Genomic DNA, 451,640 nt, shown 5'->3' on the forward strand with positions numbered 1-451,640 from the left:
TAGCCCATCCCGGCGCCGCCGAATTCTTCCTTCACGGTGATGCCGTGCAGGCCGAGCGCGCCCATTTCCGGCCAGAGATGGCGGGGGAAGCGATCCTCGCGGTCGATCTCCATGGCGAGCGGCGCGATGCGGTCCTCCGCGAAACGGCGCACGGTCTCGCGCAACGCTGCGATATCGTCGCCGATGCTTGCATCGAACAGTGCGGCAAGATCCATCTTCATTCCTCCCACGGACCTAATTCTGGCTCGCCGGGTCGATCCTACTCCCACCCGGCGGTTCCGGCAAAGCGCCGGGTCGTTGATCGCCCTTGTCAGGCCTTTCCGCCCTCGCCCACCGAAACCGAGCGGCGGATGAAGGTCTTGATGGCGAAATTGGACTGGATGCGGGCGACACCCGGCACCGTCGTCAGGAAATCGAGCAGTTCCTGATAATGCGGCAGGTCGCGCACCATGGCATGCAGCAAATAGTCCGAACTGCCCGACGTCTGGTAACCGCCGACCACCGCCGGCACCGAGGAGACGTGATCCTCGAAGGTGGCCAGCACGTCCTTGGTCTGGCGCTCGAGCGTCACCGAGATGAAGACGCCGATCGTGCCGAGCAGCTTGCTCTCGTCCAGTACCGCCGCATAGCCGCGGATCGTGCCGCTCTCTTCGAGCAGCCGGACGCGACGAAGCGTGGGCGAAAAGGAAAGGCCGATTTTTGTCGCGAGATCGCGCCAGGAGATGCGCCCATCCTCGGCGAGAACAGACAATATTTTGCGGTCAAAGGAATCCAGTTCACGCATCTGGATCAATTGATCGACTTATTGCGCCAATATTGGATCATTTGATTTAGCATAACGCCTCCTCCGCGTTCGAATTCGCACTGAAATAAACATCGAAGAGTGCTATTGTCAAATCAGAGGGAATGAGGAGGCAGAATGCAGATCGCAGGCAAGGCATTCATCGTGACGGGCGGCGGCTCAGGCCTTGGCGCCGCGGTCGCGGAACGGCTGGCTGGTGCCGGCGCCTCCATTCTCATCGCCGATATAAATACCCAGGGAGGGGAAGCGGTTGCCGCGCGCCTCGGTTCGAATGCGGGCTTCATCCGCACGGATGTGACCGACGAGGCCGACGGTCGCGCGGCAATCGACAACGCGGTGGCCCGCTTTGGCGCACTCCACGGACTCGTCAATTGCGCCGGCATCGCGCCAGGCGAAAAGGTGCTGGGCCGCGACGGGCCGCATCGGCTCGAAAGCTTTACCCGCGCCATCGCGATCAATCTCACCGGCACGTTCAACATGACCCGCCTCGCTGCGGAAGCGATGTCGCGCGGCGAACCCGATGCCGAGGGCAATCGCGGCGTGATCGTCAACACCGCCTCGATTGCGGCCTTCGACGGCCAGATCGGCCAGATCGGCCAGGCCGCCTATGCTGCCTCCAAGGGCGGCGTCGCGGCAATGACGCTGCCGATCGCCCGCGAACTGGCGCGGCACGGCATCCGCGTCGCGGCGATTGCGCCCGGCATTTTCGGCACACCGATGATGGCGGGCATGCCGCCGGAGGTGCAGGACTCGCTCGGCAAGAGCGTGCCCTATCCCAGCCGGCTCGGCCGGCCGGAGGAATTTGCCGCCCTTGTCCAGCACATCATCGAGAACGATTATCTCAATGGCGAAGTTATCCGTCTGGACGGCGCGCTTCGCATGGCGCCGCGGTGAGGAGATACCATGACCCTTCATGACCCGATCGTGATCGCCGGTTTTGCCCGCACGCCGATGGGCGGTTTCCAGGGCGATTTGAAATCGGCCACAGCGCCGGAGCTCGGCTCGACGGCTATTTCCGCAGCACTCACCCGGGCCTGCGTGGCCCCTGAGGATATCGACGAAGTGCTGATGGGCTGTGTCCTTCCGGCCGGCCAGGGCCAGGCGCCGGCGCGGCAGGCCTCGATCGGGGCTGGGCTGCCGCATGCCACGGGCGCGACGACCATCAACAAGATGTGCGGCTCGGGCATGAAGGCGGCCATGCTGGCGCATGACCTCATTGCGGCCGGCAGCGCCTCGATCGCTGTGGCAGGCGGCATGGAAAGCATGACCAATGCACCCTATCTGCTCGACCGGGCGCGCGGCGGCTACCGGCTCGGCCATGGCAAGATCATCGACCACATGTTCCTCGATGGGCTGGAGGACGCCTATGACAAGGGCCGGCTGATGGGCAGCTTTGCGGAGGATTGCGCCGAGGCCTACCAGTTCACGCGGGCCGCGCAGGACGATTATGCCATTGCCTCGCTGACGCGGGCGCAGAGGGCGATTGCCGACGGATCGTTTGCCGAGGAAGTCACGCCCGTCACGGTGAAGAACGGTCGCGATACGCTGAGCATCGAGCGCGACGAGCAGCCCGGGAAAGCCAAACTCGACAAGATCCCGACTCTGAAGCCTGCTTTCCGCGACGGCGGCACCGTGACGGCAGCCAATGCCAGTTCGATCTCCGATGGCGCGGCGGCGCTTGTGCTGATGCGGCGCTCGGAAGCGAAGAAGCGTGGGCTGACGCCACTGGCCGCGATATCAGGCCATGCCACGCATGCGCAGGCGCCCAACCTCTTCGCGACTGCGCCGATCGGCGCGCTCAACAAACTCAGTGAAAAGACCGGCTGGGCGCTCGGCGATGTTGATCTCTTCGAGATCAACGAGGCCTTTGCCGTCGTGCCGATGGCCGCGATGCGCGATCTCGGCCTGCCGCATGACAAGGTCAATATCCATGGCGGCGCCTGCGCGCTCGGTCACCCGATCGGCGCTTCCGGTGCTCGCATTATCGTGACCCTGCTCGCGGCACTCAGGCACTATGATCTCAAGCGCGGCATGGCCGCGGTCTGCATCGGCGGCGGCGAGGCCACGGCCATCGCCATCGAGCGATTTTGACGTTTTCGGGAGGAATGAGATGACAGATCAACCCCGGCTTAGCCTGCATGTGCCGGAACCCGCGGTGCGGCCGGGCGGCCAGCCGGATTTCTCCAATGTGAAAATCCCCAAGGCCGGCTCGGTGCCGCGACCAGAGGTCGATGTCCCGGCCGAGGACATGCGCGACCTCGCCTACTCGATCATCCGCGTGCTCAACCAGCAGGGCGAGGCTGTCGGCCCTTGGGCGGGCTCGCTGACGGACGAGGAGTTGCTCGCCGGTCTGCGTGACATGATGCGGCTCCGCGCCTTCGACGCCCGCATGGTGATGGCCCAGCGTCAGGGCAAGACCTCGTTCTACATGCAGCATCTCGGCGAGGAGGCGGTGAGTTGCGCCTTCCGCAGGGCGCTGGTCAAGGGCGACATGAACTTCCCGACCTATCGCCAGGCCGGTCTGCTGATCGCGGGTGGCTTCCCGATGGTCGAGATGATGAACCAGATCTATTCCAACGAGCTCGACCCGCTGAAGGGCCGGCAGCTGCCGGTGCTCTATTCGTCGAAAGAATACGGCTTCTTCACCATCTCGGGCAACCTCGCCACGCAATATGTTCAGGCGGTCGGCTGGGCCATGGCCTCGGCCATCAAGAACGATACCAAGATCGCTGCCGCCTGGATCGGCGACGGTTCGACGGCGGAATCGGATTTCCATTCCGCGCTGGTCTTCGCCTCGACCTACAAGGCGCCGGTCATTCTCAACATCGTCAACAACCAGTGGGCCATCTCGACCTTCCAGGGCATCGCCCGCGGCGGCTCCGGCACGTTCGCGGCACGCGGACTGGGCTTCGGCATCCCGGCGCTGCGCGTCGACGGAAATGATTATCCCGCCGTGCACGCGGTCGCGAAATGGGCGGCCGAGCGGGCGCGACGGAACCTCGGGCCGAGCCTGATCGAGTACGTGACCTATCGTGCCGGCGCGCATTCGACGTCCGACGATCCGAGCGCCTACCGACCGAAGACCGAGTCCGAGGCCTGGCCGCTCGGCGATCCCATCCTCCGGCTCAAGAACCATCTCATTGTCCGCGGCGTCTGGTCCGACGAGCGCCACAAGCAGGCCGAGGCCGAGATCATCGACGAAGTGATCCAGGCGCAGAAGGAGGCCGAGAGCCACGGCACGCTGCATGCTGGCGGCGGCCCCTCGGTGCGCGACATCTTCGAGGGCGTCTATGCCGAAATGCCGCCGCATATCCGCCGCCAGCGTCAGAAAGCGGGGTACTGACATGCCGAGAATGACGATGATCGAGGCTGTCCGCAGCGCCATGGACGTCTCCATGGGGCGCGACGATGACGTGGTCGTGTTCGGCGAGGATGTCGGCTATTTCGGCGGCGTGTTCCGGGCGACGCAGGGCCTGCAGGCGAAATATGGCAAGACGCGCTGCTTCGATGCGCCGATCAGCGAATCCGGCATTGTCGGCACGGCGATCGGCATGGCGGCCTATGGGCTGAAGCCTTGTGTCGAGATCCAGTTCGCCGACTACATGTATCCGGCCTATGACCAGATCACCCAAGAGGCGGCACGTATCCGCTACCGCTCCAACGGTGATTTCACCTGCCCGATTGTGCTGCGCATGCCCACGGGCGGCGGCATTTTCGGCGGCCAGACGCATAGCCAGAGCCCGGAGGCGCTGTTCACCCATGTCTGCGGGCTGAAGGTCATCGTGCCCTCCAATCCCTATGACGCCAAGGGCCTCTTGATTTCGTCGATCGAGGACCCCGATCCGGTGATGTTCCTCGAGCCGAAGCGACTCTATAACGGCCCCTTCGACGGCCATCACGACCGGCCTGTCACGCCCTGGTCGACGCACGAGCTTGGCGAGGTGCCCGAGGGCCATTACACGATCCCGATCGGCAAGGCGGAGATCCGCCGGCCGGGCGAAGCGGTGACGGTCATAGCCTATGGCACGATGGTGCATGTGGCGCTCGCCGCGGCCGAGGAGACAGGCGTCGATGCCGAGGTGATCGATCTCCGCAGCCTGCTGCCGCTCGATTTTGACACGATCGTGCAGTCGGTCAGCAAGACCGGCCGCTGCGTCGTCGTGCATGAGGCAACCCTGACCTCGGGCTTTGGCGGCGAGATCGCCTCGCTGGTGCAGGAGCACTGCTTCTACCATCTCGAAGCGCCTGTTATCCGCGTCGCGGGCTGGGACACGCCTTACCCGCATGCGCAGGAATGGGATTACTTCCCGGGCCCGGCGCGGGTCGGCCGCGCGCTTCTAGAAGTGATGGAGGGCTGATCATGGGCGAATATGTGATCCGGATGCCCGATGTCGGTGAAGGCGTAGCCGAGGCCGAGCTCGTCGAATGGCATGTGAAGCCGGGTGACGCCGTGCGCGAGGACATGGTTCTCGCCGCCGTGATGACAGACAAGGCGACGGTCGAGATCCCCTCCCCGGTTTCCGGGACGGTGACGTGGATAGCGGGCGAGATCGGCGACATCATCGCGGTCAAGGCGCCGCTGGTGAAGCTCGATGTCGATGGCGCAGTAGCCGGGCCGTCGGCCGAGCCGGAGACGGCTCCGGCCAAGGCTGATCCTGTGGCATCGCACGAGGCAGTGGCCGAAGAGCGCATGCTGGTCGCCAAACCGGCAGAGATGGCGACACCGACGATTGTGCAGCCCGCTACGGGCATCGCCGTCCGCAGCGCGAGCGGCGAAGCGAAGCCGCTGGCCTCACCCGCCGTGCGTCGCCGGGCGCAGGATGCAGGCATCGACCTCAGGCAGGTCCACGGCACGGGCCCCGTCGGGCGGATCTCGCATGAGGATCTCGACGCCTATGCCACGGGCGGTGTGCAGGCGCCGGCGCCGGCAGCACTTGCCCGCAAGACCGCGACCGAGGAAATCAAGGTCACCGGCCTGCGCCGCCGCATTGCCGAGAAGATGACGCTCGCGGCCTCGCGCATTCCCCACATCACCTATGTGGAGGAGATCGACGTCACCGATCTCGAGGACCTGCGCGAGACGATGAACAAGGGCCGCAAGCCGGACCAGCCGAAGCTGACCATCCTGCCCTTCCTTGTCCGGGCGATGGTGAAGGCGATCGGCGAGCAGCCCGGCGTCAACGCCACCTTCGACGACGAGGCCGGCATCATCACCCGGTCGAGCGCGGTGCATATCGGCATCGCGACGCAGACACCGTCGGGGCTGATGGTGCCGGTCATCCGCCACGCCGAGGCGCGGACGGTGTGGGACTGCGCGAACGAGGTGGGGCGACTCGCAGAGGCTGCCCGAACCGGCACGGCCCAACGTGAGGAACTCTCTGGCTCGACCATCACCATCACCTCGCTCGGCGCAATGGGCGGGATTGTGACGACGCCGATCATCAATCACCCCGAAGTCGCGATCGTTGGCGTCAACAAGATCATGGTTCGTCCGGTTTGGGACGGCAGCCAGTTCGTGCCCCGCAAGATCATGAACCTCTCCTCAAGCTTCGACCACCGCGTGATCGACGGCTGGGATGCCGCGACTTTCGTCCAGCGCATCCGGGCGCTGCTCGAGACGCCGGCCCTGATTTTCATCGAAAGCTGATGCCATGAAAGAGATCACAGCCAAGCTTCTTGTCATCGGCGCTGGTCCGGGCGGCTATGTCTGCGCCATCCGCGCTGGCCAGCTCGGCATCGACACCGTCATTGTCGATGCCGGCAAGCCGGGCGGCACCTGCCTCACCGTCGGCTGCATCCCTTCCAAGGCGCTGATCCATGCGGCCGAGGAATTCCACATGGCGCGGCGCATGGCCGAGGGCGGCCACAAGCTCGGCATCTCCGTCGCCTCGCCTGCCATCGATCTCGGCAAGACGATCGACTGGAAGGACGGCATTGTCGGCCGATTGACCAGTGGCGTGACCGGCCTCTTGCAGAAGGCCCGCGTCAAGATCGTCCACGGCCGCGCCCGCTTCCGCGACGGCAAAACGGTGGAAGTGACGACCGAGACCGGCGACCAGTTGATCCGAGCCGAGAACATCGTCATCGCCACAGGCTCCGAGCCGGTGGTCTTGCCGCACCTGCCTTTCGGCGGCAATGTGATCTCCTCGACCGAGGCGCTCACATTGCGCCGCGTGCCGGAACGGCTCGCCGTCGTCGGCGGCGGCTATATCGGACTGGAACTCGGCATCGCCTTCGCCAAGCTCGGATCGCAGGTCACGGTGGTCGAGGCGACGCCGCGGCTGCTGCCACAATATGATCTCGAGCTCGTCCGCCCCGTCATGCGGCGTTTGAAAGACCTCGGCATCCACGTATTGACCGAGACCAGCGCCAAGATGCTTGCCGAAGGCGGCCAGGGCCTCGTCGTCGAAACATCAGGCCAGGCCGAGACCATCCCCGCCGACAAGATCCTCGTCACCGTCGGCCGCAAGCCACGCATGCAAGGCTGGGGCTACGAGGAGCTCGAACTCGACCTTTCAGGCAAATTCCTGCGCATCGACGACCGTTGCCGCACATCGATGCGCGGCATCTATGCGATCGGCGACGTGACTGGCGAGCCGATGCTGGCGCATCGCGCCATGGCGCAGGGGGAGATGGTGGCTGAGATCATCGCCGGCCATAAACGGACCTGGGACAAGCGTGCCATACCCGCCGTCTGCTTCACCGATCCGGAGATCGTCAGCGTCGGCCTCTCACCGGACGAAGCGCGGAGACAGGGCGTCGAGATCAAGACAGGGCTCTTCCCATTCAGCGCCAATGGACGGGCGATGACGACCGGTTCCGAGGACGGCTTCGTCCGCGCCGTGGCGCGGGCCGACAATCATGTCGTGCTGGGACTACAGGCGGTGGGCCAGGGCGTGTCGGAACTGTCGAGCGCCTTCTCGCTCGCCATCGAAATGGGAGCGCGGCTGGAGGACATTGCCGGCACGATCCATGCTCACCCGACTCGCAGCGAAGGTCTGCAGGAAGCGGCGCTCAAGGCGCTCGGTCATGCGCTCCACATCTGAATGTTTCACAGGGGCGTGAAACCGCGGAACTTCTCGATCCGTCAAGTGTTGAATAGTCAATCCATCACGGAAAGGAAGACGCATGAAAATCATGTCTCTCGCAATGGCCGCAGGTCTAAGCGCGATCTTCGCCGTCTCGTCGGTCATCCCGGCTCAAGCGCTGCAGATCGCGCCGCCGCAGATCGAAAAGCAGGCGTCCACGAACATCGTGCAGGCCAGGGTCAAATGGCGCAAGGGTCATCGCTGGCACCGTGCGCGTCACTGGCATGGCGGCCGCTACCATCACCGCCGTCACTGGCATCGTGGCTACTGGCGCGCGGGTATCTGGATCGGCCCGGCCGTCGTCCTCAAGGTCGGACCGGGCTACCGTAGCCGCCATGTCCGCTGGTGCCGCAATCACTATGCGAGCTATCGCAAGTGGGACAACAGCTGGAAGACAAATGGCGGTCAGCGCCGGGTGTGCGTATCGCCTTTTAGAAGGTGAGATGAGAGCAGCCTGAAGAACGAATCGAGCCGTCCGCAGTGATTGTGGGCGGCTTATTTGCGTTTAGGACGGTTTGGAGAAAACTGGTGCTGCGAGAGAGGATTGAACTCTCGACCTCACCCTTACCAAGGGTGTGCTCTACCACTGAGCTACCGCAGCATCTGGACGGCGAAGCGTTTGGGCTCAAGCCGTCGAAGCGGGCTGGCTATTGCCATAGGTTTGGGGTGAGCGCAACCCCAATCGGGACAATGAGGAAAGTTTTTAGGGGACACCTTCCGAAGGTGTTGCTTTTGCCGTATCAAGCCCGAATGGACGACGAGAGACAGGAAATCGACCGCGACACGGCCTCTCCGGAGGCGGATGTCGACGCGCAGAAGCGATTGCGCAAGGAACAGGCTGCGCGCAAGGCGGCCGAACGCGACCTTCGGCTCAAGGCGCAGCTGAGGGCCAATCTGCAGCGGCGCAAGGTGCAGAGCCGAGCTCGCCGCGAGGGTGCCGAGGACGATCGTCCGGGCGATCTCGCGGCTACACCCTCCGACCGTTGAAACTGCCGTAATTTTCCCCCAATTGGCGGCTTAACCGCATTCGTCGGCTTTCCTTGAACCGCGTGACTTAATCGTTTAAGTGAGCAGAACTTTTTTCGGCGCCGCTCCCGGGGCGCCCTTGGGGACAAATTTATGGATCGAATCAGGATTGTGGGCGGCCAGCCGCTCGTCGGCACTATTCCCATTTCCGGCGCCAAGAATGCGGCCCTGCCGCTGATGATCGCCTCCCTTCTGACCTCCGACACGCTGACGCTGGAAAATGTGCCGCATCTTGCCGATGTCGAGCAGTTGGTCCGCATCCTCGGCAATCACGGTGTCGATGTGGCGGTCAATGGCCGTCGCGAGAATCAGGATGGCTCCTATGCCCGCACGATCCACTTCACCTGCCGCACGATCGCCGATCTGACCGCGCCCTATGAGCTGGTCTCCAAGATGCGCGCAAGCTTCTGGGTGATCGGCCCGCTTCTCGCCCGCGAAGGCCAGGCGCGGGTATCGCTGCCGGGCGGCTGTGCGATCGGGACACGCCCGGTCGATCTCTTCCTGGAAAGCCTGAAGGCGCTCGGCGCCGAGATGGAAATCGACGCCGGCTATGTGAACGCCCGGGCACCCAAGGGCGGACTGGTTGGCGCGCGCTACACCTTCCCCAAGGTTTCCGTCGGTGCGACTCATGTGATGATGATGGCCGCGAGCCTCGCCAACGGCACGACCGTGATCGGCAATGCCGCGCGCGAGCCCGAGATCGTCGATCTCGCCAAGTGCCTCAACGCCATGGGCGCCAAGATCACCGGCGCCGGCAGTTCCACGATCACCGTGGAGGGCGTGACGTCGCTTGCCGGCGCACGGCACCGCGTCATGCCCGACCGCATCGAGACCGGCACTTATGCCATGGCGGTCGCCATGGCCGGCGGCGACGTGGAGATCACCGAGACCGATCCGGCGTTTTTGGAAACCGCGCTCGAGGCAATCCGTCGCGCTGGCGCCGAGGTCACAGCGACGGAGCGCGGTATCCGCGTACGCCGCAATGGCGGCGGCATCAGCCCGGTGGACGTGGTCACCGATCCCTATCCGGGCTTTCCGACCGACATGCAGGCGCAGTTTATGGGCCTGATGACGCGCTCGACCGGTGTCTCCCATATCACCGAAACCATCTTCGAGAACCGCTTCATGCATGTGCAGGAGCTCGCCCGACTCGGCGCCAAGATCTCGCTGCACGGCCAGACGGCAACGATCGAAGGCGTGTCGCGCCTCAAGGGCGCGCCGGTCATGGCGACGGACCTTCGTGCTTCGGTTTCGCTCGTCATCGCCGGGCTCGCCGCCGAGGGCGAAACCGTGGTGTCGCGCGTCTATCACCTCGACCGTGGCTTCGAGCGGCTCGAGGAAAAGCTCACCCGCTGCGGCGCGATCGTCGAACGCGTCAGCGAGTGATGTTGCGAAAAGCGGTGTCAGGTCCTATCTGACAGGCAAGACCGGCTCAAATGCCGGGCCTCCAACTTGTGCTGGACGAATAGAAATGACGCTCAAGCTTCTTGCGCTCGACGACGAAGATCTTCAGGTGGTTTCCGCCCATATGCAGGATGCCGTCTTCAGGTGCGGCGATCTGCAATATTGGCCATCCAGGAAGCAGTTTGCCGTCGCCGCCAATCGCTTCGCCTGGGAAGAGACCGAGAAGGGCGCCCAGCCCTTCGAGCGTCGCCGCGCGGCGCTCGTCTTCAAGCAGGTGAAGAGCGTGAAATCGGCCGGCTTCGACCGCAACAAGGCCGATTCAGTGCAGTCGCTGCTCGCCGTGACCTATGAGAAGGATGGCGAAGGTCCTGACGGTTCGGTCGAACTGGTGCTTGCCGGCGGCGGCTCGATCCTGCTCGATGTGGAATGCATCGAAGTTCAGCTTGCAGATACCGGCGGAGCATGGGAAACGAAGCTCAAGCCGCGCCATCCGGGAGCGGCATGACTGGACCTGGCTGACTGGGACCTGACCGACGGGGGCACATTGGCAATCTGGCTCAATTCCGAGGCGCCCGGCTTCGAACGCGATTTCGCGGCCTTCCTCACAACCAAGCGCGAGGCATCGGAAGATGTGAATGCCTCCGTGAAGGCGATCATATCGGATGTCGTGGCGCGGGGTGATGCGGCGCTCAAGGACTATTCGCTGAAATTCGATGCACTCGATTTCGATCGTGTACCGATGCGGGTACCTGCCGCTGACCTCGATGCGGCGCTTGCCGACATTGACCCGGAAATCCGCAAGGCGCTCGAAGTCGCCGCTATCAGGATCGAGAAGCATCACAGCCGCCAGTTCCCCAAGGACGATATCTATCAGGATGCGCTGGGCGTGACGCTCGGCTCGCGCTGGACCGCGATCGAGGCGGTCGGCCTTTATGTGCCCGGCGGTAGCGCCAGCTATCCGAGTTCGGTGCTGATGAATGCGATCCCGGCCAGGGTCGCCGGCGTGCCGCGCATCGTCATGGTCGTGCCGGCGCGCGAAGGCGCGATCAATCCGGCAGTCCTCGCGGCGGCGAAGATCGCCGGCGTCAGCGAGATCTATCGCATCGGCGGTGCGCAGGCCGTTGCTGCCTTGGCCTTTGGCACCGAGACGATCAAGCCGGTCGCCAAGATCACCGGTCCGGGAAATGCCTATGTCGCGGCCGCGAAGCGCCAGGTTTTCGGCACCGTTGGTATCGACATGATCGCCGGCCCCTCCGAAGTGCTCGTCATTGCCGACAGGGACAACGATCCGGACTGGCTCGCCGCCGACTTGCTCGCCCAGGCCGAACACGATACCGGCGCCCAGTCGATCCTGATCACCGACGACGAAGCTTTCGGCAAATCGGTGGAGGCCGCCGTCGAGCGCCAGCTCAAGCGCCTGTCACGGGCTGAAACGGCCGCAGCGAGCTGGCGGGATTTCGGTGCGATCATTCTGGTGCCGAACCTTGAAGCTTCCCTTCCACTCGCCGACCGCATCGCTGCCGAGCATGTCGAGATCGCCACGGCCGAGCCGGAAAAACTGATGGACGGCATCCGCAATGCCGGTGCCTTCTTCCTCGGTCGTCATACGCCGGAAGTGATCGGCGACTATGTCGGCGGCTCGAACCATGTACTGCCTACCGCCCGTTCGGCACGGTTTTCATCCGGTCTTTCGGTGCTCGACTATATGAAGCGGTCCTCGATCCTCCGGCTCGACGCCAGCCAGCTCAAGGCGCTGGCGCCCGCCGCAATCACGCTCGCTGAATGCGAAGGGCTTGACGCCCATGCGCGTTCGGTTGCGATCCGGCTGAACCCGGAGGCGTGAGACGATGGCCAAGGGCACGCACCGGCTGATCGACGTGGTGCTGGACGAATCGATCGGGCGTTCCACGCCCGATGTCGAGCACGAGCGTGCCGTGGCGATCTTCGACCTGCTGGAAGACAATTCCTTTGAACCCTTGGGACATCCGGGCGGTCCCTATGAACTCAAGCTTTCGCTGATGGACCAGAAACTGGTCCTCTCCGTCACGACCGAGGCAGGCGAAGCGGTCGCGACACATATCCTCTCGCTCACGCCTTTCCGTCGGATCATCAAGGACTATTTCATGATCTGCGAGAGTTATTACCAGGCGATCCGCTCCTCGACGCCTTCGCAGATTGAGGCGATCGACATGGGCCGACGCGGCATCCACAACGAGGGCTCCCAGACGCTGCAGGATCGCTTGTCCGGTAAGATCACGCTGGATTTCGACACGGCGCGACGGCTGTTCACCCTCGTCTGCGTCCTCTACTGGCGGGGCTGAGCCGGATGGAGGCGGGAAGCGAGGCACGCACCGGGGACAAGCTGCCAGGCGCGGTGCTCTTCATGTGCGGTATGAATTCGATCCGCTCGCCGATCGCGGAAGCCATCGCCCGGCACTATCTGCCGAAAAGCGTCTACATTGCCTCCGCCGGCGTGCGCCGCGGTGAGCGCGACCCGTTCGTCGATGCCGTGCTCGACGAGATCGGCCTCAGCCTCGGCCGCCACCAGCCGCATCTGCTCGACGATCTCGAGGACGACTATTTCGACCTGATCGTGACGCTGGCACCGGAAGCACATCACAAGGCGCTCGACCTCACGCGTTCCTGGTCGGCCGATGTGGAGTACTGGCCTATGCCCGATCCGACGGTCGTGACCGGAACCCGTGAGCAGATCCTCGACGCCTATCGCGGGGTGCGCGACCATATTTCCAAGCTCATTCATAGCCGACTTGTTGCCAAGTCCCGCGGCACGGGCAATTAGCTCGTGCAAATTCCTGCTCAAACAGTGGAATTACCCGGAAAAAGCGCACCGAGCCGGGTTGAGTAGCCGGACGCTTTTGTGTAGTTTCCGCGCCAATTCCCGGCCGGCCTGTTCTCGGCCCCCTGGGACAAACATCTAGGAAGACATCCCAAATATGGCGAAAGAAGAAGTTCTGGAATTTCCGGGCGTCGTAACCGAATTGCTGCCGAATGCCACGTTCCGCGTGAAGCTCGAAAACGAACACGAGATCATCGCGCACACCGCGGGTCGCATGCGCAAGAACCGCATCCGCGTTCTGGCCGGCGACAAGGTGCTCGTGGAAATGACGCCCTACGACCTGACCAAGGGCCGCATCACCTATCGCTTCAAGTAATTCCTTTTCGCTGGGGCCGGCTCAGGCATGCTGAAACAGAGGCTGATACTGGCATCCGGTTCGCCGCGCAGGCTCGATCTGCTCGCCCAGGCCGGCATCACGCCTGACCGGCTGCTGCCGATGGACCTCGACGAGACACCGCGTCGGGCCGAGCATCCGCGCTCGCTCGCGCGGCGCTTAGCGCAGGACAAGGCCGAAGCCGCCTTTCAGGTCGTGCGCACCGATCCTGCTTGGGCCGGCAGCTACATTCTTGCCGCCGACACTGTCGTCGCCGTCGGACGCCGCATTCTCGGCAAGCCGGAATATCTCGAGGAGGCCTCGTCCTCGCTACATCTGCTCTCGGGCCGCAGCCACTGGGTCTATACAGGCATCTGCGTAATCACGCCGCAGAGCACGACGCGCATCAAGGTCATCGAGACCAAGGTGCGCTTCAAGCGCCTCTCCAATATCGAGCTCAAGAGCTACCTGGCCTCGGGCGAATGGCGCGGCAAGGCGGGCGGCTACGGCATCCAGGGCTTTGCCGGCACCTTCATCCAGAAGCTGAGCGGATCCTACACCGCCGTCGTCGGCCTGCCCCTCGCCGAGACCGTGCAACTGCTCGTCGGCGAAGGCTACGCGTTCCATGAGAAGTGGCAGGAGGGTTGACCTTGGCCTCGAATATCGAGCCGTTGCGGAAAGCCCGCCCCTGCCCCGAATGCCGCAGGCCGTCGACGCGTGAGAGCTATCCCTTCTGCTCGGAGCGCTGCCGCAATCTCGATCTCTCGCGCTGGCTGACCGGTGCCTATGCCATCCCCGTTGTCGATGATGAATCCAAGGCGGACGAAGAAGAAGAGGCCGTGCGCCGCGAGCAGAACGACGATTGATAGACCAATGATTTCAACAGCTTGCTAGCTGTCAAAAAAATGTCGGAATGGGGCTTGCGCCAAAAGGTCAGGATGCTATAACCCCGCTCGCTCCCGGGGCACACCATCCCCCGGCACCTGCCAAGCAGGCGAAACAGCACGGTTGCCCGGGTAGCTCAGTTGGTAGAGCAGCGGATTGAAAATCCGCGTGTCACTGGTTCGATTCCGGTCCCGGGCACCATCGTAATTCTAAGCAAAGTCAGAATACCAGAAGCCGCCTCTGCTCGCAGTCTCGCCAATAGCATGCTGCGTCATGCCGTAACGGCGGCTCCGCGGACTCCAACGATTTCCAGGGACGCGCCGACGAATCCGCGTTACATGGATGCGGCGTGAAAAGTGACTTTTCCCGATCGGGTCGCCGCCGGTTTCGCTATATGTTCCGGCGACGTAGGTAACCTTGTTTTGACGTTAGAATTTTCGCGGCCTCTGGAACGTGCAACATATGTAGCTGCCCTTTCGGGGCATCAAACATCAGGGGAGAATCATGAAGACGATCATCAAGGGAACGCTCGCACTTTCAATCGCATCCGGAATGCTGGCGCTCAGCGCGCCGCAGGTACTGGCATGGTCGTGCCAGGCGACGGCAAGCGACGGCACCTATGGCTACAGCTATGGCTATGGCAACCGCCGCGAAGCGCGACGTCGTGCACTGGCGGAATGCAATGCCCGCACCTACGACGAATGCTACATTGAGGACTGCCAGCGTAACGGCTGATATTGTCCGGTTCTACGCCGCCCGGCGTTCCCGCGCCGGGCAGCAATCAGGCGCCAAGGCTTGCCTAGGGCCTTTTTGGGCCATTCTGCCACGTCTCAGCGGCTTCCCGCGGATCAATACCCAGGTCTGGATTGCCGACCAGCTTCTCTGCCGTGGGGTTCGGTCCAAACCCCGGCTTCGGACCTGGTTGGTTTGCCAGATGCGGGCGATCGGGCCAGTTGTCCTGGCTGTCGCCGCCAATCGTCGCAAGTTCTTCGATCGGGTCGGGATTTGGCCTGCCACTCGGAACCTGCTGGCCGCCATGTGAATCATTGGCGCTGTCGATGCCCCGCATCTCCGCACTGGGATTCAAAGCCGCGCTCTGGATTGGGTCGGGTCGATTAGGCGTCATCGGAGCCTCCATTGTGAATGTCCGGAACGTGCAGGATTGCTGCCGGTTCCAAATGCGTCCAGACGGCGAACGGGATCGCTTGTCTTCTCCAGGCGCACATGCGACGACGCTCCAAAGGGGATCGATATGAAGCCCATGCTGATATCCACCTGGATCGCCATTGCGGCGGCCCTGATCTGTGGCGTTTCGCCGTCGCGCGCTGACGGCGCGTTCGATGACTGTGTTGCGAAGCTCTGCGTTTCCAGCGACCAGATGAATTGCTGGGTTAAGGCAGGCGCCGAACTCTGTGACGACAACGGCGGATGTACGGACGTGCCGGATCATGCGGGCGCCCTTGCGCTCGAGCGCGGCCAGGGGCAATGGAAAGTGCAGACACAGTACGGAACCGGCTGGGTCAGCGACCGATACATGATGGTCGACAGTAGCTTCTGCCCGGGCTTATGAAGTTTGAAACGGGCGCGTAAGCCCCCTTTAGAAATGGACCACCCTCATGCGCATATTTTCGTGCCTTGCTGCGGCGTTTTTCGCAGCCCTCCTGATGTCATCGGCGATGGCGGCAACCTTCGAAACGCCCAAAAGCCTGATAGAGGCGGTCTACGCCGATACCGATAACATCGGAAACTACGACTACCCCTACCAACCTTTCCTCTCTGACCATTTGCTCGGCCTGTTCAAGGCGGAACGCGAGGCGTCGCCCGATGACCCTAGCAACCTCGATTGGGATCCCGTCATAGCTGGGCAGGACGGCGAGGCGTCGGGTCTGAAGATAGACGAACCAGCGATCGACGGTGATCGTGCGACGGTGAAGGTTGTGTTTACGAACTTCAAGCCGGTGACATTGTACTACAGCCTGGTGCGAGAGCATGGCAGCTGGAAAATCGACGACATCGAACAAAAGGATGGGGAGTTCCCCTGGACGGTTAGCAAGCAGCTGACCGGGCAGTAGGCGAACACACCGGCCAGAGTGCGCTGAAGGTGTGAACTCGACGGAACAAGGCAAGTGCGTCGCAGCGATCGCAGCCCGGGAAGTGGGGACGGGCTGCATGGAAGCTGGGGATTGTCACTCGCTTGCGGACAGCGCGGCCGTTTTAAACGAACTTTATGGTCTTGCAGCGCCGGCGAAGATCGTCGAACTCGACATGGCGGAGGCCGAGAACGACATCGAAATGACGGTTGGCTTCGGCACAGTCCGACAGCGAGACGCCTCGGGAGTTACCGGCGAAACAGGGCCTTTGAATATCCATGGAGATATCTGCGTTGAGCAGGAGAACACAGGCGCAAGTCTGGGTTCCTCGAGGCGGCTGCATTCCGGCCGCAACGGCACCTGCCGTTGGGCAGTTGCTATGCCGGCGGCGTGATCGTCCCTAGCGCCGCCGGTAGCCTCTCGCGACACAGTCAGGAACGGGCTTCTTGGCTGGGCCTCGAAGTTATGTCGTGATGGAGTCTGCGTTGGTCGAAGGAACCTCAGGCCGTTGGGCACGTTCATGGCTCACAAACAGGGAGCCAACATTATGGACAGAAACGAGATCGAAGTTACGCGCCTGAATGAGCAGATTGCCGATTTGAAGGCCGAACTCGTCGAGTTGTCCGGGAAGGTCCGCGACGGCATCGATGAGGTGGAACGCGCCGCCCGGCCGGCGATCGGCGTCATCCGCGATAATCCCGGCACGATCTCCTCCGTTGCAGTCACTGCTGGCCTTGTGGGCCTTGCCGTCGGCTATCTGCTGGGATCTTCCACTGGAACGCCGACTTCGCGCTGGAATTGAAGGGCAGCCTCCGACAACCGACCGTCGCCAATGCGAGCCGAACTCGCGACACGGCGCCGCCCCAACGATTGAGCCGGCTGGAGGCATCGAGAGCCCCGCCGGAGGGAACAGGTTTCTCGGGATTCGCCCTTACGTGTCTAACAAAAGTGTCTTGACTACGCGGCAGCAAACCCGGTCTCATGTCCGAGCGGAGGTGGCGCTGTGAACAAGTATGAACGCGATGCGATCAGGGACGTGGTGCTGGCCATTCTCCGTAACCACATCAACAAGGCCGGCAGTTCCATCGATACGCACCAGATGCGCCTTGTGATCGAGAAGGGTTACGCCCAGAAGACCTATCCCTTTCCCGTGGCAGACCCTGCGCGATCCGATGAATTCATCGAAGAGATCGATCGGCTGATGCGCGACATCAGCCGCAATGATACCGGCAACAGCCGTGGCTACCGCCTGACTGAAAGCGCCAAAGGCCGGGCGCAGCTCACCTATTTCGACGAGCGGCCCGCGTCAAAATCTTAGAATCGACGCGGGCATCTGAGGCCGGGGGCGTCGAAGGCCGTCGGTTTCGCCTTACTCCGCTCAACTTCATGCACGGATAGCGATAAGTTTATTGACATTCTCCTAAATCGAGAATGATATTGGCCGCGCGCGTCAGATCGCCTTCGATGGCCTTTCCGGGCGCGGGACACCATTTTTGAGTTCGCGGCGCATCGGTGGCGCCAGAAGTGGCGTGCTGTGATGTCGGGTGACCAGGCAATTGCCGGCGTTAAGTCTCCAATCTCGCCTGCGGCGCGAACGCCATCAAAAGCCGACGACAAATTCATAACCAAGCGTTCGAAGATGCGCCTCCTGGCAAGCCGGGACGAAATGGCGCGGATTATGGGCATTGATCCAGACGCCGCCCCCGACGCGGAGAGAGGGTACATAGATTATTGGGGCTTCTCGCCCGGATTGGAGGGCTGGATCGTCGGAGGCTGGGCCCGGACGGGTGCTTTCACCTCTGCCGGCGATTGCAACATCGAAGCGATATTCGGCGACGAGTTTCTGGCCCTCGGCGCTCTTTTCGTCACATTTCTTCGGTCAGACGTTGCCGAACATGGCCTGGGCTTCGTCATGTTCATCGCCGGGCCACGGCGAAATGCTGCACTTTCGTCGATTTCCGTCCGGGAGATGGGATCCCGGTTTAGTTTGCGGCTGTCGAATGAAGCACGTGCCATAGAGGAGCCTGTCTTGCTCCGCGAGGCCCGAGTCTGTGCACGCAAATCGATCAATCAGGGGCGGGCCAGATTTCTTGAGTTGATCGAACGCCCTGTCTTCGATGGGTCCGACACGATTGCGGCTCTCGCCCCCGCCGTGCAGCTTGGGATCGACGAGCTCTTTTTCGCGCCTGGCTGCGGCGTCGTGACCGTGGGCTGGCTGCTGGATCCCTTGTCCCAAGTGAAGGCCGTTCGGATCAGGCATGAGGACGAAATCGCGACGCTGACCGACAGGTGGATCAGTTCCGAGCGCGCGGATGTCACGCATGCATTCGGCACCTCGCTTGGCCTCACCCATTCAAGATGGGGATTCACGGCGTTCGGACGCCTTGCTGCGGAAGCGTATTCCGGCGCCTATCTGGAGGTCATCCTCCAGGACGGCAGGATTGGTCATAGAGCGCTGCCCGCTCCCGCTCGCAACGGCCTCCCTGCAATCAAGACGATTTTGAATGATGTTGTCCTGAGCCCGGATTCCATTCTGGATGTCTGCAAAAATGTGATCGCAGAGCCGGTCCGCGCGATAAACCGAGCACGGCTGTCGCGTGACGTTGCGTTCCTGGAGGGCTCGGCAGGCATCTGCCCCACCTCGCCGCGAACCTCCATCGTCATCCCGCTCTATGGCCGACTCGATTTTCTGACGTACCAAGCAGCCCTGTTCGACGCGGCGGAACATGTGAATGACGAATTCATCTATGTGCTCGATCAGCCGGAGCGAAAGGACGAATTCTTCGAGCTGGCCCGCATCGCGCATATCAAGACACGCATCCCCTTCAGGCTGGTAGTGCCGTCGCAGAATCTCGGATTTGCCGGCGCCAGTAACCTTGGCCTCAAGATGGCGCGCGGAAAATATGTGTGCTTCTTGAATTCGGATGTCGTTCCCAGGCGCTCTGACTGGATGTCCGGCCTGGTCGCCTCTGTCGAAAGCGGGCCCGAGATCGGCGTCATAAGCGCATTGATGCTGTTTGAAGATGAAACCATCCAGCATGCAGGCATGGACTTCGAACGCCTGCCGCAATTTGGAAACATGCTCTTTCCCTTCCATCCCCGGAAAGGCCTTTCGTGTGACGGGGAACGAGGTCTCGACGTCGTCCCGGCGGTAACGGGCGCCTGCATGCTCATGGATCGCAGCCTCTGCCAGCGGCTTGGCGGCTTTGACGAAGATTATGTCATCGGTGACTTCGAGGATGCGGATCTCTGCATGAAAGTGCGGGAGCACGGCCTCACCTGTGCCGTAGACCATCGTGTGGTTCTCTATCACCTCGAACGGCAATCCCAGGCAAAGGCGGCCAACGGGTGGCGGATGAACCTCACGCTGCTGAACGCATGGACCTTTGCCGAACGCTGGGATCCCGATCTCCTGGCAAATCGTGGCAGTGCCGTGCTGAAAATCGCCTGAGCGTATCCATTTGAAAGGGGATCCAGTGCCGACCGCAAGAGCAAAATCCCAGCCTGCCGCGCGCGCCCGTCCGGCGCGCAAGTTAAGGCTTGTGATGGTCTCGCATATGGATCCGAGACTCTCGAATGGCGGGGCCGAGATCGCTGCCTTTCAGCTCTATGACCAGCTCTTGTCTACGGGCGACATCGAAGGGTGGTTCCTGTCGGCCGCACCGAACAAGCTGGAGCGGCGCGATGGCGTCGTCTTCGCCCAGCCCTTCAACGCGCGAAGCTATATCTATGCCGGCGGTCGATTTGACCACTTCCTGCATGCCAATATGGATGCGCCATTCTTCGAACATGCGCGGAAGCTGCTTGGGGAGATAATGCCCGACATCGTCCATTTCCACCACTACACCAATTTCGGTGTCGAACTGCTCGGCATCGTCCAGGAGGTGGCGCCGAAAGCGAAAATCGTGCTCACGCTGCACGAATTCCTGGCGATCTGCCACCACTATGGCCAGATGGTAAAGCGCGACAGCCTTGCACTCTGCGAGCGAAGCGGCCCGCGCGAATGCGCAACCTGCTTCCCGGATCAATCGCCGCAGAATTTCTTTCTGCGCAAGGCTTACATCATGCGCCATTTCAGGCACGTCGATCGCTTCATTGCACCCAGTGAATTCCTTGCCGAGCGCTACATTGAATGGGGGCTCGACCGCAGCAGACTGTCGGTGATCGAGAATGGCAGTCCGCATATCGCCCCAAGGATGGCAGTCAGTTCGGGCCCGTGCAATCGGCCGCTGCGTGTTGGCTTCTTTGGCCAAATCTCCAAACTCAAGGGAATGAATGTCATGCTGGACGCGGCCACGATCCTGGCAGAGTCCGGGGCGCCGGTGCAGTTCGACATTCATGGCGACCATGGTTCGCAGCCTCAGGAATTTCAGATCGAGTTTCTCGAGCGCATGAAGGCCAAGCCGGAGAATGTCCAATTTTTCGGCCCCTATGGGAATAAGTGTGTCGGCAAACTCATGGGCACCGTGGACGCGGTTGTCGTCCCTTCGATCTGGTGGGAGAATTCCCCGCTCGTCATCCAGGAAGCGCTCGCCCACGGATGTCCGGTCATCTGCTCTGATATCGGCGGCATGAAGGAGAAGGTGAGACCGGGTTTGGATGGGTTTCACTTTCAAGCCGGCAGCGCATTTGCCCTGGCCGAACTGCTGACCCGGCTCGCCGAAGATCGAACGCAATTGGATTTGGTCAGAACAGTCATACGAAAGCCGCCGACGATCGCAGAGACGGCGTCAATCACGGAGAGACTATACAGAGCGCTGCGCCAACACGTAGCCCTTCAGCGATCCGCATTGCAGGAAGCGTAACCAACAATGCGCGTGATCGTTCTGACGCTGAGCCCCTACATCACCGATCCCTGGACAGTATCCGCCGATCGTCTGTTCGATCTGACGGGTGGCAACACCGGCAACATGGCCTTCCAGTTTGCGGTCTTGCAGCACATCGCGTCTGATTCCCGCGTGATGCATCTGGGCGCGTCTCCTACGCAGTTACGGGAGGCCGGCGACATCATTGTCATGCCTCTCGCGAACCAGCTGGGCGATCACACCGATCTCGGCCAGATGGCTGACAAATTGGAAGCCGCCCAGTTGCCGGTGATCGGAATTGGCTTGGGCGCACAGGCACCGGACCAGAATCAGGACATCGCCCTGAGCAAAGGCACCGAGCGCTGGGTGCGGACGATCGCCGCCCTCAGTCCGACCAAAGGTCCCAATCTGGGCGTGCGCGGAGAATATACGCGGCAGCAAATGGAAAAGATCGGGCTCGGCGACAGCGCTGTTGTGACGGGCTGCCCGTCGAATTTCATTGCGCCGAACCTCGACTTCCTCGGGTCAATCGAAGAGAAATTCGCCCGGCCGATACAGAGGATCGCGGTCGCCGCCGGCATACCGCATGTAACTGGACTGGCGAATATTGAGGCCGACCTGGCCGCCATGGTCACGGCCAGCGGTGGGATTTATGTCGTTCAGCACGGAATAGACATGATCCGGCTGGGGCGCGGCGAGTTCAACGCGATCAGCCCCGAGGCCATGGAATTGCATCGCAACTACATCGCGCCCCACCTCCCCACGGATGCGTTCAAGCTATGGTGCAGACGGTTCGCCCGGGCCTTCACGGATGTCAGGCAGTGGATGGACGAACTCCGGCAGCACGATTTTGCGGTGGGCACCCGCTTTCATGGCGCAATGCTTGCGGTTCAGGCCGGCACCCCGGCGGGCTGCATAGCCCACGACAGCCGCGTCTACGAAATGTGCCATACAATGGGAATTCCGGTCGTTCTCGACAGCCGGATCGATGCGCTCTCCGTAAGCGCGCTCAAGCGGCACTTCAAATGGGATTCCGGGAACTACAAGAAGCGCCGCGGGGAACTGCGGTCAGCCTACAGTCATCTCCTGACCTCCGCCGGCATAAAGATATCGCGGCGGATCGCCGCCGAGACGGCGGGTTAATGCCGTCTTCAAACCGGCGAAGCCACGACCGGTGCACTGGGGCGGGTCATCACACGCAGCAACATCTGGCCCAGGAAGAGACCCAGGGCCGCTAGAACCGCGGCGACCTGGGCGAAGAACACTGTCTGATAGGCCGTCGCCTCGTCCAAGCCAGCGAGCTTGGTGGTCTGGAAGATGATTTCCATGATTTCGATGCCGACTTCCGTACCGAACATGATGACGAAGGCCGGCGCCAGCATTACGAGCTTGTTGCCGCTGCCGGACGCGACAGCGATGGTGACGATGACCGTCGTCACCATGCCCATGCCGGCGGCGGAGATCATCTTAGAGACATAGAACAGCGGGACATCGATGCCCATCAAAGGATAGAATACCGTCGCGACCGCCCCGATGAGGAGCAGCAGAATCGAGAGACCGAGCAATGGATTGCGCAGTACCGGCCAGCGGGCGAGCAATGCACCGGTCAGGAACACCGCCCCGACCTGGCTTGCGGCGCCGAATGTGGCGCGATTGGTGATTACGTCGGCCGAGCAGAGATGCCTTACGAGATAAGCGCTCTCATAAAGACCGGTCGTGGGAATTTCGAGAATGAACAGGACGAGCAGAAGGAAGATGGCGGTCGATGGCAGCGTCGCGCCCTGCGGCATCCACTGCCGGCGCCGTGACAGCATATAGCCGCCGACCCCCAGAAACCCGCCCATCAGCACCAGGCTGAATACGCTGCTGATGCCGGCCAGACTGTTCGACGTGGTCCATGCCTCGAAGAGCAGCACGGCCAGGATGAAGATGGACAACGGCTTCCAGGGCACAGCCTTGCGAACCGCTTCACCTTCGGGCTCCACGCCGTCGAAGATGAAGGGTACGATGATGAGAAACAGAAGCGGCAGGGCGGCGAGGATCAGGAAGTAGTTGCCGGTGCCAATATCGAAGGCGACGTAGCGCACCAACTGCGGCGCAATCAGGAAGGCGATCGGCTGAGCGGCGGTCCAGACCGTCGTGAGGATCGCGCGCTCCTTGTCGCTGTGGAGCATGGTGATGGAAAGTTGCGCCAGCGGGGCGAAAAAGGCGACGGCGAAGCCACCCATTGCGAAACCCGCAATGACAATAATCTCTCGCAGGTCGAGCGCCGGATCGACATGCATGGTGATGCCGATGGCAGCGTAGGAGCAGGCAGCCAGGATTGCCGCAAAAACGGCTATGCGCCTTGCCGTCCTGAAGGAAACCATGAAGGGCGCAAGCGCAAGGGCGATAACGGCGCCGCCCAGCAGGACCTCGACGAGAACATCGGTCTTCTCGACAGAAATGTCGAGGAAGCTCGCAAACTCGCCTTGCGAGACGGCAAGGGACATGGTGCTGATCGAGCGGATGCCGTTGCCCAACAGGACGAACAGGCCGAGGATGAGCATCTGAATGGCGATAAACTGCTTCATGGCATCATCCCTTGAGTGCAGCGGCGATGTGATCGGCGGCGCGGATGGCGAGTGCGGCGATGGTGAGCGAAGGCGCATTCACGGGCGTCGTGACATGGCTGCTCGACCCGAGAATGTAGAGGTTGCGATGATCGTGCGAGATGAGGTCGCGATCGACCACCGAGGTCTTGCGATCGGTGCCCATGCGGGTCGTGCCGCCGATGATGGCGTTCGAGAGATAGGGATCGTTGGACTTGACGTCGGTCGCGCCCATGGTGGCGAAGATCTGATTGTTGACGTCAAGCCCGGCCTTGAGGCCGGCCTTGGTATAATCGTCCATCCGGAACGTTATCTTGGGCTTCGGCACGCCGGCTGTGTCGTTGACGTCGGCAAGCTCGACGCGGTTTTCCCGATCCGGCAGCACCTCGGCGGAGGAGTTCAGCCTGAGATGCCGTGAGACGGTGTCGTTGATCTGGCGGGCGAGGTCCTGGCCGACGACGCCTCGGTCGATCAGCTTCTTGGCAAGCTCCGTCGCATCCGAATTGCCCGACCAGCCGCTGTTCATGAAAGACGTGCCGATCGCTGCCATCTCGCTGCGGAACGGTCCGTCGCGCATTTCGATGAGGCCGCCTGTCTGTTGCGGCCCGCGATAGGGGAAGACTGGTTCCGGGGTCAGGCCCCAGCAGTCCTGATTAGCCTGTGTCAGGAGATAGCGCCCGACACTGCCGCTGGAATTGGCGACACCGTTCGGCGCGCCCTCCTGCTTCGAGTTCAGAAGCAGCCGCGGATTTTCGATGGCGTGGCAGCCGAGTGCGAAGACCTTGCCCTCGACCCAGAAGGTCTCACCATCGGGGCGCCGGACCTTGAGGCGGTTGACCTTGTTGTCCTTTAGCTCGACAAAGGTGACGAGCGCATCGGTGATGACCTTGACGCCGGCTTTTTCGGCTTTCTCGGCATGGACGGAGGCATCGTATTTGGCGCCAATCGGGCAGATGGGCACGCAGGTATTGTTGCCGCAGCAGACCGGTCTGTTGTCGAAGATTTCCGAGTTGCGGGCATGGGAGAATGGACCGGCCCTCAAGCCGAGCTTGGTCAGCGCCTTCTCGACCTGCCGATCCATAAAACTCATCGGGATCGGCTTCATCTGATAGCCGGTCCGGCGCGGCGCGCCCCAGACGAAATTGGGGTCGCCGGCGACACCCCAGCGCTTCTCGACTTCCTCGTAATAGGGCGTGAGGAGGTCGTAATCGATCGGCCAGTCCTCGGCGATCCCATAGGTCGACCTCATCCGGAAATCGAGGGGACGCAGCCGATCGGCGAAACCGGTCCAGTGCCAGGTCGTGCCGCCGAAGAGCCTCAGATAGGCGCCGATGAAACGGTCCGGGCCGGCCTGGACGTAGAAGTCGTCATAGGTCTTGTCCTCCGGATGCGGCGCATGCGCCACGCTCGGATAGGGCGATTGCGGTCCCTTGACCGGATTGTCGTAGAAGGTCAGCAGGTTCTCGGCGCGGCTACGGCGCGGTCCGGCCTCGAGCATCAGGACGTCGATGCCCTTGAGCGCGAGGCTATAGGCGAGATGCGATCCCGCCATGCCTGATCCGACGACGACCACGGTGGCACGCATCACATCGCCCCCGGTTTCGGCGGGTTTTCCCAATGGCCGAAGGCGGGGCCGCCGCAAAGGCCCGGCGCCTTGGCGAAGGCGAGCGAGCGCCAGGCGAGGCACCAGGGGTAATAGACAGCAACCTGCTTGCCATGCCGCGTGACCTCGCCGGTGTAGAGAAGCTTGGCGACGAAGGCGACCTGCGCCTTGATGTCGGCGGGCGCCTTGGAAACGCGCTCCTGCAGGGCGCCGCTCGACAGGGAGCGGGTGAAGGTGCCGCGCGCCTCTGCGCCATAGACCTGGAGGAATTCGGCCGACACGCCATCGAGAAGATAGGGCGAGATATCGCCAATGCCGCCGATCTGGCGGACGACATTCTCGAAAGCCGCGTCCTTGCTGCTCAGGCCGAAGGCATGTGCCGCGGACGGCACTCCCGGCAAGGCGACAAGGAAAGCGCGGCGCGAGAGCTTCATTTGCTCACCACGACGATGCCGCGCGTCTTGTTCGAACCGGAGTCGATCGTGTTGATCGCCTTGTAAAGGTCGGCGACCGTCATCCAGACCGGTGGATATTTGTACTTGGCGACGTCGAGCACCAGGACGCGATCGGTATCGGCATCATAGGCGCCGATGGGCGAAATATGCCCGTCGCCATTCTGGCCGATGGCTTTGCGCGTGTAGTTGATCACCAGCCGCTTGTTCGGGTCGGCCAGCGTGTCCTTGATCGTCTGGCGCAGCCTGGCCTCGTCGATCGCATCAGCGTGATGAAGCTCGGCCTTGACGCCGAGATTGTTGAAGAAGGCGGTGAGCTGTTCGAGCACCAGGCCTTCATGCTCCACCATCGGATAGGGTTTGACCGCCTGGTTCTCGGGCGTGAAGATGGTGTCCTGGGTGAAGAGGCCCCAGGGATAGAGCCGCTGCGGCACCGGGCGCTTGACGTCGAGGCTGTTGAGCACGGCGGCGATCGTCGCCGGGCCGCAGAATGTCAGGATCTGCTCGCTCTCGAGATAGGTCGCGAGCCTGAAGTAGGGCGCCTTGATCTCGGCCTCGTCGAACAGCTTCTGGCCGTCGGCATCGGTGATGTAGAACAACGCATCGGCATGCGCCGCCGGAGCGGCGAGGAGAGCGGCGGCAAGCGCCAGCGTGAGGATCTTCATTGTTGTGCTCCAAACCATTGCGCCAGCGCCTCGATATCCGCATCCGTCGCATCCTTGACGATTTCGTGCATGACCAGGGCCTGGCCCGAGGCGCGCTGGCCGTCGCGATAGGCACGGATCGCATTGGCGAGATAGAGCGGCTGCTGGCCTGCGATGATCGGAACGTCGGAAAGCGCCGGCCGCCCGTCGGCGCCATGGCAGGGCAGACAGCGGGCGCCGACCGCTGGCATTTCGCCCGCGAGGATGGGCGGCGCCGAAATCCCGATGATCAGAAGTGCCAACAGGCCGCGCATATCAAGCCTCGATATTGACGTTGATCATCATGCCGGTGTCCTCGTGCGGCAGGATGTGGCAGTGCATGACATAGCGGCCGGTGAAATCGGTGAAGCGCGTGCGGAAGGTGACGGAACCGGCGGCAGGAACGGGCACAGTGTCGAGCCAGGGCTTCCGCGGATCGGGCACACCGTTGACGTCGATCACCTGGAACGGATTGACATGGATATGCAGCGGATGCGGGAAGGGCGTGGTGTTGACCAGCGTCCATTCCTCTGCCGCGCCGAGCTTCGCCGTCACATCGTCCCGGCCGGGATCGAAGGGCTGGCCGTTGATGGTGAACTCGGTGTCCTTGAAGAAGCCCTTCACGTCGGAAACACCGAGCACGAACTTGCGGCGCATGGTGATTTCGCTGTCGGCGATATCGGTAAGGATCTTGTTCTTCGGCAGCGATCCGGACGGGATAGCGCGGCCGAAGCGCGTTCCGTCCACCACCCGTTGATCCTTTTCCGGGATGACGATGATCTCGGCAAGCAACAGTTCCGGCAGCGCCATCTTGCCCTGCTTGAAGGCCGGGCGCTTGAGTTCGTAGACGCCGGTCTTGCCGGCCTTCACGAGAAGGTTGACGCGATTACCTGGGGCCAGATCGACGGTCGCGCTTTCCTCGGCCTTGGGCAACGGATTGCCGTCGCGGCCGATCTCGTACAGCGTGAGACCCTCGGCGGTGAGCGGCAGGAACTGGGCATCGCCGGCATGCAAGATCCGCCAATGCTGCACCTCGCCCTCGCGCAGATAGATGCGGGGCCGGTAGACGCCGTTGATCAGGAAATTGCGCTCCGCGTCGAGCGGCCAGATCGGGTCTTCGGTGGCGAGCAGGCCGTCGATACCAGGGATCGGCGCCTGGATGACCAAAACGCGCTCGACCGCTTCGGCGATCTCCGGCACATGATCGAGGGCACCCTCGATGATGGCCATGCCTGCAGCGCCGGAGGACACCTGCGCCGCAACCGCGCCATGCCGATGCGGATGGTACCAGTAGTTTCCGGCTGGATGGTCTTCCGGAATCCGGACGACATAGTTGAAGCGCTGGCCAGGCTCAATCTGCAGATAGACATTGTCACTGTTTCCGCGCGGGCTGACGTGGAAACCGTGATAGTGCATGTTCGTGGTGTTGAAGCGGTTTGGAATATTCGCCGCCATCGTCTCCGTGTCGGGATTGGCGGGCATGCGGTTCTCGAAGCCGATCTCGAGTGCATCACCGGGTTTGAGACGCAAGGTCGGCGCGGGCAGGCTTTCGTTGAAGATACGAAGCTGGGCCGGGCCGCCGGGCAGCAGCACCTCGGCAACCGACATGAAGAGCTTGGTGCGCAGCCGCCCGTCGCGCGAATGATGCTCTTCCGGGTTCATCAGGTCGTCGATGATCCCGAGCGGCAGCGCCGCCTTCTTGACCTCGGCGGTCGCGGCATCGGCATTGCCAAATGGAATGGTCGCAAGCGGCCCCGCCGCTGTGGTCAGACAGGCGGCATTGCGGATGAAGTGCCGGCGTGAGATCGGGGTTTTGAACAACGCATGTTCCTCGGCGGAAATGCCGAAAAGAATGTGCTGATGTCCCTAATTTCCCGTAAATTTTGCCTTGGCGAGACGTGCAATTCCCGATTGCCCCAAGAATAGTCAGTCCGCGACCGGGTTGGATCGCGGACGCTGACTTCGTCCTAGGTCAGTGGCGGCCGCCATGGGGATCATTGATCGATCCGCCCGTGCGGCGCGGTTCGGAATCCGGGTCGGATCCGCCATTCTCGATTGGCTCAGCGTCTTCGGGGTTGCGTTTTCCGAGTTCGAGGTCATCGGTCTCGGCCGGAATGTCGTTCTTCATGAAATCCGAGGGCTGGATCGGGTTGAGGGGCGAAAAGGGCGTGTTCTGCATCGCAATTCTCCTGTTCGTGACCCAAACGGAACGCGGCACCTGAGTGCAGGTTCCGAACGGCCCGCATTGCCGGGGGCGCTGTCACCAGAATGTGTAAGATCCAAACGGTCGATCGGGCGTATAATCTTCAGATAAAACGCGGAGGTGCCCTCATGCGCATACGCCCTGCCCTCTTCTCCCTAGCCCTCTTCCTGCCGCTCCCTGCCTTTGCCGAGGATGCGCTCGACACGACACGCCATGTGATCGAGCAGCAGATCGATGCCTTCCTCAAGGATGACGCTGCGGCGGCCTATGCCTTTGCGGCACCGGGCATCCAGGCGCGCTATCCGGACAAGGACAGCTTCTTCGCCATGGTCAAGAAGAGCTACCAGCCAGTCTACAAGCCCGGCAACTACGCCTTCGGCCGGTCAAAGGCGGTCGGCGATGGTGCGATGGTCCTGCATGAAGTCCTGATCGAAGGGCGTGACGGCAAGGACTGGAAAGCGGTCTACCAGCTGCTGCGCCAGCCCGACGGCTCCTACAAGATCGGCGGCGTGCTGATCGCTCCCGAGACCGACTCCAAAGGCATCTGACGCACCGGCTCGATCAGGCAAGACAGCCCATGGATTCGAGTGTCCGCTTGACGGCAGTGTCGAGCGGCGTGCGCGGTTCGGCGCCGAGCGTCGCGACCAGTTTCGCATTGTCCATACGGAGCGACTGGGACCAGAGATAGCGCATCTCCTTGAGTTCACGAAACAGCGTGACGAAAGGCGCGAGCAGTGGCATGGCCCACCACGGGAACGACCACACCCTCGGCTTGCGGCCGGCGGCGCGGCCGATGGCGTCGATGATCGTCTGGCCGTCGGCATCCCAGACGCCTTCCATGTGATAGACCGCGAAGGTGGGGAGTTCCTCCCGCCGTTCGACGAGTCGGGCCATGGTTTCGGCAACATCCGGCAGATAGGCCCATTGATGACCCGTGCCGGCCCTGCCGGGATAGATGACCGACTTGACCGGCTTGCCACCCTGCACCATGCCTTGCGAGAACCAGTTGTTGGCTGCACCCGGGCCGAAGAAATCACCGGCGCGGACGATGATGACGCGGACGCCGTCATCGGACGCCTGTTTGAGCCGACGCTCCATCTCGGCGCGAATGCGGCCCTTCGAGGTCAGTGGATTCTGCGGGCTGTCCTCTCGCAGGATGGGGAAGGCATCCGGACCGAAATTGTAGACCGTGCCGGGCAGCAGGACAGTCGCGCCAACGGCGCGGGCAGCAGCGATCGTGCTGTCGAGCATCGGCAGGACCAGTTCGCCCCAGTTGCGATAGCCCGGCGGATTGACAGCATGCACGATCAGGTCTGCACCTTCTGCGGCGGCGAGGACATCGGCTTTCGACATGGCATCGCCCTGCCGCCAGTCATAGGTCGGCTCGGTCTGGCGGGCCTTCTCGATATTGCGGTTCATGGCGCGGATCGCCCAGCCTGCCGCCGCGAGGCGCTTGGCCACTGCCCCGCCGACGCCGCCGGTGGCGCCAAGCACCAACGCGATCCTTCTCTCGGTCTCAGTTAGCATCTTCAATCTCCTTGCTCGATGGGGAAGATGCCGCGAAATCACAATAAACGAAATTGTCGAATGTCGTATCTATGCTATACATTAATGCATGAATGAGCCGAACTGGGATCTCTATCGAAGCCTGCTGGCCGTGCTTGAGCACGGCTCGCTCTCCGCCGCTGCGCGCGAGCTCGGGCTCACCCAGCCCACTCTCGGGCGGCATGTCGAAGCGCTTGAGGAGGCGCTGGGGCAGCAGCTCTTTACTCGCTCGCAGCAGGGTCTGGCGCCGAGCGAGGCCGCCTTGGCCCTGAAACCCTTTGCTCAGATACTGGCAGCGACCAGCGCGGCGCTGGTGCGGGCGGCCGCCGACATCAAGGGGCGGGTGAGCGGAACCGTACGGATCAGCGCCAGCGAGATGATCGGCGTTGAAGTCCTGCCGCTGATCATTGCGCGGCTACAGGATGACCATCCCGACCTCGAGGTCGAGCTCTCGACCACCGACAGCGTCGAGGACGTTCTGAACCGCGAGGCCGACGTCGCGGTACGGATGACGGAGCCGACGCAGAAGGCACTGATCGCCCGCCATGTCGGCGCGATCCCACTCGGCATGTTTGCCCACAGGCGCTACCTCGAACGATATGGCCTGCCGACGTCCTGGGACGATCTCGCCAACCATCGCTTCATTGGCTACGACCGGCAGGGTGCCTTCGCTCGCGGGTTCATGAGGCTGATCCCGGCCGTGGAGCATGCACGGTTCTCCTTCCGGGCAGACAGCAATCTCGCCCAGTTCGCTGCGGTCAAAGCCGGCTCTGCCATCGGCATCTGCCAGGTCAATCTGGCGCGGGAGATCGAGGACCTGGTGCAGCTCTTCGCCGATGAATTCCAGTTGCCGCTCCAGACCTGGATCGTGATGCACGAAGACCTGAGAGGCTCGCCGCGCTGTCGGGCGACCTTCGATGCGCTGGTGCGCGGACTGACAGCTTACATCGCCGGCGGAAGCCGGGCGGCAATCGGTTGGCCATGACCGCCCCCCTCCGTCAAACTGGCCAGACCACGAGCAGCATCGGAACGGCAACCAGGATCACGATGACCGAGAGCGGCAGGCCGAGCTTCCAGTAATCGCCGAAGCGATAGCCACCGGGGCCCATGACCAGCGTGTTGCACTGGTGCCCGATGGGGGTAAGGAAATCGCAACCCGCCCCGATGGCGACGGCCATCAGGAAGGCTTCGGGGGCGTAACCCAGTTTGCCGGCAAAGGTTGCAGCGATCGGCGCCATGACGAGCACCGTCGCGGCATTATTGAGAAAGGGAGTCACGGCCATGGCGGCGACAAGGATCAAGGCAAGCGCGCCATATGTTGGCAGCATGGTGGCTAGGTCGGAGAGCCGGCCGGCAATGATGTCGGTGGTGCCTGTCGTTCGGAGCGCATCGCTGACGGGGATCAGCGCCGCCAGCATGACCAGGATCGGTGCGTCGAGATTGTTATAGGCCTCGCGCATCGGCAGTCCGCCAAACAGCACGACGAGCAGCGCTGCGCCGAAGAAGGCAGCGGCAATCGGTATCGCACCGAAGGCGGTCAGGACCATTGCGCCGAGGAGAATTCCAACTGGGACCAGGCCGTTTCGCACGGATCCGAGGCGGACGTCGCGCTGCACCAGAGGCAGACAGCCCCATTCCCTCAAATGATCCGGCAGGTTCTTGACATTGCCTTGAAGCACCAACACATCGCCGTTCTGAATCTTGATCTCGCCCAGGCGCTCGACAAAGCGCTCGTCGCTGCGGCTTACCGCGAGCAGCGTCAGCCCGGCATCAAAGAGGTAGAGGTCCTTGGCGCTCTTGCCGATGAGACGCGAGGCTGCGCCGACAATGGCTTCAACAGCGCCGATCTCGGCGCCGGGCTCGGACTTTGCGCGCTGCCCCGAAAGCTTCAGCTTGCCCTGGCTGACGATCCTGTCGAGCGCGTCCTGCTCGCCCTCGACGATCAGAAGGTCGCCGGTCTTGAGCACCGTGTCGGGCAGCGGCTTGCGGAATTTTCCCTTGTCGCTGAGGATTGCGATGATCATGGCCCCGCCGCTGCCGAGTTTCTGCAAATCGCGCACCGATTTGCCCACTGCAAGTGTCTGCGGCGTGACCTTGGCCTCGGTCGTGTAGTTCTTGATCGCCACCGCCTCATTCAGTTCACGCTCGCTGCGATGGCGCTCCGGTAGGAGCTTGTAGCAGATGACCAGGAAGACAATTCCAACCAACGAGAGCGACAGTCCGAGCGGCGTGTAATCGAACATTTGGAACGTCTCGCCCGTGATCTCCTGGCGGATTCGGGAAACGATGACGTTGGGCGACGTGCCGACCTGCGTCATCAACCCTCCCAGCAGGGCGGCAAAGGACATGGGCATCAGGAACATCGATGGCGAGACACTCGAGCTGCGCGCCATCTGCATCGCGATCGGGATCATGATCGCAAGCGCCCCGATATTCTTCACGAAGGAGGACATGAAGGCGACGATCGCCACCAGGATCAGCAACTGCACACGGGGCTTCTGGTGGCCGGGAGCGATCCGCCTCAGGACCACGTCCATCACACCCGAGCGGGCAATCGCCCCACTCAGCAGCAGCGCACTGCCGACGATAATGACGATGTCATCGCTGAAGCCGGAAAAGGCCTTGTTCGGAGGAACAAGGCCCAGCACCATGCTAACCAACAGGGCGACGGCTGCGATGATGTCGTATCGGTATCGCCCCCAGATGAACGCCACCATCATCAGGGCAATAACAGTTACGATGAGCCACTGGTCTGTCCGCATGCACCTGTCCCTGACGGCAATGTAGCAAGACGGCAGCGGCATGACCCATGCCGCACGGCAAATCTTATCGGGTAAATGTAGGTCGGGAAAGAGAAGAAGGCCCGGTCGATCGACCGGGCCTTCTTCAGCAGTTACTGCAGCCGGATTGTAATATGGGCCTCACGCGCGGCGTCAAGGAACGCTTCCCGCGCTTCGTCATCCGGCTTGCGGCCCTCAAGCGCGTCAAGGCACATGCCCTTCGCGCGATGATAGGCCTTGCTGGTCTGATCGGGCCACTTGTAAAGAAGGCAACGGGCAGCATCGTCCGTGCTGGTCACGGTGCGGATGCCGCCGGCGCCAATGTCGGCGAACTCAAGAAGCACAGACTTCTTCCAGTACTGGCCTTGCATATGATTCCTCCCAAATGCGACGCAGTATATTATACAACCTTCACATAACGTTTGGGAGGGGGTTTTTGTTCCCGGCCGCTGGTCATCGTCAACCCTGTTTTATTGGTCGACCGCCGGCTTCGAGAGGGCATCCGGTGAGCACGCGGTGAACCGCACGGTGCAATTCCCACCAAGTTCCTTGCACTGCCGGGTCGCGCTGCTTTCGGCCGACTGCCAGTCCTTGCCGACAGCGAAGCCGAAATTGTCGTTGCGCGGTCCCTCGCCTTCGATGCGCGCCAGGCTGAAGCAGCTCTTCGAATAGGTCCGGAGCGGCTCGCAGCGGCCGTTCGACTTGCCGCGGCAGAGGGCGACGACATTCTCGGTCGCCGTCTTCTCGGCAATCTGGTTCTGCAGCGAATAGATCGCACCCGTCTGGTCGATCGCGGTCGCGCCCCAGATCGCACGGCTCTCGGTGACCGCCCCTTCGGTGTCGAGGCTTGCAGTCTGCTCCTCGGTCTTTCCGGTCGCATCGGCCAGGCGATCGCGTTCGGCCTTGAGCGCCTTGAAGCTCTCGGTCATGGCCGAGAGTTCCTTGGCAAAGAGATCCCGTTCCTGCTTGAGGCGGGTCGTGTCCGGATCGGATTGCGGCGCGACTTCCGTCGTCCCGGTGGTGTTTGCCGCGGATTCCTTCAGCTTCTCGATCTCTGCCGTGTTGGAGGCGAGCAGAGCGTTTGCGGCGTCGAGGCTCGTCTTTACCTTCTTGAGCTCGTCCTCCTTGGCCGCCAGATCCTTGTCGGCCTTGTCAATCTGCGCGGTGAGCTCGGTGATCTGGTCGGCGAGCGTCGTCCGCTCGAGATCAGCCTCTGTCGCCTTGCCGGCCACTTGCTTGAGCGCCTCGATCTGCACATTGGCGACCGAGAGCTTCGACTGGACATCGCGGAGGCTTGCGTCGCGGGTGGCGAGATCCTGCACTGCCTTGTCGAGCTGGGCGGAGAGCGACGTGATGCGGGTTTCGACTTCCTCGTTCTGCGTGGCCTGCTGGTCTTCAGCAGCTTTCTTAAGCGTAGCGATCTCGGTGTTGGCCTTGTCCAGGTCCTCGCCCGTCTGGGCGATCGTCTGGTCGCGGGTCGCGAGGTCGGCACGGCTTTTCTCTAGCTCGGTCCGCGCTGTGTCCAGTTCCTTGCTGAGCGGGACGATGCGTTCGTTGAAGACCGCGCTCTGCTCGCTGGCGTCAGCGTCAGCGGCAGCCTTGAGGCTCTCGATCTCGCCTTGGGCGGTGGAGAGACGCTCCTCGAGCGTCTTCACCTTGGCCTGCTGCTCGGAAACCTCGGCGAGTGCCTCGTCGCGGTCCTTGGTCAGATCGCTGGTCTGGCTGGTCAGGCTTGCGACTTTGGCGTCGACCGCCGTCACCGTCTGACTGGTCGCATTGCCAGCATTGGCTTCGGCGGCCGCGAGGCGCTTTTCGAAATCGGCCTTGGCCTCGTCACGCTGCGCCTCGACGGCGCGCATCGCGGTGCGCAATTCGTTGTCGTAGGCCGAGCTCTGCCAGAAATAGGTGAGCACGGAACCAAGCACCATAAAGAACAAGGCGGCGGCCGCGAGCTTGCCCCAGGGCGTGCTGCGATCATTCTCGTCATCTTCATCGTCATCGTCATCCACTGGAGCAATGCTCAGCGGTCTCGCCCTGGCGGTGGCGGGTGTTGGGTCCGCCCGAAAGGGTGTTGGCGCCTCGTCCCGGATGCTGGGTTCGAGCGAGATCGGCTCTTCGTCTGCTTCGACCGGCTCCTCGGCGGCGTCCTTCAGGTCCGCAGCGTCCGCCGCCGCGGCATCGGCCATGTCCTGGTCGGCTTCCGGCTCCTGCTCCTCGGCCTCGGTTTTTTCCTCTTCGGCCTTTTCTTCCTCCGTAGTGGCGTCCGTCGGCTGGGGCCAGTCCAGTGTCGCGAAGATATTGGAAGCCGGCTGTTCGAGCGAGAGTTTCATTCCCCGCGTCACGCGGCGCGCCAAATCGGCATCGAGCGCGAGCACCGTAAAGTCCGCCGCCGTCACCGCTTCGCCCGGCAGGAAGGAAGGGGTCTTCGACCAGCCCCGACGGGTGAGGAATTTTTCAGTCGCAATGTCTCGCAGCCGGAACCGGGGCTCGGCCACCGCGGCGCCGCGCAACTCGATGGTTGCTGCGCCAGTTTCGGGGTCCAGCTTTACTGCAATTTCTGTCACTTGGATCAACTCCGTAGAGGGATTTTATCCCGTGTTACGTCAGCAGGACGGCGAGATTTCGACATACTTGCGAGCGGATTAAGGCACGAAGCGCCCAAAATTAGCACAGCCGGAACTCTCTGCCCGCTCTTGCGTTCCCTGGTCGCCGGCAAAAGATGCCGGCCGCGACCTGGAGACATGCCCATGCTGACAGGTATAGCCGTTGGAGCTGGAATCATGCTGACCTACCTGGCGCTGTTCGGATTCGCCGGACGGAGGCTTCGCAGCGTCGATCATTCGGCAGACCAAGAGCCTGAAAATATGATGGCCCGGCCGCCGCAGAGCCGACGTTGATCGACAACGCAAGCCAGAACGGACGACGATCCAGCACACAGGAGCCAATGAATGCCGCGGGATGAGACGATCGCCTCAACGAGGATGGATGAGGCCCCTCTCGATGCGGCCTTCTTCCTACGAACACCCGAGGCCGTGGCGCGCGATCTGATCGGCGCGAAATTGCTCTATGACGGCGTCGGCGGCGTGATCGTCGAGACCGAGGCCTATCATCCTGATGATCCGGCATCCCACAGTTTCCGGGGCCCGACGGTGCGCAATGCCGCAATGTTCAGCGCACCCGGCACAGCCTATGTCTACCGCATCTACGGCATGCACTGGTGCCTCAACTTCGTCTGCACGCCGGGCTCGGCCGTTCTTATCCGGGCCTTCGAGCCGACGGCCGGGCTGTTCCGCATGACCGAGCGCAGGGGTGGATTGGCGCCAAGGCTGCTGGCGTCTGGCCCGGGTCGTCTCTGTTCAGCACTCGGCGTGACGCGGGAGGATGATGGAAGATCGGTTTTCGAGGCGCCCTTTCGCCTGATCGGCAATTCCGAGATACGCGACGTCCTGGTCGGCCCTCGTATCGGCATCACCAAGGCTGTGGAAGAACCGCTGCGCTTCGGACTCAAGGGTTCGCGGTATCTCAGCCGCAAATTCTGACATCGCGCGCGGGCGATGGTTTCCGCATTGTGGTATTATTATGCAAAACTCAGGAGACAGCCATGAGAACCCTGGCCGGCCTTTTCGACACCCGCAGCGATGCCACCCTTGCGGTCGAGGATCTGATCGAACGTGGCATTTCGCGAAGCGATATCAGCGTCGTCTCAAAAGATTCCGGCGGGTGGTATGACGAGGATTCCAAAGAGGAAGCTGGCGCGGAAACCGGCGCGGGCATTGGCGCGATTGCGGGCGGTGCAGGCGGGCTTCTGGCGGGCCTCGGCGTTCTGGCGATTCCCGGTATCGGCGAACTGGTCGCTGCGGGCTGGCTTCTCTCGGCGGCCGCCGGGGCGGCCGCGGGTGCGATCGTCGGCGGCGCTGCAGGCGGGCTCGTCGCCTGGCTGATGGATCACGGTATCGACGAACACGACGCGCATGTGTTCGCCGAGGGCCTCAAGCGCGGCGGCACGCTGGTGACGGCGCGGGTGGCTGATCAATTCGTTGTCGCTGCCGAAGCGATTTTTCTCAAGCATAGCGTCGACATAGCCGCCCGCCGGGACGATCTCGCGGCAGAGGGCTGGACGCGGTTCGACGACCACGTCCCCTCGCATCTCAATATCGAGAACAAGGCCTCGGGCGGCGGCAATCACTAATCAGGAAGCCAGCAGCGTCACCGTACGCTCGTCCCTGTCGCCACTGCCGAATTTGTCGAGGGCTGCCGCGAACAGGATGTCTCCGTCGCCCGCCGCCAGCGAAAATAGCGTCATCGAAGAGATGAACTTCATGTCGTCGGGAGTGCCGAAGATGACCCCGAGATCGGTCTCGCCATTGTCGAGCATAGCGGTCACGCATTCTCTCAGCCGCGGCCCAAGCACCGGATGGGCCAAATAGTCACGCGCTTCGTCCATCGAGCCGATGCCGTAGCGCTGTGCGGTGCTCGATCTTCCTAGCCCGCGCAGTTGGGGAAAAATGAACCACATCCAGTGGGTCAGCTTGCGGCCGCCGATCAGTTCGGTGAGCGCAATGTCGTAAAGCGGCGCTTGCGCCATCACGAAACGGTCGAGATCAAAAGGATCGTCACGCATGATGTCCGACGGCTCTCAATCGGTTGCGTCAAGAGGAATATGGCTGTCGATGCCGATCGGCACAAGCCGATTGCGAACGAAGCGCACGCCGGGCACGGCCCCCGCAATCTGCTCGGCGACGAAGGTCGCTTCGGCACGGTCGACACTTCCCGTGAGCTCCGCGATGCCGTCACGCACGCTGACCGTGATCTGGTTTCCGTCGATATCTTCTCGACCGGTCAGTTGATCAAAGATCTGCTCTTCCAAAGCATCGTCGTCGATTGCCTCGCGGGCGATGCCCAGTGCCAATGCCGGCCCGCCCTCGCTATGGATTTCCGGATTGCCTGATATTTCTGAGCCGGGATTTGTATCGCCCTCAAGTCCGGCCGGCGCTGCGCCATACGCTTCGTTTCCTTTCTTCTTGGACATATCATCATCGGGATAGGGCCAACCGCCATCAAGGTCCCGCTGCTCATAATCGCGATAGTCTTCTTCGCGAGAGGTCTCCCGCGCTCTGTCCGACATGCCGCTCATCTCCGATCTCCTCGCTGTTGGTGTCCGCACTACAATCTGGGGGATGGGTTTTGGTTCCTGAACACCGTGCCGTTAAAGCTTCTTCAATGCATTTCGGAAAGAGTGTCAGCATCGCAAGGGCCGGGGTAACATGCGTTCGGGAGTAGGCCGGTTCAGCCGGCGCACCGCCATATTGTCCGTTCTGCTTTCGGTGTTCATCGTCGTGATGGTCGCCGGCGGAATGGTGCTGTCCGCGCTTGGCGAGGTGTCACACCACGCCAATCAGCTGGATGACGAACGCTCGCGTCAGACGACGGCCGGTGCGCTCAAGACATTCCTGTCGCAGCTTGGCGCCACGCTCAACGACTATGCCGCTTGGGACGATGCCGCGAGCAATGCCTACAGCAAGGACGGCATGGCGTGGATGAATTCCAATTTTGGTGAGATGTCCGAGAACAGCGCGCTCTTTGATGTCGTGCTCGTGGTCGATCCCCAGCGAAATGCCATCCTCGCCTATCAGGATGGCAAACCCATGACGACACCGGCGAGCGATTTCTTCGACGCCTCGTTGTGGCATTTACTCGACGTGGCCGCAGGGTCTCAGGAGACGCCCGAGGCCCGTGGCTTCGTGCGTACGAAAAAGGGGATTGCCGCCACCGGCATAGCTCTTATCCGGCCCAAGACAGGTGCTCTCGATCAGCCGACTGAGAGCAGACGCTATCTTGTCTTCGCCCGCCATCTCGATGGCCAGGTCCCGGCGCTCAGCCAAACATACGTGGTCAAGGGACTGCATCTGGCGGTCCCCGAGGCCACTGTCGAAAATTACATCGCGGTCTGGGACCCTGCAGGCAAGGTGCTCGGCAAGCTCGCTTGGCCGTCACGCGCGCCGGGTGACATTTCCTATACGGAAATTCATGGCAAGGTCGTCGGAGCCATCAGCCTCTTCGCGTTCCTGCTCGCCACGATCTCGGCAATCGGCCTCATCGAGATACGGCGCTCGCGCTCGGATGAGGAGGCCGCGCGCCAGCTCGCGCTCACCGATCGTTTGAGCGGGCTCTTGAACCGAACAGGCCTTTTCAAGTTGCTCGAGGGGATGATCGAGGATGCCAAGATCACCAAATCCGATGTCGCGCTGCTCTATCTCGATCTCGACGGCTTCAAGGAAGTCAACGACGCCTATGGTCATGGCTGCGGCGATGATCTGATCCGCAGCGTCTCGGCCGGCTTCCGTTGCCTTATCCCCGAGGATGCCGTTCTCGCCCGCGTCGGCGGCGATGAATTTGCCATCGCGTTCGTCAAGAAGAATTGTGATGCAGCGGCGCGAGGTCTCGCGGACACAATCCTGAATTTTTTCGGCGAGCCGTTCGAGATCGGCGAGCGCCTTGTTACCGTCGGCACGTCGATCGGTATCGCCTCTTCACAGATCGGTACGATCAATGGTGAGGAAGTGGTCCGCCGCGCCGATGTCGCCATGTACAAATCGAAGGAGAGCGGCCGAGGCCGCTTCTTCTTATACGACAGCTCGATGGACAATGATCGGGAGATGATCCTCGCGATCGAGGTGCAACTGCGCAAGGCGATCGAAGAGCAGCAGCTCAATGTCGTGTTCCAGCCTGTTGTGACGGGATCGAGCCTGGAAATCACCTCCGCCGAAGCGCTGGTGCGCTGGAACCGACCAGGCCGCGGTCCGATATCGCCCGACATCTTCATTCCCGCTGCCGAGAAGACCGGCCTGATCGAACCGCTCGGCGTCTTCGTCCTCAAGACCGCCTGCGAGCGCGCTCGCCAGTGGCCGGGGCTCAGCATTGCCGTGAACATTTCCCCTGTTCAGCTCCGCAACCCATCGTTCGCCGCCCAGGTCGCCGGCATTCTCGAAGCGGCCGGTATCGAACCGGCGCGGCTGACGCTCGAACTGACCGAGGGTTATCTGATCCAGAACCCGCAGCGTGCGCGCCAGTCGATCGAGCGTCTCAAGGCGCTTGGCGTCAAAATCGCTCTCGACGACTTCGGCTCGGGCTTTTCGAGCATCGGTTATCTCCGGCAGTTCGGCTTCGACCGGCTGAAGATCGACCGTTCGATGGTATCGGATATTGACGAAAGCGAGAAGGCGCGGAACCTGCTCGAGGCGACTGCTGCCCTCGCTCGTTCCCTCGGCATCCCCATTACTGCTGAGGGCGTGGAACGCGAGAGCCAGGCCCATATCCTGCTCGATTGCGGTTGCGACGAACTCCAGGGCTATCTCTTCGGCAAGCCCATGCCGCCGGAAGAACTGACGGAGCTGCTGCGGCAACAGCGCGAGACTTCACTCAGCTTCGAGCCGGTGCGGATGACGGCCTGAGCCCCACCCTCCCAAGAAACTGCCCCTTGCGTAAATCGGCGCTTGCTCGATAATTCAGTTCAGGGGCATGCTTTATCGGGGCACGGGTTTGAAGGGATTCATTCTTTTTCTGACATTCATTCTGCTGGGGACTGCAACAGCAAGAGCTGAGCAATGCAATCGTTTTGCCGTCGAAATCACGACGACTCCGGTGCTCTATCAATGGACGAGCGCGCTCGAAAAGGCGACGCAGTTGCTGAATGCTCCGCCTCAGAGGACCGACACGGTGCTGCTCGGCGACTCTCTTCTCGCCTTCTGGCCGAAAGATCTGGCCAATCAGCAGTTCGGTGAAGGCAGGGTGTGGAACTTCGCTGTCGGCGGCAGCCGCACCCAACATATCCTCTGGCAGCTCGACAAGCTTCCCCGCACCGCTTCGCTTGTTCCGCGCGAGGTCGTCGTGCTGATCGGCACCAACAATCTCTCGGATGAAAAACTACCGGCTTGCGCCATCGTTGAAGGGATCAGGACCGTCGTCGTCAGGGCGCGCGACAGGTGGCAAAGCGCTATGATCCACGTCATGGGCATACCGCCGCGCGGATCGGATTTCCATTTCAGGGACAAGGATCGAAAGACGATCAACGCCGCCGTCCGCGACTGGATCGCGACGCGACCGGGGACGCACTACTTCGAAGTCGACGAGATGATGATGACATGCGGCCAATATGCCGGGGTTGCAGTGGCAAGCGCGGAAGCATCGACACTTCCGCGCAGCCGATGCGAAAACTATGCCGACGATTTCGGCCACTTCCGTCGTCCCGGCTATGACGTCATCTATTCGGCCCTTCGAAGTCAGCTGAATTAGGCGCCGAAGCGGTTCCAAATCCGAACTGCATAATCTAAGTTGCCGCCCGACTTCCGAGGGACGGACAGCATGCGGGCATACTTCCTTGACAGGATCAGGGTCATCTTGACCATCCTCGTCATCGCGCATCACAGCGCAATAACCTATGGCGCGAGCGGCGGCTGGTTCATCAAGCTCGCGTCGGAGGATGGCCCCTCCGCTCTCGTGTTGACGCTGTTCGTTGCCATCAACCAAGCCTTTTTCATGGGCTTCTTCTTCCTGATTTCAGGCTATCTGACGCCGAGTTCCTATGATCGAAAAGGCTCGGCCGCCTATATACGCGACCGCTTGCTGCGCCTTGGCTTGCCCGTTCTGTTCTTCGGTTTCGTGATCGGTCCCCTGACGGTGGCGATTGCGGACAGCCGCAGCTGGGATTTTGCCTGGCGCTGGCTCGCGCTGATGGCCGAGTTGCGCTTCGTCATGGGGCCGATGTGGTTCGCCTACGCGCTTCTGCTCTTCACGCTGGCTTATGTGCTTTGGCGCCATTTCGTCCCCGTCAAGCCGAAGCCGAAGCAACCGATTCCGGATCATGTGACCTGGCTGCTCGCGGCCGCCGGAGTGGGGCTCGCTGCCCTAATCATCCGCCAGTTCGTGCCGGTCGGTGAGGAAGTGCTGAACCTTCAGCTCGGCTATTTCGCTTCCTATGTCTTCCTGTTTACGGTCGGCTGCGTTGCCGAGCGTTACGGCTGGCTCGAAAACGTCAAACGCCGCCATGCCATGCCTTGGCTGATCGCGCTCCCAATCGCCATTCCTCTGCTTCCGATCGCCCTTGTCGTCGGCGAGTCGCTCGGCCAGACCAACTTCGCCACCGGCTTTTCCTTCCCCGCGATCTTCTATGCCTTCTGGGAGCCCGTGGTTGCCTGGGGCGTGATCGCCGGCGCGCTCTGGTATTTCCCGCTCAAATGGGGCGAACGCGACCGGCGCTGGGGTTTCCTGGCCCGGCAGAGCTATGGCGCCTTCATCCTGCACCCGCCGGCCATCGTCAGCCTGGCGCTGCTGATGGAGCCTCTACCCGTGCCGGCCGTCGCGAGATTCCTGCTGCTGGTCACGTCGGGTACGCTCATTTCCTTCGGACTGGCCTGGATGTTGCGCAAGATTCCTTTCGTCCGCAGCGTGGTCTGACGCCCATCTGGAACATCGCTGGCGCGCCGGCATTTGATGTGGTTGTATTGGGAGTCAGAGGGAGGCGCGCCCATGACCGACTACCGGACGCTCATCGATTCCGATATTTGGGCTTTCATTGACAGGACCGGCACATTCTATCCGCCCGATATCGCCGACTATTCGATCGAGCGCCGCCGTGAAGTCTACAATCACATGTGTCGCGCATTCTCAAGCGGCTATCCCGAAGGCGTATCAGCCGAAAACAAGACCATTGCGCTTCGCGACCGCAAGATCGCGGTGCGCCGTTACCGGGCCATGCGTTACGATCGGCATGCCCTGGTGATCTATTACCACGGCGGCGGTTTCGTCACCGGAGGGCTGGAGAGCCACGACGACATCTGTGCCGAGATTTGCTACCGCACCGGTTTCGAAGTTTTCGCGGTCGACTATCGACTTGCCCCGGAACATCCGCACCCGGCACCCTTCGAGGATGCCCTTGCCGCCTATAGGTGGGTTGCGGAAGGCTACGATATCCCGATCATATTGGCCGGCGACAGCGCTGGCGGCAATCTCGCCGCGGCGGTGGCCCACGCGACGCGAAAATCCGCCGACAAGCCGATCGGGCAGATGCTGATCTATCCGCTTCTCGGCGGCGAGATGGCGGGCGGGAGTTTTGTCAAGCATGCACATGCGCCGATGCTGACGCTGCGCGATCTTCATTTCTACCGGGATATCCGGACCGGTGGCCGCGACGCTTCAAAGGATGCTTCTTTTGCGCCTCTTTCCGATAGCGATTTCTCAGGGCTTCCGCCCACGGTCATCATCACGGCGGAATACGACCCTCTCTCGAGTGATGGCGAAACCTATCGCGACCGGATCCTCGACGCTGGCGGCAAGGCCTGGTGGCACGAGGAGGCGGGCCTCGTCCATGGCTATCTCCGCGCCCGCCATATCGCCTCCAGGGCGCGCGAAAGCTTTACGAGGATCGTCGATGCCGTCCGCATGCTGGGCCGCAAGGAATGGAGCTATCCGATTCACCGGCCTGTCCTCGCCCAGAATCGGCCAGATTTGGCCCGTTTGGCGGTTCACCCAATCGATTGATGCTGCTGGTCGGCAGGTCCGCTTCCACGGGGCATCGTGAGCACGAACAGTGCTCCGCCGCCAGGCGCCTCGTCGCAGCGTATGGTCGCGCGATGAAGTTCCGCGATACGGCGGCAGATGGCGAGACCAAGGCCGGTCCCTTCAACCTCACGGCCGACGAGCCGCTTGAACGGCTTGAAGATTTCGTCGCGATAGGGCTCGGGGATCCCCGGTCCGTTGTCGGCGACGCGAAGCTCTGTTCCGTCATCTGCCTCCGCCATCGACACCTCGATCACGGGAGCGGATTCCTTGCAATATCGGATGGCGTTGGACACAAGGTTCTGAAGCAGCTGGACGAGAAGTTGGCCGTCACCGAATAGCGCCGACAGGTTCTGCTCCCTGAGCGTCGCGCGGCTTGACTCGATCTGCGTCAGAAGGTTCGCCTTCACTTGACGCACGACCTCGGTCATCGCCACAGACTCCGAAGCGATATGTCCCTGGGTCTCGAGCCTGGTATAACGGGTGATGCCCGCAATGAGCTCCTCCATGCTGCCGGCAGCACGCAGGACATGGCCCATGAGCGTGCGGTCCTCCTCCGAGAGAGTGGGTGAATCGAGAATGATACGGCCAAAGGACCTGATGGTGCGGATCGGCTCCTTCAGATCGTGCGCCATGGCACGGCTGAAGATTTCGAGCGATTGCCGTTGCTGTTCGAGCTTGCTGGCGAGTTCCTGCCGCCCCACCGCATTGGCGATCGCCCGCTCGAGAGCATCATAGGATACATTATCCTTGGTAAAATAGTCCTGGGCGCCGGCTTTCATGATGCCGACCGCCACCGTCTCGCTGCCCTGTCCCGTCAGCATCACCGCTGCGGCAAAGGGGTGGGCTTTCCGAATTTCCTGGAGCACCGCCACGCCGTTGCGCCCGGGCAGGGAATAGTCGAGCAAAATGCAGTCCGGCCGGAATTCCTGATAGAGTCGGACCCCTTCCTCACCGGACGCCGCCTCCGCCACTTCATAATCCGTCGAGCTTCGCGAGAGTATCCGGCTGAACGTCTCCCGGTCATCCTCACTGTCGTCGATGATGAGGACGCGGAGCGGCGCCATTTAGAACTCCCTGGGGAGAAGTGCGATCTCGAACCAATAGTCCTTGAGGCGCTGGATGGCCGCGAACAGACCGTCGAGATCAACGGGTTTCTGGATATAGGTGTTGGCGCCGAGCTGATAGCATTCCTCGATGTCACGATCGTCATTCGACGTGGTCAGCACGACGACAGGGATCTTGCGCAATTCGTTGTCGCCCTTGAGGATCGCCAGCACGCGTCGACCATCCAGGCCCGGCATATTGAGATCGAGAAGGATAAGACCGGGATGAACGCGCCGGTCGCGCAACATGGCGATCGCTTCGGCACCGGCCGTTGCCCTCACGACCGAATTCTTGAGGTTCGTCCGCTTGAATGCCCTGAGCGTAGCCTCGACGTCGTCGTCATTGTCATCGATCAGAAGGATCGGCTGACTGTCGTTGATCGCATGCATGCCATTACTCCGGGGCGAGTGTGAAGAAGAAGGTCGTCCCTTTTCCGGGTTCCGACTCGAGCCAGATGTGACCGCCGTGGCGGTGCACGATCTTGCGCACGAAGGTCAGCCCCGCCCCCGTGCCGCTATCATCATCAGCTCGCTCCAAACGTTTGAACATCTTGAAGATATCTTCGTGAAATTCGGATGCAATGCCCTTGCCATTGTCGCGGACAAAATAGACGTTTTTACGCTCGCGGCCGACCTCATCGCTATGGGACGCTCTATGACCGACACTTATGATCCGCTCGACACTGTCGTTGTATCGCACCGCATTGACGATGAGGTTGCGGAAGACTTCCGCCACGCGAATTGAATCGCAGATAACCTCCGGCAGATCGCCGACAACGACGACTTTTGCATGGCGCTCCTCGAGAAACTGCTCCAGCGTCGTCAGGACGTCGCGCAGAACCGCTGCGATATCGGTCGGCCGGACGGCGAGTTCCGCGCGCCCGATGCGGGAGAAATAGAGGAGGTCGTTGACCAGCTTTTCCATCCGCTGCGACAAATGGACCAGTCGGTCAAGGCGGCGCTTGCCGTCCTGATCGAGGCGGTCCTCATAATCCTCGAGCAAAAAGCGCGAATGATTGTGAATGCCGCGTAGCGGCTCCTTGAGGTCGTGCGAGGCGATATAGGCGAAATCATCGAGTTCCTGGTTGGAGCGCTCTAGATCGGCGGCATAGGCTGCCAGCCGACCAAGCGTGGCGCGCAGATTCCCCTCCTGCCGCTTTCGCACGGTGAGATCACGCAGGACGCCGATGAACTCCTTCTCGTCGTCCGAGGGGAGCTCCGAGATTGAGAGGTCGAGGGGAAAGATCGAACCGTCGCTGCGTTTGCCGTTCACTTCGCGGATCGTGCCGATTATGCGCCGCTCCCCGCTGTCAGCAAGGTGCTGAAGATAGCTGTCATGTTCGGAGTGATAAGGCTCCGGCATCAGCAGCTTGACGTTCTGCCCCACGACGTCGGCTTCGGAATGGCCGAAGAGGCGCTCAGCAGCCGGATTGAACTGCGTGATCAAGCCGCGCTCGCTGATCGTGACGACCGCGTCGGGGGAGTTGTCCATCAGTGCCTCGAAGCGCAGTCGTACCCGATCGTTCTGTTCCGTCGCCAGCTTGAAGGAATAGACCAGGGCAGCGACGATGAAGTCGGTGCCGGCGCCGAACAGCCTTCCGATGAGGCGCTCTTGCTCGGTGTCGAGTGCCTGAAGCTTGACAGAATAAGCCATGATGGCGAAGAGCGCGCAAGCGATCGCCAACGAAAACGCCGCCCGTCGATCCGTGAACCAGACGGCGCTCAGGATCACGGGGATGTAGATGAAACTGGCACCGAGATAGGGCGGCGCAGCCAGGTCGAAGAAAAACCCCGCGGGAATTGCCAGTACGGCAATTGTGAACGGCAGGGGCGACGACAGTTGAAGCAGCGGATGGCGCGAAATCGCCAGATGAATCGCCCCCAGCAGCCACATCGCGAACGCCGTGACCGGTGGCATCGCAATCGCGTCTGGCCATTGGAAAGCCACATCGACTCCCGCCATGTGACCGATGCCAGCGGCGATCCCGACGCCGGACGTCAAGAGCCCGCCCGTGAGCAGGACAAGTGTAGCCAGATTTCCCGAAAAGAATGAGATCCACGCCTGGGCCAATCCGAAGGCCAGAAATCCGACCGCCGCATTGGGTGCCATGATGCGAGGTGTGTCGCCGATAGGCAACGATGTCCCGAAGGGGAACTCCACAGCAAAGCCGAATTCGTAGCCGGCAAGCTGGTAGGCGGCGATCGCTGCCACGATCAAGGCAAGAAAACCAGGCACCATGCTTAGGCGCGCCCAGTTCGAAAGGCCGATCACGACGCTCAGGCCGGAAAGGAACAGACAAAGAGAGGCACTGACGGATATGGCGCCGACGGATACCACCGCGAGGAGCGTGGCAACGACGGCCGCTGCCCGGATGGCCCGCAATCGCCCTCCCATGGGCAGGTCAGACAATCCGGCCATCCGCACCAGATAATCCGAAGTCGCCTTGGCGCCGCTTTCCGTCACCTCATCGGCTCCCCCGGGGACCAGCCCCGCATCTCGGCTTCCATGCCATAGCCGGCCACCTGAAAGTTGACGACCTGCGCTCATTCGCGATCCCGATATCTATCAAACGATCGGACCGTAAGCACGCGACTCCTAATTGCAGAGTATCCGCATTTCAAGTACTTGTCTTGAAAGACCGATTTTCTGCGGCAGCGACTCGACTGGGCATGACCGAACTCGTCGATGAAATCCTCTACGTTGACGACAGCCCGGACGACCGGCTGTTTGCTGAGCATTGCTTTCGAAGAGGCAACTATCCGTTCGATCTGAAGATGTTCAGCACCGGCTTCGCTGCAATATTGGATATGGAGCGGCGGGTTGCGCGAGGCGAAAGACTGCCGCGGCTTCTCATCGTCGATCATTACATGCCCGTGATGGATGGCCCGGAATTGCTGCGGCTGGTTCGTGCGAATGCCAGTCTTGCGGACGTCTTGCTGGCCGTCTGCAGCGGCGGAGACGATCCCACTGATTTGCAGATGGCCTTAGACGCGGGCGCCCAGACGGTGCTGACCAAGCCGCTCAACCTCGACCTCTGCCGCGAGATCATTGCGGGTCGATTGCCCGAGCGCGTGTGAACAGGCAACGCAATATTCGCGGGTATATTACCGAGATCTAATTTCCATTTGACTTTCGGATGTTGTTCGACAGACTTGGAACTCGAACGCGCCGAATCGCATTGTATCGGTGGAAGCCTGCACGCAAGAGGTGTCGGAGGAGAACTTCGCCAAAGCGAAAAAGGGGAGAGCTGGAATGTCCTGGGCTTGGTTGCCGAGGAAATACAAAGGGAGACGCGCAGTCCAGCCCTCCCAACGTCCGGATCGGTTGGCAATCCAGACCACCGGATCGCCTGGGAGGAGATGGGACGATCCGGAATTCAGAAATCGCGATGCAAGATGAAAAGAAGCTAATGTTGAGAGAGCCGGCTCGAAGAATCCGCCAATCCTATCCTACACCCGTTTACCCCGGTGGGAGTAGCGAGCCAGCTCTCTCAACAAGATTCGCTGTATGACCTTACGCTCTCAAGAGTCCCCCGTGAGAACCGCAGTCATAAGGCGAAACTTTACTGGTACACGACTAAGGAGTCCGTCAACAGAATGTCATTCTTGCCGCATCACAAACTGGAGTACTTTTCTCGCGCATTCCAGTTTCAAATCAATTCTGTTGTTTGCAAATTAGCGATTCCTTTTTCGCAGGGAAATCCCAAGATGTTGGGAGAGCGATAGAAATCTACAACTCTGAGGCTATGAAATGCTGTTATTTATCAATTTCTTGCCTATAGTAGTCGTGCACGGGCTGGTGCAGGTGGGATCGAGCGCTTGCCGGACTGACAGCGATCACCACGAGATTCGAGAATGAACCAACTCATGGAAATTCCGCTGCATACCGGACCGGAGATGGATCGGGCCATCAATCGGACCGACTTCTTCAGGCTTTTCAAGTCTGTATGCCGTGCTTCCGGATTTGATAATTTCGTTCTGATTCAACAGGTCGATCGCGGAGCCCGATTCGATCCGACATCGAGCTTTCATCTCACCAGCATAGCCGATCACGAAAAGCCGGCCATTGCGCGCGCGCTCTCGGAGGACAAGGGTGCGGTGCTGACACGCATGTTCGCAACGGCGACGCCGTTCACGTCTGGGCTATCACTGTTGACAAAGATCGGTGAGGCGGCGCCGACTGCGGACCATTGCCTTCTCGTACTTCCGCTGCACAGCACGGACTTGAAGCGATTCTGGCTGCTGCTGGATGGCCGCCGAGCCGCGCCCGGCCGGCGCGAACTCGCGGAATTGATGCTCGATTGCATGCGAATCTTTTCCCGCTTCCACGAGAAAATCCTGGCAGGCGATCAATCGTCCCAATTGACCGCGCGCGAGATCGAAGTCGTGCGTTGGACGAGCGAAGGGAAAACCTCAGCCGAGATCGCCATCATTCTCGGATTGTCCGAGCACACAGTTATTTCCCATATTACCTCCTCAGCCAGGAAACTAAATGCGGTCAACCGCGTTCATATGATTGCCATAGCTGTAAGGCGCGGCATCGTCACATAGGCGATCTTGGAACAATAAGAATTTCAAAGGTTGGGGAATGGGACAGGTAACCGTACTATCAGACACGACCAGCGAGCGCTTCCGAATCTTGATGGTCGACGACGAGATCCTCGAATTCAAAGTACTTCAGCAAAAGATGAAGTCGTCGCCGGACTACGTCATCGACGCGGACTTCGCCCAGTCGATCGACGAGGCGGTCGAGCGGGCGAAGGAAACAGCCTACGAAATGATCCTGGTCGACAACCGCCTGCTGCCGAACAATGACTTCCGAGAGACCGTGCCGCGGCTTCGCGAAATAGGCTATACCGGCCCTATCGGCGTGATCTCGTCGGATATTTCCGATGCCTATTTCCAGCAGTTCGAGGAGTTCGGCGTCGACTTCCGGATTGGCAAGGACGAGATCGACTATCACGCTCTTCGTCACATCATCAGTGAGTATGTCGCCTATCACATTCCGGAAGCCTGGCGCGAAGACCTGAGGTGATCAGAAGCCGGCCGGCAGAATTATCTCGAAGGTGCTGCCTTCGGGCGAACTGCTGACGAGCGTTATTTCACCACCCAATGCATTGGTGATGGTCTTGCAGACCGCAAGACCAAGGCCGGCCCCCTTTGCGCCGCCCGGCCGCGGCAGGCTCCAGAAAGCGTCGAAGATGCGTGACGCGTAGCGCGGGTCGATACCCGCGCCATTGTCTGAGACGGTGATGGCCACCGAGCGGCCTTTCGCAACGCCTTCGATGGTAATCGTCGGCGGGCGGGCGCTGCGCCAGTCCAGCGCGTTGCGGATGAGATTCTCGAACACTTTCTCGATCAGCACCGGGTCTCCGATCACATCAGGCAACGCCTTCGCGACGACGGTGGCATTGGCTGCGCCGAGTTCATCCCCCATCCGCTTCTCGACATTTGCCAAAGCACGATTAACAACCACCGTCAGGAATTCCGGCGCTGCGATATCGGTGGAAAAAGCGATCAGCCGCTTGGTCAGCACCTGCAGCATGCGCGCCTTATCCGCCATCGCCTGCAGCATCTGGAGCTTGTCTTCGGTGGCGCCCGTGTCGAAATCGCTGATCAGCATATCGCCATACATGGCGATGTGCCGAAGCGGCCCGATGAGGTCATGTGAGGCTGCAGCAGCAAACTGATGGACGCGCGCGACGGCCTCATCCTTGCGCGACTCGGTCGCCCTTCGTTCGGCGATGTCAGCCCACACGCCTGTAAGCAGCCGGCCATCGGCGCTCATCCGGCCCGTCACTTCGACCCAGGTCCATTCATCGCCGCTGCCAATGCGGAAAGTGTGCCTCAAGGCGGGCGCCGTGCCGCCGATCAAGGCCAAGATGGCGGCTGCCAGCGCCTCGCGGTCCTCGCCGTGAAGATGCCCCTCGAGCTCGGCAAGCGGCAGCGCCCGTTCGGGCAGCCGCAGCGAACCGATCGCGCCGCGCTTCGGCCCAACCGCTACCAGCTGCGTCTCCAGATCTACGTCCCAAGTTCCGACAGTGTATTCCATCTCAATCGAAACCACATGAAATCAGCAATTGAGACCATAGTCAAAGGCGCCGCGTCGCGCCACTCTTGACAAAAATCAATTCAGGAAAACGCGAACAGTCGCGGCGCGACCGTCGGCATCGATGACGGTCAAAGTCGAGAAACCTGCGCCGTCGGGCCGCCAATCATATGTACGCTTGCGCGTCGAATCAGGCAGAGCGATGCCATTTGCCAACCAGCGGAACGGCGGTCGGCCACCTTGAAGTTTGAGCGACAGGGGCATCGGATCGCCGGAGGTAAGTCCGACCTCGACCTCGGCCCCCTGAGGTGGATAGACGATCTGGGGCGCCGCCTCACGCGCATTGATCGAAATCAGACCGGACCGCGTATGCGCGAAGCGCTTGAGGCTGACCGGCAGCTCTGCCTCCGTGAGGCGCAGCGCGCCGGCCGGCGCGCGCGGCAATGCCACAATGGCCACGCCTGCCTTCTTGAAGGCGTCGAACAGCACAGGCGCCGCGGATTTGTAACCGCTGAGTCCCGGAATCGCTCCGTTGTCGGCACGGCCAATCCAGACTCCGATCACATGGCGGCCATCGTAGCCTACAGACCAGGCGTCGCGATAGCCGTAGCTCGTGCCGGTCTTGTAGGCGATGCCCATATCGACGGCGCCGAGTGGTGGCTTGACGCCCGAGAGAATGTCGGAGATCTGCCAGGCCGCAGCGGCATCGAGCAGCGCGGAGCCCTCGATCACCGCAGCCTCCTCATGCACGCCATCGCCGAGCTTTACCGGCTTGCCACGATTGGCGAGACCTGCATAGAGCTGCACGAGGTCCTTGAGAGTTACGCCCGCGCCACCAAGCGCGATCGCCAGTCCCGGCACCTCGTTGGGCGGCAGCACCAGCTTGACGTCGGCGCGGCGGAGGCGGACCAGCAGCTTTGCCGGCCCGACATTGTCGAGCACCTTGACCGCAGGCACGTTGAGGCTCAGCTGTAGCGCCTGGCGAATGGTGACATCGCCCTGGTAGGACATGTCGAAATTGCGCGGTCGATAGCCGAAGAAATCGGCGGGGCGATCTTCGATGATCGTCTCCTGCGCGATCAAGCCTTCCTCAAAGCCCAGCCCGTAGATGAAGGGTTTCAAGGTCGAGCCCGGCGAACGATACTGCCGCGTCATGTCGATCCAGCCGGAGCGGGTCGCATCGAAATAGTCGGCCGAGCCAACCTCGCCGAGGATCTCGCCGGTCTTCGCATCGGCCATGACGATAGCAATGGAGAGCTTTTCGCCGAGCTTCTTGGACGCGTCGCGCGCCGCCTGTTCCAGCGCCTGCTGAACATTGCGGCGCAGGGTCGTCTTGTGAGACGTCCGATCGGGCCATTTGCGAAGTGCGACTTCGGAGAGATGCGCCGCCAGCGCCGGCAATGCCTTGCGCTCGCCCGGTATCGGGAAGATCAGCGCGCGGTCCGCCTCGCCGTCGCCGATGATGCTGGCCACCGCAAGGCGCTTCAGTACGCGTTCGCGCGCAACCGCTGCATTCTCCTTGTACCGATCCGGCCGACGCCGTTCCGGAAGCTGCGGCAGGGCGACAAGCATTGCCGACTCGGCAACCGAGAGCCGCTTCGGCTCTTTGCCGAAATAGGCGAGGCTTGCTGAGCGCACGCCTTCGAGATTGCCGCCATAGGGCGCAAGGTTGAGATAGAGATCGAGGATCTCGGCCTTCGAGAGCCGGCGCTCGATCTGTACGGCGCGGGCCATCTGCAGGAATTTCGAGGCGAAGGAGCGGCCCTCGCGTGGCTCGATCAGGCGGGCAACCTGCATCGACAACGTCGAGCCACCCGACACAATGCGGCCATGCGTCACGATCTGCCAACCGGCACGGCCGATGGCCCAGAGATCAATGCCGCGATGTTCGTTGAAGCGCTGGTCTTCATAGGCGACCAGCATCTTGATGAATTGGGCATCGACATTTTCCGCCTTCACCGCCAGACGCCACTTGCTGTCGGGCGTGGTGAAGGCACGGAGAAGCGCACCATCCGAATCCAGCACTTCGCGGGAAGCCACCGCCGCTTTGTCGAGCGGCGGCGGGTAGGCCTGGTCGGCCCAGGCGATGGTCCAGGTGATCCCGGCGGCAAACGCCGCCTGGACCACGGTGAGGATCGAGAAGGTTCTCAACATTCCCATCGCCTTGACCTCCGGAGCAGCGCCTTACGGCGCCACCACCTTCATCTTGCCTGCGGCACTCCGGGCGTAGAGGTCGGGACGATACATGTCCTCGACGCTTGCGGCCGGATGATCGTAGGTGCCGGGGGTTACCGCGCGGACGACGTAAGCGAGTGTCACGTCGCTCATATCACCTGGATAGCGGTCGATCGCAGCCAGGAAGCGGTCATAGCGGAACTCGAGATGCGCCGCTTCCGTCTCCGGCAGCCAGCTGAAGTTGCCGAGGCTCGCACTGTTGACCAATCCGGGATTGTCGATCTCGAAGCCGGCAGGCAGGAGATCGGCAACCATCATCCGGGTCTGGATGTCGTTTTTCGGCTTGACCGTCAGAACGACCACATAGCGCTCGTTCTGCGTGGCCTCACTGACATTGGCTTCTTCACCATCCAGCGTGTAGTAGGCGCGGCTGATCTCGAAGCCGTTCCCATCGGCGGCCGGCGCGTTCTTGGGCGAGGCGACCGAGGTCAGCACCGCCGTCACCGGATCCGCCGAGGTGTTGACCACCTTGAGCGGATTGGCCAGCAGTTCCTCACCCGTCACACGGGTCTGGAAGCCGCCCTGCTTGGCGACATCATTGACAGTGACCTTGATATCTTGGTCGCCATCCTTGACTGCACGGGCGGCCAGCACCATCCAGGCCTGTTCCTGCGTCGAGAGCCAGGTCTTGTTTTCCCATTCACGCGCCACGAGCTTGGCGAGGTCAGGAACCGCATGGCTCTGCGGGCGGCTTTCGGCAGCAAGCGCCAGGATGGCGGCATCGTCACGCAGTGCCGAGCCATAGTCGGAGCGCGCAAGGCTGACATTGACCAGCAGGTTGGACATGTTGGCCACGCTGGCGAAGATCTGCTCCGACCGCTCGCGATCGCCGTAGAGGGCGAGCGCCGCAGCGATGTGAGCCCGTGCCAGTTCGGTGGGGAACTGGTTGAGCATCGTATCGGCGTAGTAGCGCAGGTCGCTGATCGCGGCCCGGCGGTTACGCGCCAGAACATAGAGCGCATAGGCCATCTCGTTGCCACGCACGCCGACATTGGTGTCGTAGCCGAGCTGGTTTTCGAGATTGTCGAGCGCGACCACCAGCGCCTGTTCCGGCACTTCGAACTTCTGTTCGCGAGCACGGGTCAGGAAGTCCGTGACATAGGCATCGAGCCACATGTCGCCTGAACCCGGCGACCAGAGGCCGAAGCTTCCCGAGGAGGACTGATAGGAGAGCACGCGATAGATCGCCTCCTGGACCCGCTTGCGGGCCGCACCGTCATCCTGGATGCCCGACAGAGCCGACAGTTCCGAGAGATAGAGCAGCGGCAGCGCGCGGCTCGTGGTCTGCTCGGCGCAGCCATAGGGGTAGCGGTCGAGCGTCATCAGCAGCGCGGGCACGTCGAAGGCGGGCGAGCGCGTCATGTTGAGGCTGACCGAGGCACCTTCCATGATGCTGTCGGCGAAGAGCTGGCTGTCGATGACCAGGTTGCGGCCCGGCTCGAGCCGTACCAGCCGCCGTTCAGTGAGCGGCAGGGTCGACGGACGAACCGTGACGTTGAGCGCCTGCGTGAGTGACAGGCCATCGGCACCTTCGAGCTTGACGTTGATGATGCCATCACCCGGGACACCGCCCATGATCGGCACCGTCAGGTCGGTCTTGCCGCCCTTGGCGAGGTGGACCGTGCGGCCGCTCACGTCAGGAACGATGGAGACCGACGGATTGGCGGCAAGGCTGACCTTGTAATCGCCTTCCGGCAAGTCGGTGTTGGCGATGTCAAGGCGAAGCTGGGCTTCATCTCCCGGTGCCAGGAACTTCGGCAGGCTGGCGATCACGACGACCGGATCGCGGATGATCACATCCTTGACCGAACTGCCGATACCCTTCTTGGTCCAGGTCACGGCCATGATGCGGGCCGTGCCGTTGAACTGCGGGATATCGAAGCTGACAACGGCCTTGCCGCTGGCATCGAGCTTCACCGGACCCGAGAAGAAGGCAACGAGCTTCTCGGTCGGCGGGTTGCCGGCGAGTTCAGTCTCGGCGCCGTCACCACCGGTACGGAGACGTCCGGTCACGCCCAGCGAACCATCGATCAGGCGGCCATAGAGGTCGCGGATTTCAAGACCCAGCATGCGCTGGCCGAAATACCAGTTTTCCGGCTTCGGCGGCTCATATTTGGTGAGGTTGAGGATGCCGACATCGACCGCGGCGAGCGTGATGTAGGCCTCTTCGTTCGCTCCGGCACCGGCAACAGTCACGCCGATCTCCAGCGGCTGACGCGGCAGGGTCTGTTCCGGCGTGTCGAGGGTCATCGCGAGCTTGCGGTCACCTGGATCGACATTGAGCCACTTCACGCCGATGGCGCGCATTGGCATGCGGCTTTCCTGGCTATCGCCCGGACGAAACAGCGTCGCGGTGATGTAGGCGCCAGCGCCGAGATTCTCGGTAACCGGAATTTCCACCACGCCGCCTTCCTTGGCGATCGTCGAGTTCTTGCTGATCAGCACGCTTTCGGTGCCGACATTGATGAGGGCCTCGCCTTCGAAACGCGGCGAGATCTTGAGCTTGGCGATCTCGCCCAGCTTGTAGCTTTCCTTGTCGAGAGCGATTTCGAGGCCGTCAGGCGTTTCGGTCGAGGTCGCCTCGACATACCAGCCGGCGTCGAATTCCACACTCGATGTCGCGCCATCGGCCTTGGCCGACTCGATTTCGAGGCGATAGCGACCCCAGGTCACCGGCACCGAGATCTTGCCGCCATCCTTGGTCAGATCAAGCTTGCCATCGGCAACCTGCTTGGTCGAATTGATCGGCTCATAGCGCCAGGCGCCACCATCACGATACCACTGATACTGGCGTTCGATGCTCAGCAGCCTCCAGGAGAGGCCGGTCATCGGGACCTTCTCTCCCTTGAAGTTCAGGCCGATGACATGGAAGTTGCCGATCGAGTTCTCAGCGAGGTCACCCTGGAATTCGGGCTTGATGCCGATCATCTCGTTGCCGGAATTGACCGGCAGCGTCAGCTGGCGTTCGACAGCCTTGCCGCCGGCCTCGCTCATGCGGACCGTCAGCTTGGCGTCGAGGAACTGCGTCGTCGATGGCAGGTCGGGCAGCGTGACATCGAAGCTCGTCTTGCCCTGATCGTCGAGGACATCGAGGTTTTCGAGCGCAACCGTCGTGCCATCAGAGGCCTCCTCGTCGGCGAGGCCGAAGAGATAGCCCGGATAGGTTTCGCGAGAGCGAGTCGGCTTGACGACGACATCGCCTTCGAGTTCCAGGCCCGCCGCCGGCGCGCCATAGAGATAGCGGCCGTCGACGGCGATCGATTCCGGCTGGCCGAAATTGATCAGGCCATTGGCTGATGTCATCGTAAATTCGGTGCGATCGGGCACGAAATCATCGACCAGGAAGCTCACGGTGCTGATAGCGGGCTGCTTGGGATCGGTATAGATGGCGAGGTTCCAGGAACCGCGCATCGCATTGTCCTGCAGCGGCAGGTCGACGGCATGGCCACCGAGCATGCCACCGTCGGTGACGATGCGGCGGTCTTCGACACCGTCAGGGCGGCTGAAGACGAAGGTCAGCGGCAGCTTTTCGATCGCCTGGCCGGCAATATCACGAGCCAGCGCTGCGACATGCACGGTTTCGCCGACACGGTAGATGCCACGCTCGGTCCAGGCCAGCACGTCGATCGCGCCGGGCGCCGGACGTCCGGTCACGCCTCGATCGGAGAGATCGAAGCCTGCGCGGGTCATGTCGAGGAAGACATAGTCCTTGGTGCCGTCGGAGGCCGTCAGGAAGGCGGGCGTCATCGCAGCGGTACCGCGCATCAGGCCGGCCGAGATAAGGACACGACCCTCAGCGTCACTGGTCGCGGTGCCGAGTATTTCGTTGTTCTTGGCGAGCAGCGTCACCTTGACATTGGCTATCGGCTTGGCCGTCGCCAACGAGCGAACGAAGACGTTGAGGCCGTCGGAGCCGGCATAGGTCGTGAGACCGAGATCGGAAACCACGAACCACTGCGTAGCCTTCGATTCCCACTCGCTGACATTGGCCTGCTTGGACATGGCGGTCAGCACATAGACGCCCGGCTTGCGCTGGGGCAGAGCCTCGTCGACCGGGAAGGAGGTGACGACGTCCTTGTTGAGCTCGGTCTTGATGTCGATCGAACCCTGCCAGACGAGCTCGCCCTGGGTCGATTCGATCTGTGAGGAATTATAGCCGTCGAGCTGGGTCAGGAACTGCGAGTTCTGCAGCAGCGAGGTGATGTTGCGATCACCGATCCTATAGAGCTTGAGATCGGCGCTGTCGGTGTTGATCGAAACGATCGGGATGCCGTGACGCGCGGTCGACGGCAGCACGAAGCTGTCACCGGTGAAGCGCACGCTGGGGCCACGATCCTTCACATAGATGTCGAGGTCGACCTGGCCCTGCAGCGGCTCGTCGACGGAGGACGGCAGGCCCTCGCGAAGCGCGATCTTGTAGCGCTGGCCGTGGGTCAGGCCCTCGACGCAGATCTGTGCATCCTTGGCTTCGAGCGCCTTGGGTGCCACACCGTCGAGCGTGACATAGGACGAGTAGTCGATGTCCGACTTGACGAGATTCTCAGAGAACTGAACGCAGGCGCGCGGATTGGCGCTGTCATTGTCGATCGTGTTGCCGATGACGCGGAAGCCCTGGGCGTTGCGCAGGGCCTCATAGGCGACGCGGACCGTGCCGTTATCTTCCAGCTTCAGGCTCGCCTTGTAGGCGTTGATGCCGGCGCGATAGTAGGAGTTGTTTTCGAGCGACTTGGCCATGATGGCCAGCGACGCGGCGCGTGCGCTCTTGGTGCGGGTCAGAGTGTAGCCGTTGATGGCAGCGCTGAGACCCTGGTAGTTGATGTCGTAGTTGTTGTTGATGCGGGTCGCTGCCGTCGCCATCTCCATCCAGAGATCGGCATTGTCGGAGTCAAGCTTGAGCGCCGCCTTGAAACCGAGCAGCGCCTGGTCGATGACGCCGGAATTGACCGACTGACGGGCCATGGTGATGGCGCCATCGAGGCCGATGCCGACATAACCGGGCGGTGTCTCGAGCTTGTCGCGATAGCGTTCGGCCTCGCTGACCTGCCATTCGTTGAGGAAATCGAGTGCCGGTGCGGCGCCGATATCAGGCTCGTTGACTTCCGTGACGACCTTGCCCGCGACCGCATCCGGGAACGGGTTCATCTTGTTGAAGTCGGATTTCAGGAAGCACCATTGCGCCTTCACATTGTAGGTAAAGGCCTTGCAGCCCTGATCTGCGATGCAGATTTCCTGGCACTTGTCGAGCGAGACATCCTGCTCGGTGCGAAGATCGAAGCCGAAATAATCGGCATCCTTCACCGTCACCACCTTGCGCACCTCTTCGGCGGCCTGGGCGGTAGCGATGGATAAGAGTAGGGCGGAGAAAAGCAGGAAGAAACGAAAAAAGACGCGCATGGCGGTCAGCTCCCAATGACGGCAAGATCGGCAAACAAATTCGAACGATCATGTAAGCGAGTCAACCATCTCCCCCGGGAGATCATTGAATCGCCAGCCCCTGTAAAAAGTCACGAGGAACGCCGGCTTCTGTCGGACCGTACGATACACTCCCCGTGAATGAGTGAACGTGCATTGCGGCGATTTTATTCGCCGCATGCGACAGTTTTGCTTCAGTTTTGAATAGGATACGCGACGTAGGCGAAGCGACACGAGTCCGGCGCCCAGCTGTTGACGTTGATCGTACCCTGGCCACCGTTGAAAGACACGAGATCACGCGGCCGTCCTCCATCCGGATGCATCAATCGCAGGATCACATTCTTGTCGGCAGGGTGGCCCAAGGTGCCCTCCGGATAGCTGATATACACCATCTGCCGGCCGTCCGTGGAAATATGCGGGAACCAGTTAACGCGCTCATCGAACGTGAGCTGCTCGATACCTGACCCATCCGGGCGCATGCGAAAAATCTGGGCATGGCCGGGATGTTCGCTGGCGCGTTCCGAATTGAAATAGATCCAGGCGCCATCAGGCGAATATTCCGGCCCGTCGTTGGGTTGGGAAATGTCGGACAGCCGCGTATCGGATCCGCCGGCGCTCGGGATGGTGAAGATGTCGATGCGACGGCCCTCGCCCTTGCCCTCGACGGCGACATAAGCGAGCGTCGCGCCGTCAGGCGAGATCCCGTGAAGATAATAATGAAACGGCGTGTCATGAGTGTTCGACACCCGCACCGGCGCGCCGCCTGTCACCGGCAGCGAATAGAGATGGCCGTCATTGGAACTGACATAGATCGTCTTGCCATCGGGCGAGAGCACATGGTCGTTGTTGAGGTCGCGGAGATGGCCAGTGTTGATCTTTTCCGGCGCGGCGCTGCCCTGATGATCGATCCGCCAAAGCTCGCCGCCGGCATTGAAGATCAGCGTCTCACCATCAGGCGTCCAGTTCGGCGCCTCTATGATCTCATCCGCTTCGAAAACGATGGTCTGCGAGGCGGTCTCGATGTCGATGATGAAAAGCTGCGAGATCTGGCCAGCAATGAGCGAGCGACCTTGGCGAGCAAAAGTGACCCTGGGCTTCATGAAGTCCTCCTGACAAAGAGGACTACTCCAGTTCTGCCCCGTCGATAAAGACCGAACGGATCGAAAGTGACGGTTCGAGCAAAATGAAGTCGGCAGCGTAGCCTGGCAGCAGCCGGCCATGCCTGTCACCCACACCCATTGCCTCGGCGGGATAGAGCGAGGCCATGCGCATTGCTTCCTCGAGAGGGAAGCCGAGCTTGTGGTGCACGAACAGGACCGAGGACAGCATATCGATATCTGCGCCGGCAAGCGTTCCATCGGCCAGCGTCAACCGCCCGCCCTCGCGGTAGATCTGCCGGCCGTTGAGCAGCAGGCCGGTATCATCCGTGCCAATCGTCGACATCGCATCCGTCACGATGAAGATCTTGCCCGGCCCCTGCTTGGCTCGCATCGCAACGCCCATGGCAACCGGATCGACATGGAAGCCATCGGCTATGATGCCGGCATAGGCGGTGCCGCTGTGGATGGTTGCGCCGACCAGACCCGGCTCGCGATGGCCGAGCGGGCTCATGGCATTGAAGAGATGTGTCGACATCCGCGCGCCGGCCTCGAAATAGGTGAGCGCGTTGGCGCAAGTCGTATCCGTATGGCCGAGGCTCACGGTGACACCGGCCTGGTTGAGTGCGCGCACCTGGTCGTGGGACGTGCTTTCCGGTGCCAGCGTCGTGAGCAGCAGGCCGGCTTCCGCGCGATACTGGCGGAGTGCATCGAGATCATCAGGCTCCATCGGACGGATGAGCTTGGGGTCATGGGCACCCTTGCGCGAGACCGAGAGATGCGGGCCTTCGAGATGGATACCGAGGAAGCCAGGGATATTGCGCTCAGCCGCCTCGCGGCCGGCCTTGCGGGCTTCGGCGGTGATCTCCCGGTTATCGGTGATCAGCGTCGGCAGCAGCTTGGTTGTGCCGAAACGGGCATGCGCCTTTGCGATCGTCGCGATGCCTTCCGGCGTCGGCTCGCTGTTGAACATCGCACCGCCGCCGCCATTGACCTGCAGGTCGATGAACCCTGGCACGACCAGCGCGCCGTCGGCATCGATCCGCCGGGCACCTGGAGGCACCTCGTTCGAGAGTGCGGCAACATGCCCGTCCTCGACAACCAAGGTCTTGCCGTCGTGCCAATCCCGGCCGTCGAAGATGCGGCCGCCCGTAATCGCGGTGAGGGTCATTTCGTCTTGGTCACCTTGCTGAGCGCGGCCGGCTTGTCGGGGTCGTAGCCGCGGCGACGCGAGAGCGCCTCGACGAAACCATAGAACGGCACGATGAGGCAGAGCGCGTCTGTTATCGGATGGCCGGTTGCCACGAAGGGCAGGCGTGAGGACTTGTCGGCGCGATCGGAGGTCAGGAAGGTCGGCGCACCGCGGCCGGCAATGTTCTCGGCAATGCCGGCGACGCTCTCTTCGGCGGCATCGCGAGCCGCAAGGGCCAGCACCGGGAAGGAGCGGTCGACCAGCGCCACCGGGCCATGCAGGACCTCAGCAGAGGAATAGGCCTCGGCGTGAAAGTCGGCCGTCTCCTTGAACTTCAGCGCCGCCTCGGAGGCGATAGCCAGCGCCGGGCCGCGACCCAGCACGTAGAGCGACTCGGACTTTTCCAGTGCTGCAAAGAGCGGCGACCAGTCGAGCGCGAGCGCCTTGCGGAAATGCTCCGGCAGGTCATGCACGGCACGGCGAAGTTCAGCATTGCCGGTCCACTCGGCGAGGATCGCCAGGCCGGCAACGGCGGAATTGACATAGGACTTGGTAGCCGCGACGGCCAATTCCGGTCCCGCAGCGATGTCGATCTTCACATGGGATTTCTCCCAAAGCGGCGAGGCCGGCGTGTTGGTGAGCGCGACTGTCAGCGCGCCCGCCTGCCCCGCCGACTCCACCAGCGCAATGATATCCGGGCTCTGACCGGACTGCGAAACCGACAGGACTGCAGCTTGGCCAAGCGAGAGCTTGACGCCATAGATCGAGGCCAGCGAGGGGCCGAGCGAAGCGACCGCCCTGCCCGTGGTCAGCTCGATGGCATATTTGATGAAGAGCGAGGCATGGTCGGACGAGCCGCGCGCGATGGTGCAGAGGAAAGCAGGATCTTTCTCGGCCAGCGCTGCACCGGCCTCTTTGAGCGAGGCGGCCCCGGCATCGAGCAGGCGGGCGCAGGCATCGGGGATTTCGTCGATCTCGCGACGCATATGGGTTTCGGTCATCGTCATTCTCTCTGCGGGAGCAAACTGGCCAAGGCCCGCCACTCAGGTCTGTCGAAATTGTCCTAGCCGAGCGTCAGCTCGGCCACGAAGTCATAGGCGTCGCCCCGATAGAGCGAGCGGGTAAGTTCGACCACCTTGCCCGAGGGCAGGTAGGAAATGCGTTCAATGGTGAGGCCGGCGGATCCAGGCGCCACGTCCAGCAGGTCGGCCTCCTGATCCTTGATCGTGCGGGCCGAGATGCGCTGGATGGCGCGGACCGGCCGCACGCCGCGCGCATCGAGAGCAGCATAGAGCGACAGGCCGACATTTTCGGGATCGGGCAGGAATTCGGCCGAGATGCTCGCGCGTTCGATCGCCAATGGGTTTTCGTCAGCGATACGCAGGCGACCGAGCCGGGCGACGAGCCCGCCGGCAGCCAGGCCGAGCATCATCATTTCGTCCGGCGATGGCGTGAAGAGGCCGCGCTCGAGCCATTCCGCCCGCGAGGTCCGTCCGCGGCGCGCCATATCTTCGGTGAAGGATGTGAGGCGAGAGAGCGGCTGCTCGACCTTTTCGACTGGCTTGGCGACGAAGGTGCCGGAGCCATGGCGGCGGACAAGGATGCCCTGGCGGACCAACTCATCGACCGCCTTGCGGACCGTGACGCGGCTGATGCTGGCATATTCGGCCAAGTCGCGTTCGGGCGGCAAGGCGTCGCCGCTCTTGAGCCGGCCGGAGCGGATCGCGCCCGCGAGCGCCTGCTGCAGCTTTACATAGAGTGGGCCCTGGCCGGCCGCCTGGATGTCGTCAGCAGAGAGGAAGGATGCGACCTCCGTCATCGCGCCACCTCATGCGCAAAGCGCGAGACAGCAAGCGCCACGGCGCCTGACAGCGCATCCGCCCGCGGCGCAACGAGCCGCGACCGGTTGGCGTCGGACAGCCATTTGGGATAGTGCGGCGAAAGCCCACCGAGGAGGCAGATGGTCTCACCACCGGCACGGACGACGACGTCCAGCGTCTCGTCGATCGCGGCAGCGCCGGCCGTCAGCAGCTTGACGCCGATCGGGTCGTTGGAATTGGCAGCGGCGAAGATTTTCGGAGAGTAGCGGCCAAAATCCGAAGGCGCGGCATAGCGCGCGAAGGCAACGATCCGCGACGGCTCATCGCCAAATTCCCTGAGCACCTCTGCGGTCAGGTCCGAGCCGGGACGCACGCCGTCGCTGACCAGCAGGCACTCCTGCAACAGGGCCTGGCCGAGACGCGCGCCACTGCCCTGATCGGCCAGGACAAAGCCCCAGCCACCGAAGGCGCGAAGCCTGTCTGCCCGCCGGCAGAGATAGGCAGTGCCGGTTCCGATGATGGCGATCGCACCATCATCATTGCCGAAAGCACCCTGCAGCGCGATCAAGCCATCGGAAACGACCTCCGAGCGCTTGAAGGGCAACCGCGCCATCAGACGCTCCGTCACGCCTTCGACATTGGAGCCGGCAAGACCCAACACGGCACATGCAGACGCATAACTCTCGGGATCAAGACCGGCGTCAGCAAAGGCAGCTTTGGCAGCGCCCACGATATTGTCGAGCGCTCCATCCAGATTCGTGAGAATATTGGCGGGACCGCTCGTTGCCATGCCGATAACGGCACCGTCGGCCGTTGCCACGGCCGCCCGGCAGCTCGTGCCGCCCCCGTCTATTCCGATGAAGTGTTCAGGCATTTTGCGCTCCTCGCCAACATAATACCAAAAAAATACCATTAACCAAGGGTGATTTTCCGCTCGTTGGAAAAATTTTCTTATCTCATTGTTTTCGTGATATTTATCCGATTGCATCGCAAAAACTCAATCACGAAAATGACAAAATTGTAAATTCCTCTGGACAAGTGGTATTTTTTTGGCATTATCACCGCAACAGATGGGGAGAACAATGGCAGCCAACACGGAAGCCCGCCACGAGAGAGCAGAGGGACTGGACGGCCTGCCGCCGGCAGAGATCCTGTCTGTCCTCATCGACGGCCAGCTCGCCGCTGTGGAAAGCGTGCGCAAGGCACTCCCTGAGATCGAAAAGGCGGCGCGGCTGGCGGCCGACAAGCTTATCGCCGGTGGCCGTATCATCTATTGCGGTGCCGGCAGTTCCGGCCTCATGGCAATGTCCGACGGCCTCGAACTTCCTGGCACCTATGGCATCAGCTCGGAGCAGGCGCCGATCCTGCTGGCGGGCGGCGCGGAGAGCCTCGCGCTTCTCGCCGGCGGCTATGAAGACGATGTCCAGCTCGCGACCGGGGATGTCGAAGCCTTGTCGGTCAATTCGAGCGACTGCATGATCTGCGTCTCCGCGTCCGGGTCGACGCCTTATACATTGCGCGCCGCCGAAAACGGCCGGGCACGCGGCGCCGCGGTGATCGGCATCGCCAACAACGCCGATACGCCGCTCTTGAAGGCCGCCGACGTGGCAGTGCTGCTGCCGACACCACCTGAGGCCATTGCCGGCTCGACGCGCATGGGCGCCGGTACGGCGCAGAAGATCGCGCTCAACATGTTTTCCACGCTCACGGCCGTGCATCTCGGCCATGTGCACGATGGCTTCATGGTCAATCTCCGGGCCGACAATGCGAAGCTGCGCGACCGCGCGCGCCGCATCGTCTCGGTCATCGCAGGCACCGACATCGACCGGGCGGGCCGGCTGCTGGACGAAGCGGACGGCTCGGTGAAGATTGCGGTTCTGCTGGCTGCGGGCGCCGAAGGCGCGCAGTCGGCCGGCAGGCTGCTCGAAAGCTGTAACCAGAATCTGCGCAGCGCCCTCAAGAAGGCAAAAGCAGGATCGTGACAGGAACCAGCATCGGCCACAGTGGGCGATTGCTAAAATTGGGAGAATGAAAAGATGACCCGTGCATTCAAACAGGCGCTTCTTGTGGCGACCGCCATCGCCGGCCTTGCTGGCGTGGCGCATGCGGAAGACGTGACGCTGACCATCGAAAGCTGGCGCAACGACGACCTTTCGATCTGGAAGGACAAGTTGATCCCGGCCTTTGAAGCCAAGAACCCCGGCATCAAGGTCGTGTTCTCGCCGTCAGCTCCGACCGAATACAATGCTGCGCTCAATGCCAAGCTCGAAAGCGGTTCCGCCGGCGACCTGATCACCTGCCGTCCGTTCGACGCCTCGCTCGATCTCTACAAGAAGGGCTACCTCGCCGACATCTCCTCGAACCCTGGAATGGAGAACTTCGAGCCGGTCGCCAAGTCGGCCTGGTCGACGGACGACGGTTCGGCCACCTTCTGCGTGCCGATGGCTTCGGTCATCCACGGCTTCATCTACAACAAGGATGCCTTCGCAGCGCTCGGCCTGGAGCCGCCGAAGACCGAGGAAGAATTCTTCAAGGTCCTCGACGCGATCAAGGCCGACGGCAACTACATCCCGATGGCGATGGGTACCAAGGATCTCTGGGAAGCCGCGACCATGGCCTACCAGAATATCGGTCCGAACTACTGGAAGGGCGAAGAAGGCCGCCTGGCGCTGATCAAGGGCGAACAGAAGCTCACCGATCCGGCTTGGGTCAAGCCTTACGAAGTGCTTGCCAAGTGGAAGCCTTATCTCGGCGACGGATTCGAAGCCCAGACCTATCCTGACAGCCAGAACCTCTTCACGCTCGGCCGTGCTGCGATCTATCCGGCCGGCTCATGGGAAATCGGCGGCTTCAACACCCAGGCCCAGTTCAAGATGGGCGCATTCCTGCCGCCGGTGCCGAAGGATGGGGATCCCTGCTACATCTCCGACCACACCGATATCGCCGTCGGCATGAACGCCAAGACCGCGCATCCGGAAGAGACCAAGAAGCTGCTCACGTGGATTTCGTCGCCGGAATTCGCCGATCTCTATGCGAATTCGCTGCCGGGCTTCTTCAGCCTGAACAAGACCCCGGTGAAGATGCAGGATCCGCTGGCACAGGAATTCGTTTCCTGGCGCGAAAAGTGCAAGTCGACGATCCGCTCGACCTACCAGATCTTGTCGCGCGGCACGCCAAACCTTGAGAACGAAACCTGGGTCGAATCGGCCAACGTGATCAACGGCACCGACACGCCGGCCGTCGCTGGCGAGAAGCTCCAGAAGGGCCTCGACAGCTGGTACAAGCCGGCGAAGTAATCGCCTCACGCATAGTCGTGGCGGCGCGGACCTTCGCGCCGCCACGTTTGCAAGCGCCGCTGCGCTCACGATCTTGGCGCGCAATGACAAGCGTCATCGCATGCGCCATACTTGGTCCGCCCTCGAGGGCGCGGGACCGAAGCTTTCAACGAACGATGGAAAACGCGGGATGACCGAGGGGATCAGCATGCCCAGTTCTGTGACGCCGGTACGACGGCCGTTTCGCTGGCACATCATTGTCTTCATGCTGCCGGCCTTCCTGGTCTATTCGGCAATCATGATCATCCCGCTCGCGGGCACGCTTTGGCTCTCGTTCTTCAATGAAGTCGATGGCCAGAAGGTCTTCGTCGGCCTCAGCAATTTCCAGGTCCTGTTCGGCGACGATCGCTGGTCGGCCGATTTCTGGAACGCGCTCAAGAACAACGTGGTCTTCTTCATCATCCACATGCTGGTGCAGAACCCGATCGGCATCGCACTTGCCGCGCTGCTCTCGGTGCCGAAGCTCCGTTTCGTCGCGTTCTACCGCACCGCCATCTTCCTGCCGACGCTGCTCTCCTTTGTCATCGTCGGCTTCATCTGGAAGCTGATCCTGTCGCCGATCTGGGGCGTCTCGCCCTACCTGCTCGATCTCGTGCATCTCAAATGGCTGTTCGCGCCCTGGCTCGGCAAGCCGAGTTCGGCGCTGATCACGGTGTCGCTGATCTCGGTCTGGCAATATGTCGGCATTCCCATGATGCTGATTTATGCCGCGCTCCTGAACATTCCCGACGAAGTGCTCGAGGCGGCCGAAATGGACGGCATCACCGGCTGGAGCCAGTTCTGGAAGATCAAGCTGCCGCTGGTACTGCCGGCGATAGGTATCATCTCGATCCTGACCTTCGTCGGCAATTTCAATGCTTTCGACCTGATCTATACGGTGCAAGGCGCGCTCGCCGGGCCGGACGGATCGACCGATATTCTCGGCACTTTGCTCTACCGCGTCTTCTTCGGCTTCCAGCTGCAGCTCGGCGACCGGTCGATGGGTGCGACGATCGCCACCGTGATGTTCCTGATCATCCTGGCCGGCGTCAGCTTCTATCTCTTCACCATCCAGCGGCGCTTGCGCCACTACCAGTTCTGAGAGGGTCAGCGAGATGTCGAAAGCCCGTTCCTCACTCGGCCGCAGCGCCGCAGCTCACGCGATCCTCATCGCCTATACCGCGATCGCGCTCTTCCCGGTCGTCCTCACGATCATCAATTCCTTCAAATCGCGCAATGCGATCTTCCGCAATCCGATGCAGCCGCCCCTGCCCGCCATCGGCGACAAACCGGCGACCTTCGACCTGATCGGCTACACGACCGTGCTCGGCCAGGGCGATTTCGTGCATTACATGCAGAACTCGATGATCGTGACTGTCGTGTCGATCGCGCTGGTGCTGCTGTTCGGCGCCATGGCCGCCTTCGCGCTTTCGGAATATCGCTTCAAAGGCAACACGTTGCTGGGTCTCTACATGGCGCTCGGCATCATGATCCCGATCCGCCTGGGCACGATCGGCATCCTCCAGGGCATGGTGGCAACCGGGCTGGTCAATACGCTCACTGCCCTGATCCTGGTCTATACGGCGCAGGGCCTGCCGCTCGCGATCTTCATCCTCTCGGAATTCATGAAGACGGTGTCCGACGATCTCAAGAATGCCGGACGCATCGATGGTCTCAGCGAATACAAGATTTTCCTGCGGCTGGTGCTGCCGCTGATCCGCCCGGCCATGGCGACGGTCGCCGTCTTCTCGATGATCCCGATCTGGAACGACCTCTGGTTCCCGCTGATCCTCGCGCCCTCGGAAGCGACCAAGACGATCACGCTCGGCTCGCAGATCTTCATCGGCCAGTTCGTCACCAATTGGAACGCGGTGCTGTCGGCGCTCTCGCTCGCCATCGCGCCCGTCCTCGTCCTCTATCTCATCTTCTCGCGGCAGCTTATCCGCGGCATTACGGCAGGAGCAGTGAAATGACCCCGATCAGAACCCTGGTCGCCGGCCTTGGCAATATGGGCATGAGCCATGCTCTCGCCTATCACAAGAATCCCGGCTTCGAGATCGTTGGACTGGCCAACCGGTCGAAGGTCGAGCTGCCCGATGGCATGGACAAATATGCGATCCACCCGTCCTTCCCGGACGCGTTGAAGGCGCTCGAGCCCGAGCTCTGCTCGATCAATACCTATTCCGACAGCCATGCCGACTTTGCCTGCATGGCGATGGAAGCGGGCGCGCATGTCTTCGTCGAAAAGCCGCTCGCGACGACGGTGGCCGATGCCGAGCGCGTCGTCGCCTGCGCCAGGGCCAATGGCCGCAAGCTGGTGGTCGGCTATATCCTGCGCCATCATCCGTCCTGGGTGAAGCTGATCTCGCTTGCTCGTGATCTTGGCGGGCCCTACGTTTTTCGTATGAACCTCAACCAGCAGTCCGTCGGCAAGACCTGGATGACGCACAAAGCGCTGATGAACACGACCCCGCCGATCGTCGATTGCGGTGTGCATTATGTCGATGTGATGTGCCAGATCACCGATGCCAAGCCTGTTTCGGTGCGCGGCATGGGCCTGCGCCTTTCCGACGAGATCGCCCCCGATATGTACAATTACGGCCATCTGCAGGTGATGTTCGATGATGGCTCGATCGGCTGGTACGAAGCCGGTTGGGGGCCGATGATCTCAGAAACCGCCTTCTTCGTGAAGGATGTGATGAGCCCGAACGGCTGTGTATCGATCGTCATGGATCCGAACGCCAAGTCCGACGATATCGACACGCACACCAAGACCTCGACCATCCGCCTGCACCGCGCCAAGACCAATGCCGACGGCAGCGGCTTCGCCGAGCCTGACCAGATGCTGCAGATGGCGGGTGAGCCTGGTCACCAGGATCTCTGCGATCTCGAACAGGCTTATGTGTTGAAGGCGATCCGCGAGGATATCGACCTCGACCGACACATGAACGACGCGGTGCAATCGCTCCGCATCTGCCTGGCCGCCGACGAAAGCGTCCGCAGCGGCCAGATGGTCAATCTCTAGAACGACGAACCCGGAGAACCAACCCGTGGGTAACCTTACACTCAAATCCGTCAGCAAATCCTTCGGCCCGGTCGATGTGCTGAAAAGCATCGACCTCGAGGTCACGGATGGCGAGTTCGTCATCTTCGTCGGACCATCGGGCTGCGGTAAATCCACACTGCTGCGTTCGATCGCAGGGCTGGAGGACATCTCCTCGGGTTCGATCATCATCGACGGCAAGGAAGTCTCGTCGGTGCCGCCGGCCAAGCGCGGCATCGCCATGGTGTTCCAGTCCTACGCTCTCTATCCGCATCTCAGCGTGCGCGACAATATGGGCCTCGGGCTCAAGCAGGCGGGCGAGGCGAAGGACGAGATCGAGCGGCGGATCAAGGTCTCGTCGGCGATGCTGTCGCTCGACCCCTATCTCGAGCGCCGCCCGGCCGAACTCTCCGGCGGCCAGCGCCAGCGCGTCGCGATCGGCCGCGCCATCGTCCGCGAACCCACCCTATTCCTGTTCGACGAGCCGCTTTCCAACCTCGACGCGGCGCTGCGCGTCCAGACCCGGCTTGAAATCGCTCGCCTGCACAAGCGGCTCAAGGCGACGATGATATATGTCACCCACGACCAGGTCGAGGCGATGACGCTGGCCGACAAGATCGTCGTGCTCAATGCCGGCCGGGTCGAGCAGGTCGGCTCGCCGATGGAACTTTACAACAGGCCGGCGAACCTCTTCGTCGGCGGCTTCATCGGCTCCCCGCAGATGAACTTCGTCGAGGCCGGCCGCCTCGGCCGCACTGATGCCGCGACCATCGGCATCCGCCCCGAGCACATGACGCTGTCGCGCGAAAGCGGCGAATGGCAGGGCAAGATCATCCATGTCGAGCATCTCGGCGCCGACACCATCGTCTATATCGAGTCTGAAAAGGTCGGCCTCGTCACCGCGCGCCTGTTTGGTGAGCATGCCTATGCGGCGGACGAATTGATCTATGCGAGCTTCGATCCGGCTAAGATCCATCGCTTTGACAAGGATGGCCGCGCGATCACCGCCTGAACAGCGCTTCAACCGCCAAAGACGCAGGAACCCGAGGGCGCCGAAAGCGTTCATTTGCCAGGCGGAAAACGAGTTCCGCATGCAAGCGGGTTCTGTTCATGAGATATGCGTCGATGCAACTGCGTCCAGTGCGGCTGCGGCATCAGTCAAACTTCGAGTCCGTCATTGCCATCGGGTCGCGGATTTCCCAAATCGTCCTGGCGATAATCGCCGTCGTGATCGCACTCGATTACGGCGAAGTCATTCTGGCGCCGATCTTTCTGGGCATCTGCATCGGCCTCATGTTTTCACCCCTGGCAGGTCGCATCGAGAAATACGGCGTACCGACATGGTTGTCGGCGCTTGTCATCGTGCTGGCTTTCCTGCTTCTCATTGTCCTGATTTCCATGGGTCTTTCGGTACCGCTGGCCGCATGGATCGATCGGGCGCCGGCGATCTGGGAGAGCCTGCGGCTTCAGGTGGCCGACTGGAAGAGCCTGATTGAATCCTTCCAGGGCGTCCAGAAACAGCTCTCCGACGTGATGGGCCAGGCTGCCGCGTTGACGGTAAAGGTCGACGACAGCAGTGCGGTGCAGAGTATGGTCTCACTCGGCCCGACCATTGTTGCCGAACTGCTAATCTTCCTCGCCAGCGTCTACTTCTTCGTCGCCACCCGGGACAGGTTCCGGATAGCGGTGCTCTCGATGTGCTTCACGCGGCGCATGCGCTGGCGGTTCGCGCATTTCTTCCGTGATGTCGAAGTCCTGATCTCGCGCTATCTCGCTACGATAACGGTAATCAATGTTGGCCTCGGCGCGGTCGTCACAATCGCACTCTGGCTCACCGGCATGCCCTCGCCGCTGCTCTGGGGGGTGCTCGCCATTCTCTTGAATTTCGTGATCTATATCGGGCCTGCGCTGATGACGCTGATCCTGCTGAGTGTCAGTCTCTCGCTCTACCAGAACGCGTTCGACATTCTTCTGGCGCCTGGTATCTATCTGGCGCTGCATGCCATAGAGTCCAACTTCATCACGCACCAGGTCCTCGGCGCCACGATGACGATGAACCCTTTCGCCGTCTTCCTTGCACTGGCCTTCTGGATCTGGCTCTGGGGGCCGATCGGCGGCTTCATCGCCGTGCCGTCGCTCCTCATATTTTATGCGTTGGTGCGCAATATCATTCCCAGCAGGATTTGACGGTCGCCAAATGAAGCTCTTCAAGTGCCAGAACTGTGGCAACACCATTCATTTCAACAACGATGTCTGCCTCGCCTGCAACAGCCGCATCGGCTATGTCCGCACGCTCTTCGACATGTCGGCGCTGGCACCGAATGAAGACGGCAGCTGGAATTCGCTCGCCGACCCCGGCCAGAGCTATTTCTTCTGCGAGAATGCGACAGAAGGTGCCTGCAACTGGCTGGTGCCCGCCGATGGCGGCGAGACCTATTGCCTGGCCTGCCGGTTCAATCTCACGATCCCCGACCTCTCCATTCCCGAGAACCATGATCGCTGGCGACGGATCGAACAGGCGAAGAAGCATCTCTTCTATTCGTTGACCCGATGGGAGCTGCCGACGCCGCGACGTGCAGATGATCCCGAACGCGGCCTGGCCTTCGAGTTTCTGGCCGATGTCGACGACGGCAATGGTACAACGGAGACCGTACTGACTGGACATTCCAATGGTCTGATCCAGATCAATATCGCCGAAGCCGACGATGCCGAGCGCGAGCGCCGCCGAGCGCTGATGGGCGAGCCGTACCGCACGCTGATCGGCCATTTCCGCCATGAGGTCGGTCATTTCTATTGGGACTTGCTGATCAAGGATCGGGACCGCGTTCCTGATTTCGCCAAGGTGTTCGGCGACCCCGACGTCGACTATGCCCAGGCACTGCATAACCACTATGCCAATGGCGCGCCCACCGGCTGGCAGCAGGACTATATCAGCGCCTATGCCTCCTCCCATCCCTGGGAGGATTTCGCCGAGACCTGGGCGCATTGCTTCCACATGGTGGACGGACTCGAGACGGCCAGGGCCTTCGGCATCTATCCTGGTGAAGCGCCGGCTGGCGGCATCCATCCGACCGAAGTCGATCCCTATGACGCTGTGAGCATCGACCAGATCATCGCGGCCTGGGTTCCGCTTACCGTCGCGATCAATTCGATCAACCGGAGCCTGGGCCAGCCGGACCTCTATCCGTTCGTCCTGACAGAAGCGATTGTCGACAAGATCGACTTCGTCTTCCGGCTTATCGCGGAAGCACGACAGGCAGAGGTCGCGAAGGCGGCAGCCTGAGGTCGTCAGTCGTGACCGATGGGGAACCGGATCCGGTAGTGGATGCCGGCGTTGCCCATGCTGTATTCCGCAACACCGCCAACCGATGTCGGCACAACCCGCTCCAGGATCGCCCGGCCGAAGCGCGACGTCGGCGCGATCGTGCGTCCCGCACGCCGGCTTTCCGCCGTCGCCGGTTCGTCCCAGGTAATGGTGAGATTTCTCCCCATATCATCGAGACTCTGTGCGCTGGCCACGGAGATTTTGGTGTCGCCGCGAAGGATCGCTCCATGGCTGATGGCGTTGATCATCAGTTCGTGGAACGCTAGACCCAGATGCATGGCCGCATTGGGGGAGAGGAGCGCGTTTTCGCCGACGAACCGGACCAGGTCGGTCCTGCCGTTGGCATAGGAGCCGACCTGCTGCTCGAGCAATTCACGTACATGCGCGCCGCGCCATCCGGAATCCGTGATGAGATCCTGCGAACGCGACAGCGAGAATACGCGGCCGCGGAACTTCTGGACATAGGATTCGATCGAGTCGGAATGTTGCGACGTCTGAGAGGCAATGCTCTGAATGATCGCAAGCAGGTTCTTGGAGCGGTGGCTCACCTCGCGCAGCAACTGCTGCAGCACCTTCTCGCGCCGCCTGTCCTCGGTGCGGTCGATGATCGTGGTTATGACCTGCTTTTCACCTGATCGCGCCGGCATGGCCAGGATTCTGAACTCGAAGACCCTGTCTTCCCCGAGCCTGACCTCGATCTGCTCCGTCTTGCCGGTCTTGAGGGCGCGCTGCTTGGACTCTGAAAGTTGCTCGGCTATCGCAGGTCCGAAAATGGCCTCATCGACCGGAACGGAATTTTCCTTTACCGTCCAGCAATCCGGCAGTCCTGTGACACAGCGATATTGCATTGCTTCGTTCTGAAGGATCAGGCTGGCTCTCATGTCGACCAGCGCGGAAATGAAGAACGAATTCAAGTTCTCCTCTCCAAGATCCTGCGCGTGCCACAGAAACCGCTTTACCACCGAACACCTCGCAGGGCCGCCTCATCCGGCCGTAAAAACACCAAAGCGAGCGGCACAGCGCCGGCCGCAGCATCCGGTCGGGACAGGATCGTATCGCTCACGTCTCAAGAATTCATGCAGAGAGCGCCTCTCCTGCCGAGGAGCTTTCGTTGAAGAAGAGCGCCTGGCTGATAAGGGCCTTCAGCATGTCCGGATTGTAGGGTTTCGTCACGAGGAACGTGGGCTCTGCCCGCTCACCGGTCAAAAGACGCTCTGGAAAGGCAGTGATGAAGATTACCGGGATGCTGGCGATCTTCAGGATGTCGTTGATGGCATCAATGCCGGAACTGCCATCCGCGAGCTGGATATCGGCGAGAATCATGCCAGGCGAAGTCTTCTTGTAGAGATCGACCGCCTCCTTGTGCGTGCGGGCAATGCCGCTGACATGGTGGCCGAGATCGGTGACGATCTGCTCGATGTCGAGCGCGATAAGCGGCTCGTCCTCGATGATCAGGATATCCGTCGCAATCTGTCGTGAAATCTCGTGGGCGGCCTCATCGAGCAGACGGGCCGTTTCCTCGGGCGCGCAGGACAGGATCTCCGCAGTCTCTGCGACCGTGAAACCCTCGACCGACACGAGGAGAAAGGCATGGCGGGCCGCAGTCGGCACTGCACTCAGATTCGCCATAGCCTTCTTCTCCCATGCATAGGGAGAAATGGCTGACGGAACTTCGACGTTCGACGACTTCAGCATGGTGACCAGCAGCTTGTAGAGTGCGACGCGGTCCGAAGATGCCGTGGGGAAGATCGAAAGATCGGCGATCAACGCCTCAAGCGTCGCCGCGACATAGGCATCGCCTGATGTCTGCGAGCCGGTCACGGCACGAGAATAGCGCCGCAAGAACGGAAGATGTGCTGCGACCCGGGCAGTCAATGACATGGAAAACTTCTCCCCTGAAAACTCAAGCTAGTACAAACGCTTTGGACAACGGTCCGATGCCGATAAAGTTCCGGGCACCGCGCAATTTTTGTTATCACGCAATGCCCGGCGACTAAAGGCTGAGTGGCGCTAAAGCGTGGCGGGACCCTTGCCCTCTTCCTGCGACATTTCCTTGCCGAGGCGGTCAAGCATCATCTCCACGTCGCGCAGCTTGGAGTTCATGCCGTCGTCGTCGATCGACGGCGATTCCGATGCCATACGTTGTTCGGCGCGCGCATCATCCCTGAGCCTGGTCAACTTCTTGAGCCGATCCTTGTGGCTGAGCGTCCCGTCCATCATGATATCGCGGACTTCTGTATTCTTGATCTCTTCGTACATTACGACCTCCTTGAGGCTTACAGTGACGAAATAATGGGAATTTTCGAGCCTACCGAGCGTGGCGTGTGTCCTGACCCGCACGTGAGATCACGTAAGCGAGAACCCCGACAGCCAGCAGCGACCCGACGGGACTGGCACGCACGAGCATCGGGACCATGGTCGCCAAGGCCGCGCTGGTGCCCGCGGCAGCCGCGCTACGGGCGCGGAGAGCCCGCAGACGACGCTGCCGTCGCACCCGGAGTTGCAAGAGCAGCAGGGCAATCAAGGCCGCCAATATTGTAATCCCTGCGATCGAGAGCGCAGCGACGGTGGCTCCATATTCGGCTGCAATCGCCAGACCCACCGCATAGAGCAGAGCGACATAGGCCGTCAGCGCAAGGAGTCCGACGATCCCGTAGATTGCCAATGACACGGCGAACTCATGCGTCGAAGACTTGATGCGCCCTGTCAGCGAGGACACGATTTCGGACATATGTCACCGCCGGCTCATAAGGGCGAACAGAAAGCCGATGCCGGCTGCAATACCGATCGCGCGGAGCGGATGTTCGCGCACCTGGCGTTCGAAACCTTCCTCCAGAGAGAGGGCTTCACTGCGGGCCGTATCGAAAGCCTTGAGAGAGGCAGCGACTGCATCAGAGCTCAGTTTTTCCAAGGTGTCGCGATAATCGTCGACCTTCTGGCCGCCGAGCGCGGAGAGCGTTCTGCTGATCGAGGCGATCTCTTCCTTGAGGTCATCGATCCGCTGCCGCATTTCAAGCTCGGACAATACGTCTTCAGCCTTGGTTCTTGTCTTCTCTGCGGTTCTGGACATGGCCATCGTGGACCTCCTGCTACTAAACGACTTGTTCGGCAGTCAAACGCTGGCTACGTCGATTTGGTTCCGGCGGCCGGTGCTTGAGTGCTCGGAGATTGTGGGTGCTAAGAAAAGTGTGAAGGAGAGAAACGTTTCGGGGGGACGGAGTAACGTTTCTCTCCTTCCAAGCGGCGCCTCCAGCGGGCGGGGAGCGGCGGCGCCTTGGGCAAACCCGTCAGGGGAGGCAGGTTTGCGACGGTAAAACGGCGCATGGAAAATAAGGTTCCACACCAATCAGATTTTTTTTGAGACCGCAAAGGGAACGATCCCGGCGTCGCTTAGGTTCTTTGCCCGAGCGATCCGCTCTCATTCAGGAAAGGAAAGAGACATGAATTGGAACCAGGTCGAAGGCAATTGGGAACAGTTCAAGGGCTCCGTGCAGAAGCAATGGGGCGAACTGACTGGTGACGATGTGGACATCATCGCCGGCAATCGCAAGCAGCTCGTCGGCAAGCTTCAGGAGCGGTATGGCAAGGCTCAGGACGAAGCCGATCGCGAGATCGACACTTGGCTCGGCCGTCACTGATTGGTTCGAGACAAATGTCGGGCGGGACCGCTGGTCCCGCCTTTTTTTCCGCTTTTCCGACAGCAAAAACCCGCCGGGTGCACCAGCGGGTTTTGAGCTTCACATCGCAAGGTCTATCGGGGCAAGGTCTATCAGGCTAGGTCCGACGAACCACGCTCATGATGAGCGAGACGACGAGCAGCGCCAGGAAGACGAAGAACAGAACCTGCGCAATGCTGGCAGACGCGCCCGCGATTCCGCCAAAGCCGAGAGCACCGGCGATGATCGCGACAACGAGAAACAAGAGGGCATAATAAAGCATCGATTTTCTCCTTCATATTTCCGACAAGTCAACACACGTCACCAGATATTGTTCCATCTGCCCACGAAGACTGGACGCGCTCTAAACGTTAGGTATTAGGATAAGAAAATTTCTCTGGTCGCGACGGAACCACGGAGCACTTCAGTAGTTTAAGTCGTCGGCAGAGCGGGGCAAAAAATCGAGCGAGAGTAGATACTATTTATGAAAGATAACCAGACGAGGGGCCGGGGGAAGCAGGAACTCTCCAGCGCTTACGCGGAGATTCCCAAGAAACTCAAGGCCTATTACGATTCGCTTCAGGACGAAGCGATCCCTGACCGCTTTCTCGATCTCCTCGAGAAGCTCGATCACGCCGAAAAGGCTGCGAGCAAGGTGGACGCCCTCAAGGAGCTTGAATGATGACAGCCACGCCCGAAACGATCGAGCGTGATTTCAAACGCTCGATGCTCGCCTGCTTGCCCAGCTTGCGAGCCTTTGCGGTGTCGCTTTGCAAGCGGCACGACTATGCCGACGACCTCGTGCAGGACACGATCATGAAGGCATGGGCGAAGAAGGAGTCCTTCGAGCACGGCACGAATATGAAGGCCTGGCTGTTCACCATTCTCCGCAACGAGTTTTACAGCCAGGCGCGCAAGAGCGGCCGCGAGATCCAGGACAGCGACGGTTATTTCACCGAGCAGCTTGCCAACAATCCCAGTCAGCATGGCGTCCTTGATCTCAGTGACTTCAAGGCGGCGCTCGAAAAGCTGCCCGACGATCAGCGTGAAGCAATCATTCTCGTCGGTGCTTCAGGCTTTGCCTATGAAGAGGCGGCCGTGATTTGCGGATGCGCCGTCGGTACGATCAAGAGCCGCGTCAACCGCGCCCGCACACGACTAGCGGAAATGCTGAAGATCAGCGGCGACGCGGATTTCGGCCCGGATTCCCATTCGCTCGCCGTCACCAGCCGCACCTTCGCGCGCAGCTGACGGAAAGTGTCAAACAGGAAAGCCGCAGTCTCGCGACCGCGGCTTTTTCATTTTCGGTTCGAGGTTTGCCTTGGGCGCTTACTGCAAGGCGATCGGCACTTCGGCCCTGGTGCCGTGCGGACGAGGGACGTAGCTAATTCCCTCGCCAATCGTCTTTGCCATCGAAGCCACGATACGCGTGCCGAGTCCTGTCCCGATTGGAGCGGCCGCCGTATCGTAGCCGATACCATCGTCCTCCACGATCAGCATCGCCGCTTCACCATTCTTCTGTTCGAGGAAGACACGAATCTGGCCGCCCTCGCCTGTCGGATAGGCATATTTGATCGCATTGGTCAGCAGTTCCGTCACGATCATTCCCACCGACACCGCACGGTCGGACGCCAGGCTGACATTTTCGAACTGCGTCAAGATACTGGTCTTGCGGCCGGATTTCTCCAGTGAGCCGGCAAGCTCGGAAACAAGCGTCGAGAGATAGCGACTCATCTCGACGATGCGCACATCGTCCGATGTATAGAGGCTGCGATGCATGCCAGCGATGGCGGAGATGCGGGCCTGCGTCTCCGAAAGCGCGGCCTTTACGGCGGGCTCGTGGCTCGAAGATGCCTGCATGCGGATCAGCGCCGCCACCAGGGCAAGGCTGTTTGCGACGCGGTGGTTAACCTCGGCGAGCAGGATTTCCGCGCGCTCCTTGGCAGCGACGATTTCCCGCTCGGCCTTTTGCTTTGCGGCCCGCAGTTCGGCGTTCTTGAGCGCTTGCTCGACGGCGCTCTTCAACAGCGCCCAGAAATCCTCGCCGACCGTTTTGATGACGTAATCTTCGGCGCCCGCTTTCAGCGCTTCGACCGCCACGGTCGCCTCGCTCGATCCGGTGACGTAGATCACTGGTATTTCGATGGCGCGTTCGCGCAGCGCTTCCAGAAACGCGAGCCCGGTCGTGCCCTTGAGATAGTGATCCAGAATGATGACGGCGATCTCGCCCTCGGCCAGCCTGGCAAGTCCACTTTCGTGGTCGGGCGCGTGGACAACATCGAGTCCCACGCGAGAAAGCGCCTTGCCCGCGAGGCGCGCAAGGCCTTCGTCGTCGTCAACATAGAGTATTCTGGTCTTCGTCTCGCTCAAGGTATCTGCATCACCGAAAAGAAGAGCCCCAATTGGCGAATCGCATTGGCAAAGCCCTCATAGTCCACGGGTTTCGTTATATAGACATTTGCGCCGAGGTCGTAACAGCGCTGAATTTCACGTTCGTCATCCGTGGTCGTCAGAATGATGACGGGCAGCCGCTTGGTATGGATGTTTGACTTGACCTTCTCGAGAATATCGATTCCCGACATATCGGGCAGGTTGAGATCGAGAAGGATCAGAAGATAACGATTCTGACTAACCTCTCCCGATAGGTCGTCACCAAGAATGTATTTCAACGCGCTCGTACCATCGGTGAACGGAATGATCTCGTTGCTTACACCTGCACGGCGGACATTCTTTTCGATGAGGCGCGCATGGCCCTCATCATCTTCCACCATGACGATAGTGACTTCTCTGCCTGCTGCTTTCATTCGCCAACACTCCTAACAAACTGGCTGAGATCTGTGGGTAGCCGTATCATGAAGGTCGTCCCCTTACCAAGCTCCGACTTGACCCTTATCTCGCCGCCCATATTGCGCACGAGGGAGCGGACCTGGGCGAGACCGATGCCCTCCCCGGTCTTGTCCTGCAGGCCTGAGCGACGGAACAGGTCGAAGACGCGCTCGTGGTCCGCCGGAGCAATCCCCCGGCCGTTGTCGATGACATCAATCCCGATTTTCAGCCGATTCAACGGGAAAGCTTTGACTGCGAGCTTCAGTGGCCGTTTCGGATCACGATACTTGACCGCATTGTCGAACAGGTTGCCGATGATCTGCTCGATCGAAAACCGGTCTGAGACGAAATTGGGCACATTGACCGAAACGTCGAGTTCGCCGTCGGCTTCGGCGATCTGATGCTGGATTGCGTCACCGCTGGCCCGCACAACCGCTTCGAGATCGATTGGCTCCGGCTGCAGCGGGCGCCGGCCATCTCGCGAAATTTTCAGGATCGCATTGATCAGTCCGTCCATCTTGCGGGTGGATGAGCGGATGAAGTTGATCGCCTCGGGAAGATCTTCCTTGGCCGCGCGTTGCGCCTCATTCAGGACATCTTCACTCGGTCCGGTCTCGGGCGCATCGGTGAGACGCTGGATTGCCTTGAGCGCACCCTCGAGCTCGGCTGTAAAGCCCATGATATTGACCAGTGGCGCTCTCAGATCGTGGGTGACGATATAGGCGTATCGCTGAATCTCCTGGTTCGCCTGCATCAGGTCTTCGGTGCGCTCCTGGACCCGGTCCTCGAGGCCGGCGTTGAGGACAGTCAATTCTTCCTGCGCGCCCTGGATCTCTCGCACGTATCGCGAAATGATATAGACGGTGCCGGCCAGCAGCAGGCCGATCGCAAAGGCGCCGACGATGGTTGTGTTGCGAAGAATGCTGGCCATCTGGATCTGCGAGGCGATCTGCGAGGCGACGCGTTCGTCCGCTGTTCGGATGATGCCCTGGAGCACCTCGTTCACCTTTACCATCTGTTCGAGGCCGAGCCGGCTGCGTACGATCTCCAGCGCTTCGGCCTGCTTGCCCTCAGCCGCCAGTTCGATCGTCTGGTCGAGTTCCACCGCCTTCGCTGCGATCGACTTCTGCAATTCCGTGAGGTCGACCTTCACGAAAGGATTTTCGTGGATCGTCGCCTCGAAGCGGTTTTGCCGATCGCGCAGATTGGCGACAGCCTCCCGGTAGGTCTTCAGAAAATCGGGATCGAGGGTCAAGATATAGCCCCGCTGACCACTCTCGGCCTGCTGGATCATCAGCAGGAGGTCGGCTGTGGAACTGCGCACGCGCCGAGAGACGATCACCTGCTCCGAGTAGTTCTGCGTTTGATAGACAAGATAGAGCGTCGAGCCGATAATGCCGATCAGCACAATCGCGCCGACGGCGAGCGCCAGGATCGTGTTACGAATGAATGCTGACCGTTTCGATAGCACGATCGAATGCTCCGCTTCTAAGCCGCATGTCGCGCAGCGCCGTGGCTGCGCACTGCGAACAGACCCTCGTCCGGATCGACATGGCCGGCGATCCTCGCCGCAATGATCTCAGACGCAATCTGGCTGAAGGTTATGCCATTGCCACCAAAGCCCATGACGGTAAAGACACCGGCAAGCCCGGGCACGTCGCCGATGATCGGCAGGCCGTCCGGCGTGATCCCGAAAGGACCAGCCCAGCAATAATCGATCGGCACGGGTCCCTGACCGAGCAAGCTGCCAACTTTTTTCGCAATCAGAACCGCCTTGCGTTGCAGTTTTTTCTTGTCGAGATGGGCCTTCTCGTCTGCTTCGTCCTCACCGCCGGCGACGATCCGGCCGTCGGTCGTGGTGCGGAGATAGAGGTAGGGATCCGACGCCTCCCACACCAGGAACCGGTCAAGCCATTCCGGCCGTTTGACATCCGGCTTGGTCGCGATCGCCCAAGTCGAGATGACCTCGTGGTCGAGGTGAGCCAACCGCTTGAGAAACTCATAGCCAGTACAGAAGACGACATTGCTCGCGGTGACCTGAGTCCCGCTCGAAAGGGTGAGAGTGACCTCGCCCCCATTGCACGCAACATCCGTGACCTCAATGCCGCAAACCAGTTCGGCCCCTTTGCGGATCGACTCCCTGAGGAAGCCGGCAGTCATCTGTGCAGGATTGGCTGAGGCCGAACAGTTGGTGAGGACGGCACCCGTACGATCAAGGCCGTAATTGTCCCGCAATGCCGTTCCGTCGAGAAAGGTGGCCTCGAATCCACTGGCGGCACGAAGCTCGGCTTCGGCCTTCAAGGCGCGCCAACCCATCTCGTCGCCGTTCAGAAACAGCGTCTGCTTGCGCTCGAAGCCGCAGCGAATGCCGGCGTCGCGGACACGCTCGGCGAGCTTGGCGACGGATTCCATCGACCGCGACCAGATACGCTTGGCTTTACGTTCACCGACCTTCTCGACCAGCGTGGACAGCGGAACATCGATCTCGTGCTGGATCATGGCGGTGCTGGCAAGACTGGAGCCGCCAACCGGTTTCCGCCGATCGATGACAAGCACCTTGCGCGCGCCATCCGATAGCGCGGAGGCCATCAACGCGCCGCTGATCCCAGCTCCGACGATCACGACATCATATGCGAACTTGAGCGGACGATTGTGGGAGCGCGGGGATGTGCGCGGCGTAGCCGACCACAGGGGCGTATCCGTGTGGAGATCGCTCTTCTTCGTAACAGCCATGAATTGCCAGACGGACCCCGATAACCAACCCGCCATACCGGCAGTTTGCAATGAACGTGCCACGAGATCGATTGGTTCCACGACGCGTGAAAGATTCTTGCCGCACCTTCGGAGAAGGCGAAGCACGAGCGCTCTCATCCGTCCGGCAATCCCGGAGTACGGTTTTCCACTTGCCCCTAAAAAAACGAAAATCTAAATCTCTACCTACTTGATAGAGTAAGTAAGATCAGCTACCACAATGACACTGGCGAACCGGCCACGGCCTTTCGCATCAAAGGGAAGCCATCATGAAATTCCAGTCCGCAACTCACGGAACGGATCGTGTCAGAAGCGCTCACGCTGCGCCTTACCTTTCGAAGGAAAACACCCTTCTTGCTTCCGGCGTTGCGCTTGCCTTCGCCTTTGTCATCGCCTGCGTCTTTATGCTCGGCTGACGCGCTGGGGTGCGTCAGCACCCGCTATCAGCTTAAACAAGGCTGCGCATGACGATCCTCCTGATAAATCGGCTTCCTCAAGCTGGGACCACTCAGCATAATTAACTGTTCCTTGATTCTAATCGAAGGAAGTTTGGTTCGCAGGGGGCTCGCAGTGAGATTAATCAAGCCGCTCAGCCGTCTCGCACAGCCGCCAAGTTGTTAAATTAATGGGTATTTAAGCCATTTCTTGCACGATCGGCCAGAATCGCGAGAGATCAGGTTGACGTCCCAAAGCAAGAAAAATCCGACCGGACTGGCGGCTGTATCGGGGTACCGAAACCTGATTTCGGGCCTGATCGATGACGCGCCCGGTGGATTGGCCGTTCTCGCTCCCGATGGGCAGATCCTTTACGCCAACCGCTCCAGTGCCGAACACATCCGCAATGCCGCCAACCTTTCTGCTGCTCTCCATACAGATGACCGGCCGGACGTCGAATTCACGCTGACCCGCCTCCGGCTGGATCCCTCGCGCCACCAGCGTGCCGAGATGCGTTTCATCAGGGCGGATGGCAGCGATTACTGGATGATCGCTGATTTCTCGTCGGCGCGCCTCAATTCCCACGGCGCGCTCGAAGAAATCCTTGTCCAGTTTACCGATATCGATCGCCAAAAGCGCACCGAAGCCGAACTGAAATCCTGGGCACAGCGGTGGAACAACGCGCTGGTTGGTTCCACCCTCGGCGTCTGGGACCACAATTATGCGACCGGCCAGTTCTATTATTCTGCAACCTGGAAGACGATGCGCGGCTATGCGCCGGATGCCGAGATCGACACCTCCATGGAGGGCTGGATCGAAAGCGTCCATCCCGACGATCGGGAAATGGTGCTCGAAGAAGTTGAAAGGCAAGGTCGCGGCGACGGCTTCAGCCCCATCTTCTGCTATCGCGAAAGGCACCAGGCGGGCCATTACATCTGGATCGAGTGTCGCGGCGCCGTCATCGACACGTTCGAGGACGGCACACCGTCCCGCGTTGTCGGCACCGACACCGATATTACCGATCGCAAGGCCGCCGAGCAGCGGCTGGTCCATCTTTCCTGCAAGCTCGAACTCGCGCTTGAGGTCTCGCGAATCGGCGTTTTTGAGGTCGATGTCGAGAACAGCACCACGCTTTGGGACGACCGGCTGCTGGAGATCTACGGCCTCACCGGCCAGCCGAACCTGCAGAAACCGGATCAGTGGTATGATCTGCTGCACCCCGACGACCGCGATCGTGCGATTGCATGCATCGATGAGAATTCCGGAAAGGACTCCACTTTCAGCAATGCGTTCCGCATCGTGCGGCCGGATGGCGGCATCAGGCATATCCGTGCGCGCGCGACGCCATTCAGGCTGGAAAGCGGCGAAACCCGCATCCTCGGCGCGAACTGGGATGCAACCAACGACATCACGATTCAGGAAGAGCTTGCCGAGGTCAATCGCCTGGCCGAGGCCCGCAACCGCGAACTCGAAGCCGCCAAGGCGCATATTGAACACAGCGCGCTGCACGACTTCCTGACCGGACTGCCCAATCGGCGCTATCTCGACGCCGAACTCACCGAACGTGCCGCCCGCTCCGGTTTCGGTGCCGTGGGCACCGCGATCCTCCATCTTGACCTCGACCGCTTCAAGCAGATCAACGATACGCTCGGCCATGTCGCTGGCGACCACATGCTGCAGCACACGGCGAAGATCCTGCGCGAGTCGATGGTGGACGGCGATTTCGTCGCCCGTATCGGCGGCGACGAATTCGTCATCCTGTCGTGCTACGACGGCTCGACCGATCGACTGACCGAACTCGCCGAACGTGTTATCCGCCGCATGCGCGATCCGGTGCCGTTCGAAAATCATCAGTGCCGTATCGGCGCTTCGATCGGCATCGCCTTTGCGACCGGCACCTCGGTCGATCCGAAACAGCTTCTGCTCAATGCCGATATCGCGCTCTATCGCGCCAAGACCCAGGGGCGGAATCGCTTCGAATATTTCTCGCTCGAGCTCCAGACGGATGTCATTCAGACCAAGCGGCTGTCGGACGAAATCCTGGCCGGTCTGGAGCGCGGCGAATTCATTCCGCATTACCAGCTTCAGTTCCGCGCCGCTGACCTGTCGGTCGCGGGTGTCGAGACGCTGGCGCGCTGGCAGCATCCGGAGCGCGGCCTGCTGACACCCGACAAGTTCCTGCAGGTCGCCGAGGATCTCGACGTCGTCGCAGCCATCGACAAGATGATCCTCGACAAGGCGCTCGTCGATCAGGCCCGCTGGAGGGATGACGATGTCGACATCGCCAAGGTGTCCGTCAACGTCTCCGCGCGCCGTCTCGCCGATCCCGGCTTGGCAAATTCGCTGCGCGATCTGAAACTTTCCGAGGGCGGGCTTTCCTTCGAACTGCTGGAAACCATCTTCCTCGACGACTGCGACGAGGCAGTCTCCGAAAATCTGCGCCAGATCCGTAAGCTCGGCATCGGCATCGAGATCGATGATTTCGGCACCGGCCACGCCTCCATCGTCAGCCTGCTCAAGACCGCGCCCAACACTTTGAAGATCGACCGCGCACTCATCGCGCCGCTGACCAAGACGGTCGAGCAGCGGCGGCTGGTCGGTTCGATCATCGAGATGGGCAAGTCGCTCGGCATCAAGGTCGTCGGCGAGGGCGTCGAGACCATGGCCCATGTCCGCATTCTGAAGCGGCTGGGTTGCGACATTCTGCAGGGCTTCGCGCTGGCACGCCCGATGGCGGCGGACAAGATCGGCCCGTTCGTCCGCGAGGGCGCCTGGAAGCACCCCCGCGGCTGAACGTCGAGCTTACTCGCCGTAGCCGACGATGCTCTTGATCTCGAGGAAGTCGTGGATGCCGAAATCGGCATATTCGCGGCCATTGCCCGACTGCTTGTAGCCACCGAAGGACGAGAACGTATCCCAATCCGGGTAGTTCAGGTTGACCGTGCCGGCACGCATCCGGGCCGCGACCTTGCGGGCGTGGTTGATGTCGGTCGACTGAATATAGGCAGCAAGGCCGTAGACAGTGTCATTGGCGATCTCGACGGCTTCGTCTTCGTCCTCATAGGAAATGACCGACAGAACCGGTCCGAAGATTTCCTCGCGGGCAACAGTCATGTTGGGCGTGACATGACCGAACACGGTCGGACGGATGAAATAGCCCCTGTTGAGATTTTCCGGACGTCCGGTGCCACCGGTCACCAGCGTCGCGCCTTCATCGATGCCGGCCTGGATCAGGCGCTGGATCTTGTCATATTGCAGCTGGCTGACTACAGGGCCAAGATCGGTGCCTTCGGCCTTGGGGTCGCCGGTCGTGAAAGCTTCGGCCGCCTTCTTTGCATAGCCGAGCGCCTCGTCATGGCGATCCTTCGGCACCAGCATGCGGGTCGGCGCGTCGCAGGACTGGCCAGTGTTGCCGAAGCAGCCCTGCACGCCTTGCGTCACCGCACTCTCGAAATCCGCATCCGGCAGGATGATGTTGGCCGACTTTCCGCCAAGCTCCTGCGCGACGCGCTTGACCGTATCGGCCGCGGTCTTGGCGACGATGATACCGGCGCGGGTCGAACCGGTGAAGGAGACCATATCGACATCGGGATGGCCGGCCATGACCTGGCCGACATCCGGGCCGGTGCCGTTGACCAGGTTGAACACGCCCTTGGGCACGCCGGCTTCGTGCATGACTTCGGCCCAGACGATGCCGGAGATCGGCGCGATTTCGGAGGGCTTGAGGACGACGGTGCAGCCCGCGGCGAGCGCTGGCGCAACCTTGCAGACGATCTGGTTGAGTGGCCAATTCCAGGGCGTGATCAGCGCGCAGACACCGATCGGCTCCTTGACGACCATGGTGGTGCCGCGGTGCTCGGTAAAGACATAATCCTCGAGCGCCTTGATGGTCGATTCCATGTGTGCGCGGCCGGCCCAGGCCTGCGCGTCGCGGGCGAACTGAATCGGCGCACCCATCTCGTCGGACACGGCCTGCGCGATGTCCTCGAAGCGGGCGTTGTAGACGTCGAGGATGCGCTTGAGCAGCGCCACGCGATCGGCATGCGAGACCAGCGAGAAGGTCTTGAACGCCTCCTTGGCGGCCGCGACGGCCTTGTCGACGTCAGCCTTCGTGCCGACAGAGATCTTGGTATAGGCCTCTTCGGTCGCAGGGTTGATCACATCGAGCGTCGCCGGCGTCACCGGATCGACCCAGGCGCCATCGATGTAGAATTTCAGGTGGTTGCTCATCACGGTCTCCTCAGCATGACATGTCGTTCTTATCTCTGGCGCCTCGGCCAGGCTTATCTTTCGGCGGCATCGAGCATCCGGTACCAGGCGATCGTTGCGGCAACGCCGATCTGCCGGAAGGCATGGAAGGGGATGGGCCGGATTGGGGTTACCGGAAAAGGTAGCCGTTTCCTATCACCCGTTTCAAGAAAATCCACCAGGGGCTCAGCGATGGCTGTCATCATGGCAACCCCGCGGCCCTGGCAGCCGACGACGGTAACCAGTCCCTCCTCGGGCACATGGATATGCGGCAGTCCATCTGATGTCATAGCGACCCGGCCGAACCAGCGCGTCTCGATCGGCAGGCCGTCGAGCGCGGGGAAAATGCGGCTGAGACCGTTCTCGAGATGCGCCCAGTCCTCGGCGCTGCGCGGCAGGCCCATGCGTCCGCGACCGCCGAGCACCAGGCGACCATCCGGGCTCTTGCGGTAGTAGATGATGATACGGCGCGAATCCGACACGGCCTGCCCGCCGGGCAGGATCTCGTGCTGCGCGTTCTCCGGCATGACAGCCGTGGCGACCTGGAAGGAATGAAGCGGCACCAGCGTTCGGGCAAGGCCGGGCACCAGGTCGTCGGTATAGGCATTGGTGGCGAGGATCACCTTGCCCGCATCGATTTCCGAACCCTTTTCCGTCGTGGCCCGCCAGCGACCGTCCGCTTTCCCAAGCTTCACACAGCGGACATTCTCGGAAATCAGCGCGCCGGCCTCCTCGGCAATACGCGCCAGTTCCATGACGAAAGCGTAGGGCTGGACGAGCCCAGCCCGCTTGTCATGAAAGCCTCCGAGATAGTTGGACGTCCCTATCATCCTGCCGATGACGACCGAATCGAGCAGCTCGACATTGGCGCCCCGCGCCGCCCATTGCCGGTGGCGTTCGGCAGCCGCATTCAAAGCCGTCTCGGTATGGCAGGCCTGGATCCAGCCGCTCTTCTCGTGCGGCACGTCGAGCCGTTCGTCGGCGATCGTCCGGAAGAGAACGTCAGCTGTTGCCTCCGCGAAGGTATTGAGCCGCGCTCCCTGATCCTCGCCGAAATGCGAGAGGATCTTTTCCGGATCATATTTCAGGCCGGGGATCACCTGCCCGCCGTTGAGGCCCGACGCGCCTTCGCCCAGCCGGCGCGCGTCGATGACCCGAACCGAAAGCCCCCTGCGGGCAGCGATCCGAGCCGCATTGAGGCCAAGGAAACCACCGCCAATGATCAACAGGTCGCATCGCGCGCGCGGAGGGATCGGTGCATCCGCCGCCACACGGCGGACTCCTTGCGCCCAGAGCGGCGCTTCGAAGCCAGTGAGGGTCATCCGGACACCAGTTGGCCTTCCAGCGCGCGTGGCAGCTGATCAGCGGGGATATGACAGCGCACGACGTGGCCTGCGCCAACGTCATTGAGAGGGGGCTGGGTTTCCTCGCAGATCTTGCCGATCTTGCGGACGCAGCGGGTGTGGAAGACGCAACCCGAGGGCGGATTCATCGCGCTCGGGATCTCCCCGTTCAGCTTCACCCGCTCCTGATGCGTGCCATCCACCGACGGAACCGACGATAGAAGTGCCTCAGTATAGGGATGATGCGGCCCGGAGAACACATCCTCGGCACGCCCGACTTCCATCAACCGACCAAGATAGAGCACGGCGATGCGGTCGGAGAGATAACGCACCACGCCGAGGTCGTGGGAGATGAAGACGTAGGAGACCTTCTGGGTGTTTTGCAGTTCGACCAGCAGATTGAGGATCGCGGCCTGCACCGAGACGTCGAGCGCAGAGGTCGGCTCGTCGAGCACGACCACCCGCGGATCGCCCGAGAAAGCGCGCGCGATCGCGACACGCTGCTTCAGACCGCCAGAAAGGTTGCGCGGCCTGAGGTCGAGATAGCGGTCGGAGAGACGCACCGCCCTTGTGAGTTCGACAATGCGGGACGATCGCGCAGCTCCTGCCAGTCCCGTCAGCAGGCCGATGGTCCGGCCGATCATCCGCCGCACCGTATGCGAGCGGTTGAGCGCCGAATCCGGGTTCTGGAAAACGATCTGCAGGGCTTTCACTTCGGCTTGAGAGCGGCTCTTGAGCAGTGGCTCGACATCCTTGCCGTCGAGCCGGATCGTGCCGCCCTCGTCGGCCGGCACGATGCCAAGCACGGCCCGCGCCAGCGTCGTCTTGCCGGAACCGGACTCGCCGACGATACCGAGCGTCTCACCCTCCATGACATCGATCGTCACGTCGTTCAGCGCTCTGAAGGTGGCCGTGCCGCGGCCGAAGGTCTTGGAGACATCGGTCAGTTCGAGGATGCGTCGACTGGATACAGCACTTGCTTCGATCTCGGCATTCTCGCTGCCATAAGTCAGCGTCGAGGCCCGATCGTGATAGTGACAGCGGCTGAAATGACCCTCACCGACATTATAGGCCAGAGGATCCTCGCGCCGACAGCGTTCATCGGCGAGCGGACAGCGCTCGGCGAAGACACAACCGGCAACATCGGCACCCGCCGTCGGCAGGAAACCGGGGATCGTGACGAGCGGCGCCACGGCCTTGGAGCGACCGCGTTGCGGAAGACAGCGCAACAGGCCGACCGTGTAGGGATGGCGGGGGTTGCGGAAAATCTCAGACGTCTTGCCCTGCTCCACCAGCCGGCCGGCATAGAGCACGCCGACCCGGTCGCACATCTTGGCGATGACGCCGAGATTGTGGCTGATGAAGAGGATCGAGGTGTCGAACTCCTTGCGGAGCTGGACGATAAGGTCGAGCACATCGGCCTCGACCGTTGCGTCGAGACCCGTGGTCGGCTCGTCGAGGACCAAGAGCGACGGCTCGCTCGCCAGCGCCATGGCGATGGCCACGCGCTGCTGCATGCCGCCCGAGAGCTGGTGCGGATAGCGCTCCGTGACGCTCGCCGGATCGGCGATACGCACCTTCTTGAGGATGTCAACCGCGCGTTGGCGCCATTCGACCTTTGGCAAGCCGAGCAGTTCGAACACTTCTTCGACCTGCCGTCCGACGCGGATCGACGGATTCAGCGCCTTGCCGGGATCCTGATAGACCATGGCGACGGACTTGCGGCGAAGTTCGCGCAGCCGCTGATTGTCGAAGCCAAGCATGTCTTCGCCGTTGATCAGCACGCGCCCACGCGGCACGGAGCCGTTGCGCGGCAGATAACGCAACACGGCATAGGCGGCCGTCGACTTGCCACAGCCGGACTCGCCGACAAGGCCGTAGCATTCACCGCGGCCGATCTCGAGATTGATGCCGCGCAACACTTTCCGGCCGCGACCGCGAACGCGATACTCGACGTCGAGATCTTCGAGCTTGAGGGTGGGGATCGTGTCAGTCATCGAGCGCCCCCTGGATGCCGTCGGCCATCAGGTTTACCCCGATGACGAGCGAGGCGATGGCGAAGCTGTCGAACAGCACCGTCCACCAGTAGCCGCCGCCGATCAGGCCGTAATTCTGCGAGATCGACAGTCCCCAGTCCGGCGAGGGCGGCTGGATGCCGAAGCCGATGAAGGAGAGCGTCGCCACGGCGAAGATCGAATAGCCGAGTCGCACAGTGCTTTCGACGAGGATCGGCCCGACGACATTGGGCAGGATCTCGACGAACATGATGTAGAGCCGATTCTCGCGGCGGAGCTCGGCGGCGGCGACGTAATCAAGATCACGCTCTGCGAGCACGCTCGCCCGCACCGTCCTGGCAATGATCGGCGCGAAGCTGAAGCCGATCACGAAGAGCACCGTGATGGTCGACGTCCCGAGTGCGGTCAGAGCCAGCAGGGCGACGATGACGGTTGGCAGCGCCAGGACGGCATCGACGAGCCGGCTCAGAACCTCGTCGATCACGCCGCCGAAATAACCCATGGTGAGGCCGAGCGCCGTTCCCAAGATGGTACTGAGGATCGTCGCGAGCGGCGCGATCGTCAGGATGTCGCGCGCGCCGGCGATGACGCGCGAGAAAACGTCGCGGCCGAGCTGATCTGTGCCGAACCAGTGGGCGGCCGAAGGCGGCTGGAGCGCATTCATCATCTCATCCGCAAACGGATCATAGGGTATGAGTCCGCGCCCGAAGATTGCGCAAAAGACCCAGAAGACCACGATGAAGAGGCCGATGAGGAAGGTCCAGGAGCGGAAGATCAGGCCGAGATTGTGCTTGAGATCGTCCCAGACCGGATGCGCCCGTTTTTCCTCGGTCGATGCGGTGGCGGTACTGGAATTCATGCCTTGCCTCCGAAGCGGATCCGGGGGTTCAGCATGGCCTGCAGAACGTCGGCGGCCAGGGTCGATACCATGAAAAGCGCGCCGACAACCATCACGCCCGCCTGAAGCATGGGGAAATCCTTCTTGTTGGCGGCGGTGTAGATCAGACTGCCGATGCCTTGGTAGCGAAACAGGATTTCGATTACGACGAGGCCACCGATCAGGTAGACCGTCTGGGTGGCGATGACGGATATGGTCGGCAGCAGCGCGTTGCGCAGCACGTGGCGCCAGATGACCTGCGGATAGGTCAGCCCCTTCAGGATCGCGGTGCGCGTATATTCGCTGTCGAGCGCCTCGATCGTGCCTGATCGGGCCATGCGGGCGATATAGCCAAACAGGACAAAGACAAGCGGCATGGCGGGCAGAATCAGATGATAGACCTGGGTGAAGAAGCCGGCATTGCGTGGCCAGGTCGCCGAGATCGGAAACCACCGGAGCCAGACGCCGAAGATCAGGATCAGCACGATGCCGGACACGAATTCCGGCACGACGGTGGCTGAGAGCCCCGAGACCGAAATGGTCCGATCCACTGCCGTCCCTCGATAGAGCGCCGCGATCACGCCGCCGAGAATGCCGAGCGGGACGACGATAAGGAACACGACGGCAGCGAGCTTGGCGGAATTGACGGCCGCTGTGCCGAGGAACTTCGAAACCGGCGCGCGATAGGCGTAGGACTTGCCAAGATCGCCCTGGGCGAGATTGCCAATCCACGTGCCGTATTGCACGAGCAGCGGCCGATCGGTGCCCATTTCATGATTGAGGAGATCGACAGCCTTCTGGTCGGCAAAGGGGCCGAGCATGGCGCGTCCGACATTGCCCGGCAGCATGCGCCCGCCGGCGAAGACCAGAATGCTCAGCAGCCAGAGCGTGAGCAGCGACAGAAGCAAGCGCTTCAGCACATAGTAGAAAATCGTCCCGTCCCCCGGCTTCCCGACTGGTGGAAACCGCCCCGGCGGATAAGGCCGGGGCGAAGGCGATCATTGCGTCCAGGCAGGCTTACGCGAGCTTGGCGTCTTTGAGGAACAGATGGCTCATCGCCGTCACCTCGGCACCCGTTACACCCTTCTTCGCGGCCGACATGAAGTCGTAGAAGTAGGTGAAGAGCAGCGGGGTCTCGTCGAGCAGCAGCGTCTGGATTTTGCCCGCGGCAGCTTTCTGCGCGTCGAGATCGAGCGCGCCGATGAAGTTCGCCACCAGCCCGTCATAGTCCTTGTTCTTGAAGCGGGCCGAATTCCAGGTGCCGTCGCTCTTGAGAGGAGCGGTGAGGTAGACGTTGGGCACGCCGCGATGACCGTAGTCGGTGATCCCGAGGTCGGAGTCGAGCCAGGGCGAATTGCCCGGCACGGCGTCGGCGTAATAGGCGCCCTGGTCCATGACGTTGAGGTTGATCGTGACACCGATCTCCTTGACGGCGTTCTGGATGATCACGGCATAGTCAGGGATTTCCAGGTATTTTTCCGTCGTCAGCGTCACCTCGAAACCATTGGCCATGCCGGCGGCGGCCATCAGTTCCTTGGCCTTGGCGATGTCCTTGACGCGCTGCGGCACCGATGTGTCCGTATAGGGATAGGCCGAGCCGAACGGGCTGTCATTGCCGATCTGCGCCTTGCCTTTCATCAGGCCCTGCACGATGGCGGGACGGTCGAGGCAGAGCGCGATGGCCTGGCGAACGCGCTTGTCCTTGAAGACGTCGGCCGTCGTGTTCATGTGCACCTGCTGGTGCGCCAGCGACGGCGTCGACATCATATCCACGTTCGGGTCGTTGAGGATGCCGGCCGCCTGCAGGATCGGAACCTGCTGGATGAAGTCGATCTGACCGCCCTGAAGCGCGAGGATCTGCGGCTGATAGTCGTCGTAATAGGAAATCTCGACGCGATCCGGCAACACCTTGCCGCCCCAATATTCCTCGTTGCGCACGAAGCTCGCGCCGACCTTCGGCTGGTAGCTTTCCAGCTTGAACGGACCGGTACCGATCATCTTGCTTTCGAAATCGCCATCGTAATTGGCGGGAATGATAATGGCATTGTAGTTGTCGGTCGACAGCGTGTAGGGGAAGCCGCCGTTCGGTGCATCGAGCGTGAATTCGACGGTGTAGTCGTCGATCAGCTTGGTGCCGCCCTTGGAGAGCACGCCCTTCAGTGCCGACAGTGCGTTGGAGCCATTGGCCGGATCGGCGATGCGCTCGATCGAAGCGACGACGTCCTTGGCGGTCATTTCGCCGCCGTCATGGAACTTCACGCCCTTGCGGATCTTGAAGGTCCAAACCGAACCATCGGCATTCGGCGCCCAGCTCTCGGCGAGCAGCGGCCGTGCGACGAGGTCCTTGCCCGAGAGCACCAGCGTTTCACCGACCTGGCTGATGGTGGTGATACCGCCGCCGTCGGCGAGCTTGACGGGCTCGATCGCCGCGGCCGGCACGATCTGGCCGACGCGAATGGTGCCACCCGGCGTTTGGGCTAGCGCCCGGCCGGAAATTGCTGTGTTCAGACCCACGGCGCCGGTCAGAGCGCCCATATAGGGCAGCGACAGGCCGAGGACCGAGCCGAAACGCAGGAATTCGCGGCGGCTGACACGGCCCGCGACGAGGCCGTCAATGAGATGATTTTCGTGTTCGCTACGGCCTTTGCGCAGCATGTCGAGCAGCTTGAAGTTGATGGTCATGGTTCCCTCTGTTTTTTGGTGCAGGCTTGCCGGCAGTCTTCTTATGTATAGATTTATTATGACACATATTGAGCCGCCATTCCGGCGCTCCTGTCAAGCGGAAAGGGCTCGGCCCGTGGCACACCAATCCTGTTGAGCGATCGTATAGCTGACTTTTGCGCGCGTCAAATGCTCAGCGCGAACTGCGTCGGCCGGAGTTCCAGCCAACGCGATCAGCCGCAGCATCTCTTGGCCGCATTCAGTCCGGAAGCACGCCCCGCATCCGGCGGCTGAAATAGCGGTAGAAATCCAGCACATTGCCCTCGAAGTCCTCGGGCGCCAAAGGGCCGCGCGCATAGGATTTCGCAGCGAAACCGCGCATCAGGCCGACAAGGACAGTCTTGTCCTCGGCCATCGTGTCGTTGAACAGCACGACCGCCTTGTCGACTTCGGCCTCGGCCCAGCCGTCTCCATAGAAGATCAGACCGAGCTTGGCCCGGACGCGATCGGTGGTCTCGGGCTGGATGCAGATGAAGGAAGAATAGTCGCCGCCGCAGCCGGAAACGAGGCCGGGCGGGATGGCGAACATCACGCAATTGTCAGCCTCGGTGTTCGTCAGATCGGGGTGGCCCTTCTGCGATCGCGGCAGATCGGGCGAGTAGCCGGCATTGTAGCCGAAATAGGCATCACCCGCCGGGAAGTGTGAACAGAGACGCGTCGGATTGACCGGATGCAGCGTCGTCTTGTGGAGCGGCGAGAGGTGATAGGCCTCCATGAAATTCTCGATCAGGCATTTCCAATTGGTGTGCCAGATCTCGTCTGCGAGATAGCGGAGCTTCATCTGCTCCATGTGATAGTTGCCGACACGCGCCTTGAGCGGTTCGAGCCTTGGCGCGAGCGGTTCCGGATTCGCCGCGAGCGTGGTGAAGATGAAGCCGCACCACTCCTCGACCGGGAATTCCGGCAACCGGCAGTTCGCCGTGTCGAAGCTGCCATGCGCTTCCATGCGCGGTGCGCCCGCCAGCCTTCCGTCGAGTTCGTAGGACCAGTGATGATAGGGACAGACGAGGCGCTTGCCGCGGCCCTTGCCTTCGACAAGGATCGCGCCGCGATGGCGACAGACATTGGAGAAGACGCGGATCTTGTGATCCTCGCCCCTGACAGCCACGAGCGGTTCGTCGCAAAGTGTAAAGGCCATGCTATCGCCGGGCGCAGCGACCTCCTCTGCCCGGCCAATGCAGATCCACTCCTTGCCGAAGAGATGTTCCTTCTCCAGTGCGAGAATCGCCGGGTCGGCATAATAGGATGCCGGCATGGACCAGGCATTTTGGTAATCGGCGTTCTCCGCACCTTTCAGTGCGGCATCCAGTCCCTCCGTCCTAATCATGCACGTCCCCTTTGTTGTTTTGATCAGGCTGCGCGGCCGTAGAATCCCATCTGCTCTTCCTTCGTGAAGGTCACGCCCGGCCGTTCGTAATAGGAATAGACGGCGATAAGTCGCTCGCGCTGGCCCTTGACCGGGGTTACGCGGTGCATCGTGTTCTTGCCTTTGAAGACATTGAGCGAGCCGGGCTTGAGCGCCAGCGTCCGGACCTCAGGGTCCTCGCCGCGCAGCACTTTGACCACGCCGTCATAATTCGGGTCGGTATCGCTCCTGAGATTGGAGCGATACTGGAACTCGCCTCCCTGGTCCGGCTTTTGGAACAGGATGGTGGTGGTGAATTCCGACCGGTCGAAATGCCAGTTCAGCGCCTCGCCCTCGCGATAGCCCATGACATTCACCCGGGCGAGCGAGTCGCGCATGGTGAAGAGCGCTTCCTTCTCCATGCAGGCCGCAAGGAAGACGGCGAAATGTGGCCATTCGTAGATCCATACCGGCACACTGTTGGCGATCTGGTCCGCGCATACCGTGTGACTGATCGTCTCGACCGTGGCGAGCGCGGGATGGTTCGCAGGAAGCTCGGGCACCTCTTTTCGGAAATAGACATTGTGGGCGCGGCGGTGGACGAAGGACAGCGTATCGAGCACCGGCTTGACCTCTGCTATCGTGCGCTCGACGGCGACCGGGCGGACGAAACCCTCGAGGTCGAACATGCCTTCCGTGGCGAGATCGGCGCGGCACTTTTCCACGAGCGCCGTCCAGGCGTCGGAGCCCGGCTCATGCAGGGGATAACGGTCGAGGTCGAGTAGGTCGCGCATGGCAGTCTCCATTGATCATTGCCAATATCCTGCCCTCGTTTCAGCTTTACTCAATGCGCAAAATTCTTATTCTGACCTAGAAAATCTGAGGCAGAAATGAAGCATCCGCTCCCGCCGCTAAACGCCCTCCGGGCCTTCGAGTCGGCCGCCCGCCAGGGCAGCTATGTCGGGGCGGCCGAGGAACTCGGCGTCTCCCCCGCCGCGGTCAGCCAGCAGGTCAGGAATCTCGAGGATTTTCTCGGAAAGCGGCTGTTCCGCCGCTACAACAATCGCATCGCGCTGACCGATGCCGGCCAGACGATCTTTTCCGGCGCATCCGATGCACTGCAATCGATTTCCGCACTCACCGAACAGGTGGTCTCTGGCCGCGCGCGGTCCCGGCTGGTGATCAGTTCGGTGCCCTCAATGGCGGAGCGCTGGATCGCGCCGCAGCTCGGCGCTTACAGAAAGCGGGCGCCGAACATGCGGTTCGAACTCCGGTCGGAGGAAGACCTCGTCGACTTTACGCGCCACGAAATCGATCTCCGGCTCTCCTATGGGCTCAACCATTATCCCGATCTCGTGTCGGTGCCGCTGATGCAGGACGAGGTGGTGCCGGTGTGCAGTCCCGATTATGCCGAGCGCCATCCCGAGGCGCTGCAGATCGGCATGTCCGCGGTACCCGACGATGACCTTATCCACACCAACTGGGGTCCGTCCTTCGTATCGCATCCGACCTGGCAGCGCTGGTACGCAGCCGTGGGAGACCGCCAACCCGACGAAGCCCGCGGCTATCGCGTCGGTTCGTCGAGCCTGGCGCTCGATCTTGCCGTGAGAGGCGTTGGCATCGCGCTCGGCCAGCGACATATGGGTGCGGACGATCTTGCGGCGGACCGGCTGATCGTTCTCGACGAGCGTCCGCTCGCACTTGGCCATCCTTATTGCCTCGTCTACCCGCCGGCAAAGGCGCGCAAGGCCGGCCTGATCGACCTTGTCAATTGGCTCAGGTCCGTTCCCACGGAAACCGGTCCAGCCGTTCCGGGCCGGTCTCGGTAATCAGCACCTGTGTCTCAAGCTTGATGCTTTCGCATCCGGCTTCCGAGACCAGGCTCTCGACACAGACCACCATGCCTGTCTCGAATCGGCCGCCATGATTGTGCTCGAAATCTGGATGCAACAGCACGATCGGCCATTCGTCGGCCATGCCGACGCCGTGTACCGCAAGCGAATAGCGGTGAAGCTGATAGCGTTCGGGAATGCGCCATGACTTTTCGTTGAACTCGCGGAAATCGAGGCCGTCGCGCAACAAGGCGAGGTTATGCTCCACCTGATCGACGGCGGCGGCATAGTGCTCCGCCTGCTTCGGCGTCATCCTGGTGTAGCCGCAGGTCCACGAGCGCGAGAGATCCGCACAATAGCCATAGGGGCCGATCATGTCGGTGTCGAAGGCGATCATCTCGCCCTCGCGACAGGGCCGGTCCGAACATTCGGCATACCAGGGATTGGTGTTCGGCCCGCAGGTGAGGATCTTGGTCTCCAGCCAGTCGCCGCCCGAGCGGGCATTCTCGAAATGGAGATGCGCCCAGAGCTCCTGCTCGGTGACACGAGGCACGGAATGCTCGTAGATCCGCGCCATGCCGGCCTCGCAGACGCGGATCGTCCAGCGCATCAGTTCGATCTCGTCGGCCGATTTGATCGATCGCGCCATCTCCGTCATCGGCGTGCCATCGACGACCTCGACGCCCAGCCGTTCCAGCGCCCGCACGCCTTCGACATCGAGCCTGTCGACTGCGATACGACGATTGCCATGTCCGTGCTGGCGCATCAGGTCGTCGATCTCGGCCGCCCAGCGCGCTGCCTGCTCCAGCCCCTTGTCGCCTGCCATCACGAAGATCCAGGAGGTCGCCGGTTTCGCGGAGTCGATCGCCTTGAGATGTTTCGAATGATGCTCGGCGCCCTTGTAGTCGAAGAGCAGCGCCGGCCCCTCGGCGAAGATCAGCGCATAGCGGACCGGATTGTGCAGCGACCAGACCTGCATGTTAGGGGCGTCGAGCGCATAGCGAATATTGACGGGATCATAGAGGAGCGCCACCGCGCAATCGGTCTCGATCAACCCCTTTCGGATGCGCGAGAGGCGGTAGGCGCGGGCGCGCTCCAGCACGTCCGGCGCCAGCGGGCTTTTCAACGGCCGGTCCGCACCTTCCGAATTGAGGAAGGTGCGCTTGCGCTCATCCTTGAAGATGGAAGGAGACTGCTGATCCATGCCTGCCGCCTCCCCCGCTTCGCCCAATCAGACATGCCGTTCGGTGTAGGACTTGATCTTGTCGTAGAGATCCTTGTCGATCGTCAGGCCGCCCTTGAGGTTCTTCTTGATATTCTCCTGCCGGCGTGAATTCGGCAAGCGCGCCCCGGGCTGCGATGTGATCGAAGCCATCAGCCGTTCGATCTGCTTTTCGAACAGGCCGCCGGAGAAGATCTTCGGGTCGAGCGCAATAAAGAACTGGCCGTTGCCGACTGGTAGGCCGTCGCTCTCCATCATCGAGCCCATCTCCTGCCCGCGATTGGCGCCGGCCACCGCCGCGCACATCGTCTCGACGATCAGGCCCATCCCGAAACCCTTGTAGCCGCCCGCCGGGGCCATCGAGCCCCTGAGGCCCTCTTCCGCATCCGTGGTCGGCTGGCCCTGCCGGTCGATCGCCCAGCCAAGAGGGATCGCCTGATGCTCCTCCGCCGCCCGCTTCACCGCCGTCCAGGCGACTTGGCTCGAGGATTGGTCGATGACAAAGGCGATGCGGCCTTTGCGGCCCGGCACTGCAAAGGACATCGGATTGGTGCCGATGACAGGCTTGGACCCGCCGACCGGCGCGATCGCCGGCGTCGAATTGGTGAAGCCGAAGGCCACCAGCCCCTGCTGGGCAACGAACCCCGTGTGATAGCCTAGCGTCGCGGCATTGTAGGAGTTGTGCACGGCCATGGCCGCGATGCCATATTCCTGCGCCGCCGGAATGAGATGCGAAAATCCCTTCTCGATTGCTGGATGAGCGAAGCCATTCTTGGCGTCGACGCGGAAGGAAACATTGGTCATCCGCTTGACGACAGGCGTCGCCTTGCCGTCGACCTTTCCGGTCTGGACATGTTCGCAATAATACTGAAGCCAGTGGAAGCCATGGCCTTCGAGCCCGGACAGTTCGGTGTCGAGGATCGCATCGGCGAAGTAGCGGGCATTGCGCGCCACCGTGCCCGCGCCCACCAGTGCATCGAAGATCAGGTCGGAGGCCTGGTCAGCGGTGAGTTTGACGGTCTTGGTCATAGGCGGTCCTTTTTATGTCTATACGTTTTGAGAAGGATTACTCCTGCCCCAGCCGTCTTAACAAGTGGGCGGGACTCTTTAACCCCTCACCAAGTTCGTCCAACCAATCGCCTTCGGCTCTTGGGGACTTCCTATCCTCTCCCGCAAGGGGAGAGGTAGGGTGCCACGATCTCGGCCTCACTTGCGGCACGGCCGGCGGCTGCGAGTCTACCTCTCCCCTTGCGGGAGAGGATACGAAGGCCGGGTGAGCAATGCGAACCCTTGGCCGAAGTTGGTGAGGGGTTCAAAGCCATTTCAAGACAATTCACCGCTTCCGAAACCCATCCCCATAGGACGCATTCTTCGCGCCCGGAAACGACCCCTCCGTGAGAAACCGTTCATGGCATCGTTTCAGCGCGACCGGATCGAGCGTCACACCCAGCCCCGGCCCATCCGGCACCTTCACAACGCCATTCTTCATAACAAACGGCCCGCCCTCGATCACGTCATCCGCATACCAGCGGAACAGCGTCTGGCTTGCCTCGCGGATATGCTCGATCGCCGCCGTCAGGTGGAGGTAGGCGGCGCTCGCGATCCCTGTCTCGCCGGAATGAAAACGAAAGCCGACATTGAAAGCCTGGCAGGCGCGGATGAAATCCACCGTCCGGCGGATGCCGCCATGCTCGTTGATATTGGTGACTATTGTGTCGGGCGCGCGCAGCGCCACCGCCTTGGGCAGATCGACGGCATGCGCCGAGAAGCCAACCGTGGAATGTCGGCGAAGCTCGGCCATCTCCTCGTAGGTTTCGACCGGCTCCTCGAACCACTGGATGTCGAAGGGTTCGAGTTTTCGCAGGACCTCGCGCGCCGTCGGCACCGTCCATCCGCCATTGGCATCGAGTCGCAGCGGCCGGTCGCCGATGGCCGCGCGGATTTCACGGACCATGGTCAGTTCCTCGTCGAGGCCGACCGTGCCCATCTTGCCCTCGAAAATATCGGAACCGTGCTGCTCGATCATCCGGGCGCAATAGCGCGCGACCTCGACCGGCGAGGATTCGCCCGGATCGCGCGGGCCGGGGAAACGGTAGCTGAAATATTCGCTATGCGGGATTTCGGTCCTGACCGCCCCGCCAAGCAGCAGGTAAAGCGGCACGCCCTCTGTCTTGCCGCGCGCATCCCACATCGCCATCTCGATGCCGCCGAAGACGCGGCGTGCGGCAAGCACATTGCCCCAAGGGGTATAGCGCATCCCCGGCACGAGCCTGCGTTCGGCCTTGGCGATGTCGCGGATATCTAGCCCGATGAGCTTGGCCCCCGCGGCCAGCACGTCCGCCGCCCGGTCGCCATCGGCGCATTCGCCAAGGCCGATCACACCATCGTCGCTTTCAAGCTCGATCACCGTCTTGGTGAGCGAAGCGATCGAGCCGTAGGAGAAGCGATAGGGCGCGGTGAAGGGAATGTTGACAGGGGTGGCGCGGATGGCGGCGATTTTCACAGGCGAGACCCCTCAGGCATAGGCGCCTCGGCGCAGTCCCTCGAGCCAGCGGCGGCACATCTCCATGCCGTCCTCGGGCCGGAACGCATCCGGGTTGAGGCACCAGGCAAGCCACAGGCCGTCCATCAGAGCGGTGAAGGCCTTGGCGGTGAGCCGGATGTCGGCGACCTTGAAGCCCTCGTCTTGGGCGAGGTTCTCGATCAGCCCTTCGACGGCACCGACATAGTCACCGTATTCCTGCTTCTGAGAGGAACTCATCCGCGGCGAATGGAGGATGAGGCCCCAGAACACCACCCAGACGCTCAGCATCTCGCGATCCATCAGGAGGGGCGAGAACGAGGCCGTGATGAAGGCTTCGAGGCGCGCCTGCGGCGTCGGCTTTGCCTCTTCGACGGATTTGAGGATTTCCTGCAGCAGGCCCTCGGACATCAGGTCGAAGGCATAGGCGACAAGCTCGTTGATCTCGCCGAAATGATGGGTGATCAGACCCTGGGTCACGCCGGCCTCGGCGGCAATCTGACGAACCGACACGCCGGCATTGCCGTGACGGCGGATGCAGCGCAGTGCTGCTTCACCCAATTGCCGCTTGCGATCCTCGGGGGCTTCGCGATGGAATCGCGCCCGGGGTTTCAGTTTCTGCTTCGTCGATGACACGGGCTATCGCTCTGTTGCGAAACGGGAATTTCCGGTAATGATTAGCCTTTAAGCCCGGTTGGTGCAACCCTGTGTATTTCATGGCTTTATGCGCTTGCTATACGATCTTATAATTTCTCTTGCGTAGCGGGATTTCCGGGTCTATCCTGCATTCTAGGCCACCCCTATCACGACCGCCAGGGATCTCCGCATGAACATGATGACCAAGCCCGAAAGCCGGCCGGAAAGCAGATATGACATTCTTTTCGAGCCGATTGCGATCGGCCCCGTCACGGCACCAAACCGCTTCTACCAGGTGCCGCATGCCTCCGGCATGACCAACGCCCTTCCCCGCATCCGCGCCAAGTTCCGCGAGACCAAGGCCGAAGGCGGCTGGGGCGTGATCTGCACCGGCGCGTGTTCCATCGATCTGTCGTCGGACGATTCCCCGCTGCCGATGGCGACGATGTGGGACGACAACGACATCAAGTCGCATGCGATGATGACGGAGGCCGTACATCGTCACGGTGCGCTGGCCGGTGTCGAGCTCTGGCATGGCGGCGCCTCGGTGATGAACCGCACCACGCGCGTCGCGCCGCTGTCGCCCTCTGGCATTCCCTGGATGGCGACGCATGTCGGTTTCATGGGCAATCTGCGGCCCAAGACCATGGACAAGCAGGACATCAAGGACGTGCTGCGCTGGCAGGCGGAAGGCGCCCGCAAGGCCCGCACCGCCGGCTTCGACATCGTCTATGTCTATGCCGGCATGGGCTATCTCGGCTATGAATTCCTGCTGCCCGAATACAATCACCGCATCGACGAATATGGCGGGTCGATCGAGAACCGCGTGCGCTTCGTGCGCGAGATGATCGAAGTGACCAAGGATGCCGTTGGCAAGGATTGCGGGGTGGCGCTGCGCATCTCGCTCGAGGAGCTGCGCGCCAAGATCGGCAAGAACCATCCTTCCGAGGCGCATGAGGTGATCGAGCTTCTATCCGACATCCCCGACCTCTTCGACGTGAAGATGGATTCGTCCCCGACGGACTGTTCCGCCTCCCGCTTCACCGGCGAGGGCAGCCATGAGCCGGTGATCGATTTCGTCAAGAAGCTTACAACGAAGCCGGTGGTCGGCGTCGGCCGCTTCACCTCGCCCGATGCGATGGTCAGCCAGATCAAGCGCGGCGTGCTGGATTTCATCGGCGGTGCCCGGCCCTCGATCGCCGATCCCTTCCTGCCGAACAAGATCAGGGAAAACAGGATCGAGGAGATTCGCGAATGCATCGGCTGCAATATCTGCATTTCGAGCTGGCATGACGGCGTGCCTGTTCGATGCACCCAGAACCCGACCATCGGAGAAGAGTGGCGGCGCGGCTGGCACCCGGAAAATCCCGGCAAGGCCGAGGTCGCCGAACGCGTGCTGGTGATCGGCGGCGGGCCGGCAGGCCTGGAAGCCGCGCTCACGCTTGGCCGGCGTGGTCATCACGTCACGCTGGCCGACAAGGCGAGCGCATTCGGTGGTCGCCTGACCTTCGAGAAAACCCTGCCCGGGCTCTCAGCCTGGAACCGCGTCGTCGACTATCGCCTTGGCCGGCTTCAGCAGATGACCAATGTCGAGATGTATCTCGAGAGCGAACTCGGCGTGGACGAGATCGTGGATCTCGCGCCGGACCATGTGCTTGTTGCCACCGGCGCGCGCTGGACCAACTTCCTCTATTCCTCGATGGAAATCCCTGTCGGCCAACTCGAGCACAGCCGCGTCTTCACGCCCGACGACATTGCTGCGGGCCGTCTGCCCGAAGGCTCGACGCTCGTCTTCGATTTCGACAACTACTATATGGGCGGGGTCATCACAGAGCATCTGGCCGCGAAGGGCGTGCCCGTCACCTACGTCACCCCGGCAGGCCAAGCGTCCGCATGGACGATCATGACGAACGAGCTACCTCTGGTGGCCCGTGCGCTGACGAAGCGCAACGTGCCCGTCCGGACGCTGGAGATGGTTTCGGCGTTCGACGGAGAAACGGTTGCGCTCGCGAATGTTTTCACCGGCGAAAAGACCGAGCTCCGGTGTCGCAACGTCCTCATCACCGGCCTGCGCCTACCGCGTACCAAGCTCTTCGACGCGATGACCGCGCGGCGCGCCGATCTCGAAGCCGCGGGCATCAGGAGCTTCGACCTCGTTGGCGACGCGCTGGCGCCCGGGGCGCTTGCGCATGCGGTCCATTCCGGCCATCGTGCGGCGCAGGAACTTGGGCTTGGGCCGCAGCCCTTCCGCCGCGACGCGCCGATCGTCGAGTTCGAGCCGTCCTATTCGTCGGAGAAGGGACTCCTCTAAGAACGAAACGAAGGTGAGCCTATGGCATCGGAAGCCCCGTCCATCTCTCCGTGGTCAATCGCCTCGCCGCTGGCCGGGGGGGCAATCCATGCCATGGGCTCGGGGCTGTTCCATACGCTGATCCCGCTCCGCCTTGTGGCGGAGGGTTACGGCCCGAACACGATCGGCCTCGTGATTGGCGCCGAGGGCGCGGGCTTTCTTATCGGCTGCATCGGTTCGACGCGGCTGATCCGGTCGGTCGGCGAAGTCAGGGCCTATGCCGCACTGTCCGCCATCTCCGCCGTGCTGATCATGGCCTGGGGCTTCTCGCCGCATCTCGCGATCCTGATGGCGATCCAGGCGGCGATCGGCTTTGCCAATGCCGGCCAGGCCGTGGTGATCGAGAGCTGGATGAATGCGATGGTATCAAATGCCAATCGCGGGCGTGTTCTGACGCTCTACGTGCTGGTCATCGGCCTGTTCTACGGCCTCGGCCAGTTGCTCGCGACCAACATCGATCCGGGCGGCTTGCCGCTTCTGATGATCGCCGCCGGCCTCTATACGATCGCACTGGTGCCGGTGACCGCCGTCTGGGTCGGCGAGCCGCAGCTCCATGTGGACGTCGGCATTCGTATCTTCCGGGCATTCCGCACCTCCCCCACAGGCGCCCTGGCTTGCCTGCTGACGGGTCTGATTTCCTCTACCTTCGCCTCGATCGGCCCGCTTTACGGCCTCGATCTCGGCTTCGGCCAGGGCCAGATCGTCATCATGATGGCGGCAACGCAGCTTGGCGCCCTCTTCCTGCAGTTCCCGCTCGGTTATCTCTCCGACCGGCTCGACCGGCGTGCCATGATGCTCTGGCTGTCGCTGGTATTGGCAGCCCTCTGCGCCGCGATGGTCTTCCTTCATGCCGGTCTGCCGTTCTGGATCTTCATCGTCGCCTTCTCGCTGTTCGGCGGGCTGACGGAGATCTTCTATCCATTGGGCGTCGCGCATGCCAACGACAAGGCTGATCCACAGGAATTCGTGACACTGTCATCCAACCTGCTGCTGATCTGGGCCTTCGGCGGCACGGTCGGCCCTGCGGCGATCACCCTCGGCGTCGAGCCCTTCGGTGCCGAGATCTTCTTCTACTATGCCATCACGCTGTCCGTGCTCTTCGCCGGCTTCGCGCTCTGGCGCCGTTATCGACAGCCCAAATCGAAATCACGCGAGCAGTTCGTCGCCTATCCCCAGACCTCACCACAGGTCTACGAATGGGCGCCACATACGCCGGCGGGCGATAGCGGCAATCCACCAAACCCCAATCCCGAGGAGAAGACGCCATGACCAGACAGGCAGGAGGCCGGCGCGAGCGGCGGACGACGGGCGGGGTGCGGCAGATGCGGTTCGGGGCGGCCGAGAACCGCTACCCGCCGATGAATATCCTGAGCGGCGACGAGATCGAATCGATCCATCACGCCTCGCTCAGGCTGCTCTCCGAGACCGGCATGGAGGTGCTGCATGACGAGAGCCGCAGGCTGCTCAAGGCGGCCGGCGCCGATATCGACGAGAGCAATCTCCGTGTCCGCTTCGATCCCGCCATGATCGAGGAAAAGATCCGGACCGCGCCGTCGAGCTTCACGCTCCAGGCGCGCAATCCCGCCAGGAACCTCAAGGTCGGCGACGGCAGCCTGATCTTTGCGGCGACCGGCGGACCGGCTTTCGTCTCCGACCTCGACCGCGGGAGACGTGCCGGCAACTATGCCGACATGGTCGACTACATCAAGGTCGTCCAGAGCCTCAACGTCATCCACCAGGAAGGCGGCTGCCCCTGCGAGCCGACCGACCTGCCGCCGGGTTCGCGCCATCTCGATTTCTACGACGCCGCCATCCGCTACACCGACAAGAACTGGCAATGCTGGGCGCTCGGCGGCTACCGCGTCGAGGATGCGATCGAAATGCTCGCCATCACGCTCGGCCAGAGCCGCGACGAACTGCGCAAGAATCCCGCGACGCTCACCATCGTCAATTCCAATTCGCCGCTCAGGCTCGATATCCCCATGGGCGAAGGCCTCTGCGCCATGGCCCGCGCCGGCCAGCCGGTGGCGATGACCCCGTTCACGCTCTCCGGTGCGATGAGCCCGGTCACCATCGCCGGCGCGTTGACCCAGCAGAATGCCGAGGCTTTGGCGCTGATCGCGCTCAGCCAGATCGTCGCGCCGGGCGCCCCGGTCCTCTATGGCGGTTTCACCTCGAATGTCGACATGCGCACCGGCGCACCGGCCTTCGGCACGCCGGAATATGCCAAGGCTCAGTTCGCCTCGGGCCAGCTCGCACGGCGCTACAACATACCCTTCCGCTCATCCAACGTGACGGCCTCAAACGCGGTCGATGTGCAAGCGGCCTACGAGAGCGGCATGTCTCTGTGGTCAACCATCCTCGGCGGCGTCAACCTGATCGAACATGCCGCGGGCTGGCTCGAAGGCGGTCTCACTGCCTCGTTCGAGAAGCTGATCCTTGACGCCGAGATGCTGCAGATGATGCGCAGCTTCCTCGAACCGCTGGTGGTCGATGAGGCCAGCCGCGCCGTTGATGCGATCCAGGATGTCGGCCCGGGCGGCCATTTCTTCGGTACCCAGCACACCCTGCTGCGCTTCGAGACCGCGTTCTACGAGCCGATGCTGTCGGATTGGCGCAATTTCGAGAACTGGTCGGAAGGTGGCGCCAAGAGCGGCACTGAGAGGGCCAATGCGATCTGGAAGGAACTGCTCAGGACCTACGCGGCGCCGCCGCTGGATGCGGCGATCTCCGAGGAGCTCGAGGCTTATGTGGCGCGGCGCAAGGAACAGATCGGGACGGGAAAGCTGGACGCAGCTTAGCGGTTGTCCAGGCTCGTTGGATCTTGAACGCGCTTCTGCGGTAACTTCGACCGGGATGATCGGCGAGGTCGGGATTTCCACATCCCGTTTACATGGCTGAAATGGCCGACAAAAGCAGAACACTCCCGAAAAATACCCGCAATGCTCAGCAAATGGCGCTAATATGGCGAATCATGAGCGGGGGTGAGGGATATGGCTGCACCTAACTGGAATTTGACCCAGGTTCTCAATCAATTGAACTCCGGCGATACATGGTCCGGCAACCAGATTACCTATTCCTTTCCCGCCACTGCGGCGAACAGCAACACCGGGGGTGGTGAAGGCGGTGGCTTCCAACAGCTGTCAGCGCTTCAGATCCAGTTCGTCGAATATTCGCTTGCTTGTTGGGACGACCTGATCGCGCCGGATTTTGTCGAAGGAACCGGCAAGACCGATATCGAAGTTTCCAACACCACCACCGGCATCGACTATGCCCATGCCTATTTCCCCAATGTCGGCAGCGTATGGTTCAATCCGGGCTTTAACGATCTGACCAATCCGGTCATCGGCGAGTATGGATACGGGACGATCATTCACGAACTCGGCCATGCGCTCGGGCTCGAGCATATGGGTGACTATAACGGCAGCGGCAACTGGACGCCCTCGAGCTTCCAGGACACGTCGGTTCTTTCCATCATGTCCTATTTCGGACCGGACCAGGGCAGCGACGACGGCAAGAACGATGTGATGTGGGCCGACTGGGTCAAGGGCGGCGTGACCTACGCCGCGCAGACGCCGATGCTCAACGACATCTATGCCATCCAGACCATGTATGGCGTGGATACCACGACACGGACCGGCGACACGGTTTACGGCTTCAACAGCAACCTCACCGGCACCGCGGCAAAATTCTACGACTTCGACGTCAATGGCAATCCGATCCTCTGCCTCTTCGATTCGAGCGGCATCGACACGCTCGACCTCAGCGGGTTCAGCACGACCTGCTCGATCTCATTGGTCGCGGGCACCTTCTCGGACTGCAACCAGATGACCAACAACATCTCGATCGCCTATTCCGCTGTCATCGAGAATGCCGTCGGCGGCTCGGCCAGCGATACGATCGTTGGAAATACTGCCGACAACGTGCTGACAGGCGGCGGCGGCAACGACACGATCGACGGCGGTGGTGGCGACGACATCGTCGTTTTCGCCGGCGCCTTTGCCAACTACACTATCACACAGAACGGTACCGGCTCATATACGGTGACCGACAAGGCCGGCACCGAGGGTACGGATTCGCTGTCTTCGATCGAGACGCTGCGCTTCAGTGATCGCGACTTCGGCGGAAGCACGACCGCGCCGACCGTGGCAGTGGCGATCGAGGATCAAAGCGCCGACCCTGACATGCCCTTTGCCTTCATCGTCCCGGCAGGCTCGTTCACCGATCCGAACGGCGACACGCTGACTTATACGGCCACGCTCCAATCAGGCGGCGCGCTGCCTTCCTGGCTCAGCTTCAACGCGACCACGCGCAGCTTCTCCGGCACGCCCGACAGTGGGGACGTCGGCATTCTTTCCATCGTGGTGACGGCGAGCGACGGCAGCGAGACAGCGTCGGACACGTTCAATCTGGTGATCGGCGATGCGGGTGGCTCCGATATCGTCGGAACGACGGGCAACGACCCCGACCTTTCCGGCACTGCCGCCTCCGAAAATATCTTCGGCCTGGCCGGCAAGGATACGATCTCGGCGGGCGACGGCGATGACGTCATTGTCGGCGGAGCGGGCTTGGACGCACTCTGGGGCGAATCCGGCGCCGACACCTTCGCCTACAACTCGGTCGGCGAATCGCCATGGAAGAATGGCAAGTTCGACACGATCATGGATTTCAGCCGTGCCGAGGGCGACAGGATCGATCTCAGCGCCATCGACGCCAACACCGGCAGGAACAATCATCAGGACTTCAAATTCGTCGGGAAGAGCAGTCACCTCAGCGACCGGGGCGAGCTCGACTACTGGATCGAAAAAGGCAGCACGTACATTTATGGCTATACGGATGCCGACAAGAACCCGGAATTCTTCCTGGTCATCGATGGCGCAGTGAATCTCAAGGCCAGCGACTTTATCCTCTGACACGACGGAGGACTATGCTCCGGGCATCGCCGATGCCTGGAACCTTCCAGTCTTAAATGGAGGCTCCGATCCAGTGTCTGCCGGCTCGATCCATGGACCGGGCCGGCGTCACACAAAAGATCTTACCAACGATCACTGGTCACCGGCACTTGCCGATATTGTAGTTGGTCCATTCCATGCCACCGCTGCGGCTCATGTTGCTGAACGTGATATCGCAGGTAAAGCGGCGGCCGGAGAAGCGCGCAAGCTTATTGTAGCTCGCCCGATCGTCCTTCTCCCAAATCTGCGACCGGATGATGTAGTCGCCCGGATGGCTGGCGCGGTCGCATTTCAAGACGACGAATTTCTTGCCGCCATGTGTGGAGGCGACGACTGAGCACCTCCCCTTCTGCGTATCCGCCTGGGCGACTGCGCCATGGGTGACAATGCTGCTCGTGACGGCAGCAACGAACATAAGTGTCCTATGCATGCGAACTCCTGAAAGACTGACGGGCGAGACATGTACTTGAAATTTGCCATCATCAACCCCCGGTATGACTCGAGCGACTTCGAAATCTTTGCGCGATCTCCGTCTCAAGGCTGTGGCACAGGAGCTGCGAAAACCTCGACCTGCTAAAACAAAAGCGATGGTATTCGGAAGTAGACCGTGCTTCCCACGAACTGGCCAGCCCTGTCACAAATGCGACAACCCGCTCGCATTAAGTCAATTATGGTCCCTCTCCATAAGCATATTTGAAATGTTGGTGCACATCGCATCAATACCTTGTGGAGAAAAGTGGAATGGCTGTAGACTGGACTCTCGGACAAATACTTGAGCAGCTGGATACTGGCAATCATTGGGCCAATACCCAGATAACCTACTCATTCCCGACATCAAGCACATTCATGTATACTGGCGGCGGCGAAGGCGCGGGTTTTCGCTTTTTCTCCGGCAACCAGATCACCATGGCCGAGTCCGCGCTGACCAGCTGGGACGACCTCATCAATCTCGATTTCGTTCGCGGCACAGGTTTCACCGACATAGAGTTCGGCTACACCACGACAGGCATCAACTTTGCCCATGCCTACTATCCGACCAATGGCAGCGCCTGGTTCAACGCCAATGATGCCAGGCTCACCAACCCGACGCTCGGCCAGTACGGCTACGAGACCTTCATCCACGAGATCGGCCATGCGCTCGGGCTCAACCACATGGGCGACTATGATGCGAGCGACCCGGGCTCGATCCGTCCCTACAGCTTCCAGGACAGCACGGTGTTCTCCGTCATGTCCTATTTCGGCCCGTCGCATTTCGCCGGCCAGGGCGAGGTCCAATGGGGAGACTGGATCAAGGACGGCATCAGCTTTTCGGTGCAGACGCCGATGGTCAACGACATCATGGCCATCCAATCGATCTATGGCGCAGACACGAGCACCCGCAGCGGCAACACGGTCTATGGCTTCAACAGCAATATCACCGGATCCGCCTCGACCTTCTACGACTTCACCAAGAACGGCAATCCGATCCTGTCGATCTATGACTCCGGCGGCATCGATACGCTCGATCTGAGTGGATATTCCACAAGCTGCAACATCTCGCTCACGGCCGGCTCTTACTCCGACTGCAACGAGATGACCTTCAATATCGGCATCGCCTATACCGCTGTCATCGAGAACGCAGCCGGGGGTGCCGCCAATGACACGCTCACCGGCAATGGCGTCGACAACCTTTTTACCGGCAATAGCGGCAACGACCTGATCAAGGGCGGCGCCGGCGATGACATTGCGGTCTTCACGGGTGACTTCGACGACTACACCATCACGGTCAATGGCGACGGCTCCTACACGGTGACCGACAATGCCGGCAATGACGGCAGAGATACGCTGACCTCGATCGAGTTGCTGCGCTTCCGCGACCGCGATTGGAGCGAGGGCGACAACCCCGACACCGCGCCGGTACTCGCCCAGCCGCTGGATGACCAGAAGGCCGATGCCGACGCGCGCTTCACCTTCACCGTTCCCAACGGCGCCTTCACCGACCCCAACGGCGATGCGCTGACCTATTCGGCGACGCTGGCGGGCGGTGGCGGCCTGCCGAACTGGCTCAGCTTCAATGCGGCAACGCGGACCTTCTCGGGCACGCCTGGTGATGCCGATGTCGGCACGCTTTCGATCGTTATCGCCGCGAGCGACGGCACGGAGAAGGCTTCGGATACGTTCGAGATCGTCATTGGCGGCGGCAACCCCGACCCCGATCCGGGCACTGGCGAGGATATCGACGGCACTTTCGGCAATGACGATATCGCTGGTACGGATGCATCCGAGCGCATCTTCGGCCTGCTTGGCGACGACGACATCATGGCCGGCGCCGGCAATGACAGGATCTGGGGCGGCAGCGGTTCCGATTTCTTGTGGGGCGAGTCCGGCGCGGACGCGTTCGCTTTCGACTTTGCGCGGGAATCGCCGTGGAAGGCTCGCAAGTTTGACGTGCTGATGGATTTTGACAGCGCCGAAGGCGACAAGATCGATTTGAGCGCAATCGACGCCAACTTCCTGAAGTTCGGCAATCAGACCTTCGTTTTCGAGGGCAGCGGCAACGGTTATGCGGGGCGCGGCCAGATCGACTACAATTTCTACAACGGTGACACGCGCGTGTTCGGCTATACCGACCGCGACAAGGATCCCGACTTCTATCTGGAGATCGAAGGCATCGTGAATCTCGAGGCGAGTGACTTCATTCTCTGACTTCAACTGGCGGGACTGCCAGTTGCGGGGCGGTGGCGAGGACAAGCGCTGCTGCCCCAACCTCTTTATGGCTCAACCCCGAGACATCCCGTCAATAACTTGGAAACCACCCTATAAAAGTACCACGCGCCGTTAAATTATCTCTCACGATCCCCCGTCTAATATCTGGCAGTCGACGAAACGCGATCGGGGGAAATGCGCATGGCTACGAACTGGACCCTTACGCAGGTTCTCAATCAGCTCAATTCGGGCAGCCTGTGGTCCGGCAATGCGATCACCTATTCCTTTCCCACCACGTCGACCAACATGTATACGGGCAGTGGCGAGGGTGCCGGTTTCAGCGCCCTGTCCAATCTCCAGATCACAATCGCCGAATATGCCCTGACCGGCTGGGATGACCTGATCGCGGCGACCTTCGTCGAGGGTTCGGGCAAGACCAATATCGAAATCGCCAATACGACGACTGGCATCGATTATGCCCATGCCTATTATCCGACCACCGGGTCGGTCTGGTTCAATTCCGGTTATGATGACGTGGCGAACCCCGTGGTCGGCGACTACGGCTTCGGCACCTTCATCCACGAACTCGGCCATGCGCTCGGCCTCGACCATATGGGCGAATATAACGGCGGTGGCAGCTGGGAGCCGTCGAGCTATCAGGACAGCACCGTCCTTTCGATCATGTCCTATTTCGGCCCGGACCACTATGACGGCGAAGGCAAGGTCATGTGGGCGGATTGGGTCAAGGGCGGCACGACCTATTCGGCCCAGACGCCGATGCTCAACGACGTCATGGCGATCCAGGCCATGTATGGCGCCGACACCACGACCCGCACCGGCGGCACGGTCTACGGCTTCAACAGCAACATCACCGGCAATGCCGGCAAGATCTTCGACTTCGACGTCAACGGCAATCCGATCGTCTGTATCTACGACGCCAGCGGCAGCGACACGATCGATCTCAGCGGCTTCAGCACGAAATCCACGATCTCGCTCGTGGCCGGCACCTTCTCCGACTGCAACGAAATGACCAACAACATTTCGATTGCCTATACCGCAACGATCGAAAACGCGGTCGGCGGTTCCGGCAATGACACGATCACCGGCAATGATGTCGCCAACATCCTGACCGGGGGCCGCGGCAACGACACGATCAACGGCGGCGATGGCGACGACGTCGCCGTGTTCTCCGGTGCCTATGCCAATTACACCGTCGTCTCGAACGGCAACGGCTCCTACACAGTGACCGACAATGTCGGCAATGATGGCAACGACACGCTGAGCTCTATCGAGACATTGCGGTTCAGCGACAAGGACGTCACCGATGGCGGAACCGACAGCGACACCGCTCCGGTTCTTTCGGTTGCACTGGCAGACCAGAGCGCGGATCCGGACAGCGTCTTCATCTTCTCGATCCCGACCGGCTCGTTCACCGACCCGAACGGCGACGCACTGACATATTCGGCAAAGCTCTCGGGCGGCGGCGGCCTGCCCTCGTGGCTCAGCTTCGATGCCACGACCGCGACCTTCTCGGGTATGCCGGGCACCGGAGACGCCGGCACGCTCTCGGTCGTCGTCACGGCCAGCGATGGCAGCGAGACGGTCACCGACACATTCGAGATATCCGTTGGCGGTGACGATGGCGGCGGCTCCATCATTCTCGGCAACAAGCGCGGCAACACCCTTTATGGAGCGGATGCCGCAGAAACCATCCGCGCACTGGGCGGCAAGGACAAGATCTTTGCAGGCGGTGGCGCCGATACGATCGAAGGCGGCGTGGGGCGCGACCTGCTGTGGGGCGAGTCGGGTGCCGACATCTTCAAATTCGACAACAAGAACGGCATGGACGATATCAAGGACTTCTCCCTTGCCGATGGCGACAGGATCGATCTCTCGGGGGTCAGTGCCATCACCAGCTACACCGATCTGATCGACAACCACCTCTTCACCTACAAGGGCGACGCCTACATCAAGATCGCCAACGGCAACGACATCCTGGTCGTCGGCGTCGATGCCGCCGATCTGATGAGCGAGAGCAACTTCATTTTCTAAGATGTCGGACGAGGGCCTACCAGCCCTCTTCCAGAACCTTCGCCACCATGTCGACGAAGAAGTCGGCGCTTTCGCGGGTCAGGCAGAGCGGCGGCTTGATCTTGAAGACATTGAGGTGATCGCCGGTCGGCTGCATGATGACGCCGAGATCCAGCAGCCGGTCGCAGATCGCCATCGTTTCCCTGGTCGCCGGCTCCAGCGTCTCGCGGTTGCGCACCAGTTCAAGGCCGAGATAGAGGCCCATGCCGTGGACGGCGCCGACGATCGGGAAGCGCTGGCCGAGCGCGACCAGCCGCTCCTTGAGATAGTTGCCGACCTCACGGGCATTGTCCTGCAGCTTCTCGTCGGCCATGATATCGAGCACGGTCGTTCCGACGATGCAACTCACCGGGCTGCCGCCGGCCGAGGAGAAGAAATAGCCCTCGCGCTCGAGCGAATCCGCGATAGCTCGCCTGGTGATGACAGCGCCGAGCGGGTGGCCGTTGCCCATGCCTTTGGCGATGGTGATGATGTCGGGCGTGACACCCTGCTCCTCGAAGCCCCAGAAATAGTGCCCGAGCCGGCCGTAGCCGACCTGCACCTCGTCGGCGATGCAGACGCCACCGGCTTCGCGCACCATGCGATAGACTTGCCCGAGATAGCCCTTCGGCAACGGAATGCCGCCAGCATTTCCGTAGACGCTTTCGGCGATGAAGCCGGCCAGCGTCTGGCCATGCTCCTGGAGCCGGGCAATCGCCTGCACCACGGAGGCGACATAATATTCTGTCGTATCCTCGCCGCGGAACGGGCCACGATAGGTATTCGGCGCCATGACCGGATGCACCCAGGCCGGCCGCGTCTCCAGCGCACGGGGATTGTCGGCGGTCGAGGTCGAGACCGCGTCCGACGCCACCGTCCAGCCGTGATAGGCCTCCAGAAGGCTGATGATGTTGTGGCTGCCGGAATGCGCCCAGGCAAGCCGGAGCGCTAGATCCACCGCTTCCGACCCCGAATTGACGAGGAACACGGTGTCCAGCCCCTCCGGCGCCAAACCGGCCAGCCGCTCCGAGAATTCGGCGACGCCGGCATAATGGAAGCGCGAATTGGTGTTGAGCCGCGCCCATTGCCGCCGCACCGCATCAACGAGTCGCGGATGGCCATGGCCGGCGATGGTGACATTGTTGACCATGTCGAGATAGGCCCGGCCGGTCACGTCATACATATGCTCGCCGCGGCCGCGTTCGATCTGCGGCGGGTTCCTGTAATAGTTCTTCTGCGGTCGGGCGAAATGCGCGTGGCGCGAAGCCAGCAGCGCCGCGCTGCGCAATCCGGGCGCCGCGCAATCAAATCCGAGCACGGCGCTCGGATCGAGAAACACCGTGCGCCAGGCCGTTGCCTGCTCCGGCTGGCAGAACGCGACCGGCGTGGCATTGGCATCGCTGGCGAGCCAAAGCCGAAGCAGGCTCCCATCGCCAACCGTGCCGATCTCGCGCCCGGCGACTGTTTCGCCGGTCACTGCATCGCTGAGGCCTTCGAGGAAAAGCGCCTCGCCGTCACCCGCCAGCCGGTGCATTCCATCCCCCGTGGCCGATAGCTCACCCTCGAAAGGTGCGGCGACCCGCGTGCCCGCGGGCAGGCAGAGATCGACGAAAAGCGCATGCGTGGCGGGCGCCGAGGACGAACACGCGACGGTCTGCGAGAGGCGGTACTCGCCATAGCGCGTCGCGGCATAGCCGGTCTCGATCGCTGCGGAACGAAGGATCGTCTGGTCTATGCCAGGCAAGGTCCAGGCAAAGCTGTCCCAGTGATCGGACTGCGGATCAAGCGCCAGGACCTTCACCGTATCGAGCGGGATCGCCGGCAACAATGGCAAGTAGCCGCGCACCTCTACGGGCGCGTCGTGGCCGAGCGCCTGCCGGATGGCCGCCAGCATCACCGCATGCGGCACCGAGGTCGCGACGCGAAAAATCTCGCGCTCGTGCTCCAGGTTCTTCAGCACATAGTCATTTTCCGGATCAATCGAGAGCTGCTGTTCGCCGCTCGCCACGAGCAGGCAGGCGCGCTGGACGATCAGGGGCCAGAGCGCGGCGATCTCGTCCTCGTTCAGCGGATAGACAGCCTGGAAGGCGCGGATGGCAGGCAGGATGTAGAGCGGATCGCCGTCGGCATGATGCAGCAGCGCAGCACAGCAGACGGCGAGCTCGCCCGCCACCCAACCGTAGATGACATCGCCGAAATCGATCACGCCTTCGGGAATCAACACACCATCGGCATCGGGCTTGGCGACCACATTGTCGTCGGTGATATCATGGTGGATGGCATGGATGCGGAGCGACGGCGCGCGTGCCTGCACAAGCCGATCGGCCGCGAGCAGCACGGCACGGACATGGTCCCGAATCTCAGCATCTCCGACCTGCGGCAGCATGTGCTCGGTGACCTGCACCACGCGACGAAGGTCCCATTGCATCGAGCGGTCAAGGCCCGGGTGGCGAAGATCGGCAAGGCCCTTGGCGACGCCCGCCGCGAGCGTACCCATTGCCTCACGCGTCTTCACCGGCAGGAATTTTCGGCGCGTCAGCGGTTCGCCATCGAGGAATTCGAGGAGCCGCACGAGGTAGCCTTCACCCCGGACGGAGAGCTCCAGGATCTCCTGGCCATCGACCGATTGGCCGACGCCGGGCACGCGGAGCACACCCTTGCTGCGCAGATGCTTCATCGCCGCATTCTGCGCATCGAGCTCGACGGCACCATAGGCAGCGCGGTTGATCTTCAGCACATAGGCACCGCCGTCGACGGTGATGCGGAAATTGCGATCCTGCTGGCTGCCGAGTTCGGCCAGGCGTCCGGTAAGACCATATTTCTCGGCCAGGATGGTACCTGCGTCGACGGCGGAGATGTCGGGTCGCGGAAGGTCCGCGCGTTCCAGGGCGGCCGTGTCCAGCATGACGAAATCTCCCAAGGCATTTTCTTGTCGTATTTTTTCAGCTTAGTTCTAACCACATAATAAATTCAACCGGCCGTATACTTATACCAGTTAAGGCGGGATATCATCACGACCCGGAGCACCAACGGTCCAGGCATGGAACAAAAACCTCGAAAGCGGCACGGTGCGCTGATCTTCTCGCTGGTCTTCCTTGCCGTCGCGGGCGGGATCGCCGCAACGGTTCTGCTTGCCAACAACAAGCGAAACCTGCGGGTCGTGCTACGGGAAATCGGCTACGAGACCCGCACGATGGTGATTCCCAAGAAGCCCGAAGTGATGGAGAAATTCAAAGGCAAGCGGATCGACGGCGCAGAGGTGCAAGTCCCGGCCCAGATGTTCCTGCCGCCCGTGCCGGCATACGACAGCGCCTTCCTGCGCACGCTCGAGAAGAAGGATGGAGAAGGCCTCTGCCAACTGCTCCGCAAGGAAGGCTTCGACATGACCGCCTGGGCGGGCGGCGCCTTTTCACCCAGTGTGCTCGAATGCTCCTACGAGACCTCGGTTCCCAATGCCGAAGAGCCCGACGACCCCTCGACCTTCTTCATGATGATCAAGGGCAGCGCCGCAGGTGACCTGCTGTCGGCGCGCGCCAAGATCGTCATCACCGACACCGACGCCCAGGCCGAACTCGCCAAGCGCGCCGCCGACGCGCTCAAGGCCTTCGCGCTCCACACCCACTGGCTCGACCTCGCCGACGGGCTCGCAAAGGTTGCCTCCCTCGAGGCGTTCACTATTTCCAGCCACGGCATCACGGCAAGATTCCAGGGCGAATTCTCAGGCCCCGGCCGCTACAACCTCATCCTCTCGGCGTCCTCACCACTGACCTTGCCCCAACGCCGTACGCAGTTCTATTTCGAGCGCAAGCGCTACTGGCCGCTGCTGCCGGAGCATGGCGGGCCGAAGGTGGTGGCGAAGCAGGATGCGGTTGAGGGGTAGCGGGCTTTGAATTGCAGCAATCAAGCCGACCCATGCAGCGCGAATCTCCCAAGCCCTTGTTTCTTGGAAGCTTATGCCACTACAGCCACCCGCCATCATGCTATGACCCCTGAGAAAGCATTCCAAGAGGACCAGCATGGCAACAACTTTCACACCCCTAGCCTCCGCCCTGGGCGGCATGCTGATCGGCCTCTCGGCCTTGCTCCTCCTGCTCTTCAACGGCCGCATCGCTGGGCTATCGGGCATCATGGGCGGACTGCTGCCACCGTTCCCGGGTGACTGGCGGTGGCGGCTCGCCTTCATTGGCGGTGCCATCCTTGGAGCTGCGCTCTATATGGCGCTCACCGGCCCGGTGGCCTTTGCCGTTCCGGCCGGTACGCTGGCGCTGGCGCTTGGCGGCATCGTGGTCGGCATCGGCGTGACTTTCGGCAATGGCTGCCCGTCGGGCCATGGCATCTGTGGCATCGGACGGCTGTCACCGCGCTCGATCGTCGCAACGCTCACTTTCATGGCGGCGGCGCTGGTCACCGTCTTCATCATCCGCCACATGCTCTGAGGTCTCTCGATGAAATATCTCTCCTCCTTCCTCATCGGCGCAATTTTCGGTGTCGGCATCGTCATTTCGGGCATGGGCGATCCGGCGAAAGTGCAGAACTTCGTCGACCTGTTCGGCACTTGGGATCCGAGCCTGACCTTCGTCATGGGCGGCGCGCTGCTCGTCTTCCTGCCTGGCTATTTCCTCCTGGTGCGTCCGCGCACGGCGCCTATCCTCGAAGCCGAATTCCGCCTGCCTCAGCGCAAGACGATCGACGCGCGGCTGCTCGGCGGCGCGGCGGTCTTCGGCGTTGGCTGGGGCGTGGTCGGCTTCTGCCCGGGTGGTGCCATCCCGATGGTCGGCACGCTGGATGGACGGGTCCTGCTGTTCATCGCCGCGATGGCTGCAGGCATGCTGATCGCTCGCTTCGCATCCGGCATGCTTTCCGACAGAGAGCGGGCGTCCGCAGAGGTTGCCGCCTCCGGCTGAGATCAGGCGTGCATTTTGGCACCCTTGCTGATCTTGTCCGCCACCTTCTTCGGCGCGCGGAAAGCCAGGCCTACGAGCTTGGCATCATCAGGGGCGAACTCGGCGAAGACAGCGCGGTTGGCGGTATCATGGCCGGTCGCGAACATTTCCTCGATATAGGCCGAGGCGCGAACATCGAGTTCCAGGCATTTGTGCTGCGCCTTCGCCATGGTCGTCGCATCAGCGGACAGGACCACCATCGGCTGGATGCTCATCGGATTGTAGAGATTGCCCGCCCGGTCGCGATAGGCCTCGCCGATGATCGCAGGCTCGGCGCCGACAATGCCGCTCGCGAGGAAGGCCGTGACATTCAGCCCCTGCCAGGGCTTGAGATCGTCGCGCAGAATAATCACTATCTTGGTATCGAACACGCTATCGCCTTTCCGGTGGAACATCAGCATGCAGCAAATAGCCCTGCCGGACCGAAACGGTCTTGAACGTTTGTGCGAGGGGGGCGAGCACATCCTGCATGATGCCGCACTCGACGGCATCGAGCGGATAGAAGCGGCGATCTCACGCTACAGCTACGAGCCGCACCGGCACGACACCTATGCGATCGGCGTGACGCTTGAGGGCGTCCAGACCTTCTTCTATCGCGGCGCCCGGCGCGCCTCGATGCCGGGCCAATGCCTGATCCTGCATCCCGACGAAATTCATGACGGCGCCGCCGGCGGCGAGGCAGGCCTGCGCTACCGCATGCTCTATCTCGACCCGGGCGTTCTTGCAGGGGCGCTCGCGCCACTTGGCGAGACGCTGCCCTTCATCGCCGACCCCGTGGTCAACGATCCCGAATTGCTCAGGCTCTCGCTCTCGATCCTTGCCATCGAAGACACGAAATTCGCCCGGCTGGAGATCGACGGGCTGGTCGCGGAGCTCGCGCCTGCACTGCTGCGACTTGCCGGAGAGAGCCGGCCGAAATCGTCGGCAAAGCCGATCAACCGCCTGCACAGGGTGCGGGACTATCTCGAAGCCAACCGCTTCTCCCAGGTCGGCTCCGACGAGCTCGAAGACGTCGCCGGTCTCGACCGCTACACGATCGCCCGCCAGTTCCGCCGGCAATTCGGCACCAGCCCGCATCGCTACCTGCTGATGCGGCGTCTCGGCAGCGCCCGCGAACGCATTTCGCTCGGCGAGCCGCTCGCCGACATCGCCGCCGATACGGGTTTCGCCGACCAGGCGCATTTCTCCCGGCATTTCAAGAAGGCCTATGGCCTGACGCCCGGCCGCTGGGCGCAGCTGACGATGCGGGCATAAAGCCCTTTCCATTTCCGCAGAAACGCTCTAAGAACCCGGCCAACATGCGCACGGCACGGTTCTGGTCCATATCCCGAATTATTTGCCCGGCCCTCGCCGCCTGATTGGCGGAGCGAAGGTCCGGGACTTGAGGCGTTTCGCCTAAAAAGCCGATCATCACAGATTTCCAGACATCACGCGCCGGCCCCGCCGCGCCCGCTCAAAATGGTCTTGCAATGAACGAAGCCACCGACAAGAACGATTATTCATCCACGCTCTATCTGCCGCAGACGGAATTCCCGATGCGCGCTGGCCTGCCCCAGAAGGAGCCCGAGCTGGTCGCCAAGTGGGAGAAGATGGAGCTTTACAAGAAGCTCCGCGCTTCCGCCGCCGGCCGCGAGAAATTCGTGCTGCATGACGGCCCGCCCTATGCCAACGGCAATATCCATATCGGCCACGCCCTCAACAAGGTGCTGAAGGACGTCATCACCCGCTCGTTCCAGATGCGCGGCTACGACTCCAACTACGTCCCGGGCTGGGACTGCCATGGCCTGCCGATCGAGTGGAAGATCGAGGAAGAGAACTACCGCTCCAAGGGCAAGCAGAAGCCCGACCTGAACGACCCCAAGGCCATGGTCGAGTTCCGCAAGGAATGCCGCGCCTATGCCCAGAAATGGATCGACGTGCAGGGCGGCGAATTCAAGCGCCTCGGCATCATCGGCGATTTCGACCAGCCGTATCTGACGATGAATTATCACGCCGAGTCGCGGATCGCGGGCGAGTTGCTCAAGATCGCGCTGTCGGGGCAGCTTTATCGCGGCTCCAAGCCGGTGATGTGGTCGGTGGTCGAGCGCACGGCACTGGCCGAGGCCGAGGTGGAATATGCCGAGGTCGAGAGCGACACGATCTGGGTGAAGTTTCCGGTGGTGTCTCCTGACCAGACAACACTCGGACGGGGCGCCCCGCTTGAGGACGGGAAGCCGATGCCAGAGATGAAGCTGGTGGATCTTACCGGCGCATCAGTGGTGATCTGGACGACTACGCCCTGGACCATCCCCGGCAATCGCGCGATCTCCTATTCGTCACGCATCGAGTATGGTCTTTTTGAGGTCTCAGCGGCGGAGAACGATTTTGGCCCTCAGCGCGGTGAACGGCTGATCTTTGCGAAGCGTCTTGCCGAAGAGGCGGCCGCCAAGGCAAAACTCAAGCTCGATCTGGTTTCGAACCTGGACGCTACCAAATTTGACAACGTCGTTTGCGCCCATCCCCTTAAAGGTCTCGGCGGCGGTTATGAGTTCCCCGTACCCCTTCTAGATGGCGACCATGTCACCGACGACGCCGGTACCGGCTTCGTCCATACCGCCCCCTCACACGGCCGAGAAGACTTTGAGGCGTGGATGGATCAGGTGCGCGTGCTTGCCGCCCGCGGCATCGAGACCAAGATCCCCTTCCCCGTCGGCGACGATGGCTTCTACACCGAGGACGCCCCCGGCTTCGGCCCGTCGGCCGAGGGTGGCGCGGCACGCGTCATCGACGACAACGGCAAGAAGGGCGATGCCAACAAGCGGGTCATGGATGCGCTGATCGCGGCAAACATGCTCTTCGCCCGCGGCCGCATCAAGCACGACTATCCGCATTCATGGCGCTCGAAGAAGCCGGTGATCTTCCGCAACACGCCGCAATGGTTCGTCTATATGGACAAGGACTTCGGCGACGGCACGACGCTGCGCAGCCGCGCGCTGAAAGCCATCGACGACACCCGCTTCGTGCCATCGGGCGGCCAGAACCGGCTGCGCGCCATGATCGAGCAGCGCCCCGACTGGGTTCTGTCCCGCCAGCGCGCCTGGGGCGTGCCGATCTGCGTCTTCGCCGATGCCGAGGGCAACGTGCTGCAGGATAGCGAGGTCAACAAACGCATCCTCGACGCCTTCGAAAAGGAAGGAGCCGATGCCTGGTTTGCGGAAGGCGCCAAGGAGCGCTTCCTCGGCAACGGGCACGACCATGACAAGTGGCAGATGGTGCGCGACATTCTCGACGTCTGGTTCGACTCGGGCTCGACGCATACCTTCACCCTCGAAGACCGCCCGGACCTCAAATGGCCGGCCGACGTCTATCTCGAAGGCTCCGACCAGCATCGCGGCTGGTTCCATTCGTCGCTGCTCGAAAGCTGCGCCACGCGCGGCCGCGCGCCCTACGACGCCGTCATCACCCATGGCTTCACCATGGACGAGCATGGCCGAAAGATGTCGAAATCATTAGGCAACACCGTCGTGCCGCAGGACGTCATGGCCCAGTCCGGCGCCGATATCCTGCGCCTCTGGGTGATGAACACCGATTACTGGGAAGACCAGCGTCTCGGCAAGACGATCCTGCAGACCAATATCGATGCCTACAGAAAGATCCGCAACACGCTCCGCTGGATGCTCGGCACGCTCGCCCACGACGAGGGCTGGGAGATCGGCTACGCGGAACTGCCGGAACTTGAGCGTCTCATGCTGCATCGGCTCTCCGAGCTCGATCAGCTGGTTCGATCAGGCTATGACGAATTCGACTTCAAGCGCATCACCCGTGCGCTCTCGGACTTCGCCAATGTCGAGCTGTCGGCCTTCTATTTCGACATCCGCAAGGACGCACTCTATTGCGATGCGCCGTCGAGCGCCAAGCGCCGTGCCAGCCTCTATGTCATCCGCAAGCTGTTCGATTGCCTGGTGCTGTGGTTCGCGCCGATGATGCCATTCACGACCGAGGAAGCGTGGCTCAGCCGCGATCCTTCGGCGGTCTCGGTCCATCTCGAACAGTTCCCGGCGATTCCGTCGGAATGGAAGGACGAGGCGCTGGCCGAGAAGTGGAAGAAGGTCCGCGCCGTGCGCCGTGCCGTCACCGGCGCTCTCGAAATCGAGCGCAAGGACAAGCGGATCGGCTCTTCGCTCGAGGCGGCGCCGCAGGTCTTCGTGTCCGATGCCTCGCTGCATCAGGCACTCGAAGACCTCGACTTCGCCGAGATCTGCATCACGTCGGATATTGCGGTGATTTCGGGCGAAGCCCCGGCCGAGGCCTTCCGTGCCGATGACGTCGCAGGTGTCGCCGTGGTTCCCTCGCTCGCCGAAGGCACCAAATGCGCCCGCTCCTGGCGCATTACCAAGGATGTCGGTTCGGATGCGGAATATCCTGATGTCTCGGCGCGCGATGCGGCTGCATTGCGCGAAATCAAGGCTCAGAAAGCCGCCTGAGGCTGATCAATCGGCAACAGAAGGCGCGTTTCATCCACGCCTTCTGTTGCCGCGCAGCCCTAAACATTTGCGCTTTTGTGACATCTCCGGTAAAAGCCTGCCTGAAAATGGCCGGATTTCTGCGTCAATCGCGGAAACGGGCTGTTAACTTTTGCTGCACCACCGGAAGGGTTGGGACCGAATGACGGGAATGTATCGCGTGGCTGGCACCTTGATCGTGCTCTCTGCCGCCTCTTTCGGCGTTGCGGGCTGCATGGGGCCGACCTATGGCACGGACAAGACCGCAACCGAGCAGCTCGTCGACGATATCGGCAGCTCGATGTCGCTGGCCCCCGCCAAGAAACCCGTCAAGCTCGCCTATCAGCCGCGCGGCGATCTCATCAAGCCGACGGAAGCCAAGCTGGTCGAGCCGCAGCAGAACCTCGCCTCCAAGGACAATCCGGCCTGGCTCGAAAGCCCGGAGCAGACGCGTGACCGCCTGAAGGCGGAAGCCGACGAGAACGCCGACAACCCGAACTATCGCTCGCCGCTCATCGTCGGCGTCACCGAAGGCAAGGTCAAGTCGGTCGAGCAGCAGGCGACTGAATATCGCGAAGCCCGCAAGATCATGGAAGGCCGTGAAAACAAGCGCCGCTTCATGAGCGACCCGCCGCTCGAATATCGCCAGGTCGACGATCCGGCCAAGCTCACCGAACTCGGCGAGACCGAGGCGGCCAAGGAAAAGAAGCGCCTGGAAGACGCGAAGATCGCGGGCACCGGGCGCAAGTGGTATCAGCTCTGGTAATCGCGCGATGCGGCAGATTCTTTTCGCTGCCGCAATCTGCCTATCGCTCGGTTTGATCGCTCAGCCTGTCGAGGCGGCATCGCCGCTCGACGGCAAGACTTTCATCATCGAAGTGTCCTCAAGCCAGAGCGCCAGCGGCTATTCCGCCTATCTCTTGCCGCCTATGATGCGCGCGATCGAGAAGGCCAGACTGAAGCCAGCAAAGGCGGGGCCGGGCGCCGACGTCGTCTTCAACATCGTCACCCATTCCGATGTCGGGCAATGGATGGAAACGGAACGCGGCCGTGAATGGCTCTATACCCAGACCATCACGACAGGCATCAGCCCGGAATCCTATGTCATCCCGTTCGAAGGCACCCCACAATTCGGTGTCGCGGTCAGCCTGATCACGCCCAATTCCGATCGCGAAGACGAACTCGCTTGCCTGATCGAGCTCGCAACGCGGGAAGCGATCGCCCGTTATAGGCCCAAGGGCATTATCAAGCTGTCCGGCCAGTCCTGCCTGCGAAAGCCTTGATCGCCGAAAACTTGATAGAAATCAGATCAGCTATCAGAAATTGAAATATTTTCATGGCCCGCCACACTGGTTACCGGCCGTTAACCGGTGCGTCCTAGGCTGTGCTGCATGGCAACAATCGGTCGTCAAACCATCGGCAAGGCGTTGGTCGCAACGTGCATCAGCGCGGGTATCTCCGTGTTGATCGCGCTGAGCATCGTGCCGTTGCTCGGCGGCAGTTATGATGGCATTGGCATGTGGCTCAGCTTCCTCTGCCCGATCGTCATCGCGCTTCCCGCCAGCACCTGGCAGTTCCATCAGAGCGATGTGCTGCGCAAGGCCCGCGATGAACTCGCCTCGCTTCATGTCGAACGCGACCGGATGCACGCAAACCTGGTGCTCGCCCATGCCGCGCTGGAGCAGAAGGCACGGCTCGATGCGATGACCGGCGCGCTCACCCGCGAAGCCTTCCTGACCGAGTTGAATGCAGCCAGCGCCGCCGGTCGCAAGGGAACGCTTCTCTTGGCCGATGCCGATCACTTCAAGCGGATCAACGACAATTTCGGCCACCAGACTGGAGACGAGGCGCTTGTCGCCATCGCGGCGGCGATCGCCGAGACCACGGGTGTCAAGGATTTCTGGGGCCGCATCGGCGGCGAGGAATTCGCGATCTTTCTCGATGGCAGCGGAGCCGCGGAAGGTCTTGCCGTCGCGGAATCCCTGCGCCGCCGAGCAGAAGCGACCGACATCCACCGCGAGAAGGGCCGCGTCCCAATTACCATCAGCATCGGCGGGGTCGCCGTCGATGGTCATTTCAACATACGCCAGGCCATAGCGGACGCTGACCGACGGCTCTATCGGGCAAAGCATATCGGCCGGAACCGTGTCGTTCTCGACGAGATCAAGGACGACGAAGCATCCGCCGCCTGATCACTCGCGCCGGTCCTGAAAAAAGCTTTTCAGCAATGCCGCAGCCTCGGATTCGCCTATGCCTGGATAGACTTCCGGGGCATGATGGCATGTCGGCGAGGCATAGAAGCGCACGCCGCTCTCGACCGCCCCGCCCTTGGGATCAGCGGCACCGTAATAGAGCCGGCGGATGCGGGCGAAGGAAATCGCCGCCGCGCACATGGTGCAGGGTTCGAGCGTGACATAGAGATCGGCATCGACCAGCCGCTCGTCTCCGATAGACAAGGCAGCCCGGCGGATCGCCTCGATTTCGGCATGCGCCGTCACGTCGTGGAGCTCGCGCGTCCGGTTTCCGGCTCGGCCGATTGCCTCGCCATCCTTCACGACAACGGCACCAATTGGCACTTCTCCGCGGCTACCTGCCGCCCGCGCCTCCTCGAAGGCGATCTGCATGAAGCGATTTGCGGGCGCCACGCGGCTTTTCCCTCTTAACCAGAACCCCTTGTCCTGATAGGAGACGAACAAAGAAAAGGCAAATACTATGAAAGATACGAGGAAATCCGGCGGTCCGCGCAAGCCAGGCGGTGCGGCCGGCAAGCCGCCGCGGGGCGACAAGCCTTTCCGCAAGGACGGTCCCCGCAAGGATGGACCGAGGACGGACAGGCCCCGAACCGAAGGATCGCGGCCGGGGGAATCCCGCACGGACGGGCCGCGCAAGACGTTTTCGTCGAAGCCCAAGGCGGCACCAAAGGCGAACCCTGATCACCTGACGGTCACGGGCGAGGGAGAGCGCATCTCCAAGGTCATGGCGCGCGCCGGCGTCGCCTCGCGACGCGATTGCGAGCGCATGATCATGGAAGGCCGCGTCAGCCTGAACGGCAAGGTTCTGGAAAGCCCCGCCGTCAACGTCACGGACAAGGACCGCGTTGAAGTCGACGGGCAGGTGATCGGCGCGATCGAGCGCACGCGGCTCTGGATCTACTACAAGCCTGCCGGCCTCGTCACCACCAATTTCGACCCCGAAGGCCGCCCGACTGTCTTCGACAATCTGCCCGAGGAATTGCCCCGCGTTATCTCGGTCGGCCGCCTCGATATCAATACCGAAGGTCTGCTGCTGCTTACCAATGACGGCGGCCTGGCGCGCATGCTCGAACTGCCCTCGACGGGCTGGCTGCGGCGCTACCGCGTCCGCGCCTATGGCGCGATCGACCAGGCCCGGCTCGACGAACTCCGCGAAGGCATCGCCGTCGACGGCGTGCTCTACGGCGCGATCGAGGCGACGCTGGACCGCGAGCAGGGCCACAATGTCTGGATCACGATGGGCCTGCGCGAAGGCAAGAACCGCGAGATCAAGAACGTGCTCGGCGCGATCGGTCTCGAGGTGAACCGCCTGATCCGGATTTCCTACGGCCCGTTCCAGCTCGGCGAGCTCGAGGATGGCCAGGTGGTCGAGGTCAAGAGCCGGACGCTGCGCGAACAGCTCGGGCCCCGCCTGATCGAGGAGGCCAACGCGAATTTCGAGGCGCCGATCTTCAACGCCCCGCCTGAAGCCAAGGAAGAAGCGCCGGCGACCCGTGAATGGGCCGCAGGCGAACGTCCGCGCCGCGAAAGCCGCGAGGACCGCCGCGAGCGCGACCTCGCCCGTATCGATACGAAGAAGCCGGAGCGCGGCTTCTCCAAGGATCGTGGCGAAGGCCGGGACCGGGATGGCAGCAGGGATCGTGGAGAGCGCGGCGACCGTGGCGATCGCCGGGGAGCCAGAGACGATCGCGGCAAGGATGACAAGAAGCAGAAGCGGCTGCCGCTCGGGTCGAGCCGCACGGCCAATGTCTGGATGGCACCTGGCGCCCGACCGGTGGCGCCAAAGAAGGCGAAAGCCAAAGCCGAGGACGTCGCTGCCGAGGCAGGTCCGAAGCGCCGCGTGCTGCGGCTCAAGACTGATGGCGTCGAAACATCAGAAGGTCCGGTGAGGAAGGCGCGCAGCGACCGTCCCGAGCGAGCGGAACGACCAGCAAAGCCGTTCGGCCGCAAGCCGCGCGAAGACAGAGCGGACGGCGACCGGCCGACGCGTGCCCGCCCGGCAAGACCGTTCAGTGAAGATCGCCCAAGTTCAGACCGTCCGAAGCGCCCGTTTGCCGGCAAACCCCGCGAGGAGCGAACCGACGGCGAACGTCCAGCGCGCGCGGCGCGGCCGGCAAGGTCGTTCAACGATGACCGGAGCGCAGGTGAGGATCGCCCGAAGCGGGCTTTCGGCGGGAAGCCGCGCGGCGTTGATGGCGCGCGTACGGACAAGCCGCGTTCGAGTGCCCCACGTGCCGAGGGAGCACGGTCGGAGCGTCCGCGTTCGGACAAGCCTCGCACAGACAGGCCGCGCAGCGACGGCCCGCGCAATGACAAGCCGCGCGGCGATGGCCCGCGCAAGGGGCCGGCAGGCGGCAACAAGGGACCGGGACGCGGTGCGGATCGTCGGCGGTGAGTTCCGCGGGCGCGCGCTCGCGACCCCCAAGAGCAGCGATATCCGGCCGACGACCGACCGGACGCGCGAGAGCCTGTTCAACATCCTGTCCCATGCCTATCCCGAGGCGCTGGATGGGACGCGGGTGATCGATCTCTTCGCCGGCACGGGTGCGGTGGGGCTCGAAGCGCTGTCGCGCGGATCCTCGCAGGCGCTTTTCGTCGAGACCTCGGTTGAGGGACGCGGGCTGCTCCGCACCAATATCGAGACGCTCGGCCTTCAAGGGCGAGCGCGCATCTTCCGCCGCGACGCGACCGATCTCGGCGCGCCGGGCACGGTGCAGCCGTTCCATTTCCTGTTCGCCGACCCGCCCTATGGCAAGGGGCTGGGCGAGGCGGCGATCGATCAATGCCAGCGCCATGGCTGGCTGGTCCTCGGTGCGCTGGTAATCCTCGAAGAACGCGCCGATGTCGACCCGTCCGTTGCGGCCACCTTTCAGCCGCTCGAGATTCGCACCTTCGGCGATACCCGGATGCATTTCTATCGGTATGGCGGCTGACCCGGCCGTTCTGGCAGCCTTGAGCGACCATGCGCTCGGCACGAACAAGGGCAACTGCTCGCCGCCTTGAAGGACTACTGACACCTCCGGACTTGCACCATTTGCCTCATTGGATCATGGATGCGTGAAGGCCCCGGCCGGCGCATAGGAGCGCGGCCACCCCGATCAAAGGCATGCCATGACATTGACTGCGTCCAACAACACCTCCTCCCCAACCGTGGCCGTCGCCTTCGGCGGCGGCGGTGCACGCGGGCTCGCGCATATCCATGTGATCGAAGCCTTGGACGAACTCGGCATCACGCCGGTGGCGATCACCGGCTCCTCGATCGGCGCCATCATGGGCGCCGGCATGGCAGCCGGCATGTCGGGCGCCGAGATCCGAGAATTCACGCTTTCCACCGTCGGCCGCCCGCGCGAGGTGATGAACCGCATCTGGTCGCTCCGTCCCACGACGCTCAGCGACATGGTCGCCGGCGGCTTCCGGATCGGCCAATACAACCTCGAGCGCATCCTCAAGGCCTTCCTGCCCGAATTGCTGCCGGCAGATTTCGCGGATCTCACGATCCCGCTGCATGTCACTGCGACGGATTATTACGGCAGTTCCGAATTGCTGATCGGCGACGGCGATCTCATCCAGGCTCTCGCGGCGTCGGCCGCCATCCCGGCTGTCTTCATGCCGGTCCGGATCAATGGCCGGATCATGGTCGACGGCGGCATTTTCAATCCGGTGCCGTTCGAATATCTGCTCGACAAGGCCGATATCGTCATCGGCATCGATGTCGTCGGTTGGCCCTCGGGCGACCCGGATGTCATTCCCAGCCGGATCGACAGCCTGTTCGGCGCCAGCCAGTTGATGATGCAATCGATCATCGCGATGAAGCTCAAGGCCCACCGGCCGCATGTGTTCCTGGCGCCCGAGGTAGGGCGCTTCAAGGTGCTCGACTTCATGAAGGCGGCCGAGGTGCTGGAGATTTCCGCGGCGGTGAAGGACGATGTGAAGCGGGCGCTCGATGCGGAAATCAGCCGCCGCATCGCTGCAAGCTAGTTTCAGACGGCCCGGTTTTTCAGCTCGTCGCGGATCTGCGTCAGCAGCACGACTTCGTCGGACGGACCGCTCGGCGCAGGCTCCTCAACCTTCTTCGGCATGAAGCGGCTGACCAGCTTGAGCAGCATGAAGATGCACCAGGCGACGATCAGGAAGTTGATGACGATGGTGATGAAGTTGCCATAGGCGAACACCGCGCCCTGCTCGCGTGCCGCGGCGAGCGATGTCGCGGTGACCTTGCTCGACAAGGGAATGAACAGATTCGAGAAATCGACATTGCCGACGATGGCGCCGATGATCGGCATGAGCAGATCGTCAGTCAGCGACGTGACGATCTTGCCGAACGCGGCACCGACGATCACCGCTACCGCCAGATCCAGCACGTTGCCGCGCATGATAAAGGCCTTGAACTCGTTCAACATGGCACTCTCCTTCCCGATGCTGTCCCGACCCGTCCCGGCCGTGGATGAACGTTAGCAGAGACGAATGGAGAATCCAGACGGAAATTTCCTAGGGATTGCCGAATCTTAGCGACGAAAGGTCTATTTGAAATCCTCCCTCCGACCCTCTATCATCAACCGATCCGCTTGAGGCGCGGAATTCAGGGGAGGCCCCATGCTGCCAGGCTGGGTGATATTCGGCTCCGCGATCGCCTATCTCGTGCTGCTGTTCGGCATCGCGAGTTATGGTGACAGCCGGCCGAGGGATGCAAGCCGCGGCGCGGGCGGGCGGCCACTGGTCTATGCACTTTCGCTCGCCATCTATTGCACGTCCTGGACCTATTTCGGCGGTGTCGGCCTCGCCGCTCAGCGCGGCTACGAATTTGCCGCGATCTATATCGGCCCGATCCTCGTCTTCACGCTCGGCCTGCCGCTGTTGCGCCGTATCACCGAAATCGCCAAGGCGGAGCGCCTGACCTCGATTGCCGACTTCATTGCCGCCCGCTATGGCAAGAACCCCGTCGTGGCGATGATCGTGGCCGTGATCGCGCTGGTCGGCTACATCCCTTATATCGCACTCCAGCTCAAGGCGATCTCGAGTTCCGTCGGCTCGCTTGTCGACACGTCGCATTATGCGATCGGCCTCGACAACCACCAGCTCATCGACCTGCCGCTGCTGGTGACGCTCTCGCTCGCCTTCTTCGCCGTGGTCTTCGGCACGCGCCATGCCGACGCCACCGAGCACCAGGACGGCCTGATCCTCGCCATCGCCACCGAATCCCTCGTCAAGCTCGTCGCCATCATCACGGTTGGTCTCACGGTGATCTACGGCATCTTCGATGGCCCCGGCCACCTCATCGAGCTCATCCGCAACAACGCCGCGGCCGAGGCGGCACTCGCCCATGAAACGCCGATCAGCCGCTGGCTGACGCTCATCGTGCTCTCGGCCTTCGCGATCATGATGCTGCCGCGACAGTTCCATGTCATGGTCGTCGAGAACCGCACCTTCGGGGAATTGAAGCTCGCGGCCTTCTTCTTCCCGCTCTATCTCGTGCTGATCAATATGTTCGTGCTTCCCATCGCCATGGCCGGCGTCATCCGCTTCCAGGGCACGGGGAATGCCGATCTCTATGTGCTGACGCTGCCGCTCATGGCCGACATGCCCTGGGTGACGCTCATCGCCTTTCTCGGCGGCTTCTCGGCGGCCACCGCCATGGTCATCGTCGCCTCGGTCGCGCTCGCCATCATGATTTCCAACGATATCGTGATGCCGATCCTGCTCCGCCGCAACCTGCTCGAATCGAAGCCGGAATTCGACGACATCTCGAAGCTGGTCTTGATGATCCGCCGCGGCGCGATCTTCGTCGTGCTCCTCCTGGGCTATGCCTATTACCGCGCCTCGGGCTCCTCGGGCGGGCTTGCCTCGATCGGCCTGATCGCCTTTGCGGCCATCGCCCAGATGGCCCCGGCCATGCTCGGCGGCCTCTTCTGGCGGCGCGCCAATGCACGTGGCGCGATCGCTGGCCTCACCACCGGCTTCGGCGTCTGGGCATGGATGCTGTTCATCCCGAGCGTGGGCTGGACCTCCGCTCCGCCGGACGCCTCCGTCATCTTCGACGCCTTCTTCCCGTCGGCCAGCGGTCCGAGCACGCCGAGCGATCCCTTCGTCAGCGCCGTGGTCCTCAGCCTCGTCGTCAATATCACCGCCTTCGTCCTTGGTTCGCTGTCACGCGCCGAACGGGGCCTCGAGCGACAGCAGGCCGATGTCTTCGTATTGCGACCAAGTATAAGACCGCATCGCCGCAACTGGCGGACCAATCTCACGATCGGCGAACTCAAGATCGCGATCGGCCGCTATCTCGGCGAGGAGCGCACCCAGCGCTCCCTCGCCTCCTTCGCGGAAGAGCGAGGGCGCAAGCTCAACGACCGCGACCTCGCCGATGCCGAGCTGCTGAATTTCGCCGAACAGGTACTCGGCTCGGCGATCGGCTCGTCCTCGGCCCGGCTGGTGTTGACGCTCAGCATGCGGCGCAGGGACCGCAATACGGCCGAGACGGCCATGCTGCTCGACCAGGCGAGCGAGGCGCTGCAATATAACCAGGGCATGCTGCAGACTGCGCTGTCGCAAATGGACCAGGGCATCGCGGTTTTCGATGCCGACAAGCGTCTCACCATCTGGAACCGCCGCTTCCGCACCCTGCTCGACCTGCCGGAGCAGGCGGGCCAGGTCGGCTTTCCACTGTCCGCCATCGTCGCGATCATCGCCGAACGCGGCGATATCGAACCGAGCCGGCAGGATGACGTCATCGACAGAATCCTGACCCCCGACACGCCATTCATGATGGTGCTCGATGGTGGCGCCCGCATCGTCGAACTTCGCTCGAACCCGATGCCCGATCTCGGCATCGTCACCACCTGCACCGATATCACCGAACGCGTCCGCGCCAACCAGGCGCTCGAGGTCGCCAACGAGACGCTCGAACTGCGCGTGGTCGAGCGCACCCGCGAACTGACCCGCGTCAACACCGAACTTGCCGAAGCCCGCGCCGCGGCCGAAGAGGCCAATATCGGCAAGACCCGTTTCTTTGCCGCAGCCGGTCATGATATCCTCCAGCCGCTCAATGCCGCGCGACTCTATTCCTCCTCGCTGGTCGAGCGTCTCGGTCATTCCGGCAACAGCGACCTCGTGCTCAACATCGATTCCGCGCTGGAATCGGTCGAAACTATTCTGGGCGCCGTGCTCGATCTTTCCCGGCTCGACACCGGGGCGATGAAGCCACGTCTCGCCACCGTCGCGCTCGGCGATTTCCTCAAGCGCATCGACACCGACTACCAGCCGCTCGCGAACGCCAAGGGCCTGTCACTGAAGGTGCTGCCAACCAAACTCAAGGTCCGCACCGACCCGACCCTGCTGCGCCGCCTTGTGCAGAACCTCGTCTCCAACGCCATCAAATACACCTCCAGCGGCAGAGTGCTGGTCGGCGTCCGTCGTCGCGGCAACGAGGCCTGGATCCAGGTTTACGACACCGGGATCGGCATCCCGGCCTCGAAGTTCAAGACCGTGTTCAAGGAATTCGCCCGGCTTGAGGAGGGCGCCCGCACGGCCTCGGGGCTGGGCCTCGGCCTTTCCATCGTCGACCGCATCTCGCGCGTCCTCAACCACCCCGTCACGCTGCAATCGACCCCTGGCCGCGGCACCGTCTTCCGCGTCCGCCTGCCGCTCGAGCAGACCAGCGCGGTGCCGCTCGCGCCGGAGGCCGCAAGCGCCACCGTCGGCCCGGGCCGGAAGCTCGACGGCTTGCGCGTGATCTGCATCGACAACGAGCCGGCGATCACCGACGGCATGCGCATCCTGCTCACAGGCTGGGGCTGCGTCGTCGAGACGGCGGGCAGTGTCGCAGACTGCGATGGCGTGATCGCCCGCGGCTGGCGTCCCGATGCCATCATCGCCGACTACCATCTCGGCGACGGCAACGGTATCTCCGCCATCGCAAGGCTACGGGACGCCTTCGGCCCTGTCGCAGCGATCCTTATCACCGCCGACAGGACGCCGGAGGTCAGGGCCCATGCCGACAGGGATGGGATCGCGCAGTTGAACAAGCCGGTGAAGCCGGCGGCGCTGAGGGCGACGTTGAGCCGGATTGCGGGCGGAGTAAAGGCTGCGGCGGAGTGAACCGTTGGCTTGTCGAGCGTGGCGTTGCGGCATTCCCCCCTGTCCCACAGGCGGGGTGAGTTCCGGTCCACTTCAAAGATCCGCTTCCCAATTCGTGTCGGCAAGTCTTCGACTTGACCGAGTTCCTCAACGTGACCTCGGCGAATGGCCAACTTTGTCAGCGTGACGTGGGCCAAGAAGTCTCCAGCGGCGCCGCATCACCTGACGGAAGGGCACGTCCCCGCAATCCGCGGCGTGTTGCCCCCAGGACCGCCTGCATCCCAGCGACCTGATCGACCCTTCGGAAATCGTTTTGCCGGGGCCTTCCCTCGAATTGTCCGACCGCCATTAACGCTTCTTTTGCTGGTGCTGCACTACGTGCGGTTGTCTTATCGTGACCACTCGATGCCGAGGAACCGAGATGATGGACAATGCGGTGAGTGCGGACGAGGCGGGCCACGTTCCGTTGAACAAATGGCGGCTGGCACGCAGATTTGCTGTCCAGCTCTTTTGCTGCGCTCTTATACTGGCTTTCGACGCTTCCGACGGTGACAATTTCAACGGCGACATCGATGATCTTCTCAGATCGCTGCAGATCCGCGAGCTTTTTTATAGCGGCCGGTGGCACGATCTCGGCCTTCCCGGATTGGTCGGGCCCGAAATATACCTCTCCGCATGGTCGCGCCTCGTCGATTTGCCTTACTGGCTGATTGCCAGCGGCCTTGCCCCGCTGACCGGGGAACAGCCCGGACTCGAATGGTCTTATCGACTTTGGCCACCAGTGTTGCTGATGGGGTCGCTGCTGCTCTATGCTTGGATTCAGGATCGGATGGCACCCAGCCTGTCGCCACTTGCGGGCGTGTTGTCGATCATGTTGGGCGCCATCGCCTTTCTTGAATTTGCCCCCGGCCGGATCGATCATCACAATGTCCAGATGCTGTTGCTCATGGCGGTCTTGTTCGGACTGACGCGGCAGTCCCTGATGGGTGGGGCTATCGCCGGCGTTGCGGGTGTCCTGTCGGTGGCGACAGGCTTGGAAACGATTCCGTTGCTTGCCGCGGCCTATAGCCTCGCCGTCACTCTATGGCTGCTGCAAATGGATGGCGCGCGCGAGACTCTGCTGGGCCTTGCCCTGGCCAATGTCCTGGCAACGCCAGTCGCAACCATGTTGCTGATCGGGCCGGAGGCGTTCATTGTCTTTCAGTCTGACATGCTGTCGGCTCCATACATTTACGCACTCATGGGCTTCGGCATAATCGCGGCTATATGTTGCTGGGCAGGAGCGACCGGCATGTCAATCTTGCTGCGATTGATGGCGATAGGGATGCCCGTCGTTCTGCTGGCCGCCCTCGTTCTTCTGTTTCCTGCGATCCTGCTGGGCCCCTTTCAGATGATCGACCCGGATCTAAAAACTGTCTGGCTCGACCGCATCCCGCAGGAAATGAGCATCATAGCGATATTCCAAAGGTTCAACCTGCTGTTGATCGGTATCTTTTCTCTCTTCCTCGTTGTTCTGTCACTGATGGTTGCCAGGGTCGCGGACGATCTGAACAATGCCCGGAAAATACCCTGGGCAGTTGTAGTCATGGCTGTCGCAAGCATCCTTTGCGCGCTGTTTGCGGTGCGGTTCCTTAGATTTGCGGCGCTTTTCGTTTCTCTGGTACTGCCCTATGCAATCTTATGGCTGCAGGAGCGGATGTCGCAGCGCCGGCTCTTCGCGCCCGCCACATTTGCGATTGCACTTCTGCCGTTCATCGCTGTTCTTATGATGATCGGCTGGATCTCGCCGACGAAGCGGCCCACGGATACAGCCTTCCATATCTTGAACGACGGCTGCGAAACCGCCGATTTCTCCATTCTGCACACTGTTGCACCCGGTAGGATACTCGCAGGCGCAACGCTTGGCATCCACATTGCCTACGAGGTGCCGGGGCGGTTCACGGTGTCGAATGTTCCATTCCAGCGCGCGGCAACTGGCATTCGGCGCACACTCGACGCGTTCATGACGCCCGTGGCGGAGATACAGCCATTGCGGACGCTGGGCTATGATTACGTCGCCATCTGTGCACCCAAATCGGCAATCTCGCCCGCCGATGGCTCATTCTACCAGGCCTTGGCGATGTCGGTTCAGGTCGCTGGACTGGAGCCGCTTAACGATGGGCAATTCAGGATCTATCGCATAGCCAGATAACGACTTGGCATTGGCTACCGCCCTCACCAATACTGGGGGTGATTTAAGGAGCGCTCGCGGGGTCGCCCTCCCCTTCCCTCCCGCCCCCGAATCCGAAACAATAGCCGCATGCCCATCAAGCTCCTCCCAGAAACCCTGATCAACCAGATCGCTGCCGGCGAGGTCATCGAGCGGCCGGCAAGTGCGGTCAAGGAACTGGTCGAGAATGCGATCGATGCCGGCGCGACCCGCATCGAGATCGCGACGGCCGGCGGCGGCAAGGGGCTGATCCGCGTCATCGACAATGGCGCGGGCATGACGCCCGAGGATCTCGAACTCGCGGTGCGCCGCCATTGCACCTCGAAGCTGGAGCGCGGGCTCGACGACATCCGCACGCTCGGCTTCCGCGGCGAGGCGCTGCCGTCGATCGGTTCGGTGGCCAAGCTGTCGATCACCAGCCGCACCCGGGATGCCGAAAACGGCTCGGAGATATCCGTCGCCGGCGGCCGCGCCTCCGATCTGCGGCCGAAAGCGGCCAATACCGGCACGGTGGTCGAGGTGCGCGACCTGTTCTTCGCCACCCCTGCCCGGCTCAAATTCCTCAAGACGGAGAAGGCCGAGGCCGGCGCGATCACCGAGATCATCCGGCGGATGGCGATCGCCTTCCCGCATGTCCGTTTCGTGATCTCGGGCACCGACCGTTCGACGCTGGAATTCGCCGCAACCGGAGAGGACCGGCTGGCCCGCATCGCCCAGGTGATCGGCAAGGAGTTCGAAGAGAATTCGATTGCCATCGATGCCGAGCGCGAGGGCGTGCGGCTCACCGGTTTCGCCGGCCTGCCGGTTTTCAATCGCGGCAATTCGGCCCACCAGTTCGCCTATGTCAACGGCCGGCCGGTCAGCGACAAGCTGATCACATCCGCGCTACGCGGCGCCTATGCCGAGACGGTGCCGTCGGGCCGTCATCCGGTCGCGGTACTCGACCTCACGCTCGACCCTGCACTGGTCGACGTCAATGTTCACCCCGCCAAGTCTGATGTGCGGTTCCGCGATCCCGGTCTCGTCCGCGGCCTGATCGTCGGCGCGATCCGCCAGGCGCTCGCCGCCGACGGCGACCGCTCCTCGACCACGGCGGCCCGTTCGATGATGGCGGCCTTCTCGCCCGGCTTCCGGCCGGCGCCGCGGCAGGACTGGACGCCGACAGCGTCACCATCGCGGCCCTTCGCCTTTTCGACGGCACGTCAGCCCGCCTTTGCCGAAGCGGCGCAAGCGGTCTTCGGCGAGGTCGCCCAGCCCTCGGCCCGGCCCGCCGAACCGCAGTCGGCGATGCGCGCCGACCAGCCGGCCCCGGCAGACGACACCCAGTCCTTCCCGCTCGGTGCCGCCCGCACCCAGGTGCACGAGAATTACATCATCGCCCAGACCGACGACGGCATGGTGATCGTCGACCAGCATGCCGCGCATGAGCGGCTGGTCTTCGAAGACATGCGCAGGGCGCTGCGTGACCGAGACCTGCCCGCCCAGGCGCTGCTGATCCCCGAAATCGCCGACCTGCCGGAAGAGGATTGCGACCGGCTGATGGCCCATGCGGACGATCTCCGCAAACTCGGCCTCTCCTATGAGCGCTTTGGACCCGGGGCGATCCTGATCCGCGAGACGCCGTCCATGCTGGGCGAGGTCGACGCAGTCGGTCTCGTCAAGGAACTGGCCGACGAAATCGCCGAATGGGACACGTCGGCGACGCTCAGCTCGCGGCTCGAACATGTTGCCGCCACCATGGCCTGTCACGGCTCGGTCCGTTCCGGGCGGCGCCTGCGGGTCGAGGAAATGAACGCGCTGCTCCGCCAGATGGAAGCGACGCCTGGCTCCGGCCAGTGCAACCACGGCAGGCCGACCTATATCCGGCTCAAGCTGTCGGATATCGAAAGGCTCTTCGGCCGCAGTTGAAAGCATGGCGGGGCCAAGATATATCCCGCAGAGAACAGTATTCTGGAACGTGCGATATGATGAACCGGTTTGAAGGCAGCGGCAGCCGTGAGGCGAAGATCCGGTATCTCGACGCCGATTTCCAGATTCTGCTGCCCGGCGGCTATGTCATCTGCGCCGTGACAGGCAAACAGATCCCGATCGACGAGCTGAAATACTGGAGCGTCGACCGCCAGGAGCCCTATGCCGACGCGGGCGCCTCGCTCGAAGCCGATCGGCGCGCGGGTGTCCTGCCGGTGCAGAAGCGCTGATCCACCCTCAATTCATTGCCGGCGTCAGATGCGTCAGCACGCAGCGCCAGCGACCGTCGATCCTGCGATAGATGTCGGTGATCCATTCATCCGCCGCGATCGGTTCGCCGCGGAACGTCCCGGTATTCCGGCCACGGCCTGTCACCACCGCCATGTCGCCATAGACCTTGGCGCGCACTAGCGTCTTGACCATCATGTCGTGGGTCAGCCGGCCGCTGGCGATCACCTCCAACATACCCTCGCGGCTCACCGGCCCGACCTCCGGCGTCACCAGCACCCAATCGTCGGAGATGCAGTTGGCGATGCGGCCGATATCGTTCGAGACCATCGCCGCGTTGAAAGCGTCCTCGATCTCAGTGAACTCCTCGATCTCCGTTATCACGCTTGCGCCTCCCCGTGCGTGCCGCCCGAAACCTCGGCCCAACGGCGTTGCATCTCCTCGGCGCTCACGTCTTCGACCTTGCTCATCGCGAACCAGCCATAGCCGAAGGGATCGGAAAGTAGGGCGCTGCGATAACCGTGGAACTCCTTCTTCGGTGCGCGGAGCAGTTCCGCACCGCTGGCGACGGCATGCTCGACAAAGCCGTCTACATCCTCGACCTCGAGATGAAACTTCACCGTCGTGCCGCCGAGACGGTCAGGACTGATCGCGCCGAAGTCTGGATATTCGTCGGCAAGGAAGAAGCGCTGCCCGCCGATCGCAAGCTCCGCATGGCCGATCCTTCCATCGCCGGGGTCGGTCAGCCGGAAGATCTCTTCCGCTCCGAAGGCCCCGACATAGAAGTCGATCGCCGCCGCTCCGCCGCGCACGATCAGATAGGGGCACATGGACTGGACTTTTCCGGCATTGGACATAGCATCACCTTGACCGTCATTTTTAATTACGTTACGGTACGTTTTATAATGAGTCAAGAGCCGGACGAACATCCTATCCCGAAACGTGGCCGCCCGCGCAGCGAGGCCGCGCGACAGGCAATCCTGCGCACGGCACATGACATGCTTATCGCAGAAGGCCTTGGGCGACTGACCATCGAGGCGGTGGCGGAACGCGCACGCGTTGGCAAGCCGACGATCTATCGCTATTGGAAGAATGCCCAGGAACTCGCCATGGCGGCGCTGATGGCCGATCAGCCCGGCGCCCAGCCTGCTGCCTCAAGCAGCCGGACGCGCGAAAAACTCTACCAGCAGATGGACGATCTTCTGGCGATCTTCGCCACGCCCCGAGGGCGGCAGATCGCGCTGACCATGGCCGCCGCCGAGCCTGACAGCGAATTGGCCAAGGCCTTCCGGACGCGGGTGATGCTGGAGCAGCGCGAGGCAGGCCGAACCATTCTGGAGGACGCCGCAGCGCGCGGGGAAATCCAGCCCGAGGCCGACATGGAGACGATCCTCGACATGCTCTACGCCCCGGTCTTCTACCGCTTGCTCGTCGGCCACCTTCCGCTTTCGGAGGCATTCGGCCGGGGGGTGGTGGACAATGTGCTGCGAGCGCTGGCCATCAATCCCTGATCGACGAACTACTTCAACCGTCTCTTCCGGAAGTTCGCCAGCGCGCCCTCGATGATCAGCCGCGGCGTGGTTGGGGAGTCGAAGGCCATTTCGACGTCGATGACGGTGATCTTCTCAGCGAGTTCCTGCGCGCGGCCGTGATGGCCGCGAAGGCGGACGGCGTCCTTGGCGGTGGTGACGATCGTCAGTTCCTTCTTCTCCGCCGTCGAGAGGATGTCATCGATCTCATCGTCGCTCAGATGCTGATGGTCGCCGAAGGAGCGCTTGGTAACGATCTCGGCGCCGAGGCTTTGAACGGTGCGATAGAACTTCTTGGGATCGGCGATGCCGGCGAAGGCGAGCACGCGCTTGCCGTCGATGGCGTCAGCATCGCCCACTGGCTCGACAGAACCCTCATAGACCGGCTTGCCGGAACGCGCGGCGACGCGGATGAAGGGGTCGGCCCCCGCGCCATTGCCAAGCTTGAGGAGCGCCGAGGCATAGACCAGCTGCAAGGTCGTCGGCGCGCGAACAGGGCCCGCCGGCACGAGGAAACCATTGCCGATACCTCTGACGCTGTCGACCACCATCAGCGCGTAGTCGAATTTCAGCGCCGCGCTCTGGAAGCCGTCATCCATGATGATGATGTCCGCGCCTTCTGATATCAGCATGCGCGCGCCTTCGAGCCGTTTGCGGGTGATGACCGTGAGCGTCTCGCGGGCGATCAGCAACGGCTCGTCGCCAACGTCCTTGGCGCGATGATGGTCGGGATCGACAACCGTGGTTCGATCCATTGAGCCGCCATAGCCACGGCTCAGCACGCCGGGCTTGAGGCCGCGCGCCTTGGCGGCCTTGGCGAGCGTGATCACGGTCGGCGTCTTGCCAGCGCCGCCAACGGTGAAATTGCCGACGCAGATGACAGGGACGTCGACTTCGGCGCGCTTGGCATTCTTCATGTTGCGGCTGGCGAAATAACCATAGATCAGCGACGCCGGCGAAAGCAGCCAGGCACGCAGATCACCCTTCTTCCACCAGAATGGCGGTGCTTCAGATACCATGTCCCCGCCGACCGTGATGGGATCAGCCCTGAATTTCTCGTTCCGCGGCGAAGAAACGCGAAAAACACCGGGAAATCAAGGTGATTTACTTGGAAATGCTATCGAGCAGCGCTTCGAGATCTTCGATGCTGCCGACGACATGGTCGGCGAATGACGAAAGGGTCGCTTCGGCGCCCGTTCCCGTCAGCACGCCGACGGCGAGGCCGGCCTTGGCGTTGCGCGCCATATGCATGTCATGGGCATTGTCGCCGACCATGGCGATCTCGGAAAGCTCCAGTTCGCATTCCCGCGCGAAACCCTGGATCATGCCCGGATTGGGCTTCACGCCATGGCCGCTGTCGTAGCCGGCGATGTAGTCGAGCATCGGCAGGATGTGCTGGCCTTCGGCCATCCGCCGGATCGAGGCCTCGTTATCGGAGGAGGCGATGCCGAGCTTCAGCCCGCGCTCCCGGAGGCTGAGAAACACCTTCCGTAGATCGGCGAGCGGCACGGCATTGGCCGCGCCTTCGAGGAAAAAGCGGTCGAAATGGTGGATAAGATCGTCGAGAGGGCGTTTCGCGCCGGCCTCGATCATGCCGGCGGCAATCTCGCCAGTAGAGGACGCGGCAAACAGGCTGTCGCCCGTGGTCACGCCGGTCTCGGGATCCATGCCGCAGGCCCGCATCAGCTGGTCGGCGAGTTCGACGTTGCCATCGGCGGCGTAAAGGGCGCAGCGGCGATTGACCGGCTCCCAGGATTTGGCGAAATCGAGCAGCGTGCCGTCTTTGTCGAACAGGATACCGGAAATCTTCAAGCCGTCCCTCACTTGCCTGATTGCGCACCGTTGCGGGGCATCAGGCGTGCCTTCATCGTCAGCGGATTGATATAGGGTTCAAGACCGCGGAGCGTCGCCTGCAGGGCGCCGCGCATCTGGTGCACGGTCTGAAGGCCGGCGTCGATCATGGCATGCCGCGCCGGCTCGTTGGTGATGAGGTAGTAAACCGCCTTGGCCAGCATTTCCGTATCGCGCACCATCCGGGCCGAGCCGTTGCGGGCGAGCGTCTGGTAGCTCTCGCGAAAATTGCCGACCTGACCGCCCGAGAGGACAGCGCAGCCCATCATGGCGGGCTCAAGCGGATTCTGGCCGCCGCTCGCGGTCAGCGAGCGGCCGACGAAGGCGATCTCGGTCAGTTGCAGGAACAGGCTCATTTCACCGATGCTATCACCGAGATAGATATCGGTGCCCGCCACGATTCCGTCGTTGCGGCTCCTGCGGGCGACATTGAGGCCTTCGCCTGCCAGCATCTCCTCGATTTCGTCGCAGCGCTCGGGATGGCGCGGCACGATCACCGTCACGATGTCCATCCGCGACTTGAGCGCCTTGTGCACCTGCGCCGCCGCCTTCTCCTCGCCGTCGAAAGTCGAGATCGCTGCCCAAGTGTTGCGGCCGGCAAGCTGCGTCTTGAGGCGCGCGAGCGTGAGCGGATCGGCCGCCGGCATGTCGCTGTCGGCCTTGAGATTGCCCGAGATCAGCACCGGCAGTGCACCCAGCTCCTGGAAGTGCTGCGCATCGGCGTCGGACTGGGCGATGACCAGCGACATGTTCTCGAACAGCGCCGAAGCAAGCCGTGGCGCCATCGACCAGCGGCGAAAGGAGCGATCGGAAATCCGGGCATTGACGAGGATCTGCGGAATGTGCCGGCGGCCGAGTTCCATGATCGTCACCGGCCAGATCTCGGATTCGGCGAAAAGCGCAAGATCGGGCTGCCAATATTCGAGAAAGCGATCGATGACCGGCTTCAGGTCGAGCGGCACATATTGGTGGATCACCTCGTGTTCGAGCCGCGAGCGGGCGATCGTCGCCGAGGTCACAGTGCCCGTGGTCAGCAGCACCGTGATGCCGCGGCGGGAGATTTCCTTGATCAGCGGCACCACAGCATTGGTCTCGCCAACGCTTGCGGCATGGACCCAGATCAGTGGCCCCTCGGGACGCCCGGCACTGGCATAACCATAGCGTTCGGACTTCCGGGCACGCTCCTCCTTGCCGCGGGCAGCGCGAAAGGACACGAAGGTGCTGACAGCCGGATATGCTGCCACCCCCGCCCAGCGGTAGCCGAACAGCGCGAGACGGGCGCGCAGGCTCGTCATGACCGGTCGCCTCCCATCGACTTGGTCACTTGCCCGGCTCGAGCAGGCGATGGAGATGGACGATGAAATAGCGCATGTGAGCGTTGTCGACCGTCTGCTGCGCCTTGGCCTTCCAGGCCTGCGCGGCTGAGGCGTAGTCGGGGAATATGCCGACAATGTCGAGCTCGGAAAGGTTCTTGAATTCGGTGCCGGTGAGCTTTTCCAGTTCACCGCCGAAAACGAGGTGGAGAAGCTGCTTGGGCTTTTCTTGTTCGGCCATTGGTCCGCCTTTGTCGTTCTGGTCTTCGTTTTTCTTGTTTTACCGTTCGGTCAATTTCGACCATTGGATTGCGGCATTATCCGGGAAAGGTCAATGGCCGTGACCCTTTCGATGCCGGCCAGTATGAGATCACTGGTGGACATCGTCCAGGAGTCGCATCAACCAGCCGCCGCGCTCGCCACGAGCAGCGGTAGCAGGTCTTGGCGCGCGGCAAAGAGAATGCCGTGCCGCGGCGTTTGCAGGTTGTAGACCGGTGCCACTCCATGAACGTCGCGCACGCCGCCGCCGGCATTGGCGAGGATGAGATCGGCTGCTGCCAGGTCCCAGTCATGGGCATTCGGCTTGACGATCGTCGCATCGAGCCGGCCATCGGCGACCATCGCCAGGCGATAGGCGAGCGACGGGATGCGCGACAGGCGCTCGGTCTCGCCCAGGCTCCTGGCAAAGCGCTTCATCATGTCGTCAGCGGCGCTCACGCGCGCTGGGCGGTCGTGCGGCACGATCCGCAGCACTTCGCCATTCTTCTCGACCCGGCCCGAGGCATCGGCAATGTAAAGTTCGTCGAGCGAGGGAGCATAGAGCACGCCAGCCAGCGAGCGGCCGTGTTCGGTCAGCGCAACGCTCACCACCCAGGTGTCGCGGCCTTCCATGAAAGCGCGGGTACCATCGATCGGATCGACGATGAAGACGCGATCCTGGCCGATACGAGCCGGGTCGTCCTCGCTCTCCTCCGAGAGCCAGCCATAGCTTGGCCGCGCGCCGCGCAAGCGGGCGTGCAGGATATCGTTGGCAGCATGATCGGCGGCCGTGACGGGCGAAGTGCCGCCATTCTTCCACCAGACCTGGACGTCATTGCGGAAGAATTTCAGCGCCTCGTGGCCGGCCTCTTTGGCCGCCTCGACCAGAAGGTCGAGGTCGTCAGCGAGGGTAGGTGGTGCGATGACACTCATTGCCGCCCCCTATCGGCCGGCAAGCGTCATGTTCTCGATCATCAAGGTCGGGGACGCCGTCGAATAGGTGCGGTCGATGTCGTTTGCCGGGATCATCGACAGGAACATGTCCTTGAGGTTGGACGCAAGCGTCACCTCGGACACGGGATAGGTCAGTTCGCCATTCTCGATCCAGAAGCCCGAGGCACCGCGCGAATATTCGCCGGTGACGGTATTGGCGCCATGGCCGATCATCTCGGTCACGTAGAAGCCTGATTTCACCGACTTCAGCATGTCTTCGGGCGATATCGTGCCCGGCTCCAGCGACAGATTGGTCGAGGATGGAGTGACCGTGGTGCCGCCGCGCACGCCGCGGCCGTTGGTCCTCAGCCCGAGTTCCTTGGCCTGCGAGGTCGAGAGGAACCACTGCCGCAGCACACCGTCATCGATCATGACGAGCTTTTCGCCGGCAACGCCCTCGCCGTCGAACGGCCGCGAGGACGGCCCGCGGATGATATGCGGATCGTCGATGACAACAAGGCCCTTGCGCAAAACCTGCTGGCCCATCATGTCGCGCAGGAACGAGGTCTTGCGGACGATCGCCGAGCCGTTGATCGCCGAGGCGAGATGACCGACCATGCCGCGCGCCACGCGCGGATCGTAGATCACGGTGATGCCGGAGCCGGTATCGGCCTGGCGCGGATTGAGCTTCTTCACGGCACGCTCTGCAGCCTTGCGACCAAGATCTGCGGCAGCATCGAGATCGGTATAGCGCGAACGGGAATCGCCCTCGTAATCGCGTTCCATCGACGTGCCTTCGCCCGCAATCACGGAGATGCCGCGGCCAAAGCGGGTCGCCATGTAGGAGCCCGAGAAGCCGCGCGAGGTGACCAGCACCAACCCGCCCATCGACACCGACGTGCCGGCGCCGCCGGAATTGGTGACGCCGGACACCGCAAGCGCCGCATTTTCCATTTCCAGCGCGCGGTCCGTCAGTTCCGCGGAGGAAACTTCCGTTTCATCGACAAGGCCGAGATCGGGATAGTCGTGCGAGAGATCGACATCGTCGGCCAGGCAGGCAAAGGGATCTTCGGGCGACGCCTTGGCCATGGCGACGGCACGCTCGGCAAGCGTCGCCGCATCGAAGCCCGGATTGGCTGAAACGCTGGCAACCCGCTTGCCGACAAAGACGCGGAGGGAGAAGTCGTCGCCCTCAGAGGCATCCACGCTTTCGACCTTGCCGAGACGTACGGCGACGGAGCGCGAACGGGAGCGTACGATCACCGCATCGGCATCCGTGGCACCCGCCTTTTTGGCGAGGCTCACGAGCTCTTCGGCACGGGCGGTGAGGCTTTGAGAATCAATGGGCTGTTGCATGACAAGCCTTTCTGTTGAGGCTCATTTATTGTGCGCTTGCAAAATCATCAAGGGTCACACTAGTTATTCAGGAGATCCCCATGGCCAAAACGGGCCCGCAGCTGGAATTGTTCGCCGATGTCATCATCGCATGCCCTGTTCAATGAAGCCCTCCTGCTGCTCGGCGGCGCCGTCATTGCGGCCCCGCTGTTCAAGCGGCTGGGCCTTGGCACGGTGCTGGGCTACATCGCAGCGGGGATTGTCATCGGCCCCGTCAGTCTGCTGATTGGTGGCGGCGAAGACATTCTCTCGGTCGCCGAACTCGGTGTGGTGCTGCTGCTCTTCATCATCGGACTGGAACTGAAACCGGCGCGACTCTGGCAAATGCGGCGGGACATTTTCGGGCTCGGCAGCTCGCAGGTCATCCTGTCGGGTGCGGTCTTGTCGGGGCTGGCCTACCTCTCCGGCCTGCTCCCCTGGCAGGGATCGCTGATCGCCGGCTTTGGCCTTGCGCTGTCCTCGACCGCCTTTGCCGTGCAGATCCTCGAAGATCGCAGCGACATGAACACGGCCTATGGCCAGCGTTCATTCTCGATCCTGCTGTTCCAGGATCTTGCCATCGTACCGCTTCTGGCGATGACCGCCTTTCTCGCGCCCGGCGCTGAGGCGTCGACGAGCTTCTCCTGGCAGGGAGTCGGGATTTCCGTCGGCGCGGTCGTGGGGCTGCTCCTGATCGGCAAGTATCTGCTCAACCCGCTCTTCCAGATCATCGGCAGAACCGGTGCGCGGGAAGCAATGATCGCAGCCGCCCTCTTCGTCGTCCTCGGTGCCGCGACCGTCATGGAAATTGCCGGCTTCTCGATGGCCATGGGTGCCTTCCTCGCCGGCATCATGCTTGCAGAGTCCTCTTATCGCCATGAACTCGAGGCCGATATCGAGCCTTTCCGCGGCATCCTGCTCGGCCTGTTCTTCATGGCGGTCGGCCTCTCTTTCGGTCTGGATGTCGTCCTGGAGAACTGGCTGGTGATCCTGCTTGCCGTACCGGCGGTCATGGCTGTGAAGGCAGCCATCATCTTCGCCCTGTGCCGGCTCACCGGTTCGAGCAAGTTCGACTCGCTGCAGCAGGCTTTCCTGCTGTCGCAGGGCGGCGAATTCGGCTTCGTGCTCTTCACCACGGCGACGGCCGCCGGTCTGTTCGACGCCTCGACGAGCTCCCTGCTGATCGCCATCGTCACCGTCACCATGGCGCTCACGCCCGTCGTCGCGATCCTGCCGCGCTATCTCGCACCGGCCGAGGAGAGCGAGGAACTCGACGAGGATTTCGAGGGTGCGCATGGCGCCGAGGTCTTCATGATCGGCTTTTCGCGCTTCGGCCAGATCGTCGCCCAGGTGCTGCTCGCCGGCGGCCGCTCGGTGACCGTGATCGACCAATCCGCCGACCGCATCCGCCAGGCCTCGCGCTTCGGCTTCCGCATCTATTTCGGCGACGGCACCCGCAAGGACGTCCTCGATTCAGCCGGTATCGCCAAGGCCAAGATCATCGCCGTCTGTACCAATCATCGTGACGTGACGGACCGGATCGTCGACCTCATCCAGGCGGAATATCCCGAGGCCCGTATCTATGCCCGTTCCTATGACCGCACGCATACGCTCACGCTCCGCCAGAAGGGTGTGGACTACGAGGTCCGCGAAACCATCGAATCAGCCCTGCTCTTCGGCCGCAAGACGCTCGAGGGACTCGGCATGGACGAGCACGATGCGACGGCTATCGCTGATGATATCCGCAAGCGAGACGAAGCGCGCCTACAACTACAAGCTGTGGAAGGCATTGCGGCCGGACGCGAGCTGATGATCAACCAGCCGATGCAGCCCGAGCCTCTCGTCAAGCCGCGCAAGGAGGCTGCAGAATAGGCGGCCAATTCGGCTAATTTCCCGAAATGTAACAAAATTTTCGGCTAATTAGCCGAAACTTAAGCAGGCATTAATGCTTACCATGTCAGATACTCGCGACTGAAATGACGGCGGGTGGCGGCTTCGGCCGACTTTCGCGTTACGGGCAAGATGCTGGGCGCCCGCAACGAGACGCAACCTGCTTCAGCGGCCCTCCAGCATGACATCCAGTTCAGACCGGAAGTGTTCGAGACTCCGATGAATGAGGCCGCGTCGTTCGACGCTATGCTGCAATGCAACCTGCTCGAGGTCTTCTGCGAGGCCCTCGGCGCAGCTATATTCGTGACCGACAAGCTCGACGAAATCAGCTTTGCCAGCATCCGGCTGCTCCATCTCTTCCAGATTCGCGAGTCCGCCATTGCACCCGGTGGCCGTGCCCGAGACCTCTATGGTGCACTCTACGATGCCGGCCTGCGCTTCGGCGACAACGAGCGCCCGGGCATCGCCGGCCGTGAGAACTGGATTGCCGAGCGCATCGCCTCTGCGTGGAAAGAGCGCGTTGACAAGATCGAGCAGGCAGGACCGGATCGCTGGATGCGCGTCGTCAGCCGCCGCTTCTCGTCCGGCCTCGGCTTCGTCGTCATCCAGGACGTGACGGAACAGAGGAAGAAGGAGATCCTGCTTCGCGCCGAGCAGGAGCGTGTGAAACTTACCGAGGATATTCTCGACACGCTGCCCGTCGCCGTCGCGGTCAAGGACCGCAATCTCAACTATGTCGCAGTCAATCAGGAATTCTGCAGGCTGATCGGTACGACCCAGGAAGCGATCCTTGGGCAGGGTACCTGGCAGGCGCTTTCACCGGAGCTTGCGGGTCGCGTTGAGCAGATGGACTGGCAGCTGCTCTCGAACGGCGAGCCGGGACTTGCCCATATCGTCCATACGCGGCCGGATAGCGAGACCTTCGCACTGGAGCGCCGCGCGCGGCGGCTCGGCAAACCGGGCAGTCACTACATCGCCGTCAGCCTGACCGAAGAGGCCAGGCGCGCCGAAGATCGTGGCGAAACCATCGACAGCTTCGAAGCCGTCCTGACGCCTGCGCCAGTTCCCCAAGCGTCAGATGCCAGGCCGAGCCGGAACGTGCTCTTCCTGACCGAGACGCAGCGGCACGATCAGGCCTTGAAGCTCGCGCTCCGCGCCCATGACACCGACCTCTGCTACATCAGAGACGTGCCGGAATTCGCCGCCTTCCTTCCAGCAGCGGACGCAGCCCATATCGCGATCGACCTCGTGATCATCGATCAGGATTTCGATCCGCTGGCCTTCAGTATCGCTGCCGCCAACCACCTGAACTTCCGCATGCTGCCGGAAGGCGCGACCGAGTCGCGAGCCCTGGCCGAGATCCTCAATGCCCTGCCGCAGCAGCGACAGTCGCTCGTGGCTCCCTCGATCGAGCCTCCGGATTCCGCGATCGACGAGCAGGCGGAAAGTCTCCCTGTGGAGCAGGCCTCAGGCTCGGCCGGTTTGGATGTCCTTGCGATCGAGGACAATCCGATCAACCGCATGGTGCTGGAGCAGATGCTGGGCAGCCTGTCGGTCAATTTCCGCATCGCCGGTTCAGCTGCCGAGGGCCTTGCCGATTGTGCCGAACATGCCCCGCGGCTCGTGTTGTCCGATACGACCCTGCCCGACATGTCCATCCATGATCTTGCCCTCGGCCTGCGGCGGATCGATCCGTCGGCTGTGCTGATTGCTCTCGTAGCCCGGGAGAGCGAGGAGCACCACAATCAGGCAAAGGCCGCAGGCTTCGACTACAGCCTGTCGAAACCGCTCAGCGCCGAAGCACTCGGCGCCCTCGTCCCCGATCTCCTGGCGGCTGAGACGAAGGGCCATGCCGGGCCGGCCGCCCCATCATGAGGAATGTTGCCGACGTGACAAATATCAGAAAATCCGGCAGCCAATTCTTAACGATTTACCCCCAGTCTCGAATGACATCGCCGCCATGAATGCAGAGATACCAACCATGATCGGCTCGACACCGGAGACGTTCCCCGCGAGTCACAACGAATTGCAGGCCATGGCCTATACCGACCCGCTGACCGGGCTCGGCAACAGGCACCGCCTGCGCGACAAGCTGCGCCAGCTGATCGCCGACCGTGCCGCCGATCCGGCTCCGTTTACGGTCGGTATCGGCAATCTCGACGGCTTCAAGCCCATCAACGACCTGTTCGGGCCCTCCGCCGGCGACCAGATCCTTTGCCAGGTCGCGCATCGTCTCAAGGCCTGCATTCCCGATGGCGCGACCGTCGTGCGCTGGGAGGGCGACGAATTCGCTTTCTTGCTGCCGCTGATCTTCGAGCGCCGCAGCGCCGAGAAGATGGGCGCCATGCTCAAGGAAGTGCTGTCGGCGCCCTACGATCTCGGCGACCGCAACGTCCGCCTTTCCGCCTCCTTCGGCTTCGCCATCCACCCCTTCGCCGGCGAAGGCTTCGATGAGCTGATCAAGAGCGCCGAGACCGCACTTTATCGCGCCAAGCGCCGCGGTCGCGGCCAGATCACCGTCTATTCGACGGAGATCGCCGAGCAGATGAAGCGTGCGACGCAACTCGAACAAGCGCTGCGCAACGCCATCATCGCCGACGAGGTCGACGTCCATTTTCAGCCGATCGTCAATCTCGCCAATGACACGGTCGTCGGCTTTGAGGCCTTGGCGCGCTGGATCGACAAGGATCTCGGCTTCGTCTCACCCGCGACCTTCGTGCCGCTGGCCGAGGAACGTGGCTTCATCGACTCGCTTTCGGAAACGCTGCTGCGCAAGGCGGCCGAGGCCGCTCTTTCCTGGCCCCGCGAACTCTTCCTGTCCTTCAATCTATCGTCCGCCCAGCTGATCGATCCGACGACAGCCTTCAACACCGTCGCCATCATCAACCGCACCGGCCTCGACCTGTCGCGCGTGGAACTGGAGATCACGGAAACGGCGATGATGACCGATCCGGTCACGGCCCAGAAGATCGTCAACGAGCTTCGCGCCGTCGGCATTCGTATCGCGCTCGACGATTTCGGCACCGGCCAGTCGAGCCTGTCGCGGCTGCGCGACTTCGCCTTCGACAAGGTCAAGATCGACCGCGCCTTCGTCTCGCGCATCACCTCGGACAGCGCCTCGGAACACATCGTCAAGGCGATCATCACCATGTGCGAAGGTCTCAATCTCGAAGTCGTCGCCGAAGGCATCGAGGACTTCGAGGAAGCGCTCAAGCTCAAGGCACTCGGCTGCGGCATGGGCCAGGGTTATTTCTACGGCAAGCCCGTGGATAGCGAGGCAACCCGCGCCTATATCAGCGAGAAATACATTGACCGCCTGCCGGCGGAACTGGCGCCCATCGCCGTCAGCGCCTAGGGCCTCGTAGAACCGAGGCCCGCGCCTGCTGACAGCTTCGACCTGTCACGCGGGGAACCGGACGCCCAAGTCAGCCGAATAGCGGGCATGGCGCACCCGTCAGATGAGCGACACATCGCTTTCTGAAACGAAAAAACCTTGAGATTTCTTGTTAGTCTACTCGTCGGCATCGCCCTCTTCTGGCTAGCCGTTTCCCTCGCCATTACCTGGAGCGCCAGGGAACATGCCGATGCCAAATTCGCCTGCGGCAGCGCCACAGCGCTGCTCGGTCTCTGGACCAGCCAGAGGATCATCGAGCATGTCGGCAGTGACGGCCGCGACGTCACCGTGCTGGTCTCCGGGGCTGGTTGGCTGAGCCGGCTGACGAAGAAGTCCCGCATCGATATCGGCATGGCGGCGTGGTGCCAGGTCAAGGCACTCGGCAAAGGCGGCAAAGTCACTATCCGCGGCAATCGCGGCGAAGACCTCGGCCAGGTCGTCGACGGCAAGTGGTCGAGCAAGCTCTTCGGCGAATGATCAGTCTCTGCGCGTCTCGAACCTGACCTGCTGCTCACCCGGCAACAGGCATTGGTGCCGGGCGGCTGGGCAAAGCCGGCGCCAAAACGACCAAGGGCCGCCGCATGCGCGGCAGCCCTTCATATCCGACCTTCGATTGCCCGGCTTTAGACGAGCGTCTCGTCCGGCAGTGCGACGATGAAGTCGGCACTGAAGTCGTCCGCGTCGACATTCTTGAGCACGATCGTGCCTTCGCCGCCGAAGCTGACGACGAGATTGCGGCCGTCCTGTTCCCAGGTCCCCGCGGCGATCAGATCGGCGCCGACTGCGATATAGTCGTTGCCCTTGTTGCCAAGATTGAAATCCTTGACGAAATCGGAGCTGCCGTCTTCTTCGAAGACGAAATAGTCGCTGCCGTGGCTGCCGATCAGGAGGTCATCTCCCTCGCCGCCGAGCAGGTAGTCGCTGCCCTTGTCGCCGTCGATCTTGTCCTCGCCGGCCAGGCCGACCAGCCAGTCGTCGCCGGTTGATCCCTTGATCCTATCGTCGCCTGTGAGAACCGCAGCAAGCACGGCATCGAGGCCGCCCGTATCAAAGGCTGTCTGGATGGCCGCAGCCTCCAGCTGCACCGCCTTGATCTCGAAGAGCTCTTTGCCGTCGGCATTGCTCAGCGAAATTTCGCGAACGATGCCTCCGGCAAGGCCGGTTTCCGTCCAGTCGAGATTCTTGCCGCTGAATTCGAGTTCGTTGCCCGATGGATCTTCGACCGTAACTTTGTCGCCGCGATCTCTCGTCACTGTCAGTTCGGACTCGTCGAGGCCATCCCACAATTCCTGAAAGGTGTCGATCGAAGCACCATATTTAATCCGGGACATACCTACCTCCATCTGGGTTAGTCGAGTGCTAATGCCATGACTCGATGTCGTTCGCGCGCCCGAATGTTTGAGAGCACTAAAATAGAATGAATCGAATCAGGTGCCTTCTAATGGCGGCCCGGAGGGGCGAGAATGGGGCAGCGCCCGCATATTCTCCGGAGGGTTGCGTGCTCTTTATCGACGCAATCGAATTTTCCCGCATATCTTGCGAAAGCGGAACAAGTATGGGTTCAGCGGGCGCTTCTGTTGTCAGTTCGCGGTAATCGGAAGCTCAGCGCCAAAGGCGACCGATCGGTCGCTGCGGGTTTCGAAATCCAGCGTCGCCTGGCCACCGGTCGCGCCACCACGATTGGAGAAATGTTTCTCGAATCGCACATGCCCGCTGACGCGAGCACAGGTATTCGTGCCCGGCAGCTTGGCGAAGCCCGGCCCGTAAGCATCGCAGGCGTCAGAGGACCGTTGCTGCTGTTCGAACTCATCGGCAACGACGGCGTCCTCGGCGCGCGCCATTGCGACCGTGGCGAACCACACAGCAAGACCCAGCGCAAGATATCGAAACCGCATTGCCGCCTCCAAAGCCCGAGATCGACCGAATAGGTCGGATCGAATTCAGGCGATATGATGATCCAATCCACTCGGTGCAAGATGCTCACGCCGTCCCCTGTGCGAGCAGCCAGTCGCGCACCTTGCGGGCGGGCGTGCTGAGCTCCCGCGAGCGCGGCCAAACAACATAAAAGTCAGTGCCCGTTTCGAAGACATGGTCGCTGACCGGCACCAACGCGCCCGACGCCATCTGGCGCTCTATCAGATGCTGCCAGCCGAGCGCCACACCCTCGCCGGCCAGCGCCGCCTGGATCACCAGCACATAGTCGTTGATCGTCAGCGGTCGCGATTGCGGGCGGTATAAGTGGCCGGCGCTCTCGAACCATTCCTTCCAGTCGCAGGCGACGCGCGCCGGCTCCTCGAGATGTATAAGTCTCAATTGTGCAAGCTCGTCGAATGTCTGTGGCATGCCGTGGCTCTCGATGAAGGCAGGACTTGCCACTGCATTGACCACTTCCGGCGCCAGCAGCGCCGCGTGATAGTTGGGCCAGGTGGCGGGATCGCCACCGCGGATGCCGAGCGGAATACCCTCTTCGTCGAGCTCGAGATCGCGCACCGAAGCATGGATCCGCAGGTCGATTTCCGGAAGATCCTCCCTAAGTTTCGGTATCCGCGGCAACACCCACATCGACGCAAAAGCCGAGGATGCCGAGAGCGTCACATTCGTCTCGCGGCCCTTCGCCCTGATCTGCTCGGCCGATTTCTGGATGCGAGCCAGGCCCGCGGAGACGTCGGCATGGAACCGCGCGCCGGTTTCGGTCAGCGCCACCGCGCGATGGCTGCGGTGGAAGAGCGGCACGCCGAGCTGGCCCTCCAGCGTCCTGACCGCATAGGAGACGGCAGCCTGTGTCATCGCGAGCTCCTCCGCCGCGCGGGAAAAATTCTCGTGCCGGCCGGCGGCTTCGAAGACGATCAAAGCAGAGGCGGAGGGGAGCAGTCGTTTCAGGGTTTGCATAAGGAGAATTTATATCTTCCCCCCAAATTTTGGAAGGATACAATGGGACAATTCACCGTTAGGCTGAACTCGACAGCGCAAGGAGTTCTCCGAATGGACGTCATCGACGCCGAAAACCCAGCCATCGAGGTCAGGACGCGCCGCGAGCGCGGCAAGCGCCGCGACCCGTCCGCCAAGCCGGTCGGTGTGCCCTATATCGTCAGGAACATCCCGCCTTACGACATTGTGAGCGAAGAGGGCATCGTCCGCATCGAGAAGACCGCGGAGCGCATCCTTGCCGAAATCGGCATCGAATTCCGCGACGATCCGGTCGCTATCGAGCACTGGAAGCGTGCCGGCGCCAAGGTCGATGGCCTCCTGGTCAAGTTCGAGCCCGGCATGCTGCAGGAGATCGTCAAGTCGGCGCCCTCGACCTTCACCCAGCATGCCCGCAATCCGGCCAACAGCGTCCAGATCGGTGGCAAGAATGTCGTCTTCGCACCGGCCTACGGTTCGCCCTTCGTCGCGGATCTCGACAAGGGCCGCCGCTACGGGACAATTGAGGATTTCCAAAACCTGATCAAGCTCGCGCAATCGAGCCCCTGGCTGCATCATTCCGGCGGCACGATCTGCGAGCCGGTGGATCTCCCGGTCAACAAGCGCCATCTCGACATGGTCTACAGCCATATCAAATACTCCGACCGCTGCTTCATGGGCTCGGTCACGCTGGAGAGCCGCGCCGAGGATTCGATCGACATGGCGCGCATCCTGTTCGGCCGCGATTTCGTCGACAACAACTGCGTCATCCTCGGCAACGTCAACGTCAACTCGCCGCTCGTCTGGGACGGCACGATGACCAATTCGCTGCGCGCCTATGCCCGCGCCAACCAGGCGGCGGTCATCGTTCCCTTCATTCTCGGCGGCGCCATGGGTCCGGTCACCAATGCCGGCGCGATTGCGCAAGCCTATGCCGAGACGCTGGCCGGCTGCGCGCTGACCCAGCTCGAACGCAAGGGCGCGCCGGTCATATTCGGCAACTTCCTGTCCTCGATGTCGCTGCGCTCCGGCTCGCCCACCTTCGGCACGCCGGAGCCGGCGATCGGTTCGATGGTGATCGGCCAGCTCGCCCGACGCCTCAACCTGCCGCTCCGCTGCGCCGGCAATTTCTCGAATTCCAAGCTGCCGGATGCGCAGGCGATGCAGGAGGGCGTGATGTCGATGCTGTCGGCCGTCCATTGCGGCGCCAACTTCATCCTCCATTCCGCCGGCTTCATCGACGGCCTACTGACCATGAGCTACGAGAAGTTCGTCATGGACACCGATTTCTGCGGCGCGCTGCATGCCTACTTGAAAGGCGTTCCCGTCGACGACAACGCACTCGCCATGGACGCCTTCGAGGAAGTCGGCCCCGGCAGCCATTTCCTCGGTTCACAGCATACGCTCCGTAACTATCAGACCGCGTTCTGGGATTCCGAGCTGTCGGACAACGAGCCCTATGAGAAATGGAGCGAGGAAGGCGGCTCAACGGACATGGCGACGCGAGCCAACAAGAAGTGGAAGAAGGTGCTGGGTGAGTATGAGGCGCCTGCACTGGATGTTGCGGTGGATGAGGAACTGCGCGATTTCATGGAGCGGAAGAAAACCGCAACGGCGGATGCCTGGCATTGAGGATCGCGACGCCTGAGTTTGTGGATTACCCCTCACCAAGCGCGCCCAAACATTCGCCTTCGGCTCATATGGGCTTGCTATCCTCTCCCACAAGGGGAGAGGTGGGTGCCACGCTTTCGGCCTCACTTGAGGCGCCGTGGGCCCCGCGAGTCTACCTCTCCCCTTGTGGGAGAGGATACGAAGGCCGGGTGAACGACGAGAACCCTTGGCCGAAGTTGGTGAGGGGTGAACCCTGTGACGAATTCATAACTCGAGCCTGATAATGACCGCTTCCAACGACCCCCTGCTCCAGCCCTACCGGCTCAAGCACCTCACCCTCAAAAACCGCATCATGTCCACCGCGCATGAGCCGGCCTATTCCGAGGACGGCATGCCGAAGGACCGCTATCGGCTCTATCACGTCGAAAAGGCCAAGGGCGGCATCGCCATGACCATGACGGCCGGTTCCGCCGCGATCTCGCGTGACTCGCCACCCGCTTTCGGCAACCTGCTCGCCTACAAGGACGAGATCGTCCCCTGGCTGAAGAAGCTCACCGACGACTGTCATGAGCATGACTGCAAGGTGATGATCCAGCTCACCCATCTCGGCCGCCGCACCGGCTGGAACAAGGGCGACTGGCTGCCCGTGCTCGCCCCCTCGCCCGTGCGCGAGCCGGCGCACCGCGCCTTCCCGAAGCAGATCGAGGACTGGGATATCGAGCGCATCGTGCAGGACTATGCCGATGCTGCGAGCCGCATGCAGGCCGCCGGCCTGGATGGCATCGAGTTCGAGGCCTATGGCCATCTGATGGACCAGTTCTGGTCGCCCGTCACCAATCACCGCGGCGACGAATATGGCGGCTCGCTCGACAATCGCATGCGGTTCTCCAACATGGTCGTCGATGCGGTGCGCAAATCGGTCGGCCCGGATTTCATCGTCGGCATCCGACTTGTCTGTGACGAGGATTGGGACATCGGCCTTTCCCGCGCCGAGGGCGTCGAGATCGCCAAGCGCTTCGTCGCCTCGGGCAAGATCGACTTTCTCAATGTCATCAAGGGCCATATCGATCACGATGCCGACCTCACGGGCGTCATCCCGATCCAGGGCATGGCCGCCTCGCCGCATCTCGATTTCGCCGGCGAGATCCGCGCCGAGACCAAGTTCCCGGTCTTCCATGCCGCCCGCATCGCCGACGTCGCCACCGCCCGCCACGCCATTGCCGAGGGCAAGCTCGACATGGTCGGCATGACCCGCGCCCATATCGCCGATCCGCATATCGTCGCCAAGATCACCTCCGGCCGCGAGGCTCAGATCCGCCCCTGCGTCGGCGCCACCTATTGCCTCGACCGCATCTATGAGGGCGGCGAGGCGCTCTGCATCCACAATGCCGCCACCGGCCGCGAAGCGCTGGTGCCGCAGGTCATCGCCAAGTCCGGCGGAGCCAAGCGCAAGGCCGTGGTCGTCGGCGCCGGCCCGGCGGGCCTCGAGGCGGCGCGTGTGCTGGCCGAGCGCGGCCATGCCGTCGAGGTGCTGGAAGCGATGGACGAGGCCGGCGGCCAGATCAACCTGCTCGCCCGCAATCCCCGCCGCAAGGAGATGATCGGCATTGTCGACTGGCGCGTCGCCGAGCTCGAACGGCTCGGCGTGCCCATCCACTACAATACTTATGCCGAAGCCGACGACATCCTGTCCCGCGATGCCGACCTCGTCGTCGTCGCCACCGGCGGCATGCCGCAGAACCCGGCGCTTTCGGAGGGCGACAACCTCGTCACCTCGAGCTGGGACATCATCGCCGGGACAGTCAAGCCCGAAGGCCCGGTCCTGCTGTTCGACGATAACGGCGCCCATGCCGGAATGACGGCCGCCGAACTGATCGCCAACCAAGGCGTCGAGCTGGAACTCGTCTCGCCCGAGCGCTTCTTCGCCCCCGAGATCGGCGGCATGAACCACGTGCCCTATGCGAAGGCCTTCGCGAAGCCGAATGTCCGCGTCACGATCAACACCCGCCTCCTCTCTGTCCGCCGCGACGGCAACGCGCTCGTCGCCGTGCTCGGCTCGGACTATGACCGCTCGATCCGGCAGGAGCGCCGCGTGGCGCAGGTGGTTGTGGAACATGCGACGGCAGCCAATGACGAACTCTATCACGCGCTGAAGCCGCTCTCCCGGAACCTCGGCGCGGTGGATTACAAGGCGCTGATCAACCGCAGCTGTCCCATCGAGGCGAAAAACCCGGGCGGACGCTTCGACCTCGTCCGGATCGGCGATGCGGTGGCAAGCCGCAACATCCATGCGGGGATTTATGACGCCCTGAGGATCTTCACGCTGGTGTGAGCTTCAGCTTTGCTGAAGCTCCCTTCAACAATTGTCATGCGATCTGGGCGAGAAATCAGGCTATCAAGGCGCATCTCATCCGGAAGGTGCCCATGAACTTTATCGAAACCCTCAGCCCGCAAGCCCGCCTCGCGCCGGAAAGCGGCATTGTCGAGATCTTCAACCATGCCCGCAATCGCGAGGGCCTGATCCCGCTCTGGGCCGGCGAGGGCGATACGCCGACGCCGCAATTCATCAGCGATGCCGCCGCCGCCTCGCTTGCCGCCGGCCACACCTTCTACACCTACAACCGCGGCATCCCGGATCTCCGCCGCGCGCTGTCGGACTACTATATCAGGCACTTCGGCAAAACGCTGCCATCGGAGCATTTCTACGTCGTCGGCTCGGGCATGCAGGCGATTAAGCTCTCGATCGAGGCGGTCTGCAAGCCGGGCGACGAGGCGGTCTATCTCTCCCCCGCCTGGCCGAATTTCGCCGCCGCCGTTGGCCTCGCCAGCGCGATACCGGTGCCGGTCGAACTCGACTTCACCGATGGCCGCTGGAGCCTCGACGCAGACAGGCTGGAAGCCGCGATCACGCCCAAGACGTCGGCGATCTTCATCAACTCACCCTCCAACCCCACCGGCTGGACCGCGACCGAAGACGACCTCAAGGCGATCCTCGACCTCGCCCGCAAGCACGGACTCTGGATCATCGCCGACGAGATCTACGCGCTCTATTATTTCAACGGCACCCGGGCGCCGTCCTTCCTCGATGTGATGGACGAAAGCGACCGCATTCTCTTCGTCAACTCCTTCTCGAAGAACTGGTCGATGACCGGCTGGCGCGTTGGCTGGATCGTCGCCCCACCGGCATTGGGTCAGGTCATCGAAAACCTCGTGCAATATTCGACCTCGGGCGTCGCCGAATTCATGCAGCGCGGGGGTATCGTGGCGCTCGACCAAGGCGACGCCCTGATCCGCGAGAATTACGAGAAGGCGCGCAAATCCCGCGACATCCTCTGCGACGCGCTGATCGCGACCAACCGCGTCGAGACGCTGAAACCCGACGGCGCACTCTACGCGTTCCTCAAGATCGATGGCATCAAGGACACGCGTGGCGCGGCCTTCGACATCGTCGACAGGACGGCGGTGGGGCTCGCGCCGGGAACGGCGTTTGGGCCGGGAGGCGCACCGTTTCTCCGGGCGTGTTTCCTGCGGGATCCGGCCAAGGTGCAGGCCGCGGCGGAGCGACTGGCAGAGTATGTGCGAGGTCTATGAACTTCTTAACCACCTCACACCCCATTCACCATCTGCACCGCCGCAATCCCCACGCCGATCATCACCAAATGGGTGATCTGCGCACCTTCCTGCCTGATGTAATAGACAAACCAAGCCCCACCGACGAGCATCAATGCGCCTAGCGCGACGAAGGCCAGCAGAGCGATGTTCGCATAGCCGATCGCCGTCGCCGGCAGCACAATGTCCAGGGCGCTACCAAGCAAGGCCACCGCGGCAATTCCCAGCAGCGCCACTGTCACTGTCTCAGCCACGAGCACGGTCGAATAGATCAACCGATGCCAGCGCGTCGATGTCACCCTCCTGCCGAGCAGCGGCGTCCGGATCGCCGGCTCCTGCTCGAACAGCTTCATGCCCATCAGCATGCCGATGGCGAAGACGCCGTTCTTGAAGGCGACGATGTTGTTGAGCAGACCGATAGCAAGCCAAAGGCCGAGCCCGGAGAGGACGGCGGCTTTGAGGACAAGGATGGTCATGGCATTTCCCTTTCGTTGGACCGCTTCACTGACGATCGGGAAGCGCCAGATGTGACAGGGCTGCATAAACCAACGAGACAATCACTCACGTTCCGCGAAAGCTTCGGCGGCCAAAATCGACTAAAATAGGCTCCCGCATGAGGCGGGCGATTCGGACGTGGAAGGGTGCGCGATGAAGGCGGTCATTCTGGCAGGCGGGCTCGGCTCGCGTCTGGCCGAGGAAACGCAGACACGCCCCAAGCCCATGGTGGAAATCGGCGGCCGGCCGATCCTCTGGCACGTCATGAAGATCTATTATGCCCACGGCATCCGCGATTTCGTGATCTGCTGCGGTTTCAAGGGCTATATGATCAAGGAATATTTCGCCAATTACAGCCTGCACATGTCTGACATCACCTTCGACCTGGCCGAGAACCGACTGGAATTCCATCGCCAGAATGCCGAGAAATGGCGGGTGACGCTGGTCGATACTGGCGAGAATTCGATGACTGGCGGCCGCCTCAAGCGCGTCGAGCCTTATCTCCGCGATGGCGAGGATTTCTGCTTCACCTATGGCGACGGCGTGTCCTCGACCGATATTTCCGCCACCATCGCCTTCCACAAGAAGCATGGCAAGCTCGCGACAGTGACAGCCGTCCGCCCGCCGGCCCGCTTCGGTGCCTTGCGCTTCGAGGGCGACGACGTGACCGGCTTCGTCGAGAAGCCGGAAGGCGAAGGCGGCTATATCAATGGCGGCTTTTTCGTGCTCAACCCTTCGGTGCTCGACCGGATCGAGGGCGACCCGACCTCTTTCGAAGGCGAGCCGCTGACCGGCCTGGCCGAGGAAGGCCAGCTCAAGGCCTGGTTTCATGACGGCTTCTGGCAACCGATGGATACGCTGCGCGACAAGATCCAGCTCGACAATCTCTGGGCGGCCGGCAACCCGCCCTGGAAGGTATGGTGACACAATGGGCTTCTGGCGTGGCAAACGCGTTCTTCTCACCGGTCACACCGGCTTCAAGGGCGCATGGCTGCATTTCTGGCTGAAGCAGCTCGGTGCCCATGTGCATGGCCTGTCTCTGGTCCCCAACACCACGCCCGCACTGTTCGATCTGCTTGCCAATGACGGCGCCCATCCCAAGGGCATCGCCGATATTCGTGATCGTCTCGCCGTCCAAGCAGTCGTACAGCAGGCCAGGCCCGAAATCGTCTTCCATCTCGCCGCCCAGCCGCTTGTGCGTGCCGGCTATCGCGAGCCGGTCGAGACCTTCGAGACCAATGTCCAGGGCACCGTGAACCTGCTTGACGCCCTGCGTGGCGCGCCGGATCTCCGCTCGGTCGTCATCGTCACCACCGACAAGGTCTATGAGAACCCGGAATGCGCCGTGCCCTTCTCAGAGGCCGATCCGCTCGGTGGGCATGACCCCTATTCCGCCTCGAAGGCCGCGGCAGACATTGTCACCGCCAGCTACCGCCGTTCCTACTTCCTGCCCCGCAGCGTGGGGCTCGCTTCGGCGCGCGCCGGCAATGTCATCGGCGGCGGCGACTGGGCGGCTGATCGCCTGATCCCGGATGCCGTCCGCGCGCTCACAGCCGGCAAGGTGCTGGAGATCCGCCGACCGGATGCCGTCCGCCCCTGGCAGCACGTGCTCGAGCCGCTGCATGGCTACATGCTTCTGGCCGAGGCGCTGTGGAACGAACCGGAACGCGGCCCGGCCTACAATTTCGGCCCCGATCCTCGCTCCACGGCCACGGTGCGCGAGATCCTCGAACTCTCCGGCGGCCACTATGACCTCTCCCGGGTCGACTGGGGCGACGGCAGCGACGGTCCGCATGAAGCCGGCCTGCTCACGCTCGACAGTTCCAAGGCATCCATCGAACTGGGCTTTTCGCCACGCATGTCACTGGCTGAGACCGTATCGCGGACGTGGAAGTGGTACCATGGACTCGCATCCGGCAAGTCGGCCTCCGACTTGTGCCTCGCAGACCTCATCGCTTATGAGGCCGGCCATCTCGACATGGCGCACAGGGCAAGCGCGTGATGCACGAGGTCATGCTTCGCAGCCCCCCCCTCTGTCCTGCCGGGCATCTCCCCCTCAAGGGGGGAGATTCGCACATGGCATGCGGATCACTACCTCGCAACCGGAGCAAGCCGAACACCCAACGTTTCGATATGTCAACGCGTGCGCTCCATCGGATCTCCCCCCTTGAGGGGGAGATGCCCGGCAGGGCAGAGGGGGGTAAGCTGCCTCTCCGCAGAGCCGTCGCATGACCACCCGTTTCGAAGTCATCGCCACCCCACTCGCCGGCCTCAAGATCCTCAAGCGAAAGCGCTTCGGCGACGATAGGGGCTATCTCACCCGCCTGTTCGACGCCGAGGAACTCGCCGCGATCGGCTGGCCCGGCGGCGTCGAACAGATCAATGAAACCGGCACCACCGCGCGAGGCACCGTCCGCGGCTTCCACTATCAGGCGCCCCCCTTCGCCGAGGCCAAGTTGATCACCGTCAGCCAAGGTGCCGTCCTCGACATCGCCGTGGATATCCGCAAGGGCTCGCCGACCTTCCTCCAGCACCACGCCGTCGAGCTCTCGGCCGACAGCGACCTCTCCTACTTCCTGCCCCAAGGTTTCGCCCACGGCTATCAGGCGCTGACCTCAGATGTCCGCATGGTCTACGTCCACTCGGCACCTTATCGCGCCGAGGCAGAAGCTGGTCTCAACATAGGCGATCCCAGGCTCGGCATCGCCTGGCCGCTACCGGTCGCAAACCTCTCCGCGCGCGACCAGGCCTTTGCGATGATCGGCGACCACTTCGAAGGAGTGACCCCATGAAATGCCGGCATTGCGGCAATGGCAGCTTCTGGCCGTTCCTGGACCTCGGCACCGCCCCGCCGTCGAATTCCTATGTCGCGCAGGAAGCCCTCTCCAAGCCCGAACTCTGGTATCCGCTCGTCATCCGCACCTGCGCCAAGTGCCTGCTGACCCAAACGGAAGACTTCGCCTCGCGCGAAACCTTCTTTTCCGAGAGCTACGCCTATTTCAGCTCGTTTTCGACCTCGTGGCTCAACCACGCCAAGTCCTATGTCGAGACCATGACTACGCGCTTCGGCCTCGGGCCGGATTCCCGCGTGATCGAAGTCGCCGCCAATGACGGCTATCTGCTGCAATATGTGAAAGCCAAGGGCATCCCCTGCCTCGGTGTCGAGCCGACCACCAGCACCGCCGAAGCCGCCCGCGCCAAAGGCATCGAGATAACAGAGGACTTCTTCGGCGCCGCCCTGGCCGAGGATCTTGTGGCGAAGGGCTGGCAGGCAGATCTCACGGCCGCCAACAACGTCCTCGCCCATGTCCCTGATATCAACGACTTCGTCTCCGGCTTTGCGCGCCTCCTGAAGCCCGAGGGCGTGGCGACATTCGAATTCCCGCATCTCCTCAACATGATCTGCGAGAACCAGTTCGATACGGCCTATCACGAGCACTATTCCTATCTCTCACTGATCTCGGTCGAGCGCATCTTCGCCGCGAATGGCCTCCGGGTTTTCGATGTCGAGACCACCCCGTGGCATGGCGGCAGCCTGCGCGTCTTCGCCTGCCGGGCGGATGCATTAACAAGGCCGGTGCAAGCATCGGTGGCTAGCATGCGGGCGACCGAGGAAAAGGCCGGCATGCGCGATCGTGCGTTCTACGAGGGCTTCCAGGCATCCGCCGAGCGGGTCCGGAACGATTTCGTCGAATATCTGATCCACTGCCGCAGGAAGGGTCTGAAAGTCGCCGCTTACGGAGCTGCCGCCAAGGGCAACACGCTCCTCAACTACGGCGGCGTCAAGCCCGACCTTATCGACTTTGTGGTGGACAAGAACCCGGCCAAGCAAGGCCAGTTCCTGCCCGGCAGCCGCATCCCGGTCGTTGATGAAGATCGGCTGAAAGCCGAGAAACCGGACAGGGTGGTGATACTGCCATGGAATATCGAGACCGAGATCAGGGCACAGCTTTCCTATATAACCGGCTGGGGTGGGAAGTTCGTAACGGCAGTGCCGAGTCTGAAAGAAAGCTGAGCGTGCTGCCAGCCGAGGATCTGCCGCCGCTCGACGCCGCGGCCATTTCCGAGACCGAGATCGAGGCGCCCAAACTCGGCGACGCCTGAAGAGCGCGCCATGTCCGAGCGGCCAAAACTCTCGATCTGCGTACCGTCCCGCAACCGGCAGGACTGCTTCAGGCAGACGATCCTTGACCTCATTGTAAATCCGCGCGCGGACATCGAATTCGTCATCGCTGACAATTCCGATGATCCCTCGATCATGGACGGCTTCATCGCCGGCCTCCGCGATATCAGAATTCGCTATCTTCCCTCTGCCGTCCGGCCGCTGTCGATGGCCGACAACTGGGAGCGCACGATTGCGGCGACATCGGGCGAGTGGGTCATCGTCATCGGTGACGACGATTATGTCGATCCTGACATCGTCGACCAGATCATCGAGATCGAAAGCCGCGATGCCGCAGTTGAGGCCATCGGCTGGAACCGTGTGCCCTTCCAATGGGTCAATGCGCGCAGCGATGAGAAGTCGATCCCCTTCTCGCTTATCAACCGCATCATGCGCCACAGCAAGGAGCAGCTCGAGCGCCGCCTGTTCGGCTGGGCGGCTGCGACCTACATGCCGCAATGCCCTTATGGCATCTATCACGGCGCCATCCCGCGCCGGACGCTCGACCGGATCGCCACGACCTTCTCCGGCCGTTTCTTCGAGCATCCGACCGTCGACTACGACTTCATGCACAAGCTCGTGTCGAGTTCCTCGAACTTCGCCTATATCAACCGCCCCATGTCGATCCTCGGCGTTGCGCCGGCAAGCAATTCGGCCGCCATTGGCGACACCGAGAAGCTGGACCGCGCCGTTGAAGCCCATCGCCGGGAATATGGCGACGCCTTCGAGGAGGCGACGCGCGCCGCCGGTTTCCCCTTCCGCATCAATTGCGGCGTCGCCGGCAACATCATGGCCGCGCAAGTCTGGTTCAAGCAGCGTTACGGCTTCGCCTATGACGGCTGGCAGGAGAATTTCGCCCGCGCCGCAACGCTTGAATGCGGCCTCTGGAGGGAACGCGACGGCTTCGACCGCCATGTCGCCGGCATCGAAGCAGCCTTCCGCGAATGGGAGGGCGGGCGCTATCTGCCGCTGTTCCAGCCGCGCTTCGTCGGTCCTGTCGAAGGTCCCACCTTCTGGGGCGTTCGCGACAATCATCTGCATATCAGCCAGGACATCGGCGGCTCCGAGACGCCGCGCGCCTTCTATCGCGTGCTGCAGGATATCCTGCCTGCCTTTGGCGATATGGAGCTCGCCCTATGACGGCGCCGGCGCTTTCCATCTGCGTACCCTCGCGCAACCGGCAACACACCTTCCTGCGAACGATCCGCGATCTGCTGTCCACGCAACGGCCGGATGTCGAATTCATCTTCACCGACAATTCCGACGACCCCTCGATCGTCGATGATTTCATGGATAGTATCGACGATCCCCGCATCCGCTACCTTCCCTCCGCCGATCGTACCTTGCCGATGCAGGACAATTGGGAGCGGACGATGCGGACCGCGACCGGCGACTGGATCATCTTCATCGGCGACGACGACTATGTCGACCCTGACGTCATCGACACGATAACAGCCGTGGCCGCACGCCGCCCTGAGGTCGATGCCATCGGCTGGGGCCGTCCGAGCTTCAAATGGCCGGACTTCCGCCCCTTCCCGGGCAATGCCTGCATCGCGCTCGGCAATACCGCCTATCTGGCCAGTCGACAGGAGCAGTTGCAGGCGCTGTTCCAGTGGGAGGGTGCCGCACCGATCCCGAAGATTTCCTTCTCCGCCTATCACGGCGCGGTGCGGCGCTCGGCCATGGAATGCATCCGCCAAAGCTTCTCGGACCGCTATTTCGAGCATCCCACGGTCGATTTCGATTGCTCAGCCAAACTTCTGCTGACTGGCCGCGAATTCGTCTATGTCGACCGGCCGTTCTCGGTGCTTGGCACCACGGCGGCCAGCAATTCCTCGGCCATGGGCCGCTTCACGCGCGTCAACGAGATCAATGCGGCGTTGAAGAGCGAGGATGGCCCTCGCTTCGATGTGGCTGGCTTCCCCTTCACCAGCCAGCTCGGCGTCGCCGGCTCGATCCTGGCGACCCTCAACTGGTTCACCATCCGCTACGGCCTGCCGATGGGCGGATGGGAGGAGAATTTCTTCCACGCGCTCGAGATGGATTGCGGCAAGGCGGAAGACCGCGAGAGCTTCGATCGCCACGTCGCCGCCTGCCGGGAGGCGATCGCCGGCTGGCAGGGCGGCCAGTGGCTCCGCGCCTTCAATCCCCGCTTCCTGCCCCGCGGCCGGGCTGCGGCCTTCACGGGCCTGATGGGCACCAATCTCTTTGTCGACGAGGGCATCGGCGGCTGCGCGACGCCGGCGGAGTTCTATGCGCTGATCCAGACATTGCTGCCACCGGTCGAGGCACTTCGATATGTGTTTGGCCCAGCGGCCGAGCAGTCGCCGGCCCAAGCGGCCTGAGCGCGCAGCATCTTCAGCCTCACGAAAGCGTATCCCAATAGGCTCCGGCCCAACGGAGCCATATGATGTCGTTTACGCCCACGCTTTCGATCTGCGTTCCCTCCCGCAACCGGCAAGTCTGGTTCCAGGAGACGATCCGTGCGCTCACATCGTCGCTCCGCACCGATGTCGAATTCGTCTTCGTCGACAATTCCGATGATCCCGCGATCATGAATGCCTTCATCGAGCCCTGGCTCGCCGATCCACGCGTCAAATATGTGCCGACGGGATCCGTGATCCGGCCGATGATGGACAATTGGGAAGCCGCCTTCGACAGCACGACCGGACGCTGGGTCGTGTTCATCGGCGACGACGACCATGTCGATCCGGAGCTCGCCGGCCTCATCATCAAGCTCGAGGAGAAGATCCCCGATGTCGAGGCGCTCGACTGGACGAAGCTCTATTACACCTGGCCCTATGAGGGCAAACCGGTCATTTCCAATCCGATCCACCTGAATTCGGAGATCCACGAGGTCCCCAAGTCGGCCCTGATGGAACGCGCCTTCCGCTGGGAACATGCCCGCGATGTGCTGGGCTGCGGCTTCGGCATCTATCACGGCGCGGTCAAGCGCGAGCTCATGGAGCGGGTCCGGGCGCTCACTGACCGGGACCGCTGGTTCGAGCACCCGATCATCGATTACGACAACATCTTCAAGGTCATCATGTATGGCAAGCGCTTTGCGCATTGCCGGCGCCCACTCTCGGTCATGGGTGTCTGCCCGGCCAGCAATTCGGCGGCGCTCGGCAATCCTGACGCACAGCGCGCCAAGCAGGAGAGCTTCGACAAGGAGCACAAGACGCCGGTCGACCAGATGCCCTGCTACGAGGACTTCCCGTTCCATTCGCGTCTGGGCCTCGTCTCCTGCATCATCATGGTGCAGCACTGGTTCGCCGAGCGCTACGGCCACCACTTCAGCGGCTACGAGGAGCGCTTCGTGAAGTCCTGCGCCATCGAATGCAGCAATATCCGCGACCGTGCCAAATACGAGATGGTCACGGAGGGTTACCGCAAGGCCATTTCAACCTGGAAGAACGGCCGTTGGCTGAAGGCCTTCAAGCCGACCTTCCAGGAGGCGGAGCCGAGCCAGACATTCTCCGGCCTGCTGCAGGATTCGATTTTCCTCACCGACGACCATGAGGGCTTTGCCACCGTGAAGTCGTTCTATGACGTCGCATCCGCCATGCTCGTTCCGATCACTGAGCTTTCCGTGGAGCCGGAGCGCTATCTCGTGGCCGATATACCGCGCAAACGTGCGTGACGTGGCTCGGCTAAAGCTTTGTTTGCAATTCTCATGGCAATGTTCCGTTTCGACGAAGCGGCAGCCGCAAGGAAATCGACATGCTGACATTCCAGGAAGCGAAAGATCCGAACTACATGGAGCGTCGCACCCGCAGTTTGATGGACTCCCTCGTCAATCGCCAGATCCTCAGCCTCGTCGTCGAAGCGGCCTCGTCCTGCAATCTGCGCTGCACCTTCTGCGACCCCCATTCCGGCCGCGCGCCGAAATTCCGCGAGCAGGCCGGCGTGATGAAGGAAGAGACCTGGCTGAAGGTTCTCGATGATATCAGGGCCTATGTCGCCGCCCGCGGCCAGCTCGCCATGATCCAGTTCCACGGCGGCGGCGAGCCGCTGCTCAACAAGCGCCTGCCAGCGATGATCGAGCAGATCAAGCGCGAAGGCCTCGCGCGCACCACCCGCATCATCACCAACGGCATCCTGCTCGACCGCGCCAAGGCCACCGCGCTGATCGATGCCGGGCTCGACGAGATCCATATCAGCGTCGATACGCTCGACCGCGACAAATACCGAGAGATCAAGGTCGGCGACTATGCGGACCGCGTGAAGGCCAATATGCATGCCGTGATCCCGCTGATCGAAGAGCGGCAGAAGACGCAGATCTTCATCAAATATTTCATGGCCGAGCCGACCAACTCCTACGGCATCAGCGAATCCGACTCCGAGAGCGTTCGCAACGAATTCTCCGACCTGGCACAGAATTCCCGCGTCGTCCATCTCAAGCAGCAGTATCTCGTCGATGTCGGCAAGGGCATGCTCGACGGCAAGGACGGCTTTGTCTCGCCCTGCGAAGTGCCGTTCTACCTGCTCTACATCATGCATAGCGGCAAGGTGTCCGCCTGCTGTTCGGATGTCTTCAACGGCCTCACCGTCGGCCATCTGACCGAAAAGCTGCCGCCCAACAAGATGCATATGGGCGACTCGCTGCTCGGAGTCGTCGATTCCGTCGCGCTCTACGAAATCCGCCGCAAGCACCTCACCGGCGCCTGCGGCGACATCAAGCTCTGCGCCGGCTGCGGCAACCGCACCGCCGTCGACCTCTCCGTGCTGCCGCAGGAGTCGATCGAGACCTTGCACCGGGCGATCGTTCCGCCGCAGACGCTGGTGGCGGCGGAGTAAGGTTTCGGATAGAGCTCCGCCAACAGCTACCCCCCTCTGCCCTGCCGGGCATCTCCCCCTCAAGGGGGGAGATTGGATGGGGCGGCCGCTCGGCCTCTATCACCATCGAGAACTCAGGATAGCTCGCCAATTTGTGGCGATATACACGCCCCTTGCCGATCTCCCCCCTTGAGGGGGAGATTTCCGGCAGGACAGAGGGGGTACTTTTTGGATGACTACCCAGTCAAACCCGCTTCAAAAACCCATCCGGCGAGGCCGTGATCGTGATCTTATGCTCGATCGTGAGATCGATATCGAAATTCAGCTTGCCGCCGTCCTTCGCCGTGCGGCCCTCGCTCTCCAGCCGCTTGCGATATTCCCACACCGCCGTCTTGGGATTGTCGCCCTTGCCCCAGGGCCGGTCGGCGGTGAAACCTTCCGGCAGGTCTTCGACGCCGGTGTCCCAGACCACGCAATAGGACCCCGGGCTCACATAGGGCGCATAGAGTTCGAGTTCCTGCAGCACATGCTCATGCGTGTGGTTGGAATCGAGGAACACCATGACGCGCTCATAGCCCTCGGCGTGCTTCGCGATCTCATCCATGATTTCAGGCGCCACGGACGAACCCTGCAGCAAGTGGATCTTGTGGCGCATCGGATGCGCGTCGATCGCCGAACGGTTATGCGCGCGGATATCGATATCGACGCCGACCACCTTGCGCCTGCTGGCCTTGGGATCGAGCACCGTGCCGCCCTCGACCGCATCGCAATAGTCGAGCAGCGCCAGCATCGAAGCACTGGTGACCAGCGATCCGCCATGGGCGATACCGGTCTCGATGATCAGGTCCGGACGGCAGGACCAGATCAGTTCCTGGATCGCATAGAGGTCTTGCGGCACCTGGATGACCGGCCGGCCGAGCCAGGTGAAATTCTGCGCATAGCCATGCCGGATCGACTCCCGCACCCAGATGTTGGAGAGGCCGATGAAATCGCGGTCCTCACCGATCTTGCGGATATTGTTGGCGACCAGCTGGCGGAAGTGTTCGACGGGATCCAAGTTCTCTCTCCTCTTCTCACTCGACCCAGGCATAGAGCACCGTTTCCATGAACTGCGGCGAGTGGTGCCGCAGCGCGAAACGATAGTCCGGAACGAGCGATTGCAGATAGTGTGATATGACAGGAATGTCGGTCGGGTAGTGATAGACGCAGATGGCGAGCTTCGGCCGATGCCTGCGGATCGTCTCGGCCGCCCCCCTGAGCAGCGGCATTTCCATGCCCTCGACGTCTGCCTTGAGGAAGGTGATGCGACCACCGCCAAGATGATCGTCGAGCCTAGCGATGCGGACTTCCTCCGAGCCGCTGCCAACGGCGAGGCTGGTCATCTGGCCGCTGTGGCTTGCAGCATGCTCGACGCCCGCGGTCTCGCCGAGCGCCGCCGGCACCAGCTCGATCTGGCCTGCTTCGAGTGCCCACTCCGCGACCAGGCGATCGCTGCGCTTCCTGAGCGCCGAAAACTGCCGCGGCCCCGGCTCGAAGGCGATCGCCTTCTGGAAGATGCCGTAATGGGCCCAGATGAAGCGTTCGAGGCTGTCGCCGACATAGGCACCGGCATCGACATAGATTTCCTTCTCGACACCGCAGAACTGCGGAATCGCGAAATACTGGTCTTTCTCGAAGACCGGATGAATGTGACTGCGATCCCCGGTCAGCATCGTCTCCAGCACGGCGCAAAGCACACCGCAGGATCGATCGTCGGCCAGCTGATCATGGAATTCGCGGAAGCTCGCAAAATCGCGCGCGACAAAGAAGGCGTCGGCCGAGACATTGGCGATGCCGGCCGCGCCGAGCCGCTCGGCGACCGGCCGCACCGCATGCCGCGCGGTGATGAAAACGAAGCCCGGGCTATCGGTCTCAATGGCGCTCGCGGCCCTGACTGGCACGCCGCCGATCGTATCGCCCGCCAGCGCCGTATTGCCGTCGTAACAGGCCGAAAGCTTGATCCCCACCTCGGGCAGAGCCGTGACCGCCCATCGGCCGAGAAAGCCCATGCCGTAGAGGGCGGCGTCGGCGGCCCCTGACAGCACGTCAGCCGGAACCCCGGCCATCACGTCATTGGCCAAGTCGGCGAGTCTGTCCAACGCCCCGCTCATCGGCGCCTCTCCTCTGGAATGGCATAGACAACCGCCCCCGTGCCGCACCAACTGTGCAGCCGGAACAGGAAGCGATAGTCGGCGAGCGTCTCCATCAGCCAGAGCGGCGTGCGCCAGATGCCGTCATCATTGTGATAGACGGTTGCGGCGACGATCGGCCGGTCACGGCGCAAAAGTTCCCGTCCGCCCTTCAGCGCCTCGAGCTCTGCGCCCTCGAGATGCAGCTTGAGGAAGGTCGCCGGGGCGAGTGCATCGAGGATCTCGATCCGGACCATATCCTTTCCTGTCGAAGATACCTGCGACGCGTAGCCGAGGCCGGAATGAAACCGGGCCTCGCCCGGAGCGCTGCCCAGCGCGCAGTCGAAAATGGCGATCCTGTTGTCGCCGGACATGGTCGTATCCGCGACGGCTCTCAGCTTCTCGCGGTTGGCCGCATCGGGTTCCACCGCAATGATGCGGCGAAAATTGCCATTCCTCCGCTCGGAGAAAGCCTCGATCACGCTGCCATGATGGGCGCCGGCATCGATGAAGACCTCGTCCTGACCGAGCGCGGCCATCACCTCGGGAATGAAGAAGCGATCGTCGCCCGTCACCGGCGCGCCCTCGAATGTCCATTCCTGCCTCAACCGCCGCCAAGCCAGGAACTGGAGATGATGCGCGCGGGACATATCGTCGGCGAAACCGTCGAGTGCACGCTGTGTCATCCGCACGTCGAGTTCGCTGAAGGCGCCGGCAAACCAGCCGTTGGACAGCGGATGCACATCGCGAAAACCCTCGGCAAAATCATAGAAGGGCACGACATGCTGGAACCCTTCTTCGCGCAACGCTTCCTCGACCGGCGCATACGCGGCCGTCGCGACCGTCACCAGCACGACATGGCTGCGCTTGATGTCGTCAGGCACCGCGTCGGGCGACAGAACCTTGTGCCCCCACCAATAGGGATCGTTGCGCAACCCCGCAGCCTTGCGGTCGATGACGAGATCGAAAGGCCGGCCGACCGCATCGAGGAATTCCCGCGCCATGCGGCCGAGATTGCCGGCGCCATAGAGTGCGATCGGAGCCTCGGTCCTGATGGGAGCGAATTCCACCTTCGTCGCCGCGATCTCGCCGAGAAGCTCTCGCGCCATGGCCGGATGGGGCACGCCCGGAAAGTGCCGGGCGGTCACGCGCCCTGCATCCATCTCGGCCAATGTCCGACGCTCTGCCATCGATCTCCGACTCTTGCGCTTTTGCGGTCCTTGAATATTCACCCCACGCTTGCCTGTGGCTAATCTCATAGCGATTCGGCCAGTGGAAAGAATGCCATGAAACGGAAGATCCTGCTCACCGGAGCCTCCGGCTTCGTCGGCCGGCAGATCGCACGCAGCCTCGTCGATGCGGGCCATCACCCGCGCCTCGTCCTGCGCCCCGGGAGCTTCGAGCGGACGCGATTGGATCAAGGCGCCGCCGATATCGTCGAGACAGCGGATCTCTTCGGCGAAAGCGTCGATTGGTGGGTCGAAGCGCTCGACAGCGTCGACACCGTCATCCACGCCGCCTGGTATGTCGAGCCCGGCAAATATCTCGACTCACCTGAAAATATGCGCTGCGTCGAAGGCAGCCTGCGGCTCGCGGAAGCAGCGGCGCGCACGGGCGTAAGGCAGTTCATCGGCATCGGCACCTGCTTCGAATATCGCCTGCCGAACGACCATATCACCGCAGATGCCGAGGTCGGACCGGTGACGCTCTATGCGGCGGCCAAGCTCTCGCTGTTCCACATGCTGGAAAAGCGCTTCGCCGGCACGTCCACCACGCTCACATGGCCGCGTCTGTTCTATCTGTTCGGCGAGGGCGAGCATCCGGCACGGCTCTTCCCCATGCTCCACCGCAAGCTCGCGGCGGGCGAGGCAGTCCAGCTCACGTCGGGGGACAAGCTGCGCGATTTTCTCGACGTTGCCGAGGCCGGTGCGATGATCGCTGTTCTGGCAGAGACCGGCCAATCCGGCGTGGTCAATATCTGCTCCGGCAAGGCGGTGACGATCCGGGAAATCGCCGAAGAGATAGCCGACCGCCATGGCCGCCGCGACCTCATCACATTCGGCACCGCCACGGTGCATCCGCGCGATCCGGTGACCGTGGTCGGCGTGCCGAATGTGAAGAGATGAACGGATGAAAAAACCCGCCGGATCGCTCCGGCGGGTTTTCGACTGGAAGTCTTGAAAATCTCAGGCGAAGGCGGGCTTCACACCGCGATAGCCATCGACCGACCAGGCACCGGCACCGACCACGGCGAGACCGAGGAAACCGCCGGCGATGGTGAGGTTCTTCATCATCATCAGGAAGTTGAACATCGACAGGAGACCATTTGCGGCGGCCGGGAAATCCGGAATGTTGATCGCGCCGCTATGGAACACAAGCGCGGTGAACGCCGAGAAGAGCGCCAGCAGGATCGCGGCGATCTTGGTCTGGAAGCCGACGAGCACGGCCACGCCAGCCACGACTTCGAAGATGCCGGCGACATAGGTGAGGAAGGTCGCGGCCGGGATGCCGGCCTGGGTGATCATGCCGGCGGTGGACGCCGGGTCGCCGAACTTGCCGAGACCGGCAAGGACGAACATGAAGGAGAGAAGGATGCGGGCGAGAAGCAGAAGTGCGTTGTTCATGGAAGTGACTCCGTTCGAATTTCGTTGGAGCCTTTCAACCACTTTCTCGTTGTTTACGATAGCCAGCAAACACTGCACATTTCGTGCACTATTGTTGAACGATGCCCCTCCTGAAATGTGGCGAAATTTCGGCAAACCGTCCTTGTCGACCCCGTTTCGCGCACCTATGTTCCCGGCAACATAATCCGCCCCTTCATGAGGAACCGCACATGGCCGATCTCTCCGCCTACCAGATTTCGCAACGCTGGCCCGCCAAGGATCCCAATGTGATCCAGCTCTATTCGCTGCCGACACCGAACGGCATCAAGGTCTCCGCCATGCTGGAAGAGACCGGCCTGCCCTACGAGCCGCATCTCGTCGACTTCGGCAAGAACGACCAGCTCAGCGCGGAATTCATCTCGCTCAATCCCAACAACAAGATCCCGGCGATCATCGACCCCAACGGCCCCGACGGCAGGCCGCTGCCGCTCTTCGAAAGCGGCGCCATCCTGTTCTATCTCGCCGAGAAGTCCGGCAAGTTCATCCCCCAGGATGCCGCCGGCCGCTATGAAACCCTGCAATGGGTGATGTTCCAGATGGGTGGGATCGGCCCAATGTTCGGCCAGGTCGGCTTCTTCGTAAAATTCGCCGGCAAGGACATCGAAGATCCGCGTCCGCGCCAGCGCTATCTCGACGAATCCAAGCGGTTGCTCGGTGTCGTCGAAAACCGGCTCGACGGCCGCCCCTACATGATGGGCGACGACTACACGATCGCCGATATCGCGCTGTGGCCCTGGTTGCGCACCATCAACGGCTTCTACGGCGCCGGCGAACTGGTCGGCATCCGGGACTTCCCGCGGGTGCTGGATTATGTGAAGCGCTGCGAGGAGCGGCCGGCGAGCCAGAAGGCGGTGAATATTCCTGCTCGGGGGTAACATATGCTCCCTCGGTGGCCCGAAGGGCCGGATGAGGGGGTGCGCGAAGCGCCAAAAGGTGTGCGTAAGAAGACCCCTTCATCGCCTCGCTTGCGCTCGGCACTTCTCCCCGCTGGGGAGAAGAGGTTTACCGGGGCATCGTCCCAGACGCGGAGATCTACAGCAAGAATCGGGTTAGCTACCGCACCCCGCCAACCACCTCCTGCAAAATCGCATTAAGCTCCTTCGGCCGCTCAATCGGCACATAATGCCCGCAGCGCCCGATCACATGGAGCCTGCCGTCCCGCGCAAGCCCTGCCTGCCGCGCGGAGGATTCCGGTCCCGGCGCCACATCCTCGGCGCCTGTCACGAACACGACCGGCCCCTCGAAAGCCGCAAGTGTCGCCTCCAGATCCGGCCGCGTGTGGAACACCGTGACCCCACGCGCGATATCCTCGGCAGAATGCCCGAGCGCGAGTTCCCGCCCCGCCGATCGTGCCGCGCCGTTGCCATCAGAAAACAGCGGGTGCCAGAAGGCCTCCCAAGCCGCCGCGACGCCGCCCTCCGCCAGTATGCGCAGGGCCCGGGCGTGAAGCTCTGGATTGGGCCGGTGCCGGGCATTGGTGCCGATCAGCACCAAAGCCGCGACACGATGCGGCGCCATCCTCGCGACCTCGAGAGCGCAGGAACCTCCGACGGAATTTCCGACCACGACGATCCGGCGCTCCCGCACCGGTTCAAGCGCAGCGGCAGCCCAGTCTGTGAGGTTCTCTCCTTGCCCATAGAGCGTGGGCGCATAGGTCGCCTCAGGCAACAGGTCGGCCTGTGCCGACCACATGGTCCCATTCAGCGGCAAGGCATGAAGAAATAGCAAGGCGAGGTCGGCCGGGGTGCCATCCGTCATCTCGCAGCTCCTGCGATCCGCTCAATGCCCGATCGTCGTCTCTATCGGCATCCTCGGGAAGATGAAGACGCCATGCATGCGTCCATCGTTTTCCTCACCAAAGCCGGTCGAATGGCCGACGCAGAGGATAGGCTGGCCCTCGGCGGGGCCGGCGATGATATGGGTCGAGAAGCAGAAGGAGGATGCCGAGGAGGAAGCGCTTTCGAGCAGTTCGAGTATCCGCACCCGATCGGCCTCCTCGTAGCAGCGCAGAAGCGTCAGCAGACCGCATTCCGGCCCGGAAATGCCGTGCAATTGCTCACTGAGCTTTCCAAGTTGAAAAAGTCCGTTGGAAAGATCTCCGCTCCATTCGTCCGTTGCACAGTATTTTTCGAGAACGGTACTGTCGAATGCGCCGTCAATTCCCACGGAGGGAAGGTTCGATGCCGGCTGCCTTGTCTTCGAAATCCTGAACACCGCTGCCTTTGCCTCTCTGGCGGCTCGTTCCACCGCTAATATTTGCACAATACATGCCACGATTGGAAAGTCTATCCAGCTTCCACCGGATCACTTCAGATCAACCTTGACCTTCGTCCAAATCTGGCGGGCATCTAAGCATAGCCCCGCAGCACAACGGCGAAAACGTGATAATTCGTCAGCTTTTTCAGGCGTTATGCGATTGAACGTCAGTCTTTTCGACCGTTCCCCTTAGAATCGCAGGCATTGTTATAGGTGAAATCTCTCCTTCGGCAATAGAGAATGCCTGCCTTGCAGGCTGCGCTCAAAAAAGGTCCGTTTCGTGTCGGACCGACGGCAAAAACTGGACGCATGTAAAAAGGGGCGCCCCGAAGGACGCCCCCAATTTCTGCAATGGGCAGACATCTGTAATAGGCCTGCGGCCTATTACATCATGTCCATGCCGCCCATGCCGCCCATGCCGCCAGGCATGCCAGCCGGAGCGTCCTTCTTCGGCAGTTCGGCAATCATCGCCTCGGTGGTGATGAGCAGCGAAGCGACCGAAGCGGCGTTCTGGAGAGCCGTACGGACGACCTTGACCGGGTCGACGATACCCATGGCGATCATGTCGCCATATTCGCCGGTCTGGGCGTTGTAGCCGTAGGTGTCTTCGTTCTTGTCGAGGATCTTGCCGACCACGATCGAAGCTTCGTCACCAGCATTGTCTGCGATCTGGCGAACCAGCGACTGCAGCGCGCGGCGGATGATGTTGATGCCGGCTTCCTGGTCGTCGTTCTCACCCTTGGAGGTGATCTTGGTCGAGGAGCGGAGAAGAGCGACGCCACCACCGGCAACGATGCCTTCCTGGACGGCAGCGCGGGTCGCGTTGAGCGCGTCGTCGATGCGGTCCTTCTTTTCCTTGACTTCGACTTCGGTCGAACCGCCGACGCGGATCACGGCAACGCCGCCAGCGAGCTTGGCAAGACGTTCCTGCAGCTTCTCGCGGTCGTAGTCAGACGTGGTTTCTTCGATCTGAGCCTTGATCTGCGAAACGCGGCCTTCGATGTCGCCCTTCGAGCCAGCACCGTCGACGATCGTGGTGTTTTCCTTGGAGATCGACACCTTCTTGGCGCGGCCCAGCATGTCGAGGGTCACGTTTTCGAGCTTGATGCCGATGTCTTCGGAGATCACGGTGCCGCCGGTCAGGATGGCGATGTCTTCGAGCATGGCCTTGCGGCGGTCGCCGAAGCCCGGAGCCTTGACGGCAGCGATCTTGAGGCCGCCGCGGAGCTTGTTGACGACGAGCGTAGCAAGCGCTTCGCCTTCGACGTCTTCAGCGATGATGAGCAGCGGACGCGAGGTCTGCACGACAGCTTCGAGCACCGGCAGCATGGCCTGGAGGTTCGAGAGCTTCTTCTCGTGGAGCAGAACGTAGACGTCGTCGAGGTCGGCGATCATCTTTTCGGCGTTGGTCACGAAGTAAGGGCTGAGGTAGCCGCGGTCGAACTGCATGCCTTCGACGACTTCGAGTTCGGTCTCGGCGGTCTTGGCTTCTTCAACCGTGATGACGCCTTCATTGCCGACCTTCTGCATGGCTTCGGCGATATCAGCACCGACCTGCTTGTCGCCGTTTGCGGAGATCGTGCCGACCTGTGCGACTTCTTCCGAGGTCGAGATCTTCTTGGCCTTGGCGGCGAGGTCCTTGACGACTTCGCTGACGGCCATGTCGATGCCGCGCTTGAGGTCCATGGGGTTCATGCCGGCAGCAACGGCCTTGTTGCCTTCGCGAACGATGGCCTGGGCCAGGACGGTTGCGGTCGTGGTGCCGTCGCCGGCGATGTCGTTGGTCTTCGAAGCAACTTCGCGGACCATCTGGGCGCCCATGTTTTCGAACTTGTCGTCAAGTTCGATTTCCTTGGCGACCGAAACGCCGTCCTTGGTGATGCGCGGCGCGCCGAAGGACTTGTCGATGATGACGTTGCGACCCTTGGGGCCGAGGGTGACCTTCACCGCGTCAGCGAGGATGTCGACGCCGCGCAGCATCTTTTCGCGTGCGGTGCGGCCAAACTTGATTTCTTTTGCAGCCATTTTGGAAAACTCCCGGGCTCAGTGCCCATTGGTTGTCTTGGAATAGGTGAAAGTTCCGGCCAATCAGCCGATAACGCCCATGATGTCGCTTTCCTTCATGATCAGAAGGTCTTCGCCATTGAGCTTGACTTCGGTGCCCGACCACTTGCCGAACAGGACGCGATCACCAGCCTTGACGTCGAGAGCGACGAGAGCGCCCTTGTCGTCACGGGTGCCGGTGCCGACGGCGATGACTTCGCCTTCCTGCGGCTTTTCCTTGGCGGTGTCGGGGATGATGATGCCGCCCTTTGTCTTTTCTTCGGATTCCACACGGCGCACGACGACGCGGTCATGGAGGGGACGGAAATTGGTGGTTGCCATCGTCTGTTTCCTCGATCAAATGACATTGCCGGGACTTGATGAATGGGCCCGGATGAATAACTGATGTTAGCACTCATCTCCTCTGAGTGCTAACGGCGCTGATCTAGGCTCGCCCATTTCGCGAGTCAAGGATTGCGATCGGAAAAATTTTGCCGGGAATGGTGAATCGCGAAAACGCTGCCGTCAACAGCCGCGCTCTGCGGTGCGGTTGGCCTCCACGCCATCCGCCGTCCATTGATAGAGCACGTCAGGCTCCTGCTCCTCGTTCCTCAGCCCGTCGGTTTCCTCAAGCGCGATGAATCCGTTGCGTTCGTAGAAGCTGCGCGCCGCCGCGTTGCGCTGGAACGTCCAGAGCGTGAGCTCAGTATTGGCCTTCTTCGCGACCTCGAGAAGCGCCTTGCCGATGCCGTCCCCCTGCCGTCCCGGCAGGACGTAAAGCTGGTCCACCCAGCTCGGCTGGAGCGCGATCACACCGACCAGGTCGGGAGCGAAGGCGCCCCAGATCTCGCATGCCGGAAAGAGATGCTCCTTCACGAACTGCCGGTCCTGCTCGGGCGTGTATCGTCCGACAAGCCATGGCAGGCTGTCGTCGAAGGACGCGCGCAGCACATGGGCCACGGCGTCGGCCTCTCCCGGCTCAACTTTGCGAATATCGAATGATGCCATCTCTCTCATCGATCCAGGCGGTCCCGCCCCAGTGTTCCGGATGCGCATGTCGGTGATGCAAATCGGGATAATGCGGATGCTTGTGCCGCATCGGCGCGTGCCGATGCAAGTGCGAATGCGGCTCCGTCACCCACCGTCGCAAGCGTGACGTGACGCATGCCATGCAGACATGGCGCGCCTATAGCAGACTAAATCGCCGCCGCACACCGCCGTTGACACGCTCGCGGTCATTTGACACAAATCAGGATATGGAGTGTGCGAATACTCCACGAGGCGCCAAGCTGCAGTTTCGCATCCCGATCTCAAATTCTGGAGCAAAGCCGTGGCAAATTTTGGCGCCATTTCCGCCGACAAGCTGTCGAAGCTCGTCGGCACCCCGCAATCCCCCGTTCTGATCGATGTTCGCGACGACGAGGATTTCGCGGCCCATCCCTTCATCATCCCCTCCTCGGTCCGGCTCGATTTCAACGATGTCGCGCACTGGGCCGGCAGCTATGCCGACGCATCCGTCGTCGTGACCTGCAAGCGTGGCAAGAAGCTCTCCGAAGGCGTCGCCGCCTTCCTCCGGCTCGCCGGCGCAACAGCCGAAATCCTCGAGGGCGGCAGCGAGGCCTGGATCGCCGCCGGCCTGCCGATGGTGCCGGTGGAGAAAATCCCCGGCAATACGGCGCGTGGCGGCACGCTCTGGGTCACCCGCTCGCGGCCGAAGATCGACCGTATCGCCTGCCCCTGGCTGATCCGCCGCTTCGTCGATCCCGCCGCGCGCTTCCTTTTCGTCAGCGCGGCCGAGGTGCCTGCGGTGGCTGAGAAATTCGGCGCCACGCCCTTCGACATCGAGGGCGTCTTCTGGAGCCACCGCGGCGAGACCTGCACCTTCGACACGATGATCGAAGAGTTCCGCCTCGATTTCCCTGCGCTCAAGCGCCTCGCCGATGTCGTCCGCGCCGCCGATACCGACCGGCTCGACCTCGCGCCGCAGGCAGCTGGCCTGCTCGCCGTCTCGCTCGGCCTCTCGCGCATGCATGTCAGCGACCTCGCCCAACTCGAAGACGGCATGCTGGTCTATGACGCCTTCTATCGCTGGGCGCGCGACGCGACCGAGGAGCGCCACACCTGGGAAGCTCACGCGCCGAAGAGGGCCAAGCCATGACCGCCGCGGATGCGACGTCGGTTGAGGCCGGCCCTGCCCCGCTCCCGACCTTCGCCGAGGCGACCCGCGTCTGGGCCAGGATCGGCCTGCTCTCCTTCGGCGGGCCAGCGGGCCAGATCGCGCTGATGCACAAGGAACTGGTCGACGAACGCCGTTGGGTGTCGGAGGGCCGGTTCCTGCATGCGCTCAATTTCTGCATGCTGCTGCCGGGCCCCGAGGCCCAGCAGCTCGCGACCTATATCGGCTGGCTCATGCATGGCTGGAAGGGCGGCGTGGTGGCGGGCGTGCTTTTCGTGCTTCCGGGCTTCTTCGTCATGCTGGGGCTCTCGACGGCCTATGCGCTCTGGGGCCAGACCGACTGGCTGGCCAGCCTGTTCTTCGGCCTCAAGGCCGCGGTGCTCGCCATCGTCATCGAGGCGGTGATCCGCATTGGCCGGCGGGCGCTCAAGACCAATGCCATGCGCGCCATCGCCGTGCTGGCCTTCCTCGTCCTCTTCCTGCTCAAGGCGCCCTTCCCGCTCGTCATCCTCGTCGCCGGCGTCGCCGGCTATGTGCTGCATCGCCTGGGCTCGCGCGTGCCGGGCATGGCCCATGGCAGTGCCGCCAGGGAGGAAGAGGATCGTCTCGGCGCCGGCAACCGCGCCACGCCAGGCAAGGCGGTCGGCGCCGTGCTCGTCTGGGGCGCGCTCTGGGCCCTGCCCTTCCTGATCATCTGGCTCGCAGGCAATCCCGGCGCCTATCTGGACATCGGCACCTTCTTCTCCAAGATGGCGGTCGTCACCTTCGGCGGCGCCTATGCCGTGCTCGCCTATGTCGCCCAGCAGGCTGTCGACCACTATCACTGGCTCCAACCCGGCGAAATGCTCGACGGCCTCGCGCTGGCCGAGACAACGCCCGGCCCGCTCGTGCTGGTTCTGACCTTCACCGGCTTCATGGCCGCCCACCGCGCACCGGGCGACCTCTCGCCGCTGATGGGCGGCGTGCTGGGCGCCACGCTGACCACCTGGGTCACCTTCGTGCCCTGCTTCCTCTGGATCTTTCTGGGCGCACCCTGGGTGGAGCGCCTGCGCGAGAACAAGGCGATCGCGAGCGCGCTGACAGCCATCTCGGCCGCCGTGACCGGTGTCATCCTCAACCTCGCGATCTGGTTCGCGAATCATGTATTCTTTGCCAAAGTCGGCGAGGTCGCCGCCGGGCCTTTCGTCCTCGCCTGGCCGGAATGGTCGACGCTCAGCCCTGCCGCGCTGGTGCTGGCGCTTCTCTCCGCTGCAATGCTACTGAGGTTCAAGGCCGGAATATTCCTGACCCTCGGCGTCTGCGGGGCGCTCGGCATGGCGGTGAAGGCTGCGGGCTTAGCTTGAGCGCGACGCTTCGGCCCGGTCTTCGGCAGCATTCATTTCGCGAGCCTTGCTGAACAACTCGTCGCGAGTTGCCGTGCCGATGCCGCTCCTTAAGCCGGCATCGACGAATGATTGCATTGCGGCGAATTTTTCAAGGCGCTGGGTTTCCCGCCCTTCCAGCTCTTCCTCACGTTCCTGCATCAATGACTCCGTTCATATTCTCACGTAGTCGATCTCCATGAAGTCGGAAACCTCGACCAGCCAACGGTCGCGCACGAAGGCGACATGCAGCGGGTGGACGTTATAGCCGTCATAGGCCGCCTGGTCGTCGAACTCCATCGAGAAGCCGAAGCTGTAGTTGTTCTTCGGGCTCACCTGCCTGAGTTGCTCGAAGGCGTTGACCCCCGGAATTTCGGTCAGCACCAGCGCATCCTTGAGGAATTTCTTCTCCTCGGCCGAACCCTTGGCATGCTTGAGATTGAAGACGACGGTGTGACGGATCATGCTGGGCTCCCCTGTTCGTACGTGCCAGGAATACGTGAAGCCAGCCGGATGCAAAAGCCCCGAGACGTCAATGAGGCCCGTTCCCGAGAGAAAATCAGACCGATCGAATGCACGGGCTTTTGCCTTATTTTTCTATGGCTTGACTTCGATTTTCCCCGCCCCCTCCAGCCATGCGATAATCACCCCGTCCCGCATCGGCTACAGCGCATGGCGATGCGTCGAGGCGGGGCCGGTGTTGCTGGTGTGGGGAGACGACGCAAAGCTCCATGCCCGGGCCCGTGCAGAAAATGGTCCTCCTCAGGCCTGAAAAAGGGCCTGGCGTGCCTGTGAGGCATAGGAGGCATCGGATGCCAGGCGGGAGGTGATGGTCCCGCAAGCCCCGCCGCGGCTCTGCCGTCGGCAATCCAGCGATGGATGGCGGGTCTCACATCGCGGGCGTGGAGGCTGAACAAGCGTCCCCGTTCCCAAGGCATCCGATGACGCAGAGGGACCGGAGTTGCACGGGAAAAACCACCGAACGGGGCACGGAAGCGTGTCTTAACGACCGGTCCACGCCGGTCACTAACTGTGGCACGATTTCGTGCCCCGGCCGATCCTTCATGCGAAAGCAAGGGGATCGGGAGAGTAACATGATCAAACCACGGGGCGGAAAGGCTCGCGTGAATGCGGAGGTGTGTTTTGAATCTTGGGAAGCAACAATTTCACCCCTCACCAACTTCGGCCAAGGCTTCGCTTTGCTCACCCGGCCTTCGTATCCTCTCCCACAAGGGGAGAGGTAGATCCGCCTCACTGCGTCACCAGAACTCGACGTTGCAGCAAGGCGACACGGTGCGGCCAGTCTACCTCTCCCCTTGTGGGAGAGGATACGAAGGCCGGGTGAACGTAGTGAGCCCTTGGCCGAAGCTGGTGAGGGGTGGAATGGAACCCATCCGCACCGGCATAGGCCGAACGGTGGGAATCAATACCAGTCAACCCACCCATCCCCTATTGCCTTCCCCGACCCGCAAACGCTATTCGCTATTCGCGCCCGCAATCGCAGCGCCAGAAATCCGAACCGGAGCATCCCATGCCTGAACGCATCCAGTCCCTGAAGGACATTACGCCGCATTACGACGTGATCCTCTGCGATGTCTGGGGCGTGCTGCATAATGGCGTGTCGCCCTTCTCCGATGCCGCCGCTGCACTCATCGAAGCGCGCGACAAGGGTGTGAGCGTGGTGTTGATCACCAATTCGCCCCGCCCCAATGACAGCGTCGCGATCCAGCTCGACGGCATCGGCGTGCCACGCGAAGCCTGGGACCGGATCGTCACGTCAGGCGACGTGACCCGTGCCCTGATCCGCCAGGGACCTCCGAATGTCTTCCTGCTTGGCCCCGATCGCGACCTTCCCCTGCTCGAGGGTACCGAGGCCTTCCCAGTGAAGGAACGGGACGCGGATATCATCGTCTGCACCGGCTTCTTCGACGACGAGACCGAGACGCCCGAGGACTACCGCGATCTGCTGACGCGCTTTGCCGACCGCAACATTCCCATGATCTGCGCCAATCCGGATCTGATCGTCGAGCGCGGCGAGCGGCTGATCCCGTGCGCCGGCGCCGTGGCGGCGTTTTACGAAACGCTCGGCGGCGAGACCCGCATCGCCGGCAAGCCGCATCGGCCGATCTACGAGGAGGCCCTGCGGCAGGCCACGGAATTGCGCGAGATGATCGACCCGGCGCGTATCGTCGCGATCGGCGACGGCATGCCGACCGATGTCCGCGGCGCGCTCAGCGAAGGCCTCGACCTGCTCTACATCTCCGCCGGCATCCACGCCCGCGAATATATGACCGGCGACGTCACCGACCAGCGCGCGCTCGATGATTTCCTCGCGAGCCACCAGGCGGAGCCGCGCTGGTGGATGCCGCGTCTTGCGTGAGGACCTCTCCATGACAGTTTTTCATCGCAACGAAAAGCGTGGCGAACTGCCGGCCTCCCTACGGGGAGGAGTCATCGCCATTGGTAATTTCGACGGTGTGCATCGCGGCCATCAGGCCGTGCTCGGCCGCGCGCTGGAGATCGCCGCCGACCAGCGCATCCCCTCGCTCGTGCTCACTTTCGAGCCGCATCCGCGCACCGTCTTCCGGCCCGACCAGCCGGTCTTCCGGCTCACCCCCGCGCCGCTCAAGGCCAAGCTCCTGGAAGCGCTCGGCTTCAATGCGGTGCTGGAATATCCCTTCGACCGCGATTTCGCGACCCGCTCGCCTGACGAATTCATCCATTCGATTATCCTCGACTGGATCGGCGCTCGCCATGTCGTGACCGGCTTCGATTTCCATTTCGGCAAGGACCGCGAGGGGGGGCCGGCCTATCTGCTCGCCGCCGGCGGCCGCTATGGCTTCGGCGCACACCTGCTCGACGCCTTCCGTGACGAGGGCGCCCACGTCGTGTCCTCGAGCCGCATCCGTGACCTGGTTGCCGAGGGCGATGTCGCCCAGGCCGCCGGTCTGCTCGGCTATCGCTACACGGTTGAAGCCGAGGTGATCCACGGCAAGAAGCTCGGCCGCACGCTCGGCTTTCCGACCGCCAATATGGCGCTGCCCCCGGAAGTCCGACTCAAGCCCGGCATCTATGCCGTCCGCTTCCGTGCTGCCGATGGCGTCCTGCATGATGGCGTCGCCAGCTTCGGCTATCGCCCGACTGTCGATAATGACGGCGCGCCACTGCTCGAAACCGTGCTTTTCGACTATGCCGGCGACCTCTACGGCCAGACCTGTTCCGTCACCTTCTTCGGCTTCCTGCGGCCCGAACTCAAGTTCGAAGGTCTTGATCCGCTGGTCGCGCAGATGAACATGGATGCGGCCGAGGCCAGGGCTTTGCTCGCAGGAGTCCAGTCCCTCGGCCCGCTCGACCGGATTGTCGCTTTCAAGCAATAGCTTCGCTCAAGATAAGCCACGTAGAAACCTCGCTCATGGGCAGACGGAAGCGGACGGGCAACATCCCGCCCGGGCACGTCCGGATCGAGGGGCCGCCATCCCCTCCGGACGCGCCGCGCATGTCTGCCCAAACCCATTCTGGAGCTGAAACCCATGGCAGGTCTGAGCCTCATCATCCCGGTCGAAGCGCATGAGGCGCGGCCCGAAACGCTGATCAAGGCGCTCGCTGCCAAGCCTGGCATCGATCTCGAAATCCTTATCGTCCCGGCCTCGGCGGAGGTCGCTGCCCGCGAGGAGCTGGCATCGCTCACTGAGCTCGACAAGCGCGTGCGGATCGTCGTGCCCTCGACGCCCATCGCCTCGGCCGTCTCGCTATGGGCCGCCGGCATCGAAGCTGCGAAAGCCCCGTGGATTTCCGTCGTCCGTCCCGACGACATTTTCGAACCCGAAGCACTCGCCGTCGCCGAATTCGTCAAGGGCAAGCTCGGCACGGTCGATTCGATCGGCTGGAACGCACTGCAGATCAATCCGGGCGCCGAGCCGGGCAAGAGCTCATCCGTTGCGATCCCGACCAAGCACGACATCGTCGAGCTCAACAAGACCGACATGCTCAAGTCGTTCTACCTCTGGGAAGGCTCGGCCAATGTGCCCAAGATGCCCTTCGGCATCTACCATGCCATCATTTCCCGCGAGCTGGCTGAAACCGTTCTCGGCTCGATCCGCGTCGCCGGCCGGGAACATGCGTTGCCGCAATGGGAATGGGCCGCACGCACAGTCCTCATGGGCGAGAAATTCGCCTTCTGCTCGCGCCCGCTTTCCGTCATCAACGCCAAACCTTACGAGACGCCGGCCAAGCCGCTTGTCCGCGCCGATTTCCCCTTCCATGCCGGCATCGGCTTGACCGCAGGCATCGCCGAAATCCAGTTCTCCGCCTTTGCCGAAATGGGTGCGCTGTGGACCGGCAGCCAGGAAAACTTCATCCGCGCCATGATCATCGACTGCATGTTCGAGACCGAGCCGCAGGCCTTCAACGACAAGTGCAACGCCTATTACCGGGCGCTGACGCTATGGGACGGCGGCGCGCATGCCGCGATCTTCCGCCCGCAATTCGCCGGCGAACGTCCGCTCGACAAACGCCGCGGCCTGCATGGCAACCTGCTGATGATCGACCGCCACATTGCCGGTGCCCGCAACGCCCAGGAATTCTACGGCATCATCCGGAATTTCCTGGTGCCGGTCGGGATCATCTGCGGCGCTCAGGCGGTCTGATCAGCCCCAGCTTGGATCGTCTGGGAAGGCTGAGCGGAAATGCGACAGCGTCCCCTTCGATAGCTTGCCGGTGTCGGTCACGGCATCCGGCATCTCACCCGGCAGAAACTGCGTCGCTTCGAACCATTGGCGCGGCATCGAACCGGTGATGCGGCGGAAGTCGTGGGACAGTTTCGGCTCCTTCATCAAGCCGGACCAGAGATCGACGAACTGCCTTGCCGAGCGGCTGGCCGTGAAGGCCCGAGCCGCAGTTTCGCGGGCATTGGCCCCGACTTCCGCCACGCGATCGGAATCAGCGAGCAGCATTTCGAGGATCTCGGTGCATTCGGCGATCGAGCTTGCGATAAAGCCGGTCTGGCCCTGCTGGACAATCGCGCATTCCGCCGGATTGGCGAGCACGACCGGCACGAGGCCGAGCGACATTGCCTCGACCAAGGCGTTCTCCGCGGTGCCGTAATGATCGGGCTGGAGAGGGTAGAAAAAGATGCGGGATTGGGAGAGAGCGGTCCGCGGGTCCGGGGTCTGGCCCATAAGGCGGATGCGATCGGGGTGGCGCATGGCGGAAGCTCTGGCCGCGACGTCGCCGTTCGGCTCGAAGCCACCCCAGATGGCGGCCGTCTCATTGCCCGACAGGGCGTCGATCACGTCGAAGAAGCCGGGGTGCATCTTCACGAAGTCGACAGTGCCGAGGTAGCAGATGGGATCGACAAGGGACGATAGCTCGGTTTCGTCTTCGAATCCAAAGGCGCTTCCGATCACAGCCAGCTTTTCTCGTCGTACCTGAGGCAGCGCCTGAACAGCCGCAATCTCAAGTGAAGCCGGGGAAGTGAAGGCAAAGCGATCGGCCTCTTCCAGAAATCCCGGCTGGATCACCGGCCGGAACAACCCCGAAACATGCGACCAGAACACCGCCCGCATCGCTGGAAAATTCGTCCGTGCCAGGCATTCGAACAGCTTCGGATGATTCCAGAACTCAATCTGGACGATATCGGCTTCCACCGCGCGTGCCGCCACATCGTCAAGGCTCACGGCAATATCGACGGGGCGTCCCAATGCCGCAATCTCATCGGCGTAACGCCTGTCCCTGGGCGCCTCGAGCAACAGGAAACTCTGCCTTGCGGGAAAGGGCATGGCCGCGGTCAGGGCAGCGTGGGCCTTGCCGACCCCGCCGCCGAGATGGGCGGTCACATGCAGGACATGCATTACTCGGCAGCGACCTGCGGCATGCGCTTGAGGCCACCCGGCGCCGGGACATTCGGGTTGATCCGCACCTTGGCGCGGAACTTTTCCAAGAGCATGTCGCGATGGTCGTCGATGCTGTCAGGCAGGCAGTGGGTGAGCTGGCCGCAGGAGCCGCACACCTTGTTCTCGCAGCGGCGGCCTTCCAGATGCTGGAGGCGCAGCGCATTCATCTTGTCGGAATTCCAGATCTGTTTGAGCGTCTCTTCGCGGACGTCGCCGATGATCAGCTTGCGGCCCCAGTCGAGGAAACAGGACGAGACGAGGCCGTCGGCATTCACGCTCATGGCGTAGAAGATGTACGGGCAGGTATCGGTGGGCTTCAGTTCCTGCTGGTAGATACCCTTCTCGCCGATCTTGATGCCCGAGCGTTCCTCGACATTGAATTCCGGCCAGCACGGCGCAAAATTCTCGATGAAGATGCGGTCGCAATAATCGCCGAACGTATCGAAGAATTTCTGCCGCTCGTCCTCGGTGATGAGCTCACCGGGGATCTTGATCGTCACTTCCATATTGCCCTTGTTGGCATCGAGCCACTTCACGCCTTCGACGAATTTTTCGAAGTTGAAGTTGAAGCCGGTGAAGCGCTGGTAGGTCTCCTTGGTCATGCCGTCGACGGAGATGTTGATCTTGTCGAGGCCGGCCTCGATGACCGGGCCGAGGCGTTCCGGTGTCAGGAAGGTGCCGTTGGTGGTCGTATCGATGTAATCGACATGGCCGCTCTGCTTGGCATATTTGATCATGTCGGCGAGGCGCTTGTTGAGGAAGGGCTCGCCATCCTTGTACATGCGCAGGACCTTGATCGGCTTGCCGAATTCGGCCAGATCGTCGATCGCCTTGGTGAAGACCTCGTATTTCATCGCGCCATTGAAGCGGCCGGTATCCTTGATGAGCTCGCGATGGCCGGTGGGGCAGAAGGTGCAGGTGAAATTGCACGAACTCGCCGGATCCATGAAAACGATGAAGGGGGTGGCCAGCGGAATGACGGTTTCGAGCGGCGTGCGGCCTTCGAGGTTGATTCTCGGCTTCAATGCGGCTTTCATCGATCTCGATCTCCGGTCGCGATCCGGCTCAAAATCCGAATCGTCCATGGTTCGGGAGCCTAGTCCCGTTATGGTTAACTAAATCCATATGATGGTGGAGCGAGGCTGGAGGCGGGCTATTCTGCAGGCATCACCGTGAAGCGAAGTCCCATGGCCGACAGCATCTTGGAGACGGTCTCCAGCTGCGGCTTTCCTTTTTTGGAAAGTGCACGATAAAGATTCTCGCGATTCAGCTGTGCGTGTTCCGCAACTGCGCTAACGCCGCCTTCCTGCGCCTTGGCCACGTGACGAAGTGCCTCCTGGAAAAGCTCGATGTCACCGTCCTGCAGGATGTCGGCGAGATAAACAGCTGCATTTTCCGGGTCTCGTAGCAACTCATCGCGATAACCGAAATCGAAGGGTTTGCTCGGTGAAATCATGGCTCTTTCCTTCGCAGATAATCCGCCAAATAGTCGGTGGCTTTGGCGACCGCCCGATCTTGATCCTGCTTCGTGGATCCAGCGAGGAGCAGGATGATTGTCTGTCCGACGATACTGAAGAAGACACGGTAGCCGGGGCCAGAATGCTCCCGGAGTTCGAAGAGGCCTTTGGCGCCTTTGATCTCCTTCCAATCACCCAAGTTGCCGCCTTGCGCTCGCAAGAGACGCGCCGTCAGCTTGGTTTTCGCCTTCTTGTCCCTCAGATCTTCCATCCAAATCTGAAACGGCGCGATGTCGTCAGCCGTTCGATAGACTTCAATCTCGTATCTCTTCATGATTCAATGTAGCTCACGCGCTACACTAAAGCAAGACTACAGCGCCGCCTTCACCGCCGCGACGATCTCCGCGATCCGCGCATTGCCCTCGTGCTCCGCCTTTCGTGCCCGCACCAGGCAGGCCTCCGATTTCAGCACCACGCCATCCGAAAGGATCTTCAGGTGATTTGCCCTCAGCGTCGAGCCCGTCGAGGTGATGTCGACGATGATGTCGGCCTGCCCGGCGGCCGGTGCCCCCTCGGTGGCGCCGAGGCTTTCGACGATGCGGTAGAGCTGGATGCCGTGCTGGCTGGAGAAGAACCGCTGGGTGAGGCGCCAGTATTTGGTGGCGATGGCGAGGCGGCGGCCGTGGCGGCTGCGGAAATCAGCGGCGACGTCGCCGAGGTCGGCCATCGTGTCGACGTCGAGCCAGATCTCGGGCACGGCGACAACGACATCGGCATGGCCGAAGCCGAGGCGGACTGAGAATTCGGCCTTCTCGTCGGCCTCGGGAAGATCCTCGCGGACGAGGTCTTCGCCGGTGACGCCGAAATCGACGGAGCCCTGGCCGATCTCGCGGGCAATCTCGGAGGCCGAGAGGAAGGCGATCTCGACATCATCCATGCCCTCGACGCGACCGCGATAGGAACGATCATTGCCGACGGCCACGATCTTCATGCCTGATCGTTCGAAGATTGCGGTTGCATCGTCCTTCATCCGGCCCTTGGAGGGGAGCGCGATGGTGATCATGCGGCGCTCCTCAGGGCTTGGATGCGGTCGAGCCAGAGCGAGAAGCCGACCGCCGGGATGGGTTCGGCAGCGCCGAGCAGCGTCAACATGCGGTCGAACCGGCCGCCGCCGGCCAGCACACGGTGGTCGTCGCGCGGCGTCACCTCGAAGACGAGGCCGGTATAGTAATCGAGCGGACGGCCGAAGGCGGCGCGCCAGGTGACGGTCGAGAGTTCGACGCCGATATTGGCGAGTGCGGCGACACGGGCATCGAAGCGGTTGACGGCTTCGTCGAGCTTAAGGCCGGAGCGGCGCGCGAAGGTCGCGAGCACATCGGGCGCATATTTCAGGCTGACGCTGAGCGAGAGGAATTCGCGGAGCGCCTCGAGTTGGGCCGGCTCGAGTGCGGTCGCGGCGATGACACGCTTTTCCTTGAGGCGGCGGGCGATTTCCGAGGGAGAGCGGCTGGCATTGGTGGAGTAGCCGGTCGCCTGCATGATGCCATCGATGTGATCGACCAACGCGGCTTCATCGCCTGCGGTGAGCAGTGCTTCGACCTCGGCGCCGAGACCGGTGGCGGCTTCGGCATTGGCAAGGCGATCCATGAGTTGGTCAAGCTTGGAGGCCTCTCCGAAGGCATGGATCAACCGGCGCTGCCAGCCAGAAGGCAGACCTAGCGCAGCAACCACGGCTTCGAACACCGACTGGTCGCCGATGGTGACGGTCAGCGCACGGCCCGGCAGCAGCGCCTTGAGGATCTGGACGGCATCAGCGATGGCCCGGGCATCGGCACTGGCGACGTCCTTGGTGCCGAGATCCTCGATGCCGGCCTGGAAGAATTCGTTGGCACCGTCGCGGCGCTGGCGGAAGACCTCGCCGAGATAGGAATAACGCTTCGGCGTGCCGGTCGCGGTCTCGATATGGCGCAGGCAGACGGGGATGGTGAATTCCGGCCGCAGGCAGAGGCTCTCGCCGGTCTCGCTCTCGGTGAGGAAGATGCGGCGGCGCAGGTCCTCGCCGGCCATGTTGAGGAAGGGCTCGGCGGGCTGGATGACAGGGGTGTCGACGCGCTCGGTCTTGAGGGTGTCGAAGAGAGAGAGCAGTTCTGGGGCGAAGGCGGGGGCGTTGATCAGGGGCATGGGGTGGCTCCTGCGCTCGATGCTCCGAAACCCCTCACCAACTTTGGCCAAGGGTTCACTTCATTCACCTGGCCTTCGTATCCTCTCCCGCAAGGGGAGAGGTAGAGTCGCGGCACCACCTCGCCCGTCCACATCGTCGAGTTTGTGGTCCGAGGGCGCGGCACATTTACCTCTCCCCTTGCGGGAGAGGATACGAAGGCCGCGGGAGGCGTAGCCGAGCGCCTGGCCGGAGTTGGTGAGGGGTTCGACGCCCTATTCGCGAAGAATCCAACCGCCAGCATCAGCCCGACCGCTTCCTGTCCTCGGCCTGCGCTGCAAGCATCTCGCGCACCCGCTCGACCAGTTCGCCCTCGGGCACCGACACCTGCGCCACTCGGGCCTCGCGCCAGGCAACATTGTCCGTGATCTCGCCCGAGAGGCGCTTGCCTTCGATCAGGTCCTTGATGATGACCACTGGAGGCAAGGCATTGCCGGCTTCGTCGACGGGATTTCTCTCGTTGCCGCCCTGGATGATCGCGAGCGGGGAACCGCGGCGGTCGGCATATTTCAGCTGGTCACCGAAATTCTTCTTGTTGCCCTGGTACATTTCGGCGCGGATGCCGGCGTGGCGGAGTTCTTGGACCATTTTCTGGTAGCGGCCGAGGCTCTCGGTGTCGCGGTCCATGACGCAGACGACGACGGGGGCGAGGACTTCGTCGGTGCCGAGCTTGCCGAGATTCTTCAGCGCCGTCATCAGGCGCGAGACGCCGATGGAGAAGCCTGTGGCCGGGACAGGCTGTCCCATGAAGCGGGAGACGAGACCATCGTAACGGCCACCGCCGCCGACCGAGCCGAAGACGACCTTTTCGCCTTTTTCGTTGGTGACGTCGAATTTGAGCTCAGCCTCGTAGACCGGGCCAGTGTAGTATTCGAGACCTCGGACGACTGAAGGGTCGATTTCAATCCGATCCGCATCGTAGCCTGCCGACCCGACGAGCATGGCGATTTGTGCGAGCTCATTCAGCCCCTCGATGATCTTCGGATTAGGGTCGAAGATCAGAGCGAAGATGCTCAGTGTGTCTAGGTTGAAATTGTTATTGAGGCTTTCCGGCACATCAACGAGCTGCCTAAGCGGCTCGAATTTACCCTGCAGCCGCTCCGTCTTGCTCGGATCACTCCCGCCGTGATGCTCACTTACAATGAGATCTGCCCACTCCGATTGCGGATGGGAAAAAGGCAGAAAGTATCCGTCCACCTTGTGATCGAGAGCATTGCTGTGGCGAATTCCTCCAAGAGTTTCCTTGAAGCGCACGAATTCCATCAGCAGTGCGACTTGCTCCGCACGAAGCCCCGCACCTTTCGTGAAATCGCCGGATTCATCCTTGCGACCCGCTCCCAATAGAAGCTCGACCCCTTCCGGGCCGAACTTGTCCAGTTTGTCGATGGCGCGCAGGACCGCCAGGCGTCGCCCGGCATTCTCCTCGCCTGCGAGATCGACGGCTTCCATCACTCCGTCGAGGAGCTTCCGGTTGTTCACCCGGATCACATAGTCCCCGCGCTTGATGCCCAAGGCTTCGAGCGTATCGGCCATCATCATGCACATCTCAGCATCCGCCTGCACACCCGCGGCACCCACCGTATCCGCATCGAACTGCATGAACTGGCGGAAGCGGCCGGGGCCGGGTTTTTCGTTGCGGAAGACATAGCCGGCGCGATAGGTGCGGTAGGGAAGCTGGATGTCCTGGAAATTCTCCGCGACGTGGCGGGCGAGCGGCGCGGTGAGGTCGTAGCGCAGGCTCATCCACTGCTCGTCGTCGTCCTGCAGCGAGAAGACGCCTTCGTTCGGGCGGTCGCTGTCGGGGAGGAACTTGCCGAGCGCGTCGGTATATTCGAAGAGCGGCGTCTCGACCGGGTCGAAACCGTAGCGCTCGTAGACCTCGCGGATCTTCGCCGTCATCTCGTTGACGGCGCGGATGTCATGGGCCTCGCGATCGACAAAACCGCGCGGCAGGCGCGCCTTCAGCTTCTGAGGTTTCTTCTGCTTGTCGCTCATGAGATTTGCCCGGGGAAGGTCTACTAAAATTCCGGTTTGCTCTAACGGATTGAGACTAAAGCGGCAAGCGGCTTGACGGTGTGTCTGAGGTGACAGGCCGGACCCGGCTCACTAGGATGCGCGCTTCGCATCGCTTACCCGGAATGAGAGAATGATCGAAACGATTGAACTGCCCGAACTCGTCATCATCGGCATGATGGTCGAGGCGCCATGGCAGGAGCTATCGACAAAGGTGCCGGCGGCGTGGCGCGAACTGTTTGCAGCGGATACGGGTGCCACGGCTTTTCTCGAAGCCTCGCTCTCGGTCGAGGACGGTATCTATCGCGAGATTGTCGGTTATCTCGGGGCGCAAAAGTCCGAGGTGCGCGCGGAAATGACCAAGGTGATCATTCCCGGCCAGCGCTATCTGCGGCTCATCCATGACGGGCCACTGGCAAATATCGGCCAAGGCTTCGGCGCTCTGCTGGCCCATGCCAAGGCCTCGCGGCTCAAGGTGACCGACATGAAGCTCGACTTCGGCTACCTGCCGGGGCTGCCGGATGGGCGACACGAGCTGCATGTCGCGCTGGCGCCCGCGCCGCTGCGGCTGGTGTGATGTCCGGATGATCCTCGAAGCGCTGAACTTTGCCGCGACGTGGGCGATCTCCCGACGCCGGAAGGCGGCGGAGATCAACTCCTCCGTCCGGCTCTGGGCGCGTGCCGGACGCTGCGGCCGGGATTGGTCGGAGCATGAGGCGAAGTGCAAGGCATTCGTGCGGACGCATTTGCCCGAGCGGGGTCGGGTTGCCGTCGTCCTCGGGTCCGGGTTGTTGCGCGATGTGCCGATCGATGCGCTATCCAAGGCTTTTCGCGAGGTGCGACTCTACGATCTCCAGCATCTCGCAAGCGTGCGGCTCCGGGCGCTCGCGAAAGGACTGCACAATCTGCATTTCCTGCAGCGCGATCTTTCCGCCGGGCTCGACTTCCTGCGCGACGATCCGGAGATCGACCTTGTGATTTCGGCCAACCTGCTCTCGCAGCTCGGGGTGGCGGCAGAGATGATCGGAATGGATGCGGCGACCGTCCTTGCCGCGCATCTCGACGGGCTGCGCTCAGCGCCGGGCCGGAGATTGCTGCTGACCGACACCAGTTTCGAATTGCTGCTCAAGAATGGCGAGGTCGCGGAACGGCACGACCTGATGCATGGCACGAATCTGCCGCAGGCCGAGGCCGCTTGGCCCTGGCCGGTCGCGCCCTTTGGTGAGCTGGATCCGGCCTACAAGGTGGTGCACCGGGTGGTGGCAATCAGGCTCTAGACTTCATTCCGCCGGTGCGAGCACCGGGCGACCCGGGACCAGCGACTCCTTGATCGGGAAATGTACCACGGCAGCGAAGATGCCGAGCGCCACGCCGATCCACCAGACCGGGTCGTAGGTCTTGAAGTGATCGTAGAGATAGCCGCCGAGCCAGACGCCGAGAAACGAGCCGATCTGGTGCGACAAAAAGACGATGCCGCCGAGCAGGCCGAGATGGCGGGTGCCGAACATGATGGCGACGAGGCCATTTGTCGGCGGCACGGTGGAGAGCCAGAGCAGGCCCATGACCGCCGAGAAGATGATGACCGATGCAGGCGTGATCGGCAGCAGCAGGAACAGCGTCACCGCGATCGAGCGGCCGATATAGATCAGCGCCAGGAACCAGGGTTTTGAATAGCGCTGGCCGATATAGCCCGCCGCGAGCGAGCCGATGATGTTGAAGCCGCCGATCAGCAGCATGGCGACGCCGCCGACCCAGGCCGGGATGCCGATGTCGAGCAGATAGGCCGGGAAGTGGGCGGTGATGAAAGCGACCTGGAAGCCGCAGACGAAGAAGCCCGACGTGAGCAGCAGATAGGAGCGGTGGCCGAGCGCCTCGCTGAGCGCCTGGCCTGCCGTCTGCTGGAACTGGGCGGCACTCTGGGTGCCGGACGAGGAATTGCCGCGAAGCGCGATGGCGAGGAAGGGGATTGCGGCCATCAGGCCGGCCATCACCATCAGGGCGCCCTGCCAGCCAAGGCCGGAAATGAGGGCGATGGTGAGCGGGGCAAAGACCATCATGCCGGCGGAACCGGCGGCGGTGGCGATGCCGAAGGCCATGGAGCGCTGGGCGGGCGTCACATTGCGGGCAAAGGCCGAGAGGATGACGCTGAAGGAGCCCGCCGCGACGCCCAAGCCGCACAGGATGCCGCCACCGACATGGAGCAGGATCGCGTTTTCCGGGGCTGAGGCGAGCACGGGCGAGGACATCAAGAGCAGGCCGGCGGCATAGAGCGCGGCCGAGGCCATGAGCACCTTTGCCGTGCCATATTTGTCGGCCATCGCGCCGAAGAAGGGCTGGCCAAGGCCCCAGAACAGGTTCTGGATGGCGATGGCGAGACCGAAGGTTTCGCGGCTCCAGTGGGTGTCGGCAAGCAGCGGCAGCTGGAAGAAGCCCATGCCCGATCGCGGACCGAAGGTGATCATGGCGATCAGGGAGCCGCAGATGATGATCATCCACGGCATGGCATCTTTGCGGCTAACGGCGTTCATGGGGTGTCCTCGACTTGAGGGCCGAATTTACGTCAGCCATGAACAATCGAAAAGCGTGAAAAATTGATAGCAGAAATAAAGGCGCCTGATCGTTGGACGTTCCCTTATTTTTCATTGGCGAAAAATGCTTCGCGGAATTGGCGCTACACCCTTTCGTCTCTGGTGGGTAACCTGCGACCCGCAATGTGGGAGATAGGAAGATGACAGCCACCCAGACGACGATAACGCTTTGGGACGGGAAGACGATACCGCGACTCGGCATGGGCTGCTGGGCGATCGGCGGCCCCTTCTATGCCGGTGACGTCCCACTCGGTTGGGGCGAAGTCGACGACAATGAATCGATCGCGGCGGTGCATCGCGCGCTCGATCTCGGAATCCAGTTCTTCGACACGGCATCGAACTATGGCGCGGGGCACTCGGAGGAGGTGCTGGGCAGGGCGTTGGAAGGCCGGAAGGATGTGGTGATCGCCACCAAGTTCGGCTTTGCCACCGATCCGGCGACCAAGCAGGCAACGGGTGCTTTCGCGGACGAGGCTTTCGTTCGCGCCTCGGTGGAGACATCGCTCAGGCGGCTGAAGCGGGAGCGGCTCGATCTCCTGCAGTTTCACCTCAACGATTTCGATCCGGTGGGCTCCGACGCAGTCTTCGACGTGCTGGAGCGGCTCAAGGCCGAGGGCAAGATCGGGGCCTTCGGCTGGAGCACGGATTATCCGGATCGCGCCGACCGGCAGGCCAAGCGCGAAGGTTTCGTGGCGATCCAGCACAATATGAACGTGCTGTCGCCGGCGACGGAACTGCTTGCGGTGATCGAGAGGCACGGGCTGATCTCAATCGATCGCGGTCCGCTCGCCATGGGGCTGCTGTCGGGCAAGTTCTCGACCGACAAGACAATCGGCGAGAAGGATGTGCGCGGCGCGGCACTGGATTGGATGGTCTATTTCAAGGACGGCCGTGCGGCGCCGGAATTCGCGCGCATGCTCGATGCCATCAGGGAATTGCTGCGCGCCGAGGGGCGGACGTTGTCGCAGGGCGCGCTTGCCTGGCTGTGGGCGAAGTCGGCGCGGACGCTGCCGATCCCGGGCTTCCGAACCGTGGCACAGGTCGAGGAAAATGCCGGCGCGCTCGACAAGGGGCCACTGCCGAAAACGGTTGCTGACGAGATCGACTCGGTGCTGAGGAAGACCGCGATCGCAGCCTGAGCCTATCTAGGTCTCACTGGCCAGCCCTCGGGCCGCTGCTCGATCACCGATACCGGATCGCCAATCTTGATCGATCCGCAGCTTCGCGGCACGGCGTTCCAGCCAAAGAGCACGCCCGGCACGCGGCGATCCGTGGACATACGGAGCTTGCGCATCGCCGGCATCGGATCGGGGCCGCCGCGTTCGCCGGTTAGCTGGTCCTGGGTGGTCATGATGCAGCGGGCGCAGGGTTTGACGAGATCGAAGCGGATTCCGGCGATGTCGACGGCGCCCCAGAAGTCGTCCGCAAAGGGTTCGTCGTGGTCGATGACGATGTTGGGGCGGAAGCGTTCCATGCCGAAGGTCTGGGCGCCCTCCTCCATCGTCGCCTCGTTGAGCAGACGGAGCGAGCCGGTGGTGGTGATCAGAACCGGATAGCCGTCGGCGAAGCCGGTCACGACGCCATCCCCGGCCCAGTCCGGATTGCACAGGCGCTGCGTGATCTCGTCGGCATGGACGAGCTTCACCGGCTGGCCGAGCCAGTCGCTCAGCCTGGCATTGATCCGGTCGTCAGCGATCGCGGCCGTGACATGGCTGTTCCAGACCTCAACATCGATGCGGCGAGCGGGATCGAAAGTGACAGAGAGGCCGCCCTCCTCGCCAGCTTTGGTCAGATGCAGCACGCCATCGCTCTCGACCGCAGTGACCTGTGCCAGCGCCTGCAATTCGCGCTGGGTGATGAACTTGCCGGTTGGATCGGTCACCATGTAGCGCCGGTCGCCTTCGAGGCCCCAGGCGCCGACGTCGGAGGAATCGAGATCGATCACGCGGGCGCTTTTCATGGGGTAGATGTGCAGCGAATGGACCTTCATGAAATTTCCTCGAGGAAGAGATCGTAGAATTGTTCGAGCCGTTCGTGGCGTTCCCGGGCGAGCTTGGCGCCGGTCGCGGTCTGGAAACCATCGGCAAGCTTGAAAAGCTTGGCCGGGAAATGGTCGATCGAGTAGCGCTTGTCGTCGATGGCGCGGTGCTCGGCCTTGGGATCGGCGGGATCGTAGAGTTCCGAGCTCAGGCGGCCGGCGACATAGAAGCAGCGGGCTGCGCCGACCATGCCGATGGCGTCGAGACGATCGGCATCCTGCAGGATCTTTGCCTCCAGCGTCTCGGGCGGGATGTTGGCGGAGAAGGAATGGGTGAGGACGGCATGCGCCACCGCCACGACCTTGACCTCCGGCCAATCGAGATGGCGGAGAATTGCGGAAGCCTTTTCGGCGGCAAGCCGCGAGGCCTGGGCGCGGAGCAGCGAATTCTTCTCGACTGCGACGCAATCATGCAGCAGCACGGCGGCGGCCAGCACCGCGCCATCGCCGCCTTCGACAGCATGGATGCGCATGGCATTGCGGAAGACGCGCAGGATATGGGCGAGGTCGTGAGAGCCATCGGTCGTGTCCGCCGCATGCGGCAGCAGGTCGACAGCGATGGCTTCATACGGTGTGAAGGATTGGGCGGTGACCGCCATCGCGATTCGTCTCCGGTTTAGGGCCGGAACCTAGCGAGCGATCACCATCCGCACAATCAGGCTTGCGCCTCACGACTTGGCTCCTCGGCTTTTTCCTCCTTCGCCAGCCCCAGCAGCGCCTTCTGATAGAAGCGGCCGATGCCGATAAGCGCCACGCCGAGACCGAAGAACGACAGCGCGCGATAAAGGCCTTCGAGGTTCGACATGTCGATCAGGAAGACCTTGATCACGGCGATGAAGACGAGGATGGCCGAAGCGATGCGGAGTGCGGTCGAGCGGAAGCGATAGCCCGCCGCGAGGAGCGCTACGCCGAGCAGCAGCCAGACGACCGAGTAGGTGTAGAGCTCGGATTGCAGGAAGCCCTTCCAGTCCGAGATATCGGCGCCGTGATAGAAGCGGCGCACCGACAGCGTGACATAGGCGAAGACCAGAGCTGCACCCGTGAGTGCAAGTGCGATCACATAGTGCTGTGGCCGGCGCGTGTTGGCCATCCATGCGGCACCGGCATAGGCGATGCCGGGCAGCAGGTAGGCCAGCAGCAACAGGTTGAAGAACGGGATCGCGCCCGTTGTCTCCCCGGTGAAGTAGGGGTTGAGCGTCAGCATATGCGCGATGACGACGGAGGCCATCGAGAGGTAACCGACCGCCATGGAGCCGGTGCGGAAGACGATCGAGGGGCGACGGAGGTCGATGCCCATGAGCGTCGCGGAGGCGCCGACTGCGAGCAGCGTGTAGATCGCCTGCTCGGCCAATGTCGGGACGTCGCTTGTGAGCACGCCCTTGTTCATGGCGTGGCGGACGAGGATCGCGATGGTGAGCAGGGTGAACAGGCTCGCCAGTGCTTCGAGCACGCTTCTCAACCTGCCATCGGCGCTATTGCGCGTCAGCCATGCCGAAGCGATCAACAATGCAGCAGGGATGCCGTAGCCTGCGAGCAACTGGTTGAAGACCGGGGTCACCGACAGGCTTTCGGGGCCGACGATGGTCGGCTCCCAGGCGATGCGCCCGGCGACAAAGATCGCGCCTGCGACCATGGCCCAGGGCAGGATCGGCCAATCCTTGACGCGCTGGGCGTTAAGATAGGCAAAGCCGAGGACAGCCGCGCCAATCGTCGTCCAAATACCATTGGTCATGACGATCAGCGCGAGGAGGAAGGCAGCGAAGGACGCGGCGACGAGCAGGTCGCGGTTAATCTCGAAGCGACCCTCGCGTTGTGCCTCGCCATAGAAGGCGTAAGCGCCGCCGAGGAACAGGGCACCGAGCAAGACGGCATAGAGGCCATGTTTGATATCGAATTGGTAATTGCCGAAGAAGAAGAAACTGATGCTTGCGAGCGCGAGCGGCGTGACAATACCGATCACCAGCCATGCGCGGACAAATTCCACATGCGACGCGCGGCGGAGATGCGTCACTACGAGGCTAAGCACCGCCAGCATCATGCCCAGGCCGAGCGCCAGCCAGATCACGAGATTCGGGTCGGTATAGGTGAAATTCTCGGCCGACTGGAAGCCTGGCGAGGCCGTCGCGATGGTGAGCACGCGGATGCCGCCGAAGGCACCCAAGGCCGCAAAGATCGCGGGATAGATGGCATAGGTGCGGAAGGCGCCGAAGAGAGCGAGGGCCGCGATCAGGACCGCGAAGCCGAGATAGTAATAGCCGGTGCTCGGCATGTCCGGTGCGTTGAACACCGTAGCGACGATCATGCCGCCGACTGCAGCGACGAGCGTGCTCGCCATGTGCCGCGGCAGAAAGATGTGGCCCCAGGCTGATTTTTCACGCGGGGCGCTTGCCGGCAGCGGACGGCCGGCGGAATCGAGGCGGACCACAGGCTGCTGGGTTTGAGGCTCGGGTTCGAGAGCGGCAATCCAGTTACCAGGCCAGATGAAGGCAAGACCGGCAACCATGATGAGCATCGGCAGCAGAACCGGCATCACCTCGAATGGTGTCTCGGGGCGCGATGCGACCAGATAAAGGAAGCCCCAGATCGAGAGGCCGGCATTGGCGAGCGCCGGCACGACGCGCCACGACTGGATCTTGGACGCGAGGGTTGTTGCGACCCAGACAAGCGCCAGGAAGCCGAACAGCGCCCAGGGCCGGGGGCTGGTGGATGCGACCAGGAGCGGCGTGGTGAAGGAACCCAGCAGGCCAACCCCTGCCAGCGCCTGGCCATATAGCATCGAGAGCCCGATCGTCATGAAGGAGACGAGCGCCAGCAGGATGAATGCTGTGGTGGGGCCAAAGAAATTGTAGAAGCCGTGGGCGACATAAATCGCGCCAAAGAGCGTCAATGTACCAGCCGCGGTCAGCACGCCGGGAATCATCGCATGCTGGAAGGCGTTGCCGCCGATCGGCGTGTCGCGCCGGCGCAGGAACTCGCCTGCGGCCACCAGCAGCAGGCCGAAAAGCCCGGCCGCGGAGAGGCGGACCTCCGGGCTGAAGAAGCCCTGGTCGATCGAATATTTGACGGCAAAGATGCCGGCGAGCGCGAGTGCCACACCACCGACCCAAACGGTCCACTGCGCGGCGATGATGGATTCGAGGCTCTGCTTCGGCTTGGCGGGCGCCTGCTGCGCGGCCGGCTCGGTCCGGGCGCTTGCTTCCGCCGGCGCTTCCATGGCCGCGACCGGTTCTTCGGCTGGCTCCTGTACGGGGGCTTCGACCGGCTCGGATGCGGCTTCGGCCGCCACCGCCTCAAGCTGCTGTTCCGGGGCGGACTCGAGCGATGTCGGCTCCGTCGTGGTCTCCTGGCGAATGGCTGCCTCTCCAGGAGGGCCAGCGGAACGCAGAGCTTCGAGGCGCTTCATCTCGAGCGTGAGGGCAGCGAGTTCGCTTTCCATCCTGTTGCGCACGCCGCGTGCAGTGGAAAGCCCCACGATCGCCAGCACGATCGCGATCATCGACAACAGTTCGAACATTATGCCACGCCTTGCCCCCGCGCACCCGGCGCGACTTGAAACTTGCGAAGAGACGTTTCGCCGCCATGTTTTATTTGGCGTGTTGTCACACGCCCGTTGCAGGCGCGTCGATAAAACGTCGCGTCCGATCCCTTCTCCCACTCCGAGGGGATCATGGACCAGTTTGACGGGCGCGACAATGCCGCCTCCCAGCGGACGCATCGGCCCGCCCGTCGGCCTCTAGCAGCAAGGCGGCGGCAAGATCGCCTGATCCTGACCGAGGGGCATGATGCCCTGCGACCGCCTGCCGGACCTTCTCCCCGATCCCTGCCCCGGGGAGAAGGGCTGGTGGAGCTGCTTTAGCTAAAGGCCCTCCAGCACCGCTCTTATGAACCCATCCCGCGCCGTGCCCACTTCCAGCCCGCGCGGCTCATAGACGTGGCGGTCGAGGAAGTAGCGGGTCATGCGGAAGGCCTCGTCGAGGCTGTCGCGGGTAGCGGCTTTTTTCGAGCCTTCCTTGAGGAAATCGGGCAGGCGGAAGAGCTTGCTCTGGTAGGGCAGACCTGCATCGCGGCTGACGGCGCGGCCGGATTTCGGCGAGACGAATTCGAGGTCTTCGCGGCTGCCGGTGGCGGCGCATTCGGCGAGGTCGAGGCCGAAGCCGAGGTCGTTGAGGACGGCAAGTTCGAAGCGGACATAGAGTTCACCGGCGCCGGATGCCTCGCTCAGATGGTCGAGCACGATGTTGAGCATATCGAAGAGATGCGGATGCGGATCGCGCTCGGGCAGAAGCCGGAGAAGAGACGCGAGCGCCTGGACGCCGTGCAGGCTCGCGGCATGTTCCATCAGGCTCGCGGCACGGAAATTGATGGGTTCGGCGGAGAAATTGCCGAGATGTTCGTCGAGCCGTGCGCGCCAGGTGAGTTCGACCAGATTGCCCGGTTGCAACACCGGCAACATGGTGCGGGAGCGGCCATTGCGCATGAGGCCGAGATGGCGGCCGCGGGCATGGGTCATCACTTCGGCGATGACGCTGGTTTCGCCATGCCGCTTGATGCCGAGAATGATACCCTGGTCACGCCATTCCATATGCTGGGAGACTAACGCATCGCCGCCGCCTTTGCACGGCAGAAGCAGCCTTCGAGATGATCGTTGACCAAGCCCATGGCCTGCATGAAGGCGTAGACCGTGGTGGGGCCGACGAAGGTCCAGCCGCGCTTCTTGAGGTCCTTGGAGAGGCGGATCGAGGCCGGCGAGGTCGGATTTGCGCGCAGCCAGGTGAGATCGATGCGGTCCGGCCGTTCGCCAGCCTGCGGGGCGTGGCTCCAGAAGAATGTGTCGAGCGAACCGAATTCCTGTTTCAGCTCGATCGCGCGTTTCGCATTGTTGATGGTCGAGACGATCTTGCCGCGATGGCGGACGATGCCCTTGTCGGCGAGCAGGCGCTCGATATCGGATTCATCGAACTTGGCGACCTTCTCGACATCGAAACCGGCGAAGCCGGCGCGGAAGGCATCGCGCTTGCGGAGGATCGTCAGCCAGGAGAGGCCCGACTGGAAGCCTTCAAGGCAGATCTTCTCGAAGAGCCTGGTGTCATCATGGACAGGGAAGCCCCATTCGGTGTCGTGGTAGCGCATGTAGTCCTCGAGCCCGCCATGCCAGTGGCAGCGCGTCAACCCGTCGTCTGATGTCATCAGACCTTCCATCAAATTCCTCCGGAATCGCTTCTTTTTGAGGGATTTACCATCCCATAACCATCTTTCAAAACCCGTCAGTAACCCTGACAAAAGGTTCATGCATCGATTAAGGTTTTCATGACCACCCGTTTACCATTCGCTTGGCGAGACGGGCGCATGGTCGGGGCATCACGTTCATTGGATTAGTAGAGAGTTTTCCCGATGTTCAGGAAGTCCCTTGTTCTCGCATGCGCCTTTGCCTTGTCTGCCGTCTCGACCGAAGCCGCCGAGCGCTACAAGGTCATCCGTCCTGTTATCATCGAATCCGGCATTGCCGGCGAATGGATGATGCAGCTCAACGGGCCGGTGCGTGCCCGGGTCGTGCGCCGCGTCGCGCGCCAGCCGGTCGTGCAATATCGCCAGGCCCGCCGCAAGGGCCTGTTCGACGTCCAGCCGGTGCAGCAGGTGGCCTATCGTGCCGAACAGCCGGCCGCAGTGCAGCTCGACCCGAAATACCTGCCTCAAACGGTCGATTATGAGACCCAATATAAGCCCGGTACGATCGTGATCGATACCAACAACCGCTTCCTCTACCTCGTTCTGGAGGGCGGCAAGGCGCGGCGCTATGGCGTCGGCGTCGGCAAGCCGGGCTTCGAATGGGCCGGCGAGCACAAGATCACCCGCAAGGCGGAGTGGCCGGACTGGCATCCGCCGAAGGAAATGATCGAGCGCGAAGCGGCCAAGGGCCATTTCCTGCCAGCCCATATGGAAGGCAGCGAGGCCAATCCGCTCGGCGCCCGCGCCATGTATCTCGGCTCGACGCTCTATCGCATCCATGGCACGAACGCGCCCTGGACAATCGGCTTCGGCGTATCGTCAGGCTGCATCCGCATGCGCAACCAGGATGTCGTCGATCTCTACGAACGCGTGAAGGTGGGCACTCGCGTCATCGTGATTTGAGTGCTAAGTGGCTGCGCAAGGCGGCCGCATTGTCACGGATTCTTCCGGCAAACACACGAATGTGAACGCATAGGCGGGGCGCGTGACACGTCCCGCTTCTTGTAAATCTCGGGGAGTGCGATACCGTTTTCGCACGAGGTAACTAGGGGAATAGAGTATGGGCAAGTTCAGCAGCGTGTTTCTTGCGGGCGTTGTCGCCGCGTCGACGCTCCTCACGGCCGAAGCCAACGCTTTTTCGCGCAACTCATCTGTCGCCACGGCTTCGGACAATCCGATCGTCAAGGTCGCGATACAGAAGCAGCCGGCGGCCAAGTATCGCCGCAAGGTGGTCCGTCTCGACACGGACGAGAAGCCCGGCACGATCATCGTCGATACCAACAACAAATATCTCTACCTCATCGAGGGCAACAACAGGGCAACGCGCTATGGCATCGGCGTCGGCCGCGATGGCTTCGGCTGGTCGGGCGTCATGAAAGTCCAGCGCATGGCCGAATGGCCGACCTGGATCCCGCCCAAGGAAATGATTGCCCGTGAACGGAAGAAGGGCCGCATCCTGCCGCCGAAGATCGAGGGCAAGGAAAACAATCTGGAGAACCCGCTCGGCGCGCGCGCCCTCTATCTCTACAAGGGCAGAAATGATTCGGGCTTCCGCATCCACGGCACGAATGAGCCCTGGTCGATCGGCCTCAACATGTCCTCCGGCTGCATCCGCATGATGAACAAAGATGTCGTCCATCTCTATTCCCGCGCCCGAATCGGCGCCAAGGTCATCGTCGTCGGCCCCGGCAACCGCCAGGGCAAAGTGCGCTACGACGACAAGGGCGTGGATGTCCTGCGCCAGCTTTTCGCATCCTTCGAATAAGCCGCATCAGCACGGCACTTCGATCCCGGGGCTCAAAGGTCCCGGGATTTTTGTTTGAACAGGCGGCCATGTTGCATGGATCCAACACTGCGTGATGTAATTGACGCCGCCGCATCTCGAAACTTTTCCCTGCAGTCGAAGCACTCTATTTCTAAGCGCTTCGCGGGCATACGCGGCGCGCGGCGGTGTCAGGGATTCTTCGATGTCACGATTTCGCATTGGTACGGTTTTCGGTCTCATAGCGCTTCTCGCGTCTTCCAGCGCCGCACTGGCAGACCCAGCGCTTTCGATCTATGGCGGCTGGCAGACGGCACCGCATAGCGGCGTCGACGTGACGGGCGGACCGCACTTCACGGCCGGCTGGGACGGCAAGTCCTTCGAATTTCCGCCCTATTGGGGTGTTCGCGGCACGTGGTGGCTCGACGAATGGGGTTACAGCGATTTCGGCATCGCGCTCGATTACAGCCATTCCAAAGTCTATGCGCGCGAATCGACGCTCAACAAGAGCGGCTGGACGCATTTCGAATTCACCGACGGGCTCAACCTCGCGACCGCCAACTTGCTCTATCGCTTCAAGGGCGACCGCGACTGGACGCCCTATCTGGGCGTCGGAATCGGCGCGAACATTCCGCATGTCGAGGTGACACGCGCCTCCGGCAAGACCTCGGAGTATCAGCTCGGCGGCGTGACCGGCCAGACGCTTATCGGGCTGGACTACAGGTTCACGGACAATGTCTCCGCCTTCACCGAGTGGAAGTTCAACTACAGCCACATCAATGTCGATATCGACTCGGGCGACAAGCTGAAGACCAACATCATCACCAACGCGATCAATTTCGGCATCAGCTACAATTTCTGACCCGCCAGATTCCAATCAGTCGGCGCCGCACTCGATCTTGCCTTCCTTGATGATAAAGGCCTCGTCACCGCTGTCCGCGGTGATGCGGAGCTCGTAAGTGCCTTCATAGGGCCCTTCGTCGATGGATTTGGTAACGACCGTCAGCATCACGGCCGTGTTGGGATCCGTATTGTTTTTCTGGATTTCGAGCAGGATGCCTTCGCGACCAATCCACCGCTGGGTCAGGTTCTTGTCCTTGATATCGAAGCTGGCGAGATGCGTCGGCAGCTTGCCGAATTTGGTCGTGAGGCTGCCGGCAATGTCGAACCACCCGCCGGTTCCGTCGCGGCTCATCACGGCCTTGAAGTCGAATTTCATGTTGGCGTCGTCGTGATCGCACCAGACGCCGCCCGTCGCATGCGCAAGCGAGGGCAGGCTGCAGAGGCCGAGGCAGATAAGGGAGCGAAAGAACAGGTTCATGCGTCAACCCGCCGAACAGGCGACCTTGCCCGTCCTTGAAAAGAGAGAACCGTCGGACGGGCCGATGACGAGCTTGTAGGTGCCTGGAAACTCTATGTCGTCGGGTGTGGTGCGCTTGGCATTGATCTCGAGCACCATGTCGGCGCCCTCCCGCTCCTTGTAGATCAGCACACGGAAGTCGTCGCCGCGGACCCACTGCTGCTGGAGCACCGAGCCGTCCATGTCGAACGTCCAGTTGCCCGGCGGCCGCTTCGGGTCCGTGAGCTCGATGCTGGCATGTGACTGAAAAATCTCGCCTGTGCCGCCATAGCTGTAGAGCCCTTCGAAGAACAGTTTGAGCCCTGGCTCCTCGATCGAGCAATCGGCATTGCCAGTGGCATGGGCCGTGAGCGGGCTCATCAGCGCGAGAAGCCCGGCGGCGGCAATGTGTTTCCAGTTCATCATCATCAACCCGCCGAGCATCCGACCTTGCCTTCCACGGTGAAGGCCTCCGCGCCATCGCCGACCGGCTGGACCGTCAACGAGTATTTCCCGTCATAGCCGAAATCCTCTTCGGGCGGCTTGGTCGCCTCTATGATCAGTTTGACCGAAGCGAAAGGCACGCCATCGCCCGTGGTCTCGCGATAGAGCATCAACTTGACATCATTGTCGCGAAACCATTGCTGCTTGAGGTCGGTCTCCTCGAGCGTCATCTTCTGCAGGGCCTCGTAGGTGCGCTTGTCCTTCGATTCCAGGACCCCGCGGATCTGGAACAGGCCGCCGATATCCGAATAGCTGAACAGCGACTCGAATTCGAGTTTGACATTCTTGTCGTCGATACCGCAACCGAGGCCACCGGTGGCGGAGGCGATACCAGGCAAGGCAGCGAAGCCGGCCAGCAGGGAGAAGAAGGCGATCGTCTTTTTCATTGCTCAGTCCATCTTGCAGGTGATGTTGCCGTCACGGCCAACCGGCTCCTCGGAGGCATAGCGTCCGGCAATCGAGAAATCGTAAGTGCCCTGATACGTGAACCCGTCGTCGTCCCGGGTGGTATGGAGTGCGAACTGCACCGAACCATCGCGCGTCGGAATGCGGAAATGGAGGTTGAAGTCGCGGTCATAGAACCATTGCTGAACGAGATACCTCGGCCTCAATGCATGTTTCTGCTCCGCGATCTGGCTGCCGGCACCCTTGATATCAAGGACGCCCTTGACGCCGAAAAGCGGGTTTTCCCCGGTGTAGCTGAAACCGGCCATCACTCTTGCCGCCGCATTCTCGTCATCGAGGATGCAGATGATCTTGCCCCGCTCGTCTGCCGTCGCGCAGAGCGGAAAGAGCGCGATCACGATCGCCAGAATTTTGCCTGATGGTGTCATATGTCCCGTCGAACCCTGGGGTTTGCCAGAACACGGATGATGGCACGGTTTTATTTCAGCTTGGACGGCTTTTTGCCGCCAAAAGCCCAATTGAGCAGCTCTACGGTGTGGACGACGGGAATCCCGGCGGCGCTGCCGATCTGGGTGATGCAGCCGAGATTGCCGGCGGCGATGACATCGGGCTTGAGCACCTGGATGTTTCGCACCTTTCGCGCCTTGAGCTGGTCGGCGATGTCGGACTGCAGCATGTTGTAGGTGCCGGCCGAGCCGCAACAGAGATGACCCTCGGCCGGCTCCTTGACCGCGAAGCCTGCACGTCGGAGCAGCGACTTCGGCTGGATCGTGACTTTCTGGCCATGCTGGAGCGAGCAGGACGCGTGGTAGGCCACCGTCACACCACGCGACGGCTGCTCCGGCAGGTCGAGAGTATCGAGGAATTCGGTGACGTCCTTGGCGATGTCAGAGACGCGCTTCGCCTTCTCGGCATAGGCGGGATCGTGGCGGAACATATGGCCATAATCCTTGATCGTCGTGCCGCAGCCCGAGGCGGTGATGACGATGGCGTCGAGGCCCTGCCCGTCCATTTCGGCGATCCAGGCGTCGATGGTGCCTTTGGCGGCCGCATGGGCCGGCCCCTCGTGGCCCATGTGATGCCGGAGCGAGCCGCAGCAGCCCTCTCCTCCAGGCAGCACGACCTCGACCCCGAGATTGGTGAGCAGTTCGATGGCCGCCTCGTTGATGCCGGGGTCGATGGCGGGCTGGACGCAGCCGGTGAGCATGGCGATGCGCTTGCGGCACGGCCCCTTGGCCGGGAACGTGCCCGGTTCGGCGAAGCGCGTTTTGGCCGGCAGCGATCTCGGGGCGAGTTCGAGCATGGCGCCGAAGGCCTTGAGCGCGGGGACCTTCTTCAAGATGCCGGAAAGGGGCCGGCCCAGCGCGGCAAGGCGCATGGCCAACCGGAAGCGGTTCGCCGAGGTCATGAAGTAGGCGAGCAGCGCGCGTTGCAGCCGGACCATGGCGGGACGCTTGTGGGTGCGCTCGACATGGACGCGGGCATGGTCGATCAGGTGCATGTAGTCGACGCCCGACGGACAGGTCGTGGTGCAGGCGAGGCAGGAGAGACAGCGATCGACATGGAGCGCCGTAAGGGCATCGGCCGGACGGTCATTCTCCAGCATCTCCTTGATCAGATAGATGCGGCCGCGCGGGCTGTCGAGCTCGTTGCCGAGTGTGACATAGGTGGGACAGGTGGCGGTGCAGAAGCCGCAATGCACGCATTTGCGGATGATGCCCTCGGCTTCCGCAGTTTCGGCATTGGCGAGCTGGGCGAGGGAGAAGTTGGTTTGCAAGGTTGCTCCTAGCGGACGACGCCGGTCTTCATCGCCATTTCAACATAGTGCTTGTCGGCATCGCTGATCCGCGCCCGGGCGAGGATCGCCTCGCCGGCAGGTGTCAAGCCGATCCAGTTGCTGCGCGGCGGTCGGGCGATATTGTCGCCGCTCGAACTGCGTGTGAGGATCATCTGCTTCTTGCGGATCAGCGCCCGCATGTCGTCGGTCAGCGGCGGGTCATTGCGCCAGCCGATCCTCAGCTGTCCGCCGCAGACTGTCGCCACGTACCAGAGCAAGGCAAGCTGCCGCCGGCCGGCGGATGGATGAACGACCGGCGTGATGGCCGCGAGAAGACGCCGCTGATGTTCGGATTGTTTCAGAGAGGCCGCATAGTCCGCCTCCCAGCGCGGGCTGGATCCTGCCAGGCGTCCCATCAGGTCATCCTCCCCGGATTGAACATGCCCGCAGGATCGAATTTCTCGCGGATGCGGGCCGAGAGCGCGGCGACGGCCGCTGCCTCCGGCTGGAAGGCGGGGATGGAACGCCGCGCGTCTTCGCTGGCACGGACGAGTGTTGCATGGCCGCCGGCTTGCTTAACCAGATCGCGGACGAGGTCCGCTTCCGCGCCAGCTTCCATCCTCAGCCACAGCAGGCCGCCCTGCCAGTCGAGATAGCCGTCGACGCCGGTCTGCATGCGCATGGCGGAGAGGATGTGGTGGCCCTTTGAGGGGGCGGTCGAGACCCGCCAGATCGGGCGCTCGCTGCCGTCGGCGGCGAAGGGATGGACGTCACGGATTTCTCGCCAAAGCGACGTCGTCTGTTCGTGATCGAGTTCGGTCACCGGGGCGATGTCGGCGAAAGCCTGGGCGAGTTTGGCCGCACGCTCACGCACCGAGAAGGCGAGACCTTCGAGCCGGAGCACGGTTGCTGGGCCTTCCGGCAGGTGGCCGCTGATGAAGCGACCGACACAGCTTTCCGGCAGATGGGCGGCGCCGGAGACTTCGACCGTCATCGCCATGGCATGAGCCATCGCCTGGGTGGCCAGTGCCTCGTCCAGCCCCGACAGAACCAGCGTGACGGATGTTTCCGGCAGCGGCAGGACCTTGAACGTGAGTTCGGTCATGACGCCGAGCGTGCCATGCGAGCCGGCGAGAAGCTTGGGCAGGTCGAGGCCGGTGACATTCTTCATCACCCGTCCGCCGCCCTGGATCGCCTCGCCGAGACCGTTGACGAAACGGACGCCGAGCAGATGGTCACGAGCAGCGCCGGACTGGACGCGACGCGGGCCGGAAAGGTTGCAGGCGAAGGCGCCTCCGATAGTGGGTTCGCCCGCGCTGCCCATCAGGGCGCCCCAGTCGGCGGGCTCGAAGGCGAGGCCCTGGCGGTGTTCGGCGGCGGCCGCGATGATCTCGGCCAGCGGGGTGCCGGACTTGGCGGTCATAACCATTTCGGCGGGGTTGTAGGCGGTGATGCCCTTGAGTTCTGAGGTCGAGAGGACTTCGGATGCGTCCATGGGGCGGCCGAGGCCGACCTTGGTGCCGCCGCCGCGGATTTCGAGCGTGAGCTTGCTGCGCGCGGCGGTGCGGACGAGATTGACGACGTCGGTTTCGGTGTGGGGGGTCAGCATGGGGTGGCGATCCCTGTGCTGAGCGGGGCACACGCTTCTGCGCTGGCGAGAAGCGAGATACTCCCCTCTGCCCTGCCGGGCATCTCCCCCTCATGGGTGGAGATCCGATGGGGCACGCTGGCCACACCTTTCAACCGTTTTTCAAGATGTTCAAGACGTTTGTATTGAGCGATGTCGGCGCGTCTGACGAATCTCCCCCCTTGAGGGGGAGATGCCCGGCAGGGCAGAGGGGGGTATGCCGCGAACTCCATCACTCTCATTCCACCCGCCCCTCGAGCGGAAACACCTTCGACGGGTTCATGATCCACTTCGGATCGAACGCCGCCCTTAGCCGCATCTGCTGCGCCAGATCCGCTTCCGCATATTGATGTCGCATCAGGTCGCGCTTCTCCACCCCAACCCCATGTTCACCGGTCAGGCAGCCGCCGTGATCGACGCAGAGCCTGAGGATGTCGTTGCCGGCTTCCTCGGCGCGGGCGCTCTCGTCGGGGTCGTTGATATTGTAGAGGATCAGCGGGTGCATATTGCCATCGCCGGCATGGAAGACATTGGCGACGCGCAGACCGTGGCGGGCGACGATGTCGTAGGTGCCCTGGAGGACCGCGACGAGCTCGGAGAGCGGCACGGTGCCATCCATGCAGATGTAGTCGGCGATGCGGCCGGTAGCGCCGAAGGCGGATTTGCGGCCTTTCCAGATCGCCGCGGCCTCCATGGCCGACTGGCTTTCCTTGACCGTCTGGACGCCATGGCGGCGAGCGATGTCGATGATGCCCTTCAGCATCTGGTCCATCTCGGTCTCGGAACCCTCGACCTCGACGATCAAGAGCGCGCCGGCATCCATCGGATAGCCGGCATGGGCGAAGGCCTCGCAGATCTCGATCGCCGGCTTGTCCATGAACTCGATCGCCACCGGGATGATGCCGGAGCCGATGATGTCGGAGACGCAGGCCGCGGCGCCCTCGGCCGTCTCGAAGCCGAAGAGGACCGGGCGCGCGCCTTCGGGCTTGGCGATCAGCCGGACGGTGGCCTCTGTGACGATGCCGAGCTGGCCCTCGGAACCGCAGACCACGCCGAGGAGATCGAGGCCGGGCGCGTCGAGATGCTTGCCGCCGAGCTGGATGGTCGTGCCGTCGAACAGCACAAGTGTGACCCCGAGGAGGTTGTTGGTCGTCACACCATATTTCAAACAGTGGGCGCCGCCGGAATTCATGCCGATATTGCCGCCGATCGTGCAGGCGAGCTGCGAGCTCGGGTCAGGCGCATAGAAGAAGCCGTCGGCGGACACGGCGTCGGAGATCGCGAGATTGGTGACGCCGGCCTGGACGGTTGCCGTGCGGTTGGGGAAATCGACTTCGAGGATCCGGTTCATGCGGGTGAGCGCGATCACCACCGCGTCTTCCTGCGGGATGGCGCCACCTGAAAGCGAGGTACCGGCACCGCGCGGTACGACCGGGATGTCGTAGCGGGCGCAATATTTGAGGACGGCGGCGACTTCCTGCGTCGTGCGCGGCAGAGCCACGGCGAGCGGCAGGCGGCGAACGGCGATGAAGCCGTCGGTCTCGAAGGGCACGAGCTCCCTGGCATCGCTGACGATGCCTTCGGCGCCAAGCAGATCCCTGAGATCGCCGACGATGATGTCACGGCGCGCGAGCACCTTCTGGTCGGGCGGCAGGAATGCCATGCCTGTGGTCATCGTCTCCTCCCTTGGCGCCGCGATGAAGCAGCATGCCGCACTTTCGCGTTTTGGCCGCCTGCGTCAACCGCCGTGATATCGGGCTTCATAGCAGTTCCCGTGGAATAAGCTGCCAGAAAGCGGGTCTACGGCCGTGCTTCTCCCTCAGGTCAGCGACATAGCCGGCGTGGCGCTGGTAGGGGAAGTCGGCGCCGAGCCTCTCCTGAAGCTCATGCAATACAACGAAATAGGCTGCGCCATCCAGGTAGGCATCACTGTTGCCGCGCCGGAGGATATCGTCGAGCGATATGCGGTAGAGCATCGTCGCCGCAACAGGATAGTCGGCCGACAGGGCATCGGCGGCCTCGACCAGGATCCCGGATTGCCGGCCATCCCATTTGCCGAGATGGCGTAGCACATGTTCGGATGCCAGATCGAGACGGGGCCATTTAACAAGGAAGTCCAGCGTTTCATGGATCCGGGGGCTGCCGGCGACGACGGCGAAGGCCTTGTCGGTCTCTTCGAACTCGGCGAAATCGTCGAGCTTCGAAATGTAGGTGCGGAGAATTTCTGGCCGAAGCGTCCGCTCGAACTCCTTCCAGCGGATCGCCTGGGCGTCGGTCTTCTGTTTGAGCGCGTCGAGAATATCCGCCTCAAGCAGCCGTGGGGGCTGAGCAGGAGCCACGACTGCGTCGTCCTTCTGCGTGAGGCGCATCGTGGCAGCAGGCTTGCGCACCCATTCGAGCGCCTCGGCATGACGCTTTGCGCCATGCAGCATCCGGGCAATCATCTGACTGTCCCGGCGCTCCTGCGGCTTCATCTGTTCCAGCTCGATATAGGCGTCGAAATCAGCACTGTGTAACGCGAGCGTCTGGAGATAGGCCACCGGTTCCGTGTTTCGCCAATGAGCGGCCTTCTCCGTCGGGCTCTTGAGTTTTCCTCTTAGAATCGACCTCCAGGCATCGGCCGCGGGTCTCTGCATCCCGCAAAGGATGTCCAGAAGCGCCTCCCTGAGATTTCCATCGTCGTCACCGACCCTCGCTTTTTCCAGCACCGCGACGGACCTGACCTGCTCGTCACCATCGAGTTTCAACGCGGCTTCGACAAGACCGTCTCTGGCCTCGTCCAGTAGCTTGGCGAGCCTCGCTCCGCCATTGCGCGCGCGTTCCTCGATCACGGCGCCGACATCAAGGAACCGCAGGATCCGTTCAAACGCCGCATAGCGATCAAGGCCCGCGAGTTCCGACGTGATGGTCTTGAGCAGGCCGCGCAATTCGATCGAGAGGGTATTGGCCCTGGTCGGCGAGAGATAGCCACGGCTTTTCTGAAGCGAATCGAGTTTCGTGTCGATGAGACGTGCCACCTCGCCCGCGCCGGCGCCCCCGGCGAGCGCTGCGAGCAAACGGCTTTTCAGCGCCTTGTTGAAGGCCGCTTCGTCGAGGAGAATTTCAACGAGCTTATCCAACCCGAGGCCGGTCAGGCCGGCTTGGTCCAATCTCGCTTTCGCCGATTTCGGCATCCAGAGCCTTTCAGTCTATGCCTGCTGCGCATCATGCTTGCGCTTGATCCGCCGGACAACATACCAGACGCCAAAAATGGCGACGGGCACGAAGGCGCCGGTCAGAAGTGCGGGCTCGATATCATCGCCTTCATGCACGAAGGCCTTCACCAGATAGCCGAAAAGTCCGACGACATAATAGGAAATCGCGGCGACCGAGAGGCCTTCCACCGTCTGCTGAAGCCGGAGCTGCATTTCAGCGCGCCGGTTCATGGTACCGAGCAGTTCGGCGTTCTGACGCTCGAGTTCGACATCGATCCAGCTGCGGACCAGCGCATTGGCGCGAGTGAGCTTGCGCGACAGGTTGGCCTGGCGCTCCTCGACCGACTGACAGGTGCGCATGGCGGGGGCCAGCCGGCGTTCGAGGAAGGAGCCGAGATGCTCGAAGCCCGAGACCGGTGTTTCCGCAAGCGCGAGGATGCGCTCCTTGACGATGCCGTAATAGGCGCGCGACGCCCCGAAGCGGTAAAGCGAGATTGCCGCATTGGCCTCGAGATCGGCGGCGAGCCGGGTGATTTCGGCCAGCACCGCATCCGCATCCTCGCGCGGCTCGGACTTCATCCGCTGGGTGATGCCGGTGAGGCCATCCTCGATGCGGCGGATTTCCGGAGAGAGCGTCTGCGCCAGCGGCAGGCCCAGCATCGCCAGCGTGCGATAGGTCTCGATTTCCAGCAGGCGCTGTACCAGCGCACCGGTGCCGAGCGGCGTCAGGCTTTTGTCGACGACGAGGATCTGGGTCAGGCCGTCGCCGTTCTGGCGAAAGTCGGTATAGACCAGGCCCTGGCCGTTCTTGACTTCGCTGAAACAGAGGCTCGCCTGATCGAACTGGGCGATCGCCTGCTCGATTTCAGGACCATCGGGGCGGAGCTCGAGCCGGATCCCTGAAATCAGCGATCCCGGCGGACGGAAGCCGTCGCCGAAGGGATGGACAGGCACCTCGCCGCCGAACTTGTCGGGCAGCGGACCGTCCCAGAACCAGGTCGAGAATTCGGTATGCTGCTCCCACCGCAACGTGCCGGGGCCCCAGGGCATGGCATGATGGCGCGCATCGCGGCCGGGCGGCGAGACGCCGCGCTGGCGCGACATCTCGGCCATCACGGCGTGGTCGACGCCGGAGCCGCCATCCATCATGAAAGCGAGCTGGAAGATCACCCGCGGCGCGGTCACCAGCACATAGGGCCGAGCGTGAATCTCGCCCAGTGCCCGTGCGCGATCCGGCGCCTGCGGAAATGAAAACATGCCCTGCCCCATGAAAATCCCCTCTTCCACGTCCCCTGCGGCCCATTGTCGCGAAATTCGCGGCCAATTGTAACCGGGCGGGTTGACGCAGGCCCAGCAAAATCAGCTATATCGCAACTTTGGAAGAAAGTGGACAAAAAATTTGACCACTTAGGCTCGGTCTGATAGTTGAGGCCCAGGAGACGGAGATGACCGACGGGCTGTTCAGGAAAATCGATCACGGAAGTACGGCCGACGAAGCCGTGCGGCAGATCGAGTTCCTGTTGCTGGACGGTGTGCTGTCCAGCGGCGACCGGCTGCCGGCCGAACGAGACCTGGCAGACCAGCTCGCGATATCGCGGCCGGTGCTGCGCGAGGCGCTGAAAGAGCTCGAGGCGCGTGGGCTGATCGAAAGCCGGCATGGCGGCGGCACCTTCGTGGCCGATTTGATCGGGCAGGTGTTCTCCAAGCCGGTGGCGGAGCTCGTGGCGCGGCATGAGAGGTCGACGCGAGACTATCTCGAATATCGCCGGGAGCTGGAAGGATTTGCGGCGTCGATGGCAGCGACGCGGGCGACAGCCGCCGACCGGGAGCGGCTGGTGGCGATCGGCGAGGCGATGAAATCGGCCCATGAACGCGGCGACAGCCAGGGTGAGGTCGATGGAGACATCGAGCTGCACAATGCGGTGGGCGACGCGGCACACAATGTCATCCTGATCCATACGCTCAGGGCCTGCTACAAGTTGCTCGCCGAAGGGATCTTCTTTCACCGTCGGATGATCCTCGACCTGCCCGGCGGGCGAGAGGCGATCCTGAACCAGCATCTCGCGATCATCGACGCGATCGTTTCGGGCGATCCGGAAGCGGCGCGGGGGGCATCCGACCGTCACCTTGCTTATGTCGCCGGCGCCGTGGACGAAGCGCGGCGGGCGGGCGAGCGCGAACACGTATCAGGCCTGAGAAAGATCCAGCGCGACACGGCGCAGAACGGCCGGGCGAGAAGCCGGGCGAGCGAAGGGGTGAAGTCATGACCTCCACAATCAATTCCGATGAGACACGCGCTGACACGACACCGGCCTCCGGCCTCTCGGTGGCGCCGAACACAAGCCGCGCTCTGGCCGTCGCCACCGGCGCACGGGATGTGGTGCCCTATGATCCATCGAACCAACAGGCGGCCTTTGCAGCGCGCTACGAGAATGCAAGAAGGAAAGCAGAAATGAAGTCGGTCCTCACCATCGCCGAAATGAAGACACTGGCGCGGCGACGGGTGCCAAAAATGTTCTTCGACTATGCCGATAGCGGCGCCTGGACCGAGAGCACGTATCGGGCCAATGAGGAAGACTATTCCAAGATCAAGCTGCGTCAGCGCGTGCTGGTCAACATGGCCGGGCGGACGCTGGCAAGCGAGATGGTCGGCGAGAAGGTGGCGATGCCGGTGGCACTGGCGCCGACGGGTTTCACCGGCATGCAGCATGCCGATGGCGAAATGCTGGCGGCGCAGGCTGCCGAGGAGTTCGGCATTCCCTTTACGCTGTCGACCATGAGCATCTGCTCGATCGAGGATGTGAAATCGGTGACCAAGAAGCCGTTCTGGTTCCAGCTCTATGTGATGCGCGACCGGGACTTCGTCGAGAACCTGATCGGCCGCGCCAAGGCCGCTGGCTGCTCGGCGCTGGTGCTGACGCTCGACCTGCAGGTGCTTGGCCAGCGCCACAACGACCTGCGCAACGGCCTGTCGGCACCTCCGAAATTCACGCCCAAGCATGTCTGGCAGATGGCGACGCGGCCGGCCTGGTGCATGCGGATGCTCGGCACCGAGCGCCGCACCTTCCGCAACATCGCCGGCCACGCCAAGAATGTCTCCGATCTCTCGTCGCTGTCCTCCTGGACGGCGGAGCAGTTCGATCCGCAGCTGTCGTGGAAGGACGTCGAGTGGATCAGGCAGCGTTGGGACGGCAAGCTGATCCTTAAGGGCATCAATGACGTCGAGGATGCGATCGCCGCTGCCGGCAGCGGCGCCGACGCCCTCATCGTGTCCAACCATGGCGGACGCCAGCTCGATGGTGCGGCGTCGTCGATATCAATGCTGCCGAAGGTGGTCGACGCGGTCGGCGACAAGATCGAAGTCCATGTCGACGGCGGCATCCGCTCGGGCCAGGACGTGCTGAAGGCGATCGCCTATGGCGCCAAGGGCACCTATATCGGCCGGCCCTTCCTCTACGGCCTCGGCGCCGGCGGCAAGGCCGGCGTGACGCGGGTGCTGGAAATCATCCAGAAGGAACTCGACATCACCATGGCACTCTGCGGCAAGCGCGATATCAAGGATATCGACCGCAATATCCTGCTGCAGGACTAAGCGTTGAGTGCCAGATAGGCGGAGGCCACGGATGCGTCGATGTCTGTAGGGACCGGCACGACGCAGGCCTCCTCGCCCAGCCCGCCGCGGGCGACGCGCTCCAGGCAGCGCGCCTGGAGTGCAAAGCCAATATCCATGGATTCGACCGAATTGCCGAGCGGCCGCGGACCGGCGAGGTTTGCCATATGGCCATGGCCGAGAATGTGGATATGCCGGCCATTCCTGAGGGTGATGGTCTCGATGCCATCGCCAGGATAGGTCTCGACCTGCTCGACCAGCGGGCTGTCCTTGATGCCGGCGACGTCGATTTCATGTGGGAAATGCCCGCCATTCATGAGGATCACGCCGTCCTTGAAATGGGGCAGGTCATGGACCGTGATGATATTGGGCGCGCCGGTGACCGTGGCGATGATATCGGCGCTGGCGATCGCGGCGGCGCGCTCCGGCGTGGTGAAGCCATCGAAATGGGCTTCGAGCGCGGTGACAGGATCGATGTCGACGACGCTGACCGAGGCGAAGGCGTTGCGGAAGCAGGCGGCCGTGCCCTTGCCGCAGGCGCCATAGCCAAAGACGGTGACGCGCTTGCCGTTGGTCGAGCGATTGGTGAAGCGCAGATAGCTCTCGAACAGGCTCTGGCCGACGGCGTGGCGGTTCTCGACGAATTGCTTGATCGGACTGTCATTGATGACCAGTACCGGAACCTTGATGGCCGAGCGCATCGGCTTCAGGCAGGCGCGGCCGGAGGTGGTCTCCTCGGTGCCACCACGAAGCGACGGATAGGGATTTGCGGCGAAGCGGGCGAACAGGTCGCCGCCGTTGTCGAGCAGGAGGTCGGGCTTTGCCGCGAGAAGGCGGTCGAGGTTTCGGCCATGCGCCTGCGAGTCGGTCGTCTGCTCGGCATGAACCTCGATGCCCTGGGCGCGGAGATAGTCAACCGTCGCGGGCTGGGTCGAATTGAGGTTGCCGGTGACCGCAAGGCGCGCGCCGCCGGTCCTCAGCGTCATCAGGAGTGCGACCGTCTTCGGTTCGAGATGGATGCCGGTCGCGATGGTCAGGCCATCGAAGGGACGGGTCTCGTTGAATTCCCTGGAGATCTGGCCGAGCAGCCGGCAGGAACGGGAAATCCAGTCGATGCGAGTGAGTTCGGTCATGGCAGGCATCCAGGTTGAGCAAGTGCCCGGATGCTAGGCCGCTGTCGCGGTTGGCGGCAGGGATTTAATAGTGCTCGATAGGGCAGATTTTCTGACCTATCGAGCTCACCCAGCTTCCTGGACGAGCCAGTCGACGAAGTGCCGGATTGCTCGAGCGGACGGATCCTGGGACCGGTAGCAGACGTGATAGCCGGCAGGTCTCGCATGAAAGCCGAAGGGCGCGATGAGCCTGCCGGAAGCAAGATCGTCCTCGATCGAGGCTTTCGGCGCGATGGTGACACCGTTGCCCGATCGTGACGAGGCGAGTGCGAGGACGAGGTCTTCGAGATGGGTGGTGCGCGCGAAGGATACGGGCGGTCGCCCCGTCTCGGAGAACCAGTCGGTCCAGAGCGTCGGGGCGGTTCCAGCGACGATGGCAGTCAGATGCGTGAGGGCGGAGGTCTCGCTTGCGCCATCAAGGTTCCTGGCGAGGGATGGCGCTAATACCGGGCCGAATTCATCTGCCAGGAAACGGACGGCCGAGATATCGGCGGCTGGCCGGAATTCGGCGCCCATGATCACGGCATCAATGTCCGGCAATTCGCCAATCGGACGAACCGCCGGTAGCGGCACGATGGTGAAAGCCTGGGCACCCATGGCCGCTTCCAGCCTTGAAAGGCGCGGCATCAGCCACCACATTGCAAAGGCCGAGGGCACGCCGAAACGCAGCGTCCCCGAAGCACGCGCGAACGCATCGGACGCGCGACGCAGCATGGCGAAGGCCTTGGTGACCTCCGCAAAATAGACGCTCGCTTCCTCGCTCAGTTGCAGACGCCTGCCGGACCGCACGAAAAGCGGCCGCCCGAAATGCGCTTCAATGACGGCAAGTTGCTGGCGCACGGCGCCGCGAACCACGCCAAGTTCGGCTGCCGCGGCGTTGAGGCTGCCGCAGCGGGCGACTGCTTCGAAGGCTCTCAGCGCGTTCATCGGCGGTAAAGTGGCGCGCATCGACGTCCGATCATGATTCTGTCGTGATTTAAGCAAGAATATCAGTGGAGTATCGAACGTTCAGCTAAAAAAGCCACGCGCAACCCGTCCGTCCTATATTAGTCTGAAGCAGATCGATTCCTTCGGTGAAGAGGTGACCTGAAAACTTGAACGTGCTGTCCGAACTATCGTCGACCTTCCAGCTTATGTTCCGCCGTCCCAAGCGGACGCAATATGCTGCGCTTTGCTATCGACGGTCGAAGAAGGACGGACAGTTGGAGATCCTCCTCCTCACCAGCCGGGATACCGGCCGCTGGGTCATTCCCAAGGGATGGCCGATGGGCAGCAAGGCCTCGCATGTCGTGGCCGCAACCGAAGCCCGCGAAGAGGCCGGTGTCAAAGGCATCGTCGAGCACGACCCGCTCGGCTCTTTCGGCTACGGCAAGGCCATGGCGGAAGGACTGGTACTGCCCTGCGAGGTTCAGGTCCACGCGCTGGAAGTCACCGGTTCTTTCAAGGACTACAAGGAAAAGGGCGTGCGCAAGCTAGAATGGGTCAGCCCGCAGGAAGCCGCAAGCCGTGTCGCCGAGGCCGGGCTGAAAAAGATCATTCTGGCCTTCGCGAAACGCGAATCCTGAAACATCTTTTACAGTTGCATCACTGCTCACGTTGGCGTTAGCTGACAGCGTCAACAGGCAGCAGGATGAGCGAACCACAATCCCGATTTGAAAAGCCAACGCTCGACAAGGATCTCGAGAAGTTTTCCTTCATCGAGGCCTCGACCCAATTCGTGATGAAAAGGGCCGCTGCACCCGGTTTGGCCGCGATCTTCCTTGCGCTCGCGGCGGTTCTCTCTTCATTTTTCGTTTCGACCGATGAAGTCGCGATGATCATCATCGCCGCCGCCGCTGTCGCGGCCTATATGGCCATGAATATCGGCGCGAATGATGTGACCAACAATGTCGGCGCTGCGGTGGGCGCCAAGGCGATCACGCTCGTGGGCGCGCTTTCGATCGCATTCGTTTTTGAGATCTTCGGCGCCTTCGTCGCTGGCGGCCAAGTCGTCCAGACCATCAAATCCGGGATCGTCGATCCCTATGCTATCGGCGATCCCGGAACGGTCATCGCGATCATGCTGGCCGCCCTGCTCTCGGCCGCGATCTGGATCAATGCCGCGACGTGGCTGAATGCACCGGTTTCGACCACGCATTCCATCGTCGGAAGTATCATGGGCGCGACGACCGTTGCCGCCGGCGCCGGCTCGGTGAACTGGACGGTCATTGCCCAGATCGCGCTGAGTTGGCTCCTCTCGCCGATCCTCGGAGCGGCGATCGCCATCGCCTTCCTTTGGTTCATCAAGGAGGCCATCATCTATACCGACGACAAGGTGGCCTCGGCGCGGCGATGGGTGCCGGTGCTGCTGGCGGTCATGACGGGCGCGTTCGTCACTTATCTCCTGATCGTGCTCACGGGCCGCTTTCCCCGCATCAACATGTATCATGCGACGATCTCAGGCCTGTCACTCGGGCTCGTCAGCTATTTCTGCCTGCGGCTGGTGATCGCCAAGCAGTCCGAGAACCTCGAGAACCGGAACCAGTCGCTCAAGGTGCTATTTCGCATGCCGCTGATCTTCGCGGCGGCACTGATGTCCTTCGCACATGGTGCCAACGACGTCTCCAATGCGATCGGCCCGCTGTCCGCGATCGTCGAGGCAGCAGGGATTCAATCCGTCGCCCGCAACCTCGATGCGCCTTACTGGGTGACCGCCATCGGCGCCTTCGGCATATCCGTCGGTCTGGCGCTCTACGGGCCGCGCCTGATCCGGGTCGTCGGCAGCCAGATCACCAAGCTCAATCCGGTGCGCGCCTTCTGTGTAGCCATGGCGGCGGCAATCACCGTCATCATTGCCTCGGCGCTTGGCCTGCCGGTCAGCTCGACGCATGTCGCGGTCGGGTCCGTGTTCGGCGTTGGTCTCTTCCGCGAATGGTACACCGCCAATTCCGCCAAGCGGCGCGACTATATCCTCGCCCGTGCCGAGCCGCATGAACTGCCCAAGCTGCTTGCTGCCGCTGACAGGGATGACGACGAGGGCGATACGTTGCAGGATCGGGGCTACCGATATCTCGTACGGCGTTCCTACCTTTCCTCGATCCTGGCGGCATGGCTTGTCACGGTGCCGGCTTCCGGATTACTTGCGGCGCTGATCGTCACCATCCTGCAGACCATCATCTGAGGCGACCATGCGTGCCAATTTCCGCCTGCAAAGGCTCTTCGTCCATGGCGACATCCGTCCCGGCACCGCGATAGCCGTGGACGATGCCCAATACAATTACCTGCACAATGTGCTGCGGATGGAGGACGGCGCCGAACTGCTCGCCTTCAACGGCCGCGATGGCGAATGGCTCGCGAAGCTGCATTACCCTTCGAAGAAGAAGATCGCGCTCGAACCGGTCGAGCAGTCCCGGCCGCAGCCGCAGCCATCCGACCTCCACTATCTCTTCGCGCCGCTCAAGGTCGGCCGTCTCGACTATCTCGTTCAGAAGGCGGTGGAGATGGGCGCGGGCGTGCTGCAACCCGTCATGACCCAGCATGTGCAGGGCAAGATCGGCTCGATCGAGCGTCTGCGCGCCAATGCCATCGAGGCGGCGGAGCAATGCGGCATCCTGGCGATCCCCGACGTGCGCGAACCGGTGCGGCTGGCCAGCCTGCTCGAGAGCTGGGATGCCACGCGCCGCATCATCTATTGCGACGAGGGTGCGGAGACCAACAACCCGATGTCGGCGTTGAAGAGTATCACCGAAAAGCACCATGCGCTGTTGATCGGTCCGGAAGGCGGCTTCTCCGCAGAGGAGCAGACAATCTTGCGTAGCCTGCCCTTCGTCACGGCAATACCGCTTGGTCCACGGATCTTGCGGGCTGATACCGCTGCCGTTGCGGCAATGGCCGTGATCCAGGCGACGGTCGGCGACTGGCACTGAAATTTGCGTTAAGCGAAATTCAATCCGGCTTGAATCCTTTTCACTTGCATCGCAAATAATTCCGGTCCAACCATCCCGCCGGTTCCGGCCCCTTGAGGGCCTTTCCCTCTTGCAAGAAGCACCTCATGGCACGCGATACCTCCGACAGCACGCCTATTACCTCAACCGACGAGTTGGCAGAGTATCTCGCCGAAGGGTCAAAGCCGGAAGACAAGTTCCGGATCGGCACCGAGCATGAGAAATTCCCGTTCTTTCGCGATGGCAAGCGCCCTGTGCCCTATTTCGGCGATGCCGGAATCAAGACAATCCTCGATACGATGCAAGCGCGGACCGGCTGGGAGCCGATCATCGATGCCGGCAACATTATCGGGCTCGGCGGCCCCTCCGGCATGGGCGCTATCTCACTCGAGCCCGGTGGCCAGTTCGAGCTTTCGGGCGCTCCGCTGGAGAATCTGCACGAGACTTGCAAGGAAACCAACCAGCATCTGGCGCTGGTGCAGGAAATCGCCGAACCGCTCGGCATCGCCTTCCTCGGCATGGGCGGCAGCCCGAAATGGACGTTCGAAGAAACCCCGCGCATGCCGAAGTCGCGCTATGCGATCATGAGCCGCTACATGCCCAAGGTCGGCACCAAGGGCCTCGACATGATGTACCGGACCTGCACGATCCAGGTGAACCTCGACTTCTCCTCCGAGGTCGATATGCGCCGCAAGATGCAGGTGTCGCTGAAGCTGCAGTCGCTGGCGACGGCGATCTTCGCGAGTTCGCCTTTTACCGAAGGCAAGCCGAACGGGCTGAAATCCTGGCGCGGCGACATCTGGACCGACACCGACAACCAGCGCGGCGGCCTGCTGCCCTTCGCTTTCAAGCCGGATTTCGGCTTCGGTGACTATGTCGAATGGGCGCTCGACGTGCCGATGTATTTCGTCGTGCGCGACGGCAAGTATCACGACTGTACTCACATCACTTTCCGCCAGTTCCTGGGCGGTGCGCTCAAGGGCGAAGTTGCCGACTGGCAGCCGAACATGGGCGACTGGACGAACCATCTGTCGACGCTTTTCCCGGACGTCCGTCTCAAGCGCTTCCTCGAAATGCGCGGCGCCGATGGCGGCCCGTGGCGACGGATCTGTGCGTTGCCGGCTTTCTGGGTCGGCCTGCTCTATGATGGCGCAGCGCTTGACGCTGCCGAGGCGCTCACGAAGGACTGGGGCTTCGACGAAGTGGAGACGCTTCGCAGCGCGGTGCCGGCGCAGGGCCTCGATGCCACCTTCCGCGGTCGCAGCCTTTGGGAACTCGGCCGGGAGGTTGTCGATATCGCCCGCGCAGGCCTCAAGAGCCGTCACAGGCTGAACGCCTCGGAGCAGGACGAAACCGTGTTCCTCGCACCGCTCGACGAAATGCTCGCCAAGCGATCGACCCTTGCCGACGATATGCTTTCGCTCTGGAAGGGCCGCTGGAACGGCAATATCGAAGCGGTCTTCGACGACTATCAATATTGAGGAATGCCGTGCGGGCGAGCGCGCCCTCTCCCGCACAATTCCTGTTTGATAATCGGCCATTAGCGCTATAGTGCGGCAATCCGTCCCCACCCTGCTTCGCAAGGAAAGGTTTGCCATGCTCCCCCTGTTCGACATGATGACGAAGGCTCAGGGCGGCAACGCCATGGAAGCGATGGCCAAGCAGTTCGGGCTGGCCCAGGAGCAGATGCAGCAGGCAATGGCTGCGCTGATGCCAGCCTTCTCGACCGGGCTCAAGCGTTCCGTGACCAATCCTTATGACTTCTCCTCGCTTATGACGGCTGCGTCGAGCGGCAACTACGCGCAATATTTCGAGGACATGACCAAGGCCTTCTCACCGAAGGGCATTGCGGACGGCAACAATGTGCTGGCGCTGATCTTCGGCTCGAAGGATGTGTCCCGCGCGGTCGCGGCACAGGCCGAGCAGATGTCGGGGATCGGCCAGGACGTCTACAAGCAGATGCTGCCCGTGGTTGCCAATACGATGATGGGCGGCTTCTTCAAGCAGATGGCGAACCAATTCCAGGCCGCGGGCGAAGCAATCACCCAGGGCAAGCCGGCCGACTTCTTCGGCCAGTGGATGGAGGCGGCCGGCCTCAAGGAGAAGCCGAAGGAATCCAACCCTTTCTTCGACAACCCTTTCACGCAGGGCTTCCAATCCTTCCTGCGCCAGGCTTCGGCCCAAGGCGGCGCAGCCAATCCCTTCTTCGCCATGTTCCCGCAGATGAACGAAGCCAAGGCGCCGGAGGCCAAGGTGGATGACACTGCAGAGAAGCCGCAGGCAGAGGCCGCTCAGGATGCCTTTGGTGGAATCGTGAGCCAGATGTTCGATAGCGGCATCGAAGTGCAGAAGGCGTATCAGAAGAGTGTCGAATCCATTTTCGATGGCTATCTCTCGACGATGAAGCAGGGCCGCAGCTGAGACCTCGGCGCGAGCCACTGGCCCTTCCGAAGACAATGGCGGCAACCCCAGACTGGACGCCCCAGTCCCTGACCCCGTCTACAGTCATGCGGCGGGCGCAGATCTGATCTGCTTTTCCTGCATTCCTCTTTCCCGCCGCTGGAAAATCTTGGCACCGCGACCTGATGTAGCGGAACAGTTTGCCCGGATTTCACGTTAGGGGCCATAATTCCGCGATTTTCGTGTTGTGAATGCGATTTGCTGCGGAGCGATATGCGATGCGCTCATGATGAACATTCAGTTAAGGCATGGTGACTTTCCGAAATGATTGATCTAAGGAAGCTCCGTTCCCCGCGGGAAATAGTCAAGTTCGGGCAATCAGTTATGCATCCTGCCGACGTTCGTTCAGTTATCGCGATCTCTGCTAACGGCCGCCAGCACGCGCTGCCGGCAAACGGCATCGCGCTGCCTGATGCGACCGATCGCGACTGGAAGGATGTTGCACTGCAGAAGCCGCTGAATTTCGCGGCGAAACGCCTCTTCGACATCTTCGTGTCGGCGGTTGCCCTGATAGTGCTTCTGCCCTTCTTCCTCGCGATCGCTGCAGCGATCAAGTGGGAAAGCAAGGGCCCCGTATTCTTCATGCAGAACCGCTGGGGTCGCGGCGGACGTATTATCCGCATCTTCAAGTTCCGCTCCATGCGAAATGATCTTTGCGACGTATCGGGCGTGGCGCAAACGCGCCGTGACGACCCGCGGGTCACCCGCATCGGCGCGATCCTCCGCAAGACCAATCTCGACGAATTGCCGCAGCTCATCAACATCCTGCTCGGCGACATGTCGTTGGTCGGCCCGCGCTGCCATGTGCCCGGCATGCTGGCAGGTGGCGTGCTCTATGAGGAACTGGTCAAGGATTACCACATCCGCCATCTGGTCCGTCCGGGCCTGACGGGCCTGGCGCAGTTCCGCGGCTATCGCGGCCCGACCGACCGCGAGGACCTGGCAAGAGCACGCTTCACGAGCGATGTCGAATATATCCGCGACTTCAACGTGTGGACCGATGTCAAGATCCTCGTCGGCACGCTGGTCAAAGAAATCCGCGGCGGCACCGGCTTCTGATCGAGCCAATCGCCCGCGGTGACATTCCCGATGCGCCGCATTATTCTCCGCCCATGACCATGCTGCGTTATTCCGGGCTTTCCCTCGCCCTCCTGATGTCGTTCCTGCCGGCTGCGCAGGCGCAGGAGAGCGACGATCCGCTCTGGACGACACAGCCCACCCGCATCGATCGCACCCACCAGACATATGAGCGGCTGCCGGCAAAGGTGGTTGCGCGTGACAGCCGCATCTGGATCGTCGTTCCGCAGCGTATCAAGGTCGTGGACAGCCGGAGCTTCAGCGTCGGCGATATTCTCTACGAGATCGACCACATTCGCCCGGTCAAGAACAAGCGGCTCTGCCAGGCCATCGAGGGCGGGCGCTGGGCCTGCGGCCGCATAGCATCGATCTTTCTTGGTAATCTGGTGCGCGGCAAGCGCCTGCTCTGCGATGTCGCGCAGGGCGAGAAGAAGATGACGCTCAGCCATTGCGTCATCGGGTCGCGGGATGTGGCGTCCGCGATCGTCAGCCAGGGTTACGGCATGGCGGTGGGCGATGAAACCCTGCTTTCCGCACAGGCCGACGCGCAGAGGCTGGCGGCCAAGGGACTTTGGCGCAACCCGAAATGCGCGACCGATTTCGACAACTGCTAATCCTCTCCATCCCCCTCTTTTAACTTGACTCGATTCGTCAGCTTTAATAGTTGACTTCCGCGCTCATATTTCAGGAAGGGGCCGACCCATGGCAATCAACATCAATCTCTCCGACGCCAACAATGACGGCAAGGGTATCGACTTCGCGAGCTATCTGAAGAACTTCGACAAGAAGTTCGAGGCGAGCGACTTCGGCGGCTTCGTCAACGAGGATTACGACGACGGCGGCACTCCAGCCGACATGCAGGACGACGTCTATCGTGGCGATGACTATGTGAGTTGGGATGGCAAGACCAACGGCCAGAGCGTCATCCTCGAAGGCGGCCAGGACGGCTGGAAATATGTCTTCGATGGCCATGTGATGGGCGGCGACCTCACCGCGATCACCTTCGGCACCGGCACGAAGGAAAGCGATTCGAACCCGGAATATACCAACAACGGCGAGCTTCGCATTTCCTTCGACGAGATGGAAATCGCCGACTACTCCAAGAGCTGGATCTCCGACCTCACCGACGACGAGATCAAGAACAACACGACCAGCCTGATGAAATTCCTGAACTCGGATTCGATCGAGTTCACCGGCTCCACCGGCAAGGACAAGTTCACCGGCTTCAACAAGGCCGATACGCTGCATGGCGAAGGCGGTGCCGACACGCTCGGTGGCGGCAAGGGCAACGACACCATCTTCGGTGACGCGGGCAACGACAAGCTTTCGGGCGGCAAGGGAATCGACACCTTCGTCTTCGAAGCCGGCGACGGCAACGACACGATCAGCGACTTCGGCAATGGTGCCGATCTGATCAACTTCTCCGGCCAGTTCGCGGATTTCGACGCCGTCCTCGACGCGGCAACCGACGGCAAGAAGGGCGCCACCATCGCCTATGACGGCGGCAGCGTCACGCTGACAGGCTGGGAAGTCGCCGACCTCCAGGAAGGACACTTCCTCTTCGCGTGATCCGTATTAACTGACCAGAAGGGGCCTCGCAGCGATGCGCGGCCCTTTTCGTTCGTGCAATCGGTGGGGATATCAGGCCGCGAGTGGCGTCAGGACGCGGATGAGGCCGGTTTCCGGCTCGCGGCTGACGGAGAGCCGGCAGCCGTAGACCGCTTCCAGCGCGCTTTCCGTGAACACCTCGTCCGGCGCGCCGGCGGCGTGAAGACGGCCACCCCTCAGCATCACGACATGATCGGCAAACATGGCGGTCAGGTTGAGATCGTGCATGACGGCGATGACGCCGCCCCCGCGGGCGACGAAGTCGCGCGCCAGCCGCATGATGGCGAGCTGATGCTTGATGTCGAGGCTGGCAACCGGTTCGTCGAGGAAAAGCCAGTGCGGCTGGCCATTCCGGACCGCATCCGGAATCTGGCAGAGCACGCGGGCCATATGCAGCCGTGCCTGCTCGCCGCCGGACAGATGGGTCGCGACGCGGGATTCGAAACCCTTGAGATCGACGGCGTCGAGCGCCTTGCCCATCACGCGCGCTGCTTCCGCCGCATCATGCGTGTCGCCCGCGACGATGCCCATTTCGAGCACTTCGCGGACCAGGAAGGGAAAGCCGAGGCTGATCGTTTGGGCCAGTACGGCGCGGGACAGCGCCAGCTGCTTGGCGCTCAGCGACCGCAAATCCTGGCCATTGAAGCGGATCTTGCCATCGAATTTCCGCTCGCCCGAGATCGCCTTCATGGTCGTGGTTTTACCCGAGCCGTTTGGACCGATGATGGCGGTGAGCTTGCCCGGCATCGCCTGAAAGCTCAGTTCGTTGACAACGGGGCGGCCTGAGAGCGCGACGGAAAGATTTTTGACATCGATCGTCATGCCATTCTCCCCGAGCGGTCCTTGAGCAGGATCCAGAGGAAGAAGGGCGCACCGATGAGCGCGGTGAGGATGCCGATCGGCAATTCGGCCGGCGCGACGATCACCCTTGTGACCATGTCGGCGGCGAGCAGCAGGCAACCGCCGAGCAGCGCCGAAGCCGGCAGCAGGAAACGGTGATCGGGGCCGGCGGCGATCCGGATCAGATGCGGCACGATCATGCCGATAAAGCCGATACCGCCCGAGAGCGCGACCGACACGCCGGTGGCCGCCGCTACCATGAGGATCGCCGCGCGCTTGAAGCGCTCGACCGGCACGCCCATGTGGAAGGCCGCCGCTTCGCCGAGCGTGAAGGCATTGAGGCCACGGGCGAGGAACGGCAAGGTCAGCAGCGACGGCAGGATGACCGCGGCCGCGATGGCTGCCTTCTGCCAGGTCGAGCCGGCAAGCGAGCCGAGGCTCCAGAAGGTGATGTCGCGGATCTGGGTGTCGTTGGCCATGTAGATCAAGAGGCCGGTGCCGGCCATGCCGAGCGCGGAGATGGCGATGCCCGCGACCAGCATGGTAGCGATCTGCGTCTCGCCCTCCCGGCGTCCGAGGCGATAGAGAATATAGGTGACGATGAGAGCACCGACGAAGGCCATGATGGGAAGCGTGAAGATGCCGAATACAGCCGTGAGCGGGGCAAGCAAGGTGCCGCCGAGAACGATCGTGGACACGGCGCCCAGGCTGGCGCCGGAGGTGACCCCGAGGACGCCCGGATCGGCCAGGGGATTGCGGAACAGGCCCTGCATCGTCGCCCCGCAGGCCGCGAGGGCAGCGCCGACTAGAAAGCCGAGAGCCGCACGCGGCATGCGCACTTCGAGGATGACGATGCGGTCACGCAATACATCAGCCGGATTGTCCGTTCCACCCAGAAGGAGGTTCTTGAGCAGCCCGGTCACTGAGGCCGCGCTGGCGCCCGTCATGATCGACACGAGCAGCATGAGGATGGTGAGGATGACCAGCGCCGGCAGGCCATAAGCCAGTGCCAATGAACCACGGTCGCGGCCGGCCCGACCTTCGCTTGACGCCAGTTCGTCGAGGCCGGCTTCCACGTTCAGTGCCATGTCTCAGCCGCCGTAGAGCGTCGTGTAGACCTTGCGGACGGCATTGGCGGTGCGGGGGCCGAAGAGAAGCGCGCTTCCGCCGAGACGGATTACCTTCTTCGCCTGGCCGGCCGGCGTCAAGGCCACGGCGGGATTGGCGAGAATGTCCGCCTCGGACACCGTCTGGGCGCCGGTGTCCATGAGGAGGATGACATCCGGCTTGGCATTGATCACGGCTTCGTCGTTGAGCGGCTTGTAGCCGTGGAAATCCGACGTCGCGTTGATGCCGCCGCCGAGCGCGATGATGCCGTGGGCGGCGGTGTGCTCGCCGGCCGCCATGATCTTGCCGTTCTGCACGGTCATCACGAAGAGCACGCGCTTGCGCTTGGCTTCCTCGATCTTGCCAGCATCGGCGACGGCAGCGTCAACATCCGCCCCAACCTTGGCAGCCAGTTCGTCCGCCTTGGCGTCGGCGCCGAGCGCCTTGCCCACGGCCTTGATCTTGGCGACCAGCGCGTCGCGATCATAGCCTTCCGGAATGGTGACCAGCGGCACCGATGCCTTGCTCAGGACGTCGACGGTCTCCTTGGGGCCACTGCCCTGGATCATCAGGATGGCGGAGGGATTGACCGACAGCACGCCTTCCGGCGAGAGCGCCCGCATGTAGCCGACGCTTGGCAGCTTGTTGACTTCATCCGGATAGAAGCTGGTGATGTCGCGCGCGACGACCTTGTCGCCGTAGCCCAAAGCAAAGACGATTTCGGTGACGGCGCCGCCGACCGTCACCAGGCGCGACGTGTCGACGGGCTTGATCTCTTCGGCCAGCGCCGGCCCGCTCACAGCCAAGAGGGCCGCGAACGCGATAAGCGCGCAACGACGGATTCCGGATTGAGACATCATTCTATCCTCAGGCGGCTTCGGCCGCATTGGTAGTGGGAAGGCCCTCGACCAGCGCGCGCCATTCCGCCATCTCGACATTGCCTTCCTTGCGCTTGCCGAAGAACTGAATGATCATCTCGCCATTCTTGTCATAGGCCTCGACGGAGGTGACATGGCCGTCCTTGGTCGGCTTGCGCACGGCCCAGGCTTCTGCGATGCGATCGGCGCGCAGGTGGAGGTGGAAGGTCGGATCCATGATGTTGAGCCAAGGGCCCATCGGCGCCACATTGTGGACCGGGCCGGTATGGATCTGGACGATGCCGCGATTGGCGACGAAGCACATCAGGTTCACCTGGCTTTCGACCGCCTTGCCGAAGAATGCCTCAACGGCGCCGTCGGACAGCTTCCAGGCGTAATCCTCGCCGACATTCTGGACGGCCGCGCGGCGGTCGATATCGAGCTTCTTCAGCATGCCGAAGAATTCATGCGTGTCGGTCATCTTCGACCAGTGATCGCGGAGTTCGGCGACGTCGAAACCTTCCGTCCGGCCCGAAGCGAGCTTGGTAAAGGGCTGCGCGACAAAGTCCTGGCTCTGGTCCCGGAGCTTATGGTCGGCGACAAAGGCCTCATAGGCCTCGACATTCGATTCCGAGCGAAGATGAACCTTGTGGATCGCCTCGCCCGACTTGTCGAAATATTGCAGCGAGCGGCGGATGGTCTCGCCATCGGTCTTGGTGACGGCGAAGGCATGCGCCCAGACCCAGTTGAAGATGCGCAGATCGATATTCTCACCCAGCGTCAGCGAGGTCTTCTCGCCGATCTGGATCGCCTCATAGACGCCGATCTTCTCGTGCACGGCGCTTTCGTTGCGGCTGAGCGCCATCACGGTGCCGAAGTCCGGAGCGCGGGCCAGCAGCTTGTTCGGATCGGCCTCGATGCGGGTCACGGTCAGGCCGACTTCGGCGGCGACCAGTGCCGCTTCGGAAATGCCCAGATTGGCAGCAATGTCGCGCTCGCGCATCTTGGCATTCTCCGCACGATAGGCGCGGATTTCCGCTGGCGTCGGCATCGTCTTCTCGGTCATGTCTTCTCGTCCCTTAATCTTCCCTGGGGTGTCCGCCTGGGTGCCTGAAATTACTTGTTGAGGATAAGTTTGCCCTGTTTGGTGATCTTCATCCGGTAATCGGCGCCGGCGTGGCAGATCACGATCTCGCGCTTGCCAGCAAACAATGTGCCGGTGTCATATTCCGGAAGTGCGTCCTGGCTCGGACGCTGCGCATCGGCTGCGCCGGTGTCCTTTTTCTCCGCCTCGACCATCATTGCATGTCTCCACGCTGCACCGCGAGGGCCTCGCAATGCCAATTCATTTCTTGACTTCGATACTCATCTTTATTTAAGGACGCAATAGCTGACTAACATCGTCAAGTTAAATTCTTCAAGGAGTGTGCCGTGATCCCGACGACGACGAACGGGACAGGGAAGGGTTGACACCCGACATGGCGTCTCCCGGTCCCCAGATCGTCTCGATCAACGAATTGCGGTTTCGGCCCGCCAATTCGAACGATCGTGCACGTGCGGGCTTGGAGCATGCATTCAAGGATGTACCACCATGTTCCTTTGCCAAGGATGACGGCATATCGCCCTATATGGGGGCTGACGCCGGCATTGGCGGATATCCGGATAACCCGGCTGGCCACGAGCCGACCCATGATGACGTGCCCGACGTGGCACAGGACGGCGGTGCGCCCACGCTATCGCTCGGCCAGAAATTGCTGCGCTCGGGCTTTGGATTATCCGTCTTCCTTCATGCCGCCGCGGCCATCTCCATCGGCTATGCGACGATCAAGCTGCCGAATGACGATGCGCTGCTCGAAGGCGAGACCGTCATCGCAGTCGAATTCTTCAGCGAGACCGATTCCGAGGTAACCACGCGGGTCAAGCAGGAAGAACGGGACGGCAAGGAAGAGGCCGTCGAGACGTCGAAAGAAGAACCGAAGAAGGAAGTCGTCGAGCCGGTGAAGCCGATCGAAGAGCCCAAACCGGTCGAGCAGGCTAAGCTTGCGGAACCTGTGGAAAAGCCTGTCGAGAAGCCAATTGAAAAGCCGATCGAGCAGCCCGTGGCCACAGATCAGCCGGAAGTGCTGTCGACGACGGAGCCATCGAGCTTCCAGATCGAAGCGGCCGCTCAGCAGATCCTCCGAGAGACAGAAATCAAACCGCTGCCCGGCAATCCGCCACCGATCCTGATCACGCCGGTGGAAGAGAAGACGCCGGAGCCTGAAAAGAAGCTCGCCCAGCCGCTCAAGCATCCCGTCTCCAAGCCGCGCGTCGTGCAGAAAGTTGCCGAGGTCAAGCCTGTCGACAAGCCGGTGGAAAAACCTGCCGTCCAGCAAGAACAGCCGAAACCCGTCGTCAAGAAGGAAAAACCAAAACAGGTCGAGAAGAAGGAACGGAAGAAAACCAAGGCACGCGAGGGCAACGCCGAAACCGACTCCAACAAGGGCAGCAGCAAGGCCGACAAGAAGGCCGGCGACAGCCAGGACGCTTCGCAGGGCAATTCCAAAAAGAAGATCAAGGGTAACGCCTCGACCTCGAACTACAAGGGTCTCGTGCAGCGCAAGCTGGAGCGGGCGAAGAAGCGCGTGCGCGTCGCCGCCAAGGGTACCGTCATCGTCAGCTTCACCATTTCCGCCAATGGCAACGTCGTTAACCTGAGAGTAAGGAAGAGTTCCGGCAAGCCGGCGATCGACCAGGGTGCGCTTGATATTGTCCGCCGCGCCAGCCCCTTCCCGGCCCTTCCGCCAGAGACCGGCCTCAAGTCCTACCCCGTCTCGGTTCCGATGACGTTCAAGGGCAATTGAGACCACCGCAAATGCCTGATTTCGTTCGGATTTGAGCGATCATAAAGAGGCAATCTTAACCACCTCGTTTAGCCAAACCTTATCCAGTTACCGCTATGGTCTGTGCCAATCCGGCATGAACGCACGGAAAACAATCCTTATGGAAAGGAAACGGGGATGAACGAGACCATTCGCGAACTGCTCAAGAAGCATGCCGGCCTGCAGGCCGATGTTGCTGGCCTAGACGGCGGCGCCGACCTCTATGCTGCTGGCCTCTCTTCCTTTGCGTCCGTTCAGCTGATGCTGGCGATCGAGGAGCATTTCGACATCGAATTCCCCGATAGCCTGTTGAACCGAAAGTCCTTCCAGAGCATCGACGCGATCGCGCGCACCGTCACGTCCATCACGGAAGACAGGAAGGTCGCCTGATGAACATCCCCGTCAATCTGGCTGTCGGCAGCCTGACGGACCGTGCCGCACGCGTGGCGACGGTCGCGAAAGTCTATGCCGATGAGGTCGACCGCGTCGGCCGCTTCCCGCAAGAGGCCGTGGACGCCATGAAGGCGGAGCGGCTGCTTTCCATCCAGGTGCCGACCGAGCTCGGCGGCGAAGGCGCCCGCACCGGCGAACTCGCCGAACTCTGCTCGATCATCGGCCAGGCCTGCGCTTCCTCGGCCATGGTCTTCGCCATGCATCACATCAAGCTTTCGAGCCTGGTGGAGCACGGCATCGACACCGAATGGCATCGCGGCTTCATGCGGCGCGTCGTGTCCGAACAGCTGCTGTTCGGTTCTGCCACGACCGAGGCAGGCATTGGCGGCAATCTCCGTAACTCGATCTGCGCGATCGAGGTCGAGGACGGCATCTGCCGCCTGACCAAGGACGCTACAGTGATTTCCTACGGGCAGAATGCAGACGCGATCCTGATCACGTCGCGTGCCCATAAGGACGCGGCCCCGAGCGACCAGGTGATGACCGCCTTCACACGCGATCAGTATTCTCTCGTCAAGACGCAGGACTGGGACACGCTCGGCATGCGTGGCACCTGCTCCGAGGGCTTCCTGTTCACCGGCGAGGCGCCGGCGGCGCAAATCTTCCCCAAGCCCTTCGCCGAGATTGCGGCACAGTCGATGCTCGCCAACAGCCACATCCTGTGGAGCGGCGTCTGGTACGGCATCGCGGTGGACGCGGTAAGCCGTGCGCAGGCCTTCGTTCGCGCCGCAGCGCGCAAGTCGCCAGGCACGGTTCCGCCGGGTGCGATCCGTCTCGCCGAGGTCTCGAACCTGCTGCAGATGATGAAATCCAATGTCGTCGCGGCTGTGAAGGCCTATGAAGACGCCAAGCATGATGAAGAGAAGCTCTCCTCGGTCGCCTTCGCCGTGGCGATGAACAACGTCAAGATCGCTTCCTCCGAGACGATCCTCACCATCATCAACCATGCCATGCTGATCTGCGGCATCATGGGCTACAAGAACGGCACGCCGTTCAGCCTCGGTCGGCACCTGCGCGATGCGCATTCGGCCCAGCTCATGATCTCCAACGACCGCATTCTCGGCAACACATCAACCATGCTCCTGATCCACAAACAGGACACGAGCCTTCTGGGGTAGTCATCATGGATATGCAGGTTTCCCTTCTCGACCGGCTCTTCGATGCCGGGCTGCTGATCGAGACTGGCGTCGACGGACTCTATGGTCGTTCGGGCCAGTTCGAGGACGTGATCGCAGCTTTCGAGCGGCTGATCGACAAGGTTGGCGGCGCCGATGGTGCCGAAGCCATCCGCTTCCCGCCCGGCATGGCGATGAGCTTTTTCGAGAAAAGCGGTTACATGAAGAGCTTCCCGCAGCTCGCCGGTACCGTTCACTCCTTCTGCGGCAACGACCATGACCATATCGGCCTCCTGCAATGCATGGAGGAAGGCAAGGACTGGACGAAGGAGCAGAAGGCGACCGACATCGCGCTGACGCCTGCAGCCTGCTATCCGCTCTATCCGACCGTTGCCAAGCGCGGCCCGATTGCCATGACCGGCGGCCTCTTCGACCTGCAATCCTACTGCTTCCGCCACGAGCCCTCGAAGGAGCCAACGCGCCAGCAGATGTTCCGCATGCGTGAATATGTCTGCATGGGCACCGAAGCCCATGTCACCGATTTCCGCCAGACATGGATGGATCGCGGCACCAAGATGCTTGCCGATCTCGGCCTGCCGGTCGAGCTTGACATCGCCAACGACCCGTTCTTCGGCCGCGCCGGCCGCCTGCTGGCCAACAACCAGCGCGACCAGAACCTGAAGTTCGAGCTGCTGATCCCGGTGAATTCGACCGCCAATCCGACCGCCTGCATGAGCTTCAACTACCATCAGGACGCGTTCGGCACCAAATGGGGCCTCAACCTCGCCGATGGCAGTGTCGCGCACACGGCTTGCGTTGGCTTCGGCCTCGAGCGCATCGCGCTGGCACTCTTCGCCCATCACGGTCTCGACGTTAAGGTTTGGCCCGAATATGTCCGCAAGGCTCTCTGGGGCTGAGCATATGACCGCAGTCTTTCCTGCCCTCCGGCCCGACGGCTACCGGCCGCATGCGCTGCATTCGAGCGAGCGCATCTGGCCGGAGACCAATTGCTATGTCGATCTCTGGATCGAGGTGCTCAACGCCATGGGCCTGCCGCCCGAGGCGATGCTGGGCTTCACGCTGACCCAGGATTTCGAGGGTGACCAGTTCACTTTCTTCAAGGTGCCGTTGGAGGACCTCGAAAGCCTCTACGGCATCCGCGTGACGGAGCTCGCGATCTTCGACCGGGTCGAGGATCATATCGCCCAGCAGATCGATCGCGGCCGGCTCTGCCTGGTCGAGATGGATTCGTTCTTCATGCCCGACACCCAGGGCGTGGCCTACAAGACCGAGCATGGCAAGACGACCGTGGCGATCAATCGCCTGTCCGAGAAGGACAGGGAGATCGATTACTTCCACAATGGCGGCTATTACCGGTTGGCCGGCGACGATTTCGACGGCCTGTTCGGGCGGCTCTATCCTGAGGGCTCGGCGCCCTTCCTGCCCTATACGGAATTCGCCAAGCTTCCGGAACAGGTGCCGAGCGCTGCATCCATGAGGGAAGAGGCGCGGTTGCTGCTCAGCCGACATCTTCGCCGCATGCCGATGGCCAACCCGGTTGCGGCCTTCGCCAAGGTGCTGCCGGAACAGGTGAGCATGGTGGCGGACCGGCCGTTCGGTTTCTTCCACAAATATGCCTTCAACACCCTCCGCCAGCTCGGCGCCAATTTCGAACTGCTCGCGACACATCTCGACTGGATGGGTGCGAGCGAGTTCAGCGATGCAATCGCCGCTTCGCTTAGGATCGCCGAGACAGCCAAGAGTGTTCAGTTCCAGCTCGCCCGCGCCGTGACCCGGCGGAAGTTCGACACGCTCGCCCAAGGGCTTGATCCCGCAGTCGAAGCATGGGACCAACTCAGTGGCGTGATGCGTAAAGCCAACAACTGATTCAGGTCAGACTAGACCAATGAACGCAGCCCCTTCGGGGGCTTCGTCATGAGGGCGCAAGGCAATGGCAATCTTCCGAGGTCTCGGCAACAGGGGCGACCGGCCGCTCAACAGCGGCTGGCAGATGGTCGTGTCGGATGCCGGCCAGTTTGGCTCGCCTGTCGATATTCCGGCCGTGCAGAAGCGTATTGCGGCTCCCGTTCCAGGCACCGTGGCGCAGGCGCTGGAGGCAGCAGGGCGGTTTGACCGTACCGCCCCGATGCCGCTTGAGACACGGGACTTCTGGTATCTCCTCGACCTTGGCGGCGAAGCGCCCGGCCCTGCCCGACTGATCTTCGAGGGCCTAGCGACCATCGCAGAGGTCTATCTCAACGGACATCGCGTCCTCGACAGCCGAAGCCAGTTTGTGACGCATGATGTGCCGGTAACGCTCGCTGGCAATGACACGCTCGCCATTGCCTTCCGGGCGCTGGCGCCGCATCTCAAGGCGGCCGGTCCGCGCGCCAAATGGCGGCCGCAGATGATCACGCCGCCGGGCATGCGGATGGTGCGCGCGACCCTGCTCGGCCACATGCCGGGCTGGTGTCCCGAAATTCATGCCGTAGGCCCTTGGCGGCCGGTGCATCTGCTGCGCGACGGCGGCGTAGAGCTCGATGATATCAGGATCAGTGCCTCGCTCTCGCCCGAGGGCGATGGGTTGCTCGATCTCTCCTTCCGCTTCTCGGGCCGGGCGACGGATCTCCGCATTCTCTGCGGTGAGGCCATGACGCCTGTTACCCTGTCGGCGGAAGACAGGCTGAGCGCCTCGATGACTATTGGGGCCGTCACGCCGTGGTGGCCGCATACGCATGGCACGCCGAAGCTCTATCCGCTGTCGCTTGTCGTCGATGGTCGCCAATTGCCGCTCGGCCGGGTCGGTTTCCGAAATATCGCGCTCGACCGCGGTCCCGATGGCCGCGGCTTCGGCATCGCAATCAACGGAGTACCGGTCTTCTGCCGAGGTGCCGTCTGGACCACGGCTGATATCGTCAACTTGCCGGGCGGGCGGAATGGCTATGAGCATTGGCTCAGGCTGGCGCGCGACGCCGGCATGAACATGATCCGCATCGGCGGGACCATGGCCTACGAGTCGCGCGACTTCTTCGATCTCTGCGACGAACTCGGCATCATGGTCTGGCAGGACTTCATGTTCGCCAATTTCGATTATCCCGCCGCCGACGCGGATTTCGCCGCGCTGGTTCGGCGTGAGGCGGAGGATTTGCTTGGCGCGATGCAGGGATCGCCCTCGCTCACCGTCCTCTGCGGCGGCTCGGAAATCTATCAGCAGGCGGCGATGATGGGCCTGCCGGCCCGCGCCTGGACTGGTCCGGTGACGGAGGAAATCCTGCCTTCGATCTACGAGGCGCTGCGGCCGGATGTCATCTATGTGCCCAACACGCCGTTCGGCGGCGCAATGCCGTTTTCGCCGAATGAGGGGATCACCCACTATTATGGCGTCGGCGCCTATTGCCGGCCGCTCGAGGATGCACGCCGGGCGGAAGTGCGTTTCTCGGCCGAAAGCCTCGCTTTTGCGCAGGTGCCGGAGCAGGTTACGCTCGACGCCCATCTCGCCGTGCCACCGGTGCACCATCCGGACTGGAAGGCGCGCGTGCCGCGCGACCGCGGTGCGTCGTGGGATTTCGAGGATGTCAGGGACCACTATCTGCAGGGTCTCTACGGCGTCGACCCGGCGCGCCTGCGGCGAGAGGATCCTGCGCGCTATCTAGATTTCTCTCGCGCCGTCACAGCCGAAGTCACGGAAGCCACCTATGCCGAATGGCGCCGACCCGGCTCGACCTGTGCCGGCGCACTTGTCTGGACCCTGCAGGACCTGCTGCCCGGCCCCGGCTGGGGCGTGATCGACTCGACCGGATTGCCGAAACCGGTCTGGTATGGCCTGCGTCGCGCCTTCCGGCCGGTGCAGTTGGTCTTCTCCGACGAAGGCACGAACGGGCTCTATGTCCATGCGATCAACGAGACGTCGGAAGCGCTTTCGTTGACGATCGAGATTGTGGCACTCCGTGAAGGAAGCCAGCCTATCGTTTCCGGGAAGAAGGACGTGGTGCTCCAGCCGCGGGGCGAAATCAGCCTCGCCGCGACCGAGTTGTTCGGCGCCTTTTTCGATACGACCTATGCCTTCCGCTTCGGTCCGCCGGCGCATGATGTCACAGTGGGCCGGTTGATGATCGGCAATGACGAGATCGCATCGGCGTTCCACTTTCCCCGCGGACGGGCGGCGGCGATGCATGCCGCGACGATGGTTGCAGAAATCGGCGAAGATGCGGAGGGCGCCTTCATCATGCTGTCGACGGATCGACTGGCACAATCCGTCAGCATCGCGGCCCCGGGCTATCTGCCCGACGATAACTGGTTCCATCTCGCGCCCAGCCAGCAGAAACTTGTCCGTCTTCATCCATTTGGCGAAAAGCCGGATCGGATCGAGGGCGAGATCCGGCAGCTGGGGTCATCCAGCGTGATTCATCTGTGAGGAAATCATGAAGCGAAGAGTCCTCGCTGCCTTCACGGCTTTTACGATCGCTTCCATGACGGCGCAGCCTGTCCTGTCGGCTACGACTGCATGCTTCCGCGGCATCAACATTTCGGGTGCCGAATTCGGTGCGCTGGGTGGCAAGGTCGACAAGGACTACGTCTGGCCATCGATCAACACGCTCGATTATTTCGCCGGCAAAGGATTCAACACGATACGGCTGCCGTTCCGCTGGGAGCGGCTGCAGCCGAAGCTGATGGGTCCGCTGGATGACGCCGAACTTTCCCGTCTCATGGAAACTGTCGAACTGATCCGCGCTCGCGGCATGAAGACGATCCTCGATCCGCACAACTATGCCCGCTACAATGAGCTGGTCGTGGGATCGGACGCCGTGCCGAAGGAAGCGCTTGCCGACTTCTGGGCGCGCCTTGCCAAACTCTATGCCAATGACGACCAGGTTGTGCTCGGGCTGATGAACGAGCCGAACACGATGCCGGTCGCGCAATGGGTGGATGCGGCCAATGCAGCGACGGACGCGATCCGCAACAAGGCTGGCGCGAAGAACCTGATCCTCGTGCCCGGTACCGCCTGGAGCGGTGCGCATAGCTGGCTGAAGCCGGTTGACGGCGAGCCGAATGGGGTCGCACTCAAGAATTTCCACGATCCCGGCAACAACTTCGCTTTCGAGGTCCATCAATATTTCGACGACGACTTTTCAGGCACAAAGGGCAATTGTTCGCGTGCCGCGGATGCGGTCGCGGCCGTCGACGCCTTTACCGACTGGCTGAAGTCGAACGGCTATCGCGGCATGCTGGGGGAATTCGGCGCGCCCAAGGACAAATCCTGCGTCGCGGCGATCCAGGGCATGGTCGATGTCGTCGAGCGCAACAAGGATGTCTGGACCGGCTGGACCTATTGGGTAGCGGGCGACTGGTGGTCACCGGACGAGCCGCTCAACATCCAGCCGACCAAGGACGGCGATCGTCCACAGCTTCAGGGGCTGATGCCGGCGCTGCGTGACTTGTCGGCCGAGGGCAGCCGTTGCGAGTCGCTCGACGGCGGCTGAGGCGCGGGCGCCAGCATGTCCCAGAGCGACCGGCTACGCGGCAGGTTCGCGGCGGCAGCGGTTCCTGTGATGAACCACATCAACGCCGCCGTCTTGATCGAGAAGAACGAGTTCGAGATTACCATGATGAGCACTATGTAGAGGATCATCATCGAATGAAGGTTCCAGGCGCGGGCTGAACGGAGCGGCTGGAAGACGAAGAGCGCCCAGAGTGCGGCAAAGCCGATGAGGCCGAATTTGGTCAAGGTGTAGGCCATGCCGGAATCGGCGGTGAAGCCGGTCGTGGCCTCGACTCCGAGCACCACGCCGACTGGCAGTTTGCTGATTATGGCGGCGGTGGCCTCGATGCGGCCCGAGAAGCTGTTGTCCCCTCCTTGCGTGCCGGTGGCGAGACCATAGGCGCCGATCACCGCCAGGAAGAAGATCGGCATTACCAGCCAGACCGTACGCGGAATGATACGGAAAAACGGCGACAGCACGGCCATGAGAATGCAGGTGAAGAGGCCGAAGCGGGCATCGGCGAAGATCGTCATGGTGATCGCCGCCGGGAACAGAAACCAGAGCCCGGCCCATCCGCGCCGGAACATCGCCCAGGCGAAGATGATCGCTCCGAAATTTCCCATCGAAACCGGCTCGAGAAACACCGAGGACACGCGGTGTTGCCCGAGGAACGCGAAGATGGAACGCGGCTCCGGACGGTTGCCGGAGATGAACAGGCCCTTCGTCACGCCATAGCTGTCCGCGAGGGTCACGGTGCCACGCGAGATGTAGTAACCCAGCACGTTGAACCAATCGAGATAGACGGGGAGGAAGAAATACTCGAAGCACGCGAAGATCAGCACGATGACGACGGACCAGATAACCAGCCGGTCGGCGAGCTGGATGTCGCGCAGGCGCGAACCCATCGCAAAGAAGACCACGGGAATGAAGATGTCGCGCAGAGCCTTGATGTCGTTCTGGCCGCGCAGCGTGAACAAGAAGAGCATGTAGGTCGTGAAGATTCCGAGAACGAGATAGAGGCCCGCCCGTCGATCGGCGGCCACCAGGAAGGCGGCGCCGATGATCGCGAGTTCCATCATCATCACATGGCTGTCCCGGACGGCCATGACCCGAGTGTTGACGAAGCAGAGGAGGAAATTGAAGACCAGCCCGCCCATGACGCTCGATATCGCGCAAAAGCGAAGCAATCCGGAGACGAAGGTCTCGTCGGTTCCTTGGAGGCGTTCGACGCTGGCGACGGCCATGACCGTCTCCTCAGGCCGCTGTGCCAAGCTTGATCGTGCCCAGCATCCGGTCGCGCCACGGCGAGAGCGAGTCCACGAGTTCGCCGAGATGGCCTTCGTCGCCCTCGCGGGCGAACAGCAGGATGCCGCTGGCACGCTCCAGCAGTTCGGCAAGATGGTGTCGAGCCTCCTCGCCGTTGGCGTCGATGATGATGAAGTCGGCCTTTCGGCGCTGGCCGGCAAAATTGGAGAAAGTAGGCGCAGCACCCCGCACCCTCCGCGCGGCAGCGCGCGAAAGCCGGTTGAATTTCAACTTGTCGCCGAGTGGCGCTTCGGCCGCGCTGGCATCGCGCCCGCCCTCGCCGCCCGAGAACAGCACCTCCTTGTCGAGCCGGTTCAAGGCTCCGGCGACATCAGGCAGCAGGTAGCCGCCGGTATTGTCATTGTCGGGCGAGATGAAGACGATCATCGACGGGGTATCATTGACAGAATGCCGCAGCAGCGTGTCGACGGTGCGGGAGACGCCGATCTGGGTCTTGCGCGCGACATCGCCGTTCTCGACAAACTTGCGGCCGGAGAGCGAGAAGCGACGCTGGCTCGCCTGGGCGGCCGGAATATGCGCAATGACGGGCAGTTCGCGTGGCTGAGGCTGCGGGACCGGCGCCGCCTCGACGGTTTCATTCGTTGCCGATGCCGGGTCGGTCGCCGCAGTCCTGCCCTGCCCCCACATCATCCGGGCGATGATTTCGCGCAGCACCGCAAGGCCGCTGCCGAGCGCCACGCCGAACATCGCGCCCGCCGCGATGATGATGATCTTCATCATGAAGGACGAGCCGCCGCCGGGCACGGCCTTGGAGATGATGCGGGAATTGTTGATGTTGACGGTGTCGCGTTGACCGAGTTCGCTCGCCCGGGTCAGCAGCGTCTTGTAGAGCGCACGTAGTGCCTCGACCTGGCTCTGCAGCTGGCGTGCCTTGATGCCGGCCTCGCTCGTATCGTGGCTCGATGCAGTGAGCGAGTCGAGCCGGCGCTGAAGCGCCTCGGCATTGGCGTCTGCGCGCTCCATCGCACCCTTCATGGACTGGCGGATGCGGGCGAGTTCGTCCTCCATTTCCTGCCTGAGGCCGGCGGCCTGAGAGCGGGCCGACTGCATCTGCGGATGGCTGGAGCCGAGCGTGGCGGCAAGCTGGTCGGCCCGAGCCATCAGATCGGCATAGCGGCCGCGCATCGCGCTGACGGATGTCGAGGCGAGCGCCTCGGGAATCCCACCTCCCTCGATCGAGCCGACCGTGAGGCCCTTGACCTGGTTATAGTTGGCGCGTTTTAGCTCGAGATCCGCGCGGGCTGCAATGAGCTGGCGGTTGACGCCCTCGACCTGCTGGTCGATCACGAGGTTCTGCTGCGGACCCGTGGAAACGAGATTGTTCGCCTCCTTGAATTTTTCGAGCTCCTCCTCCGCCCGGCGGACCTTGTCTGCCAGGTCACGCGCCTGGAGTTCGAAGGCGCCACTCGCTCGCGTCGAGGCATCGGAGCGCGCCTCGTGCAGGCGCTTGAGGTAGACTTCGGCAATGGTGTTGGCGATCTTCGCCGCCATCGTCATATCGCGATGCTTGACCGTCAGCGTCAGCACAAAGGATTGTCCGCCGCGCACAATGGTCATGTTCTTCTGAAGCGCGGCCACCACGGCGACGGTTGCCAGTTCCTTGTCCGCCACGCCGGTTGGGTTAAGATAGCGATCGGATGCGAGGTTGAGCGTCTTGACGACAGGATTGAGTACTTCGCGCGACTGGACGATGAAGATCTGGCTTTCGAGCGTCGACGAGTCCTGATTGCCGACCGCAACGGTCGTCGGATCGGCGGGCCGGGCGGAAAGACCCTGTGGATCGATGAGAATATCCGTCGTCGCGGTGAAGGTCGGCTTGCGCAGAACGACGAAGCCCGCCGCGAGGCCCATGCAGACGAGCGCGGTGATGACGACATAGAGCCAGCGCCTCAGCAAGATGCCTGGCAGTTGGAAGATATCGATGCCCATGACCAGCCTTCCGGTCCCGCCGGGAAGTCCGGCAGGCGAAGAGAGACCCCAAAGCATTTCGCAATGCGAAGAAGTTACCCCAATCTTTCAAACTATGGTTAACGACCGGTAACCATCGCACCCCGATTGCAGCTAAAATGAAGAGAAATCATTTACCATCCCGCGGGAAACCAGCGCCCAGCGGGCGCGAGTTAACTGCGGAATGAGGGCTTCGTCGCTAGATGCTTGAGGAAACAGGTTCGAAGTGACGGGCACACCCATGAAGCCGATCGATCACGCGATGCTCGCCGAAGGCGCGGTGCCCTTGAACGCGCCCCTTATCGTCCATGTCGTGCGCCAGTTCCTGCCCAATCGCGGCGGGCTCGAGGACGTCGTCTATAATCTGGCGCGTCATTCGCTGCAGGCCGGCTATCGCGTGCGTGTGGTCACGCTGAATTCGCTCTTTTCCGATCGCGAACGGCTGCTGCCCGAACGGGAGACGATCGACGGGATCGAGGTCGTTCGTATCTCCTGGCGCGGATCGACGCGCTATCCCGTTGCGCCGTCCGTTTTGCTGCATATCCGCGACGCAGACCTTGTTCACGTCCATGCGATAGATTTCTTCTTCGATTTCCTGGCGTTGACGCGGCCGATCCACGGCCGAAGGATGATTGCCACCACCCATGGCGGCTTCTTCCACACCCAGCGTTTCGCGTCGATCAAGAAGATCTGGTTTCAGACGCTCACCCGCTTTTCGGCGTCGCGCTTCCGGGCCGTGGTCGGCTGCAGCCAGTCCGACCTCGACACATTCGCGAAGATCGCGCCTCGCCGGACTGTCATGATCGAGAATGGCACCGATACCGAGAAATTCGCCGGCGCATCCTCGCCCGGGCCGCGCAAGCGGATCGTCACGATCGGCCGCTTCTCGGTCAACAAGCGGCTCGAACGCCTGGTCGATACGCTGGGAGAGCTGTCCAAGCGCGATCCCGCCTGGCATCTCGACATCATCGGCGTGCCGTCGGACTTAAGCGTGGCGGATCTTGAAATGATCATCGCCGATCGTGGCCTGTCGGGTAACGCCATGTTGCGCATCGGGCTCGATAACGCCGCGATCGGCAAACTGCTCGGCCGCGCCTCGATCTTCGCCTCCGCGTCGGAATATGAGGGCTTCGGCCTGGTCGCAATCGAGGCGATGAGTGCCGGACTGGTGCCGGTGCTCGAGCGCAACACGGCTTATCGGAACCTGGCAAGCCGTCATTCCGATATCCGCCTCACCGATTTCGCACATTCCGAAAGGGCCGCGTCAGCGATCGAGGCGGCATATGCGACCCTTTCAGCGGATGACAGGCTCCGCGACAGGCTGATGGAAACTTCCTCGGACTATTCCTGGGCCGGCGCGGCTGAACGCTATCTGGCGCTCTATCGAGAGGCGCTGGCGCGCTAGGCGTTGCGATAGAGTGCGAGGTGGCGGCGGGCGATTTCGCGCCAGTCGCGGGCCAGCATTTCCTGTTCCAGCAATTCCGCAGCCTTGTGTCGCTGGCGTGAACCGTCAAGCAAGCCTGTTATCGCACCAGCCGCGTCGCTGGCTGATGCAACGGGATGGGTCACTGCCCTCAGCCAACCGGGCGTCGTCGCGGAGTGCGTGGTAAGCACGGTCACACCGTGATCGAGGGCCGCGAGCGCCGAGCCGCGCTTATCCGAGACGCCGTCCGGGAAAGGCATGAGCGCGAGACTCGCGGCATTGAGTTCCGCCGAGACCTCGTCAGCCGGCAGGCTCAGGCGCTTGACGATCCCGTGCTGCTCGACCGAACTCAGCACCAGGGACTGGAAATCTGGGTCGCTATCCGTCATTGCGCCGACCATGCGGATCTCGATCGGGTTGCCTGCAGCGCGCAGCAGGCCTGCCGTCTCGAGAAAGAGTTCGACACCCTTGTTGCGCGAGATCTGTCCGAAATAGACGAGCCGCTCCGGGCCGGGCATGCGGCCACCGATGCGGGTGATGTTGTTGCCGATCGGAATGACTTCGAGCCGCGAGCCGGACCAGGGGTACCAGCGCTGGAAAATGTCGCGTTCCGTGCCGTTCGAGAAGACGATCTTGCGGGCGAAGAGACTATGAGACGCGAAGAGCGCCTTGCGTGGGAAGCTGAACACGCGGAATTCATGCAGCGTCGCGAAAAGCCGCGGCAGCAGAAAAGGCAGCGCGGCAGGCGACAGCGAATTGCCCATGGTCAGCGACGGATATTGCAGATGGAAGACCGCATCCGGATCGCCTCCATGCCGGTTGCGAAGGGCGCGCGCCGCATCGAGCGACCAGGTGGAAGGCTCCTCCATCACGACTTCGACGCCGAGCTGCTTGAGCGCGTCCGCGAGCCGATAACTGTAGTCGGCGACGCCGCACATCGAATCTCCGGGCGATGTGACGATGAGGACGACTTTCAAGGCGGCCTAGCTCCGTTAGGGTATCCTTCGGAATACGGTGACCAGCTTAAGATCGGGTAAAATATCGCTGGCGAAACGCGGGCGGTCGCGCCTCTACGATGAATGGTGTTCCGCTAGGATTTGCCCAGCAACCGCTCCGCTGCCTTGCGCCAGATGCTTGGCTCTGTGAGCATCAGCTTGATCATTTCAACATGGTCGCCCTTGGCCTTGGCACGGTGGAAGCCACCGATCGCGCGGTTGGCGCGGAGATGGGCGAGACGTAGATCGAACGCCCGCTGCTCCTCGTCGCTGAACCGCGACTCGAACTCAACGCGGAATTGTTCGAGCGCGTTGGTGAGGGGGCGCGTGTCGGCCGAACTCCGCGAATGCGGCGAAGCGCTGCGACTCGCAGCGCCCACGGGCGTCGTATAGATGTAGAGGGGTTCGTTCACATAGTAGGCCCGACCACCCTCGACCATGATCCTGAGGTTCAGCAGGAGATCTTCGCCCGCCCGTACGTCCTCACGATAGCTGATGCGGTGACGGCGGAGAAAGTCCGTGCGAATGACCGGCTGGAGGTAACCGAAATCATGGCGATCAGGCAGCGACGGCAGCAGGAAATCCGTGAGCGTGAGGAACTTGTCGGAGAGGTCGGTGTAGACCGGTCCCGTCTCCCTGGCCGCGCCAGCGTCGTAGCTCATCAGATTGTCGGCGATGAAGTCTGCTTCATGATCATGCTTCAGCAGTCGCTGCAGACGGTTCTCGCGCCAGAGGTCATCCGAATCGAGCAAGGCTGTCCATGCTCCGCGCGCCAGTTTGAATCCAGCATTGCGCGCAGCAGACGGTCCGCCATTGGCGGGCATCTCGAAAAGCCGTACGCGTTCTTCGCCAGCGAAAGTCGCGCGCACCATGTCGGGTGTACCATCTGACGAACCATCGTCGACGACGATCACCTCAACCGGCACATCGACCTGCTCAAGGGCACTGTTAATCGCACTGGCAGCGCAGTCCTTCGTGTTGAAACACGGAACCACGACGGAAACTAACGGCTCTATCATCGGCTGTCCCAAGATCACTCCATCCTCTCTTAAGGAATTATTTCTTTCTATTTCGTATAGCGGAGTATCTCAAACGGTTACGAACTTGGGACGGGCTTGCCATGCCATCCTCCTTCTTGGCGGACAATCTTCGGAACTTGCTGCGCAATCTCCAACAGGACGGACCATCTGCGATACCGGGTCGGCTGGCCACGATCGCCAAAAGAAAGTCGGTTCGGCTTTTCGAAGAGATCGCATACCGCACACCCGTCGGCAACGCCCTGGGCCGGGCCTATCGCGGCGCAGGCATTGTCGTGATGTTCCACGAAGTCCATGCCGATGTCGATGCCGAACTCAGAACCGGCTGCGATGCAGCCCAGCTGGAGCGGATCATTCTCGCATTGCGGGCGGCAAATCGCGAAATCGTAACCATCGATGAGGGTCTCCGGCGCCTTGGCGATACCAGTTCAGAGCCATTCGCGCTCTTGACTTTCGATGACGCCTATCGCGACAACCTCACCAATGCCCTTCCCATATTGGAACGGCTCAATGCGCCAATGACGTTGTTTACACCGACAGGCATGATCACACGGGATGTCTATGCCTGGTGGCTCGCCCTTCGCGCCTGGATACTGCAAAGCGATTCCGTCGACATCGTGCCGATGGGCCGCCAGTTCGAATGCGCAGACCTGGCCAGCAAGCTCTCGACCATGCGGCACGTGACCTCCTGGATCGGCGAGAGCCAGGCGCATGCAGACAGCCTAGCGCCACTCTTCGAGGCCCAAGGCATCAGCATACCGGACCTTGTCAATCGCTATGCCATGACAGTAGACGAACTGCGCCAGATGGCCGGCCACCCGCTGGTGACGATCGGTGCGCACACCAAGAGCCATCGTTTCCTCACGAGTCTGACCGAGCAAGATCTGCTGGCGGAATTCGAAGGCAACAAGGCCTATCTCGAAGCTCTGCTCGACCGGCCGGTCGATTATCTCGCTTATCCCTACGGCACGCCCGGAGCATGCGGTGAGCGCGAGGCGGCTGCGGCGGCCAAGGCAGGCTTTCGCGCGAGCTTCACCACGCGGCACGGCCATCTCTTCCCCCAGCACCTCCAGCATCCGCAATTGTTGCCGCGCATCGATGTCGGCTACGCGCCGCAGAGCGCCGCGGCGCTCGCCACCCGCTTGAGCGGCCTGCACCGGGCCATGGCCACTGGCTTCGGTAACCCAATCGCCATACTGGCATAAATATCGTGCCAAAATGGGACCAAGCCCGGCGGTGTTGATACGGTTTTCGTATTTTTTCCGGCCAGTTACAGGCTCTTGGCGCCGGTAAAAGTTCGTTTAAGGAATTCGTAATAACATTGGTCGCAAGGCTTGCTGGTGAACGCAAAACACCGGCCGTCTCACGCGCCGGAAGCAGGTCATTTTTGATCGCGACCCAGGAAGCAATACAATGTCCAATCCGTGCCCTCGAGCTGATTTGAAGGGAGGCTAACCATGGCAAACCTGCTGACAGCCTCCGTCATCAGCACCATCTCGGGCGTAGTCTCCCTGGTGTTCGGCTTCGCGGCCAATGTTGCGGCCGCGCGCCTGCTGGGCGCGCATGGCACGGGCCTCGTTGCTTTCGCCATCTGGTTCGGCAGCACCGCAGCGACGGTTGCCGGGCTTGGCATTCAGAATACCCTGTTGCGCTACATGGGCGTGGCGGACGATGCCCCCACGGCCAACGGTCTCGCGCGCAAGCTGCTCAGGCCCTTCTCCATCGCGGCCTTCGCTGCGACATTCGGCATGCTTGCCTGGGCGAGTTATGAGTGGAGTACCGGCGACCGGGAAATGTGGGCGGTCTGGTGCGCGACGGCCGTCTTCTATCTGATCTTCGCCTTCTCATCCCTGTCGCTCGGCGCCGCGCGCGGTGTCCGCGATTTTTCCGGTTCGGCGCGTCAGGTCATGCAGGGCTGCCTGATGCAGTTGCCTGCGGTTTTTGTGGGCGCCTACTTGTTTGGACCGGCCGGCGCCATTCTCGGCCAGATGATGCGCTATCTCCCCTCGGCGCTCGCACTCCGGAAATATGTCTCCGGTCCGGCAGAGCCGTCGGTTTCCGTGACACCGGCCATGCGCGCTTTCGGCCGCAACACCTGGTTTTCCGCAACGATCGGCCTTTTCATCTGGACTCGCATCGAATTCGTCTTCCTGGCCTATAACCATGAGGTGGCCGATGTCGGCTTCTTCGCCGTCGGCATGACGCTGGCTGGCCTGGTCATCCAGTTGCCCGAGCAAATGTCAAACGCCCTGCTGCCCTATTTCGGCCGACACCACGACAATAACGACGTCGCGCAGCTCGAACGTTCCTACAAAAGGGCCAATCGCTGGGTTGGGCTTTTCGTGCTGCCAATCTGCTTCGGCGGGGCGGTGATCATGTCGGAATTGCTACCATTTCTTTTTGGCGCCGACTTTTCGGAGGCCGTGCCGTCGGCAACGATCCTCCTGGCAACCGCCAGCATAACTGCACTGACGATCCTTCCTTCGACCATGATCTCGGCGCGCGAACATAGCAACTTCTTCACCTGGGCAACGCCGGCTCTGGCGGTCCTGATGGTCATTCTGCTCGCACTCGTCGTTCCCTCGGGCGGTTCGGTCGGTGCCGCGATCGTCCGCGCGGTCATACACACTGCCTGGCTCGCGCTGCTGACCAACTATTGCTGGCGCAAGCTCTCCATGGCGCCACCGCTGCTGGATCTGATCAAGATCGCGCTGAGTGCCGCTATGTGCGCCTTGGTCGCCTATGTCGTGATGCAGGTGCTGGGCGGCGTCCTCGGAATGTTCGTCGCAGTCATCGCCGCGGGGCTGGCCTATCCGATCTGCCTTCGCCTGACCTCGGCCATACCGGCCGATGACGTCGAAATGCTGTCCTACAATCTTGGATCCGCCCTACCCGGCCCACTCGCCGCACTGGCGGTGAAGATCCTCCAGTTGATAACTCCACGCCGCAAGGGTGAGGTCAAAGCCGCATGACCACATTTGACTCCGAACCATTCATGATCCCCGTCAAGCTGGGCGACGGTTTCGGCCTGCTCCATCATGCCGCTTCGGCGCGACACGGCGGCACCGGCGTTGTGCTCTGCAGCGCCTGGGGCATCCATGAGCTTTCGTCCCGGAAGATGTTCTTCCAGATCGCCTCCCGTCTGGCAGCTGCGGGGATGTCGACAATCCGCTTCGACTATCCCGGCACCGCCGATGCCATTGCAGCTCCGGCCGATGGTCTGGAGGCTTGGATTGGCGCTGCTCTTGGTGCCGCCAACCGGTTGAAGGAGACCTGTGGCCTCGACAGGATCGTCTTTGCCGGCGTCGGGATCGGTGCGACAATCGCAATGCTCGCAGGCGCTCGGCGCCAGGATGTCGAGGGACTCGTTCTTGCTGCTCCCGTCATCAGCGGCCGGCGCTATTTGCGCGAAATCGCCCTTGCCGCAAACGTGGTCGATGAAGGGTTGGGCCTCAATGCAGATCAGCGACCCGCAGGAGTCTCGATCGGCGGGATCAACATGCCAGTCGCAGTCGCGGCTGAATTGAAGACGATTGATCTCATGACCGCCGAATTCGGAACACCTCTTCCGGCACTCGTGATCGGGAGACCTTCCCAGCCGCAGGATACAGCTCTCGCCGACCTGCTCGCGCGGCGCGGCGCGAAGGTCGATCGCGCCGACTTCGATCGTTACGACGAGGTGATGGACAACCCGACACTCGCGATACAGCCCGAGGAAATGATCGAGACCATCGTCCGGTGGTGCCGTGATCTGACTGCGACATCACCTGGCGTGGCTTCCCACTCCGTCGCGCCGCCCGAGCGCATTATGACTGAAGGCGAAGGCCACTGCGAGGAGCCGATCATATTCGGCCATGGTCTCTTCGGTGTCCTGACGCATCCTGTGCATAGGGCAGCCTCGCCAATCGTCGTCTTCCTCAATTCGGGCTACGATCACCATTCCGGCTGGGCCTATCAATGGACGCGCTCGGCGCAGGTGCTGGCCGACTCCGGCGTGGCGTCCTTGCGATTCGACATGGGCAATATCGGTGACAGCCGTCTGCGAACGGGCGCCCGGTCACAGGTGCTATACGACGACGGACAGCAGGCCGACATCCAGTCCGCGATCGATATGCTCGCCCAGCGTGGCGAGACCTCCATTGTCATTGTTGGCCGTTGCAGCGGCGCATTTGCCGCGCTGCATGCGACGCGGAGAGACAGCAGGATCACCGGCAGCGTTATCATCAATCCGTTGCGTTTCATCTGGGACGCTGGCGAGGATGTCGAAGTGGCAATCCGGGTCGGTCCGCGCTCAATTGCAACCTATCGCCACCTCGCCGTGAGCGCCCGGACCTTCGAACGCATCCTGGCGGGCGAAGTCGATGTGATAGGCGTGGCGAAGAGCCTGGGAACCCAGTTCTACCGGCGCCTTGTCAATCGGGTCGCGCCAGTCATGGGATCGCTCTCGAAGGTCACCCGCCTGCGCCGGCAGTGCCGGGCGATGATGGACGACATCAACGCGCGGGGCACTGCGATACGCTTCATCTGCAGCGAACGCGATGTGAGCCTCGAGCAGATGGCGTTTTATTTCGGTCGCGACTTCCGCGGCCTGCGGCGTTTCAAAGATGCGTCTCTGACGCGCCTGCAGGATGCCGACCACAACATAACGCCGGCAGCGGCACATGAAGCGGTCGTCAATGTCATCCGCGAAACGGCGCTGAAGTTGCCGGTGCCGGTCCTGCAGTCGCTTCAGACGACATCGAAAGTCGAGAGCGCAGGACACTACCCTCTTGCTGCCCAGAGGGCCCGGGCTTAATCGGTCAGCGGCATCAATCGCTCAGCGTATCGAAGAAATCCTTCATCTTGGCGAAGAAACCGGTCGATTCCGGGTTGTTCTCCTTGGATGAAAGCTTCTGGAACTCTTCTAGCAATTCGCGCTGGCGCTTGGTGAGCTTCTGTGGAGTCTCTACCGCGATCTGGACGTAAAGGTCGCCCTGCTGATGCGAGCGCAGCACCGGCATGCCCTTAGCCTTGAGCCGGAACTGCTTGCCGGTTGGCGTACCCTCGGGCACAGTCACGCGCGACTTGGTCCCGTCGAGCGTCGAAATCTCGAACTTGCCGCCCAAAGCCGCCGTCACCATCGGGATGGTGATCATGCAATAGAGATCGGCGCCGTCGCGCTTGTAGAACGAGTGCGGCTTGACCGACATGAAGATGTAGAGGTCGCCCGACGGGCCACCACGCAGGCCGGCCTCGCCCTCGCCCTGCAGGCGGATGCGGGTGCCGTCCTCGATGCCGGCGGGGATGTTAACCTGGAGCGAACGCTCCTCGGTCACGCGACCCTGGCCGTGGCACTTGGTGCAGGGATCGGAGATCGTCTGGCCGCGCCCCTGGCAGGTCGGGCAGGTACGCTCGATCGAGAAGAACCCTTGGGTGGCACGGACCCGGCCCGAGCCGTGACAGGTGGCGCAGCTTGTCGGCTTGGTGCCCGGCTTGGCGCCGGAGCCCGAACAGACGTCGCAAGTGATCGACGACGGCACGCGAATCTGCGCGACCTTGCCGGAATAGGCCTCCTCAAGGGAGATTTCCATGTTGTAGCGGAGGTCTTCGCCGCGTTCGCGACCCTGGCTCGCACCGGCACCGCCGCGTCGGCGGCCGCCCATCATCTCGCCGAAAATGTCCTCGAATATGTCGGAGAACCCGCCGGCATTCTGGAAGCCGCCCCCGGGGCCGGCGCCGCCACCCTGCTCGAAAGCAGCATGGCCGAACCGATCGTAGGCGGCGCGCTTCTGCGGATCCTTGAGGAACTCGTAGGCCTCGTTGATTTCCTTGAACTTCTTCTCGGCGGAGGCATCGCCCGGATTCTTGTCGGGATGCCATTTCATAGCAAGCTTGCGGAAGGCGCCCTTGAGCTCCTTTTCATCCGCGGTCTTGCTCACTCCGAGCGTTTCATAGAAATCAGGTTTCGCCATTTTTCCTTAACCGACGCGAAATACGCGAGTACATTGAATTTTGCGCGTCTCACCTTCGGCCATTGGCCTTCTCCCGGATTATCGGCAGGCAATGCGGCACGGAAGGAGAGATTGGGTGAATTGAGAAGGCCTGCAAGAGACTTGCAGGCCTATTCGATGAGAGCGCTTAGGCCGACTTTTTCTTGTCGTCGCTGACATCTTCGAAGTCGGCATCGACGACGTTGTCGTCATCCGCCGGCCCATCACCCTCGGCAGCGCCACCCTCGGCCTGCTGGGACTCATACATAGCCTGACCAAGCTTCATGGAGGCTTCCATCAGCGTCTGGGTCTTGGCCTTGATGTCGTCGGCGTCGATGTCCGAAGACTCGGTCGCAGCCTTCAGGGCTTCGATCGCGGTCGTGATCGCATCGCGGTCGGCCTGGCTGACCTTGTCGCCGAAGTCCTTGAGCGACTTCTCGGTCGAATGAACAAGGCTTTCGGCCTGGTTCTTGGCTTCGACGCCCTCGCGACGCTTCTTATCGGACTCGGCATTGGCCTCGGCGTCCTTGACCATCTTCTCGATCTCGGAATCGGATAGACCGCCCGAAGCCTGAATGCGGATCTGATGCTCCTTGCCGGTGCCCTTGTCCTTGGCCGAAACCTGGACGATACCGTTGGCGTCGATGTCGAAGGTCACTTCGATCTGCGGCACGCCGCGCGGTGCGGGCGGGATGCCGACGAGGTCGAACTGGCCGAGCAGCTTGTTGTCCTGGGCCATTTCGCGCTCGCCCTGGGCGACGCGGATGGTGACCGCTTGCTGCGCGTCTTCGGCGGTCGAGAAGATCTGGCTCTTCTTGGTCGGGATCGTCGTGTTGCGGTCGATCAGGCGGGTGAACACACCGCCGAGCGTCTCGATACCGAGCGACAGCGGGGTCACGTCGAGCAGCAGCACGTCCTTGACGTCGCCCTGCAGAACGCCGGCCTGGATGGCGGCGCCCATGGCGACGACTTCATCCGGGTTGACGCCCTTGTGGGGTTCCTTGCCGAAGAGCTGCTTGACGACTTCCTGCACCTTGGGCATGCGGCTCATGCCGCCGACGAGGACGACTTCGTCGATCTCGCCAGCCGTGATGCCAGCATCCTTGAGCGCTGCCTTGCAGGGTGCCACAGTGCGCTGCACGAGGTCGTCGACCAGGCTTTCGAACTTGGAGCGGGTCAGCTTCATCGTCAGGTGCTTCGGACCGGTCGCATCGGCCGTGATGAACGGCAGGTTGATTTCGGTCTGCTGCGAGGACGAGAGCTCGATCTTGGCCTTTTCGGCAGCTTCCTTGAGGCGCTGCAGAGCGAGCTTGTCGTTCTTGAGCTCGATGCCCTGCTCCTTCTTGAACTCGGCCGCGAGATACTCGACGAGGCGCATGTCGAAGTCTTCACCGCCGAGGAAGGTGTCACCGTTGGTCGATTTCACTTCGAAGACGCCGTCCCCGATTTCGAGAACCGAGATATCGAAGGTACCACCGCCCAAGTCGTAGACCGCAATCGTCTTGCCGTCGCGCTTGTCCATGCCATAGGCAAGGGCAGCTGCGGTGGGCTCGTTGATGATGCGGAGCACTTCGAGGCCGGCGATCTTGCCGGCATCCTTGGTGGCCTGACGCTGGGCGTCGTTGAAGTAGGCCGGAACCGTGATGACGGCCTTTTCGACCTTTTCGCCAAGATAGGCTTCCGCGGTTTCCTTCATCTTCTGAAGGATCATCGCGGAGATCTGCGACGGCGAATAGCCGGTGCCGCGGGCCTCGACCCAGGCATCGCCATTGCCGGCCTTGACGATCTTGTAGGGGACCAGCGCCTTATCCTTCTCGACAGTCGGATCCTCGTGGCGGCGGCCGATCAGGCGCTTGACCGCGAAAACGGTATTTTCAGGATTGGTGACGGCCTGGCGCTTGGCCGGCTGGCCTACGAGACGCTCGCCATCTTCCGTAAACGCCACCATGGAAGGGGTGGTGCGGGCGCCTTCGGAGTTTTCGATCACCTTGGCGTCCTTGCCGTCCATCACGGCTACGCAGGAGTTCGTCGTTCCGAGGTCGATACCAATAACTTTTGCCATTCTACTTCTCTCCTTTTAGCAGGCTGCCTGGACCCGGTAACCGGCATTCCCTGGCAACCCCCGTTTGGATGGTTTCACTCAAGGTGCCTGAACGTCATGCTGTTCAAGCCGATGCGGGGTATATAAGGAGGCCGGTTTTTCTCTGCAAGGCAGAACAAGCGGCCGAGGCGCTCAAAATTCACCGTTTCGTGACAGAAAATCAGGTCCGCGCAAGCAAAAGTCGCCTCGGGGACGGTGTCGGGCTGCTACAGGCCTCAATTGCCCATGAGCACGTCGAGCAGAGTGGAGTTGGCCTTGCGCTTGTTCTGGGTAGCGCCTGTGGTCTCGCCGACGTCCGCAGGCGGCACGAGACCGTCGCTGTTCGCCTGTTCTTCCTGGCGAATGACATCATCGACATCGGCGGGCGGCAGCACGGCTTCGTCGGCCGGGCGCTCGTCCGGGACCACGCTGTTGGGCTTCTTTTCCACCTTCTTCGCCGGCTTGTCCTCGCCGAGCGCGTGGCTGATCATGTCAAAGAGCGTGTCCTGGCTTTGATCGCTGTTGGGCGCGGCATCGACCGAGAGATCCTGCGCAGGCGCAGTATAGGTGCCGAGGCCGAAGAGCGGCGCAGGCGTCAGGCCCTCATGCGCCGCGATCATGAACTGGCTCCAGGCCTTCGACGGCAGGCCGCCGCCGGTGACCTTCTTCATCGAATCACCATTGTCGTTGCCGAACCAGACGCCGGCAACGATATTGGCGGTGTAGCCGACGAAGAGCGCGTCGCGGAAGGACTGTGTCGTGCCGGTCTTGCCAGCCACCTGCCAGCCGGGCAGCTTGGCATTCTTGCCTGTGCCGCGGTTTATCACGCCGGCCATCATCTGGTTCATCATCGCCGCGATCTTCTCAGAGACCACGCGCGGCGGGGCGTCGTAGGTGTTCTCGTAGAGCACCTTGCCGGAGACCGTGGTGACGCGCCTGATGACATGCGCGGTCGCCTTGTAGCCGCCATTCATGAACGGTGCATAAGCGGATGTCAGCTCGACCAGCGAAACCTCGGACGTACCGAGCGCGATCGAGGCATTCTCCTGCATGTCCGTGTCGATGCCCATGCGGTGGGCGACCTTGATGACATTCTGCGGGCCGGCTTCCATGACGAGCTGGGCGGCGATGGTATTGAGCGACTGAGCGAGTGCGCTCGCAACAGTCACGTTGCCGCGATACTTGTTGTCGTAGTTGTCAGGCGTCCATTTGCCGATCCTGACTGGCGCGTCGTTGCGGATCGAATCGGGGCGCACGCCCTGTTCGAGGGCAGCCGCATAGACGAAGGGCTTGAAGGCCGAACCCGGCTGGCGCTTGGCCTTGAAAGCGCGGTTGAACTGGCTTGCGGCATAATCGCGGCCGCCGACCAGCGCGCGAATGGCACCGGTGCCGTCGATCGCGACCAGCGCCGCCTGGCTGGCATTGAGCTTCTTGCCTTCCTTTTCGAGCGTATCCTTGATCGCCTTCTCGGCCGCCTTTTCCAGCGTGCGGTCGATGGTGGTGTCGACGATCACGTCTTCCTTGACCTCGCCGATCAGCGCCGGGAGTTCGTCCATCACCATGTCGGCGGCGTAGTGTTCGGCGCCCGACCAGTAGCTCTTCGCCTTCTGCGGCTTCTTCTCGACCGCGGCCACGAGCTCTTCCTTGGAAATGTAGCCTTCGTCCTCCATAGCCGCGAGCACCAGCTTGGCGCGTTCCATCGCACCTTCCGGGTTCTTGGCGGGAGACAGTGCCGAGGGCGCCTTGAGGAGGCCTGCGAGAATCGCGGCTTCGGTGAGCGTCACGTCACGCGCCGACTTGTTGAAATAGCGACGCGAGGCGGCCTCGACACCATAGGAATTGGAGCCGAAGAAGACCCGGTTCAGGTACATTGCAAGGATCTGGTCCTTGGAATATTTGCTCTCCAGCCAGAAGGCGAGCAACACTTCCTGCACCTTGCGCTCCAGCGTCCGGTCGGGCGTCAGGAACATGTTCTTGGCGAGCTGCTGGGTGATGGTCGAGCCGCCCTGCACCATTCGGCCGGACATGGCGTTGCGCAGCATGGCGCGGGTGAACCCGATCGGGTCGAAGCCGAAATGCGAATAGTAGCGCCGGTCTTCGATCGCCATCACGGCGAGCGGTATATAGGGCGACATGGAATCGAGCGGTATCGCCTCGCCGCCGGTCGAGCCTCGGTTGGCGAGTAGCTCGCCATTGACGTCGACGATCTTGATGTTCGGCGGCCGATCGGGCATCGCCCAACTCTCGGCGCTCGGCATCTTGGCGCCATAATAGGCGACAAGCCCGGCGACACCCAATCCGCCCCACAGGCAGAGAACGAGGCACCAGTAGATCGCCCGGCGGATGAAGCCGAAGAAACCACCGCCGGAGCTGCGGCCTCGGGAGCGCGAAGACGCCTTGGATTTGCTGGAACGGCCGGAGCGGTCGCGTGGATCGGCCCGCAGCTCGCTATCGCGGCCGCGCTTACTTCCTTCGAAAGAAGGCTCGATCCTCGTCCTAGACCGCGATTTACCCGCCATTCCGCCGCTTTTCCATTTTGTCCGATATCCCCCGCGTCGTTCCGGGTGAACTTTAAATGTGGCCGTTTAAAGGGTCGTTAAGGCTACCGGCTTTCCCGGAACTGATGATGTCAAACCCTCAACTTTTCGTGAGTCGGCGCGCTTTTTTCATACGCTTTTGTGAACCTTTCCGAATCCGAGGGGTTGGGCAGCAGGTCCTGTAGAGGCCGAATTGAAGGAGAAGATAATGTCCAAGATGATCAAGACTTCGCTTGTCGCACTTTCCATCCTTGCCGGCGCTTCCGTCGGTTACGCAGCCGACAACAACGGCGGCCGGTCCGACTTCAGCCGCGACGGCCGACCGGAAAACCGCATCGACACACCTGATATCTGGGAAGGTGACCAACTGGTCGACCCGAACTCCACCGGCTCGATCCAGGGCTGCGAATCCCAGTCTTTTGACGAGTTCGGCAACTGCATCGTTGATCCCAACATGCAGTAAACTTGGGCATCACATTCTGTGAGCCCGACAGCGCGGATGAAGCGGGTCATGAGATCCCGCCCAGGAAGCATTCAGCCCCTCGGCGCATGACGCCGGGGGCTGTTCATTGTCACGGGTGGAGGCTCAAGGCTTCAAGGCATCGATGATCCTGATCCAGGAGCGGATGCCCTTGTGGAAGGAATCGAGATTGTATTTCTCGTTCGGCGAATGGATGCGGTCGTCCGAAAGCGCGAAACCGACCAGCAGTGTTTCCATGCCGAGCATCTTCTGGAAATCGCCAGCAATGGGGATCGATCCGCCCATGCCGATCATGACGGCCGCCTTCGGCCATTCGTCGGAGAGTGCGTTTCTGGCCTTATTGAGCAACGTCGAATCGTAGGGAAGCTGGATCGCGGGCGAGCCACCGTGCTTGTGGAACTCGACGCGGCAATCGGCCGGCAGCCTTGCCTGCACGTAAGCACGGAACGCTTCCCGCACCTTGTCCGGATTCTGCTTACCCACAAGGCGGAACGAGACTTTCGCGGATGCCTCGGCGGGGATGACGGTCTTGAAACCTTCGCCGGTATAGCCACCCCAGATGCCGTTGACCTCGGCGGTCGGGCGAGCCCAGGTCAGTTCCATGACGCTGCGGCCTTTTTCGCCCGAGGGGATGGACAGGCCGATCTCACCGAGGAATTTCTCGGTGGTCATGCCCAGCGTTTCCCAGGATGCCTTGATCTGGGAGGGCGTTTCCTCGACGCCTTCGTAGAAACCTTCCAGCGTCACCGTGCCGGTTTCATCATGCAGGCCGGCAAGAATGTCGCTCAGGATATGGATCGGATTGGCGGCCGCGCCACCGAAATAGCCGGAATGCAGATCCCGATCGGCGGCCTTGATGGTAATTTCCTCGCCGACAAGGCCACGCAAGCCGGCCGAAATGGCGGGCGTCTCGCTGTCCCACATCGAGGTGTCGCAGATGAGGGCAAAATCGGCCGTCAATTCCTTGGCATTGGCTTCGAGGAAGGGCTTGAGCGACGGCGAGCCGGACTCCTCCTCGCCTTCGAACAGCACGGTCACCCGCACAGGCAGGGCGCCATGCACTTCCTTGTAAGCGCGGCAGGCTTCGACGAAGGTGAGCAACTGGCCCTTGTCGTCTGACGTACCGCGGCCGGTGATGACCTTCTTGCCGCCCTGCTCACGGATCGTGGGCTCGAAGGGATCGAAGTCCCAGAGGTTGAGCGGATCGACGGGCTGGACGTCGTAGTGGCCATAGAACAGGACATGCGGCGCATTCTCGGTCGCGGCCGCATGATGGCCGACGACCATCGGATGGCCGGCGGTATCCCGCACCGCGGCTTCGAAACCCAGTGTCTCCAAATAGTCGACGAGCCATTGGGCGGCAGCACGGCACTCGGCCTTGTAGGCCATGTCGGTGGAGATCGACTTGATGCGGCAGAGCGCGAACATCCTGTCCAGGCTTGATTCGAGATTGGAATCGGCTTTCGAGAGTACGGCCTCGATTTCGCTCATGTGATATCCTCCATGCTGACGACCGAATGAATATGCGGGTCATGCAGGCGCCCGCGGCGAATCTAACCGCCGTTCTTACAGAAGGTTCGGGCCATGTCTATGATTTGACAGGATGGGCTTCGAACTGCTTGGCGCCATCGCAAATCTCATACCAGTCCGGCTTTTCGGCGACAAATTCATGAAACAGGTTGCGTATGCCCGGATCGTCATCGAGGCAATTTGCGGCGATCGGGAATGTTTCCTCGGCAGAATCGATCTCGCCCAGCGCTGTTCCGCATTTCCGGCAGAAGCAGCGCGCATAGAGGTAAGGGGCTTCCGGCTCGTATCGTGAAACAAACTCCTTCCCCTGCACCCAGCGCAATGACGCCTTGCTCACGAAGACGAATGTACTCGCGCCAACCTTGCGGCAACGCGAACAATGACATGTCCCCATCATTGTCGGCATGGACAACAGCTCGAACTGGATAGCCTCGCAGCAGCAACTTCCCTTGATCATCAGCGTCTCCCTCATCAGGGCCAGCAATTTAGTTCATGATTTGTTCTTTTCAATCTCTTTTTTAGCGCCATGTCCGGTTGGGAAGTCGCGCGGAGCCAAAGTCCTTGTTGAACGACACGAAAATTCGTCTATAGCGCCTTGATAGGCAGCAGGCATTTGCGGCAGGTTCGGTCGCAAAGCGGGATGGAGGCATGGTCTGACCGAGCGAAAAACCATCGCACTGATCGCACATGATCAGAAGAAGGACGACATGGCCGAGTTTGCCGCCGCACATAGGCAGGCGCTCTCGGACTACGATCTCGTCGCGACTGGCACGACCGGCGGGCGGATCATGGAGGCTGTACCGTCATTGAAGGTCGTCAGGATGAAGAGCGGTCCGCTCGGAGGCGACCAGCAGATCGGCGCCATGATCGCCGAAGGCAGGGTGTCGATGCTTATCTTCTTCACCGATCCATTGACACCGATGCCGCATGATGTCGATGTGAAGGCGCTGACCCGGCTCGCGACTGTTTATGACATACCGATGGCGCTCAACCGTGCCACCGCGGAGATGCTGATCGCGCCTGACCAAGATTGACTGGCCAGGCGTGACACGAACGACAAGAACATGCAGGGCAGGACACCGATGGCCAGCACGAACCACGATCGCTTTCCGTTTCCGATCCTGATCGGCGACATCGGCGGCACCAATGCCCGCTTCGCGCTGCTTGATGAGAATTCCACGGCGATGGGCGATGTCACAATCGTCCTGACTGCGAACTATCCGACCATAGATGAGGCGATCGAAGGCGCGGTGTTGTCCAAGGCCGAAATCAAGCCGCGCTCAACCATCCTCGCGGTCGCCGGCCCGATCAATGGTGACGAAATTCCGCTGACCAATTGCCCATGGGTCGTCCGCCCGAACGACCTGCTCGCCCATCTCGGCTTCGAGGACGTGGTCGTGATCAACGATTTCGAGGCGCAGGCACTGGCGGTCGCGACGCTCGATGGCGAAAACCAGATCCAGATTGGCCGCGGCACGGTCAAGCCCAACCATTCGAAGGTCGTGCTGGGGCCGGGTACCGGGCTCGGTGTCGCAGGCCTCGTCCACGCGCTCGATGCCTGGATCCCGGTCCCGGGCGAAGGTGGTCACGTCGATCTCGGCCCTCGCTCGGCCCGTGACCTCGAAATCTTCCCACATATCGAGCGTATCGAGGGCCGCGTATCGGCCGAACAGATTCTTTGCGGACGCGGCCTGCTTGGGCTCTATGCGGCGATTTGCACCACCGATGGCGTGACGCCAACGCTCGCGACGCCGGCCGATGTGTCCAACACGGGTCTCTCGGGCGAAAACAAGCAGGCCGAGGAAGCCGTGAACCTCTTTGCCGTCTATCTCGGCAGGGTCGCGGGCGACATGGCCGTGGTCTTCAATGCCAAGGGCGGCGTCTATCTCGGCGGCGGCATCCCGCAGCGGATCCTGGCCGCGCTGCAAAAGCCGGAATTCCGCGAAGCCTTCGAGGACAAGGCGCCGCATCGCGAGATGATGTCGCATATCCCGACCTTCGTCGTCACCCATCCGCTCGCAGCGCTTGCCGGCCTGTCGGCCTATGCCCGCATGCCCGGCGATTTCGGCGTCGCGACCGACGGCCGCCGCTGGCGGAAATGACTGTTCAAAGCCATCCCCAGCCGCTATGAGCCTGCCCATCAAGATCAGGATGGCTGCTGTTGAGCGCTGACGAGACGATAAAGCCGAAAGAGGACCGGGCCGCGATGTGGCCGGTGATCAAGCGCCTGTTCATGGAGAACGCGCGCGATCACGTCGGCAAATATGCCGCCGCCATCGCCTGCCTCGTCACTGTTGCGCTCGCCACCGCCTTCACCGCCTGGGTGATGGAATCGGTTATCAACGAGGCCTTCACCAACAAGCGCGTCGGCCTCGTCATCTGGATCTGCATCGCAATCTTCGTCGCCTTCGCGATCAAGGGTTTTGCATCCTACGGGCAGTCCGTGCTGCTCAACAAGATCGGCAATGCGATCGTCGCGCGATACCAGAAGCGGCTCTATGCGCATCTGATGGCACTGAATCTCGGCTATTTCTCGGATGCCCGCTCGGCCCAGATCGCGGCGACCGCGACGCAGAACGTGAACGGCATCCGCGAGACGATGAGCCTCGCTGTCACGTCAGTGGCGCGCGATGCGGTGACCTTCGTGGCGCTGGTCGGCGTCATGATCGCAAAGGACTGGCTGCTGACGCTGCTGGTGGCCCTCACTGCGCCGCCGATGCTGCTGGCGGTGCGCTATCTCGCCCAGAGAGTCCGCAGTGCGACACGGGAATCCGTGGAATACAACTCCCATGTCAGCGGCGTGATGCAGGAGACGATCCAGGGTCTGATGATCGTAAAGGCCTTCACGATGGAAGACCAGTTGCGCGAACGGATGGACGGCCTGATCGACACATCCGAAAGACGGGCGAACAAGATCATCCGTCTCTCGGAACGCACCTCGCCGATCACGGAGAGTTTTGCCGGCGCCGCGATCGCCGCCGTCATCGGTTATGCGGCCTGGCAGTCGATCTATGCGAACCAATTGCCTGGCGCCTTCATCTCCTTCATTGCCGCGATGCTGCTGGCCTACGATCCGGCGCGGCGGCTCGCCAAGCTGCAGGTGCAGCTCGAAAAGGCCTATGTGAACGCGAAGATGATCTTCGATATTCTCGACACGCCGGTGCCGATGCGCGAGGCGCCGGATGCCAAGCCGCTGGTCGTGACCGAGGGTCGCATCGAGTTCCGGAACGTGAACTTCGCCTATCGCAACGAACCGATCCTGAAGGGCATGAGCTTTGTCGCGGAGGGCGGCAAGTCGACCGCCATTGCAGGGCCTTCCGGCGCGGGCAAGTCGACAATCATCAGCCTGATCCCCCGCTTCTACGACCCGGAGCCGGGCGAGATCCTGGTCGACGGTCAGGACATCCGCAACGTCACCAAGAAGTCGCTGCGCGAGAAGCTCGCCTTCGTCTCCCAGACCGCCGTGATGTTCGAGGGTACAGTGCGCGATAACATCCGCTACGGCCGGCCCGGCGCCACCGATGCCGAGATCGAGGAAGCCGCGCGGCAGGCCTATGCGCATGACTTCATCCTCGGCCTGCCCGATGGCTATGACACCGCGGTCGGCGAGAACGGGCTGAACCTCTCCGGTGGTCAGCGCCAGCGCCTGTCGATCGCGCGTGCACTGGTGCGCAATGCGCCAATTCTGCTGCTCGACGAGGCTACATCAGCGCTCGACTCCGAGTCCGAAGCAGCCGTCCAGAAGGCGATCCAGCATGCCATGCACGGTCGCACCGTGGTGGTGATCGCCCACCGGCTCTCGACCATTTCAGAGGCCGACAAGATCATCGTCATGGAAGACGGACGGATCGTCGAGGAAGGCACGCACGAAATGCTTGCGCAGGAGGAAGCGGGACTCTACGCTCGCCTCAACCGCCTGCAAATACGGGAAAAATAGGCGCGGATGGGTGCGAGATGACGGACAAGGACATGAAGATGGTGGTCGTGGCCGGCGCCGCTGGGCGCATGGGCCAGACGCTGCTCAGGATGATCCACACGGCCGAGGGAATGAAGATCCATGCCGCGCTGGAACGCGAGGGGGCACCGGCTCTCGGCAAGGACGCGGGCGAGATCGCCGGCATCGGTCACATCGGCGTGCCGATCACCAGCGACCCGCTGCAGGCGTTCCTGCATGCCGACGCCGTCATCGACTTCACCTCACCCGCCTCGACCGTGGAATTCGCCGGTTTGGCTGCGCAGGCCCGTATCGTCCATATCATCGGCACGACCGGCTGCTCGCCTGACGACATTGCCAAGATCAAGGCTGCCGGCCGTCATGCGCGCATCGTGATGTCGGGCAATATGAGCCTCGGCGTCAATCTGCTTGGCGTGCTGGTGCGGCAGGCAGCCCAGGCGCTCGCCGCCAAGGGTTGGGATATCGAGGTGCTGGAAATGCACCACAACAAGAAGGTCGATGCACCCTCGGGCACGGCGCTGCTGCTCGGCAAGGAAGCCGCCAAGGGACGCGGCATCGATCTTGCCGATCATTCGGTTCGTGTCCGGGATGGCCATACCGGAGCCCGCGAAGAAGGCACGATCGGTTTTGCGACGCTGCGGGGCGGCGGGGTGATCGGCGATCATCAGGTGATCTTCGCTAATGACGCTGAAATGATCACGCTATCGCACCGGGCCAATGACCGGTCGCTGTTCGCCCAGGGGGCGCTCGCCGCGGCCCGCTGGGCCTTCGACAAGAAGCCGGGTTTCTACGACATGCTCGACGTGCTCGGGTTCGACAAGTAATCACTGACAAGCGATCAAACGGAGATGAAGCGATGAGCGGTACGCTGGTGCTGGTCCGGCACGGACAGAGCGAATGGAACCTCAAGAACCTGTTCACCGGCTGGAAGGATCCTGACCTGACCGAACTCGGCATCGAGGAAGCCAAGACCGGCGGCCAGGCGCTGAAGGACTATGGAATCAAGTTCGACATTGCCTTCACTTCGGTCCTGAAGCGGGCGCAGAACACGCTGACAATCGTCCTCGACCAGATCGGCCAACAGGGCCTCGAAACCATCCGCGACCAGGCGCTCAACGAGCGCGACTATGGCGACCTGTCCGGTCTCAACAAGGACGATGCCCGCGCCAAATGGGGCGAAGAACAGGTGCATATCTGGCGCCGCTCCTACGACATCCCGCCGCCGGGCGGCGAGAGTCTGCGCGACACCGGCGCCCGCGTCTGGCCCTATTACCTGACCGACATCCTGCCGCGCGTGCTGGCCGGCCAGAACGTGCTCGTCGCGGCCCATGGCAACTCGCTCCGCTCGCTGGTGATGGTCCTCGACCGGCTCTCCAAGGAGCAGATCCTCGCGCTCAACCTCGCGACCGGCGTGCCGATGGTCTACAAGCTCAAGGCAGATTCGACGGTGGCTTCGAAGGAAGTGCTGGGGGATATGTCTGGCGCGCACTAAGCGGCCGGACAAAGCCAATCTCGATGGAGGCATGGAATGCCGGACCTCGTACGCATCGAAAGTGACAAGCTTGCCGTCGAGGTCTCCTCGCTCGGCGCAGAGATGCAGTCGCTCGCGACGCGCGACGGGCGGTCCTGGGGTTGGAACGGCGATCCGGCCTTCTGGGCCGGACGTTCGCCGATCCTGTTTCCGATCGTCGGCAAGGCCGCCGATAACAAGGTGCTCGTCGATGGTCAGGCTTATGAGATGCAACAGCATGGCCTTGCGCGGCGGAGCGAGTTCCGGCTCGCCGAGACCAGCGCAACTTCGTGCCTGCATGAGCTGGTCTCATCCGAGGCGAGCAAGGCTGCCTATCCCTTCGATTTCCGGCTGACGCTGCTCCATGCCGTCGAGGGCCTGTGCCTGAAGGTGACGGCCGACGTGACCAACACCAGCGCCAAGCCCCTGCCCTTCGGGCTCGGCTTCCACCCGGCCTTCGCCTGGCCATTGCCGGGCGCCGAGGGACGCGAGCACTTCGTGCAGCTCGACAATGGCGGGGAACCAAAGCTGTCGCGGATCGACGGCGGCTTGCGGAAGCCGGGACTGTTGCCTTCTCCCTTCAGCAAGGGGCGGCTCACGCTCGAGCATGGCCATTTCGTGGACGATGCCATGATCTTCCCTGAAGGCGCTGGACCTGGGCTCACCTACGCCGCCACCGGCGGGCCGAGCCTGCATTTCGCCTTCGATAACCTGCCCAACCTGGCGCTCTGGACGAAGCCCGGCGCGCCATTCCTCTGCGTCGAGCCCTGGCATGGCACCGCGCCTGAGGTCGGTGCATCAGCGGAGATTGCGGAACGGCCTTATTCGCTGACGCTAGCGCCGGGTGCTTCGGCCAAATTTGGCTTCACCGTCGAGATCTCGGGCTAGCGGGAAGACTCAGGCCTTCGCCGCTTCCCAGCCGAGCATTGCCCGCTTGCGGGTGAGACCCCAGTGGTAGCCGGTCAGCGCACCGGACTTGCCGATCGCGCGATGGCACGGCACCACAAACGAAACTGGATTGCGCCCGACGGCAGCGCCGACGGCGCGGGACGCCTTGGGCGCGCCGATGCGATTCGCGAGATCGGAATAGGTGCAGAGCCGGCCGATTGGGATTTCCAGCAGCTGCTCCCAGACGCGGATCTGGAAATCCGTGCCGATCATGACCACACGCAGCGGCTCGGACGGGTTCCAGCGCGTGGGGTCGAAGATGCGAATGGCATAGGACCGGGTTGCTTCGACATCTTGGACATAGCGCGCACCGGGCCAGCGATCAGTCATGTCGCGCAACGCCTCCGGCTCCGCCGCCTCATCGTCGGCGAAAGCGAGGCCGCAGAGGCCGCGGTCGGTGATCATGACCAGTGCCCGGCCGAAGAGCGAATCGTGGAAGCCATAGCGGATTTCGAGACCGACGCCGCCGGTCTTCCATTCTCCGGGCGACATCGCCTCATGCGTCACGAACAGATCGTGCAGCCGGCCGGGGCTCGACAGGCCGAGCTCGTAGCTCGTCTCAAGCAGCGGCATGTTCTCTTCGCGCAGCAGGCGCTTGGCGTGGTCGATGGTCACGGCCTGCAGAAAGGCCTTGGGCGACAGACCAGCCCAGCGGGTGAACGTCTTCTGCAGTTCCGTCGGGTCCTGGCCGATCTTGCGCGCGATCGCTTCGAGCGACGGCTGCGCCTGATAGTCCTCGGTGAGCAGCGCTATGACATCCGACACCGTCCGATAGTCGGAGCCGACGGGCGTGATGTCCTTGGTGAGCTTGATTTCCATATTCATCTTTCGGATCCTCCATTTTGCAGAAGAATCGCATGCAAGAGGCAATGCAGCCACCCGAAACGTGGGGCTTCTGCTACCGCTCAGAGTCTCCGCTTGACGCTGGCGAGCGCCGCAGTGAAAGCCCGAGCGAAGCTTTCCCGATCATCGGGGTTGAGGAAGCTGCCGAGCACCGTGCGCCGCCCTTCCCCCGTCACTGCCATGCCGGTAATGCCGAATTCATGGTGCCTGTCGACCTGGAACTTCGCCCAGAACGGATTGTAGCGGCTGACCTTCGCCCGGCCCGAAGGTGCGACCTTGCGGATTTCGAGTTTGGTGCGCGAGACGAGAACCTCTTCGCGGACCCGCGCCGCGCGGTAGTTCAGATAGAAGGCGCCATAGAGCAGCACGACATCAAGACCGAAGAACATCGCCACCGGCAGCGCATCGGCGACGAGGAAGAAAATCACGTTGAACACGGTGATCGCAAGTGTGATTGCGACCAGGATGATGAAGCCTGTCCGTCCGAGCGAACGGTACGGCGTCAGCACCGCGTTGAACACCGGCTCGCTGTTGATCGCGCTCGAATCGTCCATTATCGTCATGCCGATGTCTTTCTCGCCGGGCATCGAAGCCTACAGGAATTCCATGACAAAGCGCAAGATCGAGCCCGACCCGCGCCCCGCGGCAAAGAAACCCGCGCGCAAGACGTTCCGATGTCCGTACAGTGCCGCCGAGATCGACGAGATCTTCCGGCGTTTCTCGATCCAGCGGCCCGAGCCAAAGGGTGAGCTCCATCACACCAATCCCTTCACGCTGGTTGTTGCCGTGGCGCTCTCGGCGCAGGCGACGGATGTCGGCGTGAACAAGGCAACCCGGCCGCTCTTCGCCATTGCCGATTCGCCGGAGAAAATGCTCGAGCTCGGCGAGGAAAAGGTCCGCGACTACATCAAGACGATCGGGCTCTATCGCAACAAGGCGAAGAACGTCATTCTCCTATCCGAGAGGCTGCTCCGCGATTTCGGCGGCGAGGTGCCCAAGACACGGGAAGAGCTGGTGACGCTACCCGGCGTGGGGCGGAAGACCGCCAATGTGGTACTTTCCATGGCCTTCGGCATTCCGGCCCTGGCTGTGGATACCCACATCTTCCGCATTGGCAACCGTCTGAAGATCGCGCCCGGCAAGACGCCTGACGAAGTCGAGGAAAATTTCCTCCGCATCATTCCGGAGAACTATCTCTATCACGCCCATCACTGGCTGATCCTGCACGGGCGCTATACCTGCAAGGCGCGGCGCCCCGAATGCGAGCACTGCGTTATCGCTGATCTCTGCAAGTCGCCGGACAAGACCTCTGATGTTCCGGCCGAACTGGTGGAACTGCCGCAGCAGGTGATCTGATCAGCCTGTCATCTGTTTAATGCGGTGTCTGCATCGCCGGCTGCCCGGCCTCCTGCCGCATCAGCGCCTTCACATAATGTACCATGAAGATGGCAGCGAAGAGCGGTGTCAGGATATTGAGCAGCGGCACCATCAGGAAGAGACCGATGGCAAGGCCCGCAAGCCAGACCCGGCCCTGATTGCGGCTGCGCCAGGCCCGCGCCCGCTCGGGACCGAGATAGCGGCCGGCAGCGAACTCAAAAAATTCCCGGCCGAGCAGATAGCCGTTGACCACGAAGAAGATGACGATGTTCACACCCGGCACCAGCAGGAAAATCAGGGCCACGAGGTTCGCGGCAATCACGACCAGGAAGAAACGCAGGCTCGACAGGATCGATTGTCCGACCGGCAGCGCCTGTCCCGGGGCATCGGCCGGATAGCTCGCTTTCTCGACACTGTCAGCTGCATCATCGAGGAAGAGGCCGGCAATGATGGCACTGACAGGGGCAATCAGGAAAGCGACGCCGGCGGCGATGCCCAGCGCCGAGATGATGCCGATGACCACATCGAACCAGCCCGACCATTCCCCCATATTGGGCAACCAGCCTTCGAAATAGGGCATCGCGTAGTCGAGGAAGAGAAGACGCAGCGCGTACCAGAGTGCCGCAAGGAACAGCAGCGTCAGCCCGATCACCTTCCAGAAGACGCCGCGGATCGGCGCGGAGAACAGATCGCCAAAGGCTCGGGTCGCGGTGGCTAAGATCATCGGCAAGTCCCCTTCATGTCCGGAAACTATGTCGGTTCGCCAAGACCGCTTTGCAACCCCGCGGGCTTGATGCTACCTCAGGGCATGACCGACAAGCCGCGCATCACGATCCTCTACTGCACCCAATGCAACTGGCTGCTCCGCGCCGGCTGGATGGCGCAGGAACTGCTCTCGACCTTCGGCGACACGCTCGGCGAGGTCGGCCTTATTCCCGGGACCGGCGGCAATTTCGAGATCAGGGTCAATGGCGAACTGATCTGGGAGCGCAAGCGCGACGGCGGTTTTCCGGGGCCGAAGGAACTCAAGCAACGCGTGCGGAACATCATAGAGCCCGACCGCGATCTTGGTCATATTGACAGGCACTGAACGCCGTCGAGAAAATCAAACAAAGAAAAAGGCAGGGCCACGGCCCTGCCTTCGATCTCACTGCTTGCTTGCGCCTTCCGATCAACGGAAGGGCGAGTTGCAGCGACGCTCTTCGCCGTCATAGGTGATGAACGTATCCGTATCCCGATCGTAGGACTGATAGTTGTTCATGCACCAACGGACGTGGCGGCTGCCCGAGCGAACGACATAGCGCGGAGCCGGGCGGATGATGACGCGCGGGGCAATCCAAACGCGACGCGGACGCACCCAGATACGGGCGCGCGGACGCCAAGCGCGGCGATAGCCGCAACGCCACCGGCCGCACCAACGGGCCTGCTGGACGTCGGAAGCCTTTTCCGCCTTGGCGGGAGCGTTGGTGACGGGCATCGCTTCCGCAATGGTGAGCGGAACAATCGATGCAACGACCAATGCGCCGGCAACGACAATTCTACGAATCCTGGACATTTTTTATCCTCTCTTGTTCAAAAGAGCCTGCAAGCTCTCCAAGTGTCCCTTGCGCAAAACGGTTTGCCGTTCGTTATTATTCGCTTTTATAAGCACGGGAATGCTCAAGTTTGCAACTTCAAAATCCGAGTTGCTGGCCAGCGCATCCGTTCGTCGGTTACCAATTGCTTTCATTGAGGCAAAATAGCGGAAAGTTTTGAACTTCGCTTTGATCAAGATCAAACATGCTTTTCGACAGGCAATGTTTGGCGCGAGGCCGTGCAACCTTCGTCACATCGAAGGTTGCACGGCAAAGGAATCCCTGCCGGTGAACTCTCCACGCGAATTTTGAAAAACCCAGTTGACATCACCCGCCCACCCCCTTACATGCACCGTCGCTGCCCAGATGGCGGAATTGGTAGACGCGCAGGTTTCAGGTATCTGTGCCGCGAGGCGTGGAGGTTCGAGTCCTCTTCTGGGCACCATTCCCCTTTCAAGTGATTGACTTGATTGGTAAATCCTGAAAATCAATCACGTACATGCTGACGCTGGTACAAACCTTTGGTACAAAGGCAGGGTCACTGTCGGCATCGTTGTGCAGGACCAGCATGCCATATCGAAATCATGGATCATCATATCACGGAACAATCCGCCGGATACCTTCACATAGGAAACCGGCGGCGGCGCGGGATCGAAGGATGTGACCGTTCAATGAGATCTTCGCAGCGAGCGAGCTTCATGCCCGCGAAGTCTGCGTGTCGACGGCGTGCTGGTCGCTGCTTCACGGGATGACCATGTTGTCGATCGACGGCCTGCTGCTGCCCGAGAAGGTCGGCGTCGAGCCGCTAAAAGCTGCATTCGGGACGCTCATGGAGGGAATCGCGAGTGCGTGAGAGGATCTGAAACGCCCGATCTTCCGTGACCGTCAGGGCCTCTCTGGACACAAACGGGCCGCAAGGCCTGCAAGCGGCATAGGCGAAATCCACGAGGAACATTTGTGACCGTTGCACTTTGACTTTACGGTGCCCGTGCTCCTGCAGATCGATCGAACTGCCAGCTATCAACCACACAATTTCGATTGGCTTTGGGGATTTGAATCGTCGCAGCAGGCGTGTTTCGTGCTTCCCGTTGCTCAATGTCGGCTTCAGGATTACCAGACGACGGGATGCGTCTCTCCGGTGCCGACATTGACGAAGCCTTCCGGCGCCAGCGGACTGGGCGCGACGAGCACCCAGGTCCATGGCGAACAGGTGAGTGTGGCGAACATCAGTCTTTCCGGAAAACCGGGATACCAGCGCGGCCGAAACGTCGGTTCATACATCCATGCAACCTTCTCGGCGGCGCGATAGAGCGCTTGCATCTCCGCGTCGAGGTCTTCGGCCGGTCGGCATGACATCAGCCCACCGATCTCGAAACGGACAGTTGCGGCCAGTTCGCCATGATGCACCAGCGCCCAGCCACCCTGCTGATCGACAAGCGCATTGACCGCCTTCGCCATCGCGGCGTCGGACGATCCGCAAACCCAGATATTGTGCTTGTCATGCGCCACCGAACAGGCGAGCGCCGTCTCCGGATCGGCGGGTCCGCAGCCGCGCCAGAACATCTTCGACACCTTGCCTTCGCCGGAAAAGCGGTCGACGATCGCGAACTTCGTCAGGTTTTCGCTCGCGAGGCGCTGGACCGCGCCGTCGGCCACCGGCAGTTCCATCGTGTAGAAGTCCGGGTGCCAGTGGAAGGGCCGCACCACGGCGGCATTCATCGTCTCCCGCCCCGGAGCGGCGGCAATCCGGAAGTCCTCCGCCTCGATCCGGCGCTGGATGTTGACCGTCCGCCGCGCCCAGCCCGGCCAGTCGATATCAGGCACCTCCGCCGTATAGCGTCCGCGCTCCGCCACTTTGCGGCCATCGGCCCACACTTGGGCAATCCCAACGCCGGGCACGTCGTCCAGCAGCACGACATCGGCGAAACGCCCCGGCGCTATCGACCCGACATAGGGCGTCAAGCGCATGTGACGCGCGGGATTGATGGTGACGCATTGGAAGGCGATTTCGGGGGCGAGCCCCGCCTGGATCGCCGTCCGGACATTGTGATCGGTCGCTCCATCCCGCATTGTATGGGAGGCGCTTCGGTCATCGGTCGTGAACGCGATCTGCGACCAGTCCTGAAGTCCCTTGTCCAGCAGGAAGCGGACAATCTCTTCCATATTGTAGACGCGGATTTCGACGAAAAGGCCGTGGCGCAGCTTGTCCCAGGTCTCCTCCGGCGTCTGCACCTCGTGATCGGACGCCAGGCCCGCCGCTGCGAAGGCATTGATCTCGGCCATGGAGCGCAGGCCTGCGCCATGTCCCTCGACCACGCCCCGATTGGCCATCGTCGCGCCGATCATGCCCCAGAGCCGGTCATGGGACGGATTTTCCGGGTTCCACACCGCCGGCCAGTCCATGACCTCGTCGAGACCTGGAACCATGACGCTTTGCCGCATGAAACGGTCCTGCTCGTCATGGCCAAACCACCCACCACCCCATTCATAGGCCGTCGGCGGCACCGCCGAGCCCGGCTGCGGGAAGATCTTGAGCGGAGACCCATGCTCGCGCGCCTTGAACCAGAATTCGAGATTGTGCGCGCCATCGACATTGGAAAACTCGTGGCTCGCCTCGCAGGTCCAGGTATTGCCCTTCGGCAGGACCAGCGCCGCCTCCCATTCCGGTGTCAGATGCGAGCTTTCGATATGTTTGTGCACCTCGCCAAAGCCGGGGACCGCCGACAGCTCTGGTTCGTGAGCCCGCTCGGCGACCTCGCCCTCATAGGCGCCCGCCGGCCCGACCCAGGCGATGCGCCTGCCGCGGATGACGATTTCCTGGTCCTCGAGCCAGGTCCGCGTGCCGACATCGAGAAGCCTTCCGACGCGGAGCGCCCGATCGGCCTTTCGCTTGCCGAGTGCGGTCAGCACGAGGTCCTGGCGGATGGCAACCTCGTCCCTGCCGTTGAGCATGAGATCGTCGGGAAGGGGCTTGTTCACGTGAGCCTTCCGTCGTCCAGCGCCTTAATGATCCATTCGCGGTACTTGGTCTCGCGGTTCGGGATCTCGTTGGCAACGCGCGAGGCTTCCTCCATGAAGAAGCGATAGTCCCTGCCCATTTGCTGACCCTTCAGCGTGTGCATGTCCAGGGCGACATCCGGAATTTCCGGGAGGTTCTCGCCGAGGGTCACGCTGCGCATCGCCCAGTTCACCATGTCGTCGCTCGTCCGGTCCTTGGCACTGCCGGCAAGGACACGGATCGCATGCGCGGCGAACAGGAAGCGGTCGCCGCGCGGACGTTCGTAACGAAAATGCTGCTGGTAAAGCGTCTCGATGAGCACCGGCGCATTGAAATTGCCGGCGCCGATGTCCTCGACGGCCATCACCACGAGGCGCGACCACATCATCTCTTCCATCTCCGGGCTGGTGATGAACATCTCCCAGCCCAGCAGGAGCACATTGTCGACCAGCCCACGCCTGACGCTTTTCTGCAGCGCGGAGATCACGTCATCGGCGGCAAAGCCGTGCGCGGTCGTCGTTCTCTGCCACGGGTCGTCCGGTTGCTCTACCTTGATCATCGAATCTCTCCTGACATCCAAACAACAATCAACGGCGTCCTAGGCCCGCCGTTCGTGGAACAGTCTGATCAGCCGCACGCTCTCCTCGACTATCCCTGATACCAGGGCCTCGCCCTTCTGCGCGCTTGCCGGCCTTGGATCGCCAAAAACGCCGCTGGCGTTGAACCGCCGCAGTTGCATCGGCTCCATGCCGAAGGTTTCCGGAAAGAGCGGATATTCCGGCGCCGCGCGGTCCATATCGACAGCCTCGGGCGCGAAAACCAGCATCATCGAGGTCTCCACCTCATCGGCGTGGTAAAAGCCCGGTGCCGCGGGCTTGCTGTCACAGACATGCTCCGCCAGGGCCTCCATCCCGGGATAATCCAGATAGAGCACCGGCAGCCCGTCGCCGCTCAGCCGGCGGGCGGCGAGCGCGATCGGCTCCCGGTTGCCGAAATGGCCGTTGACTATCACCAGCGTCTTCGCGCCCATCCTGAGCACGCCGCAGCCGATATCGGTGATCACGGCCCGGAGTGTGTCGGGCGAGAGCGAGATCGTCCCTGTGAAGGCCTCATTGTTCCACGCGTCGCCATAGTTGACCGGCGGCAGGAGAATAGCGCCCAGCGCATCAGCGATGCGGCTCGCCACGCCGTGTGCCAGGATCGTGTCGGTGCTCAATGGCAGATGCGCACCATGCTGCTCGGCGGCGCCAATGGCAAGCACAGCAACGGCGTCGCGCCGGATGGCTGCGTCGACATCGGGCCAGCTGGCCCGGGCGAAATCCGTCCGCCCGGTCAAGGTTGGATTCCCCGGCGCCAAAAGCGCTGTCCGGGCAAGTTTGCCGCATTCATGAGCAACTTCTTTCGTGGCACAATTTTGTGCATAGGCGATGCGTTTCGGTTTGACAATGTGGTTGGTGATCGCAATAGATAGGCTAGTAAACGGCCTTACAAAGAAAAGGTCAAATGGCGTCTGTCCTGATTTTCAATTGCGTAATTTTGACCGTGGACGCCAGAAACAGTGTTTTCGAGCGCGGCTGGATCGCATTCGAGAACGGCAGAATTACCCAACTCGGGGCATCGGAAACCCGACCCGACCCAGCTGCATTCGACGAGGCATTCGACCTTGCCGGCCACCTCGTCATGCCTGGGCTGGTGAATGCGCACACCCATTCCGCCATGATCCTTTTCCGTGGGCGCTCCGAGGGCCAGAGCCTTCTGACGATGGAAGGATGGTACAATTCCATCCGCGAGCCCGAGCTCAGCCTGGAGGCCGGAGATATCGGCCCCGCCGTCGCGTTGTCCTGCGCGGAAATGGCCTTGTCCGGCACCACGACCTTTTGCGACCAGTATTTCTTTGCCGAGGAGATCGCAGAGGCTGCGACCGCAAGCGGACTGCGCGCCGTCATCGCCTATGGCATCGTCCAGCTCGGCGACAAGGCCCGGGGCGACATCGAACTCGCCAGGGCCGCCGAATTCGTCGAGCGCAAGCGCCGGGCAAACGGGCGAGTCGTGCCATGGTTCGGCCCCCACGCGCCCTATGTCGATAATTCCGAAGACTTGTTGCGTGCCGAAGTCGCCATGGCGAACAAATATGGCTGCGGCATGCATCTGCACATGGCGGCCGGCCCCGAGGATAACGAGGAAACGCTGGCGCGTTACGGCCTGACCGCAACGCAGGCGCTGGCGCGAGATGGTTTCTTCCAGGGCCGCGTTCATGCAGCGCATTGCCTGGATCTGAGCGATGAGGATATCGCGGTCTTCGGCGCCGCGCCCGCTGCGTCCGTCGCACATTGCGCGACAGCCGGCCTCAGGTCTGGCCGCGCGGGCATCTGCCCCGTCTTGAAGCTTCGCGCGGCCGGCGTCACGGTGGCGCTCGGCACCGACAATGTCGCGGCCAACAATTCCTACGACATGATATCAGAGATGCGGATGGCCGGGCTTGTCGCCTCCCATCGCGAGGGCCGTGCCCAGCCATTGTCCAGCCGCGACCTCATCCGCATGGCGACTATCGACGGCGCGAAAGCCCTGGGCCTCGATCGCGAGACCGGCTCGCTGGAACCGGGCAAGACCGCCGATATCATCGCGATCGACCTCAACCGGCCGGGATATTCCGAAACGCCGGATCCGGAGACGCTGCTGATCTATTCGGGCAGTGGTCGGGACGTCACCCAGGTCTGGGTCGAGGGCGAACATCTCGTGCGTGACAGGCAGCTCACCAGGGCAAGCTATGCCGAGATCCGCACGGCCTATTCCGATGTTTACGACGATTTCTGGACCAGGGTCCGGGCAGCAACAAAGGTCGCCTGAGTGTCGCAGAACCGCTTAGTGCTTGATACGGACGGCGGCGTCGACGACGCTCAGGCCCTTCTGTTGCTTATCGCCAACGGCAGGCCGCCCGCCGCGATCACCACCGTGTTCGGCAATGTCGGGGTGGAGGCGGCGACGGCCAACATGCTGGCCACGCTGGCAATCGCGGGAACCGACATTCCGGTCCATATCGGCGCTTCCCGCGGATTGATCCAGCCGCTCATCGACGCCAAGCATGTTCACGGAGAGGACGGGCTCGGCGGCGCGCCACGACCGGAGAAGGTGGCTTCCCCCGCAAGTCACGACGCCGTCGGCTTCCTGCGCGATGCCTTCCGGGAGGCCGCATCGAAGTCCGAAAAAGTCGATATCCTGATGATCGGTCCGCTGACCAATCTGGCGCTGGCCCTCAAGCTGGAGCCCGACATCATCGCGGGGATCGGGAAATTGACGATCATGGGGGGTACAATCCATGGCCGCGGCAACGTCACGGCCACCGCCGAATTCAACATATTCTGCGACCCCGAGGCGGCGAGCATCGTATTCGATGCAGGGATCGAAACGGTGGTCGTACCATGGGAGCCATGCTTGCAGCATTACCTGACGGGCGATGAGGTCAATGCGCTTTTCGCCAGGGTGCCGGACAGCTTGTTGAAGACCTTTTCGGAGACGCTTGCCAAACATGCGCGGCAGGCGGTGGCCGGCTTCGGCGGCGGAGACGCGTTCCGCTTCGTCGACCCCTTCGCGGCAGCGGTTCTGCTGCGGCCGGATATCGTCACGAAATCAACCAAGGCTGCGGTTCGGATCGTGCTAGATCAGGGTATTGCGCGCGGCATGACTGTGATCGATCCTAGGGGTCGCCTGGGCGCCCCTGATGTCACCTTGATCGAAGCAGCCGACAAGGATCAACTCACCGCGCTTTACGCCGCATCGATCGCCTTCAAACCAGCAATTACGAACAACTAAAACAACAGGAGAACAGCCATGAAGCATCTATTTACCCGCCGCACGTTCACCGGCCTGGCGCTGGCCGCCGGTCTCATGACCTCGCTGCCTGTCACCACGGTGTCAGCCGCAGACTACACCAAGGACAATCCGCTGAAGGTCGCGCTTGTGCTGCACGGCACCCTTGGCGACAAGAGCTTCTTCGACAGCGCGGCGGAAGGCATGAAGAAGGCCGAGGCCGAACTGCCTGTCACCGTCAAGGTCATCGAACTCGGCTATGACCGCGCCAAGTGGCAGGCTGGCCTCGCCGACGCCGTCGACTCCGGCTACGATGTCGTCATCGCCGGCACGTTCGACATGACCGGCTACATCTCCGAACTCGCCCCGCAATATCCCGACGTCAAGTTCATCGACTTCGACGATGCGCCCGACTTCTCCAAGTGCGATTGCAAGAACGTCATGGCCGTCCAGTACGGCACATCGACCGCGGGCTTCCTCGCGGGTTACGCGGCTGCGAAGATCTCCAAGACAGGCACGCTCGGCACCATTCTTGGCATGGAATTCCCAACCGTCACCGATTTCAAGACCGGCTTCGACCAGGGCGCGAAACAGGCAAATCCCAACATCAAGATCCTGAATGCAGTCGCCGGCACCTTCTCCGACCCGGCAAAGGGCAAGGAAATCGGCCTCGCGCAGCTCAACCAGGGTGCGGATATCATCTTCCCGATCGCGGGTGGTACGGGTATCGGCGCGCTGCAGGCCGTCAAGGATTCCGGCAAGGCGCTCGCCGTCGGCGTCGACAGCGACCAGGCAACCATCTTCGGGGCCAGCGATGAGGCGCAGGCCAACGTGATCTTCACGTCGGTCGAGAAGAAGGTCGGCGAGTCGCTCTTCCTCGCGCTCAAGGCTACGCTCGACGGTTCGGCGAAATATGGCGAGCGCGCGCTGCTCGGCCTCAAGGATGGCGCGGTCGGCATCTCCAAGAACAAGTATTATGAGAAGCTGGTGCCCGCCGACATCCGCGCCGAAGTGGACGCGCTGGAAGCCAAGATCATCTCGGGCGAAATCACCGTCGCGACCGACATGAAGTAATCCTTCGCGGGCGCCGTCCAATCGGGCGGCGCCCGCTCTTCCAGCATGGGCGCGGACAGTATGGCACTTCTCGAGGCAATCGGCATCGGCAAGACCTATCCCGGAGGCGTGGTCGCCAATGACGGGGTGAACCTCACGGTCGAAAGAGGCGAGGTACATGCCGTCGTCGGCGAAAACGGCGCCGGCAAGTCGACGCTGATGAAGATCCTGTTCGGCATCGAACAGGCCGATGCCGGCGAACTTCTGCTCGACGGCAAGCCTGTCAGGTTTTCCAATCCCAAGGAGGCCATCGAAGCAGGCATCGGCATGGTCTTCCAGCATTTCTCGCTGGTACCGTCCTTCTCGGTCTACGAGAATGTCGTTCTCGGCGCCGAACCGCGCAATGGCGTCAGGTTCGACCGCGAAAAGGCCATAGCCGAGGTGCGGGCCCTGTCGGAGCGCTTCCGGCTCCATGTCGATCCGCTGCCGCCTGTCGGCCAGCTTCCGGTCGGCCAGCAGCAGCGTGTCGAGATCCTGAAAGCACTTTATCGCAACGCCAAGATCCTCATTCTCGACGAACCGACTGCCGTGCTCGCGCCGCAGGAAGTGTCGGAACTGTTCCTCGCCGTCCGGGCGTTGGTGGAACAGGGCCATACCGTCATCTTCATCGCCCACAAGCTGCCCGAGGTTCTGGAAATCTCGCAGCGCATCACCGTCATGCGGGCCGGTAAGACCGTCGGCGCGGTCGGTGTCGACGAGGTCACCGAACAGAGCCTGGCCACGATGATGGTCGGGCGCGAAGTCACGCTGCGCGTCGAGCGCAAGCCGACCAACGGCCCGCTGACCCTCGATGTCCAGGGCCTGACCGTGGTCGATGAAAACGACAAGCCTGTCTGCTACGATCTCGACATCCGGGTCCATTCCGGGGAGATCGTCGGGCTGGTCGGCGTCGAGGGCAACGGCCAGGCCGAGCTGCTCGAAGCCATTGCCGGCCTGCGCCCGACCAAGGGTGGCTCCCTCAATGTTGACGGCATCGATTTTTCCCCACGCTCGGTTCTCGAGCGGCGCAATCTCGGCCTGTCGTCGATCCCCGAAGACCGTATCGCCCGCGGCCTCGCGGTCGGCGCATCGGTCGCCGAGAATCTCGTCGCGACGAAGCTCAGCGACAGCAGGTTCGTCCGCCAGGGCCTGCTCAATCTCAAGGCCATCAGACAGAATGCGGAGCAACTCATCGAACGGTTCTCCATCCGGGTCGGCGGCCCGGCAGCGGAGGTACGCACGCTTTCGGGCGGCAACATGCAGAAGGTCGTCGTCGCCCGCGAACTGGCCGAACAACCGCGCCTGCTGCTGGTCAACCAGCCGACGCGCGGCGTCGATCTCGGGGCGACCCAGTTCATCTGGAAGACCATCACCGAAGCGCGCGATGCCGGCGCGGCCGTGCTGCTGAGCTCCGCCGACCTTTCCGAACTGCTGGCTCTGAGCGACCGACTGGTCGTGCTCTATCGCGGCAAGATCGTTGCGGCCTTCGTCAACACGCCGGAGCTGACGCCGGAAACCCTCGGCACCTACATGCTCGGCCTTTCCACTCAAACCGCTGATGTGATGAAGGCGGCCATGCGATGACAAACGTTCCGAAGATCGATCGAACTGCACGATGGAAGGCGCTGAGGAGCGAGGTGCTGCGCGCCGCCGGCTCGCTGGCGATCGCCCTGCTCGTTGTTCTGGTCGTGGTGCTCTTCACCTCCAAGGCGCCGTTCGAAGCGCTCGAGATCCTGTTTACCCAGATCCCGCTCAAGACACGGACGATCGGCCTTTGGCTCGACGACGCCGCCAAGCTGACCGTGACCGGCCTCGCCTTCTCGCTCGTGTTTCAGGCCCGTCAGTTTGCGCTTGGCGTCCAAGGCCAGGTCTATGTCGGAGCCCTGGCGTCTGCCTATGTCGTGCTGTCGCCGCTGGGCGAGACTTGGGCGGCGCTGCCGCTCGGCGTGCTCGCCGCGATGCTGGCCGGCGCGATCTACGGCTTCCTGCCTGGCATCGCCAAGGCGAAGCTCGGCGCCAACGAAATCGTCTCGACGCTGATGCTGAATTATGTCGCGATCGAGCTGTGCAACTTTCTCGTCCGGACATCGCTGCCGAAGCCGCAGCCCGGCGTGCTCTCCACGATCCAGTTTCCCTCCACGGCGATATTCCCGGCGCTCATCGACCGGACCCGCATCGACCTCGGTCTCATCCTTGCGCTGGTCTGCGTCTTCCTGGTCTGGTTCGCGCTCTATCGCACCTCCTGGGGCCTGAAGCTCAGGCTCGTGGGCCACAATCCGCGCTTCGCCGAATATTCCGGCATCCGCGCCGGCGCCATCATGGTCTCGGCCATGACCGCCGCCGGCGCGCTTGGTGGACTGCTGGGCTCGATGTTCGTGCAGGGACAGAGCTATGGCAAGTTGCTGGTTCTGTTCGAGGGCGGACTTGCTTTCGAGGGTATCCTGGTCGCGATCGTCGCCCGCAACCGGCCGCTGGCCGTGCCCGTCGTAGCCCTGTTCTACGGCTATCTGCGCCAGGGTGCACAGCTCATGAACATACGCAGCGACGTACCTGCCGAGGTCATCGGCATCGTCACCGCCATCATCATCCTGCTCGTCTCGTCGAGCTTCACCCTGCCGGGCCGGCAGGCCCTCATGAAGTTCCTGAACCGCGGGAAAGCCGAAACCCCTGCCACCGCAGCAACGAAGGGCTCCGCGTCATGACCGAGCTTTTCTTCGCAATCTTCTCGGCCTCCTTCTTCGTCACGGTCATCCGGACCTCGACGCCGCTCCTGCTGGCCACCCTCGGCGGCCTCATCTCGGACCTCTCGGGAGCGCTCAATGTCGCGCTTGAGGGCATGATGCTGATCGCCTGCCTGACCGCCGTAATCGTCTCCGTCTATGCGCCCTGGTATGTCGCCGTCATGGCAGCACTTCTGGCCGGCTCGCTGCTCGGCCTCATCATCGCCTTCTTCTCCTTCCGGCTGAAGGCCGATATCATCCTCGTCGGCTTCGCCATCAATATCCTGGCCGCCGGCGGCACCGTCTTTGCGCTGGCGCTCGCGACGGGCGGCGACAAGGGCACGTCGATCAACCTGACATCCAAGGCGGTTCCGGCGGTCGACCTCTCCTTCCTCGGCGCAATACCCGGCATCGGCCCGATCCTTGTCTCATTCCTGTCCGGCCATTCGGTGCTGTCCTGGATCGCGGTCCTGCTCGTCGTCGCGATCTGGTATTTCCTCTACCGCACGCCATGGGGTCTCTGGCTGCGCGGTGTCGGCGAATATCCGGCGGCACCCGAGGCCGCCGGCATCCCCGTCACGGCCGTACGCACCTGGAGCCTCGTGGTATCCGGCGCGCTCTGCGGCCTCGGCGGCGCCCAGCTCGCCATGTTCAATTATGTCGGCTTCACCCGCGACATGACGGCCGGACGTGGCTTCATCGCGCTGGGCGCCGTCCTGCTTGGCGCCCGCCATCCGGTCGGCGCGCTCATGGCCGCGGTCCTGTTCGGCATGTTCGAGGCGTTGGCCGTGGTCATGCCCGGCCTGTTCAACTGGATCCCGGCCGAACTCATCCGCATGATCCCATTCGTCGTTACCATTGCCGCGCTCTTGCTCTTCAGCTACCGCGCCATGCAGGCACGACGGACCAAACCCGTGATCGAGCATTGACATGATACCCGACGACCTGATCATCAACGCCGCCGATGAAGTCTCGATCCGGCAGAACCTGACCCTTGTCGCGCTGGGCAAGCGGCCCGCCGACAGCGTCATCGAGGTCGGCAGGCTTCTTGCCGTCCATGCACGCGAATGGCTCGACAATCAGGAAATCGTCATCGCAGGCCGCCGCATCGCCTATGTCGGTCCCATCGGCTCCTATCGCGGCGAGGCAAGGGAACGCGTGCGCTATCGCGACCTCTCCGCCGTTCCCGGCTTCGGTGAAGTCCACAAGCATATCGAATCCACCCATCTGACGCCCGAATTCGAGGCCGAGCTGGTCATCCCGCGCGGCAACACCTGGACCTGCGAGGCCAGCCACGAATTTGCCAAGGTCAATGGCGCGAAGAACACGGAATTCTGGCAGAAGGCACGCCTCGCCGGTTCCCCGCTCAAAATCTTCATCCAGCCCGGTTCTGCCGTGCCGCCAAGCGCATGGGAGGAGAGCGGAGGCTACTACGGCTACGACGAACAGAAGGCCTTTCTCGCCGGCGACCTCTCCGTCACCAGCCTCGACGAGGTCATGGACTGGCCCTCCGTCTGGGATCCGTCCAACCCTGGATATGCCAGGATGTGGGGCATGATCCGGGCCACGATCGAAATGCGCGGCGTGGTCGAAGGCCATGGCTCCGGCCTGACCGACCCGCATGACATCTCCGCCTTCGCCGCATCCGGCATTGCCTCCGACCACGAGGTCTGGGCGCTCGACGAGGCCTGGGACCGGCTGATGCGCGGTCTCTTCACCGAGCTCCGGCCCTTCTCCTACGACGCGATCATTCCCGGCCTGATCGAGCGCGGGCTCAAGGACTGGCAGAACGTCGCCTTCACCACGGACGACCGCAGCGCGTCCGAAACGCTGGAGATCGGCGCCTCCGATCACAATGTGCGCCACGCGATCCATTTCGGCCTGCCACCGGAGATCGCCATCCAATGCGCGACCATCAATCCGGCGCGCCACATGCGCATCGATCGCTGGGTCGGCTCGATCACGCCCGGCCGCTACGCCGATATCGTGCTCCTGGACGACGTCCCCTCGATCTCGATCGCCCATGTCTATGCCGACGGAAAACTGGCATCGAAGGCAACGACCTATACCGGCCCTCAGGTGAGGATCGACTGGCCGGACTGGGCCCGCAAGACCATGAATGTTGGCCGTACGCTGTCGGCGGGCGACTTCGTCATTCCTGCCGCACCCGGCCGGGACACAATGTCCGCCGCCGTACTTCGACCATTTCACTGGGAAGACGATTTTCACACCGAGACACTCGCGGTCGCCGACGGCGCCGTCCAGCGTGATCCGGGACGCCTGATCACCAAATGGGCGCTGGTCGACCGCTACCGGGGCGACGGAGCCGTCGCGAAGATGTTCTGGACCGGCTGCGGCCCCGCCGACCCGGACACGGCTCTGGCCTGTTCCGTTGCCCATGACAGCCACAATGTCTGGGTGGTCGGTTCCTCGGACGAAGCCATGGCGCTCGCGGTCAACCGGCTGCAGGAGATCGACGGCGGCTGGGTGCTGGTGCATGGCAACCAGGTGTCGGCCGAGATGTGTTTCGAAATCGCGGGCCTGATGACGGCACGACCAGCAGAGGACTTCGACGCGGACATGCAGGCTTTCTATCGAGCCGCAGCCAAGGTGGACTGGATGTATGCGCCGAGCGACCTCAATCTCTGGAAGCCGGGTTTTCCCGAATTCCTCAAATTCGCGACGCTCACCTGCGCGCCCTGGCGATGGGTGCTCGTCGCGCCCTCGCATCTCGCACCAGAGGGCTTCGTCAATGTACAAACCGGAAAGAGCCATCCGGTTGCTTGGTAGTGTCCAGCAATGAGCAGGATCAGACCGCGCACCACTTATTGATAGAAAGCCTGGATGTTGAGGAGGTTCATGACGTCTTCGGCAATACCCATGATCAGCACGCCGACTATCCCTCGGCTCATCGCCCCCGGCTGCACTATGACCGAACTGACAGGCGAAGCGCTGCGCGAACGCCCTTACGGTCGTCAGCGAAGATTGGGCCAAGGGTGCAAAGCAGAAATCCTTCTTCAGATGCATTGAGCGCGCGGGAAAACGAACGCTATATCGTCCCTGCCCCATATTGCTGAACCAGATGGCGGCAAGCGCGGATCGTCAGAGCCATCACGGTCAGTGTCGTGCCCGCAATGCCGCTGCCCGGAAAGGCGCTCGCATCGGTCACGATCAGATTGGGCACGTCCCAGCTCTGGTTGAATGGATTGAGAACCGACTCACTGCTGGAGGTTCCCATTCGCGCGCCGCCGGTTTCGTGGATCGCGGCGCCCATGCACATGGTCTTGCGGAACCATTTGCGGAACATAAAGCGGCTGAATGGATCGGCGTCGGGAAAGGCGCCGCGGCCCATCTCAGTCAAACCGTGAGGCGAACCGATGAATTCGAGCTCGCCGCCGACATCGCGAACCATTTCGATCATCGTCTCCTGCTGCTGCCGCAGGAGCGCAAGCTCTTCGCCATGCATCACGCAACGGATATGTGGAACCGGAATTCTCCACGCGTCCTTGCGTCTTGGGTCGAGTGTAATGCGGTTGTCGGCATAGGGCAGCATGCGGCCGAATCCGAAGAAGGCAAGGCGTGCGGGAGCGTCCTCCCCGGCGGGAGCGCGGCCCACGCTGCCCTGATAATCGAAGTCGCCGCGCGCAGGCGAACCGGCATCGAAGCGTGGAATGAAGATGCCGCCGGACGGATTGTAGAACGGATCAGCGGGCGCGGAATCGTCCACGACCCAGCCCTTTGCCTTTGGAAACGAGCCGAAGGCAAGACAAGGAAGCTGATCCATGAAAAAGCGCCCGAGACCCCCCGAGCTGTTGCCCAACCCTTGCGGATGCCGCGCCGAAGCCGAATTCAGGAGCAGCCTGACGCTCTCGATCGGCGATGCCGACAACACGACCATCGTCGCCTGGGCTGTCTCTATCTTACCCGTGACACGATCCACGAATTCCGCGCCGGTCGCGCGGCCGCTGTGCTGATCCGTCATGACGCGGCGAACGACCGCATCGTGGCGAATGGTGAGGTTTCCCGTCGCAAGCGCATCGCGCAACGGCCGCGGCGTGCGCTCGAGTTCGGGCGCCACATAGCGCCAGGACACGACATGCCGGTCCGGCCAGCGGCTTTCAACCGCGCGTTTGAATGTCTCTTCAGCGGGTGTCAATTTCGCCGGCTTCGCATAGGCGCCGTCCGGCAATGTCGCGACATGATCCTCGTTGCCGTAAAGCCCGAGATAGGATTCCACCTCGTCATAGAAGGGGGCGAGCTCAGCATAGGACACCGGCCAGTCGACTCCCTTGCCCGACAGAGTCTTGATCTTGAAGTCCTCGTCGGTCCAGCGGAGCAACACGCGGCCGAAGCTGTGCAGACGGCCCCCGGCCTGCCGACCGCGGATCCAGAGAAACGGCGCGTCCTTGGGAGTCGTATAGGGGTTCTTGCGATCATTGACGAAGAAGTGGCTGAAACGCTCGGTGAAAAAGGCGGCGCGGGCCTGGATCGGCTGGCCCTTGATCGTGGCACGTGCCCGCTCCCAGATATTGATGCTGCTGGCAGGCAGCTTCTTGCGCGAAGGATCGAAGTCCTTGGCTCCGACCGCCGGCCCGGCCTCCAGGAGAAGCACGGAGAGCCCATGGGCGGTCAGTTCCTTTGCGGCGAAGGATCCGGCGGCGCCGGACCCGATCACGAGCGCGTCATAAACAGGCTGAGACATGTATGAATTCCGCATTCTATGGAAACTGTGTCAGAGGCGAGCGCCATTGGCGTCGAAGAGAGAGGCCTTGGCGACGTCGAGGCCTGGCGTGATCGCATCGCCTGGCTCGTGCGACACGTCGCCCATGACCCGGTAGGAAAGGCTCTCGCCGACCCATTCGAACCAGACAACAGTGTCGGTGCCCATCGGCTCGACGACGGACACGATGCCCGGGAGAGTGGGCAGGTTCATCGCCCGTCCCTCAGGTATGAAATGCTCCGGTCGGATGCCGAGCGTGGCCGAACCCGCCTTCGGCGCCGTTGCGAACGAATAGGCCGAGAGGTCGATGAGTAAATCCTTGCTCTTGAAGACCGGCGCGCCATCTCCGAGCACGACTTCGCCTTCGATGAAGTTCATCGCTGGCGAACCGATGAACCCCGCGACATAGCGGTTGGCCGGCCTGTGATAGATCTCCTTCGGCGTGCCGAGCTGCATGATCTTGCCCTCGCGCATTACCGCGATGCGATCGGCGAGCGTCAGGGCTTCCACCTGATCGTGGGTCACATAGATCATGGTATTGCCGAGCTGCTGGTGCAGCTTCTTGATCTCGACGCGCAATTCGTTGCGGAGCTTAGCGTCAAGGTTGGACAGCGGCTCGTCGAAGAGGAAAACACTGACCTCCCTGACCAGCGCGCGACCGATCGCCACGCGCTGGCGCTGCCCGCCGGACAGTTGCGCGGGGCGCCTGTCGAGCAGGTTGTCGAGATGCAGCAGGGCCGCTGTCTTCTCGATGCGCCTTGCAATTTCAGCCTTCGGCACGCCGGCAACCCGTAGCCCGAAGGACAGGTTCCTGCGTACCGTCATATGCGGGTAAAGCGCATAGGACTGGAACACCATGCCGATACCCCGATCCTTGGGCTCCTCCCAGGTCACGTTGCGACCCGAAATCCAGATTTCGCCCTCGGACGTGTCATTGAATCCGGCGATCGTATTGAGAAGTGTCGACTTTCCGCACCCTGACGGCCCGAGAAGCACCAGGAATTCGCCCGCACCGATATCAAGAGACAAGCGATCGATGACGGTCTGCGTACCGTAACCGATCTTCAGATCGCGGATGGAAATCGATGTCTCCATGAAGCCTATCCTTTCACAGCACCGGCAGCGATGCCGCGGACGAACCAGCGCCCGGAGAAGAAGTAAATCGCCAGCGGCACCAATGCCGTGAGAATGGTCGCGGCCATGTTCACATTGTAGGCGCGCTCGCCCATCGTGGTGTTGACGATATTGTTGAGCTGGACCGTCATCGGCAGATTGTCACGCCCGGCAAAGACGAGTCCCAGGAGGAAGTCGTTCCAGATCCCTGTGAACTGGAAGAGCGAGGCGACGACAATCATCGGTGTCGATAGCGGCAGCATGATCTCGAAGAAGATGCGCCAGAACCCGGCACCGTCGACACGCGCCGCGCGGCAGAGCTCTTCCGGAATGTTCGCGAAATAATTCCGGAAGAGCAGGGTCACCAGCGGCAGGCCGAAGATGACATGCACCAGGACGATGCCGCTGAGCGAATTGTAGAGATTGAGGTTCGCCATGATCCGAACCAGGGGATAGAGGAAAATCTGATACGGGATCAGCCCGCCGGCCATCAGCAGCGCGAACAGAATTTGCGAGCTCGAAGAACGCCAGAAGGAAAGGGCGTAGCCGTTCAGCGCCCCGATGAAGACGGAGATGGCGACCGCCGGCACGGTGATCTTGACCGAATTCCAGAAACCGCTGCGAACACCGACACATTCGATGCCCTGGCAGGCGCCAGACCAGGCCGTGCTCCAGGCGCCTGGATCGAATTGCCCCGGCAGCGCGAAGATCTGGCCCAGCCGGATTTCGTCCATCGTCTTCAGCGACGTGACGAGCATCACGAACAGCGGAAGCAGGAAGAACAGCGCCGCTGTGATGAGGAACGCATAGAGGCCAATGCGGCCGGCCGTGAGGCGTGAAGGTTTCGGCCCGTTGGGGCGCAAGCTGCTGTTCATTGGGCGCCCTCCGAACGTGTCGCCCGCATATGGCGTGCATAGCGGAAGGGAACGACGACCGCGATCACAGTCAGGACCAGAACGGTGGCGCCGGCGGTGGCCAGCCCCAGATTCTGGCGTTGGAACAGGCTGTCCATGATGAACTTTGCCGGCACTTCGGTGGAATAGCCAGGACCTCCATTGGTCATGGCGACGATCAGGTCGTAGGTCTTGATGACCCCCATGGCGAGCAGCATGCCCGCCGCGGCCAGCGCCGGTCCGAGCTGCGGCAGGATGATGGAAAGATAAATGCGCCAGACGGGAACACCGTCGATCTGCGCCGCACGCCATTGTTCGGTTTCGATCCCGCGCATGCCGGCGAGCACGATGACCATGACGAGACCGGCGCCCTGCCACACCCCGGCGATGACAACGGCATAGATCGCCAATTTCGGATTGACGACCCAGTCGAACGTGAAGCCCTGCCAGCCGAGGGCGCGGACACTGGCCTGGATGCCGAGCGTCGGGTTCATCATCCATTGCCAGATTAGGCCGGTCACCACGAAGGACATGGCATAGGGATAGAGAAAGATCGTCCTGAAGAGACTTTCGAAGCGGATTTTCCGATCCAGGGCGGCAGCGAGAAGGAAGCCCAGTGCGAGGCAGCCCAGAACGTAGAGCAGGCCGAAGACGGCGACATTCTGCAGCGCCGCCAGCCATTTCGGCGTCGAGAACAGCTTGGCATATTGGGCAAAACCCACATAGTTCGAAGACGGAAACAGCGTGGAATCGGTGAACGACAGGCGGACCGACCATAGCATCGTTCCGATATACACCACCACGACTGCGACCCAGGTCGGCAGCAGCGCCGCGGTGACGTCAAACGAACGCTTTCGTTTTCGTGTCATTGGCGTGTATCCAGTCCCGAACCGACCATCCCCGTCCAGACGGAAGCGGATGGTCGGCAACCGGGATCATCTTACTGGAAGATGCTCGAGAACTTGGCGGCTTCCTCATCGATATCAGCCGAGGGGTTGCTCCAGAAGGCATCGACATAATCCGTCAGTGCACCGGCCTGCTGTGGGGTCAGGATGATGGCCTGGTCGGGAACGATCTTGCCCGTGCTCATCAGTTCGAGGCCCTTCTTGGCACACACATCGAGCTGCGACTGATCGACGTCGGTGCGCATCGGGATAGAACCCTTCTTGATGCTGAACGCGACCTGCACGACGGGGTCCATGACCACCTCGGCCAGGAGTTTCTGCGCCTTGTCCTGGCCGGCATCGCCTGTCTTCGGAAAGTCGAATGAATCGGCGACGTAGACCATGCCCTCGGATTCCGGCACGATCATGCAGCCGTAGTCCTTGCCCGGCACCTTGCCGGCCACGGTGAATTCGCCCTTCGCCCAGTCACCCATGAACTGCACCCCGGCCTTTGCCGTGATGACCATTGCGGTGGCGTCGTTCCAGTTGCGGCCCGGAGCGCCCTCGTCGACATAGGCCCGCATCTTGCCAAGAATGGCCAGCGTCTTCTTGATCGCCTCGATCGAGGCAGGGCTGTTGTCCTTGTCGACATAGATCTTCAGGAAACCGTCGATACCCGCCTGGGAAAGCAGGATCATGTTGAAGACCTTGGTTTCCTGCCATGACTGGCCACCCCAGGCGATGGGCAGGATTCCCGCCGCTTTCAACTTGTCCATGTCGGCGAAGAACTCGTCCCAGCTTTTCGGTTCCGACGTGATGCCCGCCTTTGCGAAAGCTTCCTTGGAGTAGAACATCCAGCTTTCGCCATGCGCACCGGTCGGCGAAAGAAAGACCTTTCCGTCATAGGAAATGAAATCGAAGATCGTCTTGGGCAGGACGTCTGCCCATTTCCCCGCCGCCGCGACCTCGTCGATCGGGTTCATCAGGCCCTGCTTGATGAACTCGGCCGGATCACGGCCGATGACCACCTGTTTGGCCGTAGGCGGATCCCCTGCCACCACGCGGTTCTGGAAGGCCGCGTCGGCGGCGCCGAATCCGGCGATCGAAGAATCCTTCCATTCGCCGCCGCGCTTTTCGAACTCCGACCGGATGATATTGAGCGCCGCGGCCTCGCCCCCCGACGTCCAGGACGTCATCACCTCCGCCATCGGCTTGTCTTCGGCACGCGCTGGCCCAGACAGCGCGATCAAAGCGGCCCCGGCGAGCAATAGTTTCATGGCATTCTGCATTGTTCCACCTCTTCAAAAATGGCCCTCTTTGGCGGGACCGTTGGTCGTTCGGCTATAGAAATTCAGCGATAGATCGGCAGCAGCGCCTGCCGGACGAGTGTCAGCCCATTGGCGATGTCCCGGACCGGATCGGGTGCGGCATCGAGCTCGAGAACGGCCCAGCCCTCGTAGCCGCGGTCACGCAGCAGCCGTGCCCAGGCCGGCCAATCCACGCGCCCAAGGCCAAAGCCGCAGAAATAGGGTTGATGGCGTTCGTGAATGTGCGCGTCGATCGGCGTATCCGCCGGCATCGGTCCCAGCGCATCCTTCCAGTGAGCAATGATCATCCGCTCATGGTGGCGTTCGACCACCTGGATCGGGTCGGAGCCGGCAACGATGATATGGGCGGTATCCGGGCACATATGCACATAGGCCGGATCTGTGAGCAGCATCATGAGATCGACATCGCGCGCCGAGGCAAAGATCGAATGCGCCTCGGTGTGGAGTGCGAGCCTTACGCCCTTGGCATAGAGAACAGCACCGAGGCGGTTGAGGAAATCTGCGATCTTGCGTGCATGGTCGAAATCATGGAATCGCACCGGCTGAGCGCCAAGCGTCTGGCGCAGCGGCGCGCCGATGACCATGATGTCGCTGCCGCAGGCCTTGAGAAACCCGGCATATTTCTCGGCCTTCTCGATTAGCGCCGCTTGGGCCCTGGGTTCCGTGAAATCACCCGCCGCCTCCAGTTCGGCGAAAAAGCCGCTGGCAAGCTCAAGGCCCCGACTTGCCAGTTCGGCACCAAAGGCCTCCACCGAGCCATAGGTCTTGATCGCATCCTGCCAGTTGAACGGCGAGAAGGTGAGTTCGACACCGGTGACGCCCGAAGCCTGAACGCTGTCGAGAATCCTGTCCCAAAAGGCGCGTGGCTGGTTTCGAGCATGATCGACGATACCGTCATAACCCTCGACGCCCCAGAAGCCCGGATGGAAAAAAGTGACGAGGTCGACACCAAAACGGAGGCTGTCACGCGAGGCCATGGTCAGGTCCAGTTCTCAGGGCATGGTCGATCGCTTGCGGAAACGCACCTCCGCGCCGAAAATCCATACTATTTACAATGCATTACGAATGGCAATCGTTTGCCATGGCTAGATAATAGCCAAGCCGTTCTTTTGTGCAAGTGGTTTTTGGCAATCGTTTGCCAAAACCTGCCAATTGCCATAGCATCGGCGACGCAGGCATTCAGGTGAAAGACAAAAGCGTGAAAAAAAACAAAAACTTGCCCGCGGAGGAAAATTCCGGCCCATTGATGGCGGATGTGGCGAAACTTGCGGGCGTGGCAACCTCCACGGTGAGCCGTGCGCTCGCCAATCCCGCGCGCGTCAATGCGAAGACGCGCGCCAAGATCACCGCCGCTGCCGAAAAGCTCGGCTATACGCCCAACGCGATGGCCCGCAACCTTCGCGTCGGCAAGTCCAACATCATCATGATCATCCTGCCCGGCTCGCTACACTATGGCGCGTCACAGATCATCCCGCAGGTGCTGCAAAGCATCAACCAGGCACTGATCCAGAATGGCTACAATCTCATGATCGCCAATCTGGATCGTGACGAGGCATCCGAACAGCACATCCTCAACCTGGCCTTTGGCGGCACGGTGCGGGGTGCGATCATTCTTTCCTCCAAACTTCCCGAAGTGGGCGGCCGTTCGCTCGCCGAAGCAGGGCTGCCGATCGTATCTCTCTTGCTCGACATGACCGACGCTTCCGTTCCATCCGTTGTGACCAACGATCGCAGCGCGGTCATGGACGCGGCGCGGGCGCTGATCGCCCGCGGCCACCGGCAATTTTTCTACATTGCGGGTCCGTCCGACAACTACCACGACATCGAGCGATTCAGCGGCCTGGTCGATGCCTTCCGCGAAGCCGGACTCGAGCCGGGCTCGATCAAACGGTCGGGTGGCATCCTTTCCTATCAGCACGGCTTCGAGGCCGGGAAACGGGCCGTCGAGGATTTCGTCCGACTGGCGACCAAGCCGACCGCGGTCATCGCGGAGAGCGACGACATGGCCATTTCCTTCATCAGCGGCGTGCAGGCCGCAGGCTGGCGTATTCCGGAAGATCTATCCGTGATTTCTTTCGACGGCTCGCCCGTATGCGAATACTGCCACCCTCCCCTCTCGACGATCGAGCAGCCGGTCGAGGAGATGGGCAGAGCCGCAGTGGGAATGCTCGTGGAGCGCATTGACAATGCGAGAGTGGAGCCGCCCGAAAGGCTGGTCGTTCCCAGCCGGCTTATCCTGCGGAATAGTGTTGGAGAGGCATCAGGGTAGCCAGATCGCCACTCCTCATCTGCAACATCAGATGAGGGCGCAGACTGTCTTGGTTTCGAGATAATTGTCGAGCCCCGGGGCGCCGTTCTCATACCCCCAGCCGGACTGGCGGTGGCCGCCCTTCGGCAGCTCCGGCGAGAAATAGGAATGGCAATTGATCCAGACCGTGCCGGACCGAACCTGGCTCGCGATCCGGTGTGCATGCGAGAGGTCGCGCGTCCAGACGCTGCCGGCGAGCCCGTAGGGCGAGGCATTGGCAAAGGCGATCGCCTCCTCTGGCTCGTCGAAGGGCACGACCGCCACGACAGGCCCGAAGATCTCCTCGCGCATCAGCCGCATCTCCTCGCGCGTGCCGGTGACGACCGTCGGGTCGAAGAACGTGCCGGCATTGCCGGAACGCGTGCCGCCGGCCTCAATCACCGCGCCATCGGCCCGCGCCTCGTCGATGAAGCCGGCAACGCGCTTCGCCTGCTTCTCGTTGACCAACGGGCCCAGATCGGAGGACGGATCGAGCCCGTGGCCGAGACGCATCCCGCGCGCGGCTGTCGCGAGGCCTTCCACCAGTTGTCCATGGATCGAACGATGGGCATAGACCCGCGAGCCCGCGACGCAGACCTGTCCCGAATTGGCAAAGATGCCGCGCGCAATGCCGGGAATCACGAGGTCCATGTCTGCGTCCGGCATGACGATGGCGGGCGACTTGCCGCCGAGTTCGAGCGTCAGCTTCTTGAGATTCCCCGCCGCCGCGCTGACGATCAGCTTGCCCACTTCCGTCGATCCGGTGAAGGCGACCTTGTCGACATCGGGATGGGTCGTCAGCGCCGCACCAACTTCTTCGCCCAATCCCGTGACGATGTTGAGGACACCGTCCGGAAGGCCGGCCTCGATCATCAGTTCGCCGAGCCGGAGCGCCGTCAGCGAGGTTTCCTCGGCCGGCTTCAGCACCAGGGTGCAACCGGCCGCGAGCGCCGGCGCGAGCTTCATCGCCGCCATCAGCATCGGCGAGTTCCACGGCGTGATCGCCGCGACGACGCCGATCGGCTCGCGTGTCGTATAGGCGAAGATCTGCTTGCCCGGCGGCTGGTAGGCGATCGAGGTCGGGATGGTTGTGCCGAGGATCTTGGTCGCGAAGCCCGCGTAATAGCGGAACTGCTCGGCCGAGGCCGGGATCTCGCCGAAGCGGCCGGTCCGGAGCGTCTTGCCCTGGTCCAGCGTTTCCAGTTCGGCCAGTTCGTCGACATGGGCGTCGATCAACTCGGCGATCCGCCAGAGCAGTTTTCCACGCGCCGACGGCGTCATGCCCTTCCATTCCGGCGCCGAGAGCACCTTGCGGGCAGCAGCCACCGCCGCATCGACATCTTGAGTCGTCCCCCGTGCGATCTCGGCAAGATGGCTGCCCGTTGCGGGATCATGCGAGGCGAAGGTGGCACCGCCGGCGGCCGCGACCCATCTGCCGCCGATCAGCATCCGACGTGCGGGCGCGTCGAGAAAGGCGCGCGTGGCCGGCGTCACAGCCTCGGGAAAGGTGGTCATTGTTCAACTCCGGTAGCATGCGCCTTGCGCAATTCGGCGGCGGCGGCAAGCGCCCCGCGCAGGATGGAATGATAGCCCGTGCAGCGACAGATATTGCCTGCGAGGCCGGCACGGAGCCCCGCCTCGTCAAGATGGGGATCGTCCATCAGCAGGGCGGTCAAGGCAATGGTGAAGCCCGGTGCGCAATAACCGCACTGGAAGGCATTCTCGGCGACCAGTGCCGCGCGAACCACCTTCGCCGCCTCGATCCCATCGAGGCCTTCCGCCGTCACGATGCTACGGCCTTCGAGCTGCCAGGCCATGAGCAAGCAGGAATTCACTGGCCGCCCGTCCGCCAGCACCGTGCAGGCGCCGCAGCGACCGATGCCGCAGGACGGCTTTGCCGCCATCAGGCCGAACTGCTCGCGCAGCAGTTCGAGCAGCCGCGTTTCGGGTGCGACATCGACCGAGACCGGCTCGCCATTGAGTTCAAAACGGATGGTCATGACCGGGCCGCCAATCGCTCGATCATCGCCTCCGGCGAGAAGGGCGCCGCCGTCGGCCACCAGCCGGTCGCATCGGCCACCGCATTGGCGATGGCCGGCGTGACGGCGCCAATGCCAAGTTCGCCGACACCGCGGGGGCCGAGTTCGTCGCCGGGGTCGAGTGATTCAAGCGCGAGCACCTTCATCCGCACCGGCGCATCCGCGACACCAGGCATCATGTAGTCGTCGAGATTGCCGGTCAGATAGAGGCCATCCTGCATCGGCACGTCCTCGGTCAGGGTGAAGCCGAGTCCTTGAACCGCCCCGCCCTCCATCTGTCCGAGATAGGCCGCGACGTCCATCACCGGCCCTGCCGCCGTGTGCTGGTGGAGATCGAGCACTCGGATCTCGCCCGTGACCCGGCTGACCGCGACCCGCGCCAGCGTCGCGCCGAAGGCGAAGAGGTATCGGGCGTTGCCGGCGCTGTGCTCATTCTTGGGAAACTCGTATGCAACAGTCGTCTCAGGCATTTCATCGTCTTTGAGCGACGCTGCCAGTGCCTTGTAGCTAAGCAGGATATCGCCGCTGTTTGAGCCGACCTCCGCAATCCCGCCCGGTGCCATGCGGAGTGCGGCGGGCTCGCGATCGAGCACCTTGCCGGCCGCGGCAAGCATCTGCCTGATAAAGTCTGGCGCCGCCATCCGGGCCGAGGCCCAGACGACCGATGTGCCCCGGGACGCCGTCGTCGAACCGGACTCCGGAACCCGTGCCGTATCCCCGACGGCAGGCTGGACATCGTCTCGTCCGCAGCCTGTCGCATCGGCGACAGACGTCTTGATCAAGGTCAGCAGCCCCTGCCCCATTTCATCGAGACCAAAAGCCCCTTCGATCATGCCATCGGCGGTCAGCGCGAGCCGCCCGCCTGCCGGATCCGGCACGACCGAACCGAGCCCGTTGCCCTGGTAATTGAGCGCCATGCCGGTGCCGATGAGCCATTCGCCGTCGGATTCGTCATACTCCTGCCAGAGCAGGGAGTTCCTGGACGCCTGCAGCATCTCGTGTATGCGTTCGGATCCGGCGACGGCCTGCCCGAGATAGCCCGGCATGCCCGGCTGACGGAGATTGCGCGCCCGGATTTCGTGCGGACCGATCCCGAGAAGTGCCGCCAGCCGGTCCATCTGGCATTCGATCGCAAAGGTCATCTGGTTGGCGCCGAAGCCGCGGAAGGCACCGCAGACGCCGTTGTTGGTATAGGCGAGCCTGCCATGGCTTCGCACATTGACGACGACATAGGGACCGGCCGCATGTTCCATCGCCGTCTCCAGCACGCCCGGCCCGAGGGAGGCATAGGCGCCGGCATCGGCGAGCACGTCGACCTCGAGCGCCAGCAGCCGCCCTTCGGCATCGCAGGCCGTCTTCATGCGGATCGTCATCGGATTGCGCTTCTGCCCGGCGAGCACGGATTCCGCGCGCGTGAGATGCAGCCGCACCGGCCGCCGGGACTTGAGCGCGAGCAGCGCCAGTGCCGGCTGCACCGTCAGTTCGTCCTTGCCGCCGAAGGCGCCACCGGTCGGGCTGGTGACGACCCGGACCTTCTCCTCCGGCATGCCGAGCATACGGGCGAGCTGCATCCGGTCGCGCCGGCCATGCTGTCCAGCGGCCTTGACGGTGAGCGTGCCATCCGGCTCGACGACGGCCATACCGCCCTCAGTCTCCATGAAGCCGTGCATCTGGCGCGGCGTGACATAGACATCCTCGACGACACAAGCCGCTGCCGCGAAGGCGGCATCCACGTCACCACGGCCGAAATGCAGGTCCCGCTGGAGGTTGCCCGCTTCGTGGATGAGAGCCGCACCCGATGCCAGAGCCTGTTCCGGCCCATTGATGACGGGAAGCGGCGCGTAGCTGACCCTGATCAGCGCCAGCGCCCTCTCCGCCGTATCGGCATCGACCGCCGCCACGGCGGCAACGGCATCGCCGACATAGCGCACCTTGTCGGCGCAGACGCCCGGCTGGTCCTGCACGACGATGCCGAACGTGTTCGTGCCGCGGACATCGCGATGGGTGACAACGGCCGCGACACCAGGCAGCGCCTCGGCGGCGCTGGTGTCGATCGAGAGGATGCGGGCGTGGGGAATGCCGGCGCGCAGGATGCGGCCCACCAGCATGTCCGGTTCGCGAAGGTCTGTGAGGTAGGTGAATGTGCCTTCGACCTTGGCGGCGACGTCGGGGCGGATATGCCAGCGGTCGGGGAGGTCGGCATGCGAGAGGGTGACTTCGTCGGTCGAGGTCGGGTCAACGTCTGAGACGGAAGGCGCGAGATCGCTGCTTGCTCCCTCTTCTCCCCCTGGGGAGAAGGTGGCCCGAAGGGTCGGATGAGGGGTTCTCAATGATGCTGAGCGCGCTTCTGGGAACCCCTCATCGCCTCGCTCCGCTCGGCACTTCTCCCCAAGGGGAGAAGAGGGAGCGCCACATGTGCGCCTTATGCCGGGTCCTTGCGCATTCCAGAATGCACCGCCCAGCCCCGCCACCAGCGCATTCGCCGCCACGTGTCGCCGATAGGTTGCAGACCGGAAAATGTTGTCAGGTGCATCAATCTCCGCCATCAGCGCCGCATGGACCTCCGGCCAGTCGATCGAGTCGAATGTCTGCCCCGCAAGCATCGCCTCGGCGCGATGCAGCCGCACGGGTGCCACGATACCGCCGCCAACCGCCAGCCTCGCCTCGCGCACCCGCGCGTCCGACACAACAAGCGCCGCCGCAACATTGATGACGCTGGCACTGAAGGTGGCCCGGCGACCGATCTTGCGGAAGGTCCAGACCTCAGGTGCATGGAGCGGCACCAAGATCGCGGCAATGAGTTCCCCCACAGGGGCCGCCAGCCAGTCCGCAAGCGACTGGCGAGAGCGGCCAGTGAACGCAACGGTCTCCACCTCGGCATCGAGACAGAGCAGCGCCGGCAGCAGGCAGCCCGTGCGGCCCGCCACATTGCCGCCGATCGTCGCAAGGTTGCGCACCGCCGGCGCGGCGACATTGCCGAGCGCGGTGTGAAGCATCGGCAGCCGCCCGCTGATCCGATCGTCGGCGATCAGGCTGTTGAGCGTGACGCAGGCGCCGATCCGCAGCCTGTCGTCGGCGACCGAAACGGCACCCATGCCCGGCAGCGCAGAAATATCGACGAGGATGTCGGGCAGAGCCTTGCCGATTGCCCATTCAAGCTGCAACGCCGTGGCGCCGGCGGCAAGACGCGTTGTGCCTTCGGCATCGCCCATGAGCGCGAACACATCCTCAAAACGCGCAGGCCGCCGCACCTTCATCTCAGTGGCCGCCCGCCGTGGTGCCGAAACGCAGACCCTTTTCCTTCAGCCAGCGGCGATAGGCGATCGAGGAGGAGTCCGCCCGGGTCGGGATTTCGGCGCGCGGCTCGAGCGGCAGCAGCAGCGGCCGCTGGTTCTCGACGATGATCCGGTCCTGCAGGAAGATCACCTGCTCGAACCTCAAAAGCGCGTTGTGCGAGGACACGTCGTCCACCAGATACATCACCGGCTGGGCGCGGCAGAGCCCTTCCTCCATCGGTTGGATGAACAGCGCGATGGCATCGAGCCGGTTCGGCGACGAGGGGCAGACGCGATAAAGCATGACGACGAACGGCGACGGCACGCGGTACGTCAGTTGGACGAAGTCGCCTTCGGACTCCGTCGCGGCGATGCGCGACTGGAAGAAGGTGCAATTGGTCGCCCAGACCTCGTCGACATCCCGGCGAATTTCGCTGAGATAGGCCGGCACCTCGGTATGCGGCTCCGAGCCGAGGATGTCGGTATGCACGAAGGGAAAATGCGCCATGTCGAGGAAATTCTCGACCACCCTGAGACCGGACGCCCGCATGGTGACCCAGCCGCAGAGCACGAAGCGTCGGTCCGCCTCGCCGGCCTCCTCGATATGGACGATGTCCTTTACCGGCGTGCCGAGCGTGGTGAACAGGAAGCCGTAGCGCTCCTGCGCCGGCAATTGCCGCACAGGCCTCCCATCGGTGCCGATCTCCGAGACGATGAACCCACCGCCCTCGCTGCGGCCGATCTCGATATCCTGCCCGAGCAGCCTTGTGCGCTCGGCTTTCGCCGTCACCTCATGGGCGGTCGCGACTGCGTACCAGTCGTCCAGCGCCGCCTGGTCGGTGGTCTTGGTCATGTCGTGGCCCCCTTCTCGGTCCACTGCCGCGTGCCGCCGCCATTGGCAGCCAGCCACTCGGCGCGACGGGCGAAATGTCCGGGCGCCATGGCGTAAATCTCGGCAATGATGTCCTTGATGTCGGCAGTCTTCAGCACGCCGTCCTCGACGATGATCTGGCCGTCGACCATGGTCAACGCCACGTCGCCACCGCGCACCGCATGGACGAGATTATGCTGCAGGTTGAAGTAGGGTCCATCCGGGAAATAGGGCGTCATGCGCGGCGTATCGTTGCGCACCGCGATGATGTCGGCCCGCTTGCCGACTTCGATCGAGCCGATCTCGTGATCGAGGCCGATAGCCTTGGCGCCGAGGATGGTGCCCATCCTCAGGCAATCCCAGCTGTCCATCGCCGCCGCGTCGCGGTGCCGGAGCTTGCCGAGCAGAGAGGCGACCTTCATCTCCTCGAACATGTCGAAATTGTTGTTCTCCTTCTCGCCGTCGGTGCCGATGCCGACGGGCACACCCTTGGCCAGCATATCGGCGATGGGCGCGATGCCCGAGGCGAGCTTCATGTTCGACACGGGATTGTGGGCGACCGAAACCGGATAGCGCGAAATCAGGTCCACCTCGGATTCGTCGAGCCAGACCGCATGCGCGATCATGGCGCGCGGCGTCTCGAAGAAGCCGAGTTCCTCGAGCGCGAACATCGGCCGCTTGCCGTAGCGGATCTGGAATTCCTCGATCTCGATCTCGGCCTCGCTGCAATGGGTGTGGAAGCCGGTGTTGTGCTTTTTCGCCAGTTCGATCGACCGCCGCTGCGCTGGCTCATCGGCGTAGAACAGATGCTCCAGGCCGACCCAGACATTGACCCGTCCGCCGGCCTGGCGATGCCAGGTCTCGATCATCGCCTCGTTCATGTCGAGCGTGTCGAAGTAGTTGTAATCGGGATGCTCGCCGACATAGGGCACCGCCACCAGGCGGGTGCCGATCTGCTCGGCGGCGCGGGCGCTGCCTTCCATGTAGCGCCACATGTCGACCACGGTGGTGGTGCCCGAGAGCGCGGATTCGGCATAGCAGAGCCACGAAGCGGCCTCGGCCTCCTCGGGCCTCAACATCCGGTGCATGGGATTGATATGGATCGTCAGCCAATCCCAGACCGGCAGGTGCTCGGCGGTGCCGCGCAGGAAGCCGGAATGAGCATGCGCATTGACCAGGCCCGGCATCAGCACGCTGTTCTGCACCGTCTTGACCGACAGCGCCGGAAAGGCGGCCCGCATCGCATCGAGCTTTCCGACACCGACGATGCGACCATCCTCGATCGCAACGGCGCCGTTGGTTATCACCCGGTTCCCCGGATCCATCGTCACGACGGCATCGCCTGCCAGGATCATCGTCCGCTCCGTCATGAGTACTCCATTCCTTCGTTCTTGGCCCGGAGGCTGACAAGCAATTTTCAAGCCGCTTCGAGCAGGAAGTCGGCGGCGCGTTCGCCGATCATCGTCACCGGCGCATGGGTGTTGCAGGTGGGGATAACAGGGATCACCGAGGCATCCGATATCGTCAGCCCTTCGATGCCCCTGACCCGCAACCTGCTGTCCGTCACCGCGTCCTCGTCCAACCCCATGCGGCAGGTGCCTACGGGATGGAAGAACGTCGAGCAGCCATCACGGATGAAGGATTCCAGTGCCGCGCCGGAGATCCGCCCGTCCGGCGCGGCAAGGCTCTCTACGATGCCCGCGAAGGCCTTCGTTGAGGCGAGGTCGAACATGGTGGCGACCGCCACCTTGATGGCTTCGAGATCCGATTGCTCGGACAGGAAATTGGGCTGGATCTCGAGCGGTCCGCCCGGCTCGGCCGAGAGCAGGCGAAGATGGCCGACGCTCTTCGAATGCATGACGCCCGCGCCGAGCGAGAAAACTTCGCCCGACGTGTCGTAGCGCGCCCGGATCGCCGGCTCTGCGCTGTTGCCCTGCACCGGAAAGGCATGGATATCCGGCTTGGACAGGCCGGGGCTCGACTTCCAGTTCAGCATCGAGCCGCCGCCATTGTCGCGTTTCGCGCCCAGCGCCGAACGCGCACGGAAAACGACGGCCTGCACGAGCGGATGGTCCTGAAGGCTCCTGCCGACGCCAGACAGCGCGAGTATCGGGCGAATGCCCAACCGCTTGAGATCATCGGGATCGCCGATGCCCGACAGCATCAGGAGCCGTGGCGTATCGAAAGTACCGAGCGCTAGTACGACGCCCGACGACGCACGGGTTTCCACCAACTCGCCCTCGACCACATGTCTGAGCCCGACGCAGCGCGTGCCCTCGAAGATGAGAGATACCGCCAGCGATCCGGTGAGGATCGTAAGCCGTGGATTGTCGGCCACAGGCAGCAGATAGCCGGTCACCGAGCTCCAGCGCCTGCCGTCGATAATGTTGAAGTTTGCCGATGCGGCCCCCTCGTTGGTCTCGCCGTTCGGGTCGTCGATCCTGGGAATGCCGAGTTCCACCGCACCGTCGATCATGGCCTGCGCGACCGGGTGAAGCTCGGGAGAGGGCGCGATCCGGAGCGGCCCGCCCGCGCCGCGAAAACGCGTCTCGCCGCCGGCCCAGTCTTCCGCCCGCTTGAAATAGGCAAGGCAGCTGTCGAAGCCCCAGCCTTCCGCGCCGGCGTCACGCCATGCATCGTAGTCGGAGGGATGGCCGCGATACCACATCATCGCATTGGTGGCGCTCGACCCGCCGAGCACCCGGCCGCGCGGGATTCCGATAACCCGGCCGTTGACACGGGGCGTCGGCGCATAGTCATAGCCCCAGTCATGAGATCCACGCCCGAGGCCGACCCAGGCCGTGGGGTCGTCGATCTCGGCGACGTCAAGCCCCGCCGGCCCCGCCTCGACCAGGAGCACCCGCGCATCCGAGCGAGCGATCAGCCGCCGCACCACCGGACACCCGCCAGAGCCCGCCCCGACGACGATGTAATCGTAGGTCTTTTCGAGCGGTCGTCCCGGGATCGTGACCATCGTCAATTGTGCTCGCTCGGCCCCATGATGACAATGCCCTCGCTGGCCTCGACATGGCGCACGAAGATATACTTGTCCTCACGGCCATCGGAATGCTTGCGCTTGATGTCGGGCTGGACGGTGCCGGCGACCTTGGCGACCACGAGATAGGGAACGTCCGCCTTGAGCCCGGCCTCGCAATGGGCATCGAACTCCTCGAGCGTCCGCGCGGTGAAGGCCATCTCCACGCCCGCGCCGCGCGCGATCGCCGAAATATCGACGCGACCACTTGCCGTATGGGTCGGCGGGCCGCCGATCGACTGGTAGCACTCATTGTCCCAGACCACGACGAAGAGATTTTTCGGCTGCTCATTGCCGAGCGTGGCGAGGATGCCGAGGTTGAACATCATGCCGCCATCGGTATCGAGCGAAATGATGCGGCGATGGGGCAGCCCGGCCGCCAGGCCGAAAGCCTGCGGAGTAACGCAGCCGAGCTGTTGCTGGAACAGGCTCGCCTGACGCATATGCGGCGCGGCATTGTACCATTCGTCGACGCTGGCGCCGAGCGAGAGGATCACCAGTTCGTCCTTCAGCCGCGCGGCCAGCCGGGTCATGCAATCGAAACGCTTCATCGTACGATGCTCCCGCCAAGCGCGATGGCCGAGTGATAGTAGGAATTGTAGGACCAGTTATAGGCGTCCGATATCGACTGCTCGATCTCCTCCTCCTCGCGTACGATACGGTAGGGTATGCGCAACGCGTTGAGCACCGGCTCCATGGTGATGCCGTGCGGTATGGCCCACCAGTTGTTCTCGCCGAGTTCGCCGCGATAGCTCATCAGCATGACGACGGGGATGCCCGCGCCGAGGCCCATGCGGGCGAGCGGTTCGACCGAGGCGCGCAGCCCGGAATTCTCCATCACCAGCGCCGCCCGCTTGCCCGAAAGAAACACGCCGCCGCAGATCGCGGCCCCCTCGCCTTCGTTGGTCACCCTGATGGTGCGGATATCGGGATCGGCGTCGAGCGCCGGATAGAGCGGCTTGAACAGCGAATCGGGCAGATAGCAGACGATGCTGACGCCCGCCTTCTTGAGCCCCTTTATGACCGCGTCCACGGCTGATTGCTTCATCTCGTGTCTCCTGTTGGAAGACAGGTTGGCAGGCGCCATGTGTTTCGAATAGACGGCATTTTTCGACGAAGTTGTTGCTCCGAGTGCAACAACTCAGCCACCCGCTTCCGAGCCAAGCCGATCGACCATGTCCATCAGCAGGCGCCCCAGCGCCGAGGCCGCATCGGGCATTTCCTTCTCCGATCGCGAGAGCAGCATCAGCTTGCGCGGCGGCAGGCGTGTATCCCTGATCGGCACGAAGGCAAGCGTTCCCTCGGCGAGTTCCTGCTCGATGCCCACCCGGGTCTGGAGCACCGTGCCGAGATCACGGCGGGCAAGATCGACCATCAGGCCGATCGAGTTTGTACGGGCGCGCGGCTGGAGGTCGACCAGCGCGCGGCCGAGCGCCTGCTCGACACTCGCGCCCAGCGTCAGGCTCGAATCCGACAGGATCACCCGCTCATTGGCGAGATCGAAGAGCTTCAGTTCGTCGCGGGCGGCAAACCGGCTTCCGGGCAGTGCCAGGACCCCGAGCGGCAGCGCCATGTTCGCCATCTGGCGGGCGCTGCGGGGCACGCGGACGTCGAAGACGACGGCGAGATCGCAATCGCCCTCGCTCACCGCATTGGCCGCCTGCTGCGAACCCATGACCCTTATGTCGGCCGTGATACCGGGATAGCGCTTCCAGAAGGCTTCGAGCGCCGAGGGCATCAGCCCGCGCGCCACGCTTTCAACGATCGCAACCGACACCGTGCCGCGATGCAGGCCGTGCAATTCGTTGATCTCGTGGCAGGCGCGGTTGAGTTCGGTGAGGCTGAGCCGCGCGTGATAGAGCATCAGCTCGCCGGCGCTGGTCAGCTTCAGCCGCCGCCGCACCCGTTCGAACAGCGGCGCGCCGATCTCCTCCTCGAGCTGGCGCAGAACCCGGCTGACCGAGGACGGCGCGACATTCAGCGTCAGCGCCGCCTGCCGGATCGACCCGAGCCGGGCGATCAACTGGAAATAATGGATCCTGGTGGAGACGAGCCCGAGCCGGTAAGGATCCATCAGAGTATGTCCGGTCTAGATTGCATCATTCTGCCGGAGCAGGTTTTCGTCAGGAGAAGGACGATTGGCGATGGGCATACTGCTCGTACGTCCGAGCCGATCGTCCTTCTCCTGGCGGAGAGATGCCCGGCCCCACCGGGCGCGCTTCGCGACGCCCGGCGGTCTTGATCTCTTGCAGATTTGCATTCTGCAAATCTGCGGGAGGGGTCGGCTGAAACGGGCCGCCTGATCGACCGGCCGGCTTGCCCGTAGAACTGGGCTACGACCTGCGCCGGCCGATCGACCATCCGACTCCGTTTGAGCCAACAGAATGATGCAATCTAGACCGGACATACTCTAGGCCTCCTCGAACAGCGGCACCAGTTCCATCTGCGGAACCGTGACCAGCCCCATGTCGGTGATGCGGATCTCGGGAATGACCGAGAGCGGGATGAGGTTGAAGCCCATATAGGGAATGAGGCAGCCCGCCTTGTCCCACTCGACCTTGAGCGCCTTGACCTCGTCGGCCACTTCGTGGACGCGCTTGTCGGAGAGCAGCCCGGCAATCGGCAGCGGCACGATCGCCGTCACCTTGCCATCCTGCACGACGCAGGCGCCGCCCTGATGCGCCTCGACGGCGCGGAGCGCCACCTGCATGTCTGCCTCGTTGGTGCCGGCGATGATGATGTTGTGGCTGTCATGGCCGACGGACGAGGCAACCGCGCCGCGGGCGAGCCCGAAACTGTTGAGCAGACCGTGCGCAACATTGCCGCCCGACTTGCCGTGGCGCTCGATCACGGTGACGAAGCAGAGCCCGTGGCGGTCGAAATGGGTCTGCCAATCGTTTGCCGGCTCTAGTGCCACCTTGACATGGCCGAGGATGATGCCGGGCAGTTCCGTCTTGATCGTGTTGGCGACGATCTTCTCGGTCGGCAGTTCCGGCGTCAGCTTGATCTCCTTCGGCAGCTTCACGGTGTGATAGGCCGCGTCCGGATAGCGCCAGCGGTTGGAGAGCGCCGCATCGAGCACCGGCGTGATCTTCTTCTGGTCGACCACAAGCTCGCCGCCATACCAAGTGCTGACCGGATTGAGATCGTCGTCGAGCAGGACGAGGTCGGCGCGGCGTCCGCCGCCCAGGCCGCCGAACTCGCCTTCCATGCCGTAGCGCGTCGCGCCGTGCAGCGACCCCATCGCCCAGGCCTGCTCGCGGCTCATGCCGGCACGGCGCGCCTCGCGCACCACCCAGTCGAGGCCGAAGGTCAGCAGATCGTCGGCATCGCGGTCGTCGGTGCAGACGGCGATGCGCTTGTGCGATGATCCGAGCTCTGTGACGGTCTTGATCGCCTCGGGCAGCGAGTGCCATGGCGTCGTCGGCGGCCCGCCGCGCAGGAAGAGCCAGATGCCCGCCTCCAGCATGTCGTCGGCAATCTCTCGGTCGATGGCCTCATGCGTGTCGGTGACGCCCGAAGCCGCGTAAGCCGAGACGAACTCACGCCCATAGACGTGGCCGCAGACCGGCCGGCCGCGCGACAGCGCCGCAGCCAGGATCGCGTGTGACCGTTCGTCGCCCATCGCGACGGACACGAAATCCATCTTCTCGCCGAGCGCAACGGCTTCGGGCCATTTGTCGAACAGGGCTGCAATCTTCTCCGCCGTCAGGTCGCCGCCTGCCGTCTCCAGCTTTGGCGAGGTCGCGGGGACCGTGCTTGGCACGGTGAGGAAGATCGACAACGGCGCATGCCGCGCGTCTTCCAGCATCGCCTCGACGCCGGCCACGTCCATGACATTGCCGATCTCATGGCTGTCGCAGAAGATCGAGGTTGTGCCGTTGAGCAGGGCGGCCTCGGCATAGGCGCAGGCCGTCACCATCGAGGATTCGATGTGGATATGCGGATCGACGAGGCCCGGCGCGATGATGCCGCCCCTGGCGTCGTAGCGCTTGACGTCGCCGAAGGGATTGCTGCCCGAGGGCTTAACCGCCGCGATGCGTCCGCGCGCAATCCAGACCTCCCGGTTGTCGAGGATGCGCTCGGAATAGGTCGAAAGCGCCCGCGCGCCTGATATGATGAGATCCGGCCGAACGCGTGCCGAGGCGACGTCGGCGAGATGCCGGGTCATGGTTGCGAGCGGGGCGACAGAAAAGCGGGTGATCGGAGCCATGGGTGTCTTGCCTCGTTTGGGCCTCGGTTGAACTGTCAGTGATAGTCGGGAATGCCCGGCATGGTGATGAAGCCGTCAAGCGCGCGGAAGCGGCGGATCCAGCGGCGCAGGCCGGGGAACTCGTCATGGTCGATGCCGAAATCGCGGCTTAGCGCGAAGAGCGGAAACAGCGCCACGTCGGCGACGGTCGCCGTCTCGCCGGCAAACCATTCGCGGCCGGCGATCTGCCGGCGGAGGATGTGGTCGTCCATGATGCGGAATGCGGCCACCGCCTCCGCCTTGAGGCGCTCGAAATGTCCCGGCAGCCCGAAGAGCGAGATCTTGCGCGCGGTCGCCGCTCCGGCAAGCACGGTCATGGCGAAATCGAGCCAGTGCATCACGGGGCCGAATTCGGCCGGCGCGCGCGGCAGCCATTTGCCGTCCGGATCATGGGCAGCGGCGACATGGGCAAGCACCGCGCCGCCGCCTGCTATCGTCAGGCCGCCATCGACCAGCACGGGCAGCGAACCACGCGGATTGAGCGCCAGCATCGGCGCTTTCTTCTCCTCCTCGCCCGGCATCATGTCGATAGCCTCGGCATGGTAATCGACGCCGAGCATCGAGAGCATCAGCCGGACCTGGTAGCACTGGTCGTCGAGTTCGAAATTGTAGAGCTTGATCTGGGACATCAGGCGAACTCCACCATGGCGCTGGCGAGCCTGCGGTCCTCCAGCGCGAGGCGAAACCCTTCCGCCCAGCGCGCCACCTTGATCCGCTCGGCGGGCTCGGCTTCGCCTGCTATCAGGATATGCAGCGCGACATGGCCGGGCCGGATTCGCTGGCCGGCGATGACGAGGCTGAGGCCGCCGGCCTCCACCCTGAAGCAGTCGGGCCCGATGTCGGCCACTGTCACAGCGCCGTCGCCGAAACGGGCGCTGCCGAGTGCCGCAGCCGCGGCCTCCATGTCCACGGCCACATAGACGGTCTTGACGGGCGTGGCCGGACCGGTCGCGACAATCTCCGCGGGATCGGCACCGTCCTCGAGCCGGGTCCAGATCAGCCCGTCCCGTTCTTCGGTCGCATAGGTCCTGGCCTTGATCGTCTGCGGCACTTCGAGATCGGGATGCGCCGGAATATACTGACACTGGCCGCCGGTATCATATTCCCAGCCGTGATAGAGGCAGGCGATATGATCACCGCGCACGAAGCCGAAGCTCAGGCGCATGCCGCGATGGGGACAGCGGTCTTCCCACACATGGGCCGCACCCTTGCTGTCGCGCCAGACCACCAGTTCGGCGCCGCCGACCACCGCGCCCGCCGAAGTCGAGGGCTCGATCGCGTTCGACAGCGCAACCGGCACCCACCTGTCCTCGTTCACCATCACCATCTCCCTACTTATCCTTTGCCACGACTGCGGCATGCCCGATATCCCGGCGCTCCACGTCCCGCACGATGCAGGCAAGCGGCCCGAGGCTGCAGGCCATTTCGAACATGTCCACCAGATCGGGCGCGCCTTCGACGTCGAAGGTCGCCGATCCCGGTCCGCTCTCGACAACCGTCAATGCGATATCGAGGCGAAGCGCCCGGTGTTCAGCGAACTCGGCGAAACTGGCCTCGTCCAGGTCACCGATGAAGCGGAAGCGAACGGCATCCGTCATCGGCAGGCCGCCCGTCCGGCACGACGGATGCATGGACATCCGATGCTGCCCGCCCCTGTTCCCGTCATGCCCGTCATTCTGCTCACCAAGCCATCACACCGCGAAGCATTTGCCTAAAATTTGCACAAGCCTCTATTTTGATCAGACTAGCGGACGAAATCGGACCTGATCAAGCAGTTTTTTCCGAAATCTTGTTGCGCTTTATGCAACATCGCACTCGATTTTTTCCCTCTATTCGGAACACCGGCTATTTGAAAAGCTGAATCCGGAGCCATGTGGTTCCCCGACAAACCAGCGTTCATCGCCGAATTCCCGATGGTGTCCGGTCGAGGCTGTCCATCTGGACGCAACACCGAAACAGAGGCGTGAGGCGACTTGGCACGCTTGTTGCTCGACTGGATGGGAAAACACCAGAACCGCATGTCAGCCACACGGACTCTAGAACAACAAAGAGGGGTACTCATGATCAAGCTGCAAGACCTGTCCCGCCGCGGATTTCTCAACATGTCGGCGGCCGGCGCCGCTGCGCTCGCCACCGGCGCGCTGACCCGCCCGGCCTTCGCCGCGCCGCTCGCTGCGGTCAAGGAAGAAGATGCCGTTATTGGCTTCGGCCATGTCGGCCCGATCACCGACGAAGGCTGGACCTGGAGCCATCACCAGGGCCTGCTCGCCGTCAAGGAAGCCTTCCCCAAACTCAAGAAGGTGCTCGAAGTCGAGAACGTGCCCTATTCGGCTGACGCGACGCGCACCTATCGCCAGTTCGTCAGCGAAGGCGCCAACATGATCTTCGACACGTCCTCGACCGGCGACTTCCTGCATGAAGTCGTCAAGCGTGCGCCGGAGACCGCCTTCCTCGAGTGCAACGGCCATGTCCTTATGGACAATCTCGGCTGGTACTACCTGGCCCACTGGTATCCGACCTATGTCGTCGGTGTCGCCGCCGGCCTGTTGTCGAAGACCGGCAAGCTCGGCTATGTCGCCTCCTTCCCTGTCGCCTCGGTCTATGCCTCGACCAACGCCTTCCTGATGGGCGCGCGTACCGTCAACCCGAACGCCACGCTGCAGGCCATCGCCATCAACAGCTGGTTCGACCCGCAGGCCGCCACGCAGGCCGGCACCGCGCTGATCGACAATGGCTGCGACTTCCTCTTCGGCATCATGGATGAGGCCGGCTATCTGCAGGTCGCCGAAAAGCGCGGCGTCTGGGCGGCCATGTGGAACACCGACATCCGCCGCTACGGCCCGAACTCCTATGTCTCGTCGATCATCATCGACTTCAAGAAGTTCTATGTCGATCAGGTCGGCAAGCGCCTCGCCGGCACCTGGACGCCGGGCGAGACGCTGTTCCCCATGGGCGCCGGCGTCGATCGCGACAAGTGGGGCGAGAAGGTCCCCGCCGATGTCGCCGCCAAGGCCGATGCGGTGCGCGACAAGATCCTCGGCGGCTGGTCGCCCTTCGAAGGCGAACTCAAGGATGCCAAGGGCAATGTCAAGGTGCCGAAGGGCACCCGCATGACCGAGATGGAGCTCTACAACTGGGATTGGTCGATCGAAGGCGTCACCGGCCTCCAGGCCTGATCGACAGATCGAACAGGCGGGCCGGCTTGTCCGGCCCGCAATCGCCCCCGGGCCGTATCGCATCCTCTCTCCGGTAGCTTTTCATGACCGATCACCCGCCGAAATACGTTGCCCCCGCGGGCGTCGCCCCGCTCGTTCATCTCAAGGGCATCGCCAAGTATTTTCCGGGCGTGATCGCCAACGAGAATGTCGATCTCGAGGTCATGCCGGGTGAGATTCACGCGCTTCTCGGCGAGAACGGTGCCGGCAAGTCGACGCTGATGAACATCCTGACCGGCATCTACCAGGCCGATGCCGGCGAGATCATGATCGACGGCTATGTCAGGCAGTTCGCCTCGCCGCAGCAGGCGATCGCCGCCGGCATCGGCATGGTCCACCAGCATTTCAAGCTCGTCCAGGCCTTCACCGTCGCGGAAAACATCCATCTCGGCTGGAAGGAGACGCCGCGCCGCGCGTCTGCTGCCATCCTGGAAGCGAGAACCGCATCGCTTGCGAAAAAATTCAATCTCCAGGTCAAGGGCTCGGCGCGGATCACCGAGCTTTCGACCGGCGAACAGCAACGCGTCGAGATCCTCCGCGTGCTGGCGCGAGACGCCCGCGTCCTCATCCTCGACGAGCCGACCGCGGTGCTGACCCCGGCCGAGGCGCGCGAACTCTTCAAGGCGCTGCGCGACTTCGTCTCGACAGGCAATGCCGTGATCTTCATCTCGCACAAACTCGACGAGGTGCTCGAGATTTCCGACCGCATCTCGATCCTGCGCGGCGGCCGCAAGATCGCCACTGAGCACGCCGCCGACTGCACCCCCGCCAAGCTCGCCCGGATGATGGTCGGCCGCGATATCGTGCTCGCCGACATGCGCGGCCGGCCGGCCGGTGCGGCCGCCATCTCGGCCAAGCCGGTCATGCGCCTCGAAAACGTCTTCGCGCGCAACGATGCCGGCGGCAGGGCCCTGCACGGCATCACGCTCGACATCCATGCCGGCGAGATCGTCGGCGTGGCAGGCGTGGCCGGCAACGGCCAGCGCGAACTGTCTCAGGTCATGACCGGCACGCGCGGCATCTCCCAGGGCAGCATTTCAATCGACGGCGAGATCGTGGCGCGCGCGGATGCGGCGGATTTCGTCGCCCGCGGCATCGGCCACATCCCCGAGGACCGGCTGCACAGCGGCCTGGCGCCCGGGCTCTCGATCACGGTCAATGCCGTGATGCGCGAATATCGCAAGCCGCCTGTCACATCAGGCGGGCTCTACAAGCCGGGCGCGGCAACCGCGCTGGCGAAGGAGATCGCGGCGGCGGCTGATGTCGCGATCCCCGATTTCGGCATGCCGATCCGCAATCTCTCGGGCGGAAACCAGCAGCGGCTCGTGGCCCGGCGCGAGATGCGCGTGGCCGACAAGATCCTCGTCGCCGCCTATCCCAGCCGCGGCCTCGATGTCGGCGCGATCAACACCATGCTGCGCTACATCGTCGAACTCAGGAATGCCGGCGCGGGAGTCGTGCTGATTTCTGAGGAGCTCGAGGAACTGCTCAATCTCTCGGACCGAATCGCCGTGCTCTATGAAGGAAAGATCATGGGAATCCTCCCCAACGACAATGTCGATATCGAGGAGATCGGCCTCTTGATGGGCGGCCGGAAATCCCAGGGAGGCGTCGCGCATGGCCACTAGTTTCCGTCTGCAGCGGCTGCCCTCAGCGAGCCCCGGCATGGCGCTCGGCGCACGCGCAGCGGCGATCGCAGTCGCCCTGATCTTCTCCGGCATCATACTCGCTTTCGCTGGCAACAACCCTGTCGAACTCGGCATGCAGGTGATCAGCGCCTCGCTCGGCTCCACCTTCGGCATGGAGGATCTCGGCCTGCTGATCATCCCGCTGATCCTGACCGGCCTTGCCGTCACTGTCGCCCAGCAGATCGGCACCTGGAACATCGGCGCCGAGGGCCAGTTCTATGCCGGCGCCTTTTCGGCGACCGCAGTCGGCCTCTTCGCGCCGCTCGAGGGCAGCCTGAGCCTGATCGCGATGTTCGTCGCCGGTGCAGTCGGCGGCGCGCTCTGGATCCTGGTTCCGACGCTCGCCCGCGCCTATGCCGGTGTCAACGAGCTGATCACGACCCTGCTGCTCAACTTCGTCGCCATCCTCCTCGTCTTCTACGTTTCGACCGACGCCTGGCGCGAGCGCGGCGGCGTCGCCAATTCCGCCACGCCGCGTGTTCCGGCGGAAATCCCGGAATTCTGGGGCCTGGTCCACTGGGGCCTGCCGATCGCCGTCATTCTCGCCGTCGGCCTGGCTCTGGTCTTCAGTTTCTCGAAATGGGGCTATGAGGTGCGGCTGATCGGCTCCAACCCCTCGGCCGGCAAATATGCCGGCATCGCCGCCCGCCGCCACCTGATCACGGTCATGCTGCTTTCGGGCGCCATCGCGGGCATCGCCGGCATGATCGAGATCGCCGGCACGGTGCATCGCCTGCAGGGCGGCATTTCCAACAATTACGGCTATCTCGGCATCATGGTCGCGGTGCTTGCCCGCGGCTCCTGCATCGGCGTCATCTTCGCCGGCGCGCTGATGGCCTTCATCCTCAATTCCGGGATCATTCTCCAGACCCAGGGCCTGACGACGTCGGCGGTGCTGGCGATCACCGGCCTGATCCTGTTCCTCACCGCGATCGGCGACGAGCTCTCGCATTATCGCCTCGTGCGCGACAAGGCCTGAAGGGAAGCGAACATGGATCTCTTGACCGGCCTTCTGACGACAGCCTTCCTCGCCGGCGGCGTGCTGGCGCTGGCCGCCATCGGCGAGGTGCTCGCCGAGCGCGTCGGCGTCGTCAATCTCGGCGCCGAGGGCCTGATGGCCATGGGCGCCGTGACCGCCGTGGCGACCGTGACGGCCGCGCCTTACCCCTTGCTCGGCTTTCTCGCGGCGCTCGTGGTCGGCGGCCTGCTGGGCTCGGTCTTCGCGCTCGCCACGGTGACGCTGCGGGCCAACCAGGTTCTGTGCGGCCTGGCGCTGACGCTGATGGGCACGGGTCTGGCCCAGACCATCGGCAAGGCCTATTCCGGCATGCCGGTGCCGGCGACTTTCGAGGGTGTCGCGATTCCGCTGCTCTCCTCGCTGCCGATCATCGGCAAGGCCTTCTTCAGCCAGAACATCCTGGTCTATCTGATCTACCTGATCCTGCCGATCGGGCTTTCCTACATCATGTTCCGCACCCGGCATGGCCTCAACCTCCGCGCCGTCGGCGAGAACCCGGCGGCCGCCGATGCCGCCGGCATTCCGGTCAACCTGATCCGCTTCGGCTATGTCGCGGCCGGCTCGGCGCTTGCGGCCGGGGCCGGCGCCTATCTCGTGCTCGCCTTCGTGCCCTCCTGGTCCGATGGCGTCGTCGCCGGTCGTGGCTGGATCGCGGTGGCACTGGTCATCTTCGCCGGCTACAGGCCGATCCCGGCTGCCCTTTCCGGCCTGCTCTTCGGTTTCATCACCGCGCTCGGTTTCGTCGGCCAGGCACGCGGCTGGCCGATCGCGCCCGCCTTCCTCTCGATGCTGCCCTATCTCGGCACGATCGCCTTCATCATCGTACCCGTCATCGCCTGGAAACGGATGAAGCGGCTGATGGCGGCGCCCGCGGCGCTCGGCGAGCCCTATTTCCGGAGCATCCGCTCGTGACGATGGCGCTCTACAGGAATATTGACTATCTCGAGACCGCGGCGCCGGCTCGCAGCCACGCGGGCATCATCAACGGGTGCGCGGTGATCACAAATGGCCACTTCGTCCCGGCCGATGTCGGCCGAAGGCCCGACAGGCACCAGACGGTATTGGATAGAATCTACGACAGCTGACACGGGAGAGTACGGAGATGGTTGTTGCAACGGACAGGGCATCGCTGGACCAGTGGTATGTGATCGAGACGGAAGCGGCCATTCCGGTCGGCACGATGGCCAACCGCCTGCTCGGGATCGACCTCAAGGTGACGAAAGGCGAAGACGGGGAGATCACCGTCCACGCCGTCGACCGCGCCGCGCCGCTGCCGATCCGCAAGCGCTTCGGCTTCATCTGGACCTCGCTCGGCACGCCGGCGGGTGAAATCTTCCCGGTGCCGGAAACCGATGAGCCGGACCGCCGCTACGTACCCTGCGGCGTCATCTCGGTGCGGGCCTCGGGTCTGCGCATCGTCGAAAATTTCCTCGACATGGCGCATTTCCCCTTCGTGCATACTGACATCCTCGGTTCGGAACCGCATACGGAGGTCCTGCACTACAATGCCGAGATCCGCCGCGATGTCGACGAGGTCTGGGCCACCAACTGCCAGTTCTTCCAGCCGCAGGCTGCCCTGTCGGCAACCGACGGGATCATGACGCAGTATATCTACCGGGTCATGACCCCGTTCACGACGCTGCTCTACAAGACCTGCCCGAACTCCGCCAATCGCTGGGACGTGATCTGCCTCTTCGTCCAGCCGCTCGATCCCGACCGCTGCCGCGCCCATCCGGTCATGTACCTGATCGACGACGTCTCGACGACATCAGCGCTGGTGCAGTTCCAGCAACTCATCTTCCTGCAGGACCGCATCATCCTCGAAAACCAGCGTCCGGTGCTGCTGCCGCTCGAGCCGCGCGCGGAAATCCCGACCCGGGCCGATGCGACGTCGATCGCCTATCGCCGCTGGCTGAAGGAGAAGGGCGTGACCTACGGCACCTCGCTTCAGGCGGCCTGAGGCGATGGTCCCCAGGCCGCAGGACCCTGCGGTACCGGCGATTTGTCAGCGCTTCATCCGAAGCTTGATGTGCTTCTTCTCCAGAAATGCCTCTAGGCCCTCGGGTCCCAATTCACGGCCCATGCCGCTCATTTTCCAGCCCCCGAAAGGCGCCTGGAGATCGCTGGTATCGTTGACATTGACGCCGACTGCGCCAGCCTCGATCTTCTCGGCAAGCGACCAGCCACGTTCGAGATCGCCGGAAAAGACATAGGCTGCCAGCCCAAAGGGCAAGGAATTGGCAATGCGGATCGCCTCGGCATCGCCATCCACCGTCTGCACGGCGGCAAGAGGCCCGAAGGTTTCCTCGGTCGTCGCGAGCGCGCCCTCGGGCACCTGGTCGACGATCGCCGGCTGGTAGAAGAAGCCTTTGTCGTAGATGTCGCCCTTGGGAATCGTCCCGCCCGTCAGCAGCTTGCCGCCACGGGTAACGGCATCAGCGAGATGGCGGGCGACTCTGGCGCGAACGCTGTCATTCAGCACCGGGCCATAGAGCACACCGGGCTCGACACCATGACCCAGCTTGATCGTCTCCGTCTCGGCCACAAGCGCCTCGACGAAGCGGTCATGGATGCCGCGCGAGACGATGATGCGATTCACCGCGATGCAGATCTGGCCCATGTTTGAGAAGGAGCGGCGCGCGGCCGCGGCCGCCGCCTCGGCCGGATCGGCATCATCGAGCACGATGAAGGGGCATTGTCCGCCGAGCTCCAGCGAAAGCCTTTTCAGGTTGCCCGCAGCCGCCCGCATGATTGCCTGGCCGGCCGGCACCGAGGCCGTCGCCGTGATCATGTGGACACCGCCATGGGCCGAGAGTGCCGCCCCGACCTCCGGACCCGTGCCGGGAATGTCGTTGAGCACACCGGCGGGCAGACCCGCTTCCTCGAAGCATTTCACCACCATGCCGATGGCGAGCGGCGTCTCATACGGCGGCTTGGCCACCAGCACGCAGCCGGCAGCCAGCACCGGCGCCACCTTCCAGGCATAGAGGTCGACCGGATAGTTCCAGGGAATGATCCCGGCAACGACACCGACCGGGTGGGAGGTGACGAGATTGCGGATGTCGCTGCGCGAGGCGGGGCGGATCGACCCGTGCACACGCCTGCCCTCCTCCGCGTAGTAGCGGATGACCTCGATGCCGAAAGCGATTTCCTTCTTTGAATCAGGCACCGGCTTGCCCTGCTCGCGGGTCAGCAGCTCCGCGATCGCGTCGATGCGTTCGGCGATCAGGTCGGCGGCGCGGTGCATGATCTGGGCCCGCTTGTCGGGATGGGTCGCGGCCCAGGCCGGAAAGGCGCGGGTTGCCGCCGCGACAGCGGCATCGACATCGGCTGCCGTCGCGATCGCGCTGGTGCCGACGGGCTCGCCGGTCGCGGGGTCATGAATGACGGCAGTGCCACCTGCGACGGCATCGCACCAGCGACCGTCTATATAGAGCTTGCGATCCATCTCAGCGCGCCCTCAGCCGCGCCCAGAGCGCCTCATAGTTGGAATCGTTCTGCGCGTTGGCGGCTTCCTTGCTGGTGGTGTTGGGGCTTACCATAACGCCGGGCGTGATGCCCTGCTGCACGAGCTTCTCGGCTGTTGCCGAGACGATGGCATGGGCAATCGCAATGGTGACGCTGGTCGAGGTCGGTCCGACAGGATGTTCAAGGCCGTCGATCGTGATCGCGGAATCGGCCAGTGCGGCACCGGTGTCGATCACCACATCGGCGACCTCGAAGAGCCGCTTGCCCGAGGAATGGCGCGATGGCGTGGCGGAGGAATGCGGGATCGAGGTTATGCCGACCAGGCCGATGCCGCGCTCCGTGCATTCCATGGCGATGTCCATGATCACGGCATTGATGCCGGAATGGGAGAACAGAATCATCGTGTCGGCGGAATCGAGCTGATGCGACCGCAGGATCGCCTTGCCATAGCCCTCCTGCGCATGGATGAAGCGGTATTGCCGCGCACCCATGTCGCCCCAGACATGGTGGAAGGAGATCATCGTGCTCTCGACGATCGGACGGAAGCCGACGATCGTACCGGTGCGCGGGAAAGTTTCGAGCGCCGGGATCGCGCCATGGCCGGTGCCGAACGTGAAGACGAGCTTGTCCGCCGCAATGGATTTGGCGCAGAGGGCTGCGGCGCTGTCGATGGCCTTGGCCTGTTCGTCGCGCACCTTTTCCATGCGCTCGATCATGGCGTTGAAGTAGCGGGTGGAAACCGGTTCCATATCGCGGTCCTTTCGAATTCTGGTTATGCCGCGGCGGCGAGGCGGGCGCTGACGTCAAGCGCGATCTCGAACATTTCGCGCTCGAGTGCCGCCATGTCGGCGTCTTCGATCTTGGCTTGTGTCTCCGCATCGACAGTGGCGATGCAGAGCGTGGATGCGCGCACGCGAAGGATGCGGGCGGCGGTAAGCAGCGCCGAGGTCTCCATGTCGGTGCCGATGAGGCCGAGGCGGCGGATATCGTCCTTAAGCTTGCCGATCATCTCGCGACGCTCGCCGGACAGGCCAAACATCTCGGTATAGAAGCCGTCATAAGTGCCGAAGATGCCGGCGTGCCACGTCTGTCCGCTGGTGATGAGCCGATTCCGTAGCTCGGTATTGAGCTCGAAATCGGCGATGGCGGGGAAGCCCAGCGGCGCATAGGTATTGGAGGTGCCATCGGCGCGCAACGCGCCGTCTGCCAGCACGAAATCACCGAGTTTGGCTGGACTCACAGCCATCGCCGTGCCGATGCGCAGGAAGGTGGAGATGCCCAGCGCATGCAGTTCGTGGAGCACGATGGTGGCGATCGGCGCGCCCATGCCGAAGGCGGAGACGGTGATGCGCTGGCCGTTGCGGGTGCCGGTAATGGTTTTCAGGCCGCGGTTCTCAGGGACGAAGTGCACGTCCGTCATGTGCTCGGCAATGCGCTCGATACGCGCGGGATCGCCGACGAGAATGGCGGCCTTGCCCACGTCATCGCGGTTGGCGCCGATATACCAGGCCCGGTTGGTCTGTTCTTTTTCTGTCATGCTTTCAGCTCTCTTCGGCTTTCCGGTCGAGAAGAAGCGCCCGCGCGGCGGCATTGCCCGCCTGCCCGATCGCTTCCAGATCGGTTTCACCCTTCATGATGGCGGCAATGACGCCGCCGGCAAACGTATCGCCTGCGCCCGTGGGGTCGATGACCTCCACCGGCTCGGCGGCGACGAAATGGCTTTCTTCCCCGCGCAAAAAGAGCGCGCCGCGGCGGCCCTGGGTTTCGACGATGATCTGGCCGGTGCGCGGCGTGCGCCCCGCCGCCTGCGCGTCGTCGAGAAAGGCGCGCTCGCGGCCATTGCAAAAGACGAGATCGGCCCGTTCGTAGAGCGCCGCCGATTGCCCCGGTGTGATCGCCTTCGGATCGTTCTTGACCACCCAGGCCAGTTGCTGGTCGTTGCGAAGCAGTTTCAGCAGCTGATCCGTAACCGCCAGCGGACCGATGGTCACGCCGATCCACTCCGAACCTTCGATCAGATCCCGCTGGGCCGCGTCGAGGCCGACACCGCCAGGAAGGCCCGGGTCATAGAGGCAGGCGCAATCGCTCGCCTGGTCATAGACCAGCACGGCGATCGGCGTCCGGGCGCCTTCGACCACCGCCATGCCGGCACTGGATATGCCCCGCTCGGCAAGTTGGCGGACATAGTTGTCACCCAGCGCATCCTCGCCGATCCAGCTGACGGGGACGGTTGCGCCCGGATTGCTGGCATGAACGGCAAGTGCGACATAAGCAGGACCGCCACCGAGCCGCGGCCAGGACTTGACCGAGCGGTTGACGATGGTCGTGGTCTTACCCGGCACGACGTCGCCGTCGAGCACGATGACGTGGTCGAGGCTCGCGTAGCCCGTGATCGCGATTCGGCTCATGACAGCATCTCCAGGCCCTCGGTCAGGCTCACGACCCGGCCCATGTAGCGGTCGATATCCTCGAGCGAGGCGTCGGCCAGATGCGGGCGGTTCGAGTTGGTGGCCTCGCGGACAATGACGGGTTCGAAGCCGTTGGCGAAGGCGTCCTGCGCGGTGGCGCGGATGCACACATTGGTCTTGACGCCGGCGATGATAACGCGGTTCACCTGCTGCTCGGTCAGGAACAACGCGAGATCGGTGGCGAAGAAGGCGCTGAAGCGACGCTTGAACACCGCCGTTTCGTTGGCACCCTCAGGATGGAAATCCTGGAAATAGTCGGCATCTTCAGCATCGGCCAGATGATGGATGGGCAGCTTCTTCCATTCGAAGTCGTGAAATTCCGGCCTGTGGCGCTCGACCGCGTGGACGGTAATCGCGCCACTCATCCTTGCCGCCTCGCGCAATGCCCGCATCGGATCGAGCACGTCCTCCACACCCTTGTAGTAGTTGGGGTGGCCGGGTTCGAAGAAGGAATTGATGACATCGACCAGCAGCAGCGCGGTCCTTGGCCTTTCGGTCCTGGGTGTTTGGGTCATGGGCGTGCTCCGCGGGCCTTGCGGCTGGACACCGCGATGAAAGTGAGAATGACGATGACCATCGCATAAGGCAGCATCTGAACCAGTTCAGCCGGAACACCGCGCCCCTGCAACCGGATCTGGAAGGCATCGAAGAAGCCGAACAGCAGCGCGCCAACGGCAGTCAATACCGGGTGGTTTCTGCCGAAATAGAAAGCGGCAAGCGCGATGAAGCCGCGACCGGCCGTGATGCCTTCGTTGAACACGCCCACCACGCCGATCGACAGATAGGCACCGGCGAGCCCCGACATCAGGCCGGCGAAGACGGTCGAGGCATCACGGGTGAAGAGCGGGTCGAGGCCGAGCGCCCGCGCGGCTTTCGGGCCCGCACCCGCAGCACGCAGCCTCAGGCCGCCGCGCGTCCGTGCCAGGAACCAGACAGTGACCGGCACGAGGAGCCAGGAAGCCCAGGTAAGGATATCGTGGCCGGACAAGATGGCACCGAGAATCGGGATATCCTGGATGACAGGAATATCCCAGCGTGGCAGGCGGGTCACGTCAGGCAGGCGCAGCGTGCCCGATGTGTCATAGGCGGATTTCAGGAAGAAGCGGACAAGGCCTGCTGCCACGATATTGAAGCCGAGACCGACGATGATCTCGTTGGCATCGAGCCGTGTAATGGTCAGCGACATGAGGAGTCCCATCACGCCACCGGCAAGACCGGCGCCAATCAGGGCTATCAGCCAGCTGCCATTGTTGGCGGCGAGGATCAGGCCGACCAGCGCGCCGACCAGCATCGAGGAATCGAGACCGATATTGACGATGCCGCCGGTCCGGTTGATCAGTCCCCCGATCGCGGCGAGCAGAATGGGCGTCGTCATGAGAAGCGCAGCATGAATGAGATTGTCGATCATGGCGCGCGCCTTTTCCAGAGCTTGCTCAGACGGGCGACAGCGAAGATCATGATCGTGCCCTGGAGGACATTGACGATCTCGATCGGCACATTGCTGAAGAGCTGGATGGTCGCGCCGGATGTGGCCAGAGCGCCGAACAGGATGGCTGCCAGCAGCATGCCCCATGCATTGCCGCGCCCCAGGAGCGCGACGGCGATCCCGACAAAGCCATAGCCGGGCGAGAAGCCCGAAACATAGCGAAACACGGTGCCGAGGGCATGGACTCCGCCGGCGAGTCCACCGATCACGCCTGATAGCAGCATCATCTTGAACACAAGGCTTGGCACATCAAGGCCCGTGGCCGTGGCGAAACGGGCATTCATGCCGGCGATGCGGGTCTCGAAACCGAGCGCAGCCCATTTCCCCCACAGCCAGTAGAGAACCACGCAGACGAGTGCGATCACAAAGCCGAGATTGAGCGTCGAGCCGCGCATCAGCTTCGGTAGCCGTGCGGCCTGGTCGATCATCGGCGTCGCGGAATTGGCGGAACCAGGCGCTAGCAGCGGACCGTTGACCAGCCAGGCGGTGAAGCCGATGGCAATGAAATTCAGCATCAGCGTGGTGACGACCTCATCGACATCGAGCCGGGATTTCAGAAGCGCCGGAATCAGCATCCACAGGGCGCCGGCGACCATTGACGCCAGGACCGCCACCGGCAGAAGGACGTAGCCCGAGAGCGAGACGAAGGTAAAGCCGACAAAGGCGGCAGCCAGCCCGCCCACATTGACGCAGCCCTCGACGCCGACGTTGAAGGCGCCGGTGCGGAAGGCAATGGCCGTCGCGAGACCGGTGAAGATCAGCGGCGTGGCGGCTGACAACGTCGAGGCGATGCGTTTGGTCGAACCGAAGGATTCGACGAAGAGAAGCCGGTAGACGTCGAGCGGATTGTGGCCGGCGACGGCGAGCACGACAGCGCCGACGACCAGAGCCACCAGAAGCGGCTGCAGTGCTTCCGAAACCGGCTTCAGCCATGCGGTGACGCGCTGCGGCGGCGCGGGAGAGACGACAACGGCCATCACGCCGCCTCCCCGAGCATCATGCGGCCGATCTGTTCTATGTCGCCATCGCCGCGCCGAAGTTCGCCCCGGAGTTCGCCGTTGAAGATGACGATGATGCGGTCGGCCAGCGTGATGATCTCGTCGAGTTCCTCGCTGACCAGCAGCACGGCGCCACCCCTGTCGCGATAGTCGAGCAGGCATTGATGGATGAAGGCGATGCCGCGGATGTCGACGCCGCGCGTCGGCTGGCAGGCGACGAGCAAGTCTGGGTCGCCATCGAGTTCGCGGGCAATCGCGACGCGCTGCTGGTTGCCGCCCGACAGCGATGACGTCGCGAGCGCCGACGAACCGCGCCGGACCGAGTAGCGGTCGAGCAGCGCTTCGGCGTGTTCGGCAAGTCGCCCGAGCTTCAGGATGCCCGCCGTGACGAATTCTGGCGCGCGATGATGGCCGACGATCACGTTCTCGGCGATCGAGGCTTCGAGGCAAAGCCCCTCCGCGGCACGGTCGGGGCTGAGATAGGCAAGGCCCGCCGCACGTCGCGCGGACAGCGGCAGCCGTGCCACCGGCTGGCCGGACAGCGCTATGTCGCCCGAGGAGATCGGCCTAAGCCCGGTCACGGCGCCGATCAGTTCGTCCTGTCCATTGCCCGCCACGCCGGCGATGGCGACGATCTCGCCCTTGCGGACGGCAAAGGTCGCACCGCGCAGACGGCCCTCGGCGTCGGACACGTCTTTGAGATCGAGGATGGTCGAGCCCGGTTGCCCGGGCCGGGGCGTGGTCTCGGCGAGGATTTCGCCGATCATCAGTTCGGCGAGCTTCGCCTTGGTCGTCTCACGCGCCTTGAGGCTGCCGACGACGCGGCCCGTGCGCATGACGGTGATGTCGTCGCTGACGGCAAGGACTTCGTCGAGCTTGTGGCTGATGAAGAGAATGGTGCGGCCTTCCGCCTTCAACCGCTTGAGCAGCGCCATCAGTTCGCGGATCTGTGAGGGTGCCAGCACGGCGGTGGGCTCGTCGAGGATCAGCACGTCGGCGCCACGATAGAGCAGCCGGAGGATCTCGACGATCTGGCGGACATGGACCGGTGCATCGTCGACCGGCATGTTCCACTCGACTTTGACGCCGGCTTCCTTTTCAAGCCTGCGTGCCGCCCTGAGAGCCTCCGCGTGATCGACGAGTACGCCGCCTTTCAGGGGCTCCCGAGCCAGCACGAGATTTTCGAGCAGCGTCAGGCCGGGCACCAGCATGAACTCCTGGTGCACCATGCCGATGCCACGCGCGAAAGCCTCCGACGGGCCACCGAGCCTTGCCGGCTCGCCGTCGATGATAACTGTGCCGTCATCCGGATGATCCATGCCCTGGAGAATCCGCATCAAGGTCGACTTCCCGGCGCCGTTGCCGCCAACGATGGCGTGGATCGTACCCGGCATGGCCGAGAAATCCACGCTGTCATTGGCAACAAGCGCGCCGAAGCGGCGGGTCACCCCGCGCGCACCGAGGCGCGCGCGGGGGTCCTGGGAGGACGGGGGCGATGCAGGCATGACCGTGGCTTACTTCAGGTAGTCCGGATAGCCTTGGTCGACGACATTCCAGACCTTGATCTTGCCCGAGATGATGTCGGCCTTGGCCTGTTCCACCTTTTCAAGATATGCGGCCGGAATGATGCTCTTGGTGTGTTTCATCTCGGAGAGACCGACGCCGCCTTCCTTGAGGCCATAGGCGATGGTCGTGCCGCCAAGCTTCACGCCCTTGGCATATTCCTTGACCACGCCTTCGACGGCGACGTCGGTCTTCTTGATCATCGACGTCAGCACCGCGCCGGGCGCCAGGCCATCCTGGTCGCCATCGACGCCGATCGCATAGTGGCCGGCTTCCTTGGCCGCCTCGATCACGCCCATGCCGGTGCCGCCGGCGACCTGATAGACGATGTCGGCGCCCTCTTCGAACATGGCCTTGGCCATCTGCTGGCCGAGCGCCGGATCAGCGAAGTTGTTGGAATAGGCGACCTTGACGTCGATATCGGGATTGACCGACCTGGCACCCTCGATGAAGCCGGCGATAAACTTGTCGATGCCGGCCGACTTGGTGCCGCCGATCACCCCGAGGATCGGCTTGTCATTGATGCCCTTGATCGACGTGTCCGTCGTCACCTGCGCGGCGAGCACGCCGGCGAGATAGGAGCCTTCCTGTTCCTGGAACAGGACGGAGACGATGTTGTCGCCCTTCTGGACCTGGTTGAGGATCGCGAAGGTCGTGTCCGGATAGTCGGGCGCGACTTCGAGCATTGGTTCACCATGGGCATATTCGAGGTCGACGATCAGGCCGAACTCGGCATCCGCCGCACGGCGCAGGATGTCGGCAGCCTGGGCCACGACGTCCTTGGACTCGACCGGCTTGCCGTCGATGCCGGCTGCTTCCACGCCGCGCTTGAAGCCGGCGAAGGCGAGATCATTGTAGGACTGGTCGCCAAGACCGCCCTGGGCAATGATCAGCGCGGCAGGCTTGACGTCGGCGGCGAAGCTAGCGGTCGCCGTCGAAAGGACCGAGGCGAGGACCGTGGTGGCGATCATGGTCAGGGTTCTTGAATGCATCTTGGTTCTCCTGTTTTTTCTGGTTCCCTGGATCAGGTTGTCGGGTGAGCCTGGCCTCATATGAGTAGTGACGGGCGTCATAGGTCGCCTCCACCGCGTCGAGCGGCGTGCCGTCATGGGCGAATGTCTGGCGGGTGACCGACACAACGACGGTGTCGTCGGCAAGATCGAGAAGCCGCCGCTCCTCAACGTTTGCGAGCCGCGCGATGAGCCGTTCATTGGCCGTCGCCACTTTCAGGCCGCTTTCCTCGAAATGCCGATACAGCGAGAAATCCGGCGCGCGCGCCACGGCCTCGGTCAGGCCAATGCGTGTGAGAAGCGCCGCGGAAAGTGTCGAGCAATGTCGCGCAACCGCGACATCGTCAACGTAGCGAAGGCGATCAAACAACAGCAACGGCTCGTCCTGCGCATAAGGAAGACCACGCATCCAATCCGTCTTTCGGAAGGCGAGCACCCTATGGGTCGACGCGTGCCCCGCCGCCTGAACCGCCTCGGTGAAGGAGAGGAGATAGCCCGGCTGGCGCCGCAGGGGCGCCTCGGCCACGAAGGTTCCGCTGCCCTGCTTGCGAACGATCAGGCCGTCTTTGACCAGCTGCTCGACCGCCTTGGCAACCGTGAAGCGGCTAACCCTGAAATCACGCGCCAGGTTCGGTTCGCTCGGCAGTCGTTCTCCTGGCGGCAGTGAGTTGGCAATGTCCCGCAGTCGCTGCGCGATCTGCAGGTAATAGGGCTCACCACTGTCCGATAGACGCTTCATGCTGGCTTCCAAGTTGTCCAGTCAACTGTACATATTTTAGAGGCGGGAGCAAGTGGGGGGCATCGCATATTCCGGCGCGAAAAGTCGTCGTCCAATTCTCGGCTTTGCGCTAGCCAAGTTGCAATGATGGCGCGAATGACCCTACGCCACTGGTTCGATCAGCCTATGATGTCCGCGACGTCCTTGGCGGCAGGGCGGAATATCGCCCCAGGCCACGGCGATCCGGTTGGCAAGGTCCTTATCCAAGGCACAAGATTTTTCGCCAGGGCTACGAGGAGTTTAAAGTCGGCTTCAGAGCAGTGACAGTTGCATCACTGGTCAGCAGATCCATGGCAAATGGATATGCCCCACCGCCTCCTGCGATAACTCTCGCCGCTTTGGCTCGCCTGAGACGTTGTTGGCCACAGCGCGTTCGATGTCAGGAGAGGCGCACTCGCTGAAATCAGTTGACCTCAAGGCCACACGTTTTTTCGGATGACATCGAGGCAATCGGAGATCCGAGACCTGATGGCCTCGTTCCTGAATCTCAATGTGTCAGTACCATCCCCGGCCGGGCGAGCCGGCCGGGGATGTAAGATTACGCATTGAGTGTCTTGGTGAGAGGCATGGAACGGATGCGCTTGCCGAGAGCCTTGTAGATCGCATTGGCAACCGCTGGTCCGATCGGCGGAACACCCGGCTCGCCGATACCCGAGGGCGGATTGGCGGAAGCAAGGATGTGAACCTCCACCACCGGCATCGCGTCGATTCGGAGCGGCGTGTACACATCGAAGTTGCCCTGATCGACCTTGCCGCCGGTCAGAGTGATTTCCTCGCCCAGAATGGCGCCCAAACCGAATCCTATCCCGCCCTCGACCTGGGCGCGGACCTGATCCGGATTGACCGCCAGGCCGCAATCGACCGCGGCGACGACGCGTTCGACCTTGATGCCGCCACTGTCATCGGTCGAAACCTCGGCAATTTGTGCAACGACCGAGCCAAAGCTCTCTGCCACCGAAACGCCGCGGAAACGGCCTTTTGGCAGCGGCTTGGTCCATTCGGCCTTTTCCGCAGCGAGCTTGAGGACGACGGCGTGGCGCGACTGCGGATCGAGCATCGACAGGCGATACTCGATCGGATCGCGGCCTGCCGCTTCGGCGATTTCATCGATGAAGGTCTCGGCCGCAAAGGCGGTATGCGTCGAACCCACCGAGCGCCACCAGAGGACGGGAATCCCGACATCGGTGGTCGTCAGGCCGACGGTCTGGTTGGGAATGGCATAGGGCAGGTTGTTCGCCCCTTCGACCGACGTCGGATCGACGCCGTTCTGAACCATGCCCTCGAAAGCCGTCTTCGCCATGATGGATTGACCGACAATGTGGTCGCTCCAGGCAACGAGCTTTCCGTCCGCATCTATCCCCGCCTTGAGCGTATGCACATAGGAGGGGCGATAGCGGCCGGCGCGCATGTCGTCCTCGCGGGTCCACTGCACCTTCACGGGCGCCCGGAACCCGATCGCCTTGGCGACATAGACGGACTCGACGACCACATCGCCATCGAACACGGCGCGCCGGCCGAAGCTGCCGCCTGTTTTCATGACATGCAGATGCACCTTGTCGGGCGTGATGCCGACGATCTGGCTGGCAAGCATCTGATAGACATCGGGGAACTGATGTCCGCCCCAGATTTCCAGCGTCCCGTCCTCGTTCCGGCGGGCGACGGCATTGAGCGGCTCCATCGCGGAATGCGCCAGATAGGGGAACTCGAAGGTCGCCTCGATGACCTTGGCCGCTGCCGCAAAGCCGGCATCGACATCGCCGTCCTTGCGCGCAATGGCGGCCGGGGCCTTGGCCACGAGATCCTTGTACATTGCCATCAGTTCAGGCGTGCTGCGCTTTTCGGCGGCCGTGTCGTCCCAAACGACATTGACGGCTTCGCGTCCCTTGATCGCGGCCCACATATGCTCGGCAACGACAGCGACGCCCCGCGGCGTCTCGACGACATCAACGACCCCCTTGACGGAACGCGCCCCCGCGGCATCGAAGGACTTGACCTTTGCGCCGAACATCGGCGGGTGAATCATCACGGCCGTCAGCATGCCCGGTAGCTTGACGTCGATCGTGTACTGCTCGGTGCCGTTCGTCTTGCGGGCACTGTCGAAACGCTTCAGCTTGGCGTTGCCGATCAGCTTCCAGTCAGCCGGCTGCTTGAGCTTCACGTCAGCGGGCACGGGCACGGCTGCCGCCTTGGCAGCAAATGCGCCAAACCCAGCGGTCTTTCCGGATGGATGCGCCAACACGCCGTTTTCAACGCTGATCTCGGCCGGCGGGACTTTCCATTCATCTGCCGCAGCGGCCACCAGCATGGCGCGCGCAGCCGCGCCCGCCTTCCGATAACGCTCCCAGGAGGTCACCATCGAGGTGGAGCCGCCCGTTCCCTGAATGGCGCCGCCGAAGGCGACATTGCCATAGGCCTTCACGTTGCCGGCGACGCCCTGGACATCGATCGACGACCAATCGGCATCGAGTTCTTCCGCAACGAGTGTCGCAAGGCCGTTATAGGAGCCCTGCCCCATTTCGAACTGGGACGAAAGCACCATGACCTTGCCGGTGTTGTCGATCGTCAAATAGGGCGTGAAGGCGGCCGCCTTGTTGCCGGCCGCAGCGGTTTCGCTAGCGGCCGCGGGCGATGCCGCCAGGATATGGTAGCCGACCGCGACGCCGCCACCGGCAGCGAGCGCGCCAAGCAAGAATTGCCGGCGCGACGCTTGCGCGTTGGCCACGGGTAGCACGAGGGATTGCATCAGTTTCGGGATCATCGCTCAGGCCTCCAAACGCTTGGCAGCTTCATGAATCCCGGCACGGATTCGGTGATAGGTGGCGCAACGACAGAGATTGCCTGTCATCGCAGCGTCGATGTCGTCGTCGGTGGGCTTGGGATTGTTCGTGAGCAGGTCGGTCGCCGATATGATCTGCCCGGACTGACAGTAGCCACATTGCGGCACATCGAGATCGGCCCAGACCGTCTGCACGGTTTCCGCGACCTTGCCCGAGAGCCCCTCGATGGTCGTCACTTTCGCGGTGCCTACATCGCCGATGAAGGTCTGGCAGGAACGCACAGGCGCGCCGTCCAGCAGTACGGTGCAGGCGCCGCATTGCGCCATGCCGCAACCGAATTTCGTTCCCGTCAGCCCGACGAGATCGCGGATCGCCCAGAGAAGCGGCATATCCGGCTCAGCCTCGACCTTATGTTCGCTGCCGTTGATCGTCAAAGTCACCATGGTGTTCTCCTTGCGTTGTGACGCGTTCGCGGAGCTTCGGACTTTGCCGGTCCGCGCTCCGTTTGACGTTCGTCATCTGCCGGGCAAACTTATTTGACCATGCTGAAAGCCGATAGAGTCGATCCTGCCTGATTATTGCTCGATTCTGTCGCGTTGGCTCATTTTGTGTCTATCTACGCACAATTGAGCTTTGATCGGAGGGCGCTAGCCGACTGAACTGTGTCTGATCGGACCGTCCGAATTCAGGATGGTCTTGACGTCCCGTAAAGGAGGATGGCCGAACAGGCGGCGGTACTCCCGGCTGAATTGCGTGGGACTCTCGTAGCCGACCCTGAGCGCGGCCGTCGCCGCATCGAGCGATCCGGAAAGCATCAGTTCACGCGCATGGTGCAGCCGCAGATGCTTCTGGAACTGCAATGGGCTCATGGCCGTCATCGCACGGAAATGATGATGCAGGGTGGAAACACCCATATTCGCCATGTCCGCCAACTCATCGACACGAAGCGGCCTGGTGTAGTTCTCCTTCAGCCAGGCAACTGCTTTTGCCACCCGATTGCTGTTCGTTCCGGCAAGCGCAAAGCGGCGCAGGCGCGCGCCCTGTTCGCCGGTGAGCAGCCGATAGAGAATTTCATTTTGGATATGGTTCGCCAGGAAAGGAATGTCTTTCGGCGAATTTACGAGCGAAATCAATCGCAAGAAAGCGTCGAACAGTTCCGGTGTGGCCGCACCCACCACCACACCGCGGTCCCGGTCGGATATGTTCGTCGGATGCAAGTCGTGATCGGCGATCAACCGCCGCAGTGCCTCCAGATTCAGCCGCAGCATGGCGGCGACGTAAGGCTCCACCGCACTCGCCTCGCATATCTGGCCCGTCATCGGCAGACCGATGGCGGTGAGGAAAAAGCTCGATTCATTATAGACGAGTATTTCGTCACCGACGCTGACCCGCTTGCTTCCCTTGATGATCAGCGAGAGGCTGGGTTCGTATACAGTAGAAAAAGGTCCGGCGGGTTCGACGAGACGGTATAGCGAAAGTCCCGGTATCTCGTGCTTGAAGTTGATGCCGTCCCACGGCAGTTGCGCCAGCACATCAAGAATACGCTCGCGAATCGCAGCCGTTTGATCCTGAAAACTCTCTGCCTCGGGCAAAATTCTCTCCATCGAACCGCCATTGCCAACTATCGCCTATATCAATCGCCTATATCAAAGGCGTTCTCCAGCATTATCACATTAATTTGATTTCCGGAGAATTGGGCAAGAAATCGGCAGGAACGAGCTAACGTGTCGCGGAGACCGGGCGTTATGCAGTCTCGGCCCCCCTGTACGCAGGCAGCAGCGTCCACGCGCCTTCCTGCGGGGCACGCTCGATCCAGGATCGAAACGAGACGAAGGATATTTCTGCTATGAAAACAACATTGACTGCATCGATCTCTGTGCTCGCCGCTCTCACGCTCTGTCCCTCCGGCGCTGCTGCGGATGGCGATGTGAGCCGCGGCGAAAAGCTCTTTGCCCGCTGCAGCGCCTGTCATTCCGTGAACGGCCAGAACAAGCTCGGGCCGTCGCTCGCCGGCGTCGTCGGTCGGACGGCTGGCACGGTCGAGGGCGCACGCTATTCCAAGGCACTGGCTCAATCGCAGATCGTCTGGACCGAACAGAACCTGGATGCCTATCTCACCGCGCCCACCACTCTCGTCCGCGGAACAACGATGACCATGCGAATTGCCAAGGAACAAGACCGGCAGGACCTCATCTCGTATCTCAAATCGCTTTGAACAGACGGGATCGGACTCGCCAGCCCTGCCATCCATGACACACCTGATGTCGTCGTCAGGCAATGGGGTCGCTTCCTGGCGCAAGAATTCCAAAACCAAATGCGGCGGCAGCCTGACGATTCGATGACGCCATTACTTGTGGCTTGATGTGGGTGTCGAACCCGGCTAGCGCTTGATCATTGAAGACAGCGCGAATGCCGTGAGCGTGTCCCGCACGCCGGGTAGGGCCGACACGTCCTGCCAGATTTCGCGGATGCGGTCTGCCGCGCCCGCTTCGACCCGAACCACGAGGTCGAACTCCCCGCTCATGACGTCGCAGCACACGACTTCCGGCATGCGCTTGAGTGCCTGTATGACGTCGCCGCCGCGCATGCGGTCGTGCCGGTAGACGAACATCATCGCGGCGATGGTCGATGCGCGCGGCTTTCCCTCGCCGACGACGATCGTGTATCCCTGTATGAGCCCGTCGCGCTCCAACCGTTCGATGCGCTGGCGCACGGCGTTGCGCGACAAGTTCACCTTTTCGGCAAGCTCCGCGTGGGGCATGCGGGCATTGTGGGTCAATTCGCCGAGAATGCGCTCGTCCGCCCGGTCAAGAATGCGTTTCATGGTAGCATTTCCTCGATACAGGCCCGGGCCGACACGAAGGCGCGTTGCGCGGAGGCCTCGATGTCGCCGAGGCTGCCTGCCTCAGCCAGCGAGGTCGCCATCGCCGCCATGACAAAGGCCGGCAGGGCATGAAGCTCAGGCGCATCGAGAGGGCGAACGTCTTGGTATCCTGCGAGCAATGCCCGGGCGAGCGCTCCGTCGAGCGAACCGTCCGGCCGTGCGGTCCAATGGAGCAGGAGTTCAGCGAGTTCGGCGATCAGGACATCGTCGTGACGCAAGCGGAAATTGATGACACCGCTGACCTCCTCGCTGAGGAAGAAGACATTGTCGCGGTTGAGAGCACCATGCACGGCACCTTTCGGCAAGCCTGGCATGGGGCGCAGCAACGTCCCGTGAATGCGGGCGGCGCACGCTCCGAGCGCGTGGGACTTACCAGCCGTGATTTCGCTCGGCCGAGAGCCCGGAACGAAGCCGACGACAGCGACGAGCTTTCCCGACACCGTGATGGTCGCCGCTCCCGCTTCGGTGCGAAGGGTCGACGGACAAGGAACTCCCCCTGCCGCCAGCGTCTCCATGGTGCGAAAAGCGCGTTCAAGATCGAAGGGTTCGGCCCCGGTTTCGAACAATGTTACGATGAACTCGCCGCGTTCGGCGCGGAAGAGGAAGGTGGTCTCGGCGTTGCCATCGGCGATCCCGATCACCGAGGTCAGGCGCCCCAACCGAAAGGCCGTTGCGATCCGGTCGCAATCCTCTTCAGACAGATCCGTGAAAACGGCCATCGCCTAACTCCCGTGGGTGTTCCATCGGCTCACGGCGCTCGGCGACCTTCGAACCGAAAATAACGCAGGTTTCCACCGTGGCCGATCTCCCTATTGTTTAGCCTGAAAGCGCCCTGTCGAGATCGCCGATCAGGTCGCCTGCCGCCTCAAGACCGATGGAAAGGCGGAACAAGCCGTCGCCGGCAAAGCGGCGGTAATCGTCGAGTTGCGCACCAGCGAGCTGATAGGTCGATGCCATCATTTCCTGTGTATCGAGCAACACGACGATCGAGCGCTGATGACCGAGCGAGAAGGCGTAGTGGGCAACTTGTAGGCACTCGGCGAGTCGATGTGCCATCCGTCCAGCATTCTTCACCTGGAAGGTCAATATGCCGCCGAACACCTCCATCTGCCGTTTCGCCAGGTCATGCTGGGGATGGGAGGCAAGCCCGGGATATCCGACCGCAGTGATCGACGGATGCCCTTGCAGGAACGTGGCGACCCGCATGGCAGTCTCGGAGATCGTCCGCAGGCGCGGAAAGAGCGTATCGATGCCGCGCATGATCAGCCAGGCGTTCATCGCCGGCATCGAGGCACCGAGATAGACGCCGGCACGGGAGCGGATTTTCTCGATGAGTTCCTTGCGTCCGCACACCACGCCGCCCAGCGCATCGCCGTGGCCGTTGATGAACTTCGTCAGCGAATGGATGACGAGGTCTGCGCCAAGCGCAAGCGGTTGCGTGGCTACGGGGGTGGCGAGCGTTGAGTCGACCGACATCAGGGCACCATGCGCCCGCGCAAGCCCGGCGACACCCTCAAGGTCGGTGAGCCTCAAGATCGGATTGCACGGGCTTTCGCAATGGACCAGCCGCGTATTGGGCCGGAAAGCGGCGGCCACATCCTCCAGTTGGGACATGTTCACCGGCGTCACCTCGATGCCGTAGTCCGGCAGAATACGCCGGGCGAGCTCGTTGGCGCCGGCATAGCAGACATCGCTCAGGATCAGATGGTCGCCCTTCTTGAGGAAGGTGAGGAACGTCGCGGCAATTGCCGCCATCCCCGTCGCGGTCGCGAGCGCGTCGTCGGCACTTTCGAGCGCTGCCAATCGCTGTTCGAGTTGACGCACGGTCGGGTTCGTCCAGCGCGCGTAGAGGAAAGGCAGCGCCGTCAGGTCGTCCACGCCATCGGCGGAAAAGGCGCCTTCACCCGGCACCAGCCTATTGTTGACGGACATGGAGATATTCGGCGCGATCGCCTTCGTCGCGGGATCGATGGCCAGTCCGCCGCTCAGCGCCAGCGTGTCTCGGCTCAGACCGATCCTTGTCGGCATTGCCGTCATGCGCTGGTCGAAGCCGTGACCCCCACGGTCCGAAAGTCTTGTTGCGGTCATTGGATTCTCCTGCAAATTCGATCCCAATTCTAAAGAGATGGCGTTGTTTCCGGCCGCACAATCGACCGCGCGCCGCCGAAAAGCGGACCGAAACAGGCTGCCGACGCGGCGCAAGTGCATGTCGGGCCAAAAGGTTGGCGTGACGCGGCGCTCGGTCGTTCTCGTCGTCAACCACTCTCCGGCGACGTCAGCGCCGTATCATGCGGCCCTGGTTGCGCTTCCGGCGTATCGTGCTGCCGGCGCTGATGCCGAACGCGCTGCCCGGAATGGCCAATCTCTGGATGTCGGTCACCAAGGACAGCGCCTTGATCGCCGTCGTTGGCTACCAGGAAATGGCGCTCGCGACGCGGCTCGCCGCCGGCAATACCAAGCACTGTTTCCTGTTCTTCTTCGCCGCGGCCGTGATCTATCTGGTGATCACGCTCGTCTCCAATGTCCTGTTCGGCAGCCTTGAAACCTACTTCCGGCGCGGACAGCCAAAAGCGGCCTGAGGAGGCGGATGATGGATTTCACATGGGTTATCGCCTATTGGCCGCTTCGGCTCTCCCGCGCATCAGGCTCGATTGATGCAGACCACTTTCGGCTGCGTCATGTCCTCGTAGGCGAAACGCACGCCCTCGCGCCCCATGCTGCCATGCTTGAAGCCGCCGAAGGGCATCGCGTCGAATCGGTAGTCCGAGGAGTCGTTGATCATGATCCCGCCGGCCTCGATGCTGGCCGCAGCCTGCAGCGCGTCCGCAAGGTTGCTGGTGAAGATGCCGGCATGAAGGCTGTAGTCGGGTTCGTTCGCCATGCGGATGGCGTCTGCAAGCGTCTCGAAGCGTTCGAGCATCACCACCGGCGCGAATATTTCCTCCCGCCAGAGCCGGCTCTCGTGGCCAACCCCTTCGAGCACCGTCGGACTGTAGAGCGCGCCATCCCGGCGGTGGCCACACAGCAGCCGTGCCCCCGCGGCAATCGCGATCTCGACTGCCGCCTCCGTGCGCTCTGCCGCGATAGGCGAAATCATCGGTCCGACGTCCGTCTCTTCGCGGGCCGGGTCGCCAACCCGCAGCTTGGACGTGCCGGCCAGGAACGCCTCCCGGAATCGCCCGTAGCAGGAAGCCTGGACGAGAACGCGCTGCGTGCCGATGCAGTTCTGCCCTGCCGCCCAGAACGCCCCCGAAATGCAGCCTTCCACCGCTTTGACGAGATCGCAGTCCACCATCACGATAACCGGGGCGTTGCCGCCGAGATCCATGGCGAGCTTCTTCAGCCCGGCGGACCGGGTGATCGCCTCCCCGGTGGCAAAGCCACCCGTAAACGACACCATCCGGACATCCCGAGCCGACACGATGGCGCGCCCGAGATCCGCGCCGCCGATTGCCACGGTGACGATCTCCTCCGGCAGGCCGGCATCGACCAGAGTCCGGACCAGCTTGAGCGCAGAAAGCGGTGTGAGCTCGGACGGCTTCAGAACGACCGCGTTGCCACCGGCAATCGCGGGGCCGAGCTTGTGCGCAACGAGGTTCAGCGGATCGTTGTAGGGTGTGATCGCCGCGATGATGCCGAGCGGCTCGCGCGTGAACCAGCCTTGCCGCCCTTCCGAACCGGCATAGGCATCGAACGGCACGATCTCGCCGGCATTGCGCTTGGCTTCCTCGGCTGACAGCTTCAGTGTGTTGATGCAGCGCAGCGTTTCCTTGCGCGCCTGGGCGATCGTCTTGCCGGCTTCGCTGACGATGGTGCGGGCGAACGCTTCGCCTTGGTCCTCGACGAGTCTCGCCGCATTTTCCAGGATGGCCGCCCGGCGATGCCGGGGCAGAGCGCGCGACAGTGCCGCACCCTGCCGGGCACGATGCAGGAGCGTATCGACATCGTCGGGGCCGTTCGCATCGACGCTCCCGACAAGCGCGCCGTCATAGGGGCTGAGCACGGCGATTTCCCGCGCCGGCGGAGCGATCTGCAGTCGAGCGGCGGTCATTCGGCGGCTTCCTTCGTCATGCGGGCCGGTGCGACGCGATGGATGGCGATGATGTCGGAGAGGAGGGCATAGGCGGTCTCGACCCGCCCCGCTCCCGGACCGGTGATAGTCACGGCGCCGAGCATGTCGGTGGCGAATGAAACCGCGTTGATGGCGCCGTTCACGCCTGCCAGCGGATGATCAAGAGCCAGGCGACGCGGCGCCACGGAGGCCTCGATGCGACCGTCCTCGCGCCGGCTGGCGATGCCGACCAGCTTCCAGCGGCATCCTTCCGTCGCGGCGGCTTCGATATCGGCCGTGGCGAGCGACGATATCCCCTGGCAGGAGACGTCCGCCGGCTTCAGTGTCGCTCCCAAGAGTTCGTTTGCGAGGATCACGACCTTGAGGCGAACGTCGTGACCTTCGATGTCGGCGGTCGGATCGGCCTCGGCATAGCCGAGCGCCTGCGCCTCGCGCACGGCGGCCGAGAAGTCGAGTCCGACTTCCATGCGTCCCAGCACGAAATTCGAGGTACCGTTGAGGATGCCTTCGAAACCCGTAAGGCCGGCACCGGCAAGCGTATTCTTCGCCATGCGGATGACCGGCGTGCCGCTCATCACCGCACCTTCATACTCGAAGCGGACATGGTTGCGGTGGGCAAGCGCCCTGAGTTCGGCGGCGGCGAGCGCCACGGGTCCCTTGTTGGTGGTGACCACGTGCCTGCCGCTTTCGAGCGCCCAGCGGCAATGCGAGACGGCGGGCTCGCCGTCGTTCGGGTTGGTGAAGGTCGCTTCTACGATGATGTCGGCAGGCGCCTGCCTGATGACCTTTTCGTTGTCTGGCTCGGCAGAGCCACCGGACAGGCGTGCGAAACCACCCTTCTCGAACCGGGTTTCGACGAGCATGCGGGCGTCGATGCCGTTGGCCGAAACGACTGAGCCGAGATTGAGATCGGTCACAGCGACGATGTTGAGCCGGAAGCCCAGTTCCGCCTGCCAGCGGTCATTCCGCTCTGCCACAAGCTGGGCAAGGGCGCGGTTGACCCCACCAAATCCGATAAGCGCGATATTGTACTGTACCATGTCGGTTCCTCATCATGGGCGATGGGAAAAGCATGACGGCGTGACATGTCAGCCGGAAGCTCGCGAATTGACCAAAGAATTGGTCGTTCTGCCACGATGCCATGCAATCTGCGTCGCGTCGGCACGAAGCAAAATGGGAGAAAATCCGGCGCATTCTGCTGGAAATAAGCAGATTTTCCGCGCAAATTACCTGTACCATGCGCAGGAGCGACTGGATGGGATAGCGCAATGGAACCGATCGACGATTTTGACCGCAAGATCTTGAACATTGTTCAGGTCGATTGCCAGATGAAGGCGGAGGCGATCGGCGATCGCGTCGGACTTTCGGCATCGGCCGTCCAGCGCCGCCTGAAACGGATGCGGGAAACTGGCGTCATCATGGCCGAGATCGCGCTCGTCGATCGCAAGGTGGCCGGCAACCCCATGACCTTCATCGCCGGCATGGAGATCGAGCGCGAGAATTACGATGCTCTCTCCAGGTTCCGCACTTGGCTCTCCCGACAGGAACATATCCAGCAGGTCTATTATGTGACCGGCTCGGTCGACCTGATCGCGATCATCACCGCGCGGGACGTAGCTCAGTACGATGAGATCGCGGCCAGGCTGATGTCCGAGAACCAGCAGATCAAGCGCATTCACACCAACGTGGTGCTCAAGGACATCAAGCTCGGAATGTTCGTCCCGGTTACGGAGTAAGATATTCTGAGGCGAAGAGACTCGCTCAAAAAGGCATGACGGCAATCATTGTCTCGGAAGCGATTCCTCTGGCCCCCTGGACCGGCGACGAAGCAATACAAGGCCTGTTGCGTCACTTCCGGGGTTGCGGCGACCGTGCCCGCCGAGGCCAGCGGGCGCGCCATGATCGGCTCGATCAGCTCCGGCAACTTTGAAAAAGGTGCACCGCCCAGCCAGCTTCCGCTCCATCATCTGCCGCGCCAGCGCCAGCCGATCGTGCGCTTTCAGCCCGATGTCAGCAGCTGCCGCCAGACCGGGGGCAATGGCGAGCAGCCGGGTTTCGCGTTTGCCGTACCGGCCCGATCGATGGGGATCGATCACAAGCCGAGATCCAAGGCGCAAAGATGCCCCACTGTGGTGACGCCAGCTAGCTGTTGAAATCACGTCAGTACGCATTGCGTTAGATGGGGAAGGCTCCGCTTTGCGTCCCGCTGTTTCACATTAGGAACGTGTCCCACGGCGCTTGAATTGTTTGAAAACGCAGATCTCATCAGCACCACCGACAACGTGAGAGCCCTAGAAAGTACCGTGAAAGGCGTGCCAATCACCGGTGTCGACCTCCGATCCATATCGCCGGCTGGCAAGTTTCGGCCATGTTAGATTTACCTAAATTTCATTTCTTCCTTCAATACTCAAAGTTGCGTCATTCAAGACCTGGTTGATCCGCAACATCTTTGGAGCAGAAGTTGACGACCGTCAGTTATGCGAAACCGCCGATCGATCATGAAGCCTTTGCTGGGCGATCATCCGCGTCGTAAGAAAAGTAGGGTTGATATGCTTGAAGTAGGGTTACAGCATGACTCTGTTGGCGTAACGATCTTCGACAAGAATACGAAGCTGGAGTTCCACAATCAAGCTTTCTTGACGATCTATGGGCTCGACAGCTCCCAACAGCTCATTGGTCTCAGAGCCACCGAGGTGAAGGGGTTGGTTGCCGCGGAGCAAGTCGCCATCGCCGGCGGGCGATGCTTTCTCACCCCAGCGCACGGCAACGGATGCGAGCAGCGACATACGGTCCCCCTCTCCGGCGGCCGGGCGCTGCAAATGTGCCACTACCTGCATAGAGATGGGGGATGGATAACCAGGCATAGCATTCTTACCGATATTGACGCGCAATCCGCGCTTTCGACCGAACTCATCTCCTTGCAGGCCCTGATCGACCAACTGCCAGACTATCTCTGGGTGAAAGACCTCGGATCCCGCTTTGTGGTGGCGAACCTCGCTCTTGCCAGGGACAGCGGACGGCCCCGTTCAACCGACATGATCGGGTTGACGGATTTCGATCTGCATGAGCGGTTTCGAGCAACCGAGTTTCACTCCAAGGAACAAGATATATTGCGCTCCGGCGAGCCGATGCTCGATGAAGAGGAAGCGGTCATCGACTCGATCGGAAACAAGAAATGGTTTTCATCGAGCAAGATTCCCGTCCGGAATGACGACGGCGAGATCATTGGATTGCTCGGAGTCGCGCGCGACATCACCTTGCGCAAGAAGGCCGAGGCGCTACGGTTGCGCGCATTGGAACTGGAAGAGAATTCCAAGGAGCTTTCGAGAGCGCTGGACAAAGAAAGAAAAGTCAACGCCTTGCAGCGGCAGTTCGTAGCGATGGCAAGCCACGAATTCCGAACCCCGCTTGCGATCATCGATGGTGCGGCGCAGAGGCTCACAAGGCGGAAGGGCGAATACTCCGCAGATTTTATCGCCGAAAAGTCTCAGCAAATCCGTCAGGCCGTCAGTCGAATGGTTGAGCTAATGGAGAGCATTCTTTCCTTCGAAAAGCTCGAAGTTGGGGCCCTACAGGTCCAACCGGACACATGCCAGCTCGATGATATTGTCCTCGGATGCTGTGCGCAGCAACGGGACTTGTCAAAGAGCTTCAGTATAGTCGTGGACATCGACGCCCTACCCAGGACAATCATGGCGGATAGCTCAGCTCTTATTCAGGTATTCACAAACCTGCTGTCCAACGCGGTCAAATACTCTGCGAACTCAAGAACAATCGAGGTGCGTGGCTGGTCGGAAGGTGATTACGCGCGGGTCTCTGTCCGCGATTACGGGTTAGGGATCGACGAGGATGATTTGCGGCACATGTTCGAACGCTACTTCCGCGCACGGACTTCAACGGGCATTGCCGGAACCGGCATCGGATTGAACCTCGTCAAATTGATAGTGGACCTGCACGGCGGCACCGTCGAGATCGAAAGCAAGAAGGGTCAAGGATCGACATTCACCGTGTCCCTGCCGATTTGCCAACTGGCGCCCTGCGTCAGCGGCAGTCAAACGGACAAGCTGGGAGGCCAAGAGCCGTGATTAGTGTCCTGTACGTCGCTGATGGCAAACTATCGCTCCATTAATGTTGACCCGACCAATATGCCAACGGGTAAGGCCCTGGACCTAAAATTGGGCAATGCGTCAAAACTCCCGCTATAGAGGTGTACATGCCTAGTCCGAAAAAGCTGACCGCTGTCGAAATTGTCGGGCCGATCTTTCAAAACGCGCACCAGCCGACGCTTATCAAAGACCGGACGTCAAGGTTCCTGCATGTCAACAAGGCCGCCAGTCTCCTGCTGGGAGTTGTCGAGGGATCGCTGGTCGGTAAATCCGACTATGATCTGCTACCGTTTGATGAAGCGGAAAAAATTGTGGCCATGGACCGGAACGTCTTTGGCACAGGGCAAGAACGTCTTTTCGAAGAGCAAATTTCTGGCCCCGACGGCCGCCCTCGCTTCCTGATGACACACAAACACAGAGTCGATCTACCAGGCGGAGAGCCTGTTCTGGTCGCATCGTTTTCTGATGTGACCGACCTGCGCCAAGCGGAGCAGAGTCTGCGTCGAAGCCAGGAACGCCATCGTTCGCTGATAGAGCTTCACCCGCAGGTTCCTTGGGTCGCTGATCCTGTCGGCTCTATGATTGAAGTAGGGCCTTTGTGGCAAAAGATTTGCGGTCGATCGACTGAAGATGCTCTTGGCTTCGGTTGGCTCGTCGCGGTTCATCCTGGCGACCTTCCGCGCATGTTGCGAAGCTGGAAGCGATCCCTGACCTCGGGGCAGCCGTTTGATATGGAAGCCAGATTTCAGACCACTGACGGCAGTTATCGTTGGTTCCGGGGCCGGGCCGCTGCCAAGAGAGATGCCTCGGGCGAGATCGATGCCTGGTATGGCCTGCTTGAGGACGCCCATGACCGCCGATTGGCGATTGACGCGCTTCGGCGCAGTCAGGATGAACTCCGTAGACATCGAGATGAACTTGAAGAAGCGGTTCGTCAAAGGACCGTGGAGGTCGAGCGAAAAAGCCAAGAACTCGATCGACTTTTGCAGCAGGAGCGCGAGGTAAATGCGCTTCAGCGTCGTTTCGTCTCAATGATATCACACGAGTTCCGCACGCCCCTCACCATCATTGATGCTGCGGCACAGCGCCTCTCAAGAAGTCATGCCGAACTCACCCCGGATCGTGTCGGGGAGAAGACCAGGCAGATAAAGAGCGCCGTCAACCGAATGGTCGAGTTGATGGAGAGCATTCTGGCAGCTGGACGATTGCAGACCGGCAAGATTGCCATAAGCAAACAGCCGTGCTCACTCCTTTTACTGCTCGAAGATTGCATAGCACGCAGAGCGGAATTGAGCCCACACCATCTCTTCAAGGGTGACCTTTCGTTGTTGCCCGATACGATTGTCGCCGACAAGGATGCTCTGGAGCGGGTGTTCATCAACCTTCTCTCGAACGCGGTCAAATACTCTAGCGGCAAGCCAGAAATTCGCGTCATCGGGCGGGTTGAGGGTGATTGGATCAAGATATCCGTTGCAGATAACGGCATCGGCATGGATGCCGAGGATTTGCCGAAGCTCTTCCAGCCCTACTTTCGGGCGCGTAGCTCGGTGGGTATCGCCGGCACCGGTATCGGGTTGAACATCGCCAAAGAGATTGTCGAGCTGCACGATGGCTCGATCTCAGTTGAGAGTGAACTTGGTTCCGGCACCACGTTTACCGTGGCTCTGCCCATAGGCGCCGTTGAAAGAAGCATAGACACCGCTGCTTAAGAGGAAATCATCACATGACAACGATCCTTTGTATTGACGATGAGACTGACATCCGGGAATTGCTGGTTGAAGAGCTTGAGGAAGCGGGCTTCAAGACGCTGCAAGCGGCGAACGGCCGCGAGGGTCTGGACATTATCCTTACGAAATGGCCGGATATCGTAATCTGCGACATTTCCATGCCCGTCATGAATGGTCACGAACTGCTGGCGGAGTTGCAGCTCAACTATCCAGAACTGAGCAACATAGTGTTCATCATGCTCACCGCCTTCACTGATCGCGAAAACACGATCGAGGCTCTTCGCGCGGGAGTTGACGACTATCTGACCAAGCCGGTCGATTTGGACATGCTGTTGGCGAAGATTAATGGTTGCGTGGTCCGCATCGCGAACAATCGAACCGCTGGACGAGGGTTCTAAAGGTAGCGGCCAGGCCCGCCGGAGAGGCGAGCTCATGCGCCTATCACACTGATCATCGTGGTGAGGCCGTGCATTCTGGCAGAACGATGTAGCGAGCGTCTGTCTGGCCGTTCAAGGCTCCAACGGAGGCGGACTTGACACTCCCAAATTCGAGTCGTTCTGCAGAAGGGCTTTCATCTTGTCGTATAAAGCGTCCTTGTAGGCTTTTGCATAGCTGCTCGCGTCATACGCAACTTCGAAAGCAACAACATCGCCGCTTTCATCGACTTCGATGTCGAAGGAATATCCGTCTATGCGCGCTTTTTCGACGTCACACTCGCCGGGGGCAATCGTCGCGGTTCCCTCTGTCCCAAAGCAATAAAGTCCCAAGACATGTGCGTTCGGCGATTTGGCTGCCTTATCCGCGGCCTTTTCGACAATGGCCACCGGCTTACCGAACTTGGCGGTCAATGCAGCCTCAACCTCTGTTCGCTTCAATTGGGGCTGCCATACCCGATATTGAAACTCCACGCGTCGGCTGATGAAGGACAATCCGCCCTGTCCCGGCAGAAACTTCAAAAGGAGCGTTTCCTTGCTGGATTTCTCCTCAGATTCTTTGAAAGCGGCAATTTCCACGTCATACTTGTCCGTGGTGAAATATCTGCCGTCGACGCCAGCCCCATTCTTGCTCCACAAGCGACGCGTCGAAGTGAAGCCATTTGCGGTCAGTCGCTCGACGATTTTCGAGGCAGGCATATCGACCCGGAATCCACCGGTTTCGAAGTCCGGTTTCAATCGCTTGATTGCCGGAGTGACGGGTTCAAGCTCTGCGATCTTGCGAATGACATCTTCAGCCTGGGAACTCCAGGCAACTGCCGCGAACGCCATGGTTGGGATTAGCAGACGCATGAAAGCCCCCACATTCTGGAACGGTGGGCAACCTATGCTGAACATCGTAAACTCCCTCTGGCAGCGAAATGGCCAGCGCTGCCAGAGTGCGGGCCTGTCTGCGGCGTGCAATCGCCTACTTGGTTATCGATATATGCGCTCGGGTGGTGACGAGGCGTATCCGAGGTAACAGAATCGAGGAATTTCGGACGGCCAGTGGCCGACTGCCTTCTCTTGCGGCTGCGGGCGGATCCCGCAGAGCACCACGTGGGTGGCCACACATTTCCCCTTATGAAATCCTTATGCCGGGCGATCGCATTCCGGATCGAACCCTTATGCGCTGCGGATGCAGGATGCAGGCCTCGATCACACTGAGGTTTATCCATGTCTGACATCATCTTCCTGGCCCTGGGCGTCGGCGCCTTTGGGCTTTTCGCGCTTTATGCGCGGCTCATATCCCGCATCTGAGAGGCCATCATGTTCGAAGTTTTTTTTGGTCTCGCTGTCGCGCTCGTGGTCGGCGTCTATCTCGTGATCACGCTGATCAGCCCAGAGCGTTTTTGACCTGGGCGTTTCTGAACCGGAGTTTCTTTCCATGACAATCAACGGATGGCTGCAGATCAGCCTCGTCCTGCTGGTCGTGCTCGCGCTTTGCGTGCCGCTTGGCGCCTTCATGGCGCGCGCGCTTTCCGGCCAGCGCAACTTTCTCTCACCCGTTCTCGGCCCGGTCGAGCGCGGGCTCTTCCGCGTCAGCGGCATCGATCCCAATGCCGAACAGGGCTGGCTGGGCTACACTGCCGCTGTGCTCGTCTTCAATGCGACCGGCTTCGCGCTGCTCTATGCCATTCTGAGGCTGCAGGGCATCCTGCCCTTCAATCCGCAGGGCTTCGCCGGCGTCGCGCCCGACCTCGCCTTTAACACCGCCGTCAGCTTCGTGACCAACACCAACTGGCAGTCCTACGGCGGCGAGACGACGATGAGCCATTTCAGCCAGATGGCCGGCCTCACCGTGCAGAACTTCCTCTCCGCGGCAACCGGCATTGCCATTGCGCTTGCCATCACCCGCGCCTTCTCGCGGTCGTCTTCGTCCGGTCTCGGCAATTTCTGGGCCGATCTCGTTCGCTCCGTCCTCTACGTGCTTCTGCCGCTCTCGATCGTCGTGGCACTCATCTTCGTCGCCATGGGCCTGCCGCAGACGCTCGATGGTGCGATGACCGCGACGACGCTTGAGGGCGCCCAGCAGACCATGGCACTCGGGCCGATCGCGAGCCAGGAAGCCATCAAGCAGCTCGGCACGAACGGCGGTGGCTTCCTCAACGTCAACGCCGCACATCCGTTCGAGAACCCCAACGCCTTCGCCAACTATCTCAATATCATCTCGATGCTGTCGATCTCGACGGCACTGCTCTACGCCTTCGGCAGTCTCGTCGGCGACCGCAGGCAGGGCTGGGCCTTCATCGCCACCGTGTTCCTGTTCCTGATCGTCGGCACGGGCGTCATCTATTGGGCCGAAAGTTCAGGCAATCCAATCCTGACCTCGCTCGGACTCGACCCGGCGCTCGGCAACATGGAAGGCAAGGAAATCCGCTTCGGCCAGGCCATGACCGCCCTCTATGCAGCCGTCACGACGGGCCTTTCCGATGGCGGCGTCAATGGCATGCACGGGTCCTTCACCGGGCTCGGCGGCCTGATCCCGATGTTCTTCATCCAACTCGGCGAAGTGCTGCCGGGCGGCGTCGGTTCCGGCCTTTACGGCATGATCGTCTTTGCGATCCTCACCGTCTTCGTCGCCGGTCTGATGGTCGGCCGCACGCCGGAATTCCTCGGCAAGAAGGTCGAGGGCCGCGAGATGAAATATGCCATGCTCGCGGTACTGATCCTGCCGCTCGCCATCCTCGGCTTCACAGCCGTTGCGGCACTTCTGCCCTTCGCTGTGGCCTCGATCAGCACGCCCGGCCCGCATGGCCTCTCGGAGATCCTCTATGCCTATACGTCGGCAGCCGGCAATAACGGCTCGGCCTTCGGCGGTCTGACGGCCAACACGCCGTGGTACAACACGACGCTTGGCATCGCCATGCTGCTCGGCCGCTTCGGCTATGTCGTGCCGGTGCTGGCCATGGCAGGCTCGCTTGCCGCCAAGACGCGCGTCGAGGCATCCAAGGGCACATTCCCCACCAACACGCCGCTCTTCGTCGGGCTGCTCGCCGCCATCATCCTGATCATGGGTGGTCTGCAGTTCTTCCCGGCTTTGGCGCTCGGCCCGATCGCGGAGCATTTCTCAATGCTCGCCGGCCAGACTTTCTGAAGGTCTCCATCATGAAAAATCAAACAACCTCGCTGCTCGATCGGGCGATTATCGTCCCGGCCTTCAGGGACGCCTTTCGCAAGCTCGATCCGCGCCTGCTGTTCCGCAATCCTGTCATTTTCGTCACCGAGGTCGTCGCGGCCCTCGTCACGCTGTTCTTCCTGCGCGACCTGGCGCTCGATCCTTCCAACGCCATCTTCTCCGGACAGATCGCAGCCTGGCTCTGGTTCACCGTGCTGTTCGCCACCTTCGCCGAAGCCGTGGCGGAGGGACGCGGCAAGGCTCAGGCGGAGAGCCTGAAGCGCGCCAAGACCGACCTGATGGCCTATCGCCTGCCGAAGGACGGCAGCTCGCTCGAAGAGCTCGTTCCGGCAGCGACATTGAAGGTCGGCGACATCGTGCTGGTTGAGGCCGGCCAGCTGATCCCCGTTGACGGCGAAGTCATCGAAGGCGTCGCATCGGTCAACGAAAGCGCCATCACCGGCGAATCCGCCCCCGTCATCCGCGAGGCCGGCGGTGATCGCTCGGCCGTAACCGGCGGCACCCAGGTGCTCTCGGATTCGATCAAGGTCCGCATCACGGTTCCGCCCGGCGGCACCTTTCTCGACCGCATGATCGCCCTGATCGAAGGCGCCGAACGCCAGCGCACGCCGAACGAGATCGCGCTCTCGATCCTGCTCTCGGGCCTGACGCTGATCTTCCTGATCGCTGTCGTGACGCTCGGTGGTCTCGCCGCCTATTCCGGCACGATCCTCTCCGTCACGGTTCTCTCGGCCCTGCTCGTCACATTGATCCCGACGACGATCGGCGGCCTGCTATCGGCCATCGGCATTGCCGGTATGGACCGACTCGTGCGCTTCAACGTCATCGCCATCTCGGGCCGCGCCGTCGAGGCCGCCGGCGATGTCGATACGCTGCTGCTCGACAAGACCGGCACGATCACCTTCGGCAATCGCATGGCCAGCGAATTCGTTGCCCTGCCCGGCGTCGAACCGGCCAAGCTGGCTGAAGCCGCCTTCCTTTCCAGCCACGCGGACGAAACGCCCGAGGGGCGCTCGGTCGTGGCACTGGCCAAGAGCGACTACGGCGTAACCGACCCCACCGATGTCATCGACGCCGTCGTGCCCTTCGCCGCCGAGACCCGCATTTCCGGCGTCGACATCGGCGGCCGGCGCTACCGCAAGGGCGCGGTCGATGCGATCCTCCGTCATGTCGGCGTCGACGCCGATCTCGCTCCGGCTGGTTTCCGCCAGGCGGTCGAACGGATCTCGCGCACCGGCGGCACACCGCTCGCCGTGGCTGACGGCAACACGCTGCTCGGCGTCATCCACCTGAAGGATATCGTCAAGCCCGGCATCAAGGAGCGCTTCGCAGCAATGCGCGCCATGGGCATCCGCACGGTGATGGTCACCGGCGACAACCCGCTCACCGCCGCTGCGATCGCCTCTGAGGCTGGCGTAGACGATTTCCTCGCCGAAGCCACGCCCGAGGACAAGCTCGACTATATCAGGCGCGAGCAGAAGGGTGGCAAGCTGATCGCCATGTGTGGCGACGGCACCAACGACGCCCCGGCCCTCGCCCAGGCCGATGTCGGTGTTGCGATGCAGACCGGCACCCAAGCCGCCCGCGAGGCCGCCAACATGGTCGACCTCGATTCCTCGCCGACCAAGCTCATCGAGATCGTCGAGATCGGCAAGCAGTTGCTGATGACACGCGGCTCGCTGACCACCTTCTCGATCGCCAACGATGTGGCGAAATATTTCGCCATCATCCCGGCGCTGTTCCTCGCCACCTATCCGGGACTTGCGGCGCTCAACATCATGGACCTCGGCTCGCCGCGCTCCGCCATCCTGTCCGCCGTGATCTTCAATGCGCTGATCATCGTCGCGTTGATCCCGCTCGCGCTCAAGGGCGTCAAATATAGGCCGGTCGGCGCAGCCGCCCTGCTCCGCCGCAACCTTCTTGTCTACGGCGTCGGCGGCCTGGCTCTGCCCTTCGCCGGCATCAAGGCGGTCGATCTCATCGTCAACGCGCTTCACCTGGTATGATCATGACCCAGATATTCCGTCCCGCCCTCTCATTGATGGTCCTCTTCACCCTCATCCTCGGTCTCGGCTACCCGCTCGCCATGACCGGCATCGCCCAGATCGCCTTCACCTGGCGCGCCGACGGCAGCCCGGTTCTGGTCGATGGCAAGATTGTCGGCTCCGAACTGATCGGCCAGAATTTTTCCTCCGACCGATACTTCTGGCCGCGCCCGTCCGCGACCGCTGATCAGCCCTACAACGGCGGCGCCTCGACCGGCACCAATCTCGGCCCGACCTCGGCCAAGCTGAAGGGAATGGTGGAAACCGAGGTAGCCCGTCTCAGGACATCCGGCCTGACCGGCGACCTGCCAGGCGACGCCCCGACCTATTCCGGCTCGGGCCTCGATCCCCATATATCGCCTGCCTTCGCCACGGCACAGATAGCCCGCATTGCCAAGGCACGCGGCCTGCCGGAGGCGGATGTCGCCCGGCTCGTGGAAGCGCAGATCGAAGGTCGCCTGCTTGGCCTGTTCGGCGAACCGCGTGTCAACGTGCTGGCCCTCAACATGGCGCTGGACGCCATGAAGGCCGGCTGACATACCATGTGACCGATGAACAAGCGGAAGTTCGAAACCGACACGAGACCCGACCCGGAAGCGTTGCTCGCGCTTGCGGGCCGGGGCGGTCGTGGACGGCTGACGATCTTCCTGGGCGCGGCGCCCGGCGTCGGCAAGACCTTTGCGATGCTGAGCCGCGCCCAGCGCCTCCAGCAGGAGGGGCACGATATCGTCATCGGCCTTGCCGAGACGCATGGCCGGCGCGAGACCGCCGACCTTCTCGAAGGGCTAGACGTTCTGCCAAGAAAACAGATCGACTATCACGGCCACACGATCGAGGAATTTGACCTCGATGCGGCGCTGGCACGTAAGCCACGCATCCTCGTCGTCGATGAGCTCGCCCACACCAATGCGGCAGAGTCCCGCCATCCCAAACGCTACCAGGACGTCGAGGAACTGCTCGACGCCGGCATCGATGTCTGGACAGCGCTCAACGTCCAACATCTCGAGAGCCTCGCGGATGTCGTCTCGCAAATATCAGGCGTTGCCGTTCGCGAAATCGTGCCTGACAGCATCCTCAACAACGCAAGTGACATCATCCTCATCGACCTGCCCCCGGCCGAACTCATCCAGCGGCTGGAACAAGGCAAAGTCTATGTTCCCGACAACGCCAAACGCGCTCGGGACAAGTTCTTCCGGCTCGGCAATCTGACCGCCCTTCGCGAAATGGCGCTCCGCCGTACCGCCGATCGCGTCGACGATCAGATGATCGACTATTTGCAGCAGAACGCGATTGAGGGCAGCTGGCGTACGGCCGAGCGACTGATCGTCTGCATTGCCGCCGACCCTTCGGCCGAAGACGTCCTGCGAGCCGCCGGCCGCATGGCACAGAGCCTGAACGCGCCCTGGACCGCGCTCTTCGTCGAGCGGCCTGACCAACCCACGCCCGCATCCAGCCTGCGATATCTCGACGAGAACTTCCGGTTGGCGGAACGGTTGGGCGCCGAAACGCGCCGGCTGGTCGGCGCCGACTTCGTCGACACCATCCTCAAATTCGCCCGCAAGGAGCATGCCACGCAGATTGTGATCGGCACCGGTGGGCAACGTAGATACCTGTGGCAGCCTTCGCTGCTCGATGCCCTTATCCGTGCGGCGGAGGGCATCAGCGTACATGTGGTCGACACGAGAAGGCGCCCCAGATCGGAATCGCGCGAACAGAATCGACTGCCGCCATGGCGTCCGCTGGCGTTTGAGGCAGCCACGGCGCTTGTGGCCGTTACCGCCGCAACAATCGTCGGCCTCTCGCTGAACACGATCCTGCCGCTCCCGAATGTTTCTCTGCTCTATCTGCTCGCCGTCGTCTTTTCCGCTATCCGCGAGGGTTACCGCTCGGCGTTCCTCGCCGCGGTGTTGTCTGCACTGGCCTATAATTTCAGCTTCATCGAACCGCTCGGCACGCTGACCATCGCGGCGCCCCACGAGGTCTTCGCCTTCTTCATCTTCATAGCAGCGGCGATCGTGGCGGGCGGCATCGCTTCACGGGTACGCGAGCAACGTGCCGTCGCCGTCGAGCGGGCACGCGTGACCGAGGCACTCTACGATCTGTCGAGCAAGCTCTCCGCTGCATCGCGCAGCGATGAGGTCGTCTGGGTTGCAGCGACCCAGCTCAATAGTCTCTTGAAGCGTCAGATCATCTTCTACCTGCCGAACGAAGCCGAGCCCATGCTGGCAGCGAGCTGGCCGCCCGATGACGTGCCTGAGGTAATCGACACCGCTGCAGCACGCTGGGCTTTCGAGAAGAAGGAGCCGGCGGGAGCCGGCACCGGGACACTGCCTTCGAGCAAATATCAGTTTCGCCCGCTGCAGAGTCCCACGGGCATTGTCGGCGTCTGCGGCTTCCGCTTCGAGAATGGGCCGCTCGACAGCGCCGCACAGCGGATTTTCGAAGCGACGATTCACCAGACAGCCATTGCCATCGATCGCGCGGAACTTTCGCGCACGATCATGGACCAGGCCGCCAAGCTTGCCGGTGACCGATTCCGCTCCGCGCTGCTCTCATCGATCTCGCACGACCTCAAGACGCCGCTCGCGACCATTACCGGTGCGGTGTCGAGCCTCAAGGAACTGGGCGAGCGGATGAGTGCCGAGAGCCGCCGTGACCTGCTCGTCTCGATCGAGGAGGAGGCCGAGCGGCTGACCCGCTTCGTCGGGAACCTGCTCGACATGACGCGGATCGAGGCCGGAACGCTCGAGACCAAGGCGGACTGGATCGACGTGCGCGAAGTCGTCCACCAAGCCGTCGAGCGGGCACAGAAGTATTTTCCGGAAGCCGAAATTGAGACAAGCCTTGCGCTCGATCTGCCGCTGATCAGGGGTGACAGTGTGCTTCTGGGCCAGGTGCTGTTCAACCTGATCGACAATGCCGTGAAATATGGCGGCAACACCCCGGTCTCGGTTTATGCCAAGAAGGATGGCCGCGAGCTCGTCTTGTCGGTCACCGACCTCGGCAAGGGCATCCCCGAAAAGGATCTCGAACTTGTGTTCGAGAAGTTCCATCGCGGCGGCCGCAAAACCGATGGCCGACGCGCCGGCACAGGGCTCGGGCTTGCCATTGCCCGTGGTTTCGTGGAAGCGATGGGCGGGACCATCAGGGCCGAAAGCCCGGCGATACGCAAGCGCGGCACGCGGCTCGTACTGCGACTGCCCGTGCAGGAACAGGCTCTCATGGAGGAGAACCCGACGTGAGGGAAGCCCGAGTACTCGTCGTCGACGACGAGCCGCAGATCATCCGGTTCCTGAAGCCTGCGCTGGAGGCGGCAGGCTATGAGATAATCGAGGCGGAGACCGGAGCCGAGGCGATCCACAAGGCGGTCACTGCCGCGCCCGATATCATGATCCTCGACCTCGGCCTGCCCGACATGGATGGCAAGGACGTGATCTCCCGTGTCCGCGCCTTCAGCCAGATTCCCGTCGTCATCCTCTCGGCCCGCGACCGGGAAAGCGAGAAGATCGCAGCCCTCGACCTCGGCGCCGACGACTATGTCGAAAAGCCCTTCCGCATCGGTGAATTGATGGCGCGGATCCGCACCGCGCTACGCCACTCCGGAAAGACCGGGAAGACTGTCGAGAGGATCGAGGCGTCAGGGACGGTGATCGACTTCGTGCATCGCCGCGTCGAGAGAAACGGCCAACCTCTTCGGCTGACGCCCAAGGAATACGACCTGCTTTCGGTCCTGGCGCGCAGTGACGGCAGGGTGCTGACGCATCGTGCGCTGCTGACCGCCGTCTGGGGGCCAGCGCATGCGGAGGACACGCAGTATCTGCGCGTCTTCATCGGCCAACTCCGCAACAAGCTGGAGGATGACGCCAATCACCCGCTGCTGATCCAGACAGAACCTGGCGTAGGCTATCGCTTCGTGGCGGTCCCCGAGGGCCACGACTGAGGATCATGACCTCGGAGCGCGTCGACGCATCACCGCGAAGCGTTCACAATCTTCCTTGCCGCTAACGTCCATGCCACATCCGCGTTCACGTTCGGGCGTGGGAAGACCCCCCGGTTGAAATACGCCCAGCAGACGAAACTCTCGCTCCTGCTCCGCCGCTGCATGATGAACATCGGAGCAGCCGGTGACAACTCTCTTGTCCAATCAATGGCCTCTTCAACGAGCAGGCGTCTCTGAGTGGTCAATGGAAAAATCATATGAGAAAACGTTTTCTCATATTGACACTGGATAAGAGAAAAGGTTTTCTCACGTCAACAATGGAAGGGAGGCCATTCTGAACGCTCAGCGCTTGAAGGGCAGTCGCATCACGATCCACGACCTCGCAAGGGCCGCTGGCGTCAGCGTTTCGACCGTGTCGAAGGCGCTCAACGACAATGGCCGCATGGCCGATGCGACGCGTGAACGGGTCAAGCGGATCGCCCGCGAGATCGGCTTCCGGCCCAATGCACTGGCGCGCGGCCTGCTCTCCAATCGCAGCTTCACCGTCGGGCTCCTGACCAACGACACTTACGGCCGCTTCACGTTGCCGGTCATGGCCGGGATATCCGAGGCGTTGGTCGATCACGGGGTATCGGTCTTCCTCTGCGCGATCGAGGATGACCCCGCGCTCGCCAAGATCCATGTCGATGCCATGCTGGACAAACAGGTGGATGGCATCATCGCGACAGGCAAGCGGATCGACAAATCTCTCCCGGTCGATCTCGCTGGCCTGCCGGTGCCCGTCGTCTATGCCTTCACCAGGGGCGCCGACGATAGCGTGACCTTCACCTCCGACGACGGCCACGGCGCGACGCTGGCGACGCAATGGCTGCGGGAGATCGGACGCAAGCGGCTCGTGCATGTTACCGGGCCGGAAAGTTTTGCCTCGGTCGGCGAGCGCGCCGATGCATTTCGTGGCACTGCCGGCAAGGATGCCCCGGTGCTGCATGGCTCATGGTCGGAGGACTGGGGCCACGAAGCGATCGATAGGATCTGGAAAGCGGGTGGCGCTCTGCCGGACGGCATCTTCTGCGGCAATGACCAGATCGCGCGCGGCGTGGTCGATGCTTTGCGCGAGCGTCATGTCGATGTGCCAAAGGACGTCTCGGTCATCGGTTTCGACAATTGGGAGATCATGGCGGAGCAGACGCGGCCGCCGCTCACCACCGTCGACATGAATTTGAAGAATCTCGGCCGCGAGGCCGGGCTGATGGTGCTCGCGCTGGCCGAAGGCACGGCGGTCGAGCCCGGCGTGCGGCGGTTGCCCTGCAGGCTCGTCGTCCGGAAATCCTGTGGCGGCGACAGCCGGCAGACCTGATCTAGAAATTGGACCCGGAGGAGCGGGTCCGCATTTGGGAGGAGTGACAATGCTTAGGAAATTGATGGCCGCAACGGCCCTGATCTCTGCGCTCATGGTGTCGACGGCTTCGGCCGAGACAGTCACCATGTGGGTGCGGTCGGGTATCGGCGATTCCTTCAAGGAAGTCGTCAAGGCCTATAATGCCAAGGGCGGCGACACGGTCGAGATGACCGAAGTGCCCTTCGCCGAACTGGTGCAGAAATATGCGACCGCGATCGCCGGCGGCCAGGCGCCGGACGCGCTCTCGCTCGACCTGATCTACAACCCGGCCTTCGCGGCCGCCGGCCAGCTTGAAGACCTGAGCGACTGGGCAAAGGCCCTGCCCTATTTCAATTCGCTCTCACCGTCGCATGTCAAGCTAGGCACCTATGATGGCAAGGTCTATGGCATGCCGCTGTCGGTCGAAACGTCGATCTTCGCCTGGAACAAGGACCTCTACAAGAAGGCCGGCCTCGATCCTGAAAAGGCGCCGACCACCTGGGACGAGATCACAGCGAATGCCGAAAAGATCCGCGCGCTGGGCGGTGACACCTATGGCTTCTACTTCTCGGGCGGCGGCTGCGGTGGCTGCATGATCTTCACGTTTACGCCGCTCGTCTGGGGTGCGGGCGCGGACATCCTGTCGGAGGACAGCAAGACGGCGACACTCGACACGCCGCAGATGCGCAAGGCAATCGAGATCTACCGCAACCTTGTCGCCAAGGACACGGTGCCCGCTGGCTCGCAGAGCGACAACGGCGCCAACTTCCTGTCCTTCACCAATGGCAAGATCGGCCAGCAGAGCCTCGGTGCCTTTGCCATCGGCACGCTGGTAACCCAGCATCCGGAGATCAATTTCGGCGTGACGCTGATCCCCAGCGTCGACGGCAAGACCTCGTCTTTCGCCGGCGGCGACAATTTTGTCGTGACCAAGGGCACGCCGAAGCTCGAGTCGGTCAAGAAATTCCTCGAATATACCTATTCGCTCGAGGGACAGAAGATCCTGGCCAAGTATGGCAGTCTGCCGACACGCGGCGACATCGCCAACGAAGTCCTCGAAGGTCTCGACCCGCGTCTCAAGGTCGGCATCGACGCGATCGCCGTTGCCAAGACGCCCTATACGCTGCAGTTCAACGACCTGATCAATTCGTCGAACGGCCCCTGGGCGACCTTTATCAATGCCGCGATCTATGGCGATGACGTCGATGGCGCGTTTTCGAATGCGCAGAGCGAGATGCAGTCGATCATCGATGCGGCGCAGTAGGTGACGCAATGCTGCCGGGAGGTTCACCTCCCGGCAATCCATCTCCAATCATTTGGACTTGCATATGCTGAACCGTTGCAGCCCCCCTCATCCGGCCCTTTGGGCCACCTTCTCCCCGCTGGGGAGGAGAGGGAGCACGCCGCACCGCTTCTCCATGAGCGGCGACGTATCGGCTCTTGCGTCGGACGCGACGTCTTGGATCTCTTCTCCCCAGCGGGGAGAAGGTGGCCCGAAGGGTCGGATGAGGGGGAACCGCGTCCACCGGTCGGCAGCCGTTGAAATGGTCGAACTCTCATGACGATATTGGCAGAGATTCAAGCGCGTGCCACCCGCCGCCCTCGCCGCAGCTCCGGCTGGCGCGGCATTCTCTACATCGCGCCGGCCATGGTGCTGGTGGTGATCTTCTTCGTCGCCCCGGTGATCTTCACCGTGTGGATGAGCCTGCACAAGTGGCCGCTGCTCGGTACACCTGCTTTCAATTGGGGCTCGAACTATACCCGCATGCTTGTTGATAGCAGATTTTTCTCGGCGCTTGGCTTCACCGCCTATTACACCATCGTCGTGACCATCGCGATCTTCGTCGTCGCCTTTCCCTTGGCGATCTTCGTCGAAAAGCAGAGACCGTTCATCTCCGCTTACCGAACCATCATCTTCCTGCCCGTCGTCGTCGGCCTGGCGTCGGCTTCGCTGCTCTGGGTGTGGCTCGCCAATGTCGATAGCGGCCTGTTCGGACCGCTGTTCCAGATGCTGGGGCTGACGACAGGACGGATCAATCTGCTCGCCAAGTTCGACACGGCCTTCCTGACGATCATTGTCATGGTGGTCTGGAAGATTGCAGGGTTTACCATGATCATCCTGCTCACCGGCCTGCAGGCCATTCCCACGGAATTGACGGAGGCGGCAAGGATCGATGGCGCGCGGCGCTGGCAGCGGTTCCGCTATCTGACATTGCCGCTGATGCGGCGGACGCTGGCGCTGGCGCTGATCCTCTCGGTGACCGGCTCGATCCTCGCCTTCGACCAGTTCTACATCATGACCTCGGGCGGACCACAGAACAAGATGATCTCCGTTGTCTACTACATCTTCATCCAGTCCTTCGTGTCCTTCAATCTCGGCTATGGCGCAGCACTTTCGATCGTGCTGCTCGCCATTCTCGTGGCGCTCTCGATCGTACAGCTCTGGCTGCTTCGCGTCAGGGAGGACCAGCCATGAGGACACGGCGGGAAATACGGGCGCGCAAGGCGCTCTGGGACAAGATCGCCTATCACGGCGTGGGGATCGGCGTTTGCTTCTTCTTCCTCGCGCCCTTTGTTATCACCCTGATCTCATCCTTCAGGCCGAACAGTGAATCTGGCTCGCCGCCGCTGCCGCCCTGGCCGCGTTCGGGCGTCAGCTTCGATGCCTATCGGGCGCTCGATGGCTTCGGCTCGGGCGTGTGGCAGCACACGGTCAATTCGCTGGTGGTCTCGATCGGCACGGTGCTGCTGACCGTCGCCGTCAGCGTGCTCGCGGGCTACGGCTTCTCGCGCTACAAGTTCCCGTTCAAGAACGTGTTCTTTGTGCTGATCATCGCGACGCTGATGATCCCGTTCCAGTCGATTCTGACGCCGCTGTTCATCATCCTCGCCAAGCTCGGGCTCAACAATTCGCTGTTCGGGCTGATGCTGGTCTATGTGACGCTGCAGCTTCCCTTCTCGGTCTTCATGATGCGCAACGCCTTCGACGCCGTGCCGAAAGAGATCGAGGAAGCGGCACGCATCGATGGCGCACGCGACCTCAAGATGCTCGTCCGCGTGCTGCTCCCGCTCGTCATGCCCGGCGTGGCGACGGTGGCGATCTTTGCCTTCCTCAATGCCTGGAACGAGTTCTTCGCGGCCCTGATCCTGTTGTCGACCAATGAGAACTTTACGCTGCCGGTGCTGATGACCGCCGTACGTGCCGGGCGCCTTGGCGCCATCAACTGGGGCGCCGTGCAGGCCGGCGTCGCCGTCATGGTCGTGCCCTGCCTCTTCGTCTTCCTTCTTTTGCAACGCTACTACATGCGCGGGCTGATGGCCGGCGCGGTGAAATGATATCGATGAAAGTGAGTGCCGACATGAACAAGAGAGACCGCCAGTTCCGCCCCGTCGCCGTTCCCGATGTCGATGTCGGCGGGTTCTGGGGCAAATGGCAGGATGCCGTCAGCGATTCCACGGCCGAGATCCTGCTCGACCGTTGCGAGAAGGCCGGCATGATCAAGGCGATCGACGTCAGTCAGCCGAGCCCTGGCATCGTCATCCCGATCAGCCCCTGGGGCGGGTCGACGCAGATGTTCTGGGATTCCGATCTCGGCAAGTCGATCGAGACCATCGCCTACTCGCTGTACCGCAAGCCCAATCTTCATCTCGAAGCCCGCGCCGATGCGATCATCGACATGTATGAGAAGCTGCAGGGCGATGATGGTTATCTGAACGCCTGGTTTCAGCGCGTGCAGCCCGACCGGCGCTGGACCAATCTGCGCGACCATCACGAACTCTACTGCGCCGGCCATCTGATCGAGGCCGCCGTCGCCTATTACCAGGCGACCGGCAAGCGCAAGCTGCTCGACATCATGTGCCGCTATGTCGATTACATGATCTCGATCTTCGGCCATGGCGAGGGGCAGATGGCAGGCTATTGCGGCCATGAGGAGATCGAGCTGGCGCTGGTCAAGCTCGCCCGCGTGACCGGCGAGAAGAAGTATCTCGAACTGTCGAAATTCTTCGTCGACGAGCGCGGAACCGAGCCGCATTTCTTCACCGCCGAGGCAATCCGCGACGGCCGCGATCCGGCGGACTTCCATCAACGGACCTACGAATATGGCCAGGCGCACCAGCCAGTGCGCGACCAGCGCAAGGTCGTGGGACACGCGGTGCGTGCCATGTATCTTTATTCTGGCATGGCCGACATCGCCACCGAATACAAGGATGACAGCTTGACGACGGCGCTCGAAGCGCTGTGGGACGATGTCGTCACCAAGCAGATGTACATCACCGGCGGTATCGGGCCCTCGGCGAGCAACGAGGGCTTCACCGACTATTTCGACCTGCCGAACGAAACGGCCTATGCCGAGACATGCGCCTCGGTCGGGCTCGTATTCTGGGCGAACCGGATGCTCGGACGCGGCCCGGACCGGCGCTATGCCGATGTCATGGAGCAGGCGCTCTATAATGGCGCGCTGCCGGGCCTTTCCACCGACGGCAAGACATTCTTCTATGACAACCCGCTCGAAAGTGCCGGCAAGCATCATCGCTGGGTCTGGCACCATTGCCCCTGCTGCCCGCCGAATATCTCGCGCCTCGTCACATCGATCGGCTCCTACATGTATGCCGCTTCGGACGACGAAATTGCCGTTCACCTCTTTGGCGAAAGCACGTTGCGCTGCGAACTGGCCAACGGCTCCAAGGTGACGCTAAAGCAGATCACCAACTACCCCTGGGAAGGCACGATCGCATTCACCGCCGAACTCGCGGCGCCTGCCCGCTTCGGCCTTTCGGTGCGCATCCCCGAATGGGCCGAAGGTGCGACGCTCAGCGTCAACGGCACAATGATCGACCTCGATGCCAATGCGGTCGACGGCTACGCCCGCATCGAGCGCGAATGGCATGACGGCGACCGCGTCGCGCTGATCCTGCCGCTCGCGCTCCGCCCGCAATTCGCCAATCCCCGGGTGCGGCAGGATGCCGGCCGCGTGGCGCTGATGCGCGGACCGCTGGTCTATTGCGTCGAGACGACAGACAACGGACCGTATCTCAACGCCATCGTCCTGCCCAAGGAACTGCCGACCGCCGAGACTGCCGTGATCGACAATCTCAATGGCGCGGTCGCCGTCGATCTCGATGTCATTAGGGAAGACACCGTCGATTGGGGCAAATCGCTCTATCGCAAGGAGCCGGCGAAGAGAGAGGCTGCCAAGGCGCGCTTTGTGCCCTATCATCTCTGGGATAACCGCGAACCGGGCGAAATGCTGGTCTGGCTTCAGTCGGAGAAATAGGTTCATGCTGATGGCGAACGGGATGAACAGCACGAGTGTTGCGCTCCGCGACGTGCGCAAGAGTTACGGCAGCCTTGAGGTCATCCATGGCATCGATCTGACCGTCGGCGAGGGCGAGTTCGTCGTCTTCGTCGGCCCGTCCGGCTGCGGAAAATCGACCCTGCTGCGCATGATCGCCGGGCTAGAGGACGTGACCGAGGGCGAGATCGAGATCAAGGGCCGGGATGTTACGGATCTCGACCCGTCCGATCGCGGCATCGCCATGGTCTTCCAGTCCTATGCGCTCTATCCGCACATGAGCGTGCGCGACAACCTCGCCTTCGGCCTGAAGATGGCGAATACACCGCAGGTCGAAATCGAGCGCCGCGTGGCGCATGCCTCCGGCATTCTCAAGATCGATCCGCTGCTCGATCGCCGACCCGGGCAATTGTCCGGCGGCCAGCGCCAGCGCGTCGCGATCGGCCGGGCGATCGTGCGTGAACCGGATGTGTTCCTGTTCGACGAGCCGCTGTCCAATCTCGACGCCGAACTGCGCGTGTCGATGCGCATCGAGATCGCCCGGCTGCACCGCCAGCTCGGCAATACGATGATCTATGTCACCCACGACCAGACCGAGGCGATGACGCTGGCCGACAAGATCGTCGTGTTGCGAGATGGTCGCGTCGAGCAGGTGGGCACGCCGCGCAAGGTCTATGAAGACCCCGACAATGTCTTCGTCGCCGGCTTCATCGGCTCTCCGCGCATGAACCTGCTTCAGGCAACGAAGGACGGGGATGGCACGGTCAAGCTTGCCGGTGCCACGCTGTCGGGATTGCCGACCGATGCTCTGCTTGCTGCGGGCGACGGGTTGATCTTTGGAATGCGGCCCGAGCATATCGAGCTCAGCGCGAGCGGTGACGACAGCTTCGGCGCACGCGTCGACTTTGCCGAATATCTCGGATCGACACAGTTTCTCTATTGCACGCTTGATGATGGCCAGGGCCTGATTGTCGAACGCCGGGAAGGCGACGACGTCGAGAATGGTTCGAGGATCCAATTGACCACCCCCAGGGGCAGGCGTCGCTTTTTTCGCGAGAGCGGAGAACGATTGAGGTAGGGGCGCTACCGTCTATCTTCTGGGCGGCCTGGCTCGGTTCCCAGCATAAGTTGCAGCAACACGCCGCCCTTTCCGACCATGCTCGCACGCCAACAATCGAGTTAATATCTTGACTTATGATATGTATCTGGAAAGATGATCTGAAAAGTTTCGGGAGGAATTTGCATGGCGGAGATCACGCTCAGCAACGTGTCGAAGAGTTTCGGCAGCGTCAATGTCATCGATGACATTTCGCTTGCCGTAAATCCCGGTGAATTGATGGTGTTTCTCGGCCCATCGGGTTCCGGAAAATCGACGCTTCTGCGCATGATCGCCGGCCTGGAGACGATCGATGGCGGCTCGCTGACCATCGACGGCACGCGAAGCGAAAATCTCGCACCGGGCCAGCGCAATGTCGCCATGGTGTTCCAGAACTACGCGCTTTATCCGCACATGACCGTGCAGGAGAATATGGCGTTCGGGCTCCGCAATATCGGGATGGCGGAGAAGGATATCGACAGCCGCGTCAACGAAGCCGCCCGCATGCTGGAAATGGAACCATTGCTGAAGCGCCGCCCGGCACAGCTTTCCGGCGGCCAGCGCCAACGTGTCGCAATCGGTCGCGCCATCGTCAAGGAACCGAAGGCGTTCCTGTTCGACGAGCCTCTGTCCAACCTCGATGCGGCGCTTCGCGTGCGTACACGGGTCGAGCTCGCCCAGCTTCATCTTCGCATGAAGGCGACGATGATCTATGTCACCCATGACCAGACCGAAGCGATGACGCTTGCCGATCGCATTGTGGTGCTGAACAATTGCAGGATCGAGCAGATCGGAACGCCGATGGAAGTCTATCTCCGGCCTGCGTCCCGGTTTGTCGCGGGCTTCGTCGGCAGCCCCGGAATGAATTTCCTTAAGGCCGAAGTCTCGGGCACCGGAAGGGCGAGCGTGAAAGTTGCGGGCAGCAATCCATTCGAGATCGATATCGCCAATCCAGGCCCCGGTACCTATGAGCTCGGCATCCGGCCCGAGGCGGTTCGTGTCGTGTCAGCAGAGGCCAGCGGAGTGGCGACCGCCAAGGCGAAAGCAGGCGTGGTCGAGCGGTTGGGTGAGCGGACGCTGGTCTATTGCACGCTGGAGGACGACTCCGAACTGATCGCGCAGGATGATGGCCGCTCGACAGTCCAGACCGGAGATATCGTAACGCTCCGCTTCGACACATCGGCGGTCCATCTTTTCGATAGCGAGGGCAAGGCCTATCACGCGCAGTCCATGGCTTAGGCCCGATCGACATTCAGCTCAGGCAGCGGCGAGAATAGTGACCTCGGAAACCGGAGCGGATCGTACTTGAGGTATGTGAGCACCGGGAACCCAGAAAGCCGCCATTTTGCCGGCCTGCATCAGCTTGATGTCGATCGGTCTTAGCCTTTGATGCCCGCCGAAAGCGTGATCGCCTGCGTCACCCGTCGTTGGAAAATCAAGTAGGCTAACGCGACCGGCATGCCGGCCAGCACGGCGGCAGCGAGCTGTCGCGCATAGGAAAGGCCGAAGGCGTCATTCACCTGGGTGATGCCGACGGTGATGGTCATCATACTTGTCTTGGTGACGGCCAGGAACGGCCAGAGGAATGCATTCCAGGCCCAAATGAAGCAGACGATCGACAGCGCCGCCGTCACGCCCCAGTTCATCGGGATATAGACCCGTGTCAGGATGCGCCATTCCGACGCGTTATCCATCACGGCCGCCTCCCTGAAATCCTTCGGCACACTGTCGAAGAACTGCTTGTAGACGATGATGATGACGGGATGGATGAGCTGCGGCAGCACGATGCCCGCCCACGTGTTGAGCAGGCCAAGACTGGCGACCAGTTCGAAATGGTTGACGATCAAGGTTTGCAGCGGAACCATGAAACTCGCGAGGATAAGCCACCAGAGCGCATTGCGGAACGGGAACCGGAGCTGCGAGATCGCATAGCCGCAGAGGAGCGACGAACTCACAGTCAGGATCGTCACCGCTAATGCCACCACGACTGAATTTATGTACCAGCGGCCGATCTCGGTCTGGGTTAGAGCGAAGACATAATGCGAGAAAGTGAGCGTATCCGGCCAGAGCTCGACATAGGGCCGGATCACTTCGTCCTCGGGTTTCAGTGAGGAGATGACACCCCAATAAAGCGGGAACGCCCAGAGCACGGCGCAGATGACCGTGAGGAGTGTAATAATGAAGCCGGCGACGTTGAGGCGGCGGGCGGTGACGGCGTTCATCGGTCGCGCCCTCCCGAGAGCCGGGTCAGCTGAAAATTGACCACCGAGACAATGATCACGATGAAGAACAGCACGACCGCGATCGCCGCCGCGCGTCCGCCCTGGTCGGATTGGAAGGCGCGCTGGAAGATGTAATAGACGAGAACAAGATTGTCGTTCACCCTGCCGCCAACCGAGAACAGATAGACCTGATCGAAGATCTTTAATTGCAGGATCAGCTGGATTGTTAGCACCAGCGCCGTGATCGGCCACATCAAAGGCCACGTAATCCGTCGGAAGGTCGACCAGATGCCGGCGTTGTCGAGCGCCGCGGCTTCATAGATTTCAACCGGTATCGCGCGCAGGCCGGCCAGGAAAAGCAGGATGGAAAACCCCGCGGTCCACCAGATCGTCACGACCGCCACGGCGGGCATGAACCATGTCGTCGATTTGAAGACCGGTACGCGGGGAATGCCGAACATATCGAAGACGTGCATCACCACGCCGAACTGAAGGTTCAGCGTCCAGTCCCAGATATAGTAGACGACGGAGACAGGCAGAATATAGGGCAGGAAGAACAGCGACAGGACCAGCGCCTGTAGCCGGCCGGTAAGGCGATTGACGCCGAGCGCGATGGCGAAGGCTGCCAAGGTGCCGGGCACCACGGTCAGCAGGACGAAATAAGCCGTGTTCCAGAACGAGGTGTCGAACTTCCGGTCGCCCACGAGGCGCGTGTAATTATCGACACCGACGTAAGTGCCACTACCGATGAGGGGTGCGTCAGTGAAACTGATCAGGAAGAGCTTGATCGTCGGGTAGATGAAGACCAGCCCGTAGATGACGACGAAGGGCGCGATGAGGACGAATGCGACGAGAGCTTCGCTCTGTCTGTTCCTGAGCATGGCCTATGGTCTCCCGGCATTCACGTGTTCAGGCCGGGCCATCTCGCGATGGCCCGGCAGTCTCGTCAGAGGTCGTCCAATCCGGCCTTGATTTCCTCGACAGCCTTGGCCGGCTCCATTTCACCGTTGAGGGTCGGGACGAAGAAATTCGACATCACATCGAACATCGGACCGGCAATGCCCGCAAGCGGCGACTTTGGATCGAAGATCATGTTGGCGGTCAACACCGAATAGGTGGCATTCGGCTGCATTGCCTTATACTCAGCCGTCGCGGTCACCGGCCCATAGGCCGGTATATGACCCGCCGTCGCCCAGAAGAGCGAGTTCTTCTCCATCCAGGTGATGACCTCCAGCACAGCTGCGCGCTTCTCCGGCGTCATGTCCTTGCCCTTGTTGGCGGGAATGGCGAAGGTATGGCTATCCGCGTAGGTCGAGGGATGGTTGAAGATGACGGGCAGTTCCACGGCACCCCATTCGAACAGCTTGCCGTCCTTCTTGAGGTCGGTCATCGTGGGAACTTCCCAGACGCCGTTGATCATCATCGCCGCTTCGCCGGAGGTGAAGAGCGCGACGGTCGCGGGATAGTCGGTGTAGGTCGACTGCAAACCTTCCTTGGTCCATTCCTGCAAAACAGCCAACGCGTTTTCGAGTTTCTTTGCATTGTCGCCGACGAGGAACTTGCCGTCGGTCATCAGTTCGCCGTCCTGCTGGCCCATCAGCGAATAGACAGTGCGGAACATGAAGTTGCCGTCGGCGGTCACCGAGCCGAGCGGGAATTTGACGCCGGCCGCCTTCAATGCCTTCAGCGTATCAGTGAAGGCTTGACGCGATTCCAAGCCCTTCGGCTTGCCATCGTCGGTGAGCAATCCTGCCTTCTTGAGGATATCCTTGTTGTAATAGAGCACGATCGGATGGGTATCAAACGGCACGGCATATTGCTTGCCGTCGACCGTTACAGCGTCCCATGTTGCGGTAGCATAATCGTCCTTGGTGATGCCCATCGTCTTCCAGTCATCGGCCGTGATCTCCTGGACGACGCCTTGCTTAACCGCCAGCGGCAGTCGGCTGGCATGATAGGTCATCATGTCAGGGGCTTCGCCGACGGCGGCCGAGGTCTGCACCTTGGCGTAGAACGGCGTTCCCCATTCCAAGGTCGTGGCATCGACCTTGATCTTGCCCTGGTGGGCGGCGTTGAAATCGGACAGCAACTGCTTCATCCGGACGCCGTCACCACCGCCGAGGAAGTCCCACCATACGACGGTTTCCTCGGCATGCGCGGCGGATGCAAACAACCCCGCAGCCAAAGCCATGCACTTCGCCAAAGTCATAAATCTCGGCATGTGTATTCTCCTCCCATCTGTTATGCGGCCTCCCGCCGCAACGCGGATATTGATCTACAAGCGTACTCTGATCATCGAGTAGGAATAGGGCGGCACGGTTACCTGCACCGCATTCTGGCTGAGGACCGCGTCAGACGTGCTGACCGGTTTCACATTGTCCGGGTTCTCCTCGGTGTTCTTGGCCTCCAAGTCCGTGTGTTTGATCAGGGTATGCTCAACCGACTTGGCCGCTCCGAACCCTTCGAGCGAGATGTCGACCGCCATCGGCTCACTGCCATGCCGGTTGACTGCGAAGAAGGTAAGGGTCCCGGCATCGCCATCATGCACGCCCGCAATGTCGAGATAGGACACGTTGGGCGACACATTCGACACATAGTTAGGGCAGGTCACGTCGAGATGAAGCGCCGTGCCATGGCCGTGAAGCGAGGCGAACTTGAAGGGGTAGTAGATCGTCTGCCGCCAGGCGGCGCCACCCGGTGCCGTCATGATCGGGGCGATGACGTTGACCAATTGCGCGATACAGGCAATGCGCACAACATCGGACCGGCGGATGAAGGTGTTGAGGATGCAGCCGACCTGCAGCACATCCTCGAAATTGTAGATGTCTTCCAGCAGAACCGGCGCATGCGGCCAGTCCCATTCCTTCATGCGCTTGGAATCGTTGCGGCGCTCGTGATACCAGACGTTCCACTCGTCGAAGGAAATCTTGACGTCCTTCTTGGAACGCTTCTTTGCCTTGACGTAGTCGATCACGCCGCCAACGGTGCCGATATAGCAGTCGAGTTTCTCCGGCAATGCCAGGAATTCGGCGGTGTTCTTCTCGTAGTTCTCGAAATACATATGAAGCGAGATGTAGTCGACCTGGTCGTAGGTCTCCTCCAGAACTGTCGCTTCCCATTGCGGATAGGTCGGCATTTCCGAATGCGACGAGCCGCAGACGATGAGTTCGAGCTTGTCGTCGAAGGCACGCATAGCCTTGGCGGTCTCGTTGGCCAGATGGCCATATTCGGCGGCGGTCTTGTGACCGACCTGCCAGGGGCCATCCATCTCGTTGCCAAGGCACCAGAGCCTGACATCCCAAGGCTCCGCCCGGCCGTTCTTCTTGCGAAGATCCGACCAGTAGGTTCCACCCGGATGGTTGGTATATTCGACGAAGCTGCGGGCCGAATCCAGGCCACGCGAGCCGAGATTGACCGCCAGCATCATTTCCGTGTTGGCCGCCTCAGCCCATGTCGCAAACTCATGGATGCCGACATGGTTCGATTCCGACGTGCGCCAGGCAAGATCAAGCCGCGTCGGGCGCAGATCCTGAGGGCCGATTCCATCTTCCCAATTGTAGGCGGAAACGAAGTTGCCGCCAGGATAGCGGCAGACAGGGGTGTTCAGTTCCCGAACGAGATCCAGGACGTCGCCACGCATGCCGTTCGCGTCGGCCGAGGGATGGCCGGGTTCATAGATGCCCGTATAGACCGCACGCCCGAGATGCTCGAGGAAGGAGCCGTAAAGGCGCTTGTCGATATCTGCAATTGTATAGCGCGCATGCGCCGTAACGCTCGCCTTCATGCATTCCTCCCAATCAATATCATAAATGATGATTTACATCATCTTGTGCGATATTAATGCGGAAGATTTGGTCCCCGTCAACCCGCCGGCGACGTACAAGTATGATAAATGGTCCCTAAATGGCCACCGTCGCGCCAAGGGACTGAATTAAAGTCGAAATAATTCAAATCAGATTATCGGATACTAAGAGGTTTTTATTCTCAGCAGAATGTCCTGGTCATAATTGCCGAACCCCTTGCCGAATATGTTGATACCGCCCGGATGCTTGGCGTCTTGCTTGACGCCGATGCGCACGCGGATCGAGTGGTGGCTCTTGAGATCGAGCTCGCTCAGATTCACCGAGGAAATCCTGAGTCCATCGACATAAGTGCCGTCGACTGCGATCCGCCAGTTCTTCAGCTTGCCATATTGCGAACCCTTGAGCTTCCACCAGGCCGGGGTGAAGACGCCACGCTTGTCGCCGAAATCGCCGGGCGAAGTCCAGGTGCCAACGTCGACGCCATTGACGGTGAGTGTGATATCGGACGGCCAGTCGGCACTGGTGCCCGGCACTTCCGAGCTCAGTTCCATCACCACCTCGATCTCGCTGATTTCGGCATTTGCGAGCTTGGCGTTGTTGGGAAACTGATACTCGACATAGCCACGGGTGAACCACAACAGACCTGCTTTCATGCGGTCCGGGTCAAGAAAGGAGTTCGGCACGTCGAGCAGGCCGATGATGCCATCCGTAGTGCAGAGGCCGCAGGGCGCCGTGACTTCGTAGCTCGTATAGAGCCCGATCGGCATCGAGACTTCGATCGCGTCGTTCTTGACCGCCTTGTAGGCGCTCTTGAAGACAACCAATATTTCCTCGGCCACCGGATGGCAGAACTTCTGGCTGCCCTTGCGCGCCTTCTGGTTCTCCGTCCGGATCAGCCGCGCCTCTTCGAGCACCTGGATATTTGTCGAAACAGTGGACTGCGGCAGTGCGAGGTGGGCGGCGATATCATTGACATTCATCGGCCCCTTCTCATGCAGCAGCGCCAGCATGGCGACGCGCACCGGTGATGCGAGGCCTCTCAAAACAACGAAATCGGTCTCCGGATCGATGACAAGGAAGTTCTGCGGCATAGGCGTCTCAAATTATCATAATCTCTGGTCAATATCAGGATTATTGATTTGAGCAACGGAAAAGACGAAATAGAACGACCTGGGGCAACGTGCCCCACAGCCGCAGCCATGCTGCAACAGCCCGGAAGTCGGGCTCGCTTGGGCGAGAGACGTCGCTTGCCGGCTGGCGCTTACTGCGTCGTCGCAGGCTGCGTCGTATCGGCTGGCGTGGTGGTCGTGGTTGCCGGTACAGGCGCTGTGCCTCGGCCAGCCCAGAAATAATAGGCCAGGATTGCCAGCAGGACGACGATGACGACGATGACGATATTGCGGTTCATGGATTTCCTCCCATGATCTTCCGGCCACGCATGCTCTTTCAGGAGCAGCCAAAGGTTCGGGCCGGCAGCGTCATGATACCACCACCCCGAAAGACGAGTCAAAATAGCCCCGCCGGATGACGGCCGAATGTCGAATGCGCGACACTTCCGAATGAGCGAGAATCCGCTATGACGGATCGATGATATTTTGCGAGGCGATGACATGTTCCTGTTCGACGGCCCGGACAAAGCCGACTTCATGATCCTGCTCGCCCATGGTGCTGGTGCGGCCATGGATTCGGCGGCGATGACGATGGCGAGCTCCGCGCTGGCGAAGGAGAGTTTTCGGGTCGCTCGCTTCGAGTTCGGCTATATGGCCGCGCGGCGATCCTCGGAGACGCGGAAACCGCCACCCAAGGCCGAGCTGCTGAAAGATGAATTCCGGGCAGCGATCAGCGAATTGAAGACCAAGACGAAACTGATCATTGGCGGCAAATCGATGGGCGGCCGGGTTGCGAGCATGATTGCCGACGAGGAACGCGCCGCTGGCCGGGTGTCCGGGCTATTCTGCCTCGGCTATCCCTTCCATCCGCCGGGCAAGCCGGAGAGCTTGCGCACCGCGCATCTCGAAAAACTGGAGACACCTGCCCTCATCTGCCAGGGCACGCGCGACATCTTCGGAAGTAAAGACGAAGTATCGGCCTACACGCTGTCGAAGAGCATCAAAATCCGCTGGCTCGAGGATGGAGACCATGACCTCAAGCCGCGCAAGGCTGTCTCAGGCTTCTCCCATGCCGATCACATGAAATCCATGGCTGAGGCGGTTGCCGACTGGAGCAAGCGCCTGCACTAGCACCGCGTCAGAGCGCGACTTCCGCTACCTTGTCCTTGTAATCCTTCTTCGGATCGACCCCTATCAGGAGCTTGATGCCGGCGACGAGACTCCACTCGTCTTCCCAGATCTCGGCACGCTCCGTGTCAAACCGTAAAAGCCCCAGTTTGGGGTCATCCTTGCCTCCTTCGAACCAGGCTGCAATGAACCGGTTCCAAAGGCGGTCAACCACGCTGCGGTCGTTATCAACGCTGAGGCGTCCATGCACTGTGGCAAACAGGCTATTGCCTTTCGAGGCAAAGGTGAAGGTGGCGCGCTGGTTGGCGGTAACCTTCTGATAGATTGCCGCCTCTTTCGACGTGAAGAACCAAATCGGTCCCGAGCGGCCTTCGAACTGTGCCGTCATCGGCCGCGCGTGGTTGTCCTCGACGCCGTTCAGGCCGAGCATGACGGTCATGTCGTCCTTGAGCGCGAACCAGAACTTTTCTTCGAGCTTTGCAGGACTGGTCATGGTCCGGTCTCCTCTTGGGTTCAAGCGAAGAACGGCGGTTCTGGGCAAAGGTTCCCGAAGGAGAGGTGCCGCCGGTAACCGGCAGCACCCATGCAAGCTAGCCGAGGCGGGCGTTGAGTGAAACCTCGATCGCGCCGAGCGCGCGTGAAACCGGGCAACCAGCCTTGGCCTTGTCCGCGAGTTCCTTGAACTTGGCTTCGTCGATGCCAGGTACAGTGCCGACGAGTTCGATCGTGCTGCTCTTGATCGTGGCGCCGCCGCCGCTCATATCGAGTTCAACCGTCGCCGTGGCATCCAGGTTGGTGGCCGGCGTGCCGTTCTCGGCGAGGAAATGCGAAAGCTGCATGGCGAAGCAGCCGGCATGGGCGGCGGCGATCAGTTCTTCCGGATTGGTGCCCGATTGGCCGGACTCGTCCTGGAAGCGGCCTTTGAACGAATAGGGCAGCTTTGAAATCGCGCCGCTTTGCGAAGTGAGATTGCCGGTGCCCTCGGTGAGGGTGCCCTGCCACATGGCGGTTGCACGTCTTTTCATGGTCGTCCTCCTTGCTGATGCTGATTCCAGGTTGCTGTGTAGACGGTCCTGTTAACAGGATCGTGGCGAAAGAGTTCAGAACTTCGGCAATTCGACCTTGAGATATTGATCCAGCGCCTCGACGATCATCCGGTGGTCGTCGAGCTGCGGCAGGCCGGAAACGGTAACGGCGGCGACAACACCCGCCTTCTTGACCCGGATCGGGAAGCTGCCGCCATGCGCACCGTAATTGAACAGGTCGATACCCATGTCCGGATTGATATCGCGGCCCTTCAGTGCCAGCGTGTCGCCGAACTGCAGCGACGAGATGTGATAGCGTAGCACGACATTGCTCTTGCGGCGGACCCATTCATCGTTGTCGGGCGTGGCACCGGGCATGGCGGCGTGGAACAGCGCGCGATCGGATGTGCGGATATTGACCACGACAGGCGAGCGCTTGCTGCGAGCGATGCTATAGACAACCGAGCCGAAATCGAAAGCGATCTCCTCGGAGAAGCCCTGAAACTGCGCCTGGCTCTCTTGCTTCTTGAGGATCTCCAGCCTTGCTTCGCGCTCTTTTTCCAATTCGCTCACCGCTTGTCCTCCCATTCCGGCCAATCGACCCAATCCTGGATCAATCTATAGGCGATCGCCCCACTGACCGGTATATTGATTTCTTCTTCATGCGTCCCCGCGATCATCTTTCGCACATCATCGCGGCTGAACCAGCGACAATCCTCTAGCTCGGTCTCGTCGCGCTTTATGTCGAAGCTGTCGGCATGGCCGTAGCAGCCGATCATCAGCGAATGCGGCATTGGCCAGGGCTGCGAGGCATGGTAGCGCACCGCTCCGACCTCGATGCCCGACTCTTCGAACGTCTCGCGTCGCACCGCCTGCTCTATCGTTTCCCCGGGCTCGAGGAAGCCGGCCAGGCAGGAATACATGCCGGGATTGAAATGCGGCGAGCGGCCGAGCAGGGCCCGGTCACCCTCGGCATCGACCGTCAACATGATCACGACGGGATCGGTGCGCGGAAAATACTGTGTGTCGCAGGACGTGCAGCGGCGGCGATAACCCCCGGCTTCCATGCGCGTTTCGGCGCCGCAACGGCCGCAGTGCTGAGTGGCGCGATTCCACGTCAGCAGGCTCGATGCCTGGGCGAATTCGCCGAGCAGATTCTCGCCGATCAGTTCCTCCCGCATCAACGTGCGGCCGTCGGCGAATTTCAGATGGTCGGCTGCTGCATCGGGGTCGATGCCGACCGGAACCGCGACGCGTGGCTCACCGGTCTTTTCATAACCGAGTAGGATGGCGTTCTCCCAATCCGGCTCCAGATCCATCAGTTCGAAAGGCGCGAAGAGCGGATCGAGAACCTGCTCTTCATGCTTGAGCACAAGCCTGCCGCGGGCGAAGGCGAAGAGATGGACATTCTCGCTCTTCAATGCCTGCTCGACGCAATCGTCCGGCCGGTTCTCGGACTGCCTGTCGATGCGATTGCCGGCGAAGGCCACAAGGCTCGACGGCTCGGGATGCGGCGACAGGACATCGAACATCGTCGTCTTGGGCATCGGCAGAAATTTCCTCTAGATCGCCTTCAAAATCTTGTCGATCAGCGCCGTCTTCTCGTCGGCGCCATAGGGCTCACGCGTACCGAAACCCCAGACGGGCCCCGGCCAATTCGGGTCGTTTTCGTGGCGCGCAATGACATGGACATGCAGTTGCCGGACGATATTGCCGAGCGCACCGACATTGATTTTGGTGGCGTCGGTGACTTTGTTCAAGGCCTCGGCGGCGAGATTGGTCTCGAAAGTGAGGAGCGCCTGGTCGAGTGGCTTCAGTTCGAAAAGCTCTTCGATTCCGGGTCGTTGCGGCACGAGAACGAGCCAGGGCCAGCGGCGGTCGTCCATGAGACGCATCTGGCAGAGGCCGAGCGTCACCACGAATTCACTATCGCCGCGCAGTCTCTCATTGAGCTCGAAAGCCGCCAAGCCTCGCCTCCCCTGTCTTTTGTTTGATTGATGATCTAACAGATAATTTCAGGTTTGGCTTGCAATCGAAAGCGATATTGACGATATGGAAGCCGGGAGGCTGGTGGTGGACGCGCCACTCGCCAATCGGGTCAGGTCCGGAAGGAAGCAGCCCCAACGAGACCGGTACGGGTCATCGTGCTGGCCTCCCACCCTCTACCACAATGCCGGGTTCATCGATCGGCGGAATTCTCATTTCCGCCCGATGCGGCTAACCTTGGCTTGAGGGAATCGAACCGCAGCAGGAACCGATGGCAGCAGGCGACGACATCGCTGGGCAAAACACCTCTGGGCAGGACGGCCAGAAGACCGGCTATCGCGTGCTTGCGCGGAAATATCGCCCCAAGGATTTTTCCGACCTGATGGTCGGCCAGGAAGCGATGGTGAAGACCCTCACCAACGCCTTCGAGAGCGGCCGCATCGCCCAGGCCTATATGCTGACCGGTGTCCGCGGTGTCGGCAAGACCACGACCGCCCGCATCCTCGCCCGCGCGCTCAATTACAAGACCGATACGATCGACAAGCCGACCATTGATATGAAGGTGTTGGGGTTCCATTGCCAGAAGATCATCAACGGCGAGCACCTTGACGTCGTAGAAATGGACGCCGCGTCAAATACCGGTATTGACGATATCAGAGACCTCATCGCGAGAGCCCAACTCCGCCCTTCAACGGATGCCCGGTATAAGGTCTATATCATCGACGAAGTGCACATGCTGTCGACTGCGGCCTTCAACGGGCTGCTGAAGACGCTCGAAGAGCCGCCAGAGCATGTGAAATTCATCTTCGCCACGACCGAGATCCGCAAGGTTCCCGTCACAATTCTGTCCCGCTGCCAGCGCTTCGATCTACGGCGTATCCCGGCGGCTGACCTTACGCGTCTCTTTGGTACAATCGCTGAAAAGGAAGGTATCGAAGCAGAGCAGGACGCATTGGCACTGATCGCTCGCGCAGCCGAGGGGTCAGCGCGTGACGGCCTCTCCCTGCTCGACCAAGCCATCGCCCATGGCTCCGGCCATGTCGAGACGGCAGCCGTGCGCGCCATGCTCGGCCTTGCCGACCGCGCCCGCATCGTCGATCTGTTCCGCGAGATTGTGAGGGGCGACGTCGCGGCGGCGCTTCGAGAATTCAACACACAGTATGAGGCCGGCGCCAATCCGGTCGCCATGCTGACCGACCTTGCCGATTTCACCCATCTCGTGACCCGGCTGAAATTCATTCCCGACGCGGCCGAGGATGCCTCGCTCAGCGAAATCGAGCGCCGCGAAGGCACTGAATTCGCCGGTGCCATCGCCGTGACGACGCTATCGCGCATCTGGCAGATGCTGCTCAAGGGCATTCCCGAGACCGAAAATTCGTCGCGCCCGCTCGGCGCCGCCGAGATGGTGATCATCCGCCTCGCCCATGCCGGCAACCTGCCCGCGCCAGAGGATGCCGCGCGGCGCATCGCGGGTCTGTTATCAGGCGACGCACCCGCCGCAGCCCCATCATCGCGCGCGAACGGCAACGGCAATGGTTCCAGCGCTTCTTTCGACGGCCACGCGTTGGCCGAAGCCCGACCGACCGAGACCATGGCGCGCAGTTCCTCCGGCGGAGCGACCGCGATGCTGACAACGGTACCGCGGAGCGTGCCGGAGACGCGGCTCGAAGCGCCGCCGGCGCCGAAGATCGAAGAGAGGCCCGAACCAAAGGTTCATCTCAAGTCGCTCGCCGACATCGCCAACATGGCCGGCGAGAACCGCGACATGAAGCTCAAGGCGCAGCTGCGGCAATTCGTGCGGCCGGTGCGGATGGAGCAAGGCAAGCTTGAGATCGCGCTGTCACCCGATGCGCCGAAATCGATCGCCAACGACCTCTTCGTCCGCCTCAAGGAATGGACGGGCATTCACTGGAATGTCAGCGTCGTCTCCGGACCGGGCGGGCTGACGCTGGTCGAGCAGGAAGCCAAGCAGCGCGACGAACGGCTGACCGACGCCCGCTCCGACCCCGATGTTGCCGCCATCCTTTCGCGCTTTCCCGGCGCACGCATCACCGACGTTCGCGTCAATCAAGCCGATCTGGACGAGGAAGCGGAGACGGCCCCAGAGCCCGAGCTTCCCGATGACAATGAATAGGAGATCCCGATGAAAGACCTCATGGGCATGATGGGCAAAGTCAAGGAAATGCAGGCCAAGATGGAGAAGGTGCAGGCGGAGATCGCCAGCCTCTCGATCGAAGGCACGGCCGGCGGCGGCATGGTGACCGTTACGCTCGATGGCAAAGGCCAGATGACCGGCATCAAGATCGACCCGTCGATGTTCAAGGAGGACGACGTCGAAATCCTCGAAGACCTGATCGTCGCGGCCCACAAGGCCGCCAAGGACAAGGGTGAAGCACAGGCTGCCGAAAAGATGGCCTCGGTCACGGCCGGCCTGCCGCTGCCGCCGGGCATGAAGTTCCCGTTCTAATCGAAGCGTCTCCCCGGCCACGGATTGAACCCGTCGCGCAGCCAGAGCAGCGTGTCGAGCCAGAAGCCCATCGCGTGACGGGCATGGAAGAGGTCGAAATGGCCTATGCTTTCCAGCGCAAGATCGCCGGGCGCCAGCATGACTTTGGTCAGTTCGGCGCCCACATAATATCCATGAGCGCGTGAGATCGCGGCGCTGGTGCCGAAAGGATCGTCGGTGACGCCGATCGCCAGAATCGGTGCAGAGACCGCGGCAAACCGGCTGTGGATTAGAGCGCGGGCGTCGGGATCGAGCCGCGCCTCCAATTCACTCCCACCCCGGCCCCATTGATAGGCAACGCCGTCGGGCAGATCCTCGAGCCAGTTCAGCCGGCGGCCGGGGAAGTGACCTATGCAGGCAGTGAGAGCAGGCATCAGCAGATGCCATTTCAGGAACATGCGCCGCCTCTGGTCCGCCGGATAATCCCGCCACCAGGCATATTGCGCACCCATTGTCATCATGCGGCTGAGCTTCCCCGCGTTGGGAGCATAACCCGCCAGGACTCCGCCGATGCTGTGACCGACGATCGAGACCGGCAGGCCTGACGTTAATGCCAGCGCGATCACCGCTTCGACATCGCGCTCGCCCCATTGCCGCCAATCCCAGCCGCATCGCATCAGCCGCTCGGGTCGTGAAAGCCCGATCCCGCGATAGTCGAAGGTGATGACCTCGAAGCCATGCGCGGACAGGAAACGGGCATAGTGGTGATAGTAATCTGCCCTCACGCCCGTTGCCGGATTGATCACGACGATGCCCTCGACGTCCGGCCGTGCCGCGCACCAATGGTGCCCTTTGAGTACGATGCCATCGGCACAGGCAATCTCGATTGGAGTCTTCAGCATGTCGGCCTCGCAAGAATTTTCGCGAGGTTCGTCGAATGCCGAGATTGTGTATACTCACTAGGCGGTATACATTGTTGCCATGGAACCTCTCTCGACCCGAGAACGCATCGTCGCCGCTGCCAACAAACTGTTCTATCGCGAGGGCATCCGCGCCGTGAGCGTCGATGCCGTGGCCGCGGAAGCCGGCATCACCAAGCGCTCGCTCTACTATCACTTCAAGAGCAAGGACGACCTGATCGAGGCTTACCTCGCCTATCGCGACCAGCCCAATCTCGACGCCTACAGGAAATGGTTCGACGACAAGGATGGCAGCACAGCCGAGAAGATCGCCGCCATCTTCGAGAACCTCGAGAAAATGGCGTCGCATCCGAAATGGCGCGGCTGCGGCTTTCTGCGTACCTCGGCAGAACTTGCAAACCTGCCCGGACATCCGGCCATTGTCCGCGGGGCGGCGCACAAGAGGAAGATCGAGCAATGGCTGGGCGAATGCTTCGCGGCCGACGGCATCGCAGCACCCGAGGCGCTCGCCAGCCAGATCATTCTTCTGGTTGATGGTTCCTTCGCCGTCGTGATGCTCCATCGCGACACCGGCTATATGCTCTCCGCCGCCAAGGCCGCCCGCGTGCTGGTCGAGACGGCGTCGAGGCGAAACATGCCTGACCGAGAATAGCGCTTGCCAAGGCTGGAAATTTGCGTTTCATCCGGCAGGAAAATTTGGGGAGGATGACATGACCCTCGCTTCGCTGGCCATCTTCGCCGGCGCCCTGCTCGTGGCGGCCGGCTCACCAGGCCCGAGCATCGCCGCGCTGATCGCACGTGTGCTGACGCGCGGCCCGCGCGATGTCTTTCCGTTCCTCTCGGCTATGTGGGTCGGCGAAGCCGTCTGGCTCTCGCTCGCCGTTCTCGGCCTCGCCGCCATTGCCGAAAGCTTCCACTACCTCTTCGTCGCGATCAAATGGATCGGGGTCGCCTATTTGCTCTATCTCGCGTGGAAGATGTGGACGGCGCCTGTTGATACCGAGGGCGAGGCGCTGCCCGAGGCGAGCTCCGCAGGCAAACTCTTCTTCGCCGGCCTGACCGTGACGCTCGGCAACCCGAAGATCATGATGTTCTATGTCGCGCTGTTGCCGACCATCATCGATCTCAATGTCGTGACGCTCACCGGCTGGGCCGAACTGGTCGTGGTGATGCTGGCCGTTCTTGTCATGGTTGACCTCGCCTGGGTGCTGTTTGCGGCCAAGGCGCGGCAATTTCTGAGGAGCCCGCGGGCGGTCAGGATCGCAAACCGGACAAGTGCCGGACTGATGGCGGGTGCGGCCGCTGCGGTGGCGGCGAAGTAGCCGCCATAGTTTGGCGTCAGTTTCTGTATGGAATGTGCACGCGGGAAATCCCCTCGATAAAGCATTCACATGCACATCTGATATCGGCTAGAACCCATCCATGGCAAAGCGAGTCACCGGACCGGAAATCGAAAAGCTCATCCAGTTGCTGGCGAAGGTTCCGGGGCTCGGGCCGCGGTCGGCGCGGCGTGCGGCACTGCATCTCGTCAAGAAGAAAGACCAGCTTCTTGGGCCTCTCGCAGGCGCAATGGCAGAGGCGCATCAGAAGGTGCGGATCTGCTCCTGCTGCGGCAATGTCGATACGATCGATCCCTGCACGGTCTGCACCGACGAGCGGCGCGACCATTCGATGATCATCGTCGTCGAGGATGTCTCGGACCTCTGGGCGCTGGAGCGCGCCGGCGCGATGAATGCGGCCTATCACGTGCTCGGCGGCACGCTGTCGCCGCTCGACGGCGTCGGGCCTGACGATCTCAATATCCGCGGGCTGATCGACCGGGTGATGAAGGGTGGCGTCAAGGAAATCATCATCGCGGTCAATGCCACCGTCGAGGGACAGACCACAGCACACTACATCACCAGCCAGCTGACCGGGCTCGACGTGAAGATAACCCGCCTCGCCCATGGCGTGCCTGTTGGCGGCGAACTGGATTATCTCGACGAAGGCACGCTGACGGCGGCACTTCGATCGCGCACGTTGATCTAGATTGGGAGTACTCATGCGGAGCTCACCCCCCTCTGCCCTGCCGGGCATCTCCCCCTCACGGGGGGAGATTCGGAAAAGGCTCTTCTATTGCCCCAACCCGGCGGCGCCTTCTGAGCATTCGACAATAGATGTCCGCGGGGCATCGCTCCATCGAATCTCCCCCCTTGAGGGGGAGATGTCCGGCAGGACAGAGGGGGGTTCTCGCGCATTCATCGTAGCACTTCTTGCGCTGCTGCTCTCGCTCGCCACCCTCCCCGCCTTCGCCGCCAACCAGGCAAGGGTCGAAAAGCAGTTCGCTGCCTGGATCGAAAGCGATGCCTGGCCAGCGGCTCAAGCCAATGGCGTGTCGCGCAAGTCTTTCGACCGCGCCTTTGCTGGTGTGAAGATCAACTGGAAGCTCCCGGATCTCACGCCGCCTGGCGAGAAGCCCAAAGCGAAGCGCAAGCAGAACCAGGCCGAATTCGCCTCGCCGGGTCCCTATTTCGACGAGAAACGCCTGGCGGGTCTCGCCGCGTCCGGCCGGTCCTATGCATCGTCTCACGCCAATCTGCTCAAGCAGATCGAGAAGAAATTCGGCGTTCCCGGCGAGATCGTGCTCGCCATCTGGGGCCGCGAGACCGGTTATGGCCGCGCCAAGATCACGGCGTCCGAGATGGATGTGCTGGCCACCATGGCCTTCATGGGTGACCGCAAGGAGCTCTTCATGAAGGAACTCGTGGCGGCTCTCTTGATGGTCGAGCAGGGCATCGATCCCAAGCGAATGAAGGGCTCCTGGGCAGGCGCGATGGGCCAGCCGCAATTCATGCCGTCGAGCTATCTCAAATATGCCGTCGATTTCGACGGCGACGGCGACAAGGATATCTGGAATTCGGTGCCCGACGCGCTCGGATCGATCGCCAATTATCTGGTCGCCAAGGGCTGGCAGAAGGGCCGCAGCTGGGGCTACGAGGTCAGCATTCCCGGCGAGGTCACCTGCGCCCAGGAAGGGCCGGATCTGGCCCAGCCGATCGCCCATTGGGCTTCGCTCGGCATAGCAAGGATCTCGGGCAAGGATTTTCCGAAGGGCGAGCTCAAGGCCAGCGGCATGATGATCGTGCCGGCCGGTCGGCATGGCCCCGAGTTCATCGTCACGCCGAATTTCTACGTGCTCAAGGAGTATAACAATTCCGATCTCTATGCGCTGTTCATCGGCAATCTCGCCGACCGGATCGCCAATGATTCCGGTGCCTTCAAGGGCAAGTGGGGCAAGGTCGGACACATGTACCGCTCGGATGTCGAGAAGATGCAGAAGCGGCTCAACAAGATGGGCCACGATGTCGGCAAGATCGACGGCCTGCCGGGCTACAAGACCCGCCGCTCGATCGGGCGCTGGCAGGAGAAAAACGGCATGAAGCCGACCTGTTATCCCGAAGAAGAGATGCTCGGAAAGCTCTGACGGCTCAGCGCTGCTCCGGCCAGATATCGGCAGCCAACAGGTCGGCATGCTCGATCACCAGGTCGCAGAACATCCGCGCCCGGTTCGACATCCAGTTGGCGTTTGGATAGACGATATTCAGCGGCAGCGACGGGATGGCGAAATCCGGCAGGACATGGACCAGCCGCCCCGTCTGCAGATGCGGCACGGCGCACCAGCCCGGCAAAACCGCAATGCCGAGATGATGCAGCGTCGCTTCCGCCATGGCGTCGGCATCGTCGCAGAGAAGCGTTGGATTGATATCGACCTGATTGCGTCCCATGTCCGATTCCAGCGTCCACTGCACCTTGCCGGGAGCGCGCGCATAGGCGATGCAGGGCAGGCCCGAGAGCTGATAGGGCAAGGAGGGTATGGCGTGCCGCGCAAGGAATGACGGCGTCGCCACGAGATAGCGCCGGATCGTGCCGACGCGACGGGCGATCAGCGAACTCGAAGGCAGCACACCGATCCGGAGCGCGAGCTCGTAACCTGATTCAACGAGATCGTCATAATTCTCGCTGAAGCCGACATTGAGCTGAACGCTGGGATAGCGCCGCATATATTCGATGAAGAGTTCGCTGAAATAGCGCCGGCCGAAGGAGGTCGGCACGCTGATCTGCAAGATGCCGGTCGGCTTGACCGTCTCGCCGGCTGGTTGGGTGCCGACGCTGTCATACGTGGCGACGATGTCCTTCGCCAGCCGATGGATGCGCTCGGCCTCCTGGGTCAGATGCAGCCGCCGCGTCGTGCGCGCGAAGAGCCGCGTGCGAAACTCCTGTTCGAGCATGGATATGCGCTTGCTGACGGCTGCCTGGCCGATGCCGAGGTCTTCGGCGGCCTGCGAGAAGCTGCCGGCCTCGACGACGCGCACGAAAGTCCGGAGGGCATCAATGCGATCCATTCATTCCTCGTCGGAATTAATAATATTCTACTCATGTTATATCCGAACATAAAGAACGCGGCTACATTCTTAACATGTGCAGGAGGGAGGATTGCATATGTCGAAATCCATCGGGATCGTTGGTGCGGGTGTCGGAGGTCTGCATCTCGCGCTCTATCTTCAGAAGCATGGCGTCCAGCCTGTTGTCATCACCGACCGAACGCCGGAGCAATATGCCAATGTCCGGCTGCTCAACACGGTGGCGCATCATTCGGTGACCGTCGCCCGGGAGAATGAGCTCGGCGTCAATCACTGGGACAATCCCGACTGGATCTATCACCATCATGATCACTTCTTCGGCTTCCCCGAGCCGTTGCAGTTCCGCGGTGCCTTTTCCAATCCGAGCCGGGCGGTGGCCTACCGCGTCTATCTGCCCCACCTGATGGAGGATTTCGTGGCCCGCGGCGGCAAGATCGAATACTGCAATATCCAGGACGACGACATTCCGGCGCTGGTCGCGCGGTTCGATCTTCTCGTCGTCTCCACCGGCAAGGGCGCTCTCGGCCGCATGTTCGCCTATCGCCCGGAACATTCGCCCTTCACCCAGCCACAGCGCCTGCTCTGTGTCGGTCTCTACAGTGGCCTGAAGCACACGGGGCCGCGTGGCGTGACGCTGTCGGTCTCGCCGGGCCATGGCGAGATGATCGTCATCCCGACGCTGACCTTCGACGGGATGAAGGAAGCGCTGTTGATGGAGAACATTCCGGGCGGCGACATGGCGGATCTCGTTTCGCTGTCCTATGACGACGATCCCGCAGCCTTCCGGCAGACGATGCTCGACAAGCTGGAAAAGCATCATCCTACCACCTACGACCGGATAGATACGCATCGCTTCGATCTCGCCCAGCCGCTGGACCTGCTGCAAGGCGCCGTTGTGCCGACTGTGCGGCAGACCTCGGTCGCCTTCGACAATGGCCGCCATGCGATCGCGCTCGGCGACGTCCATTCGGTCGTCGACCCGATGATGGGCCAGGGCGCCAATATGGCGTCCTACGCGGCTTTCGTGCTGGGCAAGGCGATCGTCGATGCCGATGTCTTCGATGCGCGGTTCTGCGAGAAGGTCGACCAGGCGCGCGAGAACCGGGTGCTGGCCGCATCGCGCTGGACCAATCTGATGCTGCAGCCGCCGACGGCAGCGGTTGGACGGCTGATCTTCACCATGGCCGAGAACCGCAAGCTCTGCGACGAATTCACGGAGAATTTCAACTATCCGGAGCGGCAGTGGGATAATCTCGCCAGCGAGCAACGTACCCATGCCTGGATCGACCGGCATCTCGCGCTCGCGGCCTGACGCTCGCATACAGTCGAAATTTGGGAGAAGACTTCCGATGCATTGCCTGACCGTGACTTACGAGGTGCCCGACGATCCGGCGCATTTTAAGGATTATTACGTCAAGACGCATATCCCGCTTGCCCGGGCGCTGCCCGGCCTGCTGTCCCTCAGCTACGGTTTCCCCGAGCCGATGACGCCGGCGCCTGCGCCTTTCTGCATCTTCCAGGCCTATTTCACCGATGTCGCCGCTATGGAAGATGCGCTGCGGTCCGAAATTGGCGCGCGGGTGGCGGCGGATGTGCCGAATTATTCGCCCACACGACCGAGCCTGAGCCACCATGAGGTGCAAGGCGGCTGAGCCCGCCGGGCGCGCCATCGGCCCGCCCGGCATTGGCATTCAACCGATCAGGTTGACGAGGTTGCCGACGATCGCGGTCCAGCCTTCCTTGTGGCCGTCGCGGGCTTCTTCGCTGCGGAATTTCACGTGCCGCAGGCTGAGGTCCGTCGTGCCCGGCTTGGGCTCGGTGAGGTCGATCGTCACCACGCTGTCATCGAGCGAATAGGGCGACTCCCAGGTGAAGACGAGGCGGGAGTGCGGGTCGATCTCGAGATAGGTCCCGGCATGCGGGATTTCCTTGTCGCCGTTCATCATGACGATCGAGAAGCGGCCACCCTTGACCGGGTCGTTGCTCACCTGGGTGGGCTTTGAGCCGCCCATCGGTGTGCTCATGAACTTCGCCAGGATCTCGGGCGAGAGCCAGGCGTTGAACACCGACTCGCGGGAAGCGGGAATGGTTCGGTTGATGGTCAGTTCGAGTTCACTCATCTCATTTGTCCTTTTTGACTAACACGTCTTCGAGCGCCGCGAGGCGCAGTTCCCAGATGGACTTGAGTTGCGCAAACCAGCCTTCGGTCAGCCTCAGCGGTTCGAGCTCCGCGGCGATGAAATGCTCGCGGCCCATGGTCCGGCGGGTGACCAGTCCCGCCTCCTCCAGCACCTTGATGTGCTTTGAAACGGAATTTAGGGACATGTCGAAATGAGCGGCGAGCGCGGTCACTCTCAACGCGCCCTCCTGTACGAGGAGCGTCAAGATCTGTCGCCGCGTGGTGTCGCCAGCGGCCTTCAATATGCGTGACAGAGCGTCTTCGTCCATTTATTCACCCTAATGGTTGAATATTCCATTCCGACTCGATAGTCAACCATATGGGTGAATATTTCTCGCTGCAATGTCAGCGTGGTCTCGCGTTTCATCAGCGCGCCTTGAAAAACGCCCGATCAGGGGCGACATGCGGCCTTAGGGACGCCGGGTGAACTGAGCATGCTGAGACGGCTGATATCGTTGGGCACAATCGCTTCGCTTGTCCTTTCGGGCTATGCGCTGGCTCCTGTCGCCGCCCAGGTGGCGCAGGTCTTAGGCATCCGGGACGATCCGGGGAAGGTCCTGCTCTATCGCCTGTCGACCCTCGACAAGCCGGCCTATGACCGCGAAATCGCGCAGGCGCTCGGCAAGGATGATCCCGAACTCGCCCGCAGTCTTGCCGATCTTGCCAGAGCACAGAACATTGTCATCGATGACGCAACGCTGCAGAAGATCGCGGCGGCAGAACAGTTCTCGCTGACGCGCTCCACCCGGCAGCTCTTCACCGGAGCCGTGACGGGCGAGGCCGATAGCCCCACCGCCTTTGCCGGCGCGCTGGCGGCAGACCTCACCGTGGTGGGCGATATCAGGGATCTGTCGCAGCAGGCCTTCGCCTATCCCGACCAGGACAATCTCACTGTAGTCCTGGCCGCCACGGGGATCATTCTCACCGGTGCCACCGCCTTCACCGTCGGGACGTCAACCGCCGGCAAGGTCGGTGTCTCGGCAATCAAGGCGGCACGGAAGATGAAGCGGCTGTCTAAAGGGCTGGAGCGTCAGTTGGTGCGGCTTGCGAGCGATGCCGTCGACACGAGGGTGCTCAAAACCCTGACCCGGGATCTCGGCAATTGGAATTTCCGCGCCGCCTTTGACGGCACGCGACGGCTGATCAAGCCACGCGTTGTCGTCGAGATCGCCGAGACCGGTGGCGCGCTTAGTCATGTCTTCGGAAAGCAGGGCTATCGCGCAACGCTGCAGGTGCTCGAAGTAGCCGACGATACCGCCGATGTCCGCAAGCTTCGCCGTGTCTCCGACGGCCTCGGCACCAAGTTCCGCGGCGCGCTCCATCTCAAGCGCGGCGCAAAGCTGACCTTGAGGGTCGCGGAGATCGCCTTCGGCTTCCTCTGGTGGATTTCGGCCATTGTCGGCTGGCTGCTCTGGGCGGCTTGGGTAACGGCGCGCCTATCGTGGAAGACTGGCCGACTGGCGAGTCGTGCTATCCTGTGGATGCTCCGTCGGAGGCCACCGCCATTGGACTTGCATTTCACCCCCGACAGGTCTATAGCAACCCCAAATTCTTGATCATTAGATGAAGAGTGGGGCCGCGAGGACCCGCTCTTTTTTGTTACCTCCAGCTTGAACCTGGATGAAACGAGACACCATGAACGACACGGTTATCGAACCGAGACTGATCACCGAGACCGGGATCGACGCCCGCGTCGCCTCCATCATTGAGCCGACCATTGTCGAAATGGGCTACCAGCTCGTGCGGGTGAAGCTCTCCAGCCAGAACGGCATGACGCTGCAGATCATGGCCGAGCGGCCGGATGGAATCATGACCGTCAGCGACTGCGAGAAGCTGTCGATGGCGATCTCGCCGGTGCTCGATGTTGAAGACCCCATCGACAAGGCGTATCATCTTGAAGTGTCGTCGCCGGGTATCGATCGGCCCATGGTGCGCAAGTCCGACTTCTCCAAGTGGACCGGCCACGTTGTGAAGTTCGAGACTTCCGTCATGGTGGAAGGCCGCAAGCGTTTCCGCGGCACGATCAAAAGCGTTTCCGAAGATGCTTTCGTGCTCGACCGTGAAGCCGTGGGCAAGGACGAAGATCCCTTGGTCACCATACCGTTCAATACGCTTTCGGAAGCGCGGCTTATCCTGACCGACGACCTGATCCGTGATGCGTTGAAGGCAGACAAAATGGCGCGCGCCGCCGCGAACGAGAATTTCGAGAGTGAGGATGACGCCTGAGCCCTGAGCGCAGGACGGCATCATAGACAATCCGACCATCAGCATTGGAGACTTCGAGATGGTAGTGAGTGCAAACAGGCTGGAGCTGCTCCAGATCGCCGACGCGGTTGCCCGCGAAAAGTCGATCGACCGGGAAATCGTGCTCGCCGCTATGGCCGATGCGATACAGAAGGCGGCGCGCTCGCGCTATGGCACTGAGTCCAACATCAAGGCCGACATCAACCCGAAGACCGGCGAGATGAAGCTGCAGCGCCTGCTCGAAGTCGTCGAGCATGCCGAGGACTATTCCAAGGAAATCCCGCTTCTCCTGGCCCGCGACCGCAATCCGGACGCCCAGATCGGCGACTTCATTGCCGACCCGCTGCCGCCGATGGATTTCGGCCGTATCGCCGCCCAGTCGGCCAAGCAGGTTATCGTGCAGAAGGTGCGCGAAGCCGAGCGTGACCGCCAGTTTGACGAATACAAGGACCGCATCGGCGAGATCATCAACGGCACAGTCAAGCGCGTCGAATACGGCAACGTGATCGTCGATCTCGGCCGCGGCGAAGGCATCATCCGCCGCGACGAGATGATCCCGCGCGAAGCCATGCGCCCGGGCGACCGCGTCCGCGCCTATGTCTATGATGTGCGCCGCGAACAGCGCGGTCCGCAGATCTTCCTGTCGCGCACCCATCCGCAGTTCATGGTCAAGCTCTTCACCATGGAAGTGCCCGAGATCTATGACGGCGTCATCGAGATCCGCTCGGTCGCCCGCGATCCGGGCTCGCGCGCCAAGATCGCCGTCATCTCCAACGATTCGTCGATCGATCCGGTCGGCGCCTGCGTGGGTATGCGCGGCTCTCGCGTCCAGGCCGTCGTCGGCGAACTGCAGGGTGAGAAGATCGACATCATTCCGTGGTCCAACGACCCGGCCAACTTCATCGTCAACGCGCTGCAGCCGGCCGAAGTGGCCAAGGTGGTTCTCGACGAAGACGCCGAGCGTATCGAAGTTGTGGTACCGGACGAACAGCTGTCTTTGGCCATCGGCCGCCGCGGCCAGAATGTCCGCCTCGCTTCGCAGCTGACCGGCTGGGATATCGACATCCTGACCGAAGCCGAAGAATCGGGCCGCCGCCAGAAGGAATTCAACGAACGGACAGCGCTCTTCATGGAAGCGCTTGACGTCGACGAGATGGTCGGTCAGGTGCTGGCTTCGGAAGGCTTCGCGCAGGTCGAAGAACTCGCCTATGTCGATGCCAGCGAAATCGCTTCGATCGACGGCTTCGACGACGAGACGGCGGAAGAGATCCAGAATCGCGCCAAAGAATATCTCGGCCGAATCGAAGCCGAGATGGATGCCAAGCGCAAGGAACTCGGCGTTGAGGATGAACTCTACCAGATCGAGGGCCTCAATGCCCAGATGCTGGTCGCACTCGGCGAGGACGGTATCAAGACGATCGAGGACTTCGCCGGCTGCGCCGCCGACGACCTCGTCGGCTGGACTGAGAAGAAGAACGGCGAGACCAAGCGTTTCGAAGGTCTGTTCCAGAAGTTCGACATCTCGCGCACAGACGCCGAAGCAATGATCGTGCAGGCGCGCCTTTCGGCCGGCTGGATCACCGAGGACGACCTTGCGCAGGAAGCTGAAGAGCTTGCCGTCGAAGGCGCCGAGGACGACGAAACCGTCGCCTGAGGCGAAGGTTTCGTGAGCACATTGTGGGGTCATTCATGACGGTGGACAAGGATGAGTTGCCGATGAATGACCGCATGTGCATCGTGACGCGCGAAAGCGGGCCGGCCGATGAGCTGATCCGCTTCGTGGCCGGGCCGGATGGCACTGTGGTACCCGATCTGAAGCGCCAGCTTCCCGGCCGGGGCTGCTCGATCAAGGCTGATCGCAAGCTTGTCGACCAGGCCGTAAAGAAGCAACTTTTCGCCCGTGCCTTGAAAACGGACGTGAAGGCACTACCTGAACTGGGCGCCCAGGTGGATCACCTGCTCCTCTCCCAGTTGACTGGCATGATGAGCATGGCCCGCAAGGCAGGGCAGTTTCTCTCCGGCACGATGAAGGTCGACAATGCGGTGCGCACCGGACAAGCGCTCGCCGTGTTTCATGCGACCGACGCAGCCGGCGACGGTATCCGCAAGATTTCAAACGCCCGCAAGGCCGTGAGTTTCATGATGGATGATGGCGAGGAAATACCCGCATTCCGGCTTTTGTCCTTCGACGAAATGCAGGAACTGATGGGCGATAATGCATTTATCCACGCCGTGGCGCTTGCAGGGCAGGCCGGTGAGGGTGTAGTGAAGCGCGCGAAACTGCTCGAAACCTATCGCGGCGGCAGCGCCGGACCTATGTGAAAAGCAGCGGTGCCCGCGAGAATTTTGAACGCATGGAGCTCCGCCACCGGACAGAAGGTGGCGCGGAAGCTTGGGAAAACGGAAGCGGAATGACGGACAACAACGACGACAAGACTCTCCACGTATCAGGCAAGAAGACCCTGACGCTGAAGCCATCCGGGCTGACGCAGGGCACCGTGCGCCAGGACATGGGCCGGGGCAGGACGAAGGCTGTCGTCGTGGAAACCCGCAAGCGCCGTCCCGGCGGTCATGATGACAAGCCGCAGGTTGTGGTTCCGATCCAGACCCGCCCGCAGCCGCATGTGGCCCAGCAACCCACACGTACACATGTCGAGCAGCGCCGGCCCGAGCCGCAGCGCCCGACAGGTACTGTTCTGAACCAGCTTTCAGCCGGCGAAATCGATGCGCGCCGACGCGCGCTTGCCGAAGCGGCCATCCGCGATGCCGAGGAGGCCAAGGTCCGCGCCGTCGAGGAAGCTCGCCGCGCCAAGGAAGCTGCCGAAGCGGCAGCTCTTCGCGCCGAGGAAGACGCACGCCGCAAAGCCGAGGAAGCCCTTCGCCCTGTCGTCGAGACGCCGGTCGTCGAAGCGAAGGTCGAGGCACCCGTCGTCGAGGAGCGTCGCCCCGAGCCCGTGGCAGAGATCGTCCGCCGCCCTCCCGCTTCGCAGCCCCCAGTCACTCGTCGCCCGGATGCCACGCCCGCCCCGGGTGCTCCCGGACGTGGCCCGCGTGGTCGCGGTCCCGAGGAGGAAGAAGAGCGTCGCGGCAGCGCACCGCGCGGCCGTGTCCCGGCTGCCCGCATCGAAGCGCCGAAGCCCACCCGCAAGGTCGAAGACGTCAGGCGCGCACCGTCCAAGGTCGTCGTCACCGATGGCGAGGACGACGGCAATCCGGGTCGCGGTCGTTCGCTCTCGGCCATGCGCCGCCGGCAGGAAAAGTTCCGCCGCAGCCAGATGCAGGAAGTCCGCGAGAAGGTTCTCCGCGAAGTCATCCTGCCTGAAACCATTTCGATCCAGGAACTCAGCCAGCGTATGTCCGAGCGTTCGGTCGACGTCATCAAGTTCCTGATGAAGGAAGGCCAGATGCTGAAGGCAGGCGACATCATCGATGCCGACCTCGCCGAACTCATTGCGGTCGAATTCGGCCATACGGTCAAGCGCGTTTCCGAGTCCGACGTCGAAACCGGCATCTTCGGCCGCGAGGACGATGCGGCCGAGATGGTTTCGCGCCCGCCGGTCGTGACGATCATGGGCCATGTCGACCACGGCAAGACTTCGCTGCTCGATGCGATCCGCAACGCCAATGTCGTGTCCGGTGAGGCCGGTGGCATTACCCAGCATATCGGCGCCTACCAGGTTGAAAAGAACGGCAACAAGATCACGTTCATCGACACGCCAGGCCACGCAGCCTTCACCGCGATGCGCGCCCGCGGCGCGCAGGTCACCGACATCGCGATCCTCGTGGTCGCCGCCGACGACAGCGTGATGCCGCAGACGATCGAATCGATCAACCACGCCAAGGCCGCCGGCGTGCCGATCATCGTGGCGATCAACAAGGTGGACAAGCCGACCGCCAATGCGCAGAAGGTCCGCACGGAGCTTCTGCAGCACGAAGTGTTCGTCGAATCCATGGGCGGTGAAGTGCTCGACGTCGAAGTCTCCGCCAAGACCGGTGCTGGCCTCGACAAGCTGCTCGAAGCCATTCTGTTGCAGTCGGAACTCCTCGACCTCAAGGCAGATCCAACGCGTACGGCCGAAGGTTCGGTGGTTGAAGCCAAGCTCGATCGCGGTCGCGGCTCCGTCGCCACTGTGCTCGTGTCAAAAGGTACACTTCGCCCCGGCCAGATCATCGTCGCCGGCGACCAGTGGGGCCGAGTACGCGCCCTGGTCAACGATCGCGGCGAGCATATCAAGGAAGCGGGTCCGGCCATGCCGGTCGAGATCCTCGGCCTTCAGGGCACACCGCAGGCAGGCGACAAGTTCGCGGTCGCCGAGAACGAAGGCCGCGCCCGTGAAATCGCCGAATATCGCCAGCGCCTGACCCGCGAAAAGGCTGTGGCTCGCCACGCCGGCCAGCGCGGTTCGCTCGAACAGATGATGACGCAGCTCACCGCTGCCGGCGTCAAGGAATTCCCGCTCGTGATCAAGGGCGACGTGCAGGGCTCGATCGAAGCCATTGCCGGCGCACTCGACAAGATCTCGACCGACGAGGTCCGGGCCCGCATCGTCCATTCCGGTGCAGGTGCGATCACCGAGTCGGACGTCTCGCTCGCAGAAGCTTCCGGTGCAGCGATCATCGGCTTCAACGTTCGTGCCAACCCGCAGGCCCGCGATGCGGCCGAACGGGCGGGTATCGAGATCCGCTACTACAACATCATCTACGACCTGACCGACGACGTGAAGGCGGCCATGTCCGGCCTGCTCTCGCCGGAGCGCCGCGAAACCTTCCTCGGTTACGCGCTCATCCAGGAAGTCTTCAACATCACCAAGGTCGGCAAGGTCGCCGGCTGCCGTGTCACCGAAGGCAAGGTCGAACGTGGCGTGGGCGTCCGCCTGCTGCGCGACAACGTCGTCATCCACGAAGGCAAGCTCAAGACCCTCAAGCGCTTCAAGGATGAAGTCTCGGAAGTGCAGGTCGGCCAGGAATGCGGCATGGCCTTCGAGAACTACGAAGATATTCGCGCCGCCGACGTCATCGAATGCTTCCGCGTCGAGCATATCACGCGTACGCTCTAATGTTGGCTTCGCGTCTGTTGCAGATTCTCAGAATGGCGGCTCCGGCCGCCATTCTCATATTTCTGCCCGGCATCGCCGTGGCTGGGGTCTGCGACCAGGATTCGCTGAACTTCGCCGACCATCTGCCCTTTCTCGATAATTTCCTAAAGGGGCAAGCAGACGGCGACCAGTTCCGCAAGTTCTTCACGCCGGAGTCCTTCATTACCGGCGCGATCCTGATCTGGCTGGTCGCCAGCAATGGCACGCGGGCCACGATCACGGCGATGGTCTGGTTCCTGTGCCTCGCGATCTACAGCGCCTTCGCCTACCTCTCGATTGATCTCGCCGACCCCTATTATCAGGCGGCAATCACAGAAGGCTGCGTCGAAAATTCGCCGCGGCATATCCTCAGCAATCTCGGCTTTGCAACAATTGCAGCGCTTCTGACCTGGCAGCGTCTGCGCCGCCAGAAATCCGGGTAGTCCTTGTTTTCGCGTGATCTCGCATCTTCTACCTGACCTATACCGGAGCCAATCAGCGCGGCGACCTGATCAGCATCTTCGTCGAATAACCGTGCCCGGCGGTCCGTCTGCAAGTTTGTTACAAGACTGCGCTGGTAGGAACTCGGTGCTTGGACCGGGCTCCAATAGTCGCGGTCCAGTGTAACGACCCAAGGCGGGAAAACGTGATGAGCTATGAAGCGGCCGACCGCGTCCTGTCTCTGTCCTTCAACCGCGATCCCGTCGAGCATGCCGATGTGATGCTCGAGACGGGACAACGCATGATGACGAGCACGCGGCCGTCCTCGGGCGGGGCGGGTTTGGTGATCGCAATCGGCTTTGGCGCTGTCGTTGGCATTGCCATGGAAATCCACCGCCGTTTCCTGCTGCCTCTCATTGTCGGCCCGTCAGAGATCGCGCCGCTCGGCACTGTCGCGCTTCAGTTGCTGCCGCTTATCATTCTGATCCTGGCGCTCTGCGCATTTCTTTATGTGCGTGCTTTGAGACGCCAGCGCAACGCGCTTATCTCCAGGCTGGAGCCCAACGTTTTCGTTGACGTCGACATATTCCCGGAGGGGATCCGGTTGTCGAGCGACCAGATGAGGATCGAGCTCGACTGGCTTGCTGTCCGAGCCGTATTCGCCGACGGAAGTCGAATTGAGATCGAGTGTGAGAGCATTGCGCTCTACCTCCCCGAGCGGGCGTTCACGGACCGGAAGGCCTTTGCCGAGGCGGCGAAGACGATACGCAACCTGTGGCGTGAAGCGTTGAAACGCGAGCATGACGGCAAGATGGTGGCGGCCGGCCTCGACTGACTCCCTATCCACGGTCTTGACCTTTCGGTCCAAACGAGTCATTCACCCGCGCTTGAAGAAGCGGGCGCCAAGGGCGCCGCACGATTGGATCCAAATGCCGAAACCTACCAACTCCGCGCCCTCGCAGCGCATGCTGCGCGTGGCCGAACAGGTCCGCGCAGCGCTGACCCAGGTCCTGCAGCGTCGCGAAATCACCGATCCGTTGATCGAGAACACTGTTATCTCGATTTCGGAGGTGCGCATGTCGCCCGATCTCAAGGTCGCAACGGCCTTCGTTACGCCGCTCGGCAACAAGGATCACGACAAGATAGTCGCCGCCCTGAACAGGAACGCAAAATTCGTCCGCGGCAAGATCGGTCCCGATCTGCGCCAGATGAAGTTCATGCCGGAGATCCGCTTCAAGGACGACACGAGCTTCGAGAATTTCCGCAAGATCGACGCACTCCTGAAGTCGCCGGAAGTGCAGCGCGACCTCGGTCACGAACAAAAAGAAAAAGACTGAATGTCCAAGCCGAGAAAACCCAAGGGCCGTCCGATCTCCGGCTGGCTCATCCTCGACAAGCCGGTGGATTTCGGCTCGACCGAAGCCGTCTCCAAGATCAAATGGCTGTTCAAGGCGCAGAAGGCTGGCCATGCCGGTACGCTCGATCCGCTCGCATCCGGCATGCTGCCGATCGCGCTGGGCGATGCCACCAAGACCGTGCCCTATGTCATGGATGGTCGCAAGATCTATGAATTCACGGTGACCTGGGGCGAGGAGCGCTCGACCGACGACCTCGAAGGCGAGGTCACGCAGACTTCCGACAAGCGTCCGACGGAGCAGGAGATTCGTGACCTGCTGCCTGCCTACACCGGCGTCATCCAGCAGATCCCACCGCAATTCTCCGCGATCAAGATTGCAGGCGAGCGCGCTTATGATCTTGCCCGTGAAGGCGAAACTGTGGAGATACCGTCCCGCGAGGTCGAGATCCACCGGCTGACGCTGCTCAAGACCGAAACGGACAAGGCGCATTTCGAAGTCGAGTGCGGCAAGGGCACCTATGTGCGCTCGCTGGCCCGCGATTTCGGCCGCGAACTCGGCTGCTACGGCCATATCTCGGACCTCCGCCGCAGCTATGTCGCGCCCTTCGGCGAAGAGCAGATGGTGCCGCTCGCCAAGCTCGTGGAACTCGAAGCTGTCGAGGATCAGGACGAGAGGCTCGCGGCACTCGATGCCTGGCTGATCGACACCGCCGAGGCGCTGTCGAACCTGCCGCATCTTCCCATCAGCGAAGACCAGGCCCGCCGCATACGCTCAGGCAACCCGATCATCCTCCGGGGCCGCGATGCCCCCCTGCCCTGCCCCGAGGCCTACGCCACGGTATCGGGCGACCTCGTCGCCATCGGCGCGATCGAGGAAGGCGAATTCCGGCCGAAGCGCGTCTTTGCCTAGCTGGATTTTCGCGCGGCCTGCTTGCGGTATTCATCGACCGGCAGGCCGCCGATCCCCCAATCCTCGAAGGCAACTTCGTCGATGACCACGAAAGTCGTGGCCGGATTCTTGTCGAGCACCTCGACGAGCAGGTCCGTCACGCCCTTGATGATGGCGGCCTTCTGCGTGGGCGTCGCGCCCTCACGGGTGATCTTCACATTCACATAGGGCATGGTCGCCTCCTCAGGCGGGGATGAGGTCGTAATGAAAGACCTTCGAGATGATCTGCCAGCGCCCGTCTAGCTTGATCAGCGTCAGGCAATCGGTGAACAGCTTTTCGCCGATCGAGCAATGGACTCGTGCCGTGGCGGTGACGGGGCCGGCGAATTCGATGGAGACGATGCTGTCGCGGCGCGGCTCGTTACGGCTTGCCGGCGACGGGCGCTTATCGACGATGGGGAAGTATTCCCCCATCGTGCGGTAGAGGAGCGAGCCGTCCGTTACCGAGACATAGTGCGCATCGGGATGGAAGACGCGGGCCAGCCGCGTCGTGTCACTGAAATAGAGACCGTCGAAATAGTCTGCCAGCACGCTTGCGACGTCATTGAATGGCTCGGTCATGGAAGTGCTCCTCCGGGGGTTAGGCAAGGCCTTCGGCGCGCATCGCGGCTTGTACCGTGGGTCGGGCGGCGACGCGATCGACGAAGTCCTTGAGGCGCGGCCAGTTGGCAAGCGACATGTTCTTGGCATTGGCCCAGTTGGCGATGACGAAGGCATAGGCATCAGCCACGGTGAAGACAGCACCCGTAAGAAACGCCCGACCGTCTGACAGGCGTGATTCCAGCCAGTCGAAATTCCGGGCCACTGCGTCGCGCGCCGCCTGTTGCTCGGCTTCGGACTTGCCGGGGATAAAAAGAGGGCCGAAGGCCTTGTGCAGTTCAGATGCCACGAAGTTCAACACTTCCTGCATGCGGGCTCGTGCGAGCGTGCCGACCGGTGGCGCGAGTTCGGTGGCGCCGTTGCTGTCGGCGATGAACTGCAGGATGGCGGCACCCTCGGTCAGCACTTCGCCGCCGCCGATGTCGAGTGCCGGCACGGAGCCCTTGGCATTGACGGCGCGATAGTCGGCACCATGCTCGGTGACTTTGTTCACGATATCGACGCGTTCGAGTTCAAAGGGCTTGCCGATCTCGTGCAAAATGACATGCGATGCCATCGAGCAGGCGCCGGGTGAGTAGTAGAGCTTCATGGTCTTCTCCAGATTTGGCGTGACGCGGTGTACATATGCTAGGTAGTTTCCTTTTGTAACCACAGTTCTTGTGGTAACCATCACATTGTGATATCCCGCCGGTAACCTGATTTCGCCGGAGATATTGGATGGCCCTGAAGCGACGCAAGAATACGGCCCCACAGCCACCCTGCCCGCTGAACGAGTGCATGTCGCTGATCGTCGGCGCCTGGACGCCGCATATCCTCTGGTATCTGAGCCAGGGCCCGCGCCGCTTTTCCGAGCTGAAGGCCGATATGCCGTCGATCTCTGCCAAGGTGCTCAGCACACGGCTCAAGGAACTTGAGGAGCGCGGCATCGTCGACCGCAAGGTGATGCCCACCTCACCGCCATCGGTCGAATATCAGATGACGGAACTGGGCGGTGAACTGATCCCTGCCATCTCGGCGATTGTCGATGTCAGTCACAAATTGCGCATGAAGGCATTGGCAGACGGCGACGCCCGGCACCGCAGGGCCTATGCCATAGTATCGGGCGACCTCGGCGCGATCGAAGAAGGCGAATTCCGGTCGAAGCACGTCTTCGGCTGATCGAACCGCTCAGCGGTCACCGGCGCGTTCCTCACGCATCACCAACTCCATAAACAGGCAGTGGGCGGCATTTCTGCCGCCCACCTCGCTTTTGAACCAGGTTCGATCAGAACTGGAAGTTGGAAGCATCCAGCGATCCCACCGCGACGCCGTTGACCGTCGCCACCAGTTCGATCTCGAAGTTGCTGATCGTACCGGTAGCACCATCGTCGAAGTGGTAGAGGTAGGCGTTGCCACCCTGGTAGGCGATGAGGTAGCCGTCCGCGCCGACATTGCTGTTGATCGTTCCGACGGCGGCAAGCAGGTTGGTGCCGTCCAAGGACGCCGCCGTGCCGTTGCCGAGGCCGGTGCCTGCGATGTTGAAAGTGAATTCCATCACATCGGTTCCGCCCAGGACGGTCTGTGTGCCGACATTGGCAGCGATCTCCTGGAACGTGACAACTGCGTTGGCGGCGGTCGTATTAACATTGTTGATCTCAATGATATCGCCACCGGCACCAGCCGTGAAGCCGGTGATAAAGTCGCGATTTGTGTCCACGAGGATGCCGCGCAAGTCGACATGGTCGACATTTGCGGTGCTGGCGGAGATGTTAATATTGTCGACACCGTTGCGGCCAGCGATATCGTTGATACCCGAGCTGCCCTTGATATTGTCGGCACCGGTCGAAGCGATCAGTTCGAGGTTGCCTGTCGAAGCGCTGGCATCGACCGTTACCGCGTTGCTGAAGCTTGAGATTTCGTTGTGAGCGTCACCCTTGAACGTAAAGGTGGCGTTGACAGCGTTTGTAATGTTGCCAAAGTCGTTGTCATCGATCGCCGTCGGGCCGACACCCGTCGAGTTGATGTTGACGTTGAGTGCGGTGCCGGTATTGAGGCTGGTCACATCGGCCGAATTGTAGACGTTGTCTACGGCGACGGTTGACGCCTTCATATCGATGTTGAGGACGTTTTCGCCGCCCTTCATCGTGAAAGTCGCGGCCCCGTTGTTGTCGCCGGTGAACTGATAAGTGATCGCGCTATTGGCGTTCAACACCGTATCGGCACCGGTTCCGTTGAAGATCACCGTCTTGATGTCGGCATTGGTCAGGGTGCCGTGGTCAACCTTGACCGCGTTGGCGCCGTCAAATCGGATCCGTTCAACACCACTGGATGCGTTGAGGCCGGCAAGCGGCGCCGAAGCAGCACCCGAGATGTCGGCACTGGTCAGCGCGATCGTGTCGATCCCATCACCGCCGGTGACTTTGTCGGCACCAGTCAAGGTGCCCTTGAAGTCGAACAGATCGTCGGCCGATCCGCCCGTGGCTGTGATATTGCCGGTGCCGAAGATGACCGATTGCGCACCGGTCGAGGCGGAAGCGTCGAAAGTCTTCAGCGTTGCACCGAAGGCCGTGTTCGTCTTGAACGAGCCGGCCCCATCCACCGTCACGGTTTCCAGCTTGTCGCCGAGCAGAGCAGTCAGGTTGTTGACGCCGGTGGACGTGACGTTGAACGTCTCGACGCCAGCGACGTTGACAGTACCCGCCGCAGTGAACTGGGCGCCGTTGTTGGACAGGTTGATCGCCTGTACGTCGGTCGCACCGGCCACAGCCGCGGCGGCATATTGCATCATCATGCCGGAATTGACTGTCGTGTTGTTCTGGACCGTGATCGACGCAAGCGCATCCTGGTTGGTGACTGCCAGAGTGCGAGTGCTGCCTTGCGAGATGAAGGCGGTTGCGCCAGAGGAGTTGACCATGTTCAGGGTCGTGTTGGCAGCGCCCCCAGCAGTGAATTCGACGTTTTCCACGCCCGTCATCGTCGGCAGGATGTTCAGCGCGGCTGCCGGGGTGGCGGTGATGCGCAAGCGATCGATGCCGTCGCCACCGGAAATGATGTCGCCGTTGTTGAAAGTCTGCGCGGCAGTACCATCGGCGCTGCCAACGATCAGATCGGCGCCGGAGGTACCGACGATGTTGTCGATGCCGGTGGTGAGCGTGAAGGTTTTGCCGTCACCCAGCAACTTGTCGGCGCTTACCGTCTTGTCGGCAAATTTGAACAATTCGACATTGTCCACCGTAACCGTGGCGTTCGCGGTGACAATCTTGAAGCCGGTGCCGTCTGCGGTGATCGTTGCATCGGCGAAATTGCCCTCGAGCAGCAGCGTATCGTCGCCGGTGCCGCCGTCGACATCGTCGGTGCCGGACTTTGCGTCGATCACGTCATCGCCTTCACCGCCCACCATTGTGTCATCGCCGGTGCCGCCAATGAGTTTGTCGTCGTCGGCGCCGCCGATCAGAGTATCGTTGCCGTCGCCGCCATCGAGCGTGTCATTGCCGCCACCACCCGACAGCGAGTCGTTGCCGCCGTTGCCGAATACTTTCTCGGACTTGTTCTTGCCTGCGAAGTCATTGTCGGTGTCATCGAGCTTGATTTTCTTGGCCATGTTGGTGTTCCTTGCAAAGAGGGTCTGTGCCCTCGGAATTGAGGCGTCCGGCGGTAGTTCTTCAGACGCCTGGTTGGGACCGCCTTATGGAGAAAAGCCTACGCTCGATGGCGTCGAGGCTTTGTTTCGCGGGGAACATCCAGTCAGACCTGCATGGGGTATTCAGCTCTTGTTCAGAAACTGGTAGTTTCCCAAGCCAAGCCCTCATAAATTATCAATTTTTTCGCTATTTCTTTGCCCGGCAATTTTTTCGGTTGTTGATCCTTCGTCGCAATCGTCTCGGGCAATCTCAGGTGAACTAGCTCGCGACAGCGCGCAAAAAGCCACTGAAGGCGGATATGTGGTCTCCGCCCCTCTCCTGATACGAATTTCATTTGTTGGATGCGCGGCGCTCAGGGCGAGGATTGTTGCGTCCGAAACTCGTCCACCGGCAACCCGCCGACGCCCCAGTTTTCCAGTTCCACTTCGTCGATGACGACGAAGGTGCCGTTTGGATCCTTGTTGAGCACCCGGACCAGGAGATCGGTCACGCCCTTGATGATCTCGTTCTTCTGCGCGCGTGTGGCGCCCTCGCGGGTGATCTTGATATTCACATATGGCATCGTTTCCTCCCTCATCGATGATAGCGCTACCATATTTCTCGATCCTCGGCCAAGCAGTGTTCAAGGCTGATAAAGCCGAAATCCGGCGCGCCCCTTTCCTTTCACGACGATTTCGTTTATAGGCCGCGCCAGCGAGAGCAGAGCTCTCAGCTATCACTGGCCAGAGCTGGACGACATCCCGGCTTTGGGCGTCTTAAAATCCCGCAAAGAAAGGATTGTCCGATGTCGCTGACTACTGAGCGCAAGGCTGAACTTATCAAGGAATATGCAACCGTCCCGGGTGACACTGGTTCTCCGGAAGTCCAGGTCGCTATCCTCACCGAGCGCATCAACACCCTGACCGATCACTTCAAGGCCCACAAGAAGGATAACCATTCCCGTCGTGGTCTTCTGAAGATGGTTTCGAGCCGCCGTTCGCTTCTTGATTATCTCAAGAAGAAGGACGAAGCCCGTTACACCAAGCTGATCGGCGCTCTCGGCATTCGCCGCTAAAAAACTCCGGCGGAAGGGGCAACCCTTCCGCCGATCTCATTTCTGCCGGGCGCGCCCGGCACACTCGCTTCCCGGATGGGCCGGACGCGGGACATGAACAGCCCATCATGGGGCAGGATTGCAGTCTGTTTCCGCGGCGAACGCCGCTCCTCAAGGAGAAACAGAACGCTGTCTTGCCCGTGATGTGCACAACGAAAGAGCGGCCAGTCCAGCGTAACCGCCGGAATGGCCCGCGCATATTGGAAGGACAAGATATGTTCGAAACCCATAGAGTTGAAATCGAATGGGCAGGGCGCCCGCTTATTCTGGAAACGGGCAAGATCGCCCGCCAGGCTGACGGTGCAGTTCTCGCCACCTATGGCGAGACCGTCGTTCTCGCCACCGTCGTTTCGGCCAAGTCGCCGAAGCCGGGCCAGGATTTCTTCCCGCTCACCGTGAACTACCAGGAAAAGACCTATGCCGCCGGCAAGATCCCGGGCGGCTACTTCAAGCGCGAAGGCCGTCCGTCGGAAAAGGAAACGCTGGTTTCCCGCCTGATCGACCGCCCGATCCGCCCGCTTTTCCCCGATGGCTACAAGAACGACACCCAGGTCGTCGTCACCGTCATGCAGCATGACCTCGAGAACGATCCGGACGTGCTGTCCATGGTCGCGACGTCCGCAGCGCTCACGCTCTCTGGCGTTCCCTTCATGGGCCCGGTCGGCGGCGCGCGCGTCGGCTACATCAATGGCGAATACGTTCTGAATCCGCATCTCGATGAGATGGACGAGTCGACGCTCGACCTCGTGGTTGCCGGTACCGCCGACGCCGTTCTGATGGTGGAATCGGAAGCCAAGGAACTCAACGAAGAGACCATGCTCGGCGCCGTCATGTTCGGCCATCGCGGCTTCCAGCCTGTCATCGACGCGATCATCCAGCTCGCCGAAGCTGCTGCGAAGGAACCGCGCGACTTCACCCCGCCTGACTATTCCGAGCTCGAAGCCGAAATGCTCAAGCTCACCGAAACCGAGCTGCGCGCCGCCTATAAGAACACCGAAAAGGCTGTTCGCTATGCTGCAGTTGATGCGGTCAAGGCGAAGGTCAAGGAACATTTCGTCGATGCCGAAGGCAATTCGACCTATCCGTCCGACGTGATCGGTTCGGTGTTCAAGGAACTGCAGGCCAAGATCGTTCGCTGGAACATTCTCGACACCAAGAGCCGCATCGACGGCCGCGATCTCTCGACCGTTCGCCCGATCGTCTCGGAAGTGGGCATCCTGCCGCGCACCCATGGTTCGGCACTCTTCACCCGCGGCGAGACGCAGGCGATCGTCGTCACCACGCTCGGCACCGGCGAAGACGAGCAGTATGTCGACTCGCTGACCGGCATGTACAAGGAGCGCTTCCTGCTCCATTACAACTTCCCACCCTACTCGGTTGGTGAAACCGGCCGCATGGGATCCCCCGGTCGTCGCGAAATCGGTCACGGCAAGCTCGCATGGCGCGCCATCCGCCCGATGCTGCCGACTGCGGAAGCCTTCCCCTACACGCTGCGTGTCGTCTCCGAGATCACCGAGTCCAATGGCTCATCGTCGATGGCCACCGTTTGCGGCACTTCGCTTGCTCTCATGGATGCCGGCGTTCCGCTGGCCAAGCCCGTTGCCGGTATCGCCATGGGCCTGATCCTCGAAGGCGATCGCTTCGCGGTTCTTTCCGACATTCTGGGTGACGAAGACCACCTCGGCGACATGGACTTCAAGGTCGCCGGCACTGCCGACGGTATCACGTCGCTGCAGATGGACATCAAGATCGCCGGCATCACCGAAGAGATCATGAAGGTCGCGCTCAGCCAGGCACAGGGTGGCCGCAAGCACATCCTCAACGAAATGGCCAATGCGCTCTCCGAGAGCCGCGGCCAGCTCGGCGAATTCGCACCGCGCATCGAAACCATGAGCATCCCGGTCGACAAGATCCGTGAAGTCATCGGTTCGGGTGGCAAGGTCATCCGCGAAATCGTCGAAAAGACCGGCGCCAAGATCAACATCGAAGACGACGGCACGATCAAGATCGCGTCCGCCTCCGGCAAGGAAATCGAAGCGGCCCGCAAGTGGATCCACTCGATCGTCGCCGAGCCGGAAGTCGGCCAGATCTATGAAGGCACGGTCGTGAAGATCGCCGATTTCGGCGCCTTCGTGAACTTCTTCGGCCCACGTGACGGCCTCGTCCACATCTCTCAGCTCGCCAACGATCGCGTTGCCAAGACCGGCGATGTGGTCAAGGAAGGCCAGAAGGTCTGGGTCAAGCTGCTCGGCTTCGATGAGCGTGGCAAGGTCCGCCTGTCGATGAAGATCATCGACCAGGCGACCGGCAAGGAAATTGTTGCCGAGAAGAAGAGCGAAGACGTCGAGTAAGGCGCTTCCGCGAAACCTGACTTACGAGGCGCGGGTCACTCCCGCGCCTTTTCATATCAAGAAAGACCCATGATGCGCGACGCCGTAAAGACCCTGTTCCACCCCTTCGACACGAATGTGCTGACGCCGCCGGCCACTGGCGAGCGCGTGCTCTTCCTAGGCGCGGAAACTGGCTACACGCTGCCGGAAGGCTTTACCGCCGAGATCGAGGCCGTGCAGGCGTTCCGCCCGCTCTACAATGCGCTGCAGAAACGTGGCGTCGATGCGCAGCCTGAAGTCACGGGGACGGATTTCGACATGGCGTTGATCCTGATGACGCGCCACAAGGGCCAGAACGAGAACTTCGTCTCCGAAGCGCTCTCGCGCCTCAAGCCGGGCGGACGCATCGTCATGGCCGGCTCCAAGGAAGACGGCGTGCAATCCTTGCGGAAGAAGCTCCAGTCCATGGATGTCGAGGTGGAGCACCTGGCGAAGTATCATGCCCAGGCTTTCTGGTTCGCGCGTCCGCAGGATCCCGCAGCGCTGATCGCGGCAATCCGCGCCAAGCCGAGCTTCGTTGCCGACAAATTCGTCACCGCACCCGGCATGTTCTCGCATGGCGAGGTTGATGCCGGCTCGCTTTATCTTGCCCGCTATCTGCCGAAGGACTACCGCAAGCATGCGGCGGACTTTGGCGCCGGTTGGGGCTACCTGACCGTGGCATTGGCTGAGCTTTCGCCTGAAATCGAAGGTGTCGACCTCTACGAAGCCGACTATGCGGCGCTTCAGGCGGCGCGCAAGAATGTCGATCACCTCTGCCCGAGGCTGCAGACCCGTTATCACTGGCTTGACCTCGCCCGCGAGGAGGTAAAGGCGCGGTACGACCTCATCGTCATGAATCCTCCCTTCCACGAGGGGCATGCGACAGAACCGGGTCTCGGCCAGGCCATCATTCGCCGGGCGTCTGAAGCCCTTCGTGCCGGCGGCGAACTGCTGCTGGTCGCAAATCGCGGCCTTCCTTATGAACCGGCGCTCAAGGAGCTCTTCCGCACCAGCGGCGAGACGGCGCGCAACGCCCGTTACAAAGTGCTTTGGGCCAAGAAATGACCCGCCGCTAACCTGCTGATATACCAGGCGAATGCTCAATCTATGAGCAATTGCTGGTTGCGAGATTTAGTAGACCTTTCTTCAAAACGGGGCTATTATTTCCCTCACATGCCATAATTTTCACATTTGGCGCCAAGATGCCGTCACCGACTTCAGCAAGCGATCGCTACACTGCCGCCGCCGGACTGGGTTCAGCCGTCGGTGAGGCTGCTCGTAGCTATGGCCTGGATCTCGCGCCGATTTGCACTGCGCTGGAGATCAATCCGGAGGAGTTTTCCAATCTCACCGGACGAGTCAGCCTCGATCGGCTTTGCAGACTCCTGGAAACCTGCGCCCTGCTCACCAAGGACGAGGCTTTCGGCCTGAAATGCGTGGATTTCTTCAAACCCGGCGCCACGGGCCCCTATGGCTTCGGCCTCATCCACGCGCCAACGGTGCTTGATTTCTTCCGTTTCATGGCTGAACACAATGCCTACGCATCCGAGAAGAGCTACTCGAAAGTGACGATTGACGGCAACGGCGCCGAGATCGTCTGGACCTTCTCGCCTTTGATCCTCAAGCGCGACCAGTTTGTCGACCTGAATATGGCACTGATCGCGGCTCGATTGCGCGCTATTCTCGGCGCCTCGGTCGACGCTCTGGAGATCGGCATGGAACGGCCGAAGCCGATAAATCTGGCGCCCTATCGTGAACGCCTGACCAAGCGCGTCCAATACAACAGGAAAATCAACTCCTTACGTTTGCCCGCGGAATATTTCAGTGTCGAGAACCCCAAGGGAGACAAGCGGCTCTTCCAGTTGATGGACCTGCAATGCCGGGCGCTGCGGCCTGAATCGTCGGAGCGCGCGGACTTCAGCGAGGATCTGCGCGAATTCGTTCTCATGAACATTACCGACAGCAGTATCGGGCTTGCCGAGGCGGCGCGTTATTTCAACGTGTCGGAACGCACGCTGCAGCGTCGGCTTGCGGAAGCCGGAACCAGCCTCGCCGACCTGCGCGACGAGGTTCGGCGCGAGCTTGCCGGACGCTTGCTGGAAGAGACGGAACTGAGCGCCACGGAGATCGCAAGCCGGCTCGGCTATTCACAGCCGAGCGCTTTTACGCGCTCGACGATGCGCTGGTTCGGATCCACCCCGCGAGCCTATCGAAAGACGAACGTCTGATACCGAAAATTCTATGGGTGTATATTAGCAGACTCATTTGATCCCATAACGGATCGAATATTGGCGTGCCGTGTGAATGAAATCGGCACGTCTTTGTCATATATCAGCACCATCCGAACCAGACCAAGGCTCAAAGCCTCGGGCCCTAGGGCCACGAGGTCAAAAATCATTCACACGCGCATGGGTCCGGCAAGAAATTCTGAGGTCAGACAGGGCTCGGGAGGCCGCTCGCAAACGCTGGAAGATTTATGAGTTACGGATTGAAACAGACGACCGAGAAAGAATCGTTCGACCTTACGCGCCTGGAATTGATCGGTCTCACGCTCGTGGCCAATGGCATCGATGCGTCGGAGATCGCTTCGCGTCTTTCCGCGAGTGAAGCCGGAATTGAGCAGATCTTGCTTGGGACCGAGCGGAAGCTTGGTGCCAGCAACCGTCTGCATGCAATCACGATCGCAATCCAGCAGGGTTTGATCGGAATCGAGGTGAAGGGGTAACCTTCGCAGGGCCGGTTCCGGTCCGGGTGCTGTAGACGCCTTTCGACAGTGCAGCCAACCCCCTCCCGGTTTGGCTGCGTCGTTGTCCGATGGCGGCGGACCCGTCTGCAGCACCCCATTAGACAAGCCCTCCGGCGCATGGCGCTCGGAGGGCTTTTCGTTTCTGTTTTCCGATGCTCTAACGTCTTGACTGGAATTGCCAGGACGCTTGGGAGCATCGCCATGTCCATCAGCCGCGCACGGCTGCGAGAGCTCATCCGACTGGACGAACCACCTATCATGCAACTGTCCTCCAGCGAGGAAGCCGGAAGCGACTACACCGTGGAACGTCTTCAATTTCGGATCGGCCAGGATGAGGTGCGCGGCCTTCTGACCCGCCCAAAATATAGCAGGGAACGGCGCCCGGCCATTCTCTATGCGCATGCCCATGGTGCACGCTATGACATCGGCGCGAGCGAATTGCTGAATGGACGTGACGCTCTCGTGGAGCCGATGGGTCCGGTGCTGGCGCGCGCCGGCTATGTCACGCTCGCCATCGACATGCCCACCTTCGGCGAGCGGGCAACGCTCAGCGAAAGCGCGGTCGCCAAAGCGCTTCTGTGGCAGGGGCGTTCACTCTTCGGACAGATGCTCTCGGAACAATCGGCCGCGCTCACCTATCTCGCAGCCCGGCCCGATGTTGATGCCGATCGCATCGGCGCCTTCGGCATTTCCATGGGATGCACGCTAGGCTACTGGCTGGCGGCCATGGATCCGCGCATCGCGGCAGTGGCGCATCTGTGCTGCTTTGCGGATCTCCGGACCCTGATCGAATTGGGAAACCATGACCTGCACGGGATCTACCTCACCATACCCGGCCTTCTGGCAGAAGCCGATGCCGGCGCCATAGCGTCGCTGATTGCACCGCGGCCACAGCTCATATGCATCGGCGATGCTGATCCGCTGACGCCGCCTGCGGCTGTGGACCGCGCGCTGAGCGAACTCGAACCCTCCTACGCTGACAACTCCAGCAAGCTTTCCATCATTCGTGAGCCGCAAGTGGGCCACCAGGAAACATGGCGCATGCGTGAAGCCACCCTGGCGTTCTTCTCCACCAACCTGATTACCGCACCTACGTCGCGCTGATCACTCCTGATCGGCTCGGTTCAGCGCGTCCAGCACCGGCATCGAGGTGATGTTGTAGCCGGAATCCACATAATGGATCTCACCGGTGACGCCGCGCGACATGTCGGAGAGGAGATAGAGCGCGGACTGGCCGACATCCTCGATGGTCACGGTGCGGCGGAGCGGCGAGTTCTTCTGCTGCCAGTTGAGCATCGCGCGCGCATCCGAAATGCCGGCGCCGGCGAGCGTGCGAATCGGGCCGGCCGAGATGGCGTTGACGCGGATGCCGCGCGGACCGTAGTCGCTGGCGAGATAGCGCACGGAGGCCTCGAGTGCCGCCTTGGCGACGCCCATGACATTGTAGTTCGGCATGATACGCTGGGAGCCGTTATAGGTCAGCGTCAGCATGCTGCCATTGTCGCCCATCAGCGCTGCGGCCCGCTTGGCCACTTCGGTGAAGGAAAAGCAGGAGATCACCATCGTGCGACTGAAATTGTCGCGCGTCGTGTCGGCATAGAGCCCCTTGAGCTCGCTCTTGTCGGAAAAGCCGATGGCGTGGACGACAAAATCAAGGCCGCCCCATTTTTCCTTGAGCACATCGAAGACCTGGTCAACCGACTCGATCTGCTCGACGTCGCACTCGACTAGAAAATCAGAGCCGACTTCGGCCGCTAACGGCCGCACACGTTTTCCCAGCGCGTCGCCCTGATAGGTGAAGGCGAGTTCAGCGCCTTGCGCTGCGCATGCCTTTGCGATGCCCCAAGCGATGGAATGGCTGTTTGCCACACCCATGATGAGGCCGCGTTTGCCCTGCATGATCCCCGTCATTGAAACCCCTGATCAACCGTTAAAGCGTTCGAAGACGAGCGTGGCGTTGGTGCCGCCGAAGCCGAAGGAGTTCGACAAAGCCGTATCGATCTTGGCATTGTCGATGCGTTTGCGGACAATCGGCACGCCTTCAAATTCGGGGTCGAGGTTCTGGATATGCGCGCTCTCGCCGATGAAGCGCTCCTGCATCATCAGGATCGAGTAGATCGCTTCCTGGACGCCGGCGGCGCCGAGCGAATGGCCGGTCAGCGACTTGGTGGACTGGATGTGAGGCATGTCGTCACCGAAGACCGTGCGGATCGCCCCGATCTCCTTCTGGTCGCCCACCGGAGTCGACGTGCCATGGGTGTTGACGTAGTCGACGCGGTTCTTGACCGTGCTGAGTGCCTGCTTCATGCATCGGATAGCACCTTCGCCCGACGGAGCCACCATGTCGTAGCCGTCAGAGGTCGCGCCGTAGCCGGTCAGTTCGCAATAGATCTTGGCACCGCGCGCCTTGGCGTGCTCCAGCTCCTCGAGGATCACCACGCCGGCGCCACCGGCGATGACGAAGCCGTCGCGGTCGGCGTCATAGGCGCGGGAAGCCAGGTTCGGCGTCTCGTTGTACTTCGAGGACATCGCGCCCATCGCGTCGAACAGGTTGGACATCGTCCAGTCGAGATCCTCGTGGCCGCCGGCGAACATCATGTCCTGCTTACCCCACTGGATCATCTCAGCGGCATTGCCGATGCAATGCGCCGAGGTCGAGCAGGCCGACGAGATCGAGTAGTTGACGCCGTGGATCTTGAACCAGGTGGCGAGCGTGGCTGAGGCGGTCGAGGACATCGCCTTCGGTACGGCAAAGGGCCCGATGCGCTTCGGGCTGCCGTTCTGGATGGTCGTCTCCGCGGCCTCGACGATCACCTTCGTCGAAGGACCGCCCGAGCCCATGATGATGCCGGTGCGCTCGTTGGAGATATCGCTCTCCTCGACGCCCGAGTCCGCGATCGCCTGGAGCATGGCGATGTGGTTCCATTGTCCGCCCTGGGACAGGAAACGCGTCGCGCGGCGGTCCACCATGCCCGTCGTGTCGAGCGTCGGCTGGCCCCAGACCTGGCACTTGAAGCCGTGCTCGGCGAAATCCTCGGAGCGGCTGATGCCGGATTTGGCGCCCCGAAGGGATTCGGTGACCTCGGCGGCATTGTTGCCGATCGAAGACACGATTCCGAGGCCGGTGACAACGACACGTCTCATGGTTTCAGACCTTACCTATGTTCAAAACGATTGCGGGAGCGGCGTCAGAACCGCCCTGGCTGGTTGCTTTCAGGCTGCCTTTTCCTTGGAGAGGCCGACGCGCAGGTCCGTCGCCTGATAGATAGTCTCTCCATCCGCCTTCAGCCAGCCGTCGGCGGTGCCGAGAACGAGGCGGCCGCGCATGACGCGCTTGAAGTCGATGCCATATTCGAGAAGTTTCGTATCCGGACGGACCATGCCCTTGAACTTCACTTCGCCCGTGGAGAGCGCCATGCCGCGGCCCGGTTCACCGAGCCAGCCGAGGAAGAAACCAGTCAATTGCCACATGCCGTCGAGGCCCAGACAGCCCGGCATGATCGGATTGCCTTCGAAATGGCAGGGGAAATACCAGTCGTCGGGGCGGACGTCATATTCGGCGCGAATATAGCCCTTGTCGAAAGCGCCACCAGTTTCCGAGATATCCGTGATACGGTGGACCATCAGCATCGGTGGCAGCGGCAATTGCGCATTGCCGGGCCCGAACAATTCGCCATGCGCGCAGGTCAGAATCTCCTCATAAGTATAGCTGGATTTCTGGACCGCCATGGCTGATTGCTTCCTCGCTTTTGTCTTTGTTTGCCCCCGCGGCTGGGTGTCGCGGCGCTTGTTTTCGTGCCCGCCAATATAGGATCGATCCGAAAAAAGCCAACCCAAATAGCTCAATCCCCTGCGCTATCCGGCCTCAGGAACCTAAAAACTGTTGAAAGGCTGAAGTCGGCGGGTTATATCGTTGACCAAAATACTCCTATTTTGGCGACTGGAACCAACTCAACAGATGGCTATTGACCATTCCAAGGCAACCGAGGCGAGATTGCGGCACGCAGGGCTTCGGCCGACGCGTCAGCGCATGGCGCTTGCCACCCTGCTCTATGCCAAGGGCGACCGTCACCTGACGGTCGAGGAACTGCACGAGGAAGCGACGACCGCCGGCATCAATGTCTCGCTCGCCACTGTCTACAACACGCTGCACCAGTTCACCGAGGCCCGCATGATCCGCGTGCTGGCGGTAGAAGGCAGCCGCACCTATTTCGACACCAATATCTCGGACCACCATCACTTCTTCATCGAAGGCCGGAACGAGGTGCGTGATATCCCAACGTCCAACATCACGATCAACAACCTGCCGGCGCCGCCTGATGGTATGGAGATCGCCCATGTCGACGTGGTGATCCGGTTGCGCGAGAAGAAGAGCTGACGCCTTTCGCTGCGCCTTCAAACGCTGGGCGCCCCAATCAATTACAAGTTTTGGAGCTTCGCGGGATTTGAGCGTCGCCGAGGGTGATCGCCCTAATTGAAATGCACGGACGGAAACTCGTTGCCGCGCACATAGGCCTTCACTGTATCGACCAGATCGTCGAGATTCTCCTTGAGGAAATAGCCTGCCACGTGGCGGGAATAGGCCATCTGCATGTCGCCGCCGTGGCCCGACGTGGTGAGCATGAAGACGACACTCTGTTTGTGCTTTTCGTCCTTACGCAGCGCGTCGAGGAATTCGAAGCCATCCATGCGCGGCATGTTGATGTCGAGCAGAATGAGCAGCGGCTGACGGACCGGCTGGTCTTCCTTCGGTGCCTGCAGCTTGTCGAGCGCGTCCACGCCGTCCACGGCGCTGTGCAACCGATTGCCGATCTGAGCCTTGCGGAAGGCTCGCTTCAGTGCCTCGACATCAAATTCATTGTCCTCCACCACCAAGATTTCGACCGCGTTATGCATAGCGGATGCCATTCTTTATCGCCCCTGATACTGCCTTCTTCGGCCACGTCACCCGGAAGCAGGCGCCCTGCCCCGGTACCGATTCGACGGTGACGTCGCCATTCTCGGATACTGCAAGTTTCTTAGCCAAGGCCAGGCCCATGCCGCTGCCGCCATTGGAGAAGCGCGGCTTCAAGGTCTGGAACATCTCAAAGATGCTGTCTTGAAATTCCGGCGCAATGCCTGGTCCGTCATCCCTGACCGAGAAGACGAGATCCGTCTCGCTCTCCGCAACGCCGATCTCCACCGCGCCGATCTTGCTATGATGATGCTGGACGGCATTCTGGATGAGATTGACGAAGATCTGTTGCAGCGGCATGCGTTCAAGCACCAGCGCACCAAGCCGTTCGTCGAGGCGGATTTCGAAACCATCAGGCGGTGCGATCAGCTCGACCGCGTGCCGCACGATCGTCGCGCCATCGGCGAGTTCCGGCGCGCGTGGGTTCGATCCGAGACCAATGGTGGAATAGCTGAGCATATCGTCCAGCAACTTTTCCATGCGCCGTATCTGCTGGCGAAGGCGCTGGATGTGGTCCTTGCTCTGCACGCCGAGCACATCGGCCGCGTCTTCCTCGATCCAGCCGGCGAGATTGTGAATCGACCTGAGCGGTGACTTCAGATCGTGCGCCGTAGCATAGGCGAAGCGTTCCAGATCCTGGTTCGACTTGGTCAGCTTGTCGATCATGACAGCATTGTCAGCCAGTATCCGGCGGCGCTCGGCAACGAGGCGCGCAGCCTTGGCAGCAAGCTCCTCGGCCGAAAAGGGTTTGCCTAGATAGTCGCGTGCGCCTTCCCTGAGCATCGCAACCTTGAGCGTGTCATCCATCTTGGCGGTCAGCATCAGCAAAGGAATGTCGCGGATGCGGGGATCGTCCAGCATGCGCCGGGCCATTTCCTCGCCGGTCATCACCGGCATCATCACATCGCTGATAACCAGGTCGGGCAGCAATTCGACAATCTTGTTCAGTCCGTCAAAACCATTGGCTGCCGTCTCGATGCGGTGGTTTGACGCCAGTATGCCGGTCAGATGTTCGCGCATGTCGGCATTGTCATCGACGATCAACACCAGCCCGCCATGCGGTGTGCGGTCCTTGTCAGGCGTCGTATCGGCAAGGCGGTCGCGCAGTTCCGCCAGGAAGACAACGGATGGGTCCCGCCGCGCGGCCAGGCGCTGTTCGGCGACAGGCGCGCCCGTCGGCGCGCACAGCGGCAGCCGCACGACAAAGGCGGCGCCCCCGCGAGGACTGTCCTCGATATGCACGCTGCCTCGATGCAACGCGACGAACTCCTTGACGATGGAGAGGCCCAGTCCGGTTCCCCCGATCTTGCCAGCATCCGCGAGCTGCTGGAAGCGCTCGAAGACCTTGGTTCGTGCATCGACTGGAATGCCCGGACCGCTGTCGGCCACCCAGACAACCGCATCGTCCCCGTCCCTCTCGATCGCGATATCGATGCCCCCACCCGTCGGCGTGAACTTGAACGCATTGGAGAGGAGGTTCAGGAGCACGCGCTCGAGCTTCTCCTCGTCGATCTCGGCGACGAGAGCCTCCGGAGCATCCACCGTCAGCGCCACCTGCTGATCGTGAGCCAGTGTCTCGAAATTGGCCGCCAGCACGCGCGCGAATTGCGCGATATCGGCCTTCGCGTAGTTGAGGTCCAGCTGGCCGGCCTCGAGCTTCGCGACATCGAGCAGATCGTTGACTTGCTTGAGCAGCAGCTTGGCATTGCGCTCCACCGTCTCCAATCCGCGACGGTTCACACTGCCTGGCTCCGCCTCGCTCAGCATCCGCGCGACCGGTCCAAGGATCAGCGTCAATGGCGTCCGGAGTTCGTGGCTGATATTGGCGAAGAAATTGGTCCTGAGGCGGTCGAGCTCGCGCAGCTTGCGGTTCGCCTCTGCGACTTCCTGCGCGCGCAGAAATATCTCGGCTTCGACCTTGCTGACCTGATCGCGCGCTTCTGCGCCGGATTCGAGTTCGGCACGATGCTGTTGCTTGAGGCGGACGAACTCCGTCACCTCCTCGACTTTGTGGATAATGTATCGGACATTGCCCGTCGCATCGAGCACCGGTGTGTTGATCGGGCTCCAGAAGCGCTCCTCGAAACCGCCGTCCGGCCGCTGGACATCGTATTTCTGCACGGCCATGGAGTCGCTCTTGCAGCTTTTCAGCACACGTTCGAGCGACTCGCGAAGATTTCTTGCACCGGTTGCGGCAGGGTCGTCAGGATTGTCGGGGAATACGTCAAATATTCCGCGGCCGATAATGTCTTCGCGCCGCGTCAGTGTCGCCTCGACATAGGCGTTGCTGACGGCGATGATCGTCAGGTCCTTGCGCAGGACTAGGTAGAGACCTGGCGCCGCCTCAAAGAGGGCTTGATAATCTGGCGCACTCGGCCGGCCGGGATTTTCTATCATGCTGAATCATCGCTGAAAATCAGGATGCGCTAATGATGCAACGTCTTTGTCCGGCATGCAACTTTTTCGTTTGCAACACCACGTGAGCGAATAGCACGCGCAACCGGTGCGTCACGCTGTTCGGCGCATCCATGCACGGCTCTTGCTAAGGTATCCGCTCCAGTGCATAAGCGCCGCCGTCAGCAACATGGGCCTTTGGCCCTGGGGCCTTCCACCAGCCTAACCGAGGATCATCACAATGGGCGAATTTTCGCGGCTCGTATTCTCCGGCGTCCAGCCGACCGGCAACCTCCATCTCGGCAACTATCTCGGTGCGATCAAGAAGTTCGTGGCACTCCAGGCCGAGAGCGACTGCATCTATTGCGTCGTCGATCTACATTCGATCACCGCGCAGCTCGTCCATGACGACCTGCCGGGCCAGATCCGCTCGATTGCCGCGGCCTTCATCGCCTCGGGCATCGATCCTGAAAAACACATCGTTTTCAACCAGTCCGCCGTGCCGCAGCACGCCGAGCTCGCCTGGGTCTTCAATTGCGTCGCCCGCATCGGCTGGATGAATCGCATGACCCAGTTCAAGGACAAGGCCGGCAAGGACCGCGAGAATGCCTCGCTTGGTCTGCTCGCCTATCCCTCGCTGATGGCCGCAGATATCCTCGTCTATCGCGCGACGCACGTGCCCGTAGGCGACGACCAGAAGCAGCATCTCGAACTCGCCCGCGACATTGCCATGAAGTTCAACCTCGATTTCAAGGACGGCATCAAGAAGGGTGGCCGGGGTATCGACATCACGGTCGGCAACGAGCCGGTGCATGCCTATTTCCCGATGGTCGAACCCTTGATTGACGGCCCCGCGCCGCGTGTCATGAGCCTCCGCGACGGCACCAAGAAGATGTCGAAGTCGGACCCGTCCGACCTCTCGCGCATCAACTTGATGGACGATGAGGATGCGATCTCCAAGAAGATCCGCAAGGCCAAGACCGATCCTGACGGTTTGCCGTCCGAGACCGAGGGTCTGAAGGGTCGTCCCGAAGCCGACAACCTCGTCGGCATCTTTGCGGCGCTATCAGGCAAGACCAAGACTGAGGTGCTCCAGGACTTCGGCGGCCAGCAGTTTTCGGTGTTCAAGCCGGCGCTCGTCGACCTCGCCATATCGACGCTTTCGCCGATCACCGGCGAGATGCGCCGCCTGATGGACGAGACGTCCCACATCGACGCCATCCTCAAGAAGGGCGGCGAAAGGGCGCGGGCACGGGCCGACGTCGTGATGAACGAAGTGAGAGACATAATCGGATTTCTCCGCTAAGAATCGCCCGATGAGAGGCCGGCGCAGACCGGCCCCAAGAGAATGGCGGGGGATGCCTTCATGGTTTCGCAACGACAATCGCGGCTCGAAGGACATCGACGCAAATTCCTTGCCGTCATCGACGAAACGCCGGAAAGCGCCCACGCCGTGCGCTATGCCGGCACGCGCGCGAAGAACTCCAATGGCGGCCTCGTCCTGCTCTATGTGATCTCCGATGCCGACTTCAACCAGTGGATCGGCGTCGCCGACGTGATGCGGGCAGAGGCACGCGAGGAAGCTGACGCGATCATGTCCAAGGTCGCGCAGGATGTGCGCGAAAATATCGGCCACGAACCCGAGCTTATCATCCGCGAAGGCAAGGCAACCGACCAGATCCTGCAGCTCATAGAAGAGGACCGCGACATCGCGATCCTGGTCCTTGCTGCCTCGAGCGGCAAGGATGGACCCGGCCCGCTGGTCACCGCCCTGGCCGGGCGTGGAACGCCGTTTCCGATCCCGGTGACCATCGTGCCGGACACGCTGACGGACCAGGAAATCGACGCTCTTGCCTGATCCTTTTCACTCGCAAAATCCTGACAAAAAGATGCCGCTTTATCGACCTCTGAGGCATGTTATGCCTTGCACGGCCCTTTCAAAGGGACTATTTGTTTGGAACAATTCTAAAGAGATGCTTTTCGTTCTCCGGCCCTGACCTTCTGGCCTTGACCCGTGAGCAACAACAGGAGCGAGACATGTTCATTCAGACCGAAGCGACGCCGAACCCCCAGACGCTCAAGTTCCTGCCCGGAAAGATCGTGCTCGAGGACGGCACTGCCGATTTCCGCACTGCCGATGATGCCGCGGCCTCGCCGCTGGCCGAGCACCTGTTTTCGATCAATGGCGTGACCGGCGTGTTCTATGGCTATGACTTCGTGACTGTCTCCAAGGACGGCGTCGATTGGGCACATCTCAAGCCCGCGATCCTCGGCGCCATCATGGAGCATTTCATGTCCGGCGCGCCGATCATGGGCATGGCCCGTGACCAGGATGATATCGATGCCGAGGACGAGTTCTTCGAACCCGGCGACGAGACGCTCGTGGCGACGATCAAGGAACTGCTCGAATCCCGCGTCCGCCCGGCGGTCGCCCAGGATGGCGGCGATATCACCTTCCGTGGCTATCGCGACGGCACGGTGTTTCTCAACATGAAGGGCTCCTGTGCCGGTTGCCCGTCTTCGACGGCGACGCTGAAGCATGGCGTCCAGAATCTTCTGCGTCACTTCATCCCGGAAGTGCGGGAAGTCGAGGCCGTCTGACCGGTCAGATTGGCCTGAGCCATGATCCTCATTATCGATACGTCAGGGCCCGAATGCGCGGCCGGAATCTATGATTCCGGTGAAAATTCGCTTGTCTTCTCGAAGTCGGAGACGCTGGGCAGGGGCCATGCCGAGCGCCTGATCCCGATGATCGACGAGGTATTCTCCGAAGCAGGCCTTGCGCTCAAGGATATGACCCGCATCGGCGTCACGATCGGTCCCGGTTCCTTCACCGGCATCCGGGTGGGCGTTGCCGCCGCACGGGGCTTTGCACTCTCGCTCGGCATTCCTGCCGTCGGCGTCACCACGCTTCAGGTCGTGGCCGAGCAGGTGCTGGAGATCGATCCGCCTGCGCCCGTGATTGCCGCGATCGATGCCGGACGGGCGGAAGTCTTCGCCCAGACCTTCCTACCCGGTGGCGTCATGCTGACCGAACCCGCGACCTACGATTATGACGCGGTCCGGGCGATGATCGACCGCTTCGGCGCGATCCCCGTTGGTTCCGGCGTGGATGCGATGGAAGGGCGGGAGCACGGTCCGGACCTCTATCCGCTCGACCGGATCGGGCGGATCGCACATCGCCTGGCCGACGATGCCAAGCCGAGCCCTGTCTATATCCGGGGTGCAGGTGCGAAACCGCAAAGCGGCTTTGCCATCAAGCATGTTTGACTTGCGGTATGGTTAAAAAAATCTCAATCTTTGAGGCCTAGGATCACTTCACGCGTCTCCTATGGAACCCCTCTGATGAACCCGGTCACGCTTCTCGAAAGTTTCTTCACCCGCAAGGCCGAGTTCGACGTTTTCCCCGCGACCTCAGATGATGCGCACGACATGTCCCTGCTTCATTCGGAGCGGTTCTATCGCGGCTGGGACGAGAGCGAATTCCATTCCCTGATAAACCAGCCGACTGCCTTCGCCTATACCGCGCGGCCGAACAACGGCATCCCGGCCCTGGGCGGCTTCGTACTGGCGCGCGAGGCGGCAGGCGAGGCGGAAATCCTCACCATCGCGGTCTCCAACAAATATCCGCGCCAAGGCCTCGGCTGGCGGTTGATGCTCGCGGCGCTGCGCGATGTGCGCGGCCGCGGCGCGGATACCATGTTCCTTGAGGTCGACGAGGGCAATGTCTCGGCGCAGGGCCTCTATCGCAAGCTCGGCTTCCGCGTCGCCGCCGAGCGCAAAGGCTACTTCACGCTCGGCGATGGACGAAAATCCACCGCGCTTGTCATGCGGCTCGATCTCCGCTAACTCACGGCCAAAGCACCTAGCGGGACACTTTTCATGTCGGATATCACGCGCACCCTCGTGGAGATTTGCGCCGAACGCGGCTTGCGGATGACCGAGCAGCGCCGCGTCATCGCCCAGATCCTGCAGGAATCATCCGATCATCCCGATGTTGAAGAACTCTATCGCCGTTCGTCGGCTGTCGATTCGAAGATTTCCATCGCCACCGTCTACCGGACCGTGAAACTCTTCGAAGATGCCGGCATCATCGAACGGCACGATTTCCGCGCCGGCCGCTCGCGCTACGAGACTGTTCCGGACGAGCATCACGACCATCTGATCGACCTCAAGACCGGCCAGGTCATCGAGTTCCATTCCGCCGAGATCGAGGCACTGCAGGAGAAGATCGCCCGCGAGCACGGCTTCAGGCTCGTCGATCACCGGCTCGAACTTTATGGCGTTCCACTTACCAAGGACGAGAAATAGCAGGTGACGGAATGATCGCCTGGATCAGGATCGTACTGGCGGTCGGCCTCGTCGTCCTGATTTCGGTGATGCTCTTCCCGATCCACCTTCTGTTCCTCTGGCTTGAGCATCCCTTGCGCAACCGGTTGCCGCGCTACTGGCACAAGATCGCGCTCTGGGCGATCGGTGTGCGCGTGCATGTGCATGGCGAACCGGAGCTGCGCCGCCCGTTGATGGTGGCCGCCAACCATTCCTCATGGCTCGATATCCTGGTGTTGGCCTCGGTCGTCGACGCGACGTTCGTCGCCAAGTCCGAAGTGCGCGACTGGCCGATCTTCGGCGTGCTCGCCCGGCTGCAGCGCTCGATTTTCATCAAGCGCGAGGAGCGCCGCCAGACCCGCGAACAGGCCGACGAGATGGCTTTTCGGCTTAATGCCGGCGAGACCGTGGTGCTCTTTCCGGAGGGAACGACGACGGCGGGCAACAGGTTGGGCGAGATCAAGTCGTCGCTCTTTGCCGCGGCCTCTTCGGCCGCTCATTTCGCACCCGAGGGCGTCGTCCATGTCCAACCCGTGGCCGTCGTCTATACCAGGATTCACGGCATGCCCATGGGCCATTATCATCGGCCCGTCGTGGCCTGGCCGGGCGATGTGCCGCTCCTGCCGCATCTCCTCGGCATCCTCAAGACCGGGGCATTTGATGTCGATGTCCGCTTCGGTGACACGGCCGAAGTGATGGTTGGGACGAGCCGAAAGTATGTCAGCAATTTCGTGAAAGAGCAGCTCCGCGAGATGCTGGAGAAGAGTTTGCGTAGCCGCTGAAGCCTCATTGCAGAGTTGCAATACGACTTAGTCTATGGAATAAGTAGACTAATCAGCATGAGGGGGCAAAGATGACCGTTCACCGTATGACGTCCTATCGCGAGGCGCTCGATCGAAGCCGCGGCAACCCCTATGCGGAATGGCCGGAACGCGAAAACAGCGCCCGGCTCGAACCCATCGCCAACCCCTCCTTCGATTCCGGCGTCAAGCTGAAGCCGGGCGCAAAAGTCGTCACCATGGGCAGTTGCTTTGCCCGCAATATCGAAGAATATTTCGAGGCCGAAGGGTTCGATGTTCCGCTGATGGGTTACTCGGCGCCTATCGAGGAATTCGGCCAGGGTGCCGCGCGCATCCAGGGTATCCTCAACAAGTATACGCTGGCTTCGATCGCCACCGAGGTCGAGTGGCTGGCAAAGGTAAAGGCCGAGGGCGGTATCGTCAGCTGGGATAATATCGGCCATATGCTGATGGAGGTCAAAGACGACCGTTTCATCGACATGCAGTTATCGACAACAGTGGCGGTTTCGCGGGAGCGCGCCATCGAGCGTCGGCAACATATCTACGATATCCACGTGCAGATCTTCGACTGCGACCTCGCCGTGCTCACACCGGGCCTCACGGAAACCTGGTTCGATACCAAGACCGGCCACTATATCCAGCGCGCGCCCGGGCCGCGGCAGGCGAAGCTTGAGCCCGATCGTTTCACCTTCGGGGTGATGGATTTTTTCCAGTGCTTCGAGATGCTGGATAAGACGATCCGAATCCTGAAGGACAACGGCACGCGACAGATCGCGTTGACCGTCTCGCCGGTGCCGCTGCACCGGACCATGACCGGCCAGGATGTTCTTATTGCCAACACCTACAGCAAGTCCACGCTCCGCGCGGTCGTTGGGGTGATCTGTGACCGCCACGAAGACGTCTTCTATGTGCCGAGCTACGAGCGCGTCATGCTCTCGAAGGATGAATCGATCTGGAATCAGGATCTCCGGCATGTGGCCGACGAATTTGTCGGCACGATCGCATCGCGCTTCGCCGCAGCGGCGCTGGGACGCCCGCTCGCAAGCATGGACCATGTGCTGGCCTTCGAGCTCGCGGTGCAGGAAGGCCGGCTGGATGACGCGGTGAATGCGCTGGATGCCTTGGGCCCTAAGGCGGCCGAGGTCTCCATGCACACGTTCGTCAAGTCGGCCTGCGGCCTCTACATCGCACTCGGCCGCTGGGAAGATGCGCTGCCACTCGCCAAACGACTGGAAGTTCTGAAGCCGCAGGCCGTCGGTGCCTACAAACTGGAATTTCAGATCCAGCGCAACCTCGGTAACGAGGCCGCCGCCCTCGACGCCGCAAACCGGGCCGTGGCCAATTGCAAAGACATTGTGCTGCAGGACTTTCTCGCCAACATCGGCAACGCCGAGAAATAACCGCTTCAAACGCGGGTTCACATGCTCTAAAGAGCCCGCATGAACGAGCACCGAGAGAACAAGGATCTAGAGCCGCTTGCCAACAGCAAGAAGGTCTTCGTCAAGACCTATGGCTGCCAGATGAATGTCTATGACAGCCAGCGGATGACGGATTCGCTGGGTGAGAGCGGCTATCAGCCGACCGACACCGTCGAAGACGCCGACCTCGTGCTGATCAACACTTGCCATATCCGCGAGAAGGCTGCCGAGAAGGTCTATTCGCAGCTCGGGCGCTTGCAGAAGATGAAACGCCAGCGTGCCAAGGACGGCCGCGAACTGATGGTCGGCGTCGCCGGCTGCGTCGCGCAGGCCGAGGGTAGCGAGATCATCCGCCGCGCGCCTGTGGTCGATCTCGTGATCGGCCCGACGACGTATCACCGCCTGCCCGAAGCGCTCGATCGCGTTCGCTCGGGCCAGAAGGTCGTCGAGACCGACTATGCGGTCGAGGACAAGTTCGAATACCTGCCGCAAATCAATCGCGAGAAGACCATTTCGCGCGGCGTCACCGCGTTTCTCACCGTTCAGGAAGGCTGCGACAAGTTCTGCAGCTTCTGCGTCGTGCCCTATACGCGTGGCTCCGAAGTGTCCCGTCCGCTCTCGCAGATCCTGATGGAGGCCGAAAAGCTGGTCGAGGCCGGCGTCAAGGAAATCACGCTGCTCGGCCAAAACGTCAATGCCTGGCACGGGCACGGGCCCGACGGGTCGTCCTGGGGCCTGGGCGAGCTGCTGTATCGTCTTGCTGATATCGACGGCATCAAGCGTCTGCGCTACACGACCAGCCATCCGCGCGACATGGACGACCGGCTGATCGAGGCCCATCGCGACCTGCCGAAATTGATGCCCTATCTGCATCTTCCGGTGCAGTCGGGGTCGGATCGCATCCTCAAGGCAATGAACCGCAGGCATACCGCCGCCGACTATGTCGCGCTGATCGAGCGCATCCGATCGGTCAGGCCGGATATGGCGCTTTCGGGCGACTTCATCACCGGCTTCCCCGGCGAGACCGACGCCGATTTCGACGACACGATGCGGCTGGTTGAAACAGTGGGTTATGCACAGGCTTATTCGTTCAAGTATTCGCCGCGTCCCGGCACCCCTGGCGCCGACATGTCCGACCATGTTCCGGAGGAGGTTAAGGCGGAGCGGCTCGAAAGGCTGCAGGCGCTGCTTTTCAGCCAGCAGACGGCTTTCCAGCAGTCCATGGCGGATCGCTCTTTCGAGGTCCTCGTCGAGAAGCCGGGCCGTTTCGAACACCAGATGGTGGGCCGTTCGCCCTGGCTATTGCCTGTGATCATCGAAATGAAAGCCGATGACAATCTCGAAATTGGTGACATTATGAAGGTGAGAATCACCAAGGCCGGCACGAACAGTCTTCACGCTGAACTGGCATGATGGGTGAGCCGGGCGACAGACAGGAGAAGGACCGTTTGAACAGACCAGAAGCGGTGTCCACCAAAGAGCGCCAGCCCAGCCGGACAGACGCCAATCACTTTGTTCTGACCTTCGAAAACAACCGTCTCGCGAGTGAGCTTTTCGGCCAGTTCGACCAGAACCTCAAGCTTATCGAGGATAAGCTCAAGGTCGAGGCGCGCGCCCGCGGAAACACGGTTGCGATCTCGGGCGAACTCAACGCCACCAATCTCGCCCGCCGCACGCTGGATTATCTCTATGACCGCCTGCAGAAAGGCTCGCCGATCGAAGCCTCCGACGTCGAGGGTGCGATCCGCATGGCCCAGGCGGCCGATGACCAGCTCGTCTTCCCGGCGCTCGAGAAAAAGGCCAAGCTGACCATGGGCCAGATCTCGACCCGCAAGAAGACGATCCATGCCCGCACGCCGACGCAGGATGTCTATATGCGGGCGCTGGAGCGCTCCGAGCTCGTCTTCGGCGTCGGCCCTGCCGGTACCGGCAAGACCTATCTCGCCGTAGCGCATGCTGCGCAACTGCTCGAACGCGGAGCTGTCGATCGCATTGTCCTGTCGCGGCCAGCTGTTGAAGCCGGCGAGCGCCTCGGCTTTCTGCCCGGCGACATGAAGGAAAAGGTCGATCCCTATCTCCGTCCGCTTTATGACGCGCTCTATGACATGATGCCGGGCGACAAGGTCGAACGTGCCATCACCGCCGGCGTCATCGAAATCGCGCCGCTTGCCTTCATGCGCGGCCGCACGCTCGCCAATGCCGCCGTCATTCTCGACGAGGCGCAGAACACCACGACCATGCAGATGAAGATGTTCCTCACCCGCCTGGGCGAGAACGGCCGCATGATCGTGACCGGTGACCCGAGCCAGATCGACCTTCCGCGCGGCGTGAAATCCGGCCTGGTCGATGCGCTCGAGATCCTCGACGGGGTCGAGGGTGTTTCGGTGGTCAGGTTCAGGGACGTCGATGTCGTGCGCCATCCGATGGTCGCCCGCATCGTGCGGGCCTATGAAGCCGAAGGCGCCCAGAAGACGATCGCGTCCCAGACGGGCCTGTAATGGCCGCTTCGGTAAGGAGGCTGGATATCCAGCTCAGCGTGGAGGCGCCCGGCTGGCCGGACGAGCAAACGTTGGAAGTCTTTGCACGCCACGTGCTGGAACACACGGCGGGGCATCTGGTGGCCAGGGAAAGCCAACCCTTCCCCGACGCACCGGTCGAGATTTCACTGGTCTTCACCGGCGATGACGATATAAGGACCGTCAACGAGGCTTGGCGGGGCCAGGACAAGGCGACCAACGTTTTGTCTTTCCCCGCTTTTCCTCTTCTGCCCGGTGGTCAGCCGGGGCCCATGCTGGGCGACATCGTGCTCGCCGAGGAGACATTGCGCCGCGAGGCCCTTGACCTCGGTATTGCCTTCGATGATCATCTGACCCATCTGCTGGTGCACGGCTTCCTGCATCTGTTCGGTTACGACCACATGACGGAAGAGGAAGCCGCGGTCATGGAAGGCCTCGAAACGCGCATTTTGGCGGAGTTGGGCCTTGCCGATCCCTACCGGGAATGACCACAACGACAGTCGAGGCAATGAGCGAATATTCCACACGGTCGCATGACGCGGCAATCGAGCCATCCGCCCAGCGGGGTGATGATGGCAGTTCCTCCACCAAAGGTGACAGTACCACCGCGCCCAGACAATCGATCTGGGCAAAGGTGGCCCGAATTCTCCGGCCGCAAAATGCATCGAGCCTGCGCGACGACCTCGCCGACGTGCTCGCGACGGAAGAAGGCGCCGCGATCGGCTTCTCGCCGGTCGAGCGCGCAATGCTCAAGAACATCCTGCGCTTCCGCGAAGTGCGCGTCGAGGACGTGATGGTGCCACGCGCCGAGATCGAGGCGGTCGACCAGGACACCTCGATCGGCGAAATCATGATGATGATGAACGAGACCGGCCGCTCGCGCATGCCGGTCTATCGCGAGACGCTCGACGATCCCAAGGGCATGGTGCATATCCGCGATCTGCTCGGCTACATGATCAAGGAAAGCCGCAACAAGCGCCGCGCGCAGGGCAAACCCGCCGCGCTGCCGCTGCCCGACGGGACCGTGGCGCCCAAGACGCGTTCAAAACCCTTCGACCTCGCCCGAGTCAATGCCGACACGACGATCGCCGAGGCCGGTATCATCCGCCCGGTCCTGTTCGTGCCGCCCTCCATGCTCGCCTCAGAACTGATGGTGAAGATGCAGGCCGAGCGCATCCAGATGGCGCTTGTTATCGACGAATATGGCGGCACCGACGGCCTCGCCTCGCTAGAAGACATTGTCGAGATGTTGGTCGGCGACATCGAGGACGAGCATGACGACGAAGAAACGATGTTCTCCCGCCAATCGGACGACTCGTTCATCGCCGATGCACGCGCCGAACTCGAAGAACTCGCCGCAGCCATCGGCCCGGATTTCGACGTGTCTGGACAACTCAACGAAGTCGATACCCTGGGCGGCCTGATCTATGCCGAACTCGGCCGGATTCCGGCGCGGGGCGAAGTGGTGCAGGCGGTGCCGGGGTTTGAATTCCATGTGCTCGATGCCGATCCGCGGCGGATCAAGAAAGTGCGGATCAGTCGCAGCAAGACGGCGCTGAAGCGGATCAAGCGTGAGGAAACGGAACAGGTGGATACGTCGACGGACGGCGGAGTGGACGATAGGGGCTAGGAGCTCAGGGTCCGCACGCCTCCGCCCGCTTCAGCAGAAAATCGCGCTCCCGGCTGTTCCGCGTCATCGCCGCTGCCCGCTCGAAATAGGAACGTGCCTCGATCACCCGTCCCGCCCGGAACAAGGTGTCCGCCCGCGCGGCCGGAAGCGGCGCGTAGTTTTCTAAGAGCCCTTCGGCCTCGATCTCTTCGATCAATTCCAGCGCGGCATCCGGCCCATAGGCCATGCCATGCGCCACGGCACGGTTGAGGTCGACCACCGGTGACGGCATGACCTCGCTTAGACGATCATAGATCGCGGAGATGCGTTCCCAGTCCGTATCCTCCATCCGCCGGGCGCGAGCGTGGCAGGCAGCAAGCGCGGCCTGGAGTGCGTAGGGGCCATCGGCGCCGCCGAGGGCAATGGCGATCTCCAGAGCCTGGAGGCCACGGCGGATCAGGAGTTGGTCCCAACGGGCGCGGTTCTGTTCATTGAGCGAGATCGCCGCGCCATCCGGCGCCGTGCGGGCGTGCAGCCGCGAAGCCTGGATCTCCATGAGCGACAGCAGGCCGAAGACTTCGGGTTCTTCTTTTGCGAGGCCGGCAAGGATGCGGCCCAATCGCTGCGCCTCGGCACAGAGCGAGGGCCGGATCAGGTCGTCACCGGCGGTGGCCGAATAGCCTTCGTTGAAGATCAGGTAGATGACCTCCAGCACCGAGGCGAGGCGCTCGGCGCGATCGGGCCCTCGCGGCACCTCGAAGGTGAGGCCCGCCTCGGCGATCTTCTTCTTGGCGCGGAGGATGCGCTGCGAGATCGTCGCCTCGTTGGAAAGAAACGCCCGTGCGATCTCGTCCATCGTCAGCCCGCCGATCAGGCGCAGCGTCAGTGCCGCACGCGCCTCTCGGGTCAGGATCGGGTGGCAGGCCGTGAAGATCAGGCCCAGCAGTTCGTCGCCCAGATCATCGTCCATGGCAGCCTCGAATTCCTCGATGCTGTTGTCGCGTTGATCGTCCAGGTCGCGTCCGAGTTCCTCATGCTTGCGCTTCAGCATCTTGTTGCGGCGAAAGCCGTCGATGGCGCGCCGTTTGGCGGCGGCCATCAGCCAGGCGCCGGGATTGCGCGGCACACCGTTCTTCGGCCAGTCCGAGAGGGCGACAACCAACGCGTCCTGCGCCAGTTCTTCCGCCTGGCTGACGTCGCGCACCATACGGGCGAGGCCGGCTATCAGCTTCGCCCGCTCCATGCGGAACACGGTTTCGATCGTGCGGTGGATTTCATCGGCGGTCATGCCGCCGAATTAGGAACGGCTTCCGCCAGATGTCAACCTGGAGAGAAACGTTCAACGGTTTTTGGCTTTCTCGCGGAGCTTCTCGACATTCTCAACGATCTCCGGCGTCAGGACTTCGCCGAAATCTGCCATTTCGTAGAACGGGCGGATCTCGATCTCGCTCGGGCCGAACATGGGATTGGGGCACCGCTTGACCCATTCCACGGCCTCGGCCATGTCCTTGACTTCCCAGATCCAATAACCGGCGACCAATTCCCGGGTCTCGGCGAAAGGCCCGTCGATCACCGTCCGATTCGGCCCATCGAAGGCAACGCGCTTGCCCTGCGACGACGGCTTGAGGCCGTCGCCTTCCATCATGATGCCGGCATTGACCAGTTCTTCATTGAATTTGCCCATGGCCTCGAAGAGTTCGGTCGTGGGCATAACGCCCGCTTCGCTGTCCTCGGTCGCCTTCACGAATACCATTACGCGCATTGTCGTCTCCTCTTGGTTTCTCGGAGGCTCTCTGCCTTCCTGACAACACGACGAGGAACGTTCACGGGATCCGACAGGATGCAGAAAATTTCTTCAACTTTTTCAGAACAGCCGATCGCCGTAACCGGCAAGCGCTCCATCAACCAGCTTCGGTCGGCGGATCAGGGCGTCTTTGTCAGCGCTCACCGGCTCCAGCAAGGCTCCGATCTTGAGCCAGCCGATCACCTCGTTCTCGCGCACGCGGCGCGGCCAGACGGCGGCGCCGCGGTCTGCCGGGTGACGCCAGAGGAATATGCCCGCCATGCGGGCAAGGATGGGCGGATGCTCCTGTTCCGGCAGATCTGCATCCAATGTGAGGACTCCGTCCGACCCCTCGTAGGCGAAATAGCCGATGCCATGCCGGTTCATGAGATCCAGGATTTTTCCGCGCAGGGCCTCGTTCATGGCGCGTCGATCTCGAAAAGCGGCATGCCCGGCGACACAGACTGTCCATCTTCGACCAGGATGCGAAGAACGGTGCCGGCGATATCGCATTCAACCGGATTGAAGGTCTTCATCGCCTCAATCAGAGCCAGGCGCTGGCCATCCGCGACCTCGCTGCCTTCCGTGACATAGGGTGCGACGCCTGGCGCCGAGGAGCGATAGAAGGTGCCCGTCATCCCGGAGAGCACGCGATGCGGCCCCTGCGGCAGAGGCTCGGGCGATGGAGCTATATCGGGCTCGCGGCTCGCGTCGCGATCGTCGAGACCCAGCGTCCGCTTCTTGGCGATCCGGATGCGCGTGCCGCCGTCATTGACATCCAGCTCCTGGAGGCCGGATTGCTCCAGCATCCGCATCAACCTCTCAATCAGGTCAAGATCCATGAGGGTCAGGCTCCCGCGAAGGGTTTTACGGCGACGCCCTGGGCCTCGAGCGAAGCACGCAGCGAACGGGCGATTTCGACGGCCGACGGCGTATCGGAATGGACGCAGATCGAATGGATCGGTGTCTTCAGCCATTTGCCCGATATGGTCCGGATCGCGCCTTCGTTCAGCATGGCGAGAATGCGTTCGGCGATTTCCCTCGGATCATGCAGCACCGCGCCCGGCAGCTTGCGGTCGACGAGGAAGCCCTCCTCGGTATAGGCGCGGTCGGCAAAGATCTCCGAGCGGAATTCGAGGCCCATCTCGCCCGCCAGCCGGTCCATCTCACCAAGCGCGATGGTGAGGCAGACGAGATCGGGATTGACCGCCTTCACCGCCCGCAGAGCAGCGAGTGCGATATCGCGATTCTGCTGACTGAGATTTCCGAGCGCGCCATGCAGCTTCACATGGGTCAGCTTGTGGCCGGAATAAGCGGCCATCGCCTCAGCCGCGCCGATCTGGTAGGCGATCAGCCGCTCGGTCTCGCCCATCGTATAGGGCATGTTGCGGCGACCGAAGCCGAAGAGATCGGGATAGCCGGGATGGGCGCCGACCGAGACGCCGTTTTCCTTTGCCTTGGCGAACGTCGTCGCCATCACCTCGGGATCGCCGGCATGCATGCCGCAGGCAACATTGGCCGAGGTGACGATGCCGAGCATCGCCGCGTCATCCCCCATCTTCCAGGGGCCGAAACCCTCACCCATGTCGGAATTGAGATCGACTGTCAGAGCCATGCTTGCACCTCGCTGCGATCCACTCTCTAATCTGCTTTCGGCGTCGCTTCAATTCACCAGGGAATTTCCGTCAGACCCTTTGCAAGCCTCGCAAACTGATATATCAGTCTCGACGTCCGTATGGAAAGCATCATGTTGCACGAGGAAACCAAACCACGGCTGTCATATGAAGGCACCGGCGCTATCCTCCTGGATGCGGCCGGCGGGAGCTTCGATGCACGCGCCCAGGAAAAGGTCTGGCGCCTCGCCCGCGAACTGAAATTCATCCATGGCGTCGAGGAAACGGTTCCGGGCATGAACAACCTCATGGTCGTGTTCGATCCGCTCGAACTCGATGCCTATGTGATCGAGCAGTCGATGCTCGACCTGTGGGATACGCCCTATCGCCCCGAAGAGCCCGGCCGGATCGTGGATGTCCCGGTCCATTATGGCGGCCAGGACGGCGTCGATCTCGACGATTTCGCCCGTGCCAAATCGCTCTCCGTAGATGAGATCGTGGCGCGCCATACAGCGCCGCTCTATTCTGTCGCGGCTGTCGGCGCGATGCCGGGTTTCGTCTATCTCTCGGGACTTGATCCCTCGCTTGCGGCCCCCCGCCTTTCCAGTCCGCGCCAGGGCGTGCCGAGGGGCTCCGTCATCATCGGCGGCACTCAGACCGGCATCATGCCGATCACCGCGCCCTCGGGCTGGCATATTCTCGGCCGCACACCGCTCGACCTCTTCGATCCCTCGCGTGAACGGCCCGCCTTGTTCAGGCCCGGTGACCGCATCCGCTTCGTGCCGGAGCGGCTGACATGATCGAGATCCTGACGTCAGGGCTGATGAATTCGGTGCAGGACCTCGGCCGTCCAGGCTATCTCGACCAGGGCATCGGCCGCGGCGGCGCCATGGATCGGCCTGCACTCCGGATCGCCAACCTGTTGCTGGGCAATCCCGAGGGCGCGGCGGCGATCGAGGTTGCGATCTTCCCGTTTCGGCTGCGCTTTCTCGAGGCGGCCCGCTATGCCGTCACCGGCGCGGCCTGCCGCGCCAGCCTGAACGGTCAGCCTTTGCCACCCTGGTGGTCGGGACAGGCCGATGCCGGCGACGAACTTCGGCTCGATCCACCGACAGAGGGCTCCCGCGCCTATGTCGCCATCGGCGGCGGTGTGGATGTGCCGCAGGTTTTGCGCTCACGTTCCACCGATCTCAAGAGCGTGTTTGGCGGGCTCGAAGGCAGGGCGCTGATGCGGGGCGACAGGTTGGCGATTGGCGACGACGCGAACTCCCTCTTCTCCCCAACGGGGAGAAGTGCCGAGCGAATGCGAGGCGATGAGGGGGTCTTCCGGCACGACGTTGGCGCTTCGCGCACCCCCTCATCCGACCCTTCGGGCCACCACCGGGGCGAGCCACCGGTCTCACCCGTCCTTCGGACCCCCGCTGGTGAGAAGAGGGAGACGGTCGCCACCCCCGGCCATAGCATCGACCCCTTCCATTTCCGTGACTCCCTCGGCGGGATCGCCGGCGGAGAACCCGTCACACTCCGGATCATGCCTGGGGCCGAGTTTCAGGCCTTTGCCGACGAAGCGCAGCAGGCGCTTCTCGGCCAGGAATTCATGGTCTCGGCGGATAACAACAGGCAAGGCATGCGGCTCGAAGGATCGGCACTCACACTGAAGCAGAAGCTTGAATTGCTCTCTCACGGCATCATGCCGGGTACGATCCAGGTGCCGCCCTCAGGCCACGCGGTGATCCAGCTGGCCGAGGCCAATACATGCGGCGGCTATCCCAAGATCGGGCATGTGATCGAAACCGATCTCTGGAAGCTTGGGCAGGCGCCGTCAGGTGCGAAAATACATTTCGAACTGGTCAGCCGCGACGTGGCGGTGGCGGCGATCCGGGACGAGGAATTGCGAATGCGGCGACTCGCCAACCTGCTCGGTGGCCGGGTCGCAAGGAAGGCAGGCTGAGATGCAGGTATCAAATCCGGTCGTCGTGATCGGCGCGGGACTGGTCGGGACGGCGATCGCGCGCGAGCTTGCGGCGCGCGGCGAGAAGGTCATTCTCATCGACCGTCAGGAGCCCGGTCGCGGCACGTCATACGGCAATATGGCGAGCATTGCCGTCAACGGATTCGATGCCACCTCGCGGCCCTCAACCTGGAAGAAGCTACCCTTGTGGATGATGAACCCGCAGGCGCCGGTCACGGCCGATCCGCTCTATGCGGTGAAGATGATTCCCTGGTTCCTTCGTTTTCTCGGAGCTGGAACGTCGAAGCGCATCCGCGAGATTGAGGATGCCGGTGCGAGCCTCGCCACCCGGTCGCTCGGCGATATCAGGAAACTGCTTGCGGAGCTGAATGCACACGATCTGATCTCCGAGGCAACGTGCCTGCAGCTTTACGAGACCGAGAAGGCCTTCGCGGACGGCCGCGACAATCTCGATCTGATGGAGCGCTACGGCCTCAAATACGAAGTCCTGACCGGCGGCGCGATCCGAGAGCATGAGCCGCTGCTCAATCCGGCAATCCTCAAGGCCGTGCTCCTTCCGCATAACCATTTCATCACCGATCCCTTCGGCTATGTGACGCGTATGGCCGTGGATATGCAAAGCCGCGGCGGGGAGCTGCTGCGTGGCGATCTCGCCCGCGTCGAGCGCGACGCAAGGGGCGTGACCGCGGTCGTGCTCAAGGATGGCAGGCGGATCGAGAGTGACAGGGTGGTGGTCGCCGCCGGCATGGAGACGGCCGATATTTCCCGCAGCATGGACGAGCCGATTCCGCTTGAGACCGAACGCGGCTATCACACCCAGATCATGCCACCGGGCGGCACGAGTCTCCGTTACTCCCTGATCTGGCCGGAGCGCGCCTTCATGGTGACGCCAACGGCCGGCGGCATCCGGGTCGGCGGTTCGGTGGAAATGGCCGGCCTGCGCCGCGCGCCCAACTGGCGCCGCGCGCGCATCCTCGTCGAGCACGCCAAATTCGCCGTGCCCTCACTCAAGGTCGAGAACACCACAGAATGGATGGGGCACCGCCCTGCCCTTCCCGACACGATCCCAATCCTGTCGGCCTCGGCGAAGACGCGCGGCCTGTTCTACGCGACCGGCCATGGCCATCTTGGCCTGACCTATTCCGCCACTACGGGCATCGTCATGGCCGACCTGATCATGGGGCGGACGCCGGCCGTGGACCTCAAACCTTTCCGCATCGACCGATTCTAGGGAATTCATGACATGAGATGGAAACGCACGCTGCAACTCGTCGATGTTCATTGCGAGGGTGAGATCGGCCGCGTCGCCACAGGCGGTGTGCCAAACATTCCCGGAAAAACGATTGCCGAGCAGCTCAACCATATCAACACCGTCGACGATTCGATCCGCCGCTTCTGCTGCCTGGAGCCGCGGTCCGGTCCGCTAGGCTCCGTGAACCTGCTGGTGCCGCCGCGCCGCGAAGGCGCCGATGCTGGCTTCATCATCCTGCAGGCCGATCAGGCGCATGCCATGTCCGGCTCGAACGCGATCTGCGTGACCACGGCCCTGCTCGAAACCGGCATGGTGGAGATGAGGGAGCCCGAGACGGTCGTCATGCTCGATACTGCCTCCGGCCTCGTCAAGGCGACGGCGACCTGCCGCGATGGCCACTGCGAGAGCGTGACGCTGACCATGCCGCCGTCCTTTGTGCAGGAGCTCGATCTCGAGGTCGATATCGAAGGGCTAGGCCGCATCAAAGTCGATATCTGCTATGGCGGCATCTTCTATGCGCTGGTCGATGCCGAGGCCATCAACACGCCAATCAGCAAGGCCAATGCCCGGGCGCTGGTCGAGGCCGGCATGAAGATCAAGGCAGGGCTCAACAGGACGCTCAATATCGTCCATCCGGAAATCCCCGAGATCAATGGCATCTCCTATGTCATGTTCCGAGGCGAGGAGCCCGATGGCGCCGTGCGTACCTGCACCACGATGTGGCCGGGCCGTGTCGACCGTTCGCCCTGCGGCACCGGCAGCTCCGCCAATCTCGCGACACTGCATGCCCGCGGGCGTGCCAAAGTTGGTGACATCTTCACCTCGCGCTCGACCATCGGCACCGAGTTCAAGGTCGGCCTCTCGGCCATGACCGAGATCGCCGGTCGGCCTGCGATCATCCCCACCATCACCGGCCGCGCCTGGACTTTCGGACTCACACAGCTTGCGCTCGACCCGTTCGACCCGACGGCCGAAGGCTTTGCGGTAACCGACGTCTGGGGGCCGGAGGCGGGCGAGATCCGCTGATCTGTTCCCCACGGAACTTCCCCGGACGGGCGATTGCGTCATGCTATGGCCACTGCCCATGCCGTGGGCGCGAATAGACGCCTTGCAATAGACGTCACTTCGTCGAATAGTCTTTCCGTTGGTCCGAGGAGGCTCAAAATTATGAGCGGCATCAAATCTTTCTATATCAATAGAGGTTTCACGCGACGCGAGGCATTGGGTCTTGCCGGCGCGCTTGCCTTGTCACACGCACTGCCCGCCTGGGCATCCGACGAGATCGGTGAAGTGATCGACGCCAAGGGCGAGGTCATGAAGACCCAGAACGAAATCGAGACGGCCATCAAGACCGGTGCACCGCTAATCAACAACGACTTGATCGCGACGGGCTCCAAGAGCTTTGCCTCGATGCTGCTCGGCGCCGAGACCAAGATCATCATGGGCGCGAACACCGAGGTCATGCTCGACAGCTTTCTCGCCGAACAGGGCGGCATCATTGAGCTCGTCTCCGGCGACATGGTCTTCGACCGTCCCGAGGGCACGCCGAAGATCGACCTGACCATCCGCACCACATTCGGCCAGATCGGCGTGCGCGGCACGAAGTTCTTCACCGGCAAAAGCCGCGGCAATTTCGCTGTCTTCGTCGAGCACGGCCTGGTCGAGGTCAAGAGCGGCAAGACAAGCCGCAAGATCGCCGCCGGCGAAGGCGTTGACATCGCAACCGATGCGAAGACGCGCTCGCTGTTCGGCGGCGACATGTCGCAGACCAAGAAGTGGGGCAAGGGTCGCATCGAGGAAGCCTACAAGACCGTCGGCCTGCTCTAGACGCAATCGAAGTCCCCTATACCGAATGGCCGGCTCGTCCGGCCATTTGCATTTGTGAAGAGAAGCGGTGGCCGGATAAAACAAGACCGTCATGGCCGGAGGGCGGTGCCATGACGGTCTCTTATAACGCGGAACAAAGATAAGGGGCGTCTTTGTTTCCGCATCTCCGGGCCGGCGGGGGACGGGCCTTACCCGGAACAGGTGGTCAAGGGGCGACGACCACCTTCATATACAATGTGGGTCTTGAAATGTGGCATTTCAATGAAGCCAAAAAGCCCCGCAGATTAAAAAACAGTAATGTGAAAGGCCGTGAAGTGCCGTGGTTGATTGGAATATAAAGGATTTCTAATTTTCGCGGACTGCGTGCCCGTTTGATACAGAAAAGAACTGCGCACGCCCTTCCAAGGCATCGAATAGACTGCGATCCGTGCCGGTCATGAAGGCCTGACCACCGAGCTCGTCGATGAGATCGAAGAGCGATTGGCGCCGCTTGTGATCGAAATGCGCGGCGACTTCGTCCAGCAAGAGGACAGGTGCAAACCCGGTGAGATTGGCTGTCAGCCGTGCCTGGGCGAGGATCATGCCGGTGAGCAATGCCTTCTGCTCGCCAGTCGAACAGCGCGCCGCATCCATCTGCTTGCCGAGATGGGTGACGAGCAGGTCGGCGCGATGCGGACCCTGCAGCGTGCGCCCGGCGGCGCGATCCGCGTGGCGCCCTTCCTCCAGCATCGCGAGGTAACGGTCTTCGAGATCGATAGCAGGCACGCCGGACGCGTCGTCGAAGAAGTTGGCGAGCGCGAGCCCGGCCGTGGGGAACGCGCCGCGCTCGCCTTCGCTGCCAAGCTTGGCGAGCAGGCCGATCATTTCGCTGCGGGCCAGCGTCATGGCGACGCCAAGACTCGCCATCTGGGCCTCGACGCTCGACAGCCACGCCGCGTCGCTCGAGCGCTCCTCGAGCAGACGGTTGCGCATCTTCATGGCGCGGTCGAAATCGGCGGCGCGGCGGCCATGGGCAGGATCGAGAGACAATACCAGCCGGTCAAGGAAGCGGCGGCGATCCGATGCCGGTCCGGTGAACAGCCCGTCCATCGACGGCGTGAGCCACAACATCCTGACGTGATCGAGAAGTTCGTCGGCCGACTTCGTCTCGGTGCCGTTGAGGCGCACCCTGCGAGTGCCGCCTTCACCGCCGGGCCCGATGCCGGTGCCTATCTCGACTTCGCCCTCCATGCCTTCGATCTGTGCGAAGATGGCAAAGCCTGCGTCTGTTCCCGCCTTCACGGCGTCGGCATAGACGGCGCGCCTGAAGCCGCGGCCGGGCGATAGCAACGACAGCGCTTCGAGCAGATTGGTCTTGCCGGAACCGTTCTCGCCGGTCAGCACGACGTGGCGTCCGTCGAAGACGAGCGTCGCGGTCTCGTAGTTGCGGAACGCGGTGAGCCTGATCGTGTTGACGGTGACCCTGTCGGCCATGAACTCGCTGCGGTGCCTGTGATTCGAGACGCTTGCCTCTGTCCTAGAGACTTTCGACAATAAGGGAAATCCCGAGACCCTGCCCCAGTGCGGCACGGCTCTGTCATGAAAAATGACAGGTCCCTCGAATTTTAGCGGTTTGCTTGAGCCGATGGCAACACGCCCGCGATAGTCTCACCTCAACGACGGAGAAGCACTCTCGCTTCCCGATCCAAACAGCAGGCGGCAGGCCTTGGTCAGGCTCTGTCGCCAGCCCAGGGAGTGTTTTGCCGCATGAGGCGGAACGACCACGCTCCCGGCGCCGGCCATCGCGTTACAGCCGGCGCGTCCTTTTCGAACGTCTGCCATCCGCGTCCCCGGATGGCGGACAGCTTCCCCGGCGCCACCCGCCGGGGCTTTTTGCCGTTCGGGCTATGTCAGCCGACCGCGACCTGGCTGACCCAGGCCCGCGCGATCGCCAGGCCTGCAGCGTCGGCTTGAACACCGTCCTTCGCGGCATGCGTCTGATAGTTGGCCAGCCAGCCGGGCATCATGCGCTCGATAGTGGCCTCGAAATCACGATTCCAGGATTCGACCACCGAGCGGCTCGCCTCGAAATGAAATTGCATGCCGTAGGATGCCCTGCCGATTCGGAAGCATTGGTTGGCCACCGTGTCATTATGTGCGAGATGGATCGCCCCCTCGGGCAGCGTGAATGTGTCGCTGTGCCATTCGAAGATCGGGAAATCGCTGTCGATCGCGGCAAAGACCGGATCGGTCCGGCCGGTTTCGGTCAGCACCACGCGATGCCAGCCGAATTCACGCGCCTGGCCGAGGATGTTGGTGCCGCCATGCGCACGGGCGAGCAACTGGCTGCCGAGGCAGATGCCGAGCACCGCCTTCTCGTCATCGCCGAAGCGCTTCATCAGCCGTGCAAGGTCAGGAAGATAGGGATGCAGTTCGTCGTCGATGGCACTCTGCTCGCCGCCGAGCACGACCATGCCGTGAAAGCCGTCGCTGTCCGACGGAAGCGCCTCTTCATTCCAGGGCCGGATCCAGACCTGCTCGGCGCCTGCCTCCGATAATGCCACTTCGACCTGGCCGAGGGAGGTGCCGCGGAGGTTTTCGACGATCAGTATGCGCATGGGATCACTGGGACGGACTGGGACAGAAGTCAGGGCGGGACTCGGGTACGGTCCGAACATTATCCGATCATTGGCCAAAGCCAAGCCATTCAACGACGAAAATGGCGATGCCCCTTGCCACATTTTGCGGCGCAAGCCTATGATCCCGCCGCAATCAGGGAGCAGCCGCGTTCATGAGCAAGAGAGTGAGCCGCCTCGACGACGCCGCCCGCGCCGGTTGGCTCTATTATGTCGCAGGCAACACACAGGACCAGATTGCGACCAAGCTCGGCGTGAGCAGGCAATCGGCGCAGCGGCTTGTGTCGCTCGCACGCTCCGAAGGCCTTGTCCGGGTGCAGATCGACCACCCCATCGCCAATTGCCTCGAGCTCTCCGAGGCGCTCAAAGACCGTTTCGGCCTGCAATATGTCGACGTGACGCCGACCGATCCGGGTTCCGACTCGACGATCACAGGCGTCGCCGAATCGGCCAGCGCCGAGATCGAGCGCTGGCTCAGGCGCCAGGAACCCGTCATCGTCGCGATCGGGACCGGCCGTACGCTCAAGGCGGCGGTGGAATTGCTGCCGCGGATGGAATGTCCCCAGCACAAGGTCGTATCGCTCACCGGCAATATCGCGCCGGATGGCTCGGCAGCCTATTACAACGTGGTCTTTACCATGTCGGACTCGGTCAACGTCCGCTCCTTTCCGATGCCGCTGCCCGTTATCGCGACGTCGTCAGGCGAGCGCGAGATGCTGCACGGACAAGCGATGATCAAGCCGACGCTCGAACTCGCCGCCCGGGCGGACGTGACCTTCGTCGGTATCGGTGATTTGACCGATGACGCACCGCTCTTCGTCGATGGCTTCATCACGCGCGAGGAGCTGCTCGCGCTGCGGACCGCGGGTGCCGTAGGCGAGATCGTCGGCTGGTCTTTCGATGCCGAAGGCAGGATGATCGAGGGTCTCACCAATGAGCGCGTCGCCTCCGTGCCGATCCCTCCGCGCGGCAGCTCGCTCGTGATCGCCGCAGCCAAAGGCGAGCGCAAATTCCCTGCCATTGCCGGTGCCATCCGGGGCGGGCTGATCAACGCTTTGATCACCGATGAGGAGACGGCCGAGCATCTGCTCCGCTCGCTCTGATCATTTAAGCAAGTTCGAGACCTCCTTTTTCCTTCGACGTTCTGATGCGTCAGGGGGCTGAGGATTATTGCGCCCAATCGTCAATGCTGCGGCGCAGCGACGAATCTTGATTGACACCGTCAGCCAGAGACGAGTAAATGCCCATGAGCATAGCATTTGCTCAGCTTTTTCTTCTGGGAGGAAGATCTCATGAACTTGAAGACTCTCTTGCTGGGCACCAGCGCAGCAATCGCCATGTTCAGCATGGCCCAAGCCGAAACCATCACCATCGCGACCGTCAACAATGGCGACATGGTCCGGATGCAGAAGCTGACGGACGATTTCACCAAGGCAAATCCGGATATCCAGCTCGAATGGGTGACGCTCGAGGAGAACGTGCTCCGTGAGCGCGTCACGACGGACATTGCCACCAAGGGCGGTCAATATGACGTGATGACCATCGGAACCTACGAAGTTCCGATCTGGGCAAAACAGAGCTGGCTGCTGCCGCTCGAAAATCTCGGCGCCGACTATGACGTCGATGATATTCTGCCGGCCATCCGCGGCGGCCTCTCCGTCGACGGCAAGCTCTATGCCGCACCGTTCTATGGCGAGAGCTCGATGGTGATGTACCGCAAGGACCTCATGGAAAAGGCAGGGCTGACCATGCCCGACGCCCCGACCTGGGAATTCATTGCCGATGCAGCGCGCAAGATGACCAACCGCGATGAAGGCATCAACGGCATCTGCCTGCGTGGCAAGGCCGGCTGGGGTGAGAACATGGCGTTCCTGACCGCTATGTCCAACTCCTTCGGCGCACGCTGGTTCGACGAGAGCTGGAAGCCGCAGTTCGATTCCCCGGAATGGAAGGCGACGCTCGACACCTACGTCAAGCTGATGAACGATGCCGGCCCGCAGGGCGCGTCGTCCAACGGCTTTAACGAGAACCTGGCGCTGTTCCAGCAGGGCAAGTGCGGCATGTGGATCGACGCCACCGTGGCGGCTTCCTTCGTTTCCAACCCGAAGGACTCCACTGTCGCTGACAAGGTCGGTTATGCACTGGCCCCGGATACGGGCCTCGGCAAGCGCGGCAATTGGCTCTGGGCGTGGTCGCTCGCCATACCGGCCGGCTCGCAGAAGGCAGCTTCGGCGGAAAAGTTCATCGCCTGGGCAACTTCGAAGGGCTATCTCGAACTCGTCGCTTCCAAGGAAGGGTGGGCCAACGTTCCTCCGGGCACGCGCACCTCGCTCTACAACAATGCCGAATACCAGAAGGCTGCTCCCTTCGCGAAGATGACGCTCGACAGCATCAACTCCGCCGATCCGACCAAGCCGACTGTCAAGCCGGTTCCCTATGTCGGCGTGCAGTTCGTCGCCATTCCTGAATTCCAGGGCCTCGGCACGACTGTCGGCCAGCTCTTCTCGGCGGCTCTCGCCGGCCAGATGAGTGTCGATGAAGCACTGAAGCAGGCTCAGGATGCAGCCACGGCAACCATGACCGAAGGCGGATATATCCAGTAATCGTCTCCCAAGGACGAACTTTGGCCGCCCGGCCTGGTCCGGGCGGCCCCTTTCAAAGACTTCTCAGGCGTCGCGGGAGTTCTGGCGCCTGCGTGACGAATTCCGGAAATACGCTCGAGAAGAAGTAGGCTGGTGTTGTCTCTCCCGCTTGCGGGATCCGTGACAGGACCGCGATAGGGGAGGAGCAAGGAATGGCTACGCAACAAACCCGGACATTGGCCCGCACCATGCTGGCGCCGTCAGTTGTCCTGCTGCTGATCTGGATGGCTGTGCCGCTGGCACTCACACTCTGGTTCTCGTTCCAGCAGTACAATCCATTGAACCCGATACGCGATGGCTTCGTCGGCTTCTCCAATTACCTTCTCTTCTTCAATAATCCCGCCTTCCTGTGGTCGATCCTCAACACGCTGACGATCGTGGCGAGCGTGCTCGTCATCACGCTGGTCGGCGGCATCCTGCTTGCACTGCTCCTCGACCAGCCGATGTGGGGTCAGGGCATCGTGCGCATTCTCGTAATCTCACCCTTCTTCGTCATGCCGCCGGTGGCGGCACTGGTGTGGAAGAACATGATCATGCACGCCCAGTACGGCGTGATCTCTGACATGTTGCGCGGGATCGGTCTCAGTCCGATCGACTGGTTCGGGCGGTTCCCGTTGCTGTCTGTCATCATCATCGTCGCCTGGCAATGGCTACCCTTCGCCACGCTCATCCTGCTCACCGCGCTGCAATCGCTCGACGGCGAGCAGAAGGAAGCGGCCGAAATGGACGGCGCAAACTTCTTCGACCGTTTCATTCATCTGACGCTGCCGCATCTCGCCCGTGCCATCACCGTGGTGATCCTGATCCAGACCATCTTCCTGCTTTCGGTCTATGCGGAAATCCTGGTCACGACCAATGGCGGCCCCGGCTATGCGTCGACCAACCTGCCGTTCCTCGTGGCCCAGAAGGCGACGCTGGAATTCAAGATCGGCCAAGCCTCCGCAGGCGGCATCATCGCCGTCATCCTCGCCAACATCGTCGCCTTCTTCGCCATGCGCGCGGTTGGCAAGAACCTCGACCGATAGGAGCGCATCATGGCACGAGCTGTTTCCACCAGACGTACCGCAGTCGTCACCGTCGCGGCATGGGCTGTCGCCCTCCTGATCTTCTTTCCGATCCTCTATACGATCATCACAAGCTTCAAGTCGGAGCAGGAAGCGATCCAGGGCTTCAACCTGATCCCGTCCTTCACGCTGGAGAGCTATTATGATGTGCAAAGCCAGTACAACTACTTCAGGCCATTCCTGAATTCGGTGATCCTGGCACTCGGCTCAACGGTGCTGGCGCTCATCGTCGCTGTGCCGGCGGCCTGGTCGATGGCGTTTGCACCCACGCGCCGGACCAAGGACATCCTTATGTGGATGCTCTCCACCAAGATGATGCCGGCGGTGGCGGTGCTATTTCCGATCTACATGCTGTTCCGCGACCTCGGCCTGCTCGACAGCCGCATCGGCCTGACGGTCATGCTGATGCTGATCAACCTGCCGATCGTCGTCTGGATGCTCTACACCTACTTCCGCGAAATTCCGGGTGAGATCCTCGAAGCGGCACGAATGGATGGGGCTTCACTCTGGGGTGAGATCTATTACGTGCTGCTGCCGATGGCGGTGCCCGGCATCGCCTCGACCATGCTGCTCAACATCATCCTGGCCTGGAACGAAGCCTTCTGGACGATCCGCCTGACCACGACCAATGCAGCGCCACTGACCACTTTCATAACCTCGTTCTCGAGTCCGCAGGGTTTGTTCTGGGCCAAGCTCAGCGCCGCCTCGACACTCGCCATCGCACCAATCCTGATCATGGGCTGGTTCTCACAGAAGCAACTGGTCCGCGGCCTGACCTTTGGCGCCGTGAAATAAGAAATTCCGGGAGGGAACAATGGGCAATATCGTACTGAAGAAAGTCAACAAGTCGTTCGGCGCCACGCAGGTCATCCCGGGCATCGACCTCACAATCAACGAAGGCGAATTCGTCGTCTTCGTCGGCCCGTCTGGTTGCGGCAAATCCACGCTGCTCCGGCTGATCGCCGGCCTCGAAGACACGACCTCGGGCAAGATCGAGATCGACGGACGCGACGTCACCGGCGAAGCGCCGGCCAAGCGCGGGCTGGCGATGGTGTTCCAGTCCTATGCGCTTTATCCGCATATGACGGTCAAGAAGAACATCGCCTTCCCGCTCAAGATGGCGAAGATGCCGGAAGACCAGATCGAGAAGAAGGTGAGCGAGGCCGCGCGCGTGCTCAACCTTACCAACTATCTCGAACGGCGTCCGGGTCAGCTCTCCGGCGGTCAACGCCAGCGCGTCGCGATTGGCCGCGCCATCGTCCGCGAACCCTCGGCCTTCCTGTTTGACGAACCGCTCTCCAACCTCGACGCCGCGCTGCGCGGCACGATGCGGCTTGAGATCTCCGAACTGCACCAGCAGCTCAAGACCACGATGATCTATGTCACCCACGACCAGGTTGAAGCCATGACCATGGCCGACAAGATCGTGGTGCTGAACGCCGGCAATATCGAGCAGGTCGGCTCGCCGATGGATCTCTACCATCGGCCTGACAACCTCTTCGTCGCGGGCTTCATCGGTTCGCCGAAGATGAACCTCGTGGGCGGCGCCATCGCACAGCCCTATGGCGCGACCACGATGGGTATCCGCCCAGAGCATCTCGGCATTTCCACGAGCGAGGGCGCCTGGAAGGGGACGGCCGGCGTCGCCGAACATCTCGGCTCCGACACCTTCATCCATGTCAACACCGAGAGCGCGGGGACGGTGACGGTGCGCACATCAGGCGATTTCCAGATCCGCCACGGCGATACCGTCTACCTGACGCCGGATCCGGCACGCGTCCACAAATTCGGCCCGGACGGAAAGGCAATGAGATGAAACGCCTTGAGGGCAAGTCCGCACTGATAACGGGATCAGCACGCGGAATCGGCCGGACCTTCGCGGAAGCCTATATCCGCGAGGGTGCCAAGGTCGCGATCGCCGATATCGACGTGGACCGGGCGAGCCACACGGCCTCCGATCTCGGACCTTCTGCTCATGCGATCCAACTCGACGTGACCGACCAGGACTCGATCGACGCCGCCATTCGGTCGGTCGAGGAAAAGACCGGCGGGATCGACATCCTGGTCAACAATGCCGCGCTCTTCGACCTCGCGCCGATCACCGAGATCACCCGCGCCTCCTATGAGAAGCTATTCACGGTCAATGTGGCGGGCACGCTGTTCATGATGCAGGCAGCAGCCAAATCCATGATCAAGAGCGGCAAGGGTGGCAAGATCATCAATATGGCGAGCCAGGCCGGCCGGCGTGGCGAGGCGCTCGTCGGCGTCTATTGCGCGACCAAGGCCGCCGTCATCTCGCTGACCCAGTCGGCGGGCCTGAACCTGATCGCACACAGGATCAACGTCAACGCGATTGCGCCCGGCGTTGTCGACGGCGAACATTGGGACGATGTCGACGCGAAATTTGCCAAATACGAGAACCGGCCTCTCGGTGAGAAGAAGCGCCTCGCCGGCGAAGCGGTGCCCTATGGCCGCATGGGTCGCGCCGAGGATCTGACGGGGATGGCGATCTTTCTGGCCTCGTCGGAAGCCGATTACATCGTCGCCCAGACTTACAATGTCGATGGCGGCAACTGGATGAGTTAGTCTGAACTAACGGTCTGGTCTGAATGGGGCCGATCTGCAAAGGGAATGCATGCGATGAGTACCAAACTTTCACTCGCCAATCTGGGCGCCATCTCGCAAAGAGCTGCCGTGCCCGCCTACCAGCGCAGCGATCTGAGGGCCGGCATCGTTCATTTCGGCATCGGCAATTTCCATCGCGCGCATCAGGCCGTTTATCTTGACGACCTCTTCAACACCGGCAGGGACCGCGACTGGGCGCTGATCGGCGCCGGCGTCACTGTTTATGACGGCAATATGCGCGACAAGCTCAAGAGCCAGGATTATCTGACAACCGTCGTCGAACAGGATGTCGGCAAGTCGGAAGCGCGCGTCACTGGCGCCATGATCGATTTCCTCGACCCCAGCGACCGCGCCGGCATCATCGAGAAAATCGCCGAGCCATCGATCCGCATCGTCTCGATGACGATCACCGAAGGCGGCTATTTCATCAATCCGGCTTCGGGAAAATTCGATCCCGAGCATCCGGCGATCGTCGCGGATGCCCGGAACCCTGCCGATCCCAAGACGGTGTTCGGCATCATCCTCGCCGGCCTGCGGCTGCGCCGTGATCGCGGCATCGTGCCTTTCACGGTCATGTCCTGTGACAATATTCCGGGCAACGGCCATGTGACGGAGAATGCCGTCGCCGGCCTCTCCCGCCTCTCCAACGACACGGACTTTGCCGACTGGATCGCCAAGAATGTCGCGTTTCCCAATTCAATGGTTGATCGTATCACCCCGGCCACCGGCACACGCGAGATCGACCATTGCCGCGAGAACTTCAGCATCGATGATGCCTGGCCGGTCTATTGCGAAGAGTTCAAGCAATGGGTGATGGAGGACCATTTCACCGCCGGCCGCCCGGCGCTGGAGGATGTCGGCGTCACCTTCGTCGATGATGTCGCGCCCTTCGAGCTGATGAAGATCCGTATCCTCAACGGTGGCCATGCGGCGATCGCCTATCCCGGCGCGCTGCTCGACATCCATTTCGTCCACGAGACGATGGAGGAGCCGCTGATCCGCGATTTCCTCGCCAAGCTCGAAACAACGGAAATCATTTCCTGCGTGCCGCCGGTGCCCAACACCGACATTCAGGACTATTTCAAGCTGATCGAGCGGCGCTTCGCCAATCCGAAGATCGGCGACACCGTGGCGCGTCTTGCCCAGGACGGCTCAAACCGCCAGCCGAAATTCATTCTGCCCTCGACCTCGGACCGGCTGGCCAAGGGAGAGGACGTGCAGGGACTGGCGCTCGTCTCGGCGCTCTGGTGCCGCTATTTCGAGGGCAAATCCGACTCCGGCAAGGTGATCGAATTCAACGATGCGAGCGCTGACCGGCTGCAGGCGGCGGCTCTGGCTTCGCGCGATAATCCCCTCGCCTTCCTGGAACTCAAGGACATCTTCGGCGAGGTCAGCGATTCCGGCCAATTCCAGAAGCGTTTCACCGAAGCACTTGCCTCGCTGCGCAAGGACGGAACACGGGCGACGCTGAGAGCCTATATCGACGGCAGCCTCGGAGCCTGATATTCCGCGTCCCGAACCCTCCCGCTTCAGCCAAGAAGCGAGGGACGCGGCACGGCGATGAGGGGCATTCTCCATGCCCCTCATCCTGCCGCGATGGGCAGGTCGAGCGCGTAGCGCCTGAAGAAATTGGAACGGGCGGTTCGCGCATGGTGAGCACCAAGAACGGCAAACTGGTCATCTTCGACTGCGACGGCGTGCTTGTCGACAGCGAGCCGATTGCCTTTGCCGTGCTGCGCGAAATGCTGGCCGATGCCGGGCTCACCTTCACCGAAGCTTGGGCTTACGAGAATTTCCTCGGCAAGAGCATGGCCTCGATCACAGCAATGGTCGCGCGCGAGCACAATCTCGAACTCGACGAGGTGGCGCTGGCTGCGATGCGGAAGCGTCTCTACGAGCGCTTCGAGGCGGAGCTCAAACCGGTGCATGGTATCGACACCTTGCTTGCTGGCTTTCCTTTCGCCCATTGCGTCGCCTCGTCCAGCCAGCTTGAACGCATCCGCCTCTGCCTGACGAAGACAGGGCTGATCGATCATTTCGAGCCGAATATCTTCTCCGCCAGCATGGTGGCGAACGGCAAGCCGGCGCCAGATCTCTTCCTCCATGCCGCGCGCACGATGGGATATTCACCGCGAAACTGTATCGTGATCGAAGATAGTCCGGCCGGCATCCGCGCCGCCAAGGCCGCGGGAATGACCGCTTTCGCCTTTACGGGCGCCTCGCATGCCGTGGCATCCAACCTCCGACCGCTCGTCGAAAGCTTGAAACCGGCTGCCATTTTTGATGATATGGCGCAGCTTCCGGGACTAATCGCTGCTTCAGGAAGCTAGGGCGGAGTAATGGGAAAATACTTGGTTGCCGTGGATGTGGGCACCGGCAGTGCCCGGGCCGGTGTGTTCGACCGGCAGGGGCGTACGCTTGGTCGTTCGAGCTTCCCGATATCGATGAAGGTCAGCGGCGGCCAATTCGCCGAGCATGATTCCGAGGAAATCTGGAAGGCCGTCTGCCGCGCCGTGAAGGGCGCCCGCGACGAAGCGGGCATAGCACCCGCTGACATTGCCGCTATTGGATTCGACGCTACCTGCTCGCTTGTCGTGCGTGATGCCAATGGTCAGCCGCTTTCCGTGGCACGGGGCGGAGAAGCCGGCTGGGACACGATTGCCTGGCTCGACCACCGCGCTGTCGCCCAAGCCGACGGGCTGACACGGTTTGGCGGCGAGGCGGTTCGCCATTCCGGCGGAACGATTTCGCCCGAGATGCAACTGCCCAAGTTGCTGTGGCTGAAGCGCCATCTTCCCGATGTCTGGAACAGGGCCGGCATGATCTTCGATCTCGCCGATTTCCTGACATGGCGCGCGACGGGCAGCCTTACCCGCTCGATCTGCACGCTGACGGCAAAATGGAACTATTTCAGTCACACGCAGGAAGGCTGGAACCGCGAGGAACTGACACGAGCCGGCCTCGACGATCTCGGCGCCCGCGCCGGAATCACCGAGCTTCCGGCTGCTATCGGAACCTCGCTCGGTCCGCTGACAGCAGCGGCGGCCGAGGAACTGGGCCTGGCGACGTCAGCGGTCGCGACGCCGGGCATGGTGGATGCCTATGCCGGCCATCTCGCCCTTCTCGGTAGCGACCCGGCAGCCTCCGGGCAGGCTGGGTTAATCGGCGGGACATCGAGTTGTCTGATGCGCTTCTCTCGCGCGCCGCAATACCTTAAATCCTTCTGGGGCCCTTATCGCGATGTGGCACTACCCGGCTTGTGGGCGATCGAAGGTGGCCAGTCTGCCACAGGCGCGCTGCTCGACCATATCGTCCGCACCCATGGCAACGGGCTGGAGCCGACACCCGGCACGCACGAGCTCATCCTCGAGCGCATCGTGGAACTCGTCACCGAACATGGCGACGGCTTCGGCACGCCGATGCATGTGCTCCCTGACTTCCACGGCAACCGGACGCCGCTCGGCGATGCACGCGCCACCGGCACGATCCATGGCCTGACGCTGGACGGCACTTTCGACGGCATGTGCGCCATCTATTATCGTGCGATGGTGTCGCTCGCGCTCGGCATCCGCCAGATCCTCGATCTCATGGAATTCGATGGACCGATCAACACGCTCCATCTCGGCGGCGGACACGCACGCAACGGGCTGCTCGCCCGGCTTTATGCCGATGCGACGCGGCGGCAGGTGGCGATTTCGGCCGGCGAGGAGGCCATGCTGCTCGGGACGGCCATGGCCGCCGCGACCGCCGCGAGCCTGCATCCCTCGCTTGAAGATTCCTGCGTGGCCATGGCGCGGCCTGCGACCATCATCGCGCCCAACGAGATTCGCTCGCAGGCGCTCGACCGCGATTACCGCATCTTTCTCAAGATGCAGGAACATCGCCGCGAACTCGATGCGCTCGCCTGAACACTTTGAACCATTGATACCGGCCGTGAACAGGATTACTTCCTGCGCAGACGGGCTACCCAAAAGGGTGGCCGCATGATTATTCTGAATAAAGATTCAAAATCTGTGGGTGGGCGGGAGTGACGACATGAAGACTGTGATTATCGGCGGCAGCCATGCGGCGGTTTCGCTCGCGGCCCAGCTCCGGCACCTTTCGCCCCAGGCCGAAATCACCATCATCAGTGCGGACAAGGAAGTTCCCTATCAGCGGCCGCCGCTGTCCAAGGGCTACATGTCTGGCAAGGTGACCTTCGACCAGGTCGTGCTGCGCCCAGAGGACTGGTATGGTCCGAACCACATAGAGCTGCTGAGAGACGCCCGCGCCGAAGCTGTCGACCGCCATGCACGCATCGTCACGCTCGCCGATGGCGGCAAGGTCTCCTATGACAGGCTGGTCTTCGCCACCGGCGCACTCCCCCGTCGCCTGCCATCCGAGATCGGCGGCCATCTGCCCAATGTCTATGTCATGCGCGACCATGGCGATGCGCTGAAGTTGATGGAGCGGATGAAGGAGGGCGCCAGGCTCGTCGTGATCGGCGGCGGCTATATCGGCCTCGAAGCCGCCTCGGAAGCCGCCAAGAAGGGTGTGTCCGTCACCGTGATCGAAGCGGCCGACCGCATCCTCAAGCGCGTCGCGTGCCCGGAAACCGCGGAAGATATCAAGGCGCTGCACGAGGCGCATGGTGTGAAGATCCTCGAGGGCGCGCAGTTGCATGAAATCCATGAGAAGAACGGCATTGCCGATGGCGTCATTCTCGCCGACGACACGGTTATCCCGGCCGATTTCATCATCACTGGCATCGGTGTAAATCCGGACATCGCGCTCGCCGGGACGGCGGGGTTAACATGCGACAACGGAATCGTCGTGAATGAGCGGCTGGAGACCTCAGATCCCAATATCTATGCCATCGGCGACTGTGCGTCCTTTCCCTATCACGGCCGCATGATCCGGCTGGAATCGGTGCAAAACGCCAACGATATGGGCATCACCGCTGCGCACAATATCCTGGGCGAAGGCAAGGCATACAAGCCGGTTCCGTGGTTCTGGTCGGATCAATTCGAGCTCAAGCTGCAGATCGCCGGGCTCAATGCCGGCTACGACCAGGTCGTGACCCGCAAGGGCTTGCGGGAGGGCGCGAAGTCGCATTTCTATTTCCGTGACGGCACCTTCCTTGCCGCCGACTGCCTCAATGACGGCGCCGCCTATATGATGGCGCGCAAGATTCTCGAGGGCGGCAAGATGTTGACGCCGCTGCAGGTCGGCGACCCCAATTTCAACATGAAATCGCTCCTATAGTGTATCGCGACGCATCCGCCGGCGTCGCGGCCGCATGCATGGGAGATCGAGATGAATGACGCGTTTCGCTATGTGAGAGTCTTTACGATGTTGGGGCTCATGGTCGCAGCGACGGTCATAGGCATGCGAAGCGCGGTCGGCTGGACCTTTGCCGCCAAGCCCGATATGTGGAGCACGGATGACCGCCACTTGCGGCTCTCAGTCGAAGAGAGCCAGACTGCCGAATATGATAAACAACCATACAAAGGCGGAAAGTTCCAAGCTCAGTATGAGAAACTGTAGCCTGTTCATCTAGGCCTCCTCCCGAAGGCTTGCAGGAGAAACGGTCGGGGGGCGGAATGGTTCATTGCCCGCCCACTCGTAGCCCGGCAAGGCAACCAGAAACGCAAATCTTCCCACTGCGGCATTGTGGTTCCTGACATCCCCAGCTATCAAAATCGGGAGGAAGAGGAGTCCGCCATGCCTGCCCCGACAAACAAGCTCAAGGCCGCGCTCAAGGCGGGCAAACCGCAGCTGGGCCTTTGGCTGTCTCTCGTCAGCAGCTACTCGGCTGAGCTTCTCGGCGATGCCGGATTCGACTGGCTGCTGATCGACGGCGAGCATTCGCCAAACGACCTGCAGACCATCATGCAACAGCTGCAGGTGCTGCGCTTTTCGGAATCGTCGGTGCTGGTGCGCCCGCCGATCGGCGAGACCTGGCTGATCAAGCAGTTGCTCGATGCCGGTGCGCAGTCCCTTCTGATACCGATGGTCGAAAGCAAGGCGCAGGCAGAACAGCTGGTGCGGTCTGTTCGCTATCCGCCTCGCGGCATTCGCGGCGTCGGTGCCGGCTCGGCCCGCGCTTCCCATTTCGGTCATATCGCCGACTATACGGCCACTGCCGATGCCGAAATCCTGCTGATGCTGCAGATCGAGACTCGCGCCGGCATTGCGGCGCTCGACGATATCGCCTCGACGGATGGTGTCGATTGCGTCTTCATCGGGCCGGCCGATCTCTCGGCTGACATGGGCTACCTTGGCCAGATCTTCGCACCCGAAGTCCAGACGGTGATTGAAGATGCGATCAAGCGCATCCTCAAGCATGGCAAGGCAGTCGGTGTCTATATGGCCAATCCCGACTACGCCAAGCGCTATCTCGAACTCGGCGCCACATTCATCGCCATGGGGTCGGATGCATCGTTGCTCGCTTCGGGATCCAAGCAATTGCAGGCGCAATTCAAATGACAGAATTGTTACGATCCTCACACGACTATTGACCTTCGCTAAGATAAGCTGCATTTTGATGCCTTATCCGTGAAGGACATCTCACATGGCGCCCCGCAACAAGGACCGCCTCGATCAGCTTGCGTCGCTGTTGAACGAGAAAGGCGTGATGCATCTCAGGGATGCGGCGCGCGAGCTCGGCGTCTCCGAAATGACGGTCCGACGCGACATTGCGAGCGAAACCGCGCGCTTTGCCTATCTCGGCGGCCATATCATGCCGGCCGGGAAGGTCGAGCCCGAGCAACCCTACGAACTGGCTGCACAGGCCGACCGTCATGCGGACGCCAAGCGCGCGGCCTGCCGGCATGCGCTCGGCCACATCCATGCCGACGACACGATATTCGTCGACTGCGGCACGACCCTCCAGCATCTCATTGATCTCGTTCCGCAATCCGTCCCACTGACGGTCGTCTGCTACGCGCTGAACATTGCCGAGCGGCTCGCTTCGACACCCAATATCCGGCTGATCCTGCTCGGCGGCCTCTATCACCCCGAGACGGCGTCCTTCTCCGGTCCGCAGGGCCTCGATACGCTTGATCGCGTCGGCATCAACACGGCATTTCTGTCTGCCGCCGGTCTCGATATGATGCGCGGCGCAACCTGCGCTCATTTCCACGAGGTCGCCGTCAAGCAGAAGGCGATCGCGACGGCGCAGAAGAATCTGCTCGTGATCGATAACTCCAAGCTGGGGCGTGTGAAGCCCGCTTTCTTTGCCAATGCCGACGTTTTCGATGTCATCTATACCGAGGATGGGGCATGGTTTGCCGAGGAAGCCGCGTGAAAGTGCGGCGGGCGTGCTTGACCGCATGTCGTATTGATGCGATTATAACAAATATCTGTTAGAAAAATAACATCCTGGCTTCGCCAAGGGAGGCTAATGTGGATACGACAACGATGGGAAGGCCGAAGGCCGCGACCAATCACGGCTGGCCGCGCAATCCCGGCATGGAGCTCGACCTCGGCATGGTCGAGGCGCAGCGCGTGAACCTGTCGGCGGGCGAGCGGCGGGTCGCTTCCCTGCCCGGCCGGCGAACGGTGAAGAAGGATGCGCAGGCAGCGTGGCTCTTGAAGGCGCTGACCTGCATCGACCTCACGACGCTCAATGGCGACGACACGCCAGGCCGCGTCAAGCGCCTCTGCGCCAAGGCAGCCAATCCGATCCGACAGGACCTGCTCGACGCCATCGGCATGGGCGACCGCCGCATCACGACTGGTGCGGTCTGTGTCTACCACCGTTTCGTCTCCACTGCTGTCGAAGCACTTGATGGCACCGGCATCCCGGTCGCCGCCGTCTCCACCGGCTTCCCGGCCGGCCTCTCGCCGCACGCGACCAAGGTGAAGGAGATCGAGGCATCTGTCGCCGATGGCGCCAAGGAAATCGACATCGTCATCACCCGCGAGCATGTACTGACCGGAAACTGGGATGCGCTCTACAAGGAGATGCAGGACTACCGTGCCGCCTGCGGCGATGCCCATGTCAAGGCGATCCTGGCGACCGGAGACCTCAAGACGCTGCGCAACGTCGCCCGCGCCTCGCTGGTCTGCATGATGGCCGGTGCCGATTTCATCAAGACCTCGACCGGCAAGGAAGGCGTCAACGCCACGCTGCTGGTCACGCTCGTCATGTTGCGCATGATCCGCGAATATGAGGAACGCACCGGCTTCAAGGTCGGCTACAAGCCGGCCGGCGGCATCTCGTCGGCCAAGGACGTGCTGAACTACCAGTTCCTGATGAAGGACGAACTCGGCCGCGAATGGCTCGAGCCCGACCTTTTCCGTATCGGCGCCTCCACGCTGCTCTCCGACATCGAACGACAGCTCGAACACCATGTCACGGGCGCCTATTCGTCCTTCAACAGACACCCGATCGGATGACCGCCATGAGCAAGTCCAATGTAGCGAAATTCTTCGACGACATGTCCTACGGCCCCGCCCTGGAAGCCGACAACGAAGCGCGTGCCTGGCTTAAGCGCCACAACGGCACCTTCGGCCATTTCATCAACGGCGAATTCCGCCCGTCGCAGGGCGGCAAGACTTTTGTCACCCATGAGCCTGCCACCGGCGGCGACCTCGCTAAGCTCGCGATCGGCACGAAGGAGGATGTCGACGCCGCCATCAGCGCGGCCCGCAAGGCGCAGGCGCAATGGTCGAGGATTTCGGGCCACCAGCGCGCCCGGCATCTCTATGCGCTCGCACGGATGATCCAGCGCCACGGCCGCCTGTTGGCGGTCATCGAAGCGATCGACAATGGCAAGCCGGTGCGCGAGACGCGCGATATCGATGTGCCGCTCGCCGCCCGCCATTTCTACCACCATGCCGGCTGGGCCCAGTTGCAGGAGAGCGAGTTCGCCGACCATGCGCCGGTCGGCGTGATCGGCCAGATTATTCCCTGGAACTTCCCGCTGTTGATGCTGGCCTGGAAAGTGGCGCCGGCGCTGGCGCTCGGAAACACGGTGGTGCTGAAGCCCGCCGAATTTACCTCGCTCACCGCCTTGCTCTTCGCAGAGCTTGCCGCGGCAGCCGGCCTGCCCGCAGGCGTGCTCAATGTGGTGACCGGCGAAGGCGAGACGGGCGCCATGATCGTCGAGCATGAGGGCATCGACAAGATCGCCTTTACGGGCTCCACCGAAGTCGGCCGCATCATCCGCGAAAAGACAGCAGGGTCCGGCAAGTCGCTGACGCTGGAACTCGGCGGCAAGTCGCCCTTCATCGTCTTCGACGACGCCGATATCGACGGTGCGGTCGAAGGCGTGGTCGATGCAATCTGGTTCAATCAGGGCCAGGTCTGCTGCGCCGGCTCGCGCATCCTGGTGCAGGAAGGCGTCGCCGAGAAGTTCCATGCGCGGCTTAACCGCCGCATGCAGACGCTGCGTGTCGGCCAGCCGCTCGACAAGTGCATCGACATGGGCGCGATCGTTGCGCCGGTGCAGCTCAAGCGCATCGAGGCGCTGGTGAAGCAGGGCGTCGAGGAAGGCGCACAGCTCTACCAGAGCGAGATCGAGCTGCCGAAGGGCGGCTCCTTCTTCCGGCCGACGCTGCTCGCCAATGTCCAGCCGACCTCGATTGTCGCGACCGAAGAAATCTTCGGGCCGGTCGCGGTCTCCATGACCTTCCGCACGCCCGATGAGGCGGTGCAACTCGCCAATCACTCGCGTTACGGCCTCGCCGCCAGCGTCTGGAGCGAAACGATCGGCTTGGCGCTTCATGTCGCCGCCCGCCTGCAGGCTGGCGTCGTCTGGGTCAACGCGACCAATCTCTTCGACGCTTCGGCCGGCTTCGGTGGCAAGAAGGAATCGGGCTTCGGCCGCGAGGGTGGCAAGGAAGGTGCCTACGAATATCTCAAGCCCAAGGCCTGGAGTAAGAGCAAGGCACGCGTCGACTATACGGTGCCGCAGCTCCGTTCGACGACAGGGAGCGGCGACTTCTCGGCGCCGCTGATCGACCGTACCGCCAAGCTGTTCATCGGCGGCAAACAGGCTCGTCCTGATGGAAACTACAATCGCCCGATCGTCTCGCCCAAGGGCAAGCTCGTCGGTGAAGTCGGCGAGGGCAATCGCAAGGACATCCGCAATGCCGTCGTGGCAGCGCAAGGGGCCGGCGGCTGGGCGAGCGCCACGGCACATAACCGGGCACAGATCCTCTACTACATCGCTGAAAACCTCTCTGGCCGCGCCGATGAATTCATCGCCCGCATCGCGGCCCAGACCGGCCGCACGCCGGGCTCGGCCCGCGCCGAGTTCGACGCAGCCGTGTCGCGCCTTTTCACCTATGGCGCCTGGGCGGACAAGTATGAGGGCGTCGTCCACCAGCCGCCGCTGCGCGGCGTGGCGCTGGCTCTACCTGAGCCGCAGGGCGTGGTCGGCGTGGTCTGCCCGCCGGAAGCGCCGCTGCTCGGTTTTGTCAGCCTGGTCGCCCCATTGATCGCAGTCGGCAACCGTGTCGTGGCTGTACCGTCGGAGCCCTACCCGCTTTCGGCGACCGATTTCTACACAGTGCTGGAGACCTCCGACCTGCCGGCCGGCGTGGTCAACATCGTCACCGGTTCGGCGATGGAGCTCGGCAAGTCGCTGGCGACCCACAATGACGTCGACGCCGTCTGGGCCTTCGGCTCGCAGGCGCTGTCCGAGATGGTGGAAAAGGGCTCGGTGGGCAACCTGAAGCGGACATTCACGGACTACGGCAAGGCCTTCGACTGGATGGACGCGGCGCAGGCCGAGGGGCCGCTCTTCCTCAGGAAGGCGACGGATGTGAAGAATGTCTGGATTCCCTATGGGGAATAGGCGCTGAAAAGAGGGAAGAGAAAGGGGCGCGGCAGACAGGTCCGCCAACCTGACCTAGGGAGGCTTGTCGAATAGTTCGACGCCCCGCAAAGGCCTCCAAAGGTTGCCTGCCGCACCCGACCGCAATCATATTGTCATGATTGCGGTCATTTCGTCGGATAGATATCGCGCGATGGCCTGCATTCTGTTGGATGCACCCAGTTTGCGTTGTGCACAGTAGAGAAGAATGCGGGCCTCCTTTGCGGTAATGCCGACATCAGAGGCAATGTCCTCGACATTTCGCCCCCTCGCGGCAAGGGCAAGGCACTTGCGTTCGAGGCTACAAAGTTCCTCCGGTCCGTGGAATCCGTCTCCAGGGTCTTTCATTGCGGCCATCTTGTCCTAAGCCATTTGTCGGCGGGGCGGTGACGCGGTTGAAACCGCTTTCAATCCAGCCCCGAAAACATGCCACCCGCTTGGGTGGCTTCTTGGCAGCGATCGATTGGAATGGCGGTCTTATATCCGCGTCTACGACTCGGCGCCTTCCCTTGGTACGCCGAAATTTTACCATTTGGTCAAAAATTTATGCGGCGCCGTCAATGCGGGATTGAATGGGCAAATGCCAGATTATCCAGCATTTGCTCATATATGAGAGGATGCAATAATGTTATATCTGAAGAGTTTCATCCTGCGGAGCGGTGCCAATTATGGCGTATAGAGCGAAAATATTGGCGCCTTTTGGCAAGATTGTGCGTGCGCCGCTGAGCGGTCTATGCAATTTTCGAATATCAGCCCTGTGAACATTGTCAAGGGTTTCGTTTTGCACTCTTGGCGAAACAGGCTTGGCCGTTCCGGACTGTGGGGGAGACCTCTATCCCCCTTGCGCTGCGGAGGGAGCGCCAATCTGTTCTGGATGGCCATTGGTCGTTGCCGAGGCAGGCAATCTCTGGTCAGATGCAAACGATGACTATCTCACCGTCGACGATCCGCGGACCGCTCTTCATGCTGGTCGCCACCGGATCCTACCTGATCAACGACTCGATGATGAAGCTCGCCACAGTGGGCCTGCCCTCCTACGAGGTGCTGTTCCTGCGCGGCTTGGCGGCGCTCTTTTTCGGCCTGCCGGTTCTCCTGCTGCTGGGACAGGGAAAGAGCGCGCCGAGGATGTTCGACGGGCGCGTGCTGACACGCAACCTGCTCGAGACCGGCGCCATCCTGACCTATATCGTCGCGCTCGCGCATATGCCGATCGCCGACGTGGTGGCGCTGGGCCAGGTGGCGCCGCTCTTCATCATTCTCGCCGGATCGATCCTGTTTCGCGAGCGGATCGGCGGCGTGCGCATGGCCCTGATCGGCCTCGGCTTTGCCGGAGCGCTGATGGTGGCGCAGCCAACCATGGAGGGCGTCTCGGTCTATGCGGTCCTCGCCTTCGCCAATTCGGTGTTTTCCGCCGCCCGCGACATCGCCAGCCGGCGGGTCAGCGCCGAAATCCCCGGCATGGTGGTGGCTCTCTCCGCCGCCTTCGTGGTGATGGTCGCCGCCGGCCTTGCCCACCTCCTGACGGAGAATTGGGTGGCGCCCGGCTCACGCCATGTCCTGCTGCTGCTCGGCGCCGGCTTCTTCCTGATCATCGGCCACTTCTTCATCTTCATGGCCTACCGGATCGGCCCCGCATCCGTGGTCGCCCCCTTCTATTACAGTTTTTCGGTCTGGGCGGTCATTTCCGGACTGGTGGTGTTCGGGGACGTTCCGAACGCTCTCGCCGCCGCGGGCCTCGCCCTCATCGTCGCGAGCGGGCTCGCCATCGTGCTGCTCGACCACCGGCGGCGGCGGCTGATGCCCTCGGCCTAAGCGTCCGCCGGCAACCGCCAATCGATCGGCGAAAGCCCCTTCGATTCGAGGAAGCGGTTGGCCTTGGAAAAATGCTTCGAACCGAAGAAGCCATTATGCGCCGACAGCGGTGACGGATGCGGCGCCTTGAGGACCAGGTGTTTTTGGGGATCGACGAAGGCCGCCTTCTTCTGCGCATAGGAGCCCCAGAGCATGAAGACCGCCGGACTTTCCTGTTCGTTGACGCGCGCAATGACGGCATCGGTGAACTTTTCCCAGCCCTTGCCCTGATGCGAGGCGGCGAGCGAACGCTCGACCGTCAGTACGCTGTTGAGCAACAGCACGCCCTGCTTCGCCCAATGTTCGAGATGTCCATGCCGCGCCGGCGGAATGCCGAGATCCTCCTGCATTTCCTTGTAGATATTGACCAGCGACGGCGGGATGCGGACGCCCGGCTGAACCGAGAAGCAGAGCCCATGCGCCTGCCCATCACCGTGATAGGGATCCTGGCCGAGGATGACGACCTTGACCTTGCCGAGTGGAGTCAGATCGAGTGCCCGGAAATATTCCGCGCCGCGTGGAAAAATCACCTTGCCCTGGTTCTTCTCCTCGATGAGGAAGCTCTTGAGATTAGCCATGTAGGGCGCGGAGAACTCGCCGGCCAGTGCCTGCTTCCAACTATCTTCGAGTTTGACCGATGGTTCGCTCATGGCTGTCTCCTTGGGGACGAAATCGAAGCGGATGGCGGCGTATGCTGCAACACCGAACTTCGGTTATGCACATCTTCCCTGCGCTATGGACGGTTCAAATTCCGCCTGTTTCCTGACGGTTCCCGGCGTGCCCATACGTCACCAATCTGCTAGAACGCCACTACATTTCGGGAGACGGATTTCATGAAGATCACCGACGTCAAGACCTGGGTCGTGGCCAATGGGGCCGGCTTCGGCGGGCCCTACTTCATCTTCGTCAAGCTGACCACCGACGGCAATGTCGTCGGCTATGGCGAGGCCTATAACGCGACCTTCGATCCGCATCTCACCGCCAAGCTGATCGAGGATTGCGCGGCGCGCTATCTCGTCGGCCGCGATCCTCACGACATAGAAGTCTTCTTCCGCAATGCCTATTCCTCGGGCTTCACCCAGCGGCCCGATGTCACCATGATGGGCTGCGTCTCGGCGCTGGAAATCGCCTGCTGGGACATTATCGGCAAGGAAGCGAACAAGCCGGTCTACAAGCTGCTCGGCGGCCAGGTGCATGAGGCGCTGCGCACCTATACCTATCTCTACCCGAAGTCCGGTTCGGTCGTCCCGGCTGATCTCGCCGGCACGAAGAATGTCTATAACGATCCGGACATGGCAGCCGCGACCGCGCTCGAATATGTCAAGGACGGCTTCAATGCGGTGAAGTTCGACCCCGCGGGTCCCTATACGATCTATGACGGCCACCAGCCGCGCCTGATCGATATCGACCTCTCGGCCCGCATGGTGAAGGCGGTGCGCGAGGCAGTCGGCACGAAGGCCGACATCCTGTTCGGCACCCATGGCCAGTTCACCGCGTCGGGTGCTCTCCGCATGGCGAAGGCACTCGAACCCTATGATCCACTATGGTTCGAAGAGCCCGTGCCGCCCGACATGCCGGAAGTGATGGCGCAGGTTGCGCGTGGCACGTCGATCCCGATTGCCACCGGCGAGCGGCTGACGACCAAGTGGGAATTCGCCCGCGTCATCGAGAACCGCGCTGCAAGCATCCTGCAGCCCGATCTCGGCCGTTCCGGCGGCATTCTGGAGACCAAGAAGATTGCCGCAATGGCCGAGGCCTTCCATATCCTGATCGCGCCGCACTGCTATTGCGGCCCGATCGTCGCCGCGGCGAACATCCAGTTGGCGGTGACACTGCCCAATTTCCTGATCCTAGAAGCGATCAAGCAGTTCGATGGCTTCCACGAGACGCTGCTAAAGCAGAAGATCGAATGGCAGGACGGCCATGTCATCCCATCCAAGGAGCCGGGTCTTGGCGTCGAGCTCAACGAAGCGATCCTCGACGATTATCCGTGGACCGGTCCGCAACTGCATCTTTCGATGGTGCCCCGACCCGTGGGTGGCTGAAAGCCACCCAAAAGCGCGTCAGTGAAAGTCGGCGGCCGTCAGAACGCACATATTGTTGCGCTTGCCGCGCGCATAGGCCTTTTCCGCGGCCTCCAGGATCCATCGCCGCTTCTCATCAAATGCGGAGAGCGCATCCTTTTCGCTCGAGACTTTTGCTGCCGCGGTCTTTGCAAGAGCATCGAGGCCGATGAAGAACCGAACCTCGAACATTCCGTCGTGCCCGAGAAATCGAACGCGCTGCTCGGCGGTATCGTAGCTGCGGCTGCGATTGGGAAATGCGATCGACATCGTAGACTCTCCTGGCAATCATAATCTCAAGGAATTCATGTTATACATCATTAAGTCGTATGCGTGTTTTCAGTTGAATATTTTTGAGAATATTTTCGCATAATTCATGAATTTTCTTTCTATTTACCTCATAAATACAAATGGCGCGGGTCTGAAACTTATTCGCGCCGCAAAGAAATTCTATGCTGCAGGTTGCGGGACTGGATTTTTCAAATCCGACCAATGGAAGGAAAGCCGCATGCATGCTGGCGACAAGAAGCGTTATTTTACCACGTCCGACATTGCCATGCTGCGCCGGGTTTTGGACAAGGCAGGGTTGCCGGACGAGGTGGCACATCCACAATATGACAAGCGAGACGCCGCAGCGCGGCTGCTCGTTGCGCTTTTCGAACAGGGGATCACGATCGAAAACAAGCTCACGGAGGCATTGAAGGCCAGCATGACTTCATCGAGCACCGTGACGAGCCCTACCTACCAAGTCACCCGCGAAAGCCTGCACTTCGGCCCCACAAAGACAGTGTCCGCTGTCGGTGGCTATCGCTATGGAAAGCGGATCGAGAGGAATGGCACCTGGACCATTTACCATGTATTCAGCGGCGTTCCGGCCGAATATGCCGCATGGAAAATGGTCGGTCTTGATGTGAAGACCGCGGCGCGGGCGCTGAGAATTCTCAACGTGCCGGCAGGCGCGCGAGTTGCGCCATGACCAGCCGCTCCTCAAGCTCCGTCGTCACCTTCGCGCAGCCCTTCACCATCGGCGCGCAGACGGAAATGCTGCCGGCGGGCGCGTATAACGTGACGGTCGACGAAGAACTGATCGAAGGCCTGTCCTTCGCCGCGTACCACCGTATATCGACGATTCTCGAAGTTCCCGCGATCGGCACCGCTTCAGCCATTAAGCAATATCTTCATGTCTCGGCCGATGACCTCGACGCGGCACTTCGACGTGATCGTCTCAGCCCCGAAATCGGTATTGCGTAGGACTGGGTGTTCCCCCGGAAGCTTGAAAAGGATTCCGGGGTCTGCAGCCTCAGCGCGTCACTTGCTCTTCTTGCCGATGGGGACCGTGCTGCCCGCGAGCTTGACCTGTGATCCCTCGACAGTTACCGGCTTTGCGGCACTCTTGTCCTTCTTGGGTTTTCGCGTTTCCTTGTTGCCGCGAACCTGACCTTTTGCCATGCGCTAGTCTCCTCCGGTTGATTGATCAAACAGCTTTGCCGAGCTGCACTTCGCAGGCTGCGGCGAGAAGCGAGTTGGGCTTGTCGGCGCCCATGGGCGTCGCCCATCCAGCCTTTTCCAGAACGCCACGGCGATTGTAGCCGGTCGCCGCCTTCAATTCTGCAAGTACAGTGATGGCGGCCGGATCTTCCTTCGATCGGGCAATGCAATAGGGCATGAGAGCCTGAGCCACTTGCTCGGCCGCTTGGTCCTTGGAGTATTTCTCCTTTGCGGTGGTTGTGACCCATCCGCCGTAAGAGAAGCCGACAAAGGCCATTGCGACTGCACCCGCCACCGCGCCGAAGCTCGCTGGCTGGACCCATTCGGGAATATTCATGGAAGTATCCGATCCTGAAAAATTGCTCCCACATCGCGAGCAATGCAGACAGACTAACATGGATCGCATGCAGAACCGATGGAAATCGCATGCCATCGATCGGCGCTAATCGGCGCGTCGGTTGGTGAACCTTGCCGTGATTGGCGCATTGGAAGCTTAACATCCGCCGGTCATCTGGAAGTCCGGCGCACAAATAGCCATCTTTGAACGAGAGCCTCTGCCCCGCGATGGAGAAAGAATGACCACACGCGACCAGGAACGCCTCGACCGCATCGTCGAGCGATACTCCGCCCGGCTCCCAGGTTGGATGGCGCGGTTCATCGAGTGGGTTCGCAAGCCGGAACTCCGGCTACTCCGGATCATCGCCGGCATCATGCTGGTGCTCTGCGGCTTCGTCGGCTTCCTGCCGATACTCGGCTTCTGGATGGTGCCGCTCGGTTTGCTGCTGCTGGCGCAGGACATCACCTTCCTGCGCCGGCCGGTGGTCAACGCGATCTACTGGTGCGAGCGCAAATGGCAGTCCTGGCGGCGGAAGCGCAGTTCCTGACGTCTATTTGTTGGCTTTCTGCCACTCGTCGTTCTCGCGGCACTTTTCCCATGAGGCCTGGCCCCATTCGCGCAGTGCCTTGAACTTGATGTAGCCCAGTGTCCCGAGGCCGGCGAGCTTCATGTCGCGCAGATAGCCTTCGTCGCAATCCTTGCGGTTCTTGCCCTGTGGATCCGAATAGCAGGCGTCGTGATTATAGCAGGCGATATTCTCGCCCTTGGACGGCTTCTGCAGCACCGCGTCGTTGCAATAGGTCTTGCTCGCCTTGTAGGGCGCCTTCGACGTGTTGGTCACCGGCACGGGATTGGCGAGGGCGGATCCGGCAAAGGCCGCGATGGAGAGGGCAAGAGCGAGGCGATTCATGCGAGTCTTTCCGGAGCGTGATTCTTGCTGATGCAGCGTGGTTCGCTTCTATGTGATTCGGGAAAACGGATTTTTAACGACAGAGCCTGCGGCAAAAGCGTGAAAGGTCGAGCACTCTAACGGTTTTCTAATATATTCGCGTCAGTATCCATTGCATGAGGTACCCCCGCCTCCGAGCTTGTATGGATGAGTAGACCCGCCAATTCTCCCATCCGGCATGAAACCGACAGCGATGCAGCCTTTGCCAGAATGGCACGGGTGCTTGCCGCCGCCATGCCTGCTGCCGTGATCCTGCTTGCCGGCGAGGACACGACCGGATCCGTGCGCCCGCTTACGCATTGGTGTGAGCGGCAAGGCGAAGACGTATCCGCGGCCGTCACCTCGTCCATCAATTCGGACACCGTTGAGATCGGCGGACACCTGGCCCCGGTCCTGCGCTCGCACCGCTTCGGCCCCTGCGGCGCCACCTTGCAGGTGATCGTGCTCGGCTCGATCCCCGGACGTGCCTTCAACGCCCGCGACGCTGCACTGCTCGACGATATCGTCGACATGGCCGCGCCCAAGCTTGCAAGCGCCTCCGTCGCCCAGACACCTGAAATCACCGAACTCAAGCGCCGGGAAGAATCGGCGCGGCTGCTGTTCGAATCCCACCCGTTGCCGATGCTGGTGATCGATGTCGAAACGCTTGTCATTCTCGACGTCAACGCCGCATCCGTCGCTTTCTACGGCTATTCGCGCGACGAGATGCTGGCGCTGCGCCTGCCTGATATACGCCCCGAAAAGACCAGTGGCGAGATCGGCTGGTATCTTGACAACGCTGATGATGCCGAGGTCGCTGACCGACCGCGCATCCATCGCCTCAAGAGCGGCGAAGAACGCGTCGTCCGCGTCAGCATGCAGATCGTCGAGCGCGACGGGCGCAAGGTCATTCTTGCTGCCTTCTACGACATCACCGAGCGCCAGAAGATGGAAGCCGAAGTGTTGCGCACCCGCGCCTTCCTGCGTCACGTCGTCGACACGATCCCTGTCGCCGTCTTCGTCAAGGACATGCGCGACGACGGACGCTATGTGCTTTACAACAAGACCGGCCAGGACGTGCTGGGCTTCGACGGCGCCTCCGTCATCGGCAATTTCGATACAGATCTCTTCGACCCCGAGGTCGTCGCCGAATTCCGGCGGCAGGATGAGGAGACGTTGAAGCGAGGGGCTTACGACTTTGTCGAGGAAACCTTCGCCACGGGCCGGGATCACCAGGTCCGCTTCATCCGCACCCGCAAGGTTGCACTCAAGGACGGCGCAGACGGCAAGGCGCGCTATGTGCTCGGCATTTCCGAGGACATTACCGAACAGCGGGTCCGCGAACGTGAGATCGCCCATCTCGCCCACCACGACTCCCTGACCGGCCTGCCCAACCGCTTCCAATTCGAGAGCCGGATGGCGCCGGCGGTTACCAGCCTCGCAGAGACGAACGAACAGCTCGCGGTCTTCTTCATCGACCTCGACGGTTTCAAGGCCGTCAACGACACATTCGGACATTCGGCCGGCGACGTTCTGTTGTGCGGCGTCGCCCGGCGGCTCGAGGAGACGGTCAGGAGCGGTGATCTTGTCGCGCGCTTTGGCGGCGATGAATTCGCCGTACTGGCGACGATCCACAAGCCGGGCGAGGCCGCCTGGATTGCCGCGCGTTTGGTCAACGCCCTTTCGATGGACTATCACATCGATGGCGAACACGTTCGGATCAGCGCTTCGATCGGCATCGCGCTCGCTTCCAATTCCGGGGAAACCGTCGGCAGTCTTATGCAATGCGCTGACGGCGCCCTCTATGAAGCCAAGCGAGCCGGCAAGAATCGTTTCGTCTTCGGCAGCCCCAAGCCTGCAACAAAGCGGCACACGGCCGACGCCATCGAGCTTCTCCCCCGCATCATGGGCTGATCGAATTTTCGATCTGTTGGGTGCGGGTGCTTCCAATCCTGCCTGCCGCATCCCATATTGCCGTTGCTCGTGTCTGTGTCTGCTGCTCTATAGCAGCAGCAACGGGAGGGGACTGATGACGGAAACGCGCCGCAAGCTCACGACAATCCTGTCAGCCGATGTGCAGGACTATACCCGCCTCATGGGAGCCGACGAGGAAGGCACGCTCGACACGCTCAAGCGCTACCGGGACTCGATGAGCGGCGTGATCGGCCTGCATGGCGGGCGCGTGGTCAACACCTGGGGCGACGGTCTGATCGCCGAATTCCCGAGCGTGGTTGAAGCTGTGCGCGCGGCGATCGACATCCAGAATGAGCTCGCCCAGGCCAATTCCGGCACGCCCCAAGACAACCAGATGATGTTCCGCATCGGCATCAATCTCGGCGACGTGATCGAGCAGGACAGCGACCTCTATGGTGACGGCGTCAATATCGCCGCTCGGCTGCAGAGCCAAGCACCGGCCGGCGGCATTGTGATCTCCAACACCGTGTATGATCACGTCCGCAACAAGCTCTCCGTCGGTTTCGACTTCCTCGGCGACCTGAGCGTCAAGAATGTGCATGACGCGATCCCGAGCTATTCGGTGCGCGTCGGCGAGCAGGCGCAGGCGGCGCAGCGGCCACGGGAGGCGTACCGTGCCGAACCTCCAAGAGATGCCGCGTCGCCTTTCCCGCCTCTGCCCGGTACCGCGACGCCGCCGCCCGATCCGGCGGCTTTCGTCATGAGCGGCATGGGGCGCATGCGCGGCCGCATGCTGCGCGGGCTCGCCATCCCGGCGGGCATTGTCACGCTCGTCAACGTCTTCACCTGGCATGGCGAGTTCTGGGCTGCCTGGCCCTTGCTGTTCCTCGCCACGACAGCCGCCTTCATCTGGGTCTCGGGGCAAAGCGGTCCGGTCCGGCGCTACGGACCGGCTGTGATCATCTCGGCCATGCTTATCGGCATCAACATTCTCGCCGGCGGCGACACGCTCTGGGCGCAATGGCCCGTCCTCGGCATTGCCATCGTCACGGCCATCCGCTGGGCCGCAACCCGTTCGAAGAGTTCCTGACAGGATAGCAAACGCGCACTGAAGCTTGGCAATCCGGGCTTTTCCCGTCCCTTTGGCCCGAACATTCTTTACACTTTTACCGGTCCACTATATGCGGGCGGACCATGAGCTCAGAAAATCGCATTCCACTCGATCATATCCGCAATTTCTCGATCGTGGCCCATATCGACCACGGCAAGTCGACGCTGGCCGATCGCCTGATCCAGACCACCGGCGGCCTTGCCGCCCGCGAGATGTCCGAGCAGGTTCTCGACAACATGGATATCGAGAAGGAGCGTGGCATTACC

428 protein-coding genes, 3 tRNA genes, 1 other RNA gene and 4 pseudogenes (2 of these 436 only partly in view) are annotated in these 451,640 nt (G+C 62.1%); 231 read left to right on the forward strand and 205 right to left on the reverse strand.

Annotated elements, in window-relative coordinates; all coding sequences use genetic code 11:
* Together AC2YI2_RS01140 and AC2YI2_RS01145 are read right to left on the reverse strand one after the other, a co-directional pair.
* Positions 1–221: the 5' portion of an isovaleryl-CoA dehydrogenase gene (locus AC2YI2_RS01140; protein ID WP_487384576.1), read on the reverse strand. Its footprint begins 952 nt before the window's first position; the window shows 221 of its 1,173 coding nt (coding positions 1–221); its start codon is at positions 219–221; the stop codon falls past the left edge of the window.
* 89 nt (positions 222–310) lie between these two features.
* Entirely contained in the window at positions 311–784 is a 474-nt protein-coding gene (locus AC2YI2_RS01145) for an Lrp/AsnC family transcriptional regulator (RefSeq protein ID WP_487384577.1), read from the reverse strand.
* Between the two features lie 135 nt (positions 785–919).
* On the opposite strand from AC2YI2_RS01145, the gene AC2YI2_RS01150 reads away from it, so the two are divergent.
* The 7 genes from AC2YI2_RS01150 to AC2YI2_RS01180 all read left to right on the forward strand — a co-directional run bounded on the left by AC2YI2_RS01150 (position 920) and on the right by AC2YI2_RS01180 (position 8,332).
* Positions 920–1,696 (forward strand): 3-hydroxyacyl-CoA dehydrogenase, encoded by a 777-nt coding sequence (locus tag AC2YI2_RS01150; RefSeq protein ID WP_487384578.1) that lies wholly within the window; start codon positions 920–922, stop codon positions 1,694–1,696.
* 9 nt (positions 1,697–1,705) lie between these two features.
* Complete coding sequence (locus tag AC2YI2_RS01155) at positions 1,706–2,893, forward strand: acetyl-CoA C-acyltransferase (protein WP_487384579.1); 1,188 nt, start codon at positions 1,706–1,708, stop codon at positions 2,891–2,893.
* A gap of 19 nt (positions 2,894–2,912) precedes the next feature.
* Positions 2,913–4,145 carry a thiamine pyrophosphate-dependent enzyme gene (locus AC2YI2_RS01160; RefSeq protein ID WP_487384580.1) on the forward strand — a complete coding sequence of 411 codons (1,233 nt, stop codon included), beginning with the start codon at positions 2,913–2,915 and terminating at the stop codon, positions 4,143–4,145.
* Between the two features lies 1 nt (position 4,146).
* Positions 4,147–5,160, forward strand: coding sequence for an alpha-ketoacid dehydrogenase subunit beta (locus AC2YI2_RS01165; protein WP_487384581.1), 1,014 nt, complete (start codon positions 4,147–4,149; stop codon positions 5,158–5,160).
* Between the two features lie 2 nt (positions 5,161–5,162).
* Positions 5,163–6,449, forward strand: coding sequence for a dihydrolipoamide acetyltransferase family protein (locus AC2YI2_RS01170; protein WP_487384582.1), 1,287 nt, complete (start codon positions 5,163–5,165; stop codon positions 6,447–6,449).
* Positions 6,450–6,453: 4 nt separating this feature from the next.
* The gene (gene lpdA, locus AC2YI2_RS01175; RefSeq protein WP_487384583.1) at positions 6,454–7,848 is read left to right on the forward strand and encodes a dihydrolipoyl dehydrogenase; all 1,395 of its coding nucleotides are present in this window, start codon (positions 6,454–6,456) and stop codon (positions 7,846–7,848) included.
* Positions 7,849–7,930: 82 nt separating this feature from the next.
* The gene (locus AC2YI2_RS01180; RefSeq protein WP_487384584.1) at positions 7,931–8,332 is read left to right on the forward strand and encodes a BA14K family protein; all 402 of its coding nucleotides are present in this window, start codon (positions 7,931–7,933) and stop codon (positions 8,330–8,332) included.
* Positions 8,333–8,416: 84 nt separating this feature from the next.
* Here the strand turns inward: AC2YI2_RS01180 and AC2YI2_RS01185 are convergent.
* Positions 8,417–8,491: transfer RNA gene (locus tag AC2YI2_RS01185), tRNA-Thr, on the reverse strand.
* Positions 8,492–8,640: 149 nt separating this feature from the next.
* Here AC2YI2_RS01185 and AC2YI2_RS01190 point away from each other — a divergent pair.
* The 11 genes from AC2YI2_RS01190 to AC2YI2_RS01240 all read left to right on the forward strand — a co-directional run bounded on the left by AC2YI2_RS01190 (position 8,641) and on the right by AC2YI2_RS01240 (position 15,110).
* The gene (locus AC2YI2_RS01190) at positions 8,641–8,877 is read left to right on the forward strand and encodes a hypothetical protein (protein ID WP_487384585.1); all 237 of its coding nucleotides are present in this window, start codon (positions 8,641–8,643) and stop codon (positions 8,875–8,877) included.
* Between the two features lie 132 nt (positions 8,878–9,009).
* Positions 9,010–10,302: a UDP-N-acetylglucosamine 1-carboxyvinyltransferase gene (gene murA, locus AC2YI2_RS01195; protein ID WP_487384586.1), complete on the forward strand. Its 1,293-nt coding sequence runs from the start codon at positions 9,010–9,012 to the stop codon at positions 10,300–10,302.
* Positions 10,303–10,387: 85 nt separating this feature from the next.
* The gene (locus AC2YI2_RS01200) at positions 10,388–10,825 is read left to right on the forward strand and encodes a DUF2948 family protein (RefSeq protein WP_487384587.1); all 438 of its coding nucleotides are present in this window, start codon (positions 10,388–10,390) and stop codon (positions 10,823–10,825) included.
* Between the two features lie 39 nt (positions 10,826–10,864).
* On the forward strand, positions 10,865–12,163 hold the full coding sequence (hisD, locus tag AC2YI2_RS01205; protein WP_487384588.1) for a histidinol dehydrogenase: 1,299 nt from the start codon (positions 10,865–10,867) through the stop codon (positions 12,161–12,163).
* A gap of 4 nt (positions 12,164–12,167) precedes the next feature.
* Positions 12,168–12,641 carry a UPF0262 family protein gene (locus tag AC2YI2_RS01210; RefSeq protein ID WP_487384589.1) on the forward strand — a complete coding sequence of 158 codons (474 nt, stop codon included), beginning with the start codon at positions 12,168–12,170 and terminating at the stop codon, positions 12,639–12,641.
* A 5-nt stretch (positions 12,642–12,646) separates the two neighbouring features.
* Positions 12,647–13,120, forward strand: coding sequence for an arsenate-mycothiol transferase ArsC (locus AC2YI2_RS01215; RefSeq protein ID WP_487384590.1), 474 nt, complete (start codon positions 12,647–12,649; stop codon positions 13,118–13,120).
* 154 nt (positions 13,121–13,274) lie between these two features.
* Entirely contained in the window at positions 13,275–13,493 is a 219-nt protein-coding gene (infA, locus tag AC2YI2_RS01220; RefSeq protein ID WP_004435948.1) for a translation initiation factor IF-1, read from the forward strand.
* Positions 13,494–13,520: 27 nt separating this feature from the next.
* Complete coding sequence (locus tag AC2YI2_RS01225; RefSeq protein WP_487384591.1) at positions 13,521–14,138, forward strand: Maf-like protein; 618 nt, start codon at positions 13,521–13,523, stop codon at positions 14,136–14,138.
* On the forward strand, positions 14,123–14,356 hold the full coding sequence (gene yacG / locus AC2YI2_RS01230; RefSeq protein ID WP_487384592.1) for a DNA gyrase inhibitor YacG: 234 nt from the start codon (positions 14,123–14,125) through the stop codon (positions 14,354–14,356). Before AC2YI2_RS01225 ends, yacG begins: the two co-directional genes overlap by 16 nt.
* A 144-nt stretch (positions 14,357–14,500) precedes the next feature.
* Positions 14,501–14,576: transfer RNA gene (locus tag AC2YI2_RS01235), tRNA-Phe, on the forward strand.
* Between the two features lie 303 nt (positions 14,577–14,879).
* Complete coding sequence (locus AC2YI2_RS01240; RefSeq protein WP_487384593.1) at positions 14,880–15,110, forward strand: DUF4189 domain-containing protein; 231 nt, start codon at positions 14,880–14,882, stop codon at positions 15,108–15,110.
* A gap of 64 nt (positions 15,111–15,174) precedes the next feature.
* Here AC2YI2_RS01240 and AC2YI2_RS01245 read toward each other — a convergent pair whose 3' ends face one another.
* Complete coding sequence (locus tag AC2YI2_RS01245) at positions 15,175–15,513, reverse strand: hypothetical protein (RefSeq protein WP_487384594.1); 339 nt, start codon at positions 15,511–15,513, stop codon at positions 15,175–15,177.
* A gap of 114 nt (positions 15,514–15,627) precedes the next feature.
* On the opposite strand from AC2YI2_RS01245, the gene AC2YI2_RS01250 reads away from it, so the two are divergent.
* From AC2YI2_RS01250 to AC2YI2_RS01285, 8 genes are all read left to right on the forward strand, one after another.
* On the forward strand, positions 15,628–15,945 hold the full coding sequence (locus AC2YI2_RS01250; RefSeq protein ID WP_487384595.1) for a hypothetical protein: 318 nt from the start codon (positions 15,628–15,630) through the stop codon (positions 15,943–15,945).
* A 46-nt stretch (positions 15,946–15,991) separates the two neighbouring features.
* Entirely contained in the window at positions 15,992–16,447 is a 456-nt protein-coding gene (locus AC2YI2_RS01255) for a DUF3828 domain-containing protein (RefSeq protein ID WP_487384596.1), read from the forward strand.
* A 97-nt stretch (positions 16,448–16,544) separates the two neighbouring features.
* Positions 16,545–16,859, forward strand: coding sequence for a hypothetical protein (locus AC2YI2_RS01260; RefSeq protein ID WP_487384597.1), 315 nt, complete (start codon positions 16,545–16,547; stop codon positions 16,857–16,859).
* 114 nt (positions 16,860–16,973) lie between these two features.
* Positions 16,974–17,267 carry a hypothetical protein gene (locus tag AC2YI2_RS01265; RefSeq protein WP_487384598.1) on the forward strand — a complete coding sequence of 98 codons (294 nt, stop codon included), beginning with the start codon at positions 16,974–16,976 and terminating at the stop codon, positions 17,265–17,267.
* Between the two features lie 201 nt (positions 17,268–17,468).
* A complete protein-coding gene (locus tag AC2YI2_RS01270; protein WP_487384599.1) occupies positions 17,469–17,783 on the forward strand; it encodes a hypothetical protein in 315 nt (104 codons plus the stop codon).
* A gap of 777 nt (positions 17,784–18,560) precedes the next feature.
* Positions 18,561–19,916: a glycosyltransferase family 2 protein gene (locus AC2YI2_RS01275; RefSeq protein WP_487384600.1), complete on the forward strand. Its 1,356-nt coding sequence runs from the start codon at positions 18,561–18,563 to the stop codon at positions 19,914–19,916.
* A 106-nt stretch (positions 19,917–20,022) separates the two neighbouring features.
* Positions 20,023–21,270: a glycosyltransferase family 4 protein gene (locus tag AC2YI2_RS01280; protein ID WP_487384601.1), complete on the forward strand. Its 1,248-nt coding sequence runs from the start codon at positions 20,023–20,025 to the stop codon at positions 21,268–21,270.
* Between the two features lie 6 nt (positions 21,271–21,276).
* Positions 21,277–22,413 carry a polysaccharide pyruvyl transferase family protein gene (locus AC2YI2_RS01285; protein ID WP_487384602.1) on the forward strand — a complete coding sequence of 379 codons (1,137 nt, stop codon included), beginning with the start codon at positions 21,277–21,279 and terminating at the stop codon, positions 22,411–22,413.
* Positions 22,414–22,421: 8 nt separating this feature from the next.
* On the opposite strand, the gene AC2YI2_RS01290 is transcribed toward AC2YI2_RS01285, so the two are convergent.
* The 7 genes from AC2YI2_RS01290 to AC2YI2_RS01320 all read right to left on the reverse strand — a co-directional run bounded on the left by AC2YI2_RS01290 (position 22,422) and on the right by AC2YI2_RS01320 (position 28,778).
* Complete coding sequence (locus AC2YI2_RS01290; RefSeq protein ID WP_487384603.1) at positions 22,422–23,843, reverse strand: hypothetical protein; 1,422 nt, start codon at positions 23,841–23,843, stop codon at positions 22,422–22,424.
* Between the two features lie 4 nt (positions 23,844–23,847).
* On the reverse strand, positions 23,848–25,446 hold the full coding sequence (locus AC2YI2_RS01295; RefSeq protein ID WP_487384604.1) for a GMC oxidoreductase: 1,599 nt from the start codon (positions 25,444–25,446) through the stop codon (positions 23,848–23,850).
* A complete protein-coding gene (locus AC2YI2_RS01300; protein ID WP_487384605.1) occupies positions 25,446–25,898 on the reverse strand; it encodes a hypothetical protein in 453 nt (150 codons plus the stop codon). The genes AC2YI2_RS01295 and AC2YI2_RS01300 overlap by 1 nt, the downstream gene beginning before the upstream one ends.
* Entirely contained in the window at positions 25,895–26,581 is a 687-nt protein-coding gene (locus AC2YI2_RS01305) for a phytochelatin synthase family protein (RefSeq protein WP_487384606.1), read from the reverse strand. The genes AC2YI2_RS01300 and AC2YI2_RS01305 overlap by 4 nt, the downstream gene beginning before the upstream one ends.
* Positions 26,578–26,874, reverse strand: coding sequence for a c-type cytochrome (locus AC2YI2_RS01310; protein ID WP_487384607.1), 297 nt, complete (start codon positions 26,872–26,874; stop codon positions 26,578–26,580). Before AC2YI2_RS01310 ends, AC2YI2_RS01305 begins: the two co-directional genes overlap by 4 nt.
* A 1-nt stretch (position 26,875) precedes the next feature.
* Positions 26,876–28,420 carry a multicopper oxidase family protein gene (locus AC2YI2_RS01315; protein ID WP_487384608.1) on the reverse strand — a complete coding sequence of 515 codons (1,545 nt, stop codon included), beginning with the start codon at positions 28,418–28,420 and terminating at the stop codon, positions 26,876–26,878.
* 151 nt (positions 28,421–28,571) lie between these two features.
* Positions 28,572–28,778, reverse strand: coding sequence for a hypothetical protein (locus AC2YI2_RS01320; protein WP_487384609.1), 207 nt, complete (start codon positions 28,776–28,778; stop codon positions 28,572–28,574).
* 152 nt (positions 28,779–28,930) lie between these two features.
* Here AC2YI2_RS01320 and AC2YI2_RS01325 point away from each other — a divergent pair, with 152 nt between their 5' ends.
* A complete protein-coding gene (locus tag AC2YI2_RS01325; RefSeq protein ID WP_487384610.1) occupies positions 28,931–29,350 on the forward strand; it encodes a DUF4864 domain-containing protein in 420 nt (139 codons plus the stop codon).
* 13 nt (positions 29,351–29,363) lie between these two features.
* Here the strand turns inward: AC2YI2_RS01325 and AC2YI2_RS01330 are convergent, their stop codons facing one another.
* Positions 29,364–30,329 (reverse strand): NAD-dependent epimerase/dehydratase family protein, encoded by a 966-nt coding sequence (locus tag AC2YI2_RS01330; protein ID WP_487384611.1) that lies wholly within the window; start codon positions 30,327–30,329, stop codon positions 29,364–29,366.
* A gap of 88 nt (positions 30,330–30,417) precedes the next feature.
* Between AC2YI2_RS01330 and AC2YI2_RS01335 the strand changes: the two genes are divergently transcribed.
* The gene (locus AC2YI2_RS01335; protein WP_487384612.1) at positions 30,418–31,332 is read left to right on the forward strand and encodes a LysR family transcriptional regulator; all 915 of its coding nucleotides are present in this window, start codon (positions 30,418–30,420) and stop codon (positions 31,330–31,332) included.
* A gap of 13 nt (positions 31,333–31,345) precedes the next feature.
* On the opposite strand, the gene AC2YI2_RS01340 is transcribed toward AC2YI2_RS01335, so the two are convergent.
* The 3 genes from AC2YI2_RS01340 to AC2YI2_RS01350 form a co-directional block, all read right to left on the reverse strand.
* Positions 31,346–33,109 (reverse strand): SLC13 family permease, encoded by a 1,764-nt coding sequence (locus tag AC2YI2_RS01340; RefSeq protein ID WP_487384613.1) that lies wholly within the window; start codon positions 33,107–33,109, stop codon positions 31,346–31,348.
* A 131-nt stretch (positions 33,110–33,240) separates the two neighbouring features.
* Positions 33,241–33,498, reverse strand: coding sequence for a DUF982 domain-containing protein (locus AC2YI2_RS01345; RefSeq protein WP_487384614.1), 258 nt, complete (start codon positions 33,496–33,498; stop codon positions 33,241–33,243).
* A 99-nt stretch (positions 33,499–33,597) separates the two neighbouring features.
* The gene (locus tag AC2YI2_RS01350; protein ID WP_487384615.1) at positions 33,598–35,691 is read right to left on the reverse strand and encodes a DUF4189 domain-containing protein; all 2,094 of its coding nucleotides are present in this window, start codon (positions 35,689–35,691) and stop codon (positions 33,598–33,600) included.
* A gap of 384 nt (positions 35,692–36,075) precedes the next feature.
* On the opposite strand from AC2YI2_RS01350, the gene AC2YI2_RS01355 reads away from it, so the two are divergent.
* Entirely contained in the window at positions 36,076–36,666 is a 591-nt protein-coding gene (locus AC2YI2_RS01355; RefSeq protein WP_487384616.1) for a DNA-3-methyladenine glycosylase, read from the forward strand.
* A 62-nt stretch (positions 36,667–36,728) separates the two neighbouring features.
* The gene (locus AC2YI2_RS01360) at positions 36,729–37,316 is read left to right on the forward strand and encodes a hypothetical protein (RefSeq protein ID WP_487384617.1); all 588 of its coding nucleotides are present in this window, start codon (positions 36,729–36,731) and stop codon (positions 37,314–37,316) included.
* On the opposite strand, the gene AC2YI2_RS01365 is transcribed toward AC2YI2_RS01360, so the two are convergent.
* Positions 37,317–37,748, reverse strand: coding sequence for a DUF1810 domain-containing protein (locus AC2YI2_RS01365; protein ID WP_487384618.1), 432 nt, complete (start codon positions 37,746–37,748; stop codon positions 37,317–37,319).
* Between the two features lie 15 nt (positions 37,749–37,763).
* Positions 37,764–38,261, reverse strand: coding sequence for a BON domain-containing protein (locus AC2YI2_RS01370; RefSeq protein ID WP_487384619.1), 498 nt, complete (start codon positions 38,259–38,261; stop codon positions 37,764–37,766).
* A gap of 130 nt (positions 38,262–38,391) precedes the next feature.
* Here AC2YI2_RS01370 and AC2YI2_RS01375 point away from each other — a divergent pair, with 130 nt between their 5' ends.
* The 4 genes from AC2YI2_RS01375 to AC2YI2_RS01390 all read left to right on the forward strand — a co-directional run bounded on the left by AC2YI2_RS01375 (position 38,392) and on the right by AC2YI2_RS01390 (position 43,663).
* Positions 38,392–40,578, forward strand: a complete 2,187-nt coding sequence (locus AC2YI2_RS01375) for a putative bifunctional diguanylate cyclase/phosphodiesterase (protein WP_487384620.1) — start codon at positions 38,392–38,394, stop codon at positions 40,576–40,578.
* Positions 40,579–40,666: 88 nt separating this feature from the next.
* Positions 40,667–41,419, forward strand: coding sequence for a GDSL-type esterase/lipase family protein (locus AC2YI2_RS01380; RefSeq protein ID WP_487384621.1), 753 nt, complete (start codon positions 40,667–40,669; stop codon positions 41,417–41,419).
* Between the two features lie 69 nt (positions 41,420–41,488).
* Positions 41,489–42,580, forward strand: coding sequence for an acyltransferase family protein (locus tag AC2YI2_RS01385; RefSeq protein WP_487384622.1), 1,092 nt, complete (start codon positions 41,489–41,491; stop codon positions 42,578–42,580).
* A 72-nt stretch (positions 42,581–42,652) separates the two neighbouring features.
* Positions 42,653–43,663, forward strand: a complete 1,011-nt coding sequence (locus AC2YI2_RS01390; protein ID WP_487384623.1) for an alpha/beta hydrolase — start codon at positions 42,653–42,655, stop codon at positions 43,661–43,663.
* Here AC2YI2_RS01390 and AC2YI2_RS01395 read toward each other — a convergent pair.
* The 3 genes from AC2YI2_RS01395 to AC2YI2_RS01405 are packed head-to-tail and all read right to left on the reverse strand — an operon-like array spanning position 43,648 to position 47,251.
* Positions 43,648–44,748 (reverse strand): sensor histidine kinase, encoded by a 1,101-nt coding sequence (locus AC2YI2_RS01395; RefSeq protein ID WP_487384624.1) that lies wholly within the window; start codon positions 44,746–44,748, stop codon positions 43,648–43,650. The two genes, AC2YI2_RS01390 and AC2YI2_RS01395, sit on opposite strands and share 16 nt — an antisense overlap.
* Positions 44,749–45,177 (reverse strand): response regulator, encoded by a 429-nt coding sequence (locus AC2YI2_RS01400; RefSeq protein WP_487384625.1) that lies wholly within the window; start codon positions 45,175–45,177, stop codon positions 44,749–44,751.
* Between the two features lie 4 nt (positions 45,178–45,181).
* Positions 45,182–47,251, reverse strand: a complete 2,070-nt coding sequence (locus AC2YI2_RS01405; protein ID WP_487384626.1) for a sensor histidine kinase — start codon at positions 47,249–47,251, stop codon at positions 45,182–45,184.
* Between the two features lie 206 nt (positions 47,252–47,457).
* On the opposite strand from AC2YI2_RS01405, the gene AC2YI2_RS01410 reads away from it, so the two are divergent.
* The 3 genes from AC2YI2_RS01410 (at position 47,458) to AC2YI2_RS01420 (ending at position 49,822) form a co-directional block, all read left to right on the forward strand.
* The gene (locus AC2YI2_RS01410; RefSeq protein ID WP_487384627.1) at positions 47,458–47,865 is read left to right on the forward strand and encodes a response regulator; all 408 of its coding nucleotides are present in this window, start codon (positions 47,458–47,460) and stop codon (positions 47,863–47,865) included.
* A gap of 789 nt (positions 47,866–48,654) precedes the next feature.
* A complete protein-coding gene (locus AC2YI2_RS01415) occupies positions 48,655–49,338 on the forward strand; it encodes a helix-turn-helix domain-containing protein (RefSeq protein ID WP_487384628.1) in 684 nt (227 codons plus the stop codon).
* 37 nt (positions 49,339–49,375) lie between these two features.
* Positions 49,376–49,822: a response regulator gene (locus AC2YI2_RS01420; RefSeq protein WP_487384629.1), complete on the forward strand. Its 447-nt coding sequence runs from the start codon at positions 49,376–49,378 to the stop codon at positions 49,820–49,822.
* On the opposite strand, the gene AC2YI2_RS01425 is transcribed toward AC2YI2_RS01420, so the two are convergent.
* The 8 genes from AC2YI2_RS01425 to AC2YI2_RS01460 all read right to left on the reverse strand — a co-directional run bounded on the left by AC2YI2_RS01425 (position 49,823) and on the right by AC2YI2_RS01460 (position 63,466).
* Positions 49,823–50,839, reverse strand: coding sequence for a sensor histidine kinase (locus AC2YI2_RS01425; protein WP_487384630.1), 1,017 nt, complete (start codon positions 50,837–50,839; stop codon positions 49,823–49,825).
* A gap of 75 nt (positions 50,840–50,914) precedes the next feature.
* Positions 50,915–52,996, reverse strand: coding sequence for a penicillin-binding protein 1C (gene pbpC / locus AC2YI2_RS01430; RefSeq protein ID WP_487384631.1), 2,082 nt, complete (start codon positions 52,994–52,996; stop codon positions 50,915–50,917).
* Positions 52,997–53,020: 24 nt separating this feature from the next.
* A complete protein-coding gene (locus tag AC2YI2_RS01435; protein WP_487384632.1) occupies positions 53,021–58,465 on the reverse strand; it encodes an alpha-2-macroglobulin family protein in 5,445 nt (1,814 codons plus the stop codon).
* Positions 58,466–58,677: 212 nt separating this feature from the next.
* Positions 58,678–59,583 (reverse strand): TolB family protein, encoded by a 906-nt coding sequence (locus AC2YI2_RS01440; protein WP_487384633.1) that lies wholly within the window; start codon positions 59,581–59,583, stop codon positions 58,678–58,680.
* A 22-nt stretch (positions 59,584–59,605) separates the two neighbouring features.
* On the reverse strand, positions 59,606–60,751 hold the full coding sequence (gene nagA / locus AC2YI2_RS01445; RefSeq protein ID WP_487384634.1) for an N-acetylglucosamine-6-phosphate deacetylase: 1,146 nt from the start codon (positions 60,749–60,751) through the stop codon (positions 59,606–59,608).
* Positions 60,748–61,779, reverse strand: coding sequence for an SIS domain-containing protein (locus AC2YI2_RS01450; RefSeq protein ID WP_487384635.1), 1,032 nt, complete (start codon positions 61,777–61,779; stop codon positions 60,748–60,750). The genes nagA and AC2YI2_RS01450 overlap by 4 nt, the downstream gene beginning before the upstream one ends.
* Positions 61,780–61,835: 56 nt before the next feature.
* Positions 61,836–62,591: a GntR family transcriptional regulator gene (locus AC2YI2_RS01455; RefSeq protein WP_487384636.1), complete on the reverse strand. Its 756-nt coding sequence runs from the start codon at positions 62,589–62,591 to the stop codon at positions 61,836–61,838.
* Positions 62,588–63,466, reverse strand: coding sequence for a glucosamine kinase nucleotide-binding domain-containing protein (locus AC2YI2_RS01460; RefSeq protein ID WP_487384637.1), 879 nt, complete (start codon positions 63,464–63,466; stop codon positions 62,588–62,590). Before AC2YI2_RS01460 ends, AC2YI2_RS01455 begins: the two co-directional genes overlap by 4 nt.
* A 208-nt stretch (positions 63,467–63,674) precedes the next feature.
* On the opposite strand from AC2YI2_RS01460, the gene AC2YI2_RS01465 reads away from it, so the two are divergent.
* The 8 genes from AC2YI2_RS01465 (at position 63,675) to AC2YI2_RS01500 (ending at position 72,232) form a co-directional block, all read left to right on the forward strand.
* Complete coding sequence (locus AC2YI2_RS01465; protein ID WP_487384638.1) at positions 63,675–64,574, forward strand: N-acetylmuramic acid 6-phosphate etherase; 900 nt, start codon at positions 63,675–63,677, stop codon at positions 64,572–64,574.
* Positions 64,575–64,628: 54 nt separating this feature from the next.
* Positions 64,629–65,888, forward strand: coding sequence for an ABC transporter substrate-binding protein (locus AC2YI2_RS01470; protein ID WP_487384639.1), 1,260 nt, complete (start codon positions 64,629–64,631; stop codon positions 65,886–65,888).
* 187 nt (positions 65,889–66,075) lie between these two features.
* The gene (locus AC2YI2_RS01475; RefSeq protein WP_487384640.1) at positions 66,076–67,008 is read left to right on the forward strand and encodes a carbohydrate ABC transporter permease; all 933 of its coding nucleotides are present in this window, start codon (positions 66,076–66,078) and stop codon (positions 67,006–67,008) included.
* Positions 67,009–67,021: 13 nt separating this feature from the next.
* The gene (locus tag AC2YI2_RS01480; protein ID WP_487384641.1) at positions 67,022–67,879 is read left to right on the forward strand and encodes a carbohydrate ABC transporter permease; all 858 of its coding nucleotides are present in this window, start codon (positions 67,022–67,024) and stop codon (positions 67,877–67,879) included.
* Positions 67,876–68,931, forward strand: a complete 1,056-nt coding sequence (locus AC2YI2_RS01485; protein WP_487384642.1) for a Gfo/Idh/MocA family protein — start codon at positions 67,876–67,878, stop codon at positions 68,929–68,931. Before AC2YI2_RS01480 ends, AC2YI2_RS01485 begins: the two co-directional genes overlap by 4 nt.
* A 25-nt stretch (positions 68,932–68,956) precedes the next feature.
* Positions 68,957–69,961: an ABC transporter ATP-binding protein gene (locus AC2YI2_RS01490; protein WP_487384643.1), complete on the forward strand. Its 1,005-nt coding sequence runs from the start codon at positions 68,957–68,959 to the stop codon at positions 69,959–69,961.
* Between the two features lie 113 nt (positions 69,962–70,074).
* Positions 70,075–71,136 carry an AI-2E family transporter gene (locus tag AC2YI2_RS01495; RefSeq protein WP_487384644.1) on the forward strand — a complete coding sequence of 354 codons (1,062 nt, stop codon included), beginning with the start codon at positions 70,075–70,077 and terminating at the stop codon, positions 71,134–71,136.
* Positions 71,137–71,146: 10 nt separating this feature from the next.
* On the forward strand, positions 71,147–72,232 hold the full coding sequence (locus AC2YI2_RS01500) for a zinc-binding metallopeptidase family protein (protein ID WP_487384645.1): 1,086 nt from the start codon (positions 71,147–71,149) through the stop codon (positions 72,230–72,232).
* 5 nt (positions 72,233–72,237) lie between these two features.
* On the opposite strand, the gene AC2YI2_RS01505 is transcribed toward AC2YI2_RS01500, so the two are convergent.
* The 5 genes from AC2YI2_RS01505 to AC2YI2_RS01525 all read right to left on the reverse strand — a co-directional run bounded on the left by AC2YI2_RS01505 (position 72,238) and on the right by AC2YI2_RS01525 (position 75,350).
* Positions 72,238–73,188: a sensor histidine kinase gene (locus AC2YI2_RS01505; RefSeq protein WP_487384646.1), complete on the reverse strand. Its 951-nt coding sequence runs from the start codon at positions 73,186–73,188 to the stop codon at positions 72,238–72,240.
* A 160-nt stretch (positions 73,189–73,348) separates the two neighbouring features.
* Entirely contained in the window at positions 73,349–74,155 is an 807-nt protein-coding gene (locus AC2YI2_RS01510) for a response regulator (protein ID WP_487384647.1), read from the reverse strand.
* 129 nt (positions 74,156–74,284) lie between these two features.
* The gene (locus AC2YI2_RS01515) at positions 74,285–74,533 is read right to left on the reverse strand and encodes a hypothetical protein (protein ID WP_487384648.1); all 249 of its coding nucleotides are present in this window, start codon (positions 74,531–74,533) and stop codon (positions 74,285–74,287) included.
* 49 nt (positions 74,534–74,582) lie between these two features.
* Positions 74,583–75,005, reverse strand: coding sequence for a hypothetical protein (locus AC2YI2_RS01520; RefSeq protein ID WP_487384649.1), 423 nt, complete (start codon positions 75,003–75,005; stop codon positions 74,583–74,585).
* A 3-nt stretch (positions 75,006–75,008) separates the two neighbouring features.
* The gene (locus AC2YI2_RS01525; protein WP_487384650.1) at positions 75,009–75,350 is read right to left on the reverse strand and encodes an ElaB/YgaM/YqjD family protein; all 342 of its coding nucleotides are present in this window, start codon (positions 75,348–75,350) and stop codon (positions 75,009–75,011) included.
* A gap of 364 nt (positions 75,351–75,714) precedes the next feature.
* On the opposite strand from AC2YI2_RS01525, the gene AC2YI2_RS01530 reads away from it, so the two are divergent.
* Positions 75,715–75,912, forward strand: a complete 198-nt coding sequence (locus AC2YI2_RS01530) for a CsbD family protein (protein ID WP_487384651.1) — start codon at positions 75,715–75,717, stop codon at positions 75,910–75,912.
* A gap of 136 nt (positions 75,913–76,048) precedes the next feature.
* Here the strand turns inward: AC2YI2_RS01530 and AC2YI2_RS01535 are convergent, their stop codons facing one another.
* Positions 76,049–76,213: a DUF1328 domain-containing protein gene (locus tag AC2YI2_RS01535; RefSeq protein WP_487384652.1), complete on the reverse strand. Its 165-nt coding sequence runs from the start codon at positions 76,211–76,213 to the stop codon at positions 76,049–76,051.
* Between the two features lie 201 nt (positions 76,214–76,414).
* Here AC2YI2_RS01535 and AC2YI2_RS01540 point away from each other — a divergent pair, with 201 nt between their 5' ends.
* Both AC2YI2_RS01540 and AC2YI2_RS01545 read left to right on the forward strand, forming a co-directional pair.
* Positions 76,415–76,612 carry a NepR family anti-sigma factor gene (locus tag AC2YI2_RS01540; protein WP_487384653.1) on the forward strand — a complete coding sequence of 66 codons (198 nt, stop codon included), beginning with the start codon at positions 76,415–76,417 and terminating at the stop codon, positions 76,610–76,612.
* Positions 76,609–77,181 (forward strand): RNA polymerase sigma factor, encoded by a 573-nt coding sequence (locus AC2YI2_RS01545; RefSeq protein ID WP_487384654.1) that lies wholly within the window; start codon positions 76,609–76,611, stop codon positions 77,179–77,181. The genes AC2YI2_RS01540 and AC2YI2_RS01545 overlap by 4 nt, the downstream gene beginning before the upstream one ends.
* Before the next feature lie 78 nt (positions 77,182–77,259).
* Here the strand turns inward: AC2YI2_RS01545 and AC2YI2_RS01550 are convergent, their stop codons facing one another.
* From AC2YI2_RS01550 to AC2YI2_RS01565, 4 genes are read right to left on the reverse strand one after another with little or no spacing between them, the layout of a single operon-like run.
* On the reverse strand, positions 77,260–78,300 hold the full coding sequence (locus tag AC2YI2_RS01550) for a sensor histidine kinase (protein ID WP_487384655.1): 1,041 nt from the start codon (positions 78,298–78,300) through the stop codon (positions 77,260–77,262).
* A complete protein-coding gene (locus AC2YI2_RS01555; RefSeq protein ID WP_487384656.1) occupies positions 78,297–78,734 on the reverse strand; it encodes a response regulator in 438 nt (145 codons plus the stop codon). The genes AC2YI2_RS01550 and AC2YI2_RS01555 overlap by 4 nt, the downstream gene beginning before the upstream one ends.
* Positions 78,731–80,227: a sensor histidine kinase gene (locus AC2YI2_RS01560; RefSeq protein WP_487384657.1), complete on the reverse strand. Its 1,497-nt coding sequence runs from the start codon at positions 80,225–80,227 to the stop codon at positions 78,731–78,733. Before AC2YI2_RS01560 ends, AC2YI2_RS01555 begins: the two co-directional genes overlap by 4 nt.
* Positions 80,228–80,244: 17 nt before the next feature.
* Positions 80,245–81,489 carry an NAD(P)/FAD-dependent oxidoreductase gene (locus AC2YI2_RS01565; RefSeq protein WP_487384658.1) on the reverse strand — a complete coding sequence of 415 codons (1,245 nt, stop codon included), beginning with the start codon at positions 81,487–81,489 and terminating at the stop codon, positions 80,245–80,247.
* A 287-nt stretch (positions 81,490–81,776) separates the two neighbouring features.
* Here AC2YI2_RS01565 and AC2YI2_RS01570 point away from each other — a divergent pair, with 287 nt between their 5' ends.
* Positions 81,777–81,923, forward strand: a complete 147-nt coding sequence (locus AC2YI2_RS01570; protein WP_487384659.1) for a hypothetical protein — start codon at positions 81,777–81,779, stop codon at positions 81,921–81,923.
* Positions 81,924–82,185: 262 nt separating this feature from the next.
* On the forward strand, positions 82,186–84,735 hold the full coding sequence (locus AC2YI2_RS01575; RefSeq protein ID WP_487384660.1) for a sensor domain-containing protein: 2,550 nt from the start codon (positions 82,186–82,188) through the stop codon (positions 84,733–84,735).
* A gap of 9 nt (positions 84,736–84,744) precedes the next feature.
* Here AC2YI2_RS01575 and AC2YI2_RS01580 read toward each other — a convergent pair whose 3' ends face one another.
* From AC2YI2_RS01580 to AC2YI2_RS01615, 8 genes are all read right to left on the reverse strand, one after another.
* Entirely contained in the window at positions 84,745–86,172 is a 1,428-nt protein-coding gene (locus AC2YI2_RS01580) for an aldehyde dehydrogenase family protein (protein ID WP_487384661.1), read from the reverse strand.
* A gap of 53 nt (positions 86,173–86,225) precedes the next feature.
* The gene (locus AC2YI2_RS01585; protein ID WP_487384662.1) at positions 86,226–87,512 is read right to left on the reverse strand and encodes an NAD(P)/FAD-dependent oxidoreductase; all 1,287 of its coding nucleotides are present in this window, start codon (positions 87,510–87,512) and stop codon (positions 86,226–86,228) included.
* Positions 87,509–89,530, reverse strand: coding sequence for an ABC transporter ATP-binding protein (locus tag AC2YI2_RS01590; RefSeq protein WP_487384663.1), 2,022 nt, complete (start codon positions 89,528–89,530; stop codon positions 87,509–87,511). Before AC2YI2_RS01590 ends, AC2YI2_RS01585 begins: the two co-directional genes overlap by 4 nt.
* On the reverse strand, positions 89,523–90,407 hold the full coding sequence (locus AC2YI2_RS01595) for an ABC transporter permease (RefSeq protein WP_487384664.1): 885 nt from the start codon (positions 90,405–90,407) through the stop codon (positions 89,523–89,525). Before AC2YI2_RS01595 ends, AC2YI2_RS01590 begins: the two co-directional genes overlap by 8 nt.
* Positions 90,404–91,345 (reverse strand): ABC transporter permease, encoded by a 942-nt coding sequence (locus tag AC2YI2_RS01600; RefSeq protein WP_487384665.1) that lies wholly within the window; start codon positions 91,343–91,345, stop codon positions 90,404–90,406. Before AC2YI2_RS01600 ends, AC2YI2_RS01595 begins: the two co-directional genes overlap by 4 nt.
* A 97-nt stretch (positions 91,346–91,442) precedes the next feature.
* Complete coding sequence (locus AC2YI2_RS01605) at positions 91,443–93,107, reverse strand: ABC transporter substrate-binding protein (protein WP_487384666.1); 1,665 nt, start codon at positions 93,105–93,107, stop codon at positions 91,443–91,445.
* 238 nt (positions 93,108–93,345) lie between these two features.
* Positions 93,346–94,473 carry an aromatic ring-hydroxylating oxygenase subunit alpha gene (locus tag AC2YI2_RS01610; RefSeq protein ID WP_487384667.1) on the reverse strand — a complete coding sequence of 376 codons (1,128 nt, stop codon included), beginning with the start codon at positions 94,471–94,473 and terminating at the stop codon, positions 93,346–93,348.
* Positions 94,474–94,496: 23 nt separating this feature from the next.
* Positions 94,497–95,285, reverse strand: a complete 789-nt coding sequence (locus tag AC2YI2_RS01615; RefSeq protein ID WP_487384668.1) for a 2OG-Fe(II) oxygenase family protein — start codon at positions 95,283–95,285, stop codon at positions 94,497–94,499.
* A gap of 96 nt (positions 95,286–95,381) precedes the next feature.
* Here AC2YI2_RS01615 and AC2YI2_RS01620 point away from each other — a divergent pair, with 96 nt between their 5' ends.
* Positions 95,382–96,320, forward strand: a complete 939-nt coding sequence (locus AC2YI2_RS01620) for a LysR substrate-binding domain-containing protein (protein ID WP_487384669.1) — start codon at positions 95,382–95,384, stop codon at positions 96,318–96,320.
* Here the strand turns inward: AC2YI2_RS01620 and AC2YI2_RS01625 are convergent.
* The 4 genes from AC2YI2_RS01625 to AC2YI2_RS01640 form a co-directional block, all read right to left on the reverse strand.
* Entirely contained in the window at positions 96,268–97,527 is a 1,260-nt protein-coding gene (locus AC2YI2_RS01625) for a M24 family metallopeptidase (protein WP_487384670.1), read from the reverse strand. The genes AC2YI2_RS01620 and AC2YI2_RS01625 overlap by 53 nt on opposite strands.
* Positions 97,528–97,554: 27 nt before the next feature.
* On the reverse strand, positions 97,555–98,574 hold the full coding sequence (locus AC2YI2_RS01630) for an Ldh family oxidoreductase (protein WP_487384671.1): 1,020 nt from the start codon (positions 98,572–98,574) through the stop codon (positions 97,555–97,557).
* 304 nt (positions 98,575–98,878) lie between these two features.
* On the reverse strand, positions 98,879–100,048 hold the full coding sequence (locus AC2YI2_RS01635; protein WP_487384672.1) for a mandelate racemase/muconate lactonizing enzyme family protein: 1,170 nt from the start codon (positions 100,046–100,048) through the stop codon (positions 98,879–98,881).
* Between the two features lie 12 nt (positions 100,049–100,060).
* Entirely contained in the window at positions 100,061–100,702 is a 642-nt protein-coding gene (locus tag AC2YI2_RS01640; protein WP_487384673.1) for a TetR/AcrR family transcriptional regulator, read from the reverse strand.
* A 190-nt stretch (positions 100,703–100,892) separates the two neighbouring features.
* On the opposite strand from AC2YI2_RS01640, the gene AC2YI2_RS01645 reads away from it, so the two are divergent.
* From AC2YI2_RS01645 to AC2YI2_RS01660, 4 genes are all read left to right on the forward strand, one after another.
* Positions 100,893–103,013 carry an oxidoreductase gene (locus tag AC2YI2_RS01645; protein WP_487384674.1) on the forward strand — a complete coding sequence of 707 codons (2,121 nt, stop codon included), beginning with the start codon at positions 100,893–100,895 and terminating at the stop codon, positions 103,011–103,013.
* Between the two features lie 21 nt (positions 103,014–103,034).
* A complete protein-coding gene (locus tag AC2YI2_RS01650; RefSeq protein WP_487384675.1) occupies positions 103,035–104,321 on the forward strand; it encodes an MFS transporter in 1,287 nt (428 codons plus the stop codon).
* Complete coding sequence (locus AC2YI2_RS01655) at positions 104,318–105,853, forward strand: trimethylamine methyltransferase family protein (RefSeq protein WP_487384676.1); 1,536 nt, start codon at positions 104,318–104,320, stop codon at positions 105,851–105,853. Before AC2YI2_RS01650 ends, AC2YI2_RS01655 begins: the two co-directional genes overlap by 4 nt.
* Positions 105,854–106,045: 192 nt before the next feature.
* On the forward strand, positions 106,046–107,965 hold the full coding sequence (locus AC2YI2_RS01660; RefSeq protein WP_487384677.1) for a M10 family metallopeptidase C-terminal domain-containing protein: 1,920 nt from the start codon (positions 106,046–106,048) through the stop codon (positions 107,963–107,965).
* Between the two features lie 139 nt (positions 107,966–108,104).
* Here the strand turns inward: AC2YI2_RS01660 and AC2YI2_RS01665 are convergent, their stop codons facing one another.
* Positions 108,105–108,434 carry a hypothetical protein gene (locus tag AC2YI2_RS01665; RefSeq protein ID WP_487384678.1) on the reverse strand — a complete coding sequence of 110 codons (330 nt, stop codon included), beginning with the start codon at positions 108,432–108,434 and terminating at the stop codon, positions 108,105–108,107.
* 311 nt (positions 108,435–108,745) lie between these two features.
* Here AC2YI2_RS01665 and AC2YI2_RS01670 point away from each other — a divergent pair, with 311 nt between their 5' ends.
* Both AC2YI2_RS01670 and AC2YI2_RS01675 read left to right on the forward strand, forming a co-directional pair.
* Positions 108,746–110,689, forward strand: coding sequence for a M10 family metallopeptidase C-terminal domain-containing protein (locus tag AC2YI2_RS01670; RefSeq protein ID WP_487384679.1), 1,944 nt, complete (start codon positions 108,746–108,748; stop codon positions 110,687–110,689).
* A gap of 201 nt (positions 110,690–110,890) precedes the next feature.
* Positions 110,891–112,741, forward strand: a complete 1,851-nt coding sequence (locus tag AC2YI2_RS01675) for a M10 family metallopeptidase C-terminal domain-containing protein (protein WP_487384680.1) — start codon at positions 110,891–110,893, stop codon at positions 112,739–112,741.
* Positions 112,742–112,757: 16 nt separating this feature from the next.
* Here AC2YI2_RS01675 and AC2YI2_RS01680 read toward each other — a convergent pair whose 3' ends face one another.
* On the reverse strand, positions 112,758–115,664 hold the full coding sequence (locus AC2YI2_RS01680) for an aminotransferase (RefSeq protein WP_487384681.1): 2,907 nt from the start codon (positions 115,662–115,664) through the stop codon (positions 112,758–112,760).
* Positions 115,665–115,799: 135 nt separating this feature from the next.
* Here AC2YI2_RS01680 and AC2YI2_RS01685 point away from each other — a divergent pair, with 135 nt between their 5' ends.
* The 3 genes from AC2YI2_RS01685 (at position 115,800) to AC2YI2_RS01695 (ending at position 117,663) form a co-directional block, all read left to right on the forward strand.
* Positions 115,800–116,639: a DUF6030 family protein gene (locus AC2YI2_RS01685; protein ID WP_487384682.1), complete on the forward strand. Its 840-nt coding sequence runs from the start codon at positions 115,800–115,802 to the stop codon at positions 116,637–116,639.
* Positions 116,640–116,775: 136 nt separating this feature from the next.
* Positions 116,776–117,195, forward strand: a complete 420-nt coding sequence (locus tag AC2YI2_RS01690) for a YeeE/YedE family protein (protein WP_487384683.1) — start codon at positions 116,776–116,778, stop codon at positions 117,193–117,195.
* Between the two features lie 9 nt (positions 117,196–117,204).
* The gene (locus AC2YI2_RS01695; protein WP_487384684.1) at positions 117,205–117,663 is read left to right on the forward strand and encodes a DUF6691 family protein; all 459 of its coding nucleotides are present in this window, start codon (positions 117,205–117,207) and stop codon (positions 117,661–117,663) included.
* A gap of 2 nt (positions 117,664–117,665) precedes the next feature.
* Here AC2YI2_RS01695 and AC2YI2_RS01700 read toward each other — a convergent pair whose 3' ends face one another.
* The gene (locus tag AC2YI2_RS01700) at positions 117,666–118,073 is read right to left on the reverse strand and encodes a DUF2000 family protein (protein ID WP_487384685.1); all 408 of its coding nucleotides are present in this window, start codon (positions 118,071–118,073) and stop codon (positions 117,666–117,668) included.
* 28 nt (positions 118,074–118,101) lie between these two features.
* On the opposite strand from AC2YI2_RS01700, the gene AC2YI2_RS01705 reads away from it, so the two are divergent.
* The 5 genes from AC2YI2_RS01705 to AC2YI2_RS01725 all read left to right on the forward strand — a co-directional run bounded on the left by AC2YI2_RS01705 (position 118,102) and on the right by AC2YI2_RS01725 (position 124,375).
* Positions 118,102–118,956 (forward strand): AraC family transcriptional regulator, encoded by an 855-nt coding sequence (locus AC2YI2_RS01705; RefSeq protein WP_487384686.1) that lies wholly within the window; start codon positions 118,102–118,104, stop codon positions 118,954–118,956.
* Positions 118,957–119,171: 215 nt separating this feature from the next.
* Entirely contained in the window at positions 119,172–122,165 is a 2,994-nt protein-coding gene (ileS, locus tag AC2YI2_RS01710) for an isoleucine--tRNA ligase (RefSeq protein ID WP_487384687.1), read from the forward strand.
* 190 nt (positions 122,166–122,355) lie between these two features.
* Positions 122,356–122,949, forward strand: coding sequence for a hypothetical protein (locus tag AC2YI2_RS01715; RefSeq protein WP_487385273.1), 594 nt, complete (start codon positions 122,356–122,358; stop codon positions 122,947–122,949).
* Positions 122,950–122,956: 7 nt separating this feature from the next.
* Positions 122,957–123,466: a hypothetical protein gene (locus AC2YI2_RS01720; RefSeq protein WP_487384688.1), complete on the forward strand. Its 510-nt coding sequence runs from the start codon at positions 122,957–122,959 to the stop codon at positions 123,464–123,466.
* A gap of 108 nt (positions 123,467–123,574) precedes the next feature.
* Positions 123,575–124,375, forward strand: coding sequence for a GGDEF domain-containing protein (locus AC2YI2_RS01725; protein WP_487384689.1), 801 nt, complete (start codon positions 123,575–123,577; stop codon positions 124,373–124,375).
* Here AC2YI2_RS01725 and AC2YI2_RS01730 read toward each other — a convergent pair whose 3' ends face one another.
* The gene (locus AC2YI2_RS01730) at positions 124,376–124,828 is read right to left on the reverse strand and encodes a nucleoside deaminase (RefSeq protein ID WP_487384690.1); all 453 of its coding nucleotides are present in this window, start codon (positions 124,826–124,828) and stop codon (positions 124,376–124,378) included.
* 67 nt (positions 124,829–124,895) lie between these two features.
* Between AC2YI2_RS01730 and AC2YI2_RS01735 the strand changes: the two genes are divergently transcribed.
* From AC2YI2_RS01735 to AC2YI2_RS01745, 3 genes are all read left to right on the forward strand, one after another.
* Positions 124,896–126,830 (forward strand): pseudouridine synthase, encoded by a 1,935-nt coding sequence (locus tag AC2YI2_RS01735; protein WP_487384691.1) that lies wholly within the window; start codon positions 124,896–124,898, stop codon positions 126,828–126,830.
* The gene (gene rsmD, locus AC2YI2_RS01740) at positions 126,811–127,368 is read left to right on the forward strand and encodes a 16S rRNA (guanine(966)-N(2))-methyltransferase RsmD (RefSeq protein WP_487384692.1); all 558 of its coding nucleotides are present in this window, start codon (positions 126,811–126,813) and stop codon (positions 127,366–127,368) included. The genes AC2YI2_RS01735 and rsmD overlap by 20 nt, the downstream gene beginning before the upstream one ends.
* A 178-nt stretch (positions 127,369–127,546) precedes the next feature.
* Complete coding sequence (locus AC2YI2_RS01745; RefSeq protein WP_487384693.1) at positions 127,547–128,413, forward strand: patatin-like phospholipase family protein; 867 nt, start codon at positions 127,547–127,549, stop codon at positions 128,411–128,413.
* A gap of 2 nt (positions 128,414–128,415) precedes the next feature.
* Here the strand turns inward: AC2YI2_RS01745 and mscL are convergent, their stop codons facing one another.
* The gene (gene mscL, locus AC2YI2_RS01750) at positions 128,416–128,835 is read right to left on the reverse strand and encodes a large conductance mechanosensitive channel protein MscL (protein WP_487384694.1); all 420 of its coding nucleotides are present in this window, start codon (positions 128,833–128,835) and stop codon (positions 128,416–128,418) included.
* 193 nt (positions 128,836–129,028) lie between these two features.
* Between mscL and AC2YI2_RS01755 the strand changes: the two genes are divergently transcribed.
* The 4 genes from AC2YI2_RS01755 to AC2YI2_RS01770 all read left to right on the forward strand — a co-directional run bounded on the left by AC2YI2_RS01755 (position 129,029) and on the right by AC2YI2_RS01770 (position 136,912).
* Positions 129,029–132,526 (forward strand): hybrid sensor histidine kinase/response regulator, encoded by a 3,498-nt coding sequence (locus AC2YI2_RS01755; protein ID WP_487384695.1) that lies wholly within the window; start codon positions 129,029–129,031, stop codon positions 132,524–132,526.
* Positions 132,527–132,926: 400 nt separating this feature from the next.
* Positions 132,927–134,696, forward strand: coding sequence for a hypothetical protein (locus AC2YI2_RS01760; RefSeq protein WP_487384696.1), 1,770 nt, complete (start codon positions 132,927–132,929; stop codon positions 134,694–134,696).
* A 108-nt stretch (positions 134,697–134,804) separates the two neighbouring features.
* The gene (gene mutL / locus AC2YI2_RS01765; RefSeq protein ID WP_487384697.1) at positions 134,805–136,622 is read left to right on the forward strand and encodes a DNA mismatch repair endonuclease MutL; all 1,818 of its coding nucleotides are present in this window, start codon (positions 134,805–134,807) and stop codon (positions 136,620–136,622) included.
* 59 nt (positions 136,623–136,681) lie between these two features.
* On the forward strand, positions 136,682–136,912 hold the full coding sequence (locus tag AC2YI2_RS01770; protein ID WP_487385274.1) for a DUF2093 domain-containing protein: 231 nt from the start codon (positions 136,682–136,684) through the stop codon (positions 136,910–136,912).
* A gap of 7 nt (positions 136,913–136,919) precedes the next feature.
* Here the strand turns inward: AC2YI2_RS01770 and AC2YI2_RS01775 are convergent, their stop codons facing one another.
* Both AC2YI2_RS01775 and AC2YI2_RS01780 read right to left on the reverse strand, forming a co-directional pair.
* Positions 136,920–137,294, reverse strand: a complete 375-nt coding sequence (locus AC2YI2_RS01775) for a nuclear transport factor 2 family protein (RefSeq protein WP_487384698.1) — start codon at positions 137,292–137,294, stop codon at positions 136,920–136,922.
* Positions 137,291–137,767, reverse strand: a complete 477-nt coding sequence (locus AC2YI2_RS01780) for a VOC family protein (protein ID WP_487384699.1) — start codon at positions 137,765–137,767, stop codon at positions 137,291–137,293. Before AC2YI2_RS01780 ends, AC2YI2_RS01775 begins: the two co-directional genes overlap by 4 nt.
* A 48-nt stretch (positions 137,768–137,815) precedes the next feature.
* On the opposite strand from AC2YI2_RS01780, the gene AC2YI2_RS01785 reads away from it, so the two are divergent.
* Positions 137,816–138,421 carry a TetR/AcrR family transcriptional regulator gene (locus tag AC2YI2_RS01785; RefSeq protein WP_487384700.1) on the forward strand — a complete coding sequence of 202 codons (606 nt, stop codon included), beginning with the start codon at positions 137,816–137,818 and terminating at the stop codon, positions 138,419–138,421.
* An 8-nt stretch (positions 138,422–138,429) separates the two neighbouring features.
* Here AC2YI2_RS01785 and lpxK read toward each other — a convergent pair whose 3' ends face one another.
* From lpxK to AC2YI2_RS01815, 6 genes are all read right to left on the reverse strand, one after another.
* Positions 138,430–139,458, reverse strand: coding sequence for a tetraacyldisaccharide 4'-kinase (gene lpxK, locus AC2YI2_RS01790; protein ID WP_487384701.1), 1,029 nt, complete (start codon positions 139,456–139,458; stop codon positions 138,430–138,432).
* Between the two features lie 85 nt (positions 139,459–139,543).
* Positions 139,544–140,251, reverse strand: a complete 708-nt coding sequence (locus AC2YI2_RS01795) for an HAD family hydrolase (protein ID WP_487384702.1) — start codon at positions 140,249–140,251, stop codon at positions 139,544–139,546.
* An 8-nt stretch (positions 140,252–140,259) separates the two neighbouring features.
* Positions 140,260–141,585: a lipid IV(A) 3-deoxy-D-manno-octulosonic acid transferase gene (waaA, locus tag AC2YI2_RS01800; RefSeq protein ID WP_487384703.1), complete on the reverse strand. Its 1,326-nt coding sequence runs from the start codon at positions 141,583–141,585 to the stop codon at positions 140,260–140,262.
* A gap of 25 nt (positions 141,586–141,610) precedes the next feature.
* Positions 141,611–141,844, reverse strand: a complete 234-nt coding sequence (locus AC2YI2_RS01805) for a DUF4170 domain-containing protein (protein ID WP_487384704.1) — start codon at positions 141,842–141,844, stop codon at positions 141,611–141,613.
* Positions 141,845–142,002: 158 nt separating this feature from the next.
* Positions 142,003–142,794 (reverse strand): 3'(2'),5'-bisphosphate nucleotidase CysQ, encoded by a 792-nt coding sequence (locus AC2YI2_RS01810; RefSeq protein WP_487384705.1) that lies wholly within the window; start codon positions 142,792–142,794, stop codon positions 142,003–142,005.
* A gap of 9 nt (positions 142,795–142,803) precedes the next feature.
* Positions 142,804–144,150 (reverse strand): TldD/PmbA family protein, encoded by a 1,347-nt coding sequence (locus tag AC2YI2_RS01815; RefSeq protein ID WP_487384706.1) that lies wholly within the window; start codon positions 144,148–144,150, stop codon positions 142,804–142,806.
* A 117-nt stretch (positions 144,151–144,267) separates the two neighbouring features.
* Here AC2YI2_RS01815 and AC2YI2_RS01820 point away from each other — a divergent pair, with 117 nt between their 5' ends.
* From AC2YI2_RS01820 to AC2YI2_RS01835, 4 genes are all read left to right on the forward strand, one after another.
* The gene (locus AC2YI2_RS01820) at positions 144,268–146,040 is read left to right on the forward strand and encodes a monovalent cation:proton antiporter-2 (CPA2) family protein (RefSeq protein WP_487384707.1); all 1,773 of its coding nucleotides are present in this window, start codon (positions 144,268–144,270) and stop codon (positions 146,038–146,040) included.
* 237 nt (positions 146,041–146,277) lie between these two features.
* Positions 146,278–147,933 (forward strand): response regulator, encoded by a 1,656-nt coding sequence (locus AC2YI2_RS01825; protein WP_487384708.1) that lies wholly within the window; start codon positions 146,278–146,280, stop codon positions 147,931–147,933.
* An 85-nt stretch (positions 147,934–148,018) separates the two neighbouring features.
* Positions 148,019–149,413, forward strand: a complete 1,395-nt coding sequence (locus tag AC2YI2_RS01830; protein WP_487384709.1) for a putative bifunctional diguanylate cyclase/phosphodiesterase — start codon at positions 148,019–148,021, stop codon at positions 149,411–149,413.
* Positions 149,414–149,551: 138 nt separating this feature from the next.
* Positions 149,552–149,929, forward strand: a complete 378-nt coding sequence (locus AC2YI2_RS01835; protein ID WP_487384710.1) for a hypothetical protein — start codon at positions 149,552–149,554, stop codon at positions 149,927–149,929.
* A gap of 146 nt (positions 149,930–150,075) precedes the next feature.
* Here the strand turns inward: AC2YI2_RS01835 and AC2YI2_RS01840 are convergent, their stop codons facing one another.
* The 3 genes from AC2YI2_RS01840 to AC2YI2_RS01850 form a co-directional block, all read right to left on the reverse strand.
* Positions 150,076–150,783, reverse strand: coding sequence for a calcium-binding protein (locus tag AC2YI2_RS01840; RefSeq protein ID WP_487384711.1), 708 nt, complete (start codon positions 150,781–150,783; stop codon positions 150,076–150,078).
* A 249-nt stretch (positions 150,784–151,032) separates the two neighbouring features.
* Complete coding sequence (locus AC2YI2_RS01845; protein ID WP_487384712.1) at positions 151,033–151,347, reverse strand: porin; 315 nt, start codon at positions 151,345–151,347, stop codon at positions 151,033–151,035.
* A gap of 85 nt (positions 151,348–151,432) precedes the next feature.
* On the reverse strand, positions 151,433–152,341 hold the full coding sequence (locus tag AC2YI2_RS01850; protein WP_487384713.1) for a LysR substrate-binding domain-containing protein: 909 nt from the start codon (positions 152,339–152,341) through the stop codon (positions 151,433–151,435).
* Positions 152,342–152,434: 93 nt separating this feature from the next.
* On the opposite strand from AC2YI2_RS01850, the gene AC2YI2_RS01855 reads away from it, so the two are divergent.
* From AC2YI2_RS01855 to AC2YI2_RS01865, 3 genes are all read left to right on the forward strand, one after another.
* Positions 152,435–153,988, forward strand: a complete 1,554-nt coding sequence (locus tag AC2YI2_RS01855; protein WP_487384714.1) for a trimethylamine methyltransferase family protein — start codon at positions 152,435–152,437, stop codon at positions 153,986–153,988.
* Positions 153,989–154,250: 262 nt separating this feature from the next.
* Complete coding sequence (locus AC2YI2_RS01860) at positions 154,251–156,299, forward strand: oxidoreductase (protein WP_487384715.1); 2,049 nt, start codon at positions 154,251–154,253, stop codon at positions 156,297–156,299.
* Positions 156,300–156,391: 92 nt separating this feature from the next.
* On the forward strand, positions 156,392–157,558 hold the full coding sequence (locus AC2YI2_RS01865) for a pyridoxal phosphate-dependent aminotransferase (RefSeq protein WP_487384716.1): 1,167 nt from the start codon (positions 156,392–156,394) through the stop codon (positions 157,556–157,558).
* 14 nt (positions 157,559–157,572) lie between these two features.
* Here the strand turns inward: AC2YI2_RS01865 and AC2YI2_RS01870 are convergent, their stop codons facing one another.
* On the reverse strand, positions 157,573–158,052 hold the full coding sequence (locus AC2YI2_RS01870) for a DUF2165 family protein (protein ID WP_487384717.1): 480 nt from the start codon (positions 158,050–158,052) through the stop codon (positions 157,573–157,575).
* A 172-nt stretch (positions 158,053–158,224) separates the two neighbouring features.
* Between AC2YI2_RS01870 and rfbF the strand changes: the two genes are divergently transcribed.
* From rfbF to AC2YI2_RS01910, 8 genes are all read left to right on the forward strand, one after another.
* Positions 158,225–158,995 (forward strand): glucose-1-phosphate cytidylyltransferase, encoded by a 771-nt coding sequence (gene rfbF / locus AC2YI2_RS01875; RefSeq protein WP_487384718.1) that lies wholly within the window; start codon positions 158,225–158,227, stop codon positions 158,993–158,995.
* A 4-nt stretch (positions 158,996–158,999) separates the two neighbouring features.
* Positions 159,000–160,073 (forward strand): CDP-glucose 4,6-dehydratase, encoded by a 1,074-nt coding sequence (gene rfbG / locus AC2YI2_RS01880; protein WP_487384719.1) that lies wholly within the window; start codon positions 159,000–159,002, stop codon positions 160,071–160,073.
* 226 nt (positions 160,074–160,299) lie between these two features.
* Complete coding sequence (locus AC2YI2_RS01885; protein ID WP_487384720.1) at positions 160,300–160,863, forward strand: dTDP-4-dehydrorhamnose 3,5-epimerase family protein; 564 nt, start codon at positions 160,300–160,302, stop codon at positions 160,861–160,863.
* Complete coding sequence (locus AC2YI2_RS01890) at positions 160,860–162,086, forward strand: methyltransferase domain-containing protein (RefSeq protein ID WP_487384721.1); 1,227 nt, start codon at positions 160,860–160,862, stop codon at positions 162,084–162,086. The genes AC2YI2_RS01885 and AC2YI2_RS01890 overlap by 4 nt, the downstream gene beginning before the upstream one ends.
* 99 nt (positions 162,087–162,185) lie before the next feature.
* A complete protein-coding gene (locus AC2YI2_RS01895; RefSeq protein WP_487384722.1) occupies positions 162,186–163,373 on the forward strand; it encodes a glycosyltransferase family 2 protein in 1,188 nt (395 codons plus the stop codon).
* Positions 163,370–164,578 carry a glycosyltransferase family 2 protein gene (locus AC2YI2_RS01900; RefSeq protein ID WP_487384723.1) on the forward strand — a complete coding sequence of 403 codons (1,209 nt, stop codon included), beginning with the start codon at positions 163,370–163,372 and terminating at the stop codon, positions 164,576–164,578. The genes AC2YI2_RS01895 and AC2YI2_RS01900 overlap by 4 nt, the downstream gene beginning before the upstream one ends.
* A 65-nt stretch (positions 164,579–164,643) precedes the next feature.
* Positions 164,644–165,876, forward strand: coding sequence for a glycosyltransferase family 2 protein (locus AC2YI2_RS01905; RefSeq protein ID WP_487384724.1), 1,233 nt, complete (start codon positions 164,644–164,646; stop codon positions 165,874–165,876).
* Positions 165,877–165,956: 80 nt separating this feature from the next.
* The gene (locus tag AC2YI2_RS01910) at positions 165,957–167,033 is read left to right on the forward strand and encodes a radical SAM protein (protein ID WP_487384725.1); all 1,077 of its coding nucleotides are present in this window, start codon (positions 165,957–165,959) and stop codon (positions 167,031–167,033) included.
* Positions 167,034–167,256: 223 nt separating this feature from the next.
* Here the strand turns inward: AC2YI2_RS01910 and AC2YI2_RS01915 are convergent, their stop codons facing one another.
* The 3 genes from AC2YI2_RS01915 to AC2YI2_RS01925 are packed head-to-tail and all read right to left on the reverse strand — an operon-like array spanning position 167,257 to position 170,370.
* A complete protein-coding gene (locus AC2YI2_RS01915; RefSeq protein ID WP_487384726.1) occupies positions 167,257–168,069 on the reverse strand; it encodes a cephalosporin hydroxylase family protein in 813 nt (270 codons plus the stop codon).
* A gap of 16 nt (positions 168,070–168,085) precedes the next feature.
* The gene (locus tag AC2YI2_RS01920; protein WP_487384727.1) at positions 168,086–169,162 is read right to left on the reverse strand and encodes an FkbM family methyltransferase; all 1,077 of its coding nucleotides are present in this window, start codon (positions 169,160–169,162) and stop codon (positions 168,086–168,088) included.
* Positions 169,159–170,370, reverse strand: coding sequence for an FkbM family methyltransferase (locus AC2YI2_RS01925; RefSeq protein WP_487384728.1), 1,212 nt, complete (start codon positions 170,368–170,370; stop codon positions 169,159–169,161). Before AC2YI2_RS01925 ends, AC2YI2_RS01920 begins: the two co-directional genes overlap by 4 nt.
* Before the next feature lie 96 nt (positions 170,371–170,466).
* Here AC2YI2_RS01925 and AC2YI2_RS01930 point away from each other — a divergent pair, with 96 nt between their 5' ends.
* Positions 170,467–171,306: an NAD-dependent epimerase/dehydratase family protein gene (locus AC2YI2_RS01930; RefSeq protein WP_487384729.1), complete on the forward strand. Its 840-nt coding sequence runs from the start codon at positions 170,467–170,469 to the stop codon at positions 171,304–171,306.
* A gap of 60 nt (positions 171,307–171,366) precedes the next feature.
* Here the strand turns inward: AC2YI2_RS01930 and AC2YI2_RS01935 are convergent, their stop codons facing one another.
* Positions 171,367–171,804 carry a DoxX family protein gene (locus AC2YI2_RS01935; RefSeq protein ID WP_487384730.1) on the reverse strand — a complete coding sequence of 146 codons (438 nt, stop codon included), beginning with the start codon at positions 171,802–171,804 and terminating at the stop codon, positions 171,367–171,369.
* A gap of 209 nt (positions 171,805–172,013) precedes the next feature.
* On the opposite strand from AC2YI2_RS01935, the gene AC2YI2_RS01940 reads away from it, so the two are divergent.
* Positions 172,014–172,718, forward strand: coding sequence for a glutathione S-transferase C-terminal domain-containing protein (locus AC2YI2_RS01940; RefSeq protein ID WP_487384731.1), 705 nt, complete (start codon positions 172,014–172,016; stop codon positions 172,716–172,718).
* Between the two features lie 178 nt (positions 172,719–172,896).
* Here AC2YI2_RS01940 and AC2YI2_RS01945 read toward each other — a convergent pair whose 3' ends face one another.
* The 6 genes and pseudogenes from AC2YI2_RS01945 to AC2YI2_RS01970 form a co-directional block, all read right to left on the reverse strand.
* Positions 172,897–173,601: an alpha/beta fold hydrolase gene (locus AC2YI2_RS01945; RefSeq protein ID WP_487384732.1), complete on the reverse strand. Its 705-nt coding sequence runs from the start codon at positions 173,599–173,601 to the stop codon at positions 172,897–172,899.
* Between the two features lie 21 nt (positions 173,602–173,622).
* A complete protein-coding gene (locus AC2YI2_RS01950) occupies positions 173,623–173,895 on the reverse strand; it encodes a hypothetical protein (protein ID WP_487384733.1) in 273 nt (90 codons plus the stop codon).
* Positions 173,896–174,483: 588 nt separating this feature from the next.
* Positions 174,484–176,124 (reverse strand): chaperonin GroEL, encoded by a 1,641-nt coding sequence (gene groL / locus AC2YI2_RS01955; RefSeq protein ID WP_487384734.1) that lies wholly within the window; start codon positions 176,122–176,124, stop codon positions 174,484–174,486.
* Positions 176,125–176,187: 63 nt separating this feature from the next.
* Positions 176,188–176,484, reverse strand: a complete 297-nt coding sequence (gene groES / locus AC2YI2_RS01960) for a co-chaperone GroES (protein WP_487384735.1) — start codon at positions 176,482–176,484, stop codon at positions 176,188–176,190.
* 183 nt (positions 176,485–176,667) lie between these two features.
* Positions 176,668–177,150 carry a GNAT family N-acetyltransferase gene (locus tag AC2YI2_RS01965; RefSeq protein WP_487384736.1) on the reverse strand — a complete coding sequence of 161 codons (483 nt, stop codon included), beginning with the start codon at positions 177,148–177,150 and terminating at the stop codon, positions 176,668–176,670.
* 40 nt (positions 177,151–177,190) lie between these two features.
* Positions 177,191–177,280, reverse strand: a pseudogene (locus tag AC2YI2_RS01970) (EamA family transporter); the annotation flags it as partial.
* 192 nt (positions 177,281–177,472) lie between these two features.
* Between AC2YI2_RS01970 and AC2YI2_RS01975 the strand changes: the two are divergent.
* Together AC2YI2_RS01975 and chrA are read left to right on the forward strand one after the other, a co-directional pair.
* On the forward strand, positions 177,473–178,300 hold the full coding sequence (locus AC2YI2_RS01975; RefSeq protein ID WP_487384737.1) for a chromate resistance protein ChrB domain-containing protein: 828 nt from the start codon (positions 177,473–177,475) through the stop codon (positions 178,298–178,300).
* The gene (gene chrA, locus AC2YI2_RS01980) at positions 178,297–179,661 is read left to right on the forward strand and encodes a chromate efflux transporter (protein ID WP_487384738.1); all 1,365 of its coding nucleotides are present in this window, start codon (positions 178,297–178,299) and stop codon (positions 179,659–179,661) included. Before AC2YI2_RS01975 ends, chrA begins: the two co-directional genes overlap by 4 nt.
* On the opposite strand, the gene AC2YI2_RS01985 is transcribed toward chrA, so the two are convergent.
* Together AC2YI2_RS01985 and AC2YI2_RS01990 are read right to left on the reverse strand one after the other, a co-directional pair.
* The gene (locus AC2YI2_RS01985; protein WP_487384739.1) at positions 179,653–179,841 is read right to left on the reverse strand and encodes a hypothetical protein; all 189 of its coding nucleotides are present in this window, start codon (positions 179,839–179,841) and stop codon (positions 179,653–179,655) included. The two genes, chrA and AC2YI2_RS01985, sit on opposite strands and share 9 nt — an antisense overlap.
* Positions 179,842–179,853: 12 nt before the next feature.
* On the reverse strand, positions 179,854–180,144 hold the full coding sequence (locus AC2YI2_RS01990) for a Dabb family protein (protein ID WP_487384740.1): 291 nt from the start codon (positions 180,142–180,144) through the stop codon (positions 179,854–179,856).
* Positions 180,145–181,210: 1,066 nt separating this feature from the next.
* On the opposite strand from AC2YI2_RS01990, the gene AC2YI2_RS01995 reads away from it, so the two are divergent.
* The 3 genes from AC2YI2_RS01995 to AC2YI2_RS02005 all read left to right on the forward strand — a co-directional run bounded on the left by AC2YI2_RS01995 (position 181,211) and on the right by AC2YI2_RS02005 (position 184,325).
* The gene (locus AC2YI2_RS01995) at positions 181,211–182,059 is read left to right on the forward strand and encodes a TIGR01459 family HAD-type hydrolase (RefSeq protein ID WP_487384741.1); all 849 of its coding nucleotides are present in this window, start codon (positions 181,211–181,213) and stop codon (positions 182,057–182,059) included.
* Between the two features lie 10 nt (positions 182,060–182,069).
* Complete coding sequence (locus AC2YI2_RS02000) at positions 182,070–183,056, forward strand: bifunctional riboflavin kinase/FAD synthetase (RefSeq protein WP_487384742.1); 987 nt, start codon at positions 182,070–182,072, stop codon at positions 183,054–183,056.
* Between the two features lie 153 nt (positions 183,057–183,209).
* The gene (locus AC2YI2_RS02005; protein ID WP_487384743.1) at positions 183,210–184,325 is read left to right on the forward strand and encodes a hypothetical protein; all 1,116 of its coding nucleotides are present in this window, start codon (positions 183,210–183,212) and stop codon (positions 184,323–184,325) included.
* Here AC2YI2_RS02005 and AC2YI2_RS02010 read toward each other — a convergent pair whose 3' ends face one another.
* The 7 genes from AC2YI2_RS02010 to AC2YI2_RS02040 all read right to left on the reverse strand — a co-directional run bounded on the left by AC2YI2_RS02010 (position 184,326) and on the right by AC2YI2_RS02040 (position 191,240).
* A complete protein-coding gene (locus AC2YI2_RS02010) occupies positions 184,326–185,528 on the reverse strand; it encodes a glycosyltransferase (protein WP_487384744.1) in 1,203 nt (400 codons plus the stop codon).
* The gene (locus AC2YI2_RS02015) at positions 185,528–186,607 is read right to left on the reverse strand and encodes a radical SAM/SPASM domain-containing protein (RefSeq protein ID WP_487384745.1); all 1,080 of its coding nucleotides are present in this window, start codon (positions 186,605–186,607) and stop codon (positions 185,528–185,530) included. The genes AC2YI2_RS02010 and AC2YI2_RS02015 overlap by 1 nt, the downstream gene beginning before the upstream one ends.
* 116 nt (positions 186,608–186,723) lie before the next feature.
* Positions 186,724–187,026 (reverse strand): addiction module antidote protein, encoded by a 303-nt coding sequence (locus AC2YI2_RS02020; RefSeq protein ID WP_487384746.1) that lies wholly within the window; start codon positions 187,024–187,026, stop codon positions 186,724–186,726.
* Entirely contained in the window at positions 187,023–187,361 is a 339-nt protein-coding gene (locus tag AC2YI2_RS02025) for a type II toxin-antitoxin system RelE/ParE family toxin (RefSeq protein ID WP_487384747.1), read from the reverse strand. Before AC2YI2_RS02025 ends, AC2YI2_RS02020 begins: the two co-directional genes overlap by 4 nt.
* 36 nt (positions 187,362–187,397) lie before the next feature.
* Positions 187,398–188,090, reverse strand: coding sequence for an ATP phosphoribosyltransferase (hisG, locus tag AC2YI2_RS02030; RefSeq protein WP_487384748.1), 693 nt, complete (start codon positions 188,088–188,090; stop codon positions 187,398–187,400).
* Positions 188,087–189,208, reverse strand: a complete 1,122-nt coding sequence (locus AC2YI2_RS02035; RefSeq protein ID WP_487384749.1) for an ATP phosphoribosyltransferase regulatory subunit — start codon at positions 189,206–189,208, stop codon at positions 188,087–188,089. The genes hisG and AC2YI2_RS02035 overlap by 4 nt, the downstream gene beginning before the upstream one ends.
* A 280-nt stretch (positions 189,209–189,488) precedes the next feature.
* Positions 189,489–191,240, reverse strand: coding sequence for a histidine--tRNA ligase (locus AC2YI2_RS02040; protein WP_487384750.1), 1,752 nt, complete (start codon positions 191,238–191,240; stop codon positions 189,489–189,491).
* Between the two features lie 151 nt (positions 191,241–191,391).
* On the opposite strand from AC2YI2_RS02040, the gene AC2YI2_RS02045 reads away from it, so the two are divergent.
* Positions 191,392–191,835 (forward strand): GyrI-like domain-containing protein, encoded by a 444-nt coding sequence (locus AC2YI2_RS02045; protein WP_487384751.1) that lies wholly within the window; start codon positions 191,392–191,394, stop codon positions 191,833–191,835.
* Entirely contained in the window at positions 191,798–192,535 is a 738-nt protein-coding gene (locus AC2YI2_RS02050; protein WP_487384752.1) for a hypothetical protein, read from the forward strand. The genes AC2YI2_RS02045 and AC2YI2_RS02050 overlap by 38 nt, the downstream gene beginning before the upstream one ends.
* 3 nt (positions 192,536–192,538) lie before the next feature.
* Here AC2YI2_RS02050 and AC2YI2_RS02055 read toward each other — a convergent pair whose 3' ends face one another.
* Positions 192,539–193,786 (reverse strand): MFS transporter, encoded by a 1,248-nt coding sequence (locus tag AC2YI2_RS02055; RefSeq protein ID WP_487384753.1) that lies wholly within the window; start codon positions 193,784–193,786, stop codon positions 192,539–192,541.
* 200 nt (positions 193,787–193,986) lie between these two features.
* On the opposite strand from AC2YI2_RS02055, the gene AC2YI2_RS02060 reads away from it, so the two are divergent.
* Positions 193,987–194,985 (forward strand): aldo/keto reductase, encoded by a 999-nt coding sequence (locus AC2YI2_RS02060; RefSeq protein ID WP_487384754.1) that lies wholly within the window; start codon positions 193,987–193,989, stop codon positions 194,983–194,985.
* A gap of 2 nt (positions 194,986–194,987) precedes the next feature.
* Here the strand turns inward: AC2YI2_RS02060 and AC2YI2_RS02065 are convergent, their stop codons facing one another.
* The 5 genes from AC2YI2_RS02065 to AC2YI2_RS02085 form a co-directional block, all read right to left on the reverse strand.
* Complete coding sequence (locus AC2YI2_RS02065; RefSeq protein WP_487384755.1) at positions 194,988–195,836, reverse strand: MOSC domain-containing protein; 849 nt, start codon at positions 195,834–195,836, stop codon at positions 194,988–194,990.
* Positions 195,833–196,483: an HD domain-containing protein gene (locus AC2YI2_RS02070; RefSeq protein ID WP_487384756.1), complete on the reverse strand. Its 651-nt coding sequence runs from the start codon at positions 196,481–196,483 to the stop codon at positions 195,833–195,835. Before AC2YI2_RS02070 ends, AC2YI2_RS02065 begins: the two co-directional genes overlap by 4 nt.
* A gap of 56 nt (positions 196,484–196,539) precedes the next feature.
* Positions 196,540–199,398, reverse strand: a complete 2,859-nt coding sequence (locus AC2YI2_RS02075; protein ID WP_487384757.1) for a DUF2339 domain-containing protein — start codon at positions 199,396–199,398, stop codon at positions 196,540–196,542.
* Positions 199,399–199,740: 342 nt separating this feature from the next.
* Positions 199,741–200,466: a DNA repair protein RecO gene (recO, locus tag AC2YI2_RS02080; RefSeq protein ID WP_487384758.1), complete on the reverse strand. Its 726-nt coding sequence runs from the start codon at positions 200,464–200,466 to the stop codon at positions 199,741–199,743.
* Between the two features lie 11 nt (positions 200,467–200,477).
* Entirely contained in the window at positions 200,478–201,083 is a 606-nt protein-coding gene (locus AC2YI2_RS02085; RefSeq protein WP_487384759.1) for a DNA-3-methyladenine glycosylase I, read from the reverse strand.
* A 192-nt stretch (positions 201,084–201,275) separates the two neighbouring features.
* Between AC2YI2_RS02085 and AC2YI2_RS02090 the strand changes: the two genes are divergently transcribed.
* The 3 genes from AC2YI2_RS02090 to AC2YI2_RS02100 all read left to right on the forward strand — a co-directional run bounded on the left by AC2YI2_RS02090 (position 201,276) and on the right by AC2YI2_RS02100 (position 203,734).
* Positions 201,276–202,013: a L,D-transpeptidase gene (locus tag AC2YI2_RS02090; protein WP_487384760.1), complete on the forward strand. Its 738-nt coding sequence runs from the start codon at positions 201,276–201,278 to the stop codon at positions 202,011–202,013.
* Positions 202,014–202,170: 157 nt separating this feature from the next.
* Entirely contained in the window at positions 202,171–202,875 is a 705-nt protein-coding gene (locus AC2YI2_RS02095; RefSeq protein ID WP_487384761.1) for a L,D-transpeptidase, read from the forward strand.
* 202 nt (positions 202,876–203,077) lie between these two features.
* The gene (locus AC2YI2_RS02100) at positions 203,078–203,734 is read left to right on the forward strand and encodes an outer membrane protein (protein ID WP_487384762.1); all 657 of its coding nucleotides are present in this window, start codon (positions 203,078–203,080) and stop codon (positions 203,732–203,734) included.
* A 15-nt stretch (positions 203,735–203,749) separates the two neighbouring features.
* Here AC2YI2_RS02100 and AC2YI2_RS02105 read toward each other — a convergent pair whose 3' ends face one another.
* The 10 genes from AC2YI2_RS02105 to AC2YI2_RS02150 form a co-directional block, all read right to left on the reverse strand.
* Complete coding sequence (locus AC2YI2_RS02105) at positions 203,750–204,193, reverse strand: hypothetical protein (protein WP_487384763.1); 444 nt, start codon at positions 204,191–204,193, stop codon at positions 203,750–203,752.
* Positions 204,194–204,196: 3 nt separating this feature from the next.
* Entirely contained in the window at positions 204,197–204,655 is a 459-nt protein-coding gene (locus AC2YI2_RS02110; protein ID WP_487384764.1) for a hypothetical protein, read from the reverse strand.
* Positions 204,640–205,101: a hypothetical protein gene (locus AC2YI2_RS02115; protein WP_487384765.1), complete on the reverse strand. Its 462-nt coding sequence runs from the start codon at positions 205,099–205,101 to the stop codon at positions 204,640–204,642. The genes AC2YI2_RS02110 and AC2YI2_RS02115 overlap by 16 nt, the downstream gene beginning before the upstream one ends.
* Before the next feature lie 3 nt (positions 205,102–205,104).
* Positions 205,105–205,548: a hypothetical protein gene (locus AC2YI2_RS02120; protein WP_487384766.1), complete on the reverse strand. Its 444-nt coding sequence runs from the start codon at positions 205,546–205,548 to the stop codon at positions 205,105–205,107.
* Between the two features lie 50 nt (positions 205,549–205,598).
* On the reverse strand, positions 205,599–206,897 hold the full coding sequence (gene glcF / locus AC2YI2_RS02125) for a glycolate oxidase subunit GlcF (RefSeq protein WP_487384767.1): 1,299 nt from the start codon (positions 206,895–206,897) through the stop codon (positions 205,599–205,601).
* Between the two features lie 8 nt (positions 206,898–206,905).
* The gene (locus AC2YI2_RS02130) at positions 206,906–207,313 is read right to left on the reverse strand and encodes a hypothetical protein (RefSeq protein ID WP_487384768.1); all 408 of its coding nucleotides are present in this window, start codon (positions 207,311–207,313) and stop codon (positions 206,906–206,908) included.
* The gene (glcE, locus tag AC2YI2_RS02135) at positions 207,313–208,506 is read right to left on the reverse strand and encodes a glycolate oxidase subunit GlcE (RefSeq protein ID WP_487384769.1); all 1,194 of its coding nucleotides are present in this window, start codon (positions 208,504–208,506) and stop codon (positions 207,313–207,315) included. Before glcE ends, AC2YI2_RS02130 begins: the two co-directional genes overlap by 1 nt.
* A 256-nt stretch (positions 208,507–208,762) precedes the next feature.
* Positions 208,763–210,199, reverse strand: coding sequence for an FAD-binding oxidoreductase (locus AC2YI2_RS02140; protein WP_487384770.1), 1,437 nt, complete (start codon positions 210,197–210,199; stop codon positions 208,763–208,765).
* Positions 210,200–210,284: 85 nt separating this feature from the next.
* The gene (locus tag AC2YI2_RS02145) at positions 210,285–211,673 is read right to left on the reverse strand and encodes a DUF6880 family protein (RefSeq protein ID WP_487384771.1); all 1,389 of its coding nucleotides are present in this window, start codon (positions 211,671–211,673) and stop codon (positions 210,285–210,287) included.
* 39 nt (positions 211,674–211,712) lie between these two features.
* Complete coding sequence (locus AC2YI2_RS02150) at positions 211,713–212,987, reverse strand: DUF3422 family protein (protein ID WP_487384772.1); 1,275 nt, start codon at positions 212,985–212,987, stop codon at positions 211,713–211,715.
* Positions 212,988–213,163: 176 nt separating this feature from the next.
* Here AC2YI2_RS02150 and AC2YI2_RS02155 point away from each other — a divergent pair, with 176 nt between their 5' ends.
* Complete coding sequence (locus AC2YI2_RS02155; protein ID WP_487384773.1) at positions 213,164–213,985, forward strand: FCD domain-containing protein; 822 nt, start codon at positions 213,164–213,166, stop codon at positions 213,983–213,985.
* Positions 213,986–214,170: 185 nt separating this feature from the next.
* The gene (locus AC2YI2_RS02160; protein WP_487385275.1) at positions 214,171–215,310 is read left to right on the forward strand and encodes an alpha-hydroxy acid oxidase; all 1,140 of its coding nucleotides are present in this window, start codon (positions 214,171–214,173) and stop codon (positions 215,308–215,310) included.
* On the opposite strand, the gene AC2YI2_RS02165 is transcribed toward AC2YI2_RS02160, so the two are convergent.
* Both AC2YI2_RS02165 and AC2YI2_RS02170 read right to left on the reverse strand, forming a co-directional pair.
* The gene (locus tag AC2YI2_RS02165) at positions 215,307–216,461 is read right to left on the reverse strand and encodes an adenosylhomocysteinase (protein ID WP_487384774.1); all 1,155 of its coding nucleotides are present in this window, start codon (positions 216,459–216,461) and stop codon (positions 215,307–215,309) included. The two genes, AC2YI2_RS02160 and AC2YI2_RS02165, sit on opposite strands and share 4 nt — an antisense overlap.
* Before the next feature lie 105 nt (positions 216,462–216,566).
* Positions 216,567–217,448, reverse strand: coding sequence for a LysR substrate-binding domain-containing protein (locus AC2YI2_RS02170; protein ID WP_487384775.1), 882 nt, complete (start codon positions 217,446–217,448; stop codon positions 216,567–216,569).
* A gap of 146 nt (positions 217,449–217,594) precedes the next feature.
* Between AC2YI2_RS02170 and AC2YI2_RS02175 the strand changes: the two genes are divergently transcribed.
* The 8 genes from AC2YI2_RS02175 to AC2YI2_RS02210 all read left to right on the forward strand — a co-directional run bounded on the left by AC2YI2_RS02175 (position 217,595) and on the right by AC2YI2_RS02210 (position 225,529).
* Positions 217,595–218,065 (forward strand): NUDIX hydrolase, encoded by a 471-nt coding sequence (locus tag AC2YI2_RS02175; RefSeq protein ID WP_487384776.1) that lies wholly within the window; start codon positions 217,595–217,597, stop codon positions 218,063–218,065.
* 65 nt (positions 218,066–218,130) lie between these two features.
* Positions 218,131–219,660: an inorganic phosphate transporter gene (locus tag AC2YI2_RS02180; RefSeq protein WP_487384777.1), complete on the forward strand. Its 1,530-nt coding sequence runs from the start codon at positions 218,131–218,133 to the stop codon at positions 219,658–219,660.
* 7 nt (positions 219,661–219,667) lie between these two features.
* Positions 219,668–220,405 carry a 16S rRNA (uracil(1498)-N(3))-methyltransferase gene (locus AC2YI2_RS02185; RefSeq protein ID WP_487384778.1) on the forward strand — a complete coding sequence of 246 codons (738 nt, stop codon included), beginning with the start codon at positions 219,668–219,670 and terminating at the stop codon, positions 220,403–220,405.
* 125 nt (positions 220,406–220,530) lie between these two features.
* Complete coding sequence (locus tag AC2YI2_RS02190; RefSeq protein WP_487384779.1) at positions 220,531–221,904, forward strand: glutamate--cysteine ligase; 1,374 nt, start codon at positions 220,531–220,533, stop codon at positions 221,902–221,904.
* Between the two features lie 115 nt (positions 221,905–222,019).
* The gene (locus tag AC2YI2_RS02195) at positions 222,020–222,844 is read left to right on the forward strand and encodes a DUF937 domain-containing protein (RefSeq protein ID WP_487384780.1); all 825 of its coding nucleotides are present in this window, start codon (positions 222,020–222,022) and stop codon (positions 222,842–222,844) included.
* Between the two features lie 363 nt (positions 222,845–223,207).
* Complete coding sequence (locus AC2YI2_RS02200) at positions 223,208–223,942, forward strand: sugar transferase (RefSeq protein ID WP_487384781.1); 735 nt, start codon at positions 223,208–223,210, stop codon at positions 223,940–223,942.
* A gap of 53 nt (positions 223,943–223,995) precedes the next feature.
* Positions 223,996–224,574, forward strand: a complete 579-nt coding sequence (locus AC2YI2_RS02205) for a thermonuclease family protein (protein ID WP_487384782.1) — start codon at positions 223,996–223,998, stop codon at positions 224,572–224,574.
* Positions 224,575–224,662: 88 nt separating this feature from the next.
* On the forward strand, positions 224,663–225,529 hold the full coding sequence (locus AC2YI2_RS02210; protein WP_487384783.1) for a calcium-binding protein: 867 nt from the start codon (positions 224,663–224,665) through the stop codon (positions 225,527–225,529).
* A gap of 72 nt (positions 225,530–225,601) precedes the next feature.
* Here the strand turns inward: AC2YI2_RS02210 and AC2YI2_RS02215 are convergent, their stop codons facing one another.
* From AC2YI2_RS02215 to AC2YI2_RS02235, 5 genes are read right to left on the reverse strand one after another with little or no spacing between them, the layout of a single operon-like run.
* The gene (locus AC2YI2_RS02215) at positions 225,602–226,390 is read right to left on the reverse strand and encodes a heme ABC transporter ATP-binding protein (protein ID WP_487384784.1); all 789 of its coding nucleotides are present in this window, start codon (positions 226,388–226,390) and stop codon (positions 225,602–225,604) included.
* Positions 226,387–227,496 (reverse strand): FecCD family ABC transporter permease, encoded by a 1,110-nt coding sequence (locus AC2YI2_RS02220; protein ID WP_487384785.1) that lies wholly within the window; start codon positions 227,494–227,496, stop codon positions 226,387–226,389. Before AC2YI2_RS02220 ends, AC2YI2_RS02215 begins: the two co-directional genes overlap by 4 nt.
* Before the next feature lie 3 nt (positions 227,497–227,499).
* Complete coding sequence (locus AC2YI2_RS02225) at positions 227,500–228,372, reverse strand: heme/hemin ABC transporter substrate-binding protein (RefSeq protein ID WP_487384786.1); 873 nt, start codon at positions 228,370–228,372, stop codon at positions 227,500–227,502.
* A gap of 10 nt (positions 228,373–228,382) precedes the next feature.
* The gene (locus tag AC2YI2_RS02230) at positions 228,383–229,438 is read right to left on the reverse strand and encodes a hemin-degrading factor (protein ID WP_487384787.1); all 1,056 of its coding nucleotides are present in this window, start codon (positions 229,436–229,438) and stop codon (positions 228,383–228,385) included.
* Between the two features lie 50 nt (positions 229,439–229,488).
* Positions 229,489–229,674: a hemin uptake protein HemP gene (locus AC2YI2_RS02235; protein WP_487384788.1), complete on the reverse strand. Its 186-nt coding sequence runs from the start codon at positions 229,672–229,674 to the stop codon at positions 229,489–229,491.
* A gap of 176 nt (positions 229,675–229,850) precedes the next feature.
* On the opposite strand from AC2YI2_RS02235, the gene AC2YI2_RS02240 reads away from it, so the two are divergent.
* The 7 genes from AC2YI2_RS02240 (at position 229,851) to AC2YI2_RS02270 (ending at position 238,281) form a co-directional block, all read left to right on the forward strand.
* Positions 229,851–231,215 carry an energy transducer TonB family protein gene (locus AC2YI2_RS02240; RefSeq protein ID WP_487384789.1) on the forward strand — a complete coding sequence of 455 codons (1,365 nt, stop codon included), beginning with the start codon at positions 229,851–229,853 and terminating at the stop codon, positions 231,213–231,215.
* A gap of 156 nt (positions 231,216–231,371) precedes the next feature.
* On the forward strand, positions 231,372–231,623 hold the full coding sequence (locus tag AC2YI2_RS02245; RefSeq protein WP_487384790.1) for an acyl carrier protein: 252 nt from the start codon (positions 231,372–231,374) through the stop codon (positions 231,621–231,623).
* A complete protein-coding gene (locus tag AC2YI2_RS02250; protein WP_487384791.1) occupies positions 231,623–232,804 on the forward strand; it encodes an acyl-CoA dehydrogenase family protein in 1,182 nt (393 codons plus the stop codon). Before AC2YI2_RS02245 ends, AC2YI2_RS02250 begins: the two co-directional genes overlap by 1 nt.
* Positions 232,805–232,809: 5 nt before the next feature.
* Positions 232,810–233,718 carry an amino acid--[acyl-carrier-protein] ligase gene (locus AC2YI2_RS02255; RefSeq protein ID WP_487384792.1) on the forward strand — a complete coding sequence of 303 codons (909 nt, stop codon included), beginning with the start codon at positions 232,810–232,812 and terminating at the stop codon, positions 233,716–233,718.
* Positions 233,719–233,722: 4 nt separating this feature from the next.
* Positions 233,723–234,688 (forward strand): DUF1839 family protein, encoded by a 966-nt coding sequence (locus tag AC2YI2_RS02260; RefSeq protein WP_487384793.1) that lies wholly within the window; start codon positions 233,723–233,725, stop codon positions 234,686–234,688.
* Positions 234,689–234,752: 64 nt separating this feature from the next.
* Entirely contained in the window at positions 234,753–237,215 is a 2,463-nt protein-coding gene (locus AC2YI2_RS02265; protein WP_487384794.1) for a glycoside hydrolase family 2 protein, read from the forward strand.
* A 7-nt stretch (positions 237,216–237,222) separates the two neighbouring features.
* Complete coding sequence (locus AC2YI2_RS02270; RefSeq protein WP_487384795.1) at positions 237,223–238,281, forward strand: glycoside hydrolase family 5 protein; 1,059 nt, start codon at positions 237,223–237,225, stop codon at positions 238,279–238,281.
* On the opposite strand, the gene AC2YI2_RS02275 is transcribed toward AC2YI2_RS02270, so the two are convergent.
* The gene (locus AC2YI2_RS02275; protein WP_487384796.1) at positions 238,209–239,525 is read right to left on the reverse strand and encodes a UDP-phosphate alpha N-acetylglucosaminyltransferase; all 1,317 of its coding nucleotides are present in this window, start codon (positions 239,523–239,525) and stop codon (positions 238,209–238,211) included. The genes AC2YI2_RS02270 and AC2YI2_RS02275 overlap by 73 nt on opposite strands.
* A 10-nt stretch (positions 239,526–239,535) precedes the next feature.
* Positions 239,536–241,536, reverse strand: a complete 2,001-nt coding sequence (locus AC2YI2_RS02280; protein WP_487384797.1) for a GumC family protein — start codon at positions 241,534–241,536, stop codon at positions 239,536–239,538.
* A 259-nt stretch (positions 241,537–241,795) separates the two neighbouring features.
* Here AC2YI2_RS02280 and AC2YI2_RS02285 point away from each other — a divergent pair, with 259 nt between their 5' ends.
* Positions 241,796–242,959 (forward strand): glycosyltransferase family 4 protein, encoded by a 1,164-nt coding sequence (locus AC2YI2_RS02285; protein ID WP_487385276.1) that lies wholly within the window; start codon positions 241,796–241,798, stop codon positions 242,957–242,959.
* Here AC2YI2_RS02285 and AC2YI2_RS02290 read toward each other — a convergent pair.
* Positions 242,956–243,954: a glycosyltransferase gene (locus AC2YI2_RS02290; protein WP_487384798.1), complete on the reverse strand. Its 999-nt coding sequence runs from the start codon at positions 243,952–243,954 to the stop codon at positions 242,956–242,958. The genes AC2YI2_RS02285 and AC2YI2_RS02290 overlap by 4 nt on opposite strands.
* A gap of 113 nt (positions 243,955–244,067) precedes the next feature.
* On the reverse strand, positions 244,068–244,991 hold the full coding sequence (locus tag AC2YI2_RS02295; RefSeq protein ID WP_487384799.1) for a glycosyltransferase family 2 protein: 924 nt from the start codon (positions 244,989–244,991) through the stop codon (positions 244,068–244,070).
* 101 nt (positions 244,992–245,092) lie between these two features.
* Here AC2YI2_RS02295 and AC2YI2_RS02300 point away from each other — a divergent pair, with 101 nt between their 5' ends.
* From AC2YI2_RS02300 to AC2YI2_RS02310, 3 genes are all read left to right on the forward strand, one after another.
* Entirely contained in the window at positions 245,093–246,214 is a 1,122-nt protein-coding gene (locus AC2YI2_RS02300; protein WP_487384800.1) for a polysaccharide deacetylase family protein, read from the forward strand.
* A 252-nt stretch (positions 246,215–246,466) separates the two neighbouring features.
* Positions 246,467–247,981, forward strand: coding sequence for a lipopolysaccharide biosynthesis protein (locus AC2YI2_RS02305; RefSeq protein ID WP_487384801.1), 1,515 nt, complete (start codon positions 246,467–246,469; stop codon positions 247,979–247,981).
* Entirely contained in the window at positions 247,978–249,804 is a 1,827-nt protein-coding gene (locus AC2YI2_RS02310) for a hypothetical protein (protein ID WP_487384802.1), read from the forward strand. The genes AC2YI2_RS02305 and AC2YI2_RS02310 overlap by 4 nt, the downstream gene beginning before the upstream one ends.
* 13 nt (positions 249,805–249,817) lie before the next feature.
* Here AC2YI2_RS02310 and dnaJ read toward each other — a convergent pair whose 3' ends face one another.
* From dnaJ to AC2YI2_RS02325, 3 genes are all read right to left on the reverse strand, one after another.
* Entirely contained in the window at positions 249,818–250,960 is a 1,143-nt protein-coding gene (gene dnaJ / locus AC2YI2_RS02315; RefSeq protein ID WP_487384803.1) for a molecular chaperone DnaJ, read from the reverse strand.
* Positions 250,961–251,126: 166 nt separating this feature from the next.
* Positions 251,127–253,040: a molecular chaperone DnaK gene (dnaK, locus tag AC2YI2_RS02320; protein WP_487384804.1), complete on the reverse strand. Its 1,914-nt coding sequence runs from the start codon at positions 253,038–253,040 to the stop codon at positions 251,127–251,129.
* A 254-nt stretch (positions 253,041–253,294) separates the two neighbouring features.
* The gene (locus AC2YI2_RS02325; protein WP_487384805.1) at positions 253,295–255,577 is read right to left on the reverse strand and encodes a transglycosylase domain-containing protein; all 2,283 of its coding nucleotides are present in this window, start codon (positions 255,575–255,577) and stop codon (positions 253,295–253,297) included.
* A 226-nt stretch (positions 255,578–255,803) separates the two neighbouring features.
* Between AC2YI2_RS02325 and AC2YI2_RS02330 the strand changes: the two genes are divergently transcribed.
* Positions 255,804–256,058: a hypothetical protein gene (locus tag AC2YI2_RS02330; protein ID WP_487384806.1), complete on the forward strand. Its 255-nt coding sequence runs from the start codon at positions 255,804–255,806 to the stop codon at positions 256,056–256,058.
* A gap of 123 nt (positions 256,059–256,181) precedes the next feature.
* Here the strand turns inward: AC2YI2_RS02330 and AC2YI2_RS02335 are convergent, their stop codons facing one another.
* On the reverse strand, positions 256,182–257,567 hold the full coding sequence (locus AC2YI2_RS02335; protein ID WP_487384807.1) for a dipeptidase: 1,386 nt from the start codon (positions 257,565–257,567) through the stop codon (positions 256,182–256,184).
* Between the two features lie 97 nt (positions 257,568–257,664).
* The gene (locus tag AC2YI2_RS02340; RefSeq protein ID WP_487384808.1) at positions 257,665–258,063 is read right to left on the reverse strand and encodes a GFA family protein; all 399 of its coding nucleotides are present in this window, start codon (positions 258,061–258,063) and stop codon (positions 257,665–257,667) included.
* A 196-nt stretch (positions 258,064–258,259) separates the two neighbouring features.
* Here AC2YI2_RS02340 and AC2YI2_RS02345 point away from each other — a divergent pair, with 196 nt between their 5' ends.
* The 6 genes from AC2YI2_RS02345 (at position 258,260) to AC2YI2_RS02370 (ending at position 263,959) form a co-directional block, all read left to right on the forward strand.
* On the forward strand, positions 258,260–258,640 hold the full coding sequence (locus tag AC2YI2_RS02345) for a methylglyoxal synthase (RefSeq protein ID WP_487385277.1): 381 nt from the start codon (positions 258,260–258,262) through the stop codon (positions 258,638–258,640).
* Between the two features lie 48 nt (positions 258,641–258,688).
* Entirely contained in the window at positions 258,689–259,708 is a 1,020-nt protein-coding gene (locus AC2YI2_RS02350; protein ID WP_487384809.1) for a glucokinase, read from the forward strand.
* A gap of 104 nt (positions 259,709–259,812) precedes the next feature.
* Positions 259,813–261,543: an ABC transporter ATP-binding protein gene (locus tag AC2YI2_RS02355; protein WP_487385278.1), complete on the forward strand. Its 1,731-nt coding sequence runs from the start codon at positions 259,813–259,815 to the stop codon at positions 261,541–261,543.
* 17 nt (positions 261,544–261,560) lie between these two features.
* Positions 261,561–262,385, forward strand: coding sequence for a 4-hydroxy-tetrahydrodipicolinate reductase (gene dapB / locus AC2YI2_RS02360; protein ID WP_487384810.1), 825 nt, complete (start codon positions 261,561–261,563; stop codon positions 262,383–262,385).
* Positions 262,386–262,417: 32 nt separating this feature from the next.
* The gene (locus AC2YI2_RS02365; RefSeq protein WP_487384811.1) at positions 262,418–263,053 is read left to right on the forward strand and encodes a 2,3-bisphosphoglycerate-dependent phosphoglycerate mutase; all 636 of its coding nucleotides are present in this window, start codon (positions 262,418–262,420) and stop codon (positions 263,051–263,053) included.
* A 36-nt stretch (positions 263,054–263,089) separates the two neighbouring features.
* Positions 263,090–263,959, forward strand: a complete 870-nt coding sequence (locus AC2YI2_RS02370) for an aldose 1-epimerase family protein (RefSeq protein ID WP_487384812.1) — start codon at positions 263,090–263,092, stop codon at positions 263,957–263,959.
* Positions 263,960–263,968: 9 nt separating this feature from the next.
* Here AC2YI2_RS02370 and AC2YI2_RS02375 read toward each other — a convergent pair whose 3' ends face one another.
* Entirely contained in the window at positions 263,969–264,844 is an 876-nt protein-coding gene (locus tag AC2YI2_RS02375) for a methylated-DNA--[protein]-cysteine S-methyltransferase (protein ID WP_487384813.1), read from the reverse strand.
* Positions 264,845–264,924: 80 nt separating this feature from the next.
* Positions 264,925–265,425: a DUF2244 domain-containing protein gene (locus AC2YI2_RS02380; RefSeq protein WP_487384814.1), complete on the reverse strand. Its 501-nt coding sequence runs from the start codon at positions 265,423–265,425 to the stop codon at positions 264,925–264,927.
* Between the two features lie 43 nt (positions 265,426–265,468).
* Between AC2YI2_RS02380 and nth the strand changes: the two genes are divergently transcribed.
* A complete protein-coding gene (gene nth / locus AC2YI2_RS02385; protein WP_487384815.1) occupies positions 265,469–266,218 on the forward strand; it encodes an endonuclease III in 750 nt (249 codons plus the stop codon).
* Between the two features lie 16 nt (positions 266,219–266,234).
* Here the strand turns inward: nth and AC2YI2_RS02390 are convergent, their stop codons facing one another.
* Entirely contained in the window at positions 266,235–266,927 is a 693-nt protein-coding gene (locus AC2YI2_RS02390) for a sulfate transporter family protein (protein ID WP_487385279.1), read from the reverse strand.
* Between the two features lie 120 nt (positions 266,928–267,047).
* Here AC2YI2_RS02390 and AC2YI2_RS02395 point away from each other — a divergent pair, with 120 nt between their 5' ends.
* Complete coding sequence (locus AC2YI2_RS02395; protein WP_487384816.1) at positions 267,048–267,329, forward strand: Rdx family protein; 282 nt, start codon at positions 267,048–267,050, stop codon at positions 267,327–267,329.
* 81 nt (positions 267,330–267,410) lie between these two features.
* Here AC2YI2_RS02395 and AC2YI2_RS02400 read toward each other — a convergent pair whose 3' ends face one another.
* Together AC2YI2_RS02400 and AC2YI2_RS02405 are read right to left on the reverse strand one after the other, a co-directional pair.
* On the reverse strand, positions 267,411–267,794 hold the full coding sequence (locus AC2YI2_RS02400; protein WP_487384817.1) for a BA14K family protein: 384 nt from the start codon (positions 267,792–267,794) through the stop codon (positions 267,411–267,413).
* A gap of 3 nt (positions 267,795–267,797) precedes the next feature.
* Positions 267,798–268,010: a hypothetical protein gene (locus tag AC2YI2_RS02405; protein ID WP_487384818.1), complete on the reverse strand. Its 213-nt coding sequence runs from the start codon at positions 268,008–268,010 to the stop codon at positions 267,798–267,800.
* A 163-nt stretch (positions 268,011–268,173) separates the two neighbouring features.
* Here AC2YI2_RS02405 and AC2YI2_RS02410 point away from each other — a divergent pair.
* Positions 268,174–268,258: transfer RNA gene (locus AC2YI2_RS02410), tRNA-Leu, on the forward strand.
* Between the two features lie 124 nt (positions 268,259–268,382).
* On the opposite strand, the pseudogene AC2YI2_RS02415 reads toward AC2YI2_RS02410, so the two are convergent.
* The 4 genes and pseudogenes from AC2YI2_RS02415 to AC2YI2_RS02430 all read right to left on the reverse strand — a co-directional run.
* A pseudogene (locus AC2YI2_RS02415) lies at positions 268,383–268,481 on the reverse strand (inositol 2-dehydrogenase); the annotation flags it as partial.
* A gap of 442 nt (positions 268,482–268,923) precedes the next feature.
* Positions 268,924–270,765, reverse strand: a complete 1,842-nt coding sequence (locus AC2YI2_RS02420) for an adenine deaminase (RefSeq protein WP_487385280.1) — start codon at positions 270,763–270,765, stop codon at positions 268,924–268,926.
* A gap of 23 nt (positions 270,766–270,788) precedes the next feature.
* Positions 270,789–271,370 carry an AAA family ATPase gene (locus tag AC2YI2_RS02425; RefSeq protein ID WP_487384819.1) on the reverse strand — a complete coding sequence of 194 codons (582 nt, stop codon included), beginning with the start codon at positions 271,368–271,370 and terminating at the stop codon, positions 270,789–270,791.
* A 39-nt stretch (positions 271,371–271,409) separates the two neighbouring features.
* Positions 271,410–272,147 carry a creatininase family protein gene (locus AC2YI2_RS02430; RefSeq protein WP_487384820.1) on the reverse strand — a complete coding sequence of 246 codons (738 nt, stop codon included), beginning with the start codon at positions 272,145–272,147 and terminating at the stop codon, positions 271,410–271,412.
* A 167-nt stretch (positions 272,148–272,314) separates the two neighbouring features.
* Here AC2YI2_RS02430 and AC2YI2_RS02435 point away from each other — a divergent pair, with 167 nt between their 5' ends.
* The 7 genes from AC2YI2_RS02435 to AC2YI2_RS02465 are packed head-to-tail and all read left to right on the forward strand — an operon-like array spanning position 272,315 to position 281,220.
* On the forward strand, positions 272,315–273,658 hold the full coding sequence (locus tag AC2YI2_RS02435; protein WP_487384821.1) for an amidohydrolase: 1,344 nt from the start codon (positions 272,315–272,317) through the stop codon (positions 273,656–273,658).
* A gap of 18 nt (positions 273,659–273,676) precedes the next feature.
* Entirely contained in the window at positions 273,677–274,621 is a 945-nt protein-coding gene (locus AC2YI2_RS02440) for a nucleoside hydrolase (RefSeq protein ID WP_487384822.1), read from the forward strand.
* Positions 274,622–274,639: 18 nt separating this feature from the next.
* The gene (locus AC2YI2_RS02445; protein WP_487384823.1) at positions 274,640–275,692 is read left to right on the forward strand and encodes a BMP family lipoprotein; all 1,053 of its coding nucleotides are present in this window, start codon (positions 274,640–274,642) and stop codon (positions 275,690–275,692) included.
* 60 nt (positions 275,693–275,752) lie between these two features.
* Positions 275,753–277,294, forward strand: a complete 1,542-nt coding sequence (locus AC2YI2_RS02450) for an ABC transporter ATP-binding protein (RefSeq protein WP_487384824.1) — start codon at positions 275,753–275,755, stop codon at positions 277,292–277,294.
* A complete protein-coding gene (locus AC2YI2_RS02455; protein ID WP_487384825.1) occupies positions 277,291–278,412 on the forward strand; it encodes an ABC transporter permease in 1,122 nt (373 codons plus the stop codon). The genes AC2YI2_RS02450 and AC2YI2_RS02455 overlap by 4 nt, the downstream gene beginning before the upstream one ends.
* Complete coding sequence (locus AC2YI2_RS02460; RefSeq protein WP_487384826.1) at positions 278,409–279,359, forward strand: ABC transporter permease; 951 nt, start codon at positions 278,409–278,411, stop codon at positions 279,357–279,359. The genes AC2YI2_RS02455 and AC2YI2_RS02460 overlap by 4 nt, the downstream gene beginning before the upstream one ends.
* 1 nt (position 279,360) lies before the next feature.
* Positions 279,361–281,220 (forward strand): adenine deaminase, encoded by a 1,860-nt coding sequence (locus AC2YI2_RS02465; RefSeq protein ID WP_487384827.1) that lies wholly within the window; start codon positions 279,361–279,363, stop codon positions 281,218–281,220.
* A gap of 259 nt (positions 281,221–281,479) precedes the next feature.
* Here AC2YI2_RS02465 and AC2YI2_RS02470 read toward each other — a convergent pair whose 3' ends face one another.
* From AC2YI2_RS02470 to AC2YI2_RS02495, 6 genes are all read right to left on the reverse strand, one after another.
* Positions 281,480–283,132, reverse strand: a complete 1,653-nt coding sequence (locus AC2YI2_RS02470) for a GMC oxidoreductase (RefSeq protein ID WP_487384828.1) — start codon at positions 283,130–283,132, stop codon at positions 281,480–281,482.
* A 30-nt stretch (positions 283,133–283,162) separates the two neighbouring features.
* Positions 283,163–284,245, reverse strand: coding sequence for an ABC transporter ATP-binding protein (locus AC2YI2_RS02475; protein ID WP_487384829.1), 1,083 nt, complete (start codon positions 284,243–284,245; stop codon positions 283,163–283,165).
* A 5-nt stretch (positions 284,246–284,250) separates the two neighbouring features.
* Positions 284,251–285,138, reverse strand: coding sequence for a carbohydrate ABC transporter permease (locus AC2YI2_RS02480; RefSeq protein WP_487384830.1), 888 nt, complete (start codon positions 285,136–285,138; stop codon positions 284,251–284,253).
* Positions 285,135–286,025 carry a carbohydrate ABC transporter permease gene (locus tag AC2YI2_RS02485; protein WP_487384831.1) on the reverse strand — a complete coding sequence of 297 codons (891 nt, stop codon included), beginning with the start codon at positions 286,023–286,025 and terminating at the stop codon, positions 285,135–285,137. The genes AC2YI2_RS02480 and AC2YI2_RS02485 overlap by 4 nt, the downstream gene beginning before the upstream one ends.
* Before the next feature lie 71 nt (positions 286,026–286,096).
* Complete coding sequence (locus AC2YI2_RS02490) at positions 286,097–287,329, reverse strand: ABC transporter substrate-binding protein (RefSeq protein WP_487384832.1); 1,233 nt, start codon at positions 287,327–287,329, stop codon at positions 286,097–286,099.
* Between the two features lie 62 nt (positions 287,330–287,391).
* A complete protein-coding gene (locus AC2YI2_RS02495) occupies positions 287,392–288,345 on the reverse strand; it encodes a sugar phosphate isomerase/epimerase family protein (protein WP_487384833.1) in 954 nt (317 codons plus the stop codon).
* 221 nt (positions 288,346–288,566) lie between these two features.
* Between AC2YI2_RS02495 and AC2YI2_RS02500 the strand changes: the two genes are divergently transcribed.
* Positions 288,567–289,637, forward strand: coding sequence for a LacI family DNA-binding transcriptional regulator (locus AC2YI2_RS02500; RefSeq protein WP_487384834.1), 1,071 nt, complete (start codon positions 288,567–288,569; stop codon positions 289,635–289,637).
* A 27-nt stretch (positions 289,638–289,664) separates the two neighbouring features.
* On the opposite strand, the gene AC2YI2_RS02505 is transcribed toward AC2YI2_RS02500, so the two are convergent.
* The 13 genes from AC2YI2_RS02505 to AC2YI2_RS02565 form a co-directional block, all read right to left on the reverse strand.
* A complete protein-coding gene (locus tag AC2YI2_RS02505; protein WP_487384835.1) occupies positions 289,665–291,170 on the reverse strand; it encodes an aldehyde dehydrogenase family protein in 1,506 nt (501 codons plus the stop codon).
* Positions 291,167–291,655, reverse strand: coding sequence for a (2Fe-2S)-binding protein (locus tag AC2YI2_RS02510; protein ID WP_487384836.1), 489 nt, complete (start codon positions 291,653–291,655; stop codon positions 291,167–291,169). Before AC2YI2_RS02510 ends, AC2YI2_RS02505 begins: the two co-directional genes overlap by 4 nt.
* Positions 291,652–294,951 carry a molybdopterin cofactor-binding domain-containing protein gene (locus AC2YI2_RS02515; RefSeq protein ID WP_487384837.1) on the reverse strand — a complete coding sequence of 1,100 codons (3,300 nt, stop codon included), beginning with the start codon at positions 294,949–294,951 and terminating at the stop codon, positions 291,652–291,654. Before AC2YI2_RS02515 ends, AC2YI2_RS02510 begins: the two co-directional genes overlap by 4 nt.
* A 1-nt stretch (position 294,952) precedes the next feature.
* Complete coding sequence (locus AC2YI2_RS02520) at positions 294,953–295,822, reverse strand: aromatic ring-hydroxylating dioxygenase subunit alpha (RefSeq protein ID WP_487384838.1); 870 nt, start codon at positions 295,820–295,822, stop codon at positions 294,953–294,955.
* The gene (locus AC2YI2_RS02525) at positions 295,819–297,210 is read right to left on the reverse strand and encodes an amidohydrolase family protein (protein ID WP_487384839.1); all 1,392 of its coding nucleotides are present in this window, start codon (positions 297,208–297,210) and stop codon (positions 295,819–295,821) included. Before AC2YI2_RS02525 ends, AC2YI2_RS02520 begins: the two co-directional genes overlap by 4 nt.
* Before the next feature lie 47 nt (positions 297,211–297,257).
* Positions 297,258–298,814 carry a GMC family oxidoreductase gene (locus tag AC2YI2_RS02530; protein WP_487384840.1) on the reverse strand — a complete coding sequence of 519 codons (1,557 nt, stop codon included), beginning with the start codon at positions 298,812–298,814 and terminating at the stop codon, positions 297,258–297,260.
* A 2-nt stretch (positions 298,815–298,816) separates the two neighbouring features.
* Positions 298,817–299,425, reverse strand: a complete 609-nt coding sequence (locus tag AC2YI2_RS02535) for a thiamine pyrophosphate-dependent enzyme (protein WP_487384841.1) — start codon at positions 299,423–299,425, stop codon at positions 298,817–298,819.
* Positions 299,422–299,922: a thiamine pyrophosphate-binding protein gene (locus AC2YI2_RS02540; RefSeq protein WP_487384842.1), complete on the reverse strand. Its 501-nt coding sequence runs from the start codon at positions 299,920–299,922 to the stop codon at positions 299,422–299,424. Before AC2YI2_RS02540 ends, AC2YI2_RS02535 begins: the two co-directional genes overlap by 4 nt.
* A gap of 93 nt (positions 299,923–300,015) precedes the next feature.
* On the reverse strand, positions 300,016–300,948 hold the full coding sequence (locus tag AC2YI2_RS02545) for a LysR family transcriptional regulator (RefSeq protein WP_487384843.1): 933 nt from the start codon (positions 300,946–300,948) through the stop codon (positions 300,016–300,018).
* Between the two features lie 336 nt (positions 300,949–301,284).
* The gene (locus tag AC2YI2_RS02550) at positions 301,285–303,087 is read right to left on the reverse strand and encodes an adenine deaminase C-terminal domain-containing protein (RefSeq protein ID WP_487384844.1); all 1,803 of its coding nucleotides are present in this window, start codon (positions 303,085–303,087) and stop codon (positions 301,285–301,287) included.
* Positions 303,088–303,122: 35 nt separating this feature from the next.
* On the reverse strand, positions 303,123–303,755 hold the full coding sequence (locus tag AC2YI2_RS02555; RefSeq protein WP_487384845.1) for a glutathione S-transferase family protein: 633 nt from the start codon (positions 303,753–303,755) through the stop codon (positions 303,123–303,125).
* Positions 303,755–304,447: a Rieske 2Fe-2S domain-containing protein gene (locus tag AC2YI2_RS02560; RefSeq protein WP_487384846.1), complete on the reverse strand. Its 693-nt coding sequence runs from the start codon at positions 304,445–304,447 to the stop codon at positions 303,755–303,757. Before AC2YI2_RS02560 ends, AC2YI2_RS02555 begins: the two co-directional genes overlap by 1 nt.
* Positions 304,448–304,457: 10 nt before the next feature.
* The gene (locus AC2YI2_RS02565) at positions 304,458–304,763 is read right to left on the reverse strand and encodes a hypothetical protein (protein ID WP_487384847.1); all 306 of its coding nucleotides are present in this window, start codon (positions 304,761–304,763) and stop codon (positions 304,458–304,460) included.
* Between the two features lie 423 nt (positions 304,764–305,186).
* Between AC2YI2_RS02565 and AC2YI2_RS02570 the strand changes: the two genes are divergently transcribed.
* The 6 genes from AC2YI2_RS02570 to AC2YI2_RS02595 all read left to right on the forward strand — a co-directional run bounded on the left by AC2YI2_RS02570 (position 305,187) and on the right by AC2YI2_RS02595 (position 311,007).
* Entirely contained in the window at positions 305,187–306,302 is a 1,116-nt protein-coding gene (locus AC2YI2_RS02570) for a BMP family ABC transporter substrate-binding protein (protein ID WP_487384848.1), read from the forward strand.
* 83 nt (positions 306,303–306,385) lie between these two features.
* Positions 306,386–307,969 carry an ABC transporter ATP-binding protein gene (locus AC2YI2_RS02575; protein ID WP_487384849.1) on the forward strand — a complete coding sequence of 528 codons (1,584 nt, stop codon included), beginning with the start codon at positions 306,386–306,388 and terminating at the stop codon, positions 307,967–307,969.
* A complete protein-coding gene (locus AC2YI2_RS02580; protein ID WP_487384850.1) occupies positions 307,959–309,008 on the forward strand; it encodes an ABC transporter permease in 1,050 nt (349 codons plus the stop codon). Before AC2YI2_RS02575 ends, AC2YI2_RS02580 begins: the two co-directional genes overlap by 11 nt.
* 12 nt (positions 309,009–309,020) lie before the next feature.
* Positions 309,021–309,959, forward strand: coding sequence for an ABC transporter permease (locus AC2YI2_RS02585; RefSeq protein WP_487384851.1), 939 nt, complete (start codon positions 309,021–309,023; stop codon positions 309,957–309,959).
* The gene (locus AC2YI2_RS02590; RefSeq protein ID WP_487384852.1) at positions 309,956–310,132 is read left to right on the forward strand and encodes a hypothetical protein; all 177 of its coding nucleotides are present in this window, start codon (positions 309,956–309,958) and stop codon (positions 310,130–310,132) included. Before AC2YI2_RS02585 ends, AC2YI2_RS02590 begins: the two co-directional genes overlap by 4 nt.
* 17 nt (positions 310,133–310,149) lie before the next feature.
* Positions 310,150–311,007, forward strand: coding sequence for an aromatic ring-hydroxylating dioxygenase subunit alpha (locus AC2YI2_RS02595; RefSeq protein WP_487384853.1), 858 nt, complete (start codon positions 310,150–310,152; stop codon positions 311,005–311,007).
* A 45-nt stretch (positions 311,008–311,052) separates the two neighbouring features.
* Here the strand turns inward: AC2YI2_RS02595 and AC2YI2_RS02600 are convergent, their stop codons facing one another.
* The 13 genes from AC2YI2_RS02600 to AC2YI2_RS02660 all read right to left on the reverse strand — a co-directional run bounded on the left by AC2YI2_RS02600 (position 311,053) and on the right by AC2YI2_RS02660 (position 325,187).
* Positions 311,053–312,495 (reverse strand): aldehyde dehydrogenase family protein, encoded by a 1,443-nt coding sequence (locus AC2YI2_RS02600; protein WP_487384854.1) that lies wholly within the window; start codon positions 312,493–312,495, stop codon positions 311,053–311,055.
* Position 312,496: 1 nt separating this feature from the next.
* On the reverse strand, positions 312,497–313,264 hold the full coding sequence (locus AC2YI2_RS02605; RefSeq protein WP_487384855.1) for a sugar isomerase domain-containing protein: 768 nt from the start codon (positions 313,262–313,264) through the stop codon (positions 312,497–312,499).
* Positions 313,265–313,287: 23 nt separating this feature from the next.
* Positions 313,288–314,052 (reverse strand): nucleoside phosphorylase, encoded by a 765-nt coding sequence (locus tag AC2YI2_RS02610; RefSeq protein ID WP_487384856.1) that lies wholly within the window; start codon positions 314,050–314,052, stop codon positions 313,288–313,290.
* 4 nt (positions 314,053–314,056) lie between these two features.
* On the reverse strand, positions 314,057–314,923 hold the full coding sequence (locus AC2YI2_RS02615; protein ID WP_487384857.1) for a carbohydrate kinase family protein: 867 nt from the start codon (positions 314,921–314,923) through the stop codon (positions 314,057–314,059).
* Positions 314,920–315,498: a cysteine hydrolase family protein gene (locus AC2YI2_RS02620; protein WP_487384858.1), complete on the reverse strand. Its 579-nt coding sequence runs from the start codon at positions 315,496–315,498 to the stop codon at positions 314,920–314,922. Before AC2YI2_RS02620 ends, AC2YI2_RS02615 begins: the two co-directional genes overlap by 4 nt.
* Positions 315,495–316,391 carry an ABC transporter permease gene (locus tag AC2YI2_RS02625; protein WP_487384859.1) on the reverse strand — a complete coding sequence of 299 codons (897 nt, stop codon included), beginning with the start codon at positions 316,389–316,391 and terminating at the stop codon, positions 315,495–315,497. Before AC2YI2_RS02625 ends, AC2YI2_RS02620 begins: the two co-directional genes overlap by 4 nt.
* A complete protein-coding gene (locus AC2YI2_RS02630; protein ID WP_487384860.1) occupies positions 316,388–317,446 on the reverse strand; it encodes an ABC transporter permease in 1,059 nt (352 codons plus the stop codon). Before AC2YI2_RS02630 ends, AC2YI2_RS02625 begins: the two co-directional genes overlap by 4 nt.
* Positions 317,446–318,972, reverse strand: coding sequence for an ABC transporter ATP-binding protein (locus AC2YI2_RS02635; RefSeq protein WP_487384861.1), 1,527 nt, complete (start codon positions 318,970–318,972; stop codon positions 317,446–317,448). The genes AC2YI2_RS02630 and AC2YI2_RS02635 overlap by 1 nt, the downstream gene beginning before the upstream one ends.
* A 9-nt stretch (positions 318,973–318,981) precedes the next feature.
* On the reverse strand, positions 318,982–320,022 hold the full coding sequence (locus tag AC2YI2_RS02640) for a BMP family lipoprotein (RefSeq protein ID WP_487384862.1): 1,041 nt from the start codon (positions 320,020–320,022) through the stop codon (positions 318,982–318,984).
* On the reverse strand, positions 319,952–320,791 hold the full coding sequence (locus AC2YI2_RS02645; RefSeq protein WP_487384863.1) for a GntR family transcriptional regulator: 840 nt from the start codon (positions 320,789–320,791) through the stop codon (positions 319,952–319,954). Before AC2YI2_RS02645 ends, AC2YI2_RS02640 begins: the two co-directional genes overlap by 71 nt.
* Before the next feature lie 565 nt (positions 320,792–321,356).
* Positions 321,357–323,576, reverse strand: coding sequence for a xanthine dehydrogenase family protein molybdopterin-binding subunit (locus AC2YI2_RS02650; protein ID WP_487384864.1), 2,220 nt, complete (start codon positions 323,574–323,576; stop codon positions 321,357–321,359).
* 3 nt (positions 323,577–323,579) lie between these two features.
* Positions 323,580–324,038 (reverse strand): (2Fe-2S)-binding protein, encoded by a 459-nt coding sequence (locus AC2YI2_RS02655; protein WP_487384865.1) that lies wholly within the window; start codon positions 324,036–324,038, stop codon positions 323,580–323,582.
* 204 nt (positions 324,039–324,242) lie between these two features.
* A complete protein-coding gene (locus AC2YI2_RS02660; protein WP_487384866.1) occupies positions 324,243–325,187 on the reverse strand; it encodes an AraC family transcriptional regulator in 945 nt (314 codons plus the stop codon).
* 254 nt (positions 325,188–325,441) lie between these two features.
* On the opposite strand from AC2YI2_RS02660, the gene AC2YI2_RS02665 reads away from it, so the two are divergent.
* Positions 325,442–325,810, forward strand: a complete 369-nt coding sequence (locus AC2YI2_RS02665; RefSeq protein ID WP_487384867.1) for a c-type cytochrome — start codon at positions 325,442–325,444, stop codon at positions 325,808–325,810.
* A 165-nt stretch (positions 325,811–325,975) separates the two neighbouring features.
* On the opposite strand, the gene AC2YI2_RS02670 is transcribed toward AC2YI2_RS02665, so the two are convergent.
* The 3 genes from AC2YI2_RS02670 to AC2YI2_RS02680 all read right to left on the reverse strand — a co-directional run bounded on the left by AC2YI2_RS02670 (position 325,976) and on the right by AC2YI2_RS02680 (position 328,516).
* Complete coding sequence (locus tag AC2YI2_RS02670) at positions 325,976–326,419, reverse strand: Lrp/AsnC family transcriptional regulator (RefSeq protein ID WP_487384868.1); 444 nt, start codon at positions 326,417–326,419, stop codon at positions 325,976–325,978.
* Positions 326,416–327,198 (reverse strand): phosphotransferase, encoded by a 783-nt coding sequence (locus tag AC2YI2_RS02675; RefSeq protein ID WP_487384869.1) that lies wholly within the window; start codon positions 327,196–327,198, stop codon positions 326,416–326,418. Before AC2YI2_RS02675 ends, AC2YI2_RS02670 begins: the two co-directional genes overlap by 4 nt.
* Positions 327,199–327,295: 97 nt before the next feature.
* Positions 327,296–328,516, reverse strand: a complete 1,221-nt coding sequence (locus AC2YI2_RS02680; RefSeq protein WP_487385281.1) for a trans-sulfuration enzyme family protein — start codon at positions 328,514–328,516, stop codon at positions 327,296–327,298.
* Positions 328,517–328,767: 251 nt separating this feature from the next.
* Between AC2YI2_RS02680 and AC2YI2_RS02685 the strand changes: the two are divergent.
* Positions 328,768–329,058: pseudogene (locus AC2YI2_RS02685) on the forward strand (ABC transporter permease subunit); the annotation flags it as partial.
* Between the two features lie 62 nt (positions 329,059–329,120).
* Here AC2YI2_RS02685 and AC2YI2_RS02690 read toward each other — a convergent pair.
* Both AC2YI2_RS02690 and AC2YI2_RS02695 read right to left on the reverse strand, forming a co-directional pair.
* Positions 329,121–330,530 (reverse strand): aldehyde dehydrogenase family protein, encoded by a 1,410-nt coding sequence (locus AC2YI2_RS02690; protein ID WP_487384870.1) that lies wholly within the window; start codon positions 330,528–330,530, stop codon positions 329,121–329,123.
* Positions 330,527–331,591 (reverse strand): homoserine dehydrogenase, encoded by a 1,065-nt coding sequence (locus AC2YI2_RS02695; RefSeq protein WP_487384871.1) that lies wholly within the window; start codon positions 331,589–331,591, stop codon positions 330,527–330,529. The genes AC2YI2_RS02690 and AC2YI2_RS02695 overlap by 4 nt, the downstream gene beginning before the upstream one ends.
* A gap of 228 nt (positions 331,592–331,819) precedes the next feature.
* On the opposite strand from AC2YI2_RS02695, the gene AC2YI2_RS02700 reads away from it, so the two are divergent.
* Positions 331,820–332,287, forward strand: coding sequence for an Lrp/AsnC family transcriptional regulator (locus AC2YI2_RS02700; RefSeq protein ID WP_487384872.1), 468 nt, complete (start codon positions 331,820–331,822; stop codon positions 332,285–332,287).
* A gap of 53 nt (positions 332,288–332,340) precedes the next feature.
* On the opposite strand, the pseudogene AC2YI2_RS02705 reads toward AC2YI2_RS02700, so the two are convergent.
* A pseudogene (locus AC2YI2_RS02705) lies at positions 332,341–332,694 on the reverse strand (DUF1612 domain-containing protein); the annotation flags it as partial.
* Between the two features lie 355 nt (positions 332,695–333,049).
* On the opposite strand from AC2YI2_RS02705, the gene AC2YI2_RS02710 reads away from it, so the two are divergent.
* From AC2YI2_RS02710 to AC2YI2_RS02720, 3 genes are all read left to right on the forward strand, one after another.
* Positions 333,050–334,636 (forward strand): sensor histidine kinase, encoded by a 1,587-nt coding sequence (locus AC2YI2_RS02710; RefSeq protein WP_487384873.1) that lies wholly within the window; start codon positions 333,050–333,052, stop codon positions 334,634–334,636.
* 128 nt (positions 334,637–334,764) lie between these two features.
* Positions 334,765–336,366, forward strand: a complete 1,602-nt coding sequence (locus tag AC2YI2_RS02715) for a sensor histidine kinase (RefSeq protein ID WP_487384874.1) — start codon at positions 334,765–334,767, stop codon at positions 336,364–336,366.
* A 14-nt stretch (positions 336,367–336,380) separates the two neighbouring features.
* Positions 336,381–336,782, forward strand: a complete 402-nt coding sequence (locus tag AC2YI2_RS02720) for a response regulator (protein ID WP_487384875.1) — start codon at positions 336,381–336,383, stop codon at positions 336,780–336,782.
* Between the two features lie 111 nt (positions 336,783–336,893).
* Here AC2YI2_RS02720 and AC2YI2_RS02725 read toward each other — a convergent pair whose 3' ends face one another.
* Entirely contained in the window at positions 336,894–337,715 is an 822-nt protein-coding gene (locus AC2YI2_RS02725; protein ID WP_487384876.1) for a hypothetical protein, read from the reverse strand.
* Positions 337,716–338,027: 312 nt separating this feature from the next.
* Entirely contained in the window at positions 338,028–338,255 is a 228-nt protein-coding gene (locus AC2YI2_RS02730) for a hypothetical protein (protein ID WP_487384877.1), read from the reverse strand.
* Between AC2YI2_RS02730 and kdpA the strand changes: the two genes are divergently transcribed.
* From kdpA to AC2YI2_RS02790, 12 genes are all read left to right on the forward strand, one after another.
* The gene (gene kdpA, locus AC2YI2_RS02735; RefSeq protein ID WP_487384878.1) at positions 338,245–339,954 is read left to right on the forward strand and encodes a potassium-transporting ATPase subunit KdpA; all 1,710 of its coding nucleotides are present in this window, start codon (positions 338,245–338,247) and stop codon (positions 339,952–339,954) included. The genes AC2YI2_RS02730 and kdpA overlap by 11 nt on opposite strands.
* Before the next feature lie 11 nt (positions 339,955–339,965).
* On the forward strand, positions 339,966–342,002 hold the full coding sequence (gene kdpB, locus AC2YI2_RS02740) for a potassium-transporting ATPase subunit KdpB (RefSeq protein ID WP_487384879.1): 2,037 nt from the start codon (positions 339,966–339,968) through the stop codon (positions 342,000–342,002).
* Positions 341,999–342,577: a potassium-transporting ATPase subunit KdpC gene (gene kdpC, locus AC2YI2_RS02745; protein WP_487384880.1), complete on the forward strand. Its 579-nt coding sequence runs from the start codon at positions 341,999–342,001 to the stop codon at positions 342,575–342,577. The genes kdpB and kdpC overlap by 4 nt, the downstream gene beginning before the upstream one ends.
* 15 nt (positions 342,578–342,592) lie before the next feature.
* Positions 342,593–345,283, forward strand: coding sequence for an ATP-binding protein (locus AC2YI2_RS02750; RefSeq protein ID WP_487384881.1), 2,691 nt, complete (start codon positions 342,593–342,595; stop codon positions 345,281–345,283).
* Entirely contained in the window at positions 345,280–345,981 is a 702-nt protein-coding gene (locus tag AC2YI2_RS02755) for a response regulator (RefSeq protein WP_487384882.1), read from the forward strand. The genes AC2YI2_RS02750 and AC2YI2_RS02755 overlap by 4 nt, the downstream gene beginning before the upstream one ends.
* Positions 345,982–346,330: 349 nt before the next feature.
* Positions 346,331–347,338, forward strand: a complete 1,008-nt coding sequence (locus AC2YI2_RS02760) for a LacI family DNA-binding transcriptional regulator (RefSeq protein WP_487384883.1) — start codon at positions 346,331–346,333, stop codon at positions 347,336–347,338.
* A 49-nt stretch (positions 347,339–347,387) separates the two neighbouring features.
* The gene (locus tag AC2YI2_RS02765; RefSeq protein WP_487384884.1) at positions 347,388–348,623 is read left to right on the forward strand and encodes an ABC transporter substrate-binding protein; all 1,236 of its coding nucleotides are present in this window, start codon (positions 347,388–347,390) and stop codon (positions 348,621–348,623) included.
* A 294-nt stretch (positions 348,624–348,917) separates the two neighbouring features.
* On the forward strand, positions 348,918–349,835 hold the full coding sequence (locus tag AC2YI2_RS02770) for a carbohydrate ABC transporter permease (RefSeq protein WP_487384885.1): 918 nt from the start codon (positions 348,918–348,920) through the stop codon (positions 349,833–349,835).
* Positions 349,832–350,695, forward strand: coding sequence for a carbohydrate ABC transporter permease (locus tag AC2YI2_RS02775; RefSeq protein WP_487384886.1), 864 nt, complete (start codon positions 349,832–349,834; stop codon positions 350,693–350,695). The genes AC2YI2_RS02770 and AC2YI2_RS02775 overlap by 4 nt, the downstream gene beginning before the upstream one ends.
* A gap of 23 nt (positions 350,696–350,718) precedes the next feature.
* A complete protein-coding gene (locus AC2YI2_RS02780) occupies positions 350,719–352,635 on the forward strand; it encodes a glycoside hydrolase family 127 protein (protein WP_487384887.1) in 1,917 nt (638 codons plus the stop codon).
* A 10-nt stretch (positions 352,636–352,645) separates the two neighbouring features.
* Positions 352,646–353,731 carry an ABC transporter ATP-binding protein gene (locus AC2YI2_RS02785; RefSeq protein ID WP_487385282.1) on the forward strand — a complete coding sequence of 362 codons (1,086 nt, stop codon included), beginning with the start codon at positions 352,646–352,648 and terminating at the stop codon, positions 353,729–353,731.
* Positions 353,732–353,896: 165 nt separating this feature from the next.
* Positions 353,897–354,988 carry an ABC transporter ATP-binding protein gene (locus tag AC2YI2_RS02790; protein ID WP_487384888.1) on the forward strand — a complete coding sequence of 364 codons (1,092 nt, stop codon included), beginning with the start codon at positions 353,897–353,899 and terminating at the stop codon, positions 354,986–354,988.
* Positions 354,989–355,128: 140 nt separating this feature from the next.
* Here the strand turns inward: AC2YI2_RS02790 and AC2YI2_RS02795 are convergent, their stop codons facing one another.
* The 6 genes from AC2YI2_RS02795 to AC2YI2_RS02820 form a co-directional block, all read right to left on the reverse strand.
* Positions 355,129–355,971: a carbohydrate ABC transporter permease gene (locus AC2YI2_RS02795; RefSeq protein ID WP_487384889.1), complete on the reverse strand. Its 843-nt coding sequence runs from the start codon at positions 355,969–355,971 to the stop codon at positions 355,129–355,131.
* Positions 355,968–356,852, reverse strand: coding sequence for a carbohydrate ABC transporter permease (locus AC2YI2_RS02800; protein WP_487384890.1), 885 nt, complete (start codon positions 356,850–356,852; stop codon positions 355,968–355,970). The genes AC2YI2_RS02795 and AC2YI2_RS02800 overlap by 4 nt, the downstream gene beginning before the upstream one ends.
* A gap of 65 nt (positions 356,853–356,917) precedes the next feature.
* On the reverse strand, positions 356,918–358,192 hold the full coding sequence (locus AC2YI2_RS02805) for an extracellular solute-binding protein (RefSeq protein ID WP_487384891.1): 1,275 nt from the start codon (positions 358,190–358,192) through the stop codon (positions 356,918–356,920).
* 54 nt (positions 358,193–358,246) lie between these two features.
* Positions 358,247–359,755, reverse strand: coding sequence for an arabinosylfuranosidase ArfA (gene arfA / locus AC2YI2_RS02810; RefSeq protein ID WP_487384892.1), 1,509 nt, complete (start codon positions 359,753–359,755; stop codon positions 358,247–358,249).
* Between the two features lie 183 nt (positions 359,756–359,938).
* Entirely contained in the window at positions 359,939–360,865 is a 927-nt protein-coding gene (locus AC2YI2_RS02815; RefSeq protein WP_487384893.1) for an ArsR/SmtB family transcription factor, read from the reverse strand.
* Positions 360,866–361,035: 170 nt separating this feature from the next.
* Positions 361,036–361,182, reverse strand: coding sequence for a hypothetical protein (locus AC2YI2_RS02820; protein ID WP_487384894.1), 147 nt, complete (start codon positions 361,180–361,182; stop codon positions 361,036–361,038).
* 202 nt (positions 361,183–361,384) lie between these two features.
* Between AC2YI2_RS02820 and AC2YI2_RS02825 the strand changes: the two genes are divergently transcribed.
* The gene (locus tag AC2YI2_RS02825) at positions 361,385–362,014 is read left to right on the forward strand and encodes an alpha/beta hydrolase family protein (RefSeq protein WP_487384895.1); all 630 of its coding nucleotides are present in this window, start codon (positions 361,385–361,387) and stop codon (positions 362,012–362,014) included.
* 7 nt (positions 362,015–362,021) lie between these two features.
* Here the strand turns inward: AC2YI2_RS02825 and AC2YI2_RS02830 are convergent, their stop codons facing one another.
* The 5 genes from AC2YI2_RS02830 to AC2YI2_RS02850 all read right to left on the reverse strand — a co-directional run bounded on the left by AC2YI2_RS02830 (position 362,022) and on the right by AC2YI2_RS02850 (position 365,003).
* Positions 362,022–362,504 (reverse strand): pyridoxamine 5'-phosphate oxidase family protein, encoded by a 483-nt coding sequence (locus tag AC2YI2_RS02830; RefSeq protein ID WP_487384896.1) that lies wholly within the window; start codon positions 362,502–362,504, stop codon positions 362,022–362,024.
* A 97-nt stretch (positions 362,505–362,601) separates the two neighbouring features.
* A complete protein-coding gene (locus tag AC2YI2_RS02835) occupies positions 362,602–363,036 on the reverse strand; it encodes an OsmC family protein (RefSeq protein WP_487384897.1) in 435 nt (144 codons plus the stop codon).
* 75 nt (positions 363,037–363,111) lie between these two features.
* Positions 363,112–363,609 (reverse strand): heme-degrading domain-containing protein, encoded by a 498-nt coding sequence (locus tag AC2YI2_RS02840; protein WP_487384898.1) that lies wholly within the window; start codon positions 363,607–363,609, stop codon positions 363,112–363,114.
* Complete coding sequence (gene nudC, locus AC2YI2_RS02845; RefSeq protein ID WP_487384899.1) at positions 363,606–364,583, reverse strand: NAD(+) diphosphatase; 978 nt, start codon at positions 364,581–364,583, stop codon at positions 363,606–363,608. The genes AC2YI2_RS02840 and nudC overlap by 4 nt, the downstream gene beginning before the upstream one ends.
* Positions 364,584–364,598: 15 nt before the next feature.
* Positions 364,599–365,003 (reverse strand): HIT domain-containing protein, encoded by a 405-nt coding sequence (locus AC2YI2_RS02850; RefSeq protein ID WP_487384900.1) that lies wholly within the window; start codon positions 365,001–365,003, stop codon positions 364,599–364,601.
* A 95-nt stretch (positions 365,004–365,098) separates the two neighbouring features.
* On the opposite strand from AC2YI2_RS02850, the gene ffs reads away from it, so the two are divergent.
* The 3 genes from ffs (at position 365,099) to AC2YI2_RS02865 (ending at position 367,489) form a co-directional block, all read left to right on the forward strand.
* Positions 365,099–365,195, forward strand: an RNA gene (gene ffs, locus AC2YI2_RS02855) — signal recognition particle sRNA small type.
* A 98-nt stretch (positions 365,196–365,293) separates the two neighbouring features.
* Positions 365,294–367,156 (forward strand): DNA polymerase III subunit gamma/tau, encoded by a 1,863-nt coding sequence (locus tag AC2YI2_RS02860; RefSeq protein ID WP_487384901.1) that lies wholly within the window; start codon positions 365,294–365,296, stop codon positions 367,154–367,156.
* A 9-nt stretch (positions 367,157–367,165) separates the two neighbouring features.
* Positions 367,166–367,489, forward strand: coding sequence for a YbaB/EbfC family nucleoid-associated protein (locus AC2YI2_RS02865; RefSeq protein ID WP_487384902.1), 324 nt, complete (start codon positions 367,166–367,168; stop codon positions 367,487–367,489).
* Here the strand turns inward: AC2YI2_RS02865 and AC2YI2_RS02870 are convergent.
* Positions 367,486–368,370 carry an alpha/beta hydrolase family protein gene (locus AC2YI2_RS02870; RefSeq protein WP_487384903.1) on the reverse strand — a complete coding sequence of 295 codons (885 nt, stop codon included), beginning with the start codon at positions 368,368–368,370 and terminating at the stop codon, positions 367,486–367,488. The two genes, AC2YI2_RS02865 and AC2YI2_RS02870, sit on opposite strands and share 4 nt — an antisense overlap.
* 79 nt (positions 368,371–368,449) lie before the next feature.
* Between AC2YI2_RS02870 and AC2YI2_RS02875 the strand changes: the two genes are divergently transcribed.
* From AC2YI2_RS02875 to AC2YI2_RS02890, 4 genes are all read left to right on the forward strand, one after another.
* Entirely contained in the window at positions 368,450–369,040 is a 591-nt protein-coding gene (locus tag AC2YI2_RS02875; RefSeq protein ID WP_487384904.1) for a TetR/AcrR family transcriptional regulator, read from the forward strand.
* 58 nt (positions 369,041–369,098) lie between these two features.
* Positions 369,099–369,710 carry a LysE family translocator gene (locus AC2YI2_RS02880; RefSeq protein WP_487384905.1) on the forward strand — a complete coding sequence of 204 codons (612 nt, stop codon included), beginning with the start codon at positions 369,099–369,101 and terminating at the stop codon, positions 369,708–369,710.
* Between the two features lie 100 nt (positions 369,711–369,810).
* Entirely contained in the window at positions 369,811–370,416 is a 606-nt protein-coding gene (gene recR / locus AC2YI2_RS02885; protein WP_487384906.1) for a recombination mediator RecR, read from the forward strand.
* Positions 370,417–370,591: 175 nt separating this feature from the next.
* Positions 370,592–371,851: a lytic murein transglycosylase gene (locus tag AC2YI2_RS02890; RefSeq protein WP_487384907.1), complete on the forward strand. Its 1,260-nt coding sequence runs from the start codon at positions 370,592–370,594 to the stop codon at positions 371,849–371,851.
* Positions 371,852–371,855: 4 nt separating this feature from the next.
* Here AC2YI2_RS02890 and AC2YI2_RS02895 read toward each other — a convergent pair whose 3' ends face one another.
* On the reverse strand, positions 371,856–372,770 hold the full coding sequence (locus AC2YI2_RS02895) for a LysR family transcriptional regulator (RefSeq protein ID WP_487384908.1): 915 nt from the start codon (positions 372,768–372,770) through the stop codon (positions 371,856–371,858).
* Positions 372,771–372,867: 97 nt separating this feature from the next.
* Between AC2YI2_RS02895 and styA the strand changes: the two genes are divergently transcribed.
* Entirely contained in the window at positions 372,868–374,100 is a 1,233-nt protein-coding gene (gene styA, locus AC2YI2_RS02900; RefSeq protein ID WP_487384909.1) for a styrene monooxygenase subunit StyA, read from the forward strand.
* 37 nt (positions 374,101–374,137) lie between these two features.
* Complete coding sequence (locus AC2YI2_RS02905; protein ID WP_487384910.1) at positions 374,138–374,440, forward strand: EthD family reductase; 303 nt, start codon at positions 374,138–374,140, stop codon at positions 374,438–374,440.
* Positions 374,441–374,479: 39 nt separating this feature from the next.
* On the opposite strand, the gene AC2YI2_RS02910 is transcribed toward AC2YI2_RS02905, so the two are convergent.
* A complete protein-coding gene (locus AC2YI2_RS02910; RefSeq protein WP_487384911.1) occupies positions 374,480–374,908 on the reverse strand; it encodes an SRPBCC family protein in 429 nt (142 codons plus the stop codon).
* A 1-nt stretch (position 374,909) separates the two neighbouring features.
* The gene (locus AC2YI2_RS02915) at positions 374,910–375,236 is read right to left on the reverse strand and encodes an ArsR/SmtB family transcription factor (RefSeq protein WP_487384912.1); all 327 of its coding nucleotides are present in this window, start codon (positions 375,234–375,236) and stop codon (positions 374,910–374,912) included.
* A 165-nt stretch (positions 375,237–375,401) separates the two neighbouring features.
* On the opposite strand from AC2YI2_RS02915, the gene AC2YI2_RS02920 reads away from it, so the two are divergent.
* From AC2YI2_RS02920 to truB, 9 genes are all read left to right on the forward strand, one after another.
* Positions 375,402–376,523 (forward strand): hypothetical protein, encoded by a 1,122-nt coding sequence (locus AC2YI2_RS02920; protein WP_487384913.1) that lies wholly within the window; start codon positions 375,402–375,404, stop codon positions 376,521–376,523.
* Between the two features lie 79 nt (positions 376,524–376,602).
* A complete protein-coding gene (gene rimP, locus AC2YI2_RS02925; RefSeq protein WP_487384914.1) occupies positions 376,603–377,193 on the forward strand; it encodes a ribosome maturation factor RimP in 591 nt (196 codons plus the stop codon).
* Positions 377,194–377,251: 58 nt separating this feature from the next.
* The gene (gene nusA, locus AC2YI2_RS02930) at positions 377,252–378,865 is read left to right on the forward strand and encodes a transcription termination factor NusA (protein WP_487384915.1); all 1,614 of its coding nucleotides are present in this window, start codon (positions 377,252–377,254) and stop codon (positions 378,863–378,865) included.
* A gap of 35 nt (positions 378,866–378,900) precedes the next feature.
* On the forward strand, positions 378,901–379,533 hold the full coding sequence (locus AC2YI2_RS02935) for an RNA-binding protein (protein WP_487384916.1): 633 nt from the start codon (positions 378,901–378,903) through the stop codon (positions 379,531–379,533).
* A gap of 89 nt (positions 379,534–379,622) precedes the next feature.
* Positions 379,623–382,268 carry a translation initiation factor IF-2 gene (infB, locus tag AC2YI2_RS02940; protein WP_487384917.1) on the forward strand — a complete coding sequence of 882 codons (2,646 nt, stop codon included), beginning with the start codon at positions 379,623–379,625 and terminating at the stop codon, positions 382,266–382,268.
* A 32-nt stretch (positions 382,269–382,300) separates the two neighbouring features.
* The gene (locus AC2YI2_RS02945; RefSeq protein WP_487384918.1) at positions 382,301–382,729 is read left to right on the forward strand and encodes a hypothetical protein; all 429 of its coding nucleotides are present in this window, start codon (positions 382,301–382,303) and stop codon (positions 382,727–382,729) included.
* A gap of 206 nt (positions 382,730–382,935) precedes the next feature.
* The gene (locus AC2YI2_RS02950; protein ID WP_487384919.1) at positions 382,936–383,562 is read left to right on the forward strand and encodes a hypothetical protein; all 627 of its coding nucleotides are present in this window, start codon (positions 382,936–382,938) and stop codon (positions 383,560–383,562) included.
* A 94-nt stretch (positions 383,563–383,656) separates the two neighbouring features.
* Positions 383,657–384,064 (forward strand): 30S ribosome-binding factor RbfA, encoded by a 408-nt coding sequence (gene rbfA / locus AC2YI2_RS02955; RefSeq protein WP_487384920.1) that lies wholly within the window; start codon positions 383,657–383,659, stop codon positions 384,062–384,064.
* The gene (truB, locus tag AC2YI2_RS02960) at positions 384,065–384,994 is read left to right on the forward strand and encodes a tRNA pseudouridine(55) synthase TruB (protein WP_487384921.1); all 930 of its coding nucleotides are present in this window, start codon (positions 384,065–384,067) and stop codon (positions 384,992–384,994) included.
* On the opposite strand, the gene AC2YI2_RS02965 is transcribed toward truB, so the two are convergent.
* The 3 genes from AC2YI2_RS02965 to gstA are packed head-to-tail and all read right to left on the reverse strand — an operon-like array spanning position 384,991 to position 386,222.
* Positions 384,991–385,206: a tautomerase family protein gene (locus tag AC2YI2_RS02965; protein ID WP_487384922.1), complete on the reverse strand. Its 216-nt coding sequence runs from the start codon at positions 385,204–385,206 to the stop codon at positions 384,991–384,993. The genes truB and AC2YI2_RS02965 overlap by 4 nt on opposite strands.
* Before the next feature lie 10 nt (positions 385,207–385,216).
* Positions 385,217–385,594 carry a nuclear transport factor 2 family protein gene (locus AC2YI2_RS02970; protein ID WP_487384923.1) on the reverse strand — a complete coding sequence of 126 codons (378 nt, stop codon included), beginning with the start codon at positions 385,592–385,594 and terminating at the stop codon, positions 385,217–385,219.
* A 19-nt stretch (positions 385,595–385,613) separates the two neighbouring features.
* Positions 385,614–386,222, reverse strand: coding sequence for a glutathione transferase GstA (gene gstA, locus AC2YI2_RS02975; protein WP_487384924.1), 609 nt, complete (start codon positions 386,220–386,222; stop codon positions 385,614–385,616).
* 128 nt (positions 386,223–386,350) lie between these two features.
* Between gstA and AC2YI2_RS02980 the strand changes: the two genes are divergently transcribed.
* The gene (locus AC2YI2_RS02980) at positions 386,351–386,791 is read left to right on the forward strand and encodes a winged helix-turn-helix transcriptional regulator (protein ID WP_487384925.1); all 441 of its coding nucleotides are present in this window, start codon (positions 386,351–386,353) and stop codon (positions 386,789–386,791) included.
* Between the two features lie 106 nt (positions 386,792–386,897).
* On the opposite strand, the gene AC2YI2_RS02985 is transcribed toward AC2YI2_RS02980, so the two are convergent.
* Together AC2YI2_RS02985 and AC2YI2_RS02990 are read right to left on the reverse strand one after the other, a co-directional pair.
* Positions 386,898–389,213, reverse strand: a complete 2,316-nt coding sequence (locus AC2YI2_RS02985; RefSeq protein WP_487384926.1) for a beta strand repeat-containing protein — start codon at positions 389,211–389,213, stop codon at positions 386,898–386,900.
* Between the two features lie 392 nt (positions 389,214–389,605).
* Positions 389,606–389,815: a tautomerase family protein gene (locus AC2YI2_RS02990; protein ID WP_487384927.1), complete on the reverse strand. Its 210-nt coding sequence runs from the start codon at positions 389,813–389,815 to the stop codon at positions 389,606–389,608.
* 222 nt (positions 389,816–390,037) lie between these two features.
* On the opposite strand from AC2YI2_RS02990, the gene rpsO reads away from it, so the two are divergent.
* The 6 genes from rpsO to AC2YI2_RS03020 all read left to right on the forward strand — a co-directional run bounded on the left by rpsO (position 390,038) and on the right by AC2YI2_RS03020 (position 396,568).
* Positions 390,038–390,307, forward strand: coding sequence for a 30S ribosomal protein S15 (rpsO, locus tag AC2YI2_RS02995; protein WP_487384928.1), 270 nt, complete (start codon positions 390,038–390,040; stop codon positions 390,305–390,307).
* Positions 390,308–390,561: 254 nt separating this feature from the next.
* Entirely contained in the window at positions 390,562–392,697 is a 2,136-nt protein-coding gene (pnp, locus tag AC2YI2_RS03000; RefSeq protein WP_487384929.1) for a polyribonucleotide nucleotidyltransferase, read from the forward strand.
* Between the two features lie 69 nt (positions 392,698–392,766).
* The gene (locus AC2YI2_RS03005; protein ID WP_487384930.1) at positions 392,767–393,783 is read left to right on the forward strand and encodes a class I SAM-dependent methyltransferase; all 1,017 of its coding nucleotides are present in this window, start codon (positions 392,767–392,769) and stop codon (positions 393,781–393,783) included.
* 137 nt (positions 393,784–393,920) lie between these two features.
* Positions 393,921–394,946 (forward strand): AraC family transcriptional regulator, encoded by a 1,026-nt coding sequence (locus AC2YI2_RS03010; protein WP_487384931.1) that lies wholly within the window; start codon positions 393,921–393,923, stop codon positions 394,944–394,946.
* Between the two features lie 260 nt (positions 394,947–395,206).
* Positions 395,207–395,443, forward strand: a complete 237-nt coding sequence (locus AC2YI2_RS03015; RefSeq protein ID WP_487384932.1) for a transcriptional regulator — start codon at positions 395,207–395,209, stop codon at positions 395,441–395,443.
* A gap of 222 nt (positions 395,444–395,665) precedes the next feature.
* On the forward strand, positions 395,666–396,568 hold the full coding sequence (locus AC2YI2_RS03020; protein WP_487384933.1) for an alpha/beta hydrolase family protein: 903 nt from the start codon (positions 395,666–395,668) through the stop codon (positions 396,566–396,568).
* On the opposite strand, the gene fabI is transcribed toward AC2YI2_RS03020, so the two are convergent.
* The 3 genes from fabI to fabA form a co-directional block, all read right to left on the reverse strand.
* A complete protein-coding gene (fabI, locus tag AC2YI2_RS03025) occupies positions 396,569–397,375 on the reverse strand; it encodes an enoyl-ACP reductase FabI (protein ID WP_487384934.1) in 807 nt (268 codons plus the stop codon). It abuts the gene before it with no gap.
* Between the two features lie 12 nt (positions 397,376–397,387).
* Positions 397,388–398,608, reverse strand: a complete 1,221-nt coding sequence (fabB, locus tag AC2YI2_RS03030; protein ID WP_487384935.1) for a beta-ketoacyl-ACP synthase I — start codon at positions 398,606–398,608, stop codon at positions 397,388–397,390.
* Between the two features lie 69 nt (positions 398,609–398,677).
* Positions 398,678–399,193 (reverse strand): 3-hydroxyacyl-[acyl-carrier-protein] dehydratase FabA, encoded by a 516-nt coding sequence (gene fabA, locus AC2YI2_RS03035; protein WP_487384936.1) that lies wholly within the window; start codon positions 399,191–399,193, stop codon positions 398,678–398,680.
* Positions 399,194–399,422: 229 nt separating this feature from the next.
* On the opposite strand from fabA, the gene irrA reads away from it, so the two are divergent.
* Positions 399,423–399,842 (forward strand): iron response transcriptional regulator IrrA, encoded by a 420-nt coding sequence (gene irrA, locus AC2YI2_RS03040; protein ID WP_487384937.1) that lies wholly within the window; start codon positions 399,423–399,425, stop codon positions 399,840–399,842.
* Between the two features lie 92 nt (positions 399,843–399,934).
* Here the strand turns inward: irrA and AC2YI2_RS03045 are convergent, their stop codons facing one another.
* Together AC2YI2_RS03045 and AC2YI2_RS03050 are read right to left on the reverse strand one after the other, a co-directional pair.
* Positions 399,935–400,372, reverse strand: a complete 438-nt coding sequence (locus tag AC2YI2_RS03045) for a response regulator (protein ID WP_487384938.1) — start codon at positions 400,370–400,372, stop codon at positions 399,935–399,937.
* A complete protein-coding gene (locus AC2YI2_RS03050) occupies positions 400,353–402,815 on the reverse strand; it encodes a hybrid sensor histidine kinase/response regulator (protein ID WP_487384939.1) in 2,463 nt (820 codons plus the stop codon). Before AC2YI2_RS03050 ends, AC2YI2_RS03045 begins: the two co-directional genes overlap by 20 nt.
* Positions 402,816–403,053: 238 nt before the next feature.
* Here AC2YI2_RS03050 and trpS point away from each other — a divergent pair, with 238 nt between their 5' ends.
* The 12 genes from trpS to AC2YI2_RS03110 all read left to right on the forward strand — a co-directional run bounded on the left by trpS (position 403,054) and on the right by AC2YI2_RS03110 (position 413,505).
* The gene (gene trpS / locus AC2YI2_RS03055; protein ID WP_487384940.1) at positions 403,054–404,118 is read left to right on the forward strand and encodes a tryptophan--tRNA ligase; all 1,065 of its coding nucleotides are present in this window, start codon (positions 403,054–403,056) and stop codon (positions 404,116–404,118) included.
* Positions 404,119–404,178: 60 nt separating this feature from the next.
* Entirely contained in the window at positions 404,179–404,670 is a 492-nt protein-coding gene (locus AC2YI2_RS03060; protein WP_487384941.1) for a universal stress protein, read from the forward strand.
* A gap of 179 nt (positions 404,671–404,849) precedes the next feature.
* A complete protein-coding gene (locus AC2YI2_RS03065; protein ID WP_487384942.1) occupies positions 404,850–405,413 on the forward strand; it encodes a NifU family protein in 564 nt (187 codons plus the stop codon).
* Positions 405,414–405,434: 21 nt separating this feature from the next.
* Complete coding sequence (gene tsaB, locus AC2YI2_RS03070) at positions 405,435–406,082, forward strand: tRNA (adenosine(37)-N6)-threonylcarbamoyltransferase complex dimerization subunit type 1 TsaB (RefSeq protein WP_487384943.1); 648 nt, start codon at positions 405,435–405,437, stop codon at positions 406,080–406,082.
* A 75-nt stretch (positions 406,083–406,157) separates the two neighbouring features.
* Positions 406,158–406,661: a GNAT family N-acetyltransferase gene (locus tag AC2YI2_RS03075; RefSeq protein ID WP_487384944.1), complete on the forward strand. Its 504-nt coding sequence runs from the start codon at positions 406,158–406,160 to the stop codon at positions 406,659–406,661.
* A 33-nt stretch (positions 406,662–406,694) separates the two neighbouring features.
* Complete coding sequence (locus AC2YI2_RS03080; RefSeq protein ID WP_487384945.1) at positions 406,695–407,123, forward strand: Fur family transcriptional regulator; 429 nt, start codon at positions 406,695–406,697, stop codon at positions 407,121–407,123.
* Between the two features lie 11 nt (positions 407,124–407,134).
* On the forward strand, positions 407,135–407,923 hold the full coding sequence (olsA, locus tag AC2YI2_RS03085; protein WP_487384946.1) for a lyso-ornithine lipid O-acyltransferase: 789 nt from the start codon (positions 407,135–407,137) through the stop codon (positions 407,921–407,923).
* 71 nt (positions 407,924–407,994) lie between these two features.
* Entirely contained in the window at positions 407,995–409,341 is a 1,347-nt protein-coding gene (locus tag AC2YI2_RS03090) for a GSCFA domain-containing protein (protein ID WP_487384947.1), read from the forward strand.
* A gap of 39 nt (positions 409,342–409,380) precedes the next feature.
* The gene (miaB, locus tag AC2YI2_RS03095) at positions 409,381–410,772 is read left to right on the forward strand and encodes a tRNA (N6-isopentenyl adenosine(37)-C2)-methylthiotransferase MiaB (RefSeq protein WP_487384948.1); all 1,392 of its coding nucleotides are present in this window, start codon (positions 409,381–409,383) and stop codon (positions 410,770–410,772) included.
* Positions 410,773–410,807: 35 nt separating this feature from the next.
* The gene (locus tag AC2YI2_RS03100; RefSeq protein ID WP_487384949.1) at positions 410,808–411,857 is read left to right on the forward strand and encodes a PhoH family protein; all 1,050 of its coding nucleotides are present in this window, start codon (positions 410,808–410,810) and stop codon (positions 411,855–411,857) included.
* Positions 411,857–412,363: an rRNA maturation RNase YbeY gene (ybeY, locus tag AC2YI2_RS03105; RefSeq protein WP_487384950.1), complete on the forward strand. Its 507-nt coding sequence runs from the start codon at positions 411,857–411,859 to the stop codon at positions 412,361–412,363. The genes AC2YI2_RS03100 and ybeY overlap by 1 nt, the downstream gene beginning before the upstream one ends.
* A gap of 20 nt (positions 412,364–412,383) precedes the next feature.
* Positions 412,384–413,505, forward strand: coding sequence for a hemolysin family protein (locus AC2YI2_RS03110; RefSeq protein WP_487385283.1), 1,122 nt, complete (start codon positions 412,384–412,386; stop codon positions 413,503–413,505).
* Between the two features lie 4 nt (positions 413,506–413,509).
* On the opposite strand, the gene AC2YI2_RS03115 is transcribed toward AC2YI2_RS03110, so the two are convergent.
* The 5 genes from AC2YI2_RS03115 to AC2YI2_RS03135 form a co-directional block, all read right to left on the reverse strand.
* On the reverse strand, positions 413,510–414,772 hold the full coding sequence (locus AC2YI2_RS03115; RefSeq protein ID WP_487384951.1) for an RNA polymerase sigma factor: 1,263 nt from the start codon (positions 414,770–414,772) through the stop codon (positions 413,510–413,512).
* 51 nt (positions 414,773–414,823) lie between these two features.
* Positions 414,824–415,246 (reverse strand): YciI family protein, encoded by a 423-nt coding sequence (locus tag AC2YI2_RS03120; RefSeq protein WP_487384952.1) that lies wholly within the window; start codon positions 415,244–415,246, stop codon positions 414,824–414,826.
* Positions 415,247–415,348: 102 nt separating this feature from the next.
* Positions 415,349–415,690 carry a hypothetical protein gene (locus AC2YI2_RS03125; protein ID WP_487384953.1) on the reverse strand — a complete coding sequence of 114 codons (342 nt, stop codon included), beginning with the start codon at positions 415,688–415,690 and terminating at the stop codon, positions 415,349–415,351.
* Entirely contained in the window at positions 415,687–416,109 is a 423-nt protein-coding gene (locus tag AC2YI2_RS03130) for an acetyl-CoA carboxylase biotin carboxyl carrier protein (RefSeq protein ID WP_487384954.1), read from the reverse strand. Before AC2YI2_RS03130 ends, AC2YI2_RS03125 begins: the two co-directional genes overlap by 4 nt.
* A gap of 5 nt (positions 416,110–416,114) precedes the next feature.
* Complete coding sequence (locus AC2YI2_RS03135; protein WP_487384955.1) at positions 416,115–416,882, reverse strand: LamB/YcsF family protein; 768 nt, start codon at positions 416,880–416,882, stop codon at positions 416,115–416,117.
* 132 nt (positions 416,883–417,014) lie between these two features.
* Between AC2YI2_RS03135 and pxpB the strand changes: the two genes are divergently transcribed.
* From pxpB to AC2YI2_RS03160, 5 genes are all read left to right on the forward strand, one after another.
* The gene (gene pxpB, locus AC2YI2_RS03140) at positions 417,015–417,680 is read left to right on the forward strand and encodes a 5-oxoprolinase subunit PxpB (RefSeq protein ID WP_487384956.1); all 666 of its coding nucleotides are present in this window, start codon (positions 417,015–417,017) and stop codon (positions 417,678–417,680) included.
* Positions 417,677–418,831, forward strand: a complete 1,155-nt coding sequence (locus tag AC2YI2_RS03145; RefSeq protein ID WP_487384957.1) for a 5-oxoprolinase subunit C family protein — start codon at positions 417,677–417,679, stop codon at positions 418,829–418,831. The genes pxpB and AC2YI2_RS03145 overlap by 4 nt, the downstream gene beginning before the upstream one ends.
* Before the next feature lies 1 nt (position 418,832).
* A complete protein-coding gene (locus tag AC2YI2_RS03150) occupies positions 418,833–420,083 on the forward strand; it encodes an NAD(P)/FAD-dependent oxidoreductase (RefSeq protein WP_487384958.1) in 1,251 nt (416 codons plus the stop codon).
* Positions 420,084–420,095: 12 nt separating this feature from the next.
* Positions 420,096–421,130, forward strand: coding sequence for a proline racemase family protein (locus AC2YI2_RS03155; protein WP_487384959.1), 1,035 nt, complete (start codon positions 420,096–420,098; stop codon positions 421,128–421,130).
* Positions 421,131–421,271: 141 nt separating this feature from the next.
* Complete coding sequence (locus tag AC2YI2_RS03160) at positions 421,272–421,931, forward strand: FecR family protein (RefSeq protein WP_487384960.1); 660 nt, start codon at positions 421,272–421,274, stop codon at positions 421,929–421,931.
* 345 nt (positions 421,932–422,276) lie between these two features.
* Here the strand turns inward: AC2YI2_RS03160 and recF are convergent, their stop codons facing one another.
* Complete coding sequence (recF, locus tag AC2YI2_RS03165; protein WP_487384961.1) at positions 422,277–423,404, reverse strand: DNA replication/repair protein RecF; 1,128 nt, start codon at positions 423,402–423,404, stop codon at positions 422,277–422,279.
* Between the two features lie 416 nt (positions 423,405–423,820).
* The gene (locus tag AC2YI2_RS03170; protein WP_487384962.1) at positions 423,821–424,528 is read right to left on the reverse strand and encodes a type 1 glutamine amidotransferase; all 708 of its coding nucleotides are present in this window, start codon (positions 424,526–424,528) and stop codon (positions 423,821–423,823) included.
* A 173-nt stretch (positions 424,529–424,701) separates the two neighbouring features.
* Between AC2YI2_RS03170 and AC2YI2_RS03175 the strand changes: the two genes are divergently transcribed.
* The 15 genes from AC2YI2_RS03175 (at position 424,702) to AC2YI2_RS03245 (ending at position 441,664) form a co-directional block, all read left to right on the forward strand.
* Positions 424,702–425,649 (forward strand): sugar-binding transcriptional regulator, encoded by a 948-nt coding sequence (locus AC2YI2_RS03175; protein WP_487384963.1) that lies wholly within the window; start codon positions 424,702–424,704, stop codon positions 425,647–425,649.
* Positions 425,650–425,838: 189 nt separating this feature from the next.
* On the forward strand, positions 425,839–427,149 hold the full coding sequence (locus AC2YI2_RS03180) for an ABC transporter substrate-binding protein (RefSeq protein ID WP_487384964.1): 1,311 nt from the start codon (positions 425,839–425,841) through the stop codon (positions 427,147–427,149).
* A 191-nt stretch (positions 427,150–427,340) separates the two neighbouring features.
* Positions 427,341–428,213: a carbohydrate ABC transporter permease gene (locus AC2YI2_RS03185; RefSeq protein ID WP_487384965.1), complete on the forward strand. Its 873-nt coding sequence runs from the start codon at positions 427,341–427,343 to the stop codon at positions 428,211–428,213.
* Positions 428,214–428,222: 9 nt separating this feature from the next.
* Positions 428,223–429,047: a carbohydrate ABC transporter permease gene (locus AC2YI2_RS03190; protein ID WP_487384966.1), complete on the forward strand. Its 825-nt coding sequence runs from the start codon at positions 428,223–428,225 to the stop codon at positions 429,045–429,047.
* Positions 429,048–429,066: 19 nt separating this feature from the next.
* Positions 429,067–430,068: an ABC transporter ATP-binding protein gene (locus AC2YI2_RS03195; RefSeq protein WP_487384967.1), complete on the forward strand. Its 1,002-nt coding sequence runs from the start codon at positions 429,067–429,069 to the stop codon at positions 430,066–430,068.
* Positions 430,065–430,838, forward strand: a complete 774-nt coding sequence (locus tag AC2YI2_RS03200; protein ID WP_487384968.1) for an L-iditol 2-dehydrogenase — start codon at positions 430,065–430,067, stop codon at positions 430,836–430,838. The genes AC2YI2_RS03195 and AC2YI2_RS03200 overlap by 4 nt, the downstream gene beginning before the upstream one ends.
* 54 nt (positions 430,839–430,892) lie before the next feature.
* On the forward strand, positions 430,893–432,380 hold the full coding sequence (locus AC2YI2_RS03205; RefSeq protein ID WP_487384969.1) for a mannitol dehydrogenase family protein: 1,488 nt from the start codon (positions 430,893–430,895) through the stop codon (positions 432,378–432,380).
* A gap of 146 nt (positions 432,381–432,526) precedes the next feature.
* Positions 432,527–433,207 (forward strand): HAD family hydrolase, encoded by a 681-nt coding sequence (locus AC2YI2_RS03210; protein WP_487384970.1) that lies wholly within the window; start codon positions 432,527–432,529, stop codon positions 433,205–433,207.
* A 9-nt stretch (positions 433,208–433,216) separates the two neighbouring features.
* Positions 433,217–434,785, forward strand: coding sequence for an FGGY-family carbohydrate kinase (locus AC2YI2_RS03215; protein WP_487384971.1), 1,569 nt, complete (start codon positions 433,217–433,219; stop codon positions 434,783–434,785).
* 127 nt (positions 434,786–434,912) lie between these two features.
* Positions 434,913–436,121 carry an NAD(P)/FAD-dependent oxidoreductase gene (locus tag AC2YI2_RS03220; RefSeq protein WP_487384972.1) on the forward strand — a complete coding sequence of 403 codons (1,209 nt, stop codon included), beginning with the start codon at positions 434,913–434,915 and terminating at the stop codon, positions 436,119–436,121.
* A 51-nt stretch (positions 436,122–436,172) separates the two neighbouring features.
* Positions 436,173–436,403: a hypothetical protein gene (locus tag AC2YI2_RS03225; RefSeq protein ID WP_487384973.1), complete on the forward strand. Its 231-nt coding sequence runs from the start codon at positions 436,173–436,175 to the stop codon at positions 436,401–436,403.
* A 177-nt stretch (positions 436,404–436,580) separates the two neighbouring features.
* Positions 436,581–437,345 carry an HpcH/HpaI aldolase family protein gene (locus AC2YI2_RS03230; RefSeq protein ID WP_487384974.1) on the forward strand — a complete coding sequence of 255 codons (765 nt, stop codon included), beginning with the start codon at positions 436,581–436,583 and terminating at the stop codon, positions 437,343–437,345.
* 85 nt (positions 437,346–437,430) lie between these two features.
* Entirely contained in the window at positions 437,431–438,165 is a 735-nt protein-coding gene (locus AC2YI2_RS03235) for a DeoR family transcriptional regulator (RefSeq protein ID WP_487384975.1), read from the forward strand.
* 113 nt (positions 438,166–438,278) lie between these two features.
* Positions 438,279–439,259 carry a deoxyribose-phosphate aldolase gene (deoC, locus tag AC2YI2_RS03240; protein WP_487385284.1) on the forward strand — a complete coding sequence of 327 codons (981 nt, stop codon included), beginning with the start codon at positions 438,279–438,281 and terminating at the stop codon, positions 439,257–439,259.
* 5 nt (positions 439,260–439,264) lie between these two features.
* Positions 439,265–441,664 (forward strand): aldehyde dehydrogenase family protein, encoded by a 2,400-nt coding sequence (locus AC2YI2_RS03245; RefSeq protein WP_487384976.1) that lies wholly within the window; start codon positions 439,265–439,267, stop codon positions 441,662–441,664.
* 126 nt (positions 441,665–441,790) lie between these two features.
* Here AC2YI2_RS03245 and AC2YI2_RS03250 read toward each other — a convergent pair whose 3' ends face one another.
* Entirely contained in the window at positions 441,791–442,039 is a 249-nt protein-coding gene (locus tag AC2YI2_RS03250) for a LuxR C-terminal-related transcriptional regulator (protein WP_487384977.1), read from the reverse strand.
* A gap of 567 nt (positions 442,040–442,606) precedes the next feature.
* Here AC2YI2_RS03250 and AC2YI2_RS03255 point away from each other — a divergent pair.
* Positions 442,607–443,494, forward strand: coding sequence for a DMT family transporter (locus AC2YI2_RS03255; RefSeq protein WP_487384978.1), 888 nt, complete (start codon positions 442,607–442,609; stop codon positions 443,492–443,494).
* On the opposite strand, the gene ung is transcribed toward AC2YI2_RS03255, so the two are convergent.
* Positions 443,491–444,183, reverse strand: a complete 693-nt coding sequence (ung, locus tag AC2YI2_RS03260; protein WP_487384979.1) for a uracil-DNA glycosylase — start codon at positions 444,181–444,183, stop codon at positions 443,491–443,493. The genes AC2YI2_RS03255 and ung overlap by 4 nt on opposite strands.
* Positions 444,184–444,366: 183 nt before the next feature.
* Between ung and AC2YI2_RS03265 the strand changes: the two genes are divergently transcribed.
* The gene (locus tag AC2YI2_RS03265; protein WP_487384980.1) at positions 444,367–445,578 is read left to right on the forward strand and encodes a mandelate racemase/muconate lactonizing enzyme family protein; all 1,212 of its coding nucleotides are present in this window, start codon (positions 444,367–444,369) and stop codon (positions 445,576–445,578) included.
* Positions 445,579–445,596: 18 nt separating this feature from the next.
* Here AC2YI2_RS03265 and AC2YI2_RS03270 read toward each other — a convergent pair whose 3' ends face one another.
* Complete coding sequence (locus AC2YI2_RS03270) at positions 445,597–445,866, reverse strand: DUF1488 family protein (protein WP_487384981.1); 270 nt, start codon at positions 445,864–445,866, stop codon at positions 445,597–445,599.
* A 106-nt stretch (positions 445,867–445,972) separates the two neighbouring features.
* On the opposite strand from AC2YI2_RS03270, the gene AC2YI2_RS03275 reads away from it, so the two are divergent.
* Together AC2YI2_RS03275 and AC2YI2_RS03280 are read left to right on the forward strand one after the other, a co-directional pair.
* Positions 445,973–446,572 carry a hypothetical protein gene (locus AC2YI2_RS03275; RefSeq protein ID WP_487384982.1) on the forward strand — a complete coding sequence of 200 codons (600 nt, stop codon included), beginning with the start codon at positions 445,973–445,975 and terminating at the stop codon, positions 446,570–446,572.
* Positions 446,569–446,847, forward strand: a complete 279-nt coding sequence (locus AC2YI2_RS03280) for a hypothetical protein (protein ID WP_487384983.1) — start codon at positions 446,569–446,571, stop codon at positions 446,845–446,847. Before AC2YI2_RS03275 ends, AC2YI2_RS03280 begins: the two co-directional genes overlap by 4 nt.
* Before the next feature lie 57 nt (positions 446,848–446,904).
* Here the strand turns inward: AC2YI2_RS03280 and AC2YI2_RS03285 are convergent, their stop codons facing one another.
* Together AC2YI2_RS03285 and AC2YI2_RS03290 are read right to left on the reverse strand one after the other, a co-directional pair.
* Positions 446,905–447,045, reverse strand: coding sequence for a hypothetical protein (locus AC2YI2_RS03285; RefSeq protein ID WP_487384984.1), 141 nt, complete (start codon positions 447,043–447,045; stop codon positions 446,905–446,907).
* Positions 447,046–447,070: 25 nt separating this feature from the next.
* A complete protein-coding gene (locus AC2YI2_RS03290) occupies positions 447,071–447,421 on the reverse strand; it encodes a hypothetical protein (protein ID WP_487384985.1) in 351 nt (116 codons plus the stop codon).
* Between the two features lie 238 nt (positions 447,422–447,659).
* Here AC2YI2_RS03290 and AC2YI2_RS03295 point away from each other — a divergent pair, with 238 nt between their 5' ends.
* Positions 447,660–447,968, forward strand: coding sequence for a YgaP family membrane protein (locus tag AC2YI2_RS03295; RefSeq protein ID WP_487384986.1), 309 nt, complete (start codon positions 447,660–447,662; stop codon positions 447,966–447,968).
* Positions 447,969–447,971: 3 nt separating this feature from the next.
* Here AC2YI2_RS03295 and AC2YI2_RS03300 read toward each other — a convergent pair whose 3' ends face one another.
* Positions 447,972–448,331 (reverse strand): hypothetical protein, encoded by a 360-nt coding sequence (locus tag AC2YI2_RS03300; protein WP_487384987.1) that lies wholly within the window; start codon positions 448,329–448,331, stop codon positions 447,972–447,974.
* 186 nt (positions 448,332–448,517) lie between these two features.
* Between AC2YI2_RS03300 and AC2YI2_RS03305 the strand changes: the two genes are divergently transcribed.
* The 3 genes from AC2YI2_RS03305 to lepA all read left to right on the forward strand — a co-directional run.
* Positions 448,518–450,263, forward strand: coding sequence for a diguanylate cyclase domain-containing protein (locus AC2YI2_RS03305; RefSeq protein WP_487384988.1), 1,746 nt, complete (start codon positions 448,518–448,520; stop codon positions 450,261–450,263).
* Between the two features lie 115 nt (positions 450,264–450,378).
* Positions 450,379–451,353 carry an adenylate/guanylate cyclase domain-containing protein gene (locus AC2YI2_RS03310; protein ID WP_487384989.1) on the forward strand — a complete coding sequence of 325 codons (975 nt, stop codon included), beginning with the start codon at positions 450,379–450,381 and terminating at the stop codon, positions 451,351–451,353.
* Positions 451,354–451,457: 104 nt separating this feature from the next.
* Positions 451,458–451,640, forward strand: partial view of a translation elongation factor 4 gene (gene lepA / locus AC2YI2_RS03315; RefSeq protein WP_487384990.1) — the 5' end (the start) only. 1,638 nt of this gene lie beyond the right edge of the window; only the first 183 of its 1,821 coding nucleotides appear in the window; it begins with the start codon at positions 451,458–451,460; its stop codon lies off the right edge, out of view.

The sequence above is a fragment of the Rhizobium sp. SRI_017 genome (assembly GCF_057586295.1).

Bases quoted from the DNA above. Each gene is read 5' to 3' on its own strand.
- AC2YI2_RS01145 (WP_487384577.1), bottom strand. From the start codon at position 784: ATGCGTGAACTGGATTCCTTTGACCGCAAAATATTGTCTGTTCTCGCC.
- AC2YI2_RS01150 (WP_487384578.1), top strand. From the start codon at position 920: ATGCAGATCGCAGGCAAGGCATTCATCGTGACGGGCGGCGGCTCAGGC.
- AC2YI2_RS01155 (WP_487384579.1), top strand. From the start codon at position 1,706: ATGACCCTTCATGACCCGATCGTGATCGCCGGTTTTGCCCGCACGCCG.
- AC2YI2_RS01160 (WP_487384580.1), top strand. From the start codon at position 2,913: ATGACAGATCAACCCCGGCTTAGCCTGCATGTGCCGGAACCCGCGGTG.
- AC2YI2_RS01165 (WP_487384581.1), top strand. From the start codon at position 4,147: ATGCCGAGAATGACGATGATCGAGGCTGTCCGCAGCGCCATGGACGTC.
- AC2YI2_RS01170 (WP_487384582.1), top strand. From the start codon at position 5,163: ATGGGCGAATATGTGATCCGGATGCCCGATGTCGGTGAAGGCGTAGCC.
- lpdA (WP_487384583.1), top strand. From the start codon at position 6,454: ATGAAAGAGATCACAGCCAAGCTTCTTGTCATCGGCGCTGGTCCGGGC.
- AC2YI2_RS01180 (WP_487384584.1), top strand. From the start codon at position 7,931: ATGAAAATCATGTCTCTCGCAATGGCCGCAGGTCTAAGCGCGATCTTC.
- AC2YI2_RS01190 (WP_487384585.1), top strand. From the start codon at position 8,641: ATGGACGACGAGAGACAGGAAATCGACCGCGACACGGCCTCTCCGGAG.
- murA (WP_487384586.1), top strand. From the start codon at position 9,010: ATGGATCGAATCAGGATTGTGGGCGGCCAGCCGCTCGTCGGCACTATT.
- AC2YI2_RS01200 (WP_487384587.1), top strand. From the start codon at position 10,388: ATGACGCTCAAGCTTCTTGCGCTCGACGACGAAGATCTTCAGGTGGTT.
- AC2YI2_RS01210 (WP_487384589.1), top strand. From the start codon at position 12,168: ATGGCCAAGGGCACGCACCGGCTGATCGACGTGGTGCTGGACGAATCG.
- AC2YI2_RS01215 (WP_487384590.1), top strand. From the start codon at position 12,647: ATGGAGGCGGGAAGCGAGGCACGCACCGGGGACAAGCTGCCAGGCGCG.
- infA (WP_004435948.1), top strand. From the start codon at position 13,275: ATGGCGAAAGAAGAAGTTCTGGAATTTCCGGGCGTCGTAACCGAATTG.
- AC2YI2_RS01225 (WP_487384591.1), top strand. From the start codon at position 13,521: ATGCTGAAACAGAGGCTGATACTGGCATCCGGTTCGCCGCGCAGGCTC.
- AC2YI2_RS01240 (WP_487384593.1), top strand. From the start codon at position 14,880: ATGAAGACGATCATCAAGGGAACGCTCGCACTTTCAATCGCATCCGGA.
- AC2YI2_RS01245 (WP_487384594.1), bottom strand. From the start codon at position 15,513: ATGGAGGCTCCGATGACGCCTAATCGACCCGACCCAATCCAGAGCGCG.
- AC2YI2_RS01250 (WP_487384595.1), top strand. From the start codon at position 15,628: ATGAAGCCCATGCTGATATCCACCTGGATCGCCATTGCGGCGGCCCTG.
- AC2YI2_RS01255 (WP_487384596.1), top strand. From the start codon at position 15,992: ATGCGCATATTTTCGTGCCTTGCTGCGGCGTTTTTCGCAGCCCTCCTG.
- AC2YI2_RS01260 (WP_487384597.1), top strand. From the start codon at position 16,545: ATGGAAGCTGGGGATTGTCACTCGCTTGCGGACAGCGCGGCCGTTTTA.
- AC2YI2_RS01280 (WP_487384601.1), top strand. From the start codon at position 20,023: ATGGATCCGAGACTCTCGAATGGCGGGGCCGAGATCGCTGCCTTTCAG.
- AC2YI2_RS01285 (WP_487384602.1), top strand. From the start codon at position 21,277: ATGCGCGTGATCGTTCTGACGCTGAGCCCCTACATCACCGATCCCTGG.
- AC2YI2_RS01290 (WP_487384603.1), bottom strand. From the start codon at position 23,843: ATGAAGCAGTTTATCGCCATTCAGATGCTCATCCTCGGCCTGTTCGTC.
- AC2YI2_RS01295 (WP_487384604.1), bottom strand. From the start codon at position 25,446: ATGCGTGCCACCGTGGTCGTCGTCGGATCAGGCATGGCGGGATCGCAT.
- AC2YI2_RS01300 (WP_487384605.1), bottom strand. From the start codon at position 25,898: ATGAAGCTCTCGCGCCGCGCTTTCCTTGTCGCCTTGCCGGGAGTGCCG.
- AC2YI2_RS01305 (WP_487384606.1), bottom strand. From the start codon at position 26,581: ATGAAGATCCTCACGCTGGCGCTTGCCGCCGCTCTCCTCGCCGCTCCG.
- AC2YI2_RS01310 (WP_487384607.1), bottom strand. From the start codon at position 26,874: ATGCGCGGCCTGTTGGCACTTCTGATCATCGGGATTTCGGCGCCGCCC.
- AC2YI2_RS01320 (WP_487384609.1), bottom strand. From the start codon at position 28,778: ATGCAGAACACGCCCTTTTCGCCCCTCAACCCGATCCAGCCCTCGGAT.
- AC2YI2_RS01325 (WP_487384610.1), top strand. From the start codon at position 28,931: ATGCGCATACGCCCTGCCCTCTTCTCCCTAGCCCTCTTCCTGCCGCTC.
- AC2YI2_RS01330 (WP_487384611.1), bottom strand. From the start codon at position 30,329: ATGCTAACTGAGACCGAGAGAAGGATCGCGTTGGTGCTTGGCGCCACC.
- AC2YI2_RS01335 (WP_487384612.1), top strand. From the start codon at position 30,418: ATGAATGAGCCGAACTGGGATCTCTATCGAAGCCTGCTGGCCGTGCTT.
- AC2YI2_RS01340 (WP_487384613.1), bottom strand. From the start codon at position 33,109: ATGCGGACAGACCAGTGGCTCATCGTAACTGTTATTGCCCTGATGATG.
- AC2YI2_RS01345 (WP_487384614.1), bottom strand. From the start codon at position 33,498: ATGCAAGGCCAGTACTGGAAGAAGTCTGTGCTTCTTGAGTTCGCCGAC.
- AC2YI2_RS01355 (WP_487384616.1), top strand. From the start codon at position 36,076: ATGCCGCGGGATGAGACGATCGCCTCAACGAGGATGGATGAGGCCCCT.
- AC2YI2_RS01360 (WP_487384617.1), top strand. From the start codon at position 36,729: ATGAGAACCCTGGCCGGCCTTTTCGACACCCGCAGCGATGCCACCCTT.
- AC2YI2_RS01365 (WP_487384618.1), bottom strand. From the start codon at position 37,748: ATGCGTGACGATCCTTTTGATCTCGACCGTTTCGTGATGGCGCAAGCG.
- AC2YI2_RS01370 (WP_487384619.1), bottom strand. From the start codon at position 38,261: ATGAGCGGCATGTCGGACAGAGCGCGGGAGACCTCTCGCGAAGAAGAC.
- AC2YI2_RS01375 (WP_487384620.1), top strand. From the start codon at position 38,392: ATGCGTTCGGGAGTAGGCCGGTTCAGCCGGCGCACCGCCATATTGTCC.
- AC2YI2_RS01385 (WP_487384622.1), top strand. From the start codon at position 41,489: ATGCGGGCATACTTCCTTGACAGGATCAGGGTCATCTTGACCATCCTC.
- AC2YI2_RS01390 (WP_487384623.1), top strand. From the start codon at position 42,653: ATGACCGACTACCGGACGCTCATCGATTCCGATATTTGGGCTTTCATT.
- AC2YI2_RS01395 (WP_487384624.1), bottom strand. From the start codon at position 44,748: ATGGCGCCGCTCCGCGTCCTCATCATCGACGACAGTGAGGATGACCGG.
- AC2YI2_RS01400 (WP_487384625.1), bottom strand. From the start codon at position 45,177: ATGCATGCGATCAACGACAGTCAGCCGATCCTTCTGATCGATGACAAT.
- AC2YI2_RS01410 (WP_487384627.1), top strand. From the start codon at position 47,458: ATGACCGAACTCGTCGATGAAATCCTCTACGTTGACGACAGCCCGGAC.
- AC2YI2_RS01415 (WP_487384628.1), top strand. From the start codon at position 48,655: ATGGAAATTCCGCTGCATACCGGACCGGAGATGGATCGGGCCATCAAT.
- AC2YI2_RS01420 (WP_487384629.1), top strand. From the start codon at position 49,376: ATGGGACAGGTAACCGTACTATCAGACACGACCAGCGAGCGCTTCCGA.
- AC2YI2_RS01425 (WP_487384630.1), bottom strand. From the start codon at position 50,839: ATGGAATACACTGTCGGAACTTGGGACGTAGATCTGGAGACGCAGCTG.
- pbpC (WP_487384631.1), bottom strand. From the start codon at position 52,996: ATGGGAATGTTGAGAACCTTCTCGATCCTCACCGTGGTCCAGGCGGCG.
- AC2YI2_RS01435 (WP_487384632.1), bottom strand. From the start codon at position 58,465: ATGCGCGTCTTTTTTCGTTTCTTCCTGCTTTTCTCCGCCCTACTCTTA.
- AC2YI2_RS01440 (WP_487384633.1), bottom strand. From the start codon at position 59,583: ATGAAGCCCAGGGTCACTTTTGCTCGCCAAGGTCGCTCGCTCATTGCT.
- nagA (WP_487384634.1), bottom strand. From the start codon at position 60,751: ATGACCCTCACCGCGATTACGGGCGGCCGCATCTTCGACGGCCGGGAT.
- AC2YI2_RS01450 (WP_487384635.1), bottom strand. From the start codon at position 61,779: ATGACGATGACCGAAACCCATATGCGTCGCGAGATCGACGAAATCCCC.
- AC2YI2_RS01455 (WP_487384636.1), bottom strand. From the start codon at position 62,591: ATGACGGAGGTCGCATCCTTCCTCTCTGCTGACGACATCCAGGCGGCC.
- AC2YI2_RS01460 (WP_487384637.1), bottom strand. From the start codon at position 63,466: ATGCCTGAACACTTCATCGGAATAGACGGGGGCGGCACGAGCTGCCGG.
- AC2YI2_RS01465 (WP_487384638.1), top strand. From the start codon at position 63,675: ATGGCAGCCAACACGGAAGCCCGCCACGAGAGAGCAGAGGGACTGGAC.
- AC2YI2_RS01470 (WP_487384639.1), top strand. From the start codon at position 64,629: ATGACCCGTGCATTCAAACAGGCGCTTCTTGTGGCGACCGCCATCGCC.
- AC2YI2_RS01475 (WP_487384640.1), top strand. From the start codon at position 66,076: ATGCCCAGTTCTGTGACGCCGGTACGACGGCCGTTTCGCTGGCACATC.
- AC2YI2_RS01480 (WP_487384641.1), top strand. From the start codon at position 67,022: ATGTCGAAAGCCCGTTCCTCACTCGGCCGCAGCGCCGCAGCTCACGCG.
- AC2YI2_RS01485 (WP_487384642.1), top strand. From the start codon at position 67,876: ATGACCCCGATCAGAACCCTGGTCGCCGGCCTTGGCAATATGGGCATG.
- AC2YI2_RS01495 (WP_487384644.1), top strand. From the start codon at position 70,075: ATGCAACTGCGTCCAGTGCGGCTGCGGCATCAGTCAAACTTCGAGTCC.
- AC2YI2_RS01500 (WP_487384645.1), top strand. From the start codon at position 71,147: ATGAAGCTCTTCAAGTGCCAGAACTGTGGCAACACCATTCATTTCAAC.
- AC2YI2_RS01510 (WP_487384647.1), bottom strand. From the start codon at position 74,155: ATGTCATTGACTGCCCGGGTCGCAGCACATCTTCCGTTCTTGCGGCGC.
- AC2YI2_RS01515 (WP_487384648.1), bottom strand. From the start codon at position 74,533: ATGTACGAAGAGATCAAGAATACAGAAGTCCGCGATATCATGATGGAC.
- AC2YI2_RS01520 (WP_487384649.1), bottom strand. From the start codon at position 75,005: ATGTCCGAAATCGTGTCCTCGCTGACAGGGCGCATCAAGTCTTCGACG.
- AC2YI2_RS01525 (WP_487384650.1), bottom strand. From the start codon at position 75,350: ATGGCCATGTCCAGAACCGCAGAGAAGACAAGAACCAAGGCTGAAGAC.
- AC2YI2_RS01530 (WP_487384651.1), top strand. From the start codon at position 75,715: ATGAATTGGAACCAGGTCGAAGGCAATTGGGAACAGTTCAAGGGCTCC.
- AC2YI2_RS01535 (WP_487384652.1), bottom strand. From the start codon at position 76,213: ATGCTTTATTATGCCCTCTTGTTTCTCGTTGTCGCGATCATCGCCGGT.
- AC2YI2_RS01540 (WP_487384653.1), top strand. From the start codon at position 76,415: ATGAAAGATAACCAGACGAGGGGCCGGGGGAAGCAGGAACTCTCCAGC.
- AC2YI2_RS01545 (WP_487384654.1), top strand. From the start codon at position 76,609: ATGATGACAGCCACGCCCGAAACGATCGAGCGTGATTTCAAACGCTCG.
- AC2YI2_RS01555 (WP_487384656.1), bottom strand. From the start codon at position 78,734: ATGAAAGCAGCAGGCAGAGAAGTCACTATCGTCATGGTGGAAGATGAT.
- AC2YI2_RS01565 (WP_487384658.1), bottom strand. From the start codon at position 81,489: ATGGCTGTTACGAAGAAGAGCGATCTCCACACGGATACGCCCCTGTGG.
- AC2YI2_RS01570 (WP_487384659.1), top strand. From the start codon at position 81,777: ATGAAATTCCAGTCCGCAACTCACGGAACGGATCGTGTCAGAAGCGCT.
- AC2YI2_RS01580 (WP_487384661.1), bottom strand. From the start codon at position 86,172: ATGAGCAACCACCTGAAATTCTACATCGATGGCGCCTGGGTCGATCCG.
- AC2YI2_RS01585 (WP_487384662.1), bottom strand. From the start codon at position 87,512: ATGACCCTCACTGGCTTCGAAGCGCCGCTCTGGGCGCAAGGAGTCCGC.
- AC2YI2_RS01590 (WP_487384663.1), bottom strand. From the start codon at position 89,530: ATGACTGACACGATCCCCACCCTCAAGCTCGAAGATCTCGACGTCGAG.
- AC2YI2_RS01595 (WP_487384664.1), bottom strand. From the start codon at position 90,407: ATGAATTCCAGTACCGCCACCGCATCGACCGAGGAAAAACGGGCGCAT.
- AC2YI2_RS01605 (WP_487384666.1), bottom strand. From the start codon at position 93,107: ATGACCATCAACTTCAAGCTGCTCGACATGCTGCGCAAAGGCCGTAGC.
- AC2YI2_RS01610 (WP_487384667.1), bottom strand. From the start codon at position 94,473: ATGATTAGGACGGAGGGACTGGATGCCGCACTGAAAGGTGCGGAGAAC.
- AC2YI2_RS01615 (WP_487384668.1), bottom strand. From the start codon at position 95,285: ATGCGCGACCTACTCGACCTCGACCGTTATCCCCTGCATGAGCCGGGC.
- AC2YI2_RS01620 (WP_487384669.1), top strand. From the start codon at position 95,382: ATGAAGCATCCGCTCCCGCCGCTAAACGCCCTCCGGGCCTTCGAGTCG.
- AC2YI2_RS01625 (WP_487384670.1), bottom strand. From the start codon at position 97,527: ATGGATCAGCAGTCTCCTTCCATCTTCAAGGATGAGCGCAAGCGCACC.
- AC2YI2_RS01630 (WP_487384671.1), bottom strand. From the start codon at position 98,574: ATGACCAAGACCGTCAAACTCACCGCTGACCAGGCCTCCGACCTGATC.
- AC2YI2_RS01645 (WP_487384674.1), top strand. From the start codon at position 100,893: ATGAACATGATGACCAAGCCCGAAAGCCGGCCGGAAAGCAGATATGAC.
- AC2YI2_RS01650 (WP_487384675.1), top strand. From the start codon at position 103,035: ATGGCATCGGAAGCCCCGTCCATCTCTCCGTGGTCAATCGCCTCGCCG.
- AC2YI2_RS01655 (WP_487384676.1), top strand. From the start codon at position 104,318: ATGACCAGACAGGCAGGAGGCCGGCGCGAGCGGCGGACGACGGGCGGG.
- AC2YI2_RS01660 (WP_487384677.1), top strand. From the start codon at position 106,046: ATGGCTGCACCTAACTGGAATTTGACCCAGGTTCTCAATCAATTGAAC.
- AC2YI2_RS01665 (WP_487384678.1), bottom strand. From the start codon at position 108,434: ATGCATAGGACACTTATGTTCGTTGCTGCCGTCACGAGCAGCATTGTC.
- AC2YI2_RS01670 (WP_487384679.1), top strand. From the start codon at position 108,746: ATGGCTGTAGACTGGACTCTCGGACAAATACTTGAGCAGCTGGATACT.
- AC2YI2_RS01675 (WP_487384680.1), top strand. From the start codon at position 110,891: ATGGCTACGAACTGGACCCTTACGCAGGTTCTCAATCAGCTCAATTCG.
- AC2YI2_RS01680 (WP_487384681.1), bottom strand. From the start codon at position 115,664: ATGCTGGACACGGCCGCCCTGGAACGCGCGGACCTTCCGCGACCCGAC.
- AC2YI2_RS01685 (WP_487384682.1), top strand. From the start codon at position 115,800: ATGGAACAAAAACCTCGAAAGCGGCACGGTGCGCTGATCTTCTCGCTG.
- AC2YI2_RS01690 (WP_487384683.1), top strand. From the start codon at position 116,776: ATGGCAACAACTTTCACACCCCTAGCCTCCGCCCTGGGCGGCATGCTG.
- AC2YI2_RS01695 (WP_487384684.1), top strand. From the start codon at position 117,205: ATGAAATATCTCTCCTCCTTCCTCATCGGCGCAATTTTCGGTGTCGGC.
- AC2YI2_RS01705 (WP_487384686.1), top strand. From the start codon at position 118,102: ATGCAGCAAATAGCCCTGCCGGACCGAAACGGTCTTGAACGTTTGTGC.
- ileS (WP_487384687.1), top strand. From the start codon at position 119,172: ATGAACGAAGCCACCGACAAGAACGATTATTCATCCACGCTCTATCTG.
- AC2YI2_RS01715 (WP_487385273.1), top strand. From the start codon at position 122,356: ATGTATCGCGTGGCTGGCACCTTGATCGTGCTCTCTGCCGCCTCTTTC.
- AC2YI2_RS01720 (WP_487384688.1), top strand. From the start codon at position 122,957: ATGCGGCAGATTCTTTTCGCTGCCGCAATCTGCCTATCGCTCGGTTTG.
- AC2YI2_RS01725 (WP_487384689.1), top strand. From the start codon at position 123,575: ATGGCAACAATCGGTCGTCAAACCATCGGCAAGGCGTTGGTCGCAACG.
- AC2YI2_RS01735 (WP_487384691.1), top strand. From the start codon at position 124,896: ATGAAAGATACGAGGAAATCCGGCGGTCCGCGCAAGCCAGGCGGTGCG.
- AC2YI2_RS01745 (WP_487384693.1), top strand. From the start codon at position 127,547: ATGACATTGACTGCGTCCAACAACACCTCCTCCCCAACCGTGGCCGTC.
- mscL (WP_487384694.1), bottom strand. From the start codon at position 128,835: ATGTTGAACGAGTTCAAGGCCTTTATCATGCGCGGCAACGTGCTGGAT.
- AC2YI2_RS01755 (WP_487384695.1), top strand. From the start codon at position 129,029: ATGCTGCCAGGCTGGGTGATATTCGGCTCCGCGATCGCCTATCTCGTG.
- AC2YI2_RS01760 (WP_487384696.1), top strand. From the start codon at position 132,927: ATGATGGACAATGCGGTGAGTGCGGACGAGGCGGGCCACGTTCCGTTG.
- mutL (WP_487384697.1), top strand. From the start codon at position 134,805: ATGCCCATCAAGCTCCTCCCAGAAACCCTGATCAACCAGATCGCTGCC.
- AC2YI2_RS01770 (WP_487385274.1), top strand. From the start codon at position 136,682: ATGAACCGGTTTGAAGGCAGCGGCAGCCGTGAGGCGAAGATCCGGTAT.
- AC2YI2_RS01780 (WP_487384699.1), bottom strand. From the start codon at position 137,767: ATGTCCAATGCCGGAAAAGTCCAGTCCATGTGCCCCTATCTGATCGTG.
- AC2YI2_RS01785 (WP_487384700.1), top strand. From the start codon at position 137,816: ATGAGTCAAGAGCCGGACGAACATCCTATCCCGAAACGTGGCCGCCCG.
- lpxK (WP_487384701.1), bottom strand. From the start codon at position 139,458: ATGGTATCTGAAGCACCGCCATTCTGGTGGAAGAAGGGTGATCTGCGT.
- waaA (WP_487384703.1), bottom strand. From the start codon at position 141,585: ATGACGAGCCTGCGCGCCCGTCTCGCGCTGTTCGGCTACCGCTGGGCG.
- AC2YI2_RS01805 (WP_487384704.1), bottom strand. From the start codon at position 141,844: ATGGCCGAACAAGAAAAGCCCAAGCAGCTTCTCCACCTCGTTTTCGGC.
- AC2YI2_RS01810 (WP_487384705.1), bottom strand. From the start codon at position 142,794: ATGAGTGTCATCGCACCACCTACCCTCGCTGACGACCTCGACCTTCTG.
- AC2YI2_RS01815 (WP_487384706.1), bottom strand. From the start codon at position 144,150: ATGCAACAGCCCATTGATTCTCAAAGCCTCACCGCCCGTGCCGAAGAG.
- AC2YI2_RS01820 (WP_487384707.1), top strand. From the start codon at position 144,268: ATGTCATCATCGCATGCCCTGTTCAATGAAGCCCTCCTGCTGCTCGGC.
- AC2YI2_RS01825 (WP_487384708.1), top strand. From the start codon at position 146,278: ATGAATGAGGCCGCGTCGTTCGACGCTATGCTGCAATGCAACCTGCTC.
- AC2YI2_RS01830 (WP_487384709.1), top strand. From the start codon at position 148,019: ATGAATGCAGAGATACCAACCATGATCGGCTCGACACCGGAGACGTTC.
- AC2YI2_RS01840 (WP_487384711.1), bottom strand. From the start codon at position 150,783: ATGTCCCGGATTAAATATGGTGCTTCGATCGACACCTTTCAGGAATTG.
- AC2YI2_RS01845 (WP_487384712.1), bottom strand. From the start codon at position 151,347: ATGCGGTTTCGATATCTTGCGCTGGGTCTTGCTGTGTGGTTCGCCACG.
- AC2YI2_RS01850 (WP_487384713.1), bottom strand. From the start codon at position 152,341: ATGCAAACCCTGAAACGACTGCTCCCCTCCGCCTCTGCTTTGATCGTC.
- AC2YI2_RS01855 (WP_487384714.1), top strand. From the start codon at position 152,435: ATGGACGTCATCGACGCCGAAAACCCAGCCATCGAGGTCAGGACGCGC.
- AC2YI2_RS01860 (WP_487384715.1), top strand. From the start codon at position 154,251: ATGACCGCTTCCAACGACCCCCTGCTCCAGCCCTACCGGCTCAAGCAC.
- AC2YI2_RS01865 (WP_487384716.1), top strand. From the start codon at position 156,392: ATGAACTTTATCGAAACCCTCAGCCCGCAAGCCCGCCTCGCGCCGGAA.
- AC2YI2_RS01870 (WP_487384717.1), bottom strand. From the start codon at position 158,052: ATGACCATCCTTGTCCTCAAAGCCGCCGTCCTCTCCGGGCTCGGCCTT.
- rfbF (WP_487384718.1), top strand. From the start codon at position 158,225: ATGAAGGCGGTCATTCTGGCAGGCGGGCTCGGCTCGCGTCTGGCCGAG.
- rfbG (WP_487384719.1), top strand. From the start codon at position 159,000: ATGGGCTTCTGGCGTGGCAAACGCGTTCTTCTCACCGGTCACACCGGC.
- AC2YI2_RS01885 (WP_487384720.1), top strand. From the start codon at position 160,300: ATGACCACCCGTTTCGAAGTCATCGCCACCCCACTCGCCGGCCTCAAG.
- AC2YI2_RS01890 (WP_487384721.1), top strand. From the start codon at position 160,860: ATGAAATGCCGGCATTGCGGCAATGGCAGCTTCTGGCCGTTCCTGGAC.
- AC2YI2_RS01895 (WP_487384722.1), top strand. From the start codon at position 162,186: ATGTCCGAGCGGCCAAAACTCTCGATCTGCGTACCGTCCCGCAACCGG.
- AC2YI2_RS01900 (WP_487384723.1), top strand. From the start codon at position 163,370: ATGACGGCGCCGGCGCTTTCCATCTGCGTACCCTCGCGCAACCGGCAA.
- AC2YI2_RS01905 (WP_487384724.1), top strand. From the start codon at position 164,644: ATGTCGTTTACGCCCACGCTTTCGATCTGCGTTCCCTCCCGCAACCGG.
- AC2YI2_RS01910 (WP_487384725.1), top strand. From the start codon at position 165,957: ATGCTGACATTCCAGGAAGCGAAAGATCCGAACTACATGGAGCGTCGC.
- AC2YI2_RS01920 (WP_487384727.1), bottom strand. From the start codon at position 169,162: ATGAGCGGGGCGTTGGACAGACTCGCCGACTTGGCCAATGACGTGATG.
- AC2YI2_RS01925 (WP_487384728.1), bottom strand. From the start codon at position 170,370: ATGGCAGAGCGTCGGACATTGGCCGAGATGGATGCAGGGCGCGTGACC.
- AC2YI2_RS01930 (WP_487384729.1), top strand. From the start codon at position 170,467: ATGAAACGGAAGATCCTGCTCACCGGAGCCTCCGGCTTCGTCGGCCGG.
- AC2YI2_RS01935 (WP_487384730.1), bottom strand. From the start codon at position 171,804: ATGAACAACGCACTTCTGCTTCTCGCCCGCATCCTTCTCTCCTTCATG.
- AC2YI2_RS01940 (WP_487384731.1), top strand. From the start codon at position 172,014: ATGGCCGATCTCTCCGCCTACCAGATTTCGCAACGCTGGCCCGCCAAG.
- AC2YI2_RS01945 (WP_487384732.1), bottom strand. From the start codon at position 173,601: ATGACGGATGGCACCCCGGCCGACCTCGCCTTGCTATTTCTTCATGCC.
- groL (WP_487384734.1), bottom strand. From the start codon at position 176,124: ATGGCTGCAAAAGAAATCAAGTTTGGCCGCACCGCACGCGAAAAGATG.
- groES (WP_487384735.1), bottom strand. From the start codon at position 176,484: ATGGCAACCACCAATTTCCGTCCCCTCCATGACCGCGTCGTCGTGCGC.
- AC2YI2_RS01965 (WP_487384736.1), bottom strand. From the start codon at position 177,150: ATGGCATCATTCGATATTCGCAAAGTTGAGCCGGGAGAGGCCGACGCC.
- chrA (WP_487384738.1), top strand. From the start codon at position 178,297: ATGACCGCCGCGGATGCGACGTCGGTTGAGGCCGGCCCTGCCCCGCTC.
- AC2YI2_RS01985 (WP_487384739.1), bottom strand. From the start codon at position 179,841: ATGCAGGAACGTGAGGAAGAGCTGGAAGGGCGGGAAACCCAGCGCCTT.
- AC2YI2_RS01990 (WP_487384740.1), bottom strand. From the start codon at position 180,144: ATGATCCGTCACACCGTCGTCTTCAATCTCAAGCATGCCAAGGGTTCG.
- AC2YI2_RS01995 (WP_487384741.1), top strand. From the start codon at position 181,211: ATGCCTGAACGCATCCAGTCCCTGAAGGACATTACGCCGCATTACGAC.
- AC2YI2_RS02000 (WP_487384742.1), top strand. From the start codon at position 182,070: ATGACAGTTTTTCATCGCAACGAAAAGCGTGGCGAACTGCCGGCCTCC.
- AC2YI2_RS02005 (WP_487384743.1), top strand. From the start codon at position 183,210: ATGGCAGGTCTGAGCCTCATCATCCCGGTCGAAGCGCATGAGGCGCGG.
- AC2YI2_RS02010 (WP_487384744.1), bottom strand. From the start codon at position 185,528: ATGCATGTCCTGCATGTGACCGCCCATCTCGGCGGCGGGGTCGGCAAG.
- AC2YI2_RS02015 (WP_487384745.1), bottom strand. From the start codon at position 186,607: ATGAAAGCCGCATTGAAGCCGAGAATCAACCTCGAAGGCCGCACGCCG.
- AC2YI2_RS02020 (WP_487384746.1), bottom strand. From the start codon at position 187,026: ATGATTTCACCGAGCAAACCCTTCGATTTCGGTTATCGCGATGAGTTG.
- AC2YI2_RS02025 (WP_487384747.1), bottom strand. From the start codon at position 187,361: ATGAAGAGATACGAGATTGAAGTCTATCGAACGGCTGACGACATCGCG.
- hisG (WP_487384748.1), bottom strand. From the start codon at position 188,090: ATGATCACCATCGCGCTCCCCTCCAAGGGCCGGATGAAGGACGATGCA.
- AC2YI2_RS02035 (WP_487384749.1), bottom strand. From the start codon at position 189,208: ATGCCCCTGATCAACGCCCCCGCCTTCGCCCCAGAACTGCTCTCTCTC.
- AC2YI2_RS02040 (WP_487384750.1), bottom strand. From the start codon at position 191,240: ATGAGCGACAAGCAGAAGAAACCTCAGAAGCTGAAGGCGCGCCTGCCG.
- AC2YI2_RS02045 (WP_487384751.1), top strand. From the start codon at position 191,392: ATGATCGAAACGATTGAACTGCCCGAACTCGTCATCATCGGCATGATG.
- AC2YI2_RS02050 (WP_487384752.1), top strand. From the start codon at position 191,798: ATGTCGCGCTGGCGCCCGCGCCGCTGCGGCTGGTGTGATGTCCGGATG.
- AC2YI2_RS02055 (WP_487384753.1), bottom strand. From the start codon at position 193,786: ATGAACGCCGTTAGCCGCAAAGATGCCATGCCGTGGATGATCATCATC.
- AC2YI2_RS02060 (WP_487384754.1), top strand. From the start codon at position 193,987: ATGACAGCCACCCAGACGACGATAACGCTTTGGGACGGGAAGACGATA.
- AC2YI2_RS02065 (WP_487384755.1), bottom strand. From the start codon at position 195,836: ATGAAGGTCCATTCGCTGCACATCTACCCCATGAAAAGCGCCCGCGTG.
- AC2YI2_RS02070 (WP_487384756.1), bottom strand. From the start codon at position 196,483: ATGGCGGTCACCGCCCAATCCTTCACACCGTATGAAGCCATCGCTGTC.
- AC2YI2_RS02075 (WP_487384757.1), bottom strand. From the start codon at position 199,398: ATGTTCGAACTGTTGTCGATGATCGCGATCGTGCTGGCGATCGTGGGG.
- recO (WP_487384758.1), bottom strand. From the start codon at position 200,466: ATGGAATGGCGTGACCAGGGTATCATTCTCGGCATCAAGCGGCATGGC.
- AC2YI2_RS02085 (WP_487384759.1), bottom strand. From the start codon at position 201,083: ATGGAAGGTCTGATGACATCAGACGACGGGTTGACGCGCTGCCACTGG.
- AC2YI2_RS02090 (WP_487384760.1), top strand. From the start codon at position 201,276: ATGTTCAGGAAGTCCCTTGTTCTCGCATGCGCCTTTGCCTTGTCTGCC.
- AC2YI2_RS02095 (WP_487384761.1), top strand. From the start codon at position 202,171: ATGGGCAAGTTCAGCAGCGTGTTTCTTGCGGGCGTTGTCGCCGCGTCG.
- AC2YI2_RS02100 (WP_487384762.1), top strand. From the start codon at position 203,078: ATGTCACGATTTCGCATTGGTACGGTTTTCGGTCTCATAGCGCTTCTC.
- AC2YI2_RS02105 (WP_487384763.1), bottom strand. From the start codon at position 204,193: ATGAACCTGTTCTTTCGCTCCCTTATCTGCCTCGGCCTCTGCAGCCTG.
- AC2YI2_RS02110 (WP_487384764.1), bottom strand. From the start codon at position 204,655: ATGCTCGGCGGGTTGATGATGATGAACTGGAAACACATTGCCGCCGCC.
- AC2YI2_RS02115 (WP_487384765.1), bottom strand. From the start codon at position 205,101: ATGAAAAAGACGATCGCCTTCTTCTCCCTGCTGGCCGGCTTCGCTGCC.
- AC2YI2_RS02120 (WP_487384766.1), bottom strand. From the start codon at position 205,548: ATGACACCATCAGGCAAAATTCTGGCGATCGTGATCGCGCTCTTTCCG.
- AC2YI2_RS02130 (WP_487384768.1), bottom strand. From the start codon at position 207,313: ATGGGACGCCTGGCAGGATCCAGCCCGCGCTGGGAGGCGGACTATGCG.
- glcE (WP_487384769.1), bottom strand. From the start codon at position 208,506: ATGCTGACCCCCCACACCGAAACCGACGTCGTCAATCTCGTCCGCACC.
- AC2YI2_RS02140 (WP_487384770.1), bottom strand. From the start codon at position 210,199: ATGACCACAGGCATGGCATTCCTGCCGCCCGACCAGAAGGTGCTCGCG.
- AC2YI2_RS02150 (WP_487384772.1), bottom strand. From the start codon at position 212,987: ATGGGGCAGGGCATGTTTTCATTTCCGCAGGCGCCGGATCGCGCACGG.
- AC2YI2_RS02155 (WP_487384773.1), top strand. From the start codon at position 213,164: ATGACCGACGGGCTGTTCAGGAAAATCGATCACGGAAGTACGGCCGAC.
- AC2YI2_RS02160 (WP_487385275.1), top strand. From the start codon at position 214,171: ATGAAGTCGGTCCTCACCATCGCCGAAATGAAGACACTGGCGCGGCGA.
- AC2YI2_RS02165 (WP_487384774.1), bottom strand. From the start codon at position 216,461: ATGACCGAACTCACTCGCATCGACTGGATTTCCCGTTCCTGCCGGCTG.
- AC2YI2_RS02170 (WP_487384775.1), bottom strand. From the start codon at position 217,448: ATGCGCGCCACTTTACCGCCGATGAACGCGCTGAGAGCCTTCGAAGCA.
- AC2YI2_RS02180 (WP_487384777.1), top strand. From the start codon at position 218,131: ATGAGCGAACCACAATCCCGATTTGAAAAGCCAACGCTCGACAAGGAT.
- AC2YI2_RS02185 (WP_487384778.1), top strand. From the start codon at position 219,668: ATGCGTGCCAATTTCCGCCTGCAAAGGCTCTTCGTCCATGGCGACATC.
- AC2YI2_RS02190 (WP_487384779.1), top strand. From the start codon at position 220,531: ATGGCACGCGATACCTCCGACAGCACGCCTATTACCTCAACCGACGAG.
- AC2YI2_RS02195 (WP_487384780.1), top strand. From the start codon at position 222,020: ATGCTCCCCCTGTTCGACATGATGACGAAGGCTCAGGGCGGCAACGCC.
- AC2YI2_RS02200 (WP_487384781.1), top strand. From the start codon at position 223,208: ATGCATCCTGCCGACGTTCGTTCAGTTATCGCGATCTCTGCTAACGGC.
- AC2YI2_RS02205 (WP_487384782.1), top strand. From the start codon at position 223,996: ATGACCATGCTGCGTTATTCCGGGCTTTCCCTCGCCCTCCTGATGTCG.
- AC2YI2_RS02210 (WP_487384783.1), top strand. From the start codon at position 224,663: ATGGCAATCAACATCAATCTCTCCGACGCCAACAATGACGGCAAGGGT.
- AC2YI2_RS02215 (WP_487384784.1), bottom strand. From the start codon at position 226,390: ATGACGATCGATGTCAAAAATCTTTCCGTCGCGCTCTCAGGCCGCCCC.
- AC2YI2_RS02220 (WP_487384785.1), bottom strand. From the start codon at position 227,496: ATGGCACTGAACGTGGAAGCCGGCCTCGACGAACTGGCGTCAAGCGAA.
- AC2YI2_RS02225 (WP_487384786.1), bottom strand. From the start codon at position 228,372: ATGTCTCAATCCGGAATCCGTCGTTGCGCGCTTATCGCGTTCGCGGCC.
- AC2YI2_RS02230 (WP_487384787.1), bottom strand. From the start codon at position 229,438: ATGACCGAGAAGACGATGCCGACGCCAGCGGAAATCCGCGCCTATCGT.
- AC2YI2_RS02235 (WP_487384788.1), bottom strand. From the start codon at position 229,674: ATGATGGTCGAGGCGGAGAAAAAGGACACCGGCGCAGCCGATGCGCAG.
- AC2YI2_RS02240 (WP_487384789.1), top strand. From the start codon at position 229,851: ATGGCGTCTCCCGGTCCCCAGATCGTCTCGATCAACGAATTGCGGTTT.
- AC2YI2_RS02245 (WP_487384790.1), top strand. From the start codon at position 231,372: ATGAACGAGACCATTCGCGAACTGCTCAAGAAGCATGCCGGCCTGCAG.
- AC2YI2_RS02250 (WP_487384791.1), top strand. From the start codon at position 231,623: ATGAACATCCCCGTCAATCTGGCTGTCGGCAGCCTGACGGACCGTGCC.
- AC2YI2_RS02255 (WP_487384792.1), top strand. From the start codon at position 232,810: ATGGATATGCAGGTTTCCCTTCTCGACCGGCTCTTCGATGCCGGGCTG.
- AC2YI2_RS02260 (WP_487384793.1), top strand. From the start codon at position 233,723: ATGACCGCAGTCTTTCCTGCCCTCCGGCCCGACGGCTACCGGCCGCAT.
- AC2YI2_RS02265 (WP_487384794.1), top strand. From the start codon at position 234,753: ATGGCAATCTTCCGAGGTCTCGGCAACAGGGGCGACCGGCCGCTCAAC.
- AC2YI2_RS02270 (WP_487384795.1), top strand. From the start codon at position 237,223: ATGAAGCGAAGAGTCCTCGCTGCCTTCACGGCTTTTACGATCGCTTCC.
- AC2YI2_RS02275 (WP_487384796.1), bottom strand. From the start codon at position 239,525: ATGGCCGTCGCCAGCGTCGAACGCCTCCAAGGAACCGACGAGACCTTC.
- AC2YI2_RS02280 (WP_487384797.1), bottom strand. From the start codon at position 241,536: ATGGGCATCGATATCTTCCAACTGCCAGGCATCTTGCTGAGGCGCTGG.
- AC2YI2_RS02285 (WP_487385276.1), top strand. From the start codon at position 241,796: ATGAAGCCGATCGATCACGCGATGCTCGCCGAAGGCGCGGTGCCCTTG.
- AC2YI2_RS02295 (WP_487384799.1), bottom strand. From the start codon at position 244,991: ATGATAGAGCCGTTAGTTTCCGTCGTGGTTCCGTGTTTCAACACGAAG.
- AC2YI2_RS02300 (WP_487384800.1), top strand. From the start codon at position 245,093: ATGCCATCCTCCTTCTTGGCGGACAATCTTCGGAACTTGCTGCGCAAT.
- AC2YI2_RS02305 (WP_487384801.1), top strand. From the start codon at position 246,467: ATGGCAAACCTGCTGACAGCCTCCGTCATCAGCACCATCTCGGGCGTA.
- AC2YI2_RS02310 (WP_487384802.1), top strand. From the start codon at position 247,978: ATGACCACATTTGACTCCGAACCATTCATGATCCCCGTCAAGCTGGGC.
- dnaJ (WP_487384803.1), bottom strand. From the start codon at position 250,960: ATGGCGAAACCTGATTTCTATGAAACGCTCGGAGTGAGCAAGACCGCG.
- dnaK (WP_487384804.1), bottom strand. From the start codon at position 253,040: ATGGCAAAAGTTATTGGTATCGACCTCGGAACGACGAACTCCTGCGTA.
- AC2YI2_RS02325 (WP_487384805.1), bottom strand. From the start codon at position 255,577: ATGGCGGGTAAATCGCGGTCTAGGACGAGGATCGAGCCTTCTTTCGAA.
- AC2YI2_RS02330 (WP_487384806.1), top strand. From the start codon at position 255,804: ATGTCCAAGATGATCAAGACTTCGCTTGTCGCACTTTCCATCCTTGCC.
- AC2YI2_RS02335 (WP_487384807.1), bottom strand. From the start codon at position 257,567: ATGAGCGAAATCGAGGCCGTACTCTCGAAAGCCGATTCCAATCTCGAA.
- AC2YI2_RS02340 (WP_487384808.1), bottom strand. From the start codon at position 258,063: ATGATCAAGGGAAGTTGCTGCTGCGAGGCTATCCAGTTCGAGCTGTTG.
- AC2YI2_RS02350 (WP_487384809.1), top strand. From the start codon at position 258,689: ATGGCCAGCACGAACCACGATCGCTTTCCGTTTCCGATCCTGATCGGC.
- AC2YI2_RS02355 (WP_487385278.1), top strand. From the start codon at position 259,813: ATGTGGCCGGTGATCAAGCGCCTGTTCATGGAGAACGCGCGCGATCAC.
- dapB (WP_487384810.1), top strand. From the start codon at position 261,561: ATGACGGACAAGGACATGAAGATGGTGGTCGTGGCCGGCGCCGCTGGG.
- AC2YI2_RS02365 (WP_487384811.1), top strand. From the start codon at position 262,418: ATGAGCGGTACGCTGGTGCTGGTCCGGCACGGACAGAGCGAATGGAAC.
- AC2YI2_RS02370 (WP_487384812.1), top strand. From the start codon at position 263,090: ATGCCGGACCTCGTACGCATCGAAAGTGACAAGCTTGCCGTCGAGGTC.
- AC2YI2_RS02375 (WP_487384813.1), bottom strand. From the start codon at position 264,844: ATGAATATGGAAATCAAGCTCACCAAGGACATCACGCCCGTCGGCTCC.
- AC2YI2_RS02380 (WP_487384814.1), bottom strand. From the start codon at position 265,425: ATGACGATAATGGACGATTCGAGCGCGATCAACAGCGAGCCGGTGTTC.
- nth (WP_487384815.1), top strand. From the start codon at position 265,469: ATGACAAAGCGCAAGATCGAGCCCGACCCGCGCCCCGCGGCAAAGAAA.
- AC2YI2_RS02395 (WP_487384816.1), top strand. From the start codon at position 267,048: ATGACCGACAAGCCGCGCATCACGATCCTCTACTGCACCCAATGCAAC.
- AC2YI2_RS02400 (WP_487384817.1), bottom strand. From the start codon at position 267,794: ATGTCCAGGATTCGTAGAATTGTCGTTGCCGGCGCATTGGTCGTTGCA.
- AC2YI2_RS02420 (WP_487385280.1), bottom strand. From the start codon at position 270,765: ATGCTCAACGGCAGGGACGAGGTTGCCATCCGCCAGGACCTCGTGCTG.
- AC2YI2_RS02425 (WP_487384819.1), bottom strand. From the start codon at position 271,370: ATGATCAAGGTAGAGCAACCGGACGACCCGTGGCAGAGAACGACGACC.
- AC2YI2_RS02435 (WP_487384821.1), top strand. From the start codon at position 272,315: ATGGCGTCTGTCCTGATTTTCAATTGCGTAATTTTGACCGTGGACGCC.
- AC2YI2_RS02445 (WP_487384823.1), top strand. From the start codon at position 274,640: ATGAAGCATCTATTTACCCGCCGCACGTTCACCGGCCTGGCGCTGGCC.
- AC2YI2_RS02450 (WP_487384824.1), top strand. From the start codon at position 275,753: ATGGCACTTCTCGAGGCAATCGGCATCGGCAAGACCTATCCCGGAGGC.
- AC2YI2_RS02455 (WP_487384825.1), top strand. From the start codon at position 277,291: ATGACAAACGTTCCGAAGATCGATCGAACTGCACGATGGAAGGCGCTG.
- AC2YI2_RS02460 (WP_487384826.1), top strand. From the start codon at position 278,409: ATGACCGAGCTTTTCTTCGCAATCTTCTCGGCCTCCTTCTTCGTCACG.
- AC2YI2_RS02465 (WP_487384827.1), top strand. From the start codon at position 279,361: ATGATACCCGACGACCTGATCATCAACGCCGCCGATGAAGTCTCGATC.
- AC2YI2_RS02470 (WP_487384828.1), bottom strand. From the start codon at position 283,132: ATGTCTCAGCCTGTTTATGACGCGCTCGTGATCGGGTCCGGCGCCGCC.
- AC2YI2_RS02475 (WP_487384829.1), bottom strand. From the start codon at position 284,245: ATGGAGACATCGATTTCCATCCGCGATCTGAAGATCGGTTACGGTACG.
- AC2YI2_RS02480 (WP_487384830.1), bottom strand. From the start codon at position 285,138: ATGAACAGCAGCTTGCGCCCCAACGGGCCGAAACCTTCACGCCTCACG.
- AC2YI2_RS02485 (WP_487384831.1), bottom strand. From the start codon at position 286,025: ATGACACGAAAACGAAAGCGTTCGTTTGACGTCACCGCGGCGCTGCTG.
- AC2YI2_RS02490 (WP_487384832.1), bottom strand. From the start codon at position 287,329: ATGCAGAATGCCATGAAACTATTGCTCGCCGGGGCCGCTTTGATCGCG.
- AC2YI2_RS02495 (WP_487384833.1), bottom strand. From the start codon at position 288,345: ATGGCCTCGCGTGACAGCCTCCGTTTTGGTGTCGACCTCGTCACTTTT.
- AC2YI2_RS02505 (WP_487384835.1), bottom strand. From the start codon at position 291,170: ATGACCACCTTTCCCGAGGCTGTGACGCCGGCCACGCGCGCCTTTCTC.
- AC2YI2_RS02510 (WP_487384836.1), bottom strand. From the start codon at position 291,655: ATGACCATCCGTTTTGAACTCAATGGCGAGCCGGTCTCGGTCGATGTC.
- AC2YI2_RS02515 (WP_487384837.1), bottom strand. From the start codon at position 294,951: ATGAAGGTGCGGCGGCCTGCGCGTTTTGAGGATGTGTTCGCGCTCATG.
- AC2YI2_RS02520 (WP_487384838.1), bottom strand. From the start codon at position 295,822: ATGACCAAGACCACCGACCAGGCGGCGCTGGACGACTGGTACGCAGTC.
- AC2YI2_RS02525 (WP_487384839.1), bottom strand. From the start codon at position 297,210: ATGACGGAGCGGACGATGATCCTGGCAGGCGATGCCGTCGTGACGATG.
- AC2YI2_RS02530 (WP_487384840.1), bottom strand. From the start codon at position 298,814: ATGGTCACGATCCCGGGACGACCGCTCGAAAAGACCTACGATTACATC.
- AC2YI2_RS02535 (WP_487384841.1), bottom strand. From the start codon at position 299,425: ATGAAGCGTTTCGATTGCATGACCCGGCTGGCCGCGCGGCTGAAGGAC.
- AC2YI2_RS02540 (WP_487384842.1), bottom strand. From the start codon at position 299,922: ATGAAGCAATCAGCCGTGGACGCGGTCATAAAGGGGCTCAAGAAGGCG.
- AC2YI2_RS02545 (WP_487384843.1), bottom strand. From the start codon at position 300,948: ATGGATCCTTACCGGCTCGGGCTCGTCTCCACCAGGATCCATTATTTC.
- AC2YI2_RS02550 (WP_487384844.1), bottom strand. From the start codon at position 303,087: ATGGCTCCGATCACCCGCTTTTCTGTCGCCCCGCTCGCAACCATGACC.
- AC2YI2_RS02555 (WP_487384845.1), bottom strand. From the start codon at position 303,755: ATGTCCCAGATCAAGCTCTACAATTTCGAACTCGACGACCAGTGCTAC.
- AC2YI2_RS02560 (WP_487384846.1), bottom strand. From the start codon at position 304,447: ATGGTGAACGAGGACAGGTGGGTGCCGGTTGCGCTGTCGAACGCGATC.
- AC2YI2_RS02565 (WP_487384847.1), bottom strand. From the start codon at position 304,763: ATGTCCATGCATCCGTCGTGCCGGACGGGCGGCCTGCCGATGACGGAT.
- AC2YI2_RS02570 (WP_487384848.1), top strand. From the start codon at position 305,187: ATGATCAAGCTGCAAGACCTGTCCCGCCGCGGATTTCTCAACATGTCG.
- AC2YI2_RS02575 (WP_487384849.1), top strand. From the start codon at position 306,386: ATGACCGATCACCCGCCGAAATACGTTGCCCCCGCGGGCGTCGCCCCG.
- AC2YI2_RS02580 (WP_487384850.1), top strand. From the start codon at position 307,959: ATGGCCACTAGTTTCCGTCTGCAGCGGCTGCCCTCAGCGAGCCCCGGC.
- AC2YI2_RS02585 (WP_487384851.1), top strand. From the start codon at position 309,021: ATGGATCTCTTGACCGGCCTTCTGACGACAGCCTTCCTCGCCGGCGGC.
- AC2YI2_RS02595 (WP_487384853.1), top strand. From the start codon at position 310,150: ATGGTTGTTGCAACGGACAGGGCATCGCTGGACCAGTGGTATGTGATC.
- AC2YI2_RS02600 (WP_487384854.1), bottom strand. From the start codon at position 312,495: ATGGATCGCAAGCTCTATATAGACGGTCGCTGGTGCGATGCCGTCGCA.
- AC2YI2_RS02605 (WP_487384855.1), bottom strand. From the start codon at position 313,264: ATGGAACCGGTTTCCACCCGCTACTTCAACGCCATGATCGAGCGCATG.
- AC2YI2_RS02610 (WP_487384856.1), bottom strand. From the start codon at position 314,052: ATGACAGAAAAAGAACAGACCAACCGGGCCTGGTATATCGGCGCCAAC.
- AC2YI2_RS02615 (WP_487384857.1), bottom strand. From the start codon at position 314,923: ATGAGCCGAATCGCGATCACGGGCTACGCGAGCCTCGACCACGTCATC.
- AC2YI2_RS02620 (WP_487384858.1), bottom strand. From the start codon at position 315,498: ATGACCCAAACACCCAGGACCGAAAGGCCAAGGACCGCGCTGCTGCTG.
- AC2YI2_RS02625 (WP_487384859.1), bottom strand. From the start codon at position 316,391: ATGATCGACAATCTCATTCATGCTGCGCTTCTCATGACGACGCCCATT.
- AC2YI2_RS02630 (WP_487384860.1), bottom strand. From the start codon at position 317,446: ATGGCCGTTGTCGTCTCTCCCGCGCCGCCGCAGCGCGTCACCGCATGG.
- AC2YI2_RS02635 (WP_487384861.1), bottom strand. From the start codon at position 318,972: ATGCCTGCATCGCCCCCGTCCTCCCAGGACCCCCGCGCGCGCCTCGGT.
- AC2YI2_RS02640 (WP_487384862.1), bottom strand. From the start codon at position 320,022: ATGCATTCAAGAACCCTGACCATGATCGCCACCACGGTCCTCGCCTCG.
- AC2YI2_RS02650 (WP_487384864.1), bottom strand. From the start codon at position 323,576: ATGATCCCGAAACTGATGCAATCCCTCGTGCTACCCGTGGCCAACGCG.
- AC2YI2_RS02655 (WP_487384865.1), bottom strand. From the start codon at position 324,038: ATGGTGACTTTGACGATCAACGGCAGCGAACATAAGGTCGAGGCTGAG.
- AC2YI2_RS02665 (WP_487384867.1), top strand. From the start codon at position 325,442: ATGAAAACAACATTGACTGCATCGATCTCTGTGCTCGCCGCTCTCACG.
- AC2YI2_RS02670 (WP_487384868.1), bottom strand. From the start codon at position 326,419: ATGAAACGCATTCTTGACCGGGCGGACGAGCGCATTCTCGGCGAATTG.
- AC2YI2_RS02675 (WP_487384869.1), bottom strand. From the start codon at position 327,198: ATGGCCGTTTTCACGGATCTGTCTGAAGAGGATTGCGACCGGATCGCA.
- AC2YI2_RS02680 (WP_487385281.1), bottom strand. From the start codon at position 328,516: ATGACGGCAATGCCGACAAGGATCGGTCTGAGCCGAGACACGCTGGCG.
- AC2YI2_RS02690 (WP_487384870.1), bottom strand. From the start codon at position 330,530: ATGACCGCCGCTCGACTGCAGATCGCTCCGCCGGCGCGGGAAATCGCC.
- AC2YI2_RS02695 (WP_487384871.1), bottom strand. From the start codon at position 331,591: ATGGTACAGTACAATATCGCGCTTATCGGATTTGGTGGGGTCAACCGC.
- AC2YI2_RS02700 (WP_487384872.1), top strand. From the start codon at position 331,820: ATGGAACCGATCGACGATTTTGACCGCAAGATCTTGAACATTGTTCAG.
- AC2YI2_RS02710 (WP_487384873.1), top strand. From the start codon at position 333,050: ATGAAGCCTTTGCTGGGCGATCATCCGCGTCGTAAGAAAAGTAGGGTT.
- AC2YI2_RS02715 (WP_487384874.1), top strand. From the start codon at position 334,765: ATGCCTAGTCCGAAAAAGCTGACCGCTGTCGAAATTGTCGGGCCGATC.
- AC2YI2_RS02720 (WP_487384875.1), top strand. From the start codon at position 336,381: ATGACAACGATCCTTTGTATTGACGATGAGACTGACATCCGGGAATTG.
- AC2YI2_RS02725 (WP_487384876.1), bottom strand. From the start codon at position 337,715: ATGTTCAGCATAGGTTGCCCACCGTTCCAGAATGTGGGGGCTTTCATG.
- kdpA (WP_487384878.1), top strand. From the start codon at position 338,245: ATGACAATCAACGGATGGCTGCAGATCAGCCTCGTCCTGCTGGTCGTG.
- kdpB (WP_487384879.1), top strand. From the start codon at position 339,966: ATGAAAAATCAAACAACCTCGCTGCTCGATCGGGCGATTATCGTCCCG.
- kdpC (WP_487384880.1), top strand. From the start codon at position 341,999: ATGATCATGACCCAGATATTCCGTCCCGCCCTCTCATTGATGGTCCTC.
- AC2YI2_RS02750 (WP_487384881.1), top strand. From the start codon at position 342,593: ATGAACAAGCGGAAGTTCGAAACCGACACGAGACCCGACCCGGAAGCG.
- AC2YI2_RS02765 (WP_487384884.1), top strand. From the start codon at position 347,388: ATGCTTAGGAAATTGATGGCCGCAACGGCCCTGATCTCTGCGCTCATG.
- AC2YI2_RS02770 (WP_487384885.1), top strand. From the start codon at position 348,918: ATGACGATATTGGCAGAGATTCAAGCGCGTGCCACCCGCCGCCCTCGC.
- AC2YI2_RS02775 (WP_487384886.1), top strand. From the start codon at position 349,832: ATGAGGACACGGCGGGAAATACGGGCGCGCAAGGCGCTCTGGGACAAG.
- AC2YI2_RS02780 (WP_487384887.1), top strand. From the start codon at position 350,719: ATGAACAAGAGAGACCGCCAGTTCCGCCCCGTCGCCGTTCCCGATGTC.
- AC2YI2_RS02785 (WP_487385282.1), top strand. From the start codon at position 352,646: ATGGCGAACGGGATGAACAGCACGAGTGTTGCGCTCCGCGACGTGCGC.
- AC2YI2_RS02790 (WP_487384888.1), top strand. From the start codon at position 353,897: ATGGCGGAGATCACGCTCAGCAACGTGTCGAAGAGTTTCGGCAGCGTC.
- AC2YI2_RS02795 (WP_487384889.1), bottom strand. From the start codon at position 355,971: ATGAACGCCGTCACCGCCCGCCGCCTCAACGTCGCCGGCTTCATTATT.
- AC2YI2_RS02800 (WP_487384890.1), bottom strand. From the start codon at position 356,852: ATGCTCAGGAACAGACAGAGCGAAGCTCTCGTCGCATTCGTCCTCATC.
- AC2YI2_RS02805 (WP_487384891.1), bottom strand. From the start codon at position 358,192: ATGCCGAGATTTATGACTTTGGCGAAGTGCATGGCTTTGGCTGCGGGG.
- arfA (WP_487384892.1), bottom strand. From the start codon at position 359,755: ATGAAGGCGAGCGTTACGGCGCATGCGCGCTATACAATTGCAGATATC.
- AC2YI2_RS02815 (WP_487384893.1), bottom strand. From the start codon at position 360,865: ATGCCGCAGAACTTCCTTGTCATCGATCCGGAGACCGATTTCGTTGTT.
- AC2YI2_RS02820 (WP_487384894.1), bottom strand. From the start codon at position 361,182: ATGAACCGCAATATCGTCATCGTCGTCATCGTCGTCCTGCTGGCAATC.
- AC2YI2_RS02825 (WP_487384895.1), top strand. From the start codon at position 361,385: ATGTTCCTGTTCGACGGCCCGGACAAAGCCGACTTCATGATCCTGCTC.
- AC2YI2_RS02830 (WP_487384896.1), bottom strand. From the start codon at position 362,504: ATGACCAGTCCTGCAAAGCTCGAAGAAAAGTTCTGGTTCGCGCTCAAG.
- AC2YI2_RS02835 (WP_487384897.1), bottom strand. From the start codon at position 363,036: ATGAAAAGACGTGCAACCGCCATGTGGCAGGGCACCCTCACCGAGGGC.
- nudC (WP_487384899.1), bottom strand. From the start codon at position 364,583: ATGCCCAAGACGACGATGTTCGATGTCCTGTCGCCGCATCCCGAGCCG.
- AC2YI2_RS02860 (WP_487384901.1), top strand. From the start codon at position 365,294: ATGGCAGCAGGCGACGACATCGCTGGGCAAAACACCTCTGGGCAGGAC.
- AC2YI2_RS02865 (WP_487384902.1), top strand. From the start codon at position 367,166: ATGAAAGACCTCATGGGCATGATGGGCAAAGTCAAGGAAATGCAGGCC.
- AC2YI2_RS02870 (WP_487384903.1), bottom strand. From the start codon at position 368,370: ATGCTGAAGACTCCAATCGAGATTGCCTGTGCCGATGGCATCGTACTC.
- AC2YI2_RS02875 (WP_487384904.1), top strand. From the start codon at position 368,450: ATGGAACCTCTCTCGACCCGAGAACGCATCGTCGCCGCTGCCAACAAA.
- AC2YI2_RS02880 (WP_487384905.1), top strand. From the start codon at position 369,099: ATGACCCTCGCTTCGCTGGCCATCTTCGCCGGCGCCCTGCTCGTGGCG.
- recR (WP_487384906.1), top strand. From the start codon at position 369,811: ATGGCAAAGCGAGTCACCGGACCGGAAATCGAAAAGCTCATCCAGTTG.
- AC2YI2_RS02890 (WP_487384907.1), top strand. From the start codon at position 370,592: ATGTCCGGCAGGACAGAGGGGGGTTCTCGCGCATTCATCGTAGCACTT.
- AC2YI2_RS02895 (WP_487384908.1), bottom strand. From the start codon at position 372,770: ATGGATCGCATTGATGCCCTCCGGACTTTCGTGCGCGTCGTCGAGGCC.
- styA (WP_487384909.1), top strand. From the start codon at position 372,868: ATGTCGAAATCCATCGGGATCGTTGGTGCGGGTGTCGGAGGTCTGCAT.
- AC2YI2_RS02905 (WP_487384910.1), top strand. From the start codon at position 374,138: ATGCATTGCCTGACCGTGACTTACGAGGTGCCCGACGATCCGGCGCAT.
- AC2YI2_RS02910 (WP_487384911.1), bottom strand. From the start codon at position 374,908: ATGAGTGAACTCGAACTGACCATCAACCGAACCATTCCCGCTTCCCGC.
- AC2YI2_RS02915 (WP_487384912.1), bottom strand. From the start codon at position 375,236: ATGGACGAAGACGCTCTGTCACGCATATTGAAGGCCGCTGGCGACACC.
- AC2YI2_RS02920 (WP_487384913.1), top strand. From the start codon at position 375,402: ATGCTGAGACGGCTGATATCGTTGGGCACAATCGCTTCGCTTGTCCTT.
- rimP (WP_487384914.1), top strand. From the start codon at position 376,603: ATGAACGACACGGTTATCGAACCGAGACTGATCACCGAGACCGGGATC.
- nusA (WP_487384915.1), top strand. From the start codon at position 377,252: ATGGTAGTGAGTGCAAACAGGCTGGAGCTGCTCCAGATCGCCGACGCG.
- AC2YI2_RS02935 (WP_487384916.1), top strand. From the start codon at position 378,901: ATGACGGTGGACAAGGATGAGTTGCCGATGAATGACCGCATGTGCATC.
- infB (WP_487384917.1), top strand. From the start codon at position 379,623: ATGACGGACAACAACGACGACAAGACTCTCCACGTATCAGGCAAGAAG.
- AC2YI2_RS02945 (WP_487384918.1), top strand. From the start codon at position 382,301: ATGGCGGCTCCGGCCGCCATTCTCATATTTCTGCCCGGCATCGCCGTG.
- AC2YI2_RS02950 (WP_487384919.1), top strand. From the start codon at position 382,936: ATGAGCTATGAAGCGGCCGACCGCGTCCTGTCTCTGTCCTTCAACCGC.
- rbfA (WP_487384920.1), top strand. From the start codon at position 383,657: ATGCCGAAACCTACCAACTCCGCGCCCTCGCAGCGCATGCTGCGCGTG.
- truB (WP_487384921.1), top strand. From the start codon at position 384,065: ATGTCCAAGCCGAGAAAACCCAAGGGCCGTCCGATCTCCGGCTGGCTC.
- AC2YI2_RS02965 (WP_487384922.1), bottom strand. From the start codon at position 385,206: ATGCCCTATGTGAATGTGAAGATCACCCGTGAGGGCGCGACGCCCACG.
- AC2YI2_RS02970 (WP_487384923.1), bottom strand. From the start codon at position 385,594: ATGACCGAGCCATTCAATGACGTCGCAAGCGTGCTGGCAGACTATTTC.
- gstA (WP_487384924.1), bottom strand. From the start codon at position 386,222: ATGAAGCTCTACTACTCACCCGGCGCCTGCTCGATGGCATCGCATGTC.
- AC2YI2_RS02980 (WP_487384925.1), top strand. From the start codon at position 386,351: ATGGCCCTGAAGCGACGCAAGAATACGGCCCCACAGCCACCCTGCCCG.
- AC2YI2_RS02985 (WP_487384926.1), bottom strand. From the start codon at position 389,213: ATGGCCAAGAAAATCAAGCTCGATGACACCGACAATGACTTCGCAGGC.
- AC2YI2_RS02990 (WP_487384927.1), bottom strand. From the start codon at position 389,815: ATGCCATATGTGAATATCAAGATCACCCGCGAGGGCGCCACACGCGCG.
- rpsO (WP_487384928.1), top strand. From the start codon at position 390,038: ATGTCGCTGACTACTGAGCGCAAGGCTGAACTTATCAAGGAATATGCA.
- pnp (WP_487384929.1), top strand. From the start codon at position 390,562: ATGTTCGAAACCCATAGAGTTGAAATCGAATGGGCAGGGCGCCCGCTT.
- AC2YI2_RS03005 (WP_487384930.1), top strand. From the start codon at position 392,767: ATGATGCGCGACGCCGTAAAGACCCTGTTCCACCCCTTCGACACGAAT.
- AC2YI2_RS03010 (WP_487384931.1), top strand. From the start codon at position 393,921: ATGCCGTCACCGACTTCAGCAAGCGATCGCTACACTGCCGCCGCCGGA.
- AC2YI2_RS03020 (WP_487384933.1), top strand. From the start codon at position 395,666: ATGTCCATCAGCCGCGCACGGCTGCGAGAGCTCATCCGACTGGACGAA.
- fabI (WP_487384934.1), bottom strand. From the start codon at position 397,375: ATGACGGGGATCATGCAGGGCAAACGCGGCCTCATCATGGGTGTGGCA.
- fabB (WP_487384935.1), bottom strand. From the start codon at position 398,608: ATGAGACGTGTCGTTGTCACCGGCCTCGGAATCGTGTCTTCGATCGGC.
- fabA (WP_487384936.1), bottom strand. From the start codon at position 399,193: ATGGCGGTCCAGAAATCCAGCTATACTTATGAGGAGATTCTGACCTGC.
- irrA (WP_487384937.1), top strand. From the start codon at position 399,423: ATGGCTATTGACCATTCCAAGGCAACCGAGGCGAGATTGCGGCACGCA.
- AC2YI2_RS03045 (WP_487384938.1), bottom strand. From the start codon at position 400,372: ATGGCATCCGCTATGCATAACGCGGTCGAAATCTTGGTGGTGGAGGAC.
- AC2YI2_RS03050 (WP_487384939.1), bottom strand. From the start codon at position 402,815: ATGATAGAAAATCCCGGCCGGCCGAGTGCGCCAGATTATCAAGCCCTC.
- trpS (WP_487384940.1), top strand. From the start codon at position 403,054: ATGGGCGAATTTTCGCGGCTCGTATTCTCCGGCGTCCAGCCGACCGGC.
- AC2YI2_RS03060 (WP_487384941.1), top strand. From the start codon at position 404,179: ATGGTTTCGCAACGACAATCGCGGCTCGAAGGACATCGACGCAAATTC.
- AC2YI2_RS03065 (WP_487384942.1), top strand. From the start codon at position 404,850: ATGTTCATTCAGACCGAAGCGACGCCGAACCCCCAGACGCTCAAGTTC.
- tsaB (WP_487384943.1), top strand. From the start codon at position 405,435: ATGATCCTCATTATCGATACGTCAGGGCCCGAATGCGCGGCCGGAATC.
- AC2YI2_RS03075 (WP_487384944.1), top strand. From the start codon at position 406,158: ATGAACCCGGTCACGCTTCTCGAAAGTTTCTTCACCCGCAAGGCCGAG.
- AC2YI2_RS03080 (WP_487384945.1), top strand. From the start codon at position 406,695: ATGTCGGATATCACGCGCACCCTCGTGGAGATTTGCGCCGAACGCGGC.
- olsA (WP_487384946.1), top strand. From the start codon at position 407,135: ATGATCGCCTGGATCAGGATCGTACTGGCGGTCGGCCTCGTCGTCCTG.
- AC2YI2_RS03090 (WP_487384947.1), top strand. From the start codon at position 407,995: ATGACCGTTCACCGTATGACGTCCTATCGCGAGGCGCTCGATCGAAGC.
- miaB (WP_487384948.1), top strand. From the start codon at position 409,381: ATGAACGAGCACCGAGAGAACAAGGATCTAGAGCCGCTTGCCAACAGC.
- ybeY (WP_487384950.1), top strand. From the start codon at position 411,857: ATGGCCGCTTCGGTAAGGAGGCTGGATATCCAGCTCAGCGTGGAGGCG.
- AC2YI2_RS03110 (WP_487385283.1), top strand. From the start codon at position 412,384: ATGAGCGAATATTCCACACGGTCGCATGACGCGGCAATCGAGCCATCC.
- AC2YI2_RS03115 (WP_487384951.1), bottom strand. From the start codon at position 414,772: ATGACCGCCGATGAAATCCACCGCACGATCGAAACCGTGTTCCGCATG.
- AC2YI2_RS03120 (WP_487384952.1), bottom strand. From the start codon at position 415,246: ATGCGCGTAATGGTATTCGTGAAGGCGACCGAGGACAGCGAAGCGGGC.
- AC2YI2_RS03125 (WP_487384953.1), bottom strand. From the start codon at position 415,690: ATGAACGAGGCCCTGCGCGGAAAAATCCTGGATCTCATGAACCGGCAT.
- AC2YI2_RS03130 (WP_487384954.1), bottom strand. From the start codon at position 416,109: ATGGATCTTGACCTGATTGAGAGGTTGATGCGGATGCTGGAGCAATCC.
- AC2YI2_RS03135 (WP_487384955.1), bottom strand. From the start codon at position 416,882: ATGGCTCTGACAGTCGATCTCAATTCCGACATGGGTGAGGGTTTCGGC.
- pxpB (WP_487384956.1), top strand. From the start codon at position 417,015: ATGTTGCACGAGGAAACCAAACCACGGCTGTCATATGAAGGCACCGGC.
- AC2YI2_RS03145 (WP_487384957.1), top strand. From the start codon at position 417,677: ATGATCGAGATCCTGACGTCAGGGCTGATGAATTCGGTGCAGGACCTC.
- AC2YI2_RS03150 (WP_487384958.1), top strand. From the start codon at position 418,833: ATGCAGGTATCAAATCCGGTCGTCGTGATCGGCGCGGGACTGGTCGGG.
- AC2YI2_RS03155 (WP_487384959.1), top strand. From the start codon at position 420,096: ATGAGATGGAAACGCACGCTGCAACTCGTCGATGTTCATTGCGAGGGT.
- AC2YI2_RS03160 (WP_487384960.1), top strand. From the start codon at position 421,272: ATGAGCGGCATCAAATCTTTCTATATCAATAGAGGTTTCACGCGACGC.
- recF (WP_487384961.1), bottom strand. From the start codon at position 423,404: ATGGCCGACAGGGTCACCGTCAACACGATCAGGCTCACCGCGTTCCGC.
- AC2YI2_RS03170 (WP_487384962.1), bottom strand. From the start codon at position 424,528: ATGCGCATACTGATCGTCGAAAACCTCCGCGGCACCTCCCTCGGCCAG.
- AC2YI2_RS03175 (WP_487384963.1), top strand. From the start codon at position 424,702: ATGAGCAAGAGAGTGAGCCGCCTCGACGACGCCGCCCGCGCCGGTTGG.
- AC2YI2_RS03180 (WP_487384964.1), top strand. From the start codon at position 425,839: ATGAACTTGAAGACTCTCTTGCTGGGCACCAGCGCAGCAATCGCCATG.
- AC2YI2_RS03185 (WP_487384965.1), top strand. From the start codon at position 427,341: ATGGCTACGCAACAAACCCGGACATTGGCCCGCACCATGCTGGCGCCG.
- AC2YI2_RS03190 (WP_487384966.1), top strand. From the start codon at position 428,223: ATGGCACGAGCTGTTTCCACCAGACGTACCGCAGTCGTCACCGTCGCG.
- AC2YI2_RS03195 (WP_487384967.1), top strand. From the start codon at position 429,067: ATGGGCAATATCGTACTGAAGAAAGTCAACAAGTCGTTCGGCGCCACG.
- AC2YI2_RS03200 (WP_487384968.1), top strand. From the start codon at position 430,065: ATGAAACGCCTTGAGGGCAAGTCCGCACTGATAACGGGATCAGCACGC.
- AC2YI2_RS03205 (WP_487384969.1), top strand. From the start codon at position 430,893: ATGAGTACCAAACTTTCACTCGCCAATCTGGGCGCCATCTCGCAAAGA.
- AC2YI2_RS03210 (WP_487384970.1), top strand. From the start codon at position 432,527: ATGGTGAGCACCAAGAACGGCAAACTGGTCATCTTCGACTGCGACGGC.
- AC2YI2_RS03215 (WP_487384971.1), top strand. From the start codon at position 433,217: ATGGGAAAATACTTGGTTGCCGTGGATGTGGGCACCGGCAGTGCCCGG.
- AC2YI2_RS03220 (WP_487384972.1), top strand. From the start codon at position 434,913: ATGAAGACTGTGATTATCGGCGGCAGCCATGCGGCGGTTTCGCTCGCG.
- AC2YI2_RS03225 (WP_487384973.1), top strand. From the start codon at position 436,173: ATGAATGACGCGTTTCGCTATGTGAGAGTCTTTACGATGTTGGGGCTC.
- AC2YI2_RS03230 (WP_487384974.1), top strand. From the start codon at position 436,581: ATGCCTGCCCCGACAAACAAGCTCAAGGCCGCGCTCAAGGCGGGCAAA.
- AC2YI2_RS03235 (WP_487384975.1), top strand. From the start codon at position 437,431: ATGGCGCCCCGCAACAAGGACCGCCTCGATCAGCTTGCGTCGCTGTTG.
- deoC (WP_487385284.1), top strand. From the start codon at position 438,279: ATGGGAAGGCCGAAGGCCGCGACCAATCACGGCTGGCCGCGCAATCCC.
- AC2YI2_RS03245 (WP_487384976.1), top strand. From the start codon at position 439,265: ATGAGCAAGTCCAATGTAGCGAAATTCTTCGACGACATGTCCTACGGC.
- AC2YI2_RS03250 (WP_487384977.1), bottom strand. From the start codon at position 442,039: ATGGCCGCAATGAAAGACCCTGGAGACGGATTCCACGGACCGGAGGAA.
- AC2YI2_RS03255 (WP_487384978.1), top strand. From the start codon at position 442,607: ATGACTATCTCACCGTCGACGATCCGCGGACCGCTCTTCATGCTGGTC.
- ung (WP_487384979.1), bottom strand. From the start codon at position 444,183: ATGAGCGAACCATCGGTCAAACTCGAAGATAGTTGGAAGCAGGCACTG.
- AC2YI2_RS03265 (WP_487384980.1), top strand. From the start codon at position 444,367: ATGAAGATCACCGACGTCAAGACCTGGGTCGTGGCCAATGGGGCCGGC.
- AC2YI2_RS03270 (WP_487384981.1), bottom strand. From the start codon at position 445,866: ATGTCGATCGCATTTCCCAATCGCAGCCGCAGCTACGATACCGCCGAG.
- AC2YI2_RS03275 (WP_487384982.1), top strand. From the start codon at position 445,973: ATGAATTTTCTTTCTATTTACCTCATAAATACAAATGGCGCGGGTCTG.
- AC2YI2_RS03280 (WP_487384983.1), top strand. From the start codon at position 446,569: ATGACCAGCCGCTCCTCAAGCTCCGTCGTCACCTTCGCGCAGCCCTTC.
- AC2YI2_RS03285 (WP_487384984.1), bottom strand. From the start codon at position 447,045: ATGGCAAAAGGTCAGGTTCGCGGCAACAAGGAAACGCGAAAACCCAAG.
- AC2YI2_RS03290 (WP_487384985.1), bottom strand. From the start codon at position 447,421: ATGAATATTCCCGAATGGGTCCAGCCAGCGAGCTTCGGCGCGGTGGCG.
- AC2YI2_RS03295 (WP_487384986.1), top strand. From the start codon at position 447,660: ATGACCACACGCGACCAGGAACGCCTCGACCGCATCGTCGAGCGATAC.
- AC2YI2_RS03300 (WP_487384987.1), bottom strand. From the start codon at position 448,331: ATGAATCGCCTCGCTCTTGCCCTCTCCATCGCGGCCTTTGCCGGATCC.
- AC2YI2_RS03305 (WP_487384988.1), top strand. From the start codon at position 448,518: ATGAGTAGACCCGCCAATTCTCCCATCCGGCATGAAACCGACAGCGAT.
- AC2YI2_RS03310 (WP_487384989.1), top strand. From the start codon at position 450,379: ATGACGGAAACGCGCCGCAAGCTCACGACAATCCTGTCAGCCGATGTG.